This is a genomic window from Duganella sp. CF402 (assembly GCF_900109645.1).
Classification (GTDB): Bacteria; Pseudomonadota; Gammaproteobacteria; order Burkholderiales; family Burkholderiaceae_D; genus Rugamonas.
Genome location: NZ_FOBG01000001.1, coordinates 2379076 through 2840448 on the forward strand (window position 1 = coordinate 2379076; position 461373 = coordinate 2840448).

At 63.2% G+C, this 461373-nt stretch carries 407 protein-coding genes, 4 tRNA genes and 2 riboswitches (2 of these 413 cut by a window edge); of the genes, 148 read left to right on the forward strand and 263 right to left on the reverse strand.

Annotation, left to right across the window (positions count from 1 at the left end):
• The 3 genes in view from BMZ70_RS10675 to BMZ70_RS10685 are tightly spaced (at most 52 nt apart) and all read left to right on the forward strand, a layout consistent with a single transcriptional unit that may run on beyond the window.
• Nucleotides 1-476 carry the 3' portion of an RDD family protein gene (locus tag BMZ70_RS10675; protein WP_092273461.1) on the forward strand. It extends 25 nt beyond the left edge of the window, so the window shows 476 of its 501 coding nt (coding positions 26-501); its start codon lies off the left edge, out of view; it ends in the stop codon at nt 474-476.
• A 52-nt stretch (nt 477-528) separates the two neighbouring features.
• Nucleotides 529-2655, forward strand: a complete 2127-nt coding sequence (locus BMZ70_RS10680; protein WP_092273464.1) for a prolyl oligopeptidase family serine peptidase — start codon at nt 529-531, stop codon at nt 2653-2655.
• Nucleotides 2655-4664 carry a M3 family metallopeptidase gene (locus BMZ70_RS10685; RefSeq protein WP_092273467.1) on the forward strand — a complete coding sequence of 670 codons (2010 nt, stop codon included), beginning with the start codon at nt 2655-2657 and terminating at the stop codon, nt 4662-4664. Before BMZ70_RS10680 ends, BMZ70_RS10685 begins: the two co-directional genes overlap by 1 nt.
• Here the strand turns inward: BMZ70_RS10685 and BMZ70_RS10690 are convergent.
• The 12 genes from BMZ70_RS10690 to BMZ70_RS10745 form a co-directional block, all read right to left on the reverse strand.
• Nucleotides 4661-5338, reverse strand: coding sequence for an RNA pseudouridine synthase (locus BMZ70_RS10690; RefSeq protein WP_229205372.1), 678 nt, complete (start codon nt 5336-5338; stop codon nt 4661-4663). The two genes, BMZ70_RS10685 and BMZ70_RS10690, sit on opposite strands and share 4 nt — an antisense overlap.
• Complete coding sequence (gene ltaE / locus BMZ70_RS10695) at nt 5331-6338, reverse strand: low-specificity L-threonine aldolase (RefSeq protein WP_092273473.1); 1008 nt, start codon at nt 6336-6338, stop codon at nt 5331-5333. The genes BMZ70_RS10690 and ltaE overlap by 8 nt, the downstream gene beginning before the upstream one ends.
• Nucleotides 6338-7222, reverse strand: a complete 885-nt coding sequence (locus tag BMZ70_RS10700; protein WP_092273476.1) for a class I SAM-dependent methyltransferase — start codon at nt 7220-7222, stop codon at nt 6338-6340. Before BMZ70_RS10700 ends, ltaE begins: the two co-directional genes overlap by 1 nt.
• On the reverse strand, nt 7209-7403 hold the full coding sequence (gene iscX / locus BMZ70_RS10705; RefSeq protein ID WP_092273480.1) for a Fe-S cluster assembly protein IscX: 195 nt from the start codon (nt 7401-7403) through the stop codon (nt 7209-7211). The genes BMZ70_RS10700 and iscX overlap by 14 nt, the downstream gene beginning before the upstream one ends.
• A gap of 1 nt (nt 7404) precedes the next feature.
• Entirely contained in the window at nt 7405-7746 is a 342-nt protein-coding gene (gene fdx / locus BMZ70_RS10710; protein ID WP_092273483.1) for an ISC system 2Fe-2S type ferredoxin, read from the reverse strand.
• Between the two features lie 19 nt (nt 7747-7765).
• A complete protein-coding gene (gene hscA, locus BMZ70_RS10715; protein WP_092273486.1) occupies nt 7766-9646 on the reverse strand; it encodes a Fe-S protein assembly chaperone HscA in 1881 nt (626 codons plus the stop codon).
• 57 nt (nt 9647-9703) lie between these two features.
• Nucleotides 9704-10219 carry a Fe-S protein assembly co-chaperone HscB gene (gene hscB, locus BMZ70_RS10720; protein WP_092273489.1) on the reverse strand — a complete coding sequence of 172 codons (516 nt, stop codon included), beginning with the start codon at nt 10217-10219 and terminating at the stop codon, nt 9704-9706.
• Between the two features lie 6 nt (nt 10220-10225).
• Entirely contained in the window at nt 10226-10549 is a 324-nt protein-coding gene (gene iscA / locus BMZ70_RS10725; protein ID WP_092273492.1) for an iron-sulfur cluster assembly protein IscA, read from the reverse strand.
• A 71-nt stretch (nt 10550-10620) separates the two neighbouring features.
• Nucleotides 10621-11004: a Fe-S cluster assembly scaffold IscU gene (gene iscU, locus BMZ70_RS10730; protein ID WP_092273495.1), complete on the reverse strand. Its 384-nt coding sequence runs from the start codon at nt 11002-11004 to the stop codon at nt 10621-10623.
• A gap of 26 nt (nt 11005-11030) precedes the next feature.
• Nucleotides 11031-12287, reverse strand: a complete 1257-nt coding sequence (locus BMZ70_RS10735; protein ID WP_092273498.1) for an IscS subfamily cysteine desulfurase — start codon at nt 12285-12287, stop codon at nt 11031-11033.
• A gap of 19 nt (nt 12288-12306) precedes the next feature.
• Entirely contained in the window at nt 12307-12786 is a 480-nt protein-coding gene (gene iscR / locus BMZ70_RS10740; RefSeq protein ID WP_092273501.1) for a Fe-S cluster assembly transcriptional regulator IscR, read from the reverse strand.
• A 103-nt stretch (nt 12787-12889) separates the two neighbouring features.
• Nucleotides 12890-13666 (reverse strand): uracil-DNA glycosylase family protein, encoded by a 777-nt coding sequence (locus BMZ70_RS10745; protein ID WP_092273504.1) that lies wholly within the window; start codon nt 13664-13666, stop codon nt 12890-12892.
• Between the two features lie 51 nt (nt 13667-13717).
• Here BMZ70_RS10745 and BMZ70_RS10750 point away from each other — a divergent pair, with 51 nt between their 5' ends.
• Nucleotides 13718-14725, forward strand: a complete 1008-nt coding sequence (locus BMZ70_RS10750; RefSeq protein WP_165403490.1) for a S41 family peptidase — start codon at nt 13718-13720, stop codon at nt 14723-14725.
• Here the strand turns inward: BMZ70_RS10750 and maiA are convergent, their stop codons facing one another.
• The 3 genes from maiA to BMZ70_RS10765 are packed head-to-tail and all read right to left on the reverse strand — an operon-like array spanning nt 14726 to nt 16919.
• A complete protein-coding gene (gene maiA, locus BMZ70_RS10755; protein WP_092273510.1) occupies nt 14726-15370 on the reverse strand; it encodes a maleylacetoacetate isomerase in 645 nt (214 codons plus the stop codon). It lies immediately after the preceding gene.
• The gene (locus BMZ70_RS10760; protein ID WP_092273513.1) at nt 15370-16392 is read right to left on the reverse strand and encodes a fumarylacetoacetate hydrolase family protein; all 1023 of its coding nucleotides are present in this window, start codon (nt 16390-16392) and stop codon (nt 15370-15372) included. Before BMZ70_RS10760 ends, maiA begins: the two co-directional genes overlap by 1 nt.
• Entirely contained in the window at nt 16389-16919 is a 531-nt protein-coding gene (locus BMZ70_RS10765; RefSeq protein WP_092273516.1) for a VOC family protein, read from the reverse strand. The genes BMZ70_RS10760 and BMZ70_RS10765 overlap by 4 nt, the downstream gene beginning before the upstream one ends.
• An 87-nt stretch (nt 16920-17006) precedes the next feature.
• On the opposite strand from BMZ70_RS10765, the gene BMZ70_RS10770 reads away from it, so the two are divergent.
• From BMZ70_RS10770 to BMZ70_RS10780, 3 genes are all read left to right on the forward strand, one after another.
• Nucleotides 17007-17921, forward strand: coding sequence for a LysR family transcriptional regulator (locus BMZ70_RS10770; protein ID WP_092273519.1), 915 nt, complete (start codon nt 17007-17009; stop codon nt 17919-17921).
• Between the two features lie 80 nt (nt 17922-18001).
• Nucleotides 18002-18568 (forward strand): NAD(P)H-dependent oxidoreductase, encoded by a 567-nt coding sequence (locus tag BMZ70_RS10775; RefSeq protein WP_165403489.1) that lies wholly within the window; start codon nt 18002-18004, stop codon nt 18566-18568.
• A gap of 30 nt (nt 18569-18598) precedes the next feature.
• Nucleotides 18599-19162: a gamma-glutamylcyclotransferase gene (locus BMZ70_RS10780; protein WP_092273524.1), complete on the forward strand. Its 564-nt coding sequence runs from the start codon at nt 18599-18601 to the stop codon at nt 19160-19162.
• On the opposite strand, the gene BMZ70_RS10785 is transcribed toward BMZ70_RS10780, so the two are convergent.
• Nucleotides 19154-20311 (reverse strand): PA0069 family radical SAM protein, encoded by a 1158-nt coding sequence (locus BMZ70_RS10785; protein ID WP_092273527.1) that lies wholly within the window; start codon nt 20309-20311, stop codon nt 19154-19156. The genes BMZ70_RS10780 and BMZ70_RS10785 overlap by 9 nt on opposite strands.
• Nucleotides 20312-20454: 143 nt before the next feature.
• On the opposite strand from BMZ70_RS10785, the gene BMZ70_RS10790 reads away from it, so the two are divergent.
• The 3 genes from BMZ70_RS10790 to BMZ70_RS10800 are packed head-to-tail and all read left to right on the forward strand — an operon-like array spanning nt 20455 to nt 25654.
• On the forward strand, nt 20455-21036 hold the full coding sequence (locus BMZ70_RS10790; RefSeq protein ID WP_092273530.1) for a DUF2760 domain-containing protein: 582 nt from the start codon (nt 20455-20457) through the stop codon (nt 21034-21036).
• Complete coding sequence (locus BMZ70_RS10795) at nt 21033-22877, forward strand: Hsp70 family protein (RefSeq protein ID WP_092273533.1); 1845 nt, start codon at nt 21033-21035, stop codon at nt 22875-22877. Before BMZ70_RS10790 ends, BMZ70_RS10795 begins: the two co-directional genes overlap by 4 nt.
• Nucleotides 22877-25654, forward strand: coding sequence for an Hsp70 family protein (locus tag BMZ70_RS10800; RefSeq protein WP_092273536.1), 2778 nt, complete (start codon nt 22877-22879; stop codon nt 25652-25654). The genes BMZ70_RS10795 and BMZ70_RS10800 overlap by 1 nt, the downstream gene beginning before the upstream one ends.
• Here the strand turns inward: BMZ70_RS10800 and BMZ70_RS10805 are convergent.
• The 9 genes from BMZ70_RS10805 to BMZ70_RS10845 all read right to left on the reverse strand — a co-directional run bounded on the left by BMZ70_RS10805 (nt 25638) and on the right by BMZ70_RS10845 (nt 35265).
• Nucleotides 25638-26273, reverse strand: a complete 636-nt coding sequence (locus BMZ70_RS10805) for a tRNA-uridine aminocarboxypropyltransferase (protein WP_092273539.1) — start codon at nt 26271-26273, stop codon at nt 25638-25640. The two genes, BMZ70_RS10800 and BMZ70_RS10805, sit on opposite strands and share 17 nt — an antisense overlap.
• 28 nt (nt 26274-26301) lie before the next feature.
• Nucleotides 26302-28044, reverse strand: a complete 1743-nt coding sequence (locus BMZ70_RS10810) for a methyl-accepting chemotaxis protein (RefSeq protein ID WP_092273542.1) — start codon at nt 28042-28044, stop codon at nt 26302-26304.
• 102 nt (nt 28045-28146) lie between these two features.
• Nucleotides 28147-29001, reverse strand: a complete 855-nt coding sequence (gene tssA, locus BMZ70_RS10815) for a type VI secretion system protein TssA (protein WP_092273545.1) — start codon at nt 28999-29001, stop codon at nt 28147-28149.
• Nucleotides 29002-29010: 9 nt separating this feature from the next.
• Nucleotides 29011-31593 (reverse strand): type VI secretion system ATPase TssH, encoded by a 2583-nt coding sequence (gene tssH, locus BMZ70_RS10820; protein WP_092273548.1) that lies wholly within the window; start codon nt 31591-31593, stop codon nt 29011-29013.
• Nucleotides 31590-32051, reverse strand: coding sequence for a type VI secretion system baseplate subunit TssE (gene tssE, locus BMZ70_RS10825; RefSeq protein WP_092273551.1), 462 nt, complete (start codon nt 32049-32051; stop codon nt 31590-31592). The genes tssH and tssE overlap by 4 nt, the downstream gene beginning before the upstream one ends.
• A 95-nt stretch (nt 32052-32146) precedes the next feature.
• Nucleotides 32147-32638 carry an Hcp family type VI secretion system effector gene (locus BMZ70_RS10830; protein ID WP_092273554.1) on the reverse strand — a complete coding sequence of 164 codons (492 nt, stop codon included), beginning with the start codon at nt 32636-32638 and terminating at the stop codon, nt 32147-32149.
• A gap of 28 nt (nt 32639-32666) precedes the next feature.
• The gene (gene tssC, locus BMZ70_RS10835) at nt 32667-34154 is read right to left on the reverse strand and encodes a type VI secretion system contractile sheath large subunit (RefSeq protein ID WP_092273557.1); all 1488 of its coding nucleotides are present in this window, start codon (nt 34152-34154) and stop codon (nt 32667-32669) included.
• Nucleotide 34155: 1 nt separating this feature from the next.
• A complete protein-coding gene (gene tssB, locus BMZ70_RS10840) occupies nt 34156-34656 on the reverse strand; it encodes a type VI secretion system contractile sheath small subunit (protein ID WP_092273560.1) in 501 nt (166 codons plus the stop codon).
• 9 nt (nt 34657-34665) lie between these two features.
• Nucleotides 34666-35265 (reverse strand): tetratricopeptide repeat protein, encoded by a 600-nt coding sequence (locus BMZ70_RS10845; protein WP_092273563.1) that lies wholly within the window; start codon nt 35263-35265, stop codon nt 34666-34668.
• 169 nt (nt 35266-35434) lie between these two features.
• Between BMZ70_RS10845 and tssK the strand changes: the two genes are divergently transcribed.
• Nucleotides 35435-36781, forward strand: coding sequence for a type VI secretion system baseplate subunit TssK (gene tssK, locus BMZ70_RS10850; RefSeq protein WP_092273566.1), 1347 nt, complete (start codon nt 35435-35437; stop codon nt 36779-36781).
• The gene (icmH, locus tag BMZ70_RS10855; protein WP_092273569.1) at nt 36778-37560 is read left to right on the forward strand and encodes a type IVB secretion system protein IcmH/DotU; all 783 of its coding nucleotides are present in this window, start codon (nt 36778-36780) and stop codon (nt 37558-37560) included. Before tssK ends, icmH begins: the two co-directional genes overlap by 4 nt.
• Here icmH and BMZ70_RS10860 read toward each other — a convergent pair whose 3' ends face one another.
• From BMZ70_RS10860 to BMZ70_RS10875, 4 genes are all read right to left on the reverse strand, one after another.
• Nucleotides 37561-38313 (reverse strand): OmpA family protein, encoded by a 753-nt coding sequence (locus BMZ70_RS10860; RefSeq protein ID WP_092273572.1) that lies wholly within the window; start codon nt 38311-38313, stop codon nt 37561-37563.
• Nucleotides 38314-38325: 12 nt separating this feature from the next.
• Complete coding sequence (gene tagF, locus BMZ70_RS10865) at nt 38326-39294, reverse strand: type VI secretion system-associated protein TagF (RefSeq protein ID WP_092273575.1); 969 nt, start codon at nt 39292-39294, stop codon at nt 38326-38328.
• Nucleotides 39291-43103 (reverse strand): type VI secretion system membrane subunit TssM, encoded by a 3813-nt coding sequence (gene tssM, locus BMZ70_RS10870; RefSeq protein ID WP_092277745.1) that lies wholly within the window; start codon nt 43101-43103, stop codon nt 39291-39293. The genes tagF and tssM overlap by 4 nt, the downstream gene beginning before the upstream one ends.
• Nucleotides 43104-43205: 102 nt before the next feature.
• Nucleotides 43206-44045: a M15 family metallopeptidase gene (locus BMZ70_RS10875; protein WP_092277747.1), complete on the reverse strand. Its 840-nt coding sequence runs from the start codon at nt 44043-44045 to the stop codon at nt 43206-43208.
• A 102-nt stretch (nt 44046-44147) separates the two neighbouring features.
• Here BMZ70_RS10875 and BMZ70_RS10880 point away from each other — a divergent pair, with 102 nt between their 5' ends.
• Nucleotides 44148-44918, forward strand: a complete 771-nt coding sequence (locus tag BMZ70_RS10880) for a hypothetical protein (protein WP_092273577.1) — start codon at nt 44148-44150, stop codon at nt 44916-44918.
• Here BMZ70_RS10880 and BMZ70_RS10885 read toward each other — a convergent pair whose 3' ends face one another.
• From BMZ70_RS10885 to BMZ70_RS28570, 3 genes are read right to left on the reverse strand one after another with little or no spacing between them, the layout of a single operon-like run.
• Nucleotides 44919-45623, reverse strand: coding sequence for a glutathione S-transferase N-terminal domain-containing protein (locus BMZ70_RS10885; RefSeq protein ID WP_092273580.1), 705 nt, complete (start codon nt 45621-45623; stop codon nt 44919-44921).
• 34 nt (nt 45624-45657) lie between these two features.
• On the reverse strand, nt 45658-46272 hold the full coding sequence (locus tag BMZ70_RS10890) for a protein-S-isoprenylcysteine O-methyltransferase (protein WP_092273582.1): 615 nt from the start codon (nt 46270-46272) through the stop codon (nt 45658-45660).
• A 17-nt stretch (nt 46273-46289) separates the two neighbouring features.
• Nucleotides 46290-46571: a sterol desaturase family protein gene (locus BMZ70_RS28570; RefSeq protein ID WP_207231511.1), complete on the reverse strand. Its 282-nt coding sequence runs from the start codon at nt 46569-46571 to the stop codon at nt 46290-46292.
• Between the two features lie 433 nt (nt 46572-47004).
• Between BMZ70_RS28570 and BMZ70_RS10900 the strand changes: the two genes are divergently transcribed.
• Both BMZ70_RS10900 and BMZ70_RS10905 read left to right on the forward strand, forming a co-directional pair.
• On the forward strand, nt 47005-47823 hold the full coding sequence (locus tag BMZ70_RS10900) for a substrate-binding periplasmic protein (protein WP_229205373.1): 819 nt from the start codon (nt 47005-47007) through the stop codon (nt 47821-47823).
• Nucleotides 47824-47893: 70 nt separating this feature from the next.
• Entirely contained in the window at nt 47894-48304 is a 411-nt protein-coding gene (locus BMZ70_RS10905) for a hypothetical protein (protein ID WP_130300801.1), read from the forward strand.
• A 50-nt stretch (nt 48305-48354) separates the two neighbouring features.
• Here the strand turns inward: BMZ70_RS10905 and BMZ70_RS10910 are convergent.
• The 3 genes from BMZ70_RS10910 to BMZ70_RS10920 all read right to left on the reverse strand — a co-directional run bounded on the left by BMZ70_RS10910 (nt 48355) and on the right by BMZ70_RS10920 (nt 51727).
• A tRNA-Asn gene (locus tag BMZ70_RS10910) sits at nt 48355-48430 on the reverse strand.
• A gap of 57 nt (nt 48431-48487) precedes the next feature.
• Nucleotides 48488-50662, reverse strand: a complete 2175-nt coding sequence (locus BMZ70_RS10915) for a TonB-dependent receptor (protein WP_092273590.1) — start codon at nt 50660-50662, stop codon at nt 48488-48490.
• Nucleotides 50663-51031: 369 nt separating this feature from the next.
• Nucleotides 51032-51727, reverse strand: coding sequence for a DUF3334 family protein (locus tag BMZ70_RS10920; RefSeq protein ID WP_092277749.1), 696 nt, complete (start codon nt 51725-51727; stop codon nt 51032-51034).
• Nucleotides 51728-51961: 234 nt separating this feature from the next.
• Here BMZ70_RS10920 and BMZ70_RS10925 point away from each other — a divergent pair, with 234 nt between their 5' ends.
• Nucleotides 51962-52621 (forward strand): hypothetical protein, encoded by a 660-nt coding sequence (locus BMZ70_RS10925; protein ID WP_092273593.1) that lies wholly within the window; start codon nt 51962-51964, stop codon nt 52619-52621.
• A 164-nt stretch (nt 52622-52785) separates the two neighbouring features.
• Here the strand turns inward: BMZ70_RS10925 and BMZ70_RS10930 are convergent.
• A tRNA-Asn gene (locus tag BMZ70_RS10930) sits at nt 52786-52861 on the reverse strand.
• A gap of 169 nt (nt 52862-53030) precedes the next feature.
• On the opposite strand from BMZ70_RS10930, the gene BMZ70_RS10935 reads away from it, so the two are divergent.
• The 4 genes from BMZ70_RS10935 to BMZ70_RS10950 all read left to right on the forward strand — a co-directional run bounded on the left by BMZ70_RS10935 (nt 53031) and on the right by BMZ70_RS10950 (nt 56538).
• On the forward strand, nt 53031-54524 hold the full coding sequence (locus tag BMZ70_RS10935; RefSeq protein WP_229205374.1) for an MFS transporter: 1494 nt from the start codon (nt 53031-53033) through the stop codon (nt 54522-54524).
• A 9-nt stretch (nt 54525-54533) separates the two neighbouring features.
• Complete coding sequence (locus BMZ70_RS10940; protein WP_092273595.1) at nt 54534-55544, forward strand: glycoside hydrolase family 43 protein; 1011 nt, start codon at nt 54534-54536, stop codon at nt 55542-55544.
• A gap of 89 nt (nt 55545-55633) precedes the next feature.
• On the forward strand, nt 55634-55963 hold the full coding sequence (locus BMZ70_RS10945) for a DUF2322 family protein (RefSeq protein ID WP_092273598.1): 330 nt from the start codon (nt 55634-55636) through the stop codon (nt 55961-55963).
• A 122-nt stretch (nt 55964-56085) separates the two neighbouring features.
• The gene (locus BMZ70_RS10950) at nt 56086-56538 is read left to right on the forward strand and encodes a hypothetical protein (RefSeq protein WP_092273601.1); all 453 of its coding nucleotides are present in this window, start codon (nt 56086-56088) and stop codon (nt 56536-56538) included.
• 43 nt (nt 56539-56581) lie between these two features.
• Here the strand turns inward: BMZ70_RS10950 and BMZ70_RS10955 are convergent.
• Nucleotides 56582-56657: transfer RNA gene (locus BMZ70_RS10955), tRNA-Asn, on the reverse strand.
• A gap of 113 nt (nt 56658-56770) precedes the next feature.
• A complete protein-coding gene (locus BMZ70_RS10960) occupies nt 56771-57967 on the reverse strand; it encodes an amino acid aminotransferase (protein ID WP_175500772.1) in 1197 nt (398 codons plus the stop codon).
• Between the two features lie 114 nt (nt 57968-58081).
• Here BMZ70_RS10960 and uvrB point away from each other — a divergent pair, with 114 nt between their 5' ends.
• Nucleotides 58082-60154 carry an excinuclease ABC subunit UvrB gene (uvrB, locus tag BMZ70_RS10965; RefSeq protein ID WP_092273604.1) on the forward strand — a complete coding sequence of 691 codons (2073 nt, stop codon included), beginning with the start codon at nt 58082-58084 and terminating at the stop codon, nt 60152-60154.
• On the opposite strand, the gene BMZ70_RS10970 is transcribed toward uvrB, so the two are convergent.
• The 22 genes from BMZ70_RS10970 to ndk all read right to left on the reverse strand — a co-directional run bounded on the left by BMZ70_RS10970 (nt 60155) and on the right by ndk (nt 80721).
• On the reverse strand, nt 60155-61084 hold the full coding sequence (locus BMZ70_RS10970; protein WP_092273606.1) for an alpha/beta hydrolase: 930 nt from the start codon (nt 61082-61084) through the stop codon (nt 60155-60157).
• 12 nt (nt 61085-61096) lie between these two features.
• Complete coding sequence (locus BMZ70_RS10975) at nt 61097-61732, reverse strand: SdpI family protein (RefSeq protein WP_092273609.1); 636 nt, start codon at nt 61730-61732, stop codon at nt 61097-61099.
• Nucleotides 61729-62016, reverse strand: coding sequence for an autorepressor SdpR family transcription factor (locus BMZ70_RS10980; RefSeq protein WP_092273612.1), 288 nt, complete (start codon nt 62014-62016; stop codon nt 61729-61731). Before BMZ70_RS10980 ends, BMZ70_RS10975 begins: the two co-directional genes overlap by 4 nt.
• A gap of 75 nt (nt 62017-62091) precedes the next feature.
• Complete coding sequence (locus BMZ70_RS10985) at nt 62092-62688, reverse strand: MarC family protein (protein ID WP_092273615.1); 597 nt, start codon at nt 62686-62688, stop codon at nt 62092-62094.
• 67 nt (nt 62689-62755) lie between these two features.
• Entirely contained in the window at nt 62756-63442 is a 687-nt protein-coding gene (locus BMZ70_RS28825; RefSeq protein ID WP_165403488.1) for an FxDxF family PEP-CTERM protein, read from the reverse strand.
• A gap of 26 nt (nt 63443-63468) precedes the next feature.
• The gene (locus BMZ70_RS28830) at nt 63469-64125 is read right to left on the reverse strand and encodes a choice-of-anchor E domain-containing protein (protein ID WP_092273620.1); all 657 of its coding nucleotides are present in this window, start codon (nt 64123-64125) and stop codon (nt 63469-63471) included.
• Nucleotides 64126-64375: 250 nt separating this feature from the next.
• A complete protein-coding gene (locus BMZ70_RS11000; RefSeq protein WP_092273623.1) occupies nt 64376-64921 on the reverse strand; it encodes a phosphoribosyltransferase in 546 nt (181 codons plus the stop codon).
• Nucleotides 64922-64938: 17 nt separating this feature from the next.
• Complete coding sequence (locus BMZ70_RS11005; RefSeq protein ID WP_092273626.1) at nt 64939-66249, reverse strand: adenylosuccinate synthase; 1311 nt, start codon at nt 66247-66249, stop codon at nt 64939-64941.
• A 4-nt stretch (nt 66250-66253) separates the two neighbouring features.
• Entirely contained in the window at nt 66254-67414 is a 1161-nt protein-coding gene (locus tag BMZ70_RS11010; RefSeq protein WP_092273629.1) for an ATP phosphoribosyltransferase regulatory subunit, read from the reverse strand.
• Nucleotides 67415-67569: 155 nt separating this feature from the next.
• Nucleotides 67570-68481 carry a protease modulator HflC gene (gene hflC / locus BMZ70_RS11015; RefSeq protein ID WP_092273632.1) on the reverse strand — a complete coding sequence of 304 codons (912 nt, stop codon included), beginning with the start codon at nt 68479-68481 and terminating at the stop codon, nt 67570-67572.
• On the reverse strand, nt 68481-69779 hold the full coding sequence (gene hflK / locus BMZ70_RS11020) for an FtsH protease activity modulator HflK (RefSeq protein ID WP_229205375.1): 1299 nt from the start codon (nt 69777-69779) through the stop codon (nt 68481-68483). The genes hflC and hflK overlap by 1 nt, the downstream gene beginning before the upstream one ends.
• Before the next feature lie 17 nt (nt 69780-69796).
• Nucleotides 69797-70918: a GTPase HflX gene (gene hflX, locus BMZ70_RS11025; protein WP_092273638.1), complete on the reverse strand. Its 1122-nt coding sequence runs from the start codon at nt 70916-70918 to the stop codon at nt 69797-69799.
• Between the two features lie 42 nt (nt 70919-70960).
• On the reverse strand, nt 70961-71197 hold the full coding sequence (hfq, locus tag BMZ70_RS11030; protein WP_092273641.1) for an RNA chaperone Hfq: 237 nt from the start codon (nt 71195-71197) through the stop codon (nt 70961-70963).
• Nucleotides 71198-71401: 204 nt separating this feature from the next.
• The gene (der, locus tag BMZ70_RS11035; protein ID WP_092273644.1) at nt 71402-72748 is read right to left on the reverse strand and encodes a ribosome biogenesis GTPase Der; all 1347 of its coding nucleotides are present in this window, start codon (nt 72746-72748) and stop codon (nt 71402-71404) included.
• A 3-nt stretch (nt 72749-72751) separates the two neighbouring features.
• Nucleotides 72752-73891 (reverse strand): outer membrane protein assembly factor BamB, encoded by a 1140-nt coding sequence (gene bamB, locus BMZ70_RS11040; protein WP_092273647.1) that lies wholly within the window; start codon nt 73889-73891, stop codon nt 72752-72754.
• Nucleotides 73892-73917: 26 nt separating this feature from the next.
• Complete coding sequence (locus tag BMZ70_RS11045; RefSeq protein WP_092273650.1) at nt 73918-74550, reverse strand: YfgM family protein; 633 nt, start codon at nt 74548-74550, stop codon at nt 73918-73920.
• Nucleotides 74551-74578: 28 nt separating this feature from the next.
• Entirely contained in the window at nt 74579-75922 is a 1344-nt protein-coding gene (gene hisS, locus BMZ70_RS11050; protein WP_092273653.1) for a histidine--tRNA ligase, read from the reverse strand.
• Nucleotides 75915-77171, reverse strand: coding sequence for a flavodoxin-dependent (E)-4-hydroxy-3-methylbut-2-enyl-diphosphate synthase (gene ispG, locus BMZ70_RS11055; protein WP_092273656.1), 1257 nt, complete (start codon nt 77169-77171; stop codon nt 75915-75917). Before ispG ends, hisS begins: the two co-directional genes overlap by 8 nt.
• 27 nt (nt 77172-77198) lie before the next feature.
• Entirely contained in the window at nt 77199-78230 is a 1032-nt protein-coding gene (locus BMZ70_RS11060) for a helix-turn-helix domain-containing protein (protein ID WP_092273659.1), read from the reverse strand.
• 13 nt (nt 78231-78243) lie between these two features.
• Complete coding sequence (pilW, locus tag BMZ70_RS11065; protein ID WP_092273662.1) at nt 78244-79065, reverse strand: type IV pilus biogenesis/stability protein PilW; 822 nt, start codon at nt 79063-79065, stop codon at nt 78244-78246.
• Nucleotides 79065-80237 (reverse strand): dual-specificity RNA methyltransferase RlmN, encoded by a 1173-nt coding sequence (gene rlmN, locus BMZ70_RS11070; RefSeq protein ID WP_092273665.1) that lies wholly within the window; start codon nt 80235-80237, stop codon nt 79065-79067. The genes pilW and rlmN overlap by 1 nt, the downstream gene beginning before the upstream one ends.
• A gap of 76 nt (nt 80238-80313) precedes the next feature.
• The gene (gene ndk / locus BMZ70_RS11075) at nt 80314-80721 is read right to left on the reverse strand and encodes a nucleoside-diphosphate kinase (protein WP_072780823.1); all 408 of its coding nucleotides are present in this window, start codon (nt 80719-80721) and stop codon (nt 80314-80316) included.
• A 219-nt stretch (nt 80722-80940) separates the two neighbouring features.
• On the opposite strand from ndk, the gene BMZ70_RS11080 reads away from it, so the two are divergent.
• Nucleotides 80941-81621 carry a Bax inhibitor-1/YccA family protein gene (locus BMZ70_RS11080; protein WP_092273668.1) on the forward strand — a complete coding sequence of 227 codons (681 nt, stop codon included), beginning with the start codon at nt 80941-80943 and terminating at the stop codon, nt 81619-81621.
• A 56-nt stretch (nt 81622-81677) separates the two neighbouring features.
• Here BMZ70_RS11080 and pbpC read toward each other — a convergent pair whose 3' ends face one another.
• The 9 genes from pbpC to BMZ70_RS11125 form a co-directional block, all read right to left on the reverse strand.
• Nucleotides 81678-83774, reverse strand: a complete 2097-nt coding sequence (pbpC, locus tag BMZ70_RS11085; RefSeq protein WP_092273671.1) for a penicillin-binding protein 1C — start codon at nt 83772-83774, stop codon at nt 81678-81680.
• Nucleotides 83771-89434, reverse strand: a complete 5664-nt coding sequence (locus BMZ70_RS11090) for an alpha-2-macroglobulin family protein (RefSeq protein WP_092273674.1) — start codon at nt 89432-89434, stop codon at nt 83771-83773. The genes pbpC and BMZ70_RS11090 overlap by 4 nt, the downstream gene beginning before the upstream one ends.
• Before the next feature lie 81 nt (nt 89435-89515).
• Nucleotides 89516-90859 (reverse strand): 23S rRNA (uracil(1939)-C(5))-methyltransferase RlmD, encoded by a 1344-nt coding sequence (gene rlmD / locus BMZ70_RS11095; protein ID WP_092273677.1) that lies wholly within the window; start codon nt 90857-90859, stop codon nt 89516-89518.
• Between the two features lie 77 nt (nt 90860-90936).
• A complete protein-coding gene (gene rpoS, locus BMZ70_RS11100) occupies nt 90937-91941 on the reverse strand; it encodes an RNA polymerase sigma factor RpoS (RefSeq protein WP_092273680.1) in 1005 nt (334 codons plus the stop codon).
• 13 nt (nt 91942-91954) lie between these two features.
• On the reverse strand, nt 91955-92881 hold the full coding sequence (locus BMZ70_RS11105) for a peptidoglycan DD-metalloendopeptidase family protein (RefSeq protein ID WP_092273683.1): 927 nt from the start codon (nt 92879-92881) through the stop codon (nt 91955-91957).
• Between the two features lie 29 nt (nt 92882-92910).
• Complete coding sequence (locus BMZ70_RS11110; protein WP_092273686.1) at nt 92911-93780, reverse strand: protein-L-isoaspartate(D-aspartate) O-methyltransferase; 870 nt, start codon at nt 93778-93780, stop codon at nt 92911-92913.
• Nucleotides 93777-94514, reverse strand: a complete 738-nt coding sequence (gene surE, locus BMZ70_RS11115; RefSeq protein WP_092273689.1) for a 5'/3'-nucleotidase SurE — start codon at nt 94512-94514, stop codon at nt 93777-93779. Before surE ends, BMZ70_RS11110 begins: the two co-directional genes overlap by 4 nt.
• A gap of 70 nt (nt 94515-94584) precedes the next feature.
• Entirely contained in the window at nt 94585-96552 is a 1968-nt protein-coding gene (locus BMZ70_RS29205; protein WP_092273692.1) for a KGGVGR-motif variant AAA ATPase, read from the reverse strand.
• A 9-nt stretch (nt 96553-96561) separates the two neighbouring features.
• Nucleotides 96562-97167 (reverse strand): toll/interleukin-1 receptor domain-containing protein, encoded by a 606-nt coding sequence (locus BMZ70_RS11125; RefSeq protein ID WP_092277756.1) that lies wholly within the window; start codon nt 97165-97167, stop codon nt 96562-96564.
• Nucleotides 97168-97324: 157 nt separating this feature from the next.
• Here BMZ70_RS11125 and BMZ70_RS11130 point away from each other — a divergent pair, with 157 nt between their 5' ends.
• Complete coding sequence (locus BMZ70_RS11130) at nt 97325-98302, forward strand: NADPH:quinone oxidoreductase family protein (RefSeq protein ID WP_092273695.1); 978 nt, start codon at nt 97325-97327, stop codon at nt 98300-98302.
• Between the two features lie 106 nt (nt 98303-98408).
• Here BMZ70_RS11130 and BMZ70_RS11135 read toward each other — a convergent pair whose 3' ends face one another.
• Both BMZ70_RS11135 and BMZ70_RS11140 read right to left on the reverse strand, forming a co-directional pair.
• Nucleotides 98409-100451 (reverse strand): DNA repair helicase YoaA, encoded by a 2043-nt coding sequence (locus BMZ70_RS11135; RefSeq protein ID WP_092273698.1) that lies wholly within the window; start codon nt 100449-100451, stop codon nt 98409-98411.
• Between the two features lie 16 nt (nt 100452-100467).
• The gene (locus BMZ70_RS11140; protein ID WP_092273701.1) at nt 100468-100668 is read right to left on the reverse strand and encodes a YdcH family protein; all 201 of its coding nucleotides are present in this window, start codon (nt 100666-100668) and stop codon (nt 100468-100470) included.
• 148 nt (nt 100669-100816) lie between these two features.
• Between BMZ70_RS11140 and BMZ70_RS11145 the strand changes: the two genes are divergently transcribed.
• Nucleotides 100817-101620 carry a PP2C family protein-serine/threonine phosphatase gene (locus BMZ70_RS11145; RefSeq protein WP_092273704.1) on the forward strand — a complete coding sequence of 268 codons (804 nt, stop codon included), beginning with the start codon at nt 100817-100819 and terminating at the stop codon, nt 101618-101620.
• Here the strand turns inward: BMZ70_RS11145 and BMZ70_RS11150 are convergent, their stop codons facing one another.
• From BMZ70_RS11150 to BMZ70_RS11180, 7 genes are all read right to left on the reverse strand, one after another.
• Entirely contained in the window at nt 101621-102241 is a 621-nt protein-coding gene (locus BMZ70_RS11150; RefSeq protein WP_092273707.1) for a hypothetical protein, read from the reverse strand.
• A gap of 12 nt (nt 102242-102253) precedes the next feature.
• A complete protein-coding gene (gene zapE, locus BMZ70_RS11155; RefSeq protein WP_092273710.1) occupies nt 102254-103351 on the reverse strand; it encodes a cell division protein ZapE in 1098 nt (365 codons plus the stop codon).
• Nucleotides 103352-103421: 70 nt separating this feature from the next.
• A complete protein-coding gene (lpdA, locus tag BMZ70_RS11160) occupies nt 103422-104852 on the reverse strand; it encodes a dihydrolipoyl dehydrogenase (RefSeq protein ID WP_092273713.1) in 1431 nt (476 codons plus the stop codon).
• 3 nt (nt 104853-104855) lie between these two features.
• Nucleotides 104856-105176, reverse strand: a complete 321-nt coding sequence (locus BMZ70_RS11165) for a PspC domain-containing protein (RefSeq protein ID WP_092273716.1) — start codon at nt 105174-105176, stop codon at nt 104856-104858.
• A 61-nt stretch (nt 105177-105237) separates the two neighbouring features.
• Nucleotides 105238-106488, reverse strand: coding sequence for a 2-oxoglutarate dehydrogenase complex dihydrolipoyllysine-residue succinyltransferase (gene odhB / locus BMZ70_RS11170; protein WP_092273719.1), 1251 nt, complete (start codon nt 106486-106488; stop codon nt 105238-105240).
• A 78-nt stretch (nt 106489-106566) separates the two neighbouring features.
• A complete protein-coding gene (locus BMZ70_RS11175; protein ID WP_092273722.1) occupies nt 106567-109422 on the reverse strand; it encodes a 2-oxoglutarate dehydrogenase E1 component in 2856 nt (951 codons plus the stop codon).
• Nucleotides 109423-109641: 219 nt separating this feature from the next.
• Entirely contained in the window at nt 109642-110544 is a 903-nt protein-coding gene (locus BMZ70_RS11180; protein WP_092273724.1) for a LysR family transcriptional regulator, read from the reverse strand.
• A gap of 102 nt (nt 110545-110646) precedes the next feature.
• Here BMZ70_RS11180 and BMZ70_RS11185 point away from each other — a divergent pair, with 102 nt between their 5' ends.
• The 4 genes from BMZ70_RS11185 (at nt 110647) to BMZ70_RS11200 (ending at nt 113731) form a co-directional block, all read left to right on the forward strand.
• Complete coding sequence (locus BMZ70_RS11185; RefSeq protein WP_092273727.1) at nt 110647-111492, forward strand: MBL fold metallo-hydrolase; 846 nt, start codon at nt 110647-110649, stop codon at nt 111490-111492.
• 55 nt (nt 111493-111547) lie between these two features.
• Nucleotides 111548-112834 carry a leucine-rich repeat-containing protein kinase family protein gene (locus BMZ70_RS11190; RefSeq protein ID WP_092273730.1) on the forward strand — a complete coding sequence of 429 codons (1287 nt, stop codon included), beginning with the start codon at nt 111548-111550 and terminating at the stop codon, nt 112832-112834.
• Nucleotides 112835-112852: 18 nt separating this feature from the next.
• Nucleotides 112853-113227 (forward strand): BlaI/MecI/CopY family transcriptional regulator, encoded by a 375-nt coding sequence (locus tag BMZ70_RS11195; RefSeq protein ID WP_092273733.1) that lies wholly within the window; start codon nt 112853-112855, stop codon nt 113225-113227.
• Nucleotides 113228-113320: 93 nt separating this feature from the next.
• Complete coding sequence (locus tag BMZ70_RS11200) at nt 113321-113731, forward strand: hypothetical protein (RefSeq protein ID WP_092273736.1); 411 nt, start codon at nt 113321-113323, stop codon at nt 113729-113731.
• 9 nt (nt 113732-113740) lie between these two features.
• Here the strand turns inward: BMZ70_RS11200 and BMZ70_RS11205 are convergent, their stop codons facing one another.
• The gene (locus BMZ70_RS11205; RefSeq protein ID WP_092273740.1) at nt 113741-114148 is read right to left on the reverse strand and encodes a FlxA-like family protein; all 408 of its coding nucleotides are present in this window, start codon (nt 114146-114148) and stop codon (nt 113741-113743) included.
• Nucleotides 114149-114275: 127 nt separating this feature from the next.
• A riboswitch (SAM-I-IV-variant riboswitch) is annotated at nt 114276-114379 on the forward strand.
• A 43-nt stretch (nt 114380-114422) separates the two neighbouring features.
• Here BMZ70_RS11205 and BMZ70_RS11210 point away from each other — a divergent pair.
• Together BMZ70_RS11210 and BMZ70_RS11215 are read left to right on the forward strand one after the other, a co-directional pair.
• Complete coding sequence (locus BMZ70_RS11210; RefSeq protein WP_092273744.1) at nt 114423-114743, forward strand: hypothetical protein; 321 nt, start codon at nt 114423-114425, stop codon at nt 114741-114743.
• Nucleotides 114744-114748: 5 nt separating this feature from the next.
• A complete protein-coding gene (locus BMZ70_RS11215) occupies nt 114749-115210 on the forward strand; it encodes a hypothetical protein (protein ID WP_092273747.1) in 462 nt (153 codons plus the stop codon).
• A 52-nt stretch (nt 115211-115262) separates the two neighbouring features.
• Here the strand turns inward: BMZ70_RS11215 and gltA are convergent, their stop codons facing one another.
• The 7 genes from gltA to BMZ70_RS11250 all read right to left on the reverse strand — a co-directional run bounded on the left by gltA (nt 115263) and on the right by BMZ70_RS11250 (nt 121232).
• A complete protein-coding gene (gene gltA, locus BMZ70_RS11220; protein WP_092273750.1) occupies nt 115263-116564 on the reverse strand; it encodes a citrate synthase in 1302 nt (433 codons plus the stop codon).
• 62 nt (nt 116565-116626) lie between these two features.
• Nucleotides 116627-116908, reverse strand: a complete 282-nt coding sequence (locus tag BMZ70_RS11225; RefSeq protein WP_092273753.1) for an FAD assembly factor SdhE — start codon at nt 116906-116908, stop codon at nt 116627-116629.
• Nucleotides 116909-116961: 53 nt separating this feature from the next.
• Entirely contained in the window at nt 116962-117672 is a 711-nt protein-coding gene (locus tag BMZ70_RS11230) for a succinate dehydrogenase iron-sulfur subunit (protein WP_092273755.1), read from the reverse strand.
• An 11-nt stretch (nt 117673-117683) separates the two neighbouring features.
• Nucleotides 117684-119462, reverse strand: coding sequence for a succinate dehydrogenase flavoprotein subunit (gene sdhA, locus BMZ70_RS11235; protein ID WP_092273758.1), 1779 nt, complete (start codon nt 119460-119462; stop codon nt 117684-117686).
• A 2-nt stretch (nt 119463-119464) separates the two neighbouring features.
• Nucleotides 119465-119836 (reverse strand): succinate dehydrogenase, hydrophobic membrane anchor protein, encoded by a 372-nt coding sequence (gene sdhD / locus BMZ70_RS11240; protein WP_092273761.1) that lies wholly within the window; start codon nt 119834-119836, stop codon nt 119465-119467.
• A 1-nt stretch (nt 119837) separates the two neighbouring features.
• Nucleotides 119838-120260 (reverse strand): succinate dehydrogenase, cytochrome b556 subunit, encoded by a 423-nt coding sequence (sdhC, locus tag BMZ70_RS11245; protein ID WP_092273764.1) that lies wholly within the window; start codon nt 120258-120260, stop codon nt 119838-119840.
• A gap of 186 nt (nt 120261-120446) precedes the next feature.
• Nucleotides 120447-121232: a GntR family transcriptional regulator gene (locus tag BMZ70_RS11250; protein ID WP_092273767.1), complete on the reverse strand. Its 786-nt coding sequence runs from the start codon at nt 121230-121232 to the stop codon at nt 120447-120449.
• 237 nt (nt 121233-121469) lie between these two features.
• Between BMZ70_RS11250 and BMZ70_RS11255 the strand changes: the two genes are divergently transcribed.
• From BMZ70_RS11255 to BMZ70_RS11275, 5 genes are all read left to right on the forward strand, one after another.
• On the forward strand, nt 121470-122459 hold the full coding sequence (locus BMZ70_RS11255; RefSeq protein WP_092273770.1) for a malate dehydrogenase: 990 nt from the start codon (nt 121470-121472) through the stop codon (nt 122457-122459).
• Between the two features lie 99 nt (nt 122460-122558).
• The gene (locus BMZ70_RS11260) at nt 122559-123551 is read left to right on the forward strand and encodes an HpcH/HpaI aldolase/citrate lyase family protein (RefSeq protein ID WP_092273772.1); all 993 of its coding nucleotides are present in this window, start codon (nt 122559-122561) and stop codon (nt 123549-123551) included.
• Nucleotides 123552-123562: 11 nt separating this feature from the next.
• Nucleotides 123563-124072 (forward strand): hypothetical protein, encoded by a 510-nt coding sequence (locus BMZ70_RS11265; RefSeq protein ID WP_092273775.1) that lies wholly within the window; start codon nt 123563-123565, stop codon nt 124070-124072.
• A gap of 47 nt (nt 124073-124119) precedes the next feature.
• Nucleotides 124120-126828: an aconitate hydratase AcnA gene (gene acnA, locus BMZ70_RS11270; RefSeq protein WP_092273778.1), complete on the forward strand. Its 2709-nt coding sequence runs from the start codon at nt 124120-124122 to the stop codon at nt 126826-126828.
• A gap of 121 nt (nt 126829-126949) precedes the next feature.
• Complete coding sequence (locus tag BMZ70_RS11275; RefSeq protein ID WP_092273781.1) at nt 126950-128212, forward strand: DUF2863 family protein; 1263 nt, start codon at nt 126950-126952, stop codon at nt 128210-128212.
• A 22-nt stretch (nt 128213-128234) separates the two neighbouring features.
• Here the strand turns inward: BMZ70_RS11275 and BMZ70_RS11280 are convergent, their stop codons facing one another.
• The 4 genes from BMZ70_RS11280 to BMZ70_RS11295 are packed head-to-tail and all read right to left on the reverse strand — an operon-like array spanning nt 128235 to nt 131687.
• Nucleotides 128235-128537: a hypothetical protein gene (locus BMZ70_RS11280; RefSeq protein WP_092273784.1), complete on the reverse strand. Its 303-nt coding sequence runs from the start codon at nt 128535-128537 to the stop codon at nt 128235-128237.
• A gap of 28 nt (nt 128538-128565) precedes the next feature.
• Nucleotides 128566-129030 carry a CYTH domain-containing protein gene (locus tag BMZ70_RS11285; RefSeq protein ID WP_092273787.1) on the reverse strand — a complete coding sequence of 155 codons (465 nt, stop codon included), beginning with the start codon at nt 129028-129030 and terminating at the stop codon, nt 128566-128568.
• A gap of 2 nt (nt 129031-129032) precedes the next feature.
• Nucleotides 129033-130160 (reverse strand): M14 family metallopeptidase, encoded by a 1128-nt coding sequence (locus BMZ70_RS11290; protein ID WP_092273790.1) that lies wholly within the window; start codon nt 130158-130160, stop codon nt 129033-129035.
• A 33-nt stretch (nt 130161-130193) separates the two neighbouring features.
• Nucleotides 130194-131687 (reverse strand): succinyl-CoA:acetate CoA-transferase ScpC, encoded by a 1494-nt coding sequence (locus BMZ70_RS11295; RefSeq protein WP_092273793.1) that lies wholly within the window; start codon nt 131685-131687, stop codon nt 130194-130196.
• Nucleotides 131688-131774: 87 nt separating this feature from the next.
• On the opposite strand from BMZ70_RS11295, the gene BMZ70_RS11300 reads away from it, so the two are divergent.
• Nucleotides 131775-132686 (forward strand): LysR substrate-binding domain-containing protein, encoded by a 912-nt coding sequence (locus tag BMZ70_RS11300; protein WP_092273797.1) that lies wholly within the window; start codon nt 131775-131777, stop codon nt 132684-132686.
• On the opposite strand, the gene BMZ70_RS11305 is transcribed toward BMZ70_RS11300, so the two are convergent.
• From BMZ70_RS11305 to cphA (BMZ70_RS11320), 4 genes are all read right to left on the reverse strand, one after another.
• Entirely contained in the window at nt 132646-133752 is a 1107-nt protein-coding gene (locus tag BMZ70_RS11305; protein ID WP_229205376.1) for a patatin-like phospholipase family protein, read from the reverse strand. The genes BMZ70_RS11300 and BMZ70_RS11305 overlap by 41 nt on opposite strands.
• 67 nt (nt 133753-133819) lie before the next feature.
• The gene (locus BMZ70_RS11310) at nt 133820-135274 is read right to left on the reverse strand and encodes a catalase (protein ID WP_092273802.1); all 1455 of its coding nucleotides are present in this window, start codon (nt 135272-135274) and stop codon (nt 133820-133822) included.
• 102 nt (nt 135275-135376) lie between these two features.
• Nucleotides 135377-137947 carry a cyanophycin synthetase gene (gene cphA / locus BMZ70_RS11315; protein WP_092273804.1) on the reverse strand — a complete coding sequence of 857 codons (2571 nt, stop codon included), beginning with the start codon at nt 137945-137947 and terminating at the stop codon, nt 135377-135379.
• Between the two features lie 29 nt (nt 137948-137976).
• Complete coding sequence (gene cphA, locus BMZ70_RS11320) at nt 137977-140139, reverse strand: cyanophycin synthetase (RefSeq protein ID WP_092273807.1); 2163 nt, start codon at nt 140137-140139, stop codon at nt 137977-137979.
• 207 nt (nt 140140-140346) lie between these two features.
• Here cphA (BMZ70_RS11320) and BMZ70_RS11325 point away from each other — a divergent pair, with 207 nt between their 5' ends.
• Nucleotides 140347-142605, forward strand: a complete 2259-nt coding sequence (locus tag BMZ70_RS11325) for a cyanophycin metabolism-associated ABC transporter (protein WP_092273810.1) — start codon at nt 140347-140349, stop codon at nt 142603-142605.
• A 1-nt stretch (nt 142606) separates the two neighbouring features.
• Nucleotides 142607-143074: a cyanophycin metabolism-associated DUF1854 family protein gene (locus tag BMZ70_RS11330; protein WP_092273813.1), complete on the forward strand. Its 468-nt coding sequence runs from the start codon at nt 142607-142609 to the stop codon at nt 143072-143074.
• A gap of 168 nt (nt 143075-143242) precedes the next feature.
• Here the strand turns inward: BMZ70_RS11330 and fucP are convergent, their stop codons facing one another.
• From fucP to BMZ70_RS11365, 7 genes are all read right to left on the reverse strand, one after another.
• The gene (gene fucP, locus BMZ70_RS11335) at nt 143243-144529 is read right to left on the reverse strand and encodes an L-fucose:H+ symporter permease (protein WP_092273816.1); all 1287 of its coding nucleotides are present in this window, start codon (nt 144527-144529) and stop codon (nt 143243-143245) included.
• Nucleotides 144530-144561: 32 nt separating this feature from the next.
• Entirely contained in the window at nt 144562-147087 is a 2526-nt protein-coding gene (locus BMZ70_RS11340) for a glycoside hydrolase family 3 protein (protein ID WP_092273819.1), read from the reverse strand.
• Between the two features lie 23 nt (nt 147088-147110).
• The gene (locus BMZ70_RS11345; RefSeq protein ID WP_092273822.1) at nt 147111-148478 is read right to left on the reverse strand and encodes a GH1 family beta-glucosidase; all 1368 of its coding nucleotides are present in this window, start codon (nt 148476-148478) and stop codon (nt 147111-147113) included.
• A 5-nt stretch (nt 148479-148483) separates the two neighbouring features.
• On the reverse strand, nt 148484-149755 hold the full coding sequence (locus tag BMZ70_RS11350; RefSeq protein ID WP_092273825.1) for a glycoside hydrolase family 5 protein: 1272 nt from the start codon (nt 149753-149755) through the stop codon (nt 148484-148486).
• 76 nt (nt 149756-149831) lie between these two features.
• The gene (locus tag BMZ70_RS11355; RefSeq protein WP_092273829.1) at nt 149832-150851 is read right to left on the reverse strand and encodes a LacI family DNA-binding transcriptional regulator; all 1020 of its coding nucleotides are present in this window, start codon (nt 150849-150851) and stop codon (nt 149832-149834) included.
• Between the two features lie 51 nt (nt 150852-150902).
• Nucleotides 150903-152177, reverse strand: coding sequence for an ABC transporter substrate-binding protein (locus tag BMZ70_RS11360; protein ID WP_092273832.1), 1275 nt, complete (start codon nt 152175-152177; stop codon nt 150903-150905).
• Nucleotides 152178-152354: 177 nt separating this feature from the next.
• On the reverse strand, nt 152355-152720 hold the full coding sequence (locus BMZ70_RS11365; RefSeq protein WP_092273835.1) for a VOC family protein: 366 nt from the start codon (nt 152718-152720) through the stop codon (nt 152355-152357).
• A gap of 121 nt (nt 152721-152841) precedes the next feature.
• Between BMZ70_RS11365 and BMZ70_RS11370 the strand changes: the two genes are divergently transcribed.
• From BMZ70_RS11370 to BMZ70_RS11380, 3 genes are read left to right on the forward strand one after another with little or no spacing between them, the layout of a single operon-like run.
• Nucleotides 152842-154332 (forward strand): pilus assembly protein TadG-related protein, encoded by a 1491-nt coding sequence (locus tag BMZ70_RS11370; protein WP_092277758.1) that lies wholly within the window; start codon nt 152842-152844, stop codon nt 154330-154332.
• Nucleotides 154329-154757, forward strand: coding sequence for a TadE/TadG family type IV pilus assembly protein (locus BMZ70_RS11375; protein ID WP_092273838.1), 429 nt, complete (start codon nt 154329-154331; stop codon nt 154755-154757). Before BMZ70_RS11370 ends, BMZ70_RS11375 begins: the two co-directional genes overlap by 4 nt.
• Entirely contained in the window at nt 154744-155328 is a 585-nt protein-coding gene (locus tag BMZ70_RS11380) for a TadE/TadG family type IV pilus assembly protein (RefSeq protein ID WP_092273841.1), read from the forward strand. The genes BMZ70_RS11375 and BMZ70_RS11380 overlap by 14 nt, the downstream gene beginning before the upstream one ends.
• 7 nt (nt 155329-155335) lie before the next feature.
• On the opposite strand, the gene BMZ70_RS11385 is transcribed toward BMZ70_RS11380, so the two are convergent.
• The 8 genes from BMZ70_RS11385 to BMZ70_RS11420 are packed head-to-tail and all read right to left on the reverse strand — an operon-like array spanning nt 155336 to nt 164517.
• Nucleotides 155336-156286, reverse strand: coding sequence for an alpha/beta hydrolase (locus tag BMZ70_RS11385; protein WP_229205377.1), 951 nt, complete (start codon nt 156284-156286; stop codon nt 155336-155338).
• A 13-nt stretch (nt 156287-156299) separates the two neighbouring features.
• Nucleotides 156300-158558 (reverse strand): TonB-dependent receptor, encoded by a 2259-nt coding sequence (locus BMZ70_RS11390; RefSeq protein WP_092273844.1) that lies wholly within the window; start codon nt 158556-158558, stop codon nt 156300-156302.
• A 50-nt stretch (nt 158559-158608) separates the two neighbouring features.
• Nucleotides 158609-160159 carry a bifunctional 3-(3-hydroxy-phenyl)propionate/3-hydroxycinnamic acid hydroxylase MhpA gene (locus BMZ70_RS11395; protein ID WP_092273847.1) on the reverse strand — a complete coding sequence of 517 codons (1551 nt, stop codon included), beginning with the start codon at nt 160157-160159 and terminating at the stop codon, nt 158609-158611.
• A gap of 1 nt (nt 160160) precedes the next feature.
• Complete coding sequence (locus BMZ70_RS11400) at nt 160161-161027, reverse strand: fumarylacetoacetate hydrolase family protein (protein ID WP_092273850.1); 867 nt, start codon at nt 161025-161027, stop codon at nt 160161-160163.
• 12 nt (nt 161028-161039) lie between these two features.
• The gene (locus BMZ70_RS11405) at nt 161040-161933 is read right to left on the reverse strand and encodes a VOC family protein (protein WP_092273853.1); all 894 of its coding nucleotides are present in this window, start codon (nt 161931-161933) and stop codon (nt 161040-161042) included.
• A 9-nt stretch (nt 161934-161942) separates the two neighbouring features.
• Nucleotides 161943-162968, reverse strand: a complete 1026-nt coding sequence (locus BMZ70_RS11410; protein ID WP_092273856.1) for an amidohydrolase family protein — start codon at nt 162966-162968, stop codon at nt 161943-161945.
• Nucleotide 162969: 1 nt separating this feature from the next.
• A complete protein-coding gene (locus BMZ70_RS11415; protein WP_092273859.1) occupies nt 162970-163395 on the reverse strand; it encodes a GlcG/HbpS family heme-binding protein in 426 nt (141 codons plus the stop codon).
• Nucleotides 163396-163401: 6 nt separating this feature from the next.
• Entirely contained in the window at nt 163402-164517 is a 1116-nt protein-coding gene (locus BMZ70_RS11420; RefSeq protein ID WP_092273862.1) for an MFS transporter, read from the reverse strand.
• A 199-nt stretch (nt 164518-164716) separates the two neighbouring features.
• Here BMZ70_RS11420 and BMZ70_RS11425 point away from each other — a divergent pair, with 199 nt between their 5' ends.
• From BMZ70_RS11425 to BMZ70_RS28005, 7 genes are all read left to right on the forward strand, one after another.
• Nucleotides 164717-165949, forward strand: a complete 1233-nt coding sequence (locus tag BMZ70_RS11425; protein ID WP_092273865.1) for an amidohydrolase family protein — start codon at nt 164717-164719, stop codon at nt 165947-165949.
• Between the two features lie 10 nt (nt 165950-165959).
• Nucleotides 165960-166847 (forward strand): alpha/beta hydrolase, encoded by an 888-nt coding sequence (locus BMZ70_RS11430; RefSeq protein ID WP_092273868.1) that lies wholly within the window; start codon nt 165960-165962, stop codon nt 166845-166847.
• A gap of 87 nt (nt 166848-166934) precedes the next feature.
• Entirely contained in the window at nt 166935-170324 is a 3390-nt protein-coding gene (locus BMZ70_RS11435) for a glycosyl hydrolase (RefSeq protein WP_092273871.1), read from the forward strand.
• Between the two features lie 18 nt (nt 170325-170342).
• Nucleotides 170343-171680, forward strand: a complete 1338-nt coding sequence (locus tag BMZ70_RS11440) for a glycoside hydrolase family 1 protein (protein WP_092273874.1) — start codon at nt 170343-170345, stop codon at nt 171678-171680.
• Nucleotides 171681-171757: 77 nt separating this feature from the next.
• The gene (locus BMZ70_RS11445; RefSeq protein ID WP_092273877.1) at nt 171758-172696 is read left to right on the forward strand and encodes a LysR family transcriptional regulator; all 939 of its coding nucleotides are present in this window, start codon (nt 171758-171760) and stop codon (nt 172694-172696) included.
• 84 nt (nt 172697-172780) lie between these two features.
• Entirely contained in the window at nt 172781-174007 is a 1227-nt protein-coding gene (locus tag BMZ70_RS11450) for an amidohydrolase family protein (protein ID WP_092273880.1), read from the forward strand.
• 72 nt (nt 174008-174079) lie between these two features.
• Nucleotides 174080-174313, forward strand: a complete 234-nt coding sequence (locus BMZ70_RS28005; protein WP_130300799.1) for a hypothetical protein — start codon at nt 174080-174082, stop codon at nt 174311-174313.
• 77 nt (nt 174314-174390) lie between these two features.
• Here the strand turns inward: BMZ70_RS28005 and BMZ70_RS11455 are convergent.
• Nucleotides 174391-174467: transfer RNA gene (locus BMZ70_RS11455), tRNA-Pro, on the reverse strand.
• 70 nt (nt 174468-174537) lie between these two features.
• Between BMZ70_RS11455 and BMZ70_RS11460 the strand changes: the two genes are divergently transcribed.
• Entirely contained in the window at nt 174538-175362 is an 825-nt protein-coding gene (locus BMZ70_RS11460; protein WP_092277762.1) for an SIR2 family NAD-dependent protein deacylase, read from the forward strand.
• A gap of 5 nt (nt 175363-175367) precedes the next feature.
• Here BMZ70_RS11460 and BMZ70_RS11465 read toward each other — a convergent pair whose 3' ends face one another.
• The 5 genes from BMZ70_RS11465 to BMZ70_RS11485 all read right to left on the reverse strand — a co-directional run bounded on the left by BMZ70_RS11465 (nt 175368) and on the right by BMZ70_RS11485 (nt 182623).
• On the reverse strand, nt 175368-176075 hold the full coding sequence (locus BMZ70_RS11465) for a fumarylacetoacetate hydrolase family protein (RefSeq protein ID WP_092273883.1): 708 nt from the start codon (nt 176073-176075) through the stop codon (nt 175368-175370).
• Nucleotides 176076-176161: 86 nt separating this feature from the next.
• The gene (locus BMZ70_RS11470; protein ID WP_092277764.1) at nt 176162-176773 is read right to left on the reverse strand and encodes a TetR/AcrR family transcriptional regulator; all 612 of its coding nucleotides are present in this window, start codon (nt 176771-176773) and stop codon (nt 176162-176164) included.
• A gap of 69 nt (nt 176774-176842) precedes the next feature.
• Nucleotides 176843-178279, reverse strand: coding sequence for an AdeC/AdeK/OprM family multidrug efflux complex outer membrane factor (gene adeC, locus BMZ70_RS11475; protein ID WP_092273886.1), 1437 nt, complete (start codon nt 178277-178279; stop codon nt 176843-176845).
• 1 nt (nt 178280) lies between these two features.
• Nucleotides 178281-181412 carry an efflux RND transporter permease subunit gene (locus tag BMZ70_RS11480; RefSeq protein ID WP_092273889.1) on the reverse strand — a complete coding sequence of 1044 codons (3132 nt, stop codon included), beginning with the start codon at nt 181410-181412 and terminating at the stop codon, nt 178281-178283.
• 11 nt (nt 181413-181423) lie between these two features.
• A complete protein-coding gene (locus BMZ70_RS11485; RefSeq protein ID WP_092273892.1) occupies nt 181424-182623 on the reverse strand; it encodes an efflux RND transporter periplasmic adaptor subunit in 1200 nt (399 codons plus the stop codon).
• Between the two features lie 230 nt (nt 182624-182853).
• Here BMZ70_RS11485 and BMZ70_RS11490 point away from each other — a divergent pair, with 230 nt between their 5' ends.
• The 3 genes from BMZ70_RS11490 (at nt 182854) to BMZ70_RS11500 (ending at nt 188094) form a co-directional block, all read left to right on the forward strand.
• A complete protein-coding gene (locus BMZ70_RS11490; protein ID WP_092273895.1) occupies nt 182854-185001 on the forward strand; it encodes a diguanylate cyclase domain-containing protein in 2148 nt (715 codons plus the stop codon).
• A gap of 79 nt (nt 185002-185080) precedes the next feature.
• Nucleotides 185081-186559, forward strand: a complete 1479-nt coding sequence (locus BMZ70_RS11495) for an ATPase domain-containing protein (RefSeq protein WP_092273898.1) — start codon at nt 185081-185083, stop codon at nt 186557-186559.
• Nucleotides 186560-186564: 5 nt separating this feature from the next.
• On the forward strand, nt 186565-188094 hold the full coding sequence (locus BMZ70_RS11500) for an ATP-binding response regulator (RefSeq protein WP_092273901.1): 1530 nt from the start codon (nt 186565-186567) through the stop codon (nt 188092-188094).
• A 22-nt stretch (nt 188095-188116) separates the two neighbouring features.
• On the opposite strand, the gene BMZ70_RS11505 is transcribed toward BMZ70_RS11500, so the two are convergent.
• The 4 genes from BMZ70_RS11505 to BMZ70_RS11520 all read right to left on the reverse strand — a co-directional run bounded on the left by BMZ70_RS11505 (nt 188117) and on the right by BMZ70_RS11520 (nt 192975).
• Entirely contained in the window at nt 188117-188863 is a 747-nt protein-coding gene (locus BMZ70_RS11505) for a hypothetical protein (RefSeq protein ID WP_229205378.1), read from the reverse strand.
• A 149-nt stretch (nt 188864-189012) separates the two neighbouring features.
• Entirely contained in the window at nt 189013-190920 is a 1908-nt protein-coding gene (locus BMZ70_RS11510) for an MFS transporter (RefSeq protein WP_092273904.1), read from the reverse strand.
• 133 nt (nt 190921-191053) lie between these two features.
• Entirely contained in the window at nt 191054-192337 is a 1284-nt protein-coding gene (locus BMZ70_RS11515) for a sensor histidine kinase (protein WP_092273907.1), read from the reverse strand.
• Complete coding sequence (locus tag BMZ70_RS11520; RefSeq protein WP_092273910.1) at nt 192337-192975, reverse strand: response regulator transcription factor; 639 nt, start codon at nt 192973-192975, stop codon at nt 192337-192339. Before BMZ70_RS11520 ends, BMZ70_RS11515 begins: the two co-directional genes overlap by 1 nt.
• 143 nt (nt 192976-193118) lie before the next feature.
• Between BMZ70_RS11520 and BMZ70_RS11525 the strand changes: the two genes are divergently transcribed.
• Both BMZ70_RS11525 and BMZ70_RS11530 read left to right on the forward strand, forming a co-directional pair.
• Nucleotides 193119-193748 (forward strand): energy transducer TonB, encoded by a 630-nt coding sequence (locus BMZ70_RS11525; protein ID WP_092273914.1) that lies wholly within the window; start codon nt 193119-193121, stop codon nt 193746-193748.
• Between the two features lie 113 nt (nt 193749-193861).
• Complete coding sequence (locus BMZ70_RS11530) at nt 193862-194419, forward strand: outer membrane beta-barrel protein (RefSeq protein WP_165403487.1); 558 nt, start codon at nt 193862-193864, stop codon at nt 194417-194419.
• Nucleotides 194420-194518: 99 nt separating this feature from the next.
• Here BMZ70_RS11530 and BMZ70_RS11535 read toward each other — a convergent pair whose 3' ends face one another.
• Genes BMZ70_RS11535 through BMZ70_RS11560 form a run of 6 tightly spaced genes read right to left on the reverse strand, consistent with a single transcriptional unit; the run spans nt 194519 to nt 201227 of the window.
• Nucleotides 194519-195145: a 4'-phosphopantetheinyl transferase family protein gene (locus BMZ70_RS11535; protein WP_092273920.1), complete on the reverse strand. Its 627-nt coding sequence runs from the start codon at nt 195143-195145 to the stop codon at nt 194519-194521.
• A 51-nt stretch (nt 195146-195196) separates the two neighbouring features.
• Nucleotides 195197-196267 carry an ABC transporter ATP-binding protein gene (locus BMZ70_RS11540; RefSeq protein ID WP_092273923.1) on the reverse strand — a complete coding sequence of 357 codons (1071 nt, stop codon included), beginning with the start codon at nt 196265-196267 and terminating at the stop codon, nt 195197-195199.
• Nucleotides 196268-196304: 37 nt separating this feature from the next.
• Nucleotides 196305-198074, reverse strand: coding sequence for an ABC transporter permease (locus BMZ70_RS11545; RefSeq protein ID WP_092273926.1), 1770 nt, complete (start codon nt 198072-198074; stop codon nt 196305-196307).
• A 12-nt stretch (nt 198075-198086) separates the two neighbouring features.
• Entirely contained in the window at nt 198087-199172 is a 1086-nt protein-coding gene (locus BMZ70_RS11550) for an ABC transporter substrate-binding protein (RefSeq protein ID WP_092277768.1), read from the reverse strand.
• Nucleotides 199173-199195: 23 nt separating this feature from the next.
• Nucleotides 199196-200164 (reverse strand): Bug family tripartite tricarboxylate transporter substrate binding protein, encoded by a 969-nt coding sequence (locus tag BMZ70_RS11555; RefSeq protein WP_092273929.1) that lies wholly within the window; start codon nt 200162-200164, stop codon nt 199196-199198.
• 1 nt (nt 200165) lies between these two features.
• Nucleotides 200166-201227 carry a porin gene (locus BMZ70_RS11560; protein WP_092273932.1) on the reverse strand — a complete coding sequence of 354 codons (1062 nt, stop codon included), beginning with the start codon at nt 201225-201227 and terminating at the stop codon, nt 200166-200168.
• 192 nt (nt 201228-201419) lie between these two features.
• Here BMZ70_RS11560 and BMZ70_RS11565 point away from each other — a divergent pair, with 192 nt between their 5' ends.
• The 4 genes from BMZ70_RS11565 to BMZ70_RS11580 all read left to right on the forward strand — a co-directional run bounded on the left by BMZ70_RS11565 (nt 201420) and on the right by BMZ70_RS11580 (nt 204947).
• Complete coding sequence (locus tag BMZ70_RS11565) at nt 201420-202130, forward strand: response regulator (RefSeq protein ID WP_092273934.1); 711 nt, start codon at nt 201420-201422, stop codon at nt 202128-202130.
• Between the two features lie 5 nt (nt 202131-202135).
• Nucleotides 202136-203608: a sensor histidine kinase gene (locus BMZ70_RS11570; protein WP_092273937.1), complete on the forward strand. Its 1473-nt coding sequence runs from the start codon at nt 202136-202138 to the stop codon at nt 203606-203608.
• Nucleotides 203609-203634: 26 nt separating this feature from the next.
• Nucleotides 203635-203976 carry a ribonuclease E inhibitor RraB gene (locus BMZ70_RS11575; protein WP_092273940.1) on the forward strand — a complete coding sequence of 114 codons (342 nt, stop codon included), beginning with the start codon at nt 203635-203637 and terminating at the stop codon, nt 203974-203976.
• 89 nt (nt 203977-204065) lie between these two features.
• Nucleotides 204066-204947, forward strand: a complete 882-nt coding sequence (locus tag BMZ70_RS11580) for an AraC family transcriptional regulator (RefSeq protein WP_092277770.1) — start codon at nt 204066-204068, stop codon at nt 204945-204947.
• Between the two features lie 2 nt (nt 204948-204949).
• Here BMZ70_RS11580 and BMZ70_RS11585 read toward each other — a convergent pair whose 3' ends face one another.
• Entirely contained in the window at nt 204950-206824 is a 1875-nt protein-coding gene (locus BMZ70_RS11585; RefSeq protein ID WP_165403486.1) for a methyl-accepting chemotaxis protein, read from the reverse strand.
• Between the two features lie 136 nt (nt 206825-206960).
• Here BMZ70_RS11585 and BMZ70_RS11590 point away from each other — a divergent pair, with 136 nt between their 5' ends.
• From BMZ70_RS11590 to BMZ70_RS11605, 4 genes are all read left to right on the forward strand, one after another.
• On the forward strand, nt 206961-208385 hold the full coding sequence (locus BMZ70_RS11590; protein WP_092273943.1) for a sensor histidine kinase: 1425 nt from the start codon (nt 206961-206963) through the stop codon (nt 208383-208385).
• A complete protein-coding gene (locus BMZ70_RS11595; RefSeq protein ID WP_092273946.1) occupies nt 208375-208938 on the forward strand; it encodes a hypothetical protein in 564 nt (187 codons plus the stop codon). The genes BMZ70_RS11590 and BMZ70_RS11595 overlap by 11 nt, the downstream gene beginning before the upstream one ends.
• Entirely contained in the window at nt 208935-210335 is a 1401-nt protein-coding gene (locus BMZ70_RS11600; protein WP_092273948.1) for a sigma 54-interacting transcriptional regulator, read from the forward strand. Before BMZ70_RS11595 ends, BMZ70_RS11600 begins: the two co-directional genes overlap by 4 nt.
• Nucleotides 210336-210493: 158 nt before the next feature.
• Nucleotides 210494-210808 carry a BON domain-containing protein gene (locus tag BMZ70_RS11605; RefSeq protein WP_092273950.1) on the forward strand — a complete coding sequence of 105 codons (315 nt, stop codon included), beginning with the start codon at nt 210494-210496 and terminating at the stop codon, nt 210806-210808.
• Between the two features lie 98 nt (nt 210809-210906).
• Here the strand turns inward: BMZ70_RS11605 and BMZ70_RS11610 are convergent, their stop codons facing one another.
• Nucleotides 210907-212229: a homoserine dehydrogenase gene (locus tag BMZ70_RS11610; RefSeq protein WP_092273953.1), complete on the reverse strand. Its 1323-nt coding sequence runs from the start codon at nt 212227-212229 to the stop codon at nt 210907-210909.
• A 108-nt stretch (nt 212230-212337) separates the two neighbouring features.
• Nucleotides 212338-213570, reverse strand: a complete 1233-nt coding sequence (locus BMZ70_RS11615; RefSeq protein WP_092273956.1) for a pyridoxal phosphate-dependent aminotransferase — start codon at nt 213568-213570, stop codon at nt 212338-212340.
• A 174-nt stretch (nt 213571-213744) separates the two neighbouring features.
• On the opposite strand from BMZ70_RS11615, the gene BMZ70_RS11620 reads away from it, so the two are divergent.
• From BMZ70_RS11620 to BMZ70_RS11675, 12 genes are all read left to right on the forward strand, one after another.
• Entirely contained in the window at nt 213745-214137 is a 393-nt protein-coding gene (locus BMZ70_RS11620) for an Mth938-like domain-containing protein (RefSeq protein WP_092273959.1), read from the forward strand.
• On the forward strand, nt 214137-215798 hold the full coding sequence (locus tag BMZ70_RS11625) for a glycosyltransferase family 39 protein (protein ID WP_092273962.1): 1662 nt from the start codon (nt 214137-214139) through the stop codon (nt 215796-215798). Before BMZ70_RS11620 ends, BMZ70_RS11625 begins: the two co-directional genes overlap by 1 nt.
• A gap of 16 nt (nt 215799-215814) precedes the next feature.
• Entirely contained in the window at nt 215815-216186 is a 372-nt protein-coding gene (locus BMZ70_RS11630) for an SMR family transporter (protein WP_092273965.1), read from the forward strand.
• Between the two features lie 64 nt (nt 216187-216250).
• Complete coding sequence (locus BMZ70_RS11635; protein WP_092273968.1) at nt 216251-217390, forward strand: DegT/DnrJ/EryC1/StrS family aminotransferase; 1140 nt, start codon at nt 216251-216253, stop codon at nt 217388-217390.
• 11 nt (nt 217391-217401) lie between these two features.
• Entirely contained in the window at nt 217402-218400 is a 999-nt protein-coding gene (locus tag BMZ70_RS11640; protein ID WP_092277774.1) for a glycosyltransferase, read from the forward strand.
• On the forward strand, nt 218393-219319 hold the full coding sequence (locus BMZ70_RS11645; RefSeq protein ID WP_092273971.1) for a formyltransferase: 927 nt from the start codon (nt 218393-218395) through the stop codon (nt 219317-219319). Before BMZ70_RS11640 ends, BMZ70_RS11645 begins: the two co-directional genes overlap by 8 nt.
• Before the next feature lie 24 nt (nt 219320-219343).
• Complete coding sequence (locus BMZ70_RS11650; RefSeq protein WP_092273974.1) at nt 219344-220396, forward strand: bifunctional UDP-4-keto-pentose/UDP-xylose synthase; 1053 nt, start codon at nt 219344-219346, stop codon at nt 220394-220396.
• 21 nt (nt 220397-220417) lie between these two features.
• Nucleotides 220418-221365, forward strand: a complete 948-nt coding sequence (locus BMZ70_RS11655; RefSeq protein WP_092277776.1) for a polysaccharide deacetylase family protein — start codon at nt 220418-220420, stop codon at nt 221363-221365.
• A 19-nt stretch (nt 221366-221384) separates the two neighbouring features.
• A complete protein-coding gene (locus BMZ70_RS11660) occupies nt 221385-221840 on the forward strand; it encodes a peroxiredoxin (protein ID WP_092273977.1) in 456 nt (151 codons plus the stop codon).
• Nucleotides 221841-222069: 229 nt separating this feature from the next.
• Nucleotides 222070-223872 carry a PhoH family protein gene (locus tag BMZ70_RS11665; protein ID WP_092273980.1) on the forward strand — a complete coding sequence of 601 codons (1803 nt, stop codon included), beginning with the start codon at nt 222070-222072 and terminating at the stop codon, nt 223870-223872.
• A gap of 282 nt (nt 223873-224154) precedes the next feature.
• Nucleotides 224155-224445 (forward strand): type II toxin-antitoxin system HicB family antitoxin, encoded by a 291-nt coding sequence (locus tag BMZ70_RS11670; protein WP_092273983.1) that lies wholly within the window; start codon nt 224155-224157, stop codon nt 224443-224445.
• Nucleotides 224446-224509: 64 nt separating this feature from the next.
• Nucleotides 224510-224710, forward strand: coding sequence for a heavy-metal-associated domain-containing protein (locus BMZ70_RS11675; protein WP_092273986.1), 201 nt, complete (start codon nt 224510-224512; stop codon nt 224708-224710).
• Here BMZ70_RS11675 and BMZ70_RS11680 read toward each other — a convergent pair whose 3' ends face one another.
• The 13 genes from BMZ70_RS11680 to BMZ70_RS11750 all read right to left on the reverse strand — a co-directional run bounded on the left by BMZ70_RS11680 (nt 224711) and on the right by BMZ70_RS11750 (nt 254142).
• On the reverse strand, nt 224711-225418 hold the full coding sequence (locus BMZ70_RS11680; RefSeq protein ID WP_092277778.1) for a glutathione S-transferase: 708 nt from the start codon (nt 225416-225418) through the stop codon (nt 224711-224713).
• A gap of 31 nt (nt 225419-225449) precedes the next feature.
• On the reverse strand, nt 225450-227486 hold the full coding sequence (locus BMZ70_RS11685) for a TonB-dependent receptor (protein WP_092273989.1): 2037 nt from the start codon (nt 227484-227486) through the stop codon (nt 225450-225452).
• Complete coding sequence (locus BMZ70_RS11690) at nt 227483-231496, reverse strand: cobaltochelatase subunit CobN (RefSeq protein WP_092273992.1); 4014 nt, start codon at nt 231494-231496, stop codon at nt 227483-227485. Before BMZ70_RS11690 ends, BMZ70_RS11685 begins: the two co-directional genes overlap by 4 nt.
• Nucleotides 231483-231818, reverse strand: a complete 336-nt coding sequence (locus BMZ70_RS11695) for a DUF2149 domain-containing protein (RefSeq protein ID WP_092273995.1) — start codon at nt 231816-231818, stop codon at nt 231483-231485. The genes BMZ70_RS11690 and BMZ70_RS11695 overlap by 14 nt, the downstream gene beginning before the upstream one ends.
• 1 nt (nt 231819) lies before the next feature.
• Nucleotides 231820-232368, reverse strand: a complete 549-nt coding sequence (locus BMZ70_RS11700; RefSeq protein WP_229205379.1) for a MotA/TolQ/ExbB proton channel family protein — start codon at nt 232366-232368, stop codon at nt 231820-231822.
• Nucleotides 232369-232482: 114 nt separating this feature from the next.
• A riboswitch (cobalamin riboswitch) is annotated at nt 232483-232702 on the reverse strand.
• 3 nt (nt 232703-232705) lie between these two features.
• Nucleotides 232706-233092, reverse strand: a complete 387-nt coding sequence (cueR, locus tag BMZ70_RS11705) for a Cu(I)-responsive transcriptional regulator (protein ID WP_092274002.1) — start codon at nt 233090-233092, stop codon at nt 232706-232708.
• Nucleotides 233089-235362 carry a heavy metal translocating P-type ATPase gene (locus BMZ70_RS11710; protein ID WP_229205380.1) on the reverse strand — a complete coding sequence of 758 codons (2274 nt, stop codon included), beginning with the start codon at nt 235360-235362 and terminating at the stop codon, nt 233089-233091. Before BMZ70_RS11710 ends, cueR begins: the two co-directional genes overlap by 4 nt.
• Before the next feature lie 67 nt (nt 235363-235429).
• A complete protein-coding gene (locus BMZ70_RS11715) occupies nt 235430-236272 on the reverse strand; it encodes a FecR family protein (protein WP_092274004.1) in 843 nt (280 codons plus the stop codon).
• Nucleotides 236241-241343: a beta strand repeat-containing protein gene (locus BMZ70_RS28580; RefSeq protein WP_207231509.1), complete on the reverse strand. Its 5103-nt coding sequence runs from the start codon at nt 241341-241343 to the stop codon at nt 236241-236243. The genes BMZ70_RS11715 and BMZ70_RS28580 overlap by 32 nt, the downstream gene beginning before the upstream one ends.
• A 16-nt stretch (nt 241344-241359) precedes the next feature.
• On the reverse strand, nt 241360-242943 hold the full coding sequence (locus tag BMZ70_RS11730) for a ShlB/FhaC/HecB family hemolysin secretion/activation protein (RefSeq protein ID WP_092274007.1): 1584 nt from the start codon (nt 242941-242943) through the stop codon (nt 241360-241362).
• Between the two features lie 151 nt (nt 242944-243094).
• Complete coding sequence (locus tag BMZ70_RS28010; RefSeq protein WP_130300795.1) at nt 243095-250114, reverse strand: YDG domain-containing protein; 7020 nt, start codon at nt 250112-250114, stop codon at nt 243095-243097.
• 132 nt (nt 250115-250246) lie between these two features.
• Nucleotides 250247-252526 carry a CHASE2 domain-containing protein gene (locus BMZ70_RS11745; protein WP_092274010.1) on the reverse strand — a complete coding sequence of 760 codons (2280 nt, stop codon included), beginning with the start codon at nt 252524-252526 and terminating at the stop codon, nt 250247-250249.
• Nucleotides 252526-254142 carry an HD domain-containing phosphohydrolase gene (locus tag BMZ70_RS11750; protein ID WP_092274013.1) on the reverse strand — a complete coding sequence of 539 codons (1617 nt, stop codon included), beginning with the start codon at nt 254140-254142 and terminating at the stop codon, nt 252526-252528. The genes BMZ70_RS11745 and BMZ70_RS11750 overlap by 1 nt, the downstream gene beginning before the upstream one ends.
• Nucleotides 254143-254349: 207 nt before the next feature.
• Here BMZ70_RS11750 and BMZ70_RS11755 point away from each other — a divergent pair, with 207 nt between their 5' ends.
• From BMZ70_RS11755 to BMZ70_RS28015, 4 genes are read left to right on the forward strand one after another with little or no spacing between them, the layout of a single operon-like run.
• Nucleotides 254350-255246 carry an MBL fold metallo-hydrolase gene (locus tag BMZ70_RS11755; RefSeq protein WP_092274017.1) on the forward strand — a complete coding sequence of 299 codons (897 nt, stop codon included), beginning with the start codon at nt 254350-254352 and terminating at the stop codon, nt 255244-255246.
• Between the two features lie 20 nt (nt 255247-255266).
• A complete protein-coding gene (locus tag BMZ70_RS11760; RefSeq protein WP_092274020.1) occupies nt 255267-257579 on the forward strand; it encodes a GspE/PulE family protein in 2313 nt (770 codons plus the stop codon).
• A 49-nt stretch (nt 257580-257628) separates the two neighbouring features.
• Nucleotides 257629-258255 (forward strand): nucleotidyltransferase family protein, encoded by a 627-nt coding sequence (locus BMZ70_RS11765; protein WP_165403485.1) that lies wholly within the window; start codon nt 257629-257631, stop codon nt 258253-258255.
• Nucleotides 258188-258643: a hypothetical protein gene (locus BMZ70_RS28015; RefSeq protein WP_130300793.1), complete on the forward strand. Its 456-nt coding sequence runs from the start codon at nt 258188-258190 to the stop codon at nt 258641-258643. The genes BMZ70_RS11765 and BMZ70_RS28015 overlap by 68 nt, the downstream gene beginning before the upstream one ends.
• Here the strand turns inward: BMZ70_RS28015 and BMZ70_RS11770 are convergent.
• From BMZ70_RS11770 to rpsF, 11 genes are all read right to left on the reverse strand, one after another.
• The gene (locus BMZ70_RS11770) at nt 258536-259096 is read right to left on the reverse strand and encodes a hypothetical protein (RefSeq protein ID WP_175500773.1); all 561 of its coding nucleotides are present in this window, start codon (nt 259094-259096) and stop codon (nt 258536-258538) included. The two genes, BMZ70_RS28015 and BMZ70_RS11770, sit on opposite strands and share 108 nt — an antisense overlap.
• A gap of 80 nt (nt 259097-259176) precedes the next feature.
• Nucleotides 259177-259656, reverse strand: coding sequence for a GNAT family N-acetyltransferase (locus BMZ70_RS11775; protein WP_092274026.1), 480 nt, complete (start codon nt 259654-259656; stop codon nt 259177-259179).
• A 145-nt stretch (nt 259657-259801) separates the two neighbouring features.
• Entirely contained in the window at nt 259802-260653 is an 852-nt protein-coding gene (locus tag BMZ70_RS11780; protein WP_092274029.1) for a metallophosphoesterase, read from the reverse strand.
• Between the two features lie 73 nt (nt 260654-260726).
• Nucleotides 260727-261110: a hypothetical protein gene (locus BMZ70_RS11785; protein ID WP_092274032.1), complete on the reverse strand. Its 384-nt coding sequence runs from the start codon at nt 261108-261110 to the stop codon at nt 260727-260729.
• Nucleotides 261111-261477: 367 nt separating this feature from the next.
• Nucleotides 261478-262491 carry an inorganic phosphate transporter gene (locus tag BMZ70_RS11790; RefSeq protein ID WP_092274035.1) on the reverse strand — a complete coding sequence of 338 codons (1014 nt, stop codon included), beginning with the start codon at nt 262489-262491 and terminating at the stop codon, nt 261478-261480.
• An 18-nt stretch (nt 262492-262509) separates the two neighbouring features.
• Complete coding sequence (locus BMZ70_RS11795; protein WP_092274038.1) at nt 262510-263136, reverse strand: DUF47 domain-containing protein; 627 nt, start codon at nt 263134-263136, stop codon at nt 262510-262512.
• Nucleotides 263137-263200: 64 nt separating this feature from the next.
• Complete coding sequence (locus BMZ70_RS11800; protein WP_092274041.1) at nt 263201-264586, reverse strand: replicative DNA helicase; 1386 nt, start codon at nt 264584-264586, stop codon at nt 263201-263203.
• Nucleotides 264587-264709: 123 nt separating this feature from the next.
• A complete protein-coding gene (gene rplI, locus BMZ70_RS11805; RefSeq protein ID WP_092274044.1) occupies nt 264710-265162 on the reverse strand; it encodes a 50S ribosomal protein L9 in 453 nt (150 codons plus the stop codon).
• A 27-nt stretch (nt 265163-265189) separates the two neighbouring features.
• Nucleotides 265190-265480: a 30S ribosomal protein S18 gene (gene rpsR / locus BMZ70_RS11810; RefSeq protein ID WP_090176193.1), complete on the reverse strand. Its 291-nt coding sequence runs from the start codon at nt 265478-265480 to the stop codon at nt 265190-265192.
• 15 nt (nt 265481-265495) lie between these two features.
• Nucleotides 265496-265801, reverse strand: a complete 306-nt coding sequence (gene priB / locus BMZ70_RS11815) for a primosomal replication protein N (RefSeq protein ID WP_092274047.1) — start codon at nt 265799-265801, stop codon at nt 265496-265498.
• Nucleotides 265802-265822: 21 nt separating this feature from the next.
• Nucleotides 265823-266203, reverse strand: coding sequence for a 30S ribosomal protein S6 (rpsF, locus tag BMZ70_RS11820; RefSeq protein WP_092274050.1), 381 nt, complete (start codon nt 266201-266203; stop codon nt 265823-265825).
• Between the two features lie 210 nt (nt 266204-266413).
• On the opposite strand from rpsF, the gene lexA reads away from it, so the two are divergent.
• Complete coding sequence (gene lexA, locus BMZ70_RS11825) at nt 266414-267052, forward strand: transcriptional repressor LexA (protein ID WP_092274053.1); 639 nt, start codon at nt 266414-266416, stop codon at nt 267050-267052.
• Here lexA and BMZ70_RS11830 read toward each other — a convergent pair.
• The 19 genes from BMZ70_RS11830 to BMZ70_RS11920 all read right to left on the reverse strand — a co-directional run bounded on the left by BMZ70_RS11830 (nt 266979) and on the right by BMZ70_RS11920 (nt 288278).
• Nucleotides 266979-267437 carry a hypothetical protein gene (locus BMZ70_RS11830; RefSeq protein ID WP_092274055.1) on the reverse strand — a complete coding sequence of 153 codons (459 nt, stop codon included), beginning with the start codon at nt 267435-267437 and terminating at the stop codon, nt 266979-266981. The two genes, lexA and BMZ70_RS11830, sit on opposite strands and share 74 nt — an antisense overlap.
• Before the next feature lie 2 nt (nt 267438-267439).
• Nucleotides 267440-268684, reverse strand: a complete 1245-nt coding sequence (locus BMZ70_RS11835; protein ID WP_092274058.1) for a cystathionine gamma-synthase family protein — start codon at nt 268682-268684, stop codon at nt 267440-267442.
• A gap of 73 nt (nt 268685-268757) precedes the next feature.
• On the reverse strand, nt 268758-270284 hold the full coding sequence (purF, locus tag BMZ70_RS11840) for an amidophosphoribosyltransferase (RefSeq protein WP_092274061.1): 1527 nt from the start codon (nt 270282-270284) through the stop codon (nt 268758-268760).
• Nucleotides 270285-270322: 38 nt separating this feature from the next.
• Entirely contained in the window at nt 270323-270811 is a 489-nt protein-coding gene (locus tag BMZ70_RS11845; RefSeq protein ID WP_092274064.1) for a CvpA family protein, read from the reverse strand.
• Between the two features lie 23 nt (nt 270812-270834).
• The gene (locus tag BMZ70_RS11850) at nt 270835-271794 is read right to left on the reverse strand and encodes an SPOR domain-containing protein (protein WP_092274067.1); all 960 of its coding nucleotides are present in this window, start codon (nt 271792-271794) and stop codon (nt 270835-270837) included.
• Nucleotides 271795-271816: 22 nt separating this feature from the next.
• Nucleotides 271817-273106, reverse strand: coding sequence for a bifunctional tetrahydrofolate synthase/dihydrofolate synthase (folC, locus tag BMZ70_RS11855; RefSeq protein WP_092274070.1), 1290 nt, complete (start codon nt 273104-273106; stop codon nt 271817-271819).
• An 81-nt stretch (nt 273107-273187) separates the two neighbouring features.
• Nucleotides 273188-274060, reverse strand: coding sequence for an acetyl-CoA carboxylase, carboxyltransferase subunit beta (gene accD / locus BMZ70_RS11860; protein ID WP_072781064.1), 873 nt, complete (start codon nt 274058-274060; stop codon nt 273188-273190).
• 158 nt (nt 274061-274218) lie between these two features.
• Nucleotides 274219-275016: a tryptophan synthase subunit alpha gene (gene trpA, locus BMZ70_RS11865; RefSeq protein WP_092274072.1), complete on the reverse strand. Its 798-nt coding sequence runs from the start codon at nt 275014-275016 to the stop codon at nt 274219-274221.
• 10 nt (nt 275017-275026) lie between these two features.
• The gene (trpB, locus tag BMZ70_RS11870) at nt 275027-276247 is read right to left on the reverse strand and encodes a tryptophan synthase subunit beta (protein ID WP_092274075.1); all 1221 of its coding nucleotides are present in this window, start codon (nt 276245-276247) and stop codon (nt 275027-275029) included.
• Nucleotides 276225-276926, reverse strand: coding sequence for a phosphoribosylanthranilate isomerase (locus BMZ70_RS11875; RefSeq protein WP_092274078.1), 702 nt, complete (start codon nt 276924-276926; stop codon nt 276225-276227). The genes trpB and BMZ70_RS11875 overlap by 23 nt, the downstream gene beginning before the upstream one ends.
• A gap of 3 nt (nt 276927-276929) precedes the next feature.
• On the reverse strand, nt 276930-277733 hold the full coding sequence (gene truA / locus BMZ70_RS11880; protein WP_092274081.1) for a tRNA pseudouridine(38-40) synthase TruA: 804 nt from the start codon (nt 277731-277733) through the stop codon (nt 276930-276932).
• A gap of 49 nt (nt 277734-277782) precedes the next feature.
• Nucleotides 277783-280536: a motility hub landmark protein FimV gene (locus BMZ70_RS11885; RefSeq protein WP_229205381.1), complete on the reverse strand. Its 2754-nt coding sequence runs from the start codon at nt 280534-280536 to the stop codon at nt 277783-277785.
• Nucleotides 280537-280778: 242 nt separating this feature from the next.
• The gene (gene asd / locus BMZ70_RS11890) at nt 280779-281906 is read right to left on the reverse strand and encodes an aspartate-semialdehyde dehydrogenase (RefSeq protein WP_092274086.1); all 1128 of its coding nucleotides are present in this window, start codon (nt 281904-281906) and stop codon (nt 280779-280781) included.
• Between the two features lie 91 nt (nt 281907-281997).
• On the reverse strand, nt 281998-283068 hold the full coding sequence (gene leuB, locus BMZ70_RS11895) for a 3-isopropylmalate dehydrogenase (RefSeq protein ID WP_092274089.1): 1071 nt from the start codon (nt 283066-283068) through the stop codon (nt 281998-282000).
• Between the two features lie 11 nt (nt 283069-283079).
• A complete protein-coding gene (gene leuD, locus BMZ70_RS11900) occupies nt 283080-283727 on the reverse strand; it encodes a 3-isopropylmalate dehydratase small subunit (RefSeq protein WP_092274092.1) in 648 nt (215 codons plus the stop codon).
• A 48-nt stretch (nt 283728-283775) separates the two neighbouring features.
• Nucleotides 283776-283901, reverse strand: coding sequence for an entericidin A/B family lipoprotein (locus BMZ70_RS11905; RefSeq protein WP_092274095.1), 126 nt, complete (start codon nt 283899-283901; stop codon nt 283776-283778).
• A 49-nt stretch (nt 283902-283950) separates the two neighbouring features.
• Nucleotides 283951-285354: a 3-isopropylmalate dehydratase large subunit gene (gene leuC / locus BMZ70_RS11910; RefSeq protein ID WP_092274097.1), complete on the reverse strand. Its 1404-nt coding sequence runs from the start codon at nt 285352-285354 to the stop codon at nt 283951-283953.
• Between the two features lie 189 nt (nt 285355-285543).
• A complete protein-coding gene (locus BMZ70_RS11915) occupies nt 285544-287445 on the reverse strand; it encodes a chemotaxis protein CheA (protein ID WP_092274100.1) in 1902 nt (633 codons plus the stop codon).
• A complete protein-coding gene (locus BMZ70_RS11920) occupies nt 287445-288278 on the reverse strand; it encodes a protein phosphatase CheZ (protein WP_092274103.1) in 834 nt (277 codons plus the stop codon). Before BMZ70_RS11920 ends, BMZ70_RS11915 begins: the two co-directional genes overlap by 1 nt.
• A gap of 268 nt (nt 288279-288546) precedes the next feature.
• Here BMZ70_RS11920 and BMZ70_RS11925 point away from each other — a divergent pair, with 268 nt between their 5' ends.
• From BMZ70_RS11925 to BMZ70_RS11950, 6 genes are all read left to right on the forward strand, one after another.
• On the forward strand, nt 288547-289014 hold the full coding sequence (locus tag BMZ70_RS11925; RefSeq protein WP_092274106.1) for a universal stress protein: 468 nt from the start codon (nt 288547-288549) through the stop codon (nt 289012-289014).
• 92 nt (nt 289015-289106) lie between these two features.
• Complete coding sequence (locus BMZ70_RS11930) at nt 289107-289751, forward strand: response regulator (RefSeq protein WP_090176109.1); 645 nt, start codon at nt 289107-289109, stop codon at nt 289749-289751.
• A 203-nt stretch (nt 289752-289954) separates the two neighbouring features.
• Nucleotides 289955-290746, forward strand: coding sequence for a Crp/Fnr family transcriptional regulator (locus tag BMZ70_RS11935; RefSeq protein ID WP_092277785.1), 792 nt, complete (start codon nt 289955-289957; stop codon nt 290744-290746).
• 189 nt (nt 290747-290935) lie between these two features.
• Entirely contained in the window at nt 290936-291139 is a 204-nt protein-coding gene (gene hemP, locus BMZ70_RS11940; RefSeq protein ID WP_175500774.1) for a hemin uptake protein HemP, read from the forward strand.
• Between the two features lie 110 nt (nt 291140-291249).
• Nucleotides 291250-291582 carry a hypothetical protein gene (locus BMZ70_RS11945; protein ID WP_092274112.1) on the forward strand — a complete coding sequence of 111 codons (333 nt, stop codon included), beginning with the start codon at nt 291250-291252 and terminating at the stop codon, nt 291580-291582.
• Between the two features lie 17 nt (nt 291583-291599).
• A complete protein-coding gene (locus tag BMZ70_RS11950; RefSeq protein ID WP_092274114.1) occupies nt 291600-292895 on the forward strand; it encodes a DUF2325 domain-containing protein in 1296 nt (431 codons plus the stop codon).
• A gap of 31 nt (nt 292896-292926) precedes the next feature.
• Here BMZ70_RS11950 and BMZ70_RS11955 read toward each other — a convergent pair whose 3' ends face one another.
• The 11 genes from BMZ70_RS11955 to BMZ70_RS12005 all read right to left on the reverse strand — a co-directional run bounded on the left by BMZ70_RS11955 (nt 292927) and on the right by BMZ70_RS12005 (nt 303970).
• Nucleotides 292927-294288 carry a sulfite reductase subunit alpha gene (locus BMZ70_RS11955; RefSeq protein ID WP_092274117.1) on the reverse strand — a complete coding sequence of 454 codons (1362 nt, stop codon included), beginning with the start codon at nt 294286-294288 and terminating at the stop codon, nt 292927-292929.
• The gene (locus BMZ70_RS11960; protein WP_092274120.1) at nt 294285-295295 is read right to left on the reverse strand and encodes an FAD:protein FMN transferase; all 1011 of its coding nucleotides are present in this window, start codon (nt 295293-295295) and stop codon (nt 294285-294287) included. The genes BMZ70_RS11955 and BMZ70_RS11960 overlap by 4 nt, the downstream gene beginning before the upstream one ends.
• Before the next feature lie 7 nt (nt 295296-295302).
• On the reverse strand, nt 295303-296142 hold the full coding sequence (locus BMZ70_RS11965) for a DUF4198 domain-containing protein (protein ID WP_092274123.1): 840 nt from the start codon (nt 296140-296142) through the stop codon (nt 295303-295305).
• A gap of 16 nt (nt 296143-296158) precedes the next feature.
• Entirely contained in the window at nt 296159-296668 is a 510-nt protein-coding gene (locus BMZ70_RS11970) for a DUF2271 domain-containing protein (protein ID WP_092274126.1), read from the reverse strand.
• An 18-nt stretch (nt 296669-296686) separates the two neighbouring features.
• On the reverse strand, nt 296687-297334 hold the full coding sequence (locus tag BMZ70_RS11975; protein WP_092277787.1) for a PepSY-associated TM helix domain-containing protein: 648 nt from the start codon (nt 297332-297334) through the stop codon (nt 296687-296689).
• Between the two features lie 161 nt (nt 297335-297495).
• Nucleotides 297496-297876 carry a KGG domain-containing protein gene (locus tag BMZ70_RS11980; RefSeq protein ID WP_092274129.1) on the reverse strand — a complete coding sequence of 127 codons (381 nt, stop codon included), beginning with the start codon at nt 297874-297876 and terminating at the stop codon, nt 297496-297498.
• 121 nt (nt 297877-297997) lie between these two features.
• On the reverse strand, nt 297998-298642 hold the full coding sequence (gene pdeM, locus BMZ70_RS11985; RefSeq protein ID WP_092274132.1) for a ligase-associated DNA damage response endonuclease PdeM: 645 nt from the start codon (nt 298640-298642) through the stop codon (nt 297998-298000).
• The gene (locus BMZ70_RS11990; protein WP_092274135.1) at nt 298639-301071 is read right to left on the reverse strand and encodes a ligase-associated DNA damage response DEXH box helicase; all 2433 of its coding nucleotides are present in this window, start codon (nt 301069-301071) and stop codon (nt 298639-298641) included. Before BMZ70_RS11990 ends, pdeM begins: the two co-directional genes overlap by 4 nt.
• Nucleotides 301068-302687: an ATP-dependent DNA ligase gene (locus BMZ70_RS11995; protein WP_092274137.1), complete on the reverse strand. Its 1620-nt coding sequence runs from the start codon at nt 302685-302687 to the stop codon at nt 301068-301070. Before BMZ70_RS11995 ends, BMZ70_RS11990 begins: the two co-directional genes overlap by 4 nt.
• Entirely contained in the window at nt 302680-303714 is a 1035-nt protein-coding gene (locus BMZ70_RS12000; RefSeq protein WP_092274140.1) for a ligase-associated DNA damage response exonuclease, read from the reverse strand. Before BMZ70_RS12000 ends, BMZ70_RS11995 begins: the two co-directional genes overlap by 8 nt.
• Nucleotides 303715-303787: 73 nt before the next feature.
• The gene (locus BMZ70_RS12005) at nt 303788-303970 is read right to left on the reverse strand and encodes a hypothetical protein (protein WP_092274143.1); all 183 of its coding nucleotides are present in this window, start codon (nt 303968-303970) and stop codon (nt 303788-303790) included.
• Nucleotides 303971-304086: 116 nt separating this feature from the next.
• Between BMZ70_RS12005 and BMZ70_RS12010 the strand changes: the two genes are divergently transcribed.
• A complete protein-coding gene (locus tag BMZ70_RS12010; protein WP_092274146.1) occupies nt 304087-304593 on the forward strand; it encodes a GAF domain-containing protein in 507 nt (168 codons plus the stop codon).
• 4 nt (nt 304594-304597) lie between these two features.
• On the opposite strand, the gene BMZ70_RS12015 is transcribed toward BMZ70_RS12010, so the two are convergent.
• The 4 genes from BMZ70_RS12015 to BMZ70_RS12030 are packed head-to-tail and all read right to left on the reverse strand — an operon-like array spanning nt 304598 to nt 307569.
• Entirely contained in the window at nt 304598-305821 is a 1224-nt protein-coding gene (locus BMZ70_RS12015; RefSeq protein WP_092277789.1) for an RNA polymerase sigma factor, read from the reverse strand.
• Nucleotides 305822-305852: 31 nt separating this feature from the next.
• On the reverse strand, nt 305853-306665 hold the full coding sequence (locus BMZ70_RS12020) for a YciI family protein (protein ID WP_092274149.1): 813 nt from the start codon (nt 306663-306665) through the stop codon (nt 305853-305855).
• Nucleotides 306666-306701: 36 nt separating this feature from the next.
• Nucleotides 306702-307115, reverse strand: coding sequence for a YciI family protein (locus BMZ70_RS12025; RefSeq protein WP_092274152.1), 414 nt, complete (start codon nt 307113-307115; stop codon nt 306702-306704).
• A 10-nt stretch (nt 307116-307125) separates the two neighbouring features.
• Nucleotides 307126-307569, reverse strand: coding sequence for a VOC family protein (locus tag BMZ70_RS12030; RefSeq protein WP_092274155.1), 444 nt, complete (start codon nt 307567-307569; stop codon nt 307126-307128).
• A 214-nt stretch (nt 307570-307783) separates the two neighbouring features.
• Here BMZ70_RS12030 and BMZ70_RS12035 point away from each other — a divergent pair, with 214 nt between their 5' ends.
• From BMZ70_RS12035 to BMZ70_RS12050, 4 genes are read left to right on the forward strand one after another with little or no spacing between them, the layout of a single operon-like run.
• Nucleotides 307784-311005 (forward strand): efflux RND transporter permease subunit, encoded by a 3222-nt coding sequence (locus BMZ70_RS12035; RefSeq protein ID WP_092274158.1) that lies wholly within the window; start codon nt 307784-307786, stop codon nt 311003-311005.
• Nucleotides 310998-312146 carry an efflux RND transporter periplasmic adaptor subunit gene (locus tag BMZ70_RS12040; protein WP_092274161.1) on the forward strand — a complete coding sequence of 383 codons (1149 nt, stop codon included), beginning with the start codon at nt 310998-311000 and terminating at the stop codon, nt 312144-312146. Before BMZ70_RS12035 ends, BMZ70_RS12040 begins: the two co-directional genes overlap by 8 nt.
• Nucleotides 312143-313570 (forward strand): efflux transporter outer membrane subunit, encoded by a 1428-nt coding sequence (locus BMZ70_RS12045; RefSeq protein ID WP_092274163.1) that lies wholly within the window; start codon nt 312143-312145, stop codon nt 313568-313570. The genes BMZ70_RS12040 and BMZ70_RS12045 overlap by 4 nt, the downstream gene beginning before the upstream one ends.
• Before the next feature lie 43 nt (nt 313571-313613).
• Nucleotides 313614-314099, forward strand: a complete 486-nt coding sequence (locus tag BMZ70_RS12050) for a Dps family protein (RefSeq protein ID WP_092277791.1) — start codon at nt 313614-313616, stop codon at nt 314097-314099.
• Nucleotides 314100-314137: 38 nt separating this feature from the next.
• Here BMZ70_RS12050 and BMZ70_RS12055 read toward each other — a convergent pair whose 3' ends face one another.
• The gene (locus BMZ70_RS12055) at nt 314138-315901 is read right to left on the reverse strand and encodes a methyl-accepting chemotaxis protein (protein ID WP_092274166.1); all 1764 of its coding nucleotides are present in this window, start codon (nt 315899-315901) and stop codon (nt 314138-314140) included.
• 144 nt (nt 315902-316045) lie between these two features.
• On the opposite strand from BMZ70_RS12055, the gene BMZ70_RS12060 reads away from it, so the two are divergent.
• Nucleotides 316046-317305 carry an MFS transporter gene (locus BMZ70_RS12060; protein WP_092274169.1) on the forward strand — a complete coding sequence of 420 codons (1260 nt, stop codon included), beginning with the start codon at nt 316046-316048 and terminating at the stop codon, nt 317303-317305.
• Here the strand turns inward: BMZ70_RS12060 and BMZ70_RS12065 are convergent.
• Genes BMZ70_RS12065 through BMZ70_RS12090 form a run of 6 tightly spaced genes read right to left on the reverse strand, consistent with a single transcriptional unit; the run spans nt 317302 to nt 324002 of the window.
• The gene (locus BMZ70_RS12065; protein ID WP_092274172.1) at nt 317302-318489 is read right to left on the reverse strand and encodes an ABC transporter substrate-binding protein; all 1188 of its coding nucleotides are present in this window, start codon (nt 318487-318489) and stop codon (nt 317302-317304) included. The genes BMZ70_RS12060 and BMZ70_RS12065 overlap by 4 nt on opposite strands.
• 30 nt (nt 318490-318519) lie before the next feature.
• Nucleotides 318520-319221: an ABC transporter ATP-binding protein gene (locus BMZ70_RS12070; RefSeq protein ID WP_092274175.1), complete on the reverse strand. Its 702-nt coding sequence runs from the start codon at nt 319219-319221 to the stop codon at nt 318520-318522.
• Nucleotides 319214-319978 (reverse strand): ABC transporter ATP-binding protein, encoded by a 765-nt coding sequence (locus tag BMZ70_RS12075; RefSeq protein ID WP_092274178.1) that lies wholly within the window; start codon nt 319976-319978, stop codon nt 319214-319216. The genes BMZ70_RS12070 and BMZ70_RS12075 overlap by 8 nt, the downstream gene beginning before the upstream one ends.
• Nucleotides 319975-320964, reverse strand: a complete 990-nt coding sequence (locus tag BMZ70_RS12080) for a branched-chain amino acid ABC transporter permease (protein WP_092274182.1) — start codon at nt 320962-320964, stop codon at nt 319975-319977. Before BMZ70_RS12080 ends, BMZ70_RS12075 begins: the two co-directional genes overlap by 4 nt.
• Nucleotides 320961-321827, reverse strand: a complete 867-nt coding sequence (locus BMZ70_RS12085; protein ID WP_092274185.1) for a branched-chain amino acid ABC transporter permease — start codon at nt 321825-321827, stop codon at nt 320961-320963. The genes BMZ70_RS12080 and BMZ70_RS12085 overlap by 4 nt, the downstream gene beginning before the upstream one ends.
• Nucleotides 321828-321842: 15 nt before the next feature.
• A complete protein-coding gene (locus tag BMZ70_RS12090; RefSeq protein WP_165403484.1) occupies nt 321843-324002 on the reverse strand; it encodes a TonB-dependent receptor in 2160 nt (719 codons plus the stop codon).
• 222 nt (nt 324003-324224) lie between these two features.
• Here BMZ70_RS12090 and BMZ70_RS12100 point away from each other — a divergent pair, with 222 nt between their 5' ends.
• The gene (locus BMZ70_RS12100) at nt 324225-325832 is read left to right on the forward strand and encodes a tannase/feruloyl esterase family alpha/beta hydrolase (RefSeq protein ID WP_092274194.1); all 1608 of its coding nucleotides are present in this window, start codon (nt 324225-324227) and stop codon (nt 325830-325832) included.
• 89 nt (nt 325833-325921) lie between these two features.
• Nucleotides 325922-327541: a sensor domain-containing diguanylate cyclase gene (locus BMZ70_RS12105; protein ID WP_092274198.1), complete on the forward strand. Its 1620-nt coding sequence runs from the start codon at nt 325922-325924 to the stop codon at nt 327539-327541.
• A gap of 15 nt (nt 327542-327556) precedes the next feature.
• Here the strand turns inward: BMZ70_RS12105 and BMZ70_RS12110 are convergent, their stop codons facing one another.
• From BMZ70_RS12110 to BMZ70_RS12170, 13 genes are all read right to left on the reverse strand, one after another.
• Complete coding sequence (locus BMZ70_RS12110) at nt 327557-329248, reverse strand: subtype B tannase (protein ID WP_092274201.1); 1692 nt, start codon at nt 329246-329248, stop codon at nt 327557-327559.
• Between the two features lie 117 nt (nt 329249-329365).
• Nucleotides 329366-330892: an HAL/PAL/TAL family ammonia-lyase gene (hutH, locus tag BMZ70_RS12115; RefSeq protein ID WP_092274204.1), complete on the reverse strand. Its 1527-nt coding sequence runs from the start codon at nt 330890-330892 to the stop codon at nt 329366-329368.
• Nucleotides 330877-331620 carry an ABC transporter permease gene (locus tag BMZ70_RS12120; RefSeq protein ID WP_092274207.1) on the reverse strand — a complete coding sequence of 248 codons (744 nt, stop codon included), beginning with the start codon at nt 331618-331620 and terminating at the stop codon, nt 330877-330879. The genes hutH and BMZ70_RS12120 overlap by 16 nt, the downstream gene beginning before the upstream one ends.
• Nucleotides 331617-332597, reverse strand: coding sequence for an ABC transporter ATP-binding protein (locus tag BMZ70_RS12125; protein ID WP_092274210.1), 981 nt, complete (start codon nt 332595-332597; stop codon nt 331617-331619). The genes BMZ70_RS12120 and BMZ70_RS12125 overlap by 4 nt, the downstream gene beginning before the upstream one ends.
• Nucleotides 332590-333756: an ABC transporter permease gene (locus BMZ70_RS12130; RefSeq protein WP_130300791.1), complete on the reverse strand. Its 1167-nt coding sequence runs from the start codon at nt 333754-333756 to the stop codon at nt 332590-332592. The genes BMZ70_RS12125 and BMZ70_RS12130 overlap by 8 nt, the downstream gene beginning before the upstream one ends.
• On the reverse strand, nt 333753-334667 hold the full coding sequence (locus BMZ70_RS12135; RefSeq protein WP_092274215.1) for a glycine betaine ABC transporter substrate-binding protein: 915 nt from the start codon (nt 334665-334667) through the stop codon (nt 333753-333755). Before BMZ70_RS12135 ends, BMZ70_RS12130 begins: the two co-directional genes overlap by 4 nt.
• The gene (locus tag BMZ70_RS12140; RefSeq protein ID WP_092274218.1) at nt 334667-336925 is read right to left on the reverse strand and encodes a TonB-dependent receptor; all 2259 of its coding nucleotides are present in this window, start codon (nt 336923-336925) and stop codon (nt 334667-334669) included. The genes BMZ70_RS12135 and BMZ70_RS12140 overlap by 1 nt, the downstream gene beginning before the upstream one ends.
• Before the next feature lie 90 nt (nt 336926-337015).
• Nucleotides 337016-338020, reverse strand: coding sequence for a glycoside hydrolase family 53 protein (locus BMZ70_RS12145; RefSeq protein ID WP_092274221.1), 1005 nt, complete (start codon nt 338018-338020; stop codon nt 337016-337018).
• Between the two features lie 182 nt (nt 338021-338202).
• Nucleotides 338203-338964: an ABC transporter permease gene (locus BMZ70_RS12150; protein WP_092277793.1), complete on the reverse strand. Its 762-nt coding sequence runs from the start codon at nt 338962-338964 to the stop codon at nt 338203-338205.
• A 13-nt stretch (nt 338965-338977) separates the two neighbouring features.
• On the reverse strand, nt 338978-339760 hold the full coding sequence (locus tag BMZ70_RS12155) for an ABC transporter ATP-binding protein (protein WP_092274223.1): 783 nt from the start codon (nt 339758-339760) through the stop codon (nt 338978-338980).
• Between the two features lie 3 nt (nt 339761-339763).
• Complete coding sequence (locus tag BMZ70_RS12160) at nt 339764-340774, reverse strand: ABC transporter substrate-binding protein (protein WP_229205382.1); 1011 nt, start codon at nt 340772-340774, stop codon at nt 339764-339766.
• 31 nt (nt 340775-340805) lie between these two features.
• Nucleotides 340806-341474 carry a GntR family transcriptional regulator gene (locus BMZ70_RS12165; protein ID WP_092274229.1) on the reverse strand — a complete coding sequence of 223 codons (669 nt, stop codon included), beginning with the start codon at nt 341472-341474 and terminating at the stop codon, nt 340806-340808.
• A 97-nt stretch (nt 341475-341571) separates the two neighbouring features.
• On the reverse strand, nt 341572-342057 hold the full coding sequence (locus BMZ70_RS12170) for a hypothetical protein (protein WP_130300789.1): 486 nt from the start codon (nt 342055-342057) through the stop codon (nt 341572-341574).
• A gap of 286 nt (nt 342058-342343) precedes the next feature.
• Here BMZ70_RS12170 and mutS point away from each other — a divergent pair, with 286 nt between their 5' ends.
• Together mutS and BMZ70_RS12180 are read left to right on the forward strand one after the other, a co-directional pair.
• Complete coding sequence (gene mutS, locus BMZ70_RS12175; RefSeq protein ID WP_092274235.1) at nt 342344-345022, forward strand: DNA mismatch repair protein MutS; 2679 nt, start codon at nt 342344-342346, stop codon at nt 345020-345022.
• Nucleotides 345019-346041 (forward strand): hypothetical protein, encoded by a 1023-nt coding sequence (locus BMZ70_RS12180; protein ID WP_092274237.1) that lies wholly within the window; start codon nt 345019-345021, stop codon nt 346039-346041. The genes mutS and BMZ70_RS12180 overlap by 4 nt, the downstream gene beginning before the upstream one ends.
• A 5-nt stretch (nt 346042-346046) precedes the next feature.
• Here the strand turns inward: BMZ70_RS12180 and BMZ70_RS12185 are convergent, their stop codons facing one another.
• Nucleotides 346047-346592 (reverse strand): FKBP-type peptidyl-prolyl cis-trans isomerase, encoded by a 546-nt coding sequence (locus BMZ70_RS12185; RefSeq protein ID WP_092277795.1) that lies wholly within the window; start codon nt 346590-346592, stop codon nt 346047-346049.
• 81 nt (nt 346593-346673) lie between these two features.
• Here BMZ70_RS12185 and BMZ70_RS12190 point away from each other — a divergent pair, with 81 nt between their 5' ends.
• The 3 genes from BMZ70_RS12190 (at nt 346674) to BMZ70_RS12200 (ending at nt 348841) form a co-directional block, all read left to right on the forward strand.
• Nucleotides 346674-347795, forward strand: a complete 1122-nt coding sequence (locus tag BMZ70_RS12190; protein ID WP_092274240.1) for a cupin domain-containing protein — start codon at nt 346674-346676, stop codon at nt 347793-347795.
• Nucleotides 347796-347825: 30 nt separating this feature from the next.
• Nucleotides 347826-348302, forward strand: a complete 477-nt coding sequence (locus BMZ70_RS12195) for a DUF7931 domain-containing protein (protein WP_092274243.1) — start codon at nt 347826-347828, stop codon at nt 348300-348302.
• Nucleotides 348303-348598: 296 nt separating this feature from the next.
• A complete protein-coding gene (locus BMZ70_RS12200; protein WP_092274246.1) occupies nt 348599-348841 on the forward strand; it encodes a hypothetical protein in 243 nt (80 codons plus the stop codon).
• 121 nt (nt 348842-348962) lie between these two features.
• Here BMZ70_RS12200 and bamC read toward each other — a convergent pair whose 3' ends face one another.
• From bamC to BMZ70_RS12250, 10 genes are all read right to left on the reverse strand, one after another.
• Nucleotides 348963-350162, reverse strand: coding sequence for an outer membrane protein assembly factor BamC (bamC, locus tag BMZ70_RS12205; RefSeq protein ID WP_165403483.1), 1200 nt, complete (start codon nt 350160-350162; stop codon nt 348963-348965).
• An 81-nt stretch (nt 350163-350243) separates the two neighbouring features.
• Nucleotides 350244-351119: a 4-hydroxy-tetrahydrodipicolinate synthase gene (gene dapA, locus BMZ70_RS12210; protein ID WP_092274248.1), complete on the reverse strand. Its 876-nt coding sequence runs from the start codon at nt 351117-351119 to the stop codon at nt 350244-350246.
• 84 nt (nt 351120-351203) lie between these two features.
• The gene (locus tag BMZ70_RS12215; RefSeq protein ID WP_092274251.1) at nt 351204-351752 is read right to left on the reverse strand and encodes a class I SAM-dependent methyltransferase; all 549 of its coding nucleotides are present in this window, start codon (nt 351750-351752) and stop codon (nt 351204-351206) included.
• Nucleotides 351753-351767: 15 nt separating this feature from the next.
• Nucleotides 351768-352970, reverse strand: coding sequence for a tryptophan--tRNA ligase (locus tag BMZ70_RS12220; RefSeq protein ID WP_092274254.1), 1203 nt, complete (start codon nt 352968-352970; stop codon nt 351768-351770).
• An 8-nt stretch (nt 352971-352978) separates the two neighbouring features.
• Entirely contained in the window at nt 352979-353653 is a 675-nt protein-coding gene (locus tag BMZ70_RS12225) for a site-2 protease family protein (protein WP_092274257.1), read from the reverse strand.
• A gap of 22 nt (nt 353654-353675) precedes the next feature.
• Nucleotides 353676-354299 (reverse strand): L-threonylcarbamoyladenylate synthase, encoded by a 624-nt coding sequence (locus BMZ70_RS12230; protein ID WP_092274260.1) that lies wholly within the window; start codon nt 354297-354299, stop codon nt 353676-353678.
• Between the two features lie 2 nt (nt 354300-354301).
• A complete protein-coding gene (gene htpX, locus BMZ70_RS12235) occupies nt 354302-355183 on the reverse strand; it encodes a protease HtpX (protein ID WP_092274263.1) in 882 nt (293 codons plus the stop codon).
• 105 nt (nt 355184-355288) lie between these two features.
• Nucleotides 355289-356122, reverse strand: coding sequence for a 3',5'-nucleoside bisphosphate phosphatase (locus BMZ70_RS12240; RefSeq protein ID WP_092274265.1), 834 nt, complete (start codon nt 356120-356122; stop codon nt 355289-355291).
• Nucleotides 356116-357120, reverse strand: coding sequence for a threonine ammonia-lyase (locus BMZ70_RS12245; RefSeq protein ID WP_092274268.1), 1005 nt, complete (start codon nt 357118-357120; stop codon nt 356116-356118). Before BMZ70_RS12245 ends, BMZ70_RS12240 begins: the two co-directional genes overlap by 7 nt.
• A gap of 211 nt (nt 357121-357331) precedes the next feature.
• The gene (locus BMZ70_RS12250; protein ID WP_092274271.1) at nt 357332-358219 is read right to left on the reverse strand and encodes an alpha/beta fold hydrolase; all 888 of its coding nucleotides are present in this window, start codon (nt 358217-358219) and stop codon (nt 357332-357334) included.
• 145 nt (nt 358220-358364) lie between these two features.
• On the opposite strand from BMZ70_RS12250, the gene BMZ70_RS12255 reads away from it, so the two are divergent.
• A complete protein-coding gene (locus BMZ70_RS12255; protein ID WP_092274274.1) occupies nt 358365-358889 on the forward strand; it encodes a gamma carbonic anhydrase family protein in 525 nt (174 codons plus the stop codon).
• A gap of 5 nt (nt 358890-358894) precedes the next feature.
• The gene (hslO, locus tag BMZ70_RS12260) at nt 358895-359851 is read left to right on the forward strand and encodes an Hsp33 family molecular chaperone HslO (protein ID WP_092274277.1); all 957 of its coding nucleotides are present in this window, start codon (nt 358895-358897) and stop codon (nt 359849-359851) included.
• 71 nt (nt 359852-359922) lie between these two features.
• Here the strand turns inward: hslO and BMZ70_RS12265 are convergent, their stop codons facing one another.
• Nucleotides 359923-360888: a bile acid:sodium symporter family protein gene (locus tag BMZ70_RS12265; protein WP_092274280.1), complete on the reverse strand. Its 966-nt coding sequence runs from the start codon at nt 360886-360888 to the stop codon at nt 359923-359925.
• On the reverse strand, nt 360888-361184 hold the full coding sequence (locus tag BMZ70_RS12270; protein WP_229205383.1) for a hypothetical protein: 297 nt from the start codon (nt 361182-361184) through the stop codon (nt 360888-360890). Before BMZ70_RS12270 ends, BMZ70_RS12265 begins: the two co-directional genes overlap by 1 nt.
• Before the next feature lie 130 nt (nt 361185-361314).
• On the opposite strand from BMZ70_RS12270, the gene BMZ70_RS12275 reads away from it, so the two are divergent.
• Both BMZ70_RS12275 and BMZ70_RS12280 read left to right on the forward strand, forming a co-directional pair.
• A complete protein-coding gene (locus BMZ70_RS12275) occupies nt 361315-363675 on the forward strand; it encodes a TonB-dependent receptor (protein ID WP_229205384.1) in 2361 nt (786 codons plus the stop codon).
• Entirely contained in the window at nt 363675-364880 is a 1206-nt protein-coding gene (locus BMZ70_RS12280; RefSeq protein ID WP_130300787.1) for a glycerophosphodiester phosphodiesterase, read from the forward strand. The genes BMZ70_RS12275 and BMZ70_RS12280 overlap by 1 nt, the downstream gene beginning before the upstream one ends.
• A gap of 6 nt (nt 364881-364886) precedes the next feature.
• Here BMZ70_RS12280 and BMZ70_RS29310 read toward each other — a convergent pair whose 3' ends face one another.
• The 12 genes from BMZ70_RS29310 to ftsB all read right to left on the reverse strand — a co-directional run bounded on the left by BMZ70_RS29310 (nt 364887) and on the right by ftsB (nt 373898).
• Complete coding sequence (locus BMZ70_RS29310; RefSeq protein WP_165403482.1) at nt 364887-365192, reverse strand: type II toxin-antitoxin system RelE/ParE family toxin; 306 nt, start codon at nt 365190-365192, stop codon at nt 364887-364889.
• The gene (locus BMZ70_RS12290; protein ID WP_092274289.1) at nt 365189-365410 is read right to left on the reverse strand and encodes a hypothetical protein; all 222 of its coding nucleotides are present in this window, start codon (nt 365408-365410) and stop codon (nt 365189-365191) included. The genes BMZ70_RS29310 and BMZ70_RS12290 overlap by 4 nt, the downstream gene beginning before the upstream one ends.
• A gap of 61 nt (nt 365411-365471) precedes the next feature.
• Nucleotides 365472-366653, reverse strand: a complete 1182-nt coding sequence (locus tag BMZ70_RS12295) for a ChuX/HutX family heme-like substrate-binding protein (RefSeq protein WP_092274291.1) — start codon at nt 366651-366653, stop codon at nt 365472-365474.
• Between the two features lie 11 nt (nt 366654-366664).
• Complete coding sequence (locus BMZ70_RS12300) at nt 366665-368929, reverse strand: TonB-dependent receptor domain-containing protein (protein WP_229205385.1); 2265 nt, start codon at nt 368927-368929, stop codon at nt 366665-366667.
• 152 nt (nt 368930-369081) lie between these two features.
• Nucleotides 369082-369612 carry a gamma carbonic anhydrase family protein gene (locus BMZ70_RS12305; protein ID WP_092274298.1) on the reverse strand — a complete coding sequence of 177 codons (531 nt, stop codon included), beginning with the start codon at nt 369610-369612 and terminating at the stop codon, nt 369082-369084.
• Nucleotides 369613-369639: 27 nt separating this feature from the next.
• A complete protein-coding gene (locus BMZ70_RS12310) occupies nt 369640-370272 on the reverse strand; it encodes a glutathione S-transferase (RefSeq protein WP_092274301.1) in 633 nt (210 codons plus the stop codon).
• Complete coding sequence (locus BMZ70_RS12315) at nt 370269-370973, reverse strand: aspartate/glutamate racemase family protein (protein ID WP_092274303.1); 705 nt, start codon at nt 370971-370973, stop codon at nt 370269-370271. The genes BMZ70_RS12310 and BMZ70_RS12315 overlap by 4 nt, the downstream gene beginning before the upstream one ends.
• Nucleotides 370970-371350, reverse strand: coding sequence for a VOC family protein (locus tag BMZ70_RS12320; RefSeq protein WP_092274306.1), 381 nt, complete (start codon nt 371348-371350; stop codon nt 370970-370972). The genes BMZ70_RS12315 and BMZ70_RS12320 overlap by 4 nt, the downstream gene beginning before the upstream one ends.
• A 39-nt stretch (nt 371351-371389) precedes the next feature.
• Nucleotides 371390-372301: a L,D-transpeptidase family protein gene (locus BMZ70_RS12325; RefSeq protein ID WP_229205386.1), complete on the reverse strand. Its 912-nt coding sequence runs from the start codon at nt 372299-372301 to the stop codon at nt 371390-371392.
• A 38-nt stretch (nt 372302-372339) separates the two neighbouring features.
• The gene (locus tag BMZ70_RS12330) at nt 372340-372723 is read right to left on the reverse strand and encodes a VOC family protein (protein WP_092274312.1); all 384 of its coding nucleotides are present in this window, start codon (nt 372721-372723) and stop codon (nt 372340-372342) included.
• 3 nt (nt 372724-372726) lie between these two features.
• Nucleotides 372727-373488, reverse strand: coding sequence for a hypothetical protein (locus tag BMZ70_RS12335; RefSeq protein WP_229205387.1), 762 nt, complete (start codon nt 373486-373488; stop codon nt 372727-372729).
• Between the two features lie 80 nt (nt 373489-373568).
• Nucleotides 373569-373898, reverse strand: a complete 330-nt coding sequence (ftsB, locus tag BMZ70_RS12340; protein WP_092274318.1) for a cell division protein FtsB — start codon at nt 373896-373898, stop codon at nt 373569-373571.
• Nucleotides 373899-374040: 142 nt separating this feature from the next.
• Between ftsB and BMZ70_RS12345 the strand changes: the two genes are divergently transcribed.
• Nucleotides 374041-374229, forward strand: a complete 189-nt coding sequence (locus BMZ70_RS12345) for a DUF4351 domain-containing protein (protein WP_092274321.1) — start codon at nt 374041-374043, stop codon at nt 374227-374229.
• Between the two features lie 42 nt (nt 374230-374271).
• Here BMZ70_RS12345 and eno read toward each other — a convergent pair whose 3' ends face one another.
• The 3 genes from eno to BMZ70_RS12360 form a co-directional block, all read right to left on the reverse strand.
• On the reverse strand, nt 374272-375555 hold the full coding sequence (gene eno / locus BMZ70_RS12350) for a phosphopyruvate hydratase (protein ID WP_092274324.1): 1284 nt from the start codon (nt 375553-375555) through the stop codon (nt 374272-374274).
• A 125-nt stretch (nt 375556-375680) separates the two neighbouring features.
• The gene (gene kdsA, locus BMZ70_RS12355; RefSeq protein ID WP_092274327.1) at nt 375681-376535 is read right to left on the reverse strand and encodes a 3-deoxy-8-phosphooctulonate synthase; all 855 of its coding nucleotides are present in this window, start codon (nt 376533-376535) and stop codon (nt 375681-375683) included.
• A complete protein-coding gene (locus BMZ70_RS12360) occupies nt 376532-378202 on the reverse strand; it encodes a CTP synthase (protein ID WP_092274330.1) in 1671 nt (556 codons plus the stop codon). The genes kdsA and BMZ70_RS12360 overlap by 4 nt, the downstream gene beginning before the upstream one ends.
• Before the next feature lie 144 nt (nt 378203-378346).
• Here BMZ70_RS12360 and BMZ70_RS12365 point away from each other — a divergent pair, with 144 nt between their 5' ends.
• On the forward strand, nt 378347-378766 hold the full coding sequence (locus BMZ70_RS12365; protein WP_092274333.1) for a PRC-barrel domain-containing protein: 420 nt from the start codon (nt 378347-378349) through the stop codon (nt 378764-378766).
• Here BMZ70_RS12365 and BMZ70_RS12370 read toward each other — a convergent pair.
• A complete protein-coding gene (locus BMZ70_RS12370) occupies nt 378763-381924 on the reverse strand; it encodes an error-prone DNA polymerase (protein ID WP_092274336.1) in 3162 nt (1053 codons plus the stop codon). The two genes, BMZ70_RS12365 and BMZ70_RS12370, sit on opposite strands and share 4 nt — an antisense overlap.
• Nucleotides 381925-381970: 46 nt before the next feature.
• Nucleotides 381971-382765: an alpha/beta fold hydrolase gene (locus BMZ70_RS12375; protein WP_092274338.1), complete on the reverse strand. Its 795-nt coding sequence runs from the start codon at nt 382763-382765 to the stop codon at nt 381971-381973.
• A gap of 125 nt (nt 382766-382890) precedes the next feature.
• On the opposite strand from BMZ70_RS12375, the gene BMZ70_RS12380 reads away from it, so the two are divergent.
• The 8 genes from BMZ70_RS12380 to BMZ70_RS12415 all read left to right on the forward strand — a co-directional run bounded on the left by BMZ70_RS12380 (nt 382891) and on the right by BMZ70_RS12415 (nt 391854).
• Nucleotides 382891-383208, forward strand: coding sequence for a PhzF family phenazine biosynthesis protein (locus BMZ70_RS12380; RefSeq protein WP_092274341.1), 318 nt, complete (start codon nt 382891-382893; stop codon nt 383206-383208).
• Nucleotides 383209-383340: 132 nt separating this feature from the next.
• A complete protein-coding gene (locus BMZ70_RS12385) occupies nt 383341-385722 on the forward strand; it encodes a TonB-dependent receptor plug domain-containing protein (protein ID WP_092274344.1) in 2382 nt (793 codons plus the stop codon).
• A 141-nt stretch (nt 385723-385863) separates the two neighbouring features.
• Nucleotides 385864-386082 carry a hypothetical protein gene (locus BMZ70_RS12390; RefSeq protein WP_130300785.1) on the forward strand — a complete coding sequence of 73 codons (219 nt, stop codon included), beginning with the start codon at nt 385864-385866 and terminating at the stop codon, nt 386080-386082.
• A gap of 84 nt (nt 386083-386166) precedes the next feature.
• Nucleotides 386167-386637, forward strand: a complete 471-nt coding sequence (locus BMZ70_RS12395) for a DUF2844 domain-containing protein (protein WP_092274350.1) — start codon at nt 386167-386169, stop codon at nt 386635-386637.
• Between the two features lie 10 nt (nt 386638-386647).
• Nucleotides 386648-388360, forward strand: a complete 1713-nt coding sequence (locus tag BMZ70_RS12400; RefSeq protein WP_092274353.1) for a DUF3443 family protein — start codon at nt 386648-386650, stop codon at nt 388358-388360.
• Nucleotides 388361-388436: 76 nt separating this feature from the next.
• Nucleotides 388437-390533, forward strand: coding sequence for a bifunctional 2',3'-cyclic-nucleotide 2'-phosphodiesterase/3'-nucleotidase (locus tag BMZ70_RS12405; RefSeq protein ID WP_092274356.1), 2097 nt, complete (start codon nt 388437-388439; stop codon nt 390531-390533).
• Between the two features lies 1 nt (nt 390534).
• Nucleotides 390535-391239 carry a tetratricopeptide repeat protein gene (locus BMZ70_RS12410; protein WP_092274360.1) on the forward strand — a complete coding sequence of 235 codons (705 nt, stop codon included), beginning with the start codon at nt 390535-390537 and terminating at the stop codon, nt 391237-391239.
• A gap of 102 nt (nt 391240-391341) precedes the next feature.
• Nucleotides 391342-391854: a hemerythrin domain-containing protein gene (locus BMZ70_RS12415; RefSeq protein WP_092274363.1), complete on the forward strand. Its 513-nt coding sequence runs from the start codon at nt 391342-391344 to the stop codon at nt 391852-391854.
• Here BMZ70_RS12415 and coaD read toward each other — a convergent pair.
• The 5 genes from coaD to BMZ70_RS12440 form a co-directional block, all read right to left on the reverse strand.
• Nucleotides 391847-392995, reverse strand: a complete 1149-nt coding sequence (coaD, locus tag BMZ70_RS12420) for a pantetheine-phosphate adenylyltransferase (protein ID WP_092274365.1) — start codon at nt 392993-392995, stop codon at nt 391847-391849. The two genes, BMZ70_RS12415 and coaD, sit on opposite strands and share 8 nt — an antisense overlap.
• Before the next feature lie 32 nt (nt 392996-393027).
• The gene (locus BMZ70_RS12425) at nt 393028-394425 is read right to left on the reverse strand and encodes an ATP-binding protein (RefSeq protein ID WP_092274368.1); all 1398 of its coding nucleotides are present in this window, start codon (nt 394423-394425) and stop codon (nt 393028-393030) included.
• The gene (locus BMZ70_RS12430) at nt 394422-395081 is read right to left on the reverse strand and encodes a response regulator (protein ID WP_092274371.1); all 660 of its coding nucleotides are present in this window, start codon (nt 395079-395081) and stop codon (nt 394422-394424) included. The genes BMZ70_RS12425 and BMZ70_RS12430 overlap by 4 nt, the downstream gene beginning before the upstream one ends.
• Before the next feature lie 26 nt (nt 395082-395107).
• On the reverse strand, nt 395108-396601 hold the full coding sequence (locus BMZ70_RS12435) for a Do family serine endopeptidase (protein WP_092274374.1): 1494 nt from the start codon (nt 396599-396601) through the stop codon (nt 395108-395110).
• 156 nt (nt 396602-396757) lie between these two features.
• Nucleotides 396758-397210 carry an Hsp20 family protein gene (locus BMZ70_RS12440; protein ID WP_092274377.1) on the reverse strand — a complete coding sequence of 151 codons (453 nt, stop codon included), beginning with the start codon at nt 397208-397210 and terminating at the stop codon, nt 396758-396760.
• Between the two features lie 176 nt (nt 397211-397386).
• Here BMZ70_RS12440 and BMZ70_RS12445 point away from each other — a divergent pair, with 176 nt between their 5' ends.
• Genes BMZ70_RS12445 through BMZ70_RS12455 form a run of 3 tightly spaced genes read left to right on the forward strand, consistent with a single transcriptional unit; the run spans nt 397387 to nt 400594 of the window.
• Nucleotides 397387-399261, forward strand: coding sequence for a M61 family metallopeptidase (locus tag BMZ70_RS12445; RefSeq protein ID WP_092274380.1), 1875 nt, complete (start codon nt 397387-397389; stop codon nt 399259-399261).
• A gap of 40 nt (nt 399262-399301) precedes the next feature.
• On the forward strand, nt 399302-400228 hold the full coding sequence (locus BMZ70_RS12450; RefSeq protein ID WP_092274383.1) for a sensor domain-containing diguanylate cyclase: 927 nt from the start codon (nt 399302-399304) through the stop codon (nt 400226-400228).
• 27 nt (nt 400229-400255) lie between these two features.
• A complete protein-coding gene (locus BMZ70_RS12455; protein WP_092277803.1) occupies nt 400256-400594 on the forward strand; it encodes a hypothetical protein in 339 nt (112 codons plus the stop codon).
• On the opposite strand, the gene BMZ70_RS12460 is transcribed toward BMZ70_RS12455, so the two are convergent.
• Nucleotides 400591-401349 (reverse strand): alpha/beta hydrolase family protein, encoded by a 759-nt coding sequence (locus tag BMZ70_RS12460; protein WP_092274386.1) that lies wholly within the window; start codon nt 401347-401349, stop codon nt 400591-400593. The two genes, BMZ70_RS12455 and BMZ70_RS12460, sit on opposite strands and share 4 nt — an antisense overlap.
• A gap of 13 nt (nt 401350-401362) precedes the next feature.
• On the opposite strand from BMZ70_RS12460, the gene BMZ70_RS12465 reads away from it, so the two are divergent.
• A complete protein-coding gene (locus BMZ70_RS12465) occupies nt 401363-401560 on the forward strand; it encodes a DUF1653 domain-containing protein (protein ID WP_092274389.1) in 198 nt (65 codons plus the stop codon).
• A gap of 1 nt (nt 401561) precedes the next feature.
• On the opposite strand, the gene BMZ70_RS12470 is transcribed toward BMZ70_RS12465, so the two are convergent.
• Together BMZ70_RS12470 and imuA are read right to left on the reverse strand one after the other, a co-directional pair.
• Nucleotides 401562-403028 (reverse strand): Y-family DNA polymerase, encoded by a 1467-nt coding sequence (locus BMZ70_RS12470; protein ID WP_092274394.1) that lies wholly within the window; start codon nt 403026-403028, stop codon nt 401562-401564.
• Nucleotides 402955-403650: a translesion DNA synthesis-associated protein ImuA gene (imuA, locus tag BMZ70_RS12475; protein WP_092274397.1), complete on the reverse strand. Its 696-nt coding sequence runs from the start codon at nt 403648-403650 to the stop codon at nt 402955-402957. Before imuA ends, BMZ70_RS12470 begins: the two co-directional genes overlap by 74 nt.
• Before the next feature lie 114 nt (nt 403651-403764).
• Here imuA and BMZ70_RS12480 point away from each other — a divergent pair, with 114 nt between their 5' ends.
• The gene (locus BMZ70_RS12480) at nt 403765-405030 is read left to right on the forward strand and encodes a putative Na+/H+ antiporter (RefSeq protein ID WP_092274400.1); all 1266 of its coding nucleotides are present in this window, start codon (nt 403765-403767) and stop codon (nt 405028-405030) included.
• 2 nt (nt 405031-405032) lie between these two features.
• On the opposite strand, the gene BMZ70_RS12485 is transcribed toward BMZ70_RS12480, so the two are convergent.
• From BMZ70_RS12485 to hrpA, 3 genes are all read right to left on the reverse strand, one after another.
• Nucleotides 405033-405455, reverse strand: coding sequence for a hypothetical protein (locus tag BMZ70_RS12485; RefSeq protein WP_092274403.1), 423 nt, complete (start codon nt 405453-405455; stop codon nt 405033-405035).
• A gap of 218 nt (nt 405456-405673) precedes the next feature.
• A complete protein-coding gene (locus BMZ70_RS12490) occupies nt 405674-406774 on the reverse strand; it encodes an extracellular catalytic domain type 1 short-chain-length polyhydroxyalkanoate depolymerase (protein WP_165403481.1) in 1101 nt (366 codons plus the stop codon).
• A gap of 66 nt (nt 406775-406840) precedes the next feature.
• Entirely contained in the window at nt 406841-410890 is a 4050-nt protein-coding gene (gene hrpA, locus BMZ70_RS12495; protein ID WP_092274406.1) for an ATP-dependent RNA helicase HrpA, read from the reverse strand.
• A gap of 56 nt (nt 410891-410946) precedes the next feature.
• Here hrpA and argA point away from each other — a divergent pair, with 56 nt between their 5' ends.
• Together argA and BMZ70_RS12505 are read left to right on the forward strand one after the other, a co-directional pair.
• The gene (gene argA / locus BMZ70_RS12500; RefSeq protein ID WP_092274409.1) at nt 410947-412257 is read left to right on the forward strand and encodes an amino-acid N-acetyltransferase; all 1311 of its coding nucleotides are present in this window, start codon (nt 410947-410949) and stop codon (nt 412255-412257) included.
• 34 nt (nt 412258-412291) lie between these two features.
• Entirely contained in the window at nt 412292-412564 is a 273-nt protein-coding gene (locus BMZ70_RS12505) for an oxidative damage protection protein (protein WP_092274412.1), read from the forward strand.
• Nucleotides 412565-412625: 61 nt separating this feature from the next.
• Here BMZ70_RS12505 and rpiA read toward each other — a convergent pair whose 3' ends face one another.
• Nucleotides 412626-413303, reverse strand: coding sequence for a ribose-5-phosphate isomerase RpiA (gene rpiA / locus BMZ70_RS12510; protein WP_092274415.1), 678 nt, complete (start codon nt 413301-413303; stop codon nt 412626-412628).
• A 179-nt stretch (nt 413304-413482) separates the two neighbouring features.
• Between rpiA and BMZ70_RS12515 the strand changes: the two genes are divergently transcribed.
• From BMZ70_RS12515 to BMZ70_RS12525, 3 genes are read left to right on the forward strand one after another with little or no spacing between them, the layout of a single operon-like run.
• The gene (locus BMZ70_RS12515; RefSeq protein WP_092274417.1) at nt 413483-413854 is read left to right on the forward strand and encodes a response regulator; all 372 of its coding nucleotides are present in this window, start codon (nt 413483-413485) and stop codon (nt 413852-413854) included.
• A 2-nt stretch (nt 413855-413856) separates the two neighbouring features.
• Nucleotides 413857-414483 carry a chemotaxis protein CheC gene (locus BMZ70_RS12520; RefSeq protein WP_092274419.1) on the forward strand — a complete coding sequence of 209 codons (627 nt, stop codon included), beginning with the start codon at nt 413857-413859 and terminating at the stop codon, nt 414481-414483.
• A gap of 7 nt (nt 414484-414490) precedes the next feature.
• Nucleotides 414491-415423 (forward strand): sensor domain-containing diguanylate cyclase, encoded by a 933-nt coding sequence (locus BMZ70_RS12525; RefSeq protein ID WP_092274421.1) that lies wholly within the window; start codon nt 414491-414493, stop codon nt 415421-415423.
• A 9-nt stretch (nt 415424-415432) separates the two neighbouring features.
• Here BMZ70_RS12525 and BMZ70_RS29210 read toward each other — a convergent pair whose 3' ends face one another.
• Nucleotides 415433-416278: a helix-turn-helix domain-containing protein gene (locus BMZ70_RS29210; RefSeq protein WP_092274424.1), complete on the reverse strand. Its 846-nt coding sequence runs from the start codon at nt 416276-416278 to the stop codon at nt 415433-415435.
• A gap of 90 nt (nt 416279-416368) precedes the next feature.
• Here BMZ70_RS29210 and BMZ70_RS12535 point away from each other — a divergent pair, with 90 nt between their 5' ends.
• Entirely contained in the window at nt 416369-417805 is a 1437-nt protein-coding gene (locus tag BMZ70_RS12535; protein WP_092274427.1) for a cytochrome P450, read from the forward strand.
• Here the strand turns inward: BMZ70_RS12535 and BMZ70_RS12540 are convergent.
• A complete protein-coding gene (locus BMZ70_RS12540) occupies nt 417749-418480 on the reverse strand; it encodes an NAD(P)H-dependent oxidoreductase (protein WP_092274430.1) in 732 nt (243 codons plus the stop codon). The two genes, BMZ70_RS12535 and BMZ70_RS12540, sit on opposite strands and share 57 nt — an antisense overlap.
• 78 nt (nt 418481-418558) lie before the next feature.
• On the opposite strand from BMZ70_RS12540, the gene BMZ70_RS12545 reads away from it, so the two are divergent.
• Nucleotides 418559-419458 carry a LysR family transcriptional regulator gene (locus tag BMZ70_RS12545; protein WP_092274433.1) on the forward strand — a complete coding sequence of 300 codons (900 nt, stop codon included), beginning with the start codon at nt 418559-418561 and terminating at the stop codon, nt 419456-419458.
• A 30-nt stretch (nt 419459-419488) separates the two neighbouring features.
• Here the strand turns inward: BMZ70_RS12545 and eda are convergent, their stop codons facing one another.
• Both eda and edd read right to left on the reverse strand, forming a co-directional pair.
• Nucleotides 419489-420115, reverse strand: a complete 627-nt coding sequence (gene eda, locus BMZ70_RS12550; RefSeq protein WP_092274436.1) for a bifunctional 4-hydroxy-2-oxoglutarate aldolase/2-dehydro-3-deoxy-phosphogluconate aldolase — start codon at nt 420113-420115, stop codon at nt 419489-419491.
• 1 nt (nt 420116) lies between these two features.
• Complete coding sequence (gene edd / locus BMZ70_RS12555; protein ID WP_092274439.1) at nt 420117-422039, reverse strand: phosphogluconate dehydratase; 1923 nt, start codon at nt 422037-422039, stop codon at nt 420117-420119.
• Nucleotides 422040-422231: 192 nt separating this feature from the next.
• On the opposite strand from edd, the gene pgi reads away from it, so the two are divergent.
• Both pgi and BMZ70_RS12565 read left to right on the forward strand, forming a co-directional pair.
• On the forward strand, nt 422232-423884 hold the full coding sequence (gene pgi / locus BMZ70_RS12560; RefSeq protein ID WP_092274442.1) for a glucose-6-phosphate isomerase: 1653 nt from the start codon (nt 422232-422234) through the stop codon (nt 423882-423884).
• Nucleotides 423885-423968: 84 nt separating this feature from the next.
• The gene (locus BMZ70_RS12565; protein ID WP_229205388.1) at nt 423969-424859 is read left to right on the forward strand and encodes an SMP-30/gluconolactonase/LRE family protein; all 891 of its coding nucleotides are present in this window, start codon (nt 423969-423971) and stop codon (nt 424857-424859) included.
• Nucleotides 424860-424909: 50 nt separating this feature from the next.
• Here the strand turns inward: BMZ70_RS12565 and BMZ70_RS29215 are convergent, their stop codons facing one another.
• Nucleotides 424910-426391, reverse strand: coding sequence for a methyl-accepting chemotaxis protein (locus BMZ70_RS29215; RefSeq protein WP_304529072.1), 1482 nt, complete (start codon nt 426389-426391; stop codon nt 424910-424912).
• 386 nt (nt 426392-426777) lie between these two features.
• Here BMZ70_RS29215 and zwf point away from each other — a divergent pair, with 386 nt between their 5' ends.
• From zwf to BMZ70_RS12620, 10 genes are all read left to right on the forward strand, one after another.
• A complete protein-coding gene (zwf, locus tag BMZ70_RS12575; protein ID WP_092274448.1) occupies nt 426778-428250 on the forward strand; it encodes a glucose-6-phosphate dehydrogenase in 1473 nt (490 codons plus the stop codon).
• Nucleotides 428250-429104: an SIS domain-containing protein gene (locus BMZ70_RS12580; protein WP_092274451.1), complete on the forward strand. Its 855-nt coding sequence runs from the start codon at nt 428250-428252 to the stop codon at nt 429102-429104. The genes zwf and BMZ70_RS12580 overlap by 1 nt, the downstream gene beginning before the upstream one ends.
• Before the next feature lie 228 nt (nt 429105-429332).
• Nucleotides 429333-429746, forward strand: coding sequence for a DUF3052 family protein (locus tag BMZ70_RS12585; RefSeq protein ID WP_092274454.1), 414 nt, complete (start codon nt 429333-429335; stop codon nt 429744-429746).
• Between the two features lie 3 nt (nt 429747-429749).
• On the forward strand, nt 429750-430613 hold the full coding sequence (locus BMZ70_RS12590) for an EamA family transporter (protein WP_092274458.1): 864 nt from the start codon (nt 429750-429752) through the stop codon (nt 430611-430613).
• Between the two features lie 53 nt (nt 430614-430666).
• Nucleotides 430667-431602: a transaldolase gene (gene tal, locus BMZ70_RS12595; RefSeq protein WP_092274461.1), complete on the forward strand. Its 936-nt coding sequence runs from the start codon at nt 430667-430669 to the stop codon at nt 431600-431602.
• A gap of 109 nt (nt 431603-431711) precedes the next feature.
• The gene (locus tag BMZ70_RS12600; RefSeq protein ID WP_092274464.1) at nt 431712-432899 is read left to right on the forward strand and encodes an efflux RND transporter periplasmic adaptor subunit; all 1188 of its coding nucleotides are present in this window, start codon (nt 431712-431714) and stop codon (nt 432897-432899) included.
• A 12-nt stretch (nt 432900-432911) separates the two neighbouring features.
• Complete coding sequence (locus BMZ70_RS12605) at nt 432912-436064, forward strand: efflux RND transporter permease subunit (protein ID WP_092274467.1); 3153 nt, start codon at nt 432912-432914, stop codon at nt 436062-436064.
• Nucleotides 436048-437487 (forward strand): efflux transporter outer membrane subunit, encoded by a 1440-nt coding sequence (locus tag BMZ70_RS12610; protein ID WP_130300783.1) that lies wholly within the window; start codon nt 436048-436050, stop codon nt 437485-437487. Before BMZ70_RS12605 ends, BMZ70_RS12610 begins: the two co-directional genes overlap by 17 nt.
• Nucleotides 437488-437496: 9 nt before the next feature.
• Nucleotides 437497-438570, forward strand: a complete 1074-nt coding sequence (locus BMZ70_RS12615) for a lysophospholipase (RefSeq protein ID WP_092274473.1) — start codon at nt 437497-437499, stop codon at nt 438568-438570.
• 86 nt (nt 438571-438656) lie between these two features.
• Nucleotides 438657-440282 (forward strand): methyl-accepting chemotaxis protein, encoded by a 1626-nt coding sequence (locus BMZ70_RS12620; protein WP_092277809.1) that lies wholly within the window; start codon nt 438657-438659, stop codon nt 440280-440282.
• Here BMZ70_RS12620 and hemW read toward each other — a convergent pair.
• The 6 genes from hemW to BMZ70_RS12650 all read right to left on the reverse strand — a co-directional run bounded on the left by hemW (nt 440248) and on the right by BMZ70_RS12650 (nt 445866).
• Nucleotides 440248-441507 (reverse strand): radical SAM family heme chaperone HemW, encoded by a 1260-nt coding sequence (hemW, locus tag BMZ70_RS12625; protein ID WP_092274476.1) that lies wholly within the window; start codon nt 441505-441507, stop codon nt 440248-440250. The two genes, BMZ70_RS12620 and hemW, sit on opposite strands and share 35 nt — an antisense overlap.
• On the reverse strand, nt 441504-442088 hold the full coding sequence (gene rdgB / locus BMZ70_RS12630; RefSeq protein ID WP_092274479.1) for an RdgB/HAM1 family non-canonical purine NTP pyrophosphatase: 585 nt from the start codon (nt 442086-442088) through the stop codon (nt 441504-441506). Before rdgB ends, hemW begins: the two co-directional genes overlap by 4 nt.
• A gap of 58 nt (nt 442089-442146) precedes the next feature.
• On the reverse strand, nt 442147-443019 hold the full coding sequence (locus BMZ70_RS12635; RefSeq protein ID WP_229205389.1) for an ABC transporter substrate-binding protein: 873 nt from the start codon (nt 443017-443019) through the stop codon (nt 442147-442149).
• 114 nt (nt 443020-443133) lie between these two features.
• A complete protein-coding gene (rph, locus tag BMZ70_RS12640) occupies nt 443134-443868 on the reverse strand; it encodes a ribonuclease PH (RefSeq protein ID WP_092274485.1) in 735 nt (244 codons plus the stop codon).
• 10 nt (nt 443869-443878) lie between these two features.
• Complete coding sequence (locus tag BMZ70_RS12645) at nt 443879-444829, reverse strand: PP2C family protein-serine/threonine phosphatase (RefSeq protein WP_092274488.1); 951 nt, start codon at nt 444827-444829, stop codon at nt 443879-443881.
• A 29-nt stretch (nt 444830-444858) separates the two neighbouring features.
• On the reverse strand, nt 444859-445866 hold the full coding sequence (locus BMZ70_RS12650) for a serine/threonine protein kinase (protein ID WP_092274491.1): 1008 nt from the start codon (nt 445864-445866) through the stop codon (nt 444859-444861).
• A gap of 89 nt (nt 445867-445955) precedes the next feature.
• Between BMZ70_RS12650 and BMZ70_RS12655 the strand changes: the two genes are divergently transcribed.
• Nucleotides 445956-446846 (forward strand): YicC/YloC family endoribonuclease, encoded by an 891-nt coding sequence (locus BMZ70_RS12655; RefSeq protein ID WP_092277811.1) that lies wholly within the window; start codon nt 445956-445958, stop codon nt 446844-446846.
• 140 nt (nt 446847-446986) lie between these two features.
• Nucleotides 446987-447373 (forward strand): nuclear transport factor 2 family protein, encoded by a 387-nt coding sequence (locus BMZ70_RS12660; RefSeq protein WP_092274494.1) that lies wholly within the window; start codon nt 446987-446989, stop codon nt 447371-447373.
• Nucleotides 447374-447652: 279 nt separating this feature from the next.
• Here BMZ70_RS12660 and BMZ70_RS12665 read toward each other — a convergent pair whose 3' ends face one another.
• Nucleotides 447653-447940: a putative quinol monooxygenase gene (locus BMZ70_RS12665; protein ID WP_092274497.1), complete on the reverse strand. Its 288-nt coding sequence runs from the start codon at nt 447938-447940 to the stop codon at nt 447653-447655.
• Nucleotides 447941-448014: 74 nt separating this feature from the next.
• Complete coding sequence (locus BMZ70_RS12670) at nt 448015-448476, reverse strand: FKBP-type peptidyl-prolyl cis-trans isomerase (protein ID WP_229205390.1); 462 nt, start codon at nt 448474-448476, stop codon at nt 448015-448017.
• Between the two features lie 95 nt (nt 448477-448571).
• Between BMZ70_RS12670 and BMZ70_RS12675 the strand changes: the two genes are divergently transcribed.
• From BMZ70_RS12675 to BMZ70_RS12690, 4 genes are all read left to right on the forward strand, one after another.
• The gene (locus BMZ70_RS12675) at nt 448572-449315 is read left to right on the forward strand and encodes a DUF72 domain-containing protein (protein ID WP_092274503.1); all 744 of its coding nucleotides are present in this window, start codon (nt 448572-448574) and stop codon (nt 449313-449315) included.
• 84 nt (nt 449316-449399) lie between these two features.
• Complete coding sequence (gene gmk, locus BMZ70_RS12680; protein ID WP_092274506.1) at nt 449400-450038, forward strand: guanylate kinase; 639 nt, start codon at nt 449400-449402, stop codon at nt 450036-450038.
• 29 nt (nt 450039-450067) lie between these two features.
• Nucleotides 450068-450271: a DNA-directed RNA polymerase subunit omega gene (gene rpoZ, locus BMZ70_RS12685; protein WP_005665923.1), complete on the forward strand. Its 204-nt coding sequence runs from the start codon at nt 450068-450070 to the stop codon at nt 450269-450271.
• Nucleotides 450272-450352: 81 nt separating this feature from the next.
• Nucleotides 450353-452689: a RelA/SpoT family protein gene (locus tag BMZ70_RS12690; protein ID WP_092274509.1), complete on the forward strand. Its 2337-nt coding sequence runs from the start codon at nt 450353-450355 to the stop codon at nt 452687-452689.
• 547 nt (nt 452690-453236) lie between these two features.
• Here the strand turns inward: BMZ70_RS12690 and BMZ70_RS12700 are convergent.
• Both BMZ70_RS12700 and greB read right to left on the reverse strand, forming a co-directional pair.
• On the reverse strand, nt 453237-454151 hold the full coding sequence (locus BMZ70_RS12700) for a hypothetical protein (protein ID WP_229205391.1): 915 nt from the start codon (nt 454149-454151) through the stop codon (nt 453237-453239).
• Nucleotides 454093-454659, reverse strand: coding sequence for a transcription elongation factor GreB (gene greB / locus BMZ70_RS12705; protein ID WP_092274515.1), 567 nt, complete (start codon nt 454657-454659; stop codon nt 454093-454095). The genes BMZ70_RS12700 and greB overlap by 59 nt, the downstream gene beginning before the upstream one ends.
• Nucleotides 454660-454697: 38 nt before the next feature.
• Here greB and BMZ70_RS12710 point away from each other — a divergent pair, with 38 nt between their 5' ends.
• The 6 genes from BMZ70_RS12710 to fliD form a co-directional block, all read left to right on the forward strand.
• Entirely contained in the window at nt 454698-455888 is a 1191-nt protein-coding gene (locus BMZ70_RS12710) for a sensor histidine kinase (protein WP_092274518.1), read from the forward strand.
• Nucleotides 455889-455901: 13 nt separating this feature from the next.
• The gene (locus BMZ70_RS12715) at nt 455902-456549 is read left to right on the forward strand and encodes a response regulator (protein ID WP_092274521.1); all 648 of its coding nucleotides are present in this window, start codon (nt 455902-455904) and stop codon (nt 456547-456549) included.
• 129 nt (nt 456550-456678) lie between these two features.
• Nucleotides 456679-458283 (forward strand): sensor domain-containing diguanylate cyclase, encoded by a 1605-nt coding sequence (locus BMZ70_RS12720; protein ID WP_092274524.1) that lies wholly within the window; start codon nt 456679-456681, stop codon nt 458281-458283.
• Nucleotides 458284-458583: 300 nt separating this feature from the next.
• Nucleotides 458584-460203, forward strand: coding sequence for a flagellin N-terminal helical domain-containing protein (locus BMZ70_RS12725; RefSeq protein WP_092274527.1), 1620 nt, complete (start codon nt 458584-458586; stop codon nt 460201-460203).
• A 92-nt stretch (nt 460204-460295) separates the two neighbouring features.
• Nucleotides 460296-460679 (forward strand): flagellar protein FlaG, encoded by a 384-nt coding sequence (locus BMZ70_RS12730; protein WP_092274530.1) that lies wholly within the window; start codon nt 460296-460298, stop codon nt 460677-460679.
• 231 nt (nt 460680-460910) lie between these two features.
• Nucleotides 460911-461373 carry the 5' end (the start) of a flagellar filament capping protein FliD gene (fliD, locus tag BMZ70_RS29220; protein ID WP_092274533.1) on the forward strand. 2222 nt of this gene lie beyond the right edge of the window, so only the first 463 of its 2685 coding nucleotides appear in the window; its start codon is at nt 460911-460913; its stop codon lies off the right edge, out of view.

Consider the following 461373-nt stretch of genomic DNA (forward strand, 5'->3'; position numbering starts at 1 on the left):
GCCGCCTGATTTCGATGGTGTATGAATCGCTGCTCGGCTTTGCCGTGCTATTCCTGCCGTTTTTGATTTTCGAAGTGGTGACGCGCGCCAGCCACACACCGCTGGTCGAGCATATGCGGCAGGCGCTGGCCTTCGTGGTGCTGGGCTGTTACTTCATCCACCAATGGCGCACCGACGGTCAGACGTTGGCCATGAAAACCTGGCGCATGAAGCTGCAGGGCGTGCATGGTGGCGCGATCTCCACGCGCACCGCAGCCGTGCGTTACCTGTTGAGCTGGATGTGGGTGCTGCCGGCGCTGATCGTCGCACTGGCGCTGGACCTGCACCGCTGGCAGGCGCTGGGCGCCGTCTTCACTGGCATCTTGCTATGGTCCCTGACCGCCTTCTTCGACAAAGATCGCCAGTTCCTGCACGATAAACTGGCCGGCACGCGCATGGTGCAGCTGCCGCCACCGGAAAAGAAAAAGAAAGTGTAAATTTCGCAACTTCTCATGGCAGAATAGCCCTTTCTGCCTTGAAGGGACCGAAATGAAACCAGCCATCTACGGAGCGCTGTTTGCGCTCGTTTCCTGCGCGGCCTCCGCCGCCGACATTCCACCCGCTCCCGTCGCCCGCGTCGACAACGTCACCGATACCTACTTCGGCGAGACCATTACCGACCGCTACCGCTGGATGGAGAACGACCAGGATGCGGACTGGCTGCCCTTCCTCAAACAGCAAAGCGCCCACGCCCGCGCCACCCTCGACCAGTTGCCAAAGCGCGATGAAATCCTGAAGCGCATCCAACAGTTGTCCGGTGATATCGCCAATCCGGCCGAGGTGCAAAAGGCCGGCAAGCGCCTGTTCTATCTTCAGCGTCCGGTCGGCTCCAATAACTTCAAGCTGTTCGTGCGCACTGGCGTCCGGGACCGCGTACTGGTCGATCCAACCACGCTCGACACCAAGACCAGCCATGTCTCGCTGGACTGGTGGCGCGCCTCGCCCGATGGCAGCAAACTGGTGTACGGCCTGTCAAAAGACGGCAGCGAAGACTCGGTGCTGCACATCATGGACGTGCGCACCGGCGCAGTGCTGAAAGAGCGCATCGCGGACACGCAAGGCGCCGCTCCAAGCTGGCTGGCCGACAATTCCGGCTTCTTCTACAACCAGCTGACCGGCAAAGTGAACACGCCGGAGCGCTACCTTGATTCGCAAGCACGCTTCCACAAACTGGGCACCGACCCGGCCAAGGATCCAATCGTGATGAAGCGCGGCCTCGACGCCGCCATCCAGTACGACAAAATCCAGTCGCCGCTGGTCATCGCGTCCGCCCACTCGAACGTCGCGGTACTGCTGCTGACCGATGTACGCAAAGAGAAGCGCATCTACACCGCGCCGCTGGCGGAAGTCTTGCGCGGCATCGCCAAATGGAAACAGGTCGCCGACTTTAGCGACGAAGTGACCGACTACAGCCTGCGTGGCTTCGACCTGTACCTGCTATCCAATCACAAGCACCCGCGCGGGCGACTGCTGAAAACCTCCGCGTTGGCACCATCGCTGGCAAGCGCGCAGGAAGTGATTCCGGAATCTTCGCTGGTACTGCAAAGCCTCACGCCCGCCAAGGACGGCTTCTACATCCGCGCGATGGACGGCGGCATCAGCAAGCTGCAACGCCTTAGCCTGGACGGCAAGGTAAGCGATATCGCCCTGCCCTTCGAAGGCACGCTGCGCACGCTCGACACCGACGGCGACGCACCGGGCGCGCTCATCATCTTCACCGGCTGGCTGCAGCCGCTCGGCATCTGGTCGGTGAGCGCGGACGGCAAAGTAACCGACACTGGCATCACACCCAAGCCGGGGATCGACGTCAGCGCCTACACCGCCGAGCGCCGCTTCGCCAGTGCCAAGGATGGCACGCAGATTCCCTACACGCTGATCTACAAAAAAGGCCTGAAACTCGATGGCAAGAACCCCGCCTTCATCCAGGCCTACGGCAGCTACGGCGCCGCCGCCTACACGCCATCGTTCGCCGGGCGCACGCTGGCCCTGGTCGATCAGGGCGCCGTCATCGGCTACGCCAATGTGCGCGGCGGCGGCGAGTTTGGCCGCGAATGGCATCGCGCCGGTCAGCTGGAGAATAAACCGAACACGTGGCGTGACCTGATCGCCGTGTGCGAAGACATGCAGGCCAAGGGCTACACGTCGCCGGCATACCAGGCCATCGGCGGACGTTCGGCCGGCGGCATCACAATGGGCCGCGCGATGGAGGAACGCCCGGACCTGTTTGCGGCCGTGGTGTCCGGCGTCGGCTGGCACAATCCGCTGCGCTACGTGGCGGAGCAAAACGGCTATGGCGAAGAACCTGAATGGGGCGCGATCGCCGATCCGTCCGGCTTCAAAGCGCTGAAGAGCATCGACAGCTACCAGCAGGTGGTGGACGGAGCAAAGTATCCGGCGGTGCTGCTGACCACCGGCGTGACCGATCCGCGCGTGGCACCCTTCCATCCAGCGAAGATGGCCGCGCGCCTGCAAGCGGCGACGGCCAGCGGCAAGCCGGTGTTGTTGCGGGTGGATTTTGACGCTGGCCACGGCATGGGCTCGACGCGCGCGCAACAGGATGTAGAGGCGGCGGATACCTATGCCTTCATCTTGTCACAGACGAAAGGAGCACAATAATGCTAAAGCGCGCCGCACAATTGCTGGTCATCCTGCTGCTGTCTACCGCATCCGCATGGGCAGATCCGTTGCACGCCTGGGTTGCGGGCGACGATCCGGCCGCGCTGGAGAAATGGGTCGATGAACGTCTGGCCTCGCAACAGGCCAGCGTGAGCAAGCTGCTTGCCGCCAAAGGCAAACGCACCATCGCCAACACGCTGCAGCCTTACGACGAGGCGCAGAATCAATTGGCGCTGGCAGCAAACCAAAGCTACATTCTATTTGCGGTCGGCGCCACGCCAGCGCTGCGCGACAAGGCACAAACGCTGGTTCAGAAAGTCACCACCGAACAAACCAGGCTGAATCTGAATCATGGCGTCTATCAGGCGCTGGCCGCCGTGCCATTGCCAGCCAACGACGCCGCCAGCAAACAATACCTGCAACGCACGCTGCTGCTCTATCGCCTGGCCGGCGTCGACAAGGATGAAGCTACGCGCAAGCAAGTACAGGCGCTACAGGACAAGATCATGGAACTGGGCCTGGTGTTTGCCCGTCACGTTCAGGATGGGGAGCAAACCATTACCGCCACCCGCGCGGAACTGGATGGTATGCCGGACGACTTCATCGCCAAACACAAACCGAGCGCTGACGGCACCTACGCCTTGAGCACTGATGAAACGGATAGCACGCCGGTGACCACGTTCGCCAACAGCGCCGATCTGCGCAAGCGCATGTACCTGGCCTACAACACGCGCGCCTACCCGGCCAACAAGCAGGTGTTGCTGGATCTGCTGGGCGCACGCCAGCAGCTGGCAAAACTGCTTGGTTTCCCCTCCTTCGCCGATCTGGCGACGGCGGACCAGTTGATCGGCAGCGCAGACAACGTGCGCAAATTGCTGGAAGAGGTGGAGACGGTGTCGCGCGCGGTCGCAAACCGGGAGTACGCGCAGTTGCTGGCATTTGTGCAGTCGCGCGATCCCTCGGCGACTTCCATCTCGGCAGCTGACACCCGCTACTGGCTGGACCAGTACCGCCGCAGCAAATATTCGTTCGACGCGCAATCAGTTCGTCCTTATTTCGCCTATGACGCAGTGGAACGCGGCATCCTGGATGCTGCGGCCAGGATCTTCCACGTACAGTTCCGCCAGGTGAAAGACGCCAAGACGTGGCATCCATCGGTGACCGTGTTTGACGTGATCGACAACGGCAAAATCGCAGGCCGCATCTACCTCGATATGCACCCGCGCGAGGGCAAGGATAAATGGTTCTCCTCCGCGCCCATAGTGCCGGGCATACGGGGACGCCAGCAGCCTGAAGGTATGTTGATCTGTAATTTCCCGGGCGGTGAAGCAGGCGATCCGGGCCTGATGGTGTACGGCGATGTCATTACCTACTTCCACGAATTCGGCCACCTGATGCACCATATCCTCGGCAGCCAGCAGCGCTGGTCGGCCCAGGGCGGCTTTAACGTGGAAGGCGATTTCGTCGAAGCGCCATCGCAGATGCTGGAGGAATTCTTTGCCAGCTATAAGGTGCTGTCGTCATTCGCCAAGCATTACCAGACCGGCGAAGTGCTGCCTGAAGCGACCATGCGGCGCATGATTGCAGCAGATGCCTATGGGCGCGGCCGCATCATGCGGGGAGACCTCTTCTACAGCTATATGTCGATGAATGTGCATGACCGGCCGGTGGCGGAGGTGGATCTGGACGCCATGCAGCGCCAGATCGCTGAGCGCTACAGCCCAATGAAGTATGTGGACGGCAACCGCATGTACGCCAGCTTCACCCATCTGGTGGGCTACTCGTCCAACTACTACACCTACACGCTGGACAAGGTGATCGCACTGGATTTCTATTCGCGCTTCAATAGCCAGCAGCCGCTGGATGGTTCGATGACAATGGAGTACCGCAAAAGGGTCATCGATCCCGGCGCCAGCAAGCCGGCAGCCCAGTTGGTGAAAGACTTCCTGGGCCGTCCGCAAAGCATGGGCGCCTTAAAGAACTGGCTTGCGCAGGAAGTGAAGGACTAGAAGCGTTCGTAGTCCTGCAGGTAGCGCCATTCGCCTGCAGGAAGGCTGGACATGGAGATGCGGCCGACGCGGATGCGCTTCATGGACACCACTTTCAGGCCCACTTCCTTGCACAGCTTTTCGATCAATCCCAGCTTGGCGTTCTTCATGGCGAAGCGCAGGCGCGTTTCGTTTTGCCAGCTTACTTTGCCGTTGATCTGGTTCAGCTGCTGCAAGCCGCCTTCGATGATCTGGCCGGAGACTTCAACGATGATCTCCTGTTCCAGCGATTCCTCGCTCAGCTTGCGGTTGACGCGGAAGTCTTGCGTGAAGATGACCAGGCCGCTGGCCTTGGCGTCCAGCGGCGCCACTTGCTCCTGCCCCGTGATGTGACGCTTGAGGAAGCGCTTGCCCGGCACCGTGCGCGTGAGCGTGTCAGCGTTCAGCAAGTGCAGCGGTTGCGCAGCGCCCGCAGGCTTGTGCAGCAGGATCGTCACCGGTGTGATTTCCAGCAGCGTGGCGTCTTCAGCGATGGTGATTTTCTGTTCCGGTGCCACACGCGCGCCGACTTCTTCCACGATCTCGCCATCGACGCTGACGAAGCCGCCCTCGATGTACATTTCGGCCTCGCGGCGCGAGCAGCCGCGTTCTTCGGCCACGCGCTTGTTCAGGCGTACGGTATCGTCATTATCCAAAGAAGTCTCCAAACACGGTGATGGCGCGATCGATATCTTCTCGCTTGGCGTCCATATGCGTGACGATGCGCAGGCGCTGCGACATGGAGACGCGGATATGCGTCAACTCCAGCACATCGCCCAAACCCTGCATGACGAACTGCGGAATGTCGACGTAGAAGATGTTGGTCTGCGGCGTACTGACTTTGAGGCCCTTCATCTTCGCCAGTTCGCCGGCGAAGTAAGTGGCGTTGTCGTGGTCTTCCTGCAGGCGTGGAATGTTGTGCTCCAGCGCGTATAAGCCGCCCGCAGCGATCATGCCGGCCTGGCGCATGCCGCCGCCCAGCATCTTGCGCCAACGCTTGGCCTCTTTGATGAATGGCTTGGAGCCCAGCAGGACCGAACCTACCGGCGCGCCGAGGCCTTTCGACAGGCAGACGGAAACCGAGTCAAAGCCTTTAGCGATCTCGCGCGGGCTCACACCCAGCTTGACCATCGCATTGCAAACGCGCGCGCCGTCGAGGTGGGTGGACAGACCGCGATCGTGCGCCAGCGTGGTCGCCTGCTGCACGTACTCCATCGGCAGCACGCGGCCATTGATGGTGTTTTCCAACGCCAGCAGCTTGGTGCGCGCGAAGTGGAAATCGTCCGGCTTGATGTAGGATTCGATGTCGGCCAGCGCGATGCTGCCATCGGCCTGATTGATGATAGGCTGCGGCTGGATACTGCCCAGCACCGCAGCACCACCGCCTTCGTAGCGATAGGTATGCGCTTCCTGGCCGACCAGGTATTCGTCGCCACGGCCGCAGTGCGCCAGCAGCGCGAGCAGATTGCTCTGGGTGCCGGATGGCGCGAACACTGCGTCTTCAAAGCCGAACAAATCGGCGGCATATTCCTGCAGGCGATTGACGGTCGGATCATCGCCGTAGACGTCATCGCCCACTTCAGCGGAGTTCATGGCCGCGCGCATGGCGGCGCTTGGGCGCGTAACGGTGTCGCTACGCAGGTCGAGCCATTCCATCACGCCACCTCTTCTTCAGCGAAGAAACGGGTGTTCATCTCCTGCAGGCCCACGGTCTCCAGCACTTCTTTCAAGCGCTCGGCCGGACGCTTGCGCGGCAGGTTCTTGTAGGTTGCGATGATGAGTTCATTCTTCATCGAGTGCTCCCAACCTACCAGCTCGGTCACTGTGACGTTGTAGCCGTGCGCTTCCAGTTGCAGGCAACGCAGCACGTTGGTGATCTGACTACCGAATTCACGCGTGTGAATCGGGTGACGCCAGATTTCGGTCAGCGCGGATTTGCCCAGCGACTGGCCTTTGTTCTTCTTCAGGACCGAAGCCACTTCGGCCTGGCAGCACGGCACCAGCACGATGTGCTTGGCCTTTTTCTTCAGCGCGAACTGGATGGCGTCATCGGTCGCCGTGTTGCAGGCATGGAGCGCGGTGACGACATCGATCTGCTCCGGCAGCAGCTTCGATTCGGTGGACTCGGCCACCGACAACGGCAGGAAGGACATGCCGGGGAAGTTGAACTTCTGCGCCAGTTCCTGCGAGCGCGCCACCAGCTCTTCGCGCGTCTCGATGCCGTAGATGTGCGAATCCTGCAACGCCTTGAAGAACAAGTCGTAGATGATGAAGCCGAGGTAGGACTTGCCCGCGCCGTGGTCCACCAGCGTGACGCTCTCTTTCGACGCCAGCACTTCCTTCAGCAGCGGCTCAATGAACTGATACAGGTGGTAGACCTGTTTCAGCTTGCGGCGGCTGTCCTGGTTCATCTTGCCGTCACGCGTGAGGATGTGCAGTTCCTGCAGCAGCGCCACGGTCTGGCCTTCACGGATTTCCGGCATGTTGTCGGCGCTGGTGACGGTGGCGCCGATCTTCGCGGCTTGCTTACTTGGCTTCATCGATCCACGCCTGCTGAACTGCTTCGAGGACTTTCTCACCGCCGCGCGTATGGTCGTCGTCGAACTCTTCGAGGTCGACGATCCAGTTATGCAGATCGGTGAAGCGGATGGTAAGCGGATCGATGTCCGGATACTTGTCGTACAGCGCTTCCGCAATCGCGGTGATGTCAGTCCATTTCATATCAGTGGCCGCCTTCGCTAGCGTGATTGATGGTGTACTTTGGAATTTCGATCACGAGGTCTTCTTCCGCCACCACGGCCTGGCACGACAGGCGCGACACGGCTTCCAGGCCCCAGGCTTTGTCCAGCAGGTCTTCTTCGGTTTCGCTGGCTTCGTTCAGCGAATTGAAGCCCTCGCGCACCAGCACGTGGCAGGTGGTGCAAGCGCAGGATTTTTCGCAAGCGTGCTCGATGTGAATGTCATTGTCCAGCATGACGTCGCACAGGGTTTTGCCGGCTGGGGCTTCAACAACAGCGCCGTCCGGGCACAGTTTTGCGTGAGGGAGGAATACGATTTGTGGCATGTGGGCTCTTTTCTAAATATCAGACTACCTGGTCCAGCGATTTGCCGGCCAGTGCGCTGCGCACGCTGCGGTCCATGCGGCGCGATGCAAATTCTTCGGTGCCGTGGGCCAGCGCTTCAACTGCCGCCTTCACAGCCAGATGATCGGCCGCGCCGGTCTGCGATTGCGCGACGATCTCGCGCGTCTTGGCGATCAGCGCATCGACGGCGACACGCTCTTCGTCCGACAGCAGCGCCGCATCTTCGTCCAGCGCCGCTTGAGTCGCCAGCAGGATGCGTTCCGCTTCCACCTGCTCTTCACGCAGTGCACGCGCTTTCATGTCGTCCGCAGCCGAAGCGTGCGAATCCATCAGCATGCGCGCCACGTCGTCGTCACCCAGGCCGTACGATGGCTTGACGGTGATGGAGGCTTCCACGCCCGAACGCAGCTCGCGCGCCGACACGGACAGCAGGCCGTCGGCGTCAACTTGGTAGGTGATGCGGATACGCGCCGCGCCGGCCGCCATCGGCGGAATGCCGCGCAGCTCAAAGCGCGCCAGCGAACGGCAATCGGCCACCAGTTCACGCTCGCCTTGCAGCACGTGCACCGCCAGCGCGGTCTGGCCATCCTTGAAGGTGGTGAACTCCTGCGCACGGGCGCAAGGAATGGTCGAATTGCGCGGGATGATTTTCTCTACCAAACCGCCCATCGTCTCGATGCCCAGCGACAGCGGGATCACGTCCAGCAGCAGCCAGTCATCGCCCGGTGCTCGGTTGCCGGCCAGCAGATTCGCCTGAATCGCAGCGCCCAGCGCCACCACTTTGTCCGGATCGATATTCGCGTGCGGCGTGGTGTGGAAGTATTCGCTCACCGCGCGATGCACGTGCGGCATGCGCGTGGCGCCGCCGACCATGACCACGCCATCGACGTCGTCCGCATCGACATCGGCGTCGCGCAGCGCTTTCTTGATGGCCTTCATGGTCTTTTCGATCAGGTGCCTGGTGATCTCCTGGAACTTCTCGGCGGTGATCGTGATGTGCACTTGCTCGCCCGACTTCAGCGCCGCATCCACGGTCACTTCGGACTTGGTGGACAGCAGTTCCTTGGCTTCGCGCGATTTCACCATCAGCAGCGCGGTGTCTTCGTCCGACAGCGGCGCAAGTTTTTCTTCCTGATGGATGTAGCAGAACAGGCGGTGGTCGAAGTCGTCGCCGCCCAGCGCGGAATCGCCGCCGGTGGACAGTACTTCGAACACGCCCTTGCTCAGACGCAGAATCGAAATATCGAAGGTGCCGCCGCCCAGATCGTAGACTGCGTACACGCCTTCCGAACCGTTATCGAGGCCGTAGGCGATGGCCGCAGCAGTCGGCTCGCTCAGCAGGCGCAGGACATTCAGCCCGGCCAGCTGCGCGGCGTCCTTGGTGGCCTGGCGCTGCGCGTCGTCGAAGTAAGCTGGCACGGTGATGACTGCACCAACCAGATCGTCGCCCAGCGAATCTTCCGCGCGCTGGCGCAGCGTCGCCAAAATTTGCGCCGACACCTCGACCGGGCTTTTCACACCGGCGACGGTTTTCAGCTGGACCATGCCCGGCGTATCGAGGAACTGGTACGGCAGGTTCTCCGCGTAGGCGATATCGGCCAGGCCGCGACCCATGAAGCGCTTCACGGAGACGATGGTGTTTTTCGGATCGGTGGTCTGCGCAGCCTGCGCCTTGTAGCCGATGTTGGCGTGACCGTTGGGCAGGTAGCGCACCACGGACGGCAGCAGCGCGCGGCCGTCTTCGTCGTTCAGCACTTCTGGAATGCTGTTGCGCACAGTCGCCACCAGCGAATTGGTGGTGCCCAGATCGATACCGACCGCCAGACGATGCTGGTGCGGTGCGGTGGACATGCCGGGTTCGGAGATTTGCAGAAGTGCCATGAGACGGGACCTGTATTTTTTGTAGTTCTTAAAGCGCGCGCAGTCTGCGCGCAGGCTTCAAGCTTCGATTGCTTCAAAGGCGAAGCGGACTTCTTCGCCGAATTTTTCGAGGAACATCAGCGCGCGCACGCCTTGGGCGGCGGCGTGGAAATCGCTTGCATCGATCTGCTGTTCGATCTGCGCCAGTTGCTGCTTGCGCGCCTTGCGCAGCTGGTCGTCCAGCGCTTCCAGCGCATCGCTATCCTTGGCCGCGCGGGCGTCGCCCAGCTCTTCACGCCATTCCATCTGCTGCATCAGGAAGGCCATCGGCATGGCCGTATTCGACTCGGTCTGCAAATCGACGCCATTCAGCTCGCACAGGTATTGCGCGCGCTTCTGCGGATTTTTCAGGGTCTGGTAGGCTTCGTTGGCGCGGGTGGCCCACTGCATGGCGACGCGCTTTTCGGCGTCGGTGGCGCTGACGAATTTGTCGGGATGGACGCGGCTTTGCACGTCGCGGTAGGCGCTGTCGAGCGCCGCCGCGTCTACGGCAAACTGCTTGGGCAGGTTGAAGAGTTCAAAGTGATTCTGCATGACGTGTCAGACGCGGAAGCTTTCACCGCAACCGCAAGCGTCTTTCTCGTTCGGGTTGTTGAACTTGAAGCCCTCGTTCAGGCCTTCGCGTGCGAAGTCCAGTTCCGTGCCGTCGATGTACGGCAGGCTTTTCGGATCGACGAACACTTTCACGCCGTGCGATTCGAACACGCTGTCTTCGTCGGTCACTTCGTCGACGTATTCCAGCTTGTAGGCCATGCCCGAGCAGCCGGTGGTGCGCACGCCAAAACGCAAACCGATGCCCTTGCCGCGGCGCTCGATGTAGCGGTTGATGTGTTTAGCTGCTTTTTCGGTCAGGGTGATTGCCATGTGATTCTCCGTTGTCGTTCCGGCGTAAGCCGGAACCCAATTGGATTCCGGCCTGCGCCGGAATGACGGTTTTACGCTGCGTGCTTGGTCTGGTAGTCCAGAACAGCTGCCTTGATGGCGTCTTCCGCCAGGATCGAGCAGTGAATTTTCACTGGCGGCAGCGCCAGTTCTTCAGCGATCTGGGTGTTCTTGATGGCCAGCGCCTGGTCCAGGGTTTTGCCCTTGACCCATTCGGTCACCAGCGAGCTGGAAGCGATCGCCGAGCCGCAGCCGTAGGTTTTGAATTTAGCGTCTTCGATCACGCCATCCGCGCCCACTTTGATTTGCAGCTTCATCACGTCGCCGCAAGCTGGTGCGCCGACCATGCCGGTACCTACGCTGTCGTCGCCTTTTTCAAACGCGCCGACGTTACGTGGGTTTTCGTAGTGGTCCAGTACTTTTTCCGAGTAAGCCATTTTGATGCTCCTGTATCTTTAAGAATTTAGTGGGCTGCCCATTGGATCGAGCTGATGTCGATACCTTCTTTGAACATATCCCACAGTGGCGACAGTTCGCGCAGTTTGCCGACCTTGGACTTCATCAGTTCAATCGCGAAATCGATATCGGCTTCGGTGGTGAAGCGGCCGATGGTGAAACGGATAGAGCTGTGCGCCAGTTCGTCGCTGCGGCCCAGGGCGCGCAGTACGTAAGATGGTTCCAGCGAAGCCGAAGTGCAAGCGGAGCCCGACGATACCGCCAAGTCTTTCACCGCCATGATCAGCGATTCGCCCTCAACGTAGTTGAAGCTCACGTTCAGGTTGTGCGGCACACGGTGTTCCATGTCGCCGTTGATGTAGGTCTCTTCGATTTCCTGCAGGCCTTTGGCCAGACGGTCGCGCAGCGCTTTGATGCGGGCGATTTCGGTGTCCATTTCGACCTTGGCCAGGCGGAATGCTTCGCCCATGCCGACGATCTGGTGGGTTGGCAGCGTGCCCGAACGCAGGCCGCGCTCGTGGCCACCGCCATGCATTTGTGCTTCGATACGCACGCGCGGCTTGCGGCAGACGTACAGCGCGCCCACGCCTTTCGGGCCGTAGGTTTTGTGCGCGGTGAAGGTCATCAGGTCGACCTTGGTCTTTTGCAGGTCGATCACCACTTTGCCGGTCGCTTGGGCGGCGTCGCAGTGGAAGATGATGCCTTTCGAGCGGCACAGCGCGCCGATTTCGTCGATCGGCTGGATCACGCCGATCTCGTTATTCACCAGCATGACCGAGATCAGGATGGTGTCCGGACGGATGGCGGCGGTCAGCTGTTCGATGGTGATCAGGCCATTGTCCTGCGGTTCCAGGTAGGTCGCTTCAAAGCCCTGGCGTTCCAGTTCACGCACGGTATCCAGCACGGCTTTGTGCTCGGTCTTGACCGTGATGATGTGCTTACCCTTGGTTTTGTAAAACTGCGCCGCGCCCTTGATGGCGAGGTTGTTCGATTCGGTGGCGCCCGAGGTCCAGATGATTTCGCGCGGGTCGGCATTGACCAGCGCCGCCACGTTGGCGCGCGCCTCTTCCACCGCTTTCTCTGCGGTCCAGCCGTACATGTGGCTGCGCGAGGCCGGATTGCCGAACTGCTCGCGCAGGTATGGAATCATCGCATCGGCGACGCGCGGATCGATCGGCGTGGTGGCCGAGTAGTCCATATAGATCGGGAAATGCGGCGCGGTCTGGAATTTCACGTCAGCGATGTTTTTTTCTGGGGCGTTCATCTGGTTACTCCGTTAGGGCTTACAGCGCTGCGTGGTTGCCGTTGCGAGGCAGGGCCACCACGTTTTGCTCAGCGTTCTTCTGCTTTTGTTGATCGACCAGATCCTGCAGCGATACGGAATCCAGATAATCAACCATCTTTTCATTCAGCGTGGCCCACAGTTCATGGGTCATGCAGCGCGCGCCACTGGCCGCATCGGCGCCGTGGCAGTTTTCCTTGCCGCCGCACTGGGTCGCATCAAGCGGCTCATCCACGGCGATGATGATGTCAGCCACGGTGACCTTGTCGGCGCGGCGCGCCAGACTGTAGCCACCGCCCGGGCCACGGATCGATTCGACGATCTCGTGACGGCGCAGCTTGCCAAACAGCTGCTCCAGGTAGGACAGCGAAATCGCCTGACGCTGGCTGATGCCGGACAGCGTGACTGGACCTTTGCCTTGGCGCAAAGCCAGATCGATCATCGCAGTCACAGCAAAACGGCCTTTGGTGGTCAGACGCATCACTACCTCGGTTGGGTTAAAATATCGACCTTCTCGCTCATCACTAAGCCTGATTAGTTGATCGAATTAGTCAAGTATACCAAACTTTAACAAAGCTTGCTGGCTAGCCCCTCAGCAACTGCATGGGCTGGAACAGTGTGTGCATATCCTTATTACCAATGAAGCTAAGGTTGTAAGGGTGCTCGGCCTTGACTTGAGGGAAATCTTTCATCACTGGCAACTTGGCCAGCAGTTCCGCGATTTTTCCCCACAGCACCATCGTCGGCACGGTCGTCGCTTGCGCAGCCAGGCCTGCCATTACGGTTTCGAAGAACGGCAGCCATGCTTTGGCATCTTTCACCGGGGCCACGTGGCTGCGGAACACCAGCGAGGCGTTCAGCAGCAGGAAGCCCTGCTCGGTCAGCTTGCGCTGCATGTCGGCCAGCGTCAGGATGTGGCTGCCGGCGCCGCTACGGGCCTGCGCTGACACGGCCGCCATCGCTTCGCCGGCGGTGTTTTCCAGCTGCAGTTGGCCATCGGCCACCAGCAGCATCTTCATGAAGTTGCGCAGCGAGGTGGCTTTGTTGACCGGCTTGGACAAGCCACCGCCCGCCTCCTCCGACCACAGGCTGCCGACGGCCCCATCCATAAAGCAGACACCGGTTGCGCTTTCTGCTCGCGGATATGGTCCTTCGCCCATTAGTACATACTTCACCTTATTGAGCGGCAGTGCGAACGCGGCAAACAGGCGCTGTTCGGTCGGCAGGTATTGGTCTTGCGCCAGTTGCGGCAGATAGTCCGGCGTGGCCGCCATAATGGCTTCCAGCCCCTTGACCAGCAGCGGGCGCCAGGATGCGTCGGCGCGGTCCAGCGCCTCCAGGATCGTGCTCGGGATCGTCATTGAAGAAAAAGCTTTCGGGGAAAGGTAAGATTGTAACTTATGGGGAAAGATTTGAAACGCTGGATCGCTGCTGCCGCCCTCGCCGCGCTTGGCGCCTCTACGGCGAGCGCGCAGGCGCAGATGCTGGACGAGCCGCTCGATGCGCCGGCCCGCGCGCATGTGGTCAATGAGTATGCGCGCCGGCTGACCGCGCTGCACGTCGATCCGGCACGTGCCAAGGCCGCCGCCGACGATCTGCGCCAGCGGCTGGCGCGTGGCGAGTACGACCGCGATACCACGGCACGTGCGCTGGCGACCCGCGTGTCGCGCGACGTTGCCGCCGTCATGGGCGACAAGCATACCTACCTCGAATACGTGCCCTACGACCTGGGCGACGATCGCCAGCGTCCGCAGCCGCCATCGCAGGCGGCCGATAACTACGGCCTCGGCAAATTTGAAACGCGCGGCGACAACATCGGCTATCTGCAGATCACCCGCTTCGCGCCACTGGACCGGGGCGCCGGCGAGGCCGCTGCCCGCTTCATGGCGCAAGCGGCGGACTGCGCCGCACTCATCGTCGACCTGCGCGACGCCAACGGCGACGGCCAGGCGATGGCGGCGCTGCTATCCAGCTATCTGCTGGAAGACAAGCGCAGTTACTTCTTCAAAGACAAGCAGTTGCACTTGCACGACCAGCTCGACCGCGACGGCAAGGTGGTGGCGGAGTTCTGGACCAGCACCGACGCGCCCGGCAAGCGCTTCGGCGGCAAGAAACCGCTATACCTGCTGGTCAACGAGCGCACCCGTGGCGCGGCCGAAGCCTTCGCCTACGATTTGCAGCAGTATGTGAAGCGTGCCGTGGTGGTGGGCGCGCCGACCTTGGGCGATGCGCGGAGCGGCGCCAAGCAGCGCGTGTCGCGCCAGTTGCAAACCTCGATCGCGGTCACGCGCGCCAGCAACGTCATCACGCGAGCCAACTGGGAAGGTGCCGGCGTCCAGCCGGACAAGATGGTGATGCCGGAGGATGCGCTGGAGGCGGCGCAGGCACTGGCCCAGGCCGCGCTCAAGCCAAAAAAATAGTTATTCGGCGTCAGGCTGCTGCGACGGGTGCGCCTGCTGGAAGGCCGGCAGCTCGCTACACGCGGCGTGGATGCGCATCACGGTCGGATAGGCCGAGGTGTCGACATTAAAGCGCTGCGCGTTGAACACTTGCGGCACCAGGCAGCAATCGGCCAGCGTCGGCGTATCGCCGTGGCAGTAGCGGCCGGTGCGCGGGTCGTTGGCCAGCAAGGACTCCAGCGTTTGCAGCCCGCTGCGCAGCCAGTGCTGCTGCCAGCCCAGCTTCACCTCTTCCGCCACGCCAATCTGGCCGGTCAGATACTTCAGCACGCGCAGATTGCCCAGCGGGTGGGCATCGGCCGCGATGCTCAACGCCATCGCACGCACGCGGGCGCGGCCCGCCGGGTCTTGCGGCAGCAGCGGCGCTTGCGTGTGCGTCTCTTCCAGATATTCGATGATGGCCAGCGACTGGCCGATCACGTTGCCGTCATCTTCCAGCGCCGGCAGCAGCGCGGCTGGATTGACGGCGCGGTAGGCATCGGCCAGCTGCTCGCCGCCATTGCGCAGCAGGTGCACCGGCACGGCATCGTAGGCGATGCCTTTCAGGTTGAGCGCAATCCGCACGCGATACGCGGCGGAGCTGCGGAAGTAGGTGTAGAGCTTCATCAGCCGCGCTCCTTGTAGTGCGTGACGGTTTGCTCGATGGCGCCGAAGATGCTGGCGCCGTTTTGGTCGTTCATCTCGATGCGCACGCTGTCGCCGAACTTGAGGAACGGCGTTTGCGGCTTGCCGCTCTCGATGGTCTCGTACATGCGCACTTCGGCCAGGCAGCAGTAGCCCACGCCGCCATTGGCGATGCTCGATCCATGCAGGCTGCCCTGCTTGTTCGACACAGTGCCGGAGCCGATGATCGCACCCGCACCCAGCTCGCGCGTGGCGGCGGCATGCGCCACCAGTTGCGCGAAGTTGAAGGTCATGTCTTCACCGGCGTTCGGCTTGCCGAACGGTTGCTGGTTCAACTGCACCAGCAGCGGCAGGTGCACCTTGCTGTCGGCCCATTGCGCGCCCAGTTCATCCGGCGTCACTGCCACCGGCGAGAAAGCGCTGGCAGGCTTGGACTGGAAGAAGCCGAAGCCCTTCGCCAGTTCATTCGGAATCAGGTTGCGCAGCGAGACATCGTTGACCAGCATGACCAGGCGGATGGCTTTCGCCGCTTCTTCCGGCGTGGCGCCCATGCGCACGTCGCCGGTAATGACCGCCACTTCGGCTTCGAGGTCGATGCCCCAGTCTTCGGTCAGCACGAAAATCGGATCGCGCGGGCCAACGAAACTATCGGAGCCGCCTTGGTACATCAGCGGATCGGTGTAGAACGAGGCCGGCACGTCGGCGTTACGCGCCTTGCGCACCAGCTCCACGTGGTTGATGTAGGCCGAACCGTCGGCCCACTGGTAGGCGCGCGGCAGCGGCGAGTGGCAGTACTGCTGGTCGAACGGCTTGGCGTCGACCGCGTCGCCGGCGTTCAGCGCGGCGTAGACGGCTTCCAGGCGCGGAGCGACCAATTCCCAGTTGTCCAATGCGTGCTGCAGGGTGGCCGAGATTTTCGGCACATGCTGGTAGTGCGACAGGTCGCGGCTGACCACCACCAGGCGGCCATCGCGGCTGCCGTCTTTCAGGGTCGCGAGCTTCATGCTTCACCTCCGTGCATCCACGCTGCGTGCTTGGGTGCTTTCTTCGTTTGCGCCCATTCTTCCAGCATCTCCCATTTGACGTCGTCCAGCTTCTGCATCATTTCCGGCGTACCGGTGTTGCAGGCCAGTTCGAGGCGGTGGCCGTTCGGGTCGAAGAAGTAGATCGACTTGAAGATGGTGTGATTGACCGGGCCGATGACGTCGATGCCGCCGGCGACCAGGCGCTCCTTGGCGGCCAGCAGTTCGTCCATGCTGGCCACTTCCATCGCCAGATGCTGCACCCATGCCGGGGTGTTGTGGTCGCGATCCATCGGCGCTTGCGTCGGCAGTTCGAAGAAGGCCAGCACGTTACCGTTGCCGGCGTCCAGGAACACGTGCATGTACGGGTCCGGCGCCTTGGTGGACGGCACTTCGTTTTCGGCGATGGCCAGCACGAAGTTCATGTTCAGGTGTTTCACGTACCACTCGACGGTTTCTTTCGCGTCTTTGCAGCGGTAGGCGACGTGGTGAATTTGCTTGATTTTCATAGGTGTCTCCAACTCGATTCCATCATTAGATGACAGTTTCAGATATCATACAAATCGTATTTATCTTCTTATTTATCAGAATTTCCAATGAATCCCAGCCTGCGGCAAATGCGCGCCCTGGTGGCGCTGGCCAAGACCGGCAGCTTTACGCTGGCCGCCGACCATCTGAACGTGACCCAATCGGCCCTCAGCGGCCAGATCAAAGAGCTGGAACAGCTATTGGGCATGCGTGTGGTCGAGCGTACCACGCGCAAGACCCAGCTATCCGAGCTGGGACGCGAACTGTATCCGCTGTTCGACAAGATGCTGCACGACCTCGACCGCGCAATGGCCGATATCGCCAGCCGCAAGGCGCTCAAGCAAGGCTCGGTGCGGGTGGCGGCGCCGCAAATGCTCTCCTGCACCATGCTGCCGGAAGTGATCGCCGCCTACCGGGCGCGCCACCCCGAGGTGCAGGTGCGGCTGACCGACTGCCCGCTGGAGCAGGTGTCGGCGCGCGTGTTCAGCGGCGAGGTCGACTTCGGCATCGGCCCTGAGCGCGACGCCACCGCCGAAATCGAAGCCCAGCCGCTGTTTGAAATGCCGTTCGTGGTGGTCTACCCGGACGGCCACGAACTCGACAAGCGCAAGCGCATCAGCTGGAGCGACGTCAACCGCTACCCGTTCATCTCGCTCCAAGGCCAGTTCACCGAACGCCTGCTGCGCGACGTGCACGTGTCGTTCCGCGAACTGTCGCGCAGCCCGCACAACGAAGTCACCTTCATGACCACCGCGCTGGCGATGGTGCATGCAGGCCAGGGCATTACGGTGTGCCTGCCCTACGCCGAGAAAATGGTGCAGCTGTACGGCCTGAAAATGCGGCCGCTGGAAGCGCCGGCCGTGACGCGTCGCTTCTTCGTCTACACCCGCAGCGTGCGTGCGCTGTCCCCGGCAGCTGACAGTTTCGTGACTTTTTTGCACGAGTTTGTGGCAGCGCATGAGTGGAACATGCCGCTGTCGTAGTTACACTTTATTTCAAATAGGAAAACATAATTGCCATAAATCCATTGTGGTGAATGTATCGCATTGTGTATCCTTCATTGATGAACATTCTGCACATCGATTCCTGCGCCCTCGGCGACCACTCCGCTTCGCGCCAGACCACCGCCGCCACGGTAGCCGCCCTGACAGCTGCCAACGAGCACGCCACCGTCCTCTACCGCGACCTTGCGGCCTCCCCGCTGTCGCACGCCAGCGGCCCGCTGCTGCAAGTCATCAGCCAATGCTGGGATAACGATATCCCCATGAACGCCGAACTGCGCGCCGAAGCACTGCAAGCGGCCTCCCTGCTGCAGGAGTTCCACGACGCCGACGTGGTGGTGCTGGGCGCTCCCATGTACAACTTCTCCGCGCCGTCGACGCTGAAGGCCTGGATGGACCGCCTGCTGCAATTGCAGCACGCCACCCCGGCCGAGGCCAGCCGCGCCCCCCGCCTGCTGCTGGTCACGTCCAGCTGCGGCGTGATGGGCGTCGCGCCAGCAGAAGAGCTGATGCGCAACCACGAAAGCCAGCTCACCGCCGCCTTCCAGTTCATGGGCGTACGCCACGTCGACGTGGTGCGCGACCTCGCCGGCCTGCAGCAAGCGCTGGCCTTCAAGCAAGCTGCTTGATAGCGCTATCGCCGTTTATAATGCAGCATCATGACTGCGAACACCATCGCCATCAACCAACAGATGGACAAGTTTGATGGCCATCACAGCGTCTGGCTGTTTGGCTACGGCTCCTTGATCTACAAGGCGGACTTCCCCTACCTGCAACGCCGCCCGGCCAGCATTGCCGGCTGGACCCGGCGTTTCTGGCAAGGCTCGCACGACCATCGCGGCACGCCGGAAGCGCCGGGCCGCGTGGTCACGCTGATCGAAGAGGCAGGCGCCGTCTGCCACGGCATGGCTTACCTGATCACGCCGGAGGTGTTCGCCCATCTCGACCACCGCGAAAAAAACGGCTACCTGCGCCTGCCCATCGCCATCGCGTTTGAAGACGACGACGAGGTCGAAGGCCTGGTCTACATCGCCACGCCGGACAACACCGCCTTCCTCGGCGCCGCCTCCGAACTGGAAATCGCCGCCCACATCGCCCGCTCCGCCGGACCGAGCGGACCGAACAGCGACTACCTCAACCACCTCGCCCATGCCCTGCGCGAACTGGGCCGCCACGACCAGCACGTGTTCGAGATCGAGCGCCACCTGGCCGCGCTAAAATAAATCCAGCTGTCCCGCGTCGGCCGCAGCCTTGGCGCGCGCACCCAGTGGCGGCACCACCAGCGGCCGCGTGAACTGAGAGCAGTCCATGCGGTGGAAGCGGCTGCCGTGGCCCGTCAGCCCCAATCGCTCGCTGGCGATTTTCACGCGCTGGCGGATCAGCTCGGCCCACACGCCCTCGCCTTTCATGCGAGTGGCGAAATCGCTGTCGTAGTCTTTACCACCGCGCATTTCACGCACACGGTTCATCACGCGCTGGGCGCGCTCCGGAAAATGCGCCTGCAGCCATTCCTTGAACAGCGGGGCCACTTCCCACGGCAGGCGCAACACGGTGTAGTGGGCGCTGACTGCACCGGCCTCATGCACCGCTTCCAATATCCGCTCGATCTCCGGCTCGGTCACGAACGGGATGATGGGCGCGATGCTCACCGCCACCGGGATGCCGGCCTCGGTCAGCGTGCGGATGGTGCGCAGGCGGCGCGCGGGCGATGTGGCGCGCGGCTCCAGCGTGCGGGCGATGGCAGGGTCCAGCGTGGTCAGCGTGATGGCCACGCCGGCTTGCTGCCTGGCCGCCATCGGCGCCAGGATGTCGATGTCGCGCTCGATCAGCGAAGACTTGGTGATCAGGCCCACCGGGTGCTGGCATTCCTGCAGCACTTCCAGCACCCGGCGCGTGAGCTTGAGTTCGCGCTCGCAGGGCTGATAGGCGTCCGTGTTGACGCCCAGCGCGATCGACACTGGCTCGTAGCCGGGCTTGGCCAGTTCGCGTCGCAGCATCTCCGGCGCGTTGACCTTGGCGAAGATTTTGCTCTCGAAGTCCATGCCCGGCGATAGTCCGAGATAGCTGTGCGTAGGCCGCGCAAAACAGTAGATACAGCCATGCTCGCAGCCGCGATACGGATTGAGCGAGACGCTGAACGGCAAATCCGGCGAGGCGTTGCGGCTCAAAATGGAGCGGCAGATTTCCTCGGTCACTTGCGTTTTCCACGGCTTGGCCTCCTCTTCCTCGCGCTCCCAGCCGTCGTCGTAGGCCTCGCGCGCGTTCAATTCGTAACGACCCTGTATATTGGAGACCGCGCCACGCCCTTTTTGCGCCTTGAGCGAGGGCGGCGGCAACATCACCTGCTCTTGATTGTTTTCATCGTGGGACATGGCACACCCAAATACTGTATAAACATACAGTATTCTAGGCGCTCCAAACTGCCATATCAAGGGAAATATCAAGTATCATGCCGGGCTTCGCCAGAAACGCGCGCCCGCGCTGCGTTCGGCAACCTTACACAGTGAGTAAATACATGACGAATTCCAATCAACCTCTGCCGTCTTTCTTCAGCCGGATTTCCATCGCCATCGGCGCTTTCTTCCGCGCGCTGTCGGACGCTGAGTACGCTGCGCGTCTGAGCCGCATCGACGAAGCGCCGCAGCCAAGCGCCACGCCTGTCGCTGCACCGGCGCCGGCGCCGGCTCCTGCTCCTGCTCCGGTCACGTTGCGCGTCGCCACCCCGGACGCCGCCCTGCAACTACTGTCGCTGTTCCAGCGCGAGGCACGCCTGATCGACTTCACCCAGGAAAACCTGTCCGCCTACTCCGACGCCGACATCGGCGCGGCCGCGCGCGTGGTGCACGAAGGCTGCGCCAAGGTGTTGAAAGAACACTTCACCATCCAGCCGATCCGCAGCGAAGCGGAAGGCAGCCGCATCGAACTGCCGGAAGGCTTTGACGCCGCCGCCGTGCGCCTGACCGGCAACGTGGTCGGCAAGGCGCCGTTCAAAGGCTCGCTGAGCCATCGCGGCTGGCGTTCGGCCGAGGTGCGCCTGCCGAAACTGGCGGAAGCGCATGACGCCTCCATCCTGGCGCCGGCGGAGGTGGAACTGTGAGCGATCCACGTTACGCCATCGGCATCGACCTTGGCACCACGCACAGCGCGCTGTCGTATGTGAACCTGCAAGCCAGCGATGGCGAGAAAACCCAGCACGGCGTGCTGGCCATCCCGCAGCTGACCGCACCGGGCACGATTGAAGAACTGCCGCTGCTGCCTTCGTTCCTGTACTTGCCGCACGCCGATGAACTGGCGCCGGGCGAGAACAATCTGCCGTGGCAGCAAACGGCTGAAGAACAAACCGGCGTGGCCGGCGAGATGGCGCGTAGCCGTGGCGCCACCACGCCGATCCGCCTGGTCTCCAGCGCCAAGAGCTGGTTGAGCCATCCGGGCGTGGACCGCCGCAGCGCCCTGCTGCCGAACGACGCGCCGGAAGAAGTGGCGCGCGTATCGCCGCTGGAAGCTTCCACGCGCTACCTGTCGCACCTGCGCAAGGCGTGGGAGCAGGCGCACCCTGACGCGCCGTTCGGCGAACAGGCCGTGACGGTGACGATCCCCGCCTCCTTCGATCCGGGCGCGCGCGAACTGACCGCCGATGCGGCGCGCGCCGCCGGCTACACCAACCTCACGCTGCTGGAAGAACCGCAAGCAGCCTTGTACAGCTGGATTCAGGGCAGCGAAGGCCGCTGGCGCAAGGAAGTCAAACCGGGCGACATCATTCTGGTGGTCGACGTCGGCGGCGGCACCAGCGACTTTTCGCTGATCGCCGTGCTGGAACGCGACGGCGTGCTGGAACCGCACCGTATCGCGGTGGGCGACCACATTCTGCTCGGCGGCGACAATATGGATCTGGCGCTGGCGCACCTCGTCGCACGCAAGCTGGCCGCCAATGGCACGCAGCTCGACGCGTGGCAGATGCGCGCACTGACCTACGGCTGCCGCACCGCCAAGGAAAAACTGCTGGCCGATGAAACCGTGGCGACCTGGCCGATCGTGGTGCCGAGCCGTGGCTCGAAACTGATCGGCGGTTCGATCCGCACCGAACTCACGCGCGAGGAAGTGTCGACCTTCATCCTCGACGGCTTCTTCCCGAAAGTGGAAGCGTCGGCGCGTCCGGCCGTGCGCACCCGCGCGGGCCTGACGCAGCTTGGCTTGCCGTATGCGCAGGACGCGGGCATCACCCGCCATCTGGCGGCATTCCTCGCGCGCCAGCTTGGCGCGACGACGGAACTGGAAGGCTACGCCGGCAAGCAAAACGCCGAAGCGACGTTCCTGCATCCGACCGCAGTGCTGTTCAACGGCGGCGTGTTCAAGTCGGACCTGCTGGCGCAGCGCATCATGGGCACCATTAACGACTGGCTGTACATGGAAGGCGCAGAGCCTGCGCGCATGCTGGGCGGCGCGGACCTCGACCTGGCGGTGGCGCGCGGCGCGGCTTACTACAGCTACGTGCGTCGCGGCAGCGGCGTGCGCATTCGCGGCGGCACGGCGCGTTCGTACTACGTGGCGATCGAGTCGGCGATGCCGGCGATTCCGGGCATGGAGCCGCCGATTCAGGCGCTGTGCGTGGCGCCGTTCGGTATGGAGGAAGGCAGCGAGATCGAATTACCGAATCAGGAATTTGGCCTGGTGGTCGGTGAGCCGGTGCAGTTCCGCTTCTTCGGTTCCTCGGTGCGCCGTCAGGACCAGATCGGCGATCTGCTGGACTTCTGGGGCCCGGATGAGCTGATCGAGATGAACGAGATTCAGGCTAACCTGTCGCCGGAAGGCCGTCAGGCTGGTGATGTGGTGCAGGTACGCCTGCATGCGATGGCGACGGAATCGGGCACGCTGGAACTGGCCGCCGTGGCCAACGATGGCCAGCGCTGGAAGGTGGAGTTCGACGTCCGCAACGCATGATGAGCCAATACGTCGTCAGCATCGATCTGGGCACCACCAATACGGTGATGGCCTATGCGGAAGCCGGCAGCGCCGAGATTCGGTTGTTCGATATCGATCAGCTGACGGCGCCCGGCGAGATTGGTGCGGCGGCGTTGCTGCCATCCTTGCGTTATCACCCGGCTGACGGCGAGATGGCGGATGGCGATCTTCAATTGCCTTGGCAGGCGGAGGATGTCGCCGGCGTGCGGCAGGTGGTCGTTGGCCGCCTCGCGCGCAAACTGGGAGGGCAGGTGCCGGGCCGTTTGGTGGTCAGCGCCAAGAGCTGGCTTTCGCATCCGCAGGTTGATCGCATGGCGGCGATTTTGCCGTGGGGTGCAGAGGCGGATGTGGCCAAGGTGTCGCCGGTGGCGGCCAGCGCGTCGTACCTTGCGCATTTGCGGTCTGCCTGGAATACGCGCTTTCCTGCGCAGCCTTTGGAACGGCAGCAGATTGTTTTAACTATTCCCGCATCGTTTGACGAAGGCGCGCGTGCGTTGACGCTGGAAGCGGCGCGCATGGCGGGCTTGCCGTCGTTGCGATTGCTGGAAGAACCGCAGGCCGCGTTCTACGACTGGCTGTTCCGCCAGCGTGCGTCGTTGGACGAGCAGTTGGCCGATACGCGGCTGGTGCTGGTGTGCGACGTCGGCGGCGGCACCACGGACTTCAGTTTGATGAAGGTCGACGGTGCTGCCATCAGCCGCATCGGCGTCGGCAACCACCTGATCCTCGGTGGCGACAATATGGACCTCGCGCTCGCCCACCTCGTCGAGTCGCGCATGAGCGGTAACGAACCTGCGCGGCTGTCGGCCGCACGCTTGTCGCAACTGGCGGAACGCTGCCGGGCGGCTAAGGAGTTGCTGCTGGCCGCCGATGCGCCGGAGCGCACCACCGTGACGCTGCTGGGCGCCGGCTCGAAGCTGATTGGCGGCTCGCGCTCGGCCGAGCTGACGCGCGATGAAGTCACCGCGCTGGTGGTGGACGGCTTCTTCCCGCTAAACGCGGAACAGGCTTCCGCGAAGCGCGGTCGCGGGGCCATCGTCGAATTCGGCCTGCCCTACGCCGCCGATGCCGCCATCACACGCCACCTTGCAGACTTCCTGCGCCAGCACGCCGCCGCCGCGCGCGAAGCCCTCGGCCTGCCCGCCGACAGCACCACCATCCCGATCCCGGACACGCTGCTGCTCAACGGCGGCGTATTCCGCGCCGACGCACTGGCACGCCGACTGGAAGCGACGCTGGCAGGCTGGCGCCAACAACCAATGCGCGTGCTGCACAACGAAAACCCCGACGTCGCCGTAGCACGTGGCGGCGTCGCCTACGCGCTAGGCCAATCCGGCCAGGCGCCGGTGATCGGCGGCGGCTCCGCGCGCAGCTACTTCCTGCTGCTGGACACCGCCGGCCCGGCCGACAAGCCACGACGTGCCATTTGCATCCTGCCGCGCGGCGCGGCCGAGAACAAAGAAATCCTGCTGGCCGACCGCACCTTCGCACTGCGCCTCGGCCGGCCGGTGCGCTTCCACCTCGCCTCCTCCACCGCCGAAGCGCCGCAAGCCGGCGACGTGATCGAACTGCAGCCGGACGACTGCATCGAACTGCCACCCATCGCCACCGTCCTGCGCGACAGCAGCGCCGCCGACGCACGTAAAGAAATCCCAGTGCAGCTGGCCGCCACGCTGAGCGAAGTCGGCACGCTGGACGTCCACTGCGTCGCCAAGGAAAACGCGCAACGCTGGCTGCTTGAATTCCAGCTGCGCGGCGAGGCAGCGCCCGAAGCAGCAGCCGATGAAACACCGATGCCAGCAGGCCTGCCGGCCGCCCTCGAAAAAATCGAGCGCATCTTCGGCAGCCGCGCGCAGCAAGTCGACATCAAGGAAGTGAAGCAACTGCGCACCCAGCTCGAGCACCTGCTGGGCAGCCGCGAAAACTGGCCGACCGCCGTGCTGCGCCGCCTGTTCGACGCGCTGATGGAACGCGCCAAAGGCCGCCGCCGCTCCGCCGAACACGAACGTGCGTGGCTCAACCTGAGCGGCTACTGCTTGCGTCCCGGCTTCGGCTACGCGCTGGACGAATGGCGCATCGAAAAGCTGTGGGCCATGTTCGGCGCCGGCGTGCAGCATCACAAGGACAGCCAGGCCTGCGCCGAATGGTGGACTATGTGGCGCCGCGTTGCGGGCGGCTTGAGCGTGGAAGCGCAATTGCGCGTGCTGGACGATTTCGCTTTCAACGTGCAGGCCGATGCTGCAGAACGCGGCCGCCGACCTGTCACGCTGGTCAACGGCAGCGAGGAAGACATGCTGCGACTGGGCGCATCGCTGGAACGCATCCCCGGCAACTACAAGGCCGAAATCGGCGCGTGGATGCTGGAGCAGCTACAGAAAGAGAAGAAATCCGAAGCCGCGCGCGGCCGCCTGCTGTGGGGCTTGAGCCGCGTCGGCGCGCGCCAGCCCTTCCACGGCAGCGCGCACGACGTGGTGGACACCGCCACCGTCGAACAATGGCTGGACGCCGTGCTGGCACTGGACTGGAAAAAGGTCGAACCGGCCGGCTACACCGCAGCCCACCTGGCCCGCATGACCGGCGACCGTTCGCGCGACATCAACGACACGCTGCGCGCCGAAGTGCTGCGCCGTCTGCAGGCGTCAACCGCGCCCGCCAACTGGAGCGCGATGGTGCGCGAAGTGGTGCAGCTCGACCAGGCCGACGAAAAGCGCATGCTGGGCGACGCCCTGCCGCCGGGCCTCAAATTGATTTCTTGATGTAGCCTGCCTGCTGGGCCACGAAACCGTCGAAGGCGGCGATCAGCGGATCGAATTTGTTGATATCGTTTTCCAGCTGCGCCAGCGCGTACACCGTGGCCTCCAGCGTGGACAGCTGGTCCGGCAGATGCGCCTTGCGTATCAGGTAGTGCGACGGCGGCGTGTCGCGCAGCGGCATGCGCGGCAAGGTTTGCAGCAGCGGATTCAGATACAGCATCTTGCGGCTCTTGCGCCAGGTCCCGTCCAGCACCACGAGGCGCAGCGGCTCTGCAAGCCATGCCTCGTCAAACGGCTGCGGCGCGGCCAGTCCCAGCGACGCATCTTCCGTATCGGGATACAGCAGCACGTTGCGGCGATCCGGCGAGAGCAGCGCTTGCAGCTGCTGCGGTTCGAACGTCTCGCCCACTTCCAGCCGGCTGTTGGACAAACTCAAATGCAGCAGACGCGCACTGCCCTTGGCATTGCTGACTTCCATCGGATGTTGAAGTATCAGGACTTCGACCTGATTAGGCTGCGCTGTCGCCCAGCGGCAGATGCAGGTCTGCTGTGGGCGCAGGCACGCGGCGCACATGGCGCGCCGCGCGGGAAGGGCTGGACTCGCGGGACTGGCAGTATTCATAGGCCGCGATTGTACAGCCTACAGCGGCTTAGAACTCTTCCCAGTCGCCCGACTCGTTGGCAGCAACGGTGGCCTTGCGTGGTGCGGTTGATGCGGCCGGTGCGGATGCCGGCGCAGCAGCCGGGGCCTTGGCGGCAACAGCCCTCTTTGGTGCCGCCACCGCTGCGGCACGACGCGGCAGCGCGGCGCGCGCCGGTGCGGCCGGACGCGCCAGCGCGGGCGCCGCGCTCGATCCATCCAGCTTGAACACACTGACCACATCGGCCAGCTTGGCCGACTGCTCCTGCATCGATTCCGCCGCAGCTGCAGCCTGCTCCACCAGCGCCGCATTCTGCTGCGTCACCTGATCCATCTGCGTAATCGCGTCGTTGACCTGCGCGATGCCGATGCTTTGCTCTTCGCTGGCATTGCTAATCTGCGTCATGATCTGCGTGACGCGGCTGATGCTCTGGACGATTTCCTCCATCGTCTGCCCGGCCTTGTCCACCAGCTCGGAGCCCATCTGTACCTTCTGCACTGAGTCGTCGATCAAGCCCTTGATATCCTTGGCGGCCGAGGCGGAGCGCTGCGCCAGATTACGCACTTCCGACGCCACCACCGCGAAGCCGCGTCCCTGCTCACCAGCGCGCGCCGCTTCCACGGCCGCATTCAACGCCAGGATATTGGTCTGGAACGCGATGCCGTCGATGACCGAGATAATATCCACGATCTTGCGCGACGAGTCGTTGATCGAGCCCATCGTGTTCACCACCTCGCCCACCACCGAACCACCACGGCTGGCGATTTCCGATGCGCTGATCGCCAGCTCATTGGCCTGCCGCGCATTCTCCGCATTGAAGCGCACGGTGGACGTCAACTGCTCCATCGAGGATGCGGTTTCCTCCAGCGAGCTAGCCTGCTCCTCGGTGCGCGAAGACAGGTCCTGATTGCCGGCTGCGATTTCCGTGGACGCCGTCGCAATCAGATCGGTGCCATTGCGCACCTGGCCGACGATGTTCACCAGATTGGTGTTCATGGTCTTCAATGCGTTCATCAACTGGCCGGTTTCGTCATTGCTGCTGACCTGGATATCGCTGGTCAAATCGCCCGAGGATACGGTCTCCGCAACCTTTACCGCTTCATTGATCGGCTGCGTGATGGTGCGCGTGATCCACCATGCGGCGAACACGCCCATCACAATCGCGGCAAGGCCTAGCAGCACCAGCAAGGTGCGGCCGCTCTGGTACTGTTTCTGGATCTCGACGGCGGTGGCGTCCAGCGATGCTGCCTGCTTGTCGGCGAAAGCCTTCAGCGCCGCGAGGTAGCGGATGCGGCTCTGGGTCATCTCGCCTTCGTAGATTTTGGTCGCACCTTCCAGGTCGCCGGCGTTCTTGGCGGCGAATACGGCCTTGCGGAAATCGGTGTAAGCCTTGCGCGTATCCAGCACTTGCTTGAACACTGGCTTGAGATCATCGTCATCGAGGTTGGCGCCGATCTGGTCCTGGATCTGGGTGGCGCGGCCGGAGGATTCGGCCATCAGCGCTTCGAGTTTTTTCTGGTCGGCCGCATCGCGCACCATGTAGGCGCCGGTGGTACGGGCGGCGTTCACCTCGATGATCTTGCCCCACTCCGCGATCAGCCGCTCGTCGCGGATTTTCACGTTAATCATCTCGTCGGTTTTGGCGCTCGCGCTGCTCAGGCGAAGTATGCCTATGGTGGTCATCGCAACCAGCAGTAACAAAATCAGCGAAAAACCAAAGCCAAGTCGGGTTCCGATCTTGAGATTGTTCATGGCAAACTCCCTAGCAAAAGTCTGGAATGTCCAGTTCATGCTAGCACTATTTGTCCACAATCTATAGTTCGAAAAGAAATATTCTGCGCTGCAACGCAGCAATCAATCGCTTGCGGGCGCTGCGCCGAGCAGTTCCTCAACGCCCGCAATCGCCGACGGATCCTTGATCACGGCACGCAGCCACACATGCAGCGGCATTTCACCCCAGCTGGCCGCCCGTTCAGCCAGATAGGCGACCGGGCTGTGCGGCTCGGTGCGACGGAAGAATTCCGCCACCAGCCGCAGTTGCTGCAGGGCTTGCACGCGATTTTGCAGTGCGCCGCCCAGCGTGGCGCTTGTGTGACCAGAAGTGGCCTGACCACCGTCAGCGAGGGCCATCAGTTGGCTGTGCGGGGCGAGATGGCGGATCACCGCCTGCAAGGCGTCCTTGGCAGGCGAGAAGCCGGGACCGTCCGCACCCAGTTGCGTATCTACCACGCGCTCCAGTTGAATCAGCGCGGTGAGGCAGAATTCGGCGTCGTCCAGCGATGGCGATGCGCAGGCTTGCACCAGCGCCGGCGTGCGCGCCAGCAGCCAAAACAGATTGCCGATGCGCTGGTCGTAGTCGCCGTCATCGACCAATGGATACAAATCGGTCCAGTATTTTTCGCACAGGCCGGCCAGCAGCGCGTAGCCTTCGCCGAGGCCACGAAGACCTTGCGTGCGCGCCTGGGCCTCAGCCAGCCAGACAGCCAGCCGCAGGTCCTTGCTGCGGGTGAGGATCAGTTGCGCGCAGCGGCTGGCGACGAACGGCCAGTCGGCTTCCTTCAACGCGGTCTCCCACTCGCCTTGATCCAGCGTCGGATCGTCATGCTGGCGCGCTTGCGCCACTTCGTCCACTTCTCGGCTGAATGACATATCTTCGCCGCAGGGCTGTTCCGCGCTGACCGGCTGCAGTAATTGATCGATGGTGGCCATGTGCGCCTCCTATTTGACGGTGTATTTGAACTGGCCTTTGCTGCCCGTGCCGACCTTGATGCGGCTGATGGGCTGTGCCTGCGCCATCTTTTCCAGCACTGCCTGCGCAATCTCTGGCAGCAGCGTGCCGTTAAGGATATGGTCGACGTTGCGCGCGCCGGAATCGACTTCGGTGCAGCGAGCCAGCACCGCGTCCACCAGCGACGGCTCGTAGGTGAATTCGGCGTGGTGATGTTCGCGGATGCGTTGCGCGATGCGCGCCAGTTTCAGTTCGATGATCTGCGCCAGCACCGCGTCCGGTATCGGGTAGTACGGCGTTACTTTCACGCGACCGAGGAACGCTGGCTTGAAGTGCTTGAACAATTGAGGGCGCAGCAGCTGTTCCAGTTCATCCGGCGGTGGCGGCTCCTTGTTCACACAAGTTTGCATGATGGTGGCCGAGCCGGCATTGGCGGTGGCGATGATGATGGTGTTGCGGAAGTCGATCTCACGGCCTTCGGCATCGTCCATCACGCCCTTGTCGAACACCTGAAAGAATAGTTCGACCACGTCCGGGTGGGCTTTTTCGATTTCATCCAGTAGCACCACGCTGTAGGGATTACGCCGTACGGCTTCGGTCAGCACGCCGCCTTGGCCGTAGCCGACGTAGCCCGGCGGCGAACCTTTGAGGCCGGACACGCTGTGCGCTTCCTGATATTCGCTCATGTTGATGGTGATGAGTTTGCGCTCGCCGCCATACAGCAGGTCGGCCAGAGCCAATGCGGTTTCGGTCTTGCCGACGCCGGAGGGGCCGACGAACAGGAATACGCCTTTCGGTTTGTTCGGGTCATCGAGGTTGGCACGCGCGGTACGCACGCGCTGCGCCACGGCGGCAATCGCGTGCGGCTGGCCAAGGATGCGTTCTTGCAGCGCGCCTTGCAACGACAGCACGGTGCGGATCTCGTCCTTGACCATGCGGCCCAGCGGAATCCCAGTCCAGCCGGAGACGATGGCAGCCACGCTGGCGCCGTCCACTTCCAGCGGTACGAGCGGCGATTCGCCTTGCAGCTCCGCGAGTTCTGCCTTCAACGCACGAAGTTCTGCGTCGCCGCCACCGTGCCCCTCGCCGCTCCGTGCGCGTACGATGGCCGCCACGATGGCTTGCTCGCGCTGCCAGCGCTCCGTGTGCTGCGCGCATTCTTCCTTGCAGGCTGCGAAGCTGGCTTGCAGGTGCTGCACGCGCTGGTGCAGCGCCGCGCCGCCCTCTTCCCGCTGCAAGGCCGCGATTTCAGCGCTGATGCGTTCCATCTGCTTCGCCGCATCTTCCAGCAAAGCCGGCGCTCCGCTCTGCGCCAGCGCCACCCGTGCGCAAGCCGTATCGAGCACACTGACCGCCTTGTCAGGCAACTGCCGTCCGCTGACGTAGCGATGCGACAGCCGCACCGCTTCCGTCACCGCTTCGTCGCGGATACGCACACTGAAGTGTTTCTCCATTAGCGGCGCCATCGCACGCAACATGGCGCTGGCGATATCCTCGCTGGGTTCTTCCACTTTGACGACCTGGAAGCGGCGCGCCAGCGCTGCATCCTTCTCGAAATACTTCTTGTACTCTCCCCAAGTGGTGGCGGCGATGGTGCGCAGCTCACCGCGCGCCAACGCAGGTTTGAGCAGATTAGCCGCATCATTCTGTCCCGCAGCGCCACCCGCACCGATCATGGTGTGCGCCTCGTCGATGAACAAGATGATGGCACGCGGACTTTGCTTGACCTCATCGATCACATTCTTCAGGCGGTTTTCGAACTCGCCCTTCACACTGGCGCCGGCTTGCAGCAAGCCCATGTCCAGTGTGCGGATCTCCACCTCCTTCAGCGCCGACGGCACATCGCCAGCCCCCACGCGCAATGCGAGTCCTTCCACCACTGCCGTCTTGCCGACGCCCGCCTCGCCGGTCAATATCGGATTGTTCTGCCGCCGGCGCAGCAGGATATCCACCATCTGCCGTATCTCCGCCTCGCGCCCGATGACAGGATCGAGCTTGCCCTCGCGCGCCATGCGCGTCAGGCTGGTGGTGTATTGGTCCAGCGCCGGCGTGCGTACGGTGCCGGCAAACGCAGCGGCGGAGGCTGCGGGGGCTGCGGTCGTCTCTTCCTGCGAGCCATGTGCGTACTTCTCCAACTGATGTTTGACTTCGTCGATGGGAATCTTCGCGAACTGGCGCGACGCCCGCAGTGCCAGTTGTTCCAGCTCCGGATCCGCGAGCAGCGCAACCAGCAGATGCGCGCTGCGAATGGCGTCCGGCGGCGTCGCCAGGGAGGCAATCAGCCAGGCATGTTCCAGCAGCACCGGCAGGTCTCGTGCAAACACCGGCGTGCGAGTGCTGCCATTCTTAAACTGGCTCACCTCCTGATGCAGGTCGGCTTCCAGCGCTTCCACATTCACGCCGCACTTGCGCGCGATCAGTACCAGGTCGCAGCGTTCCTGCTCCAGCAAGGCCAGAAGCAAGTGCTCAATCTCCACTTCGTGCTGGCCCAGCGCCACGCAAATGCTGGCGGCGCGGGTAACGGCCAGCCGCGTGGTGTCATTCAGCTTTCCGATCAAGGACTTCAGGTTCATTTGCGACCTCCACGTGCGCTGCGATTGATCGAGTAATGCAGCGATGACGGTTGCAGCACCGCGTCAAAGCTGACAGCTTCGGTATGGGGTAGTCCGGCCAGCGTGCCGTAGATGGCAAAGCGCACGCGGTTGATCGAGCCGGGTTCGTGTTCCAGGCGGGCCTGCACATTGCGCAGGCGCGGTTCATGCCGTTCGATGGCGGCTTTCAGTGCGGCGCAAATGCGCATGCGGTCGTCATCGCTGCCAAAGCACATGCCGGCGAAATCTACCAGTCCGTAATTGGCGATCGAGCGCGCGCACTCGGGATAGGCGCGCATCGTCTCGACGGCGATGGCGCAGCGGGTGTTCAGCAAGTCTTCCAGATCGCGCGCCACGCTGTCTTTGTACTGTTCCAGCGACATGCGGGGTGCTGCTTCGCCAAGCAAGCGATCGAGCAGGCCGGGAGTAAAGCCGTTCATGCCAGACTTTCGAAAAAGAGCCAGGCCGGGAAGGCCTGGCTAAAGGCGCGCGGCGCCGGCTCGCCACGAGGACCGGCGCGGGCGCAGGGGAAGCTTCAGACGATGCGGTTGGTGGACAGATCCCAACCGCCGGACGTGTTACCGCCAGCGCCGCCGCTGATTTTCTGCTGCGTGTACTTCCACTTGATCTTGGAGAATTTGAGCGCGACTTCCTCGCTCAGGATGTCGCCCTCCTCCACCGCCGGCGACACGGCGCCGATCAGCACATTCTCGATTTCGATTTCGTAGTATTTCACGCGCTCACCCTGGGCGTCGGCACGCATGAACTCAAACTTGGCCTTGGGGATGGTGCGGCCGGCCGAACAGGTTTGCAGCAGGATCGGGGACGCCAGGTCGGCCAGTTTGGACAGCACGATGTCGCGATGCTCGCAACGCTCCGCCGTATGGCCGCCGCCAGTGGAAGCGGTGGCGGACTTGGGCTGTTCCACGCCGAAGCTCACGGACCGGCACTCGATCCAGTCCTTGTGGCGGTCGTCATTCGATTCGCCCTTGATGCCGTCAATGTACAGATATACGTCGATTGCCATTGGAATGCTCCTCTCAATTTATCGGGGTTCAGTAGTTGGTCGGTTGTGGCAGCTCCGCGACCAGACGGAGTGAAACGGACAGCTCATCGAGCTGGAAATGCGGACGCAGGAAGGACACCGCGCGGAACACGCCCGGCCGCCCTGCGACTTCGTGCACTTGCACCGAGGCCTCGCGCAGCGGGAACTGCGCCTTCTGTTCCTGGCTGGCGTTGTCGTCCAGCAGAACGTATTTCATGAGCCAGCGGTTAAGGAAATCTTCGACGTTGGAGGCGGACGCAAAGCTGCCGACCTTATCGCGCATCATGGCCTTCATGTAGTGCGCGATGCGCGATACGGCGAAGATGTACTGCAACTGCGAGGACAGCACGGCGTTGGCATTGGCCGCTTCCGAGTTGTACTTGCGGGCCTTTTGCGCAGACTGCGCGCCGAAAAAGGCGGCGTACGCGGTGTTCTTGCAGTGGACAAGCGAGATGAAGCCAAGGTCGCTCAGCTCTTTCTCACGGCGGTCGGTGATGGCGACTTCGGTCGGGCACTTGAGCGCCACTTCGCCTTCGTCGGTTTTGAAGGTGTGGGTCGGCAGGTCGTCCACCAGGCCGCCGCCTTCCACACCGCGGATCGCCGCGCACCAGCCGAAATCATCGAAGGCCTTGGTCAGCTTGGCGCCGAAGGCATAGGCGGCGTTACACCACAGGTACTTCTGGTGATCGGTGCCGTCGACTTCCTCGACGAAGTTGAAGCCTTCCACCGTGGTGCCGTCGACAGGATTGAACGGCAGGCGGCCGAGGAAGCGCGGCAGCGCAAGGCCGACGTAGCGGGAGTCATCGGATTCGCGGAAGGCCTTCCACTTGGCGTATTCCACCGTATCGAAAACCTTGGACAGGTCGCGCGGCTTGGACAGGTCGCCGTAGCTTTCGAGCCCAAACAGTTCCGGCGACGCCGAGGCAATGAATGGCGCATGCGAGGCCGCCGCCACGTGCGACATCTGCTCGATGAAGTACATGTCTTCCGGCTGGCGCGAGATTTCGAAATCCCCCAACAGCGCGGCATACGGCGCACCGCCGAAGGTGCCGAATTCTTCCTCGTAGATCTTCTTGAACATCGCGCTCTGATCGAATTCCAGCGCGGACTGGAAGTCCCGCACCAGTTCGCGCTTGGTGGCGTTGAGCACGCGGATCTTCAATCCCTGCCCGGTAGCGGAGTTCTTCACCAGGTAATGCAGGCCGGTCCAGCTTTGCTCCAGCTTCTGGAACGCCGGCGCGTGCATGATGGCGCTCAACTGGCTCGATATCAGCTTGTCCAGCTCCGCCACGCGCGCGTCCAGCGTGGCGGACAGGTTGTTGGAGACCGCCACGGTACCGTCCAGCACCTGATTCACCAGCTCCGCGATGATGTCCTTGGCGCGTTTATGCTCCACGCTGGATTTGGCGACCTTGCTCTCTTCCACGATCCGGTCCAGCAGGCTGTCGCCTTCCTGCAGCGGCGCGGCTTCCTGCGCTTGATTCAGTTGTGCGGACATGTCAGTTCCCCTTGGCGGCCCTCAGGCTCGCCAGCTTGTCGGTGTTATTCAGGACGTCGCTCAGGATGTCTTCCAGCTTGTCGTTCCCGGCCAGCTTGTTGCGCAGGTCGGCCAGCTTGCTGCGTGCTTCCAGCAGCTTGGCCAGCGGCTCCACCTGCTGCACGATCGACTCGGGCCGGAAGTCGTCCATCGCCTTGAAGCGCAGCTCCACATTGAAGCTGCTGTCGTCGCCGGCCAGTTGGTTCGGCACCTGGAAACGCGCCACCGGCTCCACGCCGCTCAACACTTCATCGAAGTTGCCGCTGTCGATGCTGACGAACTTGCGGTCCTTCAGGCGCTTCTTCTCCACATCCGAATTGCCGCCGAAGTCTCCCACCACGCCGACCACGAAGGGCAACTCCTTGTTTTCCATCGCATCGCCGATCTCCACGTCGTAGGTCATCTGCACGCGCGGAGGACGCACCTTGGTGAGACGCTTTTGAATGCTGTCGCCGTTAGCCATACATGCTCCTTATTTCAATCCGCCGAACGGATCGCTGTTGTTGGTCTGGTTGTTGTTCTTCGCCGGGCCGGTGGCAGTGTTCGAACCCTTCTTCGCCGGCGGAGCGACAGGTGCCGGCACCGGCTTGCGCGCAGTGGGCACCAGCACATCTTCGCCAAGGCTAGTGCGCAGCAGCTTGGCCAGGTCCTGCGCCTCGGAACGCAGCGAGCCATTCAGATTGTTTTGCTGGCTCAGGTCCGCCAGCGCCTTGGTTGACAGGCGCAAGCCACTGACGGCGACGATGCTGTTTCCCAGTTTGTCATTGGGATCGCGCTGCAGCGCTTCCTGCGCATTCATGATCGCCTCGCCGTAGCTGGCACGATCGAACTTCATTTGCGCCATATGGAGCCACGGCGTCTTCTCCGCCGGGTAGTTGGCGGCGGCCGATTTGAGGATGCCTTGCGCCTTGTCGGCCTGCCCCGCAACCAGCGCCGCGTCAGCGTCGGCCAGTGCGCGATCGAGCGTTACGGCTTGCGGCTTTTCAGCACGCACGCTGGCGCCGTCTGTCGCGCAGGCCGACAGCAACAGCATGCTGGCGACACAAGGCAGCCATGTTCTTGAAGTGCTCATTGGTTTCTCCTTTTGCGTAACCGTTCGGAAGAAGGCCATTATTCATGAACGCTTTTTTCGCCGATTGCGCTTGCTCAAGCAGCGTGCTGTTTTCTCTTTGCTTGAGGCGACGCAAGGAGAAACAGCGCTGCTTTCGTTCTAATGCATGGATATCCAACAGGGAGACCGTATGAGCATTCCATCCAAGGTGCTGTGGGGCGAAGGCCTGTTCCTGCGGCCGCAGCACTTCCAGCAGCAGGACCACTATCACGAAGCGCGCCTGCGCCGCACTGCGCAAGCACTCCATCCTTACTTGTGGGGCGTGCGCGAAATCGCATGGGACCTCGACGCGCTCAAGGCCGGCAAGCTGCGGCTGGAAGCGCTGTCGATCATCTTCCGCGATGGCGAAATCGTCGACGCGCCGGTCAACGCCCCGCTACCGCCGGCGATCGACTTGTCGCGCATTCCCGCCAGCGTGCTGGAAGTGACGTGGCATGCCGCCCTGCCGTCGCTGGCGCCGGGCGGGGGCAACGCGGCGTCGGCTGGCGAGCATCACACCGGCGCGCGCTACGGCCAGTCCAGCCGTGAAGTGGCGGACCTGTACACGCAAGCTGTCACCACGGACGTCAGCTTCCTCAACAGCGCTGTGCGGCTGCTGTCCGATCTTGAACCGCTCGGCGCTTTTGAATGTGTGCCGGTGATACGGCTGCGGCGCGTGGTGACCGGCGGCTTCGAGCCGGATCCGACATTCATCCCGCCCGGCCTGGCCATCGCCAGCGCGCCTGCGCTCAAGGCCATGCTGGATCGCCTGCTGGACGCCCTGCAGGCCAAAGTGCAATCGCTGCAAGGCCATATGCGCGAACCTAGCCGCAACGTGATTGAATTCCGCTCCGGCGACGTTTCATCGTTTTGGCTGCTGCACACCGTAAGCACCTCGGCCGCCACGTTGATGCACTACCTGCGCAATCCGGAACTGCATCCGGAACGCCTGTTTGAAACACTGCTGGCATTGGCCGGCGCGATGATGACCTACTCCAAGCAATACACGCTGATCGACCTGCCGGGCTACCAGCACGACGATCCGGCGCAATGCTTCTCGGCGATCGACGCAATCATCCGCGACCTGCTGGACACCGTCATCTCCACCAAATACTTCTCCATCGCGCTGACCGAGGACAAGCCGAGCTACCACCTCGGCAAGCTCGATTCCGGCAAGATCGACCAGCGCACCACGCTCTACCTGGCCGTCAGCGCCGCACTGCCGGCGCTGGAACTGGTGGAGGTAGTGCCGCTACGCGTCAAGGTCGGCGCGCCAGACGACGTCGAGAAATGCGTGCTATCGGCCATGCCCGGCGTGAAGCTAACGCACGCACCGCAAGTGCCGGCAGCCATCCCGGTGCAGCCGGATACCTACTACTTCGCATTGGAGGGCAAAGGCATGTTGTATGAACAGATGCTGAAATCGCAGTCGATCTCAATCTACGTACCGGCCGGCATACGCGACCTGCGCCTCAACCTGATCGCGGTGACAGCATGACGCGCCCGGTCGAACGCCGCGCAGTTCCCACGCTGATGGGCGGCCAGCGCAAGCAGATCCAACCCGGCTACGGCCACGTGCAAACCCTGCTCGACCTGCTGCAGGAAGGCTTCTATCTGCTGTTCATGCTGAAGAACGGCAGCACGCCGCCGGGCGAAGCTGAATTCCTCGACACCGTCACCGCCTATCTCGCGGAGTTCGACCGCGAAGCGCGCAAGCTGCGTGCACAGGGCGAGGATATCGACGCCTCCAAATACGCCTTCTGCGCGGCGCTCGATGAGATCATCCTGTCCTCGCAGTTTGCGATGCGCTTCGCGTGGGAACGCAGGCCACTGCAACTGGTGATCTTCGGCGACCAGCTGGCGGGCGAACACTTCTTCGACCGCCTGGAAGCGCTGCGCAGCGCCGGCGGTGCGCGGCTGCCGGCGCTGCAGGTGTTTCATATGTGCCTGCTGATCGGCTTTCGCGGCAAGTACGCGCTGGATGCCAGCGACAAGCTGGCCTACCTGACCGCCCGCCTGGGCGACGAAATCGCCCACATGCAGGGCAAGAGCAAGGGCTTCGCACCGCAGGCGGAACGGCCCGACCAGATCGTGCACAAACTGCGCTCCAACGCGCCGCTATGGGTGGTATCAGCGGTGTTCGGGGTGATTGCGATGGCGGCCTACATCGGCCTGGAATCGTCACTGTCCAGCTCTACGCAGGACACGCTGGCGGCCTACTCGGACCTGGTGAAGCTGGCGCCGCGCCCGGCCTACGTGACCATCACATTGCCATAGCTACTGCGCGACGCGGAACTCGATGCGGCGGTTGCGCGCGCGCCCTTCCGCACTGGTGTTCTCGGCCACGGGGCGATCCGGTCCCTGGCCGGACACCATCACCATGTCGGGATTGATGCCCTTCCCGGTCAGATAAATCCGCACCGCCTCGGCGCGCGCCTGGCTGAGCGCCAGGTTGCTCTCGCGCAGACCAGTGTTGTCGGTATGGCCGATCACCTCCACCTTCTTGCCTTTTACCTTGTGCAGCGCGGCCGCCATCTCATCGAGAATGGCCTGGCCGGATGCGGTCAGCGTGGCCTTGCCGCTATCGAATTCGATGATGCGCTTGTCCAGCGTGGCGTCCAGCAGATTCTGCTCCGCAGCGCTGACGCGCAGGCCGTTGTTGACGGTGTAGCTGGGATTGAGGCTGGTGGCGATATCGCTGGCGATCTGCTGCCGCTGCGCTTCGTTTGCCACCTCGCCGCGTACGGTGACATTGGTTCCGTCGATTTTGAGCTCGCCCTTGCTGATCAATTTTAGATTGGGCGCGATCAGCTTCTGCACGTAGCCGTTCCAGTTCGGCGGCAGCGAGACCTGCGCGATCGTCACCTGGTCGACCACGCGCTCGGCACCGTACAGCGCACGTACCTGCGCCAGCATGGCGGCCTTGCTGGCCTCATCCGGCACAGCGCCGGTGACCACGATCTGGCCCGGTGTCTGGGCGGCGGCCCCCGCTGCCGCCAACAATGCCATCATCATCGCACTTTTACGCATGGCTGAACTCCTTCACTCAAAGGTTTCATGGAATAGCGCTTGCACGGAGCGCAGCGACAACTGGCCTTGTTCAAGATATGCCGACAGCTTTTGCACGCGGGCGTCACCGGCAATCAGCTCATCGACCCAGCCGGTGTAATCGAAGTGGATCTGCTGCTCGGCGGCGCTGTGCGGATCGATGATGGCGGCCAGCGTTTCCGGCGCGGCGCCATTGAAGCCGATGACCAGCGACGGCTGTCCGCGCACCTCAGCAAAGAACAGGCTCAGTTCAAAGTCGGCCTGCTGCAGGAATTGCGCGATCAGGTCCAGCCAGAATGCGGCCACCAGGTTGCGCTGGCGTTCCGATAGCGGCAACGGCAGCACCAGGCTTTTGTCGAGACGTTCCGCCCCGCTCCGGCGCACCGGCTGCAGCAGCAGGCCGACCGCCAGTATCGTGCGACGCACGCAGCCGCTGCCCAGCAAGGCTTCCAGCGCCGTCACCGTGTGCCGTTCGAGGAAGTCGGCAAATGACAGCGCGTGCTGCTCGCTGGCGGCATCGACGTCAACGCGGGTACTCGCCAGCGCTTGCAGCGCCGCGTCGGGATCGATGGCATCCAGCACCTGTTCCGCCAGCAGGTCCAGTTCGCACCAAAGCGGCGACAGGATCAGAGGACTGCGCGGCACAAAGGAGGCCGGCGCATCGACTTCGATGGCACTCATGCTGAGGAAAGGATAGCGTCGCCGCGAACTATCGCTGCTTGCAGCGAGATGGCCGGCGATGGCGCGCCGGCTGCGCGTACCGACGAAGGCGAAGTGCAGCGGGCGCATCGCATCGTAGTTCAGCTTCCAGCGCGGCTCGGCGCTGACGAGATTCATCACTTCGGCCAGCCAGCCGTCCAGCAGTGTGGCCAGCGCGGGATTGTCGGCGGCCTTGATGAAGTCACTGCGGCTGGGCAGCTTGCCGAAATAGCCGATCCGCGCCGCCTGCGCCCCGCGCCTCATCGCACCGCCCCCACCAGCGCCCCAGCCGGCGCCGCACCCGGTGCCGATGCCGGTGCAGGCGCCGCGTCGGACTGCCGCCCGCCGCTGGCCCCTGTACCTGCCGAAGACTGGCCGCCGGGGCCAGCGGCGGCTACAGCGCTCGTGGGCGGTCCGCCGCCGGTCGGCATCAGCGGCGGCGCAGTGGGCGTCGGCGATGCTCCCGGCGCCAATCCGGCGAGCGGTGCGCCGACGACGGTTTCTGGCAGCCGCAAGCCACGGAAGCCCTGATCTTGCGGCGCGCTTGCCGCAGCGCCGTTTTCCGGACTGCTGACGATTTTCAATCCCATCGCCACCGTAATGCCGCCGCTGGTCCAGCGCAGTTCAAACACGCCGCCATCGCGCTTCTGCTTGGCCGCCGTATCGATCATGCGCTTGAGGCCAAACTGCCCTGGCTCATTGAACACCTCCACGCTACGCCCGTCGGCCGCCACCGCCGTGATGCGCGCGCCAGGCGCGCCCTCCGGACTCGGATGCACCATGCTCGCCCACTGCGCCGGCGTATTCCGATAGCGCAGCTGCTGGCCGTCGATCTCCACCGTGTATTCCAGCGCACCGGGCGCCGGCATCGGCTGGATCTGGAATACCGTCTGCGCGCTGGCCGGCGAGACCACACCGCCTGCAGAAATCGGCGCAACCCAGCCAGGAAAACGCGCCGCCATCTGCGGCGCCAGCGTAATGCCCATGTCGGCCCAGGTGCGCGGCGCCAGCACATCGCCACGCCGCAGCACCAGCGGCCCCATTGCCGACGTGGCGAATTTGGCGATCACGCCATCCGGCCCAAAGAACTGAGCGATCTCGGTGCTGGCCGCCTCCACCCGTCCGTTCGGCGCGAACGGATACTTGTTCGCCAGCGACTGCTGGAACGGCTCATACACCTGCGCCAGCCAGGTCTTGTTGATCTCCGCTTCGGCGGCGGGAATCAGCACGGCGAAGGTCTGCATCAGCGGCCGCACGAGGATAGGACGTATGGCCTGCTTCTGCGTATCGCTCATCCCGACCAGCATTTGCTCGTCGACCCAGCGCAGCGCGTCGGCCAGTTCCGAACCGCTGCCGTCCAGCGTCTGCTGCATGAGTTGCCGTGCACCGGGACCGGGATCGCCCTGGTTCTTCAGTTGATTCATGCGGCCGCGCAGCTTGGACAGCACATCCATGTAGGCGCGCATCAGCGATGCATCCTTGTCACCGGACGCCACCAGCTTGCCGATGCCGGAGAACTCGCGCCCCACCGCGCCCATCGCCATCGCGCGTTCCGCCGGCAGGTTGATGTTGACCTGCGCCGGCGACCGCCGCAGCAGACTATATTTGATCCAGTTGATGAAGCCCGTACGCGCCTCCTTCACCTCCGCGCTCATCGCCGAAGGATTGTCCCACGAGGTTTGCTGGTGTATCGCCGCCAGCAGCTTGGTCAAAGGCGACGCTTGCGGATCGCCGAGCCGGTTCATCGCCGCCACCGCCGCATCGAAGCCATTCAGGTTGGAGATGTTCACGCCCTGCACAAACCTCTGCCACTCGCGCGCGTAGTCCGCCTTGTACAACTCCGTCAGGCCTTTCTGGATTTGTTCGGGACTGCCTTCCAGCGTCAGGTCGTCGCGGGCGGCAGTCTTCAACACCCAGTCGCTGCTTTGCAGCTCGCGGCTGGCGGCGTTGCGGAAAGCCTCCTGCACAAACTTCTCCCACGCCTCGCGTGTGTACGCGCCCGGCACCGCGTAACTGCCGTTGACCAGCGCCTGATCCTGCTCGCCCACTACGCGCGCCACCGTGGCCGATGGAAAGCGCGTATTGGCGCGGGCACGGATATCGGCATATACGCGCTCCCGCGCTGGCAGACCACGCACCACGCGGCGCAGGTTTTCACGCGACTGTTCCACCAGCGCCAGCTTCAGATCAATGCGCGGCCAGGCCGGATCGGGAATCTGCGCGAGATAGAAGGTCATCAACCGTTCGGCGCTGTGGATCATCTGCTCGCGCGGCATGGCGCCGCGATTATTGTCCAGCCAAGCGCGCCAGTGACGCGGCAACTGATCGTTGAGGTGACTGGCTTCCGCGTGCGATTTATCAGCCAGCATCAGGTAGCTTTTCAACGCGTTGTAACCATCGTCCACGTTGGCGGCGCCCGGCTGCAGTTCGGCGGCATGCACATTCATCTCCGACAGCTGCGTTTCCAGATTCGCCACCACCGGCATCAGCATCACATTCCTCACGCCGGCGAAGTACTCCTCACGCAGCTTGCGCTCCAACAGCTCGCCCTGATAAAGACCCATACGCAGCGACCACGGACGCGCATCGTGATACTTCTCCAACTGCACGATACGATCCTGAATGATCTCCAGCGCTTCAAGGCGCGATTGCAGGTCCAGCCGCTTGGCCTGCAGCTTGATCACCTTGTCGAGATCCGCCTGCACATTGCTGACCAGCTGGCGGTTGCCCATGTAAGCCCAGCTCCATCCGCCCAGCGATGCGCCCAGCAGCAGCACCGCACCGAAGAAGGCGGCATACTTCAAACGCACCTTGGTCTTGCTGGCGTACTGCGACACCAGATCCTTATCCTCGAAGATCACCTTGCGGAATAAGTTCAACAGGAAGAAGCCCGAATTGCCCGCGCCGGCGACAGCGGCGGTATCGGACGCCGCCAAAGCAAAGCGCTTGGCTACGCGCTGCGATTGCTCGCTGAGCGGCATTCCCTCCTGCAGCGCGCTGGTGAAGTAGAAACCACGGAACACCGGCTTGAACTGGAACGGGTTCTCTTCAAACAGCGTCACCAAAAACGCACGCAGTGGCGCGCGGATGGTCGAGAACTCCAACGGGAACGTGAACACGCCCGGCTCCATGCGCTCGCGCCGCTGCTGGCCCATGATGGCGAGACTCATCGCCTTCAAGCCGTCGCACAGCTCATCGAAAGCGTGATCGAAGAACGCCATCACCTGCTGGCTGCTGGTCTTGCGCTGATACGGCATGGTCGCGCCCCATGCGCGCTCACGCTCCGTGCGCTCCGCCTGCGCGAAAAATTCGCCGAAGCCCGCAATCAAATCAGCCTTCGTGAACACCACATACACCGGCGCGAAAATCTCCAGGCGTTCGATCAAATCCTGCACGCGCTTGCGCAGGCTGCGCGCCAGCTGGATGCCCGCCTCCGGATCCTCGCCGCGCAGTTCCGCGATGCTGACCGCAATCACAATCCCGTTGACCGGCGCACGGCGGCGATACTTCTTCAGCAAATCGAGAAAGCCGAACCACTCTGCGCGATGTTCATCAAGCACCGAGTAGCGGCCCGCCGTATCGAGCAGGATGCCTTCGGTGGTGAAGAACCAGTCGCAGTTGCGCGTGCCGCCCACGCCTTGCAGTACCTTCCCGTCCGCGAACGGAAACTGCAAGCCGGAGTTGGTAACGGCCGTGCTCTTGCCCGCCGCCGGATTCCCGATGATCATGTACCACGGCAGCTCGTACAAGGCACGCGTGCCGGAGACCATGCCCAGCTTCGAGCCCTTGATGGTATCGATCGCCTTGAGCATGCTGTCGCGGATGGCTTTTACCTCGGCGACCGACGGATCGACGATGGCCCCGCCCAGCAATTCAGACTCGCGCCGCGCGCGCCAGCGTCGCCAGCCCCACACCGCGCCGGCCAGCGCCAGCATCACGGCGATGGCGGCCAAGGCCCACACCAGCGCCAGTTCCAGCATTTGCGCGCCAAGGTAAAACAGCGCCGCCATCGCCGTCAGGCCAATGATGGTGAGATTGCGGCTATCAGTCAGGAAGGTCCAGATTTTGCGCATCATAGATGGTGTCCGGCGAAGACGGCGGCGCCCATGCAACAGGCGGACCGATCAATGTTGCCACCAACAAAGCCGGGATTTTTTGCGCCAGAACAAGTCCGCTCACTTCTTTACCGTGCCCGGCACACGCAATTCGGTGTGGCCGAAGTCCATCATGGTCCAGCGGCCGCCCCAGGTCAGGCCGGCGGCTTCGGCAGCGGCGCCGTAGAACTGGTAGCCGCGCATGGCCCACGGATCTTTTTCAGAAATCACCAGCTTGCCGTCGCGCAGGAAGGCGCAATCGGCCGCCAGCCCAAACTGGTGATAGCTCTGGAACGCCTTGGCATTGGTCACACCGGGACCGGCGGCGGCCAGCGCGTTCTGCCGCTCGGGACTGCGGTAGCCCTCGAGGATGGCCATGTCGTAGCCGTGCCGCTCCTTCATGATCTTGAACACCAGCAGCAGCCGCTGCGCAAACGCCGGATCCAGCAACTGCCAGTTGCGGTTGGCGCTGTCGAGCATGGGCAGCAGCAGCGTCACCTCGGCGGTGGTGAAAGCCAGCAGCGGCAGCGGCGCGGGCGCGGCCAGCTGTTCGCCTTGCAGCACGCCGGCGATCTGGTCGTTGATGGCTTGCGTGTCGCTGTCGTAGCCGGACAACATGCCGCGTCCGCTGAGCATCAGCGCCAGCAAAGGCGGCACCGTCACCAGCACGGAGGCGGCCAACAGCAGCAGATAGCGCCGCCGCACGAACAGCAGCACGCGCCGCAGCGAGCCGCCGGCGTCCCGTCCCAGCCCCGCCGCCTGCCGCGCGCCCTGCCGGTAACCGCCGCGCAAATGCTGTTCGATGCGGCGGCCGGCCGCGCTCAAGGACTGCACCACCACATCGCGGCCGGCGGGAAACAGCAACAACCAGGCGCAAAAACAGGCCGCCACGAAGAACAACAGCACAGAAAAGAGAAACATGGTGCGCTCCATCAAAACGGGCCGATGCGACAGACCGGACACTGCATCGTAGGCCGTTCGCAGCGACGCGACCTCGGCCAGATCAAATGGAGGGGGAATACCGTGGAAAAAACCAAACCTGATTTGCTGGCCGCCAGCGGCGCGCGGCGCCCTGTCGGCGGCAAGCGCATCCTGGCGCAACTGGAACATGGCACAAGGCCGGCAGCGCAGGCGGCGCGCGCCGCCGGCTGGACCATCGATGGCTGGACCATCGGCCTGTTCGCGTTGCTGCTGCTGATGTGCAGCGTGGCCTGGCTGATGCACGACAAGACCATCACGCCGAAGACCTTCCGGCGCGACTACAGCAGCGGCACCTCGCCAAGCATGCCTCGACACGTGACAGCGCGTGCATCGGCGCAGGAGCAGCCCGCAGCCATCGTGAACGAGGCCGCGCCGATGTCCAGCCCGGATGAGGAGCAAGCAGCCGTCCCGGCACCCAGCGCGGCGGGCGCGACAAGCGCCGCTGCCCGCTTCGATCACACGGCAGCGGCGATGCCAAGAACTGCCGCATCGCCGGCCAAAGCCACCGCATCGGCAACGCCGGCCGCACGGTCGGCAGCGACTGCGGCACCGGCCGCAGCCACAGCCGCCTCAGTGCAAGCCGGCGACACCGACGTCACCCTGCTGACCGCCCTGATGGCGCACGCCGGCAAGCCAGCCGCCGTCACACCCGAGCGTCCACGCGACGTGGTCGAACGTCAGGATGGCGACAGTACCGCCCAGCTGCTGGCCCGCTGCAAGCAACTGGGCCTGATCGAAGGCATGCTATGCCGCTCGCGCATCTGCTCCGGGCGCTGGGAGGCCGAAGCGGCCTGCCGCGCGCCCAGCCGCTGATCAGCCGCGCTTGGGAATCTCCAGACCCCGAACCACCGCCGGACGGTCGAGGAAAGCCGCCAGCACGCGCTGCACATTGCTGAACTGGTGGAACTCGACCAGCTCGCCTGCGCCGTAGTAATTCACCAGATTGCGCACCCACGGGAAGATGGCGATATCGGCGATGGTGTACTCGTCGCCCATGATCCACTTGCGGCCTTGCAGGCGCTGGTCCAGCACGCCCAGCAAACGCTTGGATTCGTTGATGTAGCGGTCACGCGGGCGCTTGTCCTCGTACTCCTTGCCGGCGAACTTGTGGAAGAAGCCGACCTGGCCGAACATCGGGCCAATGCCGCCCATCTGGAACATCAGCCACTGGATAGTTTCATAGCGGCCGGCGGCGTCATTCGGGATCAGCTGGCCGCTCTTGTCGGCCAGGTACAGCAGGATGGCGCCGGACTCGAACAACGGCAACGGCTTGCCATCCGGACCGTTCGGGTCGATGATGGCCGGGATCTTGTTGTTCGGGTTCAGCGACAGGAATTCCGGCGACATCTGGTCGTTATGGTCGAAGCTGACCAGATGCGGCTCGTAGGCCAGCCCGGTCTCTTCCAGCGCAATCGACACCTTCACGCCATTCGGCGTCGGCAGCGAATACAGCTGGATGCGCTCCGGATGCTGGGCCGGCCACTTGCCGGTGATAGGAAAGGTAGACAAATCGCTCATGGGACACTTTCAAAAGAAAATATCCGTCGATTATCTACGAACCACGCGAAACGTGCTGGCGAGGCCGCAAAGCGGGAAACAGGCGATTGGTGCGCGCTTTGTAGGCAGCATACTGCTCGCCAAAATGATCGAGCATCATCTGCTCCTCCCGCTCAATGCGGGCGAAATACAGGATCGAGAACGCCAGCAAAAACGCCGGGCCGACCACGAAATTAGCCAGCAACAGCAGCTGCGCGGTCGAGGTGAGGAACACGGCCGTGTACATCGGATGGCGCACCCGCTGGTAGACGCCCGTGCACACAAGAGCATGCGCATCCTGCACCTCCAGCTTGGGTGAAAACTGCCGCCCCAGATCGTGGTGCGAGCGCCAGAACAGGTACACGCCCAGCACTGCGGCCAGCGTGCCCAGCACGCCCTGCAAGGTGCTCGCCGCGTAATTCGCATAATCGAACCACGGCGTGCACAGGTACAGCACCGGCATGGTCACCGAGCCGGTGAACACCAGCAGCAGGTTGAAACGCTCCTTGCCGCTGTCGCGCGACTCGACCGGCTTACTCTTCTTGTTCCGATACTCCCACGGCCCGCGAATCAGCAGGCACAGGAGAATCATGGCGATAAAGATGTAGTCGAACATTCCCAAGTGATGCATGAACCGCGCTCCTATGGCTAGTCATAAACATCCTTGAAGGCGAGCATCTCCCTCAAGCGCTCTTCATTCTGCCGGGGGAAGCCGCAGCGGTCAATGAATCCATCGGTGTCCTTGAAGGTGCCAAACATCCGGTCCCAAATGGTCAAGTCACCGAAGTTGTACTTGTGAACGCCAAGTTGATGATGAATCGAATGCTGCTCCGGTCGCTGCAGGATCAACCCTACCCACTTCGGCGTGCGGATATTCGCATGATAAAAATACTCGCCGGCGGCCCCGAAGAACGAAGTCCAGGAGAGCATGCTCCCGAAAGTAGCGGTTCCAGATAAGCCCACCGACACCGATGAGCGTCAGCTGCATCACATTCATCAGCGTGGCCCGCAGATACCATCCACGCACGTGCGGCAACTCCCGGCCCGGCCGGATGCGTTCAAACCAGAAGAACGCCAGTGTCACGATGACGATCAACGATGCCGGCAACAGCTGTTCAACAAACTGTGCCGGCCAGAGTGCAAGGCTATAGTTCATTTGCCTCGAACCTCACGAATAGACATTTTAAAAACACCAACATGCCAGATATCGACTGCTTGAGCAAGCAACAAAATAAACGTTCAGTCATCCGACTTTCCCGCTACGGCTACATGCACTTTAAGCAAACGCACCGCCTCATCTGGTTATAATTTGTAAAAATAAATTCAAATGATGGAGGCGTGCATGTGGGGAACCGCCGTTGTCTTGACTGCTGCAGTTGTGGCCACGGCAAGCCCCGCCGCCGCTCCCGTCAAGATCGGCCTGCAAAGCGTGATCGCGCCGTTCGTGCTGTCAGATCATTCGTCGGGCCTGCTGGTAGATGTGTTGCGCGCGGCGTTCGAGTCGCAGCATATGGCGGTTGAATTTCGCTATCTCCCCAATGCACGCTTCGAAGACCAGTTCCGCCAGGGCCTGCTCGACGTCACCACCTCGTCTTCACCGCAACACTCTCAAGAAGGTTACCTGGGCCACTGGCCGGTCTCGCATTTTCAAAACATGGCCATCACCTTGCGCAGCAAGATCCCGGCCATGTCCACCGTCGCCGATCTGAAAAAATACCGTGTGACGGCGTTCCGCAATGCGCACAAGGTGCTGGGACCCGCCTACATTGCAGCAACGGCGGATAACCCGAACTATCGCGAAACCATCACCATGCCGTCGGGCGCCCTGTTCCTGGACCGCACCGATGTGATCATCTCGCAGCCGGATATTTTCCTGTACTACCTCAAGCAGCAATTGCCGCAGCGGAGGAACGCCGCCACCGAGTTGGCCTTCCACGACGTGCTGGGCCCCGGCCGGTATTATTGGATGCGCTTCCGCACCACGGAGCAGCGCGATGCGTTCGAGCGCGGCATCGAGCAGTTGTACACCAGCGGCGAGATCGACCGCATCCTGACCCGCTACCAGCGCGACTACGGCGTGACGCGCGACTTCTTCATCGCACTGGACTGCCGCTTCCGGCCACAGCTGGCCCCGCAGAAGTGCAAGAAGCTCAGCCAGGAATGGAGCAGTACGCCACAATGACTTTGCGCACGCGCAAAGCGGCAAACGCCAACTTCGGAACAATGAATGGATGCCCTTGAAGGAGCCACTCATGGAACCCGTGCCAAATGAATCGCGCCCTATTCCAGCGTATGATCACACCGAGCCCCGTCTTACGAAACTGGAGAAAGCTGTGACGGATCTACAGTGTGACAACGCGCTACTCAGGCAGCGAATGGATAGCGGCTTTGAGGCAGCTCAAATACAGCTTGCGCTGACTGAAGAAAAGTTGCGACGCGAATTCCACGAGGGTCTGCACGCCCTGGAGCAGCGCATGAACGCAAAAATCGAGGCGGAGTGTCAGCACCTGGAAAGCAAGTTCAGTAGCGAAATTCAAATCCTGGTCGCAAGGATGGATCGGCAGGATGCCAAGCTTGACCAACTCGCTAAATGGATGATTGGAGCGCAAGTGACTACGATGGCTTTTGTGGCCGGCATCGCCATCCAACTTTTCCTGCGCTGAAAGCGAAAAAGCCCAACCGCTAACGACAGCGGCTGGGCTTTTCTATGTTCTGGCTCCCCGACCTGGACTCGAACCAGGGACCTGCGGATTAACAGTCCGTCGCTCTACCGACTGAGCTATCAGGGAAAAGAGGCCGCATTATATACGGCCATTTTTCAGCTGTCTAGGCTGAACGGCAATTTCTTAGAAACCGCCGCGGAACTGCACGCCAAACTGGCGCGGCTCGTTGACGAAGCCGGTCAGGTTGTTGAAGTCAATGCCGCCAATGATGCGACGGGTGTTGGTGATGTTGCGGCCGAACGCTGCCACTTCATACTTGCCGCCATCCCAGTTGTAACCCACGCGCAGGCCGCCTTCCAGCATTTCTTTGCCGGTGAACTCCTTCGACTCGTACAGGAAGAAGTTGATCTTGCTGCGATACGACCAGTCGGTCAGCACGAACAGGTTGCCATCGGCCAGCGGGAAGTTGTAACGCGCGGTGGCGTTGACGATGTACTTCGCCGCTTGCGGCAGCGGATTGCCGTTGATCGCGGCCAGCTTGTTGACGATCGGGTCGGTCACGGTGCAGGTGCCGCAAGGCTGTGCGTACAAGCTCGGATCCTTGATCTCGGTGAAGTTGTACGAGCCGCTCAGGCTGACCTTGAAGTCCGGGGTCACGAAGCCTTCGATCTCGGCTTCCACGCCGCGGCCGGCGGTCTTGGCAGCATTGATCAGCTTGGTCACGTTGGCGTTGCCGCCGACCACGGTCAGCTGCTGGTTCTTGACGTCGTAGTTATACACGCTCAGCGACGCGCGGGCGCGGCGGTTGAACAGGTCAGCCTTGATGCCGGCTTCGACCGAGGTGATGGTCTCGGCATCGGCCACGGTGATCGGCACCGAGGACGAGGCAGCGGCGATCGACGGCGCGCGGAAACCGGTCGCTACGCGGCCGTAGGCGCTGATGTCCTTGTCGATCTTGTAGGTGCCGCTCAGGTCCCAGTTCGCTTTGTTCTTGCTCACGTCCACCGACTTCGGACCGATCTGGGTCACGTTCCAGGCGTTCACCGTGCGGAAGTCTTTTTGGTCGTGGGTGTAGCGCAGGCCGCCGCGCAGGGTGAAGTCGCTCGACACATCATAGGTCACCGAACCGAAGGCCGCGTAGGCGGTGTTGTTCTGGTGGCTGGTCAGGTCCGAGGTTTGCGCCTGGGTGGTGCTGTCGAAGTTGTCGCTGAAGCCGGTACCGCTTTCCTTGAAGTAGTACACGCCGGTCTGCCAGTTCAGCGGACCTGCGTTTTTCGACTCAACACGGAATTCCTGGCTGTACTGTTTCAGGTCGGTGATGCCGCCGGCGGTCTGCACCGGGAAGCGCGGCGGGTTGGCCGGCGAGCCGCCGTCGATGTCGCCACGGGTGTAGTAGTTGTCCACGCCTTCGTAGCCGGTGATCGAGAACAGCTTGACCGCGCCCAGGTCCCAGGTCAGGCGGGCGTTGGCGCCGTTGGTGCGCAGGTTCTGGAAGTTCAGGCCGTCGGTCGAGATCTTGGTGAAGTCGTAGCCGTCAGCGAAGTCGTTGGTGCCCTTCTTGATCAGGTTGGCGCGGAACAGGCGCGCGCTGCCGTCGGTGGTACGCGAGTGCACGTTGAACAGCGCGTTGAAGGTGGTGCTTGGCTTGTACAGGAACTGCACGCGCTCGGCGTGTTCGTTGTAGCCTTCCAGCGCATCGTTCTGCTTGGTATAGGTGTTGTCGACGAAGTCGTCGCGGTGCTGGCGCAGGGTCGATACGCGCATGGCCCACTCGCTCGACAGCGGGATGTTGGCGGCCGCTTCCACCGAGCTGGTTTTGTGGGTGGCGATCGAGGCGCTGTAGTAGCCTTCGATCTTGTCCAGGTTCGGCTTGGCCGATTCAAACTTCACCACGCCGGCCGGGGTGTTGCGGCCGAACAGGGTGCCTTGCGGGCCGCGCAGCACTTCCACGCCGGCCACGTCGAACACCGGGAAGCCTTTCAGGATGCCGTTCTCTTGCACCACGTCGTCGTACACCAGCGATACCGGCTGCGAAGCGAAGGTCGAGAAGTCGGTGTTGCCGTAGCCGCGGATGTAGAAGCGCGGGAAGGTACGGCCGTTCGACGATTCCACGTTCAGCGATGGCACTTTGCCGGCCAGGAAACGGATGTCCTGGCCGCCGGACAGCAGCACGTCCAGCTTTTCGTCTTTCAGCATGGTGACGGAAACTGGCACGTCCTTGATGTTTTCCGCGCGACGCTGGGCGGTCACGGTCACGGTTTCCAGTTGTGGCTCGGTGGTTTGCGCAATGGCAGCACCGATAGGCAATACGGCGCTCAGCGCCAGTACGCGCTTGTGCATCTTCGACAGTTTGATCATTCCAATTTCCCGATTAGGTAGTGTGCAAAGAGTTAAAAACAGTTGTCTCCTGCTCTCTCTTTTTTGTGCGTCCAGCGCTGGTAGCAGCTATCAATAATGCACTGACTTTTTTGAAAGGCGATATTGTCTTAGATTGATAGTGGGTATTGCAAGCTGAATATATCTTCACGCCGATTTACGGTTAGAAATTTGGTTTTACATATGTAAAAACTGAATATTCAGTGGTTTAGGCGCGCCGCACCAGCCTCACCATGATGATATCGGCAAGCTTGGCGGGATGGCAGGAGGCGGAAGGGAGAGGTGGCAATTGTAGGAAAATTGCCACAAAAACAGCGCGGCCAGCGCGAGGCTGGCCGTGGAATGGCGGGCTTACATGCCCAGGGATCTTAGCAATTCATCGGCATCGTGGTCGGCCGACGCTGCGGCCGACGACGCGCCGCCCGCCAGGTGCGCGGCGCGCTCCTGGTCCATCAGTGCGTCGGGATCGACGATCTCGCTGGAATCGAAGTCGCGCAGGCGGATGAACTCGGTGCGGTCGATCGCCAGCTCCAGGTAGAACACATTGCCGGTCTCGGTGTAGAAACTGACGCGGCGCATTTCCGGGCGGTCCAGCGGGGTGTCGACGCTGAGCACGATCTGCTTGTTCAGCACCAGCATCTTCGGCTGGTTCTGGGTAATGTTGGTTTGCAGCTCGCGCCGCACCTTGCCGGTGAAGTCGCCGACTATCTGGTTCATCAGCTCGCCCATGATGTTGGCCACCTCGTCCGAGGTGTGCGAGCTGGCCAGCTCCGATTTCGGCATGCCCATGTGCAGCATGTAGCGCTCGTAGATTTCCATCGCCGTGCCGGCGGCGAAATTCAGCACCACCAAGCCGGTAAAGCCGCCGTCAAACAACACGAAGCAGCCGATGTCGGGTTTGAGGCCGATCTTGGTAATGCGTTGCACCATGCCGGCGTAGTTCACCTGGCTCTGGGTGGCGGCGTTCAACACCTTGGTCACCGAATTGCACAGACTTTCCAGCAAGTCCTCGGTACCGTAGACCACCGCTTTGTTTTCGCTGCTCATAATCAACCTCTACTTATTTTTTTAAAGATGAAACGTGGTTTCCCATGATTCAGAATACCGAGTGGCAAGATTCTCGTCCATAGGAATCGCGTGTTTGTGTGAGATTTCGCCGCAAACTGCGCACAGGCAAGGCCCTAGCTTGCGCATCAATAAATCAACAATGGTGAAAATTGGAGAGATTAGCGAGCAATAATAAAGGCAAAATTGCTGTAAAACCCAAAGCAAGGAGCCGGCATGTCAGCACAAACCGCACTTCCCGCAAACAACCAGTACGTGGTCTCTTACATGCTGCTACGCCAGATGATAGGGGCTCTGGGGCTCGGCATGCCAATCTTCGTGCATGGCTGGGCCAAGATATTTTACGGAATCCCGCTGGCCAACTCCATCAGCGCCTACTATTACACCGTCATGCGCGACGAGTTCGTATCAACGCTCGTGTTGGTGGGCGTACTCCTGCTCTGCTATCGCGGCCCGTCGCGGATCGACAATGCAATTGCCAGTATTGCCGGAATTGCTGGTATCGGCATCGCCTTAAGCCCGATGTCGCAGGCTAGCGCTTGCGAAATACTAGGCAAGTTTTCGAATGTTTGCCAACTGCCGCCGAGCACGCATCCCAGTTATCACTTTATTTTCGTGGCGATCTTTTTCGCGCTGGTGTTTGTGCTGGTGTTTTTCCGCTTTCGCCTTCCAACGCCGGGAGCGCCGGCCGCCCGGAAAAACGCACGCAACAAGGTCTATTTCGCCTGCGGCATCGCCATGCTGGTGTCCTTCCTGATCATCGGCTTGATGAATCTGACGCACAACGAAGGATCAATTTTCTGGCCCGAGACCGTCGCCGTCATGGCCTTCGCCATAGCCTGGCTGACCAAGGGGCAAGCCATACTTAAAGGGTAAACAAACAAAGGAAACGTCATGGCAACGTGGACGCGCTGGACGCAGTCATCGCCCGGCAGTTCCACGCAATGTCATTGCATGCTGCCTTGCAGCATTTCCCCACTCATTTTTTCACCGTCCAAATGCAAAAAACCCAGCCTGTTAGGGCTGGGTTTTTAGTATTCTGGCTCCCCGACCTGGACTCGAACCAGGGACCTGCGGATTAACAGTCCGTCGCTCTACCGACTGAGCTATCAGGGAAGTGAGGCCAGAATTATAGCCGCTCAAATTGGATTTGGCTAATCTTTTTACGCCCCCGACGAAAATATGGCGCTTGACGCCCTTCGCTGGAAAAGTGACAATCGAATGGTTGCGCTATTCATTTAATAAAAATTCTGATGGTAATACCATCACGGGACGCCGCGGAGACATGATGACCCAAACCCCTACCAGCCCTTCGTCGGGCAAGCTTTCCCCGCTGGAGAAGATTGGCTACAGCCTCGGCGACCTGGCCGCCAATCTGATCTTCCAGACCCTGCTGACCTTCATCGCGTTCTTCTATACGGACGTCTACAAGATCCCGGCCACCGCCGCCGCCACCATCATCTTCATCGGCGGCCTGGCGGGCGCCTGCTTCAATCCCATCATGGGCCTGATCGCCGACCGCACCGCCACCCGCTGGGGCAAGTTCCGCCCGTGGCTGCTGTGGACCTCCGTGCCGTTCGGCCTGATCGCCATCCTTGCCTTCAGCACCCCGGACCTCGGCGACAACGGCAAGATCATCTACGCCACCCTGACCTACCTGGCGCTGCTGCTGATCTACTCGGCCAACAACCTGCCCTACTCGGCCCTGAGCGGCGTGCTGACCGGCAGCATGCAGGAGCGTAACAGCCTGTCGTCCTACCGCTTCGTGGCGGTGATGGTGGCCCAGCTGATCATCCAGGTGCTGCTGCTGCCGCTGGTGCTGATTCTCGGCGGCGGCGACAAGGTGATCGGCTTCCGCAACACCATGATGCTGTTCGCCGTCGCCGGCACCATCTGCTTCCTGATCGCCTTTGCCACCACCCGCGAGCGCATCGTGCCGACCGCCGAGCAGCGCTCCAGCATCGGCCAGGACGTGCTGGACCTGCTGCGCAACAAGCCGTGGGTAGTGATGCTGCTGCTGACCATCATGGTATTCATCACGCTGGCCCTGAAAGGCGGCCTGTACATCTACTACTTCAAGAACTACCTGAGCGAAGCGGCGCTGTCCGCCTTCCTCAAGGACATCGGCTTCATCAGCTTTATCGAGCACTTGAACGCTGCGCTCAACAGCATCGGCCTGACCAAGTTCCAGTGGCCGGAAGATCCCGCCACCTCGGCCTTCAGCCTGTTCAACGGCGCCGGCATCATCTGCATGATCATCGGCATCGGCTTCTCCAAGCCGCTGGCCGACCGCTTCGGCAAGCGCGATGTGTACGGCGCAGCGCTGCTGGTGTCCACCCTGTTCATGCTGGTCTTCTATGTGTTCCCGCCATCGTCGATCGGCCTGGTGTTCGGCGCGCAAATCCTGCACGGCTTCTTCTACGGCATCACCATCCCACTGCTGTGGGCCATGATTGCCGACGTCGCCGACTACTCGGAATGGAAAAACAACCGCCGCGCCACCGCGCTGCTGTTCTCGGCCATGATCTTCGGCCTCAAGGCCGGCCTCAGCATCGGCGGCGCGCTGGTTGCCGCGCTGTTGGCAGGCTATGGCTACGATGGCGCCCAGACCGTGCAGCCGCAGACGGTGGCAGACGGTATCCGCGTGTCGATCAGCCTGTACGCCTCGCTGCCGTTCCTGGTCGGCGTCGGCCTGCTGTACTTCTACGAAATCAACAAGGCGGCCGAGCGCACGATCGAACTGGATCTGCAAACCCGCCGCGCTCAACTTACTGCATAAGGCAAAACCATGTCCGAACAACTGACTCCAGCTGAAGAACAAGCACTGCTGCGCGCGATCTCGCAGCCGCTGGTCTCGCATATCTACACCGCCGACCCGTCGGCCCACGTGTTCAACGGCAAGCTCTACGTCTATCCATCGCACGACATCGAAGCGGGCATTCCGTTCAACGACAACGGCGACCACTTCGGTATGGAGGATTACCATGTGCTGTCGATGGATACGCCGGATGGCGAAGTCACCGACCACGGCGTGGCACTGCACATCAAAGATGTGGCATGGGCCGAGCGCCAGATGTGGGCGCCGGACGCGGCCACCAAAGATGGCAGATACTACCTGTACTTCCCGGCCAAGCGCGCCGACGGCATCTTCCAGATCGGCGTAGCGGTCGGCGACCAGCCGCAAGGCCCGTTCACGCCGGAGCCGGCCGCCATCGAGGGCAGCTATTCGATCGACCCGGCAGTGTTTGAAGACCAAGGCGAGCACTACATGTACTTCGGCGGCATCTGGGGCGGCCAGTTGCAGAAGTACCGCAACAACGAGTATGCAGCATCGAACGAAGAGCCTGCGGACGACCAGCCGGCCCTGACCGCCCGTGTGGCACGCCTGACGACCGACATGAAGCAGTTCGCCGAAGCGCCGCGCGCGGTGGTGATCCTGGACGAAAACGGCGAGCCGCTGCTGGCCGGCGACCACGACCGCCGCTACTTCGAAGGCCCGTGGATGCACAAGTACCAGGGCAAGTACTACTTCTCCTACTCGACCGGCGACACCCACTTCCTGTGCTACGCGGTGGGCGACAATCCATACGGCCCGTTCACCTACCAGGGCCAGATCCTGACGCCGGTGATCGGCTGGACCACGCACCACTCGATCGTGGAATTCGAAGGCCGCTGGTTCCTGTACTACCACGACAGCAGCCTGTCGAAGGGCATCACCCACCTGCGCTCGGTGAAGGTGACGGAATTGTTCTACGACGATAACGGCCGCATCAAGACCATCGACCCGTACGGCAAATAAGCGGCCGCAGCGCAGAAAGCCCACTCCGCCGAGTGGGCTTTTTTGTTATGTGACAAAATATCGTCTTTCAAACCACACGAGCAATAGCAATGCAATTACCAAGCTTCAGCGACAAATTCTCCGACAACCTGGCCCAGATCCCCGCAATGGAGTCGGTAGCCGCCATCGAACTAATCGACCAGTCCGGCGCAACCGTGGCAAAGATTGAAAACAAACCAGGCCAGGCGGGCTCGCTCCGTGTTTATAGCTGGCTGGCAGACAAGCTCGGCGCGATCACGCCAGAAGCCGCCGAACTGGGCCTGAAGATCTATGCAGAACACACGCAAGACGCCATCGCCAACCCTGGCAAGCATCCAAACATTGACCGTTTGTTCAACATTAAAACCGCAGAACAAACCCTGCAGGTAAAAGGCCTGTAAGCCCGGCCACGGCAGCCGGCGCCCGGCTGCCGCCACCTCCCGCCACAACACCTTTGCGCCAACGCAAAGCGGCCAGCGCCAACTTCGAAACAATGAGAGGATGCCCCAACAGGAGTCCAATCATGGCATCCGCACCAAACGAATCACCCGCCCAATCGGCGTATGATGAACACGAAGCCCGTCTGACGAACGTGGAGAAAGCCGTGACGGATTTACAATGTAACAACTCGCTACTCAGGCAGCAGATGGCGAGTGGCTTTGCAGCGGTTCAAGCGCAATTTGCGCTAACCGAAGAAAAGCTGCGAAGTGAGTTCCGCGATGGCCTGCACGCCCTGGAACAGCGCATGACCGCGAAAATCGAGACAGAGTCCCAGCGCCTGGAAAGCAAGTTCAGCAACGAGATTCAAATGCTCGTTTCAAGGATGGATCGACAGGATTCCAGGATGGATCGGCTGGATGCCAAGATAGACCGGCTCGACGCAAAAATCGACCAGCTGGCAAAATGGCTGATCGGCGCACAAGTCACCACGATGGCTTTCGTGATCGGCATCGCCGTCCAGCTTTTTCTGCGCTGAAATGCAAAAAGCCCAACCTGTAAGGATTGGGCTTTTTATGTTCTGGCTCCCCGACCTGGACTCGAACCAGGGACCTGCGGATTAACAGTCCGTCGCTCTACCGACTGAGCTATCAGGGATTAGAGGCAACATTTTATACTGTTTCTTTCGCACCGACAAGGTGCGATTTACTGCGGTATTTCATGCTGCTTTTCGCGCTTTGCCATGCAGCTCAGCGCGAAGAACCAAGATTTTAGAGGACTTCGGCGATGGCGTCAATAACGATATCGATATTGCGCGAGTTCAACGCGGCGACGCAGATGCGGCCGGTGTCCACGGCGTAGATCGACTTGGCGCGCAGCTGTTCCACTTGTGCCTTGCTCAGGCCCGAGTACGAGAACATGCCGATCTGGTCGCGCACGAAGGCGAAGTCATGGCCCTTGGCTTGCAGCTTGACCACAAACGCTTCACGCATTTCCTTGATGCGCACGCGCATCGCAGCCAGCTCGTCTTCCCACATCTGGCGCAGCTCAGGGGTGGTCAGCACGGTCGCTACGACCTTGCCGCCGTGGACCGGTGGGTTGGAGTAGTTGGTGCGCACCACGCGTTTCAGTTGCGACATCAGGCGAGCCGCTTCTTCCGAGGTGGCAGCCACCACGCTCAGCGCGCCCACGCGCTCGCCGTACAGCGAGAACGATTTGGAGAACGAGTTCGATACCAGAAGCGGACCGCCGGCGGCAGCGAAGCGGCGCACCACGGCGCCGTCTTCGGCGATACCAGCGCCGAAGCCCTGGTAAGCCATGTCCAGGAACGGTACCAGGCCGCCATTGGTCACAGCAGCGATCACTTCATCCCACTGGGCCGAGGTCAGGTCGGCGCCGGTCGGGTTGTGGCAGCAGGCGTGCAGCAGCACGATGGAGCCGGCTGGCATGGCTTTGATGTCGGCGATCATGCCGGCGAAGTTCACGCCGTGGGTGGCCGCGTCGAAGTAGGCGTAGTTGTTGACTTTGAAACCGGCGCTTTCAAACAGCGCGCGGTGGTTTTCCCAGCTTGGGTCGCTGATGTAGACTTCCGCGTCCGGGGCGAAGCGCTTCAGGAAGTCGGCGCCGATTTTCAGGGCGCCGGTGCCGCCGATGGCTTGCACGGTGACGGCGCGTTTTTCTTGCAGCACGGCACTGTCGGCGCCGAATACCAGCTCTTGCACCGCCTTGTCGTAGGCAGCCAGACCTTCGATTGGCAGGTAGGTGCGCGGCGCAGGCGTCGCGATCAGGATTTCCTCCGCTTTCTGCACGCACGATAGCAGCGGCACTTTACCGTTGTCGTCATAATAAACACCAACGCCCAGATTGATTTTCTGTGGGTTTTGGTCGGCGTTAAAGGCTTCGGTAATACCCAGGATAGGGTCGCGTGGTGCCATGTCGATGGCGCTGAACAAGCTAGGATTCGTCATGATAAGATTGGATTCAATTGGAAGCGGTTCGCAGCAGAGATGTATAGACAGCGCCCTTAAAATAAACACTTCAGGCCGCTGGCAGGCCGTTATTCTAACAAAGGTCTGAGCAAGATGGCTGATTTACCTGTAGCAGATACCCCTCAAGCGACCGTGGTCACGTTCCCGGATTCGCCGTTCAAACTGCACCAGCCCTTCCCGCCCGCCGGCGACCAGCCGACGGCGATCGACCAGCTGTGCGAAGGCATCGACGACGGTCTGTTCTTCCAGACGCTGCTCGGCGTGACCGGTTCCGGCAAGACCTACACGATGGCGAACGTCATTGCGCGCAAGGGCCGCCCTGCCATCGTGTTCGCACCGAACAAGACGCTGGCCGCGCAGCTGTATTCGGAGTTCCGCGAGTTCTTCCCGGAGAATGCGGTCGAGTACTTCGTGTCCTACTACGATTACTACCAGCCGGAAGCCTACGTGCCGCAGCGCGACCTGTTCATTGAAAAGGATTCGTCCATCAATGAGCACATCGAGCAGATGCGCCTGTCGTGCACCAAGTCGCTGATGGAGCGGCGCGATGTGGTGATCGTGGCGACGGTGTCGGCCATCTACGGTATCGGTAATCCGAACGAGTACCACCAGATGATTCTGACCTTGCGCCAGAAGGACCGCGTGTCGCAGCGCGACATCATCGCGCGCTTGATCCAGATGCAGTACACGCGCAATGAAGTGGACTTCGGCCGTGGCACCTTCCGCGTGCGCGGCGATACGCTCGATATTTTCCCGGCCGAGAATGCGGACCTCGCGGTGCGCCTTGAGCTGTGGGACGATGAGCTGGAATCGATCCAGCTGTTCGATCCGCTGACCGGCCGCGTCAAGCAAAAGATCCCGCGCTTCACCGTGTATCCAGGCTCGCACTACGTGACGCCGCGTTCGACCGTGCTGCGCGCCATCGAGACCATCAAGCTGGAGCTGCGCGAGCGGCTGGAGTTCTTCCGCAAGGAGAACAAGCTGATTGAAGAGCAGCGCCTTGAGCAGCGCACCCGTTTCGATCTGGAGATGATGGCGGAAATCGGCTTCACCAAGGGCATCGAGAACTACTCGCGCCACCTGAGCGGCGCAGCACCGGGCGAGCCGCCGCCAACGCTGGTCGACTATCTGCCGAAAGACGCGCTGATGTTCCTCGACGAATCACACGTGCTGATTGGCCAGCTAAGCGCCATGTACAACGGCGACCGTTCGCGCAAAACGAATCTGGTCGATTACGGCTTCCGCCTGCCGTCGGCGCTGGATAACCGGCCATTGAAATTCGAAGAATTCGAGCAGAAGATGCGGCAAACGGTATTCGTCTCAGCCACGCCGGCGGACTACGAGAAGAAGCGCGCGGACCAAGTGGTGGAACAGGTGGTGCGCCCGACCGGCCTGGTCGACCCGCTGGTCATCGTGCGCCCTGCCCTGTCGCAGGTGGACGACCTGATGTCCGAGATCACCGACCGTGTGGCCAAGAACGAGCGCGTGCTGGTCACCACGCTGACCAAGCGCATGTCCGAACAGCTGACCGAGTACCTGAGCGATCACGGCATCAAGGTGCGCTACCTGCACAGCGATATCGAAACCGTGGAGCGTGTGGAACTGCTGCGCGACCTGCGCATCGGCACCTTCGATGTGCTGGTCGGGATTAACTTGCTGCGCGAAGGCCTGGACTTGCCGGAGGTATCGCTGGTGGCCATCCTCGACGCCGACAAGGAAGGCTTCCTGCGCTCCGAGCGCTCACTGATCCAGACCATCGGCCGCGCCGCGCGTAACCTGAACGGCGTGGCGCTGCTGTACGCCGACCGCATGACCGATTCGATGGAACGCGCCATCGGCGAGACCGAGCGTCGCCGCGCCAAGCAGATCGCCTTCAACGAAGCCAACGGCATCGTGCCGCGCGGCGTGAAGAAGATCATCAAGGACATGATCGACGGCGTCTACAGCGAGAAGGAAGCGAAGGAAGAGCTGCAGGTGGCGCAGGAGACGGCCAAGTACGAATCCATGAGCGAGAAGCAGATCAGCAAAGAGATCAAGCGCCTCGAAAAAGCCATGCTCGATCACGCCAAGAATCTGGAATTCGAAAAGGCCGCTCAAGTGCGCGACCAGCTGCACCACCTCAAGCAGCAGCTGTTCGGCGCGCCGGGCGCCGACACCATCAGCTGATTATTTGACGAAGCCGGCCAGCGCGTCGATCAATTGCGGGGCAACCGGCAGGTCCGGGCTGGCGTAGGATTTTTGCTGGAGGGCCTGGTCGTCGCCGACGATTTTCAGCAGGTGGTTCATGCCTTGCACGATGACCAGCCTGGCTTGCGGCGCGGCGGCGGACAGCAGCTTCGCTTCGTCTTGCGGCACCTGGATGTCCGAGGTGCCCTGCAGGATCAGCACCGGCATCTTCAGCGCCGCAATCGCCTTGCGCGGATCGTGCTGGAAGGCGGAGATCAGGTACGGTTGCACGTCCGGACGATACAGGGCCATTAATGGCGGCGGCACCCTATCGACGGTCTTGCCAGCCTTGAGCGACGTGAGGATCTCATCGCTCTCCCCCATCAACGCCGGCGGCAGCTTGTCTTTCAATTGCTCGCGCAGGATTTCGTCCATCGTACGGCCGGTGCCGGCGATCAGCACGCAGGCGTCGCTTGCCGCTTGTGCGCACGCTTCGGAGGCAATCTGCGCACCTTCGCTATGCCCAGCCATCACCACGCGCGAGAAGCGCGGATCGGCGCGCAGCTTGCGCAGCCAGGCGGCAGCATCGCCGACGTAATCGTCGAGGCGCAGGTTCTCTTCCTTCCACACCGGCAGCGCGCTGGAGCCGATGGCGCGCTTGTCGTAGCGGACCGACGCAATCCCCTGCCGCGCCAGCCCTTCCGCCAGCAACTTCAATGAATCGTTTGGTCCCGGCAGCAGGTTGCTGTTGCCATCGCGGTCGGTGGGGCCGGAGCCCGAGTGCAGCAACACCACCGGCACCTTGCCGCTCACGCCATCCGGTGTCAGCTCGGTGCCATACACTGTGCCGCCGCCCACATCGAGCGATACCGGCCGCGACGCGGCCAACACGGAGGACGACAACATCATCAAGGACAGCAACAGCTTCATACTTTTCTCCATTCATTGAGGAAGATTCTTGTAGCGTACCAGCGAGTAGCCGGCCGCGAGCGGGCCCCATGCCATCATCAGCACCAGCAGCAGCCAGTGCGGCGCTCCCAGCCAGGCAGCGAGCAGACCCAGTACGCCGCTGCCCACCATCAGCTTGCCGGCCAGACGGTGCGTGGTATGCCAGACCTGCTCGCTGGCCAGCGTCCACGGCGTGCGGATGCCGATGAAGAAATTGCGCCGCACCTTGCCCATCGGGTTGCCCATCAGGATCAGCACCACGAACACAATCACCGGCATGACGCGCGGCACATCGAGCTTCACACCAAGCGCGCTGCACAGCATGAATAGCTCGATGGCGCCAAACAGCGCGACCGGAATCGCCATCAGGTAGCCGTAGGTGGCGCCGGAATTCTGCACCTCGAACTGCTTGGGCGACAGCCACGGCAGCGCCATCGCCAGCAGCAGGAAGGCGCTCATGGCGACCGGCCCGACCAGCCACAATTGCCAGCGCGCGCCGTAGCCATCAACCTGTCCCGCATAGTTCCAGTGCGTGGGCATGACCTCCGGCAGCGTCGGGTAGTAGTAAGCGGTGATGGCCGTCATGGCCAGGATCATCAGGATGCACAGCCATAAGGCGCGAGGCTTCATTTCTTTCTCCCTTGAGGTTGTTCGCCGGCCAGGTCCATCATCCAGGCCAGCACGTCTTGCAGCACGGTGGTGTTGAGTCCGTACCAGATGGTCTGCCCTTCGCGCCGGCGTGTGATCAGGTCGGCCTCGGCCAGTACGGCGAAATGGTGCGACATCGACGGCTTGCTCATATCGAAGCGTTCGGCCAGATCGCCGGCCGTCATCTCGCCGCTGCGCAGCAGACGCAGGATTTCGCGCCGAGCTGGGTCGGCGATGGCTTTGAAGGCGCTGTTGGTGGCATTCATTAGACAATCATTTAATTAGACGGTTATCTAAATATAGACCGATAAAAAGCGGGCGTCAAGCGCCCGCCGCCCTGCTTACAAGGTTTGGACGAACTCGCGGATGCCGCCCAGTAGCATCTCGACCGACATCGCCGTCAGGATCAGCCCCATCAGGCGCTCGAACGCCGTCATCACCTGCGGGCCGAGGACCTTCTGCAGCTTTTCGGCGCTGAGGAACACCGCCAGCCACACCACGCCCACCGCCGCCAGCGCCGCCACGTGCACCAGCACTTCACCGGTGCTCTCGCGCGAGAACAGCAGCACCGTGGCCAGCGCCGAGGGGCCGGCCAGCGCCGGGATCGCCAGCGGCACGATGAAGGGCTCGGCGCCGTCCGTGCGGCCCAGCACGCCGTCGGGGTGCGGGAAGATCATGCGGATCGAGATCAGCAGCAGGATCACCGCACCGCCGATGCGCAGCGACACTTCCGACAGGTGCAGCGCGGTCAGGAAGTGGCGACCGAAGAACATGAAGATCAGCAGCAGCACGAACGCAATCGCGCACTCGCGCACCACAATGCGCGGGCGGCGCGACGGCGGCACCGGATTGAGGACGCTGGCAAACAGCGGCACGTTGCCGAACGGGTCGGTCACCAGCAGCAAGAGAATAAAGGTCTGGAAAAAATCCTGGGTCATGGAATCCCTAAGTGGAAAAGAAAAACGGGAGCCGAAGCTCCCGTTTGAGTGTACCACCAGATTCGGCTTATGCCGACTTCCGGCGGCGGGCGATTGCGCCAACCAGGCCCAGGCCTGCCAGCAGCATCGCATAAGTTTCCGGTTCCGGCACCGGCAAGGCGTAGGTGTAAGTGACCTTGCCGTAAGCGCTGTACGACGACGACGCGATGGTGTCGATATTGCCGGACGCGGTGACCTTGGTGGTGCCCACGCCGGCGACCGTGGTGTGCACCACGCTGTTGCCGGTGAACGCAGCCAGCGCACCCGCGTCGGTCAGCAGCACCGTGGTCGGCGCGCCGTGCTGATCGGTGACGGTGATGGTGGCCCCGGAGCTGCCGCCATGATCGAGCACGTGGTCATACGCCGTGGCCAACACCGAATTGCTGTAATTGTTTTCCACCGCGTCGATGGTGAACAGGCCGCCGGAGGTCATCGTCACTTTGCTCTTCGAGCTCAGGGTGAAGGTGGTGCCGCGCGTGCCCTTGTTTTCAACGGCGAAAGTGCTGTTCAGGTCACTATACAGCTCGACTTCCACCGACAACAGCGTGCCCAGGCTGCTGTCGAACTGGGCAAAGTCCAGCGCACCGGAAGTACCCTTGATGTTGTTGATGACGTTGCTGCTCACTTCCAAGGTCGTCGTGACAGGCGCGGCTTGCGCGACCGAGACGAAGCCGAGAGCGGCGCCTGCCGCCAGCGTGCTGAGTAATTTTTTCATGTTGTTATCCATTCAGATAGCGTTGTTCAAGCCTGCGCCGAGCGCGATTTGCGCTTGGCCACCACACCAATCGCACCCAGACCCAGCAGCATCATGCCGTAGGTTTCCGGCTCCGGTACCGGAGCGGTGGTGAAGTTGTAGGTCACGCTGGCGCTGCCGGCAGCGTAAGTGGTGAAATTCACCTGGCCGTCATCGCCTTCCCACGACGAGGTGGTCATCACGTACAGTGGCGCGTAGACGTAGCCAGTGCCCGGGCCAGCGTGGGTGAACATCGCGAAATCGGATGCCGAGATGGTCAGGCCGGAGGCGCCAAACGCGGCCGAACCGGTAGCGGAGGTCGTGCCGCTGAGTTCGAGCTGGTCGAACAGCTGAGCGCTTTGATAGTGCAGCGGATTGACGTTATCCGGATGGGTCAGGAACAGTTCGGCCAACAGGCTGACTTTAACCGTATTGCCAGCCAACGCGATCACGTCCACGGTGCTGGAAATATTGGTGTTGAAGCTCAGCGTGATCGAGTCCAGCGTGCCCAGGGAGCTGTCGAACTGCTGGAAGCTCAGCGACTGGTCTTGATCGGTCAGCGCGCTGGCCAGCGTGCTGTTGTAGGTGACTTGGCCCGCAAACGCCGAGGCGGAAGCGAAACTTGCTGCTGCCAGCAGCACTTGAGAAAACTTGCGTAATTTCATGGGAACTCCCACTTGTTGGATTTGTTGGTCAGAAGATTTTTTGGTGGCAGCAATTATTGTCCCGCAGACACCGTTAATGCATGAATGGATATTAACATAAAATATCGCAAAGTAATTTTCTTTTTTGCATCTAAGAGGAAAAATTTGCAATAAAAATTTCCCAACAAAAATATTATGTTGTGCAAGACAAACAGACGTAAAAAAAGCGGCCCGCAGGCCGCTTTCATAGGAGAAAAAGCTAGGGAAACCCTTACGCGACCTTCTCACCTTTTTTGATCCAGGCCGCCAGTTGATGCGGGCGCAGACCGTCGTAATCTTCGAACGGCTGGTGGATCCACGGGTTGTGCGGCAGTTCTTCCATCTGGTAGTCCGGCTTGAAGGCCGAGCTGCCCTTGGTCCAGATCACGGCCGATTTCACCTCGGTCACGCCGTCGAAGTTGTCCTTCAGGTGCTGCATGACTTTGATCAGGGTGACGCCCGAATCGGCCAGGTCGTCGACCAGCAGGATCTTGCCGCTCAGCGGGCCCTTGGTCATGGTCATGTACTTGGCGATGTCGAGGTCGCCCTGCACGGTGCCCTTGTCTTCACGGTACGAGCTGGTCGACAGGATCGCCAGCGGCACGTCGAAGATACGCGAGAACACGTCGCCCGGACGCACGCCGCCGCGCGCCAGGCACAGTACCATGTCAAACTTCCAGCCCGACTCGTGCACTTTGAGCGCCAGGCGCTCGATCAGGCGGTGGTACTCGTCCCAGGAGACCCAGAGGTGTTTTTCGTTCGATTGTGGGGTGTTCATGCTTGCGGGTTCCTAAATTATGCAAATGGATGACGCAGCACGATCGTTTCTTCACGATCCGGACCGGTCGATACCATGTCGATCGGCACGCCGACCAATTCTTCAATACGCTTGATGTAGTTGCGGGCGGCAACCGGCAGCGCGTCCATCGACTTGGCGCCAACGGTGCTGTCTTTCCAGCCCGGCATTTCTTCGTACACCGGCACGCAACGCGCGGCTTCTTCGGCGCCCGACGGGAAGATGTCGACTGGCTCGCCGTCGATGGTGTAGCCGGTGCACAGTTTCAGCGATTCCAGGCCGTCCAGCACGTCCAGCTTGGTCAGGCACATGCCGGTCACGCCGTTGATCTGGACCGAGCGGCGCAGCAGCGCGGCGTCGAACCAGCCGCAGCGGCGGGCACGGCCGGTCACGGTACCGAACTCGTGGCCGACTTGCGCCAGGTGGTGGCCCACGCCGGCGTCGGTCGGCAGTTCCGAAGGGAACGGCCCCGAACCCACGCGGGTGGTGTAGGCCTTGGTGATGCCCATGACGTAGTGCAGCATGCTCGGGCCAACGCCGGCGCCGGCGGCGGCATTGCCGGCCACGCAGTTCGACGAGGTCACGAATGGATAGGTGCCGTGGTCAACGTCCAGCAGCGAGCCTTGCGCGCCTTCGAACAGCAGGTTGGCGCCGGCCTTGTGGGCTTTGTACAGGGCGCTCGAGACGTCGGTCACCATTGGGCGCAGGCGCGGCACGTAGGCCAGCGCGTCGTCCAGGGTTTTCTGGTAATCGACCTTCGGTGCCTTCAGGTAGTTTTCCAGCACGAAGTTGTGGTAGTCCAGGTTTTCCGCCAGCTTTTCGGCCAGGCGCTTTTCGTTCAGCAGGTCGGCGATACGGATGGCGCGACGGGCGACCTTATCTTCGTACGCAGGGCCGATGCCCTTGCCGGTGGTGCCGATCTTGGCATCGCCGCGTGCGGCTTCGCGCGCGTGGTCCAGCGCCGCGTGGTAAGGCAGGATCACAGGGGCGGCATCCGACACTTTCAGGCGCGAGGCGACTTCCACGCCCACCGCTTCCAGCTTGTCGATTTCGCGCAGCACGTCCGGCACCGACACCACCACACCGTTACCGATGTAGCAGGCCACGCCTGGACGCATGATGCCCGAAGGGATCAGCTGCAGTGCAGTTTTGACGCCGCCGATGACCAGCGTGTGGCCGGCGTTGTGGCCGCCCTGGAAGCGCACCACGCCTTGAGCGTGGTCGGTCAGCCAGTCGACGATTTTGCCTTTACCTTCATCGCCCCATTGGGTACCGATGACGACGACGTTTTTTGCGTTTTTGTTTGACATCACATTAACCTAAGTTTTTAAGAATCCAGTTACTACCATTCTCGTCGAGGACCAGCGCGCGGTCGCACTCGAACTCGTCCAGTTCGTGGCTATGACCCGGCATACTCTGGATCACCACTTCGCCGGACTTGCGCAGTTCGGCGATTTTTTCCTTCAACTCTGGCGCATTGCCCCACGGCGCGCGGATCGAATGCTTGCGCTCCGCGGTCGGCAGCAAACGCGCCAGTTCGCGCAAATCGAGCGAGAAGCCGGTGGCGGGACGTGCCCGGCCAAAGGCCTCGCCGACGTGATCGTAACGGCCGCCGCGCGCCACGGCGTTCGGCAAGCCAGGTACATACAGCGCGAACATCGCGCCGCTTTCATATTGATAACCGCGCAGGTCGGCCAGGTCGATCGCCACTTGCGCGCGGCCGATGGCCGATGCCGCCAGCGCCGCCAGTTCGGCCAGCGCCTTGGCGATGCCCGGCAGCTCCGGCAGCACTTCGCGCGCTTTCGCCAGCACGTCGATATCGCCGTACAGCGACGGCAGCGCCAGCAAGGCGTCGCGCACCACCGGTGCGTAATCTTTCGTCAATGCCTGCAGATCCGGCACGTCCTTGGCACGCAGCGCAGCATGGATTTTAGCCTGATCGCGCTGGGCGGCCGGGCATTGCTCCAGCAGCGCGCGCAGCACGCCGACATGGGTCAGGTCCAGCCGCACTTCGGTGAAACCGGCCAGCGCCAACGACGCCAGCGCCAGTTCCTGGATTTCGGCGTCGGCTTCGAGGCCGGCGTGGCCGTACATCTCGCAACCGATCTGCAGCGGCTCGCGGGTGGCGTGCAGGCCCGACGGACGTGTATGCAGCACGCTGCCGGCGTAGCACAGGCGCGTGACCGAAGCGCGGTTCAGCAGGTGGGCGTCGATGCGCGCCACTTGGGTGGTCATGTCCGGACGCAGGCCCAGCATGCGGCCCGACAGCTGGTCCACCAGCTTGAAGGTGCGCAGGTCGGTGTCTTCCCCGGCGCCGGTCAACAGCGATTCCAGGTACTCCAGCAACGGCGGCATCACCAGCTCGTAGCCATACAAGCGGAAATTATCCAGCATCAGACGACGCAACTCTTCAATCTTGCGTGCTTCCGACGGCAAAACGTCGGCGATATTCTCGGGCAGCAGCCAATTCGGCATGGGTCTATTAATTAAGAAATGAACAATGCGGCGCGCACGCCACGGCCACCTGACTGGAAGGCCGAACCTGATATTTTACGCGAAAACGCGTCTTTAGAGGGGAAAAAGATGCGATCGGGATGCCTTGTGGGCATCCCGATGCGAGGTCCCTGCTGTTACTTCCGGGCTGCAGCTGGTGCGGCGCCGGCGGCGCCCGAGCCTTTGAAGTATTTGAAGAAGTCCGAGCTGGAGTCCATCACCATCACGTCGCCGTGGTTCTTGAAGGTGGCGCGATAGGCTTCCAGGCTGCGGTAGAACTTGTAGAACTCCGGATTCTTGCCGAAGGCTTCCGCGTAGATGGCCGATGCTTTGGCATCGCCCTCGCCGCGAATCTGCTCGGCATCGCGATAGGCTTCCGCCAGGATCACGGAGCGCTGGCGATCAGCATCGGCACGGATTTTCTCCGACTCCGCCGAACCGGTCGAACGCAGTTCGTTGGCCACGCGGGTACGCTCGGCCTTCATGCGCTCGTACACCGAATTGTTGATCTGCTCTACATATTCAACACGCTTGAGGCGGACATCGATGATCTCGACACCGATCTGCGCGGCTTCCTGCACCACCTTGGCGCGGATGCCCTCCATGACCTTGCCGCGCTGGCCGGAGATCACTTCAGCCACGGTGCGCTTGGTGATTTCCTCGTTCAGCGCCGCCTTGATGATCTGCGACATACGGTCACGCGCGCGGCTTTCATCGCCGCCGAAGGTGACGTAGTAGAGCTTCGGCTGGTTCTCGCCACGGCCGATGCGCCACTTCACGAAGCTGTCCACCAGGATGTTCATCTTCTCGGCCGTGATGAAGCGCTCGGCGTCCGGCGATTCAATCGTCATGATGCGGTTATCGAGCAGCAGCACGTTCTGGAACGGCGGCGGCAACTTGAAGTGCAGGCCCGGCTCGCGGATGACTTCCTTGATCTGGCCCAGCGCGAACACGATGGCGTATTTGCGCTGGTCGACCACAAACACGGTCGACGACAGCAGCATCAGGGCGATAAAGCCCAGGACGACGGTACTAGCGATGCGATTCATTAACGGCTCTCCCGGTCACGTAAGGATTCGCGCGAGCGCGGATCGCGCGTGCGGTTCACTTCCACCGACGGCATCAGCTCCGACGGCAGCGTGGTAGTGGCGGCCGGCGCGGAGCCGGCTGCCTGCGCGGCGCGCGCGGCGGCGGCTTGCGCATCGGTGGCTGCCGCCTGGGCGATCAGCTTGTCGAGCGGCAGGTACAGCAGGTTGCTGCCGGTCTTGGCGTCCACCATCACTTTGGAAGCGCTGGAGAAAATTTGCTGCATGGTCTCAAGGTACAGGCGGTCGCGGGTCACGCCCGGCGCCTTCTGGTACTCGACCAGCACCTGCTTGAAGCGCGATGCATTACCGGTGGCGTTCTCCACCACCATCGAGCGATAGCCCTCGGCTTCCTGCAGCAGGCGCGAAGCGGTACCGCGTGCTTTTGGAATCACGTCGTTGGCGTAAGCCTGGCCTTCGTTCTTCTGGCGTTCGCGGTCCTGCCCTGCTTTCACCGCGTCGTCAAACGCGATCTGCACTTGTTCCGGCGGTTGCACCGCTTGCAGGGTGACGCTGGAAATCAGCACGCCGGAAGCGTAGCGGTCCAGGATCTGCTGCATCAGCTGCTGGGTTTCGAAGGCGACCTTGTCGCGGCCCTCGTACAGCACGAAGTCCATCTTGTTCTTGCCGACGATTTCGCGGATCGAGGTCTCGGCCACCTGGCGTACGGTGTCTTCCTCGTCGCGGTTATTCATCAGCCACGCGACCGGATCTTTCAGCTTGAACTGCACCGCGAACTGGATGTCGATGATGTTCTCGTCATCGGTCAGCATCAGCGATTCACGCGTCTGCTTGTTCTTGATATTGCCGCGATAGCCGATTTCCACCATGCGCATCTGCGAGACCTTGACCGTCTCGTCGCTCTGGAACGGATACGGCCAGCGCCAGTTGAAACCGGAGCCGGTGGTGTGGCTGACTTTGCCGAAGGTGTAGACCACGCCGGTCTGGCCTTCCTGCACGATGAAGGAGCCGCTGGCGAGCCAGATCAGCGCGACCACCGCGCCGATGGCACCGGCCGTGGCACGCACGCCGCCGCTCATGTCGGGGCGATTGCTGCCGCCGCCGCTGCCATCGCCGCCATTGTTATCGCCGCTCGGACGCTTTTGCCCGAACAAGCCGTTCAGGCGCTGGTTGAAGTCGCGCCACAGCTGTTCCATGTCGGGCGGGCCTTCGCCGGGCTTCTTGCCTTCATTGGCTTGCGGCTTGTTGTCCTTCCCCCAGCGAGGGTCGTTCAGCGACAGCTTCAAGCCGAGTCGTTTCATAAGTGAGGAGACACGCATTAGTGTGATCCAACGTGAGTGAGGGTGGGACTGCTCTCTACTTCTTCTACTTCTTCTTTCGTGGCCCATTCAGTGATGGCGGCGCGCAGCAGATCCAGTCCTTGCCCGGTGCGCGCACTGAGGAAGACTCTGGAAATCTTATCATATTCATCTCGCTCAACCGAAGGTTCCAGCTCGGCGGCGTCGATCTTATTCCACACCAGAATCTGCGGGATGTGATCGGCGCCGATTTCCTGCAGCACCAGGTTGACCTGCTCGATCTGCTCCATGCGCGCCGGCGACGCGGCGTCGACCACGTGCAGCAGCAGATCGGCATGAATGGTTTCCTCCAGCGTGGCGCGGAACGCCGCCACCAGCTGGTGCGGCAGCTCGCGCACGAAACCGACCGTGTCGGACAGCACCACGTGCCCTACTTCCTCGTTCATGTAGACACGGCGCGAGGTCGTATCCAGCGTGGCGAACAACTGGTCGGCCGCATACACGCCCGCCTTGGTCACCGCGTTGAACAGGGTCGACTTGCCGGCATTGGTATAGCCGACCAGCGAAATGGAGAAAGTCTGGGTACGGTTACGCGAACGGCGCTGGGTCTCATGCTGCTTGCGCAGCTTGGCCAGGCGGGCACGCAGCGCTTTCACCCGCTCGCCGATCAATCGGCGGTCGGTTTCCAGCTGGGTTTCACCGGGACCGCGCAGACCGATACCGCCCTTCTGGCGCTCAAGGTGAGTCCAGCCGCGGATCAGGCGCGTGGCCAGGTGCTGCAACTGCGCCAGCTCGACCTGCAGCTTGCCCTCGTGGCTCTTGGCACGCTGGGCGAAGATATCAAGAATCAGGCTGGTCCGGTCCAGCACCCGAATGTTCAGGCGTTTTTCCAGATTGCGTTGCTGCGCCGGCGACAGGGCGTGATTGAAGATGACGATTTCGCAGCGATCGGCCAGCACGGCTTGGCCGATCTCGTCGGCCTTGCCGCTGCCGACGAAATAAGCCGCATCCGGGGCGGAGCGCTTGGCCGTGATGGTCGTCACCGGTTCAGCACCGGCGGAACGCGCCAACAGCTGCAATTCCTCGATGCTGGCGGCAAAGTCGCCCTTGCCGAAATCGATACCGACTAGAACTGCACGCATACGACGGTCAGGCCAGTTAAAAAGAAGCGGTGTGGCAAATGCTTATTCCGCGTCGTTTTCAATGCTGAGATTGACGGCGCGCGCCGGCACCACGGTGGAGATGGCGTGCTTGTAGACCATCTGCGTCACAGTGTTACGCAGCAGTACGACGTATTGGTCGAAAGATTCGATGTGGCCCTGCAGCTTGATGCCGTTCACCAGGTAGATCGACACCGGGACGTGCTCTTTGCGCAGTGCATTGAGGAATGGGTCTTGTAACAGTTGCCCTTTGTTGCTCATAACAGCTCCATTTTATGTTGTTGTGTTGGAAGTGGAGGCGAAACGCTTGATTTCAAGTACTTTCAAGGTCGTGGCTCAGCGAAAAGTCATAAAAAAGTCAAACATTTTTCGCTGAAACACCGCTCGCCACGCTAAAAGTGGTGCTTCTAAGCCACTGTACCTTGTTTTTGCTTTTTTTGCAGGCTGTTCCTGCAAAAAAATCGCTTATTTTTCCGAACCCTTGGCGAATGGGTTTTTACCAGTGCGCAGTTCAATGCGCAGCGGCGTGCCGACCAGGTTGAAGGTCTCGCGGAAATGCTTCTCCAGATAGCGCTTGTATGGCTCGCTGATGGCGTCCAGGGCATTGCCGTGGATGACGATCACCGGCGGATTCATGCCGCCCTGGTGGGCGTAACGCATCTTCGGACGGATCGAACCTTTGCGCTTCGGCTCCTGCTTCTCCACCGCCTCGATCAGGGCGCGGGTCAGCTTCGGCGTCGAGAGGTCGGCGAAGGCGGCGGCGTAAGCCTGGTCCAGGGATTTCATCAGCGGACCGATGCCCTGCGCCTTCAGCGCCGAGATGAAGTGCATCTTGGCGAAGCCGAGGAAGTCCAGCTTGCGGTCGATGTCGATCTTGATTTCGTCGCGCTGCCACGATTCCAGACCGTCCCACTTGTTGACGGCGATGACCAGCGCGCGGCCGGTTTCCAGCACGAAGCCGGCGATGTGGGCGTCCTGCTCGGAGATGTCCTGCTGCGCATCGAGCATCAGCACGACCACGTTGGCTTCCGAGATCGATTGCAGCGTCTTCACCACCGAGAATTTCTCGATCGCTTCGAACACCTTGCCGCGACGGCGGATACCGGCGGTGTCGATCAGGGTGTACTGCTTGCCATCGCGTTCGAACGGGATCTCGATCGAGTCGCGGGTGGTGCCCGGCATGTCGAAGGCGATCACGCGCTCTTCGCCCACCAGGGTATTGATCAGGGTCGACTTGCCGACGTTCGGACGACCGACCAGTGCGATCTTGACGCCGCGGTCCGACTTCTCCAGCTCCGCCGGATCTTCCGGACGCTGCTCGAACGCGGTGTCCAGCGCCAGGTCGACCAGATCGTGCACGCCGTCGCCGTGTGCCGACGAAATGACAGCCGGTTCGCCCAGTCCCAGTTCATAGAAGTCCGCCACCACCGAGGTGTAGCGCATGCCTTCCGCCTTGTTCACGACCAGGATCACCGGACGGCCGCTCTTGCGCAGGAAGTCGGTGATGGTCTTGTCATGTGGCGTCAAACCCTGGCGGCCGTCGACCAGGAAGATGACAACGTCAGCTTCGGCCACGGCTTGCTTGGTTTGCTTTGCCATTTGGTGGAGGATGCCTTCCTTGGCAACCGGCTCAAAGCCGCCGGTGTCAATAACGAGGAAGGGACGTTCGCCGACACGGCCCTCGCCATAGTGACGATCTCGCGTCAACCCAGGCAAGTCCGCCACCAGCGCATCGCGCGAGCGGGTCAGACGATTGAACAAGGTCGATTTCCCTACATTGGGTCGACCCACTAGTGCGATTACCGGCTTCATTTTTTACTCGACCGCGAGTGCGGTCACTGTCCCTGATTGGGTTTGGAAAATCAAATTCGTGCCGGCGATGATCGGATCAGCATTGATTGCGCTGCCGTCGGTCGCCACACGACCTATAAATGCGCCATCTTCCCGCGACAGGAAGTGGATGTAACCCTGGTAGTCGCCAACTGCCACCGCGCGGCCGTACGACACAGGGGTCGACAGCACACGGTACGACAGCTTGTCGTTCTTCCAGGCGTTGGCGCCGTTTTCACGGCTATAGGCGCCAACTTCGCCTTTGTCGTCGGAGACGAATACAAAACGCTGGTCCACCGCCACGCCCTTGTCGGACGAAGTGGCTTTGCTCCAGTGCGGCGCGCCGGTGGTGGCGTCGAAGCAGGCCACGCGGCCTTGATACGACACGGCGCAAACATCTTTTTCGTAGATCACCGGGGCGCCGGCGATGTCGGTCACGCGTTCCAGTTCGGTGGCGCCGCGCGGCTCGCCGACGACCACTTCAAAACGCTGCAGGCCACCGGCCAGGTTCAGCGCGAGCAGCTTGCCGCCCGGCTGGGCGATGTAGGCGTTCTGGCCGTTGATGACCATGCCCGGCGCATTGCGCAGGGTCAGGGCCGGCGTGGTGCGAGCCACGTTCCACTTGCGCGCGCCGGTCTTGGCATCAAAGCCGGTGATCATGTTGTCGACACTGCGTACCACCACCATGCCGCTGCCGGCTTCCGGCGACGACAGCACTTCGCTCGAGGCTTGCGCTTTCCACAGCTGCTTGCCGTTGCTGTCGTAGGCCAGGATCTGGCCTTTGACGCCGCCGACTACCACCACGTCGCCATCGGCGCCCACACCGGCGGTCAGGTCGACGCCGGTCTTGATGCGCCAGATTTCCTTGCCGGTGGCGGCGTTCAGGCGCACCAGGGTGCCATCGGCATCAGCCACGTAGATGCTCTCGCCCGACAGCGCAGGCGTGAACACCGCGTTGCCCGATTTACCTACCGAATACTTCCACACCACCTTTGGATTCAGCGATGGATTTTTCAGTTCCACCAGCGGCGCCGGCTGGTTCTTGGTTTCCTTGGACGAGAACAAGGAGCAACCGGCCAACATCGCAAACACACTTGCTGCCACTACTTTTTCGGTAATACGCATAGTCATGAACCTTGCTACTTGGTGAATTAGGCGGTGCCGCCGATGGCTTCCAATTTCATCTGAATCAGCTGACGGCCAGGATTTTTCTTGTCGGTGGCGTCCAGCGCGGCCTTGTAGGCGGTGCGGGCTTCGGCCAGCTTGTTCTGCGCGGCCAGCACGTCGCCCTTGCGGTCGGCAACGGCGCCGGCGAATTGCGCAGGCACGTCGCCGGCCAGCACTTTCAGCGCTTCGTCGTAGGCTTTTTCATCCAGCAGCACGCCGGCCAGGCGAACCTTGGCCACGGCCTTGAATTCATCGCCGCCGTGTTCCGCCGCCCATTGCAGCTGGGCTTTGGCCGATTTCAAATCGTTGGCGTCGAACGCGCTCTTGGCGGCGACCAGCGCGGCCATCGGCGCGTAGGCGGTGCTGCCGAATTGCGATTCCATGTCGCCGGCGGCGCGCAGCACCTTGGCGTTGTCCTTGGCTTCCACGGCGGCTTGCAGCTGGTCGTACAGCGCCGAGGCTTTGCCGGCCTGGTCGCGCTGGTAGTAGTTCCAACCGTTCCAGCCAGAGTACGCAGCGAGGGCCGCGATCAGCACCCAGGTCGTCGCATTGCCGTACTTGTCCCACCACGCTTTGAGGGTCGCTATCTGTTCTTGTTCTTCAAGATCGTATGCCATGTTTCGTCTGCCGTTATCGTAGGTTTGGTTAATGGTTGCAGTGTTCGTCGTGCACGTGGTGGTGATGATCGCCGCTGTCGGTGATCTGGTCCACCACGAAGTCTACTACCTGGTCGAACGGCACCGAGGTTTGCTGCTGTTCGCCTTCCGCCGCGCGCATCGCTTTGACGCTGGCGGTGTTGTTGGTGACTTCATCTTCGCCAATGATGACGGCGAATGCGGCGCCTGCGCCGTCGGCCTTCTTCATCTGCGATTTGAAGCTGCCGGCGCCGGCCAGCGTGGAGCCGTGCATGATCACGTCCAGGCCAGCGTCGCGCAGGCGCTCGCCCAGCACGAAGGCTTGCAGCTGCGCTGCTTCGCCTTGATGCACGAGGTAGACGTCGCACTGGTTAGGCATTTCCGGCTCGCCGGCTTCCTTCATCAGTTCCAGCAGGCGTTCGATGCCCATCGCGAAACCGACGGCAGGCGTTGGCTTGCCGCCGAACGAGGCGATCAGCGGATCGTAACGGCCGCCGGCGCACACGGTGCCCTGCGAACCCAGCGAGTCCGTCACCCATTCGAACACGGTGCGGTTGTAGTAATCCAGACCGCGCACCAGGCGGGTGTTGATCACGTACGGAACGTTGTTGTGGTCGAGGATCTTGCGCACGCCGTTGAAGTGCGCCAGCGACTCTTCGCCCAGGTAGTCCATCAGCTTCGGCGCGGCGTTGACCATGTCCTGCATCGCAGGGTTCTTGGTGTCCAGGATGCGCAGCGGGTTGCTGTGCAGGCGGCGCTTGGCTTCGGCGTCAAGGATGTCTTCGTGCTTTTCCAGATACGCGATCAGGTCGACGCGGTGGCGCGCGCGCTCTTCGGCGTCGCCGATCGAGTTCAGTTCGAGGCGGATTTCCGGCAGGCCCAGGTCATCCCACAGGCGGCGGCACATCATGATCAGTTCGGCGTCGACGTCCGGGCCGGTGAAGCCCACGGCTTCGCAGCCGAACTGGTAGAACTGACGATAGCGGCCGCGCTGCGGACGCTCGTGGCGGAACATCGGGCCGGTGTACCACAGGCGCTTAGGACCTTCGTAGACCAGATTGTGCTCGATCACCGCGCGCACCGCGCCGGCCGTGCCTTCAGGGCGCAGGGTCAGCTGGTCGCCGTTCATCGAATCTTCGAACGAATACATCTCTTTTTCGACGATGTCGGTGACCGCGCCGATCGCGCGTTTGAACAGCGCGGTGTCTTCCACGATCGGCGTGCGGATCTGCTGGAAGCCATAGCTCTGCACCACCGACTGCGCGGTGTTCTCGAACAGCTGCCACAGGTGCGAGTCCTGCGGCAGGATGTCGTTCATGCCTTTGACGGCGACGATTTTTTCTTGTTTAGACATGTTTGCTGTAATTCTTCTTCACGTAATTCAGTACGATTTCCTGGAATTCTTCCACGATGCGCTCACCGCGCAGCGTCGCCACCTTGGCGCCGTCGACAAATACCGGTGCGGCCGGCGATTCGCCGGTGCCCGGCAAGCTGATGCCGATATTGGCGTGCTTCGATTCGCCCGGACCGTTGACGATGCAGCCCATCACGGCCACGTTCATCGCCTCCACGCCCGGATAGAGCTTTTTCCATTCAGGCATCTGGTCGCGCAGGAAGGTCTGGATGTTGTCAGCCAGTTCCTGGAACGTGGTCGAGGTGGTGCGGCCGCAGCCTGGGCAGGCAATCACCATCGGGGTGAATTTGCGCAGGCCCATCGTCTGCAGGATCTCCTGCCCCACCACCACTTCCTTGGTGCGGTCGCCGCCCGGTTCCGGGGTCAGCGAAATGCGGATGGTATCGCCAATGCCTTCTTGCAGCAGCACCGACAGCGCGGCGGTCGACGCCACGATGCCCTTGCTGCCCATGCCCGCTTCGGTCAGGCCGAGGTGCAACGGGTAGTCGCAGCGCTTGCCCAGTTCGCGGTACACGGCGATCAGGTCCTGCACGCCCGAGACTTTGCACGACAGGATGATCTTGTCGCGCGCCAGACCCAGTTCTTCAGCGCGCACGGCGTTCTCGATGGCCGAGGTAATCAGCGCTTCATACATCACCTGCTGCGCGGTCCACGGATTCGCACGGCCGGCATTTTCGTCCATGATGCGCGCCAGCAGCGCCTGATCCAGGCTGCCCCAGTTGACGCCGATGCGCACCGGTTTGTCGTAGCGCGCCGCCACTTCGATCATTTGCGCAAACTGCGTATCGCGCTTGGCGCCCTTGCCCACATTGCCCGGATTGATGCGGTACTTGGACAGCGCTTTGGCGCACTCCGGGTAGTCGTTCAGCAGCGTGTGGCCGTTGTAGTGGAAGTCGCCGACCAGCGGCACGTCGACGTCCATCTTGTCCAGCTGTTCGCGGATGTACGGCACCGCTTCGGCGGCTTCAGGACGGTCCACGGTCAGGCGCACCAGCTCCGAGCCGGCACGCGCCAGGTCGCGGATCTGGATCGCCGTTTCGATGGCGTTGGCGGTGTCGGTGTTGGTCATCGACTGCACCACCACCGGAGCGTCGCCGCCCACCCAGATCTTGCGCTCGCCGTGCGAGATCAACACGCGGCGGCTGGCGCGGCGGTCGGTTGGTCCCGATGGAATAGCAGTTTGCGTCATGGTTCTAACTCTGTTTTTACTTGATGCTTACTTGATATTTACGCGCGAAATCGTACCGCCCGGGATCAGCGGCAACGGCAGCGGCGCGCCGCCCAGCGAGGCTTCCACGCCGCCCGGCTTACCAACGATCAGCAACGCCGGATCCTTGATATCGAAGGTCTCGGTGCTGCCTGCTTTCACCACGCGCGAAATCAGCGAAGTGGTGCCCGGACGGCGAATCTCTACCCACGAATCTTCCGTCACCTTCAATACCAGCTGGTGGCCGGCGCCGCTCACTGCCGGCGCAGCAGGTGCAGGCGTCGGTGCTGGCGCAGCGGCCACTGGGGCTGGTGCTGGCGCTGGTGCTGCGGCTAACGGAGCCGGGGCTGGCGTCGGTGCAGGCACCGCTGCCGGCGGTGCAACGGCGGCAGTTGCCGGCGCGGTCGCAGCAGTAGCAGGAGCTGCGGCTTGCTCGCCTTGCGGCGGCACCGAAATCAGCGGCACGCTCGGCGATTGCAGGGGCGCCGATGCAGCGCTTTCCTGGCCCGGCTTGAGCAGCGTGGTGTCAATCGCCGGCGTTTCAACCGGCTTCACTTCCTCTTCCTTGCGCTCGAACAGCGAGGCAGGAATCAAACCGCTCTGGTACGCATACGCGCCAGCCGCACCAATCACGACCACCGCCGCCACGCCAACCAGCCAGCCGGCCGGCGCCGACGAACGTCCCGTCATCGACGGGAAGCGCGACTCGGAGAACGACTGCGCCAAATCCTTGCGCGGCGCAACGACGACCTCGGGGCTGATCGGCTGCGCTGCGTCTATCATCGCGACCAGCGGGGCCGCATCCATCTTCAATACCTTGGCGTAGGCACGCACGAAGCCGCGCGTGACCGCCATGTTAGGCAGGGCGGCGTAATCGCCGGCCTCCAATGCCTTCACCTGGCGCACCGCCAGTTTCAGTTGGTCTGCAATTTGTTCAACCGTCCAACCCATCGCTTCGCGCTGGGCGGCCAGCAATGCTCCGGGCGTAGCCTTGCCAGTGTTGCCCTGCTCTTGCGGCGGTTCTGCCCACTCAGAATTCATTGGTACCCCTGTTTCACTCATCAAACGCCCCACGTTGATAAGCAGCATATTCGGCCGAACCGGCGTGGTGACGACGCAATTGCGTCGCCCAACCAGCTTCCGCGTCCTTATCGCCCAGCTTATGCTGCACCTTAATCGCGAGCCACAGCACATCGGCCGTCAGGCTCTCCATCTTTGCCACCTTGTTCAAACGGGTCACGAAGAAATTGGCGCGCACATAATCGCCCTTCTCAACATACACCCGTGCCAGATTGGCGTTAGTGGCCGGCAGGTCAGGCGTCAACTGCAAGGCTTGCAGCAGATAACGCTCCGCGCTGGCGTAATCCTTGATCTTCAATGCGCACGAACCGGCGTTGTTCGCGGCACTGGCCGGCGAACGGTAACTCCGGTTGGTCAGGGCCGCATCAAACAGCGGCAGGGCTTCCTTCACGCGGCCAAGCTGGCACAGGAAGGAACCATAGTTGTTGGCCAAGTCCGGGCTGTTCGGCGCCAGCTTGCGGGCGCGGACGAAGTTATCCTCGGCCAGGCCGTTCTCGCCCATCTGCTGGTAAATCAGGCCGCGCATGCCATAGCCGTCGGCGTAGTTCGGGTCGGCGGCCAGCGCCAGCTTGACTTCATCCAGCGCCACCGCGTACTGGCCACGCTCGAAATAGCCGATCGCCAGCTGCATGCGGATATCGACCTTGCGCTGCACGGCGGTGGCGTCGGAGGTGGTGGTCAGCTCGGCCTTGCCGCTGTTACCCGGTTGCGATCCCGACGAGGCACAGCCGGCCAGCGCCCCTGCCACGCAAAGCGCGACGAGACTGAGCCGGCTACGCTGCGCCAGGAAGATCATCAGGAACGGATCTCCACGATCTTGCCGAAGTTGGCGCCGAACTTGTTCTGGTATTCGGCCATTTTTTCCATCCGCTCCTGGACCTTGGTGCGGTCCTGCACCTCGCCGGCCAGCTGGCCGCAAGCAGCGTCGATGTCGTCGCCACGGGTTTTGCGGATGGTGGTGACGATGCCGGCGTCCAGCAGGATTTGCGCGAAGGCCGAAATGCGCGGGTTCTTCGAACGCAGCAGACCCGATTCCGGGAAGGGGTTGAACGGAATCAGGTTGAATTTGCAGTTCACGCCGAACTCCGGGTGCTGGACCAGCGCCACCAGTTCGCGCGCGTGCTGGTCGGTGTCGTTGACGCCATCCAGCATGCAGTACTCGAAGGTGATGAAGTCGCGCGGCGCAAACTCGATGTAGCGCTTGCAGGCGGCCATCAGCTCCTTGAGCGGGTATTTTTTGTTCAGCGGGATCAGGCCGTTGCGCAGCTCGTCGTTCGAGGCGTGCAGCGAGACCGCCAAGGCCACCGGCACATCCTGCGACAGCTTGTCGATCATCGGCACCACGCCCGAGGTGGACAGGGTCACGCGGCGGCGCGACAGGCCGTAGGCGTTATCGTCCAGCATCAGCTTGAGCGCAGTGGCGGTCGGCTCATAGTTGAGCAGCGGCTCGCCCATGCCCATCATCACCACGTTGGTGATCTGGCGCTCGCCTTTCGGGCCCGGTTCGATGCCCTTGGTGCGGCGCAGTTCGAATTCGGCCATCCACAGCTGGCCGATGATTTCGCCCACGCTCAGGTTGCGGCTGAAGCCTTGCTTGCCGGTCGAGCAGAAGCGGCAGTTGACGGCGCAACCGGCTTGCGTGGAGATGCACAGCGTGCCACGGTTCTCTTCCGGGATGTACACGGTTTCGACCGCGTTGCCATTGCCGACGTCGACCAGCCATTTGCGGGTGCCGTCGGTGGAGGTGTGGTCGCTGATGATGGCCGGCGCCACGATCTGGGCGCGGGTCTTCAGTTTGTCGCGCAGCGACTTGGCCAGATCCGTCATGCTGTCGAAGTCCGACGCACCGAATTGGTGGATCCAGCGTTGCAGTTGCTTGGCGCGGAACGGTTTCTCTCCCAACTCGGCGCAATAAGCGATGAGCTGCGCGGGATCGAAATCCAGCAAGTTGGTCAGAGGTGCGTTCATATCTTGGCTCAAAACAGTACTAATCATTTAAATTCCGTTTCCGCACCGCAGTGCGGGAACGGAATCCTTACATCAATTACTTACCGAAGAAGTAAGCGATTTCAACAGCAGCGGCTTCAACAGCGTCCGAACCGTGAACGGCGTTAGCGTCGATCGAATCAGCGAAATCGGCGCGGATGGTGCCTTTGTCTGCTTTCTTAGGATCGGTAGCGCCCATCAGTTCGCGGTTTTTCAGAACGGCGTTTTCGCCTTCCAGGGCTTGGATCATGACTGGACCCGAAACCATGAAGTCCACCAGATCTTTGAAGAAGCCGCGCTCTTTGTGAGCAGCGTAGAAGCCTTCAGCTTCTTCGCGCGACAGTTGCTTCATTTGAGCGGCAACGATCTTCAGGCCAGCTTCTTCGAAGCGGGTGTAGATCTTGCCGATCACGTTTTTTGCAACTGCGTCTGGTTTGATGATCGACAGGGTGCGTTCGATTGCCATTTGAAAAACTCCAATAAAAAGAAAGGTTTAAAACAAGAATTGATAATCCAATCAACCTTTGATTTTACCATAGAACACCCCATATTCCGAAAAGCACGGCAATGAAGCCGGTTTAAGTCCGGATTAAGTGCATTTTTGGCATGATTTTGCTCATTCTCGGCCCGCCATGCTATGCTTTTAGCAAGCGGTAACCTTTACCCCGCATTTGGAGGTATTACGATGATTAACATGCAAAAAACTTACGACCTGGCGGGTAGCCGTCAGGCGGTGCAGCATAAAGTGCTGCGCAATACGTACTGGCTGCTGGCCCTGTCGATGGTGCCGACCGTGTTCGGCGCGGCGCTGGGCGTGGCGCTGCACCTGCCGCTGGGCGGCGGCCTGATGGCGCTGCTATTCCTGGCGGTGGCCTTCGGCTTCATCTGGGGCATCGAGAAGAACAAGGATTCCGGCGTGGGCGTGGCCCTGCTGCTGGGCTTCACCTTCTTCATGGGCCTGATGCTGACGCCGCTGCTGTCGCGCGTACTGGGTTTCTCGAACGGCGGCTTCCTGATCATGGCGGCGTTCGGCGGCACGGCCAGCGTGTTCGCGGTGCTGGCGTCGGTGGCGACTGTGTCCAAGCGCGATTTCTCGGGCATGGGCACCTGGCTGTTCGCAGGCGTGGTGATTCTGATGCTGGCGTCGATTGCCAACATCTTCCTGCACATCCCGGCGCTGTCGATCGTGATCTCGGTGGTGGCGATTGGTATTTTCTCGGCGTACATCCTGTATGACGTCCAGCAGATCATCAACGGCGGCGAGACCAACTACATCCGCGCCACCCTGTCGCTGTACCTGGACGTGTACAACATCTTCACCAGCCTGCTGCAACTGCTGGGCATCTTCGGCGGTGATCGCGACTAAGCGTCATCTGCCCTCCTCAAAAAGCCGGCCTTCGCGCCGGCTTTTTTATTGCGTGCTTATTGCTGGCTTACACCGCGCACCTGGAAGCGAGTGGTAGCGATGGGGGTGGCGTTGGCGTCGATCAGGGCTAGCTGGTGTTGGCCCGGCGTTGGACGCCAGGCGTAATCGGTGCTAGCTTGGGCCAGCGGCTCGCCGTCCAGCTGCCAGCGTAGCCCCTGGCCGCCCTGGGCGAGGAAGAAGACGCGCTGGGTGGCGTCCGGAATATCGGGATCGAGAGCCAGGATGCTGGCGTCGCCCGGATACAGGATCTTCGGCGCGCGATGCTCGTCGTGCACCAGTGTGACCAGCGGGCTTTCGGTGCCGGCGATGAACCACTCTCCGCGTGCCGATTCCAGCTCCGGCTGATACGCGATCTGCTGCCGCACCACGCCGGCCGGCGGCTTGGGCGCGCGGCTGGCGGTGCTGCGGTGCAGGTAATCCATCACGTCGCGCCACACCGGCGCCGCGCCGCTGACGCCCGACACGTCCCACATCGACTGGCCATTGAAATTCCCCACCCAGACACCAACCGTGTACTTTTCCGAATAGCCCACGCACCAGTTATCGCGCATGTCTTTGCTGGTGCCGGTTTTGACCGCTGCCCAGAAAGTAGTCGCCAGCTCGTTCTTCAAGCCGAAGGTCAGGCTGCGCGCCGCGCGGTCAGCCAGGATATCGCTGACGATGAAGGCGGCCCGCGCATCGAGCACGCGGCGCGGCTGCGGCGCCTTAGCTGCCTGCGGCGCCAGCATGGCCGCGCTGTACATGCCGCCATTCGCCAGCACGCGATACGCATTCGCCAGCTCCAACAGCGATACCTCGGCCGAACCCAGCGCCAGCGAGTAGCCGTAGTATTCGGCCGGCTGCGTCAAGCTGCTCAAGCCCACATCGCGCAGACGCTCATGAAAACGCTCCATCCCCGTCATCATCAGCGTGCGCACGGCGGGCACGTTGAGCGAACTGGCAAGGCTGGTGCGCGCGCTGACGTAGCCCTTGTAGCCCTTGTCGTAATTCTGCGGCGCGTACATGCCCGAGCCGGTCGAGATATCGATCGCCGTATCATCCATCAGCGAGGCCGCCGTGATCTGCTTGCGTTCCAGCGCCAGCTCATACAGGAAAGGCTTGAGGGTGGATCCGGCCTGGCGCAGCGCCGCCACGCCATCGACGTCGGAGCCGCCCGCGTTGCCAACATAGGCGAGGATTTCGCCGCTAGCGTTTTCCAGCACGACCACCGCGCCGTCGTTCACATTGCGGCCATTCAGCGCCGCCAGCTGCTGGCGCAACACAGCCTGCGCGTGACGCTGCAAGCCTCCATCCAGCGTGCTGCGCACCGCCTGCCCGCTGCGCGTCAGCAGTTGCTGCGCCACTTGCGGCGCAGGCGCCAGCTTGCCCGCCAACTGCGGACGGCTCCACGCCACGATAATGCGCAACTGGATTTCGCTGCAGGTCGAGGGCAGCTGCAACTCGTGCGCCAGCGAACACGCGCGCTGCGCCACCATTTTCTGTCCGGCCGCCGGAGCGCGCAGCAAGCTGGCGAGAATCACTGACTCGCTTGAATCCAATCCCGATGGCGCCTTGCCGAACATGCTGCGCGCCGCCGCCCCCACACCTTGCAGCTCGCCGCGATACGACACCATGTTCAAGTACGCCTCCATGATCTGCTGCTTGCTCCACTGCGCATCGAGCTCGCGCGCGGCCGTCACCTGATCCCATTTCTGGCCCCAGTTGCGTCCCTTGGCGACAGGCTGCAAGGCAGGATCGAGCAAGGCCGCCAGCTGCATGGTAATGGTCGATGCACCGCGCGGGCGGGTGCGGAACAGGTTATCCCATGCCGCCTTGGCCGCCGCGCTCCAATCCACGCCATTGTGTTCGTAGAAGCGCTGGTCCTCCGCCTGCAGCACCGCCGCCGGCAGCGCGGGCGAGATGTCGCCCAGCGCCACCCACGGCAAGCGCCGCACCGCCATGTCGATACGCAGCGACTGGATCGCTACACCGTGGCGGTCCAGCAGCTCCGCGTCCGACGAGCGGTACGCAGCGCGCACCTCGTCAAACGCCGGCACGGCATGGACATTGGCGCCGGCCAGCGCCAGCACAATGGCGGAGGAGATCAGTTTCATTTCACGTTCATCACTGCGTTCGGGGATGCGCCGAACATTTCAGGGCTGTACATTGCTTCCACCCGCGTCGGCGGCAGGTTGAACTGGCCCGGATTATTCAAACGCACGGTGTACTCCACGCTCCATTTGCCTTTCGGGACGAAGCTGTAGAACGCGCGGTAGCCTTCAAAAGTGCGTTCCTGGAAGGCCGGATACACCCAACCAGTACTGCGTTCACCGCCGGTAGCGATCTTCGAATCGCCGCCCAGTCCCGAGCCCAGCACCGTGGCGCTGGCCGGAATCGGATCATCCACCACCACCCACGTCATGTCTGACTGCGCTTCCAGATCCAGGTGCACGCGGTAGGTGTCGCCTCGCGACCATGCGCCCTTCACTTTCTGCTCCAGCGGCGTGATGGTCTTGGCGATCTTGTAGCCGCTTGCCAGCGATGTCTTGAGCGGCACGGCGGACAAGGTTTGCACCGTCACCCACGGCTTGCCCGCGCCGGCATGCTCCAGTTCCAGCGGACCGGCGCCGCCGCGCGGCCACGGCAGCATCGTCGTGCCGCCAGCCGGATCGCCGCCAAAGGCGATGCTCTTGCTGGCATTGCCCAGCGTGGCGCCAGCCGTGCCGCTTACTTTATCGCGCTCAAACAGCTGCGAGAATTTGTCGATCGCCAGCACGCCCCATGCGTTGGCGACGGTGGTGCCCCAGCGGCCCTTCTTCTGCCGCCCCAGCGCACCGCGCGCGAGGCGGCCGATGTCGTCCTTCCACGCCGGGTTGTCGGCCATGACCAGCAACAGGCGGTTGGCGTTGCTGTCGGCCGAGGACATCAGCCACCACCAGTCATCGGTGCGCTCGGTCGAGAAGGTCATGGTGGTGCCCTGCAGGTTGAGGCGCGAACGCAGGATCTGGTCCACCTCCTTCAAGCGCTGCGCGTGCTGCGGCAGCTTGGGCGAGCGTTGCAGGATCTGGTACCAGTCGATGACGGCGGACGTCGGCCACAGGTTCGGCTGCACCGTGAAGGATTCCAGCTCACTGGCGCTGACGGCGCGCGAACGCGACAAGGCTTCCAGCGCCGCGATCTTGCGCACGGCTAGGTCGGCGGTCGGCAGCGACGAGTAGCGCACCACCTTGCCCTGCACGAAAGCCAGCAGCGCGGATTCCATGCGGCCTTTGAGCGCGTCGGGAATCGCGTAGCCGGCTTCGCCGGCGGCGGACAGCACGTAGGCTGTCAGCGTATCGCTGCCCTGCTCCATCAGCGAGAAGTATTTGACCAGGCCATCGGCGTCCAGGTAGTTGGGCAGTTTTTCCACCGCCGCGTTCCACATGGCCTCATCATGCAGCGCGATCGAGCGTGAAGTCACCTGTTCGAAGCAGCGATACGGATATTGCAGCATGTAGTCGCGCACCCCCGGCAACTCGCCACCCAGCTTGGGGCTGAACTGCACTTGCACGCCGCCGCGTCCTGCCACTGAATCTTCCGGCGCTTTGACAGCGATGCTCTGTTTGCGATCCAGTTGCAGCAAGGTCGCCTGCATTACCGTCACCGGCACGGCAGGCACCACCTGCTGCTTGATCTTGATGCGGTCCGACGAGGCAGCGCCGCCCCCCTCCACTGCGGCGCTGACGTCCCATGCCAGCGTGTTGGAGGACAACGGCACTTGCACGTCCCAGCCCACTTCGCGCGCCTGCCCGGGATCCAGCGCCACCGTCTGTGGCGACAGGGCTTTGCCTCCCGCGTTGGCGTTGAGGGTGGCTCTCACTGCGGCGTCGGTGGTATTCCGCAGCGTGAAAGTGGCGCGGAAGCGATCGCCCTCGCGCACCAGCGACGGCAGGCCGGAAAGCAGGATCAGGTCCTGCGAACTGCGCACCTCGGTGCGGCCGGTGCCGAACAAATCGGCGTCGGCGCTGGCCACCGCGACGATCCGGAACGCCGTCAGCGAATCATTGATCGGCACCTGCACCGTGGCTTCGCCGTTGGCATCCAGCGTGACGCGCGCTTTCCAGAACAGCAGCGTATCGAACAACTCACGCCCCGCCCCCTTGCCGCCGCCACCGCCGGCCGGCACCGCCTTCCGGCCAAAGTGGCGCTTGCCGACCACCTGCATCTGCGCGGTGGCCGTGGTCACTTGCAGGTTACGCTGCTCCATCATGGCTTCCAGCAGATCCCAACTGGTATTCGGCATCAGCTCCAGCAGACCAACGTCCACCGCTGCCAGCGCCACCTCCGCACCAGCCGGCGGCGCGGAGCCGTCGGAGCGCGTCACCTTGACTTTCACCGCGGCCTTGTCGCGCACCTTGTAGACTTCCTTATCCGCCTTGACCTGCACCTTGAGTTCATTGGCCGACCAGCCCACGCGCAGCGGTGCGATACCCAGTTTGTAAGCCGGCTTGCCCAGGTCGACCAGCGCCGTTGGCTGCACGCCGCTCACACGGCCACGCACCACCATCGCGGAGACGTAGACATTCGGCGCATACTGCTTCTTCACAGGAATCGAGAACACCGGCTCGCTGCCGCTGAGCGGACGAACATACGCATCGATCACGCCCTCGCGCTCCACTGTAATCAGCGCGGTCGCTTCGCGGAACGGCATGCGCACCTGGAAGGTGGCAGTATCGCCCGACTCATAGCGCTTCTTCTCCGGCAGCAGATCGATGCGGTCGTTGTCGGTGGCGGCGAACCACCAGTCGGCGCCGTCGGCCACCCACACCTCGCGATGCGCGACGGCGGCATGCTGTTGCGCGTCCTGCGTCTTCGCGCGCAAAATCAGATTGCCCGATGCGGGCGCCTTGGTCTGGCAGATCAGCAAGCCCTTGCTGTCAGTCTTGCCCTCGCAGGCCGCGCCGAGCAGCTTCACTTCGCTGCTGTTCTCGTAAGCGTAGAAGCCGCCGATCAAGCGGCGTCGATGCGAGTAAGACTGACGCTGGAAGAAGTCCACCGCCACCGGCGCATCGGCCACCGGCTTGCCTTGCAAGTCCAGCACCGCCACCGTGAACTTGAGCGCGTCCTTGCTGGCCACCCATCCATCCGGCTGGATGCCGATCACGTAATTCGATGGCCACAACGGAATGCGCGTAGCGGCGGACAGCGTTTCGCCGTTGGCGTCCTGCCAGGTCATCTCGGCCATCACCTCGCGCGGCGTTTGCACCTGCGGCAACTGGTCCAGCGAGACGCGCGCGCCACCGGCCTTGTCCAGCGTCAGGCTGCGCGTGCGGACCGCGCCGGGACTGGCGGCAGCGTCTTCCTCGCCCTCGAACATGCCCTCGTCATCATCGAAACTGCCGCCGCGCTGTTCGACGCCCACCTTGACGTCGCCATTGCTGAAGCTGAAGTCCGCATAATCCTCAAAGCTCACGCTCTTGTCCTGCACCACGGTGCGCAACTGCACCGGTGCGTCGCCCGCGCCGCCGCCGGACAGGTAACTCAGTTGCACGTCCAGATCCACCGCCGACGCCTGCACTGCCGGCGTCTTCGGTCCTTGCAGCAGCGCCTTCATGGTCGGCACCCGGAACTGCTCGACACGGAAACGGCCCGACCCGCGACCGCCTATCATCAACTGATACCAGCCCTGCTTGGCGTCGGCCGGAATCGACCATGTGTTGTCGGCCGAGCCGTTGGCGCTCCACTTCAGCGGCAGCTCGTACTGCTGGCCGCTGCCTTCGTGGATGATGAACATGCTGCTGGCCTGTTCCTTGGCCGCGCGCACCAGCCCCTGCTCCACATGGCGGCGCAGGAAGTGCTTCATGTGCACCGTTTCACCGGCGCGCAGCAGCGTACGGTCAAACACCGTGGATGCAATCAGATTATCAGCGCCGAAATAACCGGTCGGCAGATTAAAGCGCCACGTCTCGATGCCGCGATCCCAGTCGGACAGCGTGAACGTCATGTCGCCGCCCAGCCGCGCGCTGATGAAGAAGCGCTGCTCGTCCTTCTGCACCAGCTCCTGCCGGATGTGCGCCAGGCCGCCGCTGTCGGTCATGCCTTGCCACAGCAGCTTGCCGTGGTAGTCGCGCACTGTCACCTGCGCCTGCGGCACCGGCTTGCCCTTGTCGAGCGACGTCACCCACACCAGCGACGATTCCGCGCCGTGCTTGAAGTGCGCCACCATATTGGTCACCAGCGCGGCCGAACTCACATACGCCGGCCCTTTGCCCAGCGCCAGCCCTGCCCCGAGCTTGGGGCTCGCCAGCTCCACCACATAAAAGCCCGGCTTGCGCAGCGGGATGCCCACCACTTCAAACGCCTTGCCGCCGCCCGGCTTGGGCATGGTGAAGCGTTCGACCTTGCCGGCCTTGGCGTCCAGCAGCGGCTTGATCATCTTGTCGGCGTAAAGTTCCTGCGGCTCCCAGCTGTAGCTGCTGCCCATGCGCTTGAGCCATGCGATGACTTGCTGGTCCTGCTGCTCGGTGGACGCCGCACCGTCGTTGACGCGCAAGGCCGCACCATCGACTTTGGCGCCGGCCACTTGCGCCTCGACGTTGCGCACCGTGACCGGCAGCAGCTTGTCGCTCTTGGCTTCGATAATACCGAAGCGCGCCGGGAATTTGACCAGCGGCGGCTGCGCATCGGTACGTATCGCCATCGGGAAGCGCGATTGATTGACCAGCGCGCGGCCCGCATCGTCCCTCAGCGCGGCCGGCAGCGAAACGCTCAGCTTCGCGCTTTCCGGGAACGGCCCCTTGAAAGTCAGCCATTCAAGGTACTCGCTTTTTTCCTCTTCCTTGTCGAGCACCGGCTTGAAGACTTTGCCGCCCGGCCCCGTGATCTTGACGGCCAGCCCGTCGGCGCGTTTCACCGGCGCGGAGAACTGCACGCGCATCGGCAGAAACGGCACGCAGCCGGCATCGGCCGACAGCCTGTCGCAACTGAAGCGCGCCGTGAAGTCGGGCCGCGTCTTGTACGACAGCGTTTGATCCTGCGTGGTGACGATGCCGCTACCGGCCTTGATCCCCGCGCCCCACACCAGCGACACCTCGGTCGCCGCCGGCAGATTGCGCTTGCACTGCAGGACCGCCAGCGGCAGGCGCTCCAGCTTCTTGTTGTTGACCGCCGTGGTAGCGCGCCACACCAGGCCGCGCGCCTTGAAGTACAGCGACAGATAGCGCTCGGTGAAGGCCTTGCGCATATCCAGCACCTGCTGGCGTTCCGCGCCCTGTAGCACGCGCACACCGATTTTTTCGTTGATGCCATCGGCGCGGCACCATGCATGCGCAGCCACCGTGTCATCGCTGGCCGGTGCGTCGAGGCCCAGCACGAAAATCTGCTGCTCGTCAATGTAGCTAGATCCTTCGCGCGGCGCTGCCTCCACCACGGCCGGGCCGCCGGTATCAAAACTGAATTGGCGCGCCCCGCCCAGCGGCTTGCCGCTCAAATCCTTCAGCTCATCGCGCAGCGTGAAGCGGCAAGCCACGCCGGCCGGCAGGTCGCGGACAAAATCGTAGCTCCAGTTACGGCCATCGATCCAGCGGCCCTTGCCTTCTTCGGGACAGTCGACGGTGAACGGATCGCCGAGCCGCATGTCGCCCAAGGGGACCATCTGCCCGCTGAAGCGCGCCGCCACCTGGCGCACGCCTTTGACGGTGCCGGAGGGCGAAAACGAAGTGACGGAAGTATCGGCCAGAACGGCCAGCGGGCTGCAGAACGCAGCCAACGCGATGAGGCGGGACAGGAGGCGCATGCCAACTCCAGGCGCTGATAAAGGATCAGCTCAGTGTTGCGCACGCCTCCTGCAAAGTCAATAACATTAGAAGAAAAACACTTACACCAGATCGAACACCGCCATCGACTCGACGTGCGAGGTGTGCGGGAACATGTTGACCACGCCGGCTTTATCGAGTTTGTAGCCGGCCAGGTTGACCAGTACGTTGGCGTCGCGCGCCAGCGTCGATGGACTGCACGAGACGTACACAATCCGCTTCGGCAGGAATTCCGGATTGGTCTTGCGCAGTTCACTCAGCGCCAGCGACAGTTCCATCGCGCCGTCGCGCGGCGGGTCGATCAGCATGCGGTCGAACTTGCCCAGCTCAATCAGATCCTGCGGCGTCACTTCGAACAGGTTGCGGTTGTAGAAGGTGGTCTTGCTATCGAGGCCGTTGGCCTTGGCGTTGCTCAGCGAACGGTCGGTCAGCGCCTGGCTGCCTTCGATGCCCACCACTTCGCGCGCCAGCGTCGCCAGCGGCAGGGTGAAGTTGCCCAGGCCGCAGAACAGATCGGCCACGCGGTCTTCCGGCTGCACCTCCAGCAGGCGCAGCGCCTTGTGCACCAGCACGCGGTTGATGTGGTGATTCACCTGGGTGAAGTCGACCGGCTTGAACGGCATGCGCACGCCGTATTCCGGCAGCAGGTAGTGCAGCTGCGGCTCCAGCGGGTAGAACGGCTCGGCAGTTTCCGGGCCCTTGGTCTGCAGCCAGAACTGTATCTTGTATTGGTCGGCGAAGGCCTTGAGCTTGGTTTCGTCGTCGGCCGTCATCGGCGCCATGATGCGCAGCACCAGCACGGTGACGTCTTCACCGATGGCCAGCTCGATCTGCGGGATCTGGTTGAACAGGGTCAGCGAGCCGATCAGCGCGCGCAGCGGCAGGAACATGTCGGACACGTGCTTCGGCAGGATCTGGCAGCTCTTGATGTCGGCCACGAAGACCGATTTCTTTTCCTTGAAGCCGACCAGCACCGTGCCTTTTTTCTCGACCCAGCGCACCGACAGGCGCGCGCGGTAGCGGTAGCCCCAGGTCGGGCCGTACATCGGGCGCATGATGTTGTCGGCCGTGACTTTGCCGATGTGCCACAGGTTATCTTCCAGCACGCGCTGCTTGATGGCGACCTGCGCGCCCGGCTCGATGTGCTGCATGGAGCAGCCGCCGCAGTAATCGAAGTGTTCGCACTTCGGCTTCACGCGCATCGACGATTCGCGGTGCAGCGCGGTCATGCGCGCCGCTTCCCAGTTCTTTTTCTTCTTGAAGGTTTCGAAGCTGACGCGCTCGCCCGGCAAGGCGCCTTCCACGAACACCACTTTGCCCGGCGTGCCGTCTTCATTGTCTTGCAGGTGGCCGACGCCACGGGCGTCCATGTCGAGCGATTTGATGTCGATGGTATTTTCTTGCATAGCGTTCAATATTGAATGGCAAAAGGAAGGCGCCGGCAGCGATGCCGGGGCCGATATGATAGCAGAATGGGAAGGAACTACAGCAGGGAATCGCGGACCACGCCGCGCGCGGCCATCGCCCGCTTGAGCTTGACCAGCGCTTCCTGCTGGATCTGGCGCACGCGCTCGCGGGTGACGCCCATTTCCTCGGCCAGGGTCTCCAGCGTGGCCGGGTCGTCGTTGTCGAGGCCGAAGCGGCGCATGATGACGATGCGCTGCTTGTCGGGCAGTTTGGTGAGCCAGTCGCGCACCAGCACGGTCATCTCGTGGTGCTCGGCGCGGGCGTCCGGGCTGTCGTCGGCGTCGCCGGGCAGCATGTCCATCAGCGACGATTGCGGGTCGTTGTCAAGCGGCGCATCGAGCGAGGTGGCGTGCTCGGACAGGGCCAGGATATCCTGCACCTCCTCCACCGGCCGGCCGACCAGCTCGGCGATGTCCTCGGCGGTGGCGTCCTTGCCGTTGTGGTGCTGGGCTTCGAGATGGTATTTGCCGCGCAGGATCTGGTTCAGCTCGCGCACCATGTGCACCGGCAGGCGCACCGTACGGGCCTGGTTCATGATGGCGCGCTCGATGCTCTGGCGGATCCACCAGGTGGCATAAGTGGAAAACCGGAAGCCGCGCTCGGGCTCGAACTTGTCGATGGCGCGCATCAGGCCGATGTTGCCCTCTTCGATCATATCGAGCAGCACCACGCCGCGATTGATGTAGTGCTTGGCGATCGACACCACCAGCCGCAGGTTGTGCTCGATCATGGTCTGGCGCGCGCTGAAGTCGCCGGCCTTGGCCAGCGTGGCGTAGTGGACTTCCTGCGGCGCGGTCAGCAGCGGGCGGGTCCCAATTTGATTCAGATAGTGCTGGGTGGTGTCGGTGGACAGCTCGGCGGCCAGCACTTTTTTCAGTTCATCGACGCTTTCGAGGACCGCGCCCGATTCGGGCGCATCCGCGTCGTCCGCTCCATCGATGACCACATCATCGCCGGCATCGTCCCGGAAATCGTCCGGGAGTGCATCGTCATCCATCTGATCGTGCGGCGTAGAGGTCATCTCATCGGCTCAGCTAGCGGTTAGGCAGGAAACGGGAGGGGTCGACCGGTTTGCCCTGCTGCCGTATCTCAAAGTGCAGCTTGACGGCATCGGTATCGGAATCGCCCATTTCCGCAATCATTTGTCCCTTGGTCACGCTCTGCCCTTCCTTGACCAGGATGGCCCGGTTGTGCGCGTAGGCCGACAACAAATTATTACTGTGCTTCACAATGACGAGATTACCATATCCACGGATGCCGCTACCGGCGTACATCACTTTTCCTGCGCCGGCCGCCACGACTTGCTGGCCGGCCTTGCCGGAGATATCCACGCCCTTGTTCTTGCCCTCGTCGAAAGTGGCAATCACTTTACCGTCGGCCGGCCAGACCCAGCTCAGGCTGGCGTCGTCGCCGCTCAGCGCCGGGGCGGCTGGCGCGGCCGGGGCCGGCGTCGGCACATTGGCGCGCGCCACCGTAGTGGCTGGGGCCGGGCTGGCCGCATCCTTGCCATTATCGGCGCGCTGCATTTCAACCAGATTGGCCTCGGAATACGGCTTCTTCTCGCCTTTCGGCGCGGTTTTCTTCACCACCGGCGGCGCGGCCGGGGTCTTGTCGGACGGCGGCATCACCACGGCGGCGGTTTCCACGCCGTTGCTCTCCGGCGGCAGCACGCGCAGCACCTGGTCGACCTTGATGTCGTTCGGGTTGGACAGATTATTCCAGGCCACCAGGTCGCGGTAATTCTGGCCGAATTCCAGCGCGATGCGGATCAGGGTGTCGCCCTTTTTCACGGTGTACAGGCCGCGCTCGTCGCGGGCGACCGGCGCCGGCTCAGGGGTGCTTGGCTTGGCGGCCGGCGGCGTGGTACGGTCGACCACCGGGGCCTGATTGGGAGTGGTGGTGCAAGCGCTCAATAAAGCGAGCGCAAAGCTCATCGCGAGCAGATTGCTTTTCTTCGTCATTCTCATCTTATGTCTGTGTGGTTCGGGCATTACACTACGCCCGGACGCAGCGGCACGAAATGGCAATCTTCCAGCGTGTGGCTGGTCCATTCCGTCTTGCCGAGGCGTGTAATCAGTTCCAAATGCTGCGTGCGCACGCCCACCGGCGCGACCAGGCGGCCGCCGATGGCCAGCTGTTCCAGCAACGCTTGCGGCACTTCCATTCCGGCGGCGGCCAGAATGATACCGTCAAACGGGGCCGCTTGCGGCAGGCCAAGCATACCATCTCCGTAGTGCAAGCGCAGATTCGGCACGCGCAGCGGCCGCAGATTGGCCTTGGCCAGCTCGTGCAGCGGCTTGATACGCTCGATCGAATACACCTCCTGCGCCACGCAGGACAGCACCGCCGCCTGGTAGCCGCAGCCGGTGCCGATCTCCAGCACGCGCTTGAGCTGGCCGCCGTTGCGCATCACCTCGATCATGCGCGCCACGATGTAGGGCTGCGAAATGGTCTGGTGATGACCGATCGGCAGCGAGGCGTCGACATAGGCTTGCGGCGCCAGCCCTTCGTCCATGAACATGTGGCGCGGCACCGTGTCCATCGCGTTCAGCACCACCTGGTCCTTGACGCCCTGGTTGGCGATGCGCTGCACCATCGCGCGGCGCACGGCGTCCGACACCAGCGGATTGGAGCGCGGCGCGGTGGACGGCGCCGGCTGGGCGCGCTCCATCGCGTAGCTGTGCGACTTGGACGGCGCCGCCACCGCGCGCGGGGCGGGATACTGCGGCGGCGTATGGCGCGCGGCGTTCTGGGTGGCGGTTTGCGGCGTCGCCACCGGCGCAAAGACCGTTGCCTTTTTGGCCCCCTTGTCTACTACCGAGGACAGCGGCAAAGGAAAGGTACGGTTTTTTTCGGTCATGCCAAGGCCTTTGCCAATGCACTGAGTTGGGAAGTGTGGGTCAGATCGATTTGCAGCGGGGTGATCGAGGTCTGGCCGGCGGCCACTGCGTGGAAATCGGTGCCCTCGCCTGCGTCCTTGCAGGCGCCGGGCGGGCCGATCCAGTAGATATCCTTGCCGCGCGGGTCCTTGGCCTTGATCACTGGCTCGGACTGATGACGCCGGCCAAGCCGGGTCGCCACCACGGCGTTAAGTTGCTCATAAGGACGGTTGGGTATATTCACGTTCCACAGGCAGGGACGCGGCAGCGCTTCGTAATAACGCTGGATCAGGTCGCGCGCATGGCGGGCGGCGGCGTCGATATGCTCCCAGCCATACGTGCCCTGCGAAAAGGCGATGGCCGGGATGCCGAACAGGAATCCCTCGGTGGCAGCCGCCACAGTGCCGGAATACAGGGTGTCGTCCCCCATGTTCGGGCCGTTGTTGATGCCAGACACCACCAGGTCGGGCTTGGTGTCCAGAATGGCGGTCAGGGCCACGTGCACGCAGTCGCTGGGCGTGCCGTTGACAAAATAAAAACCATTGGCCGCCCGCTGCACCGACAGCGGCCGGTCCAGCGACAGGGAGTTCGATGCGCCCGAGCGGTTGCTGTCCGGCGCCACCACCACGATCTCCGCGATGGGTGCGAGCGCCTCGGCCAGCGCATTGATACCGGGCGCCAGGTAGCCGTCGTCATTGCTTATCAGGATTCTCATACGGGAGATTTTACCCGAAGCAATGGCCGGACTGCGCATGGCGGCAGCCCGGAAAACATATTAATTTCTGTCAACGCTGCGGCGGCCACGGCGCGGACAGATAACCGTCCAGCGCCAGCAGTTCATCGGCGCTGCGCGCCCACAGGCTGGCGGCCAGATTTTGGCCCCGCCTGGCCCCTGGCGGCCGCACCAGCGCGTCGCCGTAATCGTCCATCGCAGCGTTCTGGTGCAGCTCATGGGCCACCGGCGGCTCGCCGGCTGGCATGCCCAATTGCAGATGCACATCCATCAGCTGCTCGCGCGCCTTGCCGGTTTCCGGATGATCCGGCCCCAGCCGCCGCAAATGCGCGTGCAGCACCGCTTCCAGCAGGCTGCGCGCCGCCTCCAGCTCCTGCATGTGCAACAAGGTATGGGCCAGCGCGGTCTTGCTGCGCAGAGTATCGCTATGTTCGGCGCCCAGCAGGCGCTTGCGCGCGGCCAGCACCTGCTCCTGCACGCTGCGGGCATGCTCGACGTCGCCGCGCAACAGCAGCAGATCGGCGCGCGCCGCCTTGGCGGACAGGGTCAGCAAATGCTCGGCGCCGAGCAGGCGCATATCGGTATCGATCACCGCATCCTGAATCGCCAGCGCCTCGGCCAGCCGGCCCTGCTGACCCAGCGTCACCGCCAGGCTGCTGCGTGCGGCCAGGGTGTCGAAGTGTTCGGGGCCCAGCATGCGCTCGCGCGCCTCGATCACGCACTCCTCCAGGAATTGCGCCTCATCGAGCTTGCCCTGCTGGCGCAGCGCAGCGGCAAGGTTGAGCTTGCTGACCAGCGTGTCCGGGTGATCCTCGCCGACGCCGCGCTGGCGCAACGCCAGCGCCTCCTCCAGCAGGGCCAGCGCCGGCCGCAGCTTGCCCTCGCGCCGGTACAGCTCGCCCAGCAGGTTGAGCTCGCGCGCCAGCGACAGCGGCATCGCGCGCGCGGCGCCGCCGCCCTCCTCCAGCGCCCGGCGCGACTCGCTGATCGACGCCAGCAGGTGGATCTCGCGATGCGATTGCCACGGGAAATAGCCCGGCGCCAGCCAGGCGAGAAAGGCTTCGAAAGTGCGTGTCAGCGAAAAGCGGTCGCCGCCCTGATCGAGCCGCACCGCCACCTGCTCGCCATAGGCAAAGGTGCGGGTCTGCTGCAGCTGCACCTCGTCGAAATAGCTTTCCAGCGACACTTGCGGCATGGCGTAGCAATCGCGGATCAACTCTTCAAAGCTGGGCTGGTAGCCGAGGATGCGCTGGCGCTGGTCACCGCGCCGCCATTGCAGGCGCTGGACACTGTCGCCCATCTCGATGCGCGAAGGCAGCGGATACACCAGCAGCGGCCGCTGCTCATCTTCGTGGCTGCGCCGGTAGGTGGTGGCGCGCGCGACCAGCGCCTGCACACCCTCCAGGCTTTGCCGGTTGGGCGTGAACACCACCACCAGCTTACGCGGAAGCAAGGTGGTGCAAATGCCGGCGCTGTCGGTGCGGCCGGTGCGCGAATCGACCAGCACGAAGCGGAAGTGGCGCGACAGGCGGTCGGCAAAGCAGCGGAACAAGGCCGGGCAACTATAGAACAGCTCCTCCCAGTGCATATTGGCCAGCCGGTCGCCATAGCTGTCGTCAAAGCGGCCGGCACGCATCAGGTAGAGCTGGCTGCTCTGGTCGACCCGGCTCACGTATTGCTCCCAGCCAACAGCCGCCAGCACCTCGTTGGCCAGTTCCTCGTCGTCTCGGGCGGCGGCGCCATTGCGGCGGCGCTGGAGCTGTTCGCGGCAAGCCTCGAACAATTCCAGCACCCCGGGCTTGGCATCATAGTGCTGGTCAGCAAAATAATGATGCAAGCCCGGCGCCTCGAGATCCCAGTCGATCATCAGCACCGGCGTGGTGGCATTCTGCTGCCGCGCCAGCAGCACAGCTATATTAGAGAGCGCCATCGTGCGCCCTGTGCCGCCCTTGTAAGAATAGAAAGTAATGACTTCACCGCTGGTGCCGAGCGGTGGCAGGGTTACCGGAGTGGGTTCCATGACAAACCTTTATCGAGGGAAATGTGGAGGAGGAATGACGCGCCATTCCGGCGGAATATCCGGCATGACAAAACGGCTACAGTCATGCCCCGGTGGCGCGCTTCGTTTTAGACAGTGGTAGTGCTCCGCGATGCGGTGGACGATTTTTTCTATGTCCGGAAGAAACTCTGGATTGGCCTTCAGGTCTCCGCTGGCCAGGGTGTAGCGGGAAAAATCGACATACATGCCGGGCCCGGCGATTTGCGGCGGCAGGCCGTCCGGGTGGCGGGTCATGATGACGGGAATAATCAAATGGCTGGGCAGCGTGTACCACTGCTTGCGCTCCCGCTCGATAAGTTGCATGGCAGCAAACTCACGGCGGGTGTAGCCGTGGGCCTCGTACTTCGGTGTATAAATGGCAATCATGCACACGCTCTCGCACAAGGCGCGCGCGATCTTCTCGTCGAGGTCATCCCCGCCGCCGAGTTGCTCACTATCAACAAAGAGCTCGTCCTCGTTGTCGAAGTGGGGTTCGAGATAGCACTTCAAGGCATCGACCAGGTCGTCCTTGAACTTGCTCATGTAAGCATGCTGGCCATGTGCATAACTGAAAAAGCAGCCGTGACGGATAGTCATGACATCCTCCCTGCGTTTAACCAACTCTAACAAGCCTTTTTGCAGAGACTTTGAGGCAGCACAAACGTGCGCCAGACAGAAGATTGATCAAACGGCTGGCAATTTCAGGTAAGATAAAATATAACGACCGTTCTTTTTTATAAGCGAGGAAACCACAATGAAAGCTGTCGTATGTGAAGCGTGGGGATTGCCGGACACGCTCAAAGTAAAAGAATTGCCAGACCTGCAGCCGGGGCCGGGACAGGTGGTGATCGACGTGCAAGCGGCCGGCGTCAACTTTCCGGACGTATTAATTGTGCAAGGAAAATATCAATTCAAGCCGGAGTTGCCATTTGTGCCAGGCAGCGAAGTCGCCGGCGTGATCCGCTCGGTTGCTGACGATGTGACAACTTTCAAGGCTGGCGACAAGGTCATCGCCTTCGTCCCGACCGGTGGCTTCGGACAACAATTATTAGCGCCGGCACAAGCCCTGATCCCCATGCCGCCCGACATGGATTTCGAGACCGCCGCAGCCATCACCCTCACCTACGGCACCTCATATCACGCGATTGTGGACCGGGCCATGCTAAGAAATAGTGAGAACATGCTAATTCTTGGCGCGGCCGGCGGTGTGGGCCTGGCGGCCATCGAGATCGGCAAAGCCCTTGGAGCCCGCATTATTGCTTGCGCCTCGAGCGACGAGAAGCTGGAAGTATGCCGCCAGCATGGTGCGGACGTCCTGATCAACTACAGCAAGGAAGATTTGCGCGAGGCGGTGAAGGCGGCGACCGGCGGCAAGGGTGCGGACGTGATTTACGACCCGGTCGGCGGCGAGTACAGCGAGCCGGCATTCCGTTCGATCGCGTGGGGCGGGCGCCATCTGGTGGTGGGATTTGCCAACGGCGAGATCCCGAAACTGCCGCTCAATTTGACCTTGCTCAAAGGTGCGTCGTTGATGGGCGTCTTCTGGGGCGAGTTCACCAAGCGTGATCCAAAAGGCAACATGGCCAATATGCGCCAGCTGCTGCAATGGTTACACGAAGGAAAAATCAAACCCCACATTTCGGGGCGCTACAAACTGGAAGAAGCGGCGCAAGCGCTGCACGACATGGCCGCCCGCAAAGTCACCGGCAAAGTAATCGTACTGCCGCAATAACAATTCAGGGTCAGCTCTGTCATTTGGACACGCGCGCACGATATTTGAGAAATATCAATACGCGATTTATTTGTCCGAATGACAGAGCTGACCCTGAATTTCGATACTAAAAGTTACTGTTCGGAATTCTTGTTTTGAAGAATTCAAGCACGACTTCTTGTTCCCGGGTACGTTTGAACGATGGCAGGCTTTGCCAGATTCGCTTGCCGTAGGGCTTGGAAATCACGCGCGGATCGCACAGCATCAGCACGCCACGGTCTTTTTCGTCGCGAATTAAACGCCCGGCGCCCTGCTTCAGGTTGATGATGGCTTCCGGCAGGGTGTGGCTCATGAAGCCGTTTTTACCCTGTTTTTCCATCACTTCGATGCGCGCCGCCAGCACCGGATCGTCCGGCGGGGCAAACGGAAGTTTGTCGATAATGACTAATGACAGCGCATCGCCGCGCACGTCCACGCCTTCCCAGAAACTTTGGGAGCCGATCAGCACGCCATTTCCTGCTTTACGGAACTGGTCCAGCAACTCGGTCCGGCCTTTGTCGCCCTGCACGAACAGCGGGAATGGCAGGTTGCGTTTCTCGAATTCATCGCGCAGGCGCTCGGCTGCCCGCTTGACGGCGCGTAATGTCGTGCATAAAAGGAAAGTTTTCCCGCCCGCCGCCTCGATCACCGGCAGTGCCAGGTCCAGCACGGCGTCGGTGTAGCCGAAGGAATTCGGATCCGGCAGGCCGGTCGGCACGTACAAAATGCCTTGCTCTTCGTAGTTGAACGGGCTCGGCCACGAAATCGATGGCTCGCTCCCCAAGCCCATTTGCTCGGAGAAATGGCTGAAGTCGTTCTTCACCGCCAGCGTTGCCGAGGTGAAAATCCAACTGCGCGGCACGCCTTCGCGCTGGCCGTTGAAGATCGGCGCAATCGACAGCGGTGTCTTGTGCAGCTGCAGGGAGGACGCATACGCTTCCACCCAGAACACGGCTTCCTCGCCCTTGGCCACCTTGGCTTTCGGATCGAATTTCCATGCCGCCAACCGGCCTACCAGCTCTACACCGCGCTGGCGGCACTGTTCCAGCGTTTCCGCCCGCTCGGCTTGCTTTTCCAGCACTTCCATCATGCCGTCCAGCTCGTCCTTCAGGTTTTCCAGCGCCGGGAAGAAGTCGCTCGATGGCGCGATTTGCGGCAGGGACAGGCGCACGATGTCTTGCGGGAAAGTCAGGCGCAGGTCGCGCGCCGCCTTTTCCACCACGGTCACGACCTTGCCCCAATCGGCGCCGTCGCGCGCGTTCGACAGGCCTTCGGCCAGCACGTCGCGGCACAGCTCCAGCACTTGCGAGGTGGAGAACGTGTCGCCGAAGAACAAGGTGGCGGTGTCCGGCAACTGGTGCGCCTCGTCGAAGATAATCGTGTTAGCCGACGGCAACAACTCGGCAACGCCGGAATCCTTCAGCGCCACGTCGGCAAAGAACAGGTGGTGATTGACCACCACCACGTCCGCCTGCTGCGCTTCCTTGCGCGCCTTCATGACGAAGCAATCCTGGTAGTACTGGCATTCCGTGCCCATGCAGTTGTCGCGGGTCGAGGTCACCAGGTTCCAGATCAGCGCGTTTTCCGGCACGCGCGCCAGCTCGGCCTTGTCGCCGGTCTTGGTCATTTTCAGGAAACGCGAGATTTCGCGCAGGTGGCCGACGTCGTCGCGCGAGGTCATGCGCCCGTTCTGCAGCGTGCGCTCCAGGTGGTAATGGCACAGATAGTTCGAGCGCCCTTTCAGCAGCGCCACCGAGACCGGCGCCTGCAAGGCCGCGCGCACGGTCGGGATGTCGCGCAGGAACAGCTGGTCCTGCAAGTTCTTGGTCCCGGTCGAGACGATGGTTTTGCCGCCCCACATCAGCGCCGGCACCAGGTACGCAAAGGTTTTACCCGTGCCAGTCCCCGCCTCGGCAATCAGCGTAGTCTGGGTGGCGATGGCCGACGCAATCGCCTTGGCCATCTCGGTCTGCGAGCGGCGCGGACGGAAATCGCCCACGGCCGGCCCCAGCGGACCGCCGGCGCCAAACAGGCGCTCGATCTCGGAATCGTACTTGCCGGGAGGCTGGTCTGGCGTGGCGCCGATGACGGCAGGGATGGCGTCGGATGCGGGTGGAAGCTGTTCGGTCAAAATAAGTGGTCGTGCTTTACGCCGGAACGTCGGGCACTAATTGCATTTTCAGCAGAGTGATATGGTCTTTCAATTGCAGCTTGCGCTTCTTGAGGCGGCGCAATTGCAGTTGATCGTGGTGTCCGTCCAGCGTGAGCATGTCGATAACCGCGTCCAGGTCACGGTGTTCTACGTCGAGTTCGATCAGTCGACGTTGGATATCTTGTACATCAGCCATTTTTCTCAATCAAATAGTTTCACTGGAACAACACCGACGTCGCGTAACCGTTGCGCACAAACTGCGACACGGTGCATAGTTTAATCTACGGCGCGCCAGCCGCCAACAGAATGATCGCTCACCCGCCCTTCAGGATACAGTGTCGCTTATGAGCGCTTACAAAATCGAGGCCGGTACCGCCCAGCATATCGGCAGCCGTCCGCAACAAAACGACCGGGTCGCCCTGTACACGGCCGCGCAAGCGCCGGGGTATGTCATGGCCGTGCTGGCCGATGGCAACCACAGCCCCATCGCCGCCGACCAGGTGCTGCTGACCAGCAAGCACTTGTTCGACGAATTCCGCGTCGGCGACACCGCCAACCTGCCCCGCTTGCAGGAACTGCTGCGCAATATCGCCCACGAAGTGCACCAGGTCATCACCATGAATCCACTGGCGGCCACCGCCGAGCCGCAAAGCGCGGTTGCCTTGCTGATCCTGACGCCGCAGGCGCAGGCGGTCTGGGCCCATGTTGGTGATGCCCGCATTTACCGCTTCAGCGGCGAGACCTGCGCAATGCGCACCAATGATGCGGCCTACGTCGCCCATCTGGTCGAGCATGACAAGCTGCCGCTGGATGCGGCCAAGCGCCATCGCGGTTCGCGGCTGCTGAATAATGCGCTCGGCAACAGCCTGAAGGAACCGTTCGTCACGGTCGGCTACCACGAGGGCTTGCAGGCCGGCGATGCAATGATGCTGTGTTCGGACGGTTTGTGGCAGCTGTTCCGCCCCGAGGAACTGGCGGCGGCGGTGGCGCGCAACACGCCGCGCCAGGCCGCAGAACGCCTGATCGGCAAGGCCGGCGAACGGGCGCAGGGCAAGGGCGATAACTGCTCGATGGCGATCATCAAGCTGGTGGCGCCGCCGCAGGAAGCGCCAGGCTACACGGTGGAGAAGATGCGCCGCGCCGTCTGATTACTTTGCTGGCTGCTGGGCGGCTTCGGCCTCGGCCTTGCGCTTGGCCTTGGCTTCGTTCTCGGCTTTCTTGCGCGCGACTTCGGCCTGGCGACGCTCGGACTCGGCCTTTTTCTTTTCAAACGCTTCGACGTTGGCCGCGCGCTTGGCCGCTTCCGCCGCTTCTTGCTGCTCGATGCGCTTCAATTTGGCTTCATGCGCCGCTTCGCGGTCGGCCACGCGCGGGCCGGTCGGCGCCGGCGGCGCAGCTTTTTCCTCATGCGGCGGCTTCGGTGGCTGGGCGGCGCGGAGCGCGGCTTCTTCCGCATCCTTGCGCGCGCGCTCGGCCAGGTCGGCGTCGCGCTTGGCGACCGAGTCGGCACGCTTGAAGTGCTGGGCGTCGACTTCGCGCACGCGAATGGCGGCCAGGTCGACGCGGCGTTTTTCCTTGGCCTTGTCCAGGCAGTTGTTGACGAAGAACTTGGTCGAGCATTCGCGCTCGCTGGCGGCGAATTCCGCATGCACGGCGGCGCGGTCGCGCGCCACCAGCTCCAGCGCCGCGTTGGCCTGCTCTACCGAGCTCACGTTCTGGGCTTGCGCCGTGATGGCCAGTGCGCCCAGCAATGCAATCAATGCTTTCATAGTTCGATCCAGTTACGCCAGCGAGGCCGCAGCGCCACGCTGCTGGCGGTTCATGTATTCCTGCGATTGCATCTCGACGATGCGCGACACGGTGCGATGGAATTCGTTGGCCATCGCGCCGTTGGTGTACAGCTCTTCCGGCTCGACCTCGGCCGACATCAGCAGCTTCACGCCCTGGTCGTAGAACACGTCGATCAGCCAGGTGAAGCGGCGCGCCTCCGACGACATGGCGGCCGACATCATCGGCACACCGGACAATATCACGGTATGGAAACGGCTGGCGATTTCCAGATAATCGTTCTGCGAGCGCGGGCCGCCGCACAGGGTGTTGAAGTCGAACCAGATGATGGTGCCGGCGCGGCGCAGCGCACGGATCTCGCGCGCCTCGATGCGGATCACCGGATCTTCGTCGGCGGTTTCGGCCACGCTGGCGTAGGCGTCTCGCAGCGCCTTGTCGGTGGCGGCGCCCAGCGGCGTGTAGTAGGCCTCGACCTGCTCCAGCGCGCGGCCGCGATAGTCGATGCCGGCGTCGATGTTCATCACGTCCAGCTTCTCGTACAGCAGCGCAATGGTCGGCAGGATGCGGTCGCGGTGCAGGCCGTCCGGGTACAGCAGGTTCGGATCGTAGTTGGACGTCATGATGAAGGACACGCCGTTGTCAAACAGCGCCTTCAGCAGGTTGTACATGATCATGGCGTCGGCCACGTCCGAGATGTGGAACTCGTCGAAGCAGATCAGACGGTATTTCTTGGCGACGCGCTTGGCCACCTCGTCCAGCGGGTCGGCCACGCCGCGCAGTTCGTCGAGCTGGCGGTGCACGTCGCGCATGAATTCGTGGAAGTGCAGGCGCGTCTTGCGCACCAGCGGCACCACCGAGAAGAAGCTGTCCATCAGGAAGGACTTGCCGCGCCCCACGCCGCCCCACATGTACACGCCCTTTGGCACCGCCGGGCGGTTGATCAGGCGTTTGAAGGTGCTGGAGCGCTGGCCCTTGTACTCCACCCACTCGTCAAAGCATTGCTGCAAACGGGTGATCGCGCGCTGCTGCGCTTCGTCGGGCTTGTAGCCGCGCTGCGACAGCGCGTTGTGGTAGTACTCTTGGACGTTCATAGTATTCAATCTGCACAAACAAAAACGGCGGACCATGACGGTCCGCCTTGTGACAAGCTACAGCATCAACTTAGAAGTTGAGGGTGCGCTTGTCGATAGCCAGAGCGGCTTCTTTAGTTGCTTCCGACAGCGAAGGGTGCGCGTGGCAGATACGTGCGATGTCTTCCGCCGATGCCTTGAACTCCATCGCCACCACGGCTTCCGAAATCAGTTCCGAAGCCATAGGGCCGATGATGTGCACGCCCAGGATTTCGTCGGTGGTCGCATCAGCCAGGAACTTGACCATGCCCGAGGTATCGCCCAGCGCGCGTGCGCGGCCGTTGGCCAGGAATGGGAAGGTGCCGGCTTTGTAAGCGACGCCGTCGGCCTTCAGTTGCTGCTCGGTGCGGCCTACCCACGCGATTTCCGGCGAGGTGTAGATGACCCAAGGGATGGTGTTGAAGTTGGTGTGACCGTGCTGGCCAGCGATACGCTCGGCCACGGCAACGCCTTCTTCTTCCGCTTTGTGCGCCAGCATCGGGCCGCGCACCACGTCACCGATTGCCCACACGCCTGGCAGGTTGGTTTTGCAGTCGTCGTCGACGGCCACGAAGCCGCGCTCGTCCAGCGCCAGGCCGACTTTGTCAGCGGCCAGGCCGTTGGTGTTCGGGGTACGGCCGATCGACACGATCAGCTTGTCGAACACGGCGGTGTTGGCTTCGCCTTTGGCGTTGTCGTATTCCACGGTAACGTTGTTGGCGCCCTTGCTGACCTTGTTGATCTTGCAGCCCAGGTTGATGCTCAGGCCTTGTTTGGTGAACAGCTTGTTGGCTTCCTTGGCGATCTGCTCGTCAACGGCGCCCAGGAAGGTCGGCAGACCTTCCAGCACGGTCACTTCCGAACCCAGACGACGCCATACCGAACCCATTTCCAGGCCGATCACGCCGGCGCCGATCACGCCCAGCTTCTTCGGCACTTCGCCGATGGCCAGCGCGCCGGTGTTCGACAGGATCAGTTGTTCATCGAACTCCGCGCCTGGCAAGGCACGTGCGTTCGAGCCGGTGGCGATGATGACTTGCTTGCCGACGATGGTTTCGTTGGCAGGGGCCGACACGGTCAGTGGGTAGCCTTCAGCGGTAGCGGCGCCAGCGAAGGCGGCACGGCCGTGGAAGAAGGTCACTTTGTTTTTCTTGAACAGGAACAGGATGCCGTCGTTGTTTTGCTTCACAACGGTGTCCTTGCGCTTGATCATTTGCGGCAGGTTCAGCGACAGGCCCGATACGTCGATGCCGTGGTCCTTGAACGCGTGGCCGGCGTGCTCGTAGTGCTCCGACGATTGCAGCAGCGCTTTCGATGGGATGCAGCCGACGTTGGTGCAAGTGCCGCCCGGTGCTGGGCCGCCCTTTTCGTTTTCCCATGCGTCTACGCAAGCAACCGAGAAGCCCAGTTGTGCAGCGCGGATGGCGGCGATGTAACCGCCAGGACCGGCGCCGATAACTACTACGTCAAATTGTTTACTCATTTTTTAATTTCCAATCAGTTCGTCTTCTGGAACGAAGATCCAAAGCAGGATGTAGATGGCGAGGCCGAAGCCAAACGTGATCACGAACAGCACAAACAGCAAGCGCCAGATCCAGGAATCGACACCGGTGATGCGGCCAAGCCCGCCGCACACGCCGCCTAGCCAGCGGTCGTTGCGCGAGCGGCGCAAACGGGAGATGTCGCCGGAACCGGCGGGCGCTTCGTTGTTCAGCAAACGGGCTTTGGCAGCCGCGAACTCTTCGTCCGACAGCGCACCGGCCTGATGCAGTTCGTGCAAACGCTTGATTTCTTCAGCAACGCTCATGCAAGACCCTCTGAGAAATCTCCGGGCCGGCGGCAATGCCGGCCCGGAGCCATGCGATGAATTACAGGTCCAGCAGCAGACGTGCAGGATCTTCCAGCGCTTCCTTCATGGCCACCAGGCCCAGCACGGCTTCGCGGCCGTCGATGATACGGTGGTCGTAGGACATCGCCAGGTAGTTCATAGGACGAACAACGATCTGGCCGTTTTCAACCACAGCGCGGTCTTTGGTCGCGTGCACGCCCAGGATCGCCGATTGCGGTGGGTTGATGATCGGGGTCGACAGCATCGAACCGAAGGTGCCGCCGTTCGAGATCGAGAAGGTGCCGCCGGTCAGGTCGTCCAGGGTCAGCTTGCCTTCCTTGGCTTTGGCGCCGAATTCGCCGATTTTCTTCTCGATTTCAGCGATCGACATTTGGTCGGCGTTGCGCAGGATAGGCACCACCAGGCCGCGTGGCGAACCAACCGCGATACCGATGTCGAAGTAGCCGTGGTAGACGATGTCGTTGCCATCAACCGAAGCGTTCAGGATTGGGTATTTCTTCAGCGCGGCAACAGCGGCTTTAACGAAGAACGACATGAAGCCCAGCTTGACGCCGTGCTCTTTCTCGAACTTGTCTTTGTACTTGTTACGCAGGTCCATGACCGGAGCCATGTTCACTTCGTTGAAGGTGGTCAGAATGGCGTTGGTCGATTGCGACTGGATCAGGCGCTCGGCGATACGGGCACGCAGACGGCTCATTGGCACGCGCTCTTCCGGACGGTCGCCCAGGTTGGCGGCGGCAGGAGCGGCAACTTGTGCCAGTGCTGGCTTGGCAGCAGGAGCAGCCAGTGGCGCAATCGCTGGCGTCGACGATGCCGAAGCGGCCAGGGCGTCGCCCTTGGTCACGCGGCCGTCTTTGCCCGAACCGGCGACGTCGGAAGCCGACAGGCCTTTTTCCGACAGGATCTTGGCGGCGGCTGGCATGGCCACGTCGCCTTTGTTACCGCCGGCGGCTGGAGCAGCGGCAGCGGCAGGTGCAGCGGCGGCTGGAGCAGCGGCAGCAGCTGGGGCGGCAGCAACAGCAGCACCACCTTCGGTATCGATGATAGCGATCACTTCGTCAGCAACAACGGTGCTGCCGTCGCCCTTGATGATTTGCACCAGGGTGCCGGCGGCAGGCGCTGGCAGTTCCAGAACCACTTTGTCGGTTTCGATATCGATCAGGTTTTCGTCGCGGGCGATGGTGTCGCCGATTTTTTTATGCCAGGTCAGCATGGTTGCTTCTGCGACCGATTCCGACAGCTGAGGAACTTTGACTTCGATTTGTGCCATGAAAAAACTCCGTATATTTTGTTTTTGCGGCGCCCCGCCGCGTAGCAGCAGGGCGCTCCGTTCAATGTGGTGCGACGATTACTTCGTCAGGATGAAACCCTTCAGTTTCGAGAAGGCGGTTTCCAGCAGCTCTTTCTGTTGAGCGTAGTGCTTGTCGTAGTAACCGACAGCTGGCGACGCCGATGCTGGGCGACCGGCGTAGGCCAGGCGTTGGCCGGCGTCCATGCTCTCGAACAGGTTGTGCTGAATCTGGAACCAAGGGCCCTGATTCTGCGGCTCGTCCTGCGCCCACACCACTTCGGCCAGCGATGGGAACTTTTTCAGTTCGGCAGCGAAGGCTTTGTGCGGGAACGGATACAGCTGCTCGACACGCACGATGGCGGTGTCGGTCTGGCCACGGGTCTTGCGTGCGTTGACCAGGTCGTAGTAGACCTTGCCCGAGCAAGCGATAACGCGTTTAACTTTCTTGGCGTCGATCTTCTCGTCCACTTCACCGATCACGGTCTGGAACGCGCCTTTGGCCAGTTCGCTCAGCGGCGAACCTGCATCCTTGTTACGCAGCAGCGATTTCGGGGTCATGATGACCAGCGGCTTGCGGAACTGACGCACCATCTGGCGACGCAGCACGTGGAAGATCTGCGAAGCGGTGGTCGGCTGAACCACTTGCATGTTGTTGTCTGCGCACAGCTGCAGGAAGCGCTCTGGGCGAGCCGACGAGTGCTCCGGACCCTGGCCTTCGTAGCCGTGTGGCAGCATCATGACCAGGCCGGAAGCACGGCCCCACTTCACTTCGCCGGAGCTGATGAACTGGTCGATCACAACCTGGGCGCCGTTGACGAAGTCGCCGAACTGGGCTTCCCAGATGGTCAGGGTGTTAGGTTCTGCGGTCGAGTAACCGTATTCGAAGCCCAGCACTGCCTCTTCCGACAGCACCGAGTCGATCACGGTGAACGGCGCCTGGCCTTCAGCGATGTTCTGCAGTGGCACGTAGGTGCCGGCATCCCAGCGCTCGCGGTTCTGGTCGTGCAGCACAGCGTGACGGTGGGTGAAGGTGCCGCGGCCTGCATCCTGGCCGGTCAGGCGGATGGCGTAGCCCGACGATACCAGCGACGCGAAGCCCAGGTGTTCGCCCATGCCCCAGTCCAGGTTCATCTCGCCACGGCCCATCGCTGCGCGGTCAGCCAGTACTTTCTCGACCAGCGAGTGCACTTTGAAGTTTTCCGGCACGGTGGTGATGCGGGTGGCCAGGCGCTTCAGTTCGGTCAGCGGCACAGCGGTGTCGGCGGCGTCGGTCCACTTCTTGTTCAGGAACGGCAGCCAATCAACGGCGTACTTGTTCTTGAAGTTGGTGATGACTGGGTCAACGGTGTGCTTGCCGGCGTCCATTGCGTCGCGGAAGGCCGCTTGCAGTTGCTCGCCGCCGTCGGCCGGGATCACGTTTTGGGCGACCAGCTTGTCCGCGTACAGCTTGCGGGTGCCTGGGTGCTTGCCGATTTTCTTGTACATCAGCGGCTGGGTCAGCGCCGGGGTATCTTGCTCGTTGTGGCCCAGTTTGCGGAAGCAGATGATGTCAACCACGATGTCCTTGCCGAACTGCGCGCGGTAGTCCATCGCGATTTGCGATGCCAGCACGGTGGCTTCAGGATCGTCGGCGTTCACGTGCAGCACTGGTGCTTCGATCATCTTGACGACGTCCGAGCAGTAGATGGTGGAACGTGCATCGCGCGGATCGGAGGTGGTGAAACCGATCTGGTTGTTGATGACGATGTGCACGGTACCGCCGGTGCCGTAGCCACGGGTCTGCGCCAGATTCAGGGTTTCCATCACAACGCCCTGGCCTGCGAAGGCGGCGTCGCCGTGCACCAGGATCGGCAGCACTTGCTTGCCGGCCGGGTCGCCACGGCGATCCATACGGGCTTTGACCGAACCTTCAACCACTGGGTTGACGATTTCCAGGTGCGACGGGTTGAACGCCAGCGACAGGTGGACTGGACCGCCAGCGGTCGAGATGTCCGACGAGAAGCCTTGGTGGTATTTCACGTCGCCGGCCGGCAGGTCGTCGCCGTGCTTGCCTTCGAATTCTTCGAACAGGTCTTTTGGTGCTTTGCCCAGGGTGTTGACCAGCACGTTCAGACGGCCGCGGTGGGCCATGCCGATCACGATCTCTTGCACGCCTTTTTCACCGGCGCGCTGGATGATCTCGTCGATCGACGCGATGAAGGTCTCGCCGCCTTCCAGCGAGAAACGCTTCTGGCCGACGTACTTGGTGTGGAGGTAGCGCTCCAGGCCTTCTGCAGCGGTCAGACGCTCCAGGATGTGTTTTTTCTTCTCGGCGGTGAAGCTTGGGGTCGAGCGGATCGACTCCAGGCGTTCTTGCAGCCAGCGCTTTTCAGCTGGGTCCGAGATGTACATGTATTCCGCGCCGATCGAACGGGTGTAGGTGTCGCGCAGGAAGTTCAGCAGGTCGCGCAGGGTCGCGGTCTCTGGGCCGAAGTAGGTATTGCTGACGTTGAACACGGTGTCCATGTCGGCATCGGTGAAGCCGTAGAAGCTCGGCTCCAGCTCAGGAATGCTTGGACGCTCTTGACGCTGCAGCGGATCCAGGTTGGCCCAGCGCGAGCCCAGGTAGCGGTAGGCGGCGATCAGTTGGGTAACGGCGACGCGTTTGCGGCCCATTTCGGCATCAGCCGAGGCGCTTACGGTGCGGATAGGACCTGCTTTGGCGCGCTCTGCGAAAGAGGCGATGACGGAGGCGTGTGCGACGTCCGGTTTGTTGGAGCCATCGACTGCCGGTACGTGCTGCATGGCGTCGAAGTAGGCGCGCCAGTTGTCTGGTACCGAGCCTGGGTTGTTCAGATACGCTTCGTACAGTTCTTCAACGTACGGTGCGTTCCCACCAAACAGGTAGGAGTTGGACGTGTGTTGTTGCATCATTCTTGCTCACCTTTCTTCGCGCTTCGCGAGGAATTAGCGGGTTAGTCTAACCTTCCGCGACACGGCCTGACCGGTTAGCGGATTGCACATCAAGTTGTGGGGGAAGGGCTATTTGTTCAGTGTTACCTAAAACGGGCCATTCAGCATAGCACCGGTATTGTATCTCAACAATGATTTACGCGACAAAATCCTGCTAAATCTTTCGGCGTTAATTTTAACTTAAGCCGCATGAATGCTGGTTTTCCCTAACCGCGTTAGCAATAAATCCAGCATTGCGCGCAGTGCAGGTGACATATGTTGGCGGGAAGTGTAGATACCGTAAATCCCCATTCGGGAGGGAGTGTAGCCGGGAAGCAACGCCACCAGCTTGCCGGCGGCAATCAGCGGGGCGGCGCTATACAGCGGCTGCATAGCGATGCCGCTGCCCTGCTCCGCCGCTTTCAGCAGGATCAGGTCCTCATTGGCCGACAGGTTGCCGCTGACCGGCACCGACACCGCCGCGCCGTCATCTGCAGTGAACTGCCACAGGCTTTTGCCGAAATAAGTATAGGTCAGGCAGTTGTGGCCGGCCAGGTCCTGCGGCCGCTGCGGCGTGCCGCGCTCCTCGAGATAGGACGGCGCGGCACACACCACCGAGTCGCAGTGCCCCAGTTGGCGGGCGATCAGGTTCGGCTCCAGCGCGTTGGTGATGCGCAGCGCGAGGTCGATGCGCTCCTCGATCAGGTTGACGGCGCGGTTGTTCACTTGCAGATCGACCGAAGTGCGCGGGTAGCGTGTCAGGTACTCGCCCACGGCGGCCGCCAGCTCGGCCTGCGCCAGCGATTGCGAGCAGGTGATGCGCAGCAGGCCTTGCGGCGTGTCGGCGTCGCCGCCGGCGGCGACCGCCATGTCGTCGGCCACTTCGAGCATGCGGCGGCAGCGCGCCAGCGTGATGTCGCCGGCATCGGTCAGGCTCAGGCGGCGGGTGCTCCGGTGCAGCAGGCGGGCGCCGGCCCACTCCTCCATCTCGGCCAGATAGCGCGTGACCATCGCCCGCGACATGTCCAGCGCGTCGGCGGCGGCGATCATGCTGCCGCGCTCGGCAATGCTGACAAAAACCCGTGCGGCAGTAATGCGATCCATGATTCGTCCGATTTGTGCAATTAATAAAGCCAGATTACCGTATTTTTCTATCGGTTTGAGAAATTTAAGATGGCGTCATTCTTACTTTTCTTTGGAGTGCATATGTTCAAACCTGCCCTGCTGTCCGCCGCCCTCGCCGCTTCCGTCGCCGCCCAGGCCGCGCCGCTCAAGCTGGACGTGTTCAATCCGGGCGAAGCCGCCATCTTCCCGGTGGCCTCGGTCATCGTCAGCGGCGCCAAGGACGCGGTGCTGATCGACGCCCAGTTCTCGCGCGGCGAGGCGATCAAGCTGGTCGACAAGATCAAAGCCACCGGCAAGCACCTGACCACCATCTACATCAGCCACGACGACCCTGACTTCTACTTCGGCCTGGACGTGATCCACGCCGCCTTCCCGGACGCGAAGATCGTCGCCACGCCAGCCGTGATCGCCGGCATCGAGCGCAAGAAGGCCGCCAAGGTCGCTTACTGGGGCCCGATCCTGAAGGACAACGCGCCGCGCGAGGTGATCGTGCCGCAGCCGCTGCAAGGCGACAACATCACGCTGGAAGGCCAGACGCTGCAAATCAAGGATGCGCCGCGCGGCTACGTGTGGATCCCATCGATCAAGGCCGTGGTCGGCGGCGTGGTGCTGTTCAACGACCTGCACGTGTGGACCGCCGACACCCAAACGCCGGAGTCGCGCCGCCAATGGCTGGCGACGCTGGATGGCATCGCCGCCTTGAAGCCGACCACCGTGGTGCCGGGTCACTTCGCACCGGGCGCACCGCTGACGGCCGCCGCCATCGGCTACACCCGCAACTATCTGGTCAGCTTCGAGAACGAAACCGCCAAGGCCGCCGATTCGGCCGCGCTGAGCGCCCGCATGAAAGCACTGTACCCAAGCGCCGGCCTGCCAGCGGCGCTGGACACCAGCGCCAAGGTCGCGAAAGGCGAAATGAAGTGGTAAGCAGCAGTGCGGTGGAGTGATACACTGCGGCCTCCGACTTCACCGCCACATCTGCATGCACACCCTTGAGCAGTTACGCAGCGGCGCGCTGGCAGGCATTACCCGCCTGACCTTGCGCTGCGGCCTCACCGAATTCCCGCGCGAGATCTACGCGCTGGCCGACAGCCTGGAAATCCTCGACCTGTCCGGCAATGCGCTGTCGTCGCTGCCGGACGACCTGCCGCGCCTGCACAAGCTGCGCATCATCTTCTGCTCGGACAACCAGTTCACCGAACTGCCGCCGGTGCTGGGCGCCTGCCCGGCGCTGACGATGGTCGGTTTCAAGGCCAACCAGATCCGCCACGTGCCGGCTGCGGCCCTGCCCGCCCAGCTGCGCTGGCTGGTGCTGACCGATAACGATCTGGAACAGCTGCCAGCCGCACTGGGCGAACGCCCCTTGCTGCAGAAGCTGATGCTGGCCGGGAACCGCCTGCGCGCCCTACCCGAGTCAATGGCGCAGCTGCACAAGCTGGAACTGCTGCGCATCGCCTCCAACCGGCTGGACGCGCTGCCGTCATGGCTACTGTCGCTGCCGCGCCTGACGTGGCTGGCCTACGCCGGCAATCCACTGTGCGACCAGCTGGAAGATACGCTGGTGCACACGCCCTCCACCGCCATCAGCTGGCCGACCTTGGCGCTGCGCGACAAGCTGGGTGAAGGCGCGTCCGGCGTCATCTACAAAGCCGACTGGCCGCACGACGACACCGCCGAGCCGGTGGCGGTCAAACTATTCAAAGGCGCCATGACCAGCGACGGTTCGCCGCTGAGCGAAATGGCGGCCTGCCTCGGCGCCGGCGCCCATCCCAACCTGATCCCGGTGCTGGGCCACATCGAAGACCATCCCGACGGCGTACACGGCCTGGCCATGTCGCTGATCTCGCCGGATTTCCACAACCTCGCCGGTCCGCCGAGCCTGAACAGCTGCACGCGCGACATCTACCGCGACGGCAAGCGCTTCCCGCTGGAGACCATGCTGTCGATCGCACGCGGCATCGCCTCGGCGGCGGCGCAGCTGCACAGCCACGGCATCATGCACGGCGACCTGTACGGCCACAACGTGCTGCACGACGAGCACGGCCACACCCTGCTGGGCGACTTCGGCGCCGCCTCCTTCTACGACCCGGCCGGCCCGCACGCGGCGGCGCTGCAAACGCTGGAAGTGCGCGCCTTCGGCAATCTGCTGGAAGAACTGCTGGACCGCTGTGACACCGACCTCCCACGCCTGCGCCAGCTGCGCGACGCCTGCCAGCAAGGCGGCCCGCGCTTCAACGACATCAAAGAACAGCTAGACAATCCGTTCTAGATATTTTATTCTACATCCATGAGCACCTTACCGAAACCAACTGCCGCCGAACTGGAAATGCTGCGCCTGCTGTACGCGCTGGGCCCGGCCACGGCGCGGCAAGTACACGAAGCGGCGCTGGAAACCCGTCCGGACACCAGCTACGCCAACGTCCTGCGCGTGCTGCAAGTGATGCACACCAAAGGCCTGCTGAAACGCGACGAAAGCCAGCGCGCCCACATCTACGCGCCGGTGCAGGAACAAGACTCGGTGCAAACCAACCTGCTGAAAGACTTGATCCAGAAAGCCTTCGCCGGCTCCGGCAAAGCCCTGGTCCTGGCCGCCCTGCGCGGCGGCCACGTCAGCAAAAAAGAACGCGAAGAAATCCAGGCCCTGCTGGATCAGGAAAAATAAGCGAGCCACCATTCGACTCAAGGCTCAACATTAAGTTCAGTAGGCGCTCACAACCCCAAGCTACAATGGCAGCCTTTCACTAGGCGCCAGAAGATGAACAACCGTATCCATGCTTGGCCCACACGGGCTCACCCAGTTATTGCCGTGATGCTGGCGGTGGCGATTTGCGCCGTGCCGATAGTCCTGCCGCACTTTAATCTGGCCAACCTGCCGGCCAACCTGTTTGCCTATGTCTTCTGCTGCGTGCTGGTCTATCCATTCGCGGCGCTGCTGCGCCATCGCGTGACCAGCGTGCCCTCGATCTGGGGCATCGCTGCGCTGTTCCTGCTGGCGGCCTGCTTCTACCACACCAATATCATTGCCGAAACCGCCGACAGCGCCTGGCCGCAGCGGCGCGATATCACGCTGGATAAATTTCTCTACAACCTGCCCCAGTTGACGCTGGGCGTGTTGTGCTGGTGGCTGCTGGTGCTGCGGCCCGATCGCCGCCAGCGGGCAGAATGAATCCCGGTATTAAGCGGCTGTATTAATTACCGTGCCAATGGCGGCGCTCTTGTCGCCGCTGTCCGGTTTGGGCGCTGCTTCAGTTGCCGCAGGATCCTTGGCCGGACTGTCATCCGACTTGGAGATTGTTACCTTGCGATCTGCATCCTCCTGCAGCAGGGCTATTTGCAAGGCTTTGATCTGCTGCTCGATACCGTCGATCTGCTGCTGCAATGCGATCCTTTGCTGAATCCCGCCGGAGCTGTAATCTCCCGTGAGCGCGGCTAATTGCTCACCGAGCTCCGCCTCCACCTTTTGCAGTTTGCGGATTTGCTTCAGGATCGCGGTCCGCACCGTGGTGCTTTCCGTGGCGCCCGAAACGCTGGCGGTACTGGACAGTTGCGCAAGGTAAGCAGGTACGATATTTGATGCATTCATGATCAATGCCCTCCCATTCTCCTATCAAGGGCTAACGACAGATTTGAGAAGAACCTTAGCAAGTAGCCTATTGCCCGATCTCAAAAATTCCGCTATATTGAACACTTGTTCGCTATAGCGGATATTATTCATGCATCAAGAGTCGGTTGATCCGACGCCAACCTGCCTCCCCGGGCAAGGTGGAAGCCTCTACGGCGATGCGGCCTTTTAACGGCAACGAAGCGGGTGCACATGGTTTTTTGCTCCGAATCGGGCCAGGATTTTTGGAGCAACCATGACCAATCAGACCACCTCCCCTCAAGACGCCAGCGCGCTCGACCACGAGTTCCGCATGACGCACACTTTCCATCTGCAAGTCGGCGCCAACCAGCCCGCCGCCGGCCAACTGGAATCAGCCCTGAAAAGCGCTAACGCGCGCGTCGACAAATGGCTTATCCTACGCCGTGGCGGCTGTTACGAGCACAACATCACCGTCGGCGGCATCGGCGAAGCATCAGCGCGCACCCTGCGCAAAGCCCTGGCCAGCCTGAATAGCGAAATCAAGGTACACGTCGAACATATGCTCCACTTCGATAACGCAAGGACTGCTGCATAGAAAACATGGGCTATTTCCCCGTCTTTATCGCATTCGGCCTCGCCGCGTCAGGAGCCTTCCTGATCGCCGAACTGCGCGCCATGAAGAAGATGGGCGACAAAAAAGCCTCTTACGCAAGCAGGTATGCCATCCCGTGGAAGGCGGTACTGTATGCGCCGCTGGCCAACATCCCTGTCATTGCCTTGCTGGCATACGATGGCTATCGAGGCGTATTCCACGGAATAACGATGGTGCTTCTGGCCACCGTAATCTGCACACCGGTGTTTTACGCAGGCATGCTGTTCTGGGGCATCCCCGTGTACTTGCTGCTGGTGCGATTTAACTTTCTCAACATCATATCGATCTGCCTTGCGGGCGCTGCCATCCCCGCCTTTCTGCTGCGGAATGATCCTCCGCACCTGATGTTCCTTGGTGTGAGCGCCTGCATTGCCGTCAGCGCCGCCGCTTACTTCCTGCGCAAAGCATAGGCGAAAAAAAACGGGCCGAAGCCCGTTTTTGTTTGCTGCGTAAAACCGTGGATTAACGCTTGTCCAGCGGTGGTACGTCGCGGGTGGTCGCGCCAACGAACAGCTGGCGTGGACGGCCGATTTTCTGTTCCGGGTCGGCGATCATTTCGTTCCACTGGGCGATCCAGCCGATGGTACGCGCCATCGCGAAGATACCGGTGAACAGCGACACTGGAATGCCCAGCGCCGATTGCACGATGCCCGAGTAGAAGTCGACGTTCGGGTACAGTTTGCGCGATACGAAGTATTCGTCGTTCAGTGCAATCTTTTCCAGCTCCATCGCCAGCTTGAACAGCGGGTCGTCTTGCAGGCCCAGTTCGTTCAGCACTTCGTAGCAGGTTTCGCGCATCAGCTTGGCACGCGGGTCGAAGTTTTTGTACACGCGGTGACCGAAGCCCATCAGCTTCACGCCCGAGTTCTTGTCTTTCACCTGAGCGATGAAGGCGGGAATGTTCTCGACCGAGCCGATTTCTTTCAGCATGGTCAGTGCCGCTTCGTTGGCGCCGCCGTGGGCAGGGCCCCACAGGCAGGCGATACCGGCAGCGATACAGGCGAACGGGTTGGCGCCCGACGAACCGGCCAGACGGACGGTCGAGGTCGATGCATTCTGCTCGTGGTCTGCGTGCAGGATCAGGATGCGGTCCAGCGCGCGCACCAGCACGTCGTTGACTTTGTACTCTTCGCACGGATTGCCGAACATCATGCGCATGAAGTTGGCCGAGTACGACAGGTCGTTGCGTGGGTACATGAACGGCTGGCCGATCGAGTACTTGTACGCCATCGCCACCAGGGTCGGCATCTTGGCGATCAGGCGGATGGCCGAGATTTCACGCTGCTTGGCATCGTTGATGTCCAGCGAGTCGTGGTAGAACGAGGCCAGCGCGCCGACGGTGCCAACCAGGACCGACATCGGGTGCGCGTCGCGGCGGAAGCCGCGGAAGAAGAATTGCATCTGCTCGTGCACCATCGTGTGCTTGCTGACGGTGTCGACGAATTCTTTTTTCTGCGCGGCGTTCGGCAGTTCGCCGTTCAGCAGCAGGTAGCACGATTCCATGAAATCGGCGTTCACGGCCAGTTGTTCGATTGGGTAGCCGCGGTATTGCAGTTCGCCCTTGTCGCCGTCGATGTAGGTGATCGACGAGTTACATGCCGCAGTCGACATGAAACCTGGGTCGTAGGTGAACTTGCCGGTGCCGGCGTACAGCTTGCGGATATCGATGACGTCAGGACCAACGGTGCCTTTGTAGATCGGGAATTCGATCGGTTGGCTGCCATCGGAGAACGAGAGAGTGGCTTTGTTATCAGAGATGTTCATGGACTCTTCCTTCTTGGAGAGATGATGCGAATAAAAAAAGCAAAAATTCTGGGTGTGGTTTACTACGCACTACGTAACCGCTGCAGCATCGCATGCACGTGCGGCAAATCGATTTCGCCTTCCGGCTCTTTACGGGCCAGTACCAGATCCATCAGGGCATTGTCCGACAAGTCGAGGAGCCGCGTGAATGCGTCCACTTCGTCGTCGGTCAATTCGGTTTCATGCGCATCCAGAAAACGCGTCAGGATGATGTCGTTTTCCAGCAGACCCCGGCGGGAGCGCCAGCGCAGGCGGGCGCGGTTGGCTGGGTCGGACTGATGCGCAGGAGGGTTCGTTGCAGTCATAGTCTTACTACTTTACACAAAAACGGGCGGCACTAAAGCCGCCCGTGTGCGCGTTAGATTGCGCGGCGTACCATCAGCTCTTTGATCTTGCCGATGGCCTTGTTCGGGTTCAGACCCTTAGGGCAGACATCAACGCAGTTCATGATCGAGTGGCAGCGGAACAGGCGGTACGGATCTTCCAGGTTGTCCAGACGCTGGCCGGTGGCTTCGTCGCGCGAGTCGGCGATGAAGCGGTAGGCTTGCAGCAGGCCGGCTGGGCCGACGAACTTGTCCGGATTCCACCAGAACGACGGGCACGAGGTCGAGCAGCACGCGCACAGGATGCACTCGTACAGGCCGTCGAGTTCTTCGCGTTCCGCAGGGGTCTGCAGGCGCTCTTTCTCTGGGCGGATCGAATCGTTGATCAGGTATGGCTTGATCGAATCGTACTGCTTGAAGAACTGGGTCATGTCGACGATCAGGTCGCGGATCACCGGCAGGCCTGGCAGCGGACGCAGCACGATAGGCTCGGTCAGCTCGTTCAGGTTGGTGGTGCAGGCCAGGCCGTTCTTGCCGTTGATGTTCATCGCGTCCGAACCGCACACGCCTTCGCGGCACGAGCGGCGCAGGGCCAGCGAGTCATCCACGTCCGACTTGATACGCTGCAGGGCATCCAGCAGCATCTTGTCGGTGTCTTTCAGCTCGACGGTAACGTCTTGCATGTACGGCTTGGCGTCCTGGTCAGGATCGTAACGGTAAATCTTGAGTTTGAGAGTGCGTGCCATTTTGTATAGCCTTAGAAAGTACGTGGTTTCGGTTTGAAGGTATCAACCGTCAGCGGCTTGGTTACGACTGCCTTGTAATCCAGGCGGTTGCCTTCCGAGTACCACAGCGTGTGCTTCATCCAGTTGTCGTCGTCGCGGTGCGGGTAGTCATCGTGGGCGTGGGCGCCGCGCGATTCCTTACGCGCTGCTGCCGACACGATGGTGGCTTTCGCGGTTTCGATCAGGTTGTCCAGTTCCAGCGCTTCCACGCGGGCGGTGTTGAATACCTTCGACTTGTCCTTGAACGAGACGTGCTTGCGGCGCTCGTCCAGCTTCATGATCTCTTCGACGCCTTTGTTCAGCATGTCGTCGGTACGGAACACGCCGCAGTATTTCTGCATGGTCGAACGGATGTCGTTGGCGACGCCCTGCACTTTTTCGCCGCCGGTCGAGGTTTCCAGCGCGTTCAAGCGGTTCAGTGCGAAGTCGGCTGCGTCTTTCGGCAGCGGCTTGTTTTCTTTTTGCTTGAGGTTCGAGGCCACCACGTGGTTGCCGGCCGCGCGGCCGAAGACCACCAGGTCCAGCAGCGAGTTGGTGCCCAGGCGGTTGGCGCCGTGCACCGAGACGCAGGCGCATTCGCCAATCGCGTACAGGCCGTTGACCACTTTCTGGGTGCCGTCGCCGTTTGGCGTAACAACTTGACCGTGGATATTGGTCGGGATACCGCCCATCTGATAGTGGATGGTTGGTACGACCGGGATTGGCTCCTTGGTCGCATCGACGTTGGCGAACTTGTGGCCGATTTCCAGAATCGACGGCAGACGCTTCTCGATGGTGTCCTTGCCGATGTGGCGCAGGTCCAGCATGACGTGGTCTTTGTTCGGACCGCAGCCACGGCCTTCCTTGATTTCCTGGTCCATCGAACGGGACACGAAGTCGCGCGGCGCCAGGTCTTTCAGGGTTGGAGCATAACGCTCCATGAAGCGCTCGCCTTCCGAGTTGATCAGGATACCGCCTTCACCGCGTACACCCTCGGTGATCAGCACGCCCGCGCCGGCCACGCCGGTCGGGTGGAACTGCCAGAATTCCATGTCTTGCAGCGGCAGGCCGGCGCGTGCCGCCATGCCCATGCCGTCGCCGGTGTTGATGAAGGCGTTGGTCGATGCAGCAAAGATACGGCCGGCGCCACCGGTCGCGAAGATGGTGGTCTTGGCTTCCAGGATCATGACGTCGCCGGTTTCCATTTCCAGGGCCACGACACCAACCACGTCGCCTTCGGCGTCGCGGACCAGGTCCAGCGCCATCCACTCAACGAAGAAGTGGGTACGGGCCTTGACGTTGCGCTGGTACAGGGTGTGCAGCAGGGCGTGGCCGGTACGGTCAGCTGCGGCGCAAGCGCGCTGCACAGCTTTTTCGCCGAAGTTGGCGGTGTGGCCGCCGAACGGACGCTGGTAAATGGTGCCGTCCGGGTTACGGTCGAAAGGCATGCCGAAGTGTTCCAGCTCGTACACCACCTTCGGTGCTTCGCGGCACATGAATTCGATCGCATCCTGGTCGCCCAGGTAGTCGCCACCTTTGACGGTGTCGAACATGTGCCAGAACCAGTTGTCTTCGGCCATATTGCCCAGCGAGGCGCCGATGCCGCCCTGCGCTGCCACGGTGTGGGAACGGGTTGGGAACACTTTCGACAGCACGGCCACGTTCAGGCCGGCTTCGGCCAGTTGCAGCGATGCGCGCATGCCGGAGCCGCCGGCGCCGACGATGACCGCGTCAAAGCGGCGGGTAGGGATTGCAGATTTGATAGCTGCCACGATTACACACTCCAGATAATTTGAATCGACCACACGGCGCAGCCGATCAGCCATGCCATAGTGGCGATTTGCAGGAACAGGCGCGGACCAACGGCGCGCACATAGTCCATCCAGACGTCACGCATGCCTACCCACGCGTGGTAGAACAGGCCGATCAGGGTTACAGCGGTAACCAGTTTGAACCACTGCTGGGCGAACAAGCCGGCCCAGCCTTCGTAGGTGAAGTTCTGGCCGGTCAGGAAGGCCAGCACCAGGGTGGCGGTGTACAGCACCATGATGACTGCGGTGACGCGTTGCGCCAGCCAGTCGCGCATGCCGTACGATGCGCCAACTACTCGGCGCTTAGGGCCGATACCGTTATCGTTGATGGACATTTCAGAATACTCCAAACAGTTTCAGGGCGATCAGGGCGGTCAGCACCAGGCTGATGACCAGCACGGTGGCCGACGACTTGCGCGCCGAGTGCTTGTCCAGGCCGATGTGCAGGTCCATCACCAGGTGACGGATACCGGCGATCATGTGGTGCAGGAAGCTCCACGACAGGCCGAGGATGATCACTTTCACCAGCGGGTAGGTCACGAAACCTTCGTAGTATGCGAAAGAGATCTCGGAGCGCAGCGAATTCTGCAAGAGATACAGCACGAATGGCAGCAGCACGAACATGCCGACGCCCGAAATACGGTGCAGGATCGACACGATGGCAGCCAATGGCATGCGGTAGTTGGACAGTTCGGTAACGTGAATGTTACGGAACTCCGGCCGTTCTTTTTTAGGGGCTTCCCTTACGGCTTCTGACATAACAAGACCTCCTCAGGCTTATACAAAAATTTGGTGAGACTGCGATTTTCGCCGATTTCCACTCTCATAACCAATATCTATTGTTACATATAATAAAAATAGTGGTTGGCGACAGTCCGGGAACCTCGGCCAAGGCTACTTTCCGTAGCTCAACGTATTATCAGCGCAACAACGCGCCGGTCTCCTTCAATTCAACTCGTTGTGATAGTGATGGCGCTCGGTCAGATACAGGCCGCGCCGCAGCTCGACCGCCTTGTCGCCATACGTAAACGAGACCCGCTCGGACGCCAGCAGCGGCGTGTTGGCAGGAATTTTCAGCAGCGCGGCATCGCCTTCCGAGGCCGTCACGGCGCGGATTTTTTCGGTCGCGCGGATCATGCGGGTGCCGAACTCGGATTCGAACAGACCGTACATCGGGCCCTTGTATTCTTCCAGCCGCTCGGCGGTCAGGCCCTTGAAGGTCAGGCCCGGCAGCCACAATTCTTCCACGATGGTCGGCACGCCGTCGAACGATTGCACGCGTTTCACGAAGATCACGGCGTCGCCGGATTTGAGGTCGAGCAGGCGCGCCACGTCGGCCGGCGCGCGCATGCGCTTGACTTCTATGAACTTACTTTCAGGGTAGTGCGGCACGCCCTCGTCCGGCATCAGGCGCAGGAACCGGAAATGGGCGCGCGCCTCATGGTGGGTGGACACGAAGGTGCCCTTCCCTTGCTTGCGCATCACCAGGTTTTCCGCCGCCAGCTCGTCGATCGCCTTGCGCACGGTGCCCTGGCTGACCTTGAAACGGTTAGCCAGTTCCACTTCGCTGGGAATCAATTCGCCCGGCTTCCACTCGCCGGACTGCAGGCTCTGCGTGATGAGGGCCTTGATTTGCTGGTACAAAGGAGAGAAAGTAGGAGACGAGCCACCCGCGCCGCCAGCGTTAGCGGCAGCAGGATTATTGTTCGGATTGGTCGGGGTGGAACTCATAGGCCAAGATTTCACCACAAAAGACAGGTGCCGTCCAGAAAAAATGCCAATAACTGATCTGTCTTATATAAGACATAAGATAGAATTGACAGATAGTGGCGGCAGGCCTACACTCCCGAGGCGCCGCTTAGAGATACATGATTATAAGCGCTGCATTTTGCAGTATCATTACGCTTTCCCGGACCGGCCGCCGGTCCTGCTTCACGAACGATTCACTTCCCACTTTGGAGATTCATCATGGCTAAAACCCCACTGCGTGTTGCTGTCACCGGCGCCGCCGGCCAAATCGGCTACGCTCTGCTGTTCCGTATCGCCAACGGCGACATGCTCGGCAAAGACCAACCAGTTATCCTGCAACTGCTGGAAATCGCCGACGAAAAAGCACAGAAAGCGCTGAAGGGCGTGATGATGGAAATCGACGATTGCGCGTTCCCGCTGCTGACCGAGATGACCGCCCACTCCGACCCGCTGACCGCATTCAAGGACGTCGACTACGCCGTTCTGGTTGGCGCCCGTCCACGCGGCCCAGGCATGGAACGTAAAGACCTGCTGGAAGCCAATGCCCAGATCTTCACCGCCCAAGGCAAAGCACTGGACGCCGTCGCTTCGCGCAATGTGAAAGTTCTGGTGGTCGGCAACCCAGCCAACACCAACGCCTACATCGCCATGAAATCGGCTCCTTCGCTGCCAGCGAAGAACTTCACCGCCATGCTGCGCCTGGACCACAACCGCGCCCTGTCGCAAGTGGCTGCCAAGACCGGCACCCAGGTGAAAGACATCGAGAAGCTGACCGTGTGGGGCAACCACTCGCCAACCATGTACGCCGACTACCGCTTCGCTACCGTGAACGGCAAAAACGTCAAGGACCTGATCAACGACCAGGAATGGAACGCTAACGTGTTCCTGCCAACCGTTGGCAAGCGCGGCGCAGCGATCATCGAAGCGCGCGGCCTGTCGTCGGCTGCTTCGGCCGCCAACGCAGCGATCGACCACGTGCATGACTGGCACGTCGGCACCAACGGCAAGTGGACCACGATGGGCGTGCCATCGGATGGTTCGTACGGCATCCCTGAAGGCATTGTGTTCGGCTTCCCGGTGACCACCGAAAACGGCGAATACAAAATCGTTCAAGGCCTGGAAATCGACGCCTTCTCGCAAGAGCGCATCAACCTGACCCTGAAAGAACTGACCGAAGAGCGCGAAGGCGTCAAGCACCTGCTGCCATAATTCTTCCGTCCGCAAGTGGAACCGGTTAAACCACCGATCCGCCGCACCCGCCGCGCTGCCGAGAGCAGCGCGGTATCTGCTTCACCTGATCCTACCTGCATGCATCCATCCGAGGTTTTATTCCAGGGTAACCGCCAGCCCTTGCTGCTGCCCGCCTGTGATCACTACGCCGGCTCCGAAAAGCTGATGCGCAAGTCGATCGCCCTGCAACAAGAACTTGGCCCCCTGTTCGACATCACCCTCGATTGCGAAGACGGCGCCAGCGCCGGCAACGAGGAGGCCCACGCCAAGCTCATCGTCGAGCTGCTCAATTCCGAAGACAATAAGTTCAACCGCATCGGCGCCCGTGTGCACGATGTGGAAAGCCCGTTCTTTGCGCGCGACGTTGAAATCATCTGCACCGCCGCCCAGCGCCTGGCCTACATCATGGTGCCGAAGGCCCACAGCGTGGCCGAAGTCGAGAAGGCCATCAAACTGATCAACACCCACGCCGCCAAGGCCGGCCGCAAGGACTTGCCGGTGCACGTGCTGATAGAAACCCACGGCGCGCTGCGCGAAGCCTACGCGATTGCCGCCCTGCCCCAGGTGCAGAGCCTGTCGTTCGGCATCATGGATTTCGTCTCCTCGCACTACGGCGCGATTCCCGGCGCCGCCATGCGCACGCCGGGCCAGTTCACCCATCCGCTGGTGACGCGCGCCAAGCTGGAAATCGCCGCCGCCTGCCACGCGCACGGCAAGGTGCCGTCGCATAATGTGACCACCGAAATCAAGGACACCGCCGTGGCAGCGAATGATGCCCAGCGCGCCGCCGCCGAATTCGGCTTCACGCGCATGTGGAGCATCCACCCGAACCAGATCAAGCCGATCATCAAGACCTTCACGCCGCGTTTGTCCGAGGTCAGCGAGGCGGCCGCCATCTTGCACGAAGCCGCAGCCGTGCAATGGGGCCCAATTGCCCAAAATGGCCGATTGCACGATCGCGCCAGCTACAGATACTATTGGACCGTTTTGCAGCGCGCCAAACTGGCCGGGCTGACTCTGCCCGAGTCGGTCGCCCCGCTGTTCAACGGCAGCACCACCGATCACCCATAGGAAGCACAAAGATGTCCATCTCCAAATTGTTCATGGCCTGCAGCCTCGCGCTGGCCTCGCTGACGCTGGCCGCCGGCGCTCACGCTGAAACTGACACCACCAAGAAAGTGGTGAAGAAAGCCGCAGCAAAAACCACCAAGAAAGCCGCCAAGCCGGTAGAGCCGAAAGCACCGGATGAAGAAGCCGACGAGCCGTCCATCACCGATTCCGCCGTCACCGAGTTCGACTGCGAACTGGGCAACAAGATCACCATCTACGCCAACACCAACGACGAAGCGCACATCGCGCTGCGCTGGAAGAAGCGCCTGCACCGCCTGACCCGCGTCGGCACCACCACCGGCGCCAACCGTTTCGAGAACAAGCTGTACGGCCTGATCTGGATCGGCATTCCGGCCAAGGGCATGCTGCTCGATTCCAAGCAAAACCGCCAGCTGGCCAACGAGTGCCGCAATGCCGAACAATTGAAACCGGTATCGACCGCTGCGACCGAACCATCCAGCACCAAGATCACGATCCAGTAAGCACGCTTCACTTTAACAATAGACGATACCCACCCGAAGGAGAGGTCATGTCCCATAACACGCTTAACACGCTTCAGGAATTTACCATTTCGGGTAAGAAGGCGAAGTTCTACTCGCTGCCGGCCCTGGAAAAAAGCCTGGGCACCAAAATCTCGCGCCTGCCGATCTCGATGCGCGTCGTGCTCGAATCCGTGCTGCGCAACGTCGACGGCAAGAAGGTCACCGAAGAGCACGTGAAGCAGGTTGCCAACTGGGGCGCCACCGCTGAGCGCACCGACGAGATCCCGTTCATCGTCGCCCGCGTGGTGCTGCAGGACTTCACCGGCGTGCCGCTGCTGGCCGACCTGGCCGCGATGCGCAACGTCGCCTACAAGATGGGCAAGAACGCCAAGAAGATCGAGCCGCTGGTGCCGGTCGACCTGGTGGTCGACCACTCGGTCACAATCGACCACTTCCGCGAGCCGCAGGCGCTGGACCTGAACATGAAGCTGGAATTCTCGCGCAATAACGAGCGCTACCAGTTCATGAAGTGGGGCATGCAAGCCTTCGACACCTTCGGCGTGGTGCCGCCGGGCTTCGGCATCGTCCACCAGGTCAACCTGGAATACCTGGCGCGCGGCGTCCACAAGGACAACAACGGCGTCTACTACCCTGACTCGCTGGTCGGCACCGACTCGCACACCACCATGATCAACGGCATCGGCGTAGTCGGCTGGGGCGTGGGCGGCATCGAGGCGGAAGCCGGCATGCTGGGCCAGCCAGTCTACTTCCTGACCCCGGACGTGATCGGCGTTAACCTGACCGGCGTGCTGCGCGAAGGCTGCACCGCGACCGACCTGGTGCTGACCATCACCGAAATGCTGCGCAAGGCCAAAGTGGTCGGCAAGTTCGTTGAATTCTTCGGCGAAGGCACCGAGACTCTGTCCGTGACCGACCGCGCCACCATCGCCAACATGGCGCCGGAATACGGCGCGACGATGGGCTTCTTCCCGGTCGACGACGCCACCATCGAATACTTCGAAGGCACCGGCCGCACCAAGGACGAAATCGCCGCCTTCCAGGCTTACTTCAAGGCGCAAGGCATGTACGGCGTGCCGAAAGCCGGCGACATCGACTACACCCGCGTGCTGGAACTGAACCTGACCGACGTCACCCCGTCGCTGGCCGGTCCTAAGCGTCCGCAAGACCGTATCGAAATCGGCAACGTGAAGAACAACTTCATCGAACTGTTCTCGAAACCGACCTCGGAAAACGGCTTCAACAAAAAGCCGGAAGACCTGACCACCAGCTACACCACCGCCAACGGCGTACACGTGAAGAACGGCGACGTGCTGATCGCTGCCATCACCTCGTGCACCAACACCTCGAACCCGAGCGTGCTGCTGGCCGCCGGCCTGCTGGCCAAGAAAGCCGTGGAAGCCGGCCTGGAAGTCGCGCCGCACATCAAGACCTCGCTGGCACCTGGCTCGCGCGTGGTAACCGAGTACCTGACAGCCGCCGGCCTGCTGCCTTACCTTGAAAAACTGGGCTTCGGCGTGACCGCCTACGGCTGCACCACCTGCATCGGCAACGCCGGCGACCTGACGCCTGAGCTGAACGCCACCATCACCTCGAACGACATCGTCGCTTCGGCCGTGCTGTCGGGTAACCGTAACTTTGAAGCGCGTATTCACCCGAACATCCGCTCCAACTTCCTGGCCTCGCCACCGCTGGTGGTGGCCTACGCCATCGCCGGCAACATGACCGTCGACCTGATGACCCAGCCAGTCGGCAAGGGCAAAGATGGTAAAGACGTCTACCTGGGCGACATCTGGCCGACCTCGAAAGAGATCGCCAAGCTGATGAAGTTCGCGATGAACTCGAAAGTGTTCAAGACCAACTACGCCGACGTCAAGGGCAACCCGGGCAAGCTGTGGGAAAACGTCTCGTCGACCGAAGGCCAGGTCTACAACTGGCCAGCATCGACCTACATCGCCGAGCCACCGTTCTTCGACGGTTTCGAGATGACGCCGAAAGCGACCAACCCGAACATCACCGGCGCGCGCGCGCTGGGCGTGTTTGGCGACTCGATCACCACCGACCACATCTCGCCTGCCGGCTCGATCAAGGAAGATGGCCCGGCCGGTAAGTGGCTGAAGGAAAACGGCGTACTGAAGTCGGACTTCAACTCCTACGGCTCGCGCCGCGGCAACCACGAGATCATGATGCGCGGTACGTTCGCTAACGTACGCATCAAGAACAAGATGATCCCGCCGAAGGCCGACGGTTCCGCAGTCGAAGGCGGCATCACGATTCACCAGCCATCGGGCGAACAGCTGTCGATCTACGACGCGGCCATGAAGTACGTGGCAGCCGGCACCCCGACGATGGTGTTCGGCGGCGAAGAGTACGGCACCGGCTCGTCGCGCGACTGGGCCGCCAAGGGCACCCAGCTGCTGGGCGTGAAAGCCGTGATCGTGCGTTCGTTCGAGCGTATCCACCGCTCCAACCTGGTCGGCATGGGCGTGCTGCCGCTGCAATTCATCGGCAACGACTCGGTGGAATCGCTGGGCATCACCGGCAAGGAAACCTATGACCTGAAAGGCCTGGACGGCGAGATCAAACCGCAGCAACTGGCGACCCTGGTGATCCACCGCGCCGACGGTTCCAGCCAGGAAGTGAAAGTGCTGCTGCGCATCGATACCCCGATCGAAGTGGACTACTACAAGCATGGCGGCATCCTGCCGTTCGTGCTGCGCCAGCTGCTTGCTGCCTAAGCTTTAAGCTCTTCGCTCTATGAAAGCCGGGTTCGCCCGGCTTTTTTTATGCACGTTTGCCGAATCATCTACAATAGGGCCATAATCCGTTTTATTCACCTTTATAGAGACTCTCCGCGCGATGCGTCGTTCAAAACAAGCCTCATCCAATAAGTTGTCCGCCGAGAGCCAGCGCCTCGCCACCTATGCCCAGGCAGTCGGGCAGGCGGCCAGTCGTATCGAAGAACGTGCATGGGAACACACTCTCGATGCACAGCTCCAGAAACTCCTGAAAACCGGTCACCAGGACTCCATCGACGCCACCCTCAACGCGCTGTTCAAGGAAGACCTGAACGCGTACGACGTGCTGATGGACAGCGTGGAAGCGGTCAGCGAATCGGGCAGCTTCAACGTCGACACCGCCGATGGCGTCAGCAAGCCGTATGACGTGCTGCTGGTGGCTGCGCCTATCCTGGCGTGGACCCGCTTTGCGATTGCTTCGGGCGCGATTCCGTCCGATATCCTGCAAACCCTGTCGGCGCATTTCTCCGCCCACCTGCTGGCCGATGGCACGCAGCTGGCCATGTCCCCTACCCTGTTCTCGATCGACCAGCTGCCGCGCAGCCACGTCGAGACTTACGGCAAGGTGCACAAGCTGGCGCAAGCCGCCATCAAGGGCAGCACGCTGAAGGCCGACACCAAGGTGCCTGAAACCGCGCCCTTCCTGGCCGACACTCGCTACCTGCTGGTGGCCGTGGTGGCGCCGGCCGGGGCGCCCCTGTTCCGCTGGCAAATGGCCGAGCATCAAGCCAACTTCGCCGCCGAGCGCGCATCCGCGCTGGAACAATGGCGCACGCAAGCCACGCCAACCGTCAACCGCCTGCTGCCGGGTTGCGGCGTCGAACTGCTGCTGCCGGAGGCCTACTACATGGCCTGCCGCGAAGCCGACAAGCAGATTCGCCCGGTCTCGATCCGCGCAGCAGTGCACTACCTGACGCATACGCTGATGGTGGAACCGTCCGAACTGCGCGCCGTGATTGCCGGCTTTGGCGAAGAGAATGCCGATGGCCAGATCGACGAATACCGCGTGGCCTTCACACAGCGTTCGTCGCCGGATGTGATCTATGGCGTGGTGTGGCCGCTGTACGGCCAGGAAGATGAGGACGGCACGCCGCCTGAAGGTCCGGGCGCGCTCAATGCGCTGCAAAAGCCGATGACGCCGGTAGAAGACATCACCGCGCACCTGAACGCGGCAGGCATCACGCAGATCAAGAAGCACAGTGAGCGCTACGTGATGGAGTTCTGCGACGACTGCGGCGCCCCGCTGTTCGCCGACCCGCAAGGCGAACTGGCCCACGCCGAAATGCCGGAAGACACCCCGGCCGGCACGGAGCACTTCCACTAACGATAAAGCCCCTTACGGGGCTTTATTTTTGCAGCGGCGGAATGTTGATGATGATCGTCGCCGGCAGTTGCGGCTGCGGAAGCGCTTGTGCCGGTTGCGACGCTGGCTGCGCCTGCACCACCACCGGAGCGGCCGGCTGAGGCGGCTTGATCAACTGCGCCAGCGCCGCAGCCAAGCCGCCAAAGCCGATGAACAGACCAATCATGCTGCCGACCATCCACTTGTGTATGTCAGCGCGCAACGCTTCCACGTCCGCCTTGGTTGCCAGGGTGGGCACTATCGCATCGAAGCGCGCTTCAAGCGCTATCTGCCGGTCGCTGTCCATTCATACAGCTTAGGACAATCAGGCTGCTTTACCAAGTGGCGTACGGACGCTTAATCAGGTTGGAATTGAGGTAGCGCAAATCGCTGGTGACTTCCTCGCCGATCCAGTCCGGCTTGTCGAACTGCTGGTCTTCCGACTGCAATTCAATCTCAGCCACAACGAGGCCGGCGTTCACGCCGAGGAACTCATCCACTTCCCACACATTGCCCGCAAACGTGATGCGGCGGCGATACTTCTCGATCAAAGGCTGCTCGCACAAACCGTCGAGCAGCTCGGCCGCCTCGGCGACGGGGATCTCGTATTCCCACTCGCCGCGCGTGGCACCCTTGTTGGCGCCCTTGATCGTCATCACCGCCCGCTCACCCTCGATGCGCACGCGCACCACGCGCTCCTTGTGCGACGACAGGTAGCCCTGCTTGAAGAACACCGGCTCTCCAAGCCTCATCCAGCCATCGCCGCGCAACAGGAACTTGCGTTCGATTTCAACGCCCATGATCAGTAGTCGTTCAGCGACAGCAGGATAGGCTGCAGGATCGCAGCGCCCAGCGCCGCACTACGCGCGCCGTTCCAGCCGACGTGTGGATCCGGCAGATCAGCGTTGTCCTTGAACGGCATCTCCAGCGTCAGCGCCAGGCAGCCGAAGTGGTGGCCGACGTACTTGGAGGCCAGCGTCAGCATGTCTTCCTTGTACTTGCTGGCCGCGTAGCCCACCTTGTCCTGGAAGTCCGGCGAAGCGTTCTTGTAGCGATCAATGAAAGCCTGCTGCTTGGCGCGGCGCTCGTCGCTGAAGTTTTCCAGCATCTCGTTACCGGCCACGAAGTTGTAAGGCAGCGCTTCATCGCCGTGAATGTCGAAGAACATGTCGATGCCGGTTTCGTGCATCTTCTGCTTCACGTACAGCACTTCCGGGCTGCGCTCGACCGATGGCGTCATCCACTCGCGATTCAGATTGGCGCCGGCCGCGTTGGTGCGCAGGTTGCCGCGCACCGAGCCGTCCGGATTCATGTTCGGCACGATGTAGAACACGCAGCGCTGCAGCAGCTTGCGCGCGATCGGATTGGCGTCGTCCAGCAGCGAATCGATCAGGCCTTCGATGAACCATTCGGCCATCGATTCGCCCGGGTGCTGGCGTGCGATGAACCAGATTTTCTTTTCCGCTTCCGGCTTGCCGATGACGACCACGTTCATGTCGCGGCCATCGATGGTGCTGCCCAGGTCCTGCACGCTGGCCAGCGGATGCTCGCCCACTTCGCCCAGCAGGCGCAGATGGCGCTCGAACGAATACGGCTCGAAGTAGGCGTAGTAAATGCTGTCGGTATCAGGGGTATGCTTGATCGTCATGACCTCGCCATCAAAGGTGGTCGGCACGCGGAACCAGTTCTCGGTGTCGTAGCTGGCGACTGCCTGGTAGTCCTCGTAACCCTTGGCGTAGGTGGCCGAGCCGGCGTTCAGGAAGCGCATGTTCAGCTTCTGGCCGCGCGCGCCCTGCACGCGGAAGTGGAACCACTGATGAATATCAGCGTGCGAATCCTTGCGCAGGTTCAGTTCAATGGTGGCTGCACTATCGGCGCGCAGCACTTCGATAGCGCCTGAGTCGAAGTTTTGGCTGATTTTGATGGTCATGTTAATCCAATATTAAGTGAATTCTTATGACCGTTATTTTACCAGCATGCTCCCTTCGCGTTTGTAGCGGGCGTGCCATGACAAGGCCTTCTCCAGCACGTGCGGCGTCTGGCCGCCGCCCTGCTTCGCCTCTTCGAAATAGGCGCGCAGCTGCGGACGATAATCCGGGTGGGCGCAATTCTCGATGATGAGCGGGGCGCGCTCGCGTGGCGCCAGCCCGCGCAGGTCGGCCAGGCCCCACTCGGACACCACCACATCCACGTCATGCTCGGTATGGTCGACGTGGGCCACGAACGGCACCACGCTGGAAATCGCGCCATCCTTGGCCACCGATTTGCTGACGAAGATCGACAACTGGCCGTTGCGCGCAAAGTCGCCCGAGCCGCCGATGCCGTTCATCATGTGGGTGCCGCCGACGTGGGTTGAATTCACGTTGCCGTAGATGTCGAATTCCAGCGCCGTATTCAGCGCGATGATGCCGAGACGGCGCACCACTTCCGGATGATTGCTGATCTCCTGCGGCCGCAGCACGATGCGCTCGCGGTACTGCTCAAGGTTGTTGATGAACTTCTCATGCATGGCCGCCGACAGCGTGATCGACGACGCCGACGCCATCGACAGCTGGCCCGAATCCAGCAGCTCGATCGCGCTATCCTGCAACACTTCCGAATACATGGTCATGTTGCGGAACGGCGAATCGATCAGGCCATGCAGCACCGCGTTGGCGATGGTGCCGATGCCCGCCTGCAGTGGCCGCAGCGACGCATCCATGCGCCCTGCTTTTACCTCGCCTTCGAGGAACTTGATGACGTGGTGCGCAATCGCGTCGGTCTCGTCGTCCGGCGGCAGCGCGTTGGACGGGCTGTCTGGGCTATCGGTAATTACGATGGCGGCGATACGGTCCGGGTGCACGGGGATCGACGTCCAGCCCATGCGTTGCCACGGCGTGAGCAGTGGAATCGCGCCGCGATGCGGGCGCTTGCCAGGAATGTAGATATCGTGGAATCCTTCCAGCGCCAGCGGCGCGCTCAGGTTGATCTCGACGATCACCTTGTCGGCCTGCTGCGCGAAGTTGGCCGTATTCCCGACCGACATGGTGGGAATGATGCCGCCATCAGGCGTAATCGCCACCGCCTCGATCACCGCGATATCGATGGCTTTCAGATCGCCGGAGCGCAGCTGTTCGGCAGTCTCCGACAAATGCTGGTCGATGAACATCACCTCACCCGAATTGATCTTGCGGCGCAACGCGGCATCGGCCTGGAACGGCATGCGGCGCGCGACCACGCCGGCGTTGGCCATCAAGCCATCGCTGTCGTTTCCGAGCGAAGCGCCGGTCAGCAAAGTGAGATGCAAAGGCGACTGGCGCGAACGTTCAACCAGCGCTAACGGCAACGCCTTGGCGTCTCCGGCTCTGGTAAAGCCGCTCATACCCACGGTCATGCCGTCCTTGAATAAAAGCGCGGCTTGTTCGGCGCTCATCACCTTGTCCATAAGCGCCGGGCGGCGGATGCGATCTTCGTACATGATTGTTCTCCTCATTCTTTGATCCAGTATAGAATCTGAGGGAAGTCGATTTATGACTTAAATTCCCAACTTCCAGTCGTATTTTTCATGGACCTGAGATCGCTGCGCTACTTCGTCGAGACCGTCCGCCTGAACAGTTTTACGCAGGCGGCGGAGTCGCTGCACGTGACGCAATCAACCATCAGCAAGATGGTGCGGCAGCTGGAAGAGGAAGTCGGCGCGCAGCTGCTGATCCGCGAAGGCCGCAAGCTGACGCTGACCGACACCGGCAATGTGGTCTACGCACGCGGCGTGGAAATGCTGGCCACCATGCGCCAGCTGGCGACCGAAGTGCGCGACACGCAGGCGCTGGAACGCGGCCACCTCACGGTCGGCATCCCGCCGATGATTAACCTGCTGTTCACGCCCGTGTTGAAAGCCTTCCGCCAGCGCCATCCCAACATCACGCTCACGCTGCAGGAAGACGCGGGCCAGGCGATAGAACGCCAGGTGGCGCAAGGCGATCTGGAAATCGGCCTGACGGTGCTGCCGGCCGATCCGGCATTGGGACTGCAATCGTCGCCGATTGCCAGCTACCCAATCTGGGCGCTGGCCGCGCGCAACACCTTCCAGAAAAACCGCACCACGCTGAAATTAAAGTCGCTGGCCAACACCCCGCTGGTGCTGCTGAAAGACGATTTCGCCATGACCCGCGCCCTGCGCACGGCCTTCGCCGAAGCAGGCTTCGAACCGCAGATCGCCGCGCAGAGCGGCCAATGGGATTGGCTGGTAGCGATGGCCTCCGCCGGCATGGGCGTAGCGCTGCTGCCGGAACCGTTCATCTACCGCCTGGCAATCGGCCACCTGGACGCCGTGAAACTGGTCGGCCCCGAACTGCCGTGGCAACCAGCCCACGTATGGCGCGGCAGCTACCTCTCCCACGCCGCCCGCGCATGGCTGGAAGTCTGCGACGACGTGCTCAGTGCTCCGGCAATTCGTGGATCGCGATCCCCTCAATAGGATCGATGGGCTGTTCCCACGGCTTGAGTTTGATGAAGCGCAGGGTGTCGTCGTAGCCGGCCTGCCAGCGGGCGCGGATGCCGGATGCGCTGAAGTCGATGTCTTTGGTGTGGTCCTCGTTGCCGATGCGCGGCGCACGCAGCGACACCACGTGCATGTCGGTGCCGCAGCCCCATGATGCCAGCTCGCGCACTTCCTGCGATGCCAATTCCTCAGCCGGCAGGTGCTTGGTCAGTTCGCGGATGACGTGACGCAGGCGGTGCAGCTTGCGCTGTTGCTCGATGTTGCTGGCGCGGCTGGCGTACTGGATTTCCTTGTGCTTATCCAGCACATCGAGCACGCTTTCCGGCTCGCTGCCGTCCGGGTTCCACACTTGCACCGAGAAGATCACCGAGCTGCGGCGTGGCTCATCGTCCAGCACCGCCTCGATCGGCGTGTTGGAGTAGATGCCGCCGTCCCAATACGGCTCGCCTTCGATGCGCACCGCCGGGAAGGCCGGCGGCAGCGCGCCGGATGCCATCACATGCTCCACGCACAGCGGCTCGCGGCGCGTGTCGAAGTAGCGCATGGCGCCGGAGCGCGCGTTGACCGCGCCCACTGTCATGCGCATGTGCTTCGCGTTGAGGTAATCGAAATCGACCAGGTCCAGCAATGTGTTTCGCAAAGGCGTGGTCTGGTAGAAGGACGCATGTTCGACGCCGACGCGCGCTTCTGGATTCCACCACGACGCCAGGTTCGGCTCAAAGAAAGCCGGTATGCCCTGCCCCACCGTGATCGCGTTGGCCACCGCGCGCGGCATGGCATCAAAGCCGAACGAGTTGCGCTCCATGCGATGCCAGAATTCGCGCAGACGGTCCAGCCGTCGCTCCGGAGGATTGCCGGCGATGAGCGCGCCGTTAATCGCGCCGATGGAAGTGCCGATCACCCAATCGGGTTCTATGCCCGCTTCATGCAAGGCCTGATACACGCCCAGTTGATAGGCGCCTAAAGCGCCGCCGCCCTGCAGGACCAGAACGATCTGGCCCGGCAAGGCGTCGGATGGTGAACAAGCAGGTTGGGACTTCAAGTCTGGCCTCCACGGTGCACTGCAACATCAAGATTGTAGTGCACTTCGCCGAGGCCCGCCGTGGTCTTTAGGCCACGTTGACGCCGCGCGCTTTCAGTGCTTGGCGCACGCCGGCGCCGTAGGCGGCATCGGCCTGGTCGAAGTGGGCCAGCTGGCGCGCGATGATCTCGGCGCTGACCTGGCTCAGGGGGCCGGCGATGTTGTTGAACAGTTTCTGCTGCTCGTCTGCCGGCATCAGGCGGAACAGGTCACCTGCCTGGGTGTAATCGTCTTCCTTGCCGCGGCCATCGTAGCGGCCGGCCGCACCCTCCAGCGCCAGCGGGGGTTCACCGTGACCCATGCCGTGCGGGTTGCTGCCTTGCGACTGCACCGGATCGTAGTTGACCGCCGCGCCGCCGTTGGCGCCTGCCATTGCACCGTCACGCTGGTGATTGTGGAACGGACAGCGTGGCGCGTTCACCGGCAGGTGCTGGTGGTTGGTGCCGACGCGGTACAGCTGCGCGTCGTGGTAGGCGAACAGGCGCGCTTGCAGCATCTTGTCCGGCGAGTAGCCCATGCCCGGCACCACGTTCGATGGCGACAATGCGGCCTGCTCCACTTCCGCGTGGTAGTTGACCGGGTTGCGGTTCAGTTCCAGCACGCCGACCGTCACCAGCGGGAAGTCCGCGTGCGGCCACACCTTGGTCAGGTCGAACGGATTCCAGCCGGTGCGCGCTTCCCATGCGGCCAGTTCGGCCTCGGTAGCCACTTGCACCTTGACGTCCCAGCGCGGGAAGTCGCCGCCCGCAATCGCGTTGAACAGGTCGCGCTGCGAATAATCAGGGTCGGTACCGGCGATGCGCGTTGCTTCGTCGACGCTCAGGTTCTTGATGCCTTGCTGCGTCAGGAAGTGCCACTTCACGTAGACACGCTCACCGGCTTCGTTAATCAGGCTGTAGGTGTGGCTGCCGAAACCGTGCATGTGGCGGTAGCCGTCCGGCGTGCCACGGCTGGAGAACAGCGTGGTCACCTGGTGCAGGCTTTCCGGCGTGCGGCTCCAGAAATCGAACATCGCGGTCGGCGACTTCAGATTGGTTTGCGAATCGCGTTTTTGGGTGTGGATGAAGTCCGGGAACTTGATACCGTCCTTGAGGAAGAATACCGGCGTGTTGTTGCCGACCAGGTCCCAGTTGCCTTCCTCGGTGTAGAAGCGCACCGCGAAGCCACGTGGATCGCGCTCGGTGTCGGCGCTGCCCTTCTCGCCGCCCACGGTCGAGAAGCGCAGGAAGGTTTCGGTCTGCTTGCCCACTTCGGCGAACAGCTTGGCCTTGGTGTATTTGGTGATGTCGTTGGTGACGGTGAAGGTGCCATAAGCACCCGACCCCTTGGCGTGCACCACGCGCTCAGGAATGCGCTCGCGGTTGAAGTGCTGGAGTTTCTCGATCAGGTGGAAGTCTTGCAGCAGGACTGGGCCACGTGGGCCGGCGGTCAGGGAATTCTGGTTGTCGGCGACGGGAATGCCGGAGGCGGTGGTGATTTTCATGGCTATGACTCCTCGTTATTTGATAGCGTGGAGCTATTCTAAACAACGAGAGTCATAAATAAAAACTATAAATATCTATTAATTCGATAGATATTATCTAAATCATGCTTCCTTGATACGCTTGGCGATGTGGGCCAGCGCGTCTTCCACCTGGTCGATCAGGATCAGGCACAAGTCCCCGTCCTGCAGGCGCGCCAGTGCCGTATCGATGGCTTTGAACTCGCCGTAGATTTCCTCGATGTGGGTGGTGCGCGGTGCGCCGTTCAAGCCGGAGCGCAGCAGGCCAACCACTTCGCCGTCTACACGGCCACGCTGGCAGGCGTCTTCGTACAGCAGCACGTCGTCGAACGCGCGGCCGAGGATTTCGGTCTGCTGCGTGATGTCCTGGTCACGACGGTCGCCGGCGCCCGAGATCACCACCACGCGGCGCTTGGCCGGCATGGTTTCCACCGCCTTCACCAGTGCGAGAATCGCATCCGGATTGTGGCCGTAGTCGGCGATCAGCGTCGCGCCTTTGTAATCGAACACGTTGAAACGGCCCGGCGCATTGTCGGAATCGTTGGCGAAGGTTTTCAAGCCGAGACGGATCGCGTCCCAGCTGATGCCCACGCCCCATGCCGCCGCCACCGACGCCATCACGTTCTCCACCTGGAAGCCAATGGCGCCATTGCGGGTGATCGGCACGGCCGACAACGGAATGGTGTGCTGCTCGCGGCCTTCTGCTGCCACGATGTGGCCATTTTCCACGTACACGGTGCGGCTGCCTTGCGCCAGATGCGTGGCGATGACAGGGTGCGTGCGATCCGCGCCGAAGAAGATCACTTTGCCACGGCAATTCGCCGCCATGCCGGCCACGATAGGATCGACAGCGTTCAGCACCGCAAAGCCGCTCTCCGATACGTTCTGCACGATCACGCGCTTCAGTACCGCCAGGTCTTCCACCGTGGTGATGTAGTTCAGGCCCAGGTGGTCGCCCATGCCGATGTTGGTCACCACGGCGACCTGGCAGCGGTCGAAGGCCAGGCCTTCGCGCAGGATGCCGCCGCGCGCGGTTTCAAACACCGCCGCGTCGACGTCCGGGTGCAACAGCACGTTGCGCGCGCTGCGTGGACCGCTGCAGTCGCCGCTGTCGGTCTGGCGGCCTTCGATGTAGACGCCGTCCGTATTGGTCATGCCGGTACGCAGGCCGCTGGCGGTCAGCAGGTGCGCGATCAGGCGCACGGTGGTGGTCTTGCCATTGGTGCCGGTCACCGCCACCACCGGAATGCGACCGTTTTCGCCAGCCGGGAACATGGTGTTGACGATGGCCTCGCCCACTGCACGGCCTTTGCCGAACGATGGCGCGATGTGCATGCGCAGGCCCGGCGCGGCGTTCACTTCCACCACGCCGCCGCGTTGATTTTCAATCGGTTCCAGCACGTTGTCGCACACCACGTCCACGCCGCACAGATCGAGGCCGATCATTTGCGCCGCTTCCACCGCGCGCGCCGCCACTTCAGGATGCACGTCGTCAGTGACGTCGGTGGCCGAGCCGCCGGTCGACAGGTTGGCGTTGTTACGCAGGATGACGCGCTGGCCGTGGGCCGGCACCGAGTCGGCTTGCAGGCCTTGCAGCGCCAGGCGCGCCAGCGCGATATCGTCGAAACGGATCTTGGTCAGCGAAGTCGAATGGCCGGAGCCGCGACGCGGATCGGCGTTCACGATGTCGACCAGTTCACGCACGGTGTGCTTGCCGTCGCCCACCACTTGCGGCGGGTCGCGGCGCGCCGCCGCCACCAGCTTGTTGCCGATGACGAGCAGACGGTAATCGTGGCCCGGCAGGTAGCGCTCGACCATCACGTCGTCGCGGAATTCTTTCGCGGTGCGGAACGCGGCTTCGAGGTGTTCCTTGGTCATGATGTTGACCGTCACGCCCTTGCCCTGGTTGCCGTCCTTCGGTTTAACGACGACCGGCAGGCCGATGTCCTGCGCGGCTTTCCAGGCGTCGGCCTCATCTTCCACCGAGCGGCCGATAGGCACCGGCACGCCAGCTGCGTGCAGCAGCTTCTTGGTCAGTTCCTTGTCCTGCGCGATGGTCTCGCCGATGGCGCCGGTGGTGTCCATTTCAGCGGCCTGGATGCGGCGCTGTTTCGAGCCCCAGCCGAACATCACCATCGAGCCTTCGGTCAGGCGGCGGAACGGAATATCGCGCACCACGGCAGCGTTGACGATGGCGCCGGTGGACGGGCCAAGGCGCACGTCTTCATCGAGGTCGCTCAACTCGGCCAACGCGGCGGCGAGGTCGAACGGCGCATCGGTCAGCGCGGCGTTGATCAGCGCTTCCGCCAATTCCACGGCGCGGCGGCCGACCGCTTCTTCGGTGTACTCAACCACGGTCTGGTAAATGCCATCTTCCAGCGTGGCGGTGGTGCGGCTGAAGGTGACCGGGCAACCGGCTCGCGCTTGCAGGCTCAGTGCCGCCACTTCCAGCACGCGCGCCAGCGACACGGCGTCCGAGTTGCCGCTTGGTTGCAGTGCGCCGATGGTCGGGAAGCGCGAGCGCAGGCGCTGCTCAAAGCCGGCCAGCGTCGCGATGTTTTGTTCTTCCGGCGGGCACGAGACGATGACTTCCACCGCAGTGTGGTGGCTCCACAAGTTCGGGCCGCGAAGGGCGCGGGTGCGTATGACTTCCATAAATCTTCTTGTTCTTTCAATGATTACGATCAGTGATGCGTTTTCTTCGGCGACGCTTCCCAGGTGCGCAAGCCAGCGCCGATCAGGTCCGGCGTCAGGCCCAGCGCCCAGCCGGCGGCAATCGCGGCCAGCACGGCTTCCGGCGGCACCAGCGGCGACAGCGGCAGGGTCGCGACTTCCGCGTCGCCATTCGCCATCACAATGCCGTGGGCGCGCTGGAACACCACGCGCTTGCCATCCTTGCGGTGCGCGGCGATAGCGTCCAGGTGCTCATCGGCGCCGTAGAAAATCACTTCGCCGTCGCACAGGTCGGCCATGTCCACCACTTGCGGATCGGCGGCATTCAGCACGGCGGCGCCGCTCGGCAGCACCACGTCCACTTGCGTGCGCAGCACGTTGTACAGTTTATCCAGGCTCTCGATGTGGAAGTCGCTGACGTCTTCGAAGTCGCTGACATCGGTCACCACGCCAACCGCGCATTTGTCGTAGGCCAGGCCTTCGGCCAGGATCATGCGCGCGCTCGACTCGAACACGCCGGCTTCGACGTTTTTATTCAACAGCAGGCGCTCGCCGGTTTCCCACTCGCTCAGGCCATCCAGCGGCAGCTCGCGGCCGTTGACGAACAAGCCGTCAGCGCAGGTCAGGCCGGTTTTCTTGCCGCTGATTTGCAGCAGCCACGCGATCAGGCGCGCGGTCATGGTGGTGCCATGCTTGCCGCTGACGCCGACGATCGGCATGCGGCCGGTGGCGTCGCCGAACAGGTGTTCGACAATCGCTTCGCCGACGTTGCGCGGTTCGCCCACGGCCGGCTTCAGGTGGGCCAGCAAGCCAGGGCTGGCGTTGACTTCGATGATGGCGCCGCCGGTTTCGTCCAGCGGACGCGAAATGTCGGAGGTCACCAGGTCGATGCCGGCGATGTCCAGGCCGACCACGCGCGCCGCCAGCGCGGCCGCTGCGGCCACTTGCGGGTGCACCTTGTCGGTGACGTCGACCGCCACGTTGCCGTTCGGCTGGATCAGCACTTTCACGCCGTCGCCCGGCACGGAATCGTGCGTCAGGCCCTGGCGCTGCAGTTCCAGCACGATCTCGCCCGATTCATTCGGCTTGACGCGGCCCAGCGGGAATTCCTCGGTCTCGCCGCGACGCGGGTCGGTGTTGATTTGCGAGTCGCACAGTTCCAGCACGGTGGACTTGCCGTCGCCGGTCACCCACAGCGATTCGCCGGCGGCGGCGGCCACCACGCGGCGGCCCACCACCAGCAGGCGGTGCTCGTCGCCGACGATGAAGCGCTCGACGATCACGCTGCTGCTGTCGCCCTCTTCGGCGGCCAGCGCGTAGGCGGCGGCGATGTCGGCTTCGGTGCTCAGGTTCAGCGAAACGCCGCGACCGTGGTTGCCGTCATAAGGCTTCAGCACGACTGGCAGGCCGATATCTTGCGCGGCTTCCCATGCCTCTGCGGCGCTCTTGACCAGTTCACCTTCCGGCACCGGCACGCCGCAGGACGAGATCAGGGTCTTGGTCAGGTCTTTGTCGCTGGCGATGCCTTCGGCGATGGCCGAGGTGTGTTCGGTTTCAGCGGTCCAGATGCGGCGCTGCGCGGCGCCGTGGCCCAGCTGCACCAGGTTGCCATCGGTCAGGCGGATATGCGGGATCTTGCGCACGCCGGCGGCATCGACGATATTGCCGGTGCTCGGGCCCAGGCACAGGCTTTCGACCATGTCAGTCAGGTTAGCAACGGTGGCGGCCAGGTCGTACGGCTTGTCTTCGATCATGGCCATCAGCAGGTCGCGGCCGGCGGCCAGCGCGGCGCGGCCGACTTCTTCCTGGCGGGTGCGGAACGCCATCTTGTACAGGCCGGTGTCTTCGCCGATCTGGCGGGTCTTGCCGAAGCCGGTCTTCATGCCGGCCAGGTTTTGCAGTTCCAGCACCACGTGTTCGAGAATGTGGCCGGCGTAGGTGCCGTCGCGCAGGCGTTCGAGGAAGCCGCCGTGCTCGCCCACGCCGCAGCGGTGGACGATCAGCCCCGGCAGGATCGCCGTCAGGCGCTCATACAAACCGGGCAGCAAATTCGAGGGAAAGTTCTCCAGCTCGCCGATATCCAGCCACGCCTCGATCACCGGGCGATAGGTCCAGATGTTAGGGCCGCGCAAGTGGGTCACGCGGAGAACTTCAATGTCTTTCTTCTTAGTCATGTATTGATTCTTGTAACTTTGTTATCGGCCTAAGCCAGCCCGCGCCGTATTGTAATCGCTGTACCCTTGGCTTGCTGCTGTGCGGTATACTTGCCGCCACAGCAAAACATCCGGTTTTATTGTTCTCTGTCAAATGTTTGATTACTGACAGAATACCGTAAATAATCCGTTATAACAGCCCTTTTCCCCTCCGGAGTACGCCACACGATGACAACCGAACAACTTTCCACCGTATCAAGCGCGGGCGATGTTCCAGAACGCTGGCGTTCCGAGATACAGGCACAACTTTCCCAAGGGGAAAACGCAGTAAGTGCCCTGGAGGTTGACTTGGATCAGCAACTTCGTTTTTCCAAGGGTATTGTGGTGGTCACGCCAAGCCGCGTGCTGGCGCGCGCACCGGGCGCCGAGCGCTGGGAAGCATGGCCGTTCGCGCCGGACCTGACACTCAAACACCACGACCACGCCGGTGTCGGCCATCTGGAACTGGTGAATGCGCACGGCCGCCTCGGCGCGTGGCGCTTCACGCTGGGACAGAACCTGGCGGCGATCCGTCTGGTAGAACAATTCAACGCGCACCTCGACAGCCATTCGACCGGCCAACCGGTGGTGCAGGAAGAGAAAAACGTCTGCCCAAGCTGCAAGGCGCCGTTGGAGCCGGAGCAGGAGGAATGCCCGGTTTGCACCAAGGTGGTCTACACGCCGCCGTCGACCTGGACCCTGTTCCGCCTGTGGCGCTTCGCCAAGCCGTACAAATGGCAGCTGGCGCTCGGCTTCTCGCTGATGCTGCTGTCCACCGGCGCGCACATGATCCCGCCCTACCTGACCATCCCGCTGATGGACAATGTGCTGATCCCGTACCAGAACGGCAAGGAAGTCGATCCGTCGCTGGTGGCGCTGTACATGTCCGGCCTGGTCGGCGCGGCGGTGATGGCGTGGCTGTTCGGCTGGGGCAAGACCTATGTGCTGGCGCTGGCCTCGGAGCGCATCGGCGCCGACCTGCGCACCACCACTTATGAGCACTTGCTGCAGCTGTCGCTGGAATACTTCAGCGGCAAGCGCACCGGCGATTTGATGTCGCGTATCGGTTCCGAGAGTGACCGTATCTGCGTATTCCTGTCGCTACACTTGCTGGACTTCCTGTCCGACTGCCTGATGATCATCATGACCGGCGTGATCCTGCTGAACCTCGATCCGTGGCTGGCCATCTGCACGCTGGCGCCGCTGCCGTTCATCGCGTGGATGATTCATCTGGTGCGCGACCGTCTGCGTACCGGCTTCGAGAAGATCGACCGCGTGTGGGGCGAAGTTACCAACGTGCTGGCCGATACCATTCCCGGCATCCGCGTGGTGAAGGCCTTTGCGCAGGAAGCGCGCGAGGCGAACCGCTTCCGCACCGCCAACAAGCACAATCTGGCCGTCAACGACAAGCTGAACAAGGTGTGGTCGCTGTTCTCGCCGACCGTGTCGTTCCTGACTGAGTTGGGCTTGCTGGTGATCTGGGTGTTCGGCATCTATCAGGTTTCGAAGGGCAATATCACCGTCGGTGTGCTGACCTCCTTCATCGCTTACGCCAGCCGCTTCTACGGCCGTCTGGACTCGATGAGCCGTATCGTCTCGGTGACACAGAAATCGGCGTCGGCCGCCAAGCGTATCTTCGACATTCTGGATCACGTGTCGTCGGTGCCGGAGCCGGTGAATCCGGTCAAGCTGGGCAAGATCGAAGGCAATATCAGCCTGCGTGAAGTGGGCTTCCGCTACGGGAACCGTGCGGTCAATCGCGGCATCAACCTCGATATCAAGGCCGGCCAGATGGTCGGTCTGGTGGGCCACTCGGGCTCCGGCAAATCCACACTGGTCAATCTGATTTGCCGCTTCTACGATGTAGCTGAAGGGGCGATCCTGCTGGATGGCACGGATATTCGCCAGTTCGCTGTGTCGGACTACCGCCGCAATATTGGCTTGGTGCTGCAGGAGCCGTTCCTGTTCTTCGGCACCATCGCCGAGAATCTCGCTTACGGCAAGCCGGATGCGACGCGTGAAGAGATCATCGCCGCCGCGCGCGCCGCGCATGCGCACGAATTCATCCTGCGCCTGCCGCAGGGTTACGACTCGATGGTCGGTGAACGCGGCCAGGGCCTGTCGGGCGGCGAGCGCCAACGCATCTCGATCGCGCGTGCGCTGCTGATCGATCCGAAGATCCTGATCCTCGACGAAGCCACCGCCTCGGTGGACTCGGAAACCGAAAAAGAAATCCAGCGCGCGCTGGACAACCTGGTGCAAGGCCGCACCACCATCGCGATTGCGCACCGTCTCTCCACGCTGCAGAAGGCAGACCGCCTGGTGGTGCTGGATCGCGGCGTGGTGGTGGAAGATGGTCCGCACGATGAACTGATGGCGCTCGAAGGCGCGTACTACCGCCTGTATCAGGCGCAAGCGCGCAACGCGGAACTGGCCAAGGAAGAATAAGATGACGACGCAATTTGAACTGACCCGCAACCCCTTCGGCAAGCTGGTGCTGACCACCACCGAAGGCGTGGTGCACGAAGGCGTGTCGCCGGTGCGCGCCTTCCCGGTGCAGGCGCCGGAAGACGGCATCTCGCTGCTCAACAGCGACGGCAAGGAAGTGGCATGGATCGACCGCATCGGCGACCTGCCGGCTGCGGTGGGCGCGTTGGTGAGCGAAGAACTGAGCGGCCGCGAATTCATGCCGGAGATCGCGCGTATCAACAGCGTGACCAGCTACGCCACGCCGTGCACGTGGTCCGTGAAGACCGATCGCGGCGACACCGAATTCGTCCTGCGCGGCGAAGAAGACATCCGCCGTTTAACCATCGACACCCTGCTGATCACCGACATCCACGGCATCCACTACCTGATCCGTGACCTGCGCGAACTGGACAAGCACAGCAAGAAAATCATCGACCGCTTCCTGTAAAAGCGGGGGACATCGCCAAACCCTGAGTCGGCGCCCAACAGGTTTACTGCTGTTAGCCCCCCAAACAAAAGGGTCTGACCCCGTAAGGGGTCAGACCCTGAGAGCAGCGGTCTGCGGGTTGGGCTGGTGCCGCGCGCTTTTAAAGCGAACAGCAACGTCAACCCCGAATTATTTTTCGCTGTACATATTCGCGTATTTCAGTCCGAACCACAGGATGAAGGTGTAGCATACAGCCGGCACCAGGAAGGACAGTTGCAGGCTGACGTTGTCGGCCAGCAGGCCTTGCGCGAACGGCACCAGCGCGCCGCCCACAATCGCCATGCACAGCAAGCCCGACCCCTGGCCGGTCAACGGACCCAGTTTGTTCAGCGCCATCGAGAAGATGGTCGGGAACATGATGGAGTTGAACAGGCCCACAGCCAGGATCGCCCACATCGCCAGCGTACCGCCGCTGAAGATGGCCAGCAGCACCAGCACGATCACCGCCGCCGCATTGAAGGCCAGCGCCTTGCCCGGGCTGACGGTGCGCATCACGGCGAAGCCGATGAAGCGGCCGATCATCGCGCCGCCCCAGTAGAAGCTGACGTAGTGCGCCGCATCGGCCGCCGTCAGGCTGGCCACTTTCGGATCACCGAGGAAGTTGATCAGGAAGCTGCCGATCGACACTTCACCACCCACGTACAGGAAGATCGCCACCACGCCCAGCGCCAGGTGACGGTGCTTCAGCACTTCGCCGTAGCCGCCCTTCACGCTGCCGTCTTCCGTGTCAGCGATCTTCGGCAGGCGCGCCATTGCGAACAGGATGGCCAACACCAGCAAGGCCGCAGCCAGTGCCAGGTAAGGACCTTGCACGCTGGCCGCTTCCTTGGCGTGATACGCCGCCACTTCGGCCGCCGGCAGCTTGGCCAGTTCGTCCGCGCTCAGTACCACGCCGCTCAGGATCAGCATGCCGCCCAGCGCAGGCGCCACGGTGGTGCCCAGCGAGTTGAAGGCCTGGGTCAGGGTCAGGCGGCTCGACGCGGTGCGCGGGTCACCCAGCACGGCCACGTAAGGATTGGCCGCCACCTGCAGGATGGTGATGCCAGCCGCCAGCACGAAGAAGGCAATCAGGAACAGCGTATAGCCGCTGGTCGCCGCTGGATAGAACAGCGCGCAACCGGCCGCCGCGATGGTCAGGCCGGCCACGGCGCCATGCTGGTAGCCGAGCTTTTTAATCAGCATGCCGGCCGGCAGCGACACGATGAAGTAGGCGCCGAAGAAGCAGAACTGCACCAGCATCGCCTGCACATAGGTCAGCGTGTACACCGCCTTCAGGTGCGGGATCAGCACGTCGTTCAGGGAGGTCAGCAGACCCCACATGAAGAACAGGATGGTGACGATGATCAGCGGCCCGGTATTGCTTCCCGTGTGCGCCGGGCTGCCCGCCACCGGCGCAGCTTGCGAATAGTGTTCCATACTTTTACCTTCTCCTCGTTTTTTATCGTGTTTTACTTACCTAAGTCCCCACACGCCAACGCATCCTTGTCCTTGGCGGCGCCGCCAACAATTTGAATGTTGGCGAACGTCGCGGCGAACGGCGCGTCGGCGCTCACGCTGAACGGCGTGCTCAAAGCAGCCAGCGACAAACCTTTGGCGCTAAAGCACGACAGAGGGATTTTGACCGTCTGCTTGCCCTTGCCCGCCAGCTGCTGGAATACAGCGCTGGCGTCCAGCTCCACCGTCTCGATGCCGACGGCGACCTTGCCCTGCGGCGCAGCCGACACAATCGCGTCAAACTGCAGCGCGCCGTCCGTGCTGGCGTAGGCCGGCAGCTTGATCGCCTTGCCGGCTTGCGCTTCCAGTTTCGCCGCGCCGGTCCAGCTCAGGCGCTTGGCGTCCTGCTGGGTGTTGATCTGGGCGGTTTCCACTTTCACGGTCGGCAGGTTGAACACGGCATTCAGGTCCGCCCCCAGCGCCACGCGCTGGCCGCCGCTGCTTACATACAGGCTGTAAGTCGAGCGGTCCGTAGGATTGTACACCGGGATAGCAGTAGTTTTGCTACAACCACCGTCAGGATAGCTGGTGTCCAGCTGAGGCAAGGTGGTTTTGCTGCTGTAGTTCAGACCAAAACCAAATTTGAACAAGGGATCGTAATTGGCCTCGCCGACGTTCAGCGGCGTCTGGCAGGCCGACTTCGGCCACGAGAACGACAGCTTGCCGCGGAAGTCCTTGTTCACTTTGCCCTTGGCATTGCGGAACAGGACATCGGTCACGCCCTTGCCTTCGGTGCCCGGCAGCCATGCGGCCACGAAGCTGTCCGACAGGTTGAGCAGATCATTGGTGTACAGCGGACGGCCGGTGATCGCCACCGTCACCACCGGCTTGCCCTTGCCCGACACGGCTTGCAGCACCGCCAGGTCTTCAGGATGGCGGCCGCTCAGGCGCAGCGTGCCGGCCGGGCCGATGTCGCCATCGCCTTCCGCATACGGTGTTTCGCCGATCACCGCGATCACGGCGTCGAACTTGCTGACATCCACGCCGGCAGCGTTCTCGCTGAAGGTGACGTTGTCCTTGCCGGCGGCATCCTGGATCGCGGCGAGGATGGTGTCGCTGTACGGATAGTCGCTGTTCTTGTTGTCGGTGCCCTGCCAGGTCAGCGACCAGCCGCCCGACTGGTTGGCCATGTTGTCAGCCGACTTACCAACCACCAGGATCTTTTTGCCGCGTGCCAGCGGCAGCACATTGCCGTTATTCTTCAGCAGCACCAGCGATTCCTGCACCGCCTTGCGCGCCAGCGCGCGGTCTTGCAGCGCTTCCTGTTTGCCGGCATAGATGTTCTGCGAAGGCTTCTTGCCGTCGAACAGGCCGGAACGCAGTTTCACGCGCAGGATGCGGGTCACCGCATCATCAATGCGCGACATCGGGATCTCGCCCTTCTCTACTTGGGCGATGGTGTTGGCGATGAAGGTCTTCCACTTTTCCGGCACCATCACCAGATCGACGCCGGCGTTGATGGACGCGGCGCAGCTGTCTTCGGCGCAGCCCGGAACTTCGGTGATGGCGTTCCAGTCGCTGACGATCAGGCCATCGAAGCCCATCTTCTCTTTCAGCGCCACGGTCAGCAGCTCGCGGCTGCCGTGCATCTTGCCGTGGTCCGTCACGCCCTTGACGTCGTTCCAGCTGTTGAAGGACGCCATCACGGTCTGCACGCCTGCTTGCAGCGCCGGGTAGTAGCCTTGCGCGTGGATGTTGATCATCTCCGACATGGTGGACTGGTTCACGCCACGGTCCTTGCCCTCGTGCGTGCCGCCGTCGCCGATGAAGTGCTTGGCGGTGGCCACCACGGTGTTATCGGATTTCAGATCGCCCTGCAGGCCTTTGACGTAACCGGCGGCGTACGATTTGACGATGGACGGATCTTCCGAGAAGCTTTCGTAGGTGCGGCCCCAGCGATCATCGCGCACCACCGCCAGCGTTGGCGCGAACACCCAGTCGATACCGGTGGCGCGCACTGCCTTCGCTACCGATTTGGCCATGTCTTCCACCAGCTTCGGATCGCGTGCGGCGCCCAGGCCGATGTTATGCGGGAACAGCGTGGCGCCGTACATATTCGAGTTGCCGTGCATGGCGTCGATGCCCCAGATGACCGGGATCTGCACCTTCATGTCGGTGCTCATGGAAGCATCGTAGTAGGCGTCGGCCAGCTTGACCCAGTCGGCGGCGCTGGCGTGCTTGTTATTCTGCGGCCAGCTGCCGCCGCCATTCAGCACGGAGCCGATGTAGTATTTGCGGATGTCTTCCGGCGTGCTGAATTTGATTTCCGGCTGCGTCATCTGGCCGATCTTCTGCGCCAGCGTCATGCCGGCGACGATTTGCTTGATGCGCGCTTCCATCGCCTTATCCTGCTTGACGGCGCTGGTGATGTGCGGCCAGTCGGTCAGCGGTTTTTCGGCTGGCGCGGCAAAGGCTTGCGCGCCGATTGCCAGGGTGGCTGCCAGGACGGCGCGGCGCAGGATGTGGTTATGCGAATTCATTCAATCAGTCTCCGTTGTAGTAATCAGTTCTTGCCGCGCACGAAGGCGCTGTACCACTCGCCGCTTTGCTTGACGATGCGGCGTTGCGTTGCGTAGTCGATGTAGGTCAGGCCGAAGCGGCGCAGATAGCCCTCCGCCCATTCGAAGTTGTCCAGCAGGCTCCAGGCGAAGTAGCCTTTGATCTTGCCGCCGGCCGCAATCGCGTCGCGCATCGCGGCCAGGTGGCGGATCAGGTAGTCGCGGCGTGCGGTGTCGGTGACGGCACCGTCGGCGCCGAGATGGTCGTCGTAGGACGAACCGTTTTCGGTGACGTACAAATCACCGGTCGGGTAATCGCGCGCCACGCGTTCCAGCAGCGAGATCAAGCCCTCCGGCGAGACCTCCCAACCGAAGTCGGTACGCTGGCGATCCTGCGGATACACGATGCGGGTACGCAGTGGATACTCGTCCGGCGCATCCACCACCACTTCCGGGAAGTAGTAATTCACGCCGAGGAAATCGCACGGCACGGCGATCGCTTCCATGTCGCCCGCCTCCACCACCGGCGCGTCCTTGCCGACCAGCGCCAGCGCTTCCGCCGGATAGCCACGGCCATACAGCGAATCGAGGAACCAGCGGTTGCGAAGCGCATCGTGGCGCGATACGGCGGCGATATCGGCGGCGCTGTCGCTGGCCGCTTTCACCGGATGCAAACTCAGTGCGATGCCGACCTTCGCGCCCGGCACATTGGCGCGGACCAGCGGCACCGCGCGGCCATGCGACACCAGCACGTTGTGGCACACCTGCAGCGCCAGCGGCAGCGACTTGTTGCCCGGCGCATGCATGCCGTCCCAGTTGCCGTGCATCGAGGTGCACCACGGTTCGTTATGCGTGATCCAGTGCTTGACGCGGTCGCCCAGATGCCTGGTGATGACGTCCACGTATTGCAGGTAAGCGTCGATGGTGGCGCGATTGTTCCAGCCGCCTTGATCTTCCAGATACTGCGGCAGATCCCAGTGATACAGCGTGCACCACGGTTGCAGGCCGCGCGCCAGCATGCCGTCCACCAGCTTCGAATAGAACTCGAGGCCCTTCGCATTCGGCTCCGCATCCACGCCGTTGAAGATGCGCGTCCAGGCGATCGAGAAGCGGTAGGAATTCAATCCCATCGATTGCGCGAGATCGAGGTCTTCCTCCCAGCGGTGATAGTGGTCGCAGGCGACTGCGCCGGTGGAGCCGTCGCGGATCTTGCCCGGCGTGGCGGCGAAGGTATCCCAGATCGACGGCACGCGGCCGTCTTCGGCGGCGGCGCCTTCGATTTGATAGGCCGAGGTGGAGACACCCCACAGAAAGTCGCTGGCAAAGTCGGAGCGCTTGATCGCCGTAGGCAGGTCGGTAAGAATCATGGTCATGGTTTTTATTTGGCGAATGGTGTAGGCGGTACGGTGGCGTTCATCCACTTGATGGCGGTTTGCTGCGGTTGATAAGGCACACTGCCGAACAATCGGAACAAGTTCTCGATGTCGGCCAGCGGGGCCTTGGTGAAATCCAGTTTCGGTATGGCGGCGCCGGGCGCATTGGTGACCAGGCCCCAGGTGCCCTTGCCCTGCCCGCCCTTGTTGGTCACCACTTTCCACGCCCATGCGGTCGAAGCCCAGCCGTTGGCGACGTAGGTGTCGTACGTGACGCGCATGACTTGTCCGCCATGCTCCGCGCCCATGAAGGCCCACGGCTGGAACTCGCCGACGAAGAAAGCGGTATCCAGTCCTTTCAGCCTGGCGCTCCATCTGCAAACGTTGTCACCGTCGCCCGTGCATTGCAGCCAGCCTTTATGCACGGCCAGCCCCGGCTTGCCCCAGCCGAAGTGGCCGGGATATGGATGCATTTCGAAGGCGACATTGGTCATGCCGTGCTCCGACGGTTTGCCGTAAGCGTCGATGCCCTTGTTATGGCCCGGCAGGATGATGACGTGGTTCTGGTCCACTTCACGGATCGCCTTGTACAGCGTGGCCATGACGACGGCCAGGTTTTCCGGCGTGGTGCCCCACGGTTCATTCAGGATGCTGTAGCCGGCCACCGCGCCGCGATCCTTGTAGCGCGCGGCGATCTGCTGCCACAGCCAGATGGTGCGCTCCTGGTACTCGGCGCTGTCCCAGTATTTGTTCTGGCCCGCGCAGCCGCTGTGATGCTCCCAGCCCTGGCTGCCGACCGCGCCGTGCAGGTCGAGGATCACATAGATGCCGCGCCGCTCGGCTTCATCGATCACGCGGTCGAGGTACTTCCATGCGTCCGCGCGCAAGTGGCGCGGATTTTTTTCGTCTTCCACCACGCTGTAAATGAACGGCAGGCGTACCAGATTGAGGTTCATCTTCGGCAGCATGTCCCAGTCGCGCGCCGTGATCCAGTTATCGCGAAAGAGGCCATATAAACGCTGGCGTTCTTCGTAGCCGAAGCGCTGATCGAGCACCGCTTCCAGCTTGCACTGGTCGTCCACCGCCTTGGTCTCCTGCCCCATCATCCAGAACTCCTGGATCAGATAGTTGCCGAGATTGACGCCGCGCAGCGCCGGCTGCTGGCCGTCGGCCGTGCGCCATTGCGTACCCTCGGTGTGCAGCATGGGCAACGCAGCCTGCGCGTGGGCAGCGGCGGCCAGCAGCAAGGCGGTACCGAACCATCGTTTGATATGCATGCCATCTCCATCATGGAATCGTTTCCACGTCAATCTAAAAAAAGAGCAAGCGACTACCGCGTGCTCTTTTCAATCTTTACTTCGTTTTACCTGCCACCGACGCCACCGAGGCCCGTTGTGCCACATGGAGCTGGTATTCCCGCTCCACAGGACGCTTCAGGTCGTAGCATTGATTGAGCAGATAATTCAGCCCATTCATGGTCATCTCGCTCCACGGGATATGCACGCTGGTCAGCTGCGGCGCGGTAAACTCCGCGCTGTGCGTATCGTCGTAGCCGAGCACCGACACCTGCCCCGGCACCTGCACTCCGGCCTTCTGGAACATCGACAACGCCCCTACCGCCATCTCGTCATTGGCGCAAAATACTGCCGTGAACTGCTCGCCCGACTGCAGCAATTTCTCCGCGCAAGCCAGGCCGCCTTCCGGCGTGAACTCGCCGTCCTCCATCCACATCTTGCGGGTATCGACGCCCGCCGCTTCCAGCTCCGCCTTGAACCCGGCGATACGCTGCTGGTTGTCGGGCGCCGCCGCGCGGCCGGCAATCACCGCGATCTGCCGGTGGCCCAGTTGCAGCAGGGTGCGCGCCGCCAGCCGTCCGCCGGCTTCGTGGTCCACCGTGAAGCACTGCTTGCTGATGCTGGGGAAGTCCTGGTTGATCACTACCACCTTGGACTGGAACGGACCCAGCGCCGCAAAATCCTCATCCTCCATCGCATTGCTCATCACGATCAAGCCGTCGCTGCCGCGCTCGATCAGGAAGTTCAAGCCATCGATGGCCTGGTTGCGCGCATCGCCGTCGCCGACGCCGAACGCCACCACCATGTTCAAACCGGCCTCGCGCAGCGCCGTGTAAATCGACTGCAGGATCGGCGTGTAGAACGTCCCGCTCAGGTACGGGATGTACACGCCTATCATCTGCGAGCTCCCCGACAGCAGCGAGCGCGCTGCGTGCGATGGCCGGAATTCCAGCTCCTCGATCGCCTTGCGCACCTTGTCCACCGTGGACTGCGATACCGACCCCTTGCCGCTGATAACGCGCGACGCGGTACCCAATCCCACGCCCGCCAGCCGGGCTACGTCTTTGATGGTTGCCACGAGTTCCCTTATCCGTTCAGTCTATGCGGCGGCAAGGATAACGCGCCCCCGTCAATCTTGCAACGCTGCGACGATCCCCTTCTGCACCCGTTCCACCGGCATTTTGGTGTTCCAGAAGGTGGTCAGCACGTCCTGCAGCGCGCCGTTCTGGTCGGGCGTCAAAAACACTTCGATCATGCCGACCGCGCGCGACTTGTCCTTCAGGATCGCCATGCCGGCCTGGGCGCAAATATCCATCGTCGAGGCGTCGACATTGCTCAGGATGGGCAGCGAACCCTTGATCTTGTTGAATTCCAGCTGCGCGCCCGGCGTCAGCATGGTGGTAGCCAACAGCTTCTGCGCACGCACCGCGTCCGGCTGGCTGGTTTTCGGGAATACGAAGGCGTCACCCTGGATCAGGTAAGGCACGTTGGGGCCAAGGCCGGGAATGCAGCCGAAGTCCTTGCCGGCGGTCTGCTTGGCGGCGGCGAATTCGCCCTTGGCCCAGTCCCCCATGATCTGCACCCCGGCCTTGCCGCTGATCAGCATGGCAGTGGCGTCGTTCCAGTAGCGGTTGGGCGAGCCCTGGTCCACATAGCTTTGCAGGCGCTTGAAGGCCAGCAGCACTTTCTTGAATTGCTCCGACTGGATGGCCTTGGGATTGCGGTCGCGCAGCACTTGCAGGTACAGCTCCTTGCCGCCGACATTGGCCAGCATGGCCTGGAACAGGATGTTCTCCTGCCACGGCTGACCGCCGTGCGCCAGGCCAACCAGGCCGGCCGCTTTCAGCTTGTCCAGCGCGGCGAACAGTTCGTCGGGCGTGGCCGGCTCTTTCGCAATGCCGGCCTTTTTGAAGGCGGCCTTGGAGTACCAGATCCAGGTCGACATGTGGATGTCCACCGGCACCGCATAGAAATGGCCCTTGACCTTGATCACATCCAGCACCGGCTGCGGCATCAGCTGGTCCCAGCGGTCGCGCACGGCGATATCGTCGACGTTGTTGAGCGAGCCCTGATCGATCAGGTCGCGGAATTGCTTGGTGGTGTTGAACTGGGCGGCGGTGGGCGGGTTGCCGCCGACGATGCGGTTGATGGCCACGGCCTTGGCCTGGTCGGCGCCGGCGATCGCGGTGTCGCCCCACAGGCCGCCGGCGGCGCGGTAGGCCTCAGCGAACTTGCGCACGGCCGCCGATTCGCTGCTGGAGGTCCACCAGTGCATCACTTCCGCCTTGGGGGCGGCAGCGGCGGCGGCCTGAGCCACTCCGGCGCCGGCCCCGCCCTGCGCCAGCGCCAGCACGGCCAGCAAGATCCCTGCGCGGCGCAGCGCGCCCGTGGTGTGCTTGTCCATCCAGTCTCCGTCTATTTTTGTGGTTCACCCAATACTAACGTCTTCTCGCGGATAAAAAAACCGGCGCCGCCCAAGGCGCCGGTAACTTCGCGGGGCGAAGAGACGAGGGTGAGATTGGAAACGTTACCAATCCTAGGCGAAAATATAGCACCCATTGTTTTTGAGTGTCAACGGAAACTACATTTCGAGCGCCAGCACGCGCAGGCGGTGGCCGTCGCGGTCCAGGGCGACGAAAGTGTAGCCGAAGTCCATCGCGGCCGGCGGCTGGGCGATGGCCAGCCCCCGCCCGGCCCAGTCGGCATACAGGTCGTTGACCACGCTGCGGTCCGGCACCGAGAACGCCAGCTCGCTGCTGCCGCCATAGGCCAGCACCTTGGGCTCGGCCGTGTGGCGCGACCACAGGCCCAGCTTGAGGCCGGACGCCAGCACGAACAGCACAAAGGTCGGCGACGACTCCACCGGCTGCAGGTCCAGCAGGTCGGCATAAAACGCGCCGCTGGCGGCAGGATTATCAACAAACAACAGCACGTAATCGGGGCTCATGTGGTTCTCCGTTCAAGATTGGCAATGAAGCCAGTTTAAGAGCCGGTTGCGACAGTTTCTGTCAGGAGCATGCTTGCGCCGCGTCAAAGGCCGATATTTCCTGCTGGATAGAATCAAATGCATGAACATTCCCCGCCCGCCATCGCCATCATTGCCAGCGCGCCAGCGCGGCGCCATCGCGGTCATGTTTGCCGTGGCGGCGCTGACCTTGCTCAGCATGGCCGGGCTGGTGCTGGACCTGGCCCAGGCCTACAACCGCAAGCTGGAATTGCAGACGCTGGCGGACGCCGTGGCACTGGCCGCCGCGCGCGAACTGAACGGCACGGCCAGCGGCGTCGCCAATGCGGTCAGCACGGCCGCCACCACCGCCGCCGGCTTCCGCTACCAGTACAACCGCACGCCGGTGCCGTGGTCGGCCGCCGCGCTGCGTTTCGCCGCCGCGCCCGGCACCACGGACAGCGGCTGGAGCGACGCCGCCGGCGCGGCCGCCGCGCCGGCCGCAATGCTGTACGCCAAGGTCGATACCGGCGCGCTCGACAGCGCCCTCGGCAGCATCGCCACGCTGTTCTGGCGCGCCGCCGGCAATGTGCCGGCCACCCTGCGCGTAGCCGGGCGCGCAGTGGCGGGCCGCCTGACCATCCCGGTGACGCCGCTGGCCATTTGCGCCCAGTCCGCCACGCCGGCGGCCGCGCGCGCCAACAGCGCCAACCCGGCCTACAACGAACTGGTGGAATTCGGCTTCCGGCGCGGCGTCGGCTACAACCTGATGAACCTCAATCCCAACGGCGCCACGCCGGAAAATTTCCTGATCGATCCGCTGTCGGCGCCCGGCGTGGCCGGCGCGCCCGGCAATTTCGCTATCAGCGTGGTGGCGCCCTTCGTCTGCGCCGGCACCATGCTGATGCCCGGCGTCACCGGCGGCACGCTCAATGTGCAGCGCAACTTCCCGCTGGCGTCGCTGTACCAGCAACTGAACTCGCGCTTCGACCTCTACACTACCGGCAGCGGCTGCCTGCCCGAGCCGGCGCCGCCCGACCGCAACATCAAGCAATACCTCTTTTCAAGCATCACGTGGATGTCGCCCGCCGCCGCTGCCCAGAGCGCCGCCAGCTGGACCAGCGGCGGCGTCAAGCTGTGGACCCGCGCCGATCCCCTGCCCGGCGACGCCAGCAACACCGCCGCCCAGTACGGCCCGCTGTGGGCCTACGCCAAGGCGGTGCCGTATTCGGCCTACACCGCCTCCCCCGTCGAACCGGCAGCCGGGTACAGCGCCTTCGGCACCAGCGCCTGGTCCAGTCTTTACACGCCGGGGCCGCCGGCCGCGAGCGGCTACCCGGCCGCCACCGGCAGCGCCACGCCCTACAGCAGCGGTGCGGGCAGCAACTTCCTGGCCCCGGCAGCCGCGCGTCAACCGGGCCTCGCCGGACGCCGCGTGCTCAACGTGGCGCTGCTGGCCTGCCCGGTGCCGGCCGGCGCCAGCGCCACCGCGACCGTGCTTGGCGTCGGCCGCTTCTTCATGACGGTGCAAGCCAGCACCACCAGCATCCACGCCGAGTTTGCCGGCGTGGCGCCGCCGGCATCGCTGAGCGGCACCGTGGGGCTGCTGCCATGAGGCGCCAGCGCGGCATGGTGGCGCTGGAACTGGCGCTGGTCCTGCCCATCCTGCTGGCCTTGCTGACGGCGGTGGTGTACTACGGCCGCCTGACCTACACCTATGCCGTCACCCAAAAGGCGGCGGCGGCCGGCACGCGCTACCTGTCCAGCGTGGCGCCGGTCAACCTGAAGAGTCCCGTCCTGGCCAGCCAGGAAAGCCTGCTGGCGCAGGCGCTGGTGCAGAGCGAGCTCAGTGCGCTGGGATTGACGGCGGCGGTGGAGGTGGACTGCGACGGCATCTCGTGCAACATGCTGGGCAACGTGCCGGCCGAGGTCTCGACCACCATCGTGGTATGGGTGCCGAATATCCTGCCCGGCTACCTGCCCGAACTGACGGAGCAGCGGCTGGTGATCCGCCGCAGCACGCGCTATGTGGGCAATTAAACAGCGGGCCCGGCGCGGCGCCACCACCATCGAATTCGCGCTGAGCGCGCTGTGCTTTTTTACGGTGCTGTTTTTCGTGATGGAGGTGACGCGCGCCCTGTACGTATGGAACACGCTGCAGGAAGCCACCCGCCGCGCCGCCGCAGCGGCAGCGGTCAGCGATTTCAGCAATGCCGCCACGATGGACGCGATCCGCCAGGCGGCCGTGCTGCGCGACAGCGCCGGCCCCCTGCCGCTGGGCATGCCGGTGACCGACGCCCACATCCGCATCGACTACCTGTCGCTGACGCGCAATGCCGACAACAGCCTGAGCCTGACGCCGATTCCGGCCGCCAGCCTGCCAGCCTGTCCGGCGCGCGCGCTGCTCAACTGCATCGCCAATCCGAATGCTCCCAGCTGCATCCGCTTCGTGCGCGCACGGCTATGCGCGCCGGGGGCGGATGAGTGCGGCGAGGTGCAATATCAGCCGCTGTTCCCTTTGACCGGCATCAATCACGCGCTGCCGCAGGCGACCACGATAGCCAAGGCGGAATCGCTTGGCTACCAGCCCGGGAGTGCTTTATGCCCGTGATTCATCGCTACTGCCTGCGCTGCTGAAGCACTTCCTTCCCCAGCCACTGCACAAAGTGTTGGTTCCAGTTGTCCGCGCTGGTACCGACCTTGCGCATGCCGAAGCCATGTTCACCGGCGGCGTAGACGTGCAACTCGGCAGACCGCCCGGCAGAGCGCCACGCCTCGAAGATCGGCACGCTGGCGTAAGCCATGATGCCGTCATCGGCGGCCAGCGCCACAAACACCGGCGGCGCATCTTTCGGCACCGGCCGATTCGGCCCGGCGCCATAGATCGCACCGACAAAGTCCGGCCGGCTGCCGGCATCATAGCCAGTCGCCACATTCATCGCCGTGACGGCGCCTGCGGAAAAGCCGATGATGCCAACTTTGGCCGGATCGATGCCGTACTCGCCAGCATGCGCACGCACCCACTGTATCGCCGCCAGGCCATCTTCCTGCGCCAGCGGAATATCCTTGCTTTCAGTCGGGTCGATGTGCGTGCGGCGCGGATTGCCGCCGCCCATGCGCTCCCCCACCACCCGCAGGAACGCCGACGATTCCTTCGGCGTTGGATCGAGCCGGTATTTCAGCACAAATCCGGTAATGCCTTGCTCAGCCAGATACTGCGCCACCATCATGCCTTCCGTATCGAAGGCCAGGCTGAGGAACGCACCACCCGGCGCAATGATGACCGCCGTGCCGTTCGCCTTGCCGGGCGCCGGCCGCACCGGGTACAACGCGGCCTGCGTCACATTGCGCACCACGCGGTGGCCGAACATATTCACCCAGTCCTCGGTGGCCGAAGAACCGCCGGCCGCAATCGGCACCGATGCTTCCGTCGCGGGGCTGATCGGTGTTGGCGGATGCGCGGCGAGGAACGCAGTCATCTCCTGCATAGTGCGCGGCTGGTCCTGCGCGCCGGCCGTGCCGGCAAGCACCAGGCCGGCCAGCAGCACTGCTATCGTATGCTTTTGCACGCTGGCCTCCCTCTTAGAAGCGATAATCAACCATCATACCGACACGGCGGAACGAATTCTCGCCAAGGCTGTAGGCAAAGCCCGAACCAGCGCCCTTGCCCGGCAGCGGGTAGAGGATGCCATTCGGTACGCGCGTATCGTTCAGGTTGCGCGCGTACAGCTGCACGCCCCACTTGTTGTCGGGAGAATTGAGCGACAGGCGCAGCGACGAGATGGTATGGCCACGGAAGCTGCATTCGATATCGGCCAGATTGCAATACCGCACGCGGCTCTTGTAGACCAGATCTCCGCCCAGCTTCAGCTCATAATCGCCCGGCAGTTCCCAGCTGTAGTCAGCCGACAGCGTGGCCTTCTGCTTCGGCGAATACAGCAGGCGCTCGCCGCCGACATTGCTGTTATCGAAAATGAAGCCGGTCGGATAAGCCGTATCGAGAATCACCGCGATGCTCATGCCCAGTTGCAGCTGCGGCAGCGGACGCGCACGCACGTCGGCCTCAAAGCCCTTGCTGGTCACCTCCGGCACATTGATCGGCGTGCAGCTCAGCGCCCCCACGGAGGTCAGCGTGCAGTTCTGCTCCTGGAAATTCTTGATCTTCGTGTGGAATACCGCGAGATCCAGATCCAGCCGGCGATTCAGGAACGACAGCTTGGTGCCCAACTCCACGCTGGTCGGCAGTTCAGGCTTCACCAGATTGCCCTGGTATGCGCCCGAACCTGCGGCCGCGCTGACCGGCGATTCATTGTCAATCTGCGGTCCCTTGTAGCCACGGCTCAGCGTCGCATACAGATTGGCGTCCTTCGACAGCGTGTGCTGCAAGCCAAGCTTGCCCGAGAAATTAGTCTCATGCGCGCTGCCCGCCGCCGTCTTCACCGTCGCCGGCAGCGAGAAACCGTCGAAAGCCACTACGCTGGACTGGCTGTAATCACTGCTGACGTTATCACTGGTGTAGCGCAGGCCCGTAATCACGCTGGTGGCGTCGGTAACGCGGAAGGTGGCTTGGCCGAACAGCGCCTTGGTGGTCATCTTCGCATGCTCCACCGAGTCCGTCGCGATCGAACGCGGGACCGGCGGCGAAGGCAGCACAGGATTGGGCAAAATGGTCGTGAGCGTATCGCGGTCGACATCAGAATCCGCATAGAACGCGCCGATCACATACTCGATCGGCTGCTTGACCGGCGAGGCAATGCGCAGCTCCTGCGAGAACTGCTTGGTATCCTGGTACGGCGTGTAGTTGCGCACCTTGTCATAGCCCTGCGACATGTCGATGGAGACGGTGTTCGGTCCCACCTCGCGCTTGCGATACGCGGTGATCGACGTCAGCGTATGGCCGTTAGCCAGATTCCAGTCCAGCTGACCGGAGAAACCGCGCACCTGCGAACGCATCAGTTCCTGGCCATCCGAGCAAACCTGGTTGTTGGTCTTCGACACCGTCACGCCGCAAGCCGCGAACTCCGCCAGCGGCTTATGATTGCCGGCCGTGTTGGTCACCGAGGCCACCGCCGGCGCAAAGAACACCGCGTTCTCGCTGCGGCTGTTGGATGCTTCGGCGATCAGGTTGAACGTTACGTCGCTATTCGGTTTGAGCAGGTAGCGGATGCGCGCACCGCTGTTCTTGGTCAGGCTATCCTCGCCGGTGTAGACGTTATGCAGCACGCCTTCGTTACGCTCGGTCAGGCCGGAGATGCGCAGTGCCGAAATGTCATTGATCGGAATATTGGTGGTGGCGCGCAGCGCGGCGCCGTGGCTGCCCTTGTACTCGAACTGCACATTGCCGCTCGAATCGCCGATGATCGGCGCCTGGGTCGACATATTCAGCACGCCGGCCGACGCGTTCTTGCCGAACAGCGTACCTTGCGGGCCGCGCAGCACTTCCACGCGCGCCAGATCCAGCATCAAGCCGCTGGCGGTCGAACCTTGCGGCACGCCGTCCACCACCACGCCCACCGAACTCTCGGCGGAAATCGTCATCACGGCGGTGCCGATGCCGCGTATCGAAGCGCTGCCGCCCGGACCGGCGTTCGATTGCGGGTCGCCGAATTCCAGCGCCGCAGCGGTCTTGGCCAGGTCGCTGATGTCCTTGACGCCGGCGCGTTCCAGCTGGGCGGCGTTCACCACCGTCATCGCCACCGGCACCTCCTTGATGCTTTGGGCGCGCTTCTGCGCGGTCACGACCACGGTTTCGATTTCGGACTTGCTGTCTGCGGTTTGCGCAATGGCCGGTTGCCAGATCGCGGCCAGGCTCATACTGAGTACGGTGAGATGGGTTTTCATTGTGAGTCTCCTATTGTTTTAGTGTTGTGCTGCTGTCGTAGTGGACTTAATTAAACGGTAGCGGTAGCGGCCTCCCATTCATCGAGCAAGGCGGCCAGCGCCTCGCCGGTGGCGGCAACGCCGTAGACGTAATGATCGGGACGCACGATCGCGGCGCAGCATTGGTGGCGGTCAAACCACGCGGCCAGCACGCCATCGCACTCGGTGCCGGGCGCCACGCTGACCAGCGTGCCGAACGCTTCGGCGCGCGCGGCCAGTGCCGGCGGCAGCGACCACGTAGGCAGGCTGGTGACGACACGCCAGCCGCAGCCTGCCAGCTGATCCATCAGCTGCGCGCCATCCGCATGCTGCAAGCGCGGTTGCGGGAACAGCGTTCCCACGCCGCTGCCTGCATCCGAACGGGCCAGCAGGCCGTGCTCCAGCGGCGGGATAATGTCCTGGCGCGCCTGTGTGCGAATCTCGCCGCCGGCGGCGGCAATCAAGGCTGCGTCGCGCTCGCGCGCCTTGTCCGGATCGCGCTCGCAAATCACGCGGCCTATCTCCTTGATCCGTGCAGTCAGACGGCGCACATGCGCGCCGCGTTCAGCGCCGTAACTGTCCAGCAGCGCGTTTCCGCCCTTGCCTTCCAGCGCGGCGCGCAGCTTCCACACCAGATTGGCGACATCGCGCACACCCTGGCACATGCCCTGTCCAAGGAACGGCGGCTGCTGGTGCGCCGCATCGCCGGCGATGAACACGCGACCCTTGCGCCATTCGCGCGCCACCAGTGCGTGAAAGCGATAGCTGGCCTGGCGCCACAGCGCGCCGTCTTCCGGCGTGATCCAGCGTTGCAGCACGCTCCATGCGCCCTCCTCGCTCGCCATGTAGGCCGGGTCCTCGCCCGGCAGCAGCGAAATCTCCCAGCGCCGATGCATGCCGGGGCCAATCACGTAAGTGCAGGGACGCGCCGGTTCGCAATACTGCACGCTGGTCTTTGGCAGCTTGGCGAGGCCGCGCTCATTAATCTGTACGTCCACCACCAGCCACGGCTCGTCGAACTGCAAATCTTCCAGCGTGATGCCGACCGCCTCGCGCACCGTGCTCGATGCGCCGTCGCAGCCGATCACGTAACTAGCGTGCACGGTGCGCTGCAAGCCCTCGTCATCCATCAGCAGCAGCGTGGCCTGGTCGGCGTCCTGCCGCAGCGTCGTCATACGCTGGCCCAGCGCCACCGTCACCGATGGCAGCGCCGCCACGTGGGCGCGCAGCACGCGCTCCACTTCCGGCTGGGTGAACACCATCGATGGCGTGTGCCCGAGCGGATATGGCGGCGGCACCGTCGCCAGCCGCTTGATCAGCTGCCCGTCCGCACCGTAGTATTCGGACGGCGTGAACGGCTCGCAGTAGCGCGAGATTTCTTCATCCAGCCCCAGTTGCTGGAACACGCGCATGATCTCGTGATCAAGCGCGATGGCGCGCGGCCGGTCGTACACCGTGCGGCTACGGTCCACCACCAGCGTGCGCACGCCGGCCTGCCCCAACAAGGCCGCCGCCACCGCGCCCGAAGGCCCGAAGCCGACGATGGCGACGTCGTAGTGCGCGTCGTTTGCCAAGCCGCTCATCTTACACTTCCTGCTCGATGGTGTTGACCAGCAGGCCGACGTTTTCGATTTCGATCTCGATCTTGTCGCCATGCTTCATCCAAACCGGTGGGGTGCGCGACTGGCCGACGCCGGCCGGCGTGCCCATGACGATCACGTCACCCGGTTCCAGCGTCACGCATTCACTCAGCAGCGCGATGGTTTCGGCGACGTTCCAGATCATGTCGGTGGTATTCGCGTCCTGCATTACCTGGCCGTTCAGGCGCGCCTGGATACGCAGGCCTTCGGCGCCCGGCGCCAGTTCATCGGCCGTCACCAGTTGCGGGCCGAAGCCGCCGGTGCGGTCGAAGTTTTTACCGATGGTCCATTGCGGCGTGCGTTTCTGGTAATCGCGCACCGACATGTCGTTGAAGCAGGTGTAGCCGAAGACGTGCTGCAAGGCCTGCTCCTGCGTGACATGGCGCGCGCGGGTGCCGATCACCACCGCCAGTTCAGCCTCGTAATCGAAGCGCTCCGACACCTTCGGCAGCAATGCTGCTTCGCCATGCGCCAGCAGCGAGGTATCGCAGCGCAGGAAGAACCACGGATAGACCGGCTTTTCACGGCCGCTTTCGGCGGCGTGATCGTAGTAGTTCAGGCCCAGGCAGATGGTCTTGCCCGGCGACGGCACCAGTGGCGCCACCACCACGTCGGACAGCTGCGTGCGGTCCGCAGCAGTGGCCTGCGCCACGGCGACACGCGCCGCTGCGGTCAGGTCGATCCCTGCCAGCAGCGCGGCGCGCAGGTCCGGCGGCACTTGCGGCAGCACGCGGTTGATGTCGATAACGCTGCCTTGATCGAGCACGCCGAGACGGGTAGTTGCGCCGGAGCGGAAGGTAGTGAATTTCAAGGTCGTACTCCTTTATTGATTGGTGAAACGGATTTTTTTCTGTGCTTGCTTGATGCGGTCCGACGGCGGCTTCGATACGCCCCACTGGTCGAAACGGCCCGGCGGCCAGGTCCAGTCTTCCGGCTTGCCGACGCGGTAGCTGTCGTCCACCTGCAGCACTTCCGCCGTGTACTCGATGACGAAATCGTCGGGACCGACGAAATAGGAAAAGACGTTATTGCCCGGACCGTGACGGCCCACGCCCCATTCGATCGGGTAGCCGGCATCGCTCATGCGGCCGGCGCCGCGCATCACCGCGTCCAGATCTGGCATGACGAAGGCAATGTGATTCAGGGTGTTGCTATCGGCATCGGCCAGCGCGATGCTGTGATGGTCGCTGCCGCAGCGCATGAAAGCCATAATGCGAGTACGGTCGGACAGCGAGAAGCCCAGCGCCTGCTCGTAGAAGGCCTGCGCCAGCGGTACATCGGCGCTGTTGAAAACCACGTGGGTGATGCGTACCGGCGCATCGGCGCCGCCGCTTTCGACGTGTGCTGCTGGCGCGTGCACAAAGCGCAGGTGGCGGCCCTGCGGGTCCTGCACATCCAGCGCGCTGCCGCCATCCGGCTCGGCGTTGTCATGCACGTCGTTCAGCACATGGCCGCCATGAGCGCGCACGCCGGCCGCGATCAGCGCCAGGTTGGCATGTGCAGCGACCACGAAATCGACACGGCGCACGTCCGGCTGTGCGCTGCGGTGCAGCGCCAGGATGTGATGATCGGCGCCGCTGCCGCGCAAATAAACGGCATCGGCGCTGCGTGCCGCCACCGACAGGCGCCAGGTCGAGACATAGAATTCTTCAGCCGCCGCCAGGTCGGTGACACCGATGGCGATGCTGCGCAGCTTACCGGCAAGGGATGCAGGCATGGTCAGTCCTTATTGCAAAGAGGTTGAAAGGCCGAGGAAACGCTCGGCGTTGTGCGTAGTGAGCTTCGCGCGCAGCGCGGGATCAGCCACTGCGGCCTCGATCGCCGCCAACGGCCAGCGTTCATGGAAAGCAAACGGGTAGTCGGTGCCGATCATCAGTTGGTCTTCGCCGAAGCGCGCCAACAGGTGCTGCAAGGTCGGTGTATCGAACACCAGCGCGTCGTAGAACAGGCGACGCGCCTGCTCGGACGGGCCGGATGGCATCGCATCCTGCAGCGCCGGGAACACACGGCGCGCCTGCTCAAGGCGCGGCAGCAGCGCCGCCAGCGTGCCGCCGCCGTGGCTGAAGGCGATGCGCAGTTTCGGATGGCGCTCGATCAGGTTAGTCGTCAACACCGAAGCGGCGGCCAGGCCCACATCGGTCGGATAGCCAAGCGCCTGCTGCAACTGCGCAGGTCCGACCAGACGCTCTTTGCCGGCCGGGCGCAGGGCGTGCACGAACACCGCAGCGCCCTTGGCCTCAGCGGCCGCGAAGAACGGTGCAAACTCCGGCGCCCCAGGTGGCTTGCCGTTGATATTGCTGCCGATTTCCACGCCGGCGAAACCCAGCGTATCAATCACGTAATCAAGTTCCGCCAGCGCCAGGTCCATGTCCTGCAACGGCACCGCGCCCAGCGCGCACAAACGGCCGCCGGACAAGGCCACCATCTGCGCCATCTGCTCATTGATGTAGCGCAGCAGCTGCGCTGCGGCGGCAGGCGCCATCCAGTACGACAGCAGCTCCGGCATCGGCGAGATGACCTGCAGCGACAGGCCCATATTGTCCATGTCCTCAATCCGGCGCGTGGTGCTCCAGCAGCGTTCATTCACCGTGCGGTACACCTTGTCCGCAATGACCACGTGGCGATGGCACTCATGCGCCGGCGCCATCGACGGCCAGTCGGACGGCGCAGCGCTGCCCAGGTAAGCCGGAAAATGTTCCGGCACCACGTGGCTGTGGATATCGATGCCGCAGGAGCAGGAGGCGTGGCGCATATCACTCAGCCTTCAGACCGGCCGTGACGATGCCGTGGATGCAGATCGCCTCATCCTCTTCACCGGTGCCGCCGCTGGCACCGACCGAGCCGAGGATCTTGCCTTCGGCGTCTTTAATCAGCACGCCGCCAATCTGCGGAATGAACTTGCCCTGCCCCGTGCTGGCCAGCGCGCCGAAGAAGTTGGGATTGTCGGCGGCACGTTTCATCAGCGCGCGGCTCGACACGCCCATCGCTACCGCCGCCCAGGCCTTGCCGGTGGCGATTTCAACGCGGAACATGCTGGCGCCGTCCTGCCGCTGCATGGCGACCAGGTGGCCGCTGGCGTCCAGCACTACCGCCGACATGGGGCGATATCCCTGGCTGCTGGCCTCCTGCAAGGCGGCGTTCAGAATAGTGTTGCTGATAGCGAGAGTCAGTTCAGTCATGATGATTCAAGTGAGTGGTTGAAGAGTGATGCGCTGGCGGCTGACGTAGAAGAAGGCGCAAGTGGCTGCAACGCCGACTACCACCGCCAGCACGGCCAGTCCGCCAAAGCCTGCCCGCATGGCGACCGAGCCGGCCAGCGCGGGACCGATGGCGGCGCCGGTCATCATCATGGCCGGCGTGGAAGCGACAGCACGGCCGCTCGGATCGAGCCTGGCGATCAGGCCAAACAGGAAGGTGTGGGTAAAGATCATCACAGCGGCGAACACGCTGCAAGCCAGCGCATACGGCTCGAATACCGGCGAACTGGCGATAATCACCGCCAGCGTGGCCTGCACCAGCGGTGCGATAAGCGCCACGCGGGTGGCAGACAAGCGCTGTTGCAGCAATCCCGCCAGCACCGCCGGCAGCAGGTTGACGAAGCCGCACACCAGCAGCACTTGGTTGACGCGCTCTTGGCCGAAGCCGCGCATCACGCCAATACGGTCCAGCATCGCAAACGTGATCGACTGGTTAAGCGCCATGCAGGTCACGCCCAGCACCGCCAGCCACGCCACACGCGACAGCGGTGCGCGCTCTGCCTCGTGCTGCACATCGCCGACGCTGCGCGGAAAAGCGCTGCACGCGGCGGAGGTCAACGCCATCAGGCCGGCGAACACCATGAACAGGACCTGCCCGCCGCCCGCTGCAATCGCCGGTGGCACCGCACCATAAAACACCACCGCGCCCACGCCGAGCGCAGCGCCGGCCATAGCGAACAGCCGGTGCGGATTGGCGCTGCGGCCGATGGCGCCGTGCACCATCGACAGTCCGGTTCCGAGGCACAGGCCAGCCAGCGCATGCAGCGATAGCAGCGTAGGGAAATCAGTGACTTGCGATGCGCAGGCAAACGCCAATGCTGCACCGCCATATCCGCCGATGGCGCACAGGCGCTGCGGCAAGCGGTTGAAGCGCGGCGCGGCAAACAGGCTGGCGATGACAGCACCCAGCAGGAAGGCCGTGACCACCATGCCGCCATGCTCAAGATCGAAGTGATAGTGCTGCACCAGCGCGCCGACCCACACCGGCAAAGCCACGAGGTCGATCATGCCGGCGAAGTGCGCCAGCATCAATACAGGGTTCATGGGATGTCTCCGTCGTTTTGTTATGTCGACGAAGATAGCAGCGGAACCCGGCAATCTCATAAGCCAGTGTTTCGATACGAGCTATCGCGGTTTGTGATTCCTTTGGGCGATAGCTGGTATCACCAAATTAGGCTTTGGTCGCCTACGGGGCATGGCTAGACTTTCCCTCCATTCGATCACTACAAATAATGGAGACTCCATGAACGGCATCATTTTCAACAACGTGCGCATTTTCGACGGCGCACGCACGCTCGACGCTTCGGGCAAAAGCGGCGTCCGTGTCGAGGGCCAGCGCATCACCCACGTCAGCGCCGGTGAGGCAATTACGCCACAAGAAGGCGACCGCGTGATCGACGGCGCCGGCGCCACCCTGATGCCCGGCCTGATCGAAGCCCACGCCCACCTGTCGTGGCCGAGCTCCGTGGAGCGCTTCGTGCCCGGCATGTCGCTGCCGACCGAAGACCTGGTGCTGACCACCGCCCGCAACGCCCGCATCCTGCTGGACCACGGCTTCACCGGCGCCTATTCGGCGGGCTCGCTGAGCAAGACGGTGGAAACCACGCTCAAGACCTTCATCGACAGCAACGGCATGCCCGGCCCGCGCCTGATCGCCTCGTCCATTGAGCGCTCGCCGCCAAGCGCCGATGAACTGAGCCCCGGCGAAGTGGAAGAACACGGCACCGGTCCGGAAGCGGTGCGCGGCTTCGTGCGCGACTGCGCTGCGCTTGGCGCCAAGTCGGTCAAATTCCTGCTCTCCGGCGAAGATGCGCTGATGCCCGGCGCGTCGCAGCAACTGCTCTACTCGCAAGAGGAAGCCAACGCCGCCGGAGCGCAAGCGCGCGAATCGGACGTGTGGCTGGCAGCCCACGCCCAGGCCTCGGAAGCGGTGAAGATGGCCTTGCGCGCCGGCTTCCGCGTGCTGTATCACTGCACCTACGCCGACGCCGAAGCGCTGGACATGCTGGAAGCGCAGCGCGACAACATCTTCGTGGCACCAGCCATCGGCATTATCCAGGCCACGCTGGACGCCTCGCCGCCGCCGCACTTCGACATGAGCCACATGAAGCGCAGCGCCGCCGAAGTGCTGGAGCTGCAGCGCAAGCTGATACCGGAACTGAAGCGTCGAGGCGTACGCGTGCTGCCGGGTGGCGACTACGGCTTCCCGTTCAACCCAAATGGGCGCAACGCGCGCGACCTCGAATTGTTCGTGCGCCTGTTCGACTACACGCATGAGGAAGCGCTGTCTGCCGCCACCCTGCTGGGCGGCCAGCTGATGGGCATGGGCGATGAACTGGGCCAGATCAAACCGGGCTACCTGGCCGACCTGCTGCTGGTCGACGGCGAACCGGATAAGGACGTCACCGTGCTGCAAGACCGCAAGCGCCTGCGCGCCATCATGAAGGACGGCGCCTTCCACAAAGCACCGCGCTGAGGAACCGCCTATGTCCAATCCATTCGAAGAGGTCATCCGCAAGGCCGGTACTGCCATCGATCCGCCGTTCGCGAAAACGCTCTATGCGCCGTCGCTGGAAAAAATGCCGCCAGGCGGCAGCGTGGAACGCGACCTGGCCTATGGCCCGCATGCGCGCCACAAGCTGGACGTGTACCGACCATTAGGCGCTGCACCGGCGGGCGGCTATCCGGTTCTGATCTTCCTGCATGGCGGCGGCTTCCTGCGTGGCGACAAGGCCGATCGCGAAAACTTCGGCCGCTACTTCTCGCGCCACGGCGTGCTGACCATCGTGCCCAACTACCGCCTGGCGCCGGAGAGCCGCTGGCCGTCCGGCGCGGAGGACGCAGCCGGGGTATTCGCATGGGCGCGCGAGCACGCAACGCGCCGCGGCGGCAACCCACAACACATCGTCATCGCCGGCGAATCGGCCGGCGCGGCGCATGTGGCGGCGGCCACACTGGTCAAGCGCTTCCATCCGGCCAGCGGTTTGCGGCCAGCCGGTATCGCGCTGATTTCCGGCGTCTACAACGCCGGCCTTGAACTGCGTGCACGCGAGCAGTTCGGCATCCTCACGCCGGACCCGCGCAATGAAGCCTACTTTGGCGACGACCTGTCGCGCCACGCCAGCATGTCCACCGTGGACCTGATCGACGCCGACCCAGTACCGATGTTAATCAGCTACGCCGAACTCGATCCACCGCAGATGCAGGTGCAGTCCGGCGAGCTGTTTGCAAGGCTGGTCACGCGCCACGGCTTCAACCCGCAGATCAACGTGGTGGCGGGCCACAACCACCTGACCCAGGTCTATTCGGTCAACACGGGCGATGAAAGCCTCAGCGCCAGATTGCTCAAATTCGTGCGCGATCTGGAATCGTGATACGTGCTATCGCAACTCATCGCTTTCCCGATGAGCGCCACACTGTTATGGTGTGACCAATAAAAAAGCAGTGCAACGGAGACAAAAATGCATCGAAACCGCAACGGGCGCGCACCGCGCCTGCTCGCACTCGCCGCAGCCGTCGGCATGTCCTGTGCCGTGCAGGCCGCCGATCAGGCCTTGTTCCAGCAACCACCGCAAGAAGCGCGCCCGCGCGTCTGGTGGCATTGGATGAATGGCAATGTAGACAACAAGGGCATCAAACTCGATCTGGAATGGATGCACCGCGTCGGCATCGGCGGTGTGCATATCTTCGACGTGGACCTGGGCACCGCGCAGTATGTCGCGCAGCCGGTGGAATTCATGTCGCCACGCTGGCTGGACAGCGTGCGCTATACCACCGCAGAAGCGCGCAAGCTGGACATGGAAGTCGCCGTCGCGGGCGGCAGCGGATGGAGCGAGTCCGGCGGGCCGTGGGTGACGCCGCAGCAAGGCATGAAGAAGTACGTATGGAGCGAGACCAAGGTCGATGGCCCACGCCGTTTCAGCGGCACACTGGCAGCGCCGCCGTCGGTCAGCGGACCTTTTCAGAACATCCCGATTCACCGCCAGTCCGATTTCGCACCGATGCCCGACGGTTCGCCCGGCGGCCAGCCGTACAGCCGCCAGAAGTTCACCGTACCGCAGTGGTACGCCGATGCCGCCGTCATCGCCTATCGCCTGCCGGATGCAGAAGCGGCGGCGCCAGCGCGCACCATCACCGCCAGTGGCGGCAGCTTCAACGCCGCGCTGTTCGATGACGGCGATTTCGAACACGCGCAGAAACTTCCGCTGTCGCCGGATGCAAGCAAGCCGGCATGGGTGCAGATCGAGTACGCACAGCCGGTGCGCGCGCAGGCGGTAACGCTGTCGATCGGTCAGGTGCAGATTCCGGATGGCGCCATCAAGGTCAGCGCCGACGGCGTGAACTGGGACACGGTGGCCCCCCTGCCCGGCTCCGTGCATTCGGGCCTGAGCACCACCACCGGCGTACGCACTTACGCTTTCACCGAACGCGCGGTACGCTTCGTGCGGCTGGAACTGGGCAATCCGGCCCGCAACTTCCTCGACGACGTAATGGGCAAGCCGCGCCAGACCGCGCACGATATCGCCGAATTCTCGGTCGCCACCACGGGCCGCGTGCACCGCTACGAAGACAAGGCGGGCTTCTCGATTGCGGAAGAACTGGAAAGCCTGGCCACGCCGGCCGTCGCCGCCGACATGGCGGTCCGCAGCCAGTCCGTGATCGACCTGACCGGCAAACTGCGCGCCGACGGCAGTCTTGATTGGGACGTTCCGGCCGGCCGCTGGGCCATACTGCGCCTGGGCTACTCGCTCACCGGCCAGACCAATGATCCAGCCACGCAGCAAGGTGTGGGGCTGGAAGTGGACAAGCTGGATCGCGCCGCCGTCACCTCGCATTTCGAAACTTATCTGGGCAAGATGGCCGACGCCAAGGGCCTGAGCCATCTGATGCTCGACAGCTGGGAAGCCAACCAGCAGAACTGGACCGCCAACATGTTGGCCGAGTTCCGCCAGCGGCGCGGCTACGATGCGCTGCCTTGGCTGCCGGTGCTGAGCGGCCGCGTGGTCGACAGCGCCGGGGCCAGCGACCGCTTCCTGTGGGACTTCCGCCGCACCATCGCCGACCTGATCTCCGACAACCATTACGGCGCCGCAGCCGAGGTCGCGCACAAGCACGGTATGCAGCTGTACGCGGAAGCGATGGGCGTCAACCTGCCGACCGTCGGCGATGGCCTGCAAGCCAAGGGCCGCGCCGATATTCCGATGGGCGAGTTCTGGGACCGCAATCCGGGCGACAAGCCGATTGCGAATCAGGTGTCCGATATCCGCGAGGCGGCATCGGCGGCGCACATCTACGGCAAGCAGCTGGTGGCGGCGGAGGCATTCACGGCCACGCCAATGATTCCTTCGTTCAGCCGCAGCCCGCGCGATCTGAAATGGATCGCCGACCAGTACATGGCGCTCGGCGTGAACCGCTTTGTCATTCACGCTTCGCCGCACCAGCCGTTCGAAGATCGCAAGCCGGGCGTGAGCCTGTGGCGCTTCGGCCAGCACTTCACCCGCAACGAGACATGGGCGGAACAAGCGCGCCCCTGGATGGATTACCTGAGCCGCGCTTCCTACATGCTGCAGCAAGGCCGTTCCGTCAACGATATCGCCTATTTCTACGGCGAAGGTGCGCCGGTGGCGGCGCCGTTCGCGGAGCCGGACCGCCCTGGCGTGCCGGCCGGTTTCGGCTACGACTACGTCAACGCCGAGGTCTTGCAACAGCGAGCCAGCGTGCGCGATGGACGCCTTGAACTGGAAGGCGGCGCGTCGTATCGATTGCTGGTGCTGCCGTCCACCACCACGTCCATCAGCCTGCCGCTCCTGCGCAAGCTGCGCGATCTGGTGCAAGCAGGCGCGGTGCTGCTCGGTCCAAAGCCGCGCACCACGCCGGGCATGGGCGATCAGGCCGAGTTGACGCAGATCGCGGAAGCGATGTGGGGCGACGCAGATGGCCGCACCGTCGCCGAGCATCGCTACGGCAAAGGCAAGGTGGTGTCGGGACGCGAGATCGGCACGGTGCTGGAAGGCTTGAATGTGACGCCGGATTATGCGTTCAGCAAGCAGCATGCGGATTCGGAGATCGTCGCCACGCACCGCAGCGACAACGGCACCGAGATCTACTTCGTCGCCAACCAGAAGGCGCGTCCGGAGAAGTTCGAGGCCAGCTTCCGCGTCAGCGGCCTGCGCCCGGAACTGTGGCACGCAGACAGCGGCAAGACCACGCCAGCCACTTGGCGCGAAGAAGGCGGCCGCACCATCGTGTCGCTGGACATGGAGCAGCACGGCTCCGTGTTCGTGGTCTTCCGCAACGCCACCGCGCCCGCAGCGGCGCCGGGGACGGTCGCTGTCGCGCCGGCCGCGCCGATCACGCGTCAACTGGCCACGCTGGCCGGACCGTGGAAGCTTGACTTCGCGCCTGGCGGCGGCGCGCCTGCCAGTATCACGCTGCCGGCCCTCACGTCGTGGAGCGCATCGCAGATCGACGGCATCAAGTACTACTCCGGCAGCGCCACCTACCGCCGCGAGCTGAAAGCCGATGCGGCATGGCTGCGCAAGAACGCCCGCATCCTGCTGGACCTCGGCCAGGTCGAGGTGATGGCGCAAGTCACACTGAATGGCAAGCCACTGCCGCTGCTCTGGAAGCCACCCTACGTGGCCGACGTCACTGGCCTGCTCAAACCGGGCAGCAACGCGCTGGAGATCACCGTCACCAACCTGTGGCCTAACCGCCTGATTGGCGACGCCCAGCCAGGTGTAACGCAACCGATCACCTTCAGCACCTTCAAGCCCTACCAAGCTGACGGCAAACTCATGCCAAGCGGCCTGCTGGGACCTGTGCGCCTGCTGTCGCGCACCGCCGAATAAAAAACCAAAGGAGACACCATGCAAGACAAGAAAATCATCGCATCCCGCCGCAGCACCCTGAAGGCCGTCGCCGCGCTGGCCGGCGGCACGCTGCTCTCACCACTGTCGTTCGCTGCCGACAAGGGCTACCGCTTCCCGCAAGGCTTCCTGTGGGGCGCGGCGGTCGCCGGCCACCAGGTCGAAGGCGACAACGTCCATAGCGACGCCTGGCTGCTGGAAAACGTCAAGCCATCCATCTTCGTCGAACCATCCGGCGCGGGCGTGGACCACTACCGCCTGTTCGCCGAAGACATCGCCATGCTGGCCTCACTGGGCCTGAACACCTTCCGCTTCTCGATCGAGTGGGCGCGCGTGGAACCGGAAGAAGGCATGTTCTCGGTCGCCGCCATCGAGCACTATCGCGATGTACTGAAGGCCTGCCACAAGCACAAAATTAAAGCGGTGGTCTCGTTCAACCACTTCATTACGCCTTACTGGTTCGGCGGCCGCGGCGGCTGGGAAGCGGAAGGCGCAGCGCAACTGTTCGCACGCTATTGCAGCAAAGTGGCGCAGGAGCTGGGCTCCATGATGACGCTGGCCACCACCTTCAACGAGCCGAATCTGGCGCGCCTGCTGTTCGGCATTCCAGGCCCGCTGTCCGGCCTGACCGGCATCCCGCCGGAAAAAGCCATGCTGGCGGAAGCGGGCAAGCGCGCCGGCACCGGCAAGTTCTCCTCGTGGATCTTCGGCGACTTCGACAAAATCGAGACCGGCTTGCTGGAAGGCCATCGCCTCGGCTACCAGGCCATCAAGGCTGCTTGTCCGAAGCTGCCGGTTGGCCTGTCGCTGGCCATCGCCGACGACCAGGCGGTGGGCGATCCCGCCATGCGCGACCGCAAGCGCGCCATCGCCTACCTGCCGTGGTTCAAGGCCGTCAGCGAGCATGGCGATTTCGTCGGCGTGCAGACCTACACCCGAGCGCTGGTCTCGCCGGAGGGCGAGCTGCCGACACCTGCCGGCGCGCGCCTGACCAGCAACGGCATGGAATTCTGGCCGGAAGCGCTGGGCGCCACCATCCGCTACACCGCCGAACACGTGAAGCTGCCGATCTACGTTACCGAAAACGGCATCTCGACCGACGACGACAAGCAGCGTGAGGAATACATCCAGCGCGCGCTGAAGGGTGTTGCCGGCTGCCTGCGCGACGGCATCGACGTGCGCGGCTACCTGCACTGGTCGCTGCTGGATAACTTCGAGTGGATCTTCGGCTACAAGCCGCATTTCGGCCTGATCGCCGTGGACCGCGCCACCATGCGCCGCACCATCAAGCCGAGCGCGCGCCTGCTCGGGTCCATCGCTCGCAAGAACAGCATCTGATGCAGCGGGAACGGCCTGCTTGCGCCCCGGCGCAAGCATCGCGTACCATGTATCCGTCGGATCATGGAGGGTAGCGCATGCGATTCAACCGTTTAGACCTGAACCTGCTGTTGGCGCTCGACGCGCTGCTGAAGGAACAGAACATCACGCGGGCCGCTGCGCGCGTGAATGTCAGCCAGTCCGCCATGAGCGGCATGCTGGCGCGCCTGCGCGAATTCTTCGAGGATGAACTGCTGGCAGCCGTCGGCCGCAACATGGAGCCGACGGTGCTGGGCCGCCAGCTGGAAGCGCCGGTGCGCGACTTGATCCTGCACATCCAGGCCACGGTCGGCATGCGGGTCAACTTCGATCCGGCCAAGGAAACGCGCATCGTCAAGATCATGGTATCCGACTACGCCACCGAGGTTTTCCTCAACCGCGTGGTGGCGCGCGTGCTGCGCGATGCGCCCAACATGACGCTCGACCTGGTGCCCTTGTCGGACGACGCCAGCGAGCAGCTGCGGCGCGGCGAGAACGACTTCCTCATCATTCCACGCCACTTCCTGGCGGAAGAGCATCCGCAACGGCTGCTGTTCGAAGACAGCTACTGCGCCGTGATCTGGGAAGGCAACACCCAAGTGGGCGACGTGCTCGATGCCGAAACCTATCTGCGCCTGCCGCACGTGGCGCCGATGCTGGGGCGCCCACGCTCGGCCACCTTCGAAGAGCTGATGCTGCAGGGCCAGGGTGTGCAGCGGCGCATCAGGGTCACCACGTCCGATTTCGTCAGCATGGCATCGGTGTTGATCGGCACCGACCTGGTGGCGACCATGCACACGCGGCTGGCGCAATCGTGCGCACGGCGTTTGCCGGTTCGCCTGCTGCCCCTGCCCTACACGCTGCCGTTGATGGCGGAGTGCGTGCAGTGGCATCGCTTTCAGGAAAACGACCCTTGCCACATCTGGCTGCGCGGCGTGATGCTGGAAGTCGCCAAGGCTATGCCGCCGCACGAAGTGCTGGCAACGCAGGTGCGGTGATAGCAGGTATCGCCAAATCCGGCTTCAGGATGGCGGAACGCGGCGGTATGCTGTATTTCGGGGCTATCAATCGGAAGGAATGCCATGCCCGGCATAGTTTTTCATAACGTGAATATTTTTGACGGCAGCGGTCCGCTGCCGGGCATCAGCGCCGTGCGCGTCGAAGGTTCGAACATCGTCGAACTGGGCGCGGACGTGGCGGCGCTGAGTGGCGTGGCCGATCGCCTGATCGACGGCGGCGGCCGCACCTTGATGCCGGGGTTGGTGGAGGCGCACGCCCATCTGTCGTGGCCCAGCTCCATCGAGCGGCTGGTGCCCAGCCTTTCGCTGCCGCCGGAAGACCTGATCCTGACGACCGCGCGCAACGCGCGCATCCTGCTCGATCACGGCTACACCAGTGCCTACTCGGCGGGCTCGCTGAGCAAGACCATCGAAGTCACGCTGAATTCATTCATCCAGAGCGGCGGCATGCCGGGGCCGCGCCTGATCGCATCGTCGATCGAACGCGAGCCGCCGACTTCCGGCGCCTTCGATGGCGGTAAGGTCGATCCGCATGGCAGCGGGCCGGAAGCGGTGCGCGCCTTCGTGCGCGAATGCGCGACGCTGGGGGCGAAGTCGGTGAAGTTCTTGTTGTCCGGCGAGGACGCGCTCAAGCCGGGCAGCTCGCAGGAGCTGTTGTACACGCAGGAGGAGGCCAATGCGGCGGGCGAACAGGCGCGCATCTCGGGTGTGTGGCTGGCGGCGCATGCGCAGGCCGCAGCGGCGGTGAAGATGGCGTTGCGCGCCAACTTCCGCGTGCTGTATCACTGTACCTGGGCCGACGTCGAAGCGCTGGACATGATGGAAGATAAGCGCGACGAGATCTTCGTCGGTCCGGCAGTGGGCATCATCCAGGCCACGCTGGATGCCGAACCGCCGCCGGGCGTCGACATGACCGACATGAAGCGCAGCGCGGCGCAAGTGCTGGCGCGCCAGCGCGAGCTGGTACCGGAACTGCGCCGGCGCGGCATCCGCGTGCTGCCAGGCGGCGACTACGGCTTCCCCTTCAACCCAACGGGCCGCAACGCGCGCGACCTCGAACTGTTCGTGCGCCACTTCGGCTACACGCCGCGCGAAACGCTGGAAGCAGCGACGCGGCTGGGCGGAGAACTGATGGGCATGGAGCACCTGCTGGGCCGCATCAAACCCGGCTACCTGGCCGACCTGCTGATGGTCGACGGCGATCCGCTGCAAGACATCACTATCCTGCAAAACCGCCACAACCTCCACGCCATCATGAAAGACGGCCGCTTCCACAAAGAGCCCGTTTGATCTAGATCAAACCTCCATTCGGGGATCGGCGCAGCATCAAGAAGTGCCGGTATCTCATGAATGGAGCACGTTATGTCTGCGCAATTTGACCAACGCGAACCTCAAGCCTATGATCGGTCTATGGAAACGCACATCCACAAATTGGAAAGTGAACTAATAGCCCTCAAGACTGACGTGGCTATCATCAAGTCCAACTACGCCACCAAAGCGGACGTTGCCGATGCAAAAAATTCCGTGATTATCTGGGTAGTCAGCGCCGTTCTGCTCGCACAACTGCTGCCGGCACTGCTGAAAGCATTCAGCTAATCACTGCTTTCAGACCATAGAGAGCACAAAAAAAGACCTACGCGCATAAGCAACGTAAGTCTTTGATTTTATTGTGTTGGTCGGGGCGAGAGGATTCGAACCTCCGACCCCATGCACCCCATGCATGTACGCTACCGGACTGCGCTACGCCCCGACGAACCAAATTATTATAGCAGCGGGTTTAAGTATTTGTCATGTTTGCTTTGCGCCGTTATGATGACCGCATGAATCCCGCCGACCTTGAACATGCCGCCGCCCTCGTCGCCCAAGCCGATCTGCTGATCGTGGCCGCTGGTGCGGGCATGGGCGTGGACTCCGGCTTACCGGATTTTCGCGGCAATCAGGGCTTCTGGAAGGCTTATCCTGCCCTCGCCCGCGCGCGCATGGAGTTCACCAGTGTGGCGTCGCCGTCTACTTTTCATGAGGATCCGGCGCTGGCCTGGGGCTTTTATGGGCACCGGCTTAACTTGTATCGCGCCACCGTGCCGCACGAAGGCTTCTGGCTGCTGAAGAAATGGGGCGAGCGGATGGAACATGGCTACGCGGTCTTCACCAGCAATGTGGATGGCCATTTTCAGGCTGCCGGCTTTGATCCGCAGCGCATCTATGAGTGTCACGGGTCGATTCATCACTTGCAGTGCCTTGCGCCGTGCGGCGAGCAGATATGGCCGGCGGACGGCTACACGCCGCAGGTCGACAACGAAGCGTGCAGGCTGTTGAACGAACCGCCAACTTGCCCGCACTGCGGCGCTTTGGCGCGGCCGAATATTTTGATGTTTGGCGACTGGGGATGGAACGAGCAGCGCGCCGCCGCGCAGGAAGCGCACTTGCAACGCCTGCTGCACAAGGCGGCACGTCCGCTGGTGGTGGAGCTGGGCGCAGGAACGGCGATTCCTTCGGTGCGGTATTTCGGTCAGAGCGTGATCAGCCATCACAACGGCCGGATGGTCCGCATTAATCCGCGCGAGCCGCAAGTCGCCAGCCCGAGTGATGTCGGACTGGCGGAAGCAGCCCTTGCCGGGCTGCGCGCCATCGATGCACTGCTATAAACGGTTTATACCAATTTCACGGTAATCGGCGACAGGCCTTCGACCTTGCCTTCCAATACCTGGCCGCGCACCACCGCGCCCACACCTTCCGGCGTGCCGCTGAAAATCAGGTCGCCCGGCGCCAGCGTGAACAGCGTCGACAAGTTGGCGATGGTTTCGTTGATCGACCAGATCAGATGCGAGATGGTCGATGACTGCTTGGTCACGCCATCCACATCCAGCTGGATCGCCGCGTTGTTGATATCGCCCGCATCAGCCGCAGGATGAATCAAGCCGATCGGCGCCGAGAAATCGAACGCCTTGCCGATTTCCCACGGACGGCCCGCATCACGCATCTTGAATTGCAGGTCGCGGCGCGTCATGTCGAAGCCGACCGCGTAGCCGTAGATGTGCGACGCCGCATCCTCCACGGCGATATTTGCGCCGCCCTTGCCGATGGCGACCACCAGCTCGCACTCGTAGTGCAGGTTATTGGTCACCGGTGGATAAGGCAGTTCCAGCACGCGGTTCGGCGCGGCCGGCACCACGGCTTGCGCATCACCCGGTTTGCAGAAGAAGAATGGCGGTTCGCGGTCCGGATCGGAACCCATCTCGCGCGCGTGGCCGGCGTAGTTGCGGCCGACGCAGTAGACGCGGCGCACCGGGAACAGATCAGCAGTGCCGGCGACCGGCAGGCCGACGATGTCGTGGGCGGGAATAACGTAGGAAGTCATGATGCTCCTGTAAGCTGGAAGAAGACATCAGACATGGTACAACAGCATCCGCCCACCTGCAGCGGGCGGATACATTAAGAGACAAATCAGGTCAGCAACAGCGCCTTCAAGGCGACGCGGTAGCCTTCAACCAGTGCGGTGCGGTTGAGCTGCGGGCGATGCAGCGAACGTATCGGCAGCCCGTGGAACAACGACACCACGGTATCGATGCGCCCATCCAGCAGTTCGTCGTCCACCGGCAGGCCGCGCCGCTCGCGCTCGCGCTTGATGATGGGACGGAAGCGGTCCATCGCCGTCTGGTCGCCGGCACGCAGCGCTTCGGCGATCTTCGGATTGCGTGCCGCTTCGGCGAACATTTCCAGCGGCAGCTGGAAAAACTGCGGATCGAGATTCTCATCCACGTGTTTTGGGGCGTCGTCGATCATCGCTTGCAGCGGATCGTCCTTGCCTTCGAGTTCGCGCAACTGCCCGGTCACGTGCTCCACTTCGAGATCGACGAAGGCCATGACGATGGCTTCCTTGTTCTCAAAGTAGTTGTAGATGTGGCCCGCGCTCATGCCCGCTTCCTTGGAGATTTCGGACATGCTGGCGCCGTGGAAGCCGCTGCGCGCGAAGCACACCGCTGCCGCCTGCAAGACCTGGTTGCGGCGGTTTTGCGCGCGTTCCGGGTCTGTGCGCCGTTTGACGTCGAATTTCATGGAGCGATCCTGCATGGATGATATTAGGTTCATTATACCGGCGGGAGCCCTCGCCCCCGCCGTTTTGAATCAACCGCGCGGTTGCGGCAATTCCGGCTGCCAGCCGCCGCCGAGCACCTTGTACAGGGTGACGGCATTGCTGCTCTTGGCCAGGCGCGTGCTGATCAGGCCTTGTTGGGCCGCATACAGCGCGCGTTGCGACACCAGCGCGTTCAGGTACGAATCCGCACCTTTCTGATAGCGCGCTTCGTTGATGGTGTAGCTCTTCTGCGCCGCATCGACCAGCGCCTGCTGCGAAGCCAGACGCTCATCCACCGTGCCGCGCGTAGCCAGTGCATCGGCCACTTCGCGGAACGCGGTCTGCACCGCCTTCTCGTACTGCGCCACCGAGATGTCGCGGTCGGCCTTGGCGATATTCAGATTGGCGCGGTTGACGCCACCATCGAAGATCGGCAGGTTGATCGCCGGCGCAAACGTCCACGCCGACGAACCGGCCTTGAACAAACCGGACAAGGTCGAACTCGCGCTGCCGCCCGACGCCGTCAGCGAAATGCTCGGGAAGAAGGCGGCACGCGCCACGCCGATGTTGGCGTTGGCGGCGCGCAGCGCGCGTTCCGCTTCCTGCACGTCCGGACGCGATTGCAGCAGGTCCGACGGCAGGCCGGCCGGAATCGCCGCCAGCTGGGTCACCTCGCCGAGGTCACCGGTCGGCAGCAGCTCTTCCGGCACGGCGCTGCCGACCAGCAGCGTCAATGCATTCTGGTCCAGCGCCACTTGCGCGGTGTAGACGGCGGCGTCGTTGCGCGCCGATTCCAGCGTGGTCTGGGCATCGTACATATCGGTGCCGGCCACCACGCCCGAAGCGAAGCGCTTCTTGCTCAGGTCATAGCTGGTCTGCTGCGACTTCAGCGTTTCCTGCGCCAGCTTCAAACGCTGTTGGTCAGCGATCAGCGTCAGGTAGGCATTGGCCACTTCCGACACCAGCGTAATCTGCTGCGTGCGGCGTGCCTCTTCGGTGCCGAGGTAACTCTGCAAGCCGGCTTCCGACTGGTTGCGCACCTTGCCGAAGAAATCCAGCTCGTACGAAGACATCACCAGGCCGCCGTTGTACTGGCGGTTGATAGCCGCTTCGCCGGTGCCGGTCATGTTGGACGGCGTGCGCGAGACGCTCTGGTTCACATTCGCCGACAGCTTCGGCAGCAGCGCCGCCGTGTCGATGTTGTACTGGGCCTTGGCCTTCTCGATGTTCAGCACCGACACGCGCAGGTCGCGGTTGTTGGCCAGCGCCAGCTCGATCACCTTGCGCAGCTTCTCGTCGGAGAAGTATTCGCGCCACTGGATCTGCGACACCGGCTTGGCGTCGGCAGCGGCGGCAGGCACGCCCTGGTAGGCGTCGCCGGTCGGCCATGCCTGGGTTACCGGTTGCGCCGGGCGTTCATACACCGGCGCCAGGCTGCAGCCGGCCAACATCACCAGCGCCGCCATCGTAATTAAAGACTTTTTCATATCAATGCACCTCTACAGTTGCAGGAGCAGCCTTCTTCGGCGCGAAGTAGCCGCGCACCAGCACAAAGAACAGTGGCACGAAGAAGATGCCCAGGAAGGTCGCGCTCAGCATCCCGCCCAGCACGCCCACGCCAATCGCATTCTGGCTGCCGGAACCGGCGCCGCTGCTGATCGCCAGCGGCAGCACGCCGAGGCCGAAGGCGATGGACGTCATCAGAATCGGACGCAGACGCAGTTTCACCGCTTGCAGCGTGGCCTGTTTCAGTTCGACGCCCTGCTCTTGCAGCTCCTTGGCGAATTCCACGATCAGAATCGCGTTCTTCGCCGCCAGGCCGATCACGGTCAGCAGGCCGACCTGGAAGTAGACGTCGTTCGACAGCTTGAACACAAAGGTCGCCAGCACCGTACCAACAACACCCAGCGGCACCACCAGCAGCACCGAGAACGGCACCGACCAGCTTTCATACAGCGCGGCCAGGCACAGGAACACGATCAGGATCGAGATCGCATACAGCTGCGTGGTTTGCGAACCGGAGTCGCGTTCTTCGGTCGACAGGCCGGTCCACTCGTAGCCGATACCCGGCGGCAGTTGTTCCGCCAGCTTTTCGATTTCCTTCATGGCGGTACCCGACGACTGGCCCGGCGCAGGCGCACCAAGAATCTCGGTCGATGGCAGGCCGTTGTAGCGTTCCAGACGCGGCGAAGCGTAGATCCATTGGCCGGTCGAGAAGGCCGAGAAAGGCACCATCTGGCCGTCGGCGTTACGCACGAACCACTTGTTCAGGTCTTCCGGCGTCATGCGCGATTCGGCCGAGCCTTGCAGGTACACCTTCTTCACACGGCCGCGATCCACGAAGTCGTTCACATACGAGCTACCCCATGCAGTCGACAGCACCTTGTTCACATCCGCCACCGACAGGCCGAGGGCAATCGCCTTCTGCTGGTCGACGGTGATCTTGTACTGCGGCGTATCTTCCTGACCGTTCGGGCGCACGCCCACCAGCACAGGGCTCTTGGACGCCATGCCCAGCATCTGGTTGCGCGCCGCCATCAGCGCATCGTGACCGACGCCGCCGATATCCTGCAGCTGCAAGTCGAAGCCGCTGGCGTTACCCAGTTCCAGCACGGCTGGCGGGGCAAACGCAAACACCATCGCATCCTTGATCTGCGAGAACTTGCCCATCGCGCGGCCGACAATCGCATTCACGCGATTCGCTGCGCCCGGACGCTCGGACCAATCCTTCATCCGCACGAAGGCGATACCGCTGTTCTGGCCATTGCCGCTGAAGCTGAAACCAGCCACCGCGAACACGGAAGCGACAGCATCCTTCTCGTCGTTGATGAAGTGGTTCTCGACCTTTTCAATCACCTTCAGGGTACGCTCTTGCGTGGCGCCGGTTGGCAGCTGGATCTGCGAGAACAGCACGCCCTGATCTTCTTCCGGCAGGAAGGACGTCGGCAGGCGCATGAACACGAAGGCCAGCACCACCAGGATGATGCCGTACACCGCCAGCGAACGGCCGCCACGATTCAGGATCGAACCGACGATGCCCTGATACTTGTTGGTGCTGCGTTCAAAGGTACGGTTGAACCAACCGAAGAAGCCTTTGTTGGTCAGGTGATGACCTTTTTCCACCGGCTTCAGAATAGTCGCGCACAGCGCCGGGGTGAACACCATCGCCACCAGCACCGACAGCACCATCGCCGAAACAATCGTGATCGAGAACTGGCGATAAATCACACCGGTCGAACCGCTGAAGAAGGCCATCGGCACGAACACCGCCGACAGCACCATCGCGATACCCACCAGCGCGCCGCTGATCTGGCTCATGGACTTGCGGGTCGCTTCCAGCGGCGACAAGCCCTCTTCCGTCATCACGCGCTCGACGTTTTCCACCACCACGATCGCATCGTCCACCAGCAGGCCGATTGCCAGCACCACCGCAAACATGGTCAGCGTGTTGATCGAGTAGCCCAGCGCCGACAGGATGGCGAAGGTACCCAGCAGAACGACAGGCACCGCCATCGTTGGAATCAGCGTGGCGCGGAAATTTTGCAAGAACAGGTACATCACCAGGAACACCAGGATGACCGCTTCCACCAGCGTCTTCACCACTTCTTCAATCGACAGCTTGACGAATGGCGTAGTGTCGAAAGCGATGACCGCCTTCAGGCCGTGCGGGAATTGCTTCTCCAGCTGGGCCACTTTGGCTTTCACCGCGTTGGCGGTATCGAGCGCGTTGGCGCCGGTGGCCAGCTTGATCGCCATGCCGGATGCCGCCTTGCCATTGTAGCGCGCCAGGATGTTGTAGGTCTCGCTGCCCAGCTCCATGCGGGCGACGTCGCGCAGGTGCACGGTGGCGCCGTTGGCGGAGGTCTTCAGCAGGATAGCGCCGAATTGTTCGGCGGTTTGCAGACGGCTTTGCGCGGTCACCGTGGCGTTCAGCTGCTGCCCAGCCACTGCTGGCAAGCCGCCCAGTTCACCGGCCGAGACTTCGGTATTCTGCGCCGTAATGGCGGCCGATACGTCGGCTGGCGTCAGCTGGTAGCTTTGCAGCTTGGCCGCGTCCAGCCAGATGCGCATGGCGTACTGCGAACCGAAGTTGGTCACGTCGCCCACGCCTTCCACGCGCGAGATCGGATCGATCACGCTGGCGGCCACGTAGTCGCCGATGTCGGCCTGCTTCATCGAGCCATCTTCGGACACAAAGCCCAGCACCATCAGGAAGTTCTTGGTTGCCTTCGCCACCACCAGGCCTTGCTGCTGAACGGCGGCAGGCAGCAGCGGAGTCGCCAGCTGCAGCTTGTTCTGCACCTGCACCTGCGCGATGTCAGGATTGGTGCCGCTCTTGAAGGTCAGGGTGATGTTGACGCCGCCGGTCGAATCGGATGACGAGGACATATAGCGCAGGCCGTCGATACCCTTCATCTTTTGTTCGATGATCTGGGTCACGGCGTCTTCCACCGTCTTGGCCGAAGCGCCTGGATACGAGCCGCTGATCGAAATCGACGGCGGCGCAATGCTTGGATACTGCGAGATCGGCAGGCCGAGAATCGCAATCACGCCCGCAAGCATGATGACGATCGCGACCACCCACGCAAAAATCGGGCGATCAATAAAGAAACGGGACATGGGTCAGCTCCTTATTGCGCGCTCGTAGGGGCGGAACCGACGGCCACGGCGGCAGGCTTGGCGGGAGCAGCGGCATTCGCCGGTGCGCCCGGCTTCACTTTCTGCACGCCTTCCACGATCAGCAGGTCGCCTTCGTTCAGGCCCGATTTGACCAGCCACTTGGCGCCCAGGGTGCCGGTGGTGACCAGCGTGCGCTGCTCGACTTTGCCTTCCTTGTTCAACACCAGCGCGGTGGCTTCGCCTTTGGGATTGCGGGTGACGCCTTGCTGCGGCACAGCGATGGCGTGTTCGTTCACGCCCGACTCGATCACGGCGCGCACAAACATGCCAGGCAGCAGATCGTGCTTGGGATTCGGGAACAGCGCGCGCAGCGTTACATTGCCGGTGCCCGGATCAACCGTCACGTCGGAGAATTGCAGCTTGCCTTCCAGCGCGTACTTGGTGCCGTCCGACAGCAACAGGCTTACCTTGGCCTGACCGCCGTTTTTCTTCAAGCCGCCGCTCTCGATTTCACGCTTCAGGCGCAGCATGTCTTCGCTGCTCTGGGTGACGTCGACATAGATCGGGTCCAGCTGCTGCACGGTGGTCAGCGCGGTGGTTTGGTTGGCGGTCACCAGCGCGCCCGGCGTCACGGCCGAACGGCTGATGCGGCCGCTGATCGGCGCGTCGACGTGGGTGTAATCGAGATTGATCTTGGTTTGTTCCAGCGCGGCGACGGCGGCTTCCACGTCGGCCTTGGCCTGCTCGTGGGCGGCGACGGCATCGTCGTAGTCCTGGCGGCTTACGCCTTCGATGGCCACCAGGTCCTTGTAGCGCGCCACTTTCGGTGCGGCGGCCACCAGGTTGGCCTTGGCCTTGGCCAGTGCGGCCTTGGCCGAGTTGTACGCGGCTTGATAAGTGGCCGCGTCGATCTGGTACAGCGGGACACCGGCTTTGACGTCGGCGCCTTCAACAAACAGGCGTTTCTGAATCAGGCCACTGACCTGCGGGCGCACTTCGGCCACTTGATAAGCGGCGGTGCGGCCCGGCAGTTCGGTGGTGATTTGCAGCGCTTCGGGCGCCACCTTGAATACGCCCACTTCCGCCACCTGCTGCTTGTGAGGTGCTTCGGTCGTGGATTTGGAGCAGCCGGCCAGTACGGCCAGCGCAGAGATCATGGCTGCGGCGCCAGCGGTCCGCAGCAGAGGTTTTTTGCAGAAAAAGGCTTCCATATGATTGGGCTTTCTGTATAAAAATTAAGCACAGACTATAGAATGAACGATCATTCTAATTAAGTCAAGCAACTTTTTGCTGCGACGCCGCATGTTTAAGCCGGGCTTAAGCGTGGTTTAAGGCGGCAAAATTGCGGTCAAACAGCCGTCAAAACAGCGGCGTGCCGGGCGTGCAGTGCTACAATCAATTACTTTCTTTTTGACATCATTTCGGCCCGCCAGTGCAGCCCATGCCCCCGCCGTCCCCGACCACCCGCCCCCGGCTCACCACGCTGGTGACGGTCGGCGTCAGTGCGACGGTGCTGTTGACCGTGTTGGCATTGTTGATACTGGTCGACCATTTCGCCATCGATTACGCCCGGCGCGAGGCCGAGCAGCGCCTGCAGCAGCTATCCTGGCAAATGCGCGACGCCCTGAACGGCGTGGTGCGCAAAGCTGCCGGCGACGTCCAGCTGCTGAGCGAGCTGCCGCGCATCCGCGAAGGACGCAGCCCGGCCGAAGTGCGGCAGGTGCTGGAAAGCCTGCAAAAAACCTTCCCCGACTATGCCTGGATCGGCCTCGCCACCGTGGACGGCAAGGTGTTCGCCGCCACCCAGGGCGTGCAGGAAGGCGTGGACATCAGCGCGCGCGACTGGTTCAAGGCCGGGCGCCAGAAGATCAACGCCGCCGACTACCCGCCCACCACACTGCCCGGCACCAAGCTGCCTTACAACGCCGATCCGTGGCGCTTCGTCGATGCTTCCGGCCCGGTGCTGGGAGCGGACGGCCAACTGCGCGGCGTGCTGTGCGTGCGCATGAGCTGGGGCTGGGCGCGACGCATGGTGCAAACCGTGTTCGCGCCGGCCAGCCAGCAATATTCCGCCGATATTTTCGTGGTGCGCAGCGACGGCGTCGCCATCCTCGGCCCGCAAGGCATGGAGGACAAGACCATCCGCAGCGACAGCATGGAACTGGCCGCCAATGGCGCCAACGGCGCGCTCAAGGAAACCTGGGCCGACGGCCGCGACTACCTCACCGGCTACGCGCGCACCGGCACGCCCGGCGATCCGGCCACGCTGAGCTGGACCATCCTGGTGCGCCAGCCGGAATCGCTGGCCCTGTCCGGCGCGCGCGCGCTGGAACACCAGATCCTGCTGCTGGGGGCCATCCTCGGCGCGGTGATGGCGCTGGGCGCAGCGGCGCTGGCGGGCCGCCTCACGCGGCCGCTGAATGCCCTCAGCCGCGCCATCGAAGACCGGCTGGCGGCGCCGCCCGATGCGGCCACGCTGCCGGACGTGCGCCAGACCGACAGCTATCATGAAGTACAGGTGCTGTCGCGCGCCCTCAACGACATGCTGCGCACCGAGCAGCAGCACCTCGATGCGCTGCGCGGCATGAACGAACGGCTGGAATCCACGGTGGCCGAACGCACCCGCGAAATCGCCCGCAAGGCGCTGCAGCTGGAACGTGCGCTGGCGCAGGAACACACCACCCAGCAGCTGCTGCAGGAACGCGCGGCCGAGCTGCGGGCGATTCTCGACAACGCGCACGACGCCTTCATCGCCCTCGATCCGGGCGGCGTGGTGCGCGAGTGGAACCTGCAGGCGGAATGCCTGCTGGGCTGGAAGCGCACCGAAGTCATCGGCCAGCCGCTGGCGGCGATGCTGCTGCCGCCGCTGCTGCGCCGCGCCTACGAACGCGACATGCGCCAGCTGGCCGACAGCAGCGACGGCGCCGCGCCGGTGCTGAGCCGCCGGGTGGAACTGATGCTGCACAACCGCAGCGGCCAGGAACTGCCGGTGGAAGTGTCGCTGGCATATGTGCCGCGCAGCAGCGGTCATTTGTTCATCGCCTTCCTGCACGACATCAGCGAGCGCAAATCGCTGTTCGCTTCGATGGAAGCGATGGCGCTGAACGACACCCTGACCGGCCTGCCGAACCGCCGCGCCCTGATGCAGGCGCTGCCCGAAGCGCTGCAGCGCGCCAACCGCCTGCGCCAGAGCTGCGCCGTGTTCTTCCTCGACCTCGACCGCTTCAAGCAAGTCAACGACCGCTACGGCCACGAGGAAGGCGACGAGCTGCTGCGCCAGTTCGCCCAGCGCGTGCGCGGCGCGGTGCGCAAGACCGACACCGTGGGCCGCCTGGCCGGCGACGAATTCGTGGTCATCCTCGAAATGCTGCACAGCGACGCCGACGCCCAGGAAGCGGCCGACAAGCTGCTGCCGGCCTTGCAGCAACCGTTCGTGCTGAAGACCACCACCGTCTCGCTCAGCGCCAGCATCGGCATCGCCATCCACCACCCGGACGATCCGCAGGACATCGAAGTGCTGCTGGGCCGCGCCGACCGCGCCATGTACCGCCACAAGCAGCACGGCATGCAGCAGCGCGCGCGCCGCTAGGTGCGCTACCGAACGCCAGACTTTCAGTGCTTCAGCTAATATTTATCCGTCAAAAAACTAACGTTTTCGGATCTTATCAATGCAAGCACAAAACGGCGTTACTAGCGATTTTCTATCCACTGGCATACCCGGCCTGGACCAAATCCTCGCCGGCGGGCTGACCAGCGACCGGCTGTATTTAGTCGAGGGCGAACCGGGCACTGGCAAGACCACCCTGGCGCTGCAGTTCCTCAACGAGGGGGTGCGGCGCGGCGAGTCCACCCTGTACATCACGCTGGCCGAGACGTCGGTCGAGCTGCGCGCCGTGGCGCAATCGCACGGCTGGGACATGGCCGGCATCCACGTCGAGGAAATCATCCCCGATGAAGCGGCGCTCAACCCGGACCAGCAGTACACCATTTTCCATCCCTCGGAAATTGAGCTGGGCGCCACCACCCAGCGCATCCTGGCGGCGATCGAAAAATACCATCCGCGCCGGGTGGTGCTCGATTCGCTGTCCGAGCTGCAGCTGCTGGCGGAAAGCCCGCTGCGCTACCGGCGCCAGGTGCTGGCGCTCAAGCAGTACCTGAGCGTCCGTCACTGCACCACCATCCTCCTCGACGATCGCACCGCCCTCAGCACCGACCTGCAAGTGCGTAGCGTGGCGCACGCTGTGCTGACGCTGGAACTGGCCGACCAGGCTTACGGCACGGAACGCCGCCGCCTGCGCGTGGTGAAGTATCGCGGCGTGGCCTTCCGCGGCGGCGCGCACGACTACCGGATCATCCAGGGCGGGCTGCAAATCTATCCGCGCCTGGTGGCCGCCGACTCGCGCGCTGCGGCCCAGCGGCGCCAGCTCTCCAGCGGCCTGCCGGCGCTCGATGCGCTGGTCGGCGGCGGACTGGAAGAAGGCATGAGCACCTTGATTACCGGGCCTTCCGGCACCGGCAAGTCCTCGCTGGCGGCGCAGTTCGTGCACGCCGCCACGCAGCGCGGCGAGCCTTGCGCCATGTTCCTGTTCGAGGAGGGACGCCACAACATGTTGAACCGCTGCCGGGGCATTGGCATCGACCTGGACGGCGCCATCGAGCGCCAGCTGCTGACCGTGCAGCAGATCGATCCGGCCGAGCTGTCGCCGGGCGAATTCTCCACAGCGGTAACGCAGGCGGTGGAAAGCGGCACGCGCATCGTCGTCATCGACAGCCTGAACGGCTACCTCAACGCGGTGCCGGACGAGCGCTTCCTCATCATCTACCTGCACGAACTGCTGACCTATCTGGGCCAGCGCGGTGTACTGACCCTCCTGGTCGGCGTGCAGCAAGGCATGCTGGGCAGCGTCATGACCAACGCGGTGGACGCCAGCTACCTGGCCGACAACGTCATTCTGCTGCGCTACTTCGAGGTCAACGGCGAAGTGCAGCAAGCCATCTCGGTATTCAAGAAGCGCGGCAGCGCGCACGAACGCACGCTGCGCCGGTTTGAAGTTGGCGCCAACGGCCTGCGCGTGGGGCCGGTGCTGAAAGACTTGCACGGCGTGCTGACCGGCGTGCCGACCTATGACGGCAGCGGCGCGGAGTGAGCAGCATGGAAACGCGCATCCTGATCTACGCTCCCATCGGACAGGATGCGCCGCTCGCCGCCAGGGTGCTGGGACTGGCCGCCATCGACAGCCACGTCTGCGCCACGCTGGGTGAGCTGGAGCAGGAACTGGCGCGCGGCGTAGGCGCGGTGCTGACGGTGGAGGAAGCGCTGGCGCCGGGCGGCTTCAAGCTGCTGCGCGACTGCGTGGCGCGCCAGCCCGATTGGTCCGACCTGCCGATCATCCTGCTGACCGGCATCGGCGCCGATTCGCCCATTGTGCGGCAGGCGGTGGTAGCCCTGGGCAACCTCGCCCTGCTGGAACGCCCGGTGCGCACGCTAACGCTGATCACCGCCTTGCATGCCACGCTGCGCGCGCGCAGCAAGCAGTATCAGGTGCGCGAAGCGGCGCGGCGCAAGGATGAATTCCTCGCCAGCCTCGGACATGAACTGCGCAATCCGCTGGCGCCGATCCGCACCTCGGTGCAGCTGCTCACCCACCTGTATCCGGGCGCCGCGCCGGTGGCCCGCATCCGCGACATGGTGGAACGCCAGGTGCGCCTGCTGACCCGCCTGGTCGACGACCTGCTGGACGTGGCGCGCATCACCAGCGGCAAGATCACGCTGCAGCGCCAGCTGGTGTCGCTGGCGTCGGTGATGAACCATGTGAGCGAATTGTGCCAGCAGGCGTCCGACGCCAAACGCATCCACATCACCTGGCGGCTGCCGCAGCACGAGGTGATGCTGAATGTAGACTACGCGCGCGTGGTGCAAATCTATGCCAACATCCTGTCCAACGCGATCAAGTTCACGCCGCAGGGCGGGCATGTGACGGTATCCGCCACCACCGATGATGACACGCTGCTGGTCAGCATCCGCGACGACGGCATCGGCCTCGATGCCGCCACCATTCCGCGCATCTTCCGCATGTTCGAGCAAAGCCAGACCGTCAACGGCCAGTTCTCCAGTGGCCTCGGCATCGGCTTGAGCCTGTCGCGCCAGTTCGCCGAAATGCATGGCGGCACCGTTAGTGCGCGCAGCGAAGGCATGGGCAAAGGCAGCGAATTCCTGATCCGCCTACCGGTGCTGGACCACCACGGCGCGCGCGACGCCGTGCCGCTGGCGCAGCAGGCCGGCGCCGATGGCCGCAAGATGCAGGTGTTGGTGGTGGACGACAACCACGACGCCGCCGATTCGCTCACCGCCCTGCTGGAAATCGACGGCTTCGATGCACGCACCGTGTACGACGGCGCCTCGGCGGTGGCGTCGGTGCAGGAGCAGACGCCGGACATGATCATCATGGACCTCGGCATGCCCGGCATGGACGGCTACGCCACCGCACGCGCGATCCGCCAGATCGCCGGCGCGGAGCGCATCCTGCTGCTGGCCCTTACCGGCTGGGGCCAGCACGATGCGCGCCGGCGCACCGAGGAAGCGGGCTTCGACCATCACCTGGTCAAGCCGGTGGAAATGGGACAGATCATCCGCCTGGCCGGCGCGTGGCAAAACCACGAGCAGGTCCAGGCGGCGCGCTAGCTTACTGCTTACTGCTTACTACTTACTGCGGCTTGACGTTGGCCACTGCGCCCAGCAGATACAGGTCGTTGGTGCCTTCGAACGCCGAATCGGTGCCCAGCACGATCCAGAACTTGCCGTCCTTGTCGGCGGTGAAGGCGATCGCCTCGTCCGACTTGCGGGTGGCCTTGGCAAACTCGGTGCCGCCGCAATCGAGGCCATCGATGCCTTGCGTGCCCAGCACCTTGCCCTGCTTGCCGGAGTTGGCCTGGTCGCCGTGATCGAAGTTCAGGCGATAGCGGTTATCGCTGGCCTGCTTGACCACTTTCGGTTCGTCGGTGGTGGCGGCGGCTACCATGTAGATGCTGTCGCCGCGTGCACCGCCGACGCCGAAGCAGCCGGTGGCGGCGTTGGTGGCGTAGGTCATCTCAAAGGTCACGGTGTATTTCGCGTTCGGCACCAGGCCACTGAACTGGCGCTTGGTAAAGGTGAACAAGTCGTCGCTGTTGTTGTGCGAAATCAGGTAGTAGCCCATGCCGCCCACCGGCGGCGCCAGCTTGGACCAGCCAGCGCCGGTCTCGGTCGGCTCGTTATCGTCCTTGTAATCGGCCACGCCGGCAACCCAGCCGTCGATGCCCTTGCTGAAGTCGATGGTGATGGTGGACGCCACCGGCTTGGGCGGCGCCACCGGCGCCGCTTGCGGCGGTGGCTGCTGGAGGTTATCGCCGCCGCAGGCGGTCAGGGCCAGCAGCGCTGCCGCCGCCAAAGTGGAGTACAAAGTTTTTTGCATTATCAGTTTTCCCCTAGTGATGTGCGACGCTCTCGTGAAGCGCCGCAGGGCAGTCTACGGAAAACTTGTAAAGACAAAAAAGTAATTTGTAACGTGTGGTAAGTTACATTTTTTAACCACTATGACATGGACATTGGTTGCAAAAACCTTTATTTCCAGTCGCCGCGCAGGGCCGCCACGCGCTGCTTCAAATCGTCCGGCGACACGTCCTGCGGCGCCACCGGCGTGCCCACCGCCAGCGCCAGGCGCGAACGCAGGCCCTTGCGGAATACGCGCTCGAACACATTCTCCTGGTTGCGGCTCAACAGATGGCCCCATAGACCGCGCAGCGCCATCGGGATCACCGGCACCTTGGTGCGCTCGATGATCTTGGCGACGCCGCCCTTGAAGTCATTGATATCGCCGGTGCGCGTAAGCTGCCCTTCCGGGAAGATGCACACCAGTTCACCTTCGTGCAGCGCCTGTGCGATATCAACGTAGGCCTTCTCCATCAGCCACGGGTCTTCCTTGGCCGGCGCGATCGGGATGGCGCGCGCGGTGCGGAAGATCCAGCCCAGCAGCGGCAGCTTGAAGATGCGGTGGTCCATCACGAAGCGAATCGGGCGCGGCGCGGCGGCGCCGATCACGATGGCGTCGACATACGACACGTGGTTACACACCAGCACCGCCGCGCCTTCGGCCGGAATGCGCTCGGCGTCCACCACGTGCACGCGGTGGATGGTGTGGATCAGCAGCCAGGCCAGGAAGCGCATCAGGAATTCCGGCACCAGCGAGAAGATGTAGATCGCCACCACGGCGTTCAACAGCGCGGTCACGAGGAACAGCTGCGGGATGCTCAGGCCCTGCCCCAGCAGCACGATGGCCAGGCCGGCCGCCGCCACCATGAACAGCGCGTTCAGGATGTTCATGCCGGCGATGGTGCGCGAAATGTGGGCCGGGTCGCAGCGCAGCTGGATCAGCGCGAACAGCGGCACGATGAAGAAACCGCCGAACATGCCGATCATCAGCACATCGAACAGGATGCGCCACATGCCGTGCTGCGCCAGCAGCGCGAATGCATCGAGGTGCACGCCTGCCGATGCTGCCACCGCCGTGCTACTGAAGGCCAGGCTGGCAAAGTACAAATCCACGCCAAACACCGTCAGGCCAATGGAGCCGAACGGTACCAGGCCGATCTCCACCTTGCGGCCCGACAAGCGCTCACACAGCAGCGAACCGCTGCCCACGCCGAGCGAGAAAATCGTCAACAGCAGAACGAAGGCGCCGTGGTCGCCGTGCAGGTAATCCTTGGCGTAGACCGGGAACTGCGCCAGCACCAGCGCGCCGTAGAACCAGAACCACGAGTTACCCAGCATGGACAGGAACACAGAACGGTTCTTGCGCGAGAAATTGATATTGCGGATCGACTCGCCGATAAAGTTCCAGCTCACCTTGAGTTCCGGCGCCGGCGCCGGCGACAGCGGAATGCGGTAGGCGGCGGCCAGCCCCATCGCCGCAACGCAAACGGTGGCGGCGGCTTCCAGCAGCAGGCCGTGCGGCTGCTGCACCACCAGCACCGCGCCCAGCACCTCGCCCATCAGGATGCCGACGAAGGTGCCCATCTCGGTGACGCCGTTGCCGCCGATGAGTTCCTCCGGCTTCAACTGCTGCGGCAGGTAGGCATATTTGACGGGGCCGAACAGCGTCGAATGCACGCCCATGCCCACCACGGCGGCGATCAGCAGCCAGAGATGATGCGTGACCCAGCCGATGCCGGCCACGCACATGATGGCCACTTCCAGCCACTTGACGAAGCGCGTCAGGCTGGACTTCTCGAACTTGTCGGCCAGCTGGCCGGCGGTGGCCGAGAACAGCACATATGGCAGGATGAACAGGCCGGGAATCAGGTTCGTGACCAGCGACGGCGACATCGTGGTCCAGCTCATGGCATCGAAAGTGATGATGACCACCAGCGCGGTCTTGAACAAATTATCGTTAAACGCGCCGAGGAACTGGGTCCAGAAAAACGGCGCGAAGCGGCGCTGCTTCAACAGGGAAAACTGGTTGGGCTGGCTCATGTGCGGCGGTTCCGTTCAATATGAAGTTTCCGGAAAGATTGAACGGATTATAACCGCACGCTGGCGGCTCTTGGCATGCTTAAAAGCAAGGTGACTGCGGCCGATCAATCGGCCCAAGTCCCCAGTCATCCGTTTATGCGGCTCTGATTGGCATTGCAATGCTGATACGAGTCCCAGCGGCCAGTCCGGCGTCGATGCTGATCCGGCCGCCTGCCGCGTACACCCGTTCACGCATGCCGATCAGCCCGATGCCGGCCGAAGCCTGGGCCGTGTCGAAGCCCACGCCGTTGTCGGCGATCTGCATGCCCAACTCGCCCGCCTCAAGCGACAAGCTCACCGTCGCCTGCGTTGCACGTGCATGTTTCACGATGTTGGACAAGGCTTCCTGCACAATGCGATACGCCGAGATAGCAATACCGCTCTCCATGCCCGAGAAGTCGCCATGCGCGTGCAAATCGAAGCGGCAGCCGCTGCGCGCGCTGTCATAGTGGCGCACCATCTCCTCCAAAGCCCCGTCGAGGCCCAGCATATCCAGCACCTCCGGCCGCAAACGGCGCACCAGTGCCCGTCCGCTGTTGTACAGGCCCAGCGTCAGCTTGATGATGGATTGCGCCTTCTCGCGCACCTCGCCCTCCGGGCTGAGATCGGCAATCCGCTGCGCCTCCAGCCGGGCCGCGATCAGGGTCGCGTTCAACTCGTCGTGAATCTCCAGCGCGATGCTCTGGCGTTCGTCCTCCACCGCTGTATTGACTTTGCCGATCAGGCGCCGCTTCTCGGCATCGGCCTCTCGCAGCGCCTGCATCGACGCATGCAGCGACGCATTGAGTCCCTTGGCCAGCTGCCACGCCAACAGCACGCACGCCAGCAAGCCGAGGCTGGCGACCAGCAGTTCGACATAAAACCGGCGCGTCTGCTTGAGCAGCAGCGCCGACGGCGACATGGTCACCCGCACATAGCCCATCGTCTCCACCGTTGCGCCGCTGGCGCCGGCCGGCCGGTCCTTCTGATACGGCTTGCCATCCGGCCCCAGCATGGCGACCCACATCAGGCGCTTGAGCACGGGAGCCTCGTAGTAGCGCGCCTCCGGTTCGCCGGCGACGCGGGCAGCCGCATGCACCAGCTCGCGCCGCTGCGCGTCCAGTACATCGATGCGATAAATGCTCGGATCGGCGCGCAGCAGGCCGTTGATGGTCAGCTTCAAATCATCGTAGCGGTGCGACACCAGGCTGAACTCGCTGCTGTCGGCCAGCACCTTGGCCACCAGCGGACCGCGCTCGGCCATCTCCTCGTGCACTTCCGACAGGCGCGACTGATAGGCGTACCAGACAAAGCTGGCAAACAGATAGGCCAGTGGAATGGCGGTCATCGCCATCAGCCGCGTGCGCACGCTCCAGCCGCGCCAGACTTGCCAGCGCATCAGGGCTCAATCAGGCCATGCTTGACGGCCAGCTTGGTGATGTAGGCCGGACGGTGGACGCCCAGCTTTTCCTTCACCGCCTGGCTGATATTGCTGATGGTCTTGGTGGAGACATCGAGCTTCTCGGCGATTTCGGCGTTGGTCAGCCCTTCCGCCATCAGCGTAAAGATTTCCAGCGCGCGCTCGTCCAGTTGCGACTGCGGCGAGACGTCGCCGCGCACCGACAAATTGGCCAGCCGTTCGGCGATATGCGGCAGGAAGTACAGCTCGCCGCCATGCGCCCGCCGCACGGCGGCGGCCAGGTCTGAAGGATCGCAGTCCTTGGTCATGAAGGCGCGACCGCCGAGACGGTAGGTTTCCTTGATGAGGCTGTCCTGGTCGAACTGGCTGAGGAAGACGATGGCGGCCGATGGTGTGTCGGCGAGAATCTGCTTGGCCACATCCAGTCCGGTCAATTGCTCGCCAAAGCGAATGTCGAGCACGAGCACATCCGGCTGCAACTGACGGTACTGCGCCAGCGCCTCGTCCGGCGTACGCGCCTGCGCCACCACTTCCAGCCCCTGCCCCTCCAGCGACATGGCAAAGCCGGTCATCACAATCGGATGGTCGTCCGCCAGCATTACGCGTATTTTCTTCATTTTACTACCTCTAAGTGCATTCCATTGCTTGATGGTGGAAGCATAACACACCATGACAGCGCAAAAAGCGCTTTGTTTTTACTATTCAATGGAATAGTATACTTCCAATACATAGCAATATTTACCACCACAGAGGAGTAGTCATGAATCAAAAGAAGAACCTGACGGGCATGACCACGGTGGTCCTGCTGCATGTACTGCTGCTGGCCGCCTTCTTGCACGGATCGAAGTTGACCGTGTTCCATTCAGCGCCGCCGGTGATCGATCTGGTGCCCAATCTGGATCCGCCGCCACCCAAGGTGCGCGACGTGCAAGTGGATGAACCGGTACTATCGCCGCCGAAGACGATCTTCGTGCCGGAACCGGTGGTGGACGTCTTCACCGATGCGCCGCCGCTCAGCAGGACCACCGAGCGGCCGCCTGAACAGCCGCCCGTGGCGAGGCCGGCCGACACCGGCGACGTCAAGGCGGCGCCAGTCAAGGCCGCACCCGCCGTGGTCGCCGCTGTGGTGGACGCCAACGCCTGCACCAAACCGGACTACCCCAAGTCCTCCCTGCGCAACGGCGACACCGGCACCGTCATGCTGGCCCTGCTGATCGGCACCGATGGCAAGGTGGCCGACTCGCGTATTGAGCGTTCCAGCGGCTTCCGCGAACTCGACCGCGCCGCCCAGGCGGGCCTGAGTTTATGCAAGTTCAAGCCTGGTACGGTGGACGGCGTAGCCCAGCAATCCTGGACCCGCATGCAGTACGTCTGGAGCCTGAACGATTAAGCCCAGCCGCCGCAGATTTGCATTATTTGCTACGCTTCTATATAATGTTGCCCCTGCGAAACGTGACGTGTAGTCCCGTTTCGCTTTTTCGCCCCACTATAAGAGAGAGCAACATGAAAAAAACTATCTTCGCAGCACTGATCGCAGCCCTGGCGGCCCCACTGGCAGCCCAAGCTGAAGGCGCCTACATCGGCGGCAACGTCGGCCGTGCCGAGCAAAAAATCGAAGTTGATGGCTACAGCTTCAAGGAAAGCACCACCGCGTACAAACTGTACGGCGGCTACACCTACAACCAGAACTTCGGTTTCGAAGTCGGTTTTGCTGACCTGCGCGAAGCAGAAAAATCGGGCAACGGCGCGCGCATCGCTTCCGAGCCTAAATCGATTTACCTGGCCGCTACCGGCACCCTGCCGCTGAACGAGCAGTTCTCGGTGTTCGGTAAAGTTGGCGTGGCTTCGACCCACGTGAAAGTATCGGCATCGGCTGCTGGTTTCTCGGACAGCGCGTCGGACAACCGCACCTCGCCATATATCAGCGTCGGCGCATCGTTCGCGCTGAACAAAAACGTGAGCTTCGTGGCTGAGTACGAAAACTTCGGCAAGATCGCCAAAGACGGCGGCGACCACATCAAGGCAGACTTCGTGTCGGCCGGCGTGCGTTACTCGTTCTAAGCACCACCACCGTCGTTCCGGCGCAGGCCGGAACCTATAGAACGCTTGAAGTAAAGCACACTCAGTATGGATTCCGGCCTGCGCCGGAATGACGGCGATTCACGAAGCTGAGAGAGTTACTACTTCAATGAGCGGTGGCTTTTCCAGCGGTTTGTCAGTGCACAGCACCATCGACAATTCCGCATGCGGCAGCACCAGGCAATGGCCGCCGCCGGTGATGCCCAGCTTGAAGCGGGCTTCCTTCTCGCTCCACAACCGGTAGAAACCTTCCACACGCTCATCGCCGGACAGGCCTTGCAGGCGCTCCCACTGCGACATCTCGACACTATCGAACGCCTGCGCCGCCAGCGCATTGAGGTCGCGCGTCCCGTCCTTCATTTCAATGTCCAGCCCCAGCGCAGTGTGCGCGCTGACCGCGCACGCCACCCAGCGGCCGCTGTGGGCGATGCTGAAACCGGGCTGCACGCCCTTGATCACCGGCGCGGCCAGGCGCGGCGCCTTGCCCACCTGCTCTTCCAGCTTGATCTCCTGCGGCGTCACGCCGAGCAAGCGGCCCAGCGCCATGCGCAGCAGCACCCGGCCGACCACGAACTGGCGCTGCCGCTGCGCGCGCACGAAGCGCTGGTGGCGCGCCATCTCGCCCGGCGAGAGCCAGCCGCGCAAGCGCTGCAGCTCGGCGTCGGTCACCGCGTCCGCATCCACCATCCAGAAAGAAGCCTTCGTCATCGTGAGAACTATTGCCCTGAACCAAAAGGGCATTATAGTACGACGACCGGCTTAGAACACCCAGAGTTTGTCCGTAGGCAGCTGCAGCCAGTAACGGCTGCCCGGTTCCAGCCGGTAGCGCGAGTAGGCCCGCAGATTGGTCTGGCCGTCGTCGCTCTTGAACAGGCATTCGAAGCGGTCGCCCAGGTACATGCAGGTCAGCAGCGGCAGTTCGATGGCGTTGTCGACTTGCGTGGCGCTGATCTTCACCTCTTCCACGCGGATGATGGTGGTGCCCTCGGCCGCCGCGCCGCGCGCCGTCGCTTGCAGGCGAGTGCCGTTGACGTCGAGCTGCACCTGCTGGCCGTCGCGCTGCACCACGCGCGCCGGCAGCTTGTTGTTACTGCCCATGAACTCCGCCGTGAACAAGGTCTCCGGCGTTTCGTACATGCTTTGCGGCGTGCCTTGCTGCTCGATCTTGCCGTTATTGAGCAGCAGGATGCGGTCCGAAATTGCCATCGCCTCGGCCTGGTCGTGGGTGACCATCAGCGCCGACAAGCCGAGTCGCACAATCAGCTCACGCAGGAAGGCGCGTGCTTCCTCGCGCAGCTTGGCGTCGAGGTTGGACAGCGGTTCGTCCAGCAGAATCACCGGTGGGTTGTACACCAGCGCGCGCGCAATCGCCACGCGCTGCTGCTGGCCGCCGGACAGCTGGTGCGGGAAGCGCTCGGCCAGATGGCCGAGGCCAAGGTTCTTCAGCACGTCGCTGACCTTGTCCTTGATTTCAGCGGTACCCAGCTTGCGCAGCTTGAGACCGTAGGCCACGTTGTCGAACACCGTCTTGTGCGGCCACAGCGCGTAGGACTGGAACACCAGCCCGAGGTTGCGCTGCTCGGCCGGCATTTCGAAACCGCGCGCGCCGTCGAACACAGTGCGGTCGCCGATGGCGATGGTGCCGGCCTTCGGGCTTTCCAGCCCGGCCACGGCGCGCAGCAGCGTGGTCTTGCCGCTGCCCGAAGGCCCCAGCAGCGCCACCACTTCGCCTTTTTGCAGGTGCATCGATACGCCCTTGAGAATCGGGTTGGCGCTGGCGCCGCTGCCGTAGTCCAGGTGCAGATCATTGACGGTCAGTTCGTTAGTCATGATGTCTCGTTTCATAATGTTCTCTTAGCTTACTTACCTAGTTATGCAGCTTGATGCCGAAGCGCAGCGCGATCCCGAGGCCGACTGCCACCAGCGCGATATTGATCAGCGAAAGCGCCGCCACCAGATCGGTGGAGCCGGTCGCCCACAGCGACACCAGCAGCGCGCCGATCACCTCCGTGCCCGGCGACAGCAGGTACACGCCGGTCGAATACTCGCGTTCAAAGATCAGGAACACCATCAGCCACGCGCCGAACAAACCGTATTTGATCAGCGGGACGGTGACATCGCGCGTCACCCGGCCGCGCGTCGCGCCGACCGCACGCGCCGCTTCTTCCAGCTCTGGCCCCACTTGCAGCAGCGCGGTCGAAATCAAACGCATGCCGTAGGCCAGCCACACCACCGAATACGCCAGCCACAATGCGAAGATGGTGGAGCGCAGGGAGCGCAGCATCGGGATCGCATGCTCGCTAAGCCAGATCGCCGCGCCGTTGTCCATGCCCTTCAAGGCGCCATCCAGCCAGCTAGGCACGAACAGGAACACCCACAGGAAGGACAGGCCGGCCAGCAGGCCAGGCACGGCACGCGGCACCAGCACGCTGTAGTCGAGGAAGCGGGTGATCATGTCCGGCTTGCGGTGCATGGCCAGCGCGATGGCGCAATAGCAGATCACCGCGCAGCCGCCGCCGACCACGCCGATCAGCACCGTGTTGAAGATGCCGCGCACCAGCGCCGGCTGCTCCAGGATTTCACGGAAGTGCTGCAAGGTCAGCACGTCGGCCAGCTTCACGCCCTCGCCCCAATACTGGACGAAAGAGCGCAGCACGATGCCCGACATCGGCATGATGATGGTGAACATCAGCCAGCCGAAGATCAGCGCGAACGCCAGCCACTTCCAGCGGCCCAGCGGCATCGCCTTGCTGCGCGCGCCCTTGCCCTTGATCGATACGAATTTATTGGATGACTTGAGCAGCCAGCGCTGCACCATCACCAGCGGCAGCGTCACCATCACCAGGCAGACGGCGACAGCAGCCATCAGGTGATACGACGGTGTACCGAGCTTGTTGGTCAGCTTGTACAGATAAGTGGCCAGCACCATGTGGCCTTCCGGATCGCCCAGCACCAGCACCAGCCCGAAGACTTCAAAGCCGAGGAAGAACACCAGCACGCCGGCGTAGGCCAGCGCCGGCGTAATCATCGGCAGCGAGACGTTGAACATCACCTGCAGCGGCGAGGCGCCGGTGACGCGCGCCGCTTCTTCCACATCCGAACCGAGGCTCTTCAGCGCCGACGAGGCGTACAGGTACACGTGCGGCACGTGGGTCAGGCCGGCGATCACCACGATGCTGGTGAATGAATAGATATTCCACGGGATGAAGCCGAGAATATCCTTGGCCCACAGCGAGTAGAAGCCCACCGGCCCCATCGCCACCACATAGCCGAAGCCCATCACCATCGGCGACACGAAGATCGGCACCAGCAGGCATGGCGCAATGAAGCCCTTGCCCGGCAGGTCGGTGCGGATCATCAGGAACGCCAGCATGCCGCCCAGCGGCACGGCAATCAACGCCAGGCCGCTCGCCAGCCAGAAGGCGTTTTTGAAGGCCACCGCAAAGTCGGGATCTTCAAAGATGAAGCGATAGGCATCCAGGCCCAGCTCCTTGGCCGGCATGAAGAACGGCGCATTCAAAAAGCTTTGATAGAAAATCAGGAACAGCGGCAGGAAGATGGCGCAGGAAGCCAGCGCCACGACCACGCCGCGCGGCCAGTTGAAGCTTGGCCGGCCGGAGTGAGCGAGTGTTTGCATGATGAGGACCTCTTACTTTTTGCCTGCGGTTTCTTTCCACTGCTTGAGGAAGGCCATGCGCTTGGCCGGTCCCAGGAATTGCAGCAGGATCGGGTGCACCGGCACCGGCTTGATCTTGTCGTTGCCGATTTGCTTGATCAGTTCCGCCGACGTGGTTTCGCCGGTGACGTCGGCACGGATCGCAAACAGCTTGGAGTCGTTGGCGATGATGGTCTGGCCGCGATGCGACAGCATGTAGTCGAGCCACAGCTTGGCGGCGTTGACGTTCTTCGCTGCCTTGTTGATGAAGAACACGCGCGACATCACCAGCGTGTAATCTTTCGGCAGCACCACGCCGATCGAAGGATCGGTCTTGGCGCGCACCAGCGCGTAGGAGCCCAGCACGTTGTAGCCGATCAGGTTTTCGCCCGACGAGATACGCTCCATCATGGTGCCGGTCGACGATTGCACGCGCACCTTGGCCACGCCGAAGGCGTTTTCCAGGTCGATGAACTTCGCATACTCGCGCGCATCCTGCGTCATGAACATAAAGCCGACGCCGGATTTTTCGATGTCGTAGGTGGTGACCTTGTCCTTGAACTTTGGCTGCTGGATCAGCGCCATGAAATCGGCGTGCGTCTGCGGCACTTCCTTGGCGTCGACCAGACGCTTGTTGTAGACGATGGCGGCCGGTTCGAAGGTGGTGCCGTAAGCCTTGTCGTCCCACACCGCCCAGCCGGGAATCTTCGACGCTTCCACCGACTTGTATTGCAGCGCGTAGCCGTCCGAGGCCAGGCGCATTTGCAGGTCCATCGCCGACGACCACATGGCGTCGGCGGTATTGCCGCCGGCCGCTACTTCGGAGATGAAGCGGTTGTACACCTCGGTCGAATTCATGTCGTTGTATTCGACCGTGATGCCAGGGTACATGGCGCTGAAATCCTTGATCAGCGGCTGCGTGGCCTTGCTGTCGGTGGCGCCGTAGATCACCAGCTTGCCCTCTTTTTTAGCGCCGTCGATGATCTTCTGGTAATCGGCCGGATAGCCCGCCGGCACCTGCGCCAGCGCCGATCCGGCAAAAAACGCGCATGCGGCGGCCACAGTGGTCTTCACTATCATCATAAATCTCCAAAAGTTTTTGTTTAGCGTACGAGGCCTAGTTCAGCGGCTCGCTTGCCGTAGTCGTCCACGGCTTTCTTGACATAGGCCGCCAGCGCATCGCCGGTCAGCCCGAAGGGATATAAACCAGATGCGGCACGCATCTGCGCAAACTGCGGGCTGGCCAGCACGCGGTCGAAGTGAGACACCCAGTGCCGGTAATCCTCATCCGGTACGTTAGGCCCCATCCACACGCCGCGAATGATCGGCCACACCACATCGAAGCCCTGCTCGCGCGCGGTCGGCACGTTGGCCAGCACGCCCGGCAACCGCTGTTCGGACAGCACCGCCAGCACCCGCGTGTTGCCGCTGCCGGCGTACAGCGAGGCCTCGCTGGCGTCGCCCGACACCACATGCACAAAGTTGGCGTGCATGGCGGTGAAAGCTTCGCCGCCCCCCTCCAGCGCCACGAAGCGCAGCGCTTTCGGATCGATGCCGGCGCTCTTCGACAGCAGCGCCATCTTCAGCCAGTCCTGGCTGCCGATGGTGCCGGACACGCCGATCAGCACCTTCTGCGGATTGGCCTTCAGCGCCGCGACCAGATCGTGCAAGGTCTTGTAGGGCGAATCGGCGCGTACCGCGATCATGCCGTAGTCCGCACCCAGCGCCGCCACCCAGCGCACGTCCGACGATTTCACCTTGCCGAACTTGCCCTGGGCGAGATTCAGCAGCGAGCCGCCGGAAAACGCCACCAGCGTATTCGGCTCGGTGCGGCGGCGCGACACCAGCGAGTGCCACGCCACCGCGCCGATCCCGCCCGGCAGGTAGGTGATGTGCATGTCCGACGGCGGCGGATTGGGCGTCTCGCGCAGGCCGGCCAAGCCTTTCTGCGCCAGCTTGCAGGTCAGGTCCATCGCGCCGCCCGGTTTGGACGGCACGATGCACTCCAGCCCCGCCGCCTGGGCCGCCGCGCCGAACATCAGCGCGCAGATGAGTGCCAGCAGGGTTTTCATATCAGTAGCGGTGCTGCATGCCGATGGTCAGGCCGTGCTGGCTGGTGCCGTAGCCGGCGTCGTCGCGCGACAGGCCGGTGAACTGGCCATTGCGGGCTTTCGCGTAGGCCGCCGTCACGTGCAGGTCGGTGCGCTTCGACAGCGCGTAGCGGTAGCGCGCCACGTACATGGTCGGATCGGCGTCCTTGCCGGCGGCGACGTTCTTGACGTTGACGTGGTAGACCGCCCCGGTCAGCGTGGTGGCGCCGGTTTTGTAAGCCACGCCGCCCCAGGTGGTAGTGGCGTCGACATCGGCGGTGAGCGCCTTGCCGGCCACCAGCTTGTAGTCGCGCAGCACGGCCCACAGTTTCCACGGACCGGTTTCGTAATTGGCGCCGATGTGCCACACGGTGTTCTTGTCGCGATTGCCGGTGGCGACCACGGTGTTGCCGTTGTTGCGCTCCCAGGTCGCCATCAGGTTGGCGTCGCCGATTTTGTAGACGGTGCTGAAACCGGTCTTGGCACTGTCCTGGGTGCCGGTAGTTTGCTCGCCGGCCGCGTAGTTGGCGCCGATCTTCCAGTCGCCGAAGCTGCCGGCGTATTTGATGATGTTGTCGTACTGGGTGGTGAAGCCGTATTTGCTTGGACCGGTGGCCGGGCCGGAGGTGGCCCACGAGTAGAACGGTGCGAAGCCCATCGGGTCGAAGCCGATCACGGTGTCATACACGGTGGTGAAGGAGCGGCCCACCACCACGCGCCCGTAGGCGCCTTCCAGGCCGACGTTGGCCTGGCGCTTGAACAGCGCGCCGTCCTGCGCGCCGGTGTCCATCAGGATGCCGCCTTCGAGGTTGAACACGGCTTTCAGGCCGCCGCCCAGGTCTTCGCTGCCGCGCAGGCCCCAGCGCGAGGTGTTCATGCCGCCCGAGATCACGCGGGTCATGCTGCCGCCGGTCGGGGTCTGGTTGTTGGCGGTTTCCATGCCCACGTCCAGCAGACCGTAGACCTGTACATTCGATTGGGCGTGTGCGCTACCGGCGGCGGCGATCATCGCCACGGCCGCGATGGCCAAGGGGGATTTCTTCATGCGTGTCTCCATATGTAGTTTTTTTGTACCTGATTTCGCAATCAGTGCTGCCACTATAGGAGCGTCAATCTTTCAATTGCCTTTCAATGTCTCTTGCAGGCCACAAGCACGGCGGGGACTTCCCTTTTCGACGCGCCGGGGCCATGATGCTGGCCTTACCCTGCACTTATTTGAATGAACTGGCAAGTCCCCATGCGCATACTGTTAGTTGAAGACCACACTGAATTGCAGCATTGGCTGGCAAAGGCCCTGCGCGACGCCAATCTGGCGGTGGAATGCGCCGACAACGGCGCCGATGCGGACGCGCTGCTGCACACGCAGGATTACGCGCTGGTGATCCTCGACCTGACCTTGCCTCGCATGGACGGGCTGGATGTGCTCAAGCGCCTGCGATCGCGCGGTGGGCCGCGTGGCAAGACGCCGGTGCTGATCCTGACCGCGCGCGGCGGGCTGGACGATCGCGTGCAGGGATTGAATCTCGGCGCCGATGATTACCTGGCAAAGCCGTTCGAACTGGCGGAACTGGAAGCCCGCGTGAAGGCGCTGCTGCGGCGCAGCGTCGGCAGCGCGGTGGTGCACAGCTGCGGTGCGCTGAGTTTCGACACGGTGACACGCATGTTCAGCTACGCCGGCAATCCAATGGCGCTGACGCCGCGCGAGCACGCGGTGCTGGAAACCCTGATCACCCGCAGCGGCCGCGCCGTGGCGAAGGAAAAGCTGTTCGATGAAGTGTTCTCGCTGGGTGATGACGCCGGCATCGACGCCATCGACCTGTACATCCACCGCGTGCGCAAGAAGCTCGACATCCCCGGCCCCGATGCCGCCGTCATCACCACCCTGCGCGGCATCGGCTACGTGCTGCAGCCGCGTTCCGCCGTCGGCACGCCCGCCGCGCCGCGCTAAGCACCATGCCGCTGCTGCCCGCCCTCGCCCACCGTCTAGGCCTCGGCCCGGGCGCTGCGCCGGGTAGCTTGCGCGGGCAGCTGCTACGCTGGCTGCTCGGCCCCTTGCTGGTGCTGGTCGCGCTGAACACCTACTCGGTCTACCGCAACGCGCTGGACGCCGCCGATACCGCCTACGACCGTTCCCTGCTGGCCTCCACCCGCGCGCTGGCCGAACGCGTCTCCGTGGTCGACGGCAAAGTGGTGGCCGATGTTCCCTACGTCGCGCTGGACAGCTTCGAAACCGATACGCTGGGCCGCATCTACTACAAAGTCACCGGCATCGCCGGCGAAACCGTGTCCGGCTACGGCGACCTGCCGCCGGTGCCGACCAACGTGCCGCGCTCGGAGGCCTATCCGGCGCTGGTGCGTTTCTACCACGCCAACTACAACGGCCAGCCGGTGCGCATCGCCGCACTGCTGCAACCGGTGTACGACGACTCCATGCGCGGCATCGCGCTGATTCAAGTCGGCGAAACGCTGGAAGCGCGGCGCGTGCTGTCCAACCAGATCCTGTTCGACACGCTCGTGTGGCAGGCCCTGTTGCTGGCCGCCGTCGCGCTGCTGGTGTGGTTTGCCGTGCGGCTCGTGCTGCAACCGCTGATGCGCCTGAAAATCGCCGTCGAAACGCGCGGCCCGAACGACGCCTCCGACGTCGACCCGACGCTGGTGCACAAGGAAGTACGCCCATTGGTGGCTGCGCTGAACAGCTCGCGCCTGCGCATGCACATGCTGATCAACAGCCAGCGCCGTTTTATCGCCGACGCCTCGCACCAACTGCGCACTCCACTGACCGTGCTGAAAACCCAGGCCGAACTGGCGCTGCGCGAATGCGACCGCCCGGACACGGATCCGGTGGCGAGCAACGCGGCGCTGCGTGAAATCGTGGCCGGCATGGCCGCCACCACCGACTCCACCGTCAACCTCGCCAACCGCCTGCTGACATTGGCGCGCATCGAGCATCGCGTGGAAGACAGCACCGCGCCGGTCTCGCTGCGTGAGATCGCGCGGCAGGTCGGACTGGAACTGGCCATCGCCGCCGTGAGCGGCAACATCGACCTCTCGCTGGAAGCGGAACATGAAGGCATGGTACAGGGCCAGGCCTTGCTGCTGCACGAAATGCTGGCCAACCTGGTCGACAACGCGCTGCGCTACACGCCGTCCGGTGGCGCCGTCATCCTGCGCGTGCTGGAAGGCACCGATGGCGTCGCGCTCGAAGTCGAAGACAGCGGCCCCGGCATCGCCGCCGCCGAGCGCGAACGCGTGTTCGCCCCGTTCTACCGCGCCGCCGCCACACTGGAAATCAACCCCGCCGGCCACGGCCTGGGCCTCGCCATCGTGCGCGACATCGCCACCCTGCACCAAGCCACCATCACCCTCGACGACGCCAGCACCGGCCAAGGCCTGAAAGTACGCATCAGCTTCAACGCGGTAAAATAGCGTCCTGACCGTCAAGGATTAAGCCAATGATTACCAAAGAAGAAATGGTCGCGCTGTTCGCCGACATGAAGCAAAACGCCCCGTGGGATATCACCAAGCCGCTGCTGTGGGGGTATTTCTTTGCCGATGCCGACAAGGCCAAGCTGGAAACCGCGTCGACCGCGCTGCAAGCCAAGGGCTACCAACTGGTCGGCATTTACGACTCCAAGCCGGAAGCCGGCAACCCGGCCCTGTGGTGGCTGCACATTGAAAAAGTCGAGAAGCACACGGTCGACACCCTGCACGCACGCAACCAGGAGTTCTACAAGTTCGCCGAAGAACACCAGCTCGAATCCTACGACGGCATGGACGTCGGCCCGGCCGCATAAAGCGCGCCAGCTCCTTCAAAAACCGCAAGATCGGTCGAGTATGTCATTCCTGCGCATGTGACACTGGCGCTGCTACGGAGAACATGACAATGACGACGGCGGTTGAACACCATCAAGCACGGATGCAGCGGGTACTCGAGTACATCGATCAGCACCTCCATGACGATCTGAACCTGGAAACGCTGAGCAGTATCGCTGCCTACTCGAAATACCACTTTCACAGGCAATTCACGGCGACCTTCGGGTTGTCCGTGCATCGCTACATCCTGCTTGCCCGCATGAAGCGCGCTTCTTACCGTCTCGTGTATCGGGATACGCAAAGCGTCACGGCCATCGCGATGGATGCCGGCTACGCTGCGCCGGACGCCTTTGCCCGCTCATTTCGGCAACAATTTGGACAGTCGCCCTCGTCGTTTCGGAAGTCTCCCGACTGGGAGCCGTGGCATTCCGCCTTTACACCTCTCAACGACGCCAGGAGCAAACTCATGCAAAAGACCTTTACCAAGGATGATGTAACGATACGCGAGGTGCCGTCCACGCCTGTCGCGATCATGGAGCACCGGGGCGACCCGGCGGCGCTGGCGGCCACCATCCAGCGCTTCATCGCGTGGCGTCAATTGTTTAGCCTGCATCCGAGGACCCATCCAACCTTCAATGTCTGGCGCTCCGAAAGACGCCCTGAATCGCCGGCCGACTATAGCGTTGACCTTTGCGTCGGTGTGCCGTCATCGTTCGAGGTGAAGAGCGAACAGGTGACAGCCGGCGAGATTCCAGGCGGACGTTGTGCGGTGCTGCGTGTTGTTGGTAATACCGACAATCTGGAACCCGCCGCCCTTTTCCTTTATCGCGACTGGCTCCCCGCCAGCGGAGAAGAGGCGCGCGACTTCCCGCTTTACTGCCAGCGCCTGAGCTTATTCCCCGAGGTGCCGGAACATGAAGCGGTTGCGGAGCTGTTCCTGCCGTTGAAATAGCATCAGCCTTCCAGCTTGAACACGCTCACCACTTGCTGAAGGTTGGCCGCCTGCTCTTGCAATGAACCGGCAGCGGCGGCGGCCTGCTCCACCAACGCGGCGTTCTGCTGCGTGGTGCTGTCGATATCCGCCACCGCCAGGTTGACTTGCGCTATGCCGGAACTTTGCTCGCGGCTGGCCGACACGATCTCGCCCATGATGCCGGTCACCTGCTGCACCGAGGTCACCACCTTGTTCATGGTCGCGCCGGCTTCGTCCACCAGCTTGCTGCCGGCGTCCACCTTCTCCACCGAATCGCTGATCAGTTCCTTGATCTCCTTGGCCGCACCGGCCGAGCGCTGCGCCAGCGTCCGCACTTCCGACGCCACCACCGCAAAGCCGCGCCCCTGCTCGCCCGCGCGCGCCGCTTCCACCGCCGCGTTCAAGGCCAGGATATTGGTCTGGAACGCGATGCCGTCGATCACGCCGATGATGTCGACAATCTTGCGCGAGCTGTCCTTGATCGATTCCATCGTCTGCACCACGCGCCCCACCACCGCGCCGCCCTCGGAGGCGATGTTGGCCGCCGACTGCACCAGCTGGTTGGCCTGCTGTGCGTTCTCGGCGTTCTGTGTCACGGTCGCGGTCAGCTGTTCCATCGCCGATGCGGTCTCTTCCAGGCTGGACGCCTGCGCCTCGGTGCGCGCCGACAAATCGAGGTTGCCGCTGGCGATTTCGCTCGATGCGGTGGCGATCGTCTCGGTACTGTCGCGCACCTTGCGGATGGTGGTGTTAAGCGAGGCCACAAACCGGTTGAAGCCGTCGGCCAGCGCGCCCACCTCGTCCTGGCTCTCCACCGTCATGCGGCGGCTCAGGTCGCCATTGCCGTCGGCGATCTCGCCCAGCATCTGCGCCGCGCGCGCCACCGGCGCCGCAATCGCCGCGCTCACCAGAAACACCACGAACATGCCGATGCCGCCGCCCACCAGCCCGCCCACCAAGGCCGAGATGGTCAGCGAGCGCGTGACGTCGCCCAGCACCTCGGCCTCCGGCACTTCCGCAATCACGTACATATTCAGTTCCGGCACGAACGAGGCGGCCACCAGCCGCTTGCCGTCCGGCGCCTGGTAGCTGTCGCTGGTGTAGCGCTCGCTGCCAAGCAGCTTGCCGGTCAGCTCGGCGTTGAAGCCGGGCAGATCCTTCATATTGTGCTTGCCGTCGGCCAGCGCCGTCTCGCGATGAATAATCAGCGTGCCGTTCGGCCGCACCAGGTACACAAAGCCCGACTTGCCGACCTTGTAGCTGCGGATGGTCTCGGCCAGCTTGTCGACCGCCAGCCCGACGCTGGTGGTGCCGATCTTGCCGTCGCCCGCATCGAAGCGCACGTTGACGAACACGCTGTAGGTGTCGTAGCCCTTTTCCTTGTCGAGGTTGAGCGTGTAGGGCTTGCCGGTGGCGAGAAAGCCGTAGAACCACTGGTCGCCCGAGGCGCCCTTCTCCAGCGTGCGCTTGTAGCCGCTGTGATCGTAATACTTGCCGGTGGCGGCCGACACCCACGACACCGTGGCCGCGCCGGTCAGCTTGCGCACATTGTCGGCAAACGAACGCCACACCGGCAGGCCGTCGTCGGGCAGGCCGGCTTTTTCCCAGTTCAGCAAGAAGGTATTGGCAGCGATGGAACGCGCGGTGGCCAGCGGCACGCTGATCTGGCGCTGGATGTCGTTGCGGATTTCGCCCACCTCGGCCGGCAGCTCCTGCGTGATGACCCGCTGGCGGATGGTGTTGCCTGTCATGACCACGCTCAGCGTGGCGGAGATCGCCAGAAACAGCAGCAGGCAGAACGCCATGCTCAGCATCAGCTTGTTGCGTATGGACAGCCGGTTCAACCAGTTCGACATAAGCCCCTCCTTGCTTGCAAGGAATCCAGCGTAATCGAAAGACATGGCGAGATGCAACAAATTCATGCCAATCGAACAGGCTATCGCGGCTGTTTCGCCATATGATGCGGTCAACATAGTTCTTTTTTTAACTGCGATGCTCTCCAAACTGTCGTTTCGCCAGTTGCTGCTGGGCGTCTTTTTGCTGATTGCCGTGCTGCTGAGCGCCGCCTCGCTGCATGCCCTGTGGACGCTGGACCGCCTGGCCGCCCACAGTCGCGACAGCGGACGCCATGCGCTGGCCCTCACCGAACACACCCAGCAACTTGCCGAGCGCAGCGTGGCCATGAGCCGCAGCGCACGCCAGTACCTGGTGCTGGACGATCCTGCCTTCCTCAAACGCTACGCCGAGACCTGGCGCGAGGCCCAGGTCTCGCTCGACGCCGTGGCTGCCGCCCTGCCCAGCACGCCGGACGCGCTGTTCGAGCGCTGGCGCAACGCCGGCGCCCAAGCCTGGGACATCCTGCAAGCCCCGCCGCGCCCGCGCAGCGCGGCGCGCCAGCAGGCGCTGGAAAACGTGCTGGCGCCACTGCCGGCCGTGAACCAGCAGCTGGAAGAAGAGGTTAAACAAGAAGTCGAACGGCGCAACGGCGACCTGCTGGCCGAACTGGACCAGCGGCGCGGCGTGCTCAAGGCGCAGGTGATCGCCTCCATCTTGCTGGCGGCGCTGCTGGCGAGCGGCTTCGGCCTGTGGCTGTCGCGCCCGCTGGAACAGATCGAGCAAGCCATCGACACGCTGGGCGAAAGCCGCTACGACCAGCCGATCGCCGTGCCCGGTCCGAGCGACCTGCAGCGCGTCGGTCAGCAGCTGAACTGGCTGCGCCAGCGCCTGGCCGAGCTGGAAGCGGACAAGGCGCGCTTCCTGCGCCACATCTCGCACGAGCTGAAGACGCCGCTGGCGGCGCTGCGCGAAGGCGTGGCCTTGCTGGAAGACGGCGTGGCCGGCGCGCTGTCGCCCGACCAGCGCGAGATCGCCGCCATCCTCAACCAGAACACGGCGGCGCTGCAGTCGCAGATCGAAGCGCTGCTGCGCTACAACGCCGCCGCCTTCGACGCCCAGCACCTGCAACTGCAGCCGGTGGACGTCAACCACCTGCTGGCGCGCGCCATCGACAGCCAGCGCCTGCAATGGCAGGCCACCCGCCTGACCGTAGTGGCCGAAGGCGCGGCGCGCCCAATCAACGCCGACGCCGACAAGCTGGCCACCGCCATCGGCAACCTGCTGTCCAACGCCGTGCGCTTCAGCCCGGAGAACGGCCTGGTCAGCTTCCGCCTCGGCGAGCTGGACGGCAAGCTGCTGCTGGAGTGCCGCGACCAGGGACCGGGCGTGGCGGCCGAGGACGCGGCCCGCATCTTCGAACCGTTCTACCAGGGACAGCGCCAGCCGCCCGGCGCGCGGCGCGGCAACGGCATCGGCCTGTCCATTGTGCAAGAGTACGTGGCCGCGCATGGCGGTATCCTGAAACTGCTGCCCGCCGCGCAGGGCGCACACTTCCGCATCGAGCTGCCTTATGAACGCTAAGTCCTGCCTCCCTGTGCTGACCTGCCTGCTGCTGGCGGCCTGCACCCTGAACTCGCCGCTGCCGGATGATCCGGCGCCGCCGCCGGCACCGCCGCCGGTGGTGGAGAAACTGCCGGCGCCGCCGCCGCCGCCCGATGAAATCGGCCCGCTGCTCAGCTACCACCAGTCGCTACGGCGCATGAGCCAGGGCGAGCTGCTCAAGGAATTGAGCGGCCTCGGCCTGCAACAGCGCAGCCCACGCGTGGCGATCCAGATGGGCATGGCCCTGATGCTCACGCGCGGCGGCGGCGACCTGGCGCGCGCGCAATCGCTGCTCGACAGCGTGGCGACCTCGGCCGAGCCGGAGGCCGCGCCGTTCCGCCCGCTGGCCCAGCTGCTGTCCAGCAATTGCGCCGAAACGCGCCGCCTGGCCGAGCATGCCGACAAGCTGGCCGCGCAGCAAAAAGACAGCCAGCGCCGCATCGACCAGCTCAACGAGACACTGGAAGCGCTGAAAGCCATCGAGCGCACCCTGCCGGTCCGCCCGGCGCCAGCGCCGCAGGGGACGAGATGAGCCCGTCACAAGGACAAGGCGCCCACCTGCTGCTGGTCGATGACGACGACGACCTGCTGCGCCTGCTCTCGATGCGCCTGAGCGCCAACGGCTACCGCGTCACCGCCGTCGGCAGCGCCGAGGCCGCGCTGGCGCGGCTGTCGATCGAATTGCCGCGCCTGGTCATCAGCGACATCCGCCTGCCGGACCGCGACGGCATGGCGCTGTTCCAGGAAATCCGCCGCAGCCACCCGGCCCTGCCGGTGATCCTGCTGACCGCGCACGGCACCATTCCGGATGCGGTGGAAGCCACCACGCTGGGCGCCTACGCCTACCTGACCAAGCCGTTCGACGCCAAACTGCTGCTGGAGCGCATCGCCCAGGCGCTGAGCCTGGCAGCGCCAGCCGCACGCGCCATCGACGGCGACGAGCAGTGGCGTGCCGCCATCATCAGCCGCAGCCAGTGCATGGACGAGTTGCTGGCCGAAGCGCGGCTGGTGGCCGCCTCCGACGCCAGCATTTTGATCCGGGGCGAAAGCGGCACCGGCAAGGAACTGCTGGCGCAGGCCATCCACCGTGCCAGCCGGCGCGCGCAAGCGCCCTTCATCGCCGTCAACTGCGGCGCGATCCCGGAAGCGCTGCTGGAGTCCGAACTGTTCGGCCACGTCAAAGGCGCCTACACCGGCGCCCTGTCCAGCCGCGAAGGCCTGGTGCAGGCGGCCGACGGCGGCACCCTGTTCCTCGATGAAATCGGCGACATGCCCTTGCTACTGCAAGTGAAGCTGCTGCGGGTGCTGCAGGAGCGCGTGGTGCGCCAGCTGGGCTCGGACGTGGGACGGCCGGTCGATGTGCGCATCCTGTCCGCCACCCACCGCGACCTCGACCTCGCCATGCGCGAAGGCCAGTTCCGCGAAGACTTGTACTACCGCCTCAACGTCATCACCCTGACCTTGCCGCCGCTGGCGCAGCGGCGCGAGGACGTGGCGCCGATGGCCACCCAATTCCTGCAGTCGCTGGCCGCAAAATACGGCAAGACCGTGCACGGCTTCGCCCCCGATGCGCTGGAACTGCTGACCACCTCGGCCTGGCCCGGCAATGTGCGCCAGCTGTACAACGTGGTCGAGCACGTGTGCGCGCTGGCGACCGCGCCGCTGGTGCCCTTGTCGCTGGTGCAGCGGGCCTTGCGCGTGCCGTCGCTGGAAGTGTTGAGCTACACCGAGGCGCGCCGCCGCTTCGAGCGCAACTACCTGGTCCAGCTGCTGAAACTCACCGATGGCAGCGTCGCCGACGCCGCCCGGCTGGCCGAGCGCAACCGCACGGAGTTTTACCGCCTGCTGCAAAAGCACGAGCTGGACGCCAGCCTGTTCCGAGGCGATGTCGCCAGTGAGCGACAAGATGAAACGCCGAAAAATCAATGACTTAGCTCATGGCGGCACGAGCGTGTCGCCAAATCACGACAAAAATCAGGCAGTACAGCCAGAACAAAAACATAAGCCTTTGAATTTAAAGGTTAAATTGTTCTGGCACGCGGTTTGCATAGAGGTAGCTACCCTCAACTGAAATAAGGAAGCAAACCATGAAAACCAACCAACTGATCGCCCGCCTGATGATTGCCGCCGCACTGGGCACGACTGGCTTCGCCTATGCCCAGCAGGACGGCGCGCTGGCCGGCGCGGCCAAGGCCAGCACCACCGCTGACGACGCGATCACCAGCAAGATCAAGGCGTCGTTGGCCGATCAAAAGCAAATTGGCGTGACCACCGCCGATGGCGTAGTAACCCTGACGGGCACCGTGGCCAGCACCGATGCAGGCAGCAAAGCGATCCAGCTGGCGTCGGCCGTGCCGGGTGTGAAGGAAGTGAAGAGCGAACTGACCGTCGCTGCGAAGTAAATAGTTTCGTAGGACCCCGGGGCGTGCGTATGGGAGTACTGCGCCCTAACCCTTTCCGGACAGTGTGCGTAGACACTGTCCGGCTTTTTTTTGCCTGATCAGCTCAGGTTTTCCAGGCGGATCTTGGTGACGCTGCCGCACACGGTCGACAGGCCTTCCATCTTGGCGATGGCGGCGCTGACGTTCTTTTCCTGCGTCTGGTGGGTCAGGAAGATGATGTCGGTGCGGGTCTCGCCGTCGGCCGGCTCTTTCTGCAGCATGGCGTCGATCGAGATGCCGGCATCGGCCAGGATGCGGGTCAGGTCGGCCAGCACGCCCGGCTGGTCGCTCACGTTCATGCGCAGGTAGTAGCTGGTGGTGACTTCCGACATCGGCAGGATCTCGATGTTGGTCATCGCGTTCGGCTGGAACGCCAGATGCGGCACGCGGTGTTCAGGATCGGCGGTGGCCAGGCGGGTGATATCGACCAGGTCGGCGATCACGGCCGAAGCGGTCGGCTCCGAGCCGGCGCCCTTGCCGTAGTACAGCGTGGCGCCGACGGCGTCGCCCTGCACCAGCACCGCGTTCATCGCGCCTTCCACGTTGGCGATCAGGCGCTTCGACGGAATCAGGGTCGGGTGCACGCGCAGCTCCACGCCTTCCTTGCCGTTGACCTTGGCGCGCTTGGCGATGCCCAGCAGCTTGATGCGGTAGCCCAGCTGTTCGGCGTACTTGATGTCCACCGCGTTCAGCTTGGAGATGCCTTCCACGTGCGCCTTGTCGAACTGCACCGGGATGCCGAAGGCAATCGCGGCCAGGATGGTGGCCTTGTGCGCCGCGTCCACGCCTTCGATGTCGAAGGTCGGGTCGGCTTCGGCGTAGCCCAGCTCCTGCGCCTGCTTCAGCACGGTGGCGAAGTCCAGGCCCTTGTCGCGCATCTCGGACAGGATGAAGTTGGTGGTGCCGTTGATGATGCCGGCCAGCCAGTCGATGCGGTTGGCGGTCAGGCCTTCGCGCAGCGCCTTGATGATCGGGATGCCGCCGGCCACGGCCGCTTCAAACGCCACCATCACGCCCTTGGCTTGCGCCGCGGCGAAGATCTCGTTGCCGTGCACGGCCAGCAGCGCCTTGTTGGCGGTGACCACGTGCTTGCCGTTTTCGATCGCCTTCAGCACCAGCTCGCGCGCCTGCTCATAGCCGCCGATCAGTTCGACGACGATATCGATTTCAGGGTTGTTGACGATGTCCATCGGATTGGCTACCACGGCCACCTTGCCGCCGGTGCGGGTCTTGGCGCGCTCGAGGTTGCGGGCCGACACGGCCACCACTTCGATGCTGCGGCCGGCGCGGCGGCGGATTTCTTCCTGGTTGCGTTCCAGTACATCAAACGTACCACCGCCGACATTGCCGACGCCTAACAAGCCTACTTTGATTGGTTTCATAATAAATTCCAAAGATCTCTTTCGTCATTCCGGCGCAGGCCGGAATCCAAGCTGAGGCACCGAATTCGACGGCGTTCCTTGGATTCCGGCCTCCGCCGGAATGACGGGTTAAAAGCTGGCGCCGTGGCGCTTGCGGTAGCTTTCCATGAATTTGGCCATGCGGCCGAAGGCTTCCACCATATCGTCCGAGTTCGGCAGGAACACCACGCGGAAGTGATCCGGCGCGATCCAGTTAAAGCCGCTGCCCTGGACGATCAGCACTTTCGTTTCGGCCAACAGCTCATATGCGAACTGCTGGTCATCCGCGATCGGATAGATCTTCGGATCAAGACGCGGGAACATGTACAGCGCCGCTTTCGGCTTGACCACGCTGACGCCCGGTATCTCGGACAGCAACTGGTAAGCCAGGTCGCGTTGCTTCAACAGGCGCCCGCCCGGGCCGACCAAGTCGTCAATCGACTGGTAGCCGCCGAGCGCAGTCTGGATCGCAAACTGCCCCGGAGCGTTGGCGCACAAGCGCATCGAGGCCAGCATGTTGAGGCCTTCGATATAGTCTTTTGCGTGCGATTTTTCACCCGACACCACCATCCAGCCGGCACGGTAGCCGCAGGCGCGGTAATTCTTCGACAGGCCGTTGAAGGTCACGCACAGGATGTCGTCGCACAGCGAGGCGATCGACACGTGCTGGGCGCCGTCGTACAGCACCTTGTCGTAGATTTCATCGGCGTAGATGATGAGCTGGTGCTGGCGCGCCAGTTCAATGATCTGCAGCAGCAGCTCGACCGGGTACAGCGCGCCGGTCGGATTGTTCGGGTTGATGACCACGATCGCGCGCGTGTTCGGCGTGATCTTGCGGCGCATGTCCTCGATGTCGGGATACCAGTCCTGCTGCTCGTCGCAGATGTAGTGCACCGGCTTGCCGCCGGACAGCGACACCGCCGCCGTCCACAGTGGATAGTCGGGCGCCGGCACCAGCACTTCGTCGCCGTTGTTGAGCAGCGCGTTCATCGACATCACGATCAACTCGGACGCGCCGTTGCCCAGGTAGATATCCTCGATCGACACGCCACGGATATTCTTGCCCTGCGTGTAGTGCATCACCGCCTTGCGCGGCGCGAACATGCCCTTGGAATCGGTGTAGCCGGCCGCGTTGGACAGGTTGATCTTCATGTCCTGCACGATCTCGTCCGGCGGATCAAAGCCGAACACGGCCAAGTTGCCAATATTCAACTTGGTGATCTTGTGGCCTTCTTCCTCCATTTGCCGGGCTTTTTCCGGCACCGGGCCGCGGATCTCGTAGCAGACTTCCGCCAGTTTGTTCGATTTTTGAATCGGTCGCAAAATAAAATCCTGTTTATGTGAGGCAAACTTCTCTGACCTGCCAAAACACCCGGCGCCGGCCCGTGCTGCAATGCGAAAAGAACCATTCTGCCGAAAGGCCCTGATTTAATCAACCTTTCATCTTTAAAACGCTACAATGATGCTTCTTTTGCTGTTTAAACACCGTTTCCTGCCATGAAGCTCCATCAAAGCGATACCCAAAAATACCAGACCGTCACCGGCTACGACGAAACCGGCGTGGAAATCAACGCCGAGCGCTATAACTACAGCCTGGTTGTGCTGCCGGAAACCCCGCCGCGCGCCTGGAATGCGCCCTCGTTTGAAGCGCTGACCGCCGAACATTTCGATCTCATCGGCCAGGACAACCCGGACGTGGTCATCCTCGGCACCGGCGCGCGCCAGCGCTTCATCCACCCGAAGCTGACCGCCGCGCTGACCATGCGCCGCATCGGCGTCGAATGCATGGACAGCCAGGCCGCCTGCCGCACCTACAACATCCTGATGGGCGAAGGCCGCAAGGCGGCCCTGGCTTTGGTAATCGACGCTGACGAGGGCAAAAGCGCCTGATGAACGACCTGTACAATTCTAAAAAATTTACCTGGGGACTGTTGGCGGCATTCGCCATGATCTGGCTGTACGTGCTCGGCATCCGCACGCTGGTGCCGCCCGACGAGGGCCGCTACGCCGAAATGGCGCGTGAAATGTGGTCCAGCGGCGACTGGATCACCACCCGCCTGAACGGCATCAAATACTTCGAGAAGCCGCCACTGCAAACCTGGATGAACGCGCTGTCGTTCGGCCTGTTCGGCTACGGCGAGTGGCAGGCGCGCCTGTGGACCGGCTTGTGCGGCCTGGGCGGCGTGCTGTTTACCGGTTATGCGGCCAAGCGCGTGTTCGGCGCCCGCGCCGGCTTCTACGCCGCGCTGGTGCTCGGCTCCAGCCTGTTCTGGGTGGCTTCCGGCCAGATCGATTCGCTCGACATGGGCCTGTCCGGCATGATGACCATCGCCCTGTGCGCCATGCTGGTGGCCCAGCGCGACGGCGCCACGCCGGCCGAGCAACGCAACTGGATGCTGCTCTGCTGGGCCGGCATGGCGCTGGCGGTGCTGGCCAAAGGCTTGATCGGGCTGGTGCTGCCGGGCGCGGTGCTGGTGCTGTACACCGCTCTGTCGCGCGACTTCGCCATCTGGAAGCGCCTGCACCTCGGCAAGGGCTTGTTGCTGTTCTTCGCCATCGCCGCGCCGTGGTTCGTGCTGGTGGGGCTGAAGAACCCGGAGCAGCCGCACTTCTTCTTCATCCACGAACACTGGGAGCGCTTCTTCCTCAAGACCCACCACCGCGAAGGCCCGTGGTGGTACTTCCTGATGATGCTGGTGCCGGGCCTGATGCCGTGGCTGGGCGTAGCGCTGCAAGCGCTGGTCAACGGCGTCAAGCGCGACCAGCAGGCGGTGTTCCAGCCCAAGCTGATGCTGGTGATCTGGACCGTGTTCATCACCTTCTTCTTCAGCTATTCCAGCTCCAAGCTGCCGGGCTACATCCTGCCGGTGTTCCCGGCGATGGCCATGCTGGCCGCCGTCTACCTGGAAAACGCCTCGCGCCTGAACCGCAGCCTGGCCGCCGGCCTGCTGATCCTGGTCGGCCTGGGCGGCCTGGCCGCCGTGCCGCAGATGGTCGAGATGGCGGTGCGCCATCCGGACGAACGCGCGCTGCTGGAAGCCTACCAGCCGTGGGTGCTGACCGCCGCCATCGTCGCCACCGCCGGCGGCGCGCTGGCGCTGCTGCATGCGCGTCACCTGCGCCGCGACCTGGCCGTGCTGACGATGGCCATCGCCGGCTTCGTGTCGGTGCAGCTGATCCTGACCGGCTTCGAGCCGTACGGAAAAATGCGCGCCGGCAAGACGCTGGCGCTGAAAATGCTGCCCGAACTGAAGGCCGATACGCCGATCTATTCGGTCAGCACCTACGAGCAGTCGATGACCTTCTACCTGAAGCGCACCGTGGTGCTGGTCGATTACTGGGACGAGTTCACCTTCGGCCTGCGCCAGCAGCCGGAGCTGTCGATCCCGACCATCGACGGCTTTGTCGAGAAATGGAAGCAGCACAGTGCCGACAACGTCAAGGCAATGGCCATCATCAGCAACGAGGCCCACGAAGTGCTGAAGAGCAAGGGCGTGACCATGCGCGTGGTGGCGGAAGACACCCGCCGGCTGGTCATTACCAATCTGTAATGAACAAAACCATAAAATGAATATCGCAACTTTTGGCTTCATTGTTTTCGGCGTGCTGCTCAACGCGGTGGCGCAATTGCTGCTCAAGGCCGGCGCCCGCAACGTCGGCGAAATCCACCTGACTTTGAGCAATCTGGTCAGCGTCGGCTTGCGGGTCGCAACCCAGTTGCCCATTATTGGCGGGCTTACTTGCTACGTGCTGTCGGTGGTGCTGTGGATTATTGCGTTGTCGCGCGTCGATGTTTCCGTGGCTTATCCAATGCTGTCGCTGGGCTACGTGGTGACCGCCATCGGCGCCTGGTATCTGTTCGGCGAAGCGCTGTCGGTACAGCGCTTGCTTGCCATTTTCGTCATCCTGATTGGAGTGGCGTGGCTGGCGCGCACCTGACGAACACTTTAGAATTGCGGCCAACCGTTTTATATAAAACTACCATAACAAAGCAAACCACCTCATGAGTGCTGATCTGCCTTTCCTGCCATTTTCCAAGCCTACGATAGACGAGGCCACCATCACCGCCGTGGGCGACGTCCTGCGTTCGGGCTGGATCACCAGCGGCCCGAAAGTGGCCGCCTTCGAAGCCCAGATGTCGGAATACTTCGGCGGCCGCCCGGTGCGGACCTTCAACTCCGGCACCTGCACGATGGAAATCGCATTGCGCATCGCCGGCATCGGTCCCGGCGATGAAGTCATCACCACGCCGATTTCGTGGGTGGCCACGGCCAACGTCATCATCGAGGTGGGCGCAACGCCGGTGTTTGCCGATATCGATCCGGCCACCCGCAACATCGACCTCGACAAGCTGGAAGCGGCCATCACCCCGCGCACCAAGGCCATCATCCCGGTCTACCTGTCCGGCCTGCCGGTCGACATGGACCGCCTGTACGCGATCGCCAACAAGCATAATCTGCGCGTGGTGGAAGACGCGGCGCAAGCCTTCGGCTCGGAATGGAAAGGCCAGCGCATCGGCGCGTTCGGCGACTTCGTCTCGTTCAGCTTCCAGGCCAACAAGAACATCACCACCGGCGAAGGCGGCGCGCTGGTGCTGAACAACCTGGAAGAGGCCAGGCTGGCCGAGAAGTATCGCCTGCAAGGCGTGACCCGCAGCGGCGTGGACGGCATCGACGTCGACGTATTGGGCGGCAAGTACAACATGAGCGACATCATGGCCGCCATCGGTCTGGGCCAGTTCGCCAATATTGAAAAGATCACCGCGCACCGCCGCACGCTGGCGCGCCGCTACTACGAGCAGTTCGGCGCCGACTTTGAAGCACGGTCCGGCGCGCAGCTGCCGCTGCAGGCTTTTGACTCGAGCAACTACCACCTGTTCCAGATCATCCTGCCGGACAACGGCCCGACCACGCGCGCCGACTTCATGAACGCGCTGAAGGACCGCTTCAACATCGGCACCGGCTACCACTACGCGCCGATTCACTTGTTCACCATGTACCGCGAGCGCGGCTTCAAGGAAGGCATGTTCCCGGTCGCTGAAAAGATCGGCCGCCTGACCGTCACCCTGCCGATGTTCTACGCCATGACCACTGCCGACGTCGACCGCGCGGTCGCCGCCGTGAAAGCGATCCTGATCAAATGACCGCAATGCTGATGAAACCTGAAATCTCCGTCGTCATCCCGATCTACAACGAACAGGCCGGCCTGGCCGCCCTGTTCGCACGCCTGTACCCCGCGCTCGACAAGCTGGGCGCCAGCTACGAAATCGTGTTCGTCAACGACGGCAGCCGCGACAACTCGGTGTCCATCCTGGCCGAGCAATTCCGCCAGCGCCCGGACGTCACGCGCGTGGTGCTATTCAATGGCAACTACGGCCAGCACATGGCCATCCTGGCCGGCTTTGAAGCGTCGCGCGGCGAGATCATGATCACGCTTGACGCCGACCTGCAAAACCCGCCGGAAGAAATCGGCAATCTGGTGGCCAAGATGCGCGAAGGCTACGACTACGTCGGTTCGATCCGCCGCAAGCGCCAGGATTCGGCATGGCGCACCTATGCCTCCAAGGCCATGAACAGCCTGCGCGAGCGCATCACCAACATCAAGATCACCGACCAGGGCAATATGCTGCGCGCCTACGGCCGCAACGTGGTGGACCTGATGAACCAGTGCGCCGAGGTCAACACCTTCGTGCCGGCGCTGGCCTACCGCTTCGCCCGCAAGCCGACCGAGATCACGGTCGAGCACGAGGAGCGCTCGGCCGGCGAATCGAAATACTCGCTGTACAGCCTGATCCGCCTGAACTTTGACCTGGTGACCGGCTTCTCGCTGGTGCCGCTGCAGTTCTACTCCATGATGGGCATGCTGATGTCGCTGTTGTCCGGCCTGCTGGTACTGGTGCTGCTGGTGCGCCGCCTGTTCCTCGGCGCCGAGGCGGAAGGCGTGTTCACGCTGTTTGCCATCACCTTCTTCTTCATGGGCGTGATCTTGTTCGGCATCGGTTTGCTGGGCGAGTACGTGGGCCGCATCTTCCAGCAGGTGCGCGCGCGTCCGCGCTACGTGGTGCAGACCATCCTGCAGCAAAAGCCGGGCGAATCGGTCGACATGCCGCCGCCGGGCGTGGAAAAACGTACCGTGGGCCGTGGCCATGACTGATCTGGAGCCGCGCAAGCGCGCCGTCGTCTTTGGCTACCACAATGTCGGCGTGCGTTGCCTCAAGGTCTTGCTGGCCGGCGGCGTCGACGTGGCGCTGGTGGTCACCCATGAGGACAGCGCCAGCGAAAACATCTGGTTCGAATCGGTGATCTCGCTGTGCGAGGCCGAGGGCATTCCCTACATCACGCCGGCCGACGCCAGGTCGCCTGAACTGCTGGCGCAGGTGCAGGCCGCCCGGCCGGACCTGATGTTCAGCTTCTACTACCGCCACATGCTGCCGGCCGAACTGCTGGCGGTGGCGCCGGCTTTCAATATGCACGGCTCGCTGCTGCCGGAATTCCGCGGCCGCGCGCCGGTCAACTGGGCGGTGCTGCATGGCGCCACCGTGACCGGCGCCACCCTGCACGAGATGACCGTCAAGCCGGACGCCGGCGCCATCGTGTCGCAGATGGAAGTGCCGATCCTGCCGGACGATACCGCGCACGAAGTGTTCGGCAAGGTGCAGGTGGCGGCCGAGCAGGCGCTGTGGCGCGTGCTGCCTTCGCTGCTGGACGGCACGGCGGTACGCCTTCATAACGACCTCAGCAAAGGCGGCTATTTCGGCGGCCGCAAGCCGGAAGACGGCCGCATCGACTGGAGCCAGCCGGCCCAGCAGGTCTACAACCTGCACCGCGCCGTGGCGCCGCCGTATCCGGGCGCCTTTACCGACCTGAACGGCGTACGCTATGTGATCCAGCGTGCCCGCCTGAGTAGCCATTTAAGCAACGTAATTTATCTCAGTTTGCCACTGGGCTTGGCGGTGGTAGATAATTGCATCTTTGGCGTCTGCGGCGATGGCCGCGTGCTGACGATTTCCTCCCTGACGGCTGACGGCGAACCGATCACTGCAGAACAATTACAAGCCCGCCTGGCGGCATAAGAACATCGATTTGGAAACCAAAACATGAAAAAAGTACTCATTCTCGGCGTGAACGGCTTTATCGGCCACCACCTGTCGAAGCGCATCCTGGAGACCACCGACTGGCACGTGTACGGCATGGACATGAATACCGACCGTATCACCGACCTGCTGGAGAATGAGTCCTATAAACCGCGCATGCACTTCTTCGAAGGCGACATCACCATCAACAAGGAATGGGTCGAGTACCACGTCAAGAAGTGCGACGTGATCCTGCCTTTGGTCGCGATTGCGACCCCGTCGACCTACGTGAAAGCGCCGCTGCGCGTGTTCGAGCTGGACTTCGAAGCCAACCTGCCGATCGTGCGTTCGGCCGCCAAGTACGGCAAGCACCTGGTGTTCCCGTCGACCTCGGAAGTGTACGGCATGTGCCACGACGAAGAGTTCGATCCTGAAAACTCGGAGCTGATCTGCGGCCCGATCAACAAGCCGCGCTGGATCTACTCCAACGCCAAGCAGTTGATGGACCGTGTGATCTGGGGCTACGGCATGGAAGGCCTGAACTTCACCCTGTTCCGTCCATTCAACTGGATCGGCGCCGGCCTCGATTCGATCCACACGCCGAAGGAAGGTTCGTCGCGCGTGGTGACCCAGTTCTTCGGCCACATCGTCCGTGGCGAGAACATCTCGCTGGTCGACGGCGGCCACCAGAAGCGCGCCTTCACCGACATCGACGACGGCATCGACGCCCTGATGAAAATCATCGAGAACAAGAACGGCGCCGCCACCGGCAAGATCTACAACATCGGCAACCCGGTCAACAACTACTCGATCCGCGAACTGGCCAACATGATGCTGGAACTGGCGCCGAAGTACCCTGAGTACGCCGACGGCGCGGCCAAGGTCAAGATCGTCGAGACCACCTCGGGCGCCTACTACGGCGCTGGCTACCAGGACGTGCAGAACCGCGTGCCGAAGATCACCAACACCTGCGACGAACTGGGCTGGAAACCGACCACCACGATGGCCGACGCCCTGAAGAAAATCTTCGACGCCTACCGCAGCCAGGTCGCCGAAGCCAAAGCACTGGTGGACTAAGCATTGAATCAAAAACCATTGATGGTGTTGAAGATCGACGTCGACACCTATCGCGGCACCCGTGAAGGCGTACCCAACCTGGTACGCATGCTGAAGGCGCACCAGGCCGGTGCGACCTTCCTGTTCTCGCTCGGCAAAGACCACACCGGCTGGGCCATGCGGCGCGCGCTGCGTCCGGGCTTCTTCAGCAAAGTGTCGCGCACCTCGGTGGTGGAACACTACGGCTTCAAGACATTGATGTACGGCGTGCTGCTGCCCGGCCCTGACATCGGCAAGGACTGCGCGGCCGAAATGCGCGCGGTGCAGGACGCCGGCTTCGAATGCGGCATCCACACCTGGGACCACGTGCTGTGGCAAGACAACGTCGCCAAGCGCGACGCTGCCTGGTCGCAAGCCATGATGCGCAAGGCCGCCGCCCGTTTCACGCAAGTGTTCGGCGTGGCCCCGCGCACCCACGGCGCGGCCGGCTGGCAGATGAACAACGGCGCCTTCGTCGAGCATGACAATGCAGGCTACGGCTACGCCTCGGACGGCCGCTGCGTGCTCAACCCGGACGGCAGCCTGGCTAACCCGGCCGACGGCCCGCATCGCCTGGCCGATGGAAACAAAGTGCTTGCGCACATCCAGATGCCGACCACCCTGCCGACCCTGGACGAAATCCTCGGCTGCGAGATCGACGGCGTCACCATCACCACCGGCAACATCGCCGCCTTCCTGCTCAAGCTGACCGAGGGCGCCGGCCGCGACCACGTATATACTTTGCACGCAGAGCTTGAAGGACAGAAACTTGCCCCCATATTCGAGCAGTTGTTGGCAGGGTGGCAAGCCCAGGGATACCAACTGGCGTCGATGGCCGACTACTACCAGAAAATCCAGCACCTGCCGCTGCCGGTTTGCCCCATCACCTGGGGCGAACTACCGGGACGCTCGGGCAGCCTGATTATTCAAGGCCCGGCCCAAGCCCATTGAACCGCTTCAGGAGACGCCTGTGACAGATGTAGTAACCGATTTTTCCGCGCCGATGACCAGCGGCCAGACCTTCCAACTGTCCGGCCGCCCGGCGCGCTACACCGTGCTGTTCTTTTACCCGAAGGACAACACCCCCGGCTGCACCACCGAAAACATGGCTTTCCGCGACTTGCACGAGCAATTCGCAGCGGCCGGCGCCGAAATCTACGGCATCAGCCGCGATTCGCTGCGCTCGCACGAAAGCTTCAAAACCAAGCTGGGACTGCCGTTTGAACTGATTTCCGACCCTGAAGAAGCGGTCTGCCAGCAATTTGGCGTCATGAAGATGAAGCAAATGTACGGTAAGACCGTACGCGGCATCGAACGCAGTACGTTTGTGATTGACGCTAATGGTCAATTGGTGAAAGAATGGAGAGGCGTGAAGGTGGCGGGTCACGTCGACGAAGTGCTGGAATTTGTAGCGCGTCAGGCTTGAACGGTGCGTTGCAGTTCCGGTTTGCTCAACCAGCAGGAACTTAAGCACATTTTGAGTCAACACTGTACCTCTTACCCTCCTCGGTGGCCAGCCGGCCACCTTGCGGTACTCAACGGGCTGAAACTATGCCCATCGGCAGTCTTTCACCTGTTTTCCCCTCAAGCATCCATCCCATGCGGCCGCGCGCCCCAGGGCGGATTCCTCCTTTATTTTTCCAATTGAGATCCTGATGCCACTGCCAAAAATTCCAAGTAAGCCAGCGACTATACTGCTGGCAAAAGATTACCCCAAGGCCAGCGGCCGTGTGACGCCTGCCCTCGCGGCAGTTGCCGATATTGCGCCAGAGCCTGCCCCAGCGCCGAAGAAAGCGGCGACCGTGAAAGCCGTCCCTGCAGCAAAGAAACCGGCCGTTGCCAAAACACCGGCCAAATCCAAAGCCGTGGCCGCCGTACTGAAAGCCGCGCCGGCCGTGCTGAAAGCCGCCGCCGACACCGTTGAAGCCAAGGGCAAGTCCTCGCCGCGTGGCAAGGTCACTCCGATCACGGCCGAAGCGCCGCATCCAGCCAAGCACAAGGCGAACGAGGTGACCATCAAGTCCTCGACCAGCCGCCACGCCGACCAGACCGGCGCCACCAAGATGTTCGTGCTGGATACCAACGTGCTGATGCACGATCCATCGTCGCTGTTCCGCTTCGAGGAGCACGACGTCTACCTGCCGATGATGACGCTGGAAGAACTGGACAACCACAAGAAAGGCATGACCGAGGTGGCACGCAATGCGCGCCAGGTCTCGCGCACGCTGGACGCGCTGGTCTCCAACACCGACGACGACGCCATCGAGAACGGCATCCCGCTGTCCAAGCTGGGCAACAAGGACGCCAAGGGCCGCCTGTACTTCCAGACCCGTCTGCAAACGGCGGAACTGCCGGTCGGCCTGCCATCGGGCAAGGCCGACAACCAGATCCTGTCGGTAGTGCGATCGCTGGAAGCGGAGCAGGAAGGCCGCGCCATCGTGCTGGTGTCGAAAGACATCAACATGCGCATCAAGGCGCGCGCGCTGGGCCTGCCGGCCGAAGACTACTTCAACGACCACGTGCTGGAAGACACCGACCTGCTGTACTCGGGCATCGTCCAGCTGCCGGACGATTTCTGGAACAAGCACGGCAAGGACCTCGAATCGTGGCAGGAAAATAAAAACGGCCAGAGCGCGACGTTCTACCGCGTCACCGGTCCGTTCGTGCCGTCGATGCTGGTCAACCAGTTCGTGTTCCTGGAGCCGAAGAATGGCGAAGCGCCGTTCTATGGCCAGGTCAAGCAGATCAACGGCAAGACCGCCGTGCTGCAAACCCTGCGCGACTTCAGCCACAACAAGAACAATGTGTGGGGCGTCACTGCCCGCAACCGCGAGCAGAACTTCGCGTTGAACCTGCTGATGAATCCGGAATGCGACTTCGTCACCCTGCTGGGCCAAGCCGGTACCGGCAAGACCCTGCTGGCCCTGGCGGCCGGCCTGGCGCAAGTGCTGGAGACCAAGCTCTACAACGAAATCATCGTCACCCGCGTGACGGTGCCGGTCGGTGAAGACATCGGTTTCCTGCCGGGCACCGAGGAAGAGAAAATGTCGCCGTGGATGGGCGCGTTTGACGACAACCTCGAAGTGCTCAACAAGTCCGATTCGGACGGCGGCGAGTGGGGCCGTGCGGCCACGCAAGACCTGATCCGTTCGCGCATCAAGATCAAGTCGCTGAACTTCATGCGCGGCCGTACCTTCGTCAACAAGTTCCTGATCATCGACGAGGCGCAGAACTTGACGCCGAAGCAGGTCAAGACCCTGGTGACGCGCGCCGGTCCGGGCACCAAGATCATCTGCCTCGGTAACATCGCGCAGATCGACACGCCTTACCTGACCGAAGGTTCGAGCGGCCTGACCTATGTGGTCGACCGCTTCAAAGGCTGGTCGCACAGCGGCCACGTCACCCTGGCGCGCGGCGAACGCTCGCGCCTGGCCGACCACGCCAGCGAAGTCCTGTAATGAAATAAACGATTTACCTCGTTTCTTCAGCCCCGCCCGCAGCGATGCCGGCGGGGCTGATTTTTTTATGGTTGTCGGAAGACGGCAACAGCGGCCGGCACCGGCTTACAAGCTAATCCTCATAGGGTGAGGCGATTTCCTGCGGCAACAATCGATAGCAATCACGCAAATTGACGTGTGCGGCAGCCAAAAAAAGTGCTTGAAACCGGCGGCGACCTGTATGACACTAAACTCCCAACTCATTGATTTTGCCCGTCTTTCCCGCCTGTTGAGGTAAGCATCATGGACATCCCTATCCTGATCCAGAAGTCGGTGGGCGCCAAAAAGCAGTACGGCGTCACCGTGCCGGACATTCCCGGCTGCGTCACGACTGGCGAGACCGTGGACAAAGCGATGAGCAACGCCACCAAGGCCATCTACGGCCACGTCGGGCACTTGCTGGAGCAAGGCAAGCCCTTCGAACTGCGCGCCTCGGAAGTGGAAACCCTGTCGCAGGAGCCGGATTACGCCGGCGGCATCTGGGCCCTGGTCAGCCTCGACTTCGCCAAGCTCGACGATCCGCCCGACGATTAAACTTGACCTTCCCACCGCTGGAAGGATTACAGTGTACTCATCCAAACTGTTATGGGAGTACGCGATGTACCAACTTCAAGTAGAAAACATGAGTTGCGGCCACTGCGTGGGCGCGGTCACCAAGGCCGTGCAAGCGGTGGACGCGGCAGCCAAGGTCGAGATCGACCTCGCCACCAAATCCGTCAAAATCGACAGCGCCACGCCGCTGGCCGCACTGAAATCCGCCATCGCCGACGCCGGCTACCCGGTCACCAGCGCCGCCTGACTATTTGTCCAGCTCGGGATAGTGGCGGAAGATGCCGGTTTCGTTGAAGGGGATGCGGCGCCTGGAGTTGAGGTAGGCGGCGATGTTGGGACGGGCGGCTACCTTGTCGTGCAGCGCGACCAGATTGGAATAGGACGGTTCCAGCCTCGCCATCGTTTTCGGGAAGGCGTAGCGCAGGCCTTCGATGAGCTGGAACAGCGATAAGTCCACGTACGACAGCCGCGAGCCCACAGCCCAGCCGCCGCTCACCACTCCTTCAAAATAATCGAGGAACTTCGGTATCCGCTGCTCGCGGAAATCCTTGGCGCGCTTCCTGGCTTCCTTCTTTTGATCCTCGTAATAGAGATTGGTCGAAATCGGATGATGCGTGTCGTGCGCCTCATTCACGATGTCCGCTATCGTCAACTGTAGCTGGTTGGCCCACAAGCGTCCTGCTTCCGTACGCGGCGCCAGCTTGTGTTTGGCACCGAGGTACATCAGTATATTGGCCGTCTGCCCTATCAACAGATCGCCCACTTGCAGCACCGGCGGCGCAAACGATGGATGATCGACCTGGCCGCCATCCAGGCTCGCCAGCATCTTCGGCATGCCACCCTTCTGCCGCGCCACGTCCACATAGGGCACGCCCGCTTCCTCCAGCGCCAGCCGGACGAATTCCCCGCGCCCCTGCAAACCGGGCCAGTACAGTAGCTGGTAAGGTGTCGTCATGCCAAACATGGTAACACCTTACCAAACCGGCCTAAAACACTGCTTTGACCGTCATCCGGAAGCTGCGGCGCTCGGCCGGGTGGTAATGGATATCGTCCACGCCTTCCGCCGGTTCACCCGGCAGGCGCGAGGCGTAGTAGTAGTCCACATCGCTGACCTTGCGGTCGAACAGGTTGAAGGCGTCGAGTTGCATGCTCCAGCGGCGATTGAACTTGTAGCCCACGCGCGCATAGGCGATGGCGGTGGTGGCTGAACGCACGCTGTTATCCTCGATCAGCGGGCGCGGACCAAAGTAACGCATCTGGAAAGCCGCCGACCACGGACCAAGATCGGTGATGGTCGCACCGAACGAGGCCACCTTGCCGATCGCGCCCGGAATGTAATCACCCGCCTCGTCATGCTCGGTGTAGTGCGCGCGCGAGTAGGCCAGGTCCAGGTCGAACAGCAGCCACGAATTGGCGATGTAGTGGTTGTTCCACTCGATGCCGGAACGGTAACTACCACGGCTGGCCGAGGTATCACCCGCGTCGCCCGAGAACACCAGTTCCGAATCCGAACGCAGCTTCCACACCGCCACCGAGCTTTGCAGGCCGGGCAAGAATTCGGTGCGCGCGCCGATTTCCGCGCCGCGCGTTTTCACCAGCGGCGTGACCGGATCGATAGGCTCGCGCTCCTTCGGCGTCAGGTGCACCGTGGTGCCGCGTGCATCGTTGCTGTGGAAGCCTTCGCCGTAGTTGACGAAGAATTCGGTCTTGGCCCAAGGCCCCAGCACCACGGACACTTTCGGCGACGTGGTGCCGGCACTGACCTTGCCCGAGTTTTCGGCGATATTACTGTCCACATCGAAGCGATAACGGTCGTAGCGCAAGCCAGCCGTTGTGCGCAGCCAATCGCGCCATTGCACCGTATTTTCCAGATACGCGCCAACGCTGCCCTCTTGCACGCGCGATTCCGAAATCGTGCGGAGGGTCTGCTGGTTGCGGGTGGCGTGCAAAGCCAGTGGCGACAGGTAGTCGTAGCGTCCCTGCACACCAACCTTGTTGCTGACATCCAGCCCACCCCAGTGGCTGAACCACGTCTGCGCCACATCGAAGCCACCCAGGCGTCGCTTCTCGGTCTGGCGCGACTGGTCGCCGTTGACCGGGTCGTCGAGGAAGTAGGTGAAGTCGTTGTACAGCATCAGGCTCGATTGCACCAGATAGGCATTCGCCTGCAGCAGCGTGTCGCTGGTGCGCTTGCGCAGGGTGGCGGACAAACTGTAACGCGACGTCGCGCCGCCATCGCTGGTATCAATCGCGCCATACGGATCCAGCTCGCCGCTTTGTACCGCGCGCAGCGGGATCTGGTTGCTCGCATACCAGGCGCCCTTGTAGAACATGCCAGTGACGCTGAACTGATCGTCGCTGGCGCCTTGCGAATAGCGCAGCACACCGAGGCTCTTGTGGAAGGCTTCCGGTTCCACCCACGGGCCGTTGTTGTGGCCCAGCTCCGCGCCGTACACCAGATTGCCCGCACCCAGCGGCGTCGATCCGGTCACCACCGAACGTATGTATTGGTTCTCGCCGACGGTCACACTGGCGGTGTTTTCTTTCAGCTTGTTCGCCAGCGTCATGTGCGCCGCGCCGGCCGATGCGAAGTCGCCTTCGTCCGCGTAGTACGGGCCTTTCTTGTAGTTGATGCGGTCCACCAGCTCAGGGATCAGGAAATTCAGATCCGTGTAGCCCTGGCCGTGCGCATGCGTGCGCATGTTGACTGGCATGCCGTCGACAAAGGTGGCGAAGTCGGTGCCGTGATCGAGATTGAAGCCGCGCAGGAAGTACTGATTGGCCTTGCCGTCGCCGCTGTGCTGCGTGACGATCACGCCCGGCACAAACTCCAGCAGCTCGCCCGCACGCAACGCCGGACGATTCGCAATCAGCTCCGCAGTGACCGCGCCCTGGCTGGCCGCGCCGGAGGTGCCGACGCCATTGTCGTAGTGACCGCGCACCTCCACCGTCGTATCCACGGTTTCCGAAAAAGCAGCCAGCGGCACCATTGCAACCAGCGCGACGAGGGACTTACCGATCATACAAAGCCTTTCAATTGCCGAAGTTTGTTACGACGCGCGAGATAACCGATGCCCACCAGTGCAGCGGCCAGCGCCAGCAGCACGAGCGTGCCCACTGTCTTCTGGACCGTGGTCAGATTGGACAAGGATTGCATTTCAAAGCCGCTGACTTTAGTGTCGGCAGCTTCCGGTTTGGCCTGCGGAGCAGGTTTCGCCCTGGCCTGTGGTGGCGGCGGTGGCGGGTGCTGAGTCTCGGCCTTTGCCTGCAAGGCCTGCAACTCGGCGGCGGCATTTTGCATCGCCGCCTGCGGTGACGGCGCTGCGCCGCCAACTCGCGCGGCTTGCACAGCACCTTTCACGATACTAGCATTGGATCCCACGTTTGGCGCGAACTCCGCATTGAATTGCGGCGCTATTTTTAACGTCGCCTTGCTGCACGAGTCGGCACTGCACGCCACGCCGGCATCTTTGATGGCGATAGCATTCATTTGGCTCAGTTTCCTGAACACTGCGTCGCTCGGCTTCCAGTAGCCACGTTCAACGGCGCTCAGCATGCGATCCGTCATCGCCTGGTATGCGCGCAGGTTTCCGGCGGCGGCAAAACGCTCGCGCACCTTGAGGCCGTGGCGATCCTCGACATAGGTGTCGTACATGCGCTGCCACTTGCCGTTGTCCACCACCTCCGGCACCGTGACCTGCCACGCCCACAGATAGTCCACCACGCGGTTGATGTAGCGCGCACCGGAATAACCTTCCTTCAGCATGCTGTCGGCCCAGCGCGGATTCAGATAGCGCGCCTGCATCTCCTGCCCCATGTACTGCTCCAGCGTCTTGTGGCTGGCGCGGCGCGGGTTGGCAAGGTCGCTGACCATCACCTCCGGCGTCTTGCCGTCCACGCTGCGGATCGCCATCGCGGTGCCGCCAAGGTACTGGAAGAAGTCATCGTTATCGAGCGTCGCAAACAGATTGCTGGAACGGCTGTGCAGCGCGATCTGGCTGCCGGACAGCGCCTGCTTGAACAACTCGCGGCGCTGCTCGGGATTGGCCTTGTCGTCGCCCCAGTAGCCAGCGCCGAACGGATGGCTCATGCGGTTGATGAACACGTCCGCCACTTCCTTCTCGTTCTTCCATGCGTTGGTGAGCGGGATCAGCTTTTCAATCTGCGTGCCATATGCGCCGCTCGGTACGCCGAAGATGCGCACCGACGCCATGCGCTGCGCCTCTTCCGCAGTGATGCCACGCGCGGTCAATGCGGCGGCCACTTTGCGGCTGTGCGCGGCCATCACGTTGCCGCCTTCATCGTCCTGCTTCTGCGCCAGCTGCGCGGCTTGATCCATCAGCGTGAGCAGATTCGGGAACAGGTCGCGGAACAGGCCGGAGGACACCAGCGTCACGTCCACGCGCGGGCGGCCCAGTTGCTTGCGGCTCAGGGCTTCCACGCCGGTGACGCGGCCACGCTCATCCCACGTTGGACGGATGCCCATCAGCGACATGGCCTGCGCTTCCATCACGCCTTCGTGGCGCGAAGTCTCCACGCCCCACAAATTCATGCTGAGTTTTTCCGGATACGCGCCGTGACGCTTGCGGTAGTCGTCCACCAGTTGTTGCGCCAGTTTTGCGCCGGCTTCGTAGGTGGTCTTGCTCGGAATGCGCGAGGGATCGAGGCCGAAGAAGTTACGCCCGGTCGGCAGCGCGTTCGGATTGCGCACCAGGTCCGCGCTGGCGCCAGTCGGAATGTAGCGGCCCGACAGCGCCTGCATCAGGCGATCCAGTTCCAGCTGCGCGCTTTGCTCGATGTCCGCTTCCAGCTGCGCGATGCGCCTGGCCTTCTGCTCCGATGTGGAAGTGTTATCGAGGCTGACCACGGCACGCGCGGTGGCGTTGCGCTGCTCCGCCGCCGGCGCCACACCGAAGGTATGCAGGCCGAATGGCGTCAGCTTGTTGCCGGTGTCGTCGAGATATTCCTCGAGGCCTTCCATGTCGGCTTCCGATTTCAGCTCGCTCTTCTTCATGTCCTTCAACACGCCGCTCTTTGCTGCAAGGCGGTTGATAGCTTTCAGGTGGCTGGCTGCCAGCAGCGGGCTTTTCTGCTCGGCGACGCGATAGTCGTTCAGCAGCGCGCCCAGTTCGCGCAGGTCGGGGTTCAGTCCCGCCACATCAAACGGCGGTGTCATATGGTCGATGATGGTCGCCATGCCGCGACGCTTGGCCTGGATGCCCTCGCCCACATCATCCATCACGTACGGATAGATATTGGGCATGGCGCCGATCAGCGCTTCGGTCGGATCGCTGTCGGACAGGCCGGCTTCTTTACCGGTCAGCCATTCCTGCGTGCCGTGGGTACCGATGTGCATGACCGCGTGCGCGTTGAAGTCCTTCTGCAGCCAAAGGTAGAACGCGATGTACTCGTGCGATGGCGGCATGCTGACTTCATTGTGCAGCTTCTCCAGGTTCTGCTCCCACGCGCGGCCCGGCTGCGGCGCCATCAGCACATTGCCGAAGCGGCGCGCCGGATACACGAAGAACGCTTCGCCTTTCGCGTTGCGCCACAGGACCGGCGCCTTCTCCGGCTTGCCCCACGACTGTTCGATCGACGCGCGCAGCGGCTGCGGCAACCGCGCGAACCACTGCTGGTAGTCGGACAGCGGCACCAGCAAGGCCTGGCCACTCTCGGCCAGATGCTTCAGGCCCGCCATGTAGTCGCCCTTGGACTTGCCGGGATAGTTGCCCCACTTCTGGATCTCGCCTTGCAGCTCGCCTTCGCTGGCGGGCAGCGCGTCGCCGGTGCGGTAGCCTTCCCGCTTCAGCCGCTGGACGATTTGCCACAAGCTCTCCGGCAGCACGTTCAGATAGGCCGCGCCGATGGTCTCGGAACCGTGCGGATAATTAAAGTAGATCATGGCGACGCGCTTGTCGCCGTTGGTCTGCTTGCGCAGCGCCAGCCACGCGGCCACGCGTTCGTTGAGGCGCTCGATGCGTTCCGCAATCGGCGTCTCTTCAACGTAGGCCAGGCCGGTCTGCGCATCGCTGATGCGTTCACGGCTGGCAACCACGGTCGGCTGGATCAGGCCTGCCGCTTCCGCGCCGGCCAGCTGCCATGTGCGTTCGATGATATCGAGGCCTACCTTGGAGTCCTGCCACTGCGCGTAAGTCTGCTGGCTAAGGGTGATGGCGTTGATCGCCGGGACGCCCAGCTGGTCAAGCAGCGCGCCCACGCTGGCGGTGCCGCCCACCTTCATGCCCAGTGCCACGATCAGGTCCACGCGGCTCTTGCCGTTTTCGTCCAGCAGCAGCTTGAGCGGCGTTTCATACGGATAGCCGAACACCGGCACCACGTTGTAGCCGCTGGCCTCCAGCCGCGCGACGATGGCCGCCAGCGGCAGCGTTTGCCCCGCCACCAGGCTGGCGCGGTAGAACGGCACGGCGATCCACGGCGCGCCCGGCTTGTGATGCGCGTAGCCGCGCACATAATCATCCCAGCCGCCGACGGTGCGGTTGGCCTGCACGTCGTACAGCCCTGCATCCGGCATCGCATGCACCGGCGCCACGCCCACCTGCGAGCCGAAGCTGTTGCGCAGAATGTAGCGCAGCAGGTTGCCGATGTTCTCAACGCCGCCTTCAGCGTGATATGCCTGTATTGATTTGTCGTCGCGCACACCGAGTTCGCGCAGGCTGTCATCGATCGCACCGACAGCGAACACCGGCTTGCGCGCTTTTTGCAGCGCCTGCAGTTCGGCGGTGAGGCCAGCCATCGCCTGCCGTCCCTTGACGCTGATGACTGCCACGTCGGCAGTGGCGAGCGCAGCGCGGTCGGCCGGTGTCAGGCCGTTCACCGGGATGATGCGGATGGAGAGATTCAGCGCCTTCAGTTCGTCCTGCAGGCCGCGTACCGCCAGCACCGTGGGGCGCGATTCCACATCGCCCAGCATCAGCGCCAGCGTGCGCGGGGCCTGCGCGGAATGCACCGGCACCACGTAGCCGGCCACGCAGAGCAGCAGCAAGGCCAACGCCCATAACTTATTCCGGAACATAGACCACCTTCCCGTCCGGCAGCTGGTAGGCCGTGCCCAAACGTTTGCCGGAGCCGGACAGCGGCTTGTCGCTAACCTTGCTCACTTTGATTTCAGCGCCCTTCTTGGTCAGCACTTCCACGCGGCCGTCAGCCGACTTCTTGGCGATGGTAACTTCGGAATTCGGATCCAGCAGGTCCATCATGTTCCAGGCCGAGAACAGCGCCAGCATCATCGCCACGATGAACACGATGCTGGCGTCGAACAGGTTAGCGACGCCCGATAGAGGATCTTCGCCATGCTCGCCGAGACGCGCATAGCGGTGTTTGTTCAGGTAGCGCATGTCAGGCCTCCGCGCGAACCAGGTGCGGCTTGGCGCCGTGCGACGCCAGCAGCGCTTCGGCGGCGAACGCGATCTCGGTCAGATCGCTGCGCAGCCAATGCTCGCGCACCAGCGTCAGCACGTAGGCGCTGACGCTGCACGCCAGCCCGACCACGGTGGCGGTGAAAGCGGTGGTCATCGACTCAGCCATCTTCGGCAGATTGCCCTGCGCGAGGCCGGCCAGCGAGATCCCCATCGGGATCAAGGTGCCCATCAGGCCCAGTGCGGGGCCGACGCGCACCACGAAGCGCACGCCGTCGAGGCGGCGCACGCCGCTGGCGTCGGCACGCTGCACCACGCGTTCAAGGCGGGCATCGAGTGCCGGTTCGCCTTCCTGCGCGGTGAGGGTTTCGGACATCTCCTTGCGCGCGGTGGCGACCAGCATACGCACGCCCCGGCGGCGTTCCAGCCATTCTGCGGCGAAGGTGCCGAAGCACACCAGCATGTGCAGCACCAGCGCGGCGATGCCCAGCAATACCGGCAGGTAGAGCACATTGGAAATGGAGTACAACAGCGTTTCAATAGAATGAATCGCTGCGTCAACAGGCAGATTTTGCATAAACGGATTGTGAAAACAGAGCGCAAACCACTCACTTCCCCGTGAGTGGATTGAACAGAAACGCTTACGCGCTTCCACCTGTTTGGCCGGTATCCGGGCTCGCAAGCAGATCCGCCTGACCTTCCCATGCATGAAGCACAGTGGTTTAGCGTAGCGGATTGTCGTCGCGTGGACGACGCTTGTTTACCGTTGCGGGGGCAGCACAGGTTGGCCGGCGACGGCTCCTGTTTCCCGTTTAACTGCGCATCTGGACAGACGCGCGGGCACCAAAACGTGACGGGATTATACGTTAGTCGGCAAGGCTTTGGAGAATTGGGCAGTCAGGGCGATCATCGCCGTGGCAGCAGCCGGCCAGTGTTTGCAGGGTGTCGCGCATTTCGGTCAGCTCGGCGATGCGCTGGTTGAGCTGCGCCACGTGGCCCAGCGCGATGCTCTTCACGTCGGCGCTGGCGCGTTCCTTGTTCTGCCACAGCGACAGCAGGTCGCGGATCTGGTCGAGCGAGAAGCCCAGCTGGCGCCCGCGCTTGACGAAGCGCAGCGTGTGCAGGTCGTTCTCGCCGTAGACGCGGTAGCCGGCGTCGCTGCGCTTGCCGGCCGGGATCAGGGCGATGCTTTCGTAGTAGCGGATCATTTTGGCGGATACGCCGGTCGCCGTCGCTGCCTGGCCGATGTTCATGTTTGCTCCGGTTTCCAGCGCCGCAGCAGCAGCGCGTTGCTGATCACGCTGACCGAGCTCAATGCCATCGCGCCGCCCGCCACCATTGGGTTGAGCAGGCCGAAGGCCGCCAGCGGGATGCCGATCAGGTTGTAGATGAAGGCCCAGAACAGGTTCTGGCGGATTTTGTTGTAGCTGCGGCGCGAGATCTGGATGGCGGCGGCCACCAGCGCCGGGTCGCCGCGCATCAGGGTGATGCCGGCGGCGTGCATGGCAACGTCGGTGCCGTTGGACATGGCGATGCCGACGTCCGCTGCGGCCAGCGCGGGAGCGTCGTTGATACCGTCGCCGATCATGGCGATGGTGGCGCCGTCTTGCTTCATGCCGGCGACGGTGCTGGCTTTGTCGGCGGGCAGCATGTTGGCGACGATACGCTGGATGCCGAGTTGCTGGCCAATGGCGTCGGCGCTGCCCTGGTTGTCGCCGGTGAGCATGACGGTTTGGATCTTCATGGCGTGCAGCGCTTGCACGGCGGCGCGGGCTTGCGGTTTGATGCGGTCGCCGAAGGCGAGCAGGCCGATGAGTTGGCGTGCATTGGCGTCGGCCAGCCAGGAGATGGTGTGGCCTGCGCGTTCGAGCGCGTCGGCGCGCGTGGCAAGCGTTTGCAATGGGATGCCGTGTTCCTGCATCAGGCGCGTGCTGCCGAGGATGAGCCTCGCGCCTTCCACCGTCGCCGCCACGCCCCGCCCCGGCAGCGCTGCGACCTCAGACGCGAGCACAGGAGCGCCGGCGGCCGGCGACGGCGCGGCGAGCGAAGACTGGGAGGCCAGCGGCACGGCAGGCTGCGCCGATGCGGTGCGCGCTTCGGCCGCTTGCAGGACGGCGCGGGCCAGCGCGTGTTCGCTGCCGCGTTGGACGGCGGCGGCCAGCTGCAGCAGGCGCGTTTCGTCGCTGCCCGGCGCGGCAACCAGTTCTGCCAGCGATGGCTGACCTTCCGTCAGCGTGCCGGTTTTATCGAAGGCCACGGCGGTGATGCGGTGCGCCAGTTCCAGCGCCTCGGCATCCTTGATCAAGATGCCGTAGCGCGCCGCCACGCCGGTGCCGGCCATGATGGCAGCCGGCGTCGCCAATCCCAGCGCGCACGGGCAGGCAATCACCAGCACCGCGACCGCATTGATGATGGCCTGCTCCGCATCGCCGCCATAAAGCCACCAGCCCACAAAGGTCAGCAGCGCCAGCATCAGCACCACCGGCACGAATACCGCGCTCACGCGGTCCACCAGATGCTGGACCGGCGCCTTGGCCGCCTGCGCATCCTCCACCAGCCGGATGATGCGCGACAGTGTGCTTTCAGCGCCAACCGCGCTCACGCGCACCAGCAGCAGGCCTTCGCCGTTGATCGCACCACCAGTCACGCGCTCGCCCGCATGGCGTGCGACCGGCAAGCTCTCGCCGGTGATCAGCGCTTCATCGACATGGCTTGCACCTTCGGTCACGCTGCCGTCAGCGGCAATGCGTTCGCCAGGGCGGATGACGATGATGTCGCCAACGCGCACTTGATTGATGGCGATGTCCACATCCTGCCCATCACGGCGTACGCGGGCGGATTCGGGACGCAGCACTTGCAGCGCGCGGATGGCGGCGGCGGTCTGGCGCTTGGCGCGCGCTTCCAGCCATTTGCCCAGCAGGACCAGCGTGATCACCACCGACGAGGCTTCAAAGTACAGGTGCGGCATGGCGCCGCCGGCCATTAGCTGGTAGACGCTCAAGCCATAAGCGGCGCTGGTGCCCAGTGCCACCAGCAGGTCCATATTGCCGCTGCGCGCACGCACGGCCAGCCAGCCGGCGCGATAGAAACGAGCACCCAGCCAGAACTGCACCGGCGTGGCCAGCAGCCATTGAACGCGCCCATCCAACATCCAATGGACACCGGCGAGATCGAGCAGCATGGGAAGCAGCAACGGCAGGGAGAGCAGCGCCGCCAGCGCGACAGCGTGGCCGCCCTGCGGCACGACTTGCCGACGCGGCGCAGCGGCGAGTGGCGAAGCGGGGGTGGAGGTGCTTGGCGCGGCGGCGGGAGCATCGGCCAGTGAGGCCTGGTAACCGGCTTTGTCGATCGCTTGCGCCAGCACGGCGAAGTCCAGCGGCTGGGCCGACTCCACGCGCGCCAATTCGGTGGCGAGGTTGACGCTGACGTTGTCCACGCCCGGCACGGCCGCTAATACCCGCTCCACCCTGCCGACGCAGGACGCGCAGCTCATGCCTTCAATTTTGATCGCTTGCTGATTCATGGGACACCCAATGCTGTTTCACCACCTACAGCATCAAGTATCCCACGATAGGAAGGTCAAGGTCTTTTTAACGGACTTCGCAATCCACCTGGTTGGACTTGGTGGGGCCAGTGCTGGTGCCCGATTGCCCCGGGGAATTGTTGAACAGCGGTGGCGGGTTAAATTTCAGGCCCGGGTTAGGCGGCACAATAGTCGGCGGCGTCCTGAAGCTTGGCGTAAAGCCAAACTGGCCGGCGCTGAATTGCTGCGTGCCTACCGGATTGCTCAGCAGGACCAAGCCGTCAACCACGTACAGATGCAGCCCCGGCAACAAGCTGGGCGGCGCCGGTACTGGCCCCTGCGCCAGCATCAGCGGCTGGATCGGCATGGTGTCGCCCAGCGCGGCGGTGCTGGCCATCAGCCAGGCCTGGCGCGCGGCAGCCGCTTGCGCCACCGCTTCCGGCGATGGCTCAACCCATTCCGCAATGAAGGTGGTGCCGCGAATACCGATGGTGGCGCTTGGCGTCTTCATCGCGAACTTTTCCTTGTTGCGCTTGCCCAGCAGCCCGGTCACCGAGCGCAAGCCGCCCTTGACCAGGTTGAACGAGGCATTGTCGCCATCCGGTTTGCCGGCGTCATAGCTGAAGTTCTCGACCTTGAAGGTGGTCGACGGCTTGAGCGTGATTTCGCTGTTGTCGATGAATTTCACCATTGCGTAGGTGTTCTTCTCCGTCACCAGCGTGTCGCCGCTCTCCACCTCGGACTTCATGGACAGGATACGCACCGCGCCGTCGGCCTTCTTGGCCAGCAGCGGACCGCTCAGCTGCACCACCGTGCCCGCCACCTGGGCGGCCCAGCTTGCGCCGGCCATCCAGAACAGCATCAGCACCCACAGGGCTTTAATTGCAGTACAGTTTTTTAACTTGGTCATTTTTAGTTCCGCTCTTCTCTTTGGATGCGTCATCTGTCGCCTTCTCGGCCGACTTTTCGTCCTTCTTGTCGTCCGGCGTGGACGAAGTCGTAGTGCCGCCCGAAGTCGAACCACCGCTGGACGAACTGCTCGACGACGATGATGAAGTGTCTTCAGTCTTCGTCTTGGTCGATACCAGCGTATTAATCACTTCGATCGACGCCTGCTGTACCGGCTTGGTCGGCTCGGCCGCCGTCGGCGGCGACAGCACCTGGCACAGCGCCGAGTTCGGCGCGATGGTGCAGATGTCGGCCGATGGTGGCGGCGTTGGCGTTGGCGTTGGCGTTGGCGTTGGCGTTGGGGTCGGCGTTGGCGTCGGCGTCGGCGTCGGCGTCGGCGTCGGCGTTGGCGTTGGCGTTGGCGTTGGCGTCGGCGTTGGCGTTGGCGTTGGCGTCGGCGTTGGTGTCGGCGTCGGCGTTGGTGTCGGCGTTGGTGTCGGCGTTGGTGTCGGCGTTGGCGTCGGTGTCGGCGTTGGCGTCGGTGTCGGCGTCGGCGCTGAAATCAGCGTCGGCGTCACCGGGCCATCCGAGTCCTCCACCGTGCCGCCAAGGTTGGAGTAGCTGCTCGCCGTCATGCTCACGCTACCGCTGGTCGAGCTCACGCTCGCCGAACTGCCGATGGTCAGCAAGTTGTCGCTACCATAGCCGGTACCGGCCGCCAGCGTGATACTGCCGGAATCGGTGGACACCGTGCCATCGATGGTCAACGGGCTGTGCGTCTGCAGCTTGATGGCGCCGGTGCTGGTGTGCACCAGGCCGTCCACCACCATGCCGCCGGTGTTGTCGATGGTGATGCCGCCGCCATTGCCCGAGCCGCTCTGCTCCGCCCCATGCACCGTCATGACTGTATGGCTTGGATTGTTGACGTTGGCGATATTGATCGGCGCCGTGCCGCTGGTCGCGGTATTGGTCACGTTCAGGTAAGACACCTTGGTGGCCAGCGCCAGGCTGGAGGTACCGATGCCGGCGGTGGTGTCCGCCGTCAGCGCATTGGCCGTCAGCGTGCCGCCCGGCACCGTGCCGCTGCCCTTGATCAGCGCACCGATGATATCGAAGGTGGCGTTGCCGGCCGTGTTTACGCCATCGATGTTGTACAGCACCGAGGTGGCGGTGGTGCCGCCGGTCAGCTTGGCGATGGCCAGGGTGCCGGTATTGGCGAAACTCAGGTTGCCGGAGCCGGTCTGCGACACGGCCAGGTTGCTGACCTGGTTGGCGGCGTTGGTCAGCACGATGTTGCCCGAAGTCTCCAGGCCGAGGTCGCGCACATTGATGATCGCGCCCTGGGTGATGGTGCCGCCGCTGCTCAGCAGGCCGATACGCGTGGTGGCCGCATTGCGGCTGGACGACGTGGTGCCGACGCCGGTAATGCCCTCCACCGTGATATTGCCCACGCTGAGCTCACTGCTGGTCGAGCCCAGGCCGATGGTCGCCGCGTTCACGCGCCACAGGTCTTCCACCGCCAGGCACGAGGACGAGCAGCCGGTCGCGCCGCCCACCACCATACTGTAGCCGCTGCTGTACGGCTGGATACTGGCTACGGTGGCCGTGATATCCGCATCCAGCGACAAGGTGTTAGCGGAAAGATCGACCAGGCCGCCGGTGACGGCGGCATTGATATTCACCGTGTTACCGTTGAGCGATACCGCCTGGGTCTTGCCATTGATGGCGCCCGCCACCGTGAGGGCACTTGCGTCCAACTCGATAAAGCCGCCGCTCAGGGAGCCGGTCAGGGTGGCGCCGTTCACGGTCAGCTCGTCCATACTGGCAAGGCGGAGCGAGCCGACGCTGCTGGCGGTCAGCGCGCTGATCTGGTTGGTTTCGCCGGTCAGCACCACCGAGCCCGGGGTGGTGACGTTCAGCGTGGTGGCCGTCAGCGAGCCGGACTGGGTGATGTTGCCGGTGCCAGCGCCGGTCAGCGTCAGGGCGCCGCCGGAGCTGATGCTGTTCAGGTTCACATTGCCGGTGAAGTTGTAGCTGAAGCTGCTATTGGCCGCCGAGCCGCCCACGTTGCTGGCCTTGTTGGCGCCACTCAGGTTGACGGTGTCGCCTGCCGACACGTTCAGGCTGCCGGCCGTGATCACGCCGGCGCCGGTGATGCTGGCGCCGCTCAGGGTGATACTCTGGGTCTTGGCGTTGAGCGCGCCGGCCACGGCGATCTGGCCAGACGCCTCCACGCTGATGGTGCCGTCGCCATAGCTGCCGGTCAGGGTCGAGGCGTTCAGGGTAATGTCGCCGACATTTTTCACCACCAGCGAGCCGACGCTGGTGGCGGTCAGCGCATCGATGTGATTGGTAATCCCGCCCAGGCTCACCGAGCCCGGTGCGCTGGTGATGGTCAGCAACGGCGTGTCGATCACCACGCTCATGTTCTGATGGATGCTGCCGCCCGACTTCAGCGTCACGCCAGTGTAGCCGCTGATGTCACCGGCGATTTCCATATTGCCGGCGGTGGCGAACGAGAACACGCCGCTGCTGGCGTGGCCGTGGATGCCGGTCACCGTGTTGGCGCCGGTCAGCGTCACCGCGCCGCCGTAGGCCAGCAGGTCATTGGTGGTGATGGCGGCGGTACCGCTAACCGTGCCGTTGATGCCGTTCAGGGTGAGGTCGCCCTGGGTCTTGAGCGCGCTCGACACCGTGATGCCGTTGCCGCGCAGGTTCAACTGGCCGACGGCGGTGCTGCCGCTGCTCAGGTCCACTGCCCCGCCGACGGTGATGGCGCCGTTGTAGTCCTCGCCCGTGCCGATGTCAAGCGAGCCCGATTGCAGGGTCTTGAGCTCCGCCTGCGTCAGGCTCAGCTTGCCGCTGACTTCCGAACCGAGGTTGATGCCGGTGGTGGAAGTGTAGGTATCGACCGTAATGCCTTCCGCATTCATGTTGCTGGCCAGCGCCATCTTGTTGCCGATCAGCTTCAGTTCGGTCACGCCATCAAGACCGGCGCCGCTGACCGTGCTCAGGGTGCCGCTGCCGTCGACGCTGACGATGACGTGGTTGGCGCCGCCCAGCACCTTGCTCAGCGTGATGTCCTTGCCGCTTTCCAGCACCAGGCTGTCGACGCCGCTCAGGGTGACGTCGGCGCCGGTGGTGATATTGCCGGCGCTGGCGTGGCCAATGTTCAGGCCGCCAGCCGAGACCGACTGCAGGCCGGCGACGCTCAGGCCCAGCTTGGTGCCGCCGCCACTGCCGCCGTAGACGATGTCGCGGTTGGCGGTGTAGGTGGTGAACGAGACCGAATCGGAGCCGTCGGAGGCGCCGCCGCCGATGGTGGAGGCGGCGCCGTTCAGGTTCATATTGTCGGCGGTGAAGGACAGGAGCGAGCTGCTGCCGCTGCTGGTGCGGACCTGGCTGTTGGCGCCCAGCGTGATGTAGCCGTTGGCCACGTTGGCGGTGGCGTCCAGATCACCGCCGTCCGTGCTCACCCAGCCGTTGATGGTGACGTAGCTGCCCTTCAGGGTCAGCTTGCTGCCGTTGGTGCGGATGGTGTCCTCGTCCGAATACTTGGCGATGGTGACGCCGCCGACGCTGGACACGCTGCCGCTGGCGCTGTCGTTGGCGGTCAGCGTCACGGCGCCGTTCATGTAGATCGGCGCACTCACAACGATGTCATTGCCGGCTTGCACGGTCAAGCTGGCGCTGCCGCTGTTGACGATGCTGCTGTTAAAGTTCACGTCATGCTTGGCCTGCAGCAGCACATTGGTCGACGATTCGGAAATCAGGTCGGCACCGATCGAGGTGGTGCCCGAGGTGGCGGAGCCGAATGGGCTGCCGTCGTCGAGCGAGCCGCCGCGCCCGGACACGATTTCAATGTCCCACGGGTCCAGCAGCCAGGTGCCGGCAGTTCCCTTGGCGGCATAGGCGCGCACACGCGCGCCGGCCACGTCCAGGTAATAACCCGAGGTTTCCACCAGGCCGCCGTTGCCGCCGCTGGCGCCGCCCAGCGCCGACAGCGTGCCGTGCACGCGCGCCGTATCCTGGCCCCAGACGATGATCTTGCCGCCGTTGCCCGACTGGATGGCGTCGGCGCTGATGACCGCATCCTTGGCCACGTAGCTGGCCTGGGCGTTCATCACCGCCGCATTCTTGCCCTGGTAGTCGCCGCCGACCAGCACCGTGCCGCCGCCGGCGGCGCCGCTGGCGTCCACTTTCGCATCGCCCATCACGCCCACTTGCGCGCCCAGCAGCAGGATGTCGCCGCCGGTATTGAGGTTAGTACCGGTGGCGGTGGTGACACTGCCCGCCTCCACCAGCGTGGCGCCGCTGGCCTTGAGTACGATCTTGCCGTTCTCGCCGCGCTGCGCGCTGTTGGCGTTGATCACGCCGCGCTGGTTGACCAGCGCGCCGTACACGCCGATGCGACCGCCTTGCGCCACGATCTGGCCGAGGTTGATGGCCTGGTCGGACGGCGAGGACACCACCACCTGCACATTCGGATCGGCCGAGTCGAACAGCTGCACGCTCTTGCCGGCCGCCAGCATCACGTCGCCGTTCGGCGCCGAGATCACGCCGCTGTTTTCCACCGCCGGCGCGATCAGGAAGATCTGGCCGCCGGACGGCGTGGTGATCGTGCCCTGGTTGCTGACCTTGCCCGCATTGGCGGCGCCGTCGAAGTTGTTCTTGCCCGCCAGGAAATCGGCGTTGGAAATGTTCAGGCTGGAGGCGACCAGGCCGTTGACGTCCACGCGCGAGCCGGCGCCGAACAGCACCCCGTTCGGATTAATCAGGAACACCTTGCCGTTCGATTGCAGCGAACCGAGGATCTGGCTCGGGTCCTGGCCGGTGATGCGGTTGAGCACCTTGCTGTCGGCGCTTTGCTGGATGAAGCGGGTGATCTCGCCCGGCGCGATCGAGAAGCTGCGCCAGTCGATGATGGTGTTGGGGGTGTTGGTGATCGAGTACAGGCTGCCTTGCTGGTTGAAGGTAGCCATGCCATGCACCACGGTCGGCGCGACCGGGTTGGCCTGGGCGCCAGCGAAAGCGGCGGCCACCACCAAGGCCAGCGCCTTGCGACGCAGTTTAAACGGGGTATGCGGTTTCATTGTCTCTACTCTTCAATCAATAGGCCAGGCCGAGGCGGACATGCAGGCGGTTGGCGCCGCTGCGGGTGGTGGCGCCAGCCTTGGTCACATGGCCGTAGTCCAGTTGCAGGTTCACATAAGTCGACAGCACGAAACGGGCGCCGAGGCCGGCGCTGGCGATGGTGGTGCTGGTCAGCTCGCTCGGCAGCGCCTTGTTGCGGTGCACGTAGGCGCTGTCGTAGAAGCCCAGCAGGCGGCAGTTCCAGCCGGCGCGTGCGCACAGGTTGGGCGTGTAGGCCTCGAGGTTGACGCCGAGGCCGGAATCGTTGGCGATTTCGCGCTCGCTGAAGCCGCGCACCGAGGTGGCGCCGCCGGCGCCGAACTGCTCGCCCGGGATCAGCGCGTCGCTGGTCAACTGGCCGTTGACGATGGCGCGCAGCTGCCACTCGTTGGCCAGCGCGCGGGTGACGCTGCCGCCAAAGCGCAGCACGGTGTAGCCGGCCTTGGCGCCGGTGCGCGTGGCGAAGGCGTCCGAGCCGCCGTTGGAGCCGCCCGGGATATTGCGCAGCAGCGTGACCTGGCCGCCCACCTCGCCCAGCTTGATCGGCATGCTGGCCTGGTAGCTGATGCTGACCGGGTGCACGGTGACGTTGTTGCCCAGCTCGGTGTTCTCAAGCAGCACGCTGTTCTTGAAAGCCTTGATGTCCAAGCCGTACGACAGCTTGGCGTCCAGTTCGCCGCGCTTGGCCAGCGCCTGGTTGTAGCGTGCGCCGTACACCGCGCCCTTGCCGCTGACGGCCAGGTTGAAGGCGCCGGCCGTGATGGTGCCGGAGTCGACGTTGGAATAGCTGGCGTAGAAGTCCAGCGAGTCGCCGCTGCCGTACAGCGGGATGTGGTAGCCGGCGCCGTACACCTTGACGCGGCCCGGCTCTTCGGCCGAGGTGGTGTATTGCAGCGAGGCCAGGTGGTCGCGCCCGAACAGATTGGCGTTTTGCAGCACCACGCCGACGTGGGTCTTGCCGGTGGACTCGGTGCCGGTGTTGTCGGCATTGGCCATCAGCTTCCACGGCGACTCGTCCTTGACGTCCAGCACGGCGTCGACCTCGTCGTCCTTCTCGCCGCTTTGCAGCTTCATGGTCACTTGCTTGGCCGGATTGTCGTTGCCCTGCTTGAGGTTGGCCGACACCGCCTTCAGGTTGGGCGAGCGGCCTTCCTGCAGCGCCGGCAGGCTGCGGCGGATATTGGCTTCGTCGAAGTACTGGTTGTTCTTGACCGAGACCCGGCCGACTTTGGTTTCCACCACGCGCAGCTGCACCACGCCGCCGTTCAGCTCCTGCTCCGGCAACTCGACCGTCACCACGTTATAGCCGCGCTCGCGGTAGGCCGCTTCCAGCGCTTCCAGCGCCCGTTGCACGTCGCCGAAATCGCGCTGCTTGCCGCTGAACGGCGTCAGCAAGGCCTCCACCTGCGCCGGCGGCAACAGGGTGTTGCCCTTGACCTCGAAGCGTGCAATTTCAAAACGGATGGCGCCGTCGTCGGGCGCTGATTGCTGACCCCATGCCGAAGCGACGGCAGCGGCAAGAACGGAACCTGCAAGCAGGCGCGTTAGGCTATATCTCATGTTGTGGACTCTTATCTGGCGATGACTTTTGTCAATCTTGGTATCTTGTTATTTTACATTAACAATCTTTCCCTGATGCTAGCATAGCCACGGGGCGCTGAGTCCTTCCCTGCCGCCGCAAGCGCCGGATCTGTTGGTTTTCTGCCTGAACTTAGTTGCAATACATTTTCTTCACCTGCTCCTTGGCGGCGGTGGTGGTGGTCTTGGCGCTGCCGTCGGCGTTTTTCTCGTCCGCCACCTTGTCCTCCAGCGCGCTGCCGCCCGAGCTGCTGCCGGTGGTGGCGCTGCTGGCCACGTGCTGCTCCGGCACCGTGGCCGGCGTACTGGCCTTGTTCTGGCTGGCGTTGACCGAGCTGTTGATGATGTTGACGGTGGAATTGATCGCCGCCGTGACCGGCTGGTTCTGCTGGCTCTGCGCGGCAGCATCGGCAGCGGCCTTGGCGGCCGCATCGGCAGCCGCCTTGGCAGCGGCATCGGCGGCGGCTTTGGCGGCCGCATCGGCAGCGGCCTTGGCGGCGGCGTCGGCGGCAGCCTTGGCCGCTGCTTCGGCCGCAGCCTGCGCGGCGGCGGCATCGGCGGCGGCCTTGGCGGCGGCGTCGGCGGCGGCGGCGTCGGCGGCGGCCTTGGCAGCCGCATCGGCGGCGGCTTTCGCCGCAGCGTCGGCCGCAGCCTTGGCGGCGGCATCGGCCGCCGCAGCAGCCGCTGCCGCCGCCGCCGCATCGGCAGCGGCTTTGGCGGCCGCTTCGGCGGCGGCTTTGGCGGCCGCTTCGGCAGCGGCGGCAGCCGCTGCCGCCGCCGCGCCGTCGCTGATGACCGGCACGGTGCCGGCGCCAAACGAGGTGCCGCTGGTGCTCACCGAGCCCATCGGTGCTGACAAGGTCACCGGCGAACCGCCGCTGCTGATGTGGGTGCCGGCGCTGGCGCTGATGCTGCCAGTCTTGGCCACCGCCGAAATACTGCCGCCGGCCGGCACCGACAGCGAGCCGCCCAGCGTGATACCGGTGCCGGCCGTCATGTCGATGCTGTGGCTGGAGCTGAGCGCGGAGCCGCTGCCGAGCACGATGTCGGTGCTGGCCGACAAGCCGATATCGGCGCCGGCCAGGGTGCTGTCGATCATGACCGGGCTGTGCGCGGTGATCGAAATCACGCCGGTGCCGGCGCCGCCGGTATGGGCCGTGATCGCGCCCACGGTGTGCACTGCGCCAGTGTTGTCGATCACAATATTGCCAGTGGTGGTGAGCGGCCCGAGCGCCAGTTCGCCGCTGGTCACCACATTGGTCAGCACGATATTGCCGCTGCCGTAGATGGTGGCGTCGAACGCGCCCACATGGTTGTTGGCGTTGGCCAGCGTGATGTTGCCGGAACTGGTAACGCTCAGCGTGTCGGCGACCAGCTGGCTGCCGCTGGTCTGCGTCACCACCCCGCCCTCGCCGGCGTTCAGGGTCAGGCTGTGGGCGCGGATATTGCCGGTGGTGATATTGCCGCCACTGCCAAGGTAGACCGTGCCGGTGCTGTCGATGATGCCGCCGGTCTGGCTCAGGTTGTTGACGTAGATGTAGCTGCCGCTGCCAACGCCGCTGAGGGTGCCGCTGGCCAGCACCAGGTTGCTGGCCGACAGTTTGCCCAGCACTTCCAGCGTGCCGCCGCTGTTGGTCACAACGCCGCTGAGGTAGGAGGCATCGTACTCGCTGCCCGTCAGGCTGAGCTTGCCGCCGGTCAGGGTCAGCGACGTGCCGCTGGAACTGAGCGTGACCAGCGAGGTGGTGCCGGCCGAGCTGTCGTAGGTGACCAGGCCGGCGCTGCTGCCGAGCGAGGCGGCCAGCACGTTGGACGCCGACGGCGCCACGCCGTCGGCCCAGTTGGCGGCATCGCTCCACAAGCCGGCGCTGGTGGCGGTCCAGGTGGCCAGCGCGCGCGCCGTGATATCGCCGGTCACGGTCGGCGACAGCACGTAGTTGCCGGCGTCGGCGCCGCTCAGGCCCAGCGCGCCGCCGCTCACCGTCACCAGCTTGGCGCTGCCGACGTTCTTGTCGGCGTAGGCGCCGCTGGTGGTTTCGCCGACCGACAGCGACACCACATCGCTCTCGGCCCCGGACAGCACGCCATGCAGGGTGGCGCCGCTGAAGGAGGCGGCGGTGCTGTTGTTGTAGGCGCGGCTGGCCAGCGAGACCGAAATCGTGGCCGGCGTGATGTTGGCCGTCATGTCCAGCGGCGGCGGGCCCATCTCGTAGTTGCCGGCATCGGCGCCGCCCAGCACCAGGCTGGCGAGCGCCACCGGCTTGGCGGTGCCGACATTCTTGTCGCTGAACAGGCCCTTGGCGCTGGCGATCACCACGTTGTCGCCGCTGACCACGCCCACCAGCGTGCCGCCGCTGACCGTGGCCAGCTGGCCGTAGGTGCCGCTGGCGCTGTCATAGTCCAGGTTGTAGACGCGGCTGGCGGCGGTCATGCCGCTCAGGCCGAGGAGCGCCGGCGTGATCTCGCCGGTCAGGCCGGTGGGCGCCAGCGCCACGTAGTTGCCGCCGTCGGCGCCGCCCAGCGTGAAGCTGGAAGCGCTGACCGTGACCGCCTTGCCGCTGCCGACGTTCTTGTCGGCGAAGCTGGCCGTGCCGCTGCCGACCAGGCTGACCGTCACCGTGTCGCCCGACAGCGGCGTGGCGCCCGGCGTGCCGGCCAGCGTGGCGGCCAGGCTGCCGTCGTAGGTGCGGCTGTTGACCGTCAGGCCGCTGACGGCCAGCGGCGCCGGGCTGATGGTGCCGGTGCCGCTGACGCCGCCAGAGGACAGGACGTAGTTGCCGAGCGGGTTGTCGGTCAGTCCCACGTCGCCAAAGCTGAGCACCTTGCCGCTGCCGGCGTTCTTGTTGTCGAAGTGGATCACGCCCGCCAGGCCCAGCGTATCGGAGCCGACCAGGTTGGTGAACGCCACGCTGGGCGTGCCGCTGAAGCTGGTGCTGCCGTCATAGGTCTTGCTGGCGCTGACCACCGCCGTGACCGGACGCGGGTCGATGGTCAGGGTGGCGCTGCTGCCGGTGTAGCTGATGTCGTAGCTGGTCGACCACAGGCCGCCCACCGTGTAGCTGCCGGCGTTGACCGCGCCGTCGAAGCCCAGCGCGCCGTGGATGGCGGCCGGCAGCGTGCCGGTGCTGCCGGTGAAGGTGGCCGATTCGCCGTCGTACACCTTGCTGATGCTGCCGCCGCCGGTCACGCCCACTTCGTACGGGATCAGGAAGGTCTTCAGCATCGGCGCCGTGTGGCCGTCGTAGATGCGCCATTCCGGCCCGTCGTCGAAGTTAAAGCCGGCGAAGCTGCTTTGCCTGAGCATCTGCGCCGCCGTCAGGCCGACGCCGCCGGCGCCGTCGGTGCTGGTGCCGGCGCTGTCCTGGTTGAAGTAGCCGGACGACAGCGAACCGCCCATCAGCTTGCCGACCAGCCCGCCGGTATAGGCGACGCCGCTGTCGTCGACATGGCCGGTGCTGTACACGCTGCTGACGTAGCCACTGAACAGCTCGCCGACCAGGCCGCCGATATTGGCGTGGCTCAGGTAAGGGTTGTCGGTGTTGACGCTGACCTCGCCGCTGGCAAAGACGTTGTAGATGGTGCCGCCGTTGGTATTGCGCCCGGCCAGCCCGCCAACATTCCGCCCGCCGCTGACGCTGCCGCTGGCATACGACAGCGACAGCGCACCGCCATTGTTGTCGCCAACCAGTCCGCCGACGATCTCGCCCGAGCTGTACACCGTGCCGAGGGCGTAGGAGCGGACGATGGCGCCGGTGCTGTCGGCGCCGACATAGTTGCTGCCGACCAGGCCGCCGGCATAGCCGAAGCCGCTGGTGCTGACGGTGGCGTCGGACCAGGCGTCGCTGATCTGGCCGGAATTGGCGCCCACCAGCCCGCCGATGTTGGAGGCGTCGGTGCCGCTGTCGCCGTACACCGTGCCGCTGCTGTGGACATTGCCGACCAGACCGCCGTTGCGGCCGATCAGCAGGCCCGCGTTGCCGATCCCGGCCACGGTGCCGCTGACGCTGACGTTGTTGATGTAGCCGATGCCTTCGCTGACGAGGCCGGCCAGCCCGCCGACGTTGTAGCGGCCGTTGACGTACACATCGCTCAGGGTCAGGTCGCGCACGGTGCCGGTGTCGATGCGGGCAAACAGGCCGACGTTGCTCTCGCTGGCGCGGTCGATGCTGAGGCCGGAGATGGTGTGGCCGGCGCCGTCGAACACGCCGGTGTAGCCGCTGCTGGCCAGCGGCACGAAGGAGCCGCTCCAGCTGCCGGTGGCGCTGGCGTCGATATTGTTGCTCAGCACATAGGAAGTGGCGCCGCCCAGCGTGGCCGCGCCCTGCAGGCCGTAGATATCGGCCAGCTGGTACGGCGTCGACAGGCTGCCGTCGCCGCCCTGCACGCGCACGAAGGTGCCGCCGCTCAGCTTGAAGTCGCCGGCGCTGAAGGCCGGCAGCGAGGCGCTGTTCTGCGTCCAGTCGCCGCTCACCAATTCAAAGCTGCCGCCCACCGCCACCGCGCCGTCGGCGCTGATGGCGCCGGGTGCGCTCAGGCCCAGGCTGCCGCTGGTGGTCAGCGCCGCGTCCAGCGCGATATTGCGCTGCGCCGTCAAGCTCAGGCTCGGCACGCTCAGCGACAGCGGCGCACTAACCGTGATATCGCCGGTGCCGCCGTGGCTGCTGTTGACCGAGACGTGCAGCTGCGTGGCGTTGGCGCTGTTAAGGTCGCCGCTGGTCAGCGCCAGCGTGTCGCTGCCGGCGCTGGTGGCGCCAAGCGCGATGTCGTTGCCGCTTTCCAGCCCGACCGAACTGGCGTTGAGCGTGCCGGCGGCCAGCGTCATCTTGCCGGCATAGACGTTGATGCCCGAGGACGAGGTGACGGTGCCGGCATTGGTCACGCGGTGATTACCGGTCGGCAGGGTCTGCAGGCTGATCACGCCCGGCACCGTCAGCGCGGCGCCGCTGCTGATGCTGAGGTCGCCCGCCTGCGATTGCAGCAGCAGGCCGCCGCCCATGCTCGACAGGTCGAGCGCGCCGTTCACGGTCAGCGTGCCGCTGGCGCCGCTGTCGCTGAACGAAGTGCCGATGGCCAGCAAGGCATTGCTCGCCACGCTCATCCGCTGCAGCTCGGCCTGGCTCAGGCCCAGCGTGCCGGTGGCGTCGGCCGCGCTGCCGCCGATCAGCACATTGACCGAATCCTGGTACGGCCGCAGCCACAGCGCGTGGCCGGTGTTCACGCTGGCCGAGCCCAGCAGGCTCATCTTGTCGGCCACCAGCTTGATGTCGCCCGCCGTGGCGTTCACGGCCTGGCCGCTGGCGATGGTCAGCGTGCCGCTGGCCTTGCTCGACTGCAGCGTGATACCGGTGCCGGCGGACAGGTCGCCATTCACGCTGAGGTCGCCATTGTAGGCGGTCACCGTCAGCGCCCCGGCCGCGCTGCTGGCCGCCAGGTTGACGTTGACCGCCGTCAGCGTGGCGCTGCCGCCGCTGGAGGCCAGCGCGGCGCTGGCGCCGATGGTGTTGGCGTTGTTGTCGAGCGTGATGCTGCCGGCCGCGATGGCGCCCAGGCTGGACACCGCCAGCGCATCGATCGGGCTGGTGGTCTGGACGATGGCGCCGCCGGCCGTCAGGTTGAGCGCGCCGTTGATGCCGGTGATGGACGACTTGATCTGGATATTGCTGTCGGCCTGCAGGCTGAGGTTGCGCGAGGTGACCCACAGCAAGGGGCTGAGCACGCTGATCACGCCGGTGCCGCTGCCGCTGCTGTTGGCGGTGCTGACCGTCACATCGCTGGTCAGCAGCGCCGTTTGCAGCACGCCGGTCAGCAGCAGCGAATCCTTGACCGCCGTGGTTTCCAGGAACACGCCGCCGCTGAGCGGTATCGTGGCGCCGATCTCCATGCCGGCGCTGAGCGCGGTGCTGGGGTCCAGCGCGATGTAGACGTCGCTCGGATCGAGCAGCAGCGAACCGTTGGCGCCCTTGGGCGCGCGCGTGTCGACCGTGCCCTGCATGTCGAGATAATGGCCCGAGGTTTCCACCATGCCGCCGTGGCCGCCGGCCGTGCCGCCGCGCGCCGAGATGGCGCCGAACACCTGGGTGGCGGCATCGCTCCACACCACCACCTTGCCGCCGTTGCCGCTGTCGACGGCGTCGGCGCGGATCACCGCCTCCTTGCCGACATAGGCTTGCTGCGCATTCGTCACCGCCGCGTTCTTGCCCTGATAGTCGCCGCCGACCAGCACCGTGCCGCCGCCGGCCGCGCCGCTGGCGTCCACCAGCGCGTTGCCGCTCAGGCCGACCTTCTCGCCGAGCAGCAGGATCTCGCCGCCGGTATTGAGGTTGCTGCCGGTGGCGGTGGTCTGGCTGCCGGCCTCGGCCAGCATGGTGCCGCTGGCCTTGAGCACGATCTTGCCGTTGGCGCCGCGTACCGCGCTGTTGGCGTTGATGCTGCCGCGCTGGTTGACCAGCGCGCCGTAGACGCCGATGCGCCCGCCCTGCGCCACCACCTGCCCCAGATTGAGCGCCTGGTCGGCCGGCGACGACACCACCACCTGCACATTCGGATCGGCCGAGTCGAACAGCTGCACCGTATGCCCGGCCGCCAGCACCACCTCGCCGTTAGGCGAGGAAATGATGCCGCTGTTTTCCACCGCCGGCGCGATCAGGAAGATCTGGCCGCCGGACGGCGTGGTGATCGCGCCCTGGTTGCTGACCTTGCCCGCGTTGGCGGCGCCGTTGAAGTTGTTTTTACCGGCCAGGAAGTCGGCGTTGGAGATATTCAGGCTGGACGCCACCAGCCCGTTCACATCGACGCGCGAACCGGCGCCGAACATCACGCCGTTGGGATTGATCAGGAACACCTTGCCGTTCGATTGCAGCGAGCCGAGGATCAGGCTCGGGTCCTGCCCGGTGACGCGGTTGAGCACCTTGCTGTCGCTGCTCTGCTGGACGAAGCGGGTCAGTTCGTCCGCCGCGATCGAGAAGCCCTGCCAGTTAATAATGGCGTTGGGCGTATTGGTGATGGTGTAGGTCTTGCCCTGCAGGTTGAAACTGGCCTGTCCCGCCACCACCGTGGGACTGACCGGCGCCGCATACACGCTGCTGTAGCAGGCGGCAATCAAGACGGCGATGGCCTTGCGGCGCAGCTTGCGGGAGCGGGCGGAAGCATTCATGGCGAGATCCTACAAAGGTAGCCAATGGGAAACTAACTTCTTAAAAGTTTAATCCCCTTTGCCCAGCTCGCCACCATTTTTTTGGGAAACTGTGGCTGCCTTATTCCCGCATCATGATTGCCAAATCCGCTACTACTTGGTTTCAAAAGTGGTCACACCGTCCCAGCCTTCGCCCGGCGGATGCGCGCGGTAGTAGGCGATGCGCTCGACGTATAACTGGTACAGGCCGCGCTGCGGCGACAGCGCCTGCAGCTCGGCCAGGATGGACGAGGCCTCGTCCCAGCGCTGCGCGCGCACGGCGGCCAGCGCTTCATGCCAGCGCGCCACTTCGGCCTTGGTGGCCTCGTCGGTGTCCTGCGCCAGCGCGATCGGTTCGAAGATCGCCACCGGTTCGTTCTTGCCCTTCACCCGCACCAGGTCCAGCTCGCGATAGGTGAATTCCGGCGCGGCCGCGCGCGTGCTCTCGCCCACTGCGATGCCGACGCCGTACACCTTGGTGATGCCCTCCAGCCGCGAGCCAAGGTTGACCGCGTCGCCCATCACCGTGTAGGCGCGGCGGATGTTGGAGCCCATGTCGCCCACGTGCATCATGCCGGTGTTGAGGCCGATGCCGATCTTCAGTTCCGGCCAGCCGCGCGCCAGGAAGTCCTGGTTCAGGCGCTTGGCGGAAGCCTGCATCAGCAGCGAGGTGGCGACGCCCCGGCTGGCGTGATCGTCGAAGGCCACCGGCGCGCCCCAGAACGCCATCACGGCGTCGCCGATGTACTTGTCGAGCGTGCCCTGGTGGGCGCTGCGGATGTCTTCCGACATGGCCGTCAGGTAAAGGTTGATGTATTCGCGCAGCGCCTTCGGCGTCAGCCCTTCCGAGATGGTGGTAAAGCCGCGCACGTCGACGAACATCACGGTCAGCTCGCGGCTTTCGCCGTCCATATTGTATTTCTCGGGATCCTCGGCCATCTCGGCCACCAGCTCCGGCGCCACGTATTCGCCAAAGCGCGACACCAGCGCCACTCCCTTGCGCACCTCGAAGAAGTAGCCCCACGCCACGTTGATGACGAACACGCTGACGATCACGATCACCAGCATGGCGAGGTTGAAGATCAGGTCCATCTCGCGGTACAGGTAATAGTTCATGCCGACCGCCGCCGCCAGCACCGCCACGCCCGACAAAATCGCGCGCAGCGGCGACAGCGCCGCCAGGCCAAAGCTCAGCGCCAGCCCGACCACCAGCACCGAGGCCGCCTCCAGGATGAAGGCATAGTAGGGTTTTTGCTTGAAGCGGTTGTCCAGCATCGAGCGGATCAGGTTGGCGTGGATTTCCACCCCCGGGTATTCCGGGTTGACCGGCGTGGCCCGCAAGTCGACCAGGCCCGGCGCCGTGGTGCCGATCAGCACCGCCGTGCCCTTGAGGATGTCCGCCGGCGCGCGCCCGGTCAGCACGTCGGCTGCCGAGACATAGCGGAATGAGCCGCCGTGCGGGCCGCCACGGCCGCGATACTGCACCACCGTGCTCATGGCCTCGCCGACCGGAATCAGGCGCTGCTTGCGGCCGGGCAGCAGCATGGTCAGGGCATCGTAGCCGCCGCTGTCGAGCTGGGCTTGCGACAGCTGGTCGGCGGTCTCGCTCAGCAGCGGCTTGACCGCCAGCGCGTCCAGGTACAGCGAGGCGGTGGCCAGCGACAGCGACGGGTAGTAATGGTCCTCGACCTGCTGGATCAGGTAAGCGCTGCGGACGATGCCATCGGGATCGGTCACCACCGAAAAGCTGCCGGCGCCGGCGGCGGCCTGGGTCAGCACCGGCACGTTGGCCTCGTAGCCGGGCGCGTTGTAGGCCAGCAGCTCACGGCCGTTGAGGTCGGACTCGGAAAACAGCGGCTTGGGCAGCGCGCCCTTGATCTGGTCGGGCGACAGGTTGAAGCCGAGGATCACCGGTTTGCCCTTGAGCGCCGTGGCGAACACGCCGTCGTAGTCCATCATCGGCTTCAGCTCTTCCAGCCGCTGGCGCAGCACCGGCACGTCTTTCAGCTCGGTCCTGGAGAGCTTTTCCAGCACGTTGTAGCCGGACGAGGTGTCCGGCTCGGGAAACGAAATATCGTAGCCGACCGCCTTGACCTGGTAGTGATCGACCAGCTGCGAGATCAGCGCCCCCTGCACATTGCGGCTCCACGGGAAGCGGCCGAACTCGGTCAGCGATTTGCCGTCGATGTCGACGATGACGATGCGCTTGTCGAGCACCGGCGGTTCCAGCTTCATGCGCTCGCCGGCCCACAGGTTATCGAGCCGCGCCACGGTGTCGTTGCTGTACCAGTCCAGCGAATAAAACACCCCGGCCAGCGTGATCAGGATACCCAGCAGCCAACGCCAGCCGTATTTGGCGAGGGTCTTGCCGAGTTTGGCGGGAAGCAGGCGCATCAGGGCGTGTAGCCTGGGATCTTGGCTTCGTCGATGACGTCGATCTGTTTTTCGTCCATGTTCTTATGGGCGAATTCCATGTAGATCTTCTTGCGGATGAAGATGTCGAACAGGTCCGGATCGATGTGGCCGTTGAGCGCGAAGTTGCCGAGGATGCGCAGCGACTCGGACAGCATCTTGCCCTTCTTGTACGGGCGGTCCTTGGCGGTCAGCGCCTCGAAGATGTCGGCAATCGCCATCACCCGCGCCTGCACCGACATCTGCTCTTTGGTCAGGCCGCGCGGATAGCCCTTGCCGTCCATGCGCTCGTGGTGGCCGCCGGCAAATTCCGGCACGTTCTTCAGGTGCTTCGGCCACGGCAGCGCCTCCAGCATCTTGATCGACATGACGATGTGGTTGTTGATTTCCTTGCGCTCGGCGTCGGTCAGGGTGCCGAACTTGATGGTCAGGTTCATCAGCTCGTCGTCGTCGAGGAAGGCGCGCTCGACGCCGTCCGGGCCGGTCCAGCGGCGCTGGGCGATGCTGCGCACACGGTCCTGGTCTTCCGGCTTCATGCCCTCGCCGCCGACGTTGGCGACGCGGATGAACTCGCGCTCGGCGCGCAGCGCGGCCTGCTGCGCCGCCAGTTCTTCATCGATGGCGGCCGCGTTGGCACCGGGTTCAAGCTTGCGCTTGAGGGCGGCAATCTCGGCGTCGCGCAGCAGCACCTCGAAACGGGTGTCGATCACGGCGATGCGGTCGAAGATGGTTTCCAGCTTGGTGGCCTTGTCCACCACGTGCACCGGGGTGGTGATCTTGCCGCAGTCGTGCAGCAGGCCAGCCAGCCACAGCTCCTTGCGGTCGGCGTCGCTCATGCGGAAATCGGCCAGCGGGCCGCTGGCCGTTTCGTGCACGGCCTCGGCCAGCATCATGGTCAGCTCCGGCACGAACTGGCAGTGGCGCCCGGTGTAAGGCGACTTCTCGTCGATGCCGATGTTGATCAGGTTGACCAGCGACTCCAGCAGTTCTTCCAGCTGGAAGATCAGGCGCTGGTGGGTCAGGGCCACCGCCGCCTGCGCCGCCAGCGCTTCGATGAAGCGCTGGTCGGTCTGGCTGAAGGCGCGGATGGCGCCGGTGTCGGGATCCTTGGCATTGATCAACTGCAGCACGCCCACCAGCTCGCCTTCGTGGTCGCTCATCGGCACCGTCAGGAACGATTGCGAATGGTAGCCGCGCATCTTGTCGAACTTGACCATGCCGGAGAAGTTGAACACGTCCGCCTTGTACACATCCTCGATGTTGACCGACAGGCCGAAGTGGGCGGCGTAGGCCGCCACCGCCGACAGATTCTTCTCGCCCTGCTCGTCGTACAGCGGCACGCCGCCGGTCACCGGCACGCCGCTGGAGCCGCCCTGGTGGATGTTGAGGGTGTCGTTGAGCAGGATGTGGAAATTCAGCTGCTGCATGTCCTCGCTCGGACGGTACAGCGTGCCGCCGTCGGCGTGGGTCATGCCCTTGGCAACCATGAGTATGCGCTCAAGCAACGAGTCGGTATCGTGATTGCTGCCGAGCTGGACGCTGAGCTCGGTCAGTTGGTCCAGGCGGGCGGCGATTTGGATTTGATTCAACTCTTGCATGGTTGTTTTTCTTGACAACGTTTTGGACGTGGCACAATAGTGCGCAATTTGCAAGCGCAGTTTGAGAGTGTAGCCCTAGTGCAAGCTGTTGTACATCGGGAAATTGACGATGCGACGAATTTGCATCGGCTTTTCCCTGTAAAACAAAAAAAAAGCTATTATCGAAGGCAACAAACAACAAAAAGAGCGATTACCAGGGAATTGCGTATGAAATTTAAATTTTGGGGAGTCCGTGGTTCGATACCCTCCCCCGGTCCGCGTACGGCGCGTTACGGCGGCAACACCACCTGCATCGAAGTACGCACCGACAACGATACCCTGATCGTCATCGATGGCGGGACCGGCCTGTTCGCGCTGGCGCAGGCGCTGATTCAAAACAAGGCCCGGCCGATCCACGCCAACATCTTCATCACGCACAGCCACTGGGACCACATCCACGGCCTGCCCTTCTTCACACCGCTGTTCATCCGCGACAGCCGCGTGCGCCTGCACGGCGTGACCGACCCGGTGACCGGCAACGGCATCGAACACGTGATGGGGGTGCAGCTGCAGAACAGCTACTTCCCGGTCAGCGAAACCCAGATGGACGCCACCATCGAATACCAGACGCTGCAAGTCGGCCAGCCAGTCGCTGTGGGCGACGCCACCGTCAGCAACGTGGTGATGAACCACCCGGTGACCGACCTCGGCTACCGCATCGACTGCAACGGCCGCTCGCTGTTCTTCACCGGCGACCATGAGCCGCACTACAACATCCACCCGGCCGGTCATCCCGAACATGCCGCCTACGCGCAATGGATGGCCGAGCGCAACACCGCCATCGACGCCCTGGTGCACGGCGTCGATGCACTGATCGTCGACTGCTCCTACACGCGCGAAGAGTATCCGGCCAAGCAGGGCTGGGGCCACGGCACCTTCGATTCGGCGTTCGCACTGGCGCTGCGCACCGGCGCCAAAGCGCTATACTGCACCCATCACGAACCGACCCGCAGCGACGACGAACTGGAAGCCGTGTTTGCCGAAGTCATGGCGCGCCACGCGGCGGTGCTGGGTGACCTCAAGGTCTTCCTCGCTTACGAAGGCATGGAAGTCACACTGATGTAGCTAACCCTGGTGGAGCGATCATGAATGACGCCGGCGTACGACCTAGTGATGTCGATCTGCGGCTGGCGTTTTTCCAGAAGCTGCAAGCGGTCACCACCAAGATCCACGCCACCAGCAACCTCGATGAAATCATGCTCGACCTGGGCATGGAATTCTGCGACCTGTTCAACTGCGACCGCTTCACCCTGTACGCGCTGGACCAGCAGAAGGACCACATCGTCTCCAAGGTCAAAACCGGGCTGACCTCGTTCCGCGACCTCAAGCTGGCGATCACGCCGGCCAGCATCGCCGGCTACGTGGCGCTGACGCGCAAGACCGTCAACCTGGCCGACGTCTACGACCAGAACGAACTGAACCGCTATTCGCCGGAGCTGCGCTTCCAGCAAGGCGTGGACCAGCGCACCGGCTACCGCACCAAGCAGATGCTGGTGGCGCCGCTGATCTCGGTGCAATCGCGCGAACTGCTGGGCGTGGTCCAGTTCATCAACAACCGCGACCGCGTGCCCTTCTCCGCCATCGCCGAGGAAGGCGTGAAGGAATTGTGCGAGACCTTGTCGGTGGCGTTCTCGCAACGCATGAAACCACCGCAAATGGTACGCACCAAGTATGACGGGCTGGTGACAGAGGCGGTGATCTCGGCGCAGGAACTGGAAGCCGCCACGCGCAGCGCGCGCGCCAAGGAGCTCGATATCGAGGACGTGCTGATCGACGAGTACGAAATCAAGCCTGCCGCCATTGGCGTGTCGCTGGAAAAGCACTTCGGCGTGCCGTACGAGCACTTCCGCGCGGACCGTTTGAAGCCGGTCGACCTGCTGAAGAACCTCAAGCGCCAGTACGTGGAAGAATCGGGCTGGATTCCGCTTGAGGACAACAAGGAAGGCTTGCTGGTGGCGGCGCTCGATCCGGAACGGGTGGCGCATACGCACATCGTCGAGCAGATCTTCCCGCGCGCCAAGCCGGTGTACCGGGTCACCTCGCACCGCGAGTTCCGGCAGATGGTGGAGCTGTTCTATGGCCACGGCGATAGCGGCAGCGTCGGCGACCTGCTGTCCGGCATGGACGACGTCTACGACGAAGATGGCGAAGGCGCGGGCGAAGTGTCGGAGGCGGTCGAGAACGAGCTGGTCAAGCTGCTCAACAAAATCATCATGGATGCCTACCGGCAGGGCGTGTCGGACATCCATATCGAACCGCTGCCGGGCAAGGGCAAGACCGGCATCCGCTTCCGCAAGGATGGCACGCTGGTGCCCTACATCGAGATTCCGGCCAGCTATCGCTCGGCCTTGGTGGCACGCGTGAAAATCATGTGCGACCTTGATATCTCCGAGCGCCGCAAGCCACAGGACGGCAAGATCAAGTTTAAAAAATACGGGCCTTTGGATATCGAACTGCGGGTGGCGACGATTCCCTCCTCGGGCGGCGTGGAAGACATCGTCATGCGGATCCTGGCGGCCGGCGAGCCGATCCCGCTGGACAAGCTGGGCGTGCTGCCGTTCAATCTGGAGCGCCTGCGGGCGACGGTGAGCAAGCCCTACGGCCTGTTCTTCGTGTGCGGCCCAACCGGTTCCGGCAAGACCACCACCCTGCACTCGGTGCTCAATTATCTGAACACGCCGGACACCAAAATCTGGACCGCCGAAGACCCGGTTGAGATCACGCAGAAAGGCTTGCGACAGGTGCAGGTCAACCGCAAGGCCGGGCTGGATTTTGCGACCGTGATGCGGGCCTTCCTGCGCGCCGATCCGGACATCATCATGGTAGGCGAGATGCGCGACAAGGAAACCGTCAGCATGGGCATCGAAGCCTCGTTGACCGGGCACCTGGTGTTCTCGACGCTGCACACCAACAGCGCGCCGGAATCGATCGTGCGGCTGCTGGACATGGGCATGGACCCGTTCAACTTCTCCGATGCGCTGCTGGGCATATTGGCGCAACGCCTGGCCAAGCGGCTGTGCGGCAAGTGCAAGCAGGCCTACGAACCATCGCCGGCTGAGCTCGATGCCCTGCTGGCCGAATACTGCGAAGACCTGCTCGACAAATCCGTGATCCTGGCGCGCTGGAAGCAGCAATACACCAAGGATGACAAGTTCACGCTGTACCGCGCAGTCGGCTGCGACGAGTGCACCAAAGGCTACAAAGGCCGCGTCGGCCTGCACGAACTGATGATCGGCACCGATAAAGTCAAGAAGCTGCTACAAGAACACGCCCGCGTCGCTCAACTGCTGGCCGCCGCGCTGGAAGACGGTATGCTGACCCTGAAAATGGACGGCATCGAAAAAATCCTCTTGGGGATTACCGATATCAAGATGGTGCGGGCGGTGTGTATCAAGTAAATGGCATCGCTGTACAATGGACAGCATTCGCTGTACTATCAACAGCACCATGAATACTTCTCTATTTGCGGAGTTGTTCGGCGGCGCCGCCCGCTTCCATGCCCTGCGTTGCTTATTCGAGCAGCCAGCGCGCTTGTTTGGCTTGCGCGAGCTTGCCAAGGAGGCCGACGTCGACTCAGGCAACCTAAGTCGCTGGCTCCAACGCTGGTGCGCAGTGGGTTTGGTACAGCAGCCGGAAAAAATGCGCTATCGCGCCTCAAGCGATCCTGCGCTACAGCCGCTGATCCTCTTATTTCAGCAATCCAGCAGCATGTTGAACACGCTCAAGGCGCTGCTAGCCGAGCTAGCTGGTGTGGAAGCTGCCGCCATATTTGGCTCAGTGGCCCGCAACGAGGAAAGCGCGAGTAGCGACGTAGATATCCTGATCATCGGCGACATCTCGGAGATACGCGTCAACGCCTTACTTCAGCCTATTGAAAGGCAATTTGACCGCGCTTTTAACGCCTCCGTTTTCTCTAGATCAATGATCAGTCAATTACAGGATCAGGGAGATCCCTTGATTGCTACACTGCTCGACGGCCCCACACTCCTCTTGAAAGGAGATCCCCATGTCTTTGCAGACCTTGGCCGTTCTGAGCAAAAAACCGGACACCCCGCTGATTCCGCAAGCGATTAACAAGATCCAAATCCAAAGCTGGCTCCGCACCAGCGTCGAACAACTCGCCGATGCCAACCGTGCAGAAAATTCCTTCAGCACGCGCATGGAGGCGGCATATGAGGTTGCCTTCCTCACTGCTCTTGCCGTGCTTGCAGCATCAGGTTATCGCGTCAGCGCCAAGCCCGGACATCACGAAGTTACGCTTGAAGCCGCGTCAAGCACGATCGGGCTCTCAACCCACCGCCATGATGAAATCGAAGCCATGCGCAAATGGCGCAATCGGAAATATGGCGGTCTGTTAGCCACAAAAGCCGACGTTGATGATGCTCTTTCTATCGCGGAAAAATTTCAACACGACGTCGTAGACTGGTTTGCCAAACACCACCCTACTCTGCTGCAGCCGTGATGGTGCACGTGGTTTGCACCGGCGGTCGGCCAATGCACGCAAGCGGGCGAGGCCGGCTTTCAAATTGTAGGACCGCCCAGCCAGCATGGCATTGACGAGTTGCGTGGCCATCGCCAGCGCCGGCGCGGCGGCGATGGATGGCAGGACAAGTCGGTAGCGCCCCTGCATGCGCGGCACCACGCCGACAAAACCGACCGTGACTTCGTTCAGCGCGAGGCGGCGCAACTCAATTGCCGTCTGTTGAACCAACTCCACAATCGGCGGCACAGCGTCGGCGCGCTTGCCGACCAGTCCCCGCAAGCGGTGCAGGCCGGGCAAGGTGTTATACAGGCGCTGCTGCAATTTCTCGGTGGCCTCGGGCGTGACCGGATCCAGTTCGAGAATGCTTAACAAGCACGGTTGAGTGGAATAGCGGTTATCGCTTTCCAGATAGCGTTGATCGATGATTTTCATGGACCATATTGTGCACCCGGCTGCCTGCGCACAAAAGCAGCGTCCGCCGCGACAACGTGTAAGACCACGCTGACACCGGCTTATGCCGGTTCCAGTACGGATGGCAGTTGCTTTTCGAAGCAGACCGCGAGCGGGTTGCCGATGTATTTGCCGTAGTTGGAAATGCGGCTGTAGCCGCGCGCCTCGTAGAAATCGACCGCGCGGCGGTTGACCAGGCGGGTTTCCAGCCACACGGCCTGATAGCCCATCGCCGCCGCCTCTTCCTCAAGATAGCGCAGCACCGCGCTGCCGACGCCGCTGGTGCCGTGGCGCGCATACATGCGCTTGATCTCGGCCACGCCCGGTTCCAGCGGGCGCAGCGCACCGCAGCCGACCGCCATGCCATTGACGTCGCGCGCGATCACGAAACACGCCATCGGGCCGAGTACATCCTCGACATCAAACGAGGCCATGCCGCCATCGCCGGTAATCGCCTCCAGCGCCGTCGACAACTCCGCCATCAGCGCCACCGAATCAGCCGCCCTGGGATCTTCCGTCGCCACCTGAATCTCGTTCGCCATAGCCCCGCCCTCACGAATAGCAGAGATCATTGTAGACCAAGCGCTGAAACTAGACAGCTAGCGCCATATCAATAGCTCAGCACCTATTGATCGCCACCACAGCGATGCGCCTGGTTTGACGCGAGACCTCGCTTGCCAACACAAATCATTGCACCGTGCAGATCACCAGTTCGGGGTCGGCGTTGATGCGGACGGGGATCATGCCACAGCCGACGCCGCGGCTGACGATCAGGTCGCCGTTGGCACGGACCGGGAAGCGGCCGTAATAGTACGGGCGTGACAAAGGGCCTTGCGGCATCACGATCGGTGTACCGTCCGATAGCGCGATCTGGCCGCCGTGGGTGTGGCCGGCGAAGGCGATGTCGTAGCGCTGGCGATGCAGCATCAGCAGGCCGTCCGGCGCGTGCATCAGCAGGATGCGCACCGGGGCGGCGCCGGCAAAGGTAGCGGCGGCGTCGGGCTCGCCTGCCCACGGATCGTCCATGCCGCACACCGAGACGTTGCCGAACGGCGCGGGCAACGCTTGCGCGCGGTTGACCAGCATCTGCACGCCGGCGGCCGCGAACAACCGGCCGATCTGGCCGTCGTCGGTGGACAGGTCATGGTTGCCGAAGACACCAAACTTGCCCAGCGGCGGCCGACACTGCGCCAGCCGCGTTGCCAGCACTTCAGCATGCGCGGCCGGGCCGGTGACGTAATCGCCGCCCAACAGCAGCACGTCCGGCTGCTCGATGGCGATGCGCACGAACAGGTCGTCAAAGATGGCCGGATAGGTGGACACGCCGGCGTGGAAGTCGGAGGCGAACGCGATCTTAAGTGGCTTGGGCAGGCGCCGCTCCGGCGGCAACGCCACTGTGTGGTGCGTCACGCCCAGCTTGCCGTGCAGGCCGATGCGGTAGCTCAGTGCCGCCACCCGCCCGCGCAGCAAGGCCGCGCCTACGCACGCCTCGATCAGGTGCTGGCGGCGGGAGTAGTGCTTATGACGTGGAGCGGACATGGACGACGTGCCTGGCAGAGCGAAACCCGGCATGATACCTGAACCGGCCGGCGCCGGATATGTGCTTCAGCGGTTACAGCGGGGCATCGACCAGCAATTGGGGGCGCAGGGCACGGATGCGCAGTTCGGTGAAGTAGCCGCCGCCTTCGGTGTAGCGCAGGTAGTGGCGCCCGCATTTCACGCAGCGCAGGACGTGGCTGAGATTGGCGGGATAGTAGCGCGGCGCGATGGGCGCATCGTCGCTCTGCAAGCGTGTGCCGGCCGGATGGTATTCGGCAAAGATTGGCTCGGCGAACGGATCTTCCACCAGCGAGGCCACCTCCTCGAACTGATCCAGCTCCAGGGTCGGCGGCATCGCCTGCCAGGCCAGCATCGCCGCTTGGTGGCAGTTGCACGGCATGCTCACTGCGGCCGAATGCTGCGCCAACTGGTTCAAACCCGCAAAATCAATCGCCATCGTACTTCCATCATCAACAAGATTTTCCGATTCTACTGCAATCCTGATCAACATCTGATGCGGTGGCGTTCGTTGGCCCAACGGTAGGCGGGGCGGCTTTGGGCATGATATTGCCATTTACCGCATCCGATAAACGAAGCGACAGCAACTGGGCGCAATGGGTCAATGTGCTTCAATGGATCGGATTCACAGCATGGGCTTGCAGCCTCTACCTCGGAATCAACCACGGCAGCCCATATTTCCCGAGTCTGAGATCGCTTATGACCAGCCCGACATCATGCTCGAAGTGGAGCGCGTCGGCGACGAACTCCGCATCCGCCCGCGCCAGCCGGCGCAATAAAAAAGGGAGCCGAAGCTCCCTTTTGTTTTACATGATGTGATGCCCGATCCACCAGGCGATCGCGGCGACAAACGCCGAGGCCGGGATGGTGAAGATCCACGCCCACACGATGTTGCCCGCCACGCCCCAACGCACCGCCGACATTTTCTGCGACGAGCCAACGCCGACGATGGCGCCGGTGATGGTGTGGGTGGTCGACACCGGCACGCCCAGGGCGGTCGCGGTGAACAGGGTGATGGCGCCGCCGGTCTCGGCGCAGAAGCCGCCCACCGGTTTCAGCTTGGTGATCTTCTGGCCCATCGTTTTCACGATACGCCAGCCGCCAAACAGGGTGCCGAACGAGATCGCGGTGTAGCACGACACGATCACCCACAGCGGCGGCTCTTTGGCGCCGGCGGTCGAGTAGCCGGCCGCGATCAGCAGCATCCAGATGATGCCGATGGTTTTCTGCGCATCGTTGCCGCCGTGGCCCAGGCTGTACGAGGCGGCCGAGAACAGCTGCAGGCGGCGGAACCATTTGTCGACCCGGCGCGGGGTCGAGCGCACGAAGATCCACGACACCAGCAACATCATCAGCGAACCGAAGATGAAGCCCAGCAGCGGCGACAGCACGATGAACACCACGGTCTTGATCAGGCCGGCCGAAATCAGGGCGCCGGTGCCGCTCTTGGCCACCGCCGCGCCCACCAGGCCGCCGATCAGCGCGTGCGACGACGACGACGGAATGCCGTAGTACCAGGTGAAGATATTCCACACGATGGCGCCCACCAGCGCGCCAAAGATCACGTACTGGTCGACCACGCCGGGGTCGATGGTGCCCTTGCCCACCGTGGCGGCCACGGTCAGCTGGTGGAACACGAAGATGGCGACAAAGTTGAACAGGGCCGCCATCGCAACAGCGGTCTGCGGCTTGAGCACGCCGGTCGAGACCACGGTAGCGATCGCGTTGGCGGCGTCATGGAAGCCGTTCATGAAGTCAAATATCAGCGCCAGGGCAATCAGCATGCCCAGCACGTAGATACTGATTTGTAGGGTTTGCATGGGAACTCGTCTTTGTAATTAGGCGTTTTCGACGATGATGCCTTCGATGATGTTGGCCACATCTTCGCAACGGTCGGTCACGGTTTCCAGGATTTCGTAGATGGCCTTCATCTTGATCAGGTTGCGCACGTCCGGTTCGTCGCGGAACAGCTTGGACATGGCGGCGCGCATCACGTGGTCGGCGTCCGATTCCAGGCGGTCGATCTCTTCGCAGATCGAGACGATCTGGCGCGAATTGTCCATATTGTGCAGCATCGACACCGCTTCCTTCAGCTTCTCGGTGCAGGCCAGCACCAGCTCGGCCAGGCGCTTGGCTTCCGGCGTCACCGAGTGCAGGTCGTACAGCGACACGGTCTGGGCCGCGTCTTCCAGCAGGTCGAGGATGTCGTCCTGGCGGGTGATCAGCTTGTGGATGTCGTCGCGGTCGATCGGCGTGATGAAGGTCTTGTGCAGCATGTCGACCGTCTGGTAGGTGATCTTGTCGGCTTGCTTCTCGATGCTTTCGATCGCATGCACGCGATTTTCCAGGTCATCGAAATTGGACATCAGGCCCACCATCTCTTTTGCGCCTTTGACGCACAGTTCGGCGTGCTGATTGAACAGGTCAAAGAATTTGCCCTCGGTGGGCATCAAGCGTCCAAACATATTTTTCTCCGTTGTGTTACTACTGCAGATCGCCGGCCCGGCGGGTAGCCAGCCGGCGTAAGGGTTAGTCGCCCTGGTAAATACCCAAACTACCAGAGTAATTGCCAAACTTGGTGTACTGGCCGATCCAGGTCAGGCGTACCGCGCCGATCGGGCCGTTACGCTGCTTACCGATGATGATCTCGGCCGTTCCCTTATCGGGCGAGTCGGCGTTGTAGACCTCGTCGCGATACAGGAAGATGATGACGTCCGCATCCTGCTCGATAGCGCCGGATTCGCGCAGGTCGGACATGACGGGACGTTTGTTGGGACGTTGTTCCAGCGAGCGGTTCAGCTGCGACAGCGCGATCACCGGGCAGCCCAGCTCCTTGGCCAGGCCTTTCAGCGAACGCGAGATCTCGGAGATCTCGGAGGCGCGGTTGTCGCCCGCCTTGGAACCCTGCATCAGCTGCAGGTAGTCGACAATGATCAGGCCGAGCTTGCCGCACTGGCGCGCCAGGCGGCGCGCGCGGGCGCGCATCTCGATCGGGTTCAGTGCCGGGGTTTCGTCGATGAAGACCTGGGCGTCGTTCATCTTTTGAATCGCATGGGTCAGGCGCGGCCAGTCCTCGTCGTTGAGGCGGCCGGTCCGCAGGCGGTGCTGGTCGAGCTGGCCGACCGAGCCCAGCATACGCATCGCCAGCTGGGCGCCGCCCATCTCCATCGAGAAGATCGCCACCGGCAAGCCGGCTTCGATCGCGACGTTTTCGCCGATGTTGACCGAGAATGCGGTCTTGCCCATCGACGGACGGCCGGCCACGATCACCAGGTCGCCGCCCTGCAGACCCGAGGTCATGCGGTCGAGGTCGATGAAGCCGGTCGGCACGCCGGTGATTTCGGACTGGTTTTCGCGCGAGTACAGCTCGTCGATGCGCTCGACCACCTGGGTCAGCAGCGGCTGCACCGCCAGCCAGCCGGCCGCGCCACGCGCGCCCTGCTCGGCAATGGCGAAGATGCGCGATTCGGCCTCGTCGAGGATTTCCTTGGTTTCCTTGCCCTGCGGGCTGAACGCCTGGCCGGAAATATCGTCGGCCACGGTGATCAGCTGGCGCAGCACCGAACGGTCGCGCACGATCTCGGCGTAGCGGCGGATATTGGCCGCCGACGGCGTGTTCTGCGCCATCGCGTTCAGGTAGGCCAGGCCGCCGACGTCGTCGGCCTTGCCCAGCTGGGTCAGGTTTTCGAACACGGTGATGACGTCGGCCGGCTTGGAACCGTTAATCATGCGCACGATCTGTTCAAAGATGATGCGGTGGTCGTAACGGTAGAAGTCTTCCGGCTGCATCATGTCGGCAATGCGGTCGAACGCCGAGTTATCGCGCAGCAGGCCGCCGATGACGGACTGTTCTGCTTCGATAGAGTGCGGCGGGACGCGGAGCGAATCGACTTGCGGATCGGAGGGGGCGTTCATGGCGCGAATTATACCTGCTTGCTTGTGCCAGATTACAATTTTATGACGAGAAAAAAGCCGGGCAAGCCCGGCTTTTTTCATGGGTGTTGCAAAACCAGACAGGCGTTGCCGCCCGGTCCAGTCTTAGGCGGCTTCGCCTACAACGGCAACGGTCACTTCTACCACCACGTCGGTGTGCAGAGCAACGCTCACTGGGAACTCGCCAGTGGTCTTCAGCGGACCGGTTGGCATGCGCACAGCGGCTTTTTCAACAGCGAAACCTGCTTTGGTCAGGGCTTCAGCGATGTCGAAGTTGGTTACCGAGCCGAACAGACGGCCGTCAACGCCGGCTTTCTGGCCGATGGTCACGGTCATGCCGTTCAGTTTTTCGCCTTGGGCTTGGGCAGCGGCCAGTTTAGCGGCAGCAGCTTTTTCCAGTTCGGCGCGCTTGGCTTCGAATTCCGCGATAGCCGACGTGGTTGCACGACGGGCCATTTTTTGCGGGATCAGGAAGTTACGTGCGTAGCCGTCTTTAACTTTAACGACTTCACCCAGGTTGCCCAGATTGACAACTTTTTCCAACAGAATGATTTGCATAGTTCTTCTCCAGTTACTCTGCCGCGATTACGCGTTGTGCAGATCGGTGTACGGCAGCAGGGCCAGATAGCGAGCGCGCTTGATCGCGGTGTCAACTTGACGCTGGTAGTGCGCCTTGGTGCCGGTCAGACGTGCTGGCATGATTTTGCCGTTTTCCTGGACGAAGTCTTTCAGGGTGTCTACGTCTTTGTAGTCTACTTGCTCAACGCCAGCGGCGGTGAAGCGGCAGAACTTCTTGCGCTTGAACAGTGGGTTTTGTTGCTTGCGCTTTTCTTTCAGCTTGAGCTTGTTTTTGTCGAACTTTTTACCGAATGCCATTTTAGGCTCCTGTATTTAAATTGAGCTGTCTGGGACAGCACGAAAATCAATGATGTGAAACACCAGGCTTTTGCTATTGCGGCTTTTCTTGTTGAGAAAACCGGTGAACTCATACAGCCCGCCTAATGGCGTCGCATTGAACCGGCCTGAAATCTCGCCCGCAGCAACTGCGGACACTTCAAACTCGGACAATCGGGCAATGCCCGCCTCCATCTGCTGCGATCGGTGCTGGAGTACAGCATTCACGATCGGCATGCCGGCCGGGGTGTAACGTATTGCATCCCGTTCGGCGATGAGGGCGATGAACTGTAGCTGGTTCAGCGCGGTTCCTTCTCAGGGCAATTAAGCGGCTGGAGCAGCAGCGGCGGCTTCAGCGCGGTGCGATTTAGCTGCGTCTTCGCGTTGTACCGACTTCATCATCGGCGAAGGAGCGGTTTCCGCTTTCTTCATCTTGACGGTCAGGTGACGCAGAACGGCATCATTGAATTTGAATGCGGTTTCCAGCTCAACCAGGGTCTCGTTGTCTGCTTCGATGTTCAGGCAGATGTAGTGAGCTTTGGCCAGTTTCTGGATCGAGTAAGCCATCTGACGACGGCCCCAGTCTTCAACGCGGTGAACATTGCCGCCGCGCGAGGTTACGGTGGTTTTGTAACGCTCGATCATGGCGGGCACTTGCTCGCTCTGGTCCGGGTGGACGATAAATACGATTTCGTAGTGACGCATGTATAACTCCCTTAAGGACTTGATAATGGCCCACCCTGGCGTCAAGACAGGTGTGGGAAGAGGTAAGCCCGCGACTATAGCAGCTTTCCCGGCAAAACGCCAGCACGGCGTTTCGCAAAATTATTTCGCCGGAAGCAACAAATTCCCTTGCATTTCGGCTCACACTGTACAAAAATACAGACTGTTCATATACACAGGCTCACTGTACTCATGCTCAAGCTCACTGCACGCCAGGAACAAATCCTGAACCTGATCAAGGACGCCATCGAAAACACCGGCTTCCCGCCGACCCGCGCCGAGATCGCCAACGAACTGGGCTTCAAATCCGCCAATGCCGCCGAGGAACATTTGCAGGCACTGGCGCGCAAGGGCGCGATCGAGATCGCCGCCGGCACCTCGCGCGGCATCCGCCTGCTGGGCGCGCACGCCGAACCGGCCACGCCGAAAGTGCCGGCCGCGCTGATGATGTCGCTGCCGCTGATCGGCCGCGTGGCCGCCGGCTCGCCCATCCTGGCGCAGGAAAACCTGGAAACCAGCTACAGCGTCGACCCGGCCATGTTCGCTTCCAAGCCGGACTACCTGCTGAAGGTGCGCGGCGAATCGATGCGCGACGCCGGCATCATGGATGGCGACCTGCTGGCGGTGAAAAAGGTGGACAGCGCCAAGAACGGTCAGATCGTGGTGGCCCGCATCGGCAGCGAAGTGACGGTCAAGCGCTACCGCAAGACCGGCAACACGGTCGAGCTGTTGCCGGAGAACCCGGACTTCAAAATCATCAAGGTAGATCCTGAAGCTGATGAATTTGCGCTGGAAGGCCTGGCAGTGGGCCTGATGCGGACCTGGCACTAAGCCCTTCCCCACCCTGCGCCAGCAAGACCAGATCGGCTTGCTGGCGTGCCTCCTGCGCGACCTGCGCAAATACCTGATTCATCAATTGCTGGGCCGCCGACAGTTCGGCGTCGCTCATGGCGTCCGCCACGGCGGAGGGGATGGTGCGCCCGATCGGCAGCGCGGCGTGGAAGTTGGCACGGAAGCGGCCATAGCAGGCCAGCCAGGCGCCGCGCTCGGCCGGCGTGCGCACGGCGTCCGGTGCGCCGCAGTGGAAACGCGACAGCGCGATATCGGCGCCGTCGTAGTGGTGGGTGTAGTAATCGATGTCGACGCGCAGATCGCCTGCGCCGGCCTGGGCAGCGGTGGCTGCCAGCATCAGGCCGGTGGCGATCAGCGCGCGCATCGTCAGCAGCCTTCCAGCGCGCAGCAGAAATCGTCCAGCAGGTCGTCGATGTCTTCGATGCCGACCGAGACGCGGATCAGCGATTCGGCAATGCCCATCGAAGCACGGCGCTCTGCGCCCATCTCGAAGAAGATGGTGTGCGCGACTGGAATGATCAGCGTGCGGTTGTCGCCGAGGTTCGAGGCTGGAATCGCCAGCTTCAGGCGGTTCAGGAAGTCGAAGCAATCGAGGCCATCCTTGAGCTCAAAGCTCAGCAGCGAGCCGTGCGCGCGGAACAGCTCCGAGCTGATGCCGTGCTGCGGGTGCGACTTCAGGCCCGGATAGTAGACCGCTGCGACGCGCTCATCCTTCTCCAGCATTTCGGCCAGCGCCAGCGCGTTGGCGGTGGTGCGCTGCATGCGCAGCGCCAGCGTTTCGGCGCCAACAGCGATGTGGTGTGCTGCGTCCGGCGCCAGCGAGGAACCGAAGTCGCGCAGCGCCTTGGCGCGGATCTGCGCCAAGCCCCACTGCAGCGGCGCAGCTTTCTTGTAGTTCTCGTAGATATTCGGGAAGCGGGTCCAGTCGTAGGCGCCGGTGTCGGTGATGCTGCCGCCAAGCGCGTTGCCGTGGCCGCCGATCGATTTGGTCAGCGCGTTGACCACCAGGCCCGCGCCCACCGCTTTCGGCTGGAACAGGTAAGGCGTGGTCATGGTGTTGTCGACCACGTACAGGATGCCCAGCTTCTGGCACAGTTCGCCGATGCGCTTGAGGTCGGCGATCTGCGTGCGCGGGTTGGCGATGGTTTCGACGAACACCACGCGGGTGCTGTCGGTGATCGCCGCCTCGACGTTGGCCACATCGGTGGCGTCCACGAAGGACACGCCAATGCCCTGGCTCATGGCGGTCTGCCACAGGCTGTTGGTGTTACCGAACAAGAAGGACGAGGACACCACGTGGTCGCCGGCGCGCAGCAGCGCCTGCATCACTGCGCCGATGGCGCCCATGCCGGTCGCGAAGCAAATCGTGCCCACGCCCTGCTCCATCTTGTTGACCTTTTCTTCCAGCGCCGAGATGGTCGGATTGCCCTGGCGGCCATAGCGGAAGCCCGGCTCCTTGCCCTGGAATACCGACGCCAGCTGGCGCGCGTCGGCATAGCCGAACGCCACCGAAGTGTGGATAGGCTTGTGCAGCGAACCGTGCTCGATGCCCTTCTGGCGGTCGCCGTGCAGGATGGTGGTGGTGAAACCGTAGTTTTTTTTATCGTTCATGTGTCAGCTTTCGCGCCGTCATTCCGGCGTAGGCCGGAATCCAATTGGGCCCCGGCCTGCGCCGGGGCGACGATTAGGCCTCGCTGGCGGCCAGGTTCAGGTTCAGCTGCGAGCGGCCTGCATCTTCCGGCGCCTTGGCCTTGGTCGGATGGTGACGCTCGTATTCCAGTTTATCCAGATACTCCTTGGTCACGTCGCCGGTCACATACACGCCGTCGAAGCACGAGGCTTCGAAGCTGGTCAGCGCCGGGTTCACGTCCGCGATGGCGCGTTTCAGCGCGTCGATGTCCTGGTACACCAGCGCATCGGCGGTGATTTCCTTGCACACCTCTTCGACCGTGCGGCCGTGGGCGATCAGCTCGTCGCGGGTCGGCATGTCGATGCCGTACACGTTCGGGTAGATCACCGGCGGCGCGGCCGACGCGAAGATCACCTTGGTGGCGCCGGAGTCGCGCGCCATCTGCACGATCTCGCGGCTGGTGGTGCCGCGCACGATGGAGTCGTCCACCAGCAGCACTACCTTGCCCTTGAATTCGTCCGGAATCGCGTTCAGCTTCTGGCGCACGGATTTTTTACGCGCAGCCTGGCCCGGCATGATGAAGGTACGGCCGATGTAGCGGTTCTTGATGAAGCCTTCGCGGTATTCCACGTTCAGCGCCAACGCCAGCTGGATCGCCGCAGGACGCGACGAGTCCGGGATCGGCATCACCACGTCGATCTTCATGCCGTTCAGTTCGCGCTTGATTTTCTCGGCCAGGTACTCGCCCATTTTCAGGCGGGTGGCGTACACCGAGGCGCCGTCGATCACCGAGTCAGGACGCGCCAGGTAGACGAACTCGAACACGCATGGATTCAGCGATGGATTGTCGGCGCACTGGCGCGAGTGCAGCTGCTTGTCGTTGTCGATGAACACGGCCTCGCCCGGTGCGATGTCGCGCACGAAGCGGAAGCCCATGCCTTCCAGCGCCACCGATTCCGACGCGATCAGGTATTCCACGCCGTCCGGGCTTTCATTGATGCCCAGGCACAGCGGACGAATACCGAACGGATCGCGGAAGGCCAGCAGGCCGACGCCGGCGATCTGCGCCACGGCAGCGTAGCCGCCGCGTACACGACGGTGCAGCACGGTCACGGCATTGAAGATGGTGTTGGCGTCGATCGAGATGCCGACGGTGGCTTTCTCAATTTCGTGGGCCAGCACGTTCAACAGCACTTCCGAATCGGAGTCGGTGTTGATGTGGCGGCGGTCGTTCTCAAACATTTCCTTCTTCAACTGTTCCCAGTTGGTCAGGTTGCCGTTGTGGGCCAGCGTGATGCCGAACGGCGCGTTGACGTAGAACGGCTGCGCCTCTTCTTCGCTCGACGAGCCGGCGGTCGGGTAGCGGCAGTGGCCGATACCGGAGTTGCCTTGCAGCGTACGCATATTACGGGTACGGAACACGTCGCGCACCAGGCCGTTGGCCTTGTGCATGGCGAACATGCTGCTGTGATTGGTCGCGATACCCGCCGCATCCTGACCGCGATGTTGCAACAGCAACAAGGCGTCATACAGCATTTGGTTGACAGGTTGATGGGATACGACGCCGACAATGCCACACATGATGGTGCTCCTGGACAGGTACTACAGATTTAACGAATTCAAAAATTCACATGCTGCGCCATCGCAGCGGGAAGATACTGCTTGACCATGCGGGCACCCTGCTCCGCGTATGGACTCAAGACCGCATGCTTCCAAAAATCCTGCTTGGGCAGCGACGTCATCCCGCTCAAGATGACGGCTGCCAACACAATTACAAGCCCGCGCGCGACGCCGAACACGGCGCCCAGCGCGCGGTCGATGAAGCTCAGGCCGCCCGCGTCGAGCAAGGCGTCCAGCGCCAGCGACAACAGGCCCATTAAAATCCGCGCACCGATGAACAGTGCGATAAAGGCAACGATCAGGCGCAGCACTTCGCCCGGGATCACCGCCGGCAGCATCTGCGCCAGCGCCGCCGCGTAGGCGTTGGCGACCACGAAGGCGATCACCCAGCCCAGCACCGACAGCACTTCCTTCACCAACCCGCGCACCACGCCGATGATGACCGACGTGACCAGCACGAAAATGACCAGATAATCGAAGATCGTCACTTTAGTTCAAGTCTCGCGGCGGCTCAGACGGTTTCGATGCGGCCTTCAAGGCCCATGCTGCTCAGCTTGGCCTTCACCTTTTCGGCCTCTTCCTTGCTGCTGAACGGCCCCACGCGCACGCGCGTCACGCCCGACGGCGTTTTCTGCGTGTAGGCATTGATGCCGGCATTTTTCAGTTTGGTGCGCAATTCATCGGCCTTGGCCTGGTCGCTCAGGGCCGCCACTTGCAGCACGAACTTCTCGGCCGACGCGGCTGGTTTGCCTTCCAGGATGGCCAGTGCGCGCGCGTCTTCATTCTTGGCCGCAGGCTTGGTCTCGGCCGGCTTGGCGCTCTCGGCCGCCTTGGCCTTGGCCTCCTTAGCCTCGGCCAGCTTGCGTTCGGTTTCCTGTTTTTCAGCTTTGAGCTTGGCTTCGGCCTTGGCCTCGGCTTGCTTGCGTTCCAGTTCAGCCTTGTAGTCGGCTTCCTGGCGCGCTTTGATCTCGCGCTCGGCCTGGGCCTTGGCCTGCTGTTCGGCGCGGGCTTCGGCTTTCGCCTTGGTGTCGGCATCCGGCTTGGCCGCAGGCTTCACGTCTTCGACGATTTCTTCCCGGCTGTCCAGCGCGGCGGCGGCAGCTACCGGCGCAGCAGGCGCAGGCGCAGGCACGGTCTCGGACGGCTTGTCCTTGGATGGGATTTTGATTTCAATGTCGGACGACAGCGGCTTGGGCTCGGAATCGAGCACCATCGGCAGGCCCACGGCCACGGCCAGCGCCAGCGCAATGGCGCCGACCAGACGGCGGCGTGCACGTTTCTTTTCCGGCAACACGGCATCGTCTTCATCACGCTCGCGCGTGCGGCGCTTGGTGGCGCCGCCGTCAGCCGACGAGGCGCGCTTGGAGCGGGCGCGTTCGGTCGCCGCCCGGTCATCTGCGCTGGTATAAAAACCGCTGTCTTGACCTGCGGTGTCTTGCTTGTTTTTACCGAGTTTCGAGAACAAGCCCATGCGTGATTTCAGTCCTGTGCGTTCAATGGAGTGAGGATTTTCGCGCCGCCATGACACCGGCAACGGTCAGGAAAGATCCAAAGACCACAATTCTATCATCCTCACCGGCCCGGCTGACGGCATTTGCATATGCAGCACCCGGATCGTCGAACACATTGATGGTGCGCTCGTCGCGTTCCGGCTGCACCAATTGCACCTTGGCGGCCAGTTCCGAGGCGCTCGCCGAGCGCGGCGACGGCAGCGTGGCCAGGCACCAGTGGTCGATATGCTCGGACATGGCGGCGATCACGCCGTCGATATCCTTGTCGTGCATGGAACCGAACACGGCGTAGGTGTAGCGGTGGAAGCCCATGTTGCCGAGGTTCTGGTTCAGGGCGGCGGCGGCGTGCGGATTGTGCGCCACGTCGAAGATGGTGGTCGGACGGCCCGGCAGCACCTGGAAGCGGCCCGGCAGCTCGACGGTGACGAGGCCGGTGCGCACTTCCTGCGCGCCCACCGGCAGCACCAGCTTCAGGGCCTCCAGCGCGGCCAGGGCGGCGCAGGCGTTCAGGATCTGATTGGCGCCGCGCAGGCTTGGGTAGGCCAGCGAATTACGGCGCTGGCCGCGGCCGCCGTAGCTCCACTGCTGCTTGTCGCCCGAGTAGTTGAAATCGCGGCCCATCAGCCACAGGTCGGCGCCGATGGCTTCGGCGTGGTCGATCAGGGCTTGCGGCGGCACCGGGTCGGAGCAGATCGCGGTCCTGCCGGCGCGGAAGATGCCGGCCTTCTCGAAGCCGATCTTCTCGCGCGTGTCGCCGAGGTAGTCGGTGTGGTCGATATCGACGCTGGTGACGATGGAAACGTCGGCGTCGATGATATTGACCGCATCCAGGCGGCCGCCGAGGCCCACTTCCAGGATGACCACGTCCATGCCGGCTTCCGACAGCAGCTTCATGATGGCCAGCGTGGTGAATTCAAAGTAGGTCAGCGAGGTATCGCCACGGGCGGCTTCCACCGCGTTGAAGGCGGCCACCAGCGTTTCGTCGCTGGCCATGTCGCCGTTGATGCGGGCGCGCTCGTTGAAATCGAGGAAGTGCGGCTTGATGTACAGGCCGACCTTGTAGCCGGCGCGCATCAGCACAGATTCCAGCATGGCGCAGGTCGAACCCTTGCCGTTGGTGCCGGCCACCATGATGGTCGGGCAGCTAAAGCTCAGCTGCAGGCGTTCCTTGACGGCCAGAACGCGGTCCAGGCCCATGTTGATGACGGTTTCGGCATGGCGCGATTCAAGCAGCGCAAGCCAGGCGGGCAAAGTAGTTGGGAGGTTCGACATGATGGTGACTCAGAAATGAAAACGGCGCGCAGGCCGGATGATATCCGATTGCGCGCCGTAGCGTGAGAGCGTCGCCCGTTTTTAGGCGAGCACTTCCACTGGTTGATTCTGCAACAGTGCCAGCAGGCGGGCGATTTCTTCGCGCATCTTGCGGCGGTCGACGATCATGTCGACGGCGCCCTTCTGCACCAGGAACTCGGCGCGCTGGAAGCCTTCCGGCAGCTTTTCGCGCACGGTGTTCTCGATCACGCGCGGGCCGGCGAAGCCGATCAGGGCCTTCGGCTCAGCGATCACCACGTCGCCCATGAAGGCGAACGAAGCGGACACGCCGCCCATCGTCGGGTCGGTCAGCACGCTGATGAATGGCAGCTTTTTGTCCGACAGCTTGGTCAGCATGGCGGTGGTCTTGGCCATCTGCATCAGCGACAGCAGGCCCTCTTGCATACGGGCGCCGCCGGTGGCGGTGATGCAAATGAACGGCACCTTCTGCTCCAGCGCCACTTGCGCGCCGCGCACGAAGCGCTCGCCGACCACGGAGCCCATCGAGCCGCCCATGAATTCGAATTCGAAGCACGCCACCACGGCCGGCAGGCTCATGATGGAGCCGCCCATCACGATCAGCGCATCGGTTTCACCGGTGGCTTCCATCGCTTGCTTCAGGCGGTCTGGGTATTTCTTGCTGTCTTTGAACTTCAGCGTGTCGACCGGCAGGGTGTCCATGCCGATTTCATAACGGCCGCCGGCGTCGAACAGGCTGTCGAGGCGCTCACGGGCGCGGATGCGCATATGGTGATCGCACTTCGGGCAAACGTGCAGGTTCGACTCCAGGTCGGTGCGGTACAGCACGGCTTCGCACGATGGGCATTTGACCCACAGGCCTTCCGGCATGGTCTTGCGGGCGCCCGCGTCCGAACGCTGGATACGTGGGGGCAGCAGTTTTTCCAACCAACTCATAAATTCTCCTTGCAGCTAATTCTTGGGCCGAAGTGTAGCCGTTTCTGGCCCCCCTGTCGAACTTTAGAGGAAATCCACTACTTAACGGACAATATTTCAAGAAAACCAAGCTTGGAGATTTTACCAGAGGCGCCTGCCGACGCCCCTGGGCAGAACCATCAGGCGTCGAGGGCGGCGCGGATCGAGGTGGTGAAGGCCTGGACGGCGGCGACCGCCTTATCTTTGCCGGCGGTTTCGATTTCCTGGATGATGCGGCTGCCGATCACCACCGCATCGGCCACTTCAGCCACGGCGCGCGCGGTGGCGCCGTCGCGGATGCCGAAGCCCACGCCGACCGGCAGTTTCACGTGCTTGCGGATCGCTTGCAGACGGTTCGCCACATCTGCCACATCGATATTGCCGGCGCCGGTCACGCCTTTCAGCGAGACGTAGTAGCTGAAGCCGCCGCCGACCTTGGCCACCTGCTCGATACGTTTTTCGGTCGAGGTCGGGGCCAGCAGGAAGATCAGGTCCAGCTCGGCCGCGCGCATGGCAGCGGCGAACTCTTCACACTCTTCCGGCGGGTAATCCACCACGATGGCGCCGTCCGCCCCCACCGCCACCGACTGCTCGATAAAGGCTTTCGGGCCGATGCGCTCGATCGGATTGGCGTAGCCCATCAGCACCACTGGCGTGGTCTGGTTGGTCTTGCGGAACTCGGCGACGTAGTTAAACACGTCCTGGATACCGACGCCATTGGCCAGCGCGCGTTCGCAGGCGCGCTGGATGACCGGGCCTTCAGCCATTGGGTCCGAGAACGGCACGCCCAGTTCAAGGATATCGGCGCCGCCCGCCACGAGGGCGTGCATCAGCGGCACAGTCAGTTCCGGGGCCGGATCGCCGGCGGTAATGAAAGTAACGAGCGCGGTTTTGTTTTGCGCTTTCAAAGCGCTGAAGGTTGCTGCAATTTTGGACATGTCGGTTTCCTTAGTTGAAGTTCAGACCCATACGCTCTGCGACCGTATGCATGTCCTTGTCACCCCGGCCCGACAGGTTGGCCAATACAATTTTGTCCTTCGGCAGCGTAGCCGCCAGCTTGGCCGCGTAGGCCAGCGCGTGCGACGACTCCAGCGCAGGAATGATGCCTTCGATGTGGCAGGAGTCGTGGAAGGCCTTCAGCGCTTCCTCGTCCGTGATCGAGACGTACTCGGCACGGCCGCTATCCTTCAGGTAGGCGTGTTCTGGACCGACGCCCGGATAATCGAGGCCTGCCGACACCGAATGGGTCTCGATGATCTGGCCGTTCTGATCTTGCAGCAGATAGGTGCGATTGCCGTGCAGGACGCCCGGATAGCCCTTGGTCAGCGAGGCCGCGTGCTTGTCGCCGTCCAGGCCCTCGCCCGCCGCTTCCACGCCAATCAGCTTGACGCCTTTCTGGTCGATGTACGGGTAGAAGATCCCCATCGCATTCGAACCGCCGCCGATGCACGCCACCACGTAGTCGGGCTGGCGGCCGGTCATTTCCGGCATCTGCACCAGGCATTCCTCGCCGATCACCGACTGGAAGTCGCGCACCAGCATCGGGTACGGGTGCGGACCGGCCACGGTGCCGATGATGTAGAAGGTGTTTTCAATGTTGGTGACCCAGTCGCGCATGGCTTCGTTGAGCGCATCCTTCAGCGTCTTGGAGCCTGACTCCACCGGCACCACGGTCGCGCCCAGCAGCTTCATGCGATACACGTTCTGCGCCTGGCGCTTGACGTCCTCGCTGCCCATGTACACCACGCATTCGAGGCCGAAGCGGGCGCAGATGGTGGCCGTGGCCACGCCGTGCTGGCCAGCGCCGGTCTCGGCGATGATGCGCGGCTTGCCCATGCGCTTGGCCAGCAAAGCCTGGCCGATCACGTTGTTGATCTTGTGGGCGCCGGTGTGATTCAGGTCTTCGCGCTTGAAGTAAATCTGCGCGCCGCCGGCGATTTCAGACCAGCGCTTGGCATGGTAGATCGGCGACGGACGGCCGACGAAATGCTTGAGTTCGTAGCGGAATTCCTCGAGGAACTCGGGGTCCTTGCTGTACCTGGCGTAGGCTTCGTTGAGCTCGGCCAGGGCGTAGGTCAGGGTTTCGGCGACGAAGCTGCCGCCGTAAGGGCCAAAGTGACCTTTGGCATCAGGGAATTCGTAGTCTTTAGCGTGGAACAGCGCTTTCATGATGGGTTTCGCTTTCGATAAGAGTATCTCCCGCGCGCACCGCAGCGACAAAGTCGGCGATCTTGCGCGCGTCCTTGATCCCCTTGGACGCTTCGACACCAGAGCTGATATCGACCGCGTAGGGGCGTACACCGGCCACCGCGTCAGTCGCGTTGTGTACGCTCAAGCCACCACTTAAAACGACCCGAGGCGCGAGATCTTTTGGAATGAGAGACCAATCAAAACCCTTTCCTGCGCCACCGTAGGCGTCCACGTAAGTATCCAGCAACAGGCTGGTGAACAATGGACTGGCGGCGCGGTTTGCCTGCTCGTATTCTAGCAGTTCATCCGGGCGCGTGTCAGGTTTGACGCGGAACACTTTCATGTACTGGCGTCCGGCGGCGGCGGCAATGGCCGCGCCCTGCTCGACCGTTTCATCGCCATGCAGTTGCAATAATGACAGCGGCGCGATCTTCACGGCCGCCGCCACTTCTTCCGGCGAGGCGTTGACGAACAGGCCGACGGTGGCGATAAACGGCGGCACGCTGCGGATCAATTCAGCGGCGCGCTCGGGCGTGACGTAGCGCGGGCTCTTCGGATAGAACACGAACCCGATCGCATCCGCGCCAGAGGCCACCACGGCTTGCACGTCTTCCTCGCGGGTCAGGCCGCAAATCTTGATACGGGTACGCATGCTCATCCTTTAAAACCACGGCAGCTGGCTGGAGGTTTCCTGCGGCAGCGCCCACTTTTCATCGTAATCGATTTTGGCCAGGTACAACCCGTCCGGCATGAAGGTCGGCGCGGCGATCTGGCGGTTTTTCGCCGCCAGCAGTTCGCCCATCCACGTGACATCCTCGCGCCCCTGGCCGATGTAGACCAGCGACCCCACCAGATTGCGCACCATGTGGTGCAGGAAGGCGCTGGCCTTCAACGTGAAGATGATCAGGTCGCCCTGGCGGCGGATCTGGATGTCGTGCATCAGCTTGACCGGCGACTTGGCCTGGCAATGCGCCGCGCGGAAGGTGGTGAAGTCGTGCTCGCCGATCAGCGCCCTGGCCGCTTCCTGCATGCGCTCGACATCCAGCGCGTGATGGTAGAAACCGGCACGGCCATTCAGCAGCGGCGAGCGCACCTGATGGTTGTACAGCACGTAGTGATAGGTGCGTGCGCGGGCGCTGAAGCGGGCGTGGAAGAAGTTCTCTTCGGCCGGATCGCCGTCCAGCTCCTTGGCCCAGCGCACGCCGATCGACGGCGGCAGGAAGGCATTCACGCCGCGCACCCAGGCATGCGGCAGGCGATTCAAGTCGGTGTCGAAATGGACGATCTGCTCGGAGGCGTGCACGCCGGCGTCGGTGCGGCCGGCGCAGGTGGTGGCCAGCGGCACGGTGGCGAATTCCAGCAGCGCCTGTTCCAGCTTGTCCTGCACGGTCAAGCCGTGGTCCTGCTTCTGGTAACCGTGCCAGGCCTGGCCGTCGTACTGCAGCCCGATTGCGATCCGTTTCACTACTGCCCAATCCAAAAGTCTGAATCAGCCATTATATAACGGCGCGCTTTTATCCCAGCTCGGCCTTCATGCCGGTGGCCTTGGCCACCTGCTCCGGATTACCGCCACGCAGCACTTCATCCAGCAGTTCGCGCGCGCCTTCCTTGTCGCCGATTTCCTGATAGGCGACGGCGAGGTCCAGCTTGGTGTCCATTTCCATGTGGTGGGCCGACAGCGGCTCGCTGCTGGCCGGCGCGGACGCGGCCGGCGCTTCGGTGGCGGTGGCGGCGCCGCCGTCCAGGCTACCCAGGTCCAGGTCGATGCCCGACAGGTCGAACTCCTGCGCCGCTGGCGGCGGCGCGGCGGTGATGGTTTCCGCTGGCAGGTCGAGGCTGGTGTCGAAGTCCAGCGATGGCGCTGCAGCTTTCGGCGGCTCGGTCAACGCTGGCACTTCCGGAATGTCGAAGCCGGCCAGGTCGAGGTCCAGCGGATCGCTGGCGGCCGACGGCTTGGCGTCTTCCGCTGCCGCCGATGCCGGCAGGTCGAGGCCGAAGTCCATGCCCAGGTCATCGGCTGGCGCCGGGGCTTCGGCCGCCGGGGCTGGCGCCGGCGCCGGGGCGGCGACTGGCTCGAAGCTCAGGCCATCCAGGTCGAAGTCCATCAGGTTGCTGTTTTCGGCGGCCACCGACGCTGGCGAGACCGAGGCGTCCGCCGCCGCCGGCAAGGCGGTGTCGAAGCTGGCGCCGAAGTCGAGATCGTTGAAGTCGCCACCAGCGGCCGGAATGGCTGGCGCGGCCGGTGGAACCTCCTGGTTCAGGTCCTGACTGAGGTCCTGACCGAGATCCTGGCTCAGGTCCAGATCCAGCGCAGGTGCGGCGGCCATTGGCGCTGCTTCGGCCGGGGCCGGCGCAGCTGGCGTGTAGGTGGCGCCGAAGTCGCTGCCGAAGTCCGGCTCGGCCGCAGCGGCTGCCGCAGCGGCGCCGACCATCGCGGCAGCCGCGACCGGCGCGGCCGACGACGCATCGCCGGCACCCATCGTGTACAGCGGATTGACCGGGTCGAGGCTCTTGCCCATTGCCGCCGCCTGCTCCCACTCGCCGCCCTGGCCGCGGGTCAGCGCGTACAGTTCGGAAGCCTGGGTTTCAAACGCACGCGCATCCTTGCGGGTGACGTAGATTTCCAGCAGCTTCAGGCGCACGGCGTGGCGTTCCGGATGGGTGCGCAACGCTTCCTTGAGGATTTCTTCCGCCTGGGCGTCGCGGCCGTAGGCGATGTAGACGTCGGCTTCCGCCACCGGATCGACCTCGTTGGTGTCCAGCTGGCTGGCCGATGGCGCGAAGTTCGAGTTGAACACGCTGTTGTTGGTGTCGATGCTCTGGCCGCCCGCATCGGCGATCAGCGGCTGCTGCGGCGGGATGGCGGTGTCGCCGAGGATGGACGGCTCGTCGGCCGGCACCACGAATTTCTTGCGGCGGCGCGAGGCCATGATGCCCACCGCACCCAGCAACACGGCGGCTGCGGCCGCGCCGACGTAGGTGATGTTGTCCATCAGGATTTCGAAGAAGCTTGGATCGGCCAGTTTCTTCGGCGGCAGCACCAGCGTGCGCTTCGGCTTATGCTCGGCCGGGGTAGCGTCGATGGTCGGCACGCCCGATGCAGCCGATGCTGCGGCTGCGGCCGACGCCGAAGCGGAGGCCGACGGCTTCTTGGCCTCGGCCGCCGCCTTGCTCTTCAAGGCCATCAGCTTTTCGAGGTCGTTGACGTTCTTTTCCAGTTCCTTGACGCGCTCTGCGGCTTCGTCCACCGCTTTCTGCTTGGCGATCTTGTCTTCTTCCGCCGCCTGGCCGGTCTTGCCTTGCTGTGGCGCGCTGGCGGTGGCCTTGGACAGGGTCAGCTTGTCCTTGGCGGTGTTGGTGGCGGTCGGCTTTTCCTCGACCTTGGCGGTGATCTTGCCCGACACGTTTTGCGAGGCGTCCGGCTCCTTGGCCGGCGCGCTGGCGGCAACCTGCCCCGCCAGCTTGGCGCGGTAGGCGTTGAAGTCAGCCGCATGCGCCACCACCACGCCGCGCGCTTCGCTGTCGCTGCCAGCGGCGCGAATGGCGTCGGAGTCCGGCACGGCCAGGATCTGGCCCGACTTCAGGCGGTTCATATTGTTGCCGGCGAAGGCTTCCGGATTGGCACGGTATAGCGCGACCAGCATCAGGTCCAGCGACACGTCGACCGGCTTGACCTGGTTGGCGATACGGGTCAGGTTGTCGCCGGCCTTGACGGTGTATTCGCCAGCGGCGGTCTTGGCTGGCGCCGGCACGGCCAGAGGACGGGTTGCCGGTGCAGGCTGCGCTGCGCCGGCGGCGGCGGACGGTGCGGTCGCCGCCGGGGCTGGCGCTTGGACCGGCGATTGGGCCGGTGCAGCGGCAGGCGCCACGCGGTTGCCGAGGTCGACTGGCGCCGTCACTTGCGGCGCTTGCGTGGCGCGCAGGTCTGGCGGATCGAGCAGGAAGGTGTATTCGCGGACCATGCGGCCGCCGGTCCAGTTCAGTTCCAGCAGCATGTCGACGAACGGTTCGTTGATCGGCTGGCTGGAGCTGACTTTGATGACTTGCTTGCCGTTGCGCGGCTCGACTTCAAAGCGCAGCGACATCAGCGCCGGGTTGAAGTCGATATTGGCGGATCGGAAGGCCTCGGCCGGGGCCAGCTTGGCGACCAGCGCGCTGGCCTCGTCGGCGCTGACGGCCGTGAGTTCGATTTCCGCCCGCAGCGGCTGCCCCAGCGACGACAGGACAGTCAGCTTACCCAGTCCCGCCGCATTTGCAGACGCGGCCAACAAAACAGCGCTGGCAACGGCGCTGGTGAGTGACTTCAACGCGAACGAGACAAAGGGGCGATTGTGTACTGGCATAGTGGGGCGTTTTTATGATTGTCAGAGGGAAAATGTTACTTTCCCGGATATACCAACATAACATCATGCTTGGGAGCATGCAAGCTTTGCACCACTGTAAACCAACAAAAGGGCTTTCCCCTATGAGAACACATAGGAAAAAGCCCTTCTCTTGTGCAGATTAAGACTTACTGGTCGAGCACGATGCGCAGCATGCGGCGCAGTGGTTCGGCAGCGCCCCACAGCAGCTGGTCGCCGACGGTGAAGGCCGACAGGTAGTCCGGACCCATGCTCATCTTGCGCAGACGGCCGACCGGGATCGTCAGGCTGCCGGTCACGGCCGCTGGCGACAGGTCATGCACCGAAGCTTCGCGGGTGTTCGGCACCACTTTCGACCACTGGTTGGCCGAGGCGATGATGTCGGTGATTTCGTCCAGCGGCACGTCCTTGGTCAGCTTGATGGTCAGTGCCTGCGAGTGGCAACGCATGGCGCCGATACGCACGCACAGGCCGTCCACTGGAATCGACTTGGAACCGAAGTCCGCGCCCAGGCCCAGGATCTTGTTGGTCTCGGCGCCGGCTTTCCACTCTTCCTTCGATTGGCCGTTGCCCAGGTCCTTGTCGATCCAGGGGATCAGGTTGCCGGCCAGCGGCGCGCCGAACTGCTTGATCTCGTCAGCCGACAGGCCGTGCTGGGTGGCCAGCACCTGGCGGTCGATTTCAAGGATGGCCGATGCAGGATCGTCCAGCAGCGGCTTGACGGCGCCGTTGATGGTGCCGAACTGGGTCAGCAGTTCGCGCATGTGCTGCGCGCCGCCGCCCGAGGCTGCCTGGTAGGTCATCGACGTCATCCACTCGACCAGGCCGTGCTGGAACAGGCCGCCCAGGCCGATCAGCATGCACGACACGGTGCAGTTACCGCCGATGAAGTTCTTCACGCCCTTGCCCAGCGCGTCCTTGATGACGTGCATGTTGACCGGGTCCAGCACGATGACCGCGTCTTTTTCCATGCGCAGGGTCGATGCGGCATCGATCCAGTAGCCGTTCCAGCCGGCTGCGCGCAGTTTCGGGAACACTTCGGTGGTGTAGTCGCCGCCCTGGCACGAGATGATGATCTCGCACTTTTTCAGTTCGTCGATGTCGGTGGCGCTTTTCAGCTTGGTTTCGTTCTTGGCCATCGCCGGTGCGTTGCCGCCCGGATTCGACGTGGTGAAGAACACAGGCTCGATGTGAGCGAAATCGCCCTCTTCCTGCATGCGTTGCATCAGGACCGAACCCACCATACCGCGCCAACCTACCAGACCTACGAGTTTCATTTTGCTCTTCCTTTTAAGTTATCTATCCCGACGTCATTCCGGCGCAGGCCGGAATCCAATTGGGTCCCGGCCTGCGCCGGGACGACGTGCATCAGCCGAGGGCTTTAACGACCGCGTTGCCCATCTCTTCGGTACCCACCTTGGTGGTGCCAGCCTCGTAAATGTCGGCGGTGCGCAGGCCTTGGGCCAGCACTTTCTTGACGGCGTTTTCGATGCGGTCCGCTTGCTCAACCTTGTTCAGCGAGAAGCGCAGCATCATGGCGGCCGACAGGATGGTTGCCAGTGGATTCGCAATGCCCTTGCCGGCGATGTCGGGCGCCGAACCGTGCGACGGCTCGTACAGGCCCTTGTTGTTGGCGTCCAGCGAAGCCGATGGCAGCATGCCGATCGAACCGGTCAGCATGGCGGCCGCGTCCGACAGGATGTCGCCGAACATATTGCCGGTGACGATAACGTCGAATTTCTTCGGTGCGCGCACCAGCTGCATGGCGGCGTTGTCGACGTACATGTGGTCGAGCGCGACGTCTGGATACTCTTTGTGCACGTCGGTGACGATGTCTTTCCAGAACTGGAAGGTTTCCAGCACGTTGGCCTTGTCGACCGAGGTCAGGCGCTTGTCGCGCTTTTGCGCAGCCTGGAACGCCACGTGGGCGATGCGGCGGATTTCGCCTTCCGCATAGCGCATGGTGTCGAAGCCTTCGCGCTGGCCCTTGAACGGACCGTCCGGGCACTCGCGCACGCCGCGCGGCTGGCCGAAGTAAATGTCGCCGGTCAGTTCGCGCACGATCAGGATGTCCAGGCCCGACACCACTTCCGGCTTCAGCGTCGAGGCGCCGGCCAGTTCCGGATACAGGATGGCCGGACGCAGGTTGCCGAACAGGCCGAGGTTCTTGCGCAGGCCGAGGATGGCTTGCTCAGGACGCAGCGGGCGGTCCAGCGTGTCGTACTTCCAGTCGCCGACGGCGCCGAACAGCACGGCGTCCGCCTCCTTGGCCAGCTTCAGCGTGGCTTCCGGCAGCGGATGGCCGCTGGCTTCATAGCCTGCGCCGCCGACCGGCGCGGTTTCCATCTCAAATTTTTCGCCCAGCGCGTTCAGTACCTTGACTGCCTGCGTGACGATTTCCGGGCCGATGCCATCGCCCGGGAGGATTGCGATTTTCATGTTGTCGTTCTTTAGATGACGTTAGCCAACCAGGGTTGGTTTGCCAGATGGCGCTCTTCGAAGCCACGGATAGTGTCGGCGTGACGCAGGGTCAGGCCGATATCGTCGAGCCCGTTCATCAGGCAGTATTTGCGGAAGGCGTCGATCTCGAATGGGTAGGAGAGACTGCCGTTGCTGGTGGAAATGCGCTGCTGCTCAAGATCCACCACCAGTTTGTATCCGGGGAAGGCCTTGACTTCATTGAACAGATGATCGATCTGTGTTTCGCTCAATACGATGGGCAGCAAGCCGCTCTTGAAACAGTTGTTGAAGAAGATGTCGGCAAACGACGGCGCCACGATGGCGCGGAAGCCGTACTGGTCCAGCGCCCACGGCGCGTGTTCGCGCGAGGAGCCGCAGCCGAAGTTCTTGCGGGTCAGCAGGATCGAGGCGCCTTGATAACGCGCTTCGTTCAGCACGAAGTCCGGATTCAGCGGACGCTTGCTGTTGTCCATGCCCGGCTCGCCGTGGTCGAGGTAACGCCACTCGTCGAACAGGTTAGGGCCAAAGCCGGTGCGGTGGATGGACTTCAGGAATTGCTTCGGGATGATGGCGTCGGTGTCGACATTGGCGCGATCGAGCGGCGCAACCAAACCTTCATAAATCGTAAATTTTTCCATAATCTTCGTTCATGCGACGTCGCCCGCAGCGCGGGCGCGTCAAGTCAGTTAATGGCCTGAGGCGCCTTGGACCGCCTGCCCCGCTTTTTGCACGTCTTTACCGATGCCGGCAACGGTGTTGCAGCCGGTCAGTGCGAAGGTAGCGATAATGGTCAGAGCGATGATCTTTTTCATGATATTTCCTATCTAGTTTGATGCGGCGCCTCAGCCGCGTTTTAATAAATCAGTGCAGTGCGCGCACGTCGACGAAGTGGCCGGCGATACCGGCTGCCGCCGCCATCGCGGGCGACACCAGATGGGTGCGGCCGCCCTGGCCTTGGCGTCCTTCGAAGTTGCGGTTCGAGGTCGATGCGCAGCGCTCGCCTGGTTCCAGGCGGTCGGCGTTCATCGCCAGGCACATCGAGCAACCCGGCTCGCGCCATTCAAAGCCGGCGGCCTTGAAGATCTGGTCCAGCCCTTCGCGCTCGGCTTGTTCTTTCACCAGGCCCGAGCCCGGCACCACCAGCGCCAGCTTGACGTTGGACGCGCGCTGCTTGCCGCGCACCACCGCCGCTGCCGCGCGCAAATCTTCAATGCGCGAGTTGGTGCAGGAACCGATGAACACTTTGTCGATGCGGATGTCTTCGATCGCGGTATTCGGTTTCAGGTCCATGTAGACCAGCGCCTTCTCGATGGCGCTGCGCTTGACGCTGTCTTTTTCGTGGTCCGGATCCGGCACCCGGCCGTCGACCGGCAGCACCATTTCGGGCGAGGTGCCCCAGGTGACTTGCGGCTTGATCTCGGCGGCGTTCAGGGTGACCACCAGATCGAACTTGGCGCCCGGGTCGGTGTGCAGGGTGCGCCAGTAAGCCACTGCCTGATCCCACTGCGGACCGGCTGGCGAGAACGGACGGCCTTTGACGTAGTTGATGGTGGTGTCGTCGACGCCGATGATGCCGGCGCGGGCGCCCGCTTCGATTGCCATGTTGCAGACGGTCATGCGGCCTTCCATCGACAATGCGCGGATGGTGGAACCGCCGAACTCGATACAGTAGCCATTGCCGCCGGCGGTGCCGATCTTGCCGATAATCGCCAGCACGATGTCCTTGGACGTAACGCCGTCCGGCAGCACGCCGTCCACCTGCACCAGCATGGCCTTCGATTTCTTTTGCAGCAGGGTCTGGGTGGCCAGCACGTGCTCCACTTCCGAGGTGCCGATGCCGTGCGCCAGCGCGCCGAAGGCGCCGTGGGTGGAGGTGTGCGAGTCGCCGCAGACCACGGTCATGCCCGGCAGGGTGGCACCCTGCTCAGGACCGATCACGTGCACGATGCCCTGGCGCTTGTCGTTCATGTTGAAGTAGGTCAGGCCGTAGGACTTGGCGTTCTTGTCCAGCGTTTCGACCTGCAGGCGCGAAACCGGGTCGGCGATGCCTTCGGCGCGCGAGGTGGTTGGCACGTTGTGGTCGGCCACGGCCAGGTTGGCCGACAGGCGCCACGGCTGGCGATTGGCCGCGCGCAGGCCGTCGAACGCCTGCGGGCTGGTCACTTCGTGCACGAGGTGGCGGTCGATGTACAGGATGGTGGTGCCGTCATCTTCGGTGCGGACCACGTGCGATTCCCAGAGTTTGTCGTAAAGCGTCTTCATGATGTCATTTCTGTACTGCTACGATTATCCAACTTGATTATGCCATATTGTGCAATGCAATAGCAGCCACCGCTGTCCAGCCTCTTGAGCCCGACGCCTTCTGCATACCGATCGACTTGGTATGACCCCTAAATAAAAAAAAGCCTGCGTGTGAACGCAGGCTTTTTGGTCCTTCTGGCCTGATCCGCTTGATCAAGCCGCCATGCGTACACTACCTCGACAACCGTCCATTAGGAACGATAGGCCTACCACCAGCACCAGCTCGCCCTCTGCGGAACGCGCCGTGCCGGTAATGCCCTCGACGGTAATCGCGGTCATCGGTTTAATCACCAGGTCGGCAGTGCCGTCCACCGCTTCCACGGCCAGGATGTATGGCTGTGGTGCCGAGACAACAATACCCACCTTCTCGCGGCAGCTTTCGTAGCCCAGCGAGTCGGCCAGCGAGCGCACCGGCAGCGGACGGCCCTGATCCTTGAGGACCGGGGCGCCGCCCACTTCCATGAACACTTCCGGCAGCTCGACCACGCGCTGCACCACGGCCATCGGCAGCGCCAGCGCGGCGCCCGAGGTCGAGACCAGCATGGTCGGCACGATCGACAGTTCGATCGGCAGGCGGATCGAGAACTTGGTGCCCTGGCCCAGCACGGACTCGATCTGGATCGCGCCGCGGTTTTTCTCCACGGCGGTCTTCACCACGTCCATGCCGACGCCGCGGCCGGACACGCTCGAAGCCACTTCCTTGGTCGAGAAACCCGGTAAGAATACCAGTTGCAGGCAATCGTCGGTAGATAACTGCGCCGATTCCGAGATCAGGCCCTTCTGCAGCGCCTTGGCGCGCAGCTTGACCGGGTCCATGCCCTTGCCGTCATCCTGCAGCACGATCATGACACTGTTAGCTTCCTGCCATGCCTTGAGCTGGATGAAGGATTTGATCGGCTTGCCGGCAATCGCGCGCTCTTCCGGCGTTTCGACGCCGTGGTCGAGCGAGTTGCGCAGCATGTGGACCAGCGGATCGTACAGCGAATCAACCACCACGCGGTCGACTTCGGTCTCCGCGCCCTCGATGTTCAGATCGACTTCCTTGCCCAGGTCCTTGGCCAGCTCACGCACCAGGCGCGGGAACTTCTGGAACAGGCGGCCGACTGGCTGCATGCGGGTCGCCAGGGTGGCGCGCTGCAGTTCGGTCGAGTAGCGCGAGGCGCGTTCCAGCGTTTCGGCCAGCGTCGACATCAGCGTCTGCGCCTGGCCTTCGAACTTGAACTGCATCAGGCGTTCCAGCAGCACGGCGGCCTGGTTGGCGGCCTGCACCGATTCGCCGGCCACTTCCAGCAGCGCATCGAGCTTGACGGCGTCGATACGGATCGATTCTTCCTTGGCTGGCGCCGATTGCGGACGCTCGTCCTTCTTCTCGGCGGCTTCGCGGCGCGGCGCGGCCTTGACTTCGGCGGCCACGGCGGCGATTTCAGCCGAGCTTGGCGCGGCCGGCGCCGGGGCGGCGACCGGGGCGGCTGCGGCAGCGGCTGGCGCTGGCGCCGAACGGGTATAGGAACCAGCCGGCATCACGGTTTCGTACATGCCTTCCCAGTCGAGGCCATCGGCCGACGGGACGGCAGCTGCTGCCGCAACCGGCGCAGGTGCAGGCGCCGCAGCCGCAGGGGCTGGCGCAGCAGCAGCCGCAGCCGCAGCCGCCGGCTTGGCCGGGGCGCTGGACTTGCCTGCAATGGCGTCATTCAACAGCGATTCCAGGTCGCCCGGCAGGGCCGGCAAGCTGCTCGGCTCGGCGCCGTCGTTCAGCTCCGCCAACTGGTCGGCGACGAAGCCCGACGCTTGCAGCGCGGCCTCGATCGACAGCGGCGTCACCGGCGCGGCGCCGGTGCGCAGCGCGTCGAACAGGTTTTCGGTCAGGTGGCAAGCCGCCACCAGCGCCGGCAGCCCCATGAAACCGGCGCCGCCCTTGATGGTGTGGAACGAGCGGAACACTGCGTTCAGCGTCTCTTTATTCTCCGGGTCGCGTTCGAGGCGCAGCAGGTGCTCCTCCACGTTGACCGCCAGATCCATCGCCTCAACGACGAAATCCTTCAGCATATCGTCCATTAGAACCCCAGGTCGGCAAGAAGGTCGTCAACATTATCCTGATTCAGGGCCACGGTCGGAGCCGACGGGCCGGACATCAGGGACACTTCCTTCTGTGCGATTTTTTCCTTGACGCTAGGCGGCGCATTGTCTTTCAGCAGCTGCGCCAGCTCCGCTTCCACGGTCTTGGTGATGTGCACCACCTTCTTGATCAGCTGGCCGGTGATGTCCTGGAAGTCCTGGGCCATCATGATGTCGAGCAGGCGGGCCTTCTCGGCCTCGGTGGCGGCCGACACGGCCACGGCGAATTTCTGCGAGTCGCCGGCCAGTTGCTTGAACTGTTCCAGGCTCAGCTTGCCGGCGAACAGGTCGGCCCAGCGGGTTTCCATGTCTTTCGACTGCTTCGACAGCACGTCCTGTTCCGGCATGCCCTCGTCCAGCGTGTTGAGCACCTTGTTGGCGGCTTGTTCGGTCAGCGAGGCCACGTATTCCAGGCGGTCCTGGGCGTCGCTGATCTGGGTGGCGGCTTCGGTCAGCGCCTTGTCGTAGCCGAGTTCGCGCAGCGAATCGTGCAGCAGGCGCACGATGCCGCCCAGGCGCTCGAACATCACATCCTTGCCGCCCTCTTCGCCGTCGGCGCCGGCGGCCGCTGCGGCAGCAGGCGCGGCAGCGGGCTCGGCTGAGGCGACCACATCGGGCGGTCGGGCGGCTGCGACTTCTTCGAACAGGCTTTCCAGATCATCTTCCGCAGCAGCGGCCGGCGCGGGTGCTGGGGCTGGAGCTGGCGCTGCGGATTTGCTCTGAGCGGACACTTCTTCAAATAGTGCGTCGAAATCGTCAGCGGCGTTAGTCATAATCCCTGCTTCTCCATATTTGGTAAATTTGCTGCCCTAAACTAGCTGTATTTGGAGATACTAACATTGGATAGAACAACGGAGTATGCCGCGTGACACAAAAGTAGTGCTTTAGTGCAAAAAAAACCTGTAAAAAGCATAAAAGCCCACACCGGGCTGTACGGGAAAAAGTAGTTTTCTTTGATAAATATCAAGTCTTTCCATAGTATCAATAATGTAAATCGCGACTACAATGAAGCTGTGAGCTGATTAGAAAGGGAGGTCCATCATGTACCGCAAAATCCTGATCACCACCGACGGCTCGGCCGTCTCCAGCAAAACCGCCTGCGCCGGGGTGCAGTTCGCCGAGCAGCTCGGGGCCGAGGTACTGGTGCTGTTCGTGGCGCCCGAGTACCAGTACCCGATTTACGTGGAAATCATCCCGCCCAGCTACCCCAGCGAGGACGAGTACCGCGCGGCCATGCAGCGCGCCGGCAACGAGCACACCCAGGACGTGGTCGCTTCCTGTGCCAGGCGCAACGTCCGCTGCGAGGCCATGACCGCCTTCCACGAGAGCGCGGCGCTGAAAATCGTCGACGTGGCGCAACAAAACGGCTGCGACCTGATTTTCATCGGTTCGCACGGGCGCAGCGGCTGGGGCCAGCTGCTGCTGGGCAGTGTAACCAACAAGGTATTGCACAACAGCAAAATTCCGGTCCTGGTCCACCGCCTGATCAAAGAACCGGGTAGCAAATAACAAGCGTGCGGCGGCCTTTTTGTAGTAAGATCATAAGGTTAATGCTATCGCAATAACAATTACCATTAATCACTTTTCTTGGGCCGCCCTCTATGATTCGTATTGTCATTGCAGATGACCACACCATCATGCGGGAAGGCCTCAAACGCATCCTCGACGGCGCTCCCGACATCGACATTGTGGGCGAAGCCATCGACGGCTTCGAGGTGCTGGGTCATGTGCGCCAGGGCGGTTTCGACCTGCTGCTGCTGGACTTGTCCATGCCTGGCCGCAGCGGGGTCGACCTGATCCGCCAGATCAAGGCCGAGGCGCCCAAGCTGGCCATCCTCATCCTCACCATGCACGAGGAAGAGCAATACGCGGTGCGCGCCATCCGTGCCGGCGCCCAGGGCTACCTGACCAAGGAAAGCGCCGGCACCCAGCTGGTGGGCGCGATCCGCAAGGTCGCTTCCGGCCGGCCGTATATTTCCACCGAGGTGGCCGAGCAACTGGCGCTCAACATCATGATGCCGCACGAATCGCTGCTGCATAAACAATTGTCGGACCGCGAGTTCGAAGTGTTCTCTTTATTGGTGGCCGGACGCTCGATCACCGAAATCGCCAACAGCCTGCACCTGAGCGTGAAAACCGTCAGCACCCACAAGACCCGCATCATGCAGAAGATGGGCATGAGCTCGCTATCGGAAATGGTGCAGTATGCGGTGGCGCACCGGCTGCTGTCGCCCTTCAAGACCTGACGAGCGAGCTCAGGAGTAGGACTACTCCTACATTCACTGGTGCGACTCCTACGTCCACATTCAGCCGTTGCTGATATCTATCCTCCTGTTGTGTTGGCATACTGAAACCATACCGCACAGCACCTACAACAGGAGAGATCACCATGCTGTCTACGCAAACGACTGAAATTCGCCCGGCCACGACGACGCTGCAATCGTCGTCGATGGAAGCCGGCCGCCAGCGTCAGGGGCGGCTCTGGTCGAACCTCAAGGAAGTCTGCGATTTGCTGCACATCCCGGCGGCCAACTCGGTCGCCAACGAAGAAGTGCTGTTCCAGCACGTGCAATTCAAGACCGGCCAGCGCATCCACACCATCGGCCAGCCGTTCGACACCCTGTACATCGTCAATTCCGGCTTCCTCAAAACCGTGCTCATCGACGAATACGGCAACGAGCAAGTGCTGAGCTTTCCCATGAAGAGCGACATGCTGGGCGTGGACGGCATCCATACCCGCCACTACTCGTCGGAAGCGGTGGCGCTGTCCGATTGCGACCTGATCCTGCTGCCGTTCAAGAAGCTGACCACGCTGGGCCGCATCCATCCCGAGCTGGAAAACATGATGTACGGCGTGATGAGCCGCGAATTGGTGCGCGAGCAAGCCATGATCGGCATGCTGGGCGCGCTCAGCGCCGAGGCCAGGGTGGCACGCTTCCTGGTGGCGCTGTCCGAGCGCTTTGCGCAAATGGGCTACTCAAGCAAGCTGTTCAACCTGCGCATGACCCGTCACGAAATCGGCAGCTACCTGGGCCTGACGCTGGAAACCGTGAGCCGCACGCTGTCGGCCTTCAACGAAATCGGCATGATCAGCGTCGACCAGCGCACCATCGGCATCAAGGATCCGGAAGCGCTGAAAACCTTGCGCCGCCTTCCTCCCTCGCGCACGCGCAGCCGTCCGGCCTCGCGCAGCAAAGGCGGCAATACCGTACCGTCCGGCCAGTTGCTGGCGGCCTTGTAGCACCTCGCAGCACTTAGTAGCTTTAGCAGCAGTACTTCAGTACGACCTCCCGTTTTACCCAGCCTTGGGCCCGGTCTCGCACCGGGCCGTTTTTTATCGTCTTTACAACGGAAAAACACTTGCATTCCGTCGCGCCTTCCACAATAATGAATGCAAATACGAATCATTCTTATTTAAGGAGAGCCGAAGATGATTACCACTACCCCTGCCATGCCACCCGCCATCGCTGCCCACCCAGTCGCCACGGCTGCCGCCGTGCAAGCCATCAAGCCGGTCAAGCGCGTCAGCAGCGCCAGCCTGATGGACGGCGGCCGCGAGATGGAAATCGAACACGGCGGCCGCGTCTACCGCCTGCGCATTACCCAACTCAATAAATTGATTCTCACCGCTTAATTACCTCGATTAACTGTGCGTTAAAGGGCGCGCCGCCGCGTGCCCACTCTCCCCTTTGAGTAGCCAGCCATACCGCCAGCCAAACTCTCTTTCCACACCAGGAGCGTCTGATGGCCATCGAACATAGCAACCCGATTTTCCTCGCCCCATCGCATGGCGGCCATAATCCCGAACTGATGCTGTCCGCCGTGCTGCATCTGATGTCGCACTACACGGCCGGCAGCGAAGCGGCCGGCGGCTGCGTCAAGCTGGCCTCGGTGATCGAGCGCCATCTGAAGGCGCTGGCCGGCCTGCCGGAACTGTCGCCGGTGCTGAGCGCGACCTGCCTGCAGTTGTCGGAACAATGGGCGAGCGAAGTCGAGCGCAATATCCAGGAACAGGAAAAAACCAACTTCCTCAGCCGCATCATGGCGCGTGCGCGCACCGCGCCGTCGGTGGCCTGAGCGGGGAGCAGACTCACATGTGCGAGAAACACGATCCGCTGGCGGCCATCGTTGCCGCCGCCATGCCGCAGGTGGCAGGGCCACTGGCAATGCCGCGCCCGCCTGAGCAGACGACCAGGCAGCAAGTCATCAAGCCCATCATCAACAACGTGATGAATGTGCTGGCGAAAGAGCCGGAAGCGCAGGCCTCGCGCCGCCGCCGGCTGTGGGAACTGGGCCATGCCTGCCACTGCCCGCTGGTGGGCGTGGGCTTCCCGCTGGGCGTGCTGCGCAAGCTGGTCGACAAAGTCACCAACGGTAAAGTGGTGGCCGACGATTATGAAGTGCACGTCGGCGCGGTGACCGAATGCGGCACGCGCAACCGCCTGTCGGAAGCGCTGCAAAAGGAGCTGGAGCGCCGCTACGCCGGCGTGCTGCTGCGCTTCCGCAACGCCAAGACCACCGAACAGGTCGCCGAGCTGTGGCGCACCGCCGTGGCCAACGGCGACGTGGCGGGCGCGTTCTGGGCCGGCCTCACGCATCCGCGCTGCACCTCCGAACTGGAAGAACAAATGTGCCGCGACCTGCACATGGTGCAGCACCAGGCCGGCGCATGCGTGCGGGCCGACATCAACAAATTCAACGCCACGCTGGAAGAGAACAAGCGCCTGGCGCACGACCTCAACAAAGCGCAGCAGCGCGCCGCCGTGCTGATGGCGGAGAAAAGCGCCGACACCGAGAAACACGCGGCACAGCTGATGCAGCTGCGCGCGCAGTTGGTCGGCAAGGACAGCATGATCGATTCGCTGAAGATCGAGCTCGAGCAGTTGCGCGAGTCGATCCCGGGACTGGAGTCGCGCGCCAAGCTGGCCGAGCGTTTGGGCCAGATGGAAGACCGCGAACGCGCCATGCGCAACCAGATCAACGAGCTGAAGCTGGAGCTGGCGCGCGCGGTGGAGGCGCCAGCGGCGCCGGTGCAGGAAGCGGCGCGGCAAGTGGTGGAACATGTGATGAAAATGCCGCTGCGCCTGAACGACCGCGCGGTACTGTGCGTGGGCGGGCGCAACGGCAACGTCGCCAGCTACCGCGAGCTGATCGAGCGTGAAGGCGCGCAGTTCGCGCACCACGATGGCGGGCTGGAAGATAACGCCAACCGGTTAGAGGCGAGCCTGGCGGCGGCGGACCTGGTGATCTGCCAGACCGGCTGCATCAGCCACAGCGCCTACTGGCGCGTGAAAGACTACTGCAAGCGCAACGGCAAGCGTTGCGTGTTCATCGACAACCCATCCATCTCCAGCCTCGCGCGCGGCCTGGAACAAGCCGGCGCCGACTAGCCGTCATCCCCGACTGCGCGGGGACGACGCGCTAGTAGACATCCCGGCGGTAGCGCCCTGCTGCCGCCAGCGCGTCCAGACCGTCGCGGCCGAGCGTTGCTTCGAGCGCCGCGTCCACACCCGCCGCCATGCCTTCCAGGCTGCCACAAATATAGATGGCCGCGCCCTGATCCACCCACGCGCGCACCTCGGCCGCCTGCTCGGCCAGGCGATCCTGCACGTAGCGCCGCTCGGCCTGGTCACGCGAAAACACCATGTCCAGCTTTTCCAGCACGCCATCGCGCTGCCAGCCATCAAGCTCGGCGCGATAGTGGTAGTCGTGGGCGGCGTTGCGCTCGCCGAACAGCAGCCAGTTGCGGCCCTGCCCCGCCAGCGCACGTGCTTTCAGGTGACCGCGCAAGCCGGCGATGCCGCTGCCGTTGCCGATCAGGATCAGCGGACGCTCGGCGTTGCCATTCAAACGGAAGCGCTGATGCTGGCGCAGACGCAACTGCACGCTGGCACCGAGCGCCGCCGATTGCGTCAGCCAGCCCGACGCCACGCCGTGGCTGCCATCGTCATGGGTATGCAGGCGCACCAGCAGATGCACGCGGCCGTCGGCCGGAATCGAGGCAATCGAGTACTCGCGCGCGCGCGATGGATCGGCCGGCGCCGCCACCTGTACCAGATCGCCCGACTGCCACGCAGGCAGCACGCCGCTCGCCGGCTCCAGCTCGAGGTGATAAATCGGCTCACCGGCGCTGCCCGCGTTCAGCTGCACGCGCTCGCTCAAGCACCATGCTTCAAACGCCGGCGCGCTCCAGTCCGGCGCATCGCTGGTGCCGGCCAGATGGCTCAGTTGCTGGCGCCACTGGCCGATCGCCGCGTCCGAACTGCGGTTCACTTCAACCCGCGGAAACAAGCTCTGCGCACCTTGCGCCTGCAGCCACTGGTCCAGCGCGCGGCCGAAGCCGCAGAACTGCGCATAGGCCGTGTCGCCCAGCGCCAGCACCGCGTAGTGCAGCTGCGCCAGCGGCAGCGAGGTGGTCATCAAGCGGCCCGCGAAGGCGGCGGCGGCATCGGGCGCATCGCCCTCGCCATAAGTGCTGACCAGGAACAGCGCACGCTCTGCGCCCTGCAAATCTTCCGCGCCAAGCTCGGACAATTCCGCCAGCCGCACCGGGATCCCGGCCAGCTTCAAGGTGGCGGCGGTTTGCTGCGCCAGTTCTTCGGCATTGCCGGTCTGGCTCGCATAGGCCACGATCCAGCCGGCATCTGCCGCTTCAGCCTTGGCGCGCGCGGCGGCCAGGCGCTTGCGGCGCGTGCGCAAATACGGCGCCAGGCACACCAGCGCGTATGCCGCGCCCATGCCGGCCACCAGCATCAATCGGGTGGGGTCGTTGGTCCAGATCATTCGTCAAGCATGCTGCGTAAGTGGGAACTCAGGTGTTCGGTAAAACCGCCGTCCGGCTGGCGGACCACGAAACGCGCGGCCAGGCCTTGCTGCTCGGCCAGTTGCAGGCCGTCGCGGCTGCCCAGCACGGTCAGCGCGGTCGACCACGCATCGGCCGCCATGCACTGCGGGTGCACCACGGTCACGGAAGCAAGGTCGTTGGCGATCGGCATGCCGCTGCGCGGATCGATGGTGTGGGAATAGCGTTGGCCATGCATTTCAAAGTAGCGACGGTAGTCGCCCGAGGTGGCGACCGACAAGCCGTGCAGCGCCAGCACCAGTTCGTCCATCTCGGCGCCGGTGACCTGTTCCAGCATCACCCACCACGGCTGCCCGTCCGGCTTGACGCCAGCGCCGCGCAGCTCGCCGCCCACCTCTACCAGATGGTGTTCAAAGCCCTGCGTTTTCAAATAGTAGGACAGGCGGTCGACGCTGTAGCCCTTGGCCACGGCCGACAAATCCAGCTGCACGCCGCCCGGCTGCAAGGCGCGGCGGCCTTCGCGCTGCAATTGCACCGGCCGCGCCGCCAGTTGCGCGCGGGCGATGGCGATTTCATCGGCGGATGGCGGTACAAAATCCGGCTGATCGAAACGTCCGTACGGGCCGAAGCCCCACAGATTGACCAGCGAACCGGCGCACGGATCGTAAGCGCCGCCGGACGCGCGCGCCACCTCCATCGCGTAGGACAGCACGTCGAAGAACGCCGGCGGCAACACCTGCCAGTTGCCGGCGTAAGCGCGGTTGAAGCGGCCGAGGTCCGACTCGGCCTCCCAGTGGCTCATCTCGGCCACGATGGTATCGAGTTGCTGCTGCAGCCCGTCTTGCAGGTGGTCGCATACGGCATCGGCTGCGGCCACCAGCCGCACCGACCAGCTGGTGCCCATGCTGCGGCCAGCGTAGTCGCGGATCACGCCGCCTGCTGGCGCCGGGTCGTCCGAAATGACGTGCGGCAGAAGTACCCGGCGCATCGCTGCCTTATTCCGGCAGGATTTCCACCACCGCCGCGTAGGTCGCGCGGCGTGGCGGCATTTGCGGCGGCTGGCCCGGCGCCTGCGGCGCCGCTGCCGGCCAGCTGCTGCTGACCATGTAGGCGCCGGCAGCCGGCAGCACAAAGGTCAGCTCGCCGTTGGCGTCGGTGGTCTTGCGGATTTCGCCCAGCGTGCCACGGAACTTCACGCCGCCCGGAATCAGGCTCACGCCTTGATTCGCGGCTGGCTTGCCGTCCAGCAGGAAGCGGAAGGTGGCCTTCTCACCCGCGCGCAGTTCGGTCGGATGGGTGAGCGGCACCAGCTCCAGGCCTTTGCCGGTCGACTTGAACACTTCCTTGCTCGCATCGCCATTCGAGACGAAAGTCTCCAGGCGGCTGTCGGTGCGCGACAGTTTCACCTCGGTGGCATCGGCCGGCACATCCTTGGCCAGCGATTCCTCGGTGCCACGGAAGCGCTTGACGTTGCCTTCCTTGTCCTTGTAGCTGCCGAACACGCTTTGCGAGGCCAGCACGATCTTGTAGGTGCCGGTCTTCACCAGCTTCAGGTCGAAGGTGTTGCGCAATTTGCCGTTGCCGACATTTTCCGGCGTCAGCTTGGCGCCGTCCGGGCCGGTGATCTCGAGGCCGTCCAGCTTCAGCGGCTGGTGGTCGATATCGAACAGGCCTTCGGAGATGGCCGCATCCACCGTCACCCAGGCGGTGCCGTCGCGGCCGGCTTCCACCTGGCTCGACGATGGCAGCAGCCACGGCTTGTGGGCGTGCGCGTTCAGCGACACCAGCGAGATACCGGCCAGCGCCAGCGCGATCAGCGTTTTTTGTACTTTCATGTCCCCGTCCCTCAGCTTATGGTTTGACTTGCACAACGACCGCGCCCAGCTCTTCCTTGCCTTGGCCGGTGACGCTGGCGGCAGTCTTCGGCGGCCATGCCAGCGGCACTTTGACCACTTCGCGGCCGCCCGCTTCGCGCGAGGCTTCCACCAGCACGGTGTACTGGCCGGCCGGCAGCTTGTCCAGCGCGCCTTTCGGAACATTCAGGGTCAGTTCGCCCGGCGCCTTGGTCGCGCCCGACACGCCGTCCATCGGCATGGTCAGCTCGCGGCCGGTCTTGCGCCACCATTGACGCATGTCCTTCAGCCACTTGGTGCCGGCGTTGTCCTTTTTCTTGGTGTCGTACAGCACGGCGATGTTGGCGACCACTTTCTGGTCGGCGTTTTCCACCCATGCGGCGATGTAAGGACGATGGTATTCCGCCACGTTCAGTTGCGGCACGTCGAGTTTAAGGGCCAGATCGGCAGCCATAGCCGAAGCACTGGCAAGTGGCAGGCTCAGCGCGATGGAGTAGCGTAATTTCATGGGGGTCCTGTCGTGAGATTAATGGATAAACAGCAGTGCAATTACTACGGGAATCAGCACACCCAGGCCCACCATCGGCCAGGTGAACGGCCGGTTGGCCGCGTGGAATTTCAGGATCAGCAAGCCGGTGATGCAAAACACCAGGCAAGCGACCGCGAAGATGTCGATGAACCAGTTCCACGCCGCGCCGGTGTTGCGGCCCTTGTGGACATCGTTCAGCCAGGAGATCCAGCCACGGTCGGTATTTTCGAACTCGGTGGCGCCGTCCTCCAGCCCGATGCGCACCCAGGCGTCGCCGCCGGCCTTGGGCAGCGGCAGGTAGACCTCGTCCACCGACCACTCGGCCGCGCGGCCGCCGGGCTGGATCTTGAAGGTGTCGGCCAGCCATTGCTCGGCCCTGGCCGGCAGCGGCTCCTTGGCGCCGTCGTGCTGCTCGGCGTAAGCGCGCAGTTCGGTGGCCAGCGCTGCCGGCAGTTGCGCCTGTTTGCGCACGATCTGCGGCTTGGCCTCGATCTGCGAGGCGTGGTTGAGCGTAATCCCGGTGATGGCGAACAGGAACATCCCCAGCAGGCACATGGCCGAGCTGATCCAATGCCACTGGTGCAGCTGCTTCAGCCAGACGGCGCGGCTGGCATTGCGGGCGGAACTGGCGCTTTGTACGCTCACAGGATTTCCTTCGATGAAAAACATAAATGATAATGATTATCATTTGATGGGTCAACCCACCTAACCCACCTTTATGTTTCTGTTATGTAAAGCACAGGCGGCCAGGGCGAAAAAAAACCGCAGGCACACAGCCTGCGGTTAGTAACGGTGCCCAAGCACGGTTATGGCTTGGAGCTGCGGCTGCCCGAACTGCGGCTGCCTGAGCTGCGGCCGCCGCTGTCATCGTCGTTTTCGTCTTCGTCCTGGGCCTCGTTCGCGCCGCCCTTGTTGCCGCCCTTGGTGCCGCCCTTGCCGCCGCCGGAGCTGCTGCCAGAGCTACTGCCTGACGAGGCGCTCTGGCTGCTGCGGCCCGGATCGTTCTTATGGCTCATGCTGCCGGCGCGGCGCGCCTCTTCCGAGGTGAATTCATGCGCAGTGCCTTTTTCATGTGCTGCCCGGCCGCCTTCGGCAGCGATTTCGCGCTGCTGTTGCGGGTCCATCGAAGCGAAACCGCGTTTGCTGGTGTCGCCGCCTTGCTTGTTGCCTTTGTCACTGGTTGCCATGATGACCTCCTGTAGTAGTGATGGCTCCTGCATGCATCACAGGAGCAGTCATCCTAGTTCAGTGACCATGCACACCATGTAGGACGCGCCGAGTAACTGATGTAGGAAGATCCCGCAGACTTTATAGGGGTACCTCCCATACCGCCTCGCCGCTGCTCACGAACACCCGCTCACCCGGCTGTGGCAGCACCGGATGGCCGCCAGTGAAGGCGCCAAACGATGGCAGCACCATCCGCTGCGGCGATGCCAGGAAGCTCGGCAGCAGCAGCGATTCCCAGCCCGCGCGCAGCCGGTACACGGGATGCACGTGGCCGGCCATGACATACGCCGCCGACAGCACATCAGGGTGATGGCAAAACGCGAACGGTCCCACCAGATAGGGCTCATCGACCATGTCGATCTCCAGCTGCGGCGGCGGATCGCCGGCATGGGCGTCGTGATTGCCGCGCACCAACGTCAGCAGCAGTTGCGGATGGCGCTGGCGCCAGGCCAGCAGCGCCGCCAGCGTGGCTGGCGCGTGCGCTGCCTTGGCGTGCAGGAAGTCGCCGAGGAAAAGAATGTGCCGCACCGGGTGCAGCGCCAGCAGCTCGTCCAGCGCCAGCAGATTGGCACGGGTAGTGCCGGCCGGCACCGGCACGCCCAGCGCGCGGAACGAGGCCGCCTTGCCGAAGTGGATATCGGCCACGATCAGCATCTGCGCACGCGGCCAGTATGCGGCTTTCTGCGGCAGCAGCAACAGTTCTTCGCCGGCGAGGTGCAGCTTCATGGTCCGGCCGCCTTTTCCAGTTCGCGCACCAGCCGGGCCACGCGGTCCGACAATTTTTCCGTGCTGAGTTTTTCGCGGAAGCGCTCCACCATCAGCGCAAAACCAAATGGCGTGGCGCGCTTGATGTCATGGAAGCGCACCTGGCGCGCCTGCAATGCCAGCAGCGTGGCGCGCAGGCGGCCGAGTTCCAGTTCCTGTTCCAGCACCTCGCGCTGGGCCTGTGTCAGCAGCAGGTTGCCGGCGTCGTGCTTGCTGAACACGGCAAAGAACAGCGACGACGAGGCCTGCAACTGGCGCGCGCTCTTGCCCTGCCCCGGATAGCCCTGGAACACCAGCCCGGCAATGCGGGCAATTTCGCGGAAGCGGCGCTGCGACATCTCGCTAGCGTTCAGGCTGGCCAGCACATCTTCCAGCAAGTGGTCGGTGCTGAACAAGCCGGCTTCGGCGCCATGCCCGACATCGAGCAGCCTGGCCCAGTCCAGTTCCTGTGCACACAACAGCTCCAGGCCATAGTCATTGATGGCGATGGAAAACGTCACCGGCATCATGCGGCCTACCCGGTAGGCCAGCAGCGCCCCCAGACCCACGTGCACCGAGCGGCCGGCGAACGGGAACATGAACAGGTGGCGTCCTTCACGGCTGTGCATGGTTTCGATGACGGTGACGGCGTTGGTCGGCAGCGACGACCAGCGCTGCTGTATTTCCAGCAGCGGCTTGAGCGCCTGCATTTCCGGTCCCTCGTAGTGGCCGCCGCCGGCCAGCTGCAACTGCGCCAGCGCCGCATGCGCCAGTTCCGACGACATCGGCATGCGCCCGCCCTGCCAGCGCGGCACGGCGCCGCGCGCGCCGGTGGCGCGGCGCACGTAGGCCGTCATCTCGTGCAGCCGCACGAACTCCAGGATGCGGCCGGCAAACAGGAAATGATCGCCCTTGCGCAGCCGCGCGATGAACGCTTCCTCCACGCTGCCCAGCCGCCCGCCGCTCACATACTTCACCTGCAGCGAGGAATCGGACACGATGGTGCCGATGCCCATGCGGTGGCGCCGCCCCAGCGCCGCATCCGGCACGCGGTAGACGCCGTCCTCGTCCGGCAGCACGCGCCGGTATTCCGGGTAAGCCACCAGCGTCTGCCCGCCGCGCGCGACAAAGTCCAGCGCCCATTGCCATTCCCCGTCGCTCAGATGCCGATAGGACCAGGCGCTGCGCACCTCGGCCAGCAGGTCCTCCGGGCAGAAGCCGCCGCCCAGCGCTATCGTCACCAGATGCTGCACCAGCACGTCCAATGGCTTGTCCGGCACCGGCCGCGCTTCGATGTCGCGCGCGGCGACGGCCTGGATGGCGCCGGCCGCTTCCAGCAGTTCCAGGCTCTGCGTCGGCACCAGCGTCAGGCGCGAGACGCGCCCCGGTGCGTGGCCGCTGCGGCCGGCGCGCTGCAGCAGGCGCGCAATGCCCTTGGCGCTGCCAATCTGCAGCACGCGCTCCACCGGCAGGAAGTCCACGCCCAGATCAAGGCTGGAGGTGCACACCACCGCTTTCAGCAATCCCTGCTTGAGGCCCTGCTCCACCCACTCGCGCACTTCCTTGTCCAGCGAGCCGTGATGCAGCGCGATCAGCCCGGCCCAGTCCGGGCGCGCATCGAGCACATGCTGATACCACAGCTCCGCCTGCGAACGCGTGTTGGTGAACACCAGCGTGGTGGCATGCCGTTCAATTTCCGCGATCACCGGCAGCAGCATCTGCACGCCCAGGTGGCCGCCCCACGGGAAGCGCGAAGGATTTTCGGGAATCAGCGTATCGACCATGATCTGCTTGGCGACGTGCCCTTCGACGATCACGCCGTCCGGCGCCAGCACATCGCGTGCCTGTTCCAGGTTACCCAGCGTGGCCGACAAGCCCCACACCAGCAGCGCCGGATTCCAGCGCCGCAAGCGCGCCAGCGCCAGCTGGGTCTGCACGCCGCGCTTGTTGCCCATCAGCTCGTGCCATTCATCGATGATGATCATCACCAGATGCTTGAAGCGTTCGGCCGCGTCGGGATGACTGAGCAGCAGGGTCAGGCTTTCCGGCGTGGTGATCAGCGCATCCGGCAGGCGCTTGTTCTGGCGCGCGCGCTGGGCCGAGCTGGTGTCGCCGGTGCGCGCTTCGACCTGCCAGTCGGGCGCGGCTTCCTGCAAGGCGCGCAGGGTGTCGGCGGCCAGTGCGCGCATCGGCGTGATCCACAGCACGCGCAGGCCGGCCGGGGCGCGGCCGCCGGCGGCAAGCACAGCGGCGGCACGCTGCATGGCGGCGAACCAGACGGCGTAAGTCTTGCCGGCGCCCGTGGTGGCATGCAGCAAACCCGAGCGGCCGGCGGCGGCCGCGTCCCACACGGCGCGCTGGAACGGAAAGACAGTCCAGCCGCGCCCGGCAAACCAGTCTTCCGCGTTCATGGCGCGGCCAGCAGGTGCTTCAGCGAAGCCAGGGTGTCGGCTTCCTCGATCGATTTATCCTCGCGCCGGCGCAGGATGCGCGGGAAGCGCACCGCCACGCCGGACTTGTGGCGCGGCGAGCTGGCAATGCCTTCAAACCCGATCTCGAACACCATGCTCGGCGTGACGCTGCGCACCGGGCCGAATTTCTCGATGGTGGTCTTGCGGATGGCCTGGTCGACTTGCGCGATCTCGGCGTCGGTCAGGCCGGAGTAGGCCTTGGCGAACGGCACCAGCTTGCGTTCCTCGTCCCACACGGCAAAGGTGTAGTCGGTGTACAGCGAGGCGCGGCGTCCGTGGCCGGCTTGCGCGTAGATCAGGACGGCGTCCACGCTGTAGGGATCGATTTTCCACTTCCACCACGTGCCCACACTCTTGGTGCGGCCGACACCGTAGCGGGCATCGACCGCTTTCAGCATCATGCCTTCCACGCCGCGCTCGCGCGACTGCTTGCGGATCTGCGCCAGCTGCTCCCAGCTGTCCGCTTCGATCAACGGCGACAGGCGCAGCTGCGGCGCGCCTTGCAGGCTGCCGATCAACTGCTCAAGCAGCATGCGGCGCTCCGCCTGCGGCAGGTCGCGCAAGTCGCGGCCGTCCAGTTCGAGCAAGTCGTAAGCCACCATCACGGCCGGCAATTCGCCCAACAGGCGGGCCGACACCTGCTTGCGGCCCATGCGTTTCTGCAGGTCGGCAAACGGCGCCGGCGCCGGGCCGCCGTGCCAGATCAGGATTTCACCATCGAGCACCACGCCGTCGGGCAGGCGCAGCGCGGCCAGTTCCGGGAAGCGCTCGGTGATCAATTCCTCGCCGCGCGACCACAGCCAGTTCTTGCCTTCGCGCCGCACCAGCTGGGCGCGCATGCCATCGTATTTCCACTCGGCGTGCCACTGCGCGAGGTCGCCCAGCGCGGCGGGATCGCGTTCCAGCTGGTGCGCCAGGAAGAACGGATACGGCTGGCCGCCGCGCTGCGCCTGCTCTTGCGGCGTGTGGGCGGCGATCAGTTGCTGGAAGCCGGCGGCAGTGGGACTGATGCTGCCGTCGGTCCAGCCCATCAGGCGCTGCGCGATCAGCTTGCCATCGAGGCCGGCACTGGCGCTGAGCGCGCGCGTGACCAGAAGGCGCGAGACGCCGACCCGGAAGCCGCCGCCGATCAGCTTGGTGAGGAGGAAGCGTTCGCGGGTGTCGAGCTGGTCCCAGTAAGTGAACAGCGCGGCACGGACGGCCTCCGGCGCGGCGCCGCGCAGGGGCGCGATACCGAGCTCGATCCAGTCGGCCAGGCCGATTTCACTGGGATGCTTGGGCGGCGCCAGGATGTGGGCGATGGTTTCGGCCAGGTCGCCGACGGCGTGGTAGCACTCGTCGAACAGCCATTCGTCCAGGCCGGCATACTCCATCGCGTACTGGCGCAGCAGCTTGGTCGGCACCGCCTGGCGCGGCTTGCCGCCGGCGAGGAAATAGACGGCCCAGGCGGCGTCCTGCGGCGCGGCGGTGGTGAAATAGGTTTGCAGCGCGGCCAGCTTGCGGCTGGTGGAGGTGGTCTCGTCGAGCTCGGCGTACAGGCGGGCGAAGTCACGCATGGCCGTCCTCCCGGTCGCCGCCGATGGCCGGCGTATCCTCTGCCTCGTCGTCGCCGTATTCGGTATCGAAGCCGCTGGCCTGCAGGCCCTGCTGCTGGAGCCAGCGCACCAGCACCGCAATCGAACCGTGCGTGACGATCACGCGCTGGGCGCCGGTGGCGGCAATCGCTTGCAGCAGCCCGGGCCAGTCGGCGTGGTCGGACAGCACAAAGCCGCGATCGACGCCGCGCCGCCGGCGCGCGCCGCGCAACTGCATCCAGCCGCTGGCAAAACCATCGCTGAAATCGCCAAAGCGCTTGATCCACGGCGAACCGGCCGCCGACGGCGGCGCCAGCACCAGCGACCGACTCAGCTCGCCCTTGGCGACATCGCCCACCATCACGGTCGGCGGCAGCCACACGCCACTGTCGCGGTACACCTGGTTCAGGCCCTGCACCGCGCCGTGGCACACAATCGGCCCAATGCCGGGATCCAGTCCACTCAGGATCCGCTGCGCCTTGCCGAAGCTATAGCCAAGCAGCACGCTGGTGCGCTCCTGCGCCGCGTTGGCGGCCCACCAGGCATTGATCTCGTCGTAGATGTCCTGTTGCGGCTGCCAGCGGTAAATCGGCAGCCCGAAGGTGGATTCGGTAATGAAGGTATCGCAGCGCACCGGCTCGAACGGCGCGCAGGTGCTGTCCGCCTCGACCTTGTAGTCGCCCGAGGCGACCCACACCTCGCCGCGATACTCCATGCGCACCTGCGCCGAGCCCAGCACATGGCCGGCTGGATGCAGCGACACCGTCACGCCGTTGTGCACCACCTGCTCGCCATACGCCAGCCCGGTGATATTGACCGGACCCAGGCGCGACTTCAGCACATTCATACCGGCCGCCGCCGCGAGGTAGTGCTGGTGCCCGCCCCGCGCGTGATCGCCATGCGCGTGCGTGATGACGGCGCGCTCCACCGGACGCCACGGGTCGATGTAAAATTGGCCAGGCACGCAGTACAAGCCTTCCCGGCGCACGATCACCATATCTGCGGACATAAACGGCTTTCGAACAAAGATAGCCGATTATGCCGCACAAGGAAGTTGTCGGTCTGTCAGGCAACGCACCGAGCTACATGGCGTCGATGACCTCTGCCATAAAATTAACATTGTCATTTTCATCGTGATCGATGATCACCCGCTCTTCGCCGATCATGAGCAGGGCTTCAATGTCGATGCCGCCGGGCGGCAGCGGGACGGTCACCTTGATTTTCTTCTGACGCGTCTCGTTTGCTTGCTTTTTTCTGGTTGCCATAGTCGCACCCCTTGCGTTTTCAAACCAGCGTAGCGCGCCAAAAGCGGACGCGCTATCAGATACTGCTTACAAATGGGGTAGGATATAGCCCTATTTTTTTAAACCGTACTCCGATCATGACTTTCACCCTCAGCGAAACCTCCTACGGCACCGACAGCGCCGATGCCAAAAATGCCATGTACAACGACCTGCGCCCCCAGCTGCAAGGCCTGGTCCACGGCGAAACCGACCTGATCGCCAACACCGCGAACTTCAGCTCGCTGGTGTTCAACAGCATGCCGGGTCTGAACTGGGCCGGTTTCTACTTCCTCAAGGGCGACGAGCTGGTACTGGGACCGTTCCAGGGCAAGCCGGCCTGCATCCGTATCAAGAAAGGCCGTGGCGTGTGCGGCACCACCGTGGTGGAAGGCAAATCCATCGTCGTGCCGGACGTGCACGCCTTCCCTGGCCACATCGCCTGCGACGTCAATTCGCGTTCGGAACTGGTGGTGCCGGTTCGCGGCCCGGACGGCGCCATCGTCGGCGTGTTCGATCTGGACAGCCCGCTGCCGAACCGCTTCGACCAAACCGACGCCGACGGCATCGAATCGCTGGTGAAAGTGCTGGAAGCGACGCTGGCCTAATGGCCTAATGCGATGACGCACGCGCCAGCAGCAGCTGGCGTTCGCGTTCATTCTGCGTCAGCGACGCGGCGCGCTCGAATTCGACGCGCGCCTCCTGATTGCGTCCCAGTTTGGCGAGCAAGTCGCCACGCACGCTGGGCAGCAAATGGTAGTTCTGCAGGGCCGGCGCATCGAGCAGGCTATCCACCACCTCCAATCCCGCTTGCGGGCCATAGGCCATCGCCAGCGCAACCGCGCGATTCAACTCTACGATAGGCGATGGCGACAGCTGCGCCAACGCGTCATACAGCGCGGCGATGCGCTGCCAGTCGGTGTCCTCGGCGCGGCGCGCACGGGCATGGCAGGCAGCGATGGCGGCCTGCAGCGCATACGGCCCAAAGCCGCGCGCGGTCCGCTCGGCGCGTTCCAATGCCGCCAAGCCGCGCCGGATCAGCAACTGGTCCCAGCGCGTGCGGTCCTGTTCCAGCAGCAGTATCGGTTCACCCTTCGGCCCCACGCGGGCGCGGGCGCGCGACGACTGGATTTCCATCAGCGCCACCAGCCCGTGCACCTCCGGCTCCTGCGGCTGCAATCCGGCCAGGATGCGCCCAAGGCGCAGCGCTTCCTCGCACAAAGCCGGCCTCATCCAGTCCGCACCGGCGCTGGCGGAATAACCTTCGTTGTAAATCAGGTAGATCACTTGCAGCACCGAGGCCAGGCGTTCGCCCAGCTCGTGCGCGCGCGGCGCCTCGAACGGCACCTTGGCTTCGGCCAGCGTGCGCTTGGCGCGCACGATGCGCTGCGCCACCGTCTTCTCCGGCACCAGGAAGGCGCGGGCGATTTCCTCGGTACTGAGGCCGCCCAGCATGCGCAGGGTCAGCGCCACGCGGCCGTCGGTCGGCAGCACCGGGTGGCAGGCCACGAACACCAGCCGCAGCAGATCGTCGCCAATATCGTTTTCCAACGCATCGGCCACAACGGCTTCCAGATCCGGCGCGGCGTCGTGCAACTGATGGTCCAACTCGTAGCTGATCGCCGCTTCTTTTTCCGCATGCATCTGGCGATGCCGCAGCACATCGAGCGCGCGATTTTTGGCGACGGTGGTGAGCCACGCAGCCGGCTGCTCCGGCACGCCGGTTTCCGGCCAGCGTTCCAGCGCCTGCACCAGCGCGTCCTGCGCCAGTTCTTCGGCTTGGCCTACATCGCGCAGCATGCGGGCCAGCACGGCGATGATCCTGGCGGACTCCATCCGCCACACCGCCTCGACGATCTTGTGGGCGTCAGCCGCCACGGGCCGCTTTGCTGAAGGCGTTGCGCAAGCCCGCTTCCAGCAGTTCGGCGCGCATGCGTGCTTCGGCGGCCACCATCTCCGGCGTGAACTCCACGTGCGAGACCCGCTCGCACGCCTCGCGCACTTCCAGCGTGATGTCGCCCGGTTGCGGATACGGATAGGACTTGGCCCAGGCGATCGCCTCTTCCATCGACGCCGCCTGCAGCATCCAGTAGCCGGCGATCAGTTCCTTCACCTCGGTGAACGGGCCATCCACCACCGAAGTTTTGGAATTCGCATAATGCACGCGCGCCGCGCTGGCCGTGCCCTTCAAGCCTTCGCCGGCAAGCAGCACACCTTGCTGCACGCCGCTTTCATTGGTTTGATTCATGACCTCGATAACTTCCTCCGGCGGCACCGCATCGGATTCGCTATCGGCATCCGACCGCAGGAACACCACATAGCGCGTCAGTTCTTCCTTGCGCTGCGGGATGGTGCCGGCCGCCGTGCCGCGCTCATCGAAGCCGACGCAGTTGCCGGGACACCCGGCATCACGGATTTCATAGACTGCGCCGCTGTCGAACAAGGGCCACCAGCGCACCTGCTCAATAATGTCTTCGCGCGACTCGGCTTCGAGCAGCACAAAGCCGGCGATCAGCTCGCGCGGCGGGAACGGGCCACGCACCTCGCTCCATTCGCCCTCGCGGCGCAACAGCCGCACCGCCTGCGCGCTGGGGCGCAGGAAGGTGCCCGGCTCCAGCGCCGGCGGCTGGATTCCTCGTTCCGTGCTCTGATTGGCGCGGCGCAGTACCATGAATTCCATTACATCGTGCTCCAAGCTAAACCAGCCATAAAGGTATCACAAGCGCGCCCGCAAAGCCTCTTCCTGCGCCACCACTTCCGGTGTGGCTGCCTCGCCGAAGTCGCTCATTTCATACACCTGGCGGATTTCGATTTCCGACGGCCCGTCGAACGGATTCGGGCAGCGCTTCATCCACTCGATGGCCTCCTCCTTCGATTTCACCTGAATCAGCCAGAAACCGGCAATCAGTTCCTTGGTCTCGGCGAACGGACCGTCGATCACGGTGCGGCTGGCGCCGTCGTAGCGGATGCGCGCGCCCTTCGAGCTCGGATGCAAGCCCTCGCCCGCCAGCAGCACGCCGGCGTTGACCAGTTCCTCGTTGAACTTGCCCATCGCGGTGAGCAGCTCGGTGCTGGGCATCTTGCCGGCTTCCGAATCGGCGGTGGCTTTAACGATAATCATGAATCGCACGGTGCTCTCCTTACTGGCATTGCTGCTGCATGGCCGCGTGCATCTCTTCCGGCGTCATGTCCTTGATGTGGGTGGCGATCGACCAGTGATGGCCGAACGGATCGGTCACCTGGCAATAGCGGTCGCCCCAGAACATGTCGGCCGGCGGCATGCGCACGCTGGCGCCGGCGTCCACCGCCTGCTTGAACGCCGCATCCACGTCCGGCGAGGTGATGTGCAGGGTAACCGGGCTGCCCTTGAGCGCCTTCGGCCCGAGGCCGCCGTGCTCGGGGAAGTCGTCCGCCAGCATGAGGGTGGATTCGCCGATGGTGATGGCGGCATGCATCAGGCGGCCGTTGCCGGCCGGGATGCGCATGGTTTCAACGGCGTTGAAGGCTTTTTTGTAGAACGCGAGGGCGTCAGCCGCGCCTTCGCATACCAGATGGGGGATGACGATTTGCTGTTTGTTGTCCATGATGGTCTCCTTGGTGATCTTGCTGGTTGAACGGGTAACTCTATACCTACGACGAAGCAGCTCCCGTGAAATCGACACGGTTTTTCAACTATTTTTGGATGCCGATACACATCGATACACGCCAGAATCATTAAACCGTTAGAATTATTCACTAATGTAGCAATTCTCTGCGCCGCGATTCCGCCGCAGCCTGTCTTTCCCTGGGGGTAACCTTGTGTTAATCGATATCGTCCGCGTGGCGCTCCGGCGTCCCTATACATTTGTGGTCATGGCCTTGCTGCTGCTGATCGCCGGTCCGCTGGCGGCGCTGCGCACGCCGACCGACATCTTCCCCGACATCAAGATCCCGGTGATCGCGGTGGCGTGGCAGTTCACCGGCCAGCCGCCCGACCAGATGGCCGGCCGCATCTCGACCCTGTTCCAGCGCGCGCTGACCACCACGGTCAACGACATTGAACACATCGAGGCCAACAACTACACCGGCGTCAGCATTGTGAAGATCTTCTTCCAGCCGGGCGTGAACGTGGCGGTGGCCAATGCGCAGGTGACGGCGATCTCGCAGGCGCTGCTCAAGCAGATGCCGGCCGGGATCACGCCGCCGCTGATCATCAACTACAACGCCGCCACCGTGCCTATCCTGCAGGTGGCGCTGTCGGGCAAGGGCTTGTCGGAACAGCAGTTGTCCGACCTCGGCACCAATACCGTGCGTACCCCGCTGGTCAGCGTGCCTGGCGCGGCGATTCCGCTGCCGTACGGCGGCAAGCAGCGCCAGGTGCAGATCGACGTTGATCCTGCCCTGCTGCAAGCACGCGGGCTGTCGGCGCAGGACATCGCCAACGCGCTGGCCGCACAGAACGTGCTGACTCCGGTCGGCACGCAAAAAATCGACTCGCTCGAATACACCATTCAGTTGAACAGCGCGCCATCGGCCATCGCCGACCTGGCACGCCTGCCGGTCAAGGTAGTGAATGGCGCCACCATCTACCTCGGCGATATCGCCAACGTCCACGACGGCAACGCGCCGCAGACCAACGTGGTGCACGTGGATGGCAGCCGCTCGGTGCTGATGTCGGTGCTGAAAAACGGCTCGGCCTCCACCCTGTCCATCGTCGACGGCGTACGCGCCAAGATTGAAACGCTGAAGGCCGGCTGGCCGGATGCGCTGAAAGTCACGCCGATCAACGACCAGTCGGTGTTCGTGCGCGCCGCGATCAAGGGCGTGGCCTCGGAAGGCGTGATCGCCGCCGCGCTGACCAGCCTGATGATCCTGCTGTTCCTCGGCAGCTGGCGCTCGACCATCATCATCGCGGTATCGATCCCTCTGTCCATCCTCGGTTCCATCATGGCGCTGTCGGCCATCGGCGAGACGCTCAACCTGATGACGCTGGGCGGCCTCGCGCTGGCGGTCGGCATCCTGGTGGACGATGCCACCGTCACCATCGAAAACATCAACTGGCACCTGGAACAAGGCAAGCCGGTGGAAGCCTCCATCCTCGACGGCGCGGCGCAGATCACCACCCCGGCCTTCGTTTCGCTGCTGTGCATCTGCATCGTGTTCGTGCCGATGTTCTTCCTCGACGGCGTGTCGCGCTTCCTGTTCGTGCCGATGGCAGAAGCAGTGATCTTCGCGATGATCTGCTCGTTCATCCTGTCGCGCACGCTGGTGCCGACAATGGCCAACTACCTGCTGCTGCCGCACGACACCGGCGAAGGCCACGCCCACGGCCACGGCGGCCACGGCAAGCCGGCGCCGTCGCGCAATCCGCTGGTGCGTTTCCAGCGCGCCTTCGAAGCCCGCTTCGAGCGCGTGCGCGCCAGTTATTCGGGCCTGCTGGAAACGGCCGTCGCCAACCGCAAGAAGTTCATCATCGGCTTTATGGCGGTGGTGGTCGCCTCGTTCGCGATGGTGCCTTTCCTGGGCAGTAACTTCTTCCCCTCGGTCGATTCCGGCCAGGTGCTGATCCACGTGCGCGTGCCGGTCGGCACCCGCATCGAGGAAACCGCCGCCCGCTTCGCACGCGTCGAGCAAGCCATCCGCCGCGTGATCCCGGCTGAACAAATCGTCACCATGACCGACAACATCGGCATGCCGGCCAGCTCGATCAATACCGTCTACAACAACACCGGCATGATGGGCACGCAGGACGGCGACTTCCAGATCGCCCTCAGCGAGGAACACGCGCCGACCGCCGAGTACGTACGCAAGCTGCGCAAGGTGCTGCCAGAGGAATTCCCGGACACCACCTTCTCGTTCCCGCCGGCCGACATCGTCAGCCAGATCCTGAACTTCGGTTCGCCGGCGCCGATTGACGTGCAGATTCGCGGCGCGAAAATCACCGAGAACTACGCCTATGCCGAGAAGCTGCTGAAGCGCATCAAGGCAATTCCGGGCGTGGCCGATGCGCGCATCCAGCAATCGAACAAGGCGCCGGTGTTCAACGTCGACGTCGACCGCACGCAGGCGCAGCAGCTGGGCCTGACCACGCGCGACATCACCAACAGCATGGTGGTCAATCTGGCCGGCTCCTCGCAAGTGGCGCCGACCTTCTGGCTGAATCCGGCCAACGGCGTCAGCTACCCGATCGTGATGCAGACGCCGCAGCCCCAGCTCGATTCGCTGTCGGCACTGGCCAACCTGCCGGTCGGTAACGGCGCCACCACCGGTACCGCGACCCTGGGCGGCGTGGCGCGCTTCGAGCGCAGCACCGCTTCGGCGCTGGTCAGCCAGTACGACATCCAGCCGATGGTGCAGATCTACGCCACCACGCAGGACCGCGACCTCGGCGCCGTGGCCCGTGACATCAACCAGGCGCTGGAAGAAACCAAGGCCGAGCTGCCGAAAGGTTCGACGGCGCAGATGCTGGGCCAGGTCAAGACGATGGACCGCGCCTTCGCCGGCCTGCTGTTCGGCCTGCTCGGCGCGGTGGTGCTGATCTACTTCCTGATCGTGGTCAACTTCCAGTCGTGGCTGGATCCCGCGGTGATCGTGTCGGCGCTGCCGGCCGCGCTGGCGGGCATCGTCTGGATGCTGTTTGCCACCAACACCACGCTGTCGGTGCCGGCACTGACGGGCGCCATCATGTGCATGGGCGTGGCCACCGCCAACTCGGTGCTGGTGATTTCCTTCGCCCGCGAACGCCTCGACGAACTGGGCGACGCCACTGCCGCCGCGCTGGAAGCGGGCTCGGTGCGCTTCCGTCCGGTGCTGATGACGGCGCTGTCCATGATCATCGGCATGCTGCCGATGGCGCTGGGCCTGGGCGACGGCGGCGAGCAGAACGCGCCGCTGGGCCGCGCCGTGATCGGCGGCCTGATTTTCGCCACCACCGCTACCCTGCTGTTCGTGCCGGTGGTGTTCAGCCTGGTGCACAAGAAGCACGCGCCCACAACCCAATCTAACGACCAACCACTTTCCGGAGCACCTGTCCATGTCTAATACTTCTCGTACGGGTCACAAGCCGCTGGCCCTGGGTCTGATCGCGATTGCCGTCGCGCTGGTCGCGGCCGGCGTTGTGAGCCGCCGCTCGCAGGCTTCGCAAGTCAAGGAAGCCAGCACGCCGGTGGTGCCGTTGGTCAGCGTGCTGAGTGTCGGCCAGGCCGGCAACGCGGCGCTGGAACTGCCGGCCCGCATCGAACCGTGGGCGCGCGCGCCCATCTACGCCCGCGTCAGCGGCTACCTGAAAAGCTGGAATGTCGATATCGGCGCCACCGTCAAATCGGGCCAGACGCTGGCCGATATTGAAACGCCGGACCTCGACCAGCAACTGCTGCAAGCCAAAGCCGAACTGGCCACCGCGCGCAGCAACCTGACGCTGGCCAGCAGCACCGCCAAGCGCTGGCAAGGCCTGCTGGCGGCGGACGCTGTCTCGCATCAGGAAGCCGACGAGAAAGCCGGCGACCTCGCCGCCAAGCAATCGGCAGTCAACGCCATGCAGGCCAATGTCGACCGCGTACAGGCGCTGCAGCACTACACCCGCCTGGTGGCGCCGTTCGACGGCGTCATCACCGCCCGCAATACCGATGTGGGCGCGCTGATCAACGTTGGCGGCGCAGCCGGCAGCGAGTTGTTCGTGGTGTCCGACATCAGCCGTTTGCGCGTCTACGTCAACGTGCCGCAGCGCCAGGTGGCCGCCATCAAGGTCGGCGACAAGGCCGAGCTGAGCGTGCCGGAACGTCCGGGCAAGACCTACACCGCCACCGTGCAGGCGCTGGCGCAAGCCATCAACGCCAATTCCGGCGCCATGCAGGTGCAGCTGACCGTGCAGAACGACAGCCGCGAACTGCTGCCGGGCGGCTACGCCTCGATCCACTTCGACGCGCCGCTGGCCAGCAGCGCCCTGAGCATCCCGCCGAGCGCGCTGATCTTCAACAAGGCCGGCACCCAAGTGGCCACCCTGGGCAAGGATGACCGCGTGGTGCTGAAGCCGATCACGGTCGGCCGCGATCTGGGCAACGTGCTGGAAATCGCTTCCGGTATCGACCGCAACGACCGCGTGATCGCCAACCCGCCGGACGGCGTGGCCACCGGCGACGCCGTGCGCGTGGCCGCCGCCAACAACGCAAAGGGCAAGCTGTGAAGATTCTTTACGCTACCACGCTCGCACTGGCGCTGGCCGCGTGCGCGCAAGCGCCGGTGCAGCAGCCGCCGGCGGTGCCGCTGGCCGACAGCTTCCGCGACATTCCGGCCGGCTGGACCGACGCCAACGCCAAGGCACCGCTGCTGCCGGCCGACTGGTGGACCGTGTACCGCGATCCGCAGCTGGACCAGCTGGAACAGCAGCTGATCGCCAACAGCCCGGACCTGGCCAGCGCGCTGGCGCGCTACAAGCAGGCGCAGGCCGCGACCGGCGTGCTGCGTTCGGCGGAATCGCCGACGCTGGGCGCGTCGCTGAACGGCCAACGCATCCGCCAGTCAGACCTCAAGCCGCTGCGCGGCGCCACCTCACCGGCCGAGTACAACAGCGGCACGCTGCAATTCGACCTTGGCTACGAAGTGGATTTGTGGGGCCGCATCAGCCAGCAAGTCAGCGCTGGCGTGGCGCAGGAACGCGCCGCCCATGCCGATCTGGCGGCGGCACGCCTGTCGCTGCAGATCCAGCTGGCCGATACACTGCTGGCCCTGCGCGGTGCTGATGCCGATATCAAGCTGCTGCGCGATACCGAAGCAGCCTACCAGCGCCAGGCCGAACTGGTGACGCAGCGTCATGACGGCGGCACCGCGTCCGGCCTCGACCTGGCACGCGCCCAGACGCAGGTGGAATCGACACGCTCGCTGCTGCGCCAGCGCCAGGCGCAGCGCAGCGTGCAGGAACATGCGATTGCGGCGCTGGTCGGCGCCAGCGCCGCCAGCTTCAAACTGGAAGCCAGCGATGCCAATGCCAGCTTTGTGACGCCGGCGGTGCCAGTCGGCGTGCCGTCGATGCTGCTGCAACGCCGCCCTGATATCGCCGCTGCGGCGCTGCGGGTGGCGGCCGCCAGCGACCAGCTGGGCGTGACGCGCAGCGCACTGTTCCCGTCGCTGACGCTGGGCGTCAGCAGCGGCATCCAGAGCAGCGACTTCGGCCGCTTCGCGCAAGCCTCCAACCTGTTCTGGGCGGTGGGTCCGACGCTGGCGGTGAACCTGCTGGATGGTGGCCGCCGCAAGGCGCAGATCGCCGGTGCGGAAGCGGCGCTGGATGAAGCGGGCCAGCGCTACCGTTCGACGGTGCTGACCGCCTTCCAGCAAGTGGAAGACCAGCTGACGCTGCTGAACAACTACAACGAAGCAGCCCAGTCCGACCATCGCGCCGCCGAGGCCGCAGGCCGCGCGCTGGACCTGGCCAAGAAGCGCTACGACCAGGGCGCCGCCAGCTATCTGGAAGTGGTGACCGCGCAAACCGCCTACCTGCAATCGCGCCGCAGCGAGCTGGACCTGACTACGCGCTACCGCCAGGCCGGCGTGCAGCTGGTGAAAGCCATCGGCGGCGGCTGGTCAGCGGAACCAGCAGGGCCGGCCACATAACGCTACAATGGAAAGGTCCACGTTGATGAAAAAGGAGTTTGAGATGGGTAACAACGCAATCAAAATCGACATCGGCCTTTCCGACGAAAGCCGCGCAACGATCGCAGCGGGCCTGTCCGGCCTGCTCGCCGACAGCTACACGCTGTACCTGATGACCCACAACTTCCACTGGAACGTGAAGGGTCCGATGTTCAATTCCCTGCACCAGATGTTCATGACCCAGTACACCGAGCAGTGGGCTGCGCTGGACCAGATCGCGGAACGCATCCGCGCGCTGGGCTACCCGGCGCCGGGCACCTACGCCCAGTTCGTCAAGCTGGCGACCATCAAGGAAATCGAGGGCGTGCCGGCCGCGCTGGACATGGTGCGCCACCTCGTCGCGGCGCAAGAAGCCACGGCCCGCACCGCGCGCAAGCTGCTGCCGGTGGTCAGCGAGGCCGACGACCAGCCGACCGCCGACCTGCTGACCCAGCGCCTCGATGTCCACGAGAAAACCGCCTGGATGCTGCGCAGCCTGCTGGAAGAGTAATCATGCGGCGGCCAAACCGCCGTCCGATGCGGTAAAGGTCAGAACTCTTCCCACTCGTTGCTGCTGTCGCTCGGTGTTTTCGGCGCCGGCCGCGCGGCGGGCTTGGCGGCTGTCGCCGGCTTGGACGTCGTCCGGGCAGCCGTCCGGGTAGCCGGCTTGGCGGCCAATTTCAGCGCCGGCTGTGCCGCCGAAGTGGCCGGCGCCGGCGCAACAGCCGCCGCCGGTGCACGGACCGGTGCACGCGGTGCGGCGCTGCCGCCCGACACCTGGAACACCGCCACCATCTCCGCCAGCTTCACGGCCTGCTCCTGCATCGCCTGCGACGCGGCGGCCGCCTGCTCCACCAGCGCCGCATTCTGCTGCGTCACATTGTCCATCTCGGCCACCGCCGTGTTGATCTGCTCAATGCCGATTTCCTGCTCGCGGCCGGCGGAACTGATCTCGCTGATGATATCGGTCACCCGCCGCACGCTGGTGACGATCTCGCCCATCGTCGCCCCGGCCTCGTTGACCAGCGCACTGCCGCTGCCGACCTTCTCCACCGAATCCGTAATCAGCGCCTTGATATCCTTGGCCGCCGCCGCCGAGCGCTGCGCCAGATTGCGCACCTCGGTCGCCACCACCGCAAAGCCCCGGCCCTGCTCGCCCGCGCGCGCCGCCTCCACCGCCGCGTTCAAGGCCAGGATATTGGTCTGGAACGCGATGCCATCAATCACGCCGATAATGTCGGCAATCTTGTCCGACGATTCGGTGATCGAACCCATCGTATCGATCACGCGCGTCACCAGTTCGCCACCTTTGACGGCGATATCGGAAGCCGACATGGCCAGCGCATTGGCTTGCCGCGCATTGTCCGAATTCTGCTTCACGGTCGATGTGAGCTGTTCCAGCGACGACGCCGTTTCTTCCAGATTGGCCGCCTGCTGCTCGGTACGGCGCGACAAATCCAGATTGCCGGCCGCGATCTCGCTGCTGGCGGTGGCGATAGCGTCGCTGCCCTCGCGCACGCTGCGCACGGTGCCGGCCAGGCGCTCCTGCATTTGCTGCAAACCTTCCATCATCTCGCCCATCTCATCCTTGCGCACCACCTCGATGGGGTTGGACAGGTTACCGTCCGCCATCGCATGGAAGTGCGATCGGGCCTGGTCCAGCGGCTGCATCACCGCGCGCAGCAGGAACAGGCCGGACACGCCCGCCAGCAGGATGCCGGCCACGATGGTCACAATTGCCAGCGTCATGCTGCGCTGATAGGCGGACTGGCTTTCGGCATATTGCTCCTCCGTGCTCTTCAGCTGGTAGGTGGAGAGCTTTTCCGAAGCGTCAACATACAGCCGGAACAAGCGCGTCACCTCGGTCAGCATCAGCCGGTCGATCTCCGCCTTGTCCTTGCTGTTGAGGGCCTTGATGGCCGCCTGCAAGCCATCCTTGACCAACGCCTGACGGGTGCTCTCCACCTGATCGGCCAGCGCCTTCTCGCCATCGCCGAACGGCAGCGCCAGATAGCTCTTCCAATACTTCTCATTGCCGTCGATGAAATCCTGGGCGCGCTTCAGGGTGTCCTGCGCATTGGCCGCGTCCGGACTCAAGGCGACGCGATCCAGCGACAGGCGGGCGCGGTCGATCTGGATCTGGGCCTCGTAAATCGCCTTCATGGACACCATCGAATTGGAGTACACGTCCTTGAGCACATTGTTGGAGGTATGCAGCGCCAGCACCCCGCGCGCGCCGATGAAGATGATGAGTACGCCCAGCAGCGCCATCGTGGCAATCAGCCGGGTACGAATGGTCAGGTTAGCAAACATGGTGTCTCCCTGTGTCATTTTGATATCGAGCTTGCTCAGCTTAACGCAGTAATTTCTAAAATCCCAGCAAAAATGCTTTTTGTCTAAAGACTGGAATGCCACATTCGCCTATCCTACCGGGGCAAACATATAGAAAGAAAAGCAATGGAGACTAAGCAGCCGGGGGCAGAACGCCCGTGGTTCATCGTGGTATTGCTGGCGCTGGGCCTGATGATTTCCTTCATCGACCGCACCAGTTTGTCATCGGCGCTGGCGGACCAGGGCTTTGTGCGCGAGTTCGGCCTGAGCAGCGTGGAGCGCGGCTGGCTGAATTCGGCCTTCTTCTGGTCCTACGGGCTGGTGCAGATGCCGATGGGCTGGCTGGTCGACCGCTACGGCGTGAAATGGCCATACACCATCTGCTTCACCGTGTGGTGCTGCGCGGCGGCAGCCACCGGGCTGGTCGGCACGCTGGGGGCCTTGATCTTCATGCGGCTGCTGATCGGCGTGGCCGAAGGCATTGTGGTGCCGGCCACCTACCGCTACCTCGCCAACAATTTCGCCGAGAGCCAGAAAGGCACGGCGCTCGGCATCTTCTCCATCGGCGGCAAAATGGGGCCGGCATTGGGCGCGCCGATTGGCGCATGGATCATCGTCAACCATTCGTGGCAGGCGATGTTCATCAGTACCGGGCTGGTGGGCTTGCTGTGGCTGTGGCCCTGGCTGCGCAAGGTGCGCAATGATTTTCCAACGCAGGCGGAATTGGCGGAGCGGGTGCAGCGCGCAGCCTCCGTACCGCTGCGCAACCTGCTGGCCAGTCCGGTGGTCTGGGGCGGGCTGCTGAATAATTTTTGCTACGCCTACTTCAACTTCTACTGCATGACGTGGATGCCGGCCTACCTGGTCGAGCAGCGCGGGCTGTCGCTGGAAAAATCGGGCCTGTACACCTTCTTCAGCTTCGTGGGCATCGCCGTGGTGGCGGCGCTGGCAGGCTGGGCGGCAGACCGGCTGATCGCGCGCGGACGCGACGCCGTCATCGTGCGCAAATCCTTCATCGTCGCCGGCTTCATCGGCGCCACCACGGTGCTGCTGGGCGCGTATGCCGAGAGCTTGCCGATGGCCCTGTTCTGGAACGTGGTCTCGCTCTCGCTGCTGGGGCTGGTCACCGCCAACAACCTCGCGCTGTGCAAGCTGACCCTGATACCGAAACAGGCGGTGGGCCTGAACACCGGCCTGCAGCAAGTAGCGACCAGCCTGGCGGGCGGCGTCTCGGCGAGCCTGTCCGGCTGGCTGCTGCACACCAGCGGCAGCTACGCCCTGCCGATGCAAGCCATCTTCATCTTCCTGCTGGTGGGCGCCGCCAGCACCATCATCCTGTTCCGCCGCAAATGGGCGCCGAAGGTGCTGGCGGCTACACAAGCTTAAGCGCCGGGGTCGCGGACTTTGTCGATTTTGTCGAATTCGACGTTGTACATGCCGCCGTTCACCTGCTCGGCCTTGCGGATGTAGACCGTCTGCACCATGTCGCGCGTGGCGGCGTCCAGTTCGACCGGGCCGCGCACGCTGGTCCACGACAGGCCCTTCATCGCCGCCAGCAATTTCTCGCCGTCGCTGTCGCCCTTGGTCCTGGCCAGCGCCAGGTACAGCAAGTGCATGCCGTCGTACGCACCCACCGAATGGAAGTTGGGACGCATGCCGTTGTTGGCTTTCTGGAAGGCCTCGACATACGCCTTGTTTTCCGGCGACGCATGCGCGGCCGAGTAATGATGGCTGCTCACCACGCCAGCCGATGCCGTGCCGATGCTGGCCATCAGGTCGTCATCGAGCACATCGCCGGTGCAGATCAACTGGATGCCGGCCGCCGCCAGTCCGCGATCGGTGAACTGCTTGAGCACCGCCGCGCCCTCGCCCGACGGCACGAACACAAACACCGCATCCGGCCTGGCATCCTTCACCCGCGCCAGAAACGGCGCATAGTCCGGATTACGCAGCGGCACGCGCAGCGATTCGACGATCTTGCCGCCGCCCTTGGTAAAGCCGGCCACGAAAGTCTTTTCCGCATCCATGCCGGGACCGTAGTCGCTGACCAGCGTGACCACGTTGCGGATCTTGTTCTTTGGCGCCCACTCGGCGATCGGCTGGGTGATCTGCGGCACGGTGAAGCCGCTGCGCACGATGAACGGCGATTTCTGCGGGATGATGGAAGTAGCCGCCGCCATCACGATCATCGGCACCTTGGCTTGCGTGGCCACCGGCGCGGTGGCCAGCGCCAGCGGCGTCAGGCCGAAGCCGGCCAGCACCTCGACCTTGTCGCGCGACACCAGTTCCTGCGCCAGCCGCTTGGTCACGTCCGGCGCCACGCCGCCATCGTCCTTGAGGATGATTTCGATCTTGCGGCCGGCCACCGTGTCGCCGCGCTGTTGCAAGTACAGCTTGACCGCCGCCTCGACCTGCCGGCCGGTGGATGCAAACGGGCCGGACATGGGGATAATCAGTCCCACCTTGAGCGGCGTGCCGCCCGCCGCACTGGCCATGCCCGGCAACAAGGTGGCACCCGCAGCTGCCGCCGCGCCCAGCATCAGTTGGCGGCGTTGTTGGTTGATCGTCATTTTTGTCTCCTTTGTTGTTGTGATAAAAACTCAAGCCACCGCGACCAGACGGTCCAGTGTATCCCCATCGGCCAGCAGGCTGGCGCTGTCCGATTCATGCACAATGCGACCGCGATCGAGTACGATGGCGCGCTTGGTCAGCGACAAGGCCAGCCGCGCATGCTGTTCCACCACGATCACCGACAGCCCGCTGTCCTGCACCAGCCCGCGCACCACCTTCACCAGTTCTTGCACGATGATGGGCGCCAGGCCTTCCATCGGCTCATCCAGCAACAGCAGGCGCGGATTGGTCATCAAGGCGCGCGCGATGGCCAGCATCTGCTGCTCACCGCCGGACAGCTCGTTGCCCATGTTGCGGCGACGCTCTTCCAATCGCGGGAATACCCCATATACGCGCCGCAAGTCCCACGCGCCCGGCCGCGCCACCACCGTCAAGTGTTCTTCCACCGTCAGCGAGGGGAACATATGGCGCTCCTGCGGCACCCAGCCCAGCCCGATGCGCGAACGCTTGTACGTGGGAACGCGCGCCAGGTCGGCGCCATCCCAGCGGATACTGCCGCGATGCAGGCGCGTCAAGCCCATCAGCGTGACCAGCAAGCTGGTCTTGCCGACGCCGTTGCGGCCCAGTAGTGCCAGGCTATCGCCCTCCTGCATCGACAGCGACACCTGTTCCAGCACCATAGCCTCGCCATACCCGGCGCTCACAGCGTCCAATGTCAGCAACTCATGCATGTTCGCCCTCCCCCAGGTAGACTTCCTTCACGCGCGGATCGGCCGCGATTTCCGCCGGTGTGCCTTCGGTCAGCACGCGCCCGCCGACCAGCACCGTGATACGGTCGGCAAAGCGGAACACCAGCCCCATGTCGTGCTCGATGAACAGCACCGTGACGTCGCGCGGCAGCTGCGCGATCACCTCGAACAATTCGCGGCTTTCGGCCGCCGGGATGCCGGCCGCCGGTTCATCCAGCAGCAGGATGGCCGGCCTGGTCGCCAGCGCCAGCGCGATCTCCACCAGCCGCTGCTTGCCGTAGGCGAGGCTGCGCGTGATGTGATTGGCTTCCGCCGTCAGCTTCAGGCTGGCCAGCAGCAGCATCGCTTCATCGACGGCATCCTTCTGGCTGGCCACGGTCTGGTACCAGCGCCGCTGCAAGCCGCGCCGCTCGCTGACCGCCAGCACCACCGACTCCAGCACCGTCAAACCGGCAAACAGGGTGTTGATCTGGAAGGTGCGCGTCATGCCGAGCTGTACCCGGGTGTGCTGCGGCAGCGCGGTGATATCGGTATCGCCGAGCCACACCTTGCCGCCGCTCGGCAGCAAGGCGCCTGTCAGCAGGTTGACGAAAGTGGTCTTGCCCGCGCCGTTGGGACCGATCAGCGCGTGGCGCGTGCCCGGCTGGAAATTCAGACTGACGTCGCTGTTGGCGGCAAAGCTGCCCCAACGCTTGGACAGCGCTTCCGTGCGCAATGTGCGCAGCGCGATGGCGCTCATGGCTGCTCCTTTCGCAATCGTTCCAGTCCGCCCAGCACACCGCCGCGCGCAAACAGCACAATCAGCACCAGCAACAAGCCCATGTAGAACTGCCAGTAGGCCGGATCGAGGCCCGAGATGTAATCCTGCGCCACCATGAACACGGTAGCGCCGACCAGTGCGCCGTACAGGCGGCCAGTCCCGCCCAGCACCAGGATAATCATCAACTCGGCGGAGCGCGGGAAGCTCAGCACATCCAGCGCCACGAACTGCGTGGTTTGCGCCAGCAGCGCGCCAGCCACGCCGGCCACCGCCGCGCTGATGGTGTAGGCCGCGCGCAAGCGGCGGTTGACGTCCACGCCCAGCGCCGGCATGCGCCGTCCGCCTTCGCGTATGCCCATCAAGCTCAGACCGAACGGCGACTGCACCAAGCGGCGCAGCAGCACGAACAACAGGAACAGCACGGACAGGCTGTAGAAGAAGGCCGTCCTGCCATCCAGCCCGAACTCGAACCGGCCGAACACTTTGCCGACCATCATGCCGGACAAGCCGTCCACGCCGCCGGTGATGAAGGCCGCCTTGTTGGCCGCCTCGTACAGCATCAGGCCGATGCCGAGCGTGACCATCAGCCGCGCCAGGTCCTGCCCGCGCACCACCAGAAAGCTGGTGATGAAGCCGAACAGCGCCGCCGCAGCAGCCGCCAGCAGCAGCCCGCTCAGCGGTTCGCCCCAGCCATGCACCGACAGCAGCCCTGCGGTGTAAGCACCCAGCCCGAAATACGCCGCATGGCCGAGCGAGACGATGCCCGCATAACCGAGTATCACATCGAGCGACAACGCAAACAGGCCGACGATCATGATCTGGCTCAGCAGCACCAGATAATTATTGAAGGCGAAATACGCCGCCAGCGGCAGCAGCCAGAACACGATTTCGGCCGGTCGCCAGCGGCCATCGGCAAGGCGCGGCTTCACGGTGGCCATCGCCACCGGCTCATGCATTGCGCTCATGCTTTCCTCCGTACCAGGCCGAATGGGAAGGCGATCAGCAGCACCACCATCAGCGCGTAGATCACGAATGCGCCAACCTGCGGCACGTAGTATTTGCCGGCCACATCGCACACGCCGAGGATCAGCGCGGCAATCAGCGGCCCCTTGATGGTGCCCGCACCGCCGACCGCCACCACGAGCAGGAAGTACACCATGTACTTGACCGGGAAGCTCGGATCGAGCCCCAGCACATCGACACCCAGCGCGCCGCCCAGCCCGGCCAGGCCGGAGCCCAGCGCAAACGTCAGGCTGAATACGCGGCCGACGTTGATGCCAAGACCGGCTGCCGCCGTCTGGTTATCGACCGAGGCGCGGATCTGCGCGCCAAAGCGGGTGCGCTCGATCAGCAGCCACAGCGCGACCGTCACCAGCACCACCGCGCCGATCAGGAACATCCGATAGGCGCCCACCTCGATGCCCGGCAGCGCCACCTGCCCGCGCAAGGCTTCCGGCAAGCTCACCGGCTGCGGGCTGGGCCCGAACAGGAAAGTCGCGCCGGCCACCGACATGAACGTCAGGCCGATCGAGAACAGCACCTGATCCAGATGGGTGGCGCGATACAGGCGGCGGTACAGCGTGCGTTCCAGCAGCCAGCCCACCGCTGCCGCCGCCGCGAAGGCCAGCGGCAGCGTCGCCAGAAACGGCAGCCCGCCGCGCGTCAGCAGCACCACGCACACGTAGCCGCCCAGCATGGCAAACGCGCCATGCGCAAGGTTCACGAAATTCATCAGGCCCATCGTCACGGAGAGCCCGACCCCGATTAAAAACAGCAGGCTGCCATACGCCACGCCATCAAACAACACGCCCAGCATATTTGCCAGCATTGCTCGCCCTCCCCGTCAGAACTGGGCGCTCAAGCGCACGCCATAGAAGCGCGGCGCGCTGACCGAGTAGTCGTTGTTGCCGCCGACCGCCGTGATCTGCACCTTGTCCTCCAGATTGTTGACGTAGGCCTGGACCGTGTAGCGGCCGTCCGCCGTGGTGTAGCTGGCGCTCAGGTCGGTGCGGCTGAAGGCTTTCTGCTTGTATTGCACCGCGCCGACGAAATCGCTGACCAGATAGCTGGCGCTGTAGCGGGTGCCCACCGTGGTCCTGATGCGGCCGCCGTCAGCCAGCGGCCAGTTGTGGTTCCACGACAGCGTCACCACCGAGGACGGCGTCTTGTCCAGCGACTTGCCGGCCCAGTCCACGTTCTGCATCAGGCCGGCCTTGAAGCGCTTGTACTCGGAGTGCGCAAACACCAGCGAGGCGCGTACCGTGTCTTGCGCGCCCGGCTTGTAGGTCAGCTCGTTTTCCCAGCCGTAGATGGTGGCTGGCACCGAGCGCGTGTAGATCACGAAGTTGCCGGCGATGTTGGCCAGGCTGCTGATCTGGTCCTTGGCGTAGTCGTAGTAGTACAGGTCGGAATTGAATTGCAGGTTGGGCGCCAGGCGGCCCTTGTAGCCCAGCTCGTAGGCGGTCAGCTTTTCCGGCTCATACGGCGCGGTGCCGTGCGCCACCGGGTCGAAGTCGTTGAAGCCGCCCGGCTTGTAGCCGGTGGCGATGGCGCCAAACAGCAGCTGCTCCGGCGTCATCTGGAAATTCAAACCGGCGCGGTAAGTATTGACGCTGGCGCTCTGGTGACCGTTGTTGGCGCCGCCGATGCAATCTTCCAGCGCGTTGGTGCAAGTTGGCACCGGGCCGGCGGCAAAGGTGCCGACGCGGTCGGTGGTGTCCTTGGAACGGCGCGCGCCCAGCAGCACCGACCAGCGGCTATTCAACGCATACGTCGCCTGCCCGAACACGCCGCTCGACTTGTGCTCGGTGGTGTTGACCGGATCGATGCCGTTGACGCTGGCCGCTACAGTCGGCGTGGCCACCGGTGCATTGAGATAGTGATCGCTTTCGTTCACCGTCTCATCGCTGTAATTGAGGCCCGCCACCCAGCTCAGCGCCTGCGGGTTGGTGACGGCAAAGCGCAACTCGTGCGAGTTCTCCTTGACGTTGCCGCGATACAGGCGCCACGCATACTGGTTGCCGTTGGTGGCCGGATCATAGGTGGACGAGCTGCGGTCGTTGGAGGTGAACTTGCTGAACGACGCCACGTAGGTCATCGCCACGCCATTCAGCTCCGTGTTGAACTCGCCGTTGTAGCGGTGGTAGTCCTCGTCGATCTTGCCGCCGAACGGATTGGCGAACACCCGCAACTGGTCCTTGCCGGACTTGTTGTCCGCATCCGCGATCCCGGGCACGGTGCTGAAGCCGATGCCCGACACCGTGGCCGCCGTGGTCGACAACAGCAGGTTGGTGGCCGGCGCCAGCTTGAACAAAGCGCTCAGGCGCACGGCGCGGTCCTTCTGGTCATTGCGGGCCTCGCCGCCGCCGGCCGGTTGCAAATAGCCGTCGCGGTCATTGCTGTTGGCGGCCACGCGGATCGCCACGCTGTCCGACAATTCCTTGTTGACCATGCCCTCGAGACGGCGCGTGTTGTAGTTGCCCAGCTCCAGCTGCGCCGAAGCCGCATCGTCGAACTGCGGCCTGGCGGTGATGACATTGACCGCGCCGCCGGTGGTGCTCTTGCCGTACAGCGTGCCTTGCGGGCCGCGCAGCACTTCCACGTGGTCGATATCGAAGAAGCTCAGACCCTGCGCCACCGGGCGGCTGATCGCCACGTCGTCGACGTTGAAGGACACGCCCGGCAAGCCCTTGGAGGTGGTGTCGGTGGTGGTCACGCCACGGATATTGATGTTGACGCCGAATCCGTCGCGGCCCATCACCACGCCGGGTGCGACATTGCCGATATCGGCCACACTGACCACGCCGCGCGTTTTCAGTTCATCATTGGAAATGGCGGTCACCGCCAGCGGCACGGTCGACGAGGACTCGGCCACGCGGCGTGCCTTGATGATGACGGTTTCAAGCTGGTCGTCGGTCTGTGCCGCCGCGTTCAGGCAATAGCCCACCAGTAAGAGTTGGATGGCCCGTGCAATCGGGCGTTGTTGCAGGCAGTTCGTGTTCACGCTTATCGTCTCCGTTATATTTATTTGTCAACAGCGAGGTCGATTCTGGCGAAGTGGCGAAAGCGATGGTGCGAAAAGCGCCGCTGTTGCGCGCTAATCTGCTTATCGGTGTCGCCCTGTTCGATAAGCAAACTGGAACGGCGGAGCGGTGCCAAAGCAACCCTGCCGAACACCCTCAGGACCATACTGCAAGAGTGAAAAATCGATAAACTGGAGACCTGAATGATCAAGACGCGCACGTATTTTGTTCTGCTGCTGGTACTTATTTTCGGCCCCGCGCTGAAGCTCGCCCAAGCGGCGGAACTGGGGGTGGTGCGACCGACGCAAAACTGCAACAAGCTGTTGCAACTGGACCTCACCGAGATCGGCGGTGCCGGCAGCCGCATCACCACGGCGCAGGAAACCAGCAAGGACGGCGTGACGGTATGCGCAGTCGAAGGCACGCTGGCGCCCAGCATCGGCTTCGTGGTGCAACTGCCGGTGCAAACCTGGACCCAGCGCTACCTGCAACTGGGTTGCGGCGGCCTGTGCGGGCGCGCCTCGCTGGATGTGGCCGCCGCCGATGGCTGCGTCCCGCTCACGGCCGGTGGCTTCGTCACCGCCGCCAGCGACATGGGCCATCGCGGCATGGGCGGCGACTTTGGCCAGGATCCGCAAAAGCGCGCCGACTTTGCCTATCGCGGCGTGCACCTGACCGCCGTGGCGGCCAAGAAGCTGATCCGCGCCTATTACGGCCAGGCGCCGCGCTACAGCTATTTCAACGGCTGCTCGGACGGCGGCCGCGAGGCATTGGTGGAAGCGCAGCGCTACCCTGACGATTTCAACGGCATCATCGCCGGCGCCCCGGCCATGAATTTCCAGGTGCAGAACAGCCTGTACCACGGCTGGCAAGCGCGCTCGAACAGCGACGGGCAAGGCAAGGCCATCCTCACCGCCGCGCGCCTGCCGTTGCTGCATGCGGCCGTGCTGAAACAGTGCGATGCACTGGACGGCCAGTCCGACGGCCTGATCGCCGACCCGCGCGCCTGCCGCTTCGACCCGGCGCCGCTGCAATGCGCCGACGGCCAGCCCGGCGCCGACTGCCTCGGCGCGGCCGAAGTGGACGCTGCACGCAAGCTGTACGACGGTCCGCGCGACGCCGCCACCGGCCAGCGACTGACCGCCGGCGGCCCGCAACCGGGTTCCGAACTGTCGTGGGCCGGCGTGTTCGTGCCACGCTCGGCCAATGAGCCCATCTTCAGCGAGCGCATCGCCCTGGACGCGCTGCGCAACCTCGTGTTCGAGACCAACCCGGCCGCGTCCTACAGTTTGAAAGACCTGGCGTTCGACCTGGCCACCTTCCAGCGCCTGACGCCACTGCATGCCTTGTACGATGCAACCAATCCCGACTTGTCGGCCTTTGCCAAGGCTGGCGGCAAACTGATCCTGTGGCATGGCTGGTCCGACCCACACATCTCGCCGCTCAACACCATCGCCTATCACGAGGCGGTGCAAGCCTATATGGGCAAGGAGCAGGCGGCGGCGTTTGAGCGCCTGTACCTGCTGCCGGGCGTCTACCATTGCGGCGGCGGCGAAGGCCCGAGCGCCATCGACCTGCTGACGCCGGCGATGCGCTGGGTTGAAGGCCAGCAAGCGCCACAGGGCGTGGTGGCCAGCCAGTCCAACCGTTCGCGCCCGGTGTTCCCGTACCCGCTGCAGGCGCGCTACGACGGCGCTGGCCATCCGGATGCGGCGGCCAGCTACCAGCCGGCCGCGCCGGCCGCCAGCTATGCCTCTCCGGCCTGGGCGGGTTCCGGTTTCTACGCGCCCTACGCGCCGTACAACAAGTAAGAAAACCACAGCCCCGGCCTGCGGAGCGCGGCCGGCCGGGCGACTGAGCTATACTGGTGCCTCCCACGCATGGCGGGTGAGGAACCAAGATGCGGCCTCTCTTCAGCGGCTTTTTCAGCTTCAAGTCCAAAATCACCGCACTGGTGATTGCACTGGTGTTGTTTGCCGGCATAGGCGCCGGCGGCATTTCGCTGCTGATCGCAGAATCGGAACTACGGCAAGTCATCGCCCGCCAGGAGTTATCCCTCCTGACCGGCGCCACCGTCTTCATCGACAACGACTTGCAAAATAAACGCCAGTTGCTCAAGTCGCTGACCGAGGAAGTCGCCGCGCGCGAGCTGCCGCTGGAGCAGGTGCAAGCGCTGCTGGAATCGCACGAAACCCTGCGCGACGAATTCTTCAACGTCACCGCCTTCGACCTGTCGGGCAACCTGGTGGCCAGCCTGCGCGACCGCCGCGCCAAGCGCATCAACATCACCGAGCGCAAATATTTCCAGGACACGCTGCGCCTGCAGGAAGGCGTGATCTCGGCGCCGTTCAAAAGCACTTTGTCCGGCCAGCCGGTGGTGGTGGTGACGCAACCGCTGCGCGACAGCGACGGCAAGACCATCGGCATCGTGCTGGGCGCGATCGACCTGCTGCGGCCCTCCTTTTCAGCCCAGCTCGACGCCTTGCGGTCCGGCGCCGACGGCTACCTGTTCATCGTGACCGACCAGGGCGTGATCGTGCATCACCGGGACAAGAGCCGCATCCTGGAAAAAGGCGACGATACGCCCGGCACGCCGGTGGAAGCGGCGCTGCGCAGCGCCGAGGGCTGGGAAGACGATATTCTCGACGACGGCGTGCCGGTGCTGCTGGTGCACAAGCAGTTGCGCGAGGCCGACTGGACCATCGGCCTGTCCTACCCGGTGCGCAGCGCGTTTTCCTCCATGCTGGCGGTGCGGCTGCGCGCGCTGCTGGGCGCGGCCATCCTGACCGGCGTGGCCGGCCTGTTCGGCTGGCTGATCACCAAGAACCTGCTGCGGCCCTTGCGGCGGCTGCACCGCCACGTGGAAGACATCATCGCCGGGCGCGCCGACATCAGCGTGTTCGACGTGGCGCGCAAGGACGAATTCGGCCACCTGAGCCGCGCCTTCCACGGCCTGTCGCAGCGGCGCGAGCAGGCCGAGCTGGAACTGCACCGGCTGGCCACCACCGACGTCCTGACCGGGCTGAATAACCGCCGCATGTTCGACGCCTTCCTGCCGCAGGCGCTGGCGCGGGCGGCGCGCTCGGGACAGCCGCTGGGACTGGCCATCCTCGACATCGACCACTTCAAGACCATCAACGACACGCTGGGCCATTCGGCCGGCGATCAGGTACTGGTGGAATTTGCGCGCCGGCTGACGGGCGCGGTCCGCACCACCGATACCGTGGCGCGGCTGGCGGGGGACGAGTTTGTGATCGTGTTCGAGCAGCTCTCCTCGAGCACCGAAATGGATGTACTGGGCAAGAAGATCATCGCCGCCATGCAGCCGCCGTTCGACCTTGGCGGCGTGCAGCGCGAGGTCCACACCAGCATCGGCATCGCCGTCACCGGCCAGACTGTCGGCACGGCGGAAGAAGTGATGCGCGCCGCCGACCAGGCCCTGTACGGCGTGAAGGCGGCCGGGCGCAACGGCTACGCCGTCAACCCCGTCGGCGCCGAGCGCGTGGTGCGCGTGCGCTGACGGGGCTTTACTACCTTACAGGCCTTTGGCTGCTGCGGCCTTCAGGGTCGCATCGATCCAGGCCATCGCTTCCGGCACGTCATAGTTGCCAGCGTGCGGCTGGTTCCATGCGAGACGGTAGTTCAGGTCCTTGACGTTGCTGTCGGCCGCCAGCGCACGGCTCAAGTTGATCGAGACGGTGAACGCGGTGTCGCGGTCGCGCGTACCGTGACGCACGTACCAGTAAGGCGCGGTGCTGGCGCCGCTGCCGATATAGGCCATCGGGTTGATCAGCTTGACCTGCGTCAGCTGCGGCGAAGTGGATAGCGCAGAGTACTGGGTCCACGAGTAGCCGGTGTCCAGGTAGCCAATGCCGTCGCCCGCCACGTCGTTGTTGTCCCAGCTGTAGGCGGTGAAGTTGGAGTACACCTGCTTGTCGGTGCCGAACATATTCGACTCGCCGCTCGATGCGGTGATGGTCAGGCCGGTCTGGTCGAATGCCGGCGTGTTCTTCAGCGTGTTCTGGGTGGCGACGAATTTCAGGTACTTCTCCATGTCCAGCGAGACCACTTTCTTGGTGGTGTTGTCGATGCTGATCCAGTCATTGACATAGGTCTTGGTGGTTGCCGCCGCGCCCATGCCGCTGCTATAGCTGATGGTCTCGCCCAGGTTGGGAATCGTGCCGCCAGAGGCCAGATAGGTTTCGGCCGAACGGATCACTTCCGCCTTGATGGTTTCCAGCATATTGGTGGCGGTCAGCGCCGCGCCACTGGACGTCTTCAGCCCGAGGCCGGATTGATAAGCCACGAACTTGGCCATCAGCTCGGCGCTGCCCTTGGCGTTCGGCAGACTGCCCACGGTCTGGCGCGTATTGAGGATGTTGTAGACCCACTCATAGGCCAGATCGGCGTTGCCGAGATCAGTGATCGGGCAGTAGGCGTTAATCGCCAGTACGTCGTCGCGCAGCGTGCTGCTGCCATCCGCCGCCACGCCGGCCGCGCCGATGGCGGCGAGGTAGCTCAGGTAGTCCTTGCTGTTGCCCGATGCGCCCAGCGCCGACGACAAACCGCCGCCGCCACTGGTGCCGTTGACCACGATGTGGTTGGCGTTGCCCGGCATGACGCTGTCGTTCAGGCGCAGGTAGCGCACCGCCGCCTTGGCGTCAACGATAGCCGCCGGCGCCTTGCCGGCGTAGCTGCCATCGGCGGCGACAATGCCGCGGCCGCGAGTGGCGACGTCGATGTAGACATAACCCGCCTTGAGTGCCGCGCCGACATTGCTGGTCGCGCTGGCGAAGGTGGCGCCGTCGGTCACGCTGGCCTTGATGTAGCTGGCCATCCAGCCGGCGTTGTTGACGGCGAAGTAGATCGCCGCGTCCTGGCTGGCGGCCACGCTTTCCGGCACGAAGATATTCAAGCTCTGGTAGCCGCATGCCGTGTTGCTGATGGTGGTGGTAGCGCCACCGAGGCCAGTCTGGCTGGACGCCATCGCAACCGGCTTGCCGACGTAGCAGACTTCCTTGTACCAGCGCACCGGCGTCTTCACGCCGTCGATGGTGACGTTGATGGTGGTGTACTTGGTCTTGTCGAAGGCCAGCGCGCTGTCGTAGGCGCCGACCGGGGTCGTGGCGGCTGGCGCTGTCGTGGAAGAGGTAGTGGTGGCGTTGTTGTCCGAGCCGCAGGCGGCCAGCGACAGCAACAGGCAAGTGCCTATCGCAGTGCGTTTCATAGAGTCTCCGAGTAATGAGATATATTTTTGTCGTGACGCTGGCCAGCGTTGATTCGGAGTATATGCGCGCACTGCTGGCAAACCATTGCCATTCACTTCTTGCGGTTTGCTTTTTACTTATCGCAGCGTGAGACCGGCTTGCGCTTCGATGCGATGGATGTTGGCTTCGTCCTGAATGATGGCGACAACGGCTTCGATGTCGGGTGCAAGGATGCGGTCTTCGCTGACCACGTCGACATGTTCGCGCAGCAGCGACAGCGCGGCCTGCGTGCCAAGTGCCAGCGATTGCACTTTTTGGAATGACAGCGCCTGCCCTGCCGCCAGATATTCCAGCGCGAGGATGCGCTCACTGTTTTCGATGACTTGCAGCGCTTTCAGTGCGGCCGGCGTAGCGAGGCTCAGGTGATCCTCCTGCAGCGCGGAGGTGACGTAGTTGTCGACCACCATAGGCTGCGACAGCACTTTGTTTTCCGCCACCAGCGATGCGGCCACGTACTGCACGATCATCAGGCCGGAGTTCACGCCGCTGTCCTCCACCAGGAATGGCGGCAGTCCACTGACCAGTGGATTCACCAGCCGGTCGATGCGGCGCTCGGCGATGCCGCCCAGTTCCGCCAGTGCGACCGCCAGCAGGTCGGCGGCGAAGGCCAGCGATTGGCCGTGCGGATTCGCTTGCGACACGACGCGGTAGTTGTCCGGCGTGCCAAGGACCAGCGGGTTGTCGGTGGCAGAGGCCAGCTCGGTGTTGACCTGCTCTGCAACGTGGCGCAGTTGGTCGCGTGTGGCGCCGTGTACTTGCGGGATGGCGCGCAGGCTCAAGGCGTCTTGCAGGCGCAGGCCTTGCGATGCCTGCAGCAGCGGGCTGTCTTGCAGCAGCGTGCGCAGATTGTAGCCGACGGTCTGCGCGCCGGCGTGCGGCTTGAGTGCAAGCGCTTCCTCGTCGAAGGCGGCGAGCTGGCCGCGCAGCGCTTCAAAGCTCATGGCAGCGATGATGTCGGCCCACTTCTGCAAGCGCTCGGCGCGTGCTAGGGCGATGCACAACAGGCCGGTCATGCAGGGCGTGCCGTTGACAAGGCTGAGGCCATCCTTGGCGGCTGGCGTGACCGGCGCGAGGCCGGCGTCGGCCAGCGCTTGCTTCGCCGGGCGCGTCACGCCGCCGGTGCGCAACTGCCACAAGCCGGTCAGCGTCAAGCCGATGTGTGCCATATGCGTCAGATAGCCCACCGAGCCGCGCGCGGGCACCACCGGTATCAGGTTCCGGTTCAGCAGTGCGACCAATCCATCCACCAGCGCCGGACTGATGCCCGACTTGCCGTGGCTGTAGTTGACCACTTGCGCACACATGATGGCACGGACCAGCTCATCGTCCAGCGGCGCGCCGACGCCGCAGGCGTGACTCTTCAGAGTGTTCAGCGAGAGCCTGGCCAGCGCGTCGGGATCGAGCACGCGGTCGCACAAGGCGCCAAGGCCGGTGTTGATGCCGTAGGCTTGCACGCCGTCTTCCACCACGCGATCAACGATGCGGCGCGCGGCCTGCACGCGCTCCTGCGCTGCGTCGGCCAGCACCAGCGGTGCGCCACGCGCCACCGCCGCCACCGCGCGCCAATCCGGCGTGCGCTGGTCAAGCGTTACCAAGTGCGCCACGGAGTCAGTTTGCGTTGGAGGACGCGCATGCTGTAGTCGCTGCACAGCGCCAGCAAGGCAACGGCCAACGCACCTTCCATCACTTGTGCTGCGTTGTCGACCGCCAGACCGGAGACGATCGGCGTGCCGAGGCTAACGCCACCGGTGATGGGCGCCAGCGAGGCGGTGGCAACCGACAGAATCAAACTGGTACGCACACCGGCCAGCATGCCGGGCAGTGCTAGTGGCAGTTCAACGGTGAACAGCTGCCGCCACGGCCCCATGCCGATGCCTTCGGCTGCACGCCGCACATCGGCGTCGATTTCGCGCCAGCCGGTCAGCGTCGCTTGCACGGTCGGCATCAGGCCATAAGTGAACAGCGCCATCATCATCGCCTGTGGACCAAAGCCGACGATCGGCGTGGCGAGAAACAGCACCGCCACCGGCGGCAAGGTCTGGCCGATGGTCGCGGTGTTGGCGATCAGCGGCAGCAAAGGCTTGCCTGCCGCGCGCGTGGCGAGAATCGCCAGCGGGATGCCGAGCGCGATCACGCCCGCCATCGCAGCCAGCACGATCAGCACATGGCTCTGCGCCGCTTCCAGCAAGGAGATGCGCTCATACAGAACCGGCTGGTCTGGTCCGGGCAGCGGCGCAAGCAGCGCGCGCCACCAGTCCTCGCGGCTGTAGACCAGCCAAAGGGCCGGCCAGCAAAGCAGCGCCACCGCCGCCTCAATCCGCGCCCGCTTCATGCCGCCAACGCCTTGTCGGTCGACGAAGATGCCAGCGTGAGGTCGCCGAGCGCCACCTGGCCGATGACTGTGCCGGCATCGTCAAGGACTGGCAGCAGCGCGAGGCCGCCCAGCAGCTTGCTCAATGCCGTGCGAGCACCGGCTTGCAGCGACACACCGGCGACACCCGCCGCATGCGCCGCGACGGCTGCGGCGATGCTGGCCGCATCGGTGCGCACAAAATCCGCAACGCTATAACGCGCCAGGCGCCGCAGGGCCGGCTCCTGACCGAAGAACTGCGCCACAAACGCGTTCGCCGGCTGCCGCAGCAAGGTATCCGGATCCGCATACTGCACCACCGCACCGTCGCGCAGCAGGCATATCTTGTCTGCCAGGCGGATCGCCTCATCGATATCATGCGTGACAAACAAAATCGTCTTGCGCACGTCGCGCTGGATACGTAACAACTCCTCCTGCAACTGCTCGCGCGTGATCGGATCCACCGCGCTGAATGGCTCATCCATCAACAGCAACGCCGGATCCGCAGCCAGCGCACGTGCAATCCCCACGCGCTGCTGCTGGCCGCCAGACAGCTGCGCCGGATAGCGGCCGCCGAACTTGTGCGGGTCCAGCCGCACCAGCTCCAGCATCTCATCCGCGCGACGCAGCCGCTTCGCCTTGTCCCATCCCAGCAACTGCAGCACCACCGCCACATTCTCGCGCACCGTCATGTGCGGGAACAGGCCGACATTCTGGATCACATAACCTATCGACCGGCGCAGCAGCACCGGATCACTCTCCAGCGCATTGCGGCCATCGATCACAATCTGCCCTGCATCCGGCTCCGTCATACGATTCACTGTGCGCAGCAAGGTCGACTTGCCGCAGCCCGACGGACCAATCAGCACCACCAGTTCGCCGCGCGCGATATCGAGGCTCACCTGGTTCAACGCAGTCACGCCGCTGTAATGCTTTTCGATGTTACGCAAGTTAATCATGCTGCCCCCTCTTCAAACTCCACGCCAGCAAGCGCATCACCGCATCCGCGCCGAATGCCAGCGCCACCACCGGCAAAGATCCCAGCAGCACCAGATCCGGCACCGCCTGCTCCGTGCCGCGCAACAGGAAATAGCCAAGGCCGCCGGCATTCACCAGCACCGCAACCGTCGCCAGCCCAATCAGCATCAGCATCGCGCCGCGCACGCCTTCAACAAAGAACGGCGCCGCCAGCGGCAACTCCACGCGCCAGAACTGCTGCCACGCACTCATGCCCATGCCTCGCGCCGCATCCAGCATGGCCGGCGATACCGAGGTCAGGCCGGTATGCGTGTGCACCACCACCGGCCATAAGCCATACAACACCATCGCCAGAATGGCCGGCTTCGCACCCAATCCCAGCACCGGCAGCAGCAATCCAAACAAGGCAATCGACGGAATGGTTTGCAGCAGGCCGACTGCGCCCAGCAGCACACTCTCAAAGACGCGCTTGCGCGCCGCCAGCAAGCCGATGGCGGCTCCCAGCAGCATGGCCGGCGGCAGCGCCACCGCGACCAGCAGCAGGTGATGCAGCAATTCCTCATGAAAGACTTCGGACGCCATGCGGTACTCCATCACCACGCCCAGATGCTGATACGGCGCGACCCACGCCAGCGCGGCCAATGCCAGCACCGGCAGCGCCAGCCAGCGCGGCGCCTCGGCATACAACGCAAACGCGCCGATGTACACCGCCGCCAGCGTGCCCCAGGCACCGCCGGCAATCGCAAACCGCGCCCACTCCTGCACGCCAGGATGCGCGCTGAGCTGCCCTGCTGCGCCCCAGGTCACGGCTCCAAAACCGGCAGCCGCCGCCACGGTCAGCGACAACGCCAGTGCCGGCGCACGCGCCCGGCCACGCGCCAGCCACACGGCCAGCGCCAGCAAAGCCCAGCCGCCCGCCACCAGCGCAGTCCAATGCCCGCCCAGCGCGAATGCGGTGAAGTCCTCCCCATCCGGTGCCACGCGATTCGCATGCAGCGACACCAAAGGCCATTGCAAGGACAACAGCCCAAGCAGCACTGCAAACAAGGCAATCGCATTCGGACGCCCGGCCGCCAGCCGCCAGCGCAAGCCGGCCTTGCCGCCCTGCCCTGCAACGGGTAATGGAAGTACTGCGCTCATTTCAGGAATCCTTTCTCACGCAGGTATTTTTCCGCCACCCGTGCACCGGGTTCGCCGCCCACCACGATGCGAGCGTTCAGGCGCGACAGCGTGCCCGTATCGAGCGTGGCAAAGATAGGTTCGACGATGGCTGGCACGGCGGGATATTTTTTCAAGGCCTCGCTGCGTATCGTCAGCAAGGGCTGGTAGATGTCGGCGGCGGCGCCGGTGTCGTTCAGACCCACAAGGCCCATCGCCGCCAGTTGGCCATCGGTGCTGTACGACATGGCCGCATTCGCGCCGCTGGTGCCGCGCGCGGCGGCCGATTCGGTCTGTGCGGTGTTACCGCCGGGGAGAATAATCAGCTGCGATGGCGTCAGCTTGAAACCATACGCATGCTCGAACGCCTTCAGGCCATCGGCGCGGTCGACAAATTCCTGGCTGACCACCACCTTGAAGTGCTTGCCGGCGTTGATGTAGGCGGCCAGCTGCGGCAGCGAGGTAATGCCCTCCGCCGCCGACAGCCTGGCCGGAATCGCAAAGCCATACGTGACATTGGCCGGCGCGGGCTTGAGCCACACGATGCGGTTCTGCGCCAGATCCGCCGCCGCTCCAGCCTCGTAGCCACGCACCGGATCGCGGAACGTGCCCGGCGCAAAGCGCACGCTCTTGATCAGGTAAGGCGCATTGCCGGTGTATTCGGGATAGACATCGATTTCCCCTGCCAGCAGCGCCTTGCGCACCACCTGCGTGGCGCCGGTGCCGCACTTCTCCACCACCTTGATGCCATGCGCCTTCAACGCGATCGACACCAGAGGGCATAGCAACGCCCCCTCAGTGTCGATCTTGGAACCGACGGTGATGGCGCCGTCGCTGGCCGCCATCACCGTCGCCGGCAACAGCAGCCATGCAGCTGCCGTCCAGGCTTTCATCAGAAGCGCGCCTTGACGCGCACACCCACCGTGCGAGGACGAATCATGTACAGATTGTCGCCCGGCTGGATCGCGATGGTGTTGGTGGTCACGTCGCTGATCTTGGCGCCATTGGTCAGGTTGGTGCCGAACAGGCCGAATTCATACGGACCGGTTTTGTAGACCGCCGTCGCATTCACCGTGTTCGACGATGGAATGCGCGAGTAGCTACCCTGCGACGCTGCGAAGTTGGTGAATGACTCGCCACGATACGCATAGGTGGCCGACAGCGTAATCTCCTCTGCGCCCGCCAGCGGAATCACGTAATTGGCGACAGCGTTGGCTGCAAACTTAGGCGAGTACGGCACACGTGCATCTTCAGGAATATTCTGCGCAGCGATACCGGTAACCACTTTCTCGGCAGCGTAAGCGTGATTGAACGTAGCGCTCACGCCCACCGACGCCTGGCGCGAAATCTTGAAGAAGCTCTCCAGCTCCACGCCTTCGCTGCGGATCTTGCCGGCGTTCTGCGTGAAGTAGTAGGTGCACGGCAGCTTGTTGAAGACCTGCACATCCTTCCACTTGATCAGGTAGGCGCTGGCGTTGAAGGTCACGCGGCGATCGAACAGCGTGTTCTTGGAGCCGGCTTCGAAGTTCCACAGGCTATCCGGCTCAAAGGTCGACGGCGCATTCTGGCCGCAGAAGTCGAACGGCACCGGCTGATTATTACCGCCGTAGCGGAAGCCCTTGCCCGCCGATGCGTACACGGTGTGATCCTCATCCAGACGGTATGCCGCTGCAAAGCGTGGATTGGCGCCCTTCGAAGTCTCGCTGCTGTTGCTGGTCTCAGGGATGCTGCTCTGCGGCTTGGCCGGCGTCGAGTTAAACAGGTTGCCGAACAGGCCACTGAACTTCAGGTCGAAGTCCTGCGTGCCGCGGAACAGGCGCAGGCCGGCGGTCAGGTCCAGCTTATCCCACACGGTGTAAGTGGCTTCGGCGAACAGCGCGGCTTCCTTCGAGTCGATATTCTGCGTGCCCGAGAAGTAATCGTCCGGCGTGAAGGCGTTGTCGTTCAGCTGCGAGTTATAGCCGGGGAAGTTCTTGGCAGCCGCGAAGCGCGCGTCGAAGCCCGGCGTCGGCTGGTCCTGGCGCAGATCGCGCTTGCCTTGCGTGTAGAAGGCGCCGGCAGTCCACTTCAGCGGACCGCCCGCTTTCGATTGCAAACGGAACTCCTGCGCGAAGTTGGTGATCTTGTTGCCGATCACGTAGGACGAAGCGATCAGCGGCGGCTGGCCGCCGAAGATGAAGGCGGTCGCCTTGTACTGGCCGGAGTTGATGTACAGCGTGTCGCGATGCAGGTAGGAGCTGGACGACACCAGATTCGCTACGCCGGCATCGTAGTTCAGCGTCAGGTTATACAGCTGCAGGCTGTCCTTGCTGGCTTGCTGGATCAGCGAGTTGGTGGTGTACGGCGCCAGCTTGGAGTAGGCATCGTTGATACCGCCCTTGACGTTGGAGGCGGTGATGCTGGCATCGACCAGCAGGTCCGGCGTGGCGCGCAGGCGCGCGGCGATGCGGCCCTGGTTGGTCGATACATCGTTGTCGGTCTTGCCGTTCACCTCATTGCGAACGTAGCCGGAATCGTTACCAGTGTAGCCCGTCAAACGCAGCGCCAGCACATTATCCTTGACCGGCACGTTGACGGTGCCGCGCACGTTGTGATTGGTGCTACCGAACTTGGAGGTCTGCGAGCCGACCGCTTCCACCGAACCGTAGAAGTCATTGAACTCGGGCTTCTTGGTAATCTGGCGCACGGTGCCGGCCATTGCGCCCGCGCCGTACAGCGTGCCTTGCGGGCCTTGCAGCACTTCGATGCGCTCAAGGTCCAGCACTTTCAGATCGGGATTGCCGGACTTCAGGGTCACTGGCAATTCGTCGATATAGACCGCCACCAGCGACGCATCCTGCACCTCGGACGGCACAATGCCGCGCACCACCAGGCCGCGTATCGTGATGTTGTTCACGCCCGCGCCCTGCTCCTGCAGCGAGATGGCCGGCACCAGGTTGGCGATATCGCTCAGGGTGCCCTGGCCGTACTTGGTCAGGCTATCCGGCTTGATGACCGTGATCGCGGCCGGCACTTGCTGGACGTCGACCGCGCCGGTGCGGGTCGCGGTGACTTCCACTTTTTCGATTTTGTCGGAGGCGCTGTCCTGCGCCAGTGCCGGAACCGCTGCGAATGCCCCAGCGACTGCCAGCGCCATCAAATGCTTATTCATCCCGCTCCTTCAGTGTTTTAATAGTCGATTGCAAAAAGTATATACAACCGGGCAAACACTGAAAACGAAGATTAATGCACTTCCTTATAACTAATCCAAGAATGCGTCCATCGCCTTGGTCGGCCGGCCGTCCTCGCCCCATGCGCTCAGTTCGTAGTGGCTCCAGCTGCGAGCGCCTTGCGGCTCCCAGTAGATGATGCCCAGGCCCTTGTGGTCCGGCACCGCCTTGACCTTGCGTTTCACGGCTTGCAGCATGTCGTAAGTATTTTGCGGCTTGCTGTCTTCGCCGCCGACTTCCACCACCATCACCTCCTTGCCATAGCGCGCGGCCATGTCGTTGAGGTTGTTGCCGAGATCGTCGATCGACAGCGTGTAATCGGGGCGGCCATCGAGCCAGTACGGATAGTAGGATACGCCGATCACATCGTACTTGGCGCCATTGGCCTTGGCGTTATCGAACCAGGTGCGGAACCACTGATTGTCCTGGCCTCGGTCCAGATGCAGCACCACCTTGGACGATGGGCTGACGGCCTTGACCGCGTCGTAGCCCTGATTAATCAGCTTGGCCAACTGCGGCCAGTTGTCGGTGTGGCCTTCCGGGTAAATCATGCCGGTGCGGGTTTCATTGCCGACCTGTACCCACTCTGGCGAGACGCCGGCCTGCTTCAGCGCGGCCATCACCTCATAGGTGTGGGCGTAGACATCCTTTTGCAGTTGCGCGAAATCGTGGCCGACCCAAGCGGCGGGCTTGCGCTGCTGTTGTGGATCGGCCCAGCTGTCGCTGTAGTGGAAATTGATCATCACACGCATGCCCATCTTCTGCGCGCGCACCGCCATCGCGACGGTCTCGTCCTTGCTGTTGTGGCCGCTGGCCTTGTCGCTGGACGGATTCACCCACGTCCGCAGGCGCACGGTATTAATGCCGAGATCCTTGAGGATCTGCAAGCCATCCTGCTGCTCTCCCTGCTTGTTATAAAATTTGTAGCCGGTGGCTTCCATTTGCGGCAGCCAGCCGACATCCGCGCCTTTGACAAACGTCTCCGCGCCGGCGGGCAAGGCGAGTGCCGCCATCAGCGCTATCAATAATTTTTTCATGCCGCCATGCTAGCCGAAAGCCGCCGCGCGCAGGCATGAGGAAATTGCCACCAGCCATGCCCTTTCGATATGCCCAAACGAAATTCAGGGTCAGCTCTGTCATTTGGACAAATAAAAACAGTATTGAGAAATATCAAACATGGTTCGCTGATGTCCAAATGACAGAGCTGACCCCGAACTTGTTAGGCATTGCCCCGGTGCGCCCAGGCGGTGGTGCGTTTTTCAACGATGGCGAACAGTTCGTACATGGCCATCGCCATCGCGCCGATCACCATCAGGCCGGCAAAGGCCAGCGGCATTTTCATCGATGATCCGGCCGACACCAGCAGGTAGCCGATGCCTTCGTTGGCGGCGCTCATTTCCGAGACGGTCGAGCCGACGAAGGCCAGCGTGATCGCCACTTTCAGCGAGGCAAAAAAATACGGCATGGAGCGCGGCAGGCCGATTTTCAGCAGCACGTCCATGCGGCGCGCGCCCAGCACCCGCAGCACGTCTTCCAGTTCCGGCTCCAGCGTCGCCAGCCCGGTGGCGATGTTGACCATGATCGGAAAAAAGGAAATCAGGAACGCGGTCAGGATCGCCGGTCCCACGCCGATGCCGAACCACACCACCAGCACCGGCACAAACGCCGCCTTGGGCAGCGCGTTGAACGCAGTCATCAACGGATACACGGCGGAGTAGATCAGCGGCGACGAGCCGATCAGGAAGCCCAAGGCGACGCCCACCACCACGGCAATGCCGAAGCCCACCATCGTGACCCAGTAAGTACGCCACGCATGCTCGGCAATCGGCCCGGCGTACTCCACCAGCGACTGGAAGATCGCATGCGGACTGGGGAAGATGAATTCGGAAATGCCGAACACGCTACAAATCAGCTGCCACAAAGTCAGGATGGCAATCAGCAGCGCCCACGGCGCAAAGTTCTTGACGGCTTGTTGGTTCATGCTCATTCCTCGGTCAGCTGCTGCGCACGCGGCCAATATGCCCGCGCAGTTCGTGCACGAGTTCGTTGAAGGGTTCGGTGTAGGTCACTTCCAGCTCGCGCGGCTGCGCCAGCGGGTTTTCCTTGCGCGCGACGATGCGCCCCGGCCGCTTGCTCATCACGTAGATGGTGTCGGCCAGGAAGGCCGCCTCGCGCAGATCGTGCGTCACCAGGATGACGTTGAACTGGCGCTCGGTCCACAGGTCGCGCAACACGCACCACAGCTCTTCGCGCGTGAACGCGTCCAGTGCGCCGAACGGCTCGTCCAGCAGCAGCATCTTCGGCTCATGGATCAGCGCGCGGCAGATCGAGGCGCGCTGCTGCATGCCGCCCGACAGCTGCCACGGGTATTTGTCGGCATAGCCATCCAGCCCCACGGTCTTGAGCAGCTTCAGCGCGCGCTGCACGTACTGCTCGCGCTCGCGCTTGAAGTTGCTGCGGTACGGTTCGACGATCTCCAGCGGCAGCAGCACATTGTCGAGCGTGGTGCGCCACGGCAGCAAGGTCGGCGCCTGGAACGCCATGCCGACAAACTTCAACGGACCGGTCACCGGCTGGCCGCCGATGTTGACCTTGCCGCTGGTCGGCATCTTGAGGCCGGTCGCCAGCTTCATGAAGGTGGACTTGCCGCAGCCGGACGGGCCAACGATGGCGATGAATTCGCCCGGCCGGGTCTGCAGGTTGATGTCTTCCACCGCGAACTCGCTATCGTTGTAAGCGAGGAAGACCTTTTGAAAATCGACGAATAATTCAGACATGGGTCACTTAGGGAAGACGGTCAACTCGGCTTTGGATGGCAGGTAGGACGCATCCCACACGGTTTTAGGATCGACGCGGTTCTTGGTGGCGTAGGCGTCAGACACTTGCGATGCCATCAGCGACAGACGCGACGGCGACACCTGGCCAAAGCCCTCGGCGCGCGCGTTCGGCGTGGCGACGGCGTCGGCAATTGCCATCTTCAGGCGGCGCAACTCCAGCTTTTCATCGATCAGGCCGTCGCGCTCCTTGATCGCCTTGACCGCCGCTTCCGGGTTGGCCATCACATCCTTGGCGGCCTTGGCGAAGGCGCGCAGGAAGGCTTTCACCACTTCCGGCTTCTGCTTGGCGAAGGTGTCGGAGACGATGATGGCGTTGCCGTACAGTTTGACGCCGTAGTTCGGGTACTGCAGCATCACCACGTCCTCATCCTTGACGCCGCGCGCGTTCAGGTTCAGCAGCGAGGTAAAGGTGAAGCCGGTGATCGCATCCACATCGCCGCGCAGCAGCATGGTTTCGCGCAGCGGCGGGTCCATGCTGGTGAACGGCGACTTGGCCGGGTCCAGCTTGTTGGCCTTGGCGAAGATAGGATAGGCGCGGCGGCCGGCATCAAACACCGGCGAGCCGAGCTTCTTGCCGGTCAGGTCGGCCGGAGTCTTGATGCCGGATTTTTTCAGCGCGATGATGGCTGCCGGCGTGTCGTTGTAGACCATCATCACGGCCAGCGGCTTGCTCGGGGCGGTCGGGTTGTTGGCGTTGAACTCCATCAGCGCCGCCATGTCGGCAAAGCCCATTTCATAGGTGCCGGAAGCGACGCGGTTGACCGCGTTGGCCGAACCGCTGCCGGCGTCGATGGTCACGTCCAGCTTTTCCTCGGCGAAGTAGCCCTTGCTCTTGGCCACCAGGAAGAAGGCCGACGGCCCTTCGAAGCGCCAGTCCAGTTGGAACTTGATTTTCTCCTGCGCCAGCGCAGGCAAGGCCAGCATGCACAGGGCCAGACTGATCGTTGCTTTCATTTTCTTCATTTGCTATCCCTTAAAGTGTTGGTTAGGTTTTTCCGAGGGCGCTGCGTAAGTCAAAACGTTGCGATGGCCGGTCCAGCAGGCGGCAAGCGCACTGGCCGAGGTGATGCATCATTTCCTCGTGGGCCTTGGTGTGGTCTTTCTTTTCGAGCGCGTCGAGCACGGCCGCGTGTTCGTCGAAGGAGCACGGCTGCTGCCCGGTAGGACTGCTGGCTGAAATCAGCAAAGTGGTGCGCGAGACCAGACGGCGCAGGGCTTCCACCACCAGCGAATTACCGGCCAGCTTGGCCAGTTCGATGTGGAATTCGGCGGACAGGCGGATCCATTGCGGGCGGTCGCCGCGCATATAGGCATCGCGTTCGCGCTTGACCAGCGCGCGCAGGGCGGCGTAGTCGGACTTGCGGGTTTTGTCGATCAGCTTGTGCATCACCAGCGCTTCCAGCGTCTGGCGCAGCTCGAACATTTCGTAGGCTTCCTCGTCGGTGGGGCTGGCGATGTAGGCGCCGCGATTGCGCTCGATATCGACCAGGCCATCGGCGGCCAGCTTGGCCAGCACGCGGCGCACCGTGTGGCGGGCGATGCCGTAGATCTCGCCCAGGCCCTCCTCGGTCAGCTTGGTGCCGGCCGGCAGCCGGTGCTCCATGATCGCGTCATAGATTTCGAGGTACATCCGGTCTTCGTTAGAGGTAGGCATACCTCCGGTTGAGCAACATCTGTGCCAACCGGTTTTGCGATTGTCGACAATCTAAAAGGCAGGTTGTCGCCAAACTGGCGCACGGAATAGCCCCAATTTAAGGCGGACGTGCACCAAGAATGGACTTCATGACGTCTTCTTTGGAAAAGCGGCCGTCCAGCCAGGCCGCTGAATCTGCGGCCGCATCGGCGATGACGATCGCAGCCAGGCTCGCCCGGCCATCCAGCACAAGACACCTCGCACGAGCGATCCGGGCAGCGTCCAGATAGAAATTGTCACGCGCCATTTCGGACCGTTCCACACAGCGGCCGAATGCGCTTTCGGCGTGGGCGTAGTTCTGCAGCCGATAAGCGATATAACCCTGCTCGAACAAATAAGGAAGATAGTCAGGTGAAATGTTGAGCGCTTGGGCGACCGCATTGCTCGCCTGCACAAAATCCTCGCTCATTTCGTGAACATGGGCCAACTTACTCCAGGCCTCAGCCTCGCCGGGTGCATCAGCAACCCACTGGCCAGCGAGATCCCGGGCACCCACCAGGTCATCCCCATCGATGGCGCGATCGATTTCAAGCGCATAATTCACGTTGCCCTCCTCGCGACAGCATTTCCGCCACATCTTTCGCTGACCTGTCCCCGCATGCATTGGTCCATTGTAGTCCCCTGCAGCCCTCTTTGCCGATCGGGGGACGCGAACCAGGCCGCGCATCGCCTGCGGGCAATTTCCCACTCTCGCTCACATTTGGACATGATAGCGTCTCCTTTTCGAGGAATTCGTCAGCGATCTGCCGAAATTGGTAGAATGACGGGTTACGCGCGGGGGCTGTTTGAGCCGCCGCAAAACCAGACTGATCGCATCGCCTAAAGAACCAATGACCACCGTCCCGAACGAAATCAACGCCGCCGCCGTCAAGAACAGCCCCACCGAAAAGCTCACCCCGATGATGCAGCAGTACATGAGCATCAAGAGCCAGCACCCGGACATGCTGGTCTTCTACCGCATGGGCGATTTCTACGAGTTGTTCCATGAGGACGCGGAAAAGGCGGCGCGCATTCTCGGCATTACGCTGACGGCGCGCGGCTCGTCGGGCGGTCAGCCGATCAAGATGTGCGGCGTGCCGTTCCACTCGCTGGAAGGCTATCTGGCCAAGCTGGTGAAGATCGGCGAGTCCTGCGCGATCTGCGAACAAATCGGCGATCCAGCCACCAGCAAAGGCCCGGTCGAACGCAAGGTGATGCGTGTGGTCACGCCGGGTACGCTGACCGATGCCGATCTGCTGCCGGAAAAATCGGAACGTCCGCTGCTCGCGCTGTGCATCATCAGCCAGCGCAAGGTCGCCACCGCCGGCCTGGCGTGGCTGTCGCTGGCCAGCGGCGCGCTGCGTTTGATGGAGTTCTCGGGCGATGCCCACACCGTCAACTCGCGCATCCAGCAGGAACTGGAACGCATCTCGCCAGCCGAGATCCTGCGCGGCGATACCGGCGATCTGTTTGAGGAATACACGGCCTGCCACGTCAACAACGTCCCTGAATGGCACTTCGATGTGGTCAGCGGCCACAAGGCGTTGCTGGATCAATTGGCCGTCTCCACGCTGACCGGCTTTGGCGCCGATGGCTTGGGCGCTGCGTTCGGCGCGGCCGGCGCGCTGCTGCGTTACGCGCAATCGACGCAAGGCCGTGGCCTGCAGCACGTGCGCACGCTGACTACCGAAACGGAAAATGAATTCATCGGCCTCGATGCCGCCACGCGCCGCAATCTGGAACTGACCGAGACCATACGCGGCCAGGAATCGCCGACGCTGTTCTCGCTGCTGGACCACTGCCGCACGGCGATGGGTTCGCGCCTGCTGCGCCACTGGCTGCACCATGCACGCCGCGACCAGAACGTGGCACGTTCGCGTCATCAAGCCATCGCCGCACTGGCGCAGGCCGACGCCACCGGCTCGCTGTCACACACGCTGGCGCAAGTGCCGGACATTGAACGCATCACCACCCGTATCGCCCTGCTGTCGGCACGTCCGCGCGACCTCGCCAGCCTGCGCGATGGCTTGCAGCAGCTGCCTGCGCTGCGTCACGGCATGCAGCGCGTGCTGACCGATGCCAACGGCCTGCTGGCCGGCATCCACGCCGATCTCGCGACGCCGGAATCCTGCCTCGATCTGCTGCAACGCGCAGTGATGCCGGAGCCGGCCGTGATGGTGCGCGACGGCGGTGTGATCGCACGCGGCTTCGACGCGGAGCTGGACGAACTGCGCGGCCTGTCGGAAAACGCCGGCCAGTATCTAGTCGACCTCGAGACGCGCGAACGCGCCCGCACCGGCATCGCCAATCTGCGCGTGGAGTACAACAAGGTGCACGGCTTCTACATCGAAGTCACCAACGGCCAGGCCGACAAGGTGCCGGACGATTACCGCCGCCGCCAGACACTGAAAAACTGCGAGCGTTACATCACGCCGGAACTGAAGGCGTTTGAAGACAAGGCGCTGTCGGCGCAAGACCGCGCACTGGCCCGCGAGAAGATGCTGTACGACCAGCTGCTGGGCGATCTCGCGCCGTTCATCGGCACGCTGCAATCGATCGCCCGCGCGCTGGCGCAGCTGGACACGCTGACCGCGCTCACCGACCACGCGCTGCGTCACAACTGGTGCGCGCCGGAGCTGGTGGACACGCCGTGCATCAACATCAAGGAAGGCCGCCACCCGGTGGTGGAGAACCAGATCGAGCGCTTCATCGCCAACGATTGCCGCTTCGTCGACGAACGCCGCCTGCTGCTGATTACCGGTCCTAACATGGGCGGTAAATCGACCTTCATGCGCCAGGTGGCCTTGATTACCCTGCTGGCTTACATGGGCAGCTACGTGCCGGCGCAAAGTGCCGTCATTGGCCCGATCGACCGCATCTTCACCCGCATCGGCGCCACCGACGACCTGGCCGGCGGCCGCTCGACCTTCATGGTGGAGATGACCGAAGCCGCAGCCATCCTGAACGGCGCCACCGAACACTCGCTGGTGCTGATGGACGAAATCGGCCGTGGCACATCGACTTTCGACGGCCTGGCGCTGGCGTGGGCGATTGCGCGCCACCTGATTGAAACCAGCCGCAGCTTCTCGCTGTTCGCGACGCACTACTTCGAACTGACGCAACTGCCGGACAATCACCCTACCGCCAGCAATGTGCACCTGTCGGCGGTGGAGCATAAAGACACCATCGTGTTCCTGCACGCGGTGCAGGATGGCCCTGCGTCGCAGAGCTACGGTCTGCAGGTGGCGCAACTGGCTGGTGTGCCGCAGCCGGTCATCAAGGCCGCGCGCAAGCACCTTGCGCGCCTGGAAGCGCAGGCACTGGACGCCACGCCGCAGCTGGACTTGTTCGCCGCGCCGTCAGTCGACGCCAACGATGAAGAGATCGAAGCGCCGGCAGCGGCCACCAGCCCGGCGATGCGCGAGCTGCTCGATGCGCTCGACGAGCTGGATCCTGATGCGCTGACGCCGCGCGAGGCGCTGGACCGCCTGTATCAACTGAAGCGCCTGACCGAGTCGGCGCAGGCATGATCTGCGCCACGCGCCATCGCCGTCCGCTGCTGGCCGCCGCTGCGGCGCTTGCGGCCGCGATGGCCGTGGCAGCCGCAATGCCAGCGGCGCGCGCGGCGCAAGCCACCCCGCCGCGCAGCAACGGCAGCAGCACCGCGCAGGCTGCGCGCGAATTCCAGTTCTCCGTCATCGGCCACCCGCTCCAGCATGGCCGTGATGAAGCAGCGCTCAAGCGCGCCATTGCGGAGGCGTCGCAAAGCGATTCCGCCTTCGTGGTCGCCACCGGCATCAAGGCTGTCAGCGAGCCTTGCAGCGACAAGCTCTATACCCAGCGCCATGCGCTGCTCAATGAATCCGCGCAGCCGATGATCGTCTCGCTGGCTGGCAGCGACTGGAGCGCTTGCCTCAATTCCAGCGGCCGCTCCAACGCCATCGAACGCCTGAACCGCTTGCGCGAACTGTTTTACGTCGACGGCGAATCGCTCGGCGCGCGCCGCCTGCCCGTCACCCGCCTCTCATCCAACGCCAAGTTCCGCAGCTACGCCGAGAACGCGCACTGGGAATACGGCAAGGTGCTGTTCGCCACCATCAACCTCCCCGCCAACAACAACCACTTCCGCCCCGAGGCAGGCCGCAACAGCGAGTTTGAAGATCGCCTGGTCGCCAACCGCGCGTGGCTGCATCGCCTGTTCACGCTGGCGGAGCGGCAAAAAATGCAGGGCATTGTGCTATTCTCGGACGGCGATCCCGGCGTCACGGCGGAAGAAGGCTTCTCGCTGCTGCCAAGCTTCCGCACCAGGCAGGATGGCTTTGCCGAAGTGCGCAAGCAAATCCGCACGCTGGCTGAAAAGTACAAAGGGAAGGTGCTGCTGATTGATGCGCAGCGCGGCGCAGCGGCCGGAGGAGATGCGGCGGCCATTCAATGGCGCGGCAATGTGGGACATCTGCACATGGCCGCAGATTGGGCCGAAGTGCGCGTCGCTCCGGGCGCCGCCGCCCTCTTCTCAATCAAGGGCGGCAGCGCCGAAGCGCCGCAGTAAAACTCTTAGTGAATCGGGTGGATGGCGACGTGATCGCCGTCTTCGCCTTCATCATCTTCGTCATCGTGGTGATGACCGTGGGCGCCGTGCACGTGGCCGTGGGCGATTTCTTCGTCGCTCGCTTCGCGCACATCCACCACTTCCAGCGAGAAGCGCAGGGCCATGCCGGCCAGCGGGTGATTGCCGTCCAGGACCACTTTGTCGTCAGCGATATCGGTCACGGTGAAGATCATGGCTTCTTCTTCGCCAGCGTCGCCGTCCGGCATGCCTTCGAACTGCATGCCCACTTCCAGCGGTTCCGGCAGGCGCTTGCGCTCTTCCACCTTCACCAGCGATGCGTCGTAGTCACCGAAAGCGTCTTCCGGTTCGATCTGGATGATCGACGAATAGCCGACGTCCTTGCCGTCCAGTTCTTCTTCGATTTTCGGCAGGGTGTTCTCGTAGCCACCGTGCAGGTAGACCATAGGTTGACGGCCGTCTTCGATCAGATTGTCCTGTGCATCGGACAGTTTGTAATTCACAGTCACGACCGTGTTCTTGGCAATCTTCATGTTGTGCATCCTTTCATAATTAACCCCGGATTATACCTTGGATCGCCGCCAGACCCCGGCGGCGACTGGTTATAATGGCGTATGAAAAAATTACCTCTCCTCGGCGATATCACGCCCGCGCAGTTCATGCGCGACTACTGGCACAAAAAGCCACTTCTGATCCGCAACGCCATCCCCGGCTTCAAGCCGCTGCTGACGCTGGACGCGCTGGCCAAGCTGGCCGCCACCAACCACACCGAATCGCGCCTGGTCACCGGCTTCGACGGCGAATGGGCAATGGAACACGGTCCGCTGGAAAGCCTGCCGGCGCGCGACAAGAAGGAATGGACCCTGCTGGTGCAAGGCGTGAACCTGTTCGACGCCAAGGCGGACGCCCTGCTGCGCCAGTTCCGCTTCATCCCCGATGCCCGCCTCGACGACCTGATGGTCAGCTTTGCCACCGATGGCGGCGGCGTCGGCCCGCACTTCGATTCCTACGACGTGTTCCTGCTGCAGGCGCAGGGCCAGCGCCGCTGGAAAATCAGCGCGCAGAAGGACCTGTCGCTGGTGGACGGCCTGCCGCTGAAGATCCTGGCCAACTTCGAGCCGGAAGAAGAATTCGTACTCAATCCGGGCGACATGCTGTACCTGCCGCCGCACTACGCGCACGACGGCGTCGCCATCGGCGATTGCCAGACCTACTCGATCGGCTTCCGCTCGCCGTCGTACCAGGAACTGGGCGAGAATTTCCTGCAATTCATGGCCGATTCGATCGACCTGCAAGGCCGCTACGCCGATCCGGACCTGGAGCCGACCAGCAAGCCGGCCGAGATCCCGCGCCAGATGCTGGCCGCGCTGACCGACGAGCTGAACAAGGTACGCTTCACCGAGGAAGACATCACCATCTTCTTCGGTGAGTACATGTCCACGCCGAAGCACAATGTGTTCTTCACCGGCCCGACCAAGCCGCTCACGGTGGGCAAGTTCGGCGATGCCGTGATGAAGAAGGGCCTGTCGCTGTCGGCCAAGACGCAGATGCTGTACCGTGGCAAGAACGTGTTCATCAACGGCGAATCGTTCGGCGTCGGCAAGGCCGACAAGGCCACGCTGGAGCTGCTGGCCAACAACCGCCGCCTTGAGGGCGATGAGTTCGCCAGCGCCTCGGACGACGTGCTGGAAGCGCTGTACACGTGGTACCAGGACGGCTGGGTCGAGCTGGGCTAACAAACTGAATTAACTGAGCTGGGAGGCAATATGGACAGACTGGTTATTCCCTTCACCACGCGGGCGGAATTTCAGCAGCACCTGGCCAGTTGCCTGTCGCGCGCCGAGCAGACGCTGCAGATGTTCGATCCCGATTACGCCATCTGGGAGCTGGGCAGCACCACCACCGACGCCCAGCTGCGGCGCTTCCTGCAAGGCGGCGGCCGGCTGCAGCTGGCGGCGCACGATGGTCGCCACGTCGAGCGCGCTGCGCCGCGTTTCCTGCGCTTGCTGAAGGATTACGGCCACTTGATCGAAGTTCGCCGCACCAACCCGCAATTGCGCCAGTTGACCGACTCCTTCTGCATCGCCGACCAGCGCGACATCGTGCGCCGTTTCCATGCCGATCACTTCCGGGGCGAGGCCGTATTCAACGGTCCGGCCGACCTGCAAACCAGTCTGGAACGTTTTCTTACAATTTGGATAGAATCCGGCCCCGGATTGTATGCAAACTCAACTGGATTATGAGCCGGTTTTGGGTAAAATGCGGAGGTTCGATGCGATCACTGGTAATTAGCCGCAAGAAGCCGCAAGTCGAGTCGTAAACGAAATGTTGCGATATCGCAAAATAGTTATGCGTTAGGCTTGTTGAACTATTGCGATGCACTAAAAATCGCTATAATATTCGGCTAGGAAGTTTCCGTTGTCTAGTAGGCACCTTTAATGGGTACGAAAGGCCTTCGAAGACGACCTAATGAGCGATAATTACCGGTAATTATTAATCGCAACACGTGTTTAATTTTTGAATTAACTAAGGAAAACCCATGAAAAAATCCCTGCTGATCGCCTCCCTGCTGGCTGTTGCTCTGGCTGCTTGCTCGAAAAAAGAAGAAGCTCCTGCTGCTCCAGCTCCAGTAGCTGCTCCAGAAGCTGCTGCTCCAGCTGCTGCTCCAGCACCAGCTCCAGCTGCTGACGCTGCTGCTCCAGCCGCTGCTGCTCCTGCAGCTTCGGACGCTGCTGCTGCTCCAGCCGCTTCGGCTGCTGCTGCTCCAGCTGCTTCGAAGTAATATCAGCTGATAAAAAAACCGGCCTTCGGGCCGGTTTTTTTTTCGTCCCGAGATTTGTAAATACATTATTTTCGAGACATAAAAAAAGCCGGCTTATGCCGGCTTTCTAGTCTTACTTCATTTACTTTAACTGCTCATGCAGCAGGGTAATGATTTTCTCACCCACCGCACCAGTTTCCGGCTGGCCGGCATTGGTCTGTACTTTGACCACGCTGGTATTGCCTTCGCTGGCTTTCACCGAAATACGGTAACGCTGCGCTTCCTTCTCTTCTTCCGACGACGAGCCCCAGCTGAACAGCTTGCTGAAGAAGCCCTTGGTCTCGGTTGCATCGTTGATGTAACGCACGAAGTAAATACCTTGGGTACGGTCGCGGTCTTCCACCGTGAAGCCGGCGCGGTCCAGCGCCAGGCCTACGCGGCGCCAGGCGCGGTCGAAGCCCTCGTCCACCTGCACGGCGCGGTCGGCGCCTGCGCCCACCAGCGAGGCGTGCTGAGGCTGCACAATCGCGCCTTCCACGGCGGTCTTGGCCTGCGCCAGCTGCTCGCCGCCATTGCCCAGCTTGTTCAGCAGGCGCGACAGGAATTCCGCTTCCAGGCCCGGGTCGTTAGGACGCGGCGTCCACTTGGTGCTTTCCTTTTCCGCGCCAACAGCAACTTCCTGCACGCCACGGTGGCTGATGTAGACCTCGCTCGAACCGTCGGCACGGCGCTCGATACGGGTGCGGAACTTGTCGCGCTCGCCGCTCGAATACACCGAGTCAAATACCTTGCCGATGGTGTTGCGGATGAAGTCCTGCGGAATCTTGGCGCGGTTCTCGTTCCACTCAGTTTCCATGATGCCCGAGGCCGGCAGTTCCTGCGCCAGGGTGAAGCCCGAATCTTCCCAGAACTGCTTCAGCTGCGGCCACAGTTGCTCCGGCGTCTGCTTGATTACCAGCCAGCGCTGGTTGCCGTCGCGCTCGACCTTGATATCGCTCAGCGAGGTCAGCGCCACGGTGCCGGCGCTCGGCTGGCCAGGGACCACCACCGCGTTCGGGGTCAGGGCGCCCGACTGCGCTGCCTTGGCCGCGCTGTAGCCGGATGCGGTCGCCACGCCGTTGTTCGAATCCGGCAGCGAATAGCGGTTATCTTTCTGCAATTGGGTCAGATCCGGCGGCACGTCCAGCGTGCTGGCCTTTTTGGCCGACTTGTAGTCCACCTTGTCGTTGCCAACCACCGAACTGATCATGCCGCAGCCGCTCAGGCTGGTCACGGTCGCCACCATTGCGCCAACTACCAGCGCGCGCTGCGAGGAATTAAAAGCTGTCTTGCGAATAGTCATGTCGTTACTGTTTAAGAAGCTGGGGTGCAGCAAAATATGAGCCGACGCGAGTCGGGGCCAGTTGCTTGTTGCTACGGTTTTTTACAGGACGCCGGCTTCTTGCAGTGCCGCGCGGACAGCTGCGTGGCAATCTGCGGCCAGCGGCACCAGCGGCAGGCGGATGCCGGCTGGCATCTTACCCATTTCCGCCAAGGCCCACTTGACTGGCACCGGATTCGGTTCAATGAACAGTTTCTGGTGCAGCGGGAAGACTTTGTTGTTCAGCGCCAGCGCAGTGGCGACATCGCCGGCGATGGCGGCACGGCACATGTCAGCCATTGCGCGCGGCGCCACGTTGGCGGTCACAGAGATGTTGCCGGCGCCGCCGGCCAGCATCAGGGCCATTGCGGTCGGATCGTCGCCCGAGTACACGGCGAACGACTTCGGCGCCAGGCGCAGCAGGTCGTAGCCACGGCCGATGTTGCCGGTCGCGTCTTTCACGCCAACGATGTTCGGGATTTGCGCCAGACGCAGGATGGTGTCGTTGCTCATGTCGGCCACGGTGCGGCCCGGCACGTTGTACAGGATCACCGGCAGATCCACCGCTTCGGCGATGGCCTTGAAGTGCTGGTACATGCCTTCCTGGGTAGGACGGTTGTAGTACGGCACCACTTGCAGGGTGGCGTCCGCACCGGCTTCCTTGGCGTAGCGGGTCAGCTTGATCGCTTCGGCGGTCGAATTGGCGCCGGCGCCGGCGATGATCGGGATGCGGCCATTGGCATGCGCAACGGTCGCCTTGATCAGCGCGCAGTGCTCTTCCACGCTCACGGTGGCCGATTCGCCGGTGGTGCCGGCGATCACGATGCTGTCCGTACCTTCGGCGATGTGCCAGTCGATCAGCTGATTCAAACCCTCAAAGTCCAGACTACCGTCTGCGTGCATCGGGGTGACGATTGCTACGATGCTGCCCTTAATCATAGGAAACCACTGCGTAAAGTATTAAAACGTTGATTGTAGTCGATAGGTTGCGCCCGTGGTGCATCCGGCGGCACAAATCGACGCTCAAAATGGCGGTAATAGAGCCGCCTCTCGGGGAAAATCAGGCTTGACGGCACACAATCGCTGCACCATCGCAGCTTTTGGCGTATCAATGACGCCGTCTTCGAACGCGACCACGCGCAAACCATGCTCGCGCGCCAGTTCCAGCAACTCGCCCGGCTGCAATAAAAACGCCGGATTGGATGGTTTGCCGAACTGCGCATTGCCATCCGCGAAAGTTTCATAAATCAGCACGCCGTGCGGCGCCAGACTATCCAGCATGCTGGCAATTAGCGGACGATGCAGGTAGTTTGTCACCACAATGCCAGCAAAACGGTGCGGACCAAACGGCCAGGCCGCGCCCTCTTCTTCCAGGTCGATGGCACTGGTGGTGATGCCGGGGCCGCAGGCTGCCGCCAAGGCAGCGGCATCGCGATCCACTGCAACCACTTCGTGGCCCAGTGCCGCCATATGGCGCGAGTGGCGGCCGCTGCCGCAGGCCAGGTCCAGCACCGCGCCGCCGGGCACCAATGGTGCGTAGCGCTGCACCCAGGGAGAGATTTGGTCACTCATGGTTTTTACCCGAATTTACGAGTAGCCGAGGCCCATCGCCTCGCGCACATCGCGCATGGCTTCCTGCGCCAGCCTGCGGGCCGCTTCGTTGCCGTCGGCGACGATGGCACGCACCAGTGACGGATCGTCGAGATACGGCTGGGCACGCTCATGCATCGGCTCTTGTTCGCGGATGATGGCGTCAATAACCGGCTGTTTGCACTCAATACAGCCGATGCCGGCCGATTTGCAGCCTTTCACCACCCATTCCTGGGTCGGCAGGCCGGAATACACCTGGTGGAATTGCCAGACCGGGCAGCGGGACGGGTCGCCGGCGTCGGTGCGGCGCACGCGCGCCGGGTCGGTTGGCATGGTCTTGATCTTCTTGGTGACCGAGTCCTTGTCCTCGCGCAGGGCGATGGCGTTGCCGTAGCTCTTGGACATTTTGCGGCCATCCAGGCCTGGCAGGCGGGAAGCCTCGGTCAGGCGCGCCTGTGGCTCGACCAGGATCAGCTTGCGGCTGCCTTCAAGGTAGCCGAACAGGCGTTCGCGGTCGCCCATCGACAGGCTCTGGGCATCGTCCAGCATGGCCTTGGCTTGTGCCAGCGCTTCTTCCTTGCCGTCCTGCTGGTATTCGGTGCGCAGTTCGTTGTACAGCTTGGCACGCTTGCTGCCGAGCTTTTTCACGGCTTCCTGCGCCTTCTCCTCAAAACCTTTTTCTTTGCCGTACAAGTGGTTAAAACGGCGCGCAATTTCACGCATCATTTCGATGTGCGGCACCTGGTCTTCGCCCACCGGTACCTGGCTGGCGCGGTAGATCAGCACGTCTGCAGCCTGCAGCAACGGATAGCCGAGGAAGCCGTAGGTTGCGAGGTCTTTATTGGCCAGGTTTTCGATCTGGTCCTTATAGGTCGGCACGCGTTCGAGCCAGCCGAGCGGCGTGGCCATCGACAGCAGCAGGTGCAGTTCGGCGTGCTCGGGCACGCGCGACTGGATGAAGATCGTTGATTGCGTCGGGTCGATGCCGGCTGCCAGCCAGTCGACCACCATGTCCCAGGTGCTGCGTTCGATGACGGCGGGGTCGTCGTAGTGCGTGGTCAGCGCGTGCCAGTCGGCCACGAAGAACAGGCACGGCAGCTCGGTCTGCATCTTGATCCAGTTTTTCAGCGCGCCGTGGTAATGGCCCAAATGCATGGAACCAGTCGGACGCATGCCGGAGACTACGCGATCGGGATACATGGTTGGCCTCAGCTAAAAAGAATTTGCAGCGGGAGCACCAGCAAGTTCCAAATCGATTGCAGGAAATGCATGCCATTTACCAGGACCCCAGTCAGCAAACCCAACTGCAACATAACGATCAAGCCAACGAATACAAACATGCCGTAGCGTTCGATTCGAGCGTAAGGCCGCGCCAACGACATGGGCAGCATGCCCGTAACAATGCGACCACCATCCAGCGGTGGTATTGGAATCAGATTGAATACACACATAATGGAGTTCACGCCTCTGCCAGCGTCCGCCATTTGTACGAAAAAGTCATCGCCAGCTAACTGAAACACTTGAGTCAGTACTACCCACAAAATGGTCCAAGCCAGTCCCATGATGAAGTTGGCAGCTGGGCCGGCTGCGGCTACGAAGGCCATATGTTTCTTTGGATTTCGAAGGCGACCATAGTCCACAGGTACAGGTTTGGCAAAGCCAAACGGCTGATGGAGGACCCAGCCAAGTATCAATGGCAGCAAGATCGTTCCAAACGGATCGATGTGTTTGAGCGGGTTAATGGTCAGGCGACCAGACTCAGCGGCTGTGGGATCCCCAAAATAGCGGGCGACATATCCATGTGCGGCTTCATGCAAGGAAATTGCAAAAAGAACAGGGATGACGAAGACCGTAGCGGTCTGAACAAAACTATCTATATCCATAGGGCGGGATTTTACCAGAGGGTCAGAGTCCGAACGCGGCAGCGTCGCCACGGCCCTGGCGCACCAGCACGGCGTCGTCGCCGGTCAGGTCGATCACGGTGGTCGGCTCCATGCTGCAGGCGCCGCCATCGACGATCAGCTCCAGCTGCTTGCCGAGCCGCGAGCAGATCTCGTCCGCATCGTTCAGCGGATCGACTTCGTCCGGCATGATCAGCGTGGTGCCCAGCAGCGGCTGGTCCAGCTCGGCCAGCAAGGCGTTGATGATGGCGTCTTCCGGCACCCGCAGCCCGATGGTCTTGCGTGATGGATGGCTGAGGCGGCGCGGCACGCACTTGGTCGCTTCGAGAATAAAAGTGAACGGCCCCGGCGTGGCAGACTTCAGCAGGCGGAACTGGCGGTTGTCGACCCGCGCATACACGCCCAGCTCGCTCAGATCGCGGCACAGCAGAGTCAGATGGTGTTTCTCGTCGATGCCGCGTATGCGACGCAAGCGCTCGACAGCGCCCTTGTCGTCCAGATGGCAAACCAGCGCATAGCAGGAATCGGTCGGCACGGCGACAATGCCGCCGCCGTGGATGATCTGCGCCGCCTGCTTGATCAGGCGCGCCTGCGGATTGACCGGATGGATCTGGAAGAATTGGCTCATGCTTAAGATTGTACGCTACGCAAGGCAGCGATACGCTCTTCAAATGGCGGGTGGGTCGAGAACAGCGCGCCCCAGCCGCCACGGCCGGCGCTGATGCCCGACGCGGCAAACGACTGCGGCAGCTGGCCCGGCTCGACGCCGTTCAGACGTGCCAGCGCGTGCTGCATCGGCACGGTGCTGCCCAGCAGCTTGGCCGAGCCGGCGTCGGCGCGGAATTCGCGCTGGCGCGAGAACCAGGCCACGATCAGCGAAGCCAGCAGGCCAAACACGATCTCGCACACGAACACGGTAATCATGTAGCCGATGCCAGGACCACGGCGCTCTTCATTCTTGTTGAGCATGCTGTCGACAAAGAAGCCGACGATACGCGCCAGGAACACCACGAAGGTATTGGTCACGCCCTGGATCAGGGTCATGGTCACCATGTCGCCGTTGGCGATGTGGGCGACCTCGTGGCCCAGCACGGCTTCCACCTCATCGCGGTTCATGCTTTGCAGCAGACCGGTGGAGACGGCGACCAGCGCCGAATTCTTGAACGCGCCGGTGGCAAACGCATTCGGCTCCCCCTCGTACACCGCCACTTCCGGCATGCCGATGCCGGCGCGCTCGGACAGCGCCTTGACGGTATTCACCAGCCACAGCTCGGTGGAATTGGAAGGATTGTCGATCACGCGCGCGCCGGTCGACCATTTGGCCATCGGCTTGGAAATCAGCAGCGAGAAGATAGCGCCGGTAAAGCCGACCACCAGCGAAAACGCCAGCAGGCTGCCCAGTTGCAGCGTGCCGCCCGCGCCCGGACGACCGATGCCCAGCAGCGACAGGACGATGGACAGCACCAACATCACAGCGAGGTTGGTGGCGATAAACAGGATAATGCGTTTCATATGGGTCTCCGGTACGGACAGTTTGCCGAAATCATAAGGTAAGACCGCGCTTGCGCAAAATCAAGATACAGCTACTTACATGGGATCGGTAATCGGCAGGCGAAATTACCACCAGTCGTGCCAAACTGGTTTCACGTTGGCCGGCAGCGGCGGCAGCGCGGCGAAATCGATGCGGGATTCGCCCGGCGCGTGGAAATCGGTGCCGCGCGAGGCCAGGAAGCCGTAGTGATTCGCCAGTTGCGCGTACTCTGGATATTGATCGGGCGTGTGGCTGCCGGTCACCACCTCGATGGCGGTGCCGCCTAGCTGCTTGAATTCGCTGAACAACTCGCCCTGCGCCAGCTGCGTGAAGCGGTAGCGGCCGGGATGCGCGATCACGGCGATGCCGCCGGCGTCGCGGATCCATTTCACCGACTGCTCCAGCGTGGCCCAGCAATGCGGCACATAGCCCGGCTTGCCCTCGGACAGGTATTTCTTGAACACTTCCGCCGTGTTGGCGCAGGCGCCGATCTCGACCAGATAGCGCGCAAAGTGGGTGCGCGACATCAGGTCCGGATTGCCGACGTATTTGAGCGCGCCTTCGTAGGCGCCCTCGATGCCGGCCAGCGCCAGCTGCTTGTCGATCTCGCGGCCACGGTTGTCGCGGCCGGAGCGGGTGCAGGCCAGACCTTCCACCAGCGCAGCGTTGTTCTCATCGATCTGCAGGCCGACGATGTGGACCGTCTCCTTGGCCCAGGTGATGGAAATCTCGACGCCGGTGACAAAGCGCATGCCCTGCGCTTCGGCGGCGGCGCGCGCAGCGGGAATGCCGCGCACCTCGTCGTGGTCGGTGAGCGCCCAGACGTCGACGCCGGCCTTGCGGGCCGTTTCGGCCACAGCGGCCGGCGCCAGCACGCCGTCGGAGACGTTGGAATGACAATGCAGGTCTACTTTTAACATACTGGCATTGTATCGCGGATGCGCGCGCCCCGCGCCAGCAACTCGGCAAAGCGCACCGGATCGATATTCGAGCCGCACACCACCAGGCCGACGCGCTTGCCGGCCAGCCGTTCGCGCAGCGGGCCAAGCAGCGCGGCCGTTGCGACGGCCGCTGCCGGCTCGGCCACCAGCTTGGCGTCGCGGAACAGGTGCAGCATGGCGAGGCAGATTTCATCGTCGGTCACGCGCACCACCTCGCTGACGAAGCGGCGGCAGACGTTGAAACTATAGTCCATCGCGTATGGCGCGCCGAGGCTGTCTGCCACCGTGTCGATGCGTTCCAGCGTGACCGGCGCGCCGGCCTGCATGCTGCGATACAGCGCATCGGCGCCGAACGGCTCTACGCCATACACCGCGCACTGCGGGTTCAGTTGGCGCACGGCGGCGCTGATGCCGGCCAACAGCCCGCCGCCACCGACCGGCACCACCACTGCATCCAGTCCCGGCACCTGCTGCATCAACTCCAGCCCGACCGTGGCCGTGCCTTGCGCCGTCAACGGGCCATTGAACGGATGCAGCAAAGTACGGCCCTCCTCGCGCACCAGTTGATCGCAATGCGCAAACGCCGCGTGCATGTCGGGCTGCAGCACTACCTCGGCGCCGTAATCGCGGCAAGCGGCGATGCGTGCCGGATTCGCATGCTGCGGCATCACCACCTTGGCGCTACAGCCAGCGAGGCGGGACGTGTACGCCACAGCGATGGCGTGATTGCCGGCGCTGACTGCCACCACGCCGCGTTCGCGTGCCGCCGCATCCATCGCGGCGATGTTGTTGAGCGCGCCGCGCAGCTTGAAGGTGCCGGTCTTCTGGAACAGTTCCAGTTTGAGCCAGACTTCGGTTGTGGGGAATTGTTCTTCGATGATGCCGGTCTGCCAGCGCCATACGGGCGTGTGCAGGACCTTGCCGCTCAGGCGTTCGGCGGTGGCGTGGATGTCGGACAGCGATGGGTAAGGCGTCATGAGTTGCTCCAAACGGATTATTCAAAGGGACTACGCGTGTCTCCGGGGCGCCAAGCACCGGCGTAACGCCGCAGCTCAGCGACCCTGAATAATTCGAATAATGTTGGAGCGTGCGCCACCAGCCGCAGCATGGCTGCGTTGATTATCGATGGCGTGAAATGATTTCATGCGTTCAATCATGCCGAAAAAGCAAACGCATGGCAAGCGATTCTTAGACGGCGAGGAATTCCTCGATCATCTGCGCCAGTTCGGCGGGCTGGTCGTGGTGCAGCATGTGGCCGGCGTCGTGCACCATTTTCTTGGTGACGTCGCGCAGGTGGCCGAGGCGGCGTTCCAGTTCCACGCGGCCGGCCGGCTTGGCGCCCATCCAGTCCCACATATTGGTCTGATCGGCTTCCACCCACAGCACCGGCGCGGTGGTCGCGCTCCAGCAGGCCATCACGTCGTCGACGTGGTACGGCAGCGGGCCGGCTTGCTTGTGCACCGGGTCGCCGAGGATTTCCCATTCGCCGGCATCGTTCTGCGCCGACCAGTGCTGGGCCAGGAAGGCGGCTTTGTCATCGCTGAGGCGCGGATTGGTTTTTTGCAGGCGCGCCGCAACAGCAGCCTGACTCGGGTAGGTGCGCATCTCGTGCTTTTCCAGCAGGCTGTCCATCCACTTGGCGTAGCGGCCCGGCGCCTGCTCCGGCTTGGAGGAACGAAGGCCGGCGCCTTCCAGATTGATCAGCTTGCGGATGCGCTCCGGCCGCGCGCCCGCATACAGGCCGACGATATTACCGCCCATGCTGTGCCCCAGCAGGTCGACCGCCTGGTCCGGCGAGTAGTGGCGCAGGATGGCGTCGAGATCGGCCAGGTAATCGGGGAACCAGTAGGTATCGAGACCGTTGCGCTGCGACAGGCCGAAGCCGCGCCAGTCCGGTGCAATCACGTGGTAATCGCCCTTGAGCTCATCAACCACGAACTGGAACGAGGCGCCCACGTCCATCCAGCCATGCATCATGAACAGCTTGGGCGCGTCTTCCCTGCCCCAGTGGCGAACGTGGCAGCGCAGGCCACGAATGGTCAGGAATTCGGAACGGGAAGGTTTATGCGTGCTCATATCTGTCCTTGAAAATCCGGGGCCGGCGCCCATATCGGAAGCTTGCTGGCGGCAAAGCAAAATAATAGCACGACCGTTCGATAGATGCGCAAACGCAAAGCCAGCGTAAAATAGCGCCATCCCACCGCACACAATCAGGTTTCCAATGTCTATTTACCAATTAGGCGATCACACGCCCGAGATCGCTGCATCGTCATTTGTTGCCGATAATGCCACTGTGATTGGCAAAGTCAGCCTGCATGAACACAGCTCGGTGTGGTTCGGCGCCACGCTGCGCGGCGATAACGAGCGTATCACCATCGGCGAAAATAGCAATGTGCAGGAAGGCACGGTCATGCACACGGACATGGGCTACCCGCTCACCGTGGGCCGCAATGTGACCATCGGCCACCAGGCCATGCTGCACGGCTGCACCATCGGCGACGGTTCGCTGGTCGGCATCCAGGCCGTGATCCTGAATGGCGCCAAGATCGGCAACGGCTGCCTGGTCGGCGCCGGCGCGCTGGTCACCGAAGGCAAGGAATTCCCCGACCACTCGCTGATCATCGGCGCCCCGGCCAAGGCCGTGCGCCAATTGACGGCGGAAGAAATCGCCGCCCTGCAAGGCAGCGCCGACAATTACGTCAAACGCGGTCAACTGTTCAAGACGCAACTCAACAAGATCGGATAACAAGTATGAGCATCACCATCACCGGCCAGGACACCCTGCAAAAATTCATCTTCGATAACGCCGCCGTGCGCGGCGAGCTGATCGACATTTCCGCCACCTGGCGCGAAGTGCTGGCCCGTCACAGCTACCCGGCGCCGGTCAAGAAAGTGCTGGGCCAGATGACGGCGGCGGCGGCGCTGCTGTCGGCCAACCTGAAATTCAACGGCTCCATCATCATGCAGATCCACGGCGATGGCCCGGTCAGCCTGCTGGTGGTCGAGTGCGACGCCGACCTGCGCCTGCGCGCCACCGCCAAGCTGGTGACTGGCGAGGTGGTGGCCGACGACGCCACCCTGGCCTCGCTGGTCAACGCGCACGGCAAGGGCCGTTTCGTGATTACCCTGGATCCGCTGGAAAAAGTGCCGGGCCAGCAGCCGTATCAAGGCATCGTGCCGCTGGACGGCGGCGATGTGGCGACCGTGATTGAAAACTACATGCTGCGTTCGGAACAGCTGGACACCAAGCTGTGGCTGGCGGCGGACGATAATGTCTCGCGCGGCCTGCTGCTGCAAAAGCTGCCGCACCACGGCGGCAAGGCCGACGCCACGCCGCTGAGCGAAGAAGACGCGCTGGAAACCTGGAACCGCGCGGTCATCCTCGGCTCGACGCTGAAGGAAGAGGAACTGCTGAGTACCGGCATCGACGTGCTGATCCAGCGCCTGTTCTGGGAAGAGACCATCCGCGTGTTCGATCCGCTGCATCCGCAGTTCCACTGCAGCTGCACGCGCGAGAAAGTCGGCAACATGTTGAAGATGCTGGGCCGCGATGAAGTGGAAAGTGTGATTGCCGAGCACGGCAAGGTGGCGGTCAACTGCGACTTCTGCGGCCAGCACTACGAGTACGACCCGGTCGACTGTGCGCAGCTCTTTCTCAGCGACGCACCGGTCGAGACCTTGATCCCGGCCAGCGACGCCAAGCACTAAAATTGGGTTCCGGCCTTCGCCGGAACGACGGCGCACGTGGCGCGTCGTTCCGGCGAAGGCCGGAACCTAATTTACGGGGCTTCTTTCGCGTAACGCTGCGCCAGCACGGCGCAGACCATCAGCTGCAGCTGGTGGAACAGCATCAGCGGCAGCACCACGGCGCCCAGCGCGCCGCCTGCGAACAGGACCTTGGCCATCGGCACGCCGCTGGCCAGACTCTTCTTGGAGCCGCAAAACACAATCGCAATCCGGTCCTCGCGGTTGAAACCTAAACGGCGCGCAGCCTGCGCGCTGATGCCCATCACTAATCCCAACAGCAGCACGTTAATCAGCATCAGCCCGGCCAGCGTGCCCCACGATACCTGATGCCACAATCCCTGTCCCACCGCCTCGCTGAACGCGGTGTACACCACCAGCAGGATCGAGCCTTGATCAACCATGCGCGTCAACGGCTTGTGCTTCTCGACCCACGCGCCGATCCAGCGCCGCGCCACCTGGCCCGCAATGAACGGCAGCAGCAACTGCAAGGCGATCTGCCCGGCCGACTCCAACGGCGACCCGCCCGACATCTGCGCCGAGGTCAGCAAGCCCACCAGCAGCGGCGTGATAAAAATGCCGAACAGGTTGGAGGCCGACGCCGAACAAATCGCCGCCGGCACATTGCCGCGCGCCGCCGCCGTGAAGGCAATCGATGATTGCACGGTCGACGGCAGCATGCACAGGAACAGGATGCCGAGGTACAGATCCGGCGTCACCAGCGGCGTCAGCACCGGCTTGAGCAGCAGGCCCAGCAACGGGAACAGAGCGAAAGTGCACAGCAGCACCAGCAAGTGCAAGCGCCAGTGCGTGACGCCGGCAATCACCGCCTCGCGCGACAGCTTGGCGCCGTGCAGGAAGAACAGCAGCGAGACGCCGACGTGGGTGATGCCATTGAAAATCACGGCGCCCTGGCCGTGGCATGGGAACAGGCTGGCCGCGACTACGGTCGCGATCATCGCCAGCGTAAAGTTATCTGGCAAAAAACGGGGACGATTCATTATTTAGGACACTTCACTTCCAGCACATCAATGGCGCCGACGGTTTTCGCATTGGTGGCGCTGCGCACCAGGTCGACGCGCTCCACGCAGTTCTTGCGCACCAGCCGTTCGTAGGTACGGGTGCAGTTGATCACCGCCTCGCCGCCATTGCCGGCATTGCAGTAAAAGCCCTCGGCCTGCATGCGCACCAGCGCCTGATCCAGCGGCATGCCGGGCTGCACGGTCTGGTTGACGAAATGGCCCAGTTTGGACTGGTCGATCGAGCAGGCTGCCAGTACCAGTGGCAAGGCTGCCAAGAAAATTCTCCGCATCGTAGCGCTCTCCTTATTTCCAGACAGCAGTGTAACGCATGTGCGCAGGTCATGATCCGGTCACACTCGGCCCCTATGATGCGCAGCGTTATTCATTCCTTAAGCTGAGCAAAACATGAACATGAAATTCTTCGCGGCCCTGAGCCTCCCTATGCTGGCAATGGCTGCCAATGTCGCCGCTGCCGTGGCCGAGATGAACGATGCGCCGGAAGTCGAAGTCGCCGCAGCCGCCGCGCCGATCGCCACGGTGGAAGTGGCCACACGCAAAACCCGCTCCTCCGTTGAACTCAGCAAGAACGATATGCAGAAAATCCTGCCGGGCGTGAATCCGCTCAAGGCGCTGCAAACCCTGCCGGGCGTGAGCTTCCAGACCGCCGACCCGTGGGGCAACAACGAGCAAAACCTGTCGCTGTTCATCCACGGCTTCAGCGGCCAGCAACTGGGCTACACGATGGACGGCGTGCCGCTGGGCGACCAGCAATACGGCAACTACAACGGCCTGTCGCCGCAGCGCGCCATCACCAGCGAGAACGTCGGCCGCGTGATCCTGTCGTCGGGCGCCGGCGACCTGGCCACCGCCTCGACCAGCAACCTGGGCGGCACCATCGAGACCTTCTCCAGCAACCCGCTGGCCAACCGCAACCTGGCCGTGCAGCAGACCGTCGGCAGCTACAACACCTCGCGCACCTATGCGCGCTTCGACACCGGCAACTTCGGCGATGGCAACAGCGCCTACATCTCTGCCGTGCACCATGAGCAGAAAGCGTGGGACTTCAACGGCCGCCAGGGCGGCGACCAGATCAACGCCAAGTTCATCAACAACAGCAGCCTGGGCCGCCTGACCATCTACGCCGCCTACTCAGACAAGATCGAGCCGAACGAAGACAGCACCGTGCACTCGGCCACCGAGAAATACCAGCCGTACACCCGTCCGTTCATGTACCCGAACTTCCAGCAGGCGCTGGCCTACCTGTCGGCCACCGGCGCCACGCCGGCGGCGGAAGGCAACAACTACCGCAACTACTACAGCGATGCGCAGCGTACCGACTACCTGACCTACGCCAAGTTCGAAACCAACCTCACCGACACAACCTCGTGGACCAACCAGATCTACTACCACAACGATGATGGCGTCGGCGTGGTGGCCGGTCCGATCGGCGTGGCCGGCTTGCCGGCCCTGTTCGCGGTCTATTTCCCTGGCCAGAATCTGAAGCAGGTGTTCGGCAATTCCGGCTTCGCCACCCGCACCACCGAGTACGCGATCAACCGCAACGGCTGGCTGTCGACCCTGAACACCGAACTCGGCGACCACAAGCTGCAAGCCGGCTTCTGGCTCGAACACAACCGCTCGTCGGCGTACCGCCGCTGGTACGCGCTGGATGTGAACAACCCGAGCTCGCCATACGACCGCCCAAGCAACCCGCTGATCACGCAGTACGGCAGCGAGATCGACAACAAGGTCGCCCAGCTGCACCTGCAGGACGAATGGCGCCTGTCGCCGGACCTGGCGCTGCAAGCCGGCTTCAAATCCAGCCTGCAATTTGCCGAAGGCCAGTTCCCGGTCCAGCCGAAGAACGGCGCCATCGCCAACTCGACCGCGCTGCCGGTCGGCGAGATCATCACCAAGAAATGGTTCCTGCCGCAGATCGGCGGCCGTTGGGATATCACCGCGCAAGACCAAGCCTTCTTCAACGTGCAGAAAAACATGCGCCAGTTCGTGACCTACGGTGGCGGTGGCGCTTCGCCGTGGAGCTTGTCGAGCCAGGGCGCGTTCGACCTGTTCAAATCGACGGCCAAGCCGGAAACCTCGATCACCTACGAAGCCGGCCTGCGCAGCAGCCACCAGCTGGACCTCGGCGCGGTGACCGCGTTTGACGGCCAGATCAACGTCTACCATGTCGACTTCAAGGACCGCCTGCTGCAGATCAGCCCGACCTCGGTGATCTCGTCGATCATTGGCGGCAACCTGGCGGTGCTGACCAACGTCGGCAGCGTGAAGACCAACGGCATCGACTTCTCCGGCACCCTGCACTTCGGCCGCAACTTCTCGCTGTACAACGCGCTGTCGTACAACCAGTCGAAATACGACGACAACTACGTGAGCGGCAAAGACACCGTGTTCACCGCCGGCAAGAAAGTGCCGGGCAGCCCGGAGTGGATGGATAAATTCGTCGCCAGCCTGACCGTGGCCGACACCGAAATCCAGCTGAGCGGCGACTACGTCGGCAAGCGCTACGCCACCTACACCAACGACCTGTCGGTGAAGAGCTACTTCCTGACCAACCTCGGCGTATCGGGCAAGCTGCCGTTCCTGAACGGCGGCTGGGTGAAGAACGCGCGCTACCGTTTGAACGTGACCAACCTGACCAACAAAGAAGGCGATCTCAACGTGGTAGTCGGCGCGGCCACCGGCACGTACAATACCTTCCCAATCGCCCCACGCCAGGGCTTCCTGACCTTGATGGCAGACTTCTGATGAACAAACTTTATTTACCGAAGCGCCTGTCGCGTCGCGGCTTCATCCAGACGGCAGCGATGGCTGGCGGTTCGCTGCTGCTGACCTCCTCCGCGTTGGCGCGCGGCGTGACCGCGCTGACGGCCGGCACGGCGGCAGCGGCTGGCAACGTCGACTTGTCCGGCTTGCCGGGCGTGTCGCCGGTGGGCGCCGGCGGCGGTCGGCCGCTGGTGTTCGGCCATCGCGGCGCCAGCGCGCTGCGACCCGAGCACACGCTGGCCTCGTACGCCAAAGCCATCGCCGATGGTGCCGATTATGTCGAGCCGGATCTGGTCAGCACCAAGGACGGCGTCCTGGTCGCACGCCACGAAGCCTTCCTGAGCGAGACCACCGACGTCGCCAGCCATCCCGAATTCGCCAGCCGCAAGGCGCGCAAAACCATCGATGGCGAAACGCACGAAGGCTGGTTCGTGGACGACTTCACGCTGGCCGAACTGAAAACGCTGCGCGCGGTCGAGCGCATCCCGCAATTCCGTCCGGGCAGCGCCGAGTACAACGGTATGTTCCAGGTGGTGACGTTTGAAGAAATCATCGACTTCGTGGCGGCCGAATCGGCGTCGCGCGGGCGCATCGTCGGCATTGTGCCGGAGCTGAAGCATTCGACGTATTTTGCGAGCGTTGGCCTGCCGCTGGAAGAGCGCTTCCTGTCGATCTTGAGCGCACACGACTACACGCGCCGCAACCCGGTGGAAATCCAGTCGTTTGAAATCGCCAATCTGAAATACCTGCGGAGCAAGCTGGGCCGGCGCGCCAACCTGCGCCTGATGCAATTGGTAATCGGCGAAAACGTGCGACCGATGGACGTGGCGGCGGCAGGCGGCACACTGACCTTCGCACAGATGCTGACACCGGCAGGGCTGAAAGACATCGCGCAATACGCCGACGTGGTCGCCCCGCCAACGCGCGCCATCATCCCGCTGAAAAAAGACGGCACGCTGGCCGAGCCTTCATCGCTGGTAGAAAACGCCCACAAAGCCGGCCTGCGCGTGGAACCGTGGACCTTCCGTCCCGAAAACAAATTCCTCGCCGCCGACTTCCGCAGCAGCGCCGGCGACTTCGCCCGCCACGAAGCCGGCTCGATCGCCGAAATGAAACGCTACATCGCCACCGGCATCGACGGCTTCTTCACCGACGACCCCGCCCTAGGCCGCGCCGCCCTCGCTTGATCGCAATCACACAGGCGGGGCATTGCCCCGACTGGTATGCCACAGCGCGAGAACATCTACCGCGTCCGCCCGGACGCGGTAGTACAAATGATGGTGGATTTTTGCGAGATGAATCCGGCGCACGCCTGCTAACTTCGCGTTGCGCGCAAACGTGCCCAAGTTCGGACTGATGGCAAGCAGCGCAAAGGCACGCTCAAGTTCGATGGAAACTGCGTCTGATGCGGCCGGCCGATTCAATTGCCACCAAGCGGCCAATCGCTGTATCTGCGCGGCAGCGCGATGAGTAACGTTTATGGAATATGGCTTGGTCAAGATTGCGAGCGCAAACTCTTGAGTAAATCAGCAGCTGGCACCAAATCGCCACGATCCGCTTCCTCCAGCGAAAGCTGCATTTCCGCCTCTTGCTCCGGCGTCAATTCAAATGACTCACTGCCGTCACGAGAAAATACGGTCACAGTCGCCCCTTCGTCAAAAGGCATATCCTCGACGACCACCTGCCCCGCTACGATTTTTCCAGTGACGATTTTCATGGAAAAATAGTAGTCTCTTCTTCGCCAGAAGTCAAAACGGGGCCGAGGCCCCTTTTGCTGTTTAACGGCTGGCCTGGTTGGCGGCGCCCAGTGTCGGCAGGGCGGAGGTCAGGTCGATCCAGGCTTGGGGCACAGGATTTTCGCGGCTGCGCACACCGAAGAAGCTCACTACTTCGTTGCCTTCCTTGTCGTAGAACTCGACGTTCACCACGCCAGCGCGCTTGACGATGTAGCCGCTCACCAGCGCGCTGTCACGCAGGTGCAGGTTGAATTCGGGATCCAGCACGTTGAAGTAGCCGCCCGCTTCCTGCACTTTGTTGATCTTGCCGCTGTAGATCTGGATCGCCGAATCATTGCCCAGGAAGGCCATGATTTCCACCTGCTGCTTGGCCGCCGATTCCAGCAACTGGCGCACGGCTTGCGGTGCGATGCGCGTTACTTTGTCCACAGGGCCCAGACGCAGGCCCTGCTCGCGCGTTACGCCGAATTCGCTCAGCAGGCGGTTGAACTGGTGCACGTCGTTGATTTCATTCCAGGCCAGCTGGAATTCTTTCACGTCCACTGCGCTATCCGGCTTCAGCGCTTTCTTGGCCGGCGCGGCGGCCACGTTCAGCTCGGCGCTTTGCGATGGATTGCGGAAGTCGGCCACTATTTTGTCGAATACGGCCACGCCGGCGTCACTCTTCACGTACACCTTGTGCGCCGCGTTGCCCTGGGCGTCGAAGAATTGCAGGCTGCGCGACACCACCCCGTCCTTGCCCGGCTGGACCACCGCAAACGCGTACTTCCAGTTTTTGAAGGTGAAGCGCAGGTCGATCTCACCGCCCAGGTAGCCGCCGGCAATGTTGCGCATGCGCGCTTCGCGCTCTTTCTCTTTGTCCGCATCAAGGCCGGTGATCGGCTCTTGCGGCTTCATGCGCGTGGCCACACCGGTACGCTCGAGGATGGCGTTTTCGTTGCGCGTCATGGCCATGACTTTGCCGAGGTCCAGCGCGCGGCGCATGATTTCACGCGGCACGTTCTCGCCTTCCTGCAAACGGGTCACGGTCTTGCCGATGCCGTTGGCGGCCAACAGTTCCGCTTCCGATACGTTCAGTTTGGCGAAGGCGTCGCGCAGCGCCAGCTTCGGTTGTTCGGCGCGCAGCGCTTCGTAGCGCTCGGTCAGACTGGCTGCGCCTGCCGGCAACGACGAGAGCAGCAAGGCGCCGGTCAGCGCCAGGGCAAATCGATGGTGGGGTTTCATAGTCTAGTTCCTTAGTAGATCACTTTGAGGTTGAAGGCATAGTTGCGGCCCGGACGCGACTGGCGTTCGATATCGGCCAGGGTCGCTGCCGTGGTGGCGGCAGGCAGGCTGCGCGACGAGGCGTAGTCCCAGTACTTCTTGTCGCCCAGGTTGTACACGCCGCCGCTCAGCACGACGTGCTTGTTGATGTGCCAGTACGCAGTCAGGTCGAACACGGAATAGCCCGGCACGTCGAACATGGTGGTGGTGCTGCCGGTCAGCACGTCGCCGACGGCACGCTTGCCGCGCGCGGTGCTCGCGGTAAAGGCCGCGCCAGCGATGTCGCTGTCGTAGGCGAAGGTGGCGTTGGCCTTGTACGGCTGCACCGATGCCAGGTCTGCCTGCTTGCCGGTGGCGGTGTTTTCCGAAGTACCTTTGGAGGCGCCGGCCGCCAGGTTGACGCTGTAGCCTTTCATGCTTGGCAGCCATTGGCCCAGCGTGAAGTGGGCGTTGAACTCGGCGCCGTAGATCTTGGCCTTGCCGATATTTTCAGGACGGTACAGGCCAAAGGTGATGGTCGGGTAGTTGACCGGATCGGCCGGCTGCGTGGCGTACTCGATGAAGTTGCTGTACTGGGTGTTGAACACCGAGGCGCTGAATTCCACGCCCGGTGTGGGTGCGCCTTTCAGGCCCAGTTCGAAGGCGTTGCTGGTTTCCTTCTTCAGGTCCGGATTGCCCAGCACGGCGTAGCCATTGCCGGCGCCGGTGTAGCTGAAGGAATCGTAGGTGCCGGTACGCTCGGCTGCCGATGGCAGGCGCGTGCCGCGCGAGTACTGTGCGAAGGCGTTGAAGTTCGGTACCAGTTCCACCGACAGGTTCAACGACGGCGTCAGGAAGGAATCGGTTTCTTCCTTGATTTCCTTGGCCGCGTTTGGCACTGCCACCGCGTACTTGGACAGGTTCTGCGGCGTCAACTTGCGCTGTTCGGCGCGCAGGCCCGGCGTCAGCGTGGCTTGATGGCCGGCTAGCGCGAAGCCGAATTCGCTGCGCACGTAGGCGGCGAATTTGTCGGTGTCCATGTCGGCCATGCGGTACTTGCTGGTGTACTGGTGCGCGCCGGTGGCCACCACCAGACGGTCCTCGGTCCACGGACGGCGGCTTTCCAGTTGTTCGTACAGCAGGCCGTAGCTCAGCAGATTGCCGACGCCCAGTTGCTTGGTGGCGTCCAGCGACAGGCCCTTGCTGTCGTTGTAGTAGCCGGTGTTGATGTCGCGCACGTACTTCTGGCCGGTCGACACGTAGTCGGCGTGGGTCAGGTCAACCACTTCGGCTTTTTGCGAGTAGAGCTTGGTGTCCAGCGTATCGAACAGGGCGAAGCCGGTCGGGGTCCACTGGTGGTCGACGCTGAAGCGGGTGCGCTTGGTGTTCGACTCTTGCGAGACGCCGGTCGGGTACAGGGTGCTGGTCTTGTTGTCGTAGGCGCGGGTGTGCTCGGCCTTGAAGCTGTCGATGGCGAAGTTCAGTTTCTGGCCTGGGGCGATAGTCCAGTTCAGCTTGGCCAGCACGGCGTCCGAATTCCAGTCGTCCGGATTCAGCGGCGTGTTGCTCTTGCTGTCGGCCTGCTCGCCGTCGCGGTGCACGGCCACGATCAGTGCTTTCAGCGCTGGATTGATTTCGGTGGCGGCAGTCACCGCGTGCATGCGGGCCGCGTGGTCCGAGGTGTAGCCGAATTTGTAGTCGGCGTAGAGCTTGCGCTTGCCGTCCAGGTAGTCTTCCGGCGACTTGGTCACGAACGATACCGAACCGCCCAGGCCCGGCGTGCCGGCGCCGGCTGGCGATGAGCCGGAACCGATGCGCACGTCGCGGAAGGTTTCTGGATCGAAGTAGTCGCGGCCGATACCGAAGCCGTTCAGCGTGGTGCCGTCCGGTTTCGGTGCCGCGTCCGGCAGCGAGATGCCGTCCAGCTCCAGGCTGACCCGGTTGCCTTCGACGCCACGGATGTTGATGCCGGTGTTGCCTGGACTATCCCACACGCTGCCGCCGCCACTGGCCGCCGCCGGCACGCTGATCAGCGGCGAATAGCGCGCGATGTTGCCCATGTCGACGGCATTGTTCTGCTCCAGCTGGCGCGCGCTGATGCTGGTGGTAGTGCCGTTACGGGTGGAGTTGGCGTCGTCGCGCTTGGCCTGGACCAGGATTTCGGACAGTTCGCCGGCCGGCTTGGCTTCCTGCGCAAACGCCGGCAAGGCGACCGCGCCCAACATCACCAGCAGGGCGGATCGGACGTGAAGGGACAAAGGCGCGGCCGTGTGCCGGGCGCCCGTAGGGGTAGCGACCATAAATATCCAAGAGAGAGTAGTGTTGAACGGCTGGCTCTCGGACTACCGATGATCGCTGGCAAAAGCGCATCTTAACAATAATGATTCTCATTTACAAGACAAAAATGAGATCATCCCTTCAAGTAATTGTTCTTCACGCGCACATAGTGCTCGGCGGAGTATTTGAGGTAGGCGATTTCTTCCGGCGTCAGCGCCCTCACCTTGGCGGCCGGACGGCCCACATACAGGTGGCCGCTTTCCAGCACTTTGCCCGGCGAAACCAGGCTGCCGGCGCCGACCATCACCTGGTCCTGCACCACCACGTCGTCCATGATGATGGCGCCCATGCCGATCAGCACTTCATTGCCGATGGTGCATCCATGCAGCATGGCCTGGTGGCCGATGGTCACGTAGTCGCCGATGATCAGCGGCGAGCCGTCCGACTTGGCCGCGTTCTTGTGCGACACGTGGCACATGGCGAAGTCCTGCACGTTGGTGCAGTTGCCGATAACGATGCGGTTCACATCGCCGCGCAGCACGGTGTTGCACCAGATCGAGCAATCCTTGCCGACCGTGACATCGCCGATCACGGTGGCGGTTTCGTGCAAGTAGAGGCCCTCGCCAAATTGCGGTGAGGTGTTCAGGTAAGAAGAAACGGGCATTGCGGGATTCCTTAATCGCGAGATAAATCAGCCTTGGTACGTGGCGTCGCCGTGCGGTGCGGCCTTGAATTCAGGCAGTTGCTCGGCCTGCTGCGAATAGGCAGCCAGCGCCGGATAGCGGGCGGCAGGCGCCACTTCCGGCAGCATCTGCTGGATGAAGTGCCAGGTAATGGCCATCATCACGCCAGGCGGCGGGATATCGGCGCTGCTCACCGGCAGCGGCTGCTTCACCTGCTCGGCTTCCAGCACATCGAGCGCGGACAGCAGTTGCTGGGTGACGCGCTCCAGCCACGGCTGGTGCAGCTTTTCGGCCGGGCGCACATTGTGCTCGTAGACGATCTGCACCGCCTTGTCGCAGGCGGCCAGCGCAAAGCCCAGCAGCGACTGCGAGCGCATCAACTCGGTCGGCATGGACGGCGTGCGGCGCGCGGCCGGGCGGGCGATGGCTTCGGCGTATTGCAGGATCAGGGTGGAATCCATCAGCACGTTGCCGTCCTCGTCCACCAGTGTCGGCGCCTTCACCACCGGGTTGATCTGGCGGAACTGGTCGTAGGTGCGGAACACCGACAGCGACTGGTGCTCGAAGCGGATGCCCAGCAGTTGCAAGGACACCGCCACACGGCGGACGTAAGGTGAATCCAGCATGCCGATCAATTTCATATCTGCTCCTCGTTAATGGCCCAAAGGGCGGCACTTTGCGCGTGAATGGACGTGGTGTCAAATAGTGGCACGCTGGCGTCCGCCTGCGCTACCAGCAGCGAGATTTCGGTGCAGCCGAGGATGACGGCCTGTGCGCCCTGCTCCACCAGGCCGGCGATGATGCGGCGGTACTCGTCGCGCGAGGAATCCAGCACTTTGCCGAGGCACAGTTCTTCGTAGATGATGCGGTGAACGATGTCGCGGTCGGTCGGCGCCGGCACTACCACGTCGAGGCCATGCAGTTCGCGCAGGCGGTCTTTGTAGAACGGCTGCTCCATCGTGAATCGCGTGCCCAGCAGGCCGATCTTGCGCATGCCGGCAAGCTTGATCGCCTGCGCGGTCGGGTCGGCGATGTGGAACAGCGGAATGCTGACCGCGCCTTCAATGGCGGGCGCCACCTTGTGCATGGTGTTCGTGCACAGCACGATGAAGTCCGCGCCGGCGGCCTGCAAGGCGCGCGCCGCATCGGCCATCATCACGCCAGCAGCATCCCAGTCGCCCGCATGCTGCAGGCGCTCGACTTCGTGGAAGTCCACGCTGTACAACACCAGCTTGGCGGAATGCAGCCCGCCCAATTGCTGCTTGATGGTTTCGTTGATCTGGCGGTAGTACGGCACGGTCGATTCCCAACTCATGCCGCCAATTAGTCCTAGGGTTTTCATCGTGCGTAGCTGACTGTGAGGATTTCCCACTGGTGGCCGTCCGGCTCGTTCCAGTAGACGATGCTGCCGTCGTTCCATTTGCCGACCGCGTTGTCGGCCGGCCCGAATACGGAGCTGCGGTAAGGGATGCCCTTGGCGGCGATGCGGCCGAGGATGGCGTCGAACTCCGGCTGGGTAACGCGGAAGCAGTAATGCGTGAGCGGGATCGGCGCCGGCCAGGTGTCGAAGTCGATGGTCAGACCGTCACTGACGAACACCGGCGCGAACGGGCCGGTGCCGGTTGGGGACCAGCGTACGTCCAGCAGTTCCGCCAGCAACCGCGCCGACGCGATCTTGTCGTGCGCGGGAATGATCAGGTGATCCAGTTCGATAGCCATAGGCACCTCCTTGAATCTCCCATTCTAGCTGCTTTTTTATCAAGACTGCATCAGTACCGTGGCGCCGCGCGCCAGCGAACGCACCACTTGCATCACGTCCCAGTTGGTCAGGCGCACGCAGCCGTGCGACTGGGTCTTGCCGATCTTGCCCGGCTCCGGCGTGCCGTGGATGCCGTAGTGCTCGATGGTCAGGTCGATCCACGCCAGCCCGACCGGATTGTTGGGACCGGCCGCGATACGGGCCTTGGTGTCGCCGGCCTTGGCGTCCCAGAACAGTTTCGGGTTGTAGCGGTACTCCGGATTGGTGGCTACGCCGCGCACCTGCCAGCGCCCCTCGGGCAGCGGATCGTGCTTGCTGCCGGTGCTGGCCGGGAATTGCGCGAACGGCGTGCCGCCCTCGTCGAGCAGGGTCAGCGTGCCCTCCTTCGCATCGACCAGCACCGAGGCCGCCTTCGGCAGCGGCTTGATGATGGCCACATTCGGCACCAGCAATTGCTCGCCGGCGCGCGTCATCTTCTTGCCGGGATTCAGGCGGCGCAGCAGATCGGGACTGCAATGGAAGCGCTCGCCCAGTGCCTCAGCCAGGCTGGCGTAGCCGAGCGCGGGCAGCTTGGCCTTGCCCGCCATGTCGGCCGGCACCCTGGCGTACGGGCCGGCCACGTCCTGCGCGGTCAAGATGTAGACTTCCAGCACCGGCGCCTGGTCGCGCTCCAGTTCCTTCCACGTGGCGGCATCGAGCTTGCCGGTGACGCGCAGCTGGCGCAGCTTCTGGAAGCCGCGCACGGCCTGCCGCATATTGCTGCCTTCGGCCGCATCCATCTCGCCGGGAGAAAAGTGCGCGCGGTCCAGCAGCACTTGCGCGCGCAATATGTTGGTAGCGGATGGCGACAGCGCCGGCTCGGCGGCGGCAAGGCCGGCGGCCAACATTAGGACAGGAAATAAAGCTTTCAAACCAGACTCGAATTCAATCAGGGAGCCGCATTCTATCCTTAACCATTGATTTGCTGCGCGACTTCCCAACTGTGTCCGGCAGGATCGACAAAGTTCGCGGTGCGCATGCCCCACGGGCGGTCCAGCGGTCCTTGCAGCAGCGTCACGCCGCGCTGCCTGAGCTGGGCGCAGATCGCATCCACATCCGGCACCCAGATGCTGATCTGGAAGCGCGAACCAGCCTCGCGCGGCGCCACCACGCCGGGCGCGATAATCTCCGGCGCATTGGCGACTTTCAGCAAGTTGATGAGCACGCTATCGAACTTGAACACGGTGCAGTTGGCGTCCTCATACACGACGGGCGCCTCGAACACTTCCACATAAAACGCCTTCGCTGCCGGCAGGTCTTCCACGAACAAACTGATGGCGCTGATGTGCTTCATGGTTTAATCCTTGCGGTAGCGTTGCATGACGTAGCCGAGGCGGCTGCGGTTCTTGTCGAGCCAGGTCCACAGGGCTTCGCTTTGCGGCGTGTGGGCGCGGTAGAAGTTGTCGTTGAAGGCCAGCCAGACGCGGATGTTCATCAAGGGCTGCGGCAACTGCACCACCTCGCCCTTGTATTTGTCCAGCGTCTGCTTGAGGTGGGCCGGCGCCACCGCCGCCACCACCACGCCGTCCACCCGGCCCAGCCGCAGCTTTTCGATATTGCGTTCAAGGTCGCGGCCGCCCTCATCCAGCGTCAGGCCGGCGTCGCGCAGGCGCGCGGCGTAGGCATTGCCTTGCGCGATGCCCAGCGTCTTGCCCTTGAAGTAGTTGATGGGATTGGTATTCAGCGGCAGCTTGTCCCTGGCGCGCACCAGCACCAGCACTTTGTTGTGCAGCGCGCGTTCAAGATCGATATTGCCGGCCTTGTCTTTCGGCAGCGCGATCTCGGCCGGATAGAAACTCTGCTCGCCGAGCGGCGCCAGGTCGATGTCGCCGTTGGCCAGCGCCACCCGCAGGCGCGCTACCGGCAGCCGCACCCAGATCGGCGCGCAACCAAAGCCGGAACCGAGCACGGCGTCGCGGATCAGGTCGACCGCCGCGCCGGGCGGATCGGGCACCTTGTCGCCTTCGCCCAGCCAGTACGGTGGACGGTTCTGGTCCATATAACCGACCCGGACCGGGATGCAAGGCCCGGCCGGCGCCGGGACGACGGGCGCAGACACAGGCGACGCGCTTGCGATCACAGGCACGACGGCGGCAACGGCCAACAGGAATATGCCAGCGCGCAGCGTCATGTCAGGCCTCACTGCTTGGGAGGTTCAGCCGGCTTGGACGCCAGCGGGGCAAGCGCGGCCGATTGGCCCTTGCCGACGATTTGCACGAAAATCTCGTTTTGCTTGATCATATTGAGCTCGTAGCGAGCCCGTTCCTCGACCGCGCCGGTGCCGTCCTTGAGGTCGCGCACTTCGGAGTCGAGCTTGGCGTTGCGGGCGATCAGTTCCGCGTTCTTCTGGTGCGCCGCCGCCACCTGCCCCTCGAAATCCTTGACGCGCAGCCAGCCGCCCTTCCCCAGCCACAGCGGGTATTGGATCAATAGCAGCAGGAAGGCCAGGCCCAGAGTAATCAAACGCATAGAAAAATGGCAGCGCCAGGGAGTCCCGGCCATGTATTGCAAAATTACCTTCCATTATATAACGACACCGCGCTGGTAACGCTGCTGCACGCATCCGGACACTTTTCCTTGCTTTGCATTTTGTCAGAAGGCGGAGTCAGGCTTGGAGCGAGGTCTGGAGCGAGGACGCAGGGAAGGTGCAGTCGCGCTGCTGGAGCGGCAGCTTGCGCAGCGTTTCGGCCCGTTGCCGCAAACCGCCCGTAAGAAACTCGCCAAGGCCAGCCTGGAACAGCTGGAAGCATGGAGCGACGCGCTGGCGGCGGCGCCATCGCTCAAGCAAGTGTTCAACTAAAAAAGGCCGGATCGCTCCGGCCTTTCTGGCTGCATTACTGCATTACTTCAGGTTGTAGAACGCGTCGCGGCCTGGGTAGGAAGCGATTTCGCCCAGATCCTCTTCGATGCGCAGCAGCTGGTTGTACTTGGCCATGCGGTCCGAACGCGACATCGAGCCGGTCTTGATTTGCAGGGCGTTCAGGCCAACTGCGATATCGGCGATGGTCGAATCTTCGGTTTCGCCCGAACGGTGCGAGATCACGGCGGTGTAGCCGGCGCGCTTGGCCATTTCGATGGCGGCGAAGGTTTCGGTCAGGGTGCCGATCTGGTTGATCTTGATCAGGATCGAGTTGGCGATGCCTTTCTGGATGCCTTCTTTCAGGATCTTGGTGTTGGTGACGTACAGGTCGTCGCCCACCAGCTGGACTTTCTGGCCCAGTTCCTTGGTCAGGATGGCCCAGCCGTCCCAGTCGCCTTCGTGCATCGCGTCTTCGATCGAGATGATCGGGTACTTGTCGCACCAGGTCGCCAGCAGGTTGGTGAACTCGGTCGCGGTCAGCGACAGACCTTCGCCTTCCAGTTCGTATTTGCCGTCTTTGTAGAACTCCGACGCAGCGCAGTCCAGGCCGATGGCGATCTGGGTGCCTGGCTCGTAGCCGGCTTCTTCGATCGCCTGGATAATCAGCTTGATGGCTTCTTCGTGGTTAGCCAGCGAAGGAGCAAAGCCGCCTTCGTCGCCCACGGCGGTGTTCAGGCCCTTCTTGTGCAGGATCTTTTTCAGGGTGTGGAACACTTCCGCGCCGTAACGCACGGCTTCCTTGAACGACGGTGCGCCCACTGGAATGATCATGAATTCCTGGATGTCCAGGTTGTTGTCGGCGTGCGCGCCGCCGTTGATCACGTTCATCATCGGCACTGGCAGCTGCATCGCGCCCGAGCCGCCGAAGTAGCGGTACAGCGGCAGGCCGGCTTCTTCCGCAGCGGCTTTGGCCACGGCCATCGACACCGCCAGCATGGCGTTGGCGCCCAGGCGGGCTTTGTTTTCGGTGCCGTCCAGGTCGATCAGAGTGCGGTCCAGGAAAGCTTGCTCATTGGCGTCCAGGCCCATGATGGCTTCCGAGATTTCGGTGTTGATGTTTTCGCAGGCTTTCAGTACGCCCTTGCCGAAGTAACGCTTCGGATCGCCGTCGCGCAGTTCGATCGCTTCGCGCGAACCGGTCGAGGCGCCCGACGGTACGGCGGCGCGGCCCATCACGCCCGATTCCAGCAGCACGTCGCATTCGACGGTTGGATTGCCGCGCGAATCGATTACTTCACGGCCGATAATATCAACGATAGCACTCATGTCATTCTCCAAAGTTAGGCGATACAGTGTCGCGCCGCGTCTTTACGCGCGTTGCGAACAAGGATAACGGGAATTGTACCCGGCGTTGGCAAAATTACTAAATTCACCACACCGGGTAGGCTGCTTTAGTTGAAGCTGCTCTCCAGGAAGCCAGCTTTTTTCGTGACGCGGTCCAGTTCGATCAGAACGGACAGCAAGTCCTTCATTTTGCCCAGCGGTACGGCGTTCGGGCCGTCCGACAGTGCCTCTGCAGGATTAGGATGGGTTTCCATGAACAGGCCGTCGACGCCGACCGCCACTGCCGCACGCGACAGCACCGGCACCATTTCGCGCATGCCGCCCGACGAGGTGCCATTGCCGCCTGGCAGCTGCACCGAGTGGGTCGCATCGAACACCACCGGCGAACCGGTTTCGCGCATGATGGCCAGCGAGCGCATGTCGGACACCAGGTTGTTGTAGCCGAACGAGGCGCCGCGTTCGCAAGCCATGAAGTTATCTTCAGGCAGGCCGGCTTCCTTGGCGGCAGCGCGGGCCTTGTCGATCACGTTCTTCATGTCGTGCGGAGCCAGGAACTGGCCCTTCTTGATGTTGACCGGCAGGCCGGACTGCGCGCAGGCGACGATGAAGTCGGTCTGGCGGCACAGGAAGGCCGGGGTCTGCAGCACGTCGACGACTTTCGAAGCGACTTCGATATCTTCGATGGTGTGCACGTCGGTCAGCACCGGCACTTGCAGCTCGCGCTTGACGGCGGCCAGGATCTCCAGGCCCTGCTCGCGGCCGGGACCGCGATAGGATTTGCCCGAAGAACGGTTGGCCTTGTCAAACGATGCCTTGAAGATGAACGGGATGCCCAGTTCGGTGGTCATCTCTTTCAGCGCGCCGGCGGTGTCGAACGCCATCTGGCGCGATTCGACGACACAGTTACCGGAAATCAGGAAGAACGGTTTATCCAGGCCTACGTCGAATCCGCACAGTTTCATGCTGCCTCTCCTTGCAGTTCAGTCGCGCCGCCTGCAGCCTTGTGGGCCAGCGCCGCCTTGATGTAAGACGTGAACAGCGGGTGGCCGTCACGCGGGGTCGATTTGAATTCAGGGTGGTACTGCACGCCCATGTACCACGGGTGCGAGTTGTCGCCGCTACGTGGCAGCTCCATGATTTCGCACAGGTCTTCGGTCGGGGTGCGCGCCGCCACCACCAGGCCGGCCGCTTCCACGCGCGGCAGGTAGTGGTTGTTGGCTTCGTAACGGTGACGGTGACGCTCGGTCACCACCGCGCCGTAGATTTCCGAGGCCAGCGTGCCCGGCTTGATGGCGCAGGTTTGCGCGCCCAGGCGCATGGTGCCGCCCAGATCGGAGTTCTCGTCGCGTTTTTCGACCTTGCCGTCCTGGCCTTGCCATTCGTCGATCAGGGCGACGACTGGCTGCGGGGTGCCGAGGTCGAACTCGGTCGAGTTCGCTTCAGTCAGGCCGGCCTTGTGGCGCGCGTATTCGATCAGCGCCACTTGCATGCCGAGGCAGATGCCGAGGTAAGGAATCTTGTTTTCACGGGCGAAGCGCGCGGCCATGATCTTGCCTTCCACGCCGCGCTTGCCGAAGCCGCCCGGCACCAGGATGGCGTCGTACTTGGCCAGCGAGGCGCAGCCGGTGGTTTCGATTTCTTCCGAATCGATGTACTCGATGTTGACTTTCGATTCGGTGTGGATGCCGGCGTGGCGCAGCGCTTCGGTCAGCGACTTGTACGACTCGGTCAGTTCCACATACTTGCCGACCATGCCGATCGACACTTCGGTCTTCGGATGCTCTTGCGCGTAGATCAGCTTGGTCCAGACCGACAGGTCGGCCGGTGCCGGGGTCAGGTCCAGCGCTTCGCAGATGATGGCGTCCAGGCCCTGGTCGTGCAGCATTTGCGGCACTTTGTAGATGGTGTCGACGTCCCACACCGAAATCACGCCCGCTTCTTCGATGTTCGAGAACAGCGAGATCTTGGCGCGCTCGTCGTCCGGGATCGGACGGTCGGCGCGGCACAGCAGCGCGTTTGGCGAGATGCCGATTTCGCGCAGTTTCTGTACCGAGTGCTGGGTCGGTTTGGTTTTCAGTTCGCCGGCCGAGGCGATGAACGGCACCAGGGTCAGGTGCACGAAGGCGGTGTTTTTGCGGCCGGCGCGCAGGCTCAGCTGGCGAGCGGCTTCCAGGAACGGCAGCGATTCGATATCGCCCACGGTGCCGCCGATTTCGCACAGGGCCACGTCGTAGCCTTCGGCACCGCGACGGATGTAGTCCTGGATTTCATTGGTGATGTGCGGGATCACCTGCACGGTCTTGCCCAGGTACTCGCCACGGCGTTCCTTGCGGATCACGGAGTCGTAGATCTGGCCGGTGGTGAAGTTGTTCACCTTCTTCATGCGGGTGGTGATGAAGCGCTCGTAGTGGCCCAGGTCGAGGTCGGTCTCAGCGCCGTCATCGGTGACGAACACTTCGCCGTGTTGCATAGGAGACATGGTGCCCGGATCGACGTTGATGTACGGATCCAGCTTGAGCATGGTGACTTTGAGGCCGCGCGATTCGAGGATCGCAGCGAGGGAAGCAGCGGCGATCCCTTTACCCAGGGAAGACACGACGCCGCCAGTGACGAAGACAAATTTGGTCATTGCGGAAGGTGCCGAACGGCACATGCGGGAAATTGAAATTATACCCTAAAACGGCCAATTCATCACCTCCCGCGTGCATCAGCGTACAGATCCGGCTTGTAAAAAAGAACAGAATGACAACTCATCAATCAGAGGAGATGCATCATGAGCTACGAAGATCGTGATCAATATGGCATGTATGTGGACAACGGCCATAAAGGTCCGGGACCAGAGCTGCTGGGAGCCGACACCGTGATTGGCGACCATATCCACAACCTGAAAAACGAGCACCTCGGCGAAATCAAGGAAATCATGCTGGACATGCGCACCGGCAAAATCGCCTACGCGGTGATGGCGTCGGGCGGCGTGCTGACCATCGGCGAGAAGCTGTTTGCGGTGCCGTGGGAGGCGTTGACGCTGGACGCCGTCAACAAGCGCTTCACCCTGGACATCGACAAGGAGCGCATCGAGGCCGCCCCCGGCTTCGACAAGGACCACTGGCCGGACATGGCCAACCAGACCTGGGCCAGCCAGGTGCACAGCTACTACGGCGCCGGCCTGCGCCGCGACCTCGACGCACGCTAGCAGAAATCGCGGCTGGCGGTGGGCAGGCGGCCCAGCAGGTGGCTCATGTCGACCAGCCGCTTGGCCACCAGGTGGCGCACCATGCCCTCCTGCTGCCAGACGCCATACACGCCCAGCAGCGGCGCACTCAGCACCTCGCGCCGCTGCTGTTCCAGCAAGGCTGGCCAGATGATGACGTTGACGTTGCCGGTCTCGTCTTCCAGGGTCATGAAGATCACGCCCTTGGCGGTGCCGGGACGCTGCCGTACCGTGACCATGCCGCAGGCGCGCGCCACCATGTTGTTGGTGTAGGTGTTCAGCACCTCGGCCGGCATGAAGCGGTGCTTCAACAGCGTGGCGCGCAGCAGCGCCAGCGGATGGCGGCCCAGCGTCAGGCCGTGCGAGCGGTAGTCGCCGAGGATGTCTTCGCCTTCGGTGGGCGCGCGCAGGGCGGGCACGGCTTCGTCCGGCATGGTCGGGCGCAGCAAGTCCTTGTCCGGCACGGCGCCGACGGCCTGCCACAGCGCTTGCCGGCGGTGTCCGGCCAGCTGGTGCAGCGCGTTGCCGCCGGCCAGCACGTGCAGCGCGTGGCGGTCGAGGTCGGCACGGCGCGCGAGGTCGGCCACGCTGGCGAACGGGCCGGCGGCGCGCGCCTGCTCGATGCGGGCGCCGGCCTGGGCCCCCATCCCCTTCAGCATATTGAGCCCGAGCCGGACCGCCGGCTGGCCGCGCTGGCCGGCCGGCTCTTCCAGCGAGCTCTCCCAACCGCTGATGGCGACATCGATCTCGCGCACCACCACGCCGTGGCGTTTGGCGTCCTGCACCAGTTGCGACGGGCTGTAGAAACCCATCGGCTGGCTGTTGAGCAGCGCGCACAGGAAGGCGGCCGGTTCGTGGCACTTGATCCATGAGCTGGCGTAGCTCAGCAACGCGAAGCTGGCGGAATGCGATTCAGGAAAACCATATTCGCCGAAGCCCTGGATTTGCTTGCAAATGGCGTCGGCGAAATCATCGTCATAGCCACGCTCGCGCATGCCGTCCTTAATCTGTTTTTCGTATTTGTCGACGCCACCCTTGCGCTTCCATGCCGCCATCGCGCGGCGCAGTTGGTCGGCCTCGCCCTCGGTGAAGCCGGCGGCGATCTGGGCGATCTGCATCACTTGCTCCTGGAAGATGGGCACGCCCAGCGTGCGGCCCAGCGCTTCTTCCAACCGGGGCGGATACTTGACCAGTTTATGATCCATGCGCCGCTTGAGGTAAGGATGGACCATCCCGCCCTGTATTGGCCCCGGCCGCACGATGGCCACTTCGATCACCAGATCGTAGAACCTCCTGGGCCGCAGGCGCGGCAGCATGCTCATCTGCGCGCGCGACTCGATCTGGAACACGCCTATGGTGTCAGCCTCGCAAATCATGTCGTAGGTATCACGGTCCTCGGCGGGAATGTCCTGCATGCGGAACGGCTGGCCGCGCTGCGCGCTCAACAGATCCAGCGTGCGGCGCAGGGCCGACAGCATGCCCAGCGCCAGCACATCCACCTTCATCAGGCCCAGCTCTTCGAGGTCGTCCTTGTCCCACTGGATGACGTAGCGGTCTTCCATCGTGGCCTTCTCGACCGGCACCAGCCGCGTCAATTTTTCATGCGAGATGACAAAACCGCCCGGATGCTGCGACAGGTGACGCGGGAAGCCCAGCAGCGCCACCGCCAGCGCCGCCCATTGCTGCGCTAGTTGCGACTCGGGATCGAGGCCGCACTCGGCCAGCCGCGCGATCAGGTCATGCTTGCTGTCGAACCAGCGCTGCGACTGGCAGACTTTTTCCACGATCGCCAGATCCACGCCCAGCGCCTTGCCGCTGTCGCGCAGCGCGCTCTTGGGGCGATAGCTGATCACCACGGCCGCCAGCGCGGCACGGTCCTGGCCGTATTTCTGGTAGATGTACTGAATCACTTCCTCACGTCGCTGGTGTTCGAAATCGACGTCGATATCGGGCGGCTCGTTGCGCTCTTTGGAAATGAAGCGGCCAGTCAGCATGTTGCTGCGTTCGGGATCGACCTCGGTCACGCCGAGGCAGTAGCACGCCACCGAGTTGGCTGCCGATCCCCTGCCCTGGCACAGGATGCCCTGCGAGCGGGCGTAGCGCACAATGTCGTACACGGTCAGGAAGTACGGTTCGTATTTGAGCTCGGCAATCAGCGCCAGTTCCTTCTCGATCTGCTCGCGCACCTTGTCGGACACGCCCTGCGGCCAGCGCCGCTGCGTGCCGGTGTACACCTCCTGTCGAAGGTAGCTGGCCGGCGTGTGGCCGGGCGGGATCAGCTCGTGCGGATATTCGTAGCGTAGCTGTTCGAGGTTGAAGGTGCACTCTGCGGCGATGCGCAGCGTTTCGGCCAGCGCCGCCGGCGGATACAGGTTGGCCAACTGCATGCGCGGCCGCAGGTGCTGCTCGGCGTTCTGCGCCAGTTCGTAGCCGCACTCGGCCACCGGCTTGCCGATGCGGATCGCCGTCATCGTGTCCTGCAGCGGCTTGCGCGAGCGCACGTGCATGCAGACGTGGCCGACCGCCACCACCGCCATCTGATGCTGCGCGGCCACCTCGGCAATGCTGAGGCGATGCGCTTCATCGAAGGGGCGCAGCAGCAGGTTCAGTCCCATCCACGCGCGGCCGGGGAAAGTCGCCTCCATCCATGCCGCTTGCGCGTGCAGCTGGTCCACATCCTGCGGACGATGGGCCGGATAGTGCGGCAGCAGGATCAGCGAGCAATCCGGCAAGCCCTTCAGGTGCGCGAAAGCCGGCGGCGGCGCGGCCAGATCGGCCGGCGTCAGCAGATAACTGCCCTTGGCCACGCGGTTGCGGGCAATGGTGATGATTTCGCAAAGATTGCCATAGCCATCACGATTGCGCGCCAGCGCCACCAGCGACGGTCCCGGCGAGCCATCCGGATTGGTGAGCCGGAAGTAGCTGCCAATGATGAGCGGGAGCTTGCCCTTGGCCTCGGCGTGAGCGCGCACTACGCCGGCCAGCGAGCATTCATCGGTGATGGCCAGCGCCGCATAATCGAGCTGCACCGCGCGCGCCACCAGCTCCTCGGCGCGCGAAGCACCGTGGAGAAAGGAAAAATTCGATAAGCAGAACAGCTCGGCGTAGGCCGGCAGTCCGATGGGGGGCAGCGCGCTCATGATGAATACTGTGTTTTTATACAGTATTCTACCCCAACTTCGAAGCCTACTTGCGTTGGGCGGCGATGACGTCGTTGATGGCTTGGATGATGACTTCGGGCGAGGCGGTCTGCATCTGGTGGTCGGAGTCGACAACGACGGTTTTGGCTTGCGGATACAGGGCGCGGACGAAGGCGATGGTTTGCGGGTCGCTGTTGACGACGCCAAAATCGACCGGCACGGCGGTCGCACCTTTGGGCTGGTTGACCAGCCGGATCATGGGCTTGCTGTCGATATCGCCCTGCGCCAGCACTTGCTCGCCGGTTTCATAGATGCTGCCGATTTCCTTGCGCACCGTGCTGGAGAAGAACAGCCAGGCGCCGGCGCGGGTCAACAGCGGAAAGTCGTCCTGTTTTTTAATCACGCGCGGGTACAGGGCATCGACCAGCACGATGCCTGCCACTTCCTCCGGATGGCGCTTGGCAAACAGCTGCACATACAGTCCGCCCAGCGAATGCCCTACCAGAATGTACGGCGGCGCCAGCCCTTCGGCTTTGAGGTTGCGGCGCAATTCCTCAACGATGGTCAGGCCGTCGCGCGGCGCGGCCGTGTCTTCGCTCTTGCCGTAGCCGGGACGGTTGTAGGCAAACACATTGGCCTTCGGCGCGATGCCGTCGATCACCTTGTCCCATTTGTCGACCGTAGCGCGCGAGCCGTTTTCAAATACCACCGTGACCGGGGCGGAAGGATTTTTCAAGGCAACGCATTCGACCTTGCGGCCATCGACCAGTGTGGTAACGACCAGCGCCGCCATTGCCGGCGCCGCCGCCAGCAAGCCCAGCACGAAAACGACGTTACGCATTATGATGCTCCCCTTTGTTTAATGAGCTGCCATTCTGGCACCGGCGATCAGCAGCCTGCGCAGGGATGCGATGAAACGCAGATTCAGGGGATCAGGATGCAAAATAGACATGTACAGGAATTGCTGTGCTTTGGTATCACGCTACCCTGCACGCGCTCACGCCCGACCTGCCAGCCATTGCCGACTGGGGCAAGCAGCACGGCGTCAGCGGCTGCTACGTCTGGTGCCGCCGCCCGGATGGCGCGCTTGAAGGGCGTAGCCTCAACCACCTTGATCCGGCCGCCGAAGACGGCGCCACCGGCGTGGCGGCCGGCGCGCTCACTGCGCACCTGCAAACCGGCATCACCCTGTATCAGGGCGCCAACCTCGGCACGCCCTGCCTGTTGCGCACGCAACTGCTCGGTGAAAGTATTTTAATCGGCGGGAAAACCGGGCTTGCGTAGCACTACGTAAGGGAAACACGGAGGTGAAGCATGCATACAACACAAAATAATGTTTGCACGTCAATTTGCTACAAAATCACCTGTCTATATGACCAATTTGCATAAAATCAAATTTTTCATGGGAGACGACACGTGTTCACCAATACCACCTTACGTAAAGCCGTCTTACTCAGCCTGTACGGCACCAGCACCCTGGCCCTCACCGCTGAGACCTACGCACAAGATAATGCAGTGCAATCGGTCAGCATCGTCGGTTCGCGCCGCGCCGCCAGCTCGGCCACCGACACCGCCGTGCCCGTCGATATCATTCCACTGAGCAAGACCGCCGAGAGCGGCGGCCAGTTCGACCTGGCCCAGACCCTGACCTACATTTCCCCATCGTTCAACTCGACCCGCCAGACTGGCTCCGACGGCGCCGACCTGGTCGACTCCGCCGCCCTGCGCGGCCTCGGCTCGGACCAGACCCTGGTGCTGGTGAACGGCAAGCGCCGCCACACCACCGCGCTGGTCAACCTGTTCGGCGCGCGCAACCGCGGCAACACCGGCACCGACATGAACGCCATCCCGATGCTGGCCATCAAGGACGTGCAAGTGCTGCGCGACGGCGCCGCCGCCCAGTACGGCTCGGACGCGATTGCCGGCGTGATGGACATCGGCCTGAAAAAATCCAAGGGCTGCGAAGCGGTCGCCGGTTTCAGCGAATACAGCAAGCGCGACGGCAAGAACTGGCTGGCCTCGGCCTACTGCGGCTTTGAGATCGGCAACAACGGCGTGCTCGGCATCACCGGCGAATACCTCGACCGTGGCCGCTCCAACCGCGCCGAAGCCGACAATCCGCGCACCATCGGCGACAGCAAGACCAAGAACCAGACCATCTACCTGAACGGCGAACTGCCGACCACCGGCACTGGCCGCCTGTACTTCACCGCCGGCGCGCAAAGCCGCGATGCTTCGTCGGGCGCATGGGCGCGCGGCGGCATCGGCAGCGACGACATCCCGTCGCGCAACTCGGCCGCCATGTACCCGAACGGCTTCGTGCCGTTCATCAACGCGCAGATCGACGACCAGTACGCCATCCTCGGCCACCGCAACCAGGTTGGCGAATGGAATATGGACCTGTCGCAGACCTACGGCAAGAACAAAATGATCTACGACATCAGCAACACGCTGAACGCGTCGATCGCCAACAAGGACCTGCTGGCCGGCGGCAAGGGCATCAGCCCGACCAGCTTCAACGCCGGCGGCTTCCAGTTTGAACAGCTGACCACCAACCTCGACTTCAACCGCTACTTCGAGGGCCTGGTCGGTCGCGGCCTGAACGTGGCGTTCGGCGGCGAGTACCGTCACGAAAACTACAAGATCTACGCCGGTGAACTGGGCTCGTACAGCGACGCCGACGGCGTGGGCATCGGCGGCAACGCCGGCAGCCAGGGCTTCCCGGGCTTCCAGCCAGCCGACGAAGTGGACGCCAACCGTCACAGCGTGGCAGCCTACCTCGACCTCGAAGCTGACCTGACCGACACCGTGAAAGCGCAAGGCGCGGTGCGCTACGAGAAATACAGCGACTTCGGCTCGACCACCACCGGCAAGCTGGCCGGCAGCTGGCGCGTGGCGCCAACCACGCTGCTGCGTGGTTCGGCCTCGACCGGCTTCCGCGCGCCGTCGCTGCAGCAGATGTACTTCTCGTCGACCTTCACCGACTTCATCGGCGGCGTGCCGACCGACGTGGTGCTGGCGCCGAACAACAGCGCGGTCACCAACCTGGCCGGCATTCCGAAGCTGACCAAGGAAAAATCGACGAGCTTCACGCTCGGTTCGACCTGGACCCCGACCCAGGCTGTCTCGGTCACCGCCGACCTGTATCAGATCAAGATCAAGGACCGCATCGTGCTGTCCGGCCGCTTTGACGACAGCAACTACCCGGCACTGGCCGCCAAGCTGGCCACGCTGGGCGTGGGCCAGGCGCAGTTCTTCGTCAACTCGGTCGACACCAAGACCCAGGGCCTGGACCTGACCGCCTCGCACAAGACCACCTTCGGCGCCGACAAGCTGGCCACCTTCCTGGCCTTGAACGTCAGCAAGACCGAAGTGACCGGCATCCACGCGCCGGCCTCGCTGCGCGGCTATGAGGACGTGCTGCTGTCGGAGAAGGAACGCCTGTACATCGAGCAAGGCGCGCCGCGCTCGAAAGCAACGCTGGGCTTCAACTATACCCACAGCGCCTGGGAAAGCGACCTGAAGATCATCCACTTCGGCCCGCAGACCCTGGGCACCTACAGCGGCACCGCTGGCGGCGTAGAGAACCAGCACTACAAGTCCAAGACTTCGGCTGACCTGGCGTTCACCTACACCATCAACAAAAACATGAAGTTCTCGTTTGGCGGCAATAACATCTTCAACGTTCATCCAAGCACGCAGAATCCGGATGAAACCGACAACGGCTTCAAGTACGAGTCGGTGCAATTCGGCCTGAACGGCGCGTCCTACTTCGGCCGCCTGTACGTGAAGTTCTGATGATGTAGATCAGAGTGACGTCCGGTTCCGCTGGACGTCACCTCCCTCGCTGGCTAACATGGATAGATGGAAGCCAGAATCGTCAAACTTGAAGACTCCTCTACAGCCATCCGTGAACGGTTGGCTAATATCGAGGCACGCTTGGACCAAACCGCGACCAAGGCCGATCTTGCCGCACTGGAGGCCCGGATGCAGAAGGGCTTCGCCGACGTCATCAAGTGGATCATCGGCATCACCATCGTGCTGACCGCTACCTCAGTGACGGTAATGACTTTCGTACTCAACAACGCCACGCCCAAGGCCCCGCCTCCCGCCCTGCAGCCCATCGTGATCTACGCCCAACCATCGCCATCCAAGTAACGTTTGCTTACATCTCGCTAACTTAACCCAACGCAGCGCCGTTCTACACTTGCCTTGTCTTATTTTTCGGCAATGGAGCGTTCTATGCGCCGCGCATTTACCCTGATGTTGTTCCTGTCCCTGCTGCAAGGCGCACTCGCCTGGGCGGCGCTGGGCAGCGCGCCATCCAATTTCGGCACCGCCACCACGCAAACCCGGCAAGCCAGCCGCCTCGCCGCCACAGCAGCCGCAGCCGCCAGCGAAGCGATCTACACCGTCACCCAGTCCACGTTGGACAGCGGCACCGTGGTGCGCGAATACAGCGACAGCAATGGCGCGGTGTTTGCCGTCAGCTGGAAAGGTCCCACCCTGCCCGACTTGCGCACGCTGCTGGGCGACAAATTCACCGTCATGACCAGCAACGCCGCCAAGCGGCCCAAGGCCGGCCACTCGCAACTGGCGGTCGAGCAGTCCGATGTGGTGATCATCTCCAACGGCCACATGCGCGCGTTCGCCGGCCAGGCCTGGATTCCTGGCGCGCTGCCCGCCGGCTTTGACACCAGCACCATCGAATAAGGCGTCCCATATGAAATACCCTCAACTGGCCAGCGCACTGCTGTGCCTGGCGCTGGCGGCGTGCGGCGGCGGCAGCGGCTCGTCCACGACGACCAGCACCACCACCTCGACCGAAGCGATGGCCATGCCCACGCCGGTGGTCAGCATCAGCGCCTCGCCGACCGCCACCACCAGCGGCCAGGTCATCACCTTGACGTGGAGCGTCAGCAATGCGCCATCCAGCGGCTGCACCGCTTCCGGCGCCTGGAGCGGCACGGTGGCCAGCAGCGGCACGCAAGCGGTCACCGCCGGCGAGGCCGGCACCGCCAACTACACCCTGACTTGCGGCAGCGCCAGCAGCACCGCCGTGGTGACGGTCGCCACGCCGCCGCCTTCGCCCAGCGTCAGCCTGACGCTGGCGCCGGCCAACATCACCACCGCCCAAAGCACGGCGCTGAGCTGGTCCTCGGCCAACGCCACCAGCTGCAGCGCCAGCGGCGCGTGGAGCGGCACCAAGGCCACTTCCGGCGCGGTGACCATCACGCCGGCCGCAACCGGCAGCTACACCTACAGCCTGGCGTGCACCGGCGATGGCGGAACAGCCAATGGCAGCGCCGCGCTCAGCGTGACGGCGGCGCTCAGCAACAGCACCGCCATCCTGGTCGACAGCGGCCCGAGCGGCGTCAGCGGCGTGATCAACGTGCCGTATGTGAGCGTGACCGTGTGCCGGCCCGGCACCAGCACCTGCCAGACCATCGACCACGTGCTGCTCGACACCGGCTCCTACGGCCTGCGCCTGCTGGCGAGCCAGCTCAGCAGCACGCTGGCGCTGCCGGCCGTCGCCACCGCCTCCGGCGACGACGCCGGCGAATGCGGCAAGTTCATCAGCGGTTATACCTGGGGTGCGGTGCGCCAGGCCGACGTCAAGATCGCCGACGAAGTGGCGTCCGGCATTTCGGTGCAAGTGATCGGCGACAGCGGCGCCAGCTACAGCAGCACGCCGTCCAGCTGCAGCAGCGCCGGCAGCAACCTCGGCACGCTGTCGGCGATCGGCGCCAAGGGCATCCTCGGAGTCGGCATGTTCAAGCAGGACTGCGGCACCGCCTGCGCCAACGCGGCCATCAGCGGCGTGTACTACGCCTGCGCCAGCGGCAGCTGCAGCGCCAGCGCCATGCCGCTGGCCAGGCAGATCAGCAATCCGGTGGCCTCGTTCGCGGTCAACAACAATGGCTTGCTGATTACCATGCCGAGCGTGGGCACGGCCGGCCTGACCTCGGTGAGCGGCACGCTGGTGTTCGGCGTCAACACGCAGAGCAACAACACCATCGCCGGCGAGACCATCTTCAAGGCCAACAGCAGCGGCGACTTCAGCACCACCTACAAGGGCAAGACCTACAGCGCCAGCTTCATCGACAGCGGCTCCAACGGCTATTTCTTCACCGACAGCACCATCCGCCAGTGCTCGGGCGGCGACTTCTACTGCCCGGCCTCGACGCTGTCGCTGACGGCCACCAACAGCGCGGCCGACGGCAGCGCCAGCGGCACGGTCGACTTCAACGTGGTGAACCTGGTGAGCCTGGCCTCGACCATCACGGCGGCGCAGGTGGGCGGCACGGTGGCCAGCAGCAGCGCGTCCGGCAACTACGTCGACTGGGGCATGCCCTTCTTCTACGGCCGCCGCGTGTTCGTGGTGATGGAAGACGCCACCGTGGCCGGCAAGGCCGGGCCGTACTGGGCGTATTGATTGCGCCATGTCACGGCGCTGTCACCAAACCTCGTTAAAGTCGCAACCTTGAATTTTTCTCTTCTTCGAGGTTGCGATGAACAAAAATCTGGTGATACTGGCCGCCATGAGCGCCGCCGGTCTGGTAGGCTGCGGCGCCGACAACGCGCAAGGTCCGGCGATCCCGGAGGGCACTACCGTCACGCTGGCACTGCTGGAAACCACCGACATCCACGCCAACGTGATGAGCTACAACTACTACTCGCTGGCGGAGGACACCAGTCTCGGCCTCGAACGCACGGCCGCGCTGGTCAAGGCCGCGCGCGCCGAGAATCCGAACAATGTGCTGCTGGACGACGGCGACACCATCCAGGGCACGCTGCTGGGCGACCTGCAAGCTGTCACCAAACCGATTCCGTGCAGTGAGACAATGGCCGTGCACAAGGTCATGAACGCCATGAAGTTCGACGGCGGCGGCTTCGGCAACCACGAATTCAACTACGGCTTGCCACTGTTGAGCCAGATCACCAATACCGACTTCGGCATCCCCGGCGTGAGCAAGCCGAGCGGCACATGCGGCGCGCCCGCCTTCCCGCTGGTGCTGACCAATGTCACCGGCGTGGCCAGCGGCAAGCCCATCGTGCAGCCCTACACCCTGCTGCCGCGCACCTTCAGCGCGGCGCTGCCGGATGGGAACAAGCTGGACGTCAAGCTCAACATCGGCATCATGAGCTTCGTGCCGCCGCAAATCCTGGAATGGGATCAGAAGAACCTGGCTGGCAAGGTCGCCATTACCGGCGTGCAGGAAGCGGCCAAGCAGTACGTGCCGGAGATGCGCAGCAAAGGTGCGGACCTGGTGGTGGCGCTGTCGCACGGCGGCCTTGACCCGAGCAGCTACAGCCCGAAAATGGAAAACGGTTCCTACCACCTGACCAGCACCGGCATCGATGCGCTGCTGATCGGCCACTCGCACCTGATCTTCCCGAAGGGTAAAGAGACCGGCGCGGCGGCGCTCGATCCATCGTTCGCCGCCTTCCCGGCCAGCGCCAGGATCGACGCTGTCAACGGCTTCGTCAACGGCGTGCCGACCGTGATGGCGCAGAGCTGGGGCCGCCGTCTCGGCATCATCAAGCTGACGCTGGCCTACACCGGCGGCAAGTGGGTGGTGCAGCCGGCCAAGACGACGGTGGAATCGCGCGGCTTCAAATACACCGACGGCGCCACCAACATCGCCGCCGACAGCAGCGTGGCGCCGCTGGTCGCCAGCGAGCATGCGGCCACCATCGCCTACGCCAGGCAGCCGCTGGGCGTGAGCACCGACTTTGAAATGTCGTCCTACTTCGCGCTGGCCGGCGACGTCAGCGCGATCCAGCTGGTGAACCAGGCGCAGCTGGCCTACGTGAAGAATTTCATCGCCACCAGTACCGACGCCACCATCGCCAGCTACAAGAACATCCCGGTGATTTCGTGCAGCGCGCCGTTCAAGGCCGGCCGCAACGGCGCCAGCGACTTCACCGACGTGGCGCCGGGCGCCAGCACGGCAGCGCCGGTGGGCCTGCAAGTGCGCAATCCGGGCGACCTGTACCTGTACTCGAACAACAATCTGCAAGCGGTGAAGATCAAGGGTTCCGACCTGAAGGCGTGGCTGGAAACGGCCGCCAAACAGTTCGGCCAGATCGATCCGGCCAAGACCAGCGAGCAGGATCTGGTGCCGTCCTATGGCACCATCTACAACTACGACGTGTTCTATGCGGAAGACAACGCGCTGACCTACCAGATTGACGTGACCAAGCCGGCCGGCAGCCGCATAGTCAACCTCAGCTACAAAGGCAAGGCGGTGGCCGACGGCGACGACTTCATCGTCGCCACCAACGACTACCGCGCCGGCGGCGGCGGTGCGGTGCCGGGCATCGACGGCAGCAAGACCATCATCAAGTCGCCGGACGCCAACCAGACCGTGGTCAGCAACTACCTGTCGGCGCAAGGCGCGGCCAGCGGCAAGGTCACGCTGGCCAGCAACGGCAGCGCGCGCAGCTGGAGCTTCGTCAAGGTGGCGACGGCCGGCCCGGTGATCCTGCGTTCGGCGCCGGGCCATCTGGCGCTGGCCAGGAGCAGCGGCATCACGGCGGTGACGGCCGAAGGCGGCCTGGACGCCAGCGGCTTTGCCAAGTACACCATCGACCTGAGCAAATAACATGCGCGCCTTGATTCCGCTGCTGGCCTCGGCCCTGCTGTTCGGCTGCCAGCTCCAGCACGAAAAGCCGACCTCGGCGCAGATCGAGGTCATCGGCATGAAGGCCAGGCAGGAAGCCGATCCCCATGCCGAGCGCAAGCTGATGGCCTGGGCGGAACAGCACCTGCCGGTGGCGCAGCGCGAGCTGGCCATCCTCTACCAGTCGAGGCCGAAGCAGCGCGACGATGCGCTCAAATGGTTCGGGCAGGCGGCGCGCGGCGGCGATACCGAAGCCGCGTTCCAGCTCGCTGAAATGCTGCGCGTCGGCGTGCCGGGCGTGCCGCCGGCGCCGGCGGCCGCAGCACCGTGGTACGCCAGCGCCGCCCAGCATCGGCATGCGAAAGCGGCGCTGGCGCTGGGCCTGCTCTACAAGAACGGCAACGGCGTGCCGCACGACGACGCACAGGCGGCAAACTGGCTGGCGCAAGCCGCCGGGCTGGGCAATGCGCACGCCATGTTCCTGCTTTCCAACATCTACGATCAAGGACTGGGCGTGGCGCAAGACCGCGTCCAAGGCCGACGGATGCTGGAGGAAGCCGCCGAGCACGAATACCCGCCGGCATTGCAAGAGTTGGCTATGACGGTCCAACAAAACGATCCCCTGCGCGCCGGCCACCTGATGAAGGAAGCGAGCGAACACCGGCGCAACAACTGGAATCGCTTTTAGCTGGCATGCGCAAGCGTGGGACGCCGCACAGACCACGCCATGCACGGCTCCTAGACTGGCCTGGCAGTCCCCGTCAGTCCATTAGCCACGCAAGGAGCCAATATGAGTACCACGTCCCAAACATCGGGCAAGATGCCCAAGCCTATTCCCACCGCCACCGGACCGCAAGACGCGATCACCCTGCTGACCGAGGACCACGAACACGTCAAGTCGCTGTTCGAGCAATACGAAGAACTGGGTGACCGCGCCCACGTCAGCAAGCACAAGCTGGCGCTGCAAATTTGCGAAGAGCTGACCAAGCACGCCACCGCCGAGGAAGAGATTTTCTACCCGGCCGTGCGCGCGGCCACCAAGGACGACGATATGCTTGATGAAGCCGTGGTCGAACACGCCTCGGCCAAGGATTTGATCGCGCAAATCATCAGCGCCGATCCCGGCGAAGAGCTGTTCGACGCCAAGGTCAAAGTGCTGGGCGAGCTGATCGACCATCACGTCAAGGAAGAAGAAGGCGAGATGTTCCCGAAAGCGCGCAAGGCCAAGCTGGACCTGCTGGCGCTGGGCCAGGCCATCGCCGCCCGCAAGGAGGAAATCGAGCTGCCGCCGACCGCTATTTAACGGCCAGCCGCGCCATTTCGCGCTGCATATTGTCGATGGCGCGCTCGTTGTACTGGTCGGCAAAGTAGGTATCGCCGAACAGCTGCCCGGCCTGCGCCTTGCGGCACAAGTGCGCCAGCGCACCACCGCGTTGCTCGCAGTATTTGGCGTCGGCCAGGTGGATGTATTCCTGCCGGATGGCGCGCGCATAGTTCTGGTACACCTCGTCATCCTGTCCCAGAATGGCCAGGTCCACGCACAGCAGGATATCTTTCAGGCGGTGCGTGATCGAGGCTTCCTGGAAGTGGTCGGTGGCGCGGATCAGCTCTGCCGCATCGGCCATGTCCTGCCCCAGGTGGCTACCAAGCCACAGTTGCGCGCTGGCTTCCTCATTGGTTAGCGCATCCGGGTCGGCATTGTAGCCGTAATCGGCGTCGTGGAACCAGAATGCCTGCTTGACGATGTCCACATCGGCCGGGTCCGGCCGCGTATTGGCGGCCCACACGCGGATTTCGCACAGGCCGTGCACCAGATGGTCGAGGTTGTGATAGTGGCGCGCCGGGCCGCCGTAGGCGGTCGGCCCGGTCAGCTGCACGAACCACTGGTCGGCGTGGGCGATGGCGGTGGCGTCGCGGTGCTCGTAGTCCCACAGGGCTTCCCACTCGCGGCGCAGCCAGCCCAGCACCCACGCATGGTAGGCCGGACCCGGCACGAATTTCTTCATGATCCAGTTCCAGCCGATCGGCCCTTCCAGCGCCTTGACGAACGAGGAGCTCACCGAGCCGAGGTCGCGCGGCGGCATCACGAACACTGTCTTGGCGCCCTGCAGCACGTCGACGTTGGTTTGCTGGATCAGGTTTTCGTAGTCGAAATCGGCGGTGGTGCGGATGCCGCGGATCAGGCATTCCACGCCCTGCTTCTTGGCCGCGCGCGCGGTGTAGTCGCCGCGCACGATCACCACCGAGACATTGTCCCAGCCCTGCTCGGCGCAGCTGAGGGCGATGATGCTCTTGCGCTCCTCGGCCGTGAAACGCGGCTTCTTGGCCGGATTCTCGGACAGGAACACCACCACCTCGTCCGCCAGCGAACGGGCTTCGTTGATCACCCACATATGACCGTTGGTGATCGGGTCCAGGGTTCCCGAAAAGCCGATTTTCTTCATGCACCGCTCCAGCACCGTGTTAAAACGGCATTTTAAGCTGGAGTGGCCTTGCTAGTCTCGGGAAAATCGACGTTGACCTGCAAACCGCCCAGCCGTTCGGACTGGGCCAGCGTCAGCACGCCGCCGTGGCGCTCGGCAATCGACTGCACGATGGCCATGCCCAGGCCGCTGCCGCCGGCCGGGCTGCCGGGCACGCGGTAGAAGCGGCTGAACACGCGCTCGCGCTCTTCCGGCGGGATGCCGGGGCCGGAATCCTCCACGCTCAGCAGCACGCGCGGCTTGGCGTTTTTTGTGGCGGCGACGCTACGCCGCAGCGTCACATCGACCGTGCCGCCGGCCGGCGTGTACTTGATGGCGTTGTCGACCAGGTTGCGCAGCAGGATGATCAGGGCGTCCTGCTGGCCGGCCACCACCACCTCGTCCGCGTGGTGCAGGCCGAGGTCGATCTGGCGCGCCTGCGCCAGGCCGTTCATATCGCCCAGCACGCGCTTGACCAGCTCGCCCAACTGCACCGGCTCCAGCTTGATCTCTTCGATGCCGCCCTCCTGCCGCGCCAGCACCAGCAACTGCTCGACCAGCCGGGTGGCGCGCTCGATGCCGGCCGTCACGCGCGACACCGCCACCTTGCGCGCCGCCTCGTCCGGCGCGCGCTCCAGGCTGAGGACCTGCAATTTCAACGCCGCCAGCGGCGTGCGCAACTCGTGCGCCGCGTCGGCCACGAAATGCTGCTGGGCCTCGAACGCGGTGCGCACCCGCACGAACAGCAGGTTCAGCTCCTGCACCAGCGGCAGCACTTCATCGGGCAAATCGTTTTCCGACACCGGCGACAGGTCGTCGGCCTGGCGCGCCGCCACCTGGCGCTTGACGCGCGACACCGGCGCCAGCGAGCCGGACACCACCCACCACACCACCAGCATCAGCACCGGCGCCATCACGGCGATCGGGCCGACGGTGCGCAGCGCCAGCGTGCCGGCCATGCGCTGGCGCACCGCCATGTCCTGCGCCACCTGCACGGTCTGGTTGGAGGTCTGCACCGAGAACACCCGGTAGGTGGTCTTGTTGACCTTGACGTTGGAAAAGCCCAGCACCGCCCGCTGCGGCAAGGCCGCGCGCGACAGCGAACGGAACACCTGGGCACCGTCCGGGGTCCAGACCTGCACCACCAGGTCGTCGTTTTCGGGGTCGGCCGCCGTGTCGGCGGCCTTGTTGGTCAGCGTGGCGCTGGAACGCAGCGACATCGCCATTTGCTGCATGTGATAGTCGAAGATCTGGTCGGCGTCGTTGAGCGCGCTGCGGTAGGCGATCATGGCCTGCGCCATCGCCGCCATCGTGATGGCGGCCAGCAGGAACCACAGCAGGCGGCCGCGCAGCGAGTGCGTCACCACCGGCACCCGGGGCAACGACGGCAGCGACGGCATCTTCACCTTCATAGTTTGGGAACCATGTAGCCCAGGCCGCGCACGTTCTGGATCAGCTCCGCGCCCAGCTTTTTACGCAAGCCGTGGATGTACACCTCCACCGCGTTGCTGTTGACTTCATCCTTCCAGCTGTACAGTTTTTCTTCCAGCTGATGGCGCGACAGGACGATGCCGGGGCGCGCGATCAGCGCTTCCAGCACCGCCCATTCGCGCGCCGACAGGCTGACCGGCTTGCCGTCGGCGATTACTTCGCGCGTCTGCGGATTGACGGTGACGTTGCCGTGCTCGAACACCGGCTCGGCGCGGCCGGCCGCGCGGCGCAGCAAGGCGCGGATGCGGGCCAGCAGTTCGTCGAGGTCGTAGGGCTTGAGCACGTAATCGTCGGCGCCGGCGTCGAGGCCGGCGACGCGCTGCTCCTTGGCGTCGCGCGCGGTGGCGATCAGCACCGGCGTGAGTTCCTTGCGCAGGCGCATCGAACGCAGCACCTCCAGGCCGTCCTTGCGCGGCAGGCCCAGATCCAGCAAGACCAGGTCGTAGGTCTGGGTTTGCAGCGCGGTGTCGGCCATGTCGCCGTCTTTGACCCAGTCGACGGCGTAGTGCTCGGCCCGCAGGAGGTCCAGCACGACTTCGCCGATCATGGTGTCGTCTTCTACCAGCAGAAGTCGCATATTATTGTTTTCCTTGTTGTGTTGCCTCAGCCCAAACGGACCGGTATGAAGATTTTATCGTCGCCGCGCTGGATCAGCAATGCCACCGACTTGCCGGCCTTGCCCACCACCTCGCGCACCTGGTCGACGCTGTTGACCGGACGGCCATTCACCGACAGTAACACATCGCCCGGCTGCACCCCGGCGCTGGCGGCGGCGCCGCCGGCGTCCTGGATCAGCAGGCCGCTGCCGATGCCGGCTTCACGCCGTTCGGCCGCGTCCAGCTGGCGCAGCGACAGGCCGAGACGCAGCTTGGCGCTGGCCTGGTCGACCGGGCCGTCGTCATCCTGCGCGGCCACCTTGTCCTTGGCGTTGCCCAGGGTGGCGGTCAGCTGCACCGGCTTGCCCTGGCGCCAGACGTCCAGCGTGACTTTCTCGCCCGGCGTCGACAGACCGACCATCGACGGCAGGTCGACCGAGCTGACGATCTTCTGGCCGTTCAGGGCGCGGATCACGTCGCCGGCTTTCAGGCCGGCCTTGTCGGCCGGGCCGCCGCGCTCGACGTTGGAGATCAGCGCGCCTTCCGGCGTTTCCAGGTTGAAGGAATCGGCAAAGCTCTGGTTCACTTCCTGCGCCGTCACGCCCAGCTTGGCGTGCACCACCTTGCCGGTGGCGACGATCTGGTTCTTGATCTTGTTGGCCACATCGATCGGGATGGCAAACGACAAGCCCTGGTAGCCGCCGGTCTGGCTGTAGATCTGCGAGTTAATGCCGACCACCTCGCCGCGCGTGTTGAACAGCGGGCCGCCCGAGTTGCCGGGATTGACCGCGACGTCGGTCTGGATGAAGGGCACGTTGCCATCCGGCAGCGAACGGCCCTTGGCGCTGACCACGCCGGCGGTGACGGTGTTATCGAGGCCGTACGGCGAGCCGATCGCCAGCACCCATTCGCCCACTTTCAAATCGTTGGCCTTGGCCAGCGGCACCACCGGCAGGTTCTTGGCGTCGATCTTCAGCACGGCGACGTCGCTTTGCGGGTCGGAACCCAGCACCTTGGCGCGGAATTCGCGGCGGTCGGTCAGCTTGACCACCACCTCGCTGGCGTCGCGCACCACGTGCGCATTGGTCAGGATGATGCCGTCCGGGCTGATGATGAAGCCGGAGCCGAGGCCATGCGTCGGCTGGGCGCGCTGGCCGCGCTGGCCCTGCGGGCCTTGCTGGAAGCGGCGGAAGAATTCATAGAAAGGATCGTCGGCAAACGGATCGTCGCGGCCCTGCGGACCGTTGTAAGCGGTCTTGGTGCTGCCGGTGACGCTGATGTTAACCACGGCCGGACCGTTGTGCGAGACGATCACGCTGAAGTCGGGCAGCGAGATGGCAGGTGCGGCGACCGGAACCGGCGACGCAGCCGGCGCCACTGCGGCAGCGACCGGCGGGGCGGCCACTGCGGCATTTTGTTTGACAGCGACGGCACCGCCCAGGCCGACCACGCCCATGACGGCGACGGCAACAGCGGCACGCTTGAGAGTAGAGTTGGACATAACGGTTCTCCTATGCAAATGAGGACTTTAGATGTATCCAATATGAGGCTAAAAACTTAGGCCCTACTTAATCAAAAAAGCTGCTTACAAACCTCTATACAAACGTAAAACTGGCCGGATAAACCGGCCAGTTGTCGTTACTACATCAGAGCAGGATCAGGCTGCGCGCTGCTCCAGTGCGGTCACGTTGTCGCCACCGTCGATGACGATTTTGCGCGGCTTCAGCGCTTCCGGAATTTCACGCACCAGTTCGATGGTGAGCATGCCGTTGTCGAAGCTGGCGCCGGTCACTTTGACGTGGTTGGCCAGCTGGAAGCGCTGCTCGAAATCGCGCGCCGCGATGCCGCGGTGCAGGTAGGTGCGCTCGCTGACGTCCTTCTGCTTGCGGCCCACCACGGTCAGCGCATCGCGCTCGAAGGTGATGTCGATTTCCGAGCGGTTGAAGCCGGCCAGCGCCATCACGATGCGGTACTGGTCATCGGAGACCAGCTCGATGTTGTATGGGGGATAGCTTGGGGTGTCGTTGCGCTGGGCGTCGTTGAGCAGTTGTGCCAGACGATCGAAGCCGATGGCGGAACGGTACAGAGGGGCGAGGTCGAAAGTACGCATGATAAATATCCTTTTCAAGTTAAGCGATATGGAAGTTGGCGGCCCCCACAATCAGGCAACCGCTGATCCCCATATAGGTCGCGCCAAAATGCTTTCAAGAGGTTTTTTTAAAAAAATTTTTCGTTTCCTGCGTGCTACACTCTTCCTCTTGTCTTCCTCTTTTTTGTCAAATAATTATGTCCCTCACCCGCGCCGTACTTGCCGCCCTGCTGGCTACCGCCTTCAGCGCCCAGGCCGCTTCAGACCTGCCTTACCCGGGCACCATCGTCCTGAAAGTGGATGCTTCCAACACCGCCCAAAACATCTTCCGTATCCGCGAAAGCATCCCGGCCAAGCCGGGCAAGTTGACGCTGCTGTATCCGCAATGGATCCCCGGCAACCACGGTCCTAGCGGCGCGATCAACCAGTTCGCCGGCCTCAAGGTCAGCGCCAACGGCCAGCCGCTGGCATGGCAGCGCGACCCGGTCAATGTGTACGCCTTCCACATCAACGTGCCGAAGGGCGCGAAAGGCGTGGAGGTGGAGTTCCAGTACCTGTCGCCGGTGGAAGCGAATCAAGGCCGCACCACCATGACCAACGATATCCTCGGCGTGCAATGGCAATCGGTGACGCTGTACCCGGCCGGCTACAACAGCCGCGATATCAAGGTGCAGCCGAACCTGACGGTGCCGGCCGGCTGGCAATACGGCAGCGCGCTGGAACAGCAGGCGCGCAATGGCGACGAGGTCGCCTTCAAGCCGCTCGACCTGGAAACCCTGATCGACTCGCCGCTGTTTGCCGGCCGCTACTTCCGCCAGATCGACCTTGATCCGGGCGCGAAAATCCCGGTGCGCCTGAACGTGGTGGCCGACTCGCCGGAGCAGCTGGAGGCCACGCCGGAACAGATCGCGCCGCACCGCGCGATGGTGCAGCAAGCCTACAAGCTGTTCAACTCGCAGCACTACCAGCACTACGATTTCCTGTTCGCCATCAGCGATGAATTTGGCGGCATTGGCCGCGAGCATCACCAGTCGAGCGAGAACGGCGTCAAGCTCGGCTACTTCACCGAGTGGAATAAATACGAGGCGCGGCGCGAGCTGCTGTCGCACGAATTCACCCACTCGTGGAATGGCAAGTTCCGCCGCCCGGCCGGCCAGAACGTGCCGGACTTCAATACCCCGCTGCAAAACGAACTGCTGTGGGTGTACGAGGGCCAGACCCAGTACTGGGGCGCGGTGCTGGCCGCGCGCTCGGGCCTGATCAAGGCCGAGCACACGCGCGACCTGCTCGCCGCCACCGCCGCCCGCTACGACAACGTCAAAGGCCGCGAATGGCGCGCGGTGCAGGACACCGTCAACGATCCTATCGTCAACGCGCGCCGTCCGCAGGGCTGGAACAACTGGCAGCGCGCCGAGGATTACTACTCGGAAGGCGAACTGATCTGGCTGGATGCCGACACCAAAATCCGCGAGCTGTCGGGCGAGAAAAAATCGCTCAACGATTTCGCGCGCCTGTTCTTCGGCGTCGATGACGGCGTCTACGTCGCCAGGCACTACACCTTTGAGGACGTGGTGAAAGCCCTCAACGCGGTCCAGCCTTACGACTGGGCGCCGTTCCTGCGCAGCCGCCTCGACGGCCACGGTCCGGGCGCGCCGCTGGACGGCCTGGCCCGCGCCGGCTGGAAGCTGGTCTACACCGAGAAACCGACCGACTTCCTGAAGGCACAGGAAGACCAGAGCAAGTCGGCCAACTTCCAGTACTCGCTGGGCTTCTCGGTGGCAGCGGATGGCAAGCTGGAAGCCTTGCAATGGGAAGGCGTGGGCTTCAAGGCCGGCCTGGCGGGCGGCAATGTGGTGGTGGCGGTGAACGGCCGCGCCTACAAGCCGGAACTGCTGCGCGCGGCGGTGACCGCCGCCAAGGGTACCAAGGAGCCGATCAAGCTGCTGATCAAGAAAGGCAGCCTGTACCAGGAAGTGGCGCTGGACTACCACGACGGCCTGAAGTACCCGCGCCTGGAGCGCATCGACGGCACGCCGGACCGCCTTGAGGCCATTTTGCAACCGTTGAAATAATTCTTCGGCAACAAGGAAAAGGGGGCGCTATACTGGCTTCATGCCCGACCGGAACGACGCCCCCACCCTCTCAAGCGCAGAGCTGGACCAGCTGCGCGAATCGGACCGCATTTTCCGTGCGCTGCTGGACAATGCGCCGGTGCTGATCTCGACCAAGAATCTGCAAGGCACGGTCACGATGGCCAACCGCCATTTCGAGATCCTCGATGGCTACGATGCTGCAACTTTCGTCGGCTCGAACGTGTTCCAGCTGTTCCCCCACGATATCGCCGAACAGCTGTGGCGCAACGACCGCCGCGCCGCGCTGGAAAAACGCGCCATCCACGAGGAAGAACAGGTCTACCACCGCGACAAGACCCTGCACACCTACGCCACCGTCAAATTCCCGCTGATGGATGCGGACGGCGTGGTGTACGCCACCTGCGCCGTCTCGGCCGACATCACCGATGCCCGCAGCGCCCGCCTCGACAGCGTCACCGACGAGCTGACCGGCTTGCATAACCGCCGCTATTACAACTTCCGCTTCAGGGAGGAACAGCAGCGCGCACGGCGCGACCAGCGCACCCTGACCTTGCTGCTGGCCGACGTCGACCGCTTCAAGGAATACAACGACACCTATGGCCATCCGCAGGGCGACACGGTGCTGCAAGCGGTGGCCGAATGCATGCGGCAAACCTTCCACCGCGCGGGCGACCTGTGCTTCCGCATCGGCGGCGACGAGTTCGCCTGCCTGTTTGCCAGCAGCGGCGAGGAAGAGAGCCTGGCGCTGGCCGAGCAGCTGCGCGCCTGCATGGCGGGACGGCAGATTGCGCATGCGGACAATCCACCGATGCAGCATGTGAGCTTGTCGCTGGGGCTGGCGTTCATCACGCCCGAGGTGGCGCTGACGCAGGAAGAAATCTACCGGCTGGCCGACCAGGCGCTGTACCGCGCCAAGCACCACGGCCGCAATACGGTCTCGCGCTGACGGCGCCGATTGGTGTATGCTGCGGCCATGAACAATGACACCGACATCCAACTGAGCGGCCCCTTCAAGGCCACCGACGGTTCCGGCCGTGCCCACGACGCCAAGGCGATCCGCATCTTCGACGAAGGTTATGGCGCGATCGATGTGTACGTCGACTTCAAGGCGCCCATCAGCGGCCTGCACAAGGACAAGGCGCTGATCGCCGCCGTGGTGGCGCAGCTGCGCACGGTCGGCTACAAAGGCCCGGAGCTGACCGCCGGCGACCCGGTACTGCAGGAAGCGCGCCTGCTGGTGCTGGAAGCGCCGGACGAATTCACCAGCTTTGCTGTCAGCAAGGGCTGGAAAGATTTGTCGGAAGACTTCTAAAACAAGTAGCGGTCGGCCCACATCGCGATCAGATTGGCGACGTAGATCGCGTCCTCGCGGCCGGTCAGCAGGTGGTCGGCGTCGTCGAGCGAGATGAAGCTCTTCGGATGTTTGGCGGCCGTGAAAATCTCCATCGCGTTGCCGAGGGCGACCGTGTCGTCGCCCGGCGCGTGCATCACCAGCAAGGCGCGGCGCAGGCCGGCGATCTTCAACTTCAAATTGTGCCCTTCCGCGTCCTCCACGAATTGCTGCTGGATGCGGAACGGCCGTCCCGCCAGTTGCACCTCCGCTTCGCCTGCGCGCGCAATTTCGTCCAGATGTTGGCTGAACATGCCGGTGACGTAGGTCGGATGGCTGGGCGCGGCGATGGTGACCACCGCCTTCACTTCCGGCATCTGGTCGGCGGCGGCCAGCGCGGCCGCGCCGCCGAGGCTGTGGCCGATCAGCAGGCGCGGGGCTTGATAGTTCTCGCGCAGGAAGTCGGCGGCGGCCACCAGGTCGTCCACGTTGGACGAGAAGTTGGTGTCGGCGAACTCGCCGCCGCTGGCGCCAAGGCCGGTAAAATCGAAGCGCAGCACGGCGATGCCGTGGTCGGTCAGCGCTTCGGCCACGCGGCGGGCGGCAAACACGTCCTTGCCGCAGGTGAAGCAATGGGCGAACAGCGCGTAGGCCTTGACTTCGCCGTCGGGGCCGTCGAGGCGCGCCGCCAGTTGGTGGCCGTGCGCGCCGATAAATTCTAATCGTAGGGATTTCATAAAGGGATAGTCAATGCGTTACCAACACTACAAAGGCGGAATCTACGAACTGGTGTGCGAAGCCACGCTGGAGTCCGACCTGTCGACCATGATTGTATATCGCGCCGCCAACGGCAGCATCTGGTGCCGTCCGCGCGAGGTGTTCTTCGAGATGATCGAAGTCGATGGCCAGCAGGTGCAGCGCTTCAAGCCGATCGACGCGGTTAATTAAATTAAGCGAACAGTCCTTGCAGATACCAGCGCGGTTCCTTGTCCCCTCGCTCCTTGAACAGCCAGTAGTGGGCGTGGTCTTCGCCTTGCGCCATGAAGTAGTCGCGGGTTTGCATCTCGCCCCACCAGCCGGCCTCGATGCGCTCGCCAGTGGAGCGGATCCGCAGCGGCGAGCCGTAGTACGGACGGTGGTCGCGCATCAGCAGCGGGATCGGCTTGGCCAGCAGCCAGGCCGGACGCGGCAGGCTGCCCATGTCCGGCGGCAGCTGGGCGCGCGCTTCGGCCGGGCGGACTTTGGTCTGGATGCTGATCCAGCTGTTGGCATGCTCGGGCCGGTAGTCGGCGCGCGGCACGGCTTGCAGCACGTTGTCCGCGCCGAGCCGTGCGGCCAGCAGTTCGAGCAGGCGTTGCCAGTCTTCCTTGCTGCCGCCCGGCTCGGGAAATAATGAATCGCTGAGCGGCGCCATCGGCTGCACTTGCGGCGCCTCGAGGCGCAGGCCGATCACCGGCGCGTCCAGCGTTTGCTTGGCGAGGCGCTCCTTCAGCAGCCGCACCAGGTGGCTGTCTTGCCAGGTGGGCTCGGCCAGCACGACTTCAATCACGGTGGGCGGCCCGGCGGTGCGGCCGCGCTCATGTTCCAACAGCAGGCGGATGCGCTCGACCGCCAGCTGGTGCGCGCTCAGCCATCCAGTCAGTTGCAGCAGCAGGCGATGGGCGCCGAACAGCAGCGCTTCGGCATTTTCCACGCGGTCGAACAATTCCATTTTGGCGTGGAAGCTGGCGGGGGCGGCCAGCCATTCATGCAGCTCGGGACGGGTGCCGTGGGCGTCGTCCAGCATGTCCAGCAAGGCGCGGCCGCAGCGGCGCTGCAAGCCGGGGCGCGGCAGGCGATACAAGTCGCCCAGGGTCATGCAGCCGACGCCTTCCAGCCAGCTCAGGTAGGGCCGCGCCGGCGGCAGCAGGTCGACCGGCAGCGCCTCGAGGCGGCGTTCCAGCGAGGCCATCTTCAAGGCGCGGCCGCTGTTGCTGCGCGCCAGCAGCCAGGCGCCGCGTGCCGTGGGGGCACAACTGAGCCAGCCGGTGAAGCCCAGCGCGCGCACGCTGTCGGCCACCTTGCGGCACAAGGCGCGGATACCGCCGAACAGGCGCAGGCTGGCGCCCACGTCCAGCAGCAGCGTGGCCTCCTCCGCTTGCGCCAGTTGCGGCGTGAACTGCAACAGCGCCATTGCCACCGCTTGCAATGCTTCCTGCTCGAGCGGCAAGGCGCGCTGCTGGAACTGCGACTGCGGCGCCAGCATGATGGCGCCGCCGCGCCGCAAGCCCAAATGCACGCCGGCGCCGTGGGCCGCATCGGACATGGCGATCACCCGCTCCTGCTCCAGCACTACCGTGCAGTTATCCTCCGACCAGCGCGGGCAGAATACTTCGAGCGGGAGCCGTGGCAGGTGTAGTGCTATCCAGAGGCGCATGACGTTGCAACAAAGAAGGCGTTAAGGGTAAAAACAAGGGCGTGTCGCGCTGCGGTCCTCGTCGCTTCACAAAGCCGATATCGATGCCGCCGGCCGCCGGCTTCAGCGACAGCCGCAACGGCGCGGGCGAGGCCTCCTGCGCCGCCGCCAGCGGCCGCAGCATGCAGAACAAGGTCTCGCCGCTTTGCGCCGCCAGATGCAGGCGGCGCAGCGTTTCGCCGCGCGCATGCTGTTGCCACAGCAGCAGCGCACCGCAACAGCCGCTGCGCAGGATTTGCTCGGCGGCCCACAGCGCATCGCTGGCCCTGGCGCCGCTGCGCACCCACAGCAGCTGCGACGGTTCGATGCCCAGGGCCGCCAGCGCCAGCGCTTGCGGCGCGTGCGGCGGTTGCAGCAGCACGATGGGCCGCTGGTCCAGCGCGGCCAGCACCGGCTGCAACAGGCGCAACTCGCCGATGCCGTGCTGCTGCACCAGCAGATCAATCAGCGTGCCGACCGGCCAGCCGCCGCCGGGCAGCTGCGCGGACAAGGCGGCGAAGCCTGTGTCCAGGCAGCGCGTGGCGCTTTGCGCGAGCTGGTCTGCCCGCCACAGGGACGGGTGCACGGTTTCCGGGAGAGTCATGGCATTGTATCGCAAATACTGTATAAATACACAGTACTCTTTGCACCGTTATTTGGCAAGGCTTATTCGTGTTTGCTGTACCATGCCATCAGAGCAATTATCAAAGGACATACTTTGCAAACCATACAACTGGTCGGCGCCATCCTGTTCGGACTGGCGCTGCTGCACACTTTCGCCGCCAAATCGTTCGAGGTGCTGTCGCACCGCCATCCGCGTCATGCCGGGCTGTTCCACCTGCTGGGTGAGGTCGAGGTGGTGTTCGGCTTCTGGGCCTTTGTGCTGATAATTGCGATGGCCCTGCTCAACGGCGGCCAGGCCGCGATTGCCTATGCCGAATCGCGCCAGTACACCGAACCCTTGTTCGTGTTCGTGGTGATGGTGGTGGCAGCGTCGCGGCCGGTGCTGGATATCATGCAGCGCGTGCTGCTGGCACTGGCGAAGCTGATGCCGGTGTCGAGCGAACTGGCGCTGGTGTGGTTCGGCATGGCGCTGGTGCCACTGGCCGGCTCGCTGATTACCGAGCCAGCCGCCATGACGCTCGCCGCGCTGATGCTTGCGCCGCTGATTTTCCGCGACGGCATGCCGGAATGGCTGAAGTATGCGGCGCTGGGCGTGCTGTTCGTGAACATCTCGATCGGCGGCCTGCTGACCGCCTACGCCGCGCCGCCGGTGCTGATGGTGGCCGCCACCTGGAATTGGGACAGCGCCTTCATGGCGTCGCAGTTCGGCTGGAAGGCCACGCTGGCGGTGCTGGTCAACGCGACGGCGATCAGTTTCGTGCTGCGCAAGCACCTGCGTGCGGCGGCCGATGCGGGCGTTGGCGCGAACAATGCGCCGGCGGCGGCGCCTGTGCCACTGATGGTCACGCTGATCCATCTTGGCTTCCTGGCGGCAGTGGTGGTGCTGGGCCATCACCCGGTGCTGTTCCTCGGCGTGTTCATGCTGTTCCTCGGATTCACCACGGCCTACCAGCGCTACCAGAATCCGCTGATCATCAAGGAAGGCCTGCTGGTGGGCTTCTTCCTGGCCGGGCTGGTGGTGCTGGGCGGGATGCAGCAATGGTGGCTGCAGCCGATCGTGGAAAGCCTGTCGCCGCTGGCGCTGTTCTTCGGCGCGATGAGCCTGACCGCGATCACCGACAACGCCGCCCTCACCTATCTCGGCTCGCTGATCGACGGCATGTCGGCCCATGCGCAATACATGCTGATGGCCGGCGCGGTAACCGGCGGCGGCCTGACCGTCATCGCCAACGCGCCCAACCCGGCGGGGGTCGCGCTACTGCGGCGCGGCTTCCACGACCAATCCATCGGCACCGTAGGCCTGCTGGCCGGCGCCCTGGCCCCTACCGCCTTAGCAGCGCTGGCGTTCCTGCTGCTCTGAAATTACGCTTGCGGCGCTTCGTTGGCCTCAAACAGGCGCGTTATCACGGCTTTCTGCTGCGCGCGGCAGGTGTCGGCCAGTATCCATTGCTCGCTGCCCGGAAAACGCAGCCATACGGCTTTCCAGGCGTTGCGGTTGCCGCTGCGGATTTCGCTGCCCTGAACCACGGCGAAATACGACGTGCGGCCGAAGCTGGCGCGCAGCCGAGTGCCTTCCGGCAGGAAGACTTGCTTCCATTGATAGCCGGCGTCGATCACGGCGTCCCGCTGCGCCTGCGCCGCAGGCTGCGGATTCATGTAGGCACGGATGGCGTCGCAAATCGGGGCTTCCATCTCCAGGCCGCACCAGTGCACCCCGATAAAGGCGCCAAATTCCTCCATCAACTCATTCGGCAAACGGTAGGGAAAGCTGAAAGTACCCATCATGGGGTCTCCGAAAAAAGGCATTTTACTAAGCGCTACTAATTCCGACTAAGCGTTACTAAAGCGCGCTATTTTTTACTAAAATATTAGAGTAGCCATATGCGCTTTTAGTTCGGAATATCGGCGATTAGTAATGCTTAGTACGGAATAGGAAATTTTAGTAAAACGCCGAAAAAAAAGACCCCACCCTATATATCCTTGCGCGTCACGTCGCCGTATCATCAGGTACGCAGGTGGCGGGCAAAAAACTCCAGCATCATTTTGCTGGCGTTCGGTCCTGCCTTGGCGTTGAAGGCCAGTGCCGGATCGCCGCCGCTCCAGGCGTGTTCCAGTTGGTCGACCAGGATGGCGCGCAGCATGAGTTTTCGGCCGACGTAGAAGTCGTGCATGCGGCTGCGTGGTTTGTCGGTGATCTTGGGCGGGCCTGCGAGGCGGTTGAGCAGCAGGCTTTGGCGCATCAACTGCGCCTGGTTGATGGGGCGGACTACGGTGTCGCTCTGGCCTTGTATCAGGATGGCAGGCATGCCGGGGAACTGTGTTGGCTGTTGCAGGATGTCGTGGGCGATGCTGTCGGTGCGCAGGCCAGCGCCGTGTTGCATGATGCCGATGCCGCTCAGGGTGCTATGGGCGGCGCCGAACACGGGACCGGAGTGGAGGCCCATTGCGGCGAACAGATCTGGATGGTTCAGCGCCAGGATGTTGGCCATACCGGCGCCAGCGGAGATGCCGGCGACGTAGATGCGGCGGCGGTCGATGGGATATTGCGTCAGCACTTTGTGGATCATGCTGATGATGGTGGGGACATCGCCGCCGCCGGCTTGGGTGGCGCGGTCGAACCATTTCCAGCAGCGTTGGGCGTGGTGGCTGGTGAGTTGCTGCGGGTAGAGGACTGCGTAGCCGGCTTTTTCGGCGTGCAGGTTCATGCGCGTACCTTGGGCGAATTGCGTGGCGCTTTGGTGACAGCCGTGCAGCATGACGATCAGGCCTTCGGGCGGTGTAAGGCGGTCCGGCAGGTAGAGCCAGTAGCGCATCTGCTGCCCGGCTGCGGTAGGGACGTGGGCGGATAGCCATTTACCCGGCGCGATGGCGGATGACGCGGACGACAACGTGCGCGGCTTGGCGGCGCGGATAAGCGGCATGGCGCCCGGGCGCGCAGCGGAGGCGCGCGTGGCCGGCGCAGCACCGGCGCCTGTGGCGCGGGGCTTGGCGGCGGCGCGTTTGCGCTTTGGCTTGGCTGGCGCGGTGGCGACGGCGATGAGTTTCGCTGTGCTCTTGCCGGCGCGGATCAGGCTTCGCAGCAGCTTGCCGGTGTTGACTTTCATTGCAACGTCCTCCTGTTGCAAATTAGTCTACCGAAAAGCTGCTGCGTGCAGCGTACGGCAGCGCGCTTAGCGCTGCATCGACTCCCATACTTTGAGCAAGCGCTTGGCCGATACCGGCATCGGCGTGCGCAGCTCCTGTGCGAACAGGGACACGCGCAGTTCTTCCAGCATCCAGCGGAATTCCACCATTTTCGGATCGGTGTTTTTGCCGGCCGATTTATCGCGGTTCGCGCGCTGCCACGCCGCTGCGGCTTGCTGCCACTCGGACATCAGTTTGGTGTCGCGCGCCGGATCGCCACGCAGTTTTTCGATGCGGACGTTCATCGCCTTCAGGTAGCGCGGGAAGTGTGCCAGCTGGCTGTACTCGTTCTCTTGCAGGAAGCGTTTGTGGACCAGGCCTTGCAACTGCTGTTGCATGTCTTGCGCCGCTTGCTGCGACAGGCCTTGCAGGCGTTTCGGCAAGCCGTGGAATTCGGTCAGCACTTGCGACAGCAGGCGCGCGATCTCGTTCACCAGCAGCACCAGGCGCGATTTGCCTTCGTCCTTGCGCTTGGCGAAGCTGGCGGCGTCGATCGGCAGCGGGTCCTGCAGGCAGGCGATATCCAGCGCTTTGTTGATGATCTGCTCGCGCAGTTCTTCCTGCGTGCCCATGCTCATGAACTGCATGCCCATTTGCTGCAGGTTGGGGATGCTCTTTTCGATGAACTTGATCTGGTCTTTCATCTGCAGGGCAAACAGGCGGCGCAGGCCCACCCGGTGCGTGCGCGCGGCAACCGTTGGATCGTCGAAGACTTCGAGGTCGCAGTGCGTGCCTTTGTCAACCAGTGCCGGGAAGCCGATCAGCGTGAGTTTGCCTTGGGCGATTTCCAGCAGTTCGGGCAGTTCGCCGAAGGTCCAGGAGGTCAGGTTGGTCAGGGTGATGTTGTTGGTCGCAGGCGGCGCCACTTCAGCATGGGCACCGGCCTTCGCCGGTGCGACGGTGCTCTTCGTCGGAGCGACGTTGCTCTTGGCCGGAACGACGGCGCGGGCGGCGACGGTCGATTGCGGGCCGGAGGCTTCGGCCATCTTCTGGAAGCTCTCGCGCGCTTGCGTGCCGTATTCGGCTTGCAGCGTCGCCAGGTTACGGCCCATGTCCAACTGGCGGCCATGCTCGTCGATCACTTTGAAGTTCATGAAGTGGTGCGCGGGCAACGTTTCCGGCTTGAAGTCGGTGGTCAGCGGCGTAATCGTAATCTGCTTGCGGATGTCGGCGATGATGGCGTCAATCAGCTCGCCACGGCCGAAGGCGTGCGCCTCCTCCACGCGCTCGCAGAACTTGGCCGCGTACTCCGGCAGCGGCACGCAGTGGCGGCGCAGTTTCTGCGGCAGGGACTTCAGCAGCAGGTGCACCTTCTCCTTCAACATGCCCGGCACCAGCCATTCGCAGCGTTCACGCGACAGCTGGTTCAGCGCATACAGCGGCACCGCCAGCGTCACGCCATCGCGCACGCTGCCCGGCTCGAAGTGGTAAGTCAGCGCCAGCTCAAGGCCGGCCGCGTTCATCTTCTTCGGGAACAGGTCGGTGGTGACGCCGGCCGCCTCGTGGCGCATCAGTTCATCGCGGTTCAGGAACAGCAGCTTCGGTTCCTTGGCCGTGACGTCCTTGTGCCACTTCTCGAAGCCAGCGCCATTGACCACGTCCGCCGGAATCAGCTTGTCGTAGAAGGCCGCGATCAATTCATCGTCCACCAGCACGTCCTGACGGCGCGACTTGTGCTCGAGGTTCTCAATCTCTTTTACCAGCTTGTGGTTGTGCGCGAAGAACGGTGCACGCGTCTCATAATCGCCGCCAACCAGCGCATCGCGAATGAAAATCTCGCGCGCTTCGGCAGGATTGAACAAGCCGTAGTTGATGCGGCGCTGGCTGTACACCACCAGCCCGTACAAGGTCGCACGTTCCGAGGCCGTCACCTGCGCCGAGCGTTTTTCCCAGCGCGGCTCGCCCCACGATTTCTTCAGCAGGTGGCCGCCGACCTTTTCCAACCACTCCGGCTGGATCTGCGCGATGCAGCGCGCGTAGAGGCGCGTGGTGTCGACCAGCTCCGCCGCCATCACCCACTTGCCCGGCTTTTTGCTCAGGTAGGAACCCGGCCAGATATTGAACTTGATGCCGCGCGCGCCGAGGAAGCCCGGATCGTCTTCCTGCTTGAAGCCGACGTTGCCCAACAATCCAGTCAACAGCGCCATGTGCAGGTTTTCATAGGTGGCCGGCGTTTCGTTCAGGCGCCAGCCCTGCTCCTTGACGATGGTGAGCAGTTGCGAGTGCACGTCGCGCCATTCGCGCAGGCGCAGTTGCGACAGGAAGTTAGTGCGGCAGTTGTCCTGCAGCTGGCGATTGGTCTTCTTGTGCTCAATCGCGTTTTCGAACCACTTCCAGATCTTGATGTAGCTGAGGAATTCGGACTTCTCGTCGGCGAACTTCTTGTGCGCCTCGTCGGCCGCCTGCTGGTGTTCCAGCGGACGGTCGCGCGGATCCTGCACCGACAGCGCCGAGGCGATGATCAGCACCTCGTTCAGGCAGACGTTGTCCAGCGCCGCCAGGATCATGCGGCCGACGCGCGGATCGAGCGGCAACTTGGCCAGCTTCTTGCCCAGTGGCGTGATCTGGTTGTACTCATCGACCGCGCCCAGTTCCTGCAGCAGCTGGTAGCCGTCCGCGATCGCGCGCGCCAGCGGCGGCTCGATGAAGGGGAAGGTCTCCACATCGGCCAGATGCAGGGTCTTCATGCGCAGGATGACGGAGGCCAGCGAGGAACGCAGGATTTCCGGCTCGGTGAATTTCGGACGCAGGTTGAAATCCTGCTCGTCGTACAGGCGGATGCACACGCCGTCGGCGACGCGGCCGCAGCGGCCGGCGCGCTGGTTGGCGGCCGATTGCGCGATCGGTTCGATCTGCAGCTGCTCTACCTTGTTGCGGTAGCTGTAGCGCTTGACGCGCGCCAGGCCGGCGTCCACCACGTAGCGGATGCCGGGCACGGTCAGCGAAGTCTCGGCCACGTTGGTGGACAGGACGATGCGGCGCGCATTGGTCAGCTTGAACACGCGCTCCTGCTCCTCGGCCGACAGGCGGGCGAACAGCGGCAGGATTTCCACATGCGGCGGATGGTGCTTGCGCAGCGCCTCGGCGGCGTCGCGGATCTCGCGCTCGCCCGGCAGGAACACCAGGATGTCGCCGGAGCCGATGCGCGCCAGTTCGTCGACGCTGTCGACCACCGCGTCCATCAGGTCACGCTTGTCGCGGGCGGCGGCGGTGCGGGCGCCCTTGCCTTCGGCGTTGGCGATGGCGGCGGCGTTGGCGCCGGCCGGCACGTCGCTCTCGATCGGGCGGTAGCGCACTTCCACCTTGTACAGGCGGCCCGAGACCTCGATCACCGGCGCCGGCTTCTCCGGCGTGCCAAAGTGGCGCGCGAAGCGGTCGGCGTCGATGGTGGCCGAGGTGATGATGATCTTCAGGTCCGGGCGGCGCGGCAGCAGCTGCTTCAGGTAGCCGAGCAGGAAGTCGATGTTCAGGCTGCGCTCGTGCGCCTCGTCGATGATGATGGTGTCGTAGGCCTTGAGCAGCGGGTCGCTCTGGGTTTCGGTCAGCAGGATACCGTCGGTCATCAGCTTGACCGAGGCGCCTTTTTGCAGCGTGTCGGCAAAGCGCACCTTGAAGCCCACGTGCTCGCCCAGCGGCGAGCCCAGTTCCACGGCGATGCGCTTGGCGGTCGAGGAAGCGGCGATGCGGCGCGGCTGGGTGTGGCCGATCAGGCCTTTCTGGCCGCGTCCCAGTTCCAGGCAAATCTTCGGCAACTGGGTGGTCTTGCCGGAACCGGTTTCACCCGAGACGATGATGACCTGATTATTTCGCAACGCTTCGGCGATCTCGTGGCGACGGCCGGAGACCGGCAGGTCTTCCGGGAAGGTAATCGGCGGCAGCGGATTACGGAAATTGCGCTCGGCCTCGCGCGCAGCTTGTTCCTCCGGCGTCAGGCGCGGCTTGGGCTCACGGCGCGGCCCGCGCCCTTGCGGAGGGCGATTGGCAGCGGTTTGAGGGCTGGAAGACGGTTTTTGTGGCTTGTTGCTGGCTTCTGACATTGTTTTTTACAAAGGTATTTGGCGCGGACGTCGCGCCCCGAATTATAATGCGGCTAATGGAAAACCCTACCCAATTCGTCCAATGGCTGCGCTCCGTCGCGCCCTACATCCACGCTTTCCGCGGCAAGACCTTCGTGGTCGCCTTCCCCGGCGAACTGGTGGCCGCCGGCGCCTTGCCGGTGCTGGCCCACGATTTGTCGCTGCTGCACGCGCTCGATATCAACGTCACCGTGATCTACGGCTCGCGCCCGCAGGTGGCCGAACAACTGGCCCTGCGTAACGTCGAAGGCCGCTTCCACAACGGCCTGCGCATCACCGACACCGCCGCGATGGAATGCGCCAAGGAAGCGGCCGGCGAACTGCGGCTCGACATCGAGGCCGCGTTCAGCCAGGGCTTGCCGAACACGCCGATGTCGAACGCGGCAATCCGTATCATTTCCGGCAACTTCATCACCGCCAAGCCGCTCGGCGTGATCGACGGCGTCGACCTCGAGCTGACCGGCGTCACCCGCAAGGTCGACGCCGAGACCATCCACTCGATCCTCGGCTCGGACGGCCTGGTGCTGCTGTCGCCGCTGGGCTTCTCGCCGACCGGCGAGGCGTTCAACCTGACGATGGAAGACGTGGCCTGCTCGACCGCCATCGCGCTGCACGCCGACAAGCTGATCTTCATCACCGAAACGCCGTTGATGACCGACGCTGCCGGCGCCGAAATCCGCGAACTGTCCTCGCACCAGGCCGAAGCCGTGCTGCAGGCCGGCTTCCTGCCCGACGCCACCGCGTTCTATCTCAAGCACTGCATCAAGGCCTGCGACAACGGCGTCGAGCGCTCGCACATCGTCTCGTTCGACATGGACGGCTCGGCGCTGCTGGAACTGTTCACCCACGACGGCGTGGGCACCATGATCTCGCACGAGAACCTCGAATCGCTGCGCACCGCCACCATTGAAGACGTGGGCGGCATCATCAAGCTGATCGAACCGCTGGAGGCGGACGGCACGCTGGTCAAGCGCGGGCGCGAGCTGATCGAGCGTGAAATCGAGATGTTCTCGGTGATCGAGCACGATGGCGTGATCTTCGGCTGCGCCGCGCTGTACCCGTTCCCGGAGCAGAAAATGGCCGAAATGGCGTGCCTGACCGTCAACCCGGAAGTGCAAGGCCAGGGCGACGGCGACCGCATCCTCAAGCACATGGAAAACCGGGCGCGCGCGCTGGGCGTGCAAAAGCTGTTCGTGCTGACCACCCGCACCGCGCACTGGTTCATCAAGCGCGGCTTCGCGCCGGCCACCGTGGACGCCCTGCCGAAGGACCGTCAGCGCATGTACAACTGGCAGCGCAAATCCCAGGTTCTGATTAAGACCTTATAATCTCGTTTTTAGATTCGCTTTAGGAGCAACCCACATGGCCCGCACCGTTCAATGCATTAAACTCAACAAGGAAGCCGAGGGCTTGGACTTCCCGCCGTATCCGGGTGAACTGGGTAAGAAGATTTACGAGCAGGTATCGAAGGAAGCGTGGGCGGCATGGCTCAAGCACCAGACCATGCTGGTCAACGAAAACCGCCTGAACCTGGCCGACCAGCGTGCCCGCAAATACCTGGCCACGCAGATGGAAAAACACTTCTTCGGCGACGGCGCCGATGCGGCGCAGGGTTACGTGCCGCCAGCGGAGTAACGTCGTCATTCCGGCGCAGGCCGGAATCCAATTGGGTCCCGGCCTGCGCCGGGACGACATATCAGAACTTCAGCGTCTTCACGCCTTCCGCAGTCCCCAGCAGGCAGACATTGGCGCCGCGCGCGGCAAACAAGCCCACCGCAATCACACCGACGATCTGGTTGATCTTCTCTTCCAACGCCTTCGGCTCGGTAATCGACAGCCCCGCCACATCCAGCAGATAGCCGCCGTTATCGGTCACAAACGCCTCGTCCGTACCCGGCTTCAAACGCAGCTTCGGCGTGCCGCCCAGCTTGACCAGCTCACGCGCCACCGAGGCGCGCGCCATCGGAATCACTTCCACCGGCAGCGGGAACTTGCCCATCACGTCCACCAGCTTCGAACCATCGGCGATGCAGACGAACTGCTTGGCCACCGAGGCCACGATCTTCTCGCGCGTCAGCGCCGCGCCGCCGCCCTTGATCATGGCGCCGGAGTTATCGATTTCGTCGGCGCCGTCGATGTACACCGCCATTTCCGCCACGTCGTTCAAGTCGAACACTTCGATGCCGTGACCGCGCAGGCGGGCCGCAGTCGCTTCCGACGACGCCACGGTGCCCTTGATCTTGTGCTTGATCTTGGCCAGTTCGTCGATGAAGAAATTGGCGGTGGAGCCGGTGCCGACGCCGATGATCTGGTTTTCCACCACATAGGCAATGGCTTCACGGGCTACGGCTTGTTTCAGTTCGTCTTGGGTCATGATAAATCTATAAGAGATGGGAAAATCGGGAATGGCGCTATTTTACCACCGCGCTTTTTGCTCAAAAATTGCGCTGAGACAACACGGGCAACATTGCGGTGTAGCAGACTTGCACAAGCTGGTCTCCAAGCGGGCCGGATATGCGAGAATGACCACAAGACCATCGCCGGGGATAAGACATGACAACTACCAAAACAGTCTTGATTGTCGATGACAGCCGCGTCTCGCGCATGATGGCGCGGCAGTACATCGCCGGCCTGCGCGCCGACTGGATCGTCGAGGAGGCCGGCACCGGCGAGGAATCGCTGGTCAAGGCGCGCCACGTGGCGCCGGACCTGATCCTGATGGACGTCAACATGCCCGGCATGGGCGGCATCGCCGCCGCCGAACAGCTGCGCCAGGAATTCCCCAGCGTGCCGATCTCGCTGCTGACGGCCAACGTGCAAACGGCCACCCGCGAACGCGCCAGCGCGATGGGCATCGGCTTTGTCGAGAAGCCGATCACCGAGGCGCGCATCGCCCAGCTGCTGGCCACGCTGGAAGCGGCGTAACCATGTTCAACCTGAGCGAACTGGAAAACGACGCCCTGATCGAGATCTTCAACATCGGCGTGGGCCAGGCGGCGGCCTCGATGAGCGCCATCGTCAATGAGGCGGTGCGCATGTCGGTGCCCTCGATCAGCTTCATCCCGCGCGCCGAGGCGGCGCGCCTGCTGGGCCAGAGCGACGGCGCGCCCGAGCGCATCTGCGGCGTCAGCCAGCACTTCGACGGCGCCTTCGAGACCGAGGCCATCCTCATGTTCCCGGAAGACAAAAGCCTGGAAATCGTGCGCCTGATGGTGGGCGAAGCGGTGCCGCTCAAGGAGCTGACCGACATGGAGCAGGAGGCCATGTGCGAGATCGGCAACATCATGCTCAACTCCTGCGTCGGCACGCTGGCCAATATCTTCCAGCGCGAGCTGCAAGGCTCGCTGCCGCAGTACCACGTCGGCACCAGCGACGAAATCCTCACCGCCACCGGCAGCGCGGCCGGCAGCGTGGTGCTGATGCTGCACATCGACTTCCTGCTCGAGAAGCACCAGATCCACGGCTACGTCGCCTTCGTGCTGGACCTGTCGGCGCTGCACGACTTGAAAGAGCAGATCAACCTCTACATCGCGCGCGCGATGGGCCAGGGGTGAGGCAGCCATGACGCCGCAGCGCCTGCCCCTGCTGGAGAGCGTGTTCTGCGCGGTGAGCCTGGGCGCCATTGTGCTCGATCAAGAGCGCCGCATCGTGCTGTGGAATGCCTGGATGGTGCGCCATTCGGGGCTGGCGCACGAGCAGGTGCTGGGGCACGACTTGTTCGAGATCTGCCACGGCCTGCGCGGCGGGCGGGTGGACGCGGCGATCCAGCATGCGCTGCACAACAACTTCCCGTCGCTGCTGTCGCAGACCCTGAACAAGGCGCCGTTCGCGCTGTACGCGCGCGGCGAACGCATCCAGCAGGCGCTGGAAGTGACGCCGATCGCGGTGGACGGCGCGGCGCGCCACTGCCTGATCCAGATCAGCGATGTCAGCATCGCGGTGGGCCGCGAAAAGCTGCTGCGCGAGCAGGCGATGGTGCTGCGCTCGCAGACCTTCTCGGACGGCCTGACCGGCATCGCCAACCGCCGCCACTTCGACGTGGCGATGGAAAAGGAACACCGGCGCGCCAAGCGCAGCAGCACGCCGCTGACGCTGCTGATGATCGACATCGACCACTTCAAGGCCTACAACGACCATTACGGCCACCAGAAAGGCGACCAGTGCCTGATCCAGGTGGCGGCCGCGCTGGCGGGCATGCTGAAGCGGCCGTGCGACCTGATGGCGCGCTACGGCGGCGAGGAATTCGCCATGATCCTGCCCGAGACCGACGTCGAGCAGGCGATGCTGATGGCCGATGCGATCCGCGCGCGGGCGCAGGAGCTGGCGATCCCGCATGAGCGCAGCAGCGACGCCTCGCAGCTGGTGACGGTCAGCATCGGCATCGCCACCCAGAAGGCCGACGCGCCGGTGGAGATCGAAGCGCTGATCGGCAGCGCCGACCGCGCGCTGTACCAGGCCAAGCGCGGCGGCCGCAATCGCATCGCCACCGTGTAACGTCCCGCCTCAATTCCAGATCCGGTAAATCCAGTAGCGCTCATCGGTGGAGGCCAGCACGCGCGCCAGTTCGCCGGGCGTGTGGCCGGTGATTTCGCGCGCCTCGCGGCACAGGTGCGCCTGATCCGCGTAGCCGCCGCGCGCCGCGATATCGGACCACACCGGCTTGCCGTTCATGAATTCCTCGCGCGCCTCGAAGAAGGACAACTCGGCGCGCTGCAAGCGCAATAGCTTGCGCAGCGGCTGCCCTGCCCTGGCCTTGATGCGGCGCTCGATATTGCGCACGCCGCGTCCCAGCGCGGTATCGGCCGCCTGCGCCGCCATGTGGCGCACCCAGTCGCCGGCCACCGCGGTGGCGCTGGCGCCGCCGGGACGGGCGGCCTGCCAGCGCGGTTCGAGGAAGGCTTCAACCAGCGCCACGCCCTCGCGCGGCGCGGCCAGCACCGCATCGCTCAGGGCCAGCCACTCCGGCCCCAGCGCCTGCTCGACCGGCGCCCAGCGGTCCACCCACTGCGACACATCAAGGCCGAACATGGCGTGCAGCACCTGCGGATAGAACATCACCATCAGCACCCGCACCGGTCCCGGATTGTAGGTCACGATGGGCCGCGTTTGCGGGCCGCAGAACACCACGCGGATGCGCTCCTGCGGCGCGTTGGCCGGCTCCACCACTTCGGCCTCGCCGTCGATGTAGTAGGTAATCGAACAGTGCGGCGTGGCGGGGAAATGGTTGTAGCGGTCCTGCGCCTCGGCCAGCGGCGCTTCGAGCGTGCTGCGCTCGATGTAGGCGCGCACGCAGGACGCCAGCGACTTGCGCGGGAAGATCAGGCGGGTGCTCAGTTGGGCGGGATTCATGTCAAATAGTTTATACCATGTCGGAATCGTTCAATACGCGCACCGCTGGACGGGCGCACACTAAGGCATCGTCAACAGAGGAAGCCCGACATGCAGACCGCACTGACCGCTGAACTTCGCCACATGAACGACCTGCCCGGACCGCGTCCGTGGCCGCTGGCCGGCAACTTGCCGCAGATGCGGCCATTGCGCATTCATCAGGATGTGGAGGCGTGGAGCAAGCAATACGGCCCGCTGTTTACGATCCGCTTCGGCCGCGCGCCGATCCTGGTGGTGTCCAGCCATGAACTGGTGAGCGCGGTGCTGCGCGACCGGCCCGACGGCTTCCGCCGGCCCTCGATTACCGCCCATATCTCCGATGAGATGGGCGGCCTGCCCGGCGTGTTCCTGGCCGAAGGCGCGGCGTGGCGCGACCAGCGGCGCATGGTGATGGCGGCGCTGGCGCCGCATGCGGTGAAAGCTTACTTTCCGTCGCTGGTGTCGGTGGCGCAGCGCCTGCAACGGCGCTGGCGGCAGGCCGCGCGCGACGGCGCCGTCATCGACCTGGCCGAGGATTTGAAGCGCTACAGCGTAGACGTCATCGCCGGGCTGGCGTTTGGCACCGAGGTCAATACCATCGACGGCGGCGAGGATGTGATCCAGCGCCATATGGACGTGGTGCTGCCGGCGGTGGCGCGGCGCTCGATCGCGCTGTTCCCGTACTGGCGCTATCTGAAGCTGCCGCAGGACCGGCAGCTGGACGCCAGCCTGCTGGCGTTGCGCAAGGCGGTGGATGACCTGATCGCTGCGGCGCGCGCGCGGCTGGCGGCGCAACCGCAGCGGCGCCAGCGTCCGGCCAACCTGCTCGAAGCGATGATCTGCGCGGCCGAGGAAGGCGGCAGCGGCGTCGATGACGTGGCGGTGGCGGGCAACGTCACCACCATGCTGCTGGCAGGCGAGGACACCACCAGCAATTCACTGGCATGGATGCTGTATCTGCTGCAGCGGAATCCCTCGGCGATGCAAAAGGCGCGCGAGGAGGTGCTGCGCGTGGCGCCGGACCCGGATGCGTTCAGCATCGAGCAGATGGATGCGCTGGACTATCTCGACGCCTGCGCGCAGGAAGCCATGCGCCTCAAGCCGGTGGCGCCGTTCATTCCGCTGGAAGCCCTGCGCGACAGTGTGGTGGGCGACGTGCAGGTGCCGAAAGGCGGCTTGCTGTGGTGCGTGATGCGCAACGACAGCGTGTCGGACGCGCACGTTCCCAACGCCGCCGACTTCCGCCCGGAACGCTGGCTGCAACAAGGCGAGCAAAGCATCAACAAGCACGTCTCCATGCCGTTCGGCGCCGGCGTGCGCACCTGTCCCGGCAGATATCTGGCCTTGCTGGAAATCAAACTGGCCAGCGCCATGCTGCTCTCCAGCTTCGGCATTCAGTCCATCGACACCGCCACCGGCGCCGCTCCGGAAGAACTCATGGGCTTCACCATGTCACCGATAGGATTGCAGATGCGCCTTGAAGCCGACCACGCCGGGCTCCAGATCTGACTTCAGCGTCATCGCCGGAATGTCGTAGTCGCCGTGGTTCTGGCGGCGGTACGGAATCGGCGGCGTGGCCGCCAGCGTGTCGAGCCGGTGTTCCAACGCTTTGCTCAAAGCCGCAAAACGATCCTGGTCCATGCTGCCGGCGCGGTAGACCAGGAACGGCGGCAACACGTCCATGCCCGGATAGAACAGCATCCCGTGATGGATAGGGAACAGCAGATCCTCCACCGCGCCGTTGATGCCGCGCGGGGCGTAGTGTGACTCCCAGCCGCCGGTGGTCACCATCAGCATGGCGCGCTTGCCAGCCAGCGAGCCTTCGCCATAGCGGTCGCCCCAGCGCTTGTCGGAGTGCTCGCCGATGCCGTAGCCGAAGCCCAGCGTGTACACGCGGTCGAACCAGCCCTTCATGATGGCGGGCATGGAGAACCACCACAACGGGAACTGGAAAATCACCGTATCGGCCCAGCGCAGCTTTTCCTGCTCGCGCAGGACATCGGCGCGGTGATGTTCGCGTTCCGGGATTTCGCTGGCGGCCAGCGTGGCGTTCCACTCCATCGCATACAGGTCGGACACTTGCACCGAGTGGCCGGCGGCCTCCAGATGCTGCACGGCGTGGTTTTTCAGCGCGGCGTTCAGCGAGTTGCGATCGGGGTGGGCATAGACAATCAAGACGTTCATGTGAGACTCCATAAAAACCTCAGCATAGGCCCGCATCAGGTATAGTAGAAATGAATTCCCAGTATTCCAGCTATAGACATGAATAATCTCAGGCGCCTCGACCTCAACCTGCTGGTGACGCTGGACGTGCTGCTGTCCGAGCATAACGTCACGCGCGCGGCGGAACGGCTGAACTTTTCGCAGCCGTCGATCAGCGTGCACCTGGCCAAACTGCGCGACATTTTTGGCGATCCGCTGTTGCTGCCAGGCCCGCGCGGCATGCGCCCGACCGCCCGCGCCGAAGAGCTGCGCGAGCCATTGCGACTGGCGCTGGAAGCGCTGAGCGCCGCCGTCTCCCCGGCTGCCGCCTTCGATCCGGCGCAAGCGCAAAACACCTGGCGGGTGGCGGCCACCGACTATGCAGAATCGACCATCCTGCTACCGGCAATGGCCGGGCTGCGCAGCGCGGCGCCCGGCACGCGGCTGGCCGTGCTGGAACTGGCGCCGCCGCACATCGTCCGGCAGGCGGAACAAGGCATCATCGACCTCGCCTTCCACACCAGCGAAGATGCGCCGCAAGGCATGCGCCACCGCCGGCTGTTCAAGGAGCACTACGTCCTCGCGGGCCGCACCGGCCATCCGCGCCTGAAGCGCAAGCCGACGCTCAAACAATTCTGCGAACTGGAACACGTGATCGTCTCGCCGGACGGCGGCGGCTTCAGCGGCGCCACCGACAAAGCGCTGGCGCAAGCGGGCATGACGCGGCGCGTGGCGCTATCTGTGCCGCACTTCCTGTTCGTGATCTCGGCACTGGCCAGCACCGACCTGGTGGCGATGCTGCCGGAGCGGCTGGTGCGCGACAACCCGGCCCTGCGCGTAGTGCCGCCGCCGGTCGACATCCCCGGCTACGAAATGGCCATGCTCTGGCACGAACGCTCGCACCGCGACCCAGCCCACCAATGGCTGCGCGAGCACATCGCCCGCAGCGTTAGCACATAAAAAAACGACGCCGTAGCGTCGTTTGGGGAGTTAGCCGCGCAGGGCGCTGGCTGCTTTTGCCAGTTCGGTGATTTTGTCCCATTCACCGTTGGCCATCAGGTCTTTTGGCGTCAGCCAGGAGCCGCCGACGCAGGCCACGTTCTTCAGTTTCAGGAACTGTGGCGCGGTCTCGATCGAGATGCCGCCGGTCGGGCAGAAGGTGATGTCCGGCAGCGGGCCGCCGATGCCGTTCAACATGCCCACGCCGCCCGCCGGCACCGCCGGGAACAGCTTGAGCTGCTTGAAGCCCTGTTCGCGCGCCACCATCACTTCCGACGGCGTCATCACGCCCGGCAGCAGCGGCAGGCCGCTGCTCTTGGCGGCGGCGATCAGCGCCGGGGTCAGGCCCGGCGACACGCCAAACACCGCGCCCGCATCGCGCGAGGCGGCGAATTCTTCCGGCTGGGTCAGGGTGCCGACGCCGACGATGGCGCCTTCCACTTCCGACATCGCCTTGATCGCACCCAGGCCGTGCTTGGTGCGCAGGGTCACTTCCAGCACGCGGATGCCACCGGCCACCAGCGCTTTCGCCAGCGGTACGGCGTGGTCAGGATCATCGATCGCGATCACAGGGATCACGGCCGAAGTACGCATAATATCGAGCAGGGACAGAGTCATATCAGGCTTCTTTCTTGGTCGAGAAATCTTCATCGGAACCCGGCACGGTATTACCGACCGGTTCTTTTTCATGCAGGTTCACCGTGGTGGCGATCGGCGACGGCAGCGGGAAGGTGGTGGCGCCCTTCTCCGCTTCGCACACGCTGTTGCGGAACATCGAGAACAGTTCGCGGCCCATGCCCACGTGGTTCACCGACATGTCGGCGCTGGCCATCGAGCGTGCGTGCCACGCGGCGGAATCCACCAGCGCTTCCAGCGTGCCGGTTTCAGCGCAGACCTTGATGATGTCGCCATCGCGCACCAGGCCCAGCGGGCCGCCCGCCAGGATCTCAGGCGACACGTGGATCGCCGCCGGCACCTTGCCCGAGGCACCCGACATGCGGCCATCGGTCACCAGCGCTACCTTGCGGCCGGCGTCCTGCAGATTGGCCAGCGCCGGGGTCAGCGCGTGCAGTTCCGGCATGCCGTTGGCGCGCGGGCCCTGGAAGCGCAGCACGGCCACGAAGTCGCGGTCCAGCTGACCGGCCTTGTACGCATCCATGAAATCTTCCTGCGAATTGAACACCAGCGCCGGCGCCTGCACCGTGCGGTGCTCCGGCTTCACGGCCGACACCTTCATCACGGCGCGGCCCAGGTTACCCTGCACCAGCACCATGCCGCCGTCTGGCGAGAATGGGTTGGTATGCTTGCGCAGCACTTTCTCGTCGCCCGATTCAGCTGGCGAATCCTTGAACACCACGCCTTTGTCGCCCTCGCCCAGGAACGGCTCGGCGCAGTGCTTGCGCAAGCCCTTGCCCAGGATGGTGGTGACGTCGTCGTGCAGCAGGCCCGCGTCCAGCAGTTCGCGGATCACGAAACCGGTGCTGCCGGCGGCGTGGAAGTGGTTCACGTCCGCTTCGCCGTTCGGGTAGATGCGGCACAGCAGCGGCACCACTTTCGACAGCTCGTCGAAGTCGTTCCAGTCGATCACCACGCCGGCCGCCTTGGCAATCGCCGGCAGGTGCAGCGTATGGTTGGTCGAGCCGCCGGTGGCCAGCAGCGCGACGATGGCGTTGACGATGGCCTTCTCGTCGACCACGTGGCCGACCGGGATGTATTCGTTGCCCTGGTCGGTGATGACGGCGGCGCGCTGCGCGGCAGCCTTGGTCAGTTCATCGCGCAGCGGCGTGTTCGGGGTGATGAAGGCGGCGCCCGGCAGGTGCAGGCCCATGACTTCCATCAGCATCTGGTTGGAGTTGGCGGTGCCGTAGAAGGTACAGGTGCCGGCGCCGTGGTAGGACTTCGACTCGCCTTCCAGCAGCTCGGCGCGGCCGGCCTTGCCCTGCGCGTACAGCTGGCGGATCTTGGCTTTTTCGGAATTCGACAGGCCAGTGGTCATCGGGCCGGCCGGCACGAATACCGCCGGCAGGTGGCCGAAGTGCAGCGCGCCGATCAGCAGGCCCGGCACGATCTTGTCGCACACGCCGAGGTACAGCGCGGCGTCGAACATATTGTGCGACAGCGCCACGGCGGCCGACATCGCAATCGCGTCGCGCGAGAACAGGGACAGCTCCATGCCCGGCTGGCCCTGGGTCACGCCGTCGCACATGGCAGGCGTGCCGCCGGCGTATTGCGCCACCGCGCCCACTTCGCGCACGGCTTGCTTGATGATTTCAGGATAACGCTCGAACGGCTGGTGCGCCGACAGCATGTCGTTGTAAGCCGAGACAATCGCCACCGACGGCTTCTTCACTTCCTTCAGCACCAGCTTGTCGTTGGCCGGGAAGGCCGCGAAGCCGTGCGCCAGGTTGGTACAGGCCAGCGTGCCGCGTTGCGGGCCTTTGACACGGGCCGCCTCGAGGTGGGCCAGGTACGCGCCGCGCGATGGTTTGCTGCGTTGGATGATGCGATTGGTGACTTTTTCCAGGACTGGATGCAACGCCATGATCGTTCCTTATGAATGGTTTCCGTGAAATTTTACTACAAAATCGCAAATTTCAATGGCTTTTCTTAGGCCGATCCACCCTTTGCAACATCCCGCTGGGGCAGAAATATTCGGGTGCGCACTAGCAAACCGTAGTGAATTTACCTGATTTTCCTGTATCATTCGGCCATCCCCCTCCCTACCTACGACATTATGCGCCAGCCTGCACTGACCACTACTGCGAGCTTCAAAGCCCTGGAATCCCACGCCGCCGATGCCAAACACTGGCAACTGCGCCAATTGTTCGCCGCCGACGCCGAGCGTTTCCCGAAACTGACGGTCGACGCGGCCGGCCTGTTCCTCGATTATTCGAAGAACCGCCTCGACGCCACCACCATCGGCCTGCTGCTGGACCTGGCCCGTGAGCGCGGCGTGGAACGCCAGCGCGACGCCATGCTGAGCGGCGAGAAAATCAATCTTACCGAACAACGCGCCGTCCTGCACACCGCGCTGCGTATGCCGCGCGGCAAAGCGCTGGTGGTGGACGGCCAGGACGTCAACGCCGACGTGCACGCGGTGCTGGACCACGTCAAGGAATTCACCGACCGCGTACGCAACGGCCAGTGGCTGGGCTACAGCGGCAAGCCGATTACCGACATCGTCAACGTCGGCATCGGCGGCTCGGACCTGGGCCCGAAGATGGCGGTGCTGGCACTGCGCTCGTATGCGCATCCGCGCCTGAAAATGCACTTCGTGTCCAACGTCGACGGCCATGACATGGACGCCGCGCTGGCGCAGGTCAATCCTGAGACCACGCTGTTCATCATCGCGTCGAAAACCTTCACCACCGCCGAGACCATGCTGAACGCGAACACCGCGCGCACCTGGTTCCTGCAAAACGGCGGTGCGCAGGACAATCTGACCAAGCACTTCGTGGCCGTGTCGACCAACGCCAAATCGGTGGCGGAATTCGGCATCGATACCGCCAATATGTTCCCGTTCTGGGACTGGGTCGGCGGCCGTTACTCGGTGTGGTCGGCGATTGGCCTGTCGGTGGCGCTGGCGGTGGGCTTCGGCTACTTCAGCGACTTCCTGGCCGGCGCGCACGCGATGGACGAACACTTCCGCGAGGCGCCGCTGGAACAGAACATGCCGGTGCTGCTGGCGATGGTCGGCTTCTGGAACCGCCAGTTCCTGAATGCAGGCTCGCTGTCGATCGCGCCTTACCATCAGGATTTGAACCGCTTCCCGGCCTACCTGCAACAGCTGGACATGGAATCGAACGGCAAGCGCATCACCCGCAGCGGCGGCGAAGTCGATACCGTTACCTGCCCGGTGGTGTGGGGCGAGTGCGGCACCAACGCGCAACACGCTTACTTCCAGCTGCTGCACCAGGGTACTGACGTGACGCCGATGGACTTCATCGCCGCACTGCGCGCCACGCACGACCTGGCAGGCCATCACGATGCGCTGCTGGCGAACTGCTTCGCGCAATCGGAAGCCTTCATGACCGGCAAGACCGCCGATGAAGTGCGCGCCGACCTGGCAGGCTCGAACCTGAGCGCCGAGGAAATCGAAGCGCTGGTGCCGCACAAGACCTTCCCGGGCAACCGTCCGTCCAACACCATTTTGATGGACCAACTGACGCCGGCCGCACTGGGCGCGCTGATCGCGCTGTACGAGCACAAGACCTTTGTGCAAGGCGTGATCTGGGACGTGAACAGCTTCGACCAGTGGGGCGTGGAGCTGGGCAAGGTGCTGGCCAAGAACATCCAGTCGGAGCTGACCGGCGAAGTAAAACCGGAACGTCACGACAGCTCGACCAATGGCCTGATCTTCATGGCGAAAGCGGCGCAACACATTTAACCGACCACCCCGTCGCCCCGGCTCAGGCCGGGGCCCAATTGGCTTCCGGCCTGCGCCGGAATGACGGCTTAACAGCCAACACATATGAACATCAAAGTAGCTTACGACGCAGTAATGCAAACCGGCGAATGCCCGCTGTGGCATCCGCAGGAGCAGGTGCTGTACTGGGTGGATATTCCGGCGTTCACCGTCCACCGTCTCGATCCCGCCAGCGGCGCGCACCGCGCGTGGAAGCTCGACAGCGAGCCGGCCACGCTTGGCATCAGCGACCAAGGCGGCTTGATCGTCGCCATGCGCAGCGGCTTTGCGCACCTCGACACCAGCAGCGATGAGGTCAAGCTGACCGCGATTGTGGCGGCGCCTTACGACCAGTCGATCACGCGCTTTAACGATGGCCACGTGGACCCTGCGGGCCGCTTCTGGGTCGGCACCATCTACGAGCCGCGCGACAAGCCGGCGGCGGAGATGTATGTGCTGGAACAGGGCAAGCTGCGCAAGGCCTGGTCGGGCGGCATGACCAACTCGAACGGTTCGGGATTTAGCCCTGACCAGAAGAGCATGTATCACGCCGACACGGCGGCGCATCGCGTCACCAAGCTGGACTTCGATGCGGCCACCGGCACGGTCGACAACCAGCGCTTGCTGCACCAGTTCTCGATGGACAAGGAGAACAACTACGGCGGCCGCCCGGATGGCGCTGCGGTGGATAGCGAGGGCAACTACTGGGTGGCGATGTTTGAAGGCGCGCGCATCGCGAAGCTGTCGCCGGAGGGAGTGCTGCTGGGCGAGATCAAGCTGCCGGTGCGCTGCCCGACCATGCCGGCGTTTGGCGGGCCGGATCTGAAGACCCTGTACGTCACCAGCGCCGGCGCGCGTCCGGCGCCGGAACTGGAGCAGTATCCGCTGAGCGGCAAACTGCTGGCGATCGAGATGGATGTCGCCGGCCGCGCAGAGCCGGCGTACCGCTCGCGCTAGCCCGCACTACGGCAAGAGGGGTCTGCCCCCGCGACGGATCGCCGTGCGGGTTATAGCGCGCCCGCCAGTCGGAGGCGCGACTGCTGCGGGGCGAGGCCTTGGGTTTCACCCCGCACCACATCCAGCTTGAAGGCCGACACCAGCGTGGTCAGATGCTGGGCTTCCTGCGCCAGCGCATCGGCCGCCGCCGCATCCTCCTGCACCAGCGCAGTATTCTGCTGCGTCGATTCATCAAACTCCACAATCGCCTGGTTGATGCGCTCGATGCCCTCGTTCTGCTCCTGATTGGCATTGCTCATCTCGCCCATGATGGCGGTCACGCGCTGCACGCTCTCCACCACCTCCAGCATCGTGGCCCCAGCCTCATCCACCAAGCGGCTGCCGCTTTCCACCGTCTGCACGGTATTGCCGATCAACTCCTTGATCTCCTTGGCCGCGCCGGCAGAGCGATGCGCCAGCGTGCGCACTTCCGACGCCACCACCGCAAAGCCCCTGCCCTGCTCACCGGCGCGCGCCGCTTCCACCGCCGCATTCAAGGCCAGGATATTGGTCTGGAACGCAATCCCGTCAATCACGCTGATGATGTCCACAATCTGGCGCGAAGACGCATTGATCTCGCCCATCGTATCCACCACCTGCCGCACCGCCTCGCCGCCCTTGACCGCGATCTGCGATGCGCTCTGCGCCAGCTCATTGGCCTGGCGCGCGCTCTCGTTATTCTGCCGCACCGTCGCCGCCAAACGCGACATCGACGACGCCGTCTGCTCAATGCTACCGGCCTGGCGCTCGGTACGGCGCGACAAATCCGCATTGCCATGCGCGATTTCACCTGACGCGCCAGCGATGTTATGCGCGCCGTCGCGCACACCGGCGATGGTGTCGCGCATGGTCACCAGCATGTCGACCAGCGAGCGCGCCAGACGGCTGCGCGGCCTGGCCTCGCACGCCGACAAATCGATCCGCCCCTCAATCGCCGCCAGCGCCGACACGATGCCCTCCAGCTCCGCCGCTTGGCAAGCCGCGCGGCGCAGGATGGTGGCCAGGAAGATCAGCACCGCCGACTCCACCACCACATACGCCGCGTGGATGAACACCGTCGACAGCTGGGGACGGGTAAAGCACATCACGCCATAGCCCCACTCCTGCAGGTAGTGAAAGCTCAGGTGGTGCACCGCCGCCACGCCGGCCGCCACCACGATCGGCTTCCAGTCGCGATAAGCCAGCAAGAAAGCCAGATACACAAAAATCCCGAAATGCAGCTCGGTCAGGCCGGCCGCCTGGTGAATGTTCAGGGCCGCAAACACCATCACGCTGGCTGCCGCCACGCAGCGCGTCAACACCGAGCCCGGCGCGCTGAAGTGCAGCGCCGTCGGAATGCCAGCCGCCAGCAGGCCGACCAGCAAAGCCAGCCCCCAGGTGTCATTAAGCCCGGCCAGCGCCAGCGAGAACAGCTGCAAGGCCCACAGCACGCACAGCATCAGCTTGTCCGCCTGCACCGCAATCGCCTGCAAAGGATCGTATTTATTTGTCATGAAAGACTCCATAGCCGGACCAATGACCATGCATGAGATGACGGGCCAGCTTATAATTTGATGATGAGTTCGGCGGGGTGCGGGCCGGTGACCGGAGAATGCCGCAGAGGGGCGGCGCATGCAGGGTGTGATCCGCTGGAGACCGCGCAGTCTGGCGCGGAGCGGCGAACGGGATCGCATGCAGGAAAGCCGTCATTATACCGCGCTTTTCCGACAAGCAACTGTTTGCGCAATCGTGCGCGGGGCTGCAACAACACCGGCCGCCTCATAGGAGAATGTAGTAAATTTTCTTGCAAACCCCTCCGATAAGTAGTAAATTTACAGTAGCGGCTGCGCGCTGCGCGCGGCAATTCCTTCGGCACTTTTTTTGCGACGAAATTCATACTATGGCTCTTTCCGATTTTGATCTGGTTCTGTTTGGCGGCAGCGGCGATCTGGCGATGCGCAAATTGCTGCCCGCGATGTATGCCCGCGATGTCGCCAACGACCTGCCGCCGACCGCCCGCATCATTTGCGTCGGCCGCGCGGACGCCAGCCAGGAAGACTTCCTGCAAACCGTCGAAACCACGTCCAAACCGCTGATCAAATCGCCGGCCGTGACCCCGGCCGCCTGGGCCCGCTTCACCGCCCGCATCGTGTACGTGTCGCTCAACGCCACCGACGCCAGCAGCTACGGCGCGCTGGTCGAAGCGCTGCGCAAGGACGACGCCATCACCAAGGTCTACTACCTGGCCACGCCGCCGGCGATCTTCGCGCAGATTTGCGAGAACCTGAAATCGAACGGCCTGGTCACCGCCAACTCGCGCGTGGTGCTGGAAAAACCGCTGGGCCGCGACCTGGCCTCGGCCAAGCAGATCAACGCCGAAGTGGGCAAGGTGTTCGAGGAATCGCAGATCTACCGGATCGACCACTACCTGGGCAAAGAGACCGTGCAGAACTTGCTGGCCCTGCGCTTCGGTAACATCCTGTTCGAACCGCTGTGGCGCCGCGAGTGGATCTCCGACGTGCAGATCACCATCGCCGAAAAACTCGGCGTCGGCAACCGCCTCGGCTACTACGACACCTCGGGCGCGCTGCGCGACATGCTGCAGAACCACCTGCTGCAGCTGCTGTGTATCGTGGCGATGGAACCGCCGACCTCGATTTCGCCGGACGCCGTGCGCGATTCGAAGCTGCAAGTGCTGCGCTCGCTGAAGAAATTCACCCCGACCACGCTGGCGCAAAACATCGTGCGCGGCCAGTACCGCGCCGGCCACGTCGATGGCAAGGCCGTGCCGAGCTACCGCGACGAACCGGACGCACCAGCCCATTCGCGCACCGAAACCTTTGTCGCGATGAAAGCGGAAATCGACACCTGGCGCTGGGCCGGCGTGCCGTTCTACCTGCGCACCGGCAAGCGCATGGCCGACGGCCTGGCCGAAATCGTGGTGCGCTTCAAGCAGATCCCGCACTCGATCTTCAACCAGCCGACCAACAGCTTCCAGCCCAATTCGCTGGTGATCCGCCTGCAGCCGGACGAAGGCCTGCGCATGAACCTGATGGCGAAAACGCCGGGCGACGGCATGCGTCTGAAGCAAGCCGAGCTGGAACTGGACTTCCGCGAGCAGTTCAAATCGCCGCGCATGGAAGCCTACGAGCGCCTGCTGCTGGACGTGCTGCGCGGCCAACTGACCCTGTTCATGCGCGGCGACGAGCTGGAAGCGGCGTGGGAATGGGTCGAGCCTATCCTCAACAACTGGGAATCGGACGAAAGCTACCCGCTGCCGTACGCATCGGGCACCTGGGGACCGGCCGCCGCGTCGGCGCTGATCGGCCGCGACGGTCTGCAATGGCGTGAAGAAGTGTTGCCGGAAGACTGATGCTGCTCGATTCCATCCGTACCCAACTGGACTCGCTCTCCAAATCGGAGCGCAAGGTGGCGTTGGCCGTGCTCGAACATCCGACGCAGACGGTCAACCAGAACATCACTGCGCTGGCCAAAAGCGCGCAAGTGTCCGAACCGACCGTGGTGCGTTTCTGCCGTACGCTGGGCTATGACGGCTGGCATGAGTTCAAGCTCAAGCTGGCGCAGGGCCTGGCGCTGGCCCTGCCCGGCCTGAACGAACAGCCGACCCAGGACGACCTGGCGGCCGACCTGGTCAACAAAATTTGCAGCCGCTCGATCAACACCCTGCTGGACCTGCGCAACAACCTCGATCCGGAGGCGATCCAGAAGGCGCTGGACATCCTGTCCAAGGCCAACAAGATCGAATTCTATGGCCAGGGCACGTCCGGCATCGTGGCGGCCGATGCGCAGCACAAATTCTTCCGTTCGGGCGTACCGACCGTGGCGTACGCCGACCCGCACATCCACAGCATCGCGGCAGCCCTGCTGCGCACTGGCGATGCGCTGGTGGCAATCTCCCAGCGCGGCAACAGCCCGACGCTGGTGCGCTCGGTGAAACTGGCGCGCCGTGGCGGCGCCGAAGTCATCGTACTGGCCCCATCCGGCACCCCGCTGGCGGAACTGGCGACGGTGCTGATCCCGATCGACCTGATCTTCAACATCGACCCCTACACGCCAATCTCGGCGCGCCTGGCCTACCTGGTAGTGATCGACGTGCTGGCCGTCGGCCTGGCGCTGCAACGCGGCCCGGAATTCCGCAAAAAAATGCAGAACGCCCAAAAAGCCCTGCAGGAATTCGACCTGCAATTCGATTCCTTCATCGGCTAAATTCAGGGTCAGCTCTGTCATCTGGACACAGAGCGCATTTCTTTGATATTTCTCAAAGCATTCCTCTGAGATCGAGTTTAAAAAGATTTTATTTTTGAACTTGAAAATCAACAGATTCGTATTGATATGCATCAAACGGATTCAGCGCGTGTCCAAATGACAGAGCTGACCCTGATTTTCGCAACTCGGCTATGATGGGACAATCTATTCCGTCGATTGAGAGCGATTATGGCTGTCACCTTTGGCTACTCTGGCACGCCGTTGGCGAAGAAGCTGGGTATTGTGGCGGACTGCAAGGTCTGGGTGCGCAATGCGCCGGAGCAGTATCAGGACTGGCTGGCGCCGCTGCCTGAGGGCGTGCAGTTTCAATCGCGCCTCAGCGCCACCACCGATGTGGTCCATCTGTTCTGCGACCGCAAGGCCGATCTGACCAAACAGCTGGCCGCCGCACGCGCCGCGCTCAAGCCAGATGGCACGGTGTGGGTGTCGTGGCCGAAGAAGGCTTCCAAGGTGCCTACCGATATTACCGAGGATACGATCCGCGAACTGTGCCTGCCCTTCGGCTTCGTCGATGTGAAGGTATGCGCCGTCAGCGAGGTCTGGTCCGGCCTCAAGCTGGTGATTCGCAAGGAGCTGCGCTAACCGATGGACGGTTCAGTCGTCACTATCGTGCTGCTGGCCGCGCTGCTGCACGCGAGCTGGAATGCGCTGGTCAAGGCCGGTCCCGATAAGTACCTGACCACGGTGCTGGTAGCCTGCGGCGCCGGCCTGGTCTCGCTGCCGCTGCTGCCCTTCGCCGCCATGCCGCATGCCGACAGTTGGCCGTGGCTGATCGCTTCCGCCTGCTGCCAGGTGATCTATTACCGCCTGCTGGCCGCCGCCTATCATCACGGCGACATGAGCCAGGCCTACCCGCTGATGCGCGGCGCGGCGCCGCTGCTGGTGGCGCTGGCCAGCGTGCCGCTGCTCGGCGAACACCTGCACTGGCGGCAGGACGTGGCCATCATGCTGATCTGCGGCGGCGTGCTCACCCTCACTATCCTGCGCGGCGCCAGCGTCGGCGCCGACACCGGCAGCAACCGCAATGCGCGCCGCAGCGCCACCTTCTACGCGCTGCTCAACGCCGCCGTCATCGCCACCTACACCATGATCGACGGCGTCGGCGTGCGCAAGTCCGGCGCGCCTGCCGCCTACGCCATGTGGCTGTTCGTGCTGACCGCCGCATTGCTGCTGCTGTGCTCCACCAGCCGCTGGCGCGAGCTGCCGGCCTACGCGCGCCGCCACGCCGGCGTGATGCTGCTGGGCGGCGTCGGCACGCTGGCCTCCTACGGCCTGGCGCTGTGGGCCATGACGCACGCGCCGGTGGCCGCCGTCGCCGCGCTGCGCGAAACCTCGATCATGTTTGCCGCCGCCATCGCCGCCCTGTTCCTGCGCGAACGACTGGCGCCGGGACGCATCCTCGCCGTCAGCCTGATCGCCTGCGGTGCAATTCTCATGCGACTGGGCTAAGTCGGAGTAAAATAAGCTCGATTACAATTTTTCTTATCAGATTGGCAGCACTTATGAACCAACTCGAACAGCTCAAGCAATACACCACCGTGGTTGCCGACACCGGCGACTTCCAGGCCATCCAGCAATACACCCCGCGCGACGCCACCACCAATCCATCGCTGATCCTGAAGGCGGTGCAGAAGGATGAGTACAAGCCGCTGCTGGAAAAAGCCGTGCGCGACAACCTGGACGCCTCCACCGGTGAAGTGATCGACCACCTGCTGGTCGCCTTCGGCAAGCAAATCCTGCGTGTGATCCCGGGCCGCGTGTCGACCGAAATCGACGCCGCCCTGTCGTTCAACACCGCCGCCTCGGTGGCCAAGGGCCGCGACCTGATCAAGCTGTACGAGCAAAACGGCATCGACCGCGAGCGCGTGCTGATCAAGATGGCTTCGACCTGGGAAGGCATCCGCGCCTCCGAGATCCTGGAAAAAGAAGGCATCCACACCAACATGACGCTGCTGTTCTCGCTGCCGCAAGCAATCGCCTGCGCCGAAGCGGGCGCCAAGCTGATTTCGCCGTTCGTGGGCCGCATCTACGACTGGTACAAGAAATCGACCGGCATCGACTACCAGGGCGCGGAAGATCCAGGCGTGCAGTCGGTCAAGCGCATCTACAACTACTACCGCAAGTTCGGCTACAACACCGAAGTGATGGGCGCCAGCTTCCGCAACACCGGCCAGATCCTGGAACTGGCCGGCTGCGACCTGCTGACCATCAGCCCGGACCTGCTGCAAAAGCTGGCCGACACCAACGCCCCGGTCGAGCGCAAACTGAGCCAGGACAGCGGCTCCAGCGCCGCCATCGGCAAGATCGCCATCGACGAGCCGACCTTCCGCTTCATGTTCAACGAAGACGCAATGGCGACCGAGAAGACCGCCGAAGGCATCCGCGCCTTCGTGGCCGACACGGCCAAGCTGAAACAAATCATCTCCGGCATGCGTTAATCTTCTGACGTTCCCGTAGATCGAAAGGCAGGAGCGCGGCACTCGCCGCCCTCCTGCCTTTTTGCATTACAATCTTGCATCAACTATAAAATTTGCCGCGAGACCATCCATGAGATTCGTCCCTCGTTGTACCGCTGTCGCCATCATCACCCTGTTGAGCGCCTGCGGCGACAAAGCCGCCACCAACAGCGCACCGCCGCCCGCCACCGTCTCCGTCATCACCGTCGCTCCCGCCGCCGTCACGCTCAAAACCGAACTGCCCGGCCGCACCGAGGCCTCGCGCATTGCGCAGGTGCGCGCGCGTACCGCCGGCATCGTGCTGCAACGGGTCTACAAGGAAGGCGGCGAAGTAAAGGCCGGCGAGGTCTTGTTCCGCATCGACCCGGCCCAGTTCCAGGCCTCGTTCGACAGCGCGCAAGCCGCCGTGGCCAAGGCCGAGGCCAATCTGGCGCAGGCGGATTTAAAGGTAAAACGGTATAAACCATTAATCGCGGCGCAGGCGGTCAGCCAGCAGGAATACGACGACGCGCTCACCGCGCAGAAGCAGGCGGCGGCCGACCTGGCCACCACCAAGGCCACCCGCACCACCGCCGGCCTGACGCTGGGCTACGCCACCGTCACCTCGCCCATTTCCGGCCGCGTGAGCCGCGCGCTGGTGACCGAAGGCGCGCTGGTGGGACAAGGCGAAGCCACGCCGATGGCGACCGTGCAGCAGCTGGATCCGATTTACGTCACCATCACCCAATCCTCTACAGAAGTGCTGAAGCTGCAGCGCGCGCTGGCCGACGGCAAATTGAAACGCGCCGGCAAGGATCAGGTGCGCGTGACGCTGGTGACTGAGGATGGCCAGCCCTACCAGCAAGCCGGCAAGCTGCTGTTCTCCGATGTGTCGGTGGACGAGAGCACCGGCTCGGTCTCGATGCGCGCGGAGTTCCCGAATCCGGACCGCGTCCTGCTGCCCGGCATGTACGTGCGCGCCCGCCTTGAACAGGGCGTAAGCGAGGCCGCCATCACGGTGCCACAGCAAGCCATCGTGCGCACCAACGAAGGTGCCACGGTGCTGATCGTCGGCGCGGATAATAAAGTGCTTTCGCAGCCGGTGACGGCCAACGCCAACGACGGCAATAACTGGATCGTCAGCGCCGGCCTCAAAGGCGGCGAGCGCATCGTGGTTGAAGGCTTCCAGAAGGCCAAGCCCGGCGCCGTAGTCAATCCGCAGCCGTGGAAAGGCCCGGTCGGCGCTGCTCCGGCCGGTGCAGCCGGTGCAGCCGTCGCGCCAGCCGCTTCAGCCAAATAAGCGGGAGCGCACATGGCCAAGTTCTTCATCGACCGCCCGGTATTCGCATGGGTGATCGCGCTGTTCATCCTGCTGGGCGGGATGCTGGCGATTACCGTGCTGCCAGTGTCGCAGTACCCGACCATCGCACCGCCATCCATCGTGGTGTCGGCCAACTACCCCGGCGCTACCGCGCAGGTGCTGGACGATGCGGTCACCAGCGTCATCGAACAGGAAATGAACGGCGCCGACGGCCTGCAATACGTGGAGTCGCAAAGCGAAGCCAATGGCGCGGTGACCATTACCGTCACCTTCGTCCCCGGCACCAATCCGGACCTGGCGGCGGTCGATGTGCAGAACCGCATCAAGCGCGTGGAATCGCGCCTGCCGGCCGCTGTCACGCAGCAGGGTGTGCAGGTCAACAAGGCGCGCTCCAACATCCTGATGTTCGTCGGCCTGACCTCTTCCGACGGACGCCTCGACCGCATCGCGCTGGGCGACTACATGGCGCGCAACGTGGTCAATGAAATCAAGCGCATCCCCGGCGTGGGACAGGCGCAGTTGTTCGGCTCCGAGCGCGCCATGCGCATCTGGGTCGACCCGCAAAAGCTGGTCGGCCTGAAAATGAACATGGCCGACGTGACGGCGGCGATTCGCGCGCAAAACACGCAAGTCACCTCCGGCACGCTGGGCGACCTGCCCAGCCCTGCGGACCAGACCTTCTCCGCGCCGATCGTGGTGACCGGCCAGCTGTCCTCCACCACCGAGTTTGGACAGGTCGTGCTGCGCGCGAATCCCAACGGCTCGCTGGTGCGCCTGAAGGACGTGGCGCGGATCGAGCTGAATGGCGCAAGCCTGAACATCGGCGCGCGCCTGAACGGCCAGCCATTCGCCGCCATCGGCGTCCAGCTGTCGCTGACCGGTAATGCGCTGCAAACCGCCACCGCGGTGCGCGAGAAGATGGAACAGTTGTCCAAATACTTCCCGCCGGGTGTGCAGTACACCGTGCCTTACGATACCTCGCTGTTCGTCAAGATCTCGATCGAGGAAGTGGTGAAGACGCTGCTGGAAGCGGTGGTGCTGGTGTTCCTGGTGATGTACCTGTTCCTGCAGAATATCCGCTACACCCTGATCCCGACCATCGTGGTACCGGTGGCGCTGATGGGTACCTTCGCCATGATGCAGCTGTGCGGCTTCTCCATCAACGTGCTGACCATGTTCGGCATGGTGCTGGCGATCGGTATCCTGGTCGACGACGCCATCGTGGTGGTGGAGAACGTCGAGCGCATCATGAGCGAGGAAGGCTTGTCGCCGCGCGAAGCCACGCGCAAGGCGATGGGCCAGATCACCGGCGCCATCATCGGCATCACGCTGGTGCTGGTGGCGGTGTTCATCCCGATGGCGTTCTTCGGCGGTGCGGTGGGCGCGATCTACCGCCAGTTCTCGCTGGCGATGGTATCGGCGATGGGCTTCTCCGCGCTGATGGCGCTGACCCTGACGCCTGCCTTGTGCGCCACCATGCTCAAGCCGGTGGAAGCCGGTCATCATCACGAGAAGAAAGGCTTCTTCGGCTGGTTCAATCGCGGCTTTGCGGTGACGGCGACGAGCTACCAGGGCACCATCGCCAAGATCCTCAAGCGCACCGGCCGCTACCTGATCATTTTTGCGGCGCTGTGCGGCGTGGTGGGCTGGCTGTACGCGCGCCTGCCGTCGTCCTTCCTGCCGAACGAAGACCAGGGCTACCTGCTGGCCAACGTGCAGCTGCCGCCGGGCGCCTCGAGCAGCCGCACGCAAGCCGTGCTGGCACAGGCAGACGCCTACTTCCGCAAGCAGCCGGGCGTGGCGCGCACGCTGTCGATATCGGGCTTCTCCTTCGCCGGCAATGCCCAGAACGCGGGCCTGATCTTCATTCCGCTGAAAGACTGGAACGAACGCGGGTCCGAGCACACGGCGCAGGCGATTGCGCAGCGCGCGATGAAGGATTTGTCCGGCATTCCGGATGCGGTGATCTTCCCGCTCAGCCCTCCGCCGATCCGCGAACTGGGTAACGCCACCGGCATCACCGCGCGTTTGCAGGACCGCAGCGCGCAGGGCCATGATGCGCTGATTGCGGCGCGCAATCAGTTGCTGGGACTTGCGGCCAAGAGCGACGTCCTGAAAGGCGTGCGGCCGGAAGGATTGGAAGATGCGCCGCAGCTGCAAGTCGATATCGACCGCGAGAAGGCCAATGCGCTGGGCGTGAGTTTCGCCGATATCAATGCCATGATCTCGACCTCGCTGGGCTCCACCTACGTCAACGACTTCGCCAGCAGCGGGCGACAGCAGCGCGTGATCGTACAGGCCGACGCGCCGCGCCGCTTGCAGCCGCAGGACATCATGCAGCTCAATGTGCGCAGCAGCAGCGGCGCGATGGTGCCGTTCTCCTCGTTCTCCTCGTCGCGCTGGATACAGGGGCCGGTGCAGCTGGTGCGCTACAACGGCTACCCCGCCATCCGCCTGACCGGCGACGCCGCACCGGGCCGTTCGTCCGGCGAGGCGATGGCGGAACTGGAACGGCTGGCGCAAGAGCTGCCGCCGGGCTTCGGCATCGAATGGACCGGACAATCGCTGGAGGAGAAAACTTCCGGCTCCCAGGCGCCGATGCTGTTTGCCTTGTCGCTGCTGGCGGCCTTCCTGGTGCTGGCGGCGCTGTACGAGAGCGAATCCATTCCGGTGGCGGTGCTGCTGGTGGTGCCGCTCGGTGTGCTGGGCGCGCTGCTGGGCGCGACCTTGCGCGGGCTGCCGAACGACGTGTACTTCAAGGTCGGCCTGATTGCCATCATCGGCTTGTCGGCCAAGAACGCGATCCTGATCATCGAGTTTGCGAAGGACCTGCAGGCACAGGGCAAGGGCCTGATCGAGGCGACGCTGGAAGCGGTGCACCTGCGCTTCCGCCCCATCATCATGACATCGCTGGCGTTTATCCTGGGCGTGCTGCCGTTGGTGATTGCAACCGGCGCTGGATCGGCCAGCCAGCGCGCCATCGGCACCGGCGTGATGGGCGGGATGATTACCGCGACCGTGCTGGCGGTGTTTTTGGTGCCGGTGTTCTTCGTCGTGGTGCGCCGCATCTTCAAAGGCAGCGAGCGCCAACGCAAACTGGCGGCACATGAACTGAATGACAAAAAACATGAAACCTACGATTAAACCGGCAGCGCTGCTGGCCGCGTCGCTGCTCTCTGCCTGTTCGCTGGCGCCGACCTACGAGCGCCCTGCCGCGCCGGTGGCGAATGCTTACGCCTTCAACCCGTCCGGCACCGCCGCCAAGACCGGCTTTGAGACACACCTGCCCGGCCCCGGCCAGAAAACCGCCGTCGATACCGGCTGGCGCGAATATTTCACCGATCCGCATCTGCAGCAGCTGATCGCCGCCGCGCTGGAAAACAACCGCGACCTGCGCACCGCCGTGCTGCGCATCGAAGAAGCCCGCGCGCAGTACAACATCCAGTCCGCCGACCGCCTGCCCAACCTGAACGCCAGCGTCGGCGGCACGCGCGCCAAGACCCCGGCCTTCCTGTCGTCGAGCGGGCAGTCGACCATTGGCCAGCGTTACGACGTCGGCGTCTCGGTGTCCGCATTTGAGCTGGACTTCTTCGGCCGCGTCAAAAGCCTGAACGACGCCGCACTGTCCACCTACCTCGCCACCGAAGAAGCCCGCAGCGCGGCGCAAATCGCGCTGGTGTCGCAAGTGGCGCAGGCCTACTACACCGAACGCGCCTACGCCGAGCAGTACGCGCTGGCGCAGCAAACCTACGAAGCGCGGGCCCGCACCTACAAGCTCACGCAGCAGCGCGCCGAAGTGGGCGCCTCCTCGCGCCTCGACCTGCGCTCCAACGAAACGCTGATGGAAACCGCGCGCGCCGCCGCGCTGGCACTGGCACGCCAGCGCGCGCAAGCCGAGAACGCGCTGACGCTGCTGATCGGCCAGGCACCGGCAACTGCGGCATCGGGCGCCATGCCGAGCGACCTGCAAATCAACCTGATGACCGCAATCCCGACCGGCCTGCCGTCCGATTTGCTGATCCGCCGTCCCGACATCCGCGCCGCCGAGCAGCGCCTGAAAGCGGCCAACGCCAACATCGGCGCCGCGCGCGCCGCCTTCTTCCCGCGTATCAGCCTGACCGCCGCCTTGGGCAGCAGCAGCCCTGCGCTGCATGGCCTGTTCGACAGCGGTTCCGGCAGCTGGTCGTTCGCGCCGCAACTGACGCTGCCGATCTTCGACGCCGGCCGCAACAGCGCCAACCTGACGCTGGCCGAAGTCCGCAAAAACATCGCCGTGGCGGACTACGAAAAAACCATCCAGACCGCCTTCCGCGAAGTGGCCGACGCCTTGGCCGCACGCGACTATCTGGGCGAACAGGAAGCCGCCCAGCGCGCCGTGCAGAAAGCCCAGGCCGATCGCCTCAAACTGCTGCAACTACGCTTCGACAACGGCGTCGCCAGCTCGCTGGACGTGCTGGATGCACAACGTGAACTGTTCAGCGCCCAGCAGTCGCTGGTCCAGGCCCGCCTGCTACGCACCACCAGCGCCATCGACCTGTATCGCACGCTTGGCGGAGGCCTCAAGTAAAATAGCGGGATGACTTCCCCGATCACTATCCGCCTCGGGCAGCGGGCGCGCCAGCGGATTGCCGCTGAAGGCGTGCAGGCTGCCGATATCGCCATTGTCCCTGCCGCCGCCGGCGGCCCGAAAGGCCTCATCCTGCACGGCCTGGATTGCTGGATGTTTGGCGATTTTTTCAAGGCCGCACCGCGTCAGCGCAAACTGGTTGGCGCGTCCATCGGCGCCTGGCGCATGGCGGCTTCCGCGTTCCAGGATCCGGTCGCGGCCCACAAGCGGCTGGCGCGCCTGTACGCCGGCCAGCGCTATCCGGACAAGGTGACGCCCGCCTACGTCTCGCAAACCTGCCGCGCCCTGCTAGATGAACTGCTGGACGGCCGTGGCCACGAGGCCATCAACCATCCCGAGCATCACGTTTCCATCATCACCATTCGTGGCGTCGGTGCGCTGGGCGGCACCAACGGCGCGCGCTGGCGCGAGATGGCCGGCTTCCTGCTGGCCGCCGCCGGCAACGCGGTCTCGCGCAAGCGCCTCGCAGCGTCGATGGAGCGCGTCATTTTCCACAACCAGCGCGACGACGCCCGCTGGCTGCGCGACGATTTCGACGCCTTCGCCGCCCATTTCGTCGGTCTCCAAGCCGACAACCTGCGCGACGCCCTGTTGGCCTCCGGCTCGATCCCGCTGGTGCTGGAAGCGGTCACCGGCATCGCCGGCGCGCCGGACGGCGCCTACTGGGACGGCGGCTTGATCGACTATCACCTGCACCTGCCCTACCAGCGCGACCCCGGCCTGGTGCTGTACCCGCACTTCAACGACTACATCGTGCCCGGCTGGCTCGATAAGTCGATGCCGTGGCGCCGCGCCAAGGACCACGCGCTGGAAAACATGATCCTGGTTTCGCCATCGGCCGAATTTGTGCGCCAGCTCCCCAACGCCAAGCTCCCGGACCGCAAGGACTTCAAGGTCTACGGCCAGAATCACGAGCACCGCACGCGCGACTGGCTGCAGGCCATCGGCGAGAGCGAACGCATGGCCGAAGCCTTCTCCCGGTGGTGCGAAAAGCCGGACCTGAAGCAGGCAGCCAGCTTCTAAGACGTTGTTTTAAAGCACCAGCCCATACACAGCGACGCCAGACAGGCGCATACTTAACTCCCACTATCCTGCTGGGAGTGATGATGATGAATGCCCTATCGCAGATGCGCATCGGCACCCGCCTCGCCATCGGTTTCGCCGTGGTGCTGTTGCTGGCGATCCTGGCCACCTCGGTCGCACTGGTCAACGCCCGCGCCAACGCGCAGGCCACGCGCGCCATGATGGAGCAGCCGCTGGCCAAGGAGCGCCTCGTCTCCGACTGGTATGTGCTGATTTACTCGGCCATCGCCCGCACCGCGCTGATCGCCCGCAGCTCCGACGAAAAACTCTCCGACACCTTTGCCGATGTCATTTCCGCCAGCACCAAGCGTGGCGGCGAATTGATCGACCAGATCAAGAATCTGCTCTCCACCGACGAAGAGCGCAAGGTGATGGAAGAGATCACGGACCTGCGCGGCAAATACCAGAAGGCCAAGTCCGATGTGATGAACGCCCGCAAAGCCGGCGACTCGGCCAAGGCCGAGCAGCTTTTCAAGGAGGCCTTCACCACCTCCGCCGACGCCTACCAGAATAAGGTGAAGAGCTTCCTCGGCATGCAGCGCAAGGCCATCGACGATACCGCCCACGCCATCGACGCCGCCAATGACCGTGCCAACACCTTGCTGCTGTTGCTGGCGGTGCTGATGGTGAGCATAGGCTCGGTGGCCGCGTGGATTATTTCACGCTCCATCACCGTGCCGCTCAAATCCGCCGTGGACATTGCCGCCACCGTGGCCAACGGCGATCTCACCACGCAATTCACCGCACAAACCAACAAGGACGAAATCGGCGATTTGATGAAGGCCCTGCGCGGCATGAACGACTCGCTGCGCGAAGTGGTCAGCCAGGTGCAGATCGGCACCAACACCATCGCCACCGCTTCCAACGAAATCGCATCCGGAAATATGGACCTGTCGCAGCGCACCGAGGAGCAAGCCAGTTCGCTGGAAGAAACCGCGTCCTCGATGGAAGAGTTGACATCCACCGTGCGTCAGAACGCGGAGAACGCCAAGCAGGCCAACCAGTTGGCGCACGCCGCCTCCGAAGTGGCGGAAAAAGGCGGCGCCATCGTCGATCAGGTGGTGAACACGATGGGCTCCATCAACGATTCGTCACGCAAGATTTTCGACATCATCAGCGTCATCGACGGTATCGCGTTCCAGACCAATATTCTGGCGCTGAATGCGGCGGTGGAAGCGGCGCGCGCCGGCGAACAAGGACGTGGCTTCGCGGTCGTAGCGTCCGAGGTGCGCAACCTGGCGCAGCGCTCGGCCGGCGCGGCCAAGGAGATCAAGGAGTTGATCGGCAATTCGGTCGAACAAGTGGACATTGGCCAGAAGCTGGTGCAGCAGGCCGGCAGCACCATGAACGATGTGGTGGCCAGTGTGCGCCGCGTAACCGATATCATGGGCGAGATTACCTCGGCCAGCAGCGAGCAGAGTATCGGCATCGATCAGGTCAACATCGCGATCGGTCAGATGGATAGCGTGACGCAGCAGAACGCCGCGCTGGTGGAGCAAGCCGCTGCGGCGGCGGCCAGCATGCAGGAGCAAGCCTCGCGGCTGGCCGACGTGGCCTCGTCGTTCAAACTGGGACACGACGGCTTGCACACCTCCCTGCCGGCACCGGCAAGGCGCGCTAGCCCTTCAAGAATAGCTCTTGCAAATCATTGAGGAAGCGCTGGCCTAACTCGGTCGGCTTGATGATCTTGTAGTCGCGGTAGAGCAGCCCTTTGGCCTCTGCCGCGTTGAGCTGCTTCTCGATCGCGTTGATGCTCAAGCCGGTGCGTTCGCTGAACAGGTTCGGATCGAAACCGCCATGCAGGCGCAGGGTGTTGAGCATGAACTCGAAGCCCATGTCTTCGCGCTGGATCTCGTATTCTTCCTGCACCGGCGCACCCAGCCTGGTCTGCTCCATATAGGCCTTGGGCTGCTTGTAGCGCGCCTGGCGCAGGATGCGATGCGGGAACGACAGCTTGGAATGCGCACCCGCGCCGATGCCAAGGTAATCGCCGAACTCCCAGTAATTCAGGTTGTGGCGCGCACGGTGGCCTTCTTTTGCGTAGGCCGAAATCTCGTACTGGTTGTAGCCATTGGCCTTGGTCAGTTCGGCGATCATGTCCTGCATGTCGGCGCTGGCGTCGTCGTCCGGCAGCGTCGGCGGATATTTCGCGAACAGCGTGTTCGGCTCCATCGTCAGGTGATACAGCGATAGATGCGGCGGCTTGAACGCGATCGCCGTCTCAACATCGTGACGCGCTTCCTCCAGCGTTTGCGACGGCAGCGCGTACATCAGGTCCAGATTGAAGTTATCGAAGTTGGCGAGCGCGATTTCTACCGCGCGCCTGGCTTCGTTGTCATCGTGGATGCGGCCCAACGCCTTCAGGTGCCGCTCGTTGAAACTCTGAATACCGATCGACAGGCGATTTACGCCGCTGGCGCGATAGGACTTGAACTTCTCGGCCTCGAAGGTGCCGGGATTGGCTTCCATCGTGATCTCGCAGTCGCTGTCCAGCGGCAGCAAGGTGCGGACGTCGGACAGCAGGCGATCCAGCCCGGCGGCCGACATCAAACTCGGCGTGCCGCCGCCGATGAAGATGGTGTAGATCTTGCGGCCCCAGATCAGCGGCAGCGCCATTTCCAGATCGGTGCGCACCGCGTCCAGGTATTCCTGTTCCGGGAACGCGCCGCCATCCTTGGCTTCGTGCGAGTTGAAGTCGCAGTACGGGCACTTGCGCACGCACCACGGGAAGTGGATGTACAGCGACAGCGGCGGCAGCGCCGTCAGATTCAGCGCGCCGCCTTGCAGGTACTTGGCCGCGACGCCGGCAGCCTCGCTGATGTCGGCCGCTGGCTTGGAGGCTTGCGTATTAACGCCGACGATTTTAATCGGGATCATTTCAGTTTCTCTACCAGTGCGCGCAGGGCCTGGCCGCGATGCGACAAGGCGTTCTTTTCATCGGCACTCAGCTCGGCAGCGCACTTGCCCAGCGATGGAATGTAGAAGTACGGGTCGTAGCCGAAGCCGCCGTCACCGCGCGGGGTATCGACCATCACGCCGTTCCAGCGGCCGTCGGCAATGATCGGCTGCGGATCGTCAGGATGGCGCACGAACACCAGCACGCAGTAGTAGTACGCGGACTTGTCCTGGTGCCTGGCCAGCTCCGCGATCATCTTCTCGTTGTTGCGGGCGTCCGATTTCGGCTCGCCGGCAAAGCGCGCCGAGTACACGCCGGGCGCGCCGCCCAGCGCATTGACGCACACGCCGGAATCGTCCGCCAGCGCCGGAAGCCCGGTCAGGCGCGAAGCGTGACGGGCTTTTTGCAATGCATTTTCGACAAACGTGTGAAAAGGTTCATCCGCTTCAGGAACGTCAAATTCGCCCTGCGCGCGGACGTCAAAGCCCACGGTCGACAGCAGTTCGTTGAATTCCTTGAGTTTGCCCTTGTTGTTGGAGGCGAGGATCAGGCGTTGGGTCATGATGTTCGGCTACGTAAATGAAGCCGACATTGTAAACTGTTTGCGCCTGCCGCTGCCGCTAGGGCACCAGAAGCGCCTTGATTTCAGGCTGCTGGCAGTTTTCCAGGGTGACCATCACGGCATCCGTGAGGATCATAGGGTTCTTGTTGGACGCCCCCTTGGCCGCCGCCACGGCAGCCTTCATCGACAGGTAACCCATCTGGCGCGGGTCCTGCACCACCAGCCCGTGGATCTCTTCCTTGCGCAAGCCTGCCAGCAGGAATTCGGTGGTGTCGAAGCTGACGAATTTCTTCCGCCCTGCCAGGCCGGCTTGCCGCAACGCCCGCAGCACGCCGTCCCCGGTTGATTCGTTGACGGCAAACAGGGCGTCCACTTGCGGGAATTTGGCAAGCAAGGCGGCCGCGCTGCGCGCCACCTTGCCGCGCGTGCCGCCGGCATACTCGTCGGCGACGATGGTGATCTGCGGTGCGTTCTTCCTGATGTAATCGACAAATCCATTGGCGCGATCGTCAGTGGAGCCGCTGCCGGGAAGCGTGCGCACCACGGCGACACTGCCCTGCCGCTTCAACAGATTGACGATACGTTCCGCCGCCAGTTTTCCGGCGGCGTAATTGTCGGTGGTGACAAAGTTGACGTGGGCATTGCCGTCCAGCCCGGAGTCCACCGCCACCACCTTGATGCCTTGAGCTGCGGCCTGCTTGATGGGCTCAGCCAGGCGGGCACGATCGGTCGAGGCGATGATGATGGCGTCGACTTCCGGCTTGGCGTAAATCCGCACGATCTGGATTTGCGAGTCGATGTCGTCGTTGTAGGCGGGGCCGCGCCAGGTCAGATTGATATGCCCTTCTTCCTGTATGGCGCGGTCGACGCCTTGCCGCATGAAGAGCCAGAAGTCCTGGTCATGGGACTTCGGAATGAAGACTATGTTCAAGTCCCGGGCATAGGCTGGGCACATCCAAAATACGATGCACACCAGCAGGAGCGACATCCATTTTTTCATAGTCTTCCAATTGTATGCCCTTTTCCGGGCAAGGCAATCAGGCAATTATGCGGGCAAGCCGAGCGTCTGTTTCTGCAGCTTGATCAGGTCCGCGATGCCGGCCTGCGCCAGGTCCAGCAGGCGATTCATGCCGGCGCGGTCGAAGGCGGCGCCTTCCGCCGTGCCCTGCACTTCGATGAAGTGGCCGGCATCGGTCATCACCACGTTCATGTCGGTGTCGCAGCCCGAGTCCTCAATGTAGTCGAGGTCCAGCACTGGCGTGCCTTGGTACACACCGACCGAAATCGCCGCCACGAAGTGCTTCAACGGGATCGCCGGAATCGCACCGCGTGCCGCCAGCTTGGAGAACGCATCGTAAGCCGCCACCATCGCGCCGGTGATCGATGCGGTGCGGGTGCCGCCGTCAGCTTGAATGACGTCGCAATCCAGATGCAGCGTGCGCTCGCCGAAGGCTTCCAAATCAAACGCCGCGCGCAGCGAACGGCCAATCAGACGCTGGATCTCTTGCGTGCGGCCGGACTGCTTGCCCTTGGCCGCCTCGCGGTCCATGCGGCTGTGGGTGGAGCGCGGCAGCATGCCGTATTCGGCGGTCAGCCAGCCCTGACCCTTGCCCTTCAGGAAGCCCGGCACTTTCTCTTCGATGCTGGCGGTGCAAATCACCTTGGTGTCGCCGCATTCGATCAGCACCGAACCTTCGGCGTGCTTGGTGTAGTCGCGGGTCAGGCGCAGGGTGCGCAGCGCGTCGACAGGACGGCCGCTAGGGCGGGTTACTTCGGTCATCAGGTTTTCCTTATTTGAGAATTTGGGAGGATTTTTCGATAGCGCCGCGTATCTCCGCGATGGCTTTTTCAATTTCGTCGTCATCGAAGGCATCGGCTTCAGCCGGCGCGGCTGCCGCTTCCGGCGGCGCCGTGTCGCGGATGGTCGTGCTGTGCAGGTCTTCCGGCAGCGCCTCGGTCGAGATCATGGTCTCCGTCACCGGGTCCATATTGTCCAGCACCGAACTGCCCTGCCACATGATGGCCAGCGCCGTGACGTTGTCGCTGGCGTCGCCCGCTGCCCGCAACGCGGCTTGCAGCATGTCCGGCACCGCACGCACCACGGTTTGCGCCTGCAGGCGCCGCACGATTTCATCGTCCGGCAGCATAGACCACAAACCGTCGGAACACAACAGCACCAGGTCGCCCGGCAGCATGCCGGCGCCGGCGCCCACTTCCACGCGCGGCAGCGAGTCGGCGCCGAGGCAGTTCCACAACTTGTTGCGGTCCGGGTGGGTGGCGCGTTCGGACGGCAGCGCCATGCCCTTGGCGATCAGGTTTTCGACATGCGAGTGGTCGCGCGTGCGGCCGAGGATTTGGCCGTTGCGCAACCAGTACAGGCGCGAGTCGCCGCAATGCGCCCAGGTCGCGGTGTTGTGCTGGATCAGGCAGGCGACGATGGTGGTGCGCGGCGTTTCAGGCATCTGGTTGGCGTGGCGGTACTGGTGAATGTCGCGGTGCGCGGCCTGCAAGGCTTCTTCCAGAAAACGCTGCGGCTTTTTCACATAGGGCTGCGCCTGTTGCTGGAACATGGTGGAGATGGTTTGCAGCGCCACGCTGGCGGCGATCTCGCCGCGCAGATGCCCGCCCATGCCGTCGGCCAGCACCAGCAACAGCGCGTCGCGCGTAAAGCTGTAGCCCATGCGGTCCTGATTGACCTTGCGGCCGCCGATATGACTTTCCTGGTACACGGAGAATTGCATGATTCGGTCCTTGTAATGTCGCGCCGCGTTCAGACCAGCGTATCCGGGCCGGCCTTGGCGCGCGCGGCATTGCTACCGCCGCCGCCCAGGCGCCCTACCAGTCCGCGCAGCTTGTCCATCATGGTGGGCGCCGGCGGCTCCGCTGGCGCGGCGGCCGGCGGCTTCGCCTGCAGCACCTTCTGCAAGGCGAACAGGCTTTGCGGGCGTTCCAGTGGATCGATCTGCAAGCACCAGCGCACCAGCTGCACCAGCTCCGGCGAATACTGGCCTTCCAGTTTTTCAAAGTGGCCGGCCATCTTGTCTTCCAGCTTGCGCTGGTCGGCCGGCTGCGGCGGCGAGCCGACCATGCAGGCGAACATCGACGCGCCGATGCTATAGATATCGGTCCACGGCCCCATGCCGGTCTTGGCGTACAGTTCGGGCGGCGCGAAGCCGGGGGTGTACATCGGCGTCAGCGTCGGCATGTCGGTATTGATGGTCTGGCGCGCCGCGCCGAAGTCCAGCAGCATCGGCGTGCCGTCGGTACGCAGGTAGATATTGGCCGGTTTCAGGTCAAGGTGCAGCAGCTTGTTGGCGTGGACTTCGCGCAGCCCCTTCACCGCTTGCGTGAAGATAGTGCGGATGAAAAGTTCACCTACTTTAACGCCCTTGCTGCGCTGGCGCTGGATATGCTCCTGCAGCGAGTGGCCGGACTCGTAGGCCATCACCATGTACACGGTTTCGTGCGCACGGAAGAAGTTGAGCACGCTTACAACATTCGGGTGGGAGATGCGGGCCAGCGCCCGGCCCTCTTCGAAAAAGCATTTGAGGCCGATGCGGAACACCGGCAGATGGGCCTTGGACACGGCCGGCACCAGCTCGCCTTCCTGCCGCAGTGCCAAAGAACTAGGCAAATATTCCTTGATGGCGACCGCCACGCCCTCGGTATCGTAGGCAAGGTAAACAATACTGAACCCACCGGACGCAATTTTCTTTACAATGCGATATCCAGCAATTTCCAGACCATCCGGTAGGGGGGCGTTGTTTTGTGCAGCCATAAGGTTCCTCGCCTCGACACCTCGGATTGTGTGGATAAATCACTGTTTTGTAAAGATTAAATCGGGGATATCCATTGAGCATTTCCAGCATGACGGGCTACGCGGTCGCCACCAGTGAAAGTGCGGCGGGAACACTGACCATTGAGATCAAGAGTGTGAACTCGCGGTTTCTGGACTTGCAGTTCCGAATAAACGACGATTTGCGTGCGCTTGAACCCGATTTACGCTCCGCGATCATGGGCGCCATCACGCGCGGCAAGGTGGAGCTGCGGCTGAGTTTTGGCCGCAAGGCAGCCACCGCAGGCACCCAGGCGCTGAACCTCCCGCTATTGACTGAATTGCAACGCCTGCAGGGCGAAGTCAGCGGCTTGTTCCCCGGCGTGCAAACGATGTCAGTCGCTGAACTACTGCGCTGGCCGGGCGTGATCGAAGAAGCGCAGATCGGCCAGGAGTCGTTGCAGGCCGACGTCGCCGCCCTCACCGCGCGCACTGTGGAAGCATTCGTGCAAAGCCGTCAACGCGAAGGCGCGGCGCTGGAAGCCATGCTGATCTCGCGCATCGAGGCGATGGAAGGCATCGTCAAGCGCATCACGCCGCTGATTCCGCAGGTGGTGGCGGCATTCCAGCAGAAGGCCGTGGAGCGCATGCAGGATGCGCTGGGCCTGGCGTGCCAGGGCTCGAATTCGGCGCTGTCGCGCCAGGATGCATTGGAGCGGATTCGCCAGGAAGTGATCCTGTACGGTATCCGTATCGACGTGGCCGAAGAACTGGGCCGCCTGTCGGCGCACCTGACCGAGACCCGCCACATCCTGAAAAAAGGCGGCCAGGTCGGCAAACGCCTGGACTTCATGATGCAAGAGCTGAACCGCGAAGCCAATACGCTGGGCGCCAAAGCCTCGGTCAAGGAACTGGCCGATGCCTCGATGGAGCTGAAACTGCTGATCGAGCAAATGCGCGAGCAGGTTCAGAACCTCGAATAAAACAAGGGAGCTGCGGCTCCCTTTTTTAACGCCCGGATTATTCACCCACGTGCATAAAGCTTTCGTCTTTAACGGATTTATCTAACAATGATGCGGCGCTAAAGTAGAGCCATTCCAACTTCTACTAAAAGCGAAACATCATGAAAAACGCCACTCAACTGCTGAACGCCTACCTGGACAACATTCAGGATCCCGCCGCCGCTGCGGCCTTGTTTGCCGACGACGGCGTGCTGGAACTGCCGACGCTGGGCGCCAACGTCCGCGCAGTCGGCCCGGTCGCGATCGAAGCCTTCATCGGCGGCCTGCTGAAGAAAGTACCGGACTTCCGCTTCAAAGACGTCCAGCTGTTCATCGAAACCGAAGACAAAGTATTCGGCGAATACAGCGTCGAAGCCCTGGTGCCATCGACCGGCAAAATCTACAAACAAACCTACGCCGGCATGCTGGCGGCCGAGAACGGCAAAATCAAACACCTGCGCGAAGCCCTCGACACCCTGGCCGCCACCAAAGCCTTCACCCCCGACTGACCCGCTTGCTTGCGCCCTCCTGCTGAAAGGAGTACCGTGACTTTACTTTCAGAGGGAGGGCCGGTCACGAATACCGCGAGCTTACCGAGCAAAACATCTGAGCCGACCTTGGACGAGCTCAGGCATGAGGCCAATGACTTCCCCGTCTTTCTGTCAGATGAAAATGGTCTATCGCATGTCCTGATGAATATCAGCGCTATGTATTAAAGGCTTTTGATGGACGCATCTTCCCGTTGATGTCACCATCGCCCGCTTGGCGTTACGGTGCTCAATCCGTGGTTACACTAGCTGGTTCAGCTTGAGGATCTGGACGTCGGCTCTGCCGCCGACGGATTTGAGGAGTTCCTGGAAGTGCGGGGTGGCTTCGTGTTCGGCCAGTGCGGCTTCGTCGCGCCAGGCTTCGAGCATGATGAAGCTGGCGTGGTTGCCGAGGTCGATGTGCAGGTCGTAGCGAATGCAGCCGGCTTCGGCGCGGCTTGGCGGTACGATGCGTTCCAGCGCTTCGCGCACCAGCGTTTCGCTGCCTTCCTTGGCGGTGATGGTGGCAACGATGATCAGGTCTTTCATGGCATATCCTGTGTGGACTTAAACCCCGATACTATCAGGACACAGGATATGCCGCAGGAGCGGTCAGAAAACGATCAGTTGACCGCGACCAGTTCCACTTCGAAGATCAAGGTCGAATTGGCTGGAATGGCGCCGTTGGCCGATGCGCCGTAACCCAGCGACGGCGGGATGGTGATAACGCGCTTGCCACCTACTTTCATGCCGGCCACACCGTTGTTGAAGCCAGTGATCACTTGCAACGGATTGGCGTTCACCACAAAGCTAAATGGACTGGCAGAGCCAACATTGCTGTCGAACTTGGTGCCGCGCAGATCGGTACGGGTGCCGTCAAACAGGTAGCCGGTGTAACGCACGGAAGCCGTTTTGCCGGTAGCGGCCTCGGCGCCGGTGCCAATCACCTGATCTTCAATCTTCAGCGCGGTCGGCGGCTGCACACCTGCCGACGGGGTGGAAGTCGCGCTATCACCACCGCCACCGCAAGCCACCAGCACTATCGCGCAAACTGCGGCGGCAATCATTTGAAACGTAGATTTCATAATCCCCTTGTTGGATGTTTTGTTAATAAAGCGGTCGCAGTGTAGCAGAACAAAACCGTATAAACTGTAACAAAGACAGGATCAGGAGACGGGCTATGGCGCAGATCAGGGTTGGCATCGGCGGTTGGGACTTTGCGCCGTGGCGCGAGACGTTTTATCCAAAGGACGTGCCGGTCAAGAAGCAGCTTGAATACGCCAGCTCGCAGGTCACCAGCATCGAGATCAACGGCACCTTCTACCGCACCGCCAAGCCCGAACACTTCGCCAGCTGGGCCGCCAAAACACCCGATAATTTTGTGTTCTCGGTCAAAGCCACGCGCTACGCCACCAACCGCAAGGTGCTGGCCGAGGCCGGGGAATCGATCGAGCGCTTCATGCACAGCGGGCTCACCGAACTGGGCGACAAACTCGGCCCCATCCTGTGGCAATTGGCCGCCACCAAGCAGTTCGATCCCGACGACCTGGAAGGCTTCTTCAAGCTGCTGCCGGCCAAGCTCGGCACGCGCAAATTGCTGCATGTGCTGGACGCCCGCCATGACAGCTTCCTGTGCGACGATTACTACCAGCTGGCGCGCAAATACAAGGTCGCCACCGTCATCACCGACTCGCCGAAATATCCCAACATTGAAGAGCTCACCGGCGAGTTCGCCTACGCCCGCTTGATGAACGCGCAAAGCGAGATCGACACCGGCTACAGCAAGCCGGCATTGAAGAAGTGGGCCAGGCAGGCACAGGAGTGGCAGCAGCAGGCGAAGTCGGGAAAAGCCTACGTCTACTTCATCAACGGCGCCAAGGAACGCGCGCCCGCTGCGGCGCAGCATTTCCTCTCCCTGCTGTAAATTGAACTCCCGCCATTGCTCTTGGTAAAATACGTCTTTGGGCGACGCAAAACGCCGCCCGCTGACGTTTTAGAAAGATCAACCATGAGCTCAACCAACGCATTCTCGGGCAGCCTGTTCGTCGTTGCCGCGCCGTCCGGCGCCGGCAAGTCCACGCTGGTCAACGCGCTGCTGGCCCAGGAGCCGACCATCAAGCTGTCGATCTCCACCACCACCCGCCCACCGCGTCCGGGCGAAACCCACGGCAAGGAATACTACTTCACCACGGCGGAAGATTTCGTCGCGCGCACCAAGCAGGGCGAGTTCCTGGAGTGGGCCGAAGTGCACGGCAACTACTACGGCACCTCGCGCCTGATGGTGGAAGAGCAGATGAAAAGCGGCACCGACGTGCTGCTGGAAATCGACTGGCAAGGCGCACGCCAGGTCAAGAAACTGTTCCCGCAAGCGGCCGGCATTTTCATCCTGCCGCCATCGATCGCCGCGCTGGAAGAACGCCTGAACAAACGCGCCACCGACGAGCCGCACGTGATCACCAAACGCCTGCTGGCGGCGGGCGGCGAAATCGCCCACGCCCCTGAGTTCGAGTATGCTATTATCAACGAAGAATTCGACGTAGCGCTGTCTGAATTGACGGCGATAGTCCGAGCGGCCCGTTGCCGGTTTGCGCAACAAGCGGCACGCAACGCCTCGCTCTTTGCCCAACTGGGCATCCACGCTGAATAAGTAAATACACAAGATTTTAGGAGTTATAGATGGCCCGCATTACGATTGAAGATTGTCTGAAAAACGTACCTAACCGTTTCCAGCTGACCCTGGCCGCGACCTACCGCGCACGCCAACTGCTGCAAGGCCACACCCCTAAGGTGGAAGCCAAGGACAAACCTACCGTGGTCGCCCTGCGTGAAATCGCTGCCGGCAAAGTCGGTCTGGAAATGTTGAAAAAAGTCCCAATGTAAGTTGGGACCGCGTTCCCGAACAATGTGAATGATGCGGTATAGTAGTAACGAGCCATTCTCATCGAGACGGAACGCGAGCGTATGAATCTGATCCCTGCAGATCCTGTACTGAATGACAAGCCCGCACGGGCCAAGAAGCCGGCCAGCAAGCCGGCTAAAGTCATGTCCGGACCTGCGGCCAGCGATAGCACTGAAGCCCTTTCCGCACCACCCGCCTCTCCCCCTGCACCACCTGTGATTTCCTCGTCGCCTTTGGCCACGCCTCCTGCCCTGACGGCCGGTGTTGCGTCGGTGTCTCACCTGTCTGAAAAACTCGGCGAATACATGAACGCCGCCGACCTGAAAAAGGTCAAGGAAGCGTATCGCTTTTCGGACGAAATGCACCTTGGGCAGTTGCGCAAATCCGGCGAGCCTTACATCTCGCATCCGATCGCGGTGGCCGAAATCTGCGCCGACTGGAAGCTCGACGCGCAGGCTATCATGGCCGCGCTGCTGCATGATGTGATGGAAGACCAGGACGTCAAGAAGGAAGAGCTGATCGAGCGCTTCGGCGCGCCGGTGGCGAATCTGGTGGATGGCTTGTCCAAGCTGGAAAAAATCGAGTTCCAGAGCCAGATCGAAGCGCAGGCGGAAAACTTCCGCAAGATGCTGCTGGCGATGGCCTCGGACGTGCGCGTGATCCTGATCAAGCTGGCCGACCGCCTGCACAATATGCGCACGATGGAGGTGATGAAGCCGGCCGCCAAGGCCCGCATCTCCAAGGAGACGATGGAAGTGTACGTGCCGATCGCGCACCGTCTCGGCCTCAACAACATCTACCGCGAATTGCAGGACCTGTCGTTCTCGCACCTGTATCCGCTGCGCTACCGCACGCTGGGCAAGGCGGTCAAGGCGGCGCGCGGCAACCGCCGCGAGGTGGTCAAGAAAATCCTCGAATCGGTCAAGAACACGCTGGCGATGGCCAATATCGAAGCCGAGGTGTATGGCCGCGAGAAGACCCTGTACGGCATCTACAAGAAGATGCGCAGCAAGCACCTGTCGTTCTCGCAGGTGCTGGACGTGTACGGCTTCCGCGTGGTGGTGGACAGCTTCCCGAATTGCTACGTGGCGCTGGGCACCCTGCATTCGCTGTACAAGCCGATGCCGGGCAAGTTCAAGGACTACATTGCGATCCGCAAGCTGAACGGCTACCAGTCGCTGCACACCACGCTGATCGGCCCGTACGGCACGCCGGTCGAGTTCCAGATCCGCACCCAGGAAATGCATCGCACCGCCGAATCGGGCGTGGCGGCGCACTGGCTGTACAAGAACGGCGAAGCCAATATGTCGGACCTGCAGCAGCGCACCCACGCCTGGCTGCAATCGCTGCTCGATATCCAGCAGCAGACCGGCGACTCGGCCGAGTTCCTTGAACACGTCAAGGTCGACCTGTTCCCGGATTCGGTGTACGTGTTCACGCCGAAATCGAAAATCATCGCGCTGCCGCGCGGGGCCACGCCGATCGACTTTGCGTATGCCATCCACACCGGCATTGGCGATCATACGGTGTCGGTCACCATCAACAATGAACCGGCTTCGCTGCGCACTGAGTTGCGTAATGGCGATATCGTCGAAATCGTGACGGATTCGGCTTCGCGGCCTAGCCCGAGCTGGCTGTCGTTTGTGCGGACGGGGAAAGCGCGTTCGGCGATTCGCCATCATCTGCGCACGATTAACCTGCCGGAATCGATCACGCTGGGCGAGCAGCTGCTGTCGCAGGCGCTGTCGTCGCTGGGCGTGAGCCCGGACCTGGAAGAACATCTGGTCGAACGCCTGCTGAAGGAATCGAGCGCCAAGTCGCTGGACGAACTGTATGCCGATATCGGCGTGGGCAAACGCATGGCGGCGCTGGTGGCGCGGCATATCTTCGGCTTGCGCGGCGGCGAATCGGCCAGCGCGCCGATCGACCACAACAGCGCAGCCGAGCTGGACCCGGTGACCATTTGCGGCAGCGAGGGCGTGTCGGTGCAACTGGCGCCGTGCTGTTTGCCGATTCCCGGCGATTCGATTATCGGCCAGCTGCGCCGCGACCAAGGGCTGCTGGTGCACACCGGCGACTGCCTGCAAGCCAAGCGCCAGAAGGCCAAGGAGCCGGACCGCTGGATCGCGGTCAAGTGGGGCACGGAACTGAACCGCCGTTTCGACAGCCGCATCAAGCTGCTGATCAACAACGAGAAAGGCATTCTGGCGCGGGTGGCGGCAGAGATCGGCGAATCGGACGCCAACATCACCTTCGTCGGCATGGACGAGGACAAAGAACACGTGCTGCACCAGCTGCGCTTCACCGTGCAGGTCAAGGACCGCGTGCACCTGGCCGGCCTGCTGCGCAACGTGCGCCGCGTGGCCGGGGTCAACCGCATCCTGCGCGAGCGCAGCTGATTAGCGGCAGACCCGCACTGCCAAGCGGGGTCTGCCCCCTAAGTGGTAACGCATGCGTATCGCTTAAGGTTGCGGGTTGGGCGGAAGCCACCCCTTATCCCCTAAAACCCCTCTGCATTCGATCGGTAACTCGACCACCTGTAATTCCCCGGAAACCGCACCATCCCCGCCCTCACCGGGTTCATTTCAATATATCGCTGACAGGTCAGCAAATACCCTTCCATCGGCACCAGACAACTCTTGTACCGCCCATCCCAAGGCGATCCCGTCATCTGATGCCGGTGGTTGAAATACTGCGCATACTTCTGCGTCACGCCTTTCATCATCGCCGCCAGCTGTTCAGCGCAATCACCGCCTCTTCATGCAACCACTGTCGAAACACAACAAAATCATCATCAACAAAAAAGCACTGCTGCCGGTCGTACCCGCGCTGAATCACATGCAACGGGACCGCCGGCAAAACCAACCGTGAATGACGAGGCATGGCATTTCTCCCAAAGTGTCTCGCCAAACTAGCAAGACTGTGGGCGCCTCGTTCTGACGTAACTCAATAGGGGTTGTACCAGTACGCCTTGTTGGACAGCGGCGTCTGCGGCGACAACAGCGGGTTGTCGATGTGGAAGATGCGGCGCTTGCGCAGGCCGGATTTCTCGATCAGGCCGTCGTAGGATTCATGGAACAGGTGATCGAAGCGGCCGTCGGCGATCAACTGCTGCAGGCCGTATTCCAGCCGCTGCGCCAGGCGCTTTTGCCCGCCGCCCAAAAAGAAGTAGCGCGGCGATGGCACGTACAGCGCAAAACTGCGCTCCACACTCAGGGTCGAAAAGCTCGGCACGTACGCGGCCTGCTCATAGATGGCTTCATCAATCGCACGCGGGAAGTGCTGGAAGCGTCCCGCCGCCAGCATGCTGTGCAGCCCGGCCGACGTCGTGCCCTCCACCACGTGGAAGCCAGCCTGCTTGTAGGTGCCGGTCAAACTCCATTGCCGCCCCGATCCCAGGCTCAGGTTTTTCAGCTGGTCCAGCGTGCGCGCGGCGCTGAACAGGTCCTGGTTGCGGCTGTCGATCAGCGAGATGCGGTAGCACGATATCCCCTTGTCGATCGGGATCCGGATCGGGATCAGCTTTTGCTCCCACTCCTGCGACGTCACCTGCCCGCTCAGGTTGACCAGCTCGCCCTTGAGCATTTCCTGCAGCAGCCGGTCGCGCTCCATGCGCAGCGCCGCCACCCGGAATTCATACGGACCGTATTTGGGACTGGACGCTTCCAGCGCCGCCGTCACCAGCTTCAGGGTGTGGCTGTCGCTGAAACTCGATTTGCTCGAGTTCATGTCGATCACATACACATCCAGCGCGCACGCCGCGCCCTGCCAGCCCAGCAGCGCCAGCAGACATACAGCCCGTTTAATCGGCAGCCGGTGCAGGATAACGAACCTCCAGGATGTCCAACTCTTCCACGCCATGCGGCGCCTGGAAGGTGATGGTGTCGCCTTCGCGCGCCTTGGTCAGGGCCCGCGCCACCGGCGCCACCCAGCTGATCTTGCCGTTCAGCGGATCGAGCTCGTCGATGCCGACGATGGTGATGGTGCGCTCTTCGCCATGCTGGTTGCTGTAGGTGACGGTGGCGCCGAAAAATATCTGGTCGCTGCCGTAGTGCACGCTCGGGTCGACAATCGCGGCCGAGTCCATGCGCTTGGTCAGGAAGCGGATGCGGCGGTCGATTTCGCGCAGGCGGCGCTTGCCGTAGATATAGTCGCCGTTTTCCGAGCGGTCGCCGTTGGAGGCGGCCCAGTGCACGATCTTCACCACTTCCGGCCGCTCGACGTCGATCAGCTGCAGCAGCTCATCCTTGATGCGCTGGTAGCCTTCCGGGCGGATGTAGTTCTTGGAGCCGGCAGGAATCGCCAACGCCAGCGCGGCGGCTTCCTCGTCCTCGTCCCCGTCCTGTTCTTTGACAAATGCTTTATTCATGCCGCTTATTGTAATGGCTTTCACGTATCATACATGCCATGAGTTCAGCCGTCCCCATCCCGAATGATAGCCAGGCCCTGGCCACCGAACTGGAACAGGTGCGTGCGCACTTTGCCGCCATCGTCTCCAACATGCCGGGACTGGTGTACCAGCTGGTGCGCCAGGCCGACGGCAGCGTCAGCTTCCCCTACCTCAGCGATGGCTGCCTGGCCCTGCTCGGCCTGACCGCCGCCGAGCTGCACGCCCAGCCGCAACGCTTCCTGTCGCTGATCCTGGAAGACGACCGCCCGTCCTACCTCGAGGCCATGCACGCCTCGGCCAGCGCGCTGTGGAGCTGGAACTGGGAAGGCCGCATCTGGGTCGACGCCTGGAAGGACGTCAAGTGGATCAATCTGCGCGGCACCCCGCACGCGCTGGCCGACGGCGCGGTGCGCTGGGACGGCATCATGACCAACATCACCGACAGCAAGCTGGAGCAGGAGGAAGTGCGCCACTCGCGCGCCCGCCTGGCCGAGCTGACCGCCCATACCGACCGCGTCAAGGAACAGGAGCGCACCCGCATCGCGCGCGAGATCCACGACGAGCTGGGCGGCAACCTGACCGCCATCAAGATGGCGGTGGCGATGCTGGCGGCGCGGCTGGACAGCAGCGGGGCCGCCGCCGATCCGGCGCTGCGCGACAAGACCGACTATGTCGATGCGCTGGTCGACCGCACCATCGAGGCCATCCACCGTATCGCGCTCGACCTGCGCCCGGCCCTGCTCGACCTCGGGCTGGTGGCGGCGCTGGAGTGGCAGGTGGGCGAGTTCGCCAAGCAGACCGGCATCCACGGCAGCTTCAGCACCAACCACCGCGACATCGGCCTCGACGACGACCAGGCCACCGCCCTGTTCCGCATCGCCCAGGAGGCGCTGACCAACATCGCCAAGCACGCCCACGCCAGCAAGGTCACCGTCAAGCTGGCGCGGCTGCGTTACCACGTCAGCCTGAAAATCACCGACAACGGCAGCGGCATCCGCCAGGCCGACCGCGCCAAGCCCGACTCCTTCGGCCTGCGCGGCATGGCCGAACGCGCGCGCGCGCTGGGCGGCACGTTGACGCTGAGCCACGCCAATGGCGGCGGCACCGTGGTCGCCATCAAAATAAAGCGCGATACGCTACGCGACAGCCTCATCGCAGCTGCCGCTGGCGCTACAATAGCGGAAGAAAACATTTCCACGACGAAATAACGTACAGAGATACATGACAGAGAAAGCCATCATCAAGGTCTTCATCGCGGATGACCACGCCATTGTGCGGGAGGGCTTGAAGCAAATCCTGGCCGAGACGCGCGACATCGTGGTCGCCGGCGAGGCCGAAAACGGGCTGGACGCCATCAAGCTGTTCCGCAAGTCCGGATGTCAGGTGATGTTGCTCGACATCTCGCTGCCGGACCGCAACGGCATCGAGGTGCTCAAGCAGATCAAGAAGGAAAAGCCGGAGCTGGCGGTGCTGATGCTGTCCATGCACCGCGAGGACCAGTACGCGATCCGCGCCCTGAAAGCCGGCGCGGGCGGCTACCTGACCAAGCAGAGCGCGCCCAAGGAGCTGGTGACGGCGATCCGCCAGGTGGCCGGCGGCCTCAAATACATCAGCGCGGCGCTGGCGCAGGAGCTGGCCAACCACGTCAACGACGACCACGAGGCGCCGCTGCACGAAACCCTGTCCGACCGCGAATACCAGACCCTGACCATGATCGCCTCCGGCAAGACGGTGGGCACCATCGCCAAGGAATTATCGCTGTCGGTGAAGACGGTCAGCGAGTACCGCGCCCGCCTTTTGGTTAAAATGAAGCTGAAAAACAGCGCGGAGCTGACGCATTACGCAATTAAAAACCAGCTGATTGAATGAGCAAGGGTTAAGATAGTCATACTCAGATGAAAGCCACCTTCCCGCCGCTTATCGCAGTATTGCTCGGCAGACAGCAGGCTTATCATTGCCATAATCATTGGTAATTCCTGAAGAGGCCCGCGCGTCACCATGTCCAGCAAACCATCCATCCCCGAGCAAAACCCGGCCGATATCGCACGCGAGGCGTTCAAGCGCCTGGCGGTGCGCCGCATCGCGCCGACGCCGGAAGCCTACCGCGACATCTACAACGAAATTGCCGGCATTGCGCCCGAGCCTGCCGCCGCCGCGCAGGTAGCGTCCGCTGCGCCGCTGGGCAGCGCCGATCCCGGCCCGGAATCGGTGCTGAGCCAGTTTGCCACCCGCCTGACCGACAACACCGGCGACCTGGCCGAATTCGGCCGCCGCTTCAACCGCGCGGTCAAGTCGCGCGACTGGGACGGCTACGCGCGCGCGCTGTCGCAGCTGGTGGAAAAGCATTTCGTCGCGCCCAAGAAAGGCATCGAAGTGGCCGGCCTGCCCGGCGAGGAAAGCGAGCAGGAGCGCAGCCTGCGCGACCTGCTGAGCCGCACCCTGACCTTTGCCGTGGCCTCGCTGCTGGCCGGGGCGCCGGTGCTGGCGGCCGAGGCCGAATCGCTGGGCGCGGCCACCAAGGTGGCGCACAGCGAGGAAGCGCTGGCCGAGATCGCCGTGCGCCTGAAACAGCTGTGCTACCAGATCGAGTTGCGCGGCGGCGACAGCGGCGAGCAGCAGGAACTGCTGCTGCGCCTGTTCAAGCTGCTGCTGGAAAACGTCGGCGAACTGCTCGACGACGACAGCTGGCTGCGCGGCCAGATCGAGGCGGTGCAAAACCTGATCGCCGGCCCGCTCGACGTGCGCGCGCTGGAGGAAGCCACGCGCAGCCTGAAGGAAGTCATTTATAAACAGGGCCAGCTCAAGCACAGCCTGTCGGACGTCAAGCTCACCGTCAAGAACATGATGATGACCTTTATCGACCGCCTCGGCCAAGTGGCGGCTTCGACCGGCGACTTCCACGAGAAGATCGGCGGCTACTCGGACAAGATCAGCAAGGCCGACAATATCGCCGAACTCAACAGCATCCTCGACGAAGTGCTCAAGGAAACCCGGCTGGTGCAGAACGAAGCGCTCAAGGCGCGCGACAAGATGATGCTGGCCAAGCAGGAAGTGCAGGATGCCGAGGCGCGCATCCACACGCTGGAAGCCAAGCTGCAGCACTTGAGCGAGCTGGTGCGCGAAGACCAGCTCACCGGCAGCCTCAACCGCCGTGGCCTGGACGACGTGTTCGAGCGTGAAACCGCGCGCTCCGACCGCCGTGGCACGCCGCTGTGCATCGCGGTGCTGGACCTGGACGACTTCAAAAAGCTCAACGACACCTACGGCCACATCGCCGGCGACGCCGCGCTCAAGCACTTGGTGAAAATCGTCAAGGACACGCTGCGCTCGATGGACGTGATCGCCCGCTTCGGCGGCGAGGAGTTCCTGATCCTGATGCCGGAAACCACGGTCGAAGCGGCCGCCTCGACCATGACCCGGCTGCAGCGCGAGCTGACCAAGCATTTCTTCCTGCACGATAACGAGAAAGTGCTGATCACCTTCTCGGCCGGGGTCGCCCTGCGCCGTCCGAACGAGGAGCAGACCGAACTGGTCAAGCGCGCCGACAAGGCCATGTACACCGCCAAGCAGACCGGCAAGAACCGCGTGGTGGTCGCCGACTGAGGCGGTTTTCCCCCGCACGCCCCGAGCCCGGCCCCAGCGCCGGGCTTTTTTTTCGCAAAATTGCCGGTGAAATAAATTTTTTTTCGCCCTAAAGTTTCGTTTTTTAACGTCGTTTAGACGCTCATGCACAGCGAACTTTAGCCCCGCCGGCAAAAATTTTCCACCCTGCGCGCCCTAAACTTTCCATGTGGGAACCCGTTACAGGGAATAACTGCGGTTTGATTGCTTCGGAAACAGAGAAGCAGACCAAGGCTAATTGAGGCAGACCGCCCACAATGAAATACCGTTCGGAGAATTATCATGGCACAAGTCATCAACAGTAATATTGCATCGCTGAATTCGCAACGTAACCTGACCGCATCGCAAACCAGCCTGTCGACTTCGCTGCAACGCCTGTCGTCGGGTCTGCGCATCAACAGCGCCAAGGACGACGCTGCTGGTCTGGCGATTTCGGAGCGTTTCACGTCGCAGATTCGCGGCAATACCACGGCTGCACGTAACGCCAACGACGGCATCTCGCTGGCGCAAACGGCCGAGGGTGGCTTGAGCACCGCCGGCGACCTGCTGCAGCGTATCCGCGAACTGGCCGTGCAGTCGGCCAACGGCACCAACTCGGACTCCGACCGCAAGTCGATCCAGAACGAGGTATCGGCCCTGTCGCAAGAGCTGGACCGCGTTGCCAACACCACCCAGTTCAACGGCCAGAACGTGCTGGACGGCTCGCTGACCTCGGCCCAGTTCCAGGTCGGCGCCAACTCCGGCCAGACCATCAACATCGGCGTGTCCTCGGCCAAAGCAACCGACCTCGGCAACAACACCGCCACCTCGGCCTACGGCGTCGCCACCGTGATCTCGGAAGCCATCACCGGTAACAAAAACAACGTTGCCGCTGCAGAAACCCTGACCCTGAGCTCGGGTGCCGGTGTCACCACCAACGTTGCCGTCAACGTCAGCGACAGCGCCAAAGCCATCGCGGCCGCCGTCAACACCCAGAGCGCCAGCAGCGGCGTGAAAGCCTCGGCCGCCACCACTGCGACCCTGTCGGGCAGCGATCCGCTGACCCCAGCGACCCAGACCGCGATGAAAGATGGTTCCTACCAGTTCACGCTGCGCGGTAGCAACTCGGTCGCCAACGACAAAGAGTCGAGCGCAGTGACCATCTCAGCCCAGGTCAAGGGCGGTGATGTCTCCTCGCTGGCCCAGGCCATCAACGCCCAGAGCGGCACCACCGGCATCAGCGCTTCGGTCAAGATGAACTCGGCAGGCACCGCCAAGGAAATCGTGCTGTCCAATAACACCGGCGACGACATCCAGATCCAGAACACCAACACCGCAGCCGACGACGGCCTGAGCGGCGCGTTCCTGCGCGGCGCCGACAAGCCAGCGTCGGGTTCGACCGCCGCCAAAAACGCCCTGGGCGTGGCCATCGGCGCCGGCGGCACCGCCGACACCGTGGACAACTCGGGTGCCACCCCGGTCATCACCGCCGGCGTCGGCTCCAGCGTGACCGTGGGCGGCCACCTCGACTTCTCGGCCGACAGCGGCTTCTCGATCAGCAGCACCGGCGCATCGATCGTGACCGCGACCCAGGCCAGCGCCCTGCAATCGGTGTCCAAGCTGGACGTCAGCACCGTGACCGGCTCGAATGCGGCGCTGAAGACCATTGACGCGGCACTGAACCAGATCAACAGCAACCGTGCTGCACTGGGTGCGATCCAGAACCGTTTCGCCTCGACCATCTCGAACCTGAACACCGCTACCGAGAACTTGTCGGCCTCGCGTAGCCGTATCCAGGATACCGACTTCGCTGCAGAAACCGCGACCCTGACCCGCGGCCAGATCCTGCAACAAGCCGGTACCGCGATGTTGGCGCAAGCGAACTCGCTGCCGAACGGTGTACTGTCGCTGCTGCGTGGCTAAAATCCGGGGATAAGACGGCGCCGCAAGCGCCGCTTTAACCAGGTTCCCCGGCTGATTCCATCAGTCGGGGATTTTTCGTAAAGGGAAGCATCATGACTATCGATACCATAGGCTCGGCCAGCACGGCCCGCACCGCCGACCGCGCACCGGTCAGCTCGGATGCCGCCGCCGCCCAAGGTGCGGCACGCGCGCCGGCCACCGCCGTCGAGACTGCCGCCGCCGTGAAAGCGCCGTCGGCCGCCCCGTCGCTGGACCAGGTCAACCAAGCCGTGTCGCAGCTGAATAAATCGGTGCAGGCCAAATCGCAAGGCCTGGAGTTCTCCATCGACAGCGACAGCAAGCGCACCGTGGTCAAGGTGGTCGACCAGACCACCAAGGAAGTGTTGCGCCAGATTCCAACGCCTGAAGCCTTGGAAATCGCCAAATCGCTGGAATCGGGTTCCGGCACCGGTCTGCTGATCCAGCAAACCGCCTGAAGCGGCCGCGCCTGGAGCGCGCCGCTTTTTCTTCCCCTATGGCATCCTGAGCCCAGGAGCGCCGCCGCTACCATTGCTGCCGACCAATAATCGCGCCAGCCATCATCTTGTCAGCCATTGTGGCTGCCGCTTTTTTCAGCTTAGTGCGAACTGGCGGGTAATCGCCCCTCTCAAGTACGGTTTGATTCTGCCGATATTGTCTTATATTATTGTTTTACACAGGAGCACCAAGTGGGCATCTCTACTCCCGGCATCGGCTCAGGCTTGCAGGTCAACGACATCGTCAGCAAACTGATGGCGGTCGAGTCTGCGCCTCTGGCGGACTTTGACAAAAAGTCGGCCAGCTACCTGGCGCAGGTGTCAGCGTTTGGCAACCTGTCCGGAGCGCTGAGCTCCTTCCAGTCCTCGCTCGCCAGCCTGACCTCGCTGTCGAGCTTCCAGACCCGTACCGCCACCCCCAGCGACACCGGCGTGATGACCGCCACCGCCACCGGCGAGGCGCTGCCGGGCAGCTACCGCGTCAACATCACCCAGGTGGCGCAGGCGCAGACGCTGGCCTCGGGCGGCTACAAGAGCACCACCGCCGCCATCGGCCTGGGCGCGAAAACCACGATCAACTTCGCGCTGGGTACGGTCAGCGGCGGCACCTTCGGCATCACCGGCACCCAGCTTGGCGCCAGCCTCAACACGAGCG

Coding starts and splice junctions, on each gene's coding strand:
- BMZ70_RS10680 (WP_092273464.1), top strand. CDS start 529: ATGAAACCAGCCATCTACGGAGCGCTGTTTGCGCTCGTTTCCTGCGCG.
- BMZ70_RS10685 (WP_092273467.1), top strand. CDS start 2,655: ATGCTAAAGCGCGCCGCACAATTGCTGGTCATCCTGCTGCTGTCTACC.
- ltaE (WP_092273473.1), bottom strand. CDS start 6,338: ATGGAATGGCTCGACCTGCGTAGCGACACCGTTACGCGCCCAAGCGCC.
- BMZ70_RS10700 (WP_092273476.1), bottom strand. CDS start 7,222: ATGAAGCCAAGTAAGCAAGCCGCGAAGATCGGCGCCACCGTCACCAGC.
- iscX (WP_092273480.1), bottom strand. CDS start 7,403: ATGAAATGGACTGACATCACCGCGATTGCGGAAGCGCTGTACGACAAG.
- fdx (WP_092273483.1), bottom strand. CDS start 7,746: ATGCCACAAATCGTATTCCTCCCTCACGCAAAACTGTGCCCGGACGGC.
- hscA (WP_092273486.1), bottom strand. CDS start 9,646: ATGGCACTTCTGCAAATCTCCGAACCCGGCATGTCCACCGCACCGCAC.
- hscB (WP_092273489.1), bottom strand. CDS start 10,219: ATGCAGAATCACTTTGAACTCTTCAACCTGCCCAAGCAGTTTGCCGTA.
- iscA (WP_092273492.1), bottom strand. CDS start 10,549: ATGGCAATCACCCTGACCGAAAAAGCAGCTAAACACATCAACCGCTAC.
- iscU (WP_092273495.1), bottom strand. CDS start 11,004: ATGGCTTACTCGGAAAAAGTACTGGACCACTACGAAAACCCACGTAAC.
- BMZ70_RS10735 (WP_092273498.1), bottom strand. CDS start 12,287: ATGAACGCCCCAGAAAAAAACATCGCTGACGTGAAATTCCAGACCGCG.
- iscR (WP_092273501.1), bottom strand. CDS start 12,786: ATGCGTCTGACCACCAAAGGCCGTTTTGCTGTGACTGCGATGATCGAT.
- BMZ70_RS10745 (WP_092273504.1), bottom strand. CDS start 13,666: ATGACGATCCCGAGCACGATCCTGGAGGCGCTGGACCGCGCCGACGCA.
- maiA (WP_092273510.1), bottom strand. CDS start 15,370: ATGAAGCTCTACACCTACTTCCGCAGCTCCGCCGCGTATCGCGTGCGG.
- BMZ70_RS10760 (WP_092273513.1), bottom strand. CDS start 16,392: ATGAAGCTCGCGACCCTGAAAGACGGCAGCCGCGATGGCCGCCTGGTG.
- BMZ70_RS10765 (WP_092273516.1), bottom strand. CDS start 16,919: ATGAAAATCAAGCAAATTCACCACGTCGCCTACCGCTGCAAAGACGCG.
- BMZ70_RS10770 (WP_092273519.1), top strand. CDS start 17,007: ATGAATCCCAGCCTGCGGCAAATGCGCGCCCTGGTGGCGCTGGCCAAG.
- BMZ70_RS10775 (WP_165403489.1), top strand. CDS start 18,002: ATGAACATTCTGCACATCGATTCCTGCGCCCTCGGCGACCACTCCGCT.
- BMZ70_RS10780 (WP_092273524.1), top strand. CDS start 18,599: ATGACTGCGAACACCATCGCCATCAACCAACAGATGGACAAGTTTGAT.
- BMZ70_RS10785 (WP_092273527.1), bottom strand. CDS start 20,311: ATGTCCCACGATGAAAACAATCAAGAGCAGGTGATGTTGCCGCCGCCC.
- BMZ70_RS10790 (WP_092273530.1), top strand. CDS start 20,455: ATGACGAATTCCAATCAACCTCTGCCGTCTTTCTTCAGCCGGATTTCC.
- BMZ70_RS10800 (WP_092273536.1), top strand. CDS start 22,877: ATGAGCCAATACGTCGTCAGCATCGATCTGGGCACCACCAATACGGTG.
- BMZ70_RS10805 (WP_092273539.1), bottom strand. CDS start 26,273: ATGAATACTGCCAGTCCCGCGAGTCCAGCCCTTCCCGCGCGGCGCGCC.
- BMZ70_RS10810 (WP_092273542.1), bottom strand. CDS start 28,044: ATGAACAATCTCAAGATCGGAACCCGACTTGGCTTTGGTTTTTCGCTG.
- tssA (WP_092273545.1), bottom strand. CDS start 29,001: ATGGCCACCATCGATCAATTACTGCAGCCGGTCAGCGCGGAACAGCCC.
- tssH (WP_092273548.1), bottom strand. CDS start 31,593: ATGAACCTGAAGTCCTTGATCGGAAAGCTGAATGACACCACGCGGCTG.
- tssE (WP_092273551.1), bottom strand. CDS start 32,051: ATGAACGGCTTTACTCCCGGCCTGCTCGATCGCTTGCTTGGCGAAGCA.
- BMZ70_RS10830 (WP_092273554.1), bottom strand. CDS start 32,638: ATGGCAATCGACGTATATCTGTACATTGACGGCATCAAGGGCGAATCG.
- tssC (WP_092273557.1), bottom strand. CDS start 34,154: ATGTCCGCACAACTGAATCAAGCGCAGGAAGCCGCGCCGCTGCAGGAA.
- tssB (WP_092273560.1), bottom strand. CDS start 34,656: ATGGCTAACGGCGACAGCATTCAAAAGCGTCTCACCAAGGTGCGTCCT.
- BMZ70_RS10845 (WP_092273563.1), bottom strand. CDS start 35,265: ATGAGCACTTCAAGAACATGGCTGCCTTGTGTCGCCAGCATGCTGTTG.
- tssK (WP_092273566.1), top strand. CDS start 35,435: ATGAGCATTCCATCCAAGGTGCTGTGGGGCGAAGGCCTGTTCCTGCGG.
- icmH (WP_092273569.1), top strand. CDS start 36,778: ATGACGCGCCCGGTCGAACGCCGCGCAGTTCCCACGCTGATGGGCGGC.
- BMZ70_RS10860 (WP_092273572.1), bottom strand. CDS start 38,313: ATGCGTAAAAGTGCGATGATGATGGCATTGTTGGCGGCAGCGGGGGCC.
- tagF (WP_092273575.1), bottom strand. CDS start 39,294: ATGAGGCGCGGGGCGCAGGCGGCGCGGATCGGCTATTTCGGCAAGCTG.
- tssM (WP_092277745.1), bottom strand. CDS start 43,103: ATGCGCAAAATCTGGACCTTCCTGACTGATAGCCGCAATCTCACCATC.
- BMZ70_RS10875 (WP_092277747.1), bottom strand. CDS start 44,045: ATGTTTCTCTTTTCTGTGCTGTTGTTCTTCGTGGCGGCCTGTTTTTGC.
- BMZ70_RS10885 (WP_092273580.1), bottom strand. CDS start 45,623: ATGAGCGATTTGTCTACCTTTCCTATCACCGGCAAGTGGCCGGCCCAG.
- BMZ70_RS10890 (WP_092273582.1), bottom strand. CDS start 46,272: ATGCATCACTTGGGAATGTTCGACTACATCTTTATCGCCATGATTCTC.
- BMZ70_RS28570 (WP_207231511.1), bottom strand. CDS start 46,571: ATGCTCTCCTGGACTTCGTTCTTCGGGGCCGCCGGCGAGTATTTTTAT.
- BMZ70_RS10905 (WP_130300801.1), top strand. CDS start 47,894: ATGGAACCCGTGCCAAATGAATCGCGCCCTATTCCAGCGTATGATCAC.
- BMZ70_RS10915 (WP_092273590.1), bottom strand. CDS start 50,662: ATGATCAAACTGTCGAAGATGCACAAGCGCGTACTGGCGCTGAGCGCC.
- BMZ70_RS10920 (WP_092277749.1), bottom strand. CDS start 51,727: ATGAGCAGCGAAAACAAAGCGGTGGTCTACGGTACCGAGGACTTGCTG.
- BMZ70_RS10925 (WP_092273593.1), top strand. CDS start 51,962: ATGTCAGCACAAACCGCACTTCCCGCAAACAACCAGTACGTGGTCTCT.
- BMZ70_RS10935 (WP_229205374.1), top strand. CDS start 53,031: ATGATGACCCAAACCCCTACCAGCCCTTCGTCGGGCAAGCTTTCCCCG.
- BMZ70_RS10940 (WP_092273595.1), top strand. CDS start 54,534: ATGTCCGAACAACTGACTCCAGCTGAAGAACAAGCACTGCTGCGCGCG.
- BMZ70_RS10945 (WP_092273598.1), top strand. CDS start 55,634: ATGCAATTACCAAGCTTCAGCGACAAATTCTCCGACAACCTGGCCCAG.
- BMZ70_RS10950 (WP_092273601.1), top strand. CDS start 56,086: ATGGCATCCGCACCAAACGAATCACCCGCCCAATCGGCGTATGATGAA.
- BMZ70_RS10960 (WP_175500772.1), bottom strand. CDS start 57,967: ATGACGAATCCTAGCTTGTTCAGCGCCATCGACATGGCACCACGCGAC.
- uvrB (WP_092273604.1), top strand. CDS start 58,082: ATGGCTGATTTACCTGTAGCAGATACCCCTCAAGCGACCGTGGTCACG.
- BMZ70_RS10970 (WP_092273606.1), bottom strand. CDS start 61,084: ATGAAGCTGTTGCTGTCCTTGATGATGTTGTCGTCCTCCGTGTTGGCC.
- BMZ70_RS10975 (WP_092273609.1), bottom strand. CDS start 61,732: ATGAAGCCTCGCGCCTTATGGCTGTGCATCCTGATGATCCTGGCCATG.
- BMZ70_RS10980 (WP_092273612.1), bottom strand. CDS start 62,016: ATGAATGCCACCAACAGCGCCTTCAAAGCCATCGCCGACCCAGCTCGG.
- BMZ70_RS10985 (WP_092273615.1), bottom strand. CDS start 62,688: ATGACCCAGGATTTTTTCCAGACCTTTATTCTCTTGCTGCTGGTGACC.
- BMZ70_RS28825 (WP_165403488.1), bottom strand. CDS start 63,442: ATGAAAAAATTACTCAGCACGCTGGCGGCAGGCGCCGCTCTCGGCTTC.
- BMZ70_RS28830 (WP_092273620.1), bottom strand. CDS start 64,125: ATGAAATTACGCAAGTTTTCTCAAGTGCTGCTGGCAGCAGCAAGTTTC.
- BMZ70_RS11000 (WP_092273623.1), bottom strand. CDS start 64,921: ATGAACACCCCACAATCGAACGAAAAACACCTCTGGGTCTCCTGGGAC.
- BMZ70_RS11005 (WP_092273626.1), bottom strand. CDS start 66,249: ATGTCAAACAAAAACGCAAAAAACGTCGTCGTCATCGGTACCCAATGG.
- BMZ70_RS11010 (WP_092273629.1), bottom strand. CDS start 67,414: ATGCCGAATTGGCTGCTGCCCGAGAATATCGCCGACGTTTTGCCGTCG.
- hflC (WP_092273632.1), bottom strand. CDS start 68,481: ATGAATCGCATCGCTAGTACCGTCGTCCTGGGCTTTATCGCCCTGATG.
- hflK (WP_229205375.1), bottom strand. CDS start 69,779: ATGAAACGACTCGGCTTGAAGCTGTCGCTGAACGACCCTCGCTGGGGG.
- hflX (WP_092273638.1), bottom strand. CDS start 70,918: ATGCGTGCAGTTCTAGTCGGTATCGATTTCGGCAAGGGCGACTTTGCC.
- hfq (WP_092273641.1), bottom strand. CDS start 71,197: ATGAGCAACAAAGGGCAACTGTTACAAGACCCATTCCTCAATGCACTG.
- der (WP_092273644.1), bottom strand. CDS start 72,748: ATGAAGCCGGTAATCGCACTAGTGGGTCGACCCAATGTAGGGAAATCG.
- bamB (WP_092273647.1), bottom strand. CDS start 73,891: ATGCGTATTACCGAAAAAGTAGTGGCAGCAAGTGTGTTTGCGATGTTG.
- BMZ70_RS11045 (WP_092273650.1), bottom strand. CDS start 74,550: ATGGCATACGATCTTGAAGAACAAGAACAGATAGCGACCCTCAAAGCG.
- hisS (WP_092273653.1), bottom strand. CDS start 75,922: ATGTCTAAACAAGAAAAAATCGTCGCCGTCAAAGGCATGAACGACATC.
- ispG (WP_092273656.1), bottom strand. CDS start 77,171: ATGACGCAAACTGCTATTCCATCGGGACCAACCGACCGCCGCGCCAGC.
- BMZ70_RS11060 (WP_092273659.1), bottom strand. CDS start 78,230: ATGAATTCTGAGTGGGCAGAACCGCCGCAAGAGCAGGGCAACACTGGC.
- pilW (WP_092273662.1), bottom strand. CDS start 79,065: ATGATCTTCCTGGCGCAGCGTAGCCGGCTCAGTCTCGTCGCGCTTTGC.
- rlmN (WP_092273665.1), bottom strand. CDS start 80,237: ATGAACGCACCTCTGACCAACTTGCTGGATTTCGATCCCGCGCAGCTC.
- ndk (WP_072780823.1), bottom strand. CDS start 80,721: ATGGCAATCGAACGCACCCTGTCGATCATCAAACCAGACGCAGTTGCA.
- BMZ70_RS11080 (WP_092273668.1), top strand. CDS start 80,941: ATGATTAACATGCAAAAAACTTACGACCTGGCGGGTAGCCGTCAGGCG.
- pbpC (WP_092273671.1), bottom strand. CDS start 83,774: ATGAAACTGATCTCCTCCGCCATTGTGCTGGCGCTGGCCGGCGCCAAT.
- BMZ70_RS11090 (WP_092273674.1), bottom strand. CDS start 89,434: ATGCGCCTCCTGTCCCGCCTCATCGCGTTGGCTGCGTTCTGCAGCCCG.
- rlmD (WP_092273677.1), bottom strand. CDS start 90,859: ATGCAAGAAAATACCATCGACATCAAATCGCTCGACATGGACGCCCGT.
- rpoS (WP_092273680.1), bottom strand. CDS start 91,941: ATGACCTCTACGCCGCACGATCAGATGGATGACGATGCACTCCCGGAC.
- BMZ70_RS11105 (WP_092273683.1), bottom strand. CDS start 92,881: ATGACGAAGAAAAGCAATCTGCTCGCGATGAGCTTTGCGCTCGCTTTA.
- BMZ70_RS11110 (WP_092273686.1), bottom strand. CDS start 93,780: ATGACCGAAAAAAACCGTACCTTTCCTTTGCCGCTGTCCTCGGTAGTA.
- surE (WP_092273689.1), bottom strand. CDS start 94,514: ATGAGAATCCTGATAAGCAATGACGACGGCTACCTGGCGCCCGGTATC.
- BMZ70_RS29205 (WP_092273692.1), bottom strand. CDS start 96,552: ATGGAACCCACTCCGGTAACCCTGCCACCGCTCGGCACCAGCGGTGAA.
- BMZ70_RS11125 (WP_092277756.1), bottom strand. CDS start 97,167: ATGACTATCCGTCACGGCTGCTTTTTCAGTTATGCACATGGCCAGCAT.
- BMZ70_RS11130 (WP_092273695.1), top strand. CDS start 97,325: ATGAAAGCTGTCGTATGTGAAGCGTGGGGATTGCCGGACACGCTCAAA.
- BMZ70_RS11140 (WP_092273701.1), bottom strand. CDS start 100,668: ATGGCTGATGTACAAGATATCCAACGTCGACTGATCGAACTCGACGTA.
- BMZ70_RS11145 (WP_092273704.1), top strand. CDS start 100,817: ATGAGCGCTTACAAAATCGAGGCCGGTACCGCCCAGCATATCGGCAGC.
- BMZ70_RS11150 (WP_092273707.1), bottom strand. CDS start 102,241: ATGAAAGCATTGATTGCATTGCTGGGCGCACTGGCCATCACGGCGCAA.
- zapE (WP_092273710.1), bottom strand. CDS start 103,351: ATGAACGTCCAAGAGTACTACCACAACGCGCTGTCGCAGCGCGGCTAC.
- lpdA (WP_092273713.1), bottom strand. CDS start 104,852: ATGAGTAAACAATTTGACGTAGTAGTTATCGGCGCCGGTCCTGGCGGT.
- BMZ70_RS11165 (WP_092273716.1), bottom strand. CDS start 105,176: ATGAGCGTTGCTGAAGAAATCAAGCGTTTGCACGAACTGCATCAGGCC.
- odhB (WP_092273719.1), bottom strand. CDS start 106,488: ATGGCACAAATCGAAGTCAAAGTTCCTCAGCTGTCGGAATCGGTCGCA.
- BMZ70_RS11175 (WP_092273722.1), bottom strand. CDS start 109,422: ATGATGCAACAACACACGTCCAACTCCTACCTGTTTGGTGGGAACGCA.
- BMZ70_RS11180 (WP_092273724.1), bottom strand. CDS start 110,544: ATGGATCGCATTACTGCCGCACGGGTTTTTGTCAGCATTGCCGAGCGC.
- BMZ70_RS11185 (WP_092273727.1), top strand. CDS start 110,647: ATGTTCAAACCTGCCCTGCTGTCCGCCGCCCTCGCCGCTTCCGTCGCC.
- BMZ70_RS11190 (WP_092273730.1), top strand. CDS start 111,548: ATGCACACCCTTGAGCAGTTACGCAGCGGCGCGCTGGCAGGCATTACC.
- BMZ70_RS11195 (WP_092273733.1), top strand. CDS start 112,853: ATGAGCACCTTACCGAAACCAACTGCCGCCGAACTGGAAATGCTGCGC.
- BMZ70_RS11200 (WP_092273736.1), top strand. CDS start 113,321: ATGAACAACCGTATCCATGCTTGGCCCACACGGGCTCACCCAGTTATT.
- BMZ70_RS11205 (WP_092273740.1), bottom strand. CDS start 114,148: ATGAATGCATCAAATATCGTACCTGCTTACCTTGCGCAACTGTCCAGT.
- BMZ70_RS11210 (WP_092273744.1), top strand. CDS start 114,423: ATGACCAATCAGACCACCTCCCCTCAAGACGCCAGCGCGCTCGACCAC.
- BMZ70_RS11215 (WP_092273747.1), top strand. CDS start 114,749: ATGGGCTATTTCCCCGTCTTTATCGCATTCGGCCTCGCCGCGTCAGGA.
- gltA (WP_092273750.1), bottom strand. CDS start 116,564: ATGAACATCTCTGATAACAAAGCCACTCTCTCGTTCTCCGATGGCAGC.
- BMZ70_RS11225 (WP_092273753.1), bottom strand. CDS start 116,908: ATGACTGCAACGAACCCTCCTGCGCATCAGTCCGACCCAGCCAACCGC.
- BMZ70_RS11230 (WP_092273755.1), bottom strand. CDS start 117,672: ATGGCACGCACTCTCAAACTCAAGATTTACCGTTACGATCCTGACCAG.
- sdhD (WP_092273761.1), bottom strand. CDS start 119,836: ATGTCCATCAACGATAACGGTATCGGCCCTAAGCGCCGAGTAGTTGGC.
- sdhC (WP_092273764.1), bottom strand. CDS start 120,260: ATGTCAGAAGCCGTAAGGGAAGCCCCTAAAAAAGAACGGCCGGAGTTC.
- BMZ70_RS11250 (WP_092273767.1), bottom strand. CDS start 121,232: ATGAGTTCCACCCCGACCAATCCGAACAATAATCCTGCTGCCGCTAAC.
- BMZ70_RS11255 (WP_092273770.1), top strand. CDS start 121,470: ATGGCTAAAACCCCACTGCGTGTTGCTGTCACCGGCGCCGCCGGCCAA.
- BMZ70_RS11260 (WP_092273772.1), top strand. CDS start 122,559: ATGCATCCATCCGAGGTTTTATTCCAGGGTAACCGCCAGCCCTTGCTG.
- BMZ70_RS11265 (WP_092273775.1), top strand. CDS start 123,563: ATGTCCATCTCCAAATTGTTCATGGCCTGCAGCCTCGCGCTGGCCTCG.
- acnA (WP_092273778.1), top strand. CDS start 124,120: ATGTCCCATAACACGCTTAACACGCTTCAGGAATTTACCATTTCGGGT.
- BMZ70_RS11275 (WP_092273781.1), top strand. CDS start 126,950: ATGCGTCGTTCAAAACAAGCCTCATCCAATAAGTTGTCCGCCGAGAGC.
- BMZ70_RS11280 (WP_092273784.1), bottom strand. CDS start 128,537: ATGGACAGCGACCGGCAGATAGCGCTTGAAGCGCGCTTCGATGCGATA.
- BMZ70_RS11285 (WP_092273787.1), bottom strand. CDS start 129,030: ATGGGCGTTGAAATCGAACGCAAGTTCCTGTTGCGCGGCGATGGCTGG.
- BMZ70_RS11290 (WP_092273790.1), bottom strand. CDS start 130,160: ATGACCATCAAAATCAGCCAAAACTTCGACTCAGGCGCTATCGAAGTG.
- BMZ70_RS11295 (WP_092273793.1), bottom strand. CDS start 131,687: ATGTACGAAGATCGCATCCGCCGCCCGGCGCTTATGGACAAGGTGATG.
- BMZ70_RS11300 (WP_092273797.1), top strand. CDS start 131,775: ATGGACCTGAGATCGCTGCGCTACTTCGTCGAGACCGTCCGCCTGAAC.
- BMZ70_RS11310 (WP_092273802.1), bottom strand. CDS start 135,274: ATGAAAATCACCACCGCCTCCGGCATTCCCGTCGCCGACAACCAGAAT.
- cphA (WP_092273804.1), bottom strand. CDS start 137,947: ATGGAAGTCATACGCACCCGCGCCCTTCGCGGCCCGAACTTGTGGAGC.
- cphA (WP_092273807.1), bottom strand. CDS start 140,139: ATGACTAAGAAGAAAGACATTGAAGTTCTCCGCGTGACCCACTTGCGC.
- BMZ70_RS11325 (WP_092273810.1), top strand. CDS start 140,347: ATGACAACCGAACAACTTTCCACCGTATCAAGCGCGGGCGATGTTCCA.
- BMZ70_RS11330 (WP_092273813.1), top strand. CDS start 142,607: ATGACGACGCAATTTGAACTGACCCGCAACCCCTTCGGCAAGCTGGTG.
- fucP (WP_092273816.1), bottom strand. CDS start 144,529: ATGGAACACTATTCGCAAGCTGCGCCGGTGGCGGGCAGCCCGGCGCAC.
- BMZ70_RS11340 (WP_092273819.1), bottom strand. CDS start 147,087: ATGAATTCGCATAACCACATCCTGCGCCGCGCCGTCCTGGCAGCCACC.
- BMZ70_RS11345 (WP_092273822.1), bottom strand. CDS start 148,478: ATGACCATGATTCTTACCGACCTGCCTACGGCGATCAAGCGCTCCGAC.
- BMZ70_RS11350 (WP_092273825.1), bottom strand. CDS start 149,755: ATGCATATCAAACGATGGTTCGGTACCGCCTTGCTGCTGGCCGCCGCT.
- BMZ70_RS11360 (WP_092273832.1), bottom strand. CDS start 152,177: ATGGACAAGCACACCACGGGCGCGCTGCGCCGCGCAGGGATCTTGCTG.
- BMZ70_RS11365 (WP_092273835.1), bottom strand. CDS start 152,720: ATGAGCCCCGATTACGTGCTGTTGTTTGTTGATAATCCTGCCGCCAGC.
- BMZ70_RS11370 (WP_092277758.1), top strand. CDS start 152,842: ATGAACATTCCCCGCCCGCCATCGCCATCATTGCCAGCGCGCCAGCGC.
- BMZ70_RS11375 (WP_092273838.1), top strand. CDS start 154,329: ATGAGGCGCCAGCGCGGCATGGTGGCGCTGGAACTGGCGCTGGTCCTG.
- BMZ70_RS11380 (WP_092273841.1), top strand. CDS start 154,744: ATGTGGGCAATTAAACAGCGGGCCCGGCGCGGCGCCACCACCATCGAA.
- BMZ70_RS11390 (WP_092273844.1), bottom strand. CDS start 158,558: ATGAAAACCCATCTCACCGTACTCAGTATGAGCCTGGCCGCGATCTGG.
- BMZ70_RS11395 (WP_092273847.1), bottom strand. CDS start 160,159: ATGAGCGGCTTGGCAAACGACGCGCACTACGACGTCGCCATCGTCGGC.
- BMZ70_RS11405 (WP_092273853.1), bottom strand. CDS start 161,933: ATGCCTGCATCCCTTGCCGGTAAGCTGCGCAGCATCGCCATCGGTGTC.
- BMZ70_RS11410 (WP_092273856.1), bottom strand. CDS start 162,968: ATGCGCCACGCCTCCTGCTCCTGCGGCATCGATATCCACAGCCACGTG.
- BMZ70_RS11415 (WP_092273859.1), bottom strand. CDS start 163,395: ATGACTGAACTGACTCTCGCTATCAGCAACACTATTCTGAACGCCGCC.
- BMZ70_RS11420 (WP_092273862.1), bottom strand. CDS start 164,517: ATGAACCCTGTATTGATGCTGGCGCACTTCGCCGGCATGATCGACCTC.
- BMZ70_RS11425 (WP_092273865.1), top strand. CDS start 164,717: ATGAACGGCATCATTTTCAACAACGTGCGCATTTTCGACGGCGCACGC.
- BMZ70_RS11430 (WP_092273868.1), top strand. CDS start 165,960: ATGTCCAATCCATTCGAAGAGGTCATCCGCAAGGCCGGTACTGCCATC.
- BMZ70_RS11435 (WP_092273871.1), top strand. CDS start 166,935: ATGCATCGAAACCGCAACGGGCGCGCACCGCGCCTGCTCGCACTCGCC.
- BMZ70_RS11440 (WP_092273874.1), top strand. CDS start 170,343: ATGCAAGACAAGAAAATCATCGCATCCCGCCGCAGCACCCTGAAGGCC.
- BMZ70_RS11445 (WP_092273877.1), top strand. CDS start 171,758: ATGCGATTCAACCGTTTAGACCTGAACCTGCTGTTGGCGCTCGACGCG.
- BMZ70_RS11450 (WP_092273880.1), top strand. CDS start 172,781: ATGCCCGGCATAGTTTTTCATAACGTGAATATTTTTGACGGCAGCGGT.
- BMZ70_RS28005 (WP_130300799.1), top strand. CDS start 174,080: ATGTCTGCGCAATTTGACCAACGCGAACCTCAAGCCTATGATCGGTCT.
- BMZ70_RS11460 (WP_092277762.1), top strand. CDS start 174,538: ATGAATCCCGCCGACCTTGAACATGCCGCCGCCCTCGTCGCCCAAGCC.
- BMZ70_RS11465 (WP_092273883.1), bottom strand. CDS start 176,075: ATGACTTCCTACGTTATTCCCGCCCACGACATCGTCGGCCTGCCGGTC.
- BMZ70_RS11470 (WP_092277764.1), bottom strand. CDS start 176,773: ATGAAATTCGACGTCAAACGGCGCACAGACCCGGAACGCGCGCAAAAC.
- adeC (WP_092273886.1), bottom strand. CDS start 178,279: ATGAAAAAGTCTTTAATTACGATGGCGGCGCTGGTGATGTTGGCCGGC.
- BMZ70_RS11480 (WP_092273889.1), bottom strand. CDS start 181,412: ATGTCCCGTTTCTTTATTGATCGCCCGATTTTTGCGTGGGTGGTCGCG.
- BMZ70_RS11485 (WP_092273892.1), bottom strand. CDS start 182,623: ATGGAAGCCTTTTTCTGCAAAAAACCTCTGCTGCGGACCGCTGGCGCC.
- BMZ70_RS11490 (WP_092273895.1), top strand. CDS start 182,854: ATGCCCCCGCCGTCCCCGACCACCCGCCCCCGGCTCACCACGCTGGTG.
- BMZ70_RS11495 (WP_092273898.1), top strand. CDS start 185,081: ATGCAAGCACAAAACGGCGTTACTAGCGATTTTCTATCCACTGGCATA.
- BMZ70_RS11500 (WP_092273901.1), top strand. CDS start 186,565: ATGGAAACGCGCATCCTGATCTACGCTCCCATCGGACAGGATGCGCCG.
- BMZ70_RS11505 (WP_229205378.1), bottom strand. CDS start 188,863: ATGCAAAAAACTTTGTACTCCACTTTGGCGGCGGCAGCGCTGCTGGCC.
- BMZ70_RS11510 (WP_092273904.1), bottom strand. CDS start 190,920: ATGAGCCAGCCCAACCAGTTTTCCCTGTTGAAGCAGCGCCGCTTCGCG.
- BMZ70_RS11515 (WP_092273907.1), bottom strand. CDS start 192,337: ATGCGCTGGCAAGTCTGGCGCGGCTGGAGCGTGCGCACGCGGCTGATG.
- BMZ70_RS11520 (WP_092273910.1), bottom strand. CDS start 192,975: ATGAAGAAAATACGCGTAATGCTGGCGGACGACCATCCGATTGTGATG.
- BMZ70_RS11525 (WP_092273914.1), top strand. CDS start 193,119: ATGAATCAAAAGAAGAACCTGACGGGCATGACCACGGTGGTCCTGCTG.
- BMZ70_RS11530 (WP_165403487.1), top strand. CDS start 193,862: ATGAAAAAAACTATCTTCGCAGCACTGATCGCAGCCCTGGCGGCCCCA.
- BMZ70_RS11535 (WP_092273920.1), bottom strand. CDS start 195,145: ATGACGAAGGCTTCTTTCTGGATGGTGGATGCGGACGCGGTGACCGAC.
- BMZ70_RS11540 (WP_092273923.1), bottom strand. CDS start 196,267: ATGACTAACGAACTGACCGTCAATGATCTGCACCTGGACTACGGCAGC.
- BMZ70_RS11545 (WP_092273926.1), bottom strand. CDS start 198,074: ATGCAAACACTCGCTCACTCCGGCCGGCCAAGCTTCAACTGGCCGCGC.
- BMZ70_RS11550 (WP_092277768.1), bottom strand. CDS start 199,172: ATGATAGTGAAGACCACTGTGGCCGCCGCATGCGCGTTTTTTGCCGGA.
- BMZ70_RS11555 (WP_092273929.1), bottom strand. CDS start 200,164: ATGAAAACCCTGCTGGCACTCATCTGCGCGCTGATGTTCGGCGCGGCG.
- BMZ70_RS11560 (WP_092273932.1), bottom strand. CDS start 201,227: ATGAAGAAATCCCCCTTGGCCATCGCGGCCGTGGCGATGATCGCCGCC.
- BMZ70_RS11565 (WP_092273934.1), top strand. CDS start 201,420: ATGCGCATACTGTTAGTTGAAGACCACACTGAATTGCAGCATTGGCTG.
- BMZ70_RS11570 (WP_092273937.1), top strand. CDS start 202,136: ATGCCGCTGCTGCCCGCCCTCGCCCACCGTCTAGGCCTCGGCCCGGGC.
- BMZ70_RS11575 (WP_092273940.1), top strand. CDS start 203,635: ATGATTACCAAAGAAGAAATGGTCGCGCTGTTCGCCGACATGAAGCAA.
- BMZ70_RS11580 (WP_092277770.1), top strand. CDS start 204,066: ATGACGACGGCGGTTGAACACCATCAAGCACGGATGCAGCGGGTACTC.
- BMZ70_RS11585 (WP_165403486.1), bottom strand. CDS start 206,824: ATGTCGAACTGGTTGAACCGGCTGTCCATACGCAACAAGCTGATGCTG.
- BMZ70_RS11590 (WP_092273943.1), top strand. CDS start 206,961: ATGCTCTCCAAACTGTCGTTTCGCCAGTTGCTGCTGGGCGTCTTTTTG.
- BMZ70_RS11595 (WP_092273946.1), top strand. CDS start 208,375: ATGAACGCTAAGTCCTGCCTCCCTGTGCTGACCTGCCTGCTGCTGGCG.
- BMZ70_RS11600 (WP_092273948.1), top strand. CDS start 208,935: ATGAGCCCGTCACAAGGACAAGGCGCCCACCTGCTGCTGGTCGATGAC.
- BMZ70_RS11605 (WP_092273950.1), top strand. CDS start 210,494: ATGAAAACCAACCAACTGATCGCCCGCCTGATGATTGCCGCCGCACTG.
- BMZ70_RS11610 (WP_092273953.1), bottom strand. CDS start 212,229: ATGAAACCAATCAAAGTAGGCTTGTTAGGCGTCGGCAATGTCGGCGGT.
- BMZ70_RS11620 (WP_092273959.1), top strand. CDS start 213,745: ATGAAGCTCCATCAAAGCGATACCCAAAAATACCAGACCGTCACCGGC.
- BMZ70_RS11625 (WP_092273962.1), top strand. CDS start 214,137: ATGAACGACCTGTACAATTCTAAAAAATTTACCTGGGGACTGTTGGCG.
- BMZ70_RS11630 (WP_092273965.1), top strand. CDS start 215,815: ATGAATATCGCAACTTTTGGCTTCATTGTTTTCGGCGTGCTGCTCAAC.
- BMZ70_RS11635 (WP_092273968.1), top strand. CDS start 216,251: ATGAGTGCTGATCTGCCTTTCCTGCCATTTTCCAAGCCTACGATAGAC.
- BMZ70_RS11640 (WP_092277774.1), top strand. CDS start 217,402: ATGAAACCTGAAATCTCCGTCGTCATCCCGATCTACAACGAACAGGCC.
- BMZ70_RS11645 (WP_092273971.1), top strand. CDS start 218,393: ATGACTGATCTGGAGCCGCGCAAGCGCGCCGTCGTCTTTGGCTACCAC.
- BMZ70_RS11650 (WP_092273974.1), top strand. CDS start 219,344: ATGAAAAAAGTACTCATTCTCGGCGTGAACGGCTTTATCGGCCACCAC.
- BMZ70_RS11655 (WP_092277776.1), top strand. CDS start 220,418: ATGGTGTTGAAGATCGACGTCGACACCTATCGCGGCACCCGTGAAGGC.
- BMZ70_RS11665 (WP_092273980.1), top strand. CDS start 222,070: ATGCCACTGCCAAAAATTCCAAGTAAGCCAGCGACTATACTGCTGGCA.
- BMZ70_RS11670 (WP_092273983.1), top strand. CDS start 224,155: ATGGACATCCCTATCCTGATCCAGAAGTCGGTGGGCGCCAAAAAGCAG.
- BMZ70_RS11675 (WP_092273986.1), top strand. CDS start 224,510: ATGTACCAACTTCAAGTAGAAAACATGAGTTGCGGCCACTGCGTGGGC.
- BMZ70_RS11680 (WP_092277778.1), bottom strand. CDS start 225,418: ATGACGACACCTTACCAGCTACTGTACTGGCCCGGTTTGCAGGGGCGC.
- BMZ70_RS11685 (WP_092273989.1), bottom strand. CDS start 227,486: ATGATCGGTAAGTCCCTCGTCGCGCTGGTTGCAATGGTGCCGCTGGCT.
- BMZ70_RS11690 (WP_092273992.1), bottom strand. CDS start 231,496: ATGTTCCGGAATAAGTTATGGGCGTTGGCCTTGCTGCTGCTCTGCGTG.
- BMZ70_RS11695 (WP_092273995.1), bottom strand. CDS start 231,818: ATGCGCTACCTGAACAAACACCGCTATGCGCGTCTCGGCGAGCATGGC.
- cueR (WP_092274002.1), bottom strand. CDS start 233,092: ATGAACATCGGCCAGGCAGCGACGGCGACCGGCGTATCCGCCAAAATG.
- BMZ70_RS11710 (WP_229205380.1), bottom strand. CDS start 235,362: ATGAATCAGCAAGCGATCAAAATTGAAGGCATGAGCTGCGCGTCCTGC.
- BMZ70_RS11715 (WP_092274004.1), bottom strand. CDS start 236,272: ATGACCAAGTTAAAAAACTGTACTGCAATTAAAGCCCTGTGGGTGCTG.
- BMZ70_RS28580 (WP_207231509.1), bottom strand. CDS start 241,343: ATGAAACCGCATACCCCGTTTAAACTGCGTCGCAAGGCGCTGGCCTTG.
- BMZ70_RS11730 (WP_092274007.1), bottom strand. CDS start 242,943: ATGAGATATAGCCTAACGCGCCTGCTTGCAGGTTCCGTTCTTGCCGCT.
- BMZ70_RS28010 (WP_130300795.1), bottom strand. CDS start 250,114: ATGAATGCTTCCGCCCGCTCCCGCAAGCTGCGCCGCAAGGCCATCGCC.
- BMZ70_RS11745 (WP_092274010.1), bottom strand. CDS start 252,526: ATGCGCCTGCTTCCCGCCAAACTCGGCAAGACCCTCGCCAAATACGGC.
- BMZ70_RS11750 (WP_092274013.1), bottom strand. CDS start 254,142: ATGCAAGAGTTGAATCAAATCCAAATCGCCGCCCGCCTGGACCAACTG.
- BMZ70_RS11755 (WP_092274017.1), top strand. CDS start 254,350: ATGAAATTTAAATTTTGGGGAGTCCGTGGTTCGATACCCTCCCCCGGT.
- BMZ70_RS11760 (WP_092274020.1), top strand. CDS start 255,267: ATGAATGACGCCGGCGTACGACCTAGTGATGTCGATCTGCGGCTGGCG.
- BMZ70_RS11765 (WP_165403485.1), top strand. CDS start 257,629: ATGAATACTTCTCTATTTGCGGAGTTGTTCGGCGGCGCCGCCCGCTTC.
- BMZ70_RS28015 (WP_130300793.1), top strand. CDS start 258,188: ATGTCTTTGCAGACCTTGGCCGTTCTGAGCAAAAAACCGGACACCCCG.
- BMZ70_RS11770 (WP_175500773.1), bottom strand. CDS start 259,096: ATGAAAATCATCGATCAACGCTATCTGGAAAGCGATAACCGCTATTCC.
- BMZ70_RS11775 (WP_092274026.1), bottom strand. CDS start 259,656: ATGGCGAACGAGATTCAGGTGGCGACGGAAGATCCCAGGGCGGCTGAT.
- BMZ70_RS11780 (WP_092274029.1), bottom strand. CDS start 260,653: ATGTCCGCTCCACGTCATAAGCACTACTCCCGCCGCCAGCACCTGATC.
- BMZ70_RS11785 (WP_092274032.1), bottom strand. CDS start 261,110: ATGGCGATTGATTTTGCGGGTTTGAACCAGTTGGCGCAGCATTCGGCC.
- BMZ70_RS11790 (WP_092274035.1), bottom strand. CDS start 262,491: ATGCAAACCCTACAAATCAGTATCTACGTGCTGGGCATGCTGATTGCC.
- BMZ70_RS11795 (WP_092274038.1), bottom strand. CDS start 263,136: ATGTTTGGACGCTTGATGCCCACCGAGGGCAAATTCTTTGACCTGTTC.
- BMZ70_RS11800 (WP_092274041.1), bottom strand. CDS start 264,586: ATGAACGCCCCCTCCGATCCGCAAGTCGATTCGCTCCGCGTCCCGCCG.
- rplI (WP_092274044.1), bottom strand. CDS start 265,162: ATGCAAATCATTCTGTTGGAAAAAGTTGTCAATCTGGGCAACCTGGGT.
- rpsR (WP_090176193.1), bottom strand. CDS start 265,480: ATGGCATTCGGTAAAAAGTTCGACAAAAACAAGCTCAAGCTGAAAGAA.
- rpsF (WP_092274050.1), bottom strand. CDS start 266,203: ATGCGTCACTACGAAATCGTATTTATCGTCCACCCGGACCAGAGCGAG.
- lexA (WP_092274053.1), top strand. CDS start 266,414: ATGCTCAAGCTCACTGCACGCCAGGAACAAATCCTGAACCTGATCAAG.
- BMZ70_RS11830 (WP_092274055.1), bottom strand. CDS start 267,437: ATGCGCGCGCTGATCGCCACCGGCCTGATGCTGGCAGCCACCGCTGCC.
- BMZ70_RS11835 (WP_092274058.1), bottom strand. CDS start 268,684: ATGAACGATAAAAAAAACTACGGTTTCACCACCACCATCCTGCACGGC.
- purF (WP_092274061.1), bottom strand. CDS start 270,284: ATGTGTGGCATTGTCGGCGTCGTATCCCATCAACCTGTCAACCAAATG.
- BMZ70_RS11850 (WP_092274067.1), bottom strand. CDS start 271,794: ATGGGCTTGTTCTCGAAACTCGGTAAAAACAAGCAAGACACCGCAGGT.
- folC (WP_092274070.1), bottom strand. CDS start 273,106: ATGTCGAACCTCCCAACTACTTTGCCCGCCTGGCTTGCGCTGCTTGAA.
- accD (WP_072781064.1), bottom strand. CDS start 274,060: ATGAGTTGGTTGGAAAAACTGCTGCCCCCACGTATCCAGCGTTCGGAC.
- trpA (WP_092274072.1), bottom strand. CDS start 275,016: ATGTCCAAAATTGCAGCAACCTTCAGCGCTTTGAAAGCGCAAAACAAA.
- trpB (WP_092274075.1), bottom strand. CDS start 276,247: ATGAAAGCGCTGTTCCACGCTAAAGACTACGAATTCCCTGATGCCAAA.
- BMZ70_RS11875 (WP_092274078.1), bottom strand. CDS start 276,926: ATGAGCATGCGTACCCGTATCAAGATTTGCGGCCTGACCCGCGAGGAA.
- asd (WP_092274086.1), bottom strand. CDS start 281,906: ATGAAACTCGTAGGTCTGGTAGGTTGGCGCGGTATGGTGGGTTCGGTC.
- leuB (WP_092274089.1), bottom strand. CDS start 283,068: ATGAAAATCGCAATCCTCCCGGGCGATGGCATCGGCCCGGAAATCGTC.
- leuD (WP_092274092.1), bottom strand. CDS start 283,727: ATGGAAAAATTTACGATTTATGAAGGTTTGGTTGCGCCGCTCGATCGC.
- BMZ70_RS11905 (WP_092274095.1), bottom strand. CDS start 283,901: ATGAAAAAGATCATCGCTCTGACCATTATCGCTACCTTCGCACTGACC.
- BMZ70_RS11915 (WP_092274100.1), bottom strand. CDS start 287,445: ATGGACGATATGCTGAAGGATTTCGTCGTTGAGGCGATGGATCTGGCG.
- BMZ70_RS11920 (WP_092274103.1), bottom strand. CDS start 288,278: ATGACTAACGCCGCTGACGATTTCGACGCACTATTTGAAGAAGTGTCC.
- BMZ70_RS11925 (WP_092274106.1), top strand. CDS start 288,547: ATGTACCGCAAAATCCTGATCACCACCGACGGCTCGGCCGTCTCCAGC.
- BMZ70_RS11930 (WP_090176109.1), top strand. CDS start 289,107: ATGATTCGTATTGTCATTGCAGATGACCACACCATCATGCGGGAAGGC.
- BMZ70_RS11935 (WP_092277785.1), top strand. CDS start 289,955: ATGGAAGCCGGCCGCCAGCGTCAGGGGCGGCTCTGGTCGAACCTCAAG.
- hemP (WP_175500774.1), top strand. CDS start 290,936: ATGATTACCACTACCCCTGCCATGCCACCCGCCATCGCTGCCCACCCA.
- BMZ70_RS11945 (WP_092274112.1), top strand. CDS start 291,250: ATGGCCATCGAACATAGCAACCCGATTTTCCTCGCCCCATCGCATGGC.
- BMZ70_RS11950 (WP_092274114.1), top strand. CDS start 291,600: ATGTGCGAGAAACACGATCCGCTGGCGGCCATCGTTGCCGCCGCCATG.
- BMZ70_RS11955 (WP_092274117.1), bottom strand. CDS start 294,288: ATGATCTGGACCAACGACCCCACCCGATTGATGCTGGTGGCCGGCATG.
- BMZ70_RS11960 (WP_092274120.1), bottom strand. CDS start 295,295: ATGCGCCGGGTACTTCTGCCGCACGTCATTTCGGACGACCCGGCGCCA.
- BMZ70_RS11965 (WP_092274123.1), bottom strand. CDS start 296,142: ATGAAAGTACAAAAAACGCTGATCGCGCTGGCGCTGGCCGGTATCTCG.
- BMZ70_RS11970 (WP_092274126.1), bottom strand. CDS start 296,668: ATGAAATTACGCTACTCCATCGCGCTGAGCCTGCCACTTGCCAGTGCT.
- BMZ70_RS11980 (WP_092274129.1), bottom strand. CDS start 297,876: ATGGCAACCAGTGACAAAGGCAACAAGCAAGGCGGCGACACCAGCAAA.
- pdeM (WP_092274132.1), bottom strand. CDS start 298,642: ATGAAGCTGCACCTCGCCGGCGAAGAACTGTTGCTGCTGCCGCAGAAA.
- BMZ70_RS11990 (WP_092274135.1), bottom strand. CDS start 301,071: ATGAACGCGGAAGACTGGTTTGCCGGGCGCGGCTGGACTGTCTTTCCG.
- BMZ70_RS11995 (WP_092274137.1), bottom strand. CDS start 302,687: ATGCGTGACTTCGCCCGCCTGTACGCCGAGCTCGACGAGACCACCTCC.
- BMZ70_RS12000 (WP_092274140.1), bottom strand. CDS start 303,714: ATGTCCGCAGATATGGTGATCGTGCGCCGGGAAGGCTTGTACTGCGTG.
- BMZ70_RS12005 (WP_092274143.1), bottom strand. CDS start 303,970: ATGGCAACCAGAAAAAAGCAAGCAAACGAGACGCGTCAGAAGAAAATC.
- BMZ70_RS12010 (WP_092274146.1), top strand. CDS start 304,087: ATGACTTTCACCCTCAGCGAAACCTCCTACGGCACCGACAGCGCCGAT.
- BMZ70_RS12015 (WP_092277789.1), bottom strand. CDS start 305,821: ATGGAGTCCGCCAGGATCATCGCCGTGCTGGCCCGCATGCTGCGCGAT.
- BMZ70_RS12020 (WP_092274149.1), bottom strand. CDS start 306,665: ATGGAATTCATGGTACTGCGCCGCGCCAATCAGAGCACGGAACGAGGA.
- BMZ70_RS12030 (WP_092274155.1), bottom strand. CDS start 307,569: ATGGACAACAAACAGCAAATCGTCATCCCCCATCTGGTATGCGAAGGC.
- BMZ70_RS12040 (WP_092274161.1), top strand. CDS start 310,998: ATGTCTAATACTTCTCGTACGGGTCACAAGCCGCTGGCCCTGGGTCTG.
- BMZ70_RS12050 (WP_092277791.1), top strand. CDS start 313,614: ATGGGTAACAACGCAATCAAAATCGACATCGGCCTTTCCGACGAAAGC.
- BMZ70_RS12055 (WP_092274166.1), bottom strand. CDS start 315,901: ATGTTTGCTAACCTGACCATTCGTACCCGGCTGATTGCCACGATGGCG.
- BMZ70_RS12060 (WP_092274169.1), top strand. CDS start 316,046: ATGGAGACTAAGCAGCCGGGGGCAGAACGCCCGTGGTTCATCGTGGTA.
- BMZ70_RS12065 (WP_092274172.1), bottom strand. CDS start 318,489: ATGACGATCAACCAACAACGCCGCCAACTGATGCTGGGCGCGGCGGCA.
- BMZ70_RS12070 (WP_092274175.1), bottom strand. CDS start 319,221: ATGCATGAGTTGCTGACATTGGACGCTGTGAGCGCCGGGTATGGCGAG.
- BMZ70_RS12075 (WP_092274178.1), bottom strand. CDS start 319,978: ATGAGCGCCATCGCGCTGCGCACATTGCGCACGGAAGCGCTGTCCAAG.
- BMZ70_RS12080 (WP_092274182.1), bottom strand. CDS start 320,964: ATGAGCGCAATGCATGAGCCGGTGGCGATGGCCACCGTGAAGCCGCGC.
- BMZ70_RS12085 (WP_092274185.1), bottom strand. CDS start 321,827: ATGCTGGCAAATATGCTGGGCGTGTTGTTTGATGGCGTGGCGTATGGC.
- BMZ70_RS12100 (WP_092274194.1), top strand. CDS start 324,225: ATGATCAAGACGCGCACGTATTTTGTTCTGCTGCTGGTACTTATTTTC.
- BMZ70_RS12105 (WP_092274198.1), top strand. CDS start 325,922: ATGCGGCCTCTCTTCAGCGGCTTTTTCAGCTTCAAGTCCAAAATCACC.
- BMZ70_RS12110 (WP_092274201.1), bottom strand. CDS start 329,248: ATGAAACGCACTGCGATAGGCACTTGCCTGTTGCTGTCGCTGGCCGCC.
- BMZ70_RS12120 (WP_092274207.1), bottom strand. CDS start 331,620: ATGAAGCGGGCGCGGATTGAGGCGGCGGTGGCGCTGCTTTGCTGGCCG.
- BMZ70_RS12125 (WP_092274210.1), bottom strand. CDS start 332,597: ATGATTAACTTGCGTAACATCGAAAAGCATTACAGCGGCGTGACTGCG.
- BMZ70_RS12130 (WP_130300791.1), bottom strand. CDS start 333,756: ATGAGCGCAGTACTTCCATTACCCGTTGCAGGGCAGGGCGGCAAGGCC.
- BMZ70_RS12135 (WP_092274215.1), bottom strand. CDS start 334,667: ATGAAAGCCTGGACGGCAGCTGCATGGCTGCTGTTGCCGGCGACGGTG.
- BMZ70_RS12140 (WP_092274218.1), bottom strand. CDS start 336,925: ATGAATAAGCATTTGATGGCGCTGGCAGTCGCTGGGGCATTCGCAGCG.
- BMZ70_RS12145 (WP_092274221.1), bottom strand. CDS start 338,020: ATGAAAAAATTATTGATAGCGCTGATGGCGGCACTCGCCTTGCCCGCC.
- BMZ70_RS12150 (WP_092277793.1), bottom strand. CDS start 338,964: ATGAACCAACAAGCCGTCAAGAACTTTGCGCCGTGGGCGCTGCTGATT.
- BMZ70_RS12155 (WP_092274223.1), bottom strand. CDS start 339,760: ATGTCTGAATTATTCGTCGATTTTCAAAAGGTCTTCCTCGCTTACAAC.
- BMZ70_RS12160 (WP_229205382.1), bottom strand. CDS start 340,774: ATGAAAGCAACGATCAGTCTGGCCCTGTGCATGCTGGCCTTGCCTGCG.
- BMZ70_RS12165 (WP_092274229.1), bottom strand. CDS start 341,474: ATGCCTACCTCTAACGAAGACCGGATGTACCTCGAAATCTATGACGCG.
- mutS (WP_092274235.1), top strand. CDS start 342,344: ATGACCACCGTCCCGAACGAAATCAACGCCGCCGCCGTCAAGAACAGC.
- BMZ70_RS12180 (WP_092274237.1), top strand. CDS start 345,019: ATGATCTGCGCCACGCGCCATCGCCGTCCGCTGCTGGCCGCCGCTGCG.
- BMZ70_RS12185 (WP_092277795.1), bottom strand. CDS start 346,592: ATGAAGATTGCCAAGAACACGGTCGTGACTGTGAATTACAAACTGTCC.
- BMZ70_RS12190 (WP_092274240.1), top strand. CDS start 346,674: ATGAAAAAATTACCTCTCCTCGGCGATATCACGCCCGCGCAGTTCATG.
- BMZ70_RS12195 (WP_092274243.1), top strand. CDS start 347,826: ATGGACAGACTGGTTATTCCCTTCACCACGCGGGCGGAATTTCAGCAG.
- BMZ70_RS12200 (WP_092274246.1), top strand. CDS start 348,599: ATGAAAAAATCCCTGCTGATCGCCTCCCTGCTGGCTGTTGCTCTGGCT.
- bamC (WP_165403483.1), bottom strand. CDS start 350,162: ATGACTATTCGCAAGACAGCTTTTAATTCCTCGCAGCGCGCGCTGGTA.
- dapA (WP_092274248.1), bottom strand. CDS start 351,119: ATGATTAAGGGCAGCATCGTAGCAATCGTCACCCCGATGCACGCAGAC.
- BMZ70_RS12215 (WP_092274251.1), bottom strand. CDS start 351,752: ATGAGTGACCAAATCTCTCCCTGGGTGCAGCGCTACGCACCATTGGTG.
- BMZ70_RS12220 (WP_092274254.1), bottom strand. CDS start 352,970: ATGTATCCCGATCGCGTAGTCTCCGGCATGCGTCCGACTGGTTCCATG.
- BMZ70_RS12225 (WP_092274257.1), bottom strand. CDS start 353,653: ATGGATATAGATAGTTTTGTTCAGACCGCTACGGTCTTCGTCATCCCT.
- BMZ70_RS12230 (WP_092274260.1), bottom strand. CDS start 354,299: ATGAGCCAATTCTTCCAGATCCATCCGGTCAATCCGCAGGCGCGCCTG.
- htpX (WP_092274263.1), bottom strand. CDS start 355,183: ATGAAACGCATTATCCTGTTTATCGCCACCAACCTCGCTGTGATGTTG.
- BMZ70_RS12240 (WP_092274265.1), bottom strand. CDS start 356,122: ATGTTAAAAGTAGACCTGCATTGTCATTCCAACGTCTCCGACGGCGTG.
- BMZ70_RS12245 (WP_092274268.1), bottom strand. CDS start 357,120: ATGACGCCTTACCCATCGCTGTCCGACATCCACGCCACCGCCGAACGC.
- BMZ70_RS12250 (WP_092274271.1), bottom strand. CDS start 358,219: ATGAGCACGCATAAACCTTCCCGTTCCGAATTCCTGACCATTCGTGGC.
- BMZ70_RS12255 (WP_092274274.1), top strand. CDS start 358,365: ATGTCTATTTACCAATTAGGCGATCACACGCCCGAGATCGCTGCATCG.
- hslO (WP_092274277.1), top strand. CDS start 358,895: ATGAGCATCACCATCACCGGCCAGGACACCCTGCAAAAATTCATCTTC.
- BMZ70_RS12265 (WP_092274280.1), bottom strand. CDS start 360,888: ATGAATCGTCCCCGTTTTTTGCCAGATAACTTTACGCTGGCGATGATC.
- BMZ70_RS12275 (WP_229205384.1), top strand. CDS start 361,315: ATGAACATGAAATTCTTCGCGGCCCTGAGCCTCCCTATGCTGGCAATG.
- BMZ70_RS12280 (WP_130300787.1), top strand. CDS start 363,675: ATGAACAAACTTTATTTACCGAAGCGCCTGTCGCGTCGCGGCTTCATC.
- BMZ70_RS12290 (WP_092274289.1), bottom strand. CDS start 365,410: ATGAAAATCGTCACTGGAAAAATCGTAGCGGGGCAGGTGGTCGTCGAG.
- BMZ70_RS12295 (WP_092274291.1), bottom strand. CDS start 366,653: ATGAAACCCCACCATCGATTTGCCCTGGCGCTGACCGGCGCCTTGCTG.
- BMZ70_RS12305 (WP_092274298.1), bottom strand. CDS start 369,612: ATGCCCGTTTCTTCTTACCTGAACACCTCACCGCAATTTGGCGAGGGC.
- BMZ70_RS12310 (WP_092274301.1), bottom strand. CDS start 370,272: ATGAAATTGATCGGCATGCTGGATTCACCTTACGTCCGCCGTGTGGCG.
- BMZ70_RS12315 (WP_092274303.1), bottom strand. CDS start 370,973: ATGAAAACCCTAGGACTAATTGGCGGCATGAGTTGGGAATCGACCGTG.
- BMZ70_RS12320 (WP_092274306.1), bottom strand. CDS start 371,350: ATGGCTATCGAACTGGATCACCTGATCATTCCCGCGCACGACAAGATC.
- BMZ70_RS12330 (WP_092274312.1), bottom strand. CDS start 372,723: ATGAAGCACATCAGCGCCATCAGTTTGTTCGTGGAAGACCTGCCGGCA.
- ftsB (WP_092274318.1), bottom strand. CDS start 373,898: ATGCGTTTGATTACTCTGGGCCTGGCCTTCCTGCTGCTATTGATCCAA.
- eno (WP_092274324.1), bottom strand. CDS start 375,555: ATGAGTGCTATCGTTGATATTATCGGCCGTGAAGTAATCGATTCGCGC.
- kdsA (WP_092274327.1), bottom strand. CDS start 376,535: ATGAAACTGTGCGGATTCGACGTAGGCCTGGATAAACCGTTCTTCCTG.
- BMZ70_RS12360 (WP_092274330.1), bottom strand. CDS start 378,202: ATGACCAAATTTGTCTTCGTCACTGGCGGCGTCGTGTCTTCCCTGGGT.
- BMZ70_RS12365 (WP_092274333.1), top strand. CDS start 378,347: ATGAGCTACGAAGATCGTGATCAATATGGCATGTATGTGGACAACGGC.
- BMZ70_RS12370 (WP_092274336.1), bottom strand. CDS start 381,924: ATGAGCGCGCTGCCCCCCATCGGACTGCCGGCCTACGCCGAGCTGTTC.
- BMZ70_RS12375 (WP_092274338.1), bottom strand. CDS start 382,765: ATGCGTAACGTCGTTTTCGTGCTGGGCTTGCTGGCGGCGGCGCCGGCA.
- BMZ70_RS12395 (WP_092274350.1), top strand. CDS start 386,167: ATGCGCCGCGCATTTACCCTGATGTTGTTCCTGTCCCTGCTGCAAGGC.
- BMZ70_RS12400 (WP_092274353.1), top strand. CDS start 386,648: ATGAAATACCCTCAACTGGCCAGCGCACTGCTGTGCCTGGCGCTGGCG.
- BMZ70_RS12405 (WP_092274356.1), top strand. CDS start 388,437: ATGAACAAAAATCTGGTGATACTGGCCGCCATGAGCGCCGCCGGTCTG.
- BMZ70_RS12410 (WP_092274360.1), top strand. CDS start 390,535: ATGCGCGCCTTGATTCCGCTGCTGGCCTCGGCCCTGCTGTTCGGCTGC.
- BMZ70_RS12415 (WP_092274363.1), top strand. CDS start 391,342: ATGAGTACCACGTCCCAAACATCGGGCAAGATGCCCAAGCCTATTCCC.
- coaD (WP_092274365.1), bottom strand. CDS start 392,995: ATGAAGAAAATCGGCTTTTCGGGAACCCTGGACCCGATCACCAACGGT.
- BMZ70_RS12425 (WP_092274368.1), bottom strand. CDS start 394,425: ATGAAGGTGAAGATGCCGTCGCTGCCGTCGTTGCCCCGGGTGCCGGTG.
- BMZ70_RS12430 (WP_092274371.1), bottom strand. CDS start 395,081: ATGCGACTTCTGCTGGTAGAAGACGACACCATGATCGGCGAAGTCGTG.
- BMZ70_RS12435 (WP_092274374.1), bottom strand. CDS start 396,601: ATGTCCAACTCTACTCTCAAGCGTGCCGCTGTTGCCGTCGCCGTCATG.
- BMZ70_RS12440 (WP_092274377.1), bottom strand. CDS start 397,210: ATGCGTACTTTCGACCTCGCCCCTCTGTACCGTTCCGCCATCGGCTTC.
- BMZ70_RS12445 (WP_092274380.1), top strand. CDS start 397,387: ATGTCCCTCACCCGCGCCGTACTTGCCGCCCTGCTGGCTACCGCCTTC.
- BMZ70_RS12450 (WP_092274383.1), top strand. CDS start 399,302: ATGCCCGACCGGAACGACGCCCCCACCCTCTCAAGCGCAGAGCTGGAC.
- BMZ70_RS12455 (WP_092277803.1), top strand. CDS start 400,256: ATGAACAATGACACCGACATCCAACTGAGCGGCCCCTTCAAGGCCACC.
- BMZ70_RS12460 (WP_092274386.1), bottom strand. CDS start 401,349: ATGAAATCCCTACGATTAGAATTTATCGGCGCGCACGGCCACCAACTG.
- BMZ70_RS12465 (WP_092274389.1), top strand. CDS start 401,363: ATGCGTTACCAACACTACAAAGGCGGAATCTACGAACTGGTGTGCGAA.
- BMZ70_RS12470 (WP_092274394.1), bottom strand. CDS start 403,028: ATGCGCCTCTGGATAGCACTACACCTGCCACGGCTCCCGCTCGAAGTA.
- imuA (WP_092274397.1), bottom strand. CDS start 403,650: ATGACTCTCCCGGAAACCGTGCACCCGTCCCTGTGGCGGGCAGACCAG.
- BMZ70_RS12485 (WP_092274403.1), bottom strand. CDS start 405,455: ATGATGGGTACTTTCAGCTTTCCCTACCGTTTGCCGAATGAGTTGATG.
- BMZ70_RS12490 (WP_165403481.1), bottom strand. CDS start 406,774: ATGAAAGTCAACACCGGCAAGCTGCTGCGAAGCCTGATCCGCGCCGGC.
- hrpA (WP_092274406.1), bottom strand. CDS start 410,890: ATGTCAGAAGCCAGCAACAAGCCACAAAAACCGTCTTCCAGCCCTCAA.
- argA (WP_092274409.1), top strand. CDS start 410,947: ATGGAAAACCCTACCCAATTCGTCCAATGGCTGCGCTCCGTCGCGCCC.
- BMZ70_RS12505 (WP_092274412.1), top strand. CDS start 412,292: ATGGCCCGCACCGTTCAATGCATTAAACTCAACAAGGAAGCCGAGGGC.
- rpiA (WP_092274415.1), bottom strand. CDS start 413,303: ATGACCCAAGACGAACTGAAACAAGCCGTAGCCCGTGAAGCCATTGCC.
- BMZ70_RS12515 (WP_092274417.1), top strand. CDS start 413,483: ATGACAACTACCAAAACAGTCTTGATTGTCGATGACAGCCGCGTCTCG.
- BMZ70_RS12520 (WP_092274419.1), top strand. CDS start 413,857: ATGTTCAACCTGAGCGAACTGGAAAACGACGCCCTGATCGAGATCTTC.
- BMZ70_RS12525 (WP_092274421.1), top strand. CDS start 414,491: ATGACGCCGCAGCGCCTGCCCCTGCTGGAGAGCGTGTTCTGCGCGGTG.
- BMZ70_RS29210 (WP_092274424.1), bottom strand. CDS start 416,278: ATGAATCCCGCCCAACTGAGCACCCGCCTGATCTTCCCGCGCAAGTCG.
- BMZ70_RS12535 (WP_092274427.1), top strand. CDS start 416,369: ATGCAGACCGCACTGACCGCTGAACTTCGCCACATGAACGACCTGCCC.
- BMZ70_RS12540 (WP_092274430.1), bottom strand. CDS start 418,480: ATGAACGTCTTGATTGTCTATGCCCACCCCGATCGCAACTCGCTGAAC.
- BMZ70_RS12545 (WP_092274433.1), top strand. CDS start 418,559: ATGAATAATCTCAGGCGCCTCGACCTCAACCTGCTGGTGACGCTGGAC.
- eda (WP_092274436.1), bottom strand. CDS start 420,115: ATGACTCTGTCCCTGCTCGATATTATGCGTACTTCGGCCGTGATCCCT.
- edd (WP_092274439.1), bottom strand. CDS start 422,039: ATGGCGTTGCATCCAGTCCTGGAAAAAGTCACCAATCGCATCATCCAA.
- pgi (WP_092274442.1), top strand. CDS start 422,232: ATGCGCCAGCCTGCACTGACCACTACTGCGAGCTTCAAAGCCCTGGAA.
- BMZ70_RS12565 (WP_229205388.1), top strand. CDS start 423,969: ATGAACATCAAAGTAGCTTACGACGCAGTAATGCAAACCGGCGAATGC.
- BMZ70_RS29215 (WP_304529072.1), bottom strand. CDS start 426,391: ATGACAAATAAATACGATCCTTTGCAGGCGATTGCGGTGCAGGCGGAC.
- zwf (WP_092274448.1), top strand. CDS start 426,778: ATGGCTCTTTCCGATTTTGATCTGGTTCTGTTTGGCGGCAGCGGCGAT.
- BMZ70_RS12580 (WP_092274451.1), top strand. CDS start 428,250: ATGCTGCTCGATTCCATCCGTACCCAACTGGACTCGCTCTCCAAATCG.
- BMZ70_RS12585 (WP_092274454.1), top strand. CDS start 429,333: ATGGCTGTCACCTTTGGCTACTCTGGCACGCCGTTGGCGAAGAAGCTG.
- BMZ70_RS12590 (WP_092274458.1), top strand. CDS start 429,750: ATGGACGGTTCAGTCGTCACTATCGTGCTGCTGGCCGCGCTGCTGCAC.
- tal (WP_092274461.1), top strand. CDS start 430,667: ATGAACCAACTCGAACAGCTCAAGCAATACACCACCGTGGTTGCCGAC.
- BMZ70_RS12600 (WP_092274464.1), top strand. CDS start 431,712: ATGAGATTCGTCCCTCGTTGTACCGCTGTCGCCATCATCACCCTGTTG.
- BMZ70_RS12605 (WP_092274467.1), top strand. CDS start 432,912: ATGGCCAAGTTCTTCATCGACCGCCCGGTATTCGCATGGGTGATCGCG.
- BMZ70_RS12610 (WP_130300783.1), top strand. CDS start 436,048: ATGAAACCTACGATTAAACCGGCAGCGCTGCTGGCCGCGTCGCTGCTC.
- BMZ70_RS12615 (WP_092274473.1), top strand. CDS start 437,497: ATGACTTCCCCGATCACTATCCGCCTCGGGCAGCGGGCGCGCCAGCGG.
- BMZ70_RS12620 (WP_092277809.1), top strand. CDS start 438,657: ATGAATGCCCTATCGCAGATGCGCATCGGCACCCGCCTCGCCATCGGT.
- hemW (WP_092274476.1), bottom strand. CDS start 441,507: ATGATCCCGATTAAAATCGTCGGCGTTAATACGCAAGCCTCCAAGCCA.
- rdgB (WP_092274479.1), bottom strand. CDS start 442,088: ATGACCCAACGCCTGATCCTCGCCTCCAACAACAAGGGCAAACTCAAG.
- rph (WP_092274485.1), bottom strand. CDS start 443,868: ATGACCGAAGTAACCCGCCCTAGCGGCCGTCCTGTCGACGCGCTGCGC.
- BMZ70_RS12645 (WP_092274488.1), bottom strand. CDS start 444,829: ATGCAATTCTCCGTGTACCAGGAAAGTCATATCGGCGGCCGCAAGGTC.
- BMZ70_RS12650 (WP_092274491.1), bottom strand. CDS start 445,866: ATGGCTGCACAAAACAACGCCCCCCTACCGGATGGTCTGGAAATTGCT.
- BMZ70_RS12655 (WP_092277811.1), top strand. CDS start 445,956: ATGACGGGCTACGCGGTCGCCACCAGTGAAAGTGCGGCGGGAACACTG.
- BMZ70_RS12660 (WP_092274494.1), top strand. CDS start 446,987: ATGAAAAACGCCACTCAACTGCTGAACGCCTACCTGGACAACATTCAG.
- BMZ70_RS12665 (WP_092274497.1), bottom strand. CDS start 447,940: ATGAAAGACCTGATCATCGTTGCCACCATCACCGCCAAGGAAGGCAGC.
- BMZ70_RS12670 (WP_229205390.1), bottom strand. CDS start 448,476: ATGAAATCTACGTTTCAAATGATTGCCGCCGCAGTTTGCGCGATAGTG.
- BMZ70_RS12675 (WP_092274503.1), top strand. CDS start 448,572: ATGGCGCAGATCAGGGTTGGCATCGGCGGTTGGGACTTTGCGCCGTGG.
- gmk (WP_092274506.1), top strand. CDS start 449,400: ATGAGCTCAACCAACGCATTCTCGGGCAGCCTGTTCGTCGTTGCCGCG.
- rpoZ (WP_005665923.1), top strand. CDS start 450,068: ATGGCCCGCATTACGATTGAAGATTGTCTGAAAAACGTACCTAACCGT.
- BMZ70_RS12690 (WP_092274509.1), top strand. CDS start 450,353: ATGAATCTGATCCCTGCAGATCCTGTACTGAATGACAAGCCCGCACGG.
- BMZ70_RS12700 (WP_229205391.1), bottom strand. CDS start 454,151: ATGGCGTGGAAGAGTTGGACATCCTGGAGGTTCGTTATCCTGCACCGG.
- greB (WP_092274515.1), bottom strand. CDS start 454,659: ATGAATAAAGCATTTGTCAAAGAACAGGACGGGGACGAGGACGAGGAA.
- BMZ70_RS12710 (WP_092274518.1), top strand. CDS start 454,698: ATGAGTTCAGCCGTCCCCATCCCGAATGATAGCCAGGCCCTGGCCACC.
- BMZ70_RS12715 (WP_092274521.1), top strand. CDS start 455,902: ATGACAGAGAAAGCCATCATCAAGGTCTTCATCGCGGATGACCACGCC.
- BMZ70_RS12720 (WP_092274524.1), top strand. CDS start 456,679: ATGTCCAGCAAACCATCCATCCCCGAGCAAAACCCGGCCGATATCGCA.
- BMZ70_RS12725 (WP_092274527.1), top strand. CDS start 458,584: ATGGCACAAGTCATCAACAGTAATATTGCATCGCTGAATTCGCAACGT.
- BMZ70_RS12730 (WP_092274530.1), top strand. CDS start 460,296: ATGACTATCGATACCATAGGCTCGGCCAGCACGGCCCGCACCGCCGAC.